Source organism: Vibrio casei (assembly GCF_002218025.2).
Taxonomy (GTDB): domain Bacteria; phylum Pseudomonadota; class Gammaproteobacteria; order Enterobacterales; family Vibrionaceae; genus Vibrio; species Vibrio casei.
The window spans coordinates 865,073-1,200,070 of sequence record NZ_AP018681.1; the positions used below are offsets into that span (position 1 = coordinate 865,073).

Sequence of the window (334,998 nt, forward strand, 5' to 3'; positions counted from 1 at the left end):
GCTTGCTACGTTAACTGAATCCGATTCTTCTGATCACCCAGCAGTGCAATCTTTAAACCGTTTAATCTCTGAAACCGATAGCTTTAATTGGGGATATGATCCTTTTCATTACACTGCTCCTGAAGGTTCATATTCGACAAATCCTGAAGGTACACAGAGAATTGTCGAAACTCGTCAAATGATTCAAGCGATTAAAAATAACATTGGAATGAATGTCGTGATGGATGTGGTTTATAACCATACTAATTCAGCAGGTCCAGATAACCACACTTCCGTTTTAGATAAAATCGTCCCTTGGTATTACAACCGGTTAAACCCGATAACAGGCACTGTGGAAAACTCAACGTGCTGCTCCAACACCGCACCCGAACATGCCATGATGGGGAAATTAATCCGTGATTCACTAGTTGTCTGGGCGCGTGAATATAAAATCGATGCCTTTCGTTTTGACTTAATGGCACACCACCCACTTGCCCAAATTCAAGATGCATTGAAAGCAGTTCAAGCCGTTGATCCAAAAATTTATTTTTATGGTGAAGGATGGAATTTTGGCGAAGTCGCTGACGATGCTTTATTCGTTCAAGCTTCACAAGCGCATTTAGCAGGAACAGGCATTGGTAGCTTCTCTGACCGCCTGCGTGATGCCGTACGTGGCGGCAGTCCGTTTGATAGCCAAGAAGGTATTCGTAAGACACAAGGATTTGGTAACGGTGCTTGGGTTCAACCGAACGATATAACAGAACAAGCCTTATCAGATGCACTACACAATACCGATCTCGTACGTTTAGGCATGGCGGGTAATTTAAAAGCATTCCAATTTATCGATGCGAACGACACGTTAGTGAGCGGTGATCATGTGGATTACAACGGACAACCTGCCGGTTATGCACAAGATCCAACCGAAATACAAAACTACGTATCGAAACACGACAACCAAACGTTATGGGACAATAATCAATACAAAATCGCTTATAAAGCCAGCTTAGATGAACGTGTTCGCATGCAAGCGGTCTCTCTTGCCACCGCGATGCTTGGTCAAGGCGTTCCATTTACTCATATGGGTTCGGAGATACTTCGTTCGAAATCAATGCAACGTGATTCGTATGATTCTGGTGATTGGTTCAACAAAGTCGACTTTACTCTACACGATAATAATTGGGATAAAGGATTACCACGACAAGACAAAGATGGAGAGAACTACTCTATTATCACCCAAGTGATCGATACCCACAGTGTCAGCGCTAAACCAAGTCATCAGGAAATAGCTAAAATGGTGGATTACTACCAAGATCTTGCCAAACTGCGCCATACTTACCCCTTATTACGCTTGGGAAAAGGTAAGGAAGTGATCAAACGAATTGCTTTCCACAATACTGGTAGCGCTCAAATCCCAGGGTTAATTGTAATGAGCATTGATAACGGCACGAATGTAAGTGATTTTACTCATGAAACCTCGAGTCATGACCAACTTGATGGTTTGATTGTTACGATTAACGCTTCACCGAATCCAATAACATTCACTCTGCCTGTCACTGGCTTTGTACTAAGTTCGGTCTACCAATCCGATCTTGCTCAAGGGGTATTAATTAAAGGCTCAACACTCACTCTGCCAGCATGGACACCTGCAGTATTGGAGTTACCTCGCCAAGACGAGCGAGGGATTGGCATCCCTGTTTCAATGAATTAATACCGAAAAAAAATTTAATATTTATAACAATAAAGGCGCTTACTTTTAAAATAAGCGCCTTTTGCTTTTCTGCATTTTCTTTTAGTTAATTGATGTATCGCAATTTTAAAACAAAAAAAACATTGCATTGAATGAAGTGGCTTAAGTTCCCTAACCCATCAGTGATATTTTCACGAACTAATATTGCATTTTTAATAGGTGCGTAAACAGAATGTAAGTCGTATTGTTACTAAGATATTACATTTTGTTACACTTAGGAGGGGCAATGAAAGTTCTCGTTGAATATACAGAAACTGGTATGTATAAAGATTATTCTTGGGGAAATCCAACCATGCGTACCAAAGGTCAATTACACGCCGTTGAACCAGCGTCTGCAGCGACTTTAATCAAGGCTCACAAAGCCTGTTTATACAAAAATGAAGATGGTGAAATTGTCATTCAACGATAAAATCTACCGTCAATTAATGATAAAAAATGCTGCCATTAATCACTTAATGACAGCGCTTTTATTATAGCCTAACTACTTAATCAGCATTGGGTATACCGATATTCAAAAATCAGTTACGACTTAATTAAGCGAGAAATATAAAGTAATAGGACTGCACCCACAGTTGCTGTCACTATCGAGCCAATAAATCCACCTGACGATAAACCTAGTAAGCTAAATGTAAAACCACCAACAAGTGATCCAACAATACCAATAACAATATTACCGATAACCCCAAAGCCGGAACCTTTCATTATTTGACCAGCTAACCAACCCGCTATCGCACCAATAATTAGGAATGTAATAATCGACATATACTTCTCCTGTTTTGATTTATTTTGCTCAATATGTCCAAGTGAATCACTTCAACATTCTTTTACAAGAATAGTTAAATTTAATGAAAATCTATAATTATTTCATCAAATTATTTTTGTTTTTAAGAAAATGCATCTAAGTTTAAATTGGCTGGTTCACCGAGCCAATCCAGTCGCTCAGTATGGTCGACATAATCATCACCCGTATCAGCGTGAATTAATATCGTCAAACCATCTCTATGCTCCTCTAACCAAATAATAAATGAATCAAACGCACGACTATTAAAAATAACTTGGAAACTCCAGTTAGGGTGCGGTCCTACAAGCTTTGTATGAAAGCGCCCAATCACGAAAGGAAACTCATTAGAAATAAGTGACCGTAACTCCTGAGCTTGCTGTTGTGTCACTTCATCAAAATACACATGAGCATGATATTTTGAGTAATCATTTTGCAATACTTTTAAAGGAACTGGGCTCATCAATTAATCCACCATGACTTGCTGTGTTGGGTTATGGTAAGACTCAAAAATCATGTCGATATCTTGAGGCAACACTCGACTTAGCGATAATTCAGGGATGTTACTTCGCTCAAAAAATCCAATTTCGGAAATTTCAATATTGGTCAGCGCTTCTCCTGATACAAAATCGCACAAGAAAAACATTTTATAAATATGAAAGGGAAAAATGGGACGATAGTCATGTACTGCTCTATCTTTAATTGCCACTAGTCGAGCATTATCCACTACATAACCAGATTCTTCATACACTTCTCGGATCACACCTTGAGTGGGTGTTTCACATACATCCCCCCAACCGCCCGGTAATGTCCATTTGTTATCCTCACGCTCTCTAACAAGTAAAATTTTATTATCTTTAAGCACGCCCGCTCGTACATCCACTTTTGGCGTAGGGTATCCTGTTTCCGGAATAAAAAGATTCTGTACCTTTTCAACGGGTGTATCACTCAATTCCGCCAGCATCTTATGTGCAATATCTGCCACACTATCAAACCGTTCTAAATCATATTTATCTGTTGAATAAGCATGTCCAGCTTGGCTTAATGCTTGAAGCTGCTTTGCCCAATCTAACCACTGGCTCATCTGCCAACTCCTCAAAGTCTATCACTTTAAGTATTCAATAGCTTAATTATTCAATAACTTAAGTATTCAAAACTAGACAAGCATACTTATCTTCGCTATCACGCACAATGACTGATGAGGCAAAAACTACACTAAGGTTTTATTAAACAACTCTAAAGTTCTGTTCCAAGCAAGATCAGCCTCTTTTTCGGAGTATCTACCCGTTGAATCATTATGGAATCCATGCTGAGTATTTGAGTAAATATGGGCGACATAGTCAACATTCGCTTGCTTGAGATCTTGTTCATATTCAGGCCATGTTGCATTCACTCGCTGATCTTCACTCGCAAACTGCAACACCAGCGGAGCTTTAATCTTTTTACGAAGCGATTTTTCTGCCGGTGTACCATAAAAAGGTACGCCAGCGTTTAAATCGCCACCTAACGTTGCGGCGAGCATATTCACAATGTAACCACCAAAACAAAAACCTACCGCGCCAAGCTTGCCATTACTGCGTTCGCTGGCCTTTAAGTAATTCGCAGCAGCAATGAAATCCTCTTCCACTTTCACTTTATCTAATGAGCTTTGCATGGTTCGACCTTGATCGTCATTTCCCGGATAACCACCTAGGCTGTACAAAGCATCTGGTGCAAAGGCAATAAAGCCCGCTTTTGCCAACCGACGAGCCACATCCTCAATATAAGGGTTCAAACCACGATTTTCATGAATCACCAACACGACTGGTAACTTTCCGGTTTTATTGGTTGGTTCAACATAATACCCTCGGCCTTCTCCATAACCTTTTGGTGACGGAAACGTTCGGTAGCGACCAACAATATCAGGGTCATTAAACGAAACCTGCTCAGCTTGTGCATAGTTTGGCAATAGCGCTGCCGTTAAAGTCGTCATGGTAAAACCTAGTGCCACTAAACCACCTAAACGTGAAAAAAATTCACGCCTATCAATGATCCCATGAGCGTATTCATCGTACCAATTAAAAGCCTCTTGCGGAATAGGCCTATCATTTGTCATCGACGCTTCTGTCATCAGTCTTTCCTTCCGTGGTTTAATCGTTTTTTCATGGATGATCAACGTAAAATACCAAGATGAGTTATCAGTATTTACATTCAAGTTAACTTAATACCCAGCGTCATGAAACCGCTACGTTAAGTAAAGTAAATTAGCCACCGTATTAACTATAACAAAGGTCACAAGTTTTGCTTTAAACCAACCAAGAAAGAATCAAAAAGTAAGAAGATTAAAAAGTACTCGCTTTCAAGAGAAACAGAACCTCGCCTCTTGGTGCACTGAAAATAAGTCTACCCTTACACTTTGGTCGGGGCGCACGAAGTGGTGTAAACACATTTCAGGACGGGACACCTTAAATACAAAAAAAGGCACCCGAAGGTGCCAAAGGCTTATTACATGACAACAAGAAAATTAAATTTTAGCCCCTTGATTGACCCAATCAACCACAAGATTACGTTCTTCATCCGTCATTTTCGTTAAGTTACCTAACGGCATCACACGGGTTTGAACTTGAGATTGAATACGCGGTGCATTAATTTGAATTTCTTCTGCTGTGTCCAACATTACACCTGCTGGTGCGGTCGCAAACATGTTGCTCGTTGGGGTTGCAGAATGGCATTCCACACAACGTTCAGCAATTACCTTCTTAACCTGAGTAAAAGCGGAAGGTACGGCTGCGCTATCCGCACTGGAGGTTTGATCAGCTTTGTTATTAACGTTATTTTCATTCGCTTTCGTCGTAGTGGTTTCAACGATTTTTTCAACATTTTCAGCTGGAGCTTGTTGAGCCACTGGCGCGGTCGGTTGAGACATGCTTGGCATTTTATTCGAGGTTACAAATGCAAGACAAATCATACCTAACACTGCAACAGGAACCGCCCATGCAAACTTCTGGCTGCCGTGACGCGTGTTGAAATAGTGACGAACCAAAATACTAAATACAGATAAACAAGCCAAAATTAACCAGTTGTACTCTGAACCATAGGTACTTGGGAAGTGATTACTGATCATAATGAACAGAACGGGTAACGTTAAGTAGTTATTATGACGAGAGCGCAGCAAACCTTTTGCTGGCAATGCTGGATCAGGCTCCGTGCCCTCTTCAATCGCTTTTACTAAGTTACGCTGGGCAGGCATGATAATGAAAAATACATTACCCACCATGATCGTACCGATGATGGCACCAACATGAATATAAGCGCCACGGCCACTAAACACTTGGCTTAACCCGTAAGCTGCTCCAATTAAGCACACAAACAATACAACACCAAGTAGCATTGGCTTTTTGCCTAGTGGTGAATCACATAGCAAGGTATAAATAACCCAACCACCAATCAAAGATCCGATACCGATGCCAATAGCCGAGCCAACACTTAGCCCAGAACCTGGTGCAATTAAATAAATGTTTGCATTGAGGTAATACACAACGCCCAGCAGTAACACACCGGTTATCCAAGTAAAATAAGCTTCCCACTTAAACCAATGTAGATGTTCTGGCATTTTTGGTGGTGCCAATTTGTACTTCTCAAGATGGTAAATACCCCCACCATGAATGGCCCATAAATCACCCGACAATCCTGTTTTAGGATCGACACGGTTTAAGTTGTTTTCTAACCATACAAAATAGAACGAGGCACCAATCCAAGCGACACCCACTATCATGTGAACCCAGCGGATAGAGAGGTTGAGCCATTCCGTAATATGCGGATCCATAATAATTCTCCTTAACTTTTCCTTGTCTAGAACATCAATACTGTTGGATGTTCTTCAATAGACGGCGTTAGAGTATCCGTACCCTACAATCGATTAGTCGACTTTGGGTAGATTATCTAGTGACAAGATTACTTTTGTGAATTCATCAAAGTACACTTCATCACAGTTATTGCCTTCACCGGCACGATCAACGATTAAGAATTGATCGTCTGGTTGCAGTGCAAGTACTGGATGATGCCAAACCCCTTTGTGATAATTGACACCTTGACGCCCATTACTAAAGAAAGCTCGCAACGCTTGTGGTTGTAAGTCTTCCCCCTTCTCGGCCACGACAATTAAGTACGGGCGACCAAGAAGCGGAATAAATGCTTGAGAGCCTAATGGATGGCGCTCCATCATTTGAACCTGTAATGGGTACGTTAAAGGGGTTGCCTGAAAAATACTGATGATGGGAACACCACCGTTATCTGCCACATCGACATCCGCCATACGGTGATAGCGACGAGTCGAACCGTTATTGATCATAAAGTAGTCACTGGCTTCTTTATCAATCACATCCCCAAATGGCTTAAAAGCGTCCTTGGTTAATGGTTCCACTTTTAATTCAATAGTGGTTTCTACAGTCATGTTATCCCTTCCGTTATTTTTTGCTCTATTGAGCCTGAGTTAGATTCCTTCAAATCTATACTTAAAAACACTCAAAATTGGTGGTTTGGCATATATGACAATAGATAATGTAGCCAACATGCTTTTCACTTATCCGAGTATTACAGACAGTCCTCATTCCCTTTTTATGATTTACATGTCCTGTAGTCGAAACAAAGCGATCTTATTGATCTGCGCAATTGCGGTTGCAAACTCTGTCTCTGCATCGTTATGGATTCTCTCAGCAAATGAAGCCAAGATTTGGTGACGGTTAGCCCCTTTTACCGCCATGATAAAAGGAAACTGGAAACGAGCTTTGTATCGCTCATTAAAATCGGTAAATTGTGAAAACTCTTCAGCGGTGCATTGGCTAATCCCTGCACCTGCTTGCTCGGATGTTGATGCTGCCGTAAGCTCACCATCAATCGCGGCTTTACCTGCTAAATCTGGGTGAGCATTGATTAAATCAAGTTGCTCTTGTGGCGTGGCATCAAGCATCACTTGCGACATGGATTCATGAAGATTTTCAATTGTATTTGAGCGCTCATTTAAGCCTAAATCAAAAGTACGCTCCGCTACCCAAGGGCTATGCTCGTAGATGTCTGCGAACATTTCAACAAATTCCGCTTTCGTCATTTGGCTTGGTTTACAGGTTTTAAATTGGGCCACGGTTCCTTCCTTCTTTTCTAACTTAATGATCAATGCGCTATCTCAACATTCTTGGTCAATACCAAGAGTGTGATGTCTTTATTTATTCAAATCTGGATGAGGATGCGATTCATGCCAATGCTTAGCAATATCCAAACGGCGACACACCCACACTTTGTCGTGTTGTTGCACATATTCCATAAAACGCTTCAACCCTTGAATTCGCCCTGGGCGACCGATCAAACGACAATGTAAACCAACCGACATCATTTTTGGGCTTTCTGCCCCTTCTTCGTACAAAGTATCAAATGAATCTTTTAAGTATTGGAAGAATTGTTCACCGGTATTAAAACCTTGATTGGTCGCAAAACGCATGTCGTTTACATCCAATGTATAAGGGATCACCAATTGTGGTTTTGGCCCTTCCGTATGCCAATAAGGTAAGTCATCATCATACGCATCAGAGTCGTACAAGAAGCCGCCTTCTTCTGCTACCAGTTTACGAGTATTGACACCATTACGGCCGGTATACCAACCATAAGGACGCTCACCGGTGATGTCTTTAATCACGTTAATGGCTTTTTGCATATGTTCACGTTCGGTATCAATATCGATTTTGTGATAATCCAACCAACGATAGCCATGACTGCAAATTTCATGCCCTGAATTTGCCATTTCTTTAATGACATCAGGATTACGCTCTGCAGCCATCCCCACAACAAAAGCTGTTAACGGGTAGTTAAATTGATCAAATAACTTAAGAATACGCCATACACCAGCGCGGCTACCGTATTCATAAATAGATTCCATACTAATATGACGGGCGTTAGGGAAAGGTTGTGCACCAATAATTTCGGATAAGAAAGCTTCAGATTCTTCATCACCGTGTAACGTACAGCGCTCACCACCTTCTTCATAATTCAGCACAAACGATACCGCAACTCTTGCGTCATTTGGCCATTGTACGTGTGGCGGTTGGTTTCCATAACCGATCAAATTGCGTGGATATTCGCTAACCATGAACATCTCCTTATAGTCTCATCTTGAGCGCTAACAGCTTTAATACCACTATGCCTTCATACTTTTTGTCATTAAGGTGGTATATATTTGGCGTATACCGTAAAAGTATACAACCAAGACAAGCCAGTAACTCCGTATCTTTGTTTTATTTATTGTATACAATATATAGAACATGGCAAATAATTTTGTTCACAACTTGTTAACTAGCGCAACTTTTTCTTACTCCTCACCGTTAATACCTGACTTTCCAGTCAACTAATGTTAATTTTTTTCATTATTAATAAACATGAAGCTGTCACGATAAATATTAATATTATCAGATTGTTAGTTTCAACCTTCAAAATAACCACATTATGGATTACCTGATCAATCACCAATTTTTTCATCTATCACCTTTACGTAACACAATGTTGTGTACATAATCAAATTCAAGATGATCACATTTATTTAACAAAGTAAGAAGAGAATATTATGGGAAAATTAACCACACATGTTTTAGATACCGCCAATGGTGTACCTGGCTGCGATATTCGAGTTGAGCTATTTCGCATCACAGATCAAGGCAGCCAGCTGATTAAAACGGTGACGACAAACTTTGATGGTAGAACCGATTCGCCGTTGCTGGAAACCGCTGATTTTGAAGTCGGTAAATACGAATTAATTTTTTATACCGCCAGTTATTTCACTCAAAAAGGGGTCGACTTAGGCAACGTTCCTTTCTTAGATGATATTTCAATTCGCTTTGGTATTAATGATCAAAATAGTCATTACCATGTACCACTTCTTTGTTCTCCTTATAGCTTCTCAACTTATCGAGGAAGCTAACCGGTTATCAAGGTGCGTGCCACATAAATATAAAGAATGACTCAATGGTGATTGGATCACTAAATAAGAACAACGATAAAGCGAAATAATGCAATACGAATACTTTATCGACTTTGAATAAAACTCGTTAGCTGTCGGTTTTATTCAAATCATTCAAACCTAAAATTATTGGAACACTAATTGCATGAATATCCATTCAATTAAAGGCTGCCCGTTTCAAATAAATAAAGGTATACACCATTAATTTGTATAGAGAGCAAGATGTCCTCTAAGGCTTACTTGTGCCTAAAAAACATAAGAAGCTTTCTATCTCAGCTGTTAATTAGTCAGCAAGTAGATGCACTACCACAAGGAATAGAACAGTGAATAATACAGAAACGAAATCACTAAACACCGATTCAAGCACCCCAAAAGGGCTACTCGAACGTTGGTTTAAACTGAAAGAACATGGTACGACTGTAAAGTCTGAGATCATCGGCGGCTTAACCACTTTTGCCACCATGGCTTACATTATTTTTGTGAACCCTTCCATCATGGCAACATCGGGCATGGATGCCGGAGCCTTGTTCGTTGCCACCTGTGTTGGTGCCGCTATTGGTACTTTATTAATGGCATTCTATGCTAATTGGCCTGTGGGTTTAGCACCGGGAATGGGTCTTAATGCTTTCTTTGCTTTTACCGTAGTAGGAGAAATGGGCTATACATGGCAAGTGGCATTGGGCGCGGTATTTATTTCTAGCGTATTGTTTGTCTTAATGAGTTACAGCAGTTTACGTGAATGGATTCTAGACAGTATTCCACACAGTTTACGGTATTCCATGACCGCAGGTGTTGGTTTGTTCTTAGGCCTTATCGGTTTAAAAACAGCGGGTATCGTCGTTGAAAATCCAGCCACTTTAGTGTCTCTTGGCGATTTCACTCAGCCAAGTGCTGTTTTAGCGGCGTGCTGCTTTTTAATCATTAGTGTCTTAAGTGAGCGTAAAATTTTTGGCGCAGTATTAATCGGAATTTTTATCGTAACGATTGTTGGATGGAGCTTAGGCATTGTTGAATATAATGGCATTTTTGCCGCTCCACCAAGCATCGCTCCAACCTTTATGGCAATGGACATTAGTGGCGCACTTGAAATCTCGATGATTAGCGTGATTCTTGCTTTCTTATTCGTCAACATGTTTGATACCGCAGGTACTTTAATGGGCGTTGCTCAGAGAGCTAACTTGATCAACCCAGAAACCGGAAAAATTAAAGATTTACGCAAAGCATTAAAAGCAGACAGTGTCGCCAGTGTTGCGGGTGCTTGTGTCGGCTGCCCACCCGTTACTAGCTATGTTGAAAGTGCAGCAGGCGTTGAAGCTGGTGCCCGTACTGGTTTGTCTTCTGTTGTGGTTGGGTTACTTTTCATTGCGGCAATTTTTGTGTCGCCATTGGCTGGAATGATCCCAGGTTATGCGACCGCAGGCGCACTAATTTATGTCGCCTTTGTCATGATGAGTAGCATGCAACACATCAAATGGAATGACTTTACCGATGCTGCTCCTGCCGCCATTACAGCCTTAATGATGCCATTGACTTTTTCTATCGCCAACGGCATTGCATTAGGCTTTATTACCTACACGGTACTAAAAATAGCAACCGGAAAACAACAAGAAGTCTCGATTTGTATGTACGTACTGACGGCTATTTTTGTGGCTAAGCTCATTTTTATGTAAGAAGAAAATCCTTAATTAAGGATAACGACATTGAAAGAATCGACGTTAATTAAAGACGAAGATTCTGCCCCCAAAAAAGCAGACTCACTCGTCTGTTTTTTTATTATTATGCCGAATATATACACTGGAAAAAAAGGATGGAAACGTTACCATTCACTTATATAATAATTGATACGAATAATTAACTTAACGTGAGACATCACCGATAAATACAAAAAATTTCCTTACAGGTGATCAATTTCAAGTAATAATACGCTCAGTTTCAATGAATACTCTGCAATTCCCGAATCAAAACTCCCAAGGTAAACAGAAATATTATGGCCACCATTAAAGATGTCGCAAAAGAAGCCAATGTCTCCATTGCAACCGTATCTCGAGTTATTAATAAGTCACCGAAAGCAAGCAAGGCTTCTATTGAATCGGTCACGGTTGCAATGAAAAAACTCGGCTATCGCCCCAACGCCGCCGCACGTGCTTTAGTGAGCCAATCAACTCAAACAATAGGAGTACTGGTGGGTGATGTTTCTGATCCTTTTTTTGGTTCTATGGTAAAAGCCATCGATACCGTCGCCAGTCAACAAGGTAAGCACTTACTGATAGGCAATGGTTATCACTCTGCAAAGAAAGAACGAGAAGCAATAGAGTTATTAATCAATCATCGGTGCGAGGCCTTAGTCATTCACAGTAAAAGCCTCACGAGCGAAGAACTCATTAGCTTTGCAGAAGAAGTCCCCGGGCTTGTGCTAATCAACCGTTTCATACCAGACATTGCCGAACGCTGTATCGCACTAGATAACCACAAAGGCTCTTATCTCGCGACCGAGTACTTGATCAAACATGGACATCAGCATATTGGTTATATTTGCTCAAACCACGACATTGAAGATACCCATCAACGTAAAGCGGGTTACTTACAAGCCTTAAAAGATAATGGATTATCTCATTCAGAAAATTATATTGAATATGGATCACCCGATGAGGAAGGTGGTGAGCATGCCATGACGAATCTACTGGCTAAAGGGTTGCCCTTAACCGCCATTGCAACTTATAACGATTACATGGCAGCAGGAACGCTTTCAGTATTAGAAGAAAATGGCATAGAAGCACCAAAAGACATGTCGATCATTGGGTTCGATAACGGGCTTATTGCGAAATATCTGCACCCTAAATTAACCACAGTCCGTTACCCAATTCAGATGATGGCAGAAAAAGCCGCAGATTTAGCATTAAGACTCGCCAACAAAGAAGAAGCTAAGGCAGACACGACTATGTTTGTGCCAACCTTGGTCAAGCGCGTGTCAGTAGAACAAGCTTAATTTTCTATTCTACTTGGTTGTCCAACAATTGGGGGTCACTTTAGTCATTAAGGGTATATATCCTTCCCCCAAACACTTACACATTAAATCCCATTTTAGGGCTAGCACCAAAACGATTGTTGATTCTAGGACCATCGCAGACAAAGAAATACAGCAACACAAACACACCAACAAAGGGAACAAAACCGATAAGGAGCCACCAACCGCTACGGTTAGTATCATGTAAGCGCCTAACCGCGACGGCAATACTCGGAATCAAAATGGCTAAAGCGTAAATACTTTGGAACACCCCTGTATCATATTTATCGCTGTGCAGTCCTAGCATCACATCAACAAAGCTAAGAATGAACGTAATAACAAGGCTCACTAAAATAAAATACCAATACTCTTTACGGCGTGCACGTCCACTGAACGTTGCATACTTTCGCAGAACTTCTAAATACCAACTCATCACTCATCCTTACCGATATTGTCTAAAAATAATTAAACGACTCTTGTATTAAAATAGCATCTTATCATTAATATTTTTTGTATTTTCCAGGCTAAATATCGATCGCCCCCCAAATAATTGAGGTTACCGTAAGTCAACAACTTGATGAAATACATAAAAATTAGGCATCGTCGGTTTCTATTTTAGGCGCAACATCATTTCCACCTAACGATTGATATAAAGCGACTTGTGCCATGAATTGATTATAGCGATTTTCCAATAATGAAGCTTCAGCATCTCGTGTATTTTCTTGAGCATCTAAATATTCCATGATGGTAGTTGATCCATATTGATAACGTGCGGCATAAATCGCTTCAGCTTGCTCGGAGGCTTCATATTGCTCTTGCAAACGAGCACGTTGATACAAGAGCTGATCACGAGCCGACAGCGCGTTTTCAACATCTTGAAAGGCACTGTAAAGAACTTGTCGGTAACTCACGATGGATGATTGGTAATCGACATCGGCAATCGCTTTGTTATTTTGCATGTCACTCCACTCCAAAAATGGCAGGGTTAAATCGGCCCCTAAACTGCCAATAGGATTGGATAATAAGTCCTTTAACGCTTGCGATGAACCGCCTAAAGCACCGGTTAACGTTAACGTTGGTAAATATTCCAAGTCAGCGGAATCTTTACTGGCAAGCGCAGACTTTACATTGTAAATCGCCGCTTTAACGTCTGGCCTGCGGATCAGTAAGTCGGCAGGTACACCCGATGTAATCTCTGGCATATTGATGTCAGGTAACGACTTTACGATAGCCGTCATGTCCAAAGGTGGCTGATTAAACAAGATAGCAAAGGCATTATTGGCCTCCACCAGCTGTTGTTGATATTGGCTTTGTTGCGCTTGTATACTGGCTAAAGAACGTTGCGCTTCTAAAACATCCAACTGATCAACCGCGCCAAGCGTATATTGCTTTTGGATTAACTCCAACGTGGTTTTGGCATCCTCTATATTTCGCTCACCTAAAGTAATGCGTTGCTTTAAATAGCCAATCTGCCAATACAATGATGCGGTCGTTGCCACCAAACTTTGAGCGGTCGACTCTCTGTCTTCAAGGCTGGCCATCGCCGCCCATTTAACTTGATCCACATCCGCTGAGATTTTACCCCATAAATCCAATTGATAGCTGACAGACAAATCCGTTCGGTAACTCTCTGTTGAATCACCACCATCTAACCGCTTACTTACACCTGCCGAAGTACTTGAACTCAATTGAGGATACAAATCATCATTGGTTAATCCTATTTGCAAACGTGCTTTTTTAAGAGTGAAGGTCGCTACTGCAAGGTCATTATTGGTTTGCAGAGCCTGAGCAATAAATTGATTTAGCTGGCTATCATTAAAGGCATACCACCAAGGATCAAGGTTCACATTTCCAGATAAATGCGTTTGCTGCCAATTTTGAGGTACTTGAACAGGCGGCGCTTCATAATCAGTTCGAGTGAGGGAACCACAACCCGACACTATCACAGTGCTTATTATCAGTGCCAAGGTTTTCATCGTGGTTATATTATTCATGGCTAGTCCCTTGCCAAAGCATCAACAGGATCCAGCTTAGCGGCATTACGCGCCGGCAAGAACCCAAAGATGATCCCAATTAAGGTGGAGCAAATAAATGCTGAAACGATGGAAGAAATGGAATATAACATTTGAAAACTCCCCCCTAAACTACTCATAACAAACCCCAGCCCAAACGCCAAAGCAATGCCAGTAATTCCACCACACAAACACACCAACACAGCTTCAATTAAGAACTGACGTAATATATCAAGTTGCCTTGCCCCAACCGCCATACGTACCCCAATTTCTTTGGTTCGCTCTGTAACGGAAACCAACATAATATTCATCACGCCAATTCCACCAACAATCAATGAAATTACCGCAATAGAAGAAATTAAGAAGGTCATGGTTGCTGTCGTTTTTTCAATATTTTGTTTGATGGTGTCGGTATTAATGGTAAAGAAATCTTCGGTGCCATGGCGCATTTTCAACAAATTAATAATACCTTGTTCAGCAGCACTGCTTGGGGCATTTTCATCAATACGAACCGTAATGCTGTTCAAGTGTCGCTGCCCCATCATACGTCCAGACATAGTGGTATAAGGCACCCACACGTTTAAACTATCGTTATTACCAAATGCACTTTCTTTTGGCGCTGTTACTCCAACAATACGCACAGGTAACCTGCCAAGAAAAATCACTCTTCCCAACGGATTCGCATTTTTGAATAATGATTGGCGAGTGTTGTCATCAATCACGGCTTCTTGCGCGAGCCCATCGACACTGTCTTGTTGCCAAAACTGCCCTTGAGCAATCTCATACCCTTTAACTCGGAAATAATCCGAGCCAACACCTTCAACCGAAGCAGATACCGCCTCATTACCATAACGAATCGTTAAGCTGTTATTTAAAGAAGGGGTCACGCTGTCAACATAAGATAAATGACCAATGGCTTTCGCGTCTTCTGCCGTTAAGGTTCTTACTCGCCCTGAACGTCTATCACCGAATCCCGTTCCGGGGCGAATATCAATGGTATTGGTACCCATCGATGCAATATTTGCTAGGATCTGTTTTTGAGTACCGTTCCCCAATGCGACCACAGAGACTACCGAAGCAATACCAATAATAATGCCGAGCATTGTCAGAAATGTTCTCATTCGATGGCTCGACATCGCAAGCAATGCCATTTTGAAGGCATCCACAAAACTGTCCCAATGCCACCAATACGCCGCAGAGGTTTTCACGGTGAATGATTCAGGTTTATTATTGGCCTGCGCCGCAAAATCTTCTGCCGATTTTGGTTTAGATTGCGTATCAGAAAGGATTTCACCATCTTTAATTTCAATAATGCGATCAGCAAAACTGGCCACATCCATATCGTGAGTCACCAGAATAATCGTGTGCCCTTGCTGATGAAGCTCTTTAAGCAGCGCCATCATCTCTTTGCCACTATGGCTATCTAACGCACCGGTCGGTTCATCGGCAAGAATGACTTCCCCACCATTCATCAAGGCACGAGCCACACTGACTCGCTGCTGCTGACCACCACTCAACTGATTCGGCTTATGTGTTAATCGATCGGATAATCCCAAGCGGGTAAGCAATTGGCTAGCTCGTTCTTCTCGTTGAACATGAGGCACACCTGCGTATACCGCTGGTACTTCTACATTTCCAACCGCTGTTAAATCACTAAGAAGGTGGTATCGCTGAAAAATAAACCCAAAATATTCACGGCGCAGCTCAGCAAGCTGATCAGAATCCATACAGGAAGTATCTTGACCATTAATTAAATATCGTCCTTCACTTGGCTGATCCAAACAACCGAGTATATTCATTAATGTCGATTTCCCCGAGCCAGATGCGCCAACAATGGCCACCATTTCCCCTCGCTGAATCTCGACATTCACATTATTTAATACCGTCAAAGCCTCATCACCAGAATCAAAAGATCGGGACAAATTTTCCACTTTTAATAAAGCCTGAGTCATGATCAGAACCTCATACGACGGCGATTTGAAAATGAATCATTCGATGGCATCCCAACCACCACTTTATCCCCTTCATTTAAGCCCGAGATAATCTCAGCGTCGACTTTATTATTAATGCCTACTTTGACCGATTTATAGACAATTTTTCCAGCTTCCAGTACCGGAACCTCGTAAGCACCTTGCCCCTTACCTTTTTGCAGTACTTGCGCAGGTACCAATAACGTATTTTGGGATTGCTTAAGCAGAATCGACACTTGCGCCGTCATACCAATACGCAACACTCCGTTAGGATTGGGTACATCAAACAAAGCGTTGTAATATATCGCATCACTGTCTGTTACTGCGAGATTGCTATCGTCACCATCCATGATGGTTGGGCCAGGTTCAATGGCTCTTAATGTCCCTTTGTACTGCTTATTGGGTTGACCGAGAATAGTAAAATAGGCCGATTGACCAGGTTTAATATGGATGACATCGGCTTCTGAGATCTGAGCTTTCACCGTCATAGTATCCAATTGAGCTAGCTCAATAATCGTTGGGGTTGTTTGGTTAGCATTCACCGTTTGGCCAGCTTCAACTGCGGTATAAACCACCGTACCATTGATGGGCGCGCTAATTTTGGTGTAGCCTAAATCCACTTTTGCGCTATCTACGTTAATTTTTGCTTTTTCAATTTCCGCTTTTAATTGATCACGTTCAGCCTGATATACCGCTAAAGTAGCTTCAGCATTTTCATAATCTGCCCGCGAACTCGCTTTCGCCGCTAGCATTCCTTTTTGGCGAGTAAATTCATATTGCCCTTGCTTAATTTGAGCTTGTTTCGCTCGGTATTGCGCATTCAAACTATCGAGTGATGCTTGAGACTCTTTCAATGTATTTTGCTGAGTTAAGCTATCAATCTGCGCAATCAAATCTCCTTGCTGCACTTCATCACCTAAAGACACCGCTAAATGCTGAATTTGCCCAGAAACCTGAGCACCAACGTTAACAAGCTTAACCGCTTGCAGCATCCCATTCGCTAAAACAGCATTCTCGATGTCGCCTTTACGAACATTTTCAGTGGCATAAGTCGGAGCGGGATCCGGTTGGCTATAATAAACAACCCCTCCGCCAATGAGCAGCATCGCAACGAAAAGCATCCATCTTTTTTTTATTTTCATGAGTAAACAGCATTTGAAAGAGTCATAAGCAAGTTATACCTATTCTGAAGGCAAGAGCATAGTGCAAGGCGTGTAAATAAAGGTAAAACACCGTAAATTAGATCTCACTATCATGAACCGTACTTTAAAAATCAACACGGCATCATGACTCCAAAAACCGAACAATATAAACGTTTTCAACTTTAACAAAAGGTAGATTAAAAAGATTAAAGCCTTAGCACCCATTACGGAATATCGAGATCAATCATTATGGCTTGGCTATTACATGTTCCAAGCTACAAATAATCTGGCGACAAGTAAATGAACCTCATGGGCATAGCTAATCTATGACTTTTTATAAAAAAACGGATGGATGAATGCTGTCAACAAACGGCAGCCTCAAGTACGAAGGATATTATAGTGAGCAAGATCTCAACTTAATCATAAAGCCTCTCTCAACGGTCAATATTAACCAAAGGTCGAATACGTGTTTTTTCTAACTATGGCTAGTCTTTAGTAAATAATATGAATCATTATTTAATTAATATCTAAACTCTTAGTCATCTTTTCCATGTCATGAGTAAGAGCCAACCAAACCGTATTACACCACTACCACTAATGGAAGGGTTTTATCATGCTCAGTTTATTACGCCGGTCCCCACGAAAAATCAGTTTGTTATTGTGCACAACAGCCATTGCTGTCTCGAGTTTTGCTCAAGCCGCCGATCCTATTGTGATTAAATTTTCTCATGTTGTGGCCGATAGTACCCCAAAAGGACAAGGAGCATTACTCTTTAAGAAACTAGTAGAGGAGCGTTTAAAAGGAAAAGTGGAAGTGCAAGTTTACGCCAACTCTTCTCTCTACGGTGACGGAAAAGAAATGGAAGCCTTGCTGCTAGGCGATGTACAAATGATCGCCCCATCGCTGGCTAAATTCGGCCAATACACCAAAAAATTACAGGTTTTTGATCTACCGTTTCTATTTAAAGACATTCACGCTGTTGACCAGTTTCAACAAAGTGATACCGGTAAATCATTACTAAAATCAATGGAAAATAACAATATCACTGGCCTTGGTTACTGGCATAACGGTATGAAACAACTTTCTGCCAATAAAGCTTTACACGTTCCGCGTGATGCTCGTGGATTAAAATTCCGAGTTCAATCTTCAGATGTATTAGATGAGCAATTTAAAGCCGTTCGTGCTAACCCTCGCAAAATGAGCTTTGCGGAAGTCTACCAAGGTTTACAAACAGGTGTCGTTAATGGTGCAGAAAACCCTTGGTCGAACATTTATTCTCAAAAATTTAACGAGGTTCAAAAATACATCACCGAATCTAATCACGGCGTTTTGGATTACATGGTGATCACTAACACCAATTTTTGGAATGGCCTACCTAATGATATTCGTACGCAACTTACTGTGATCTTGACCGAAGTCACGGAACATGTGAATTCAGAAGCCGACGCATTAAACCAAAAAGCCAAACAAGCCATTATTGATTCTGGTAGTTCTGAAATTATTGAATTAAAACCTGAAGAACGCGCTCAATGGGTTAAGGCTATGAAACCTGTATGGTCAAAATTTGAAGATGACATTGGCTCGGATGTTATTCAAGCCGCATTAAACGTTAGCAAGTAACGTTTAATGAACAAACCAATGACAACAGCTTATCATCTTTGCTCAAAATTGGAGGAAGGGTTAATCGCCTTCCTCCTTGGCTCGATGACGCTTGTCACCTTTGTTTATGTGGTGATCAATAACCTCTACACTCCTTTTTATGATCTTTCAGATTGGTGTTACGACAATAATTGGTCTGCCAGTAGTAATGCTTTTCTTGCCATCGCGGATTTCTTTATTGGCATCGCTCAGGAAATGACATGGAGTACCGCCTTAACCAAAGCACTCTTTGGCTGGCTGATTTTTATTGGCATGTCATATGGCGTCAGAATTGGTGGCCATATTGGTGTTGATGTCATTGTTAAATTCTTATCCACTCCAAAGCAGAAAGTATTAGGTATCATCGCTTGTGTCGCATGTTTAAGTTACGCAAGCTTAATGACCTATGCCAGCTATGATTGGGTAAGCACCTTATTCAATGCCAATATTTATGCTGAAGACTTGGAAAAAATTGGTATTAAACTTTGGTATATCGGAGCCATTGTTCCTATTGGTTTTAGCTTATTATGGTTGCGTTTCTTTGAGATTTTAGTGCGAATATTACGTGGTTTACAGGTTGGATTAGGTATTGCCGATGAAGCAAAAGCGGCGATGAAACACGCCGTTCAAATGATGGAAGAAGAAGACTCTAATTTATCCAAAAAACAAGCTTCTCTAACCTCAAAAATAAATGAGAAAGGAAAACAAAAATGACCATTTTATTTCTGTTTTTCACTTTATTTTTATTAATGTTCATTGGTGTACCCATTGCCATTTCCTTGGGGCTATCAGGCACACTCAGTATCTTATTCTTTAGCCAAGATTCTATTCGATCTTTAGTGGTTAAGCTATTTGAAACCTCTGAACACTACACGTTACTTGCCATCCCTTTCTTTTTACTTTCTGGTGCATTCATGACCAGCGGTGGCGTTGCCAAGCGTTTGATCGACTTTGCCAATTCCAGTGTTGGGCACATCCGTGGCGGGCTTGCGATTGCCGCCGTCATGGCCTGTATGTTATTTGCTGCACTATCAGGTTCGTCACCAGCAACCGTTGCCGCCGTTGGGTCAATTGCAATTGCAGGTATGGTACGCTCAGGCTACCCAAAAGAGTTTGGCGCAGGCATCGTGTGTAATGCTGGCACGCTGGGCATTTTAATTCCCCCTTCCATCGTTATGGTGGTGTATGCCGCCGCCACTGAAAGCTCAGTCGGTAAACTATTCATGGCTGGCGTGATTCCCGGCACGTTATTAGGGCTGAGTTTAATGATCGCCATCTATATCATTGCTCGCAAAAAGAACCTGCCCGCCATGCCAAGAGCCACTTTAAAAGAATGGTTATCAAGTGGTCGTAAAGCTGCATGGGGCTTATTATTGATGGTCATCATTTTAGGTGGCATCTACAGTGGCATGTTCACTCCCACAGAAGCGGCTGCGGTTGCTGCCGTTTATGCTGGATTTATTGCCCTCTTTGTTTACAAAGATATTTCCTTCAAAGAATGCCCAAGTGTATTGTTAGAAGCCGCTAAACTAACGGTGATGCTGATGTTTATCATTGCCAATGCCATGCTGTTTGCTTTTGTGTTAACCACTGAACAAATTCCACAAGACATCGCCGCTTGGATCATCACTTTAGGTCTATCACCTTGGATGTTTTTACTATTGGTCAATATTATTTTGCTGTTAGCGGGTAATTTTATGGAGCCTTCTGCCATTATTTTGATCTTAGCGCCAATCTTATTCCCTATTGCTATTGAGCTAGGTATTGACCCCATTCATTTCGGCATCATCATGGTGGTGAATATGGAGATCGGATTAATTACACCTCCGGTTGGGTTAAACTTATTTGTGACCTCAGCGGTAACAGGCATGCCACTCAACGAAACCATTAAAGCTGCCCTACCTTGGTTGATGATACTACTCGCTTTCTTAATGGTGATTACCTATATTCCTGCGGTTTCATTGTGGTTACCTAATGCATTGGGAATGCCTTAATCATTATCCCCATCATATAGCCTTGTCTGAAATAGGAGCAACAGGGCTATTTATAAAATAGCCTAACAATTAACTAATACAAAGGATTAAAAGAAACATTCACCTTTCTTAGTTATTGTTTTACGACATGATTCCTACTCGATAAAATAGCCACAATCATTCACGAAATACATTCCATACGGTACTCTTTCGGAGTTTGATTGAAATTCTTTTTAAACACTGAATACATATATTGCAGTGAAGGGTAACCACATAATTCCGCAATTTCTGATATAGGTAATTCTGTCGACTGGAGTAAACTTCCAGCACGGTTTAATTTAGAATTATGTATCTCTTGATGAAGTGAGTGGCCACGCTCTTCTTTGAAGCGAGTTTCTAAATTAGAGCGTGAGATCCCCACATAATTAAGGACTTGATCAACTTTAATGCCTTTACAAGCATGCTGACGAATAAAATGCATCGCTTGGATAACAAACGGATCTTTCAAGGCTTGGTAGTCGGTACTTTGTCTTTGGTAAACCTTAGTTGGTGGCACCAGCACTCTAGCATGCTTAATCACATGGCTTTTCGATGGGTCACTTTCTGCCTCATGCTTTTCTAATAGCCTGTGCAGTATTCTTGCCGCTTTGTGCCCCATGGATTTACAACCCTGCCCTACCGAACTTAACGATACGCGAGTTAAATAGCGCGCCAGTTCTTCATTGTCGATGCCAATAATCGAAATTCTATCCGGTACCATAATATTTAAATGGTCACAGGCTTGAAGTAGGTGCCTGGCTCTAGCATCGGTTACCGCAATAATTCCCGTGCCAGCAGGCAACATTTGCAACCAATCAGATAGGCGGTTCATATCGTATTGCCAGGTTTTCGGTGACGTTTCATTGCCTAAATAAATCGAAGATGGATAGCCCTCTTTGGCAATGATGTGGCTAAACGCTTTACGTCGTTCATGCGCCCATCCATGTGGAGACGTATTGGGTAAACCATAAAAAGCAAAACTTTCAATTCCTTTGCTTTTTAAATGCTGGAAAGCCATATCGACAATGGCATGATTATCGGTGGCCACATAAGGCACGACAGGATAATCGTCATCTGATTGATACGATCCCCCAACTCCGACAACTGGAATATTAATATTCGATAATTGTGAAATAACCTCTACATTGTCAAAATCGGCAATCAATCCATCCCCTTGCCAATTGTGAAAATTATTCATATTGGTAGTGAAATCTTCCTCAAGAAAAACATCCCAATCACATTGGCTTGCTTGAATATATTCACCAATACCTTCAATAACCTGCCTGTCGTACACCTTGTTAGCATTGAACAAAAGTGCAATTCGATACTTCTTATCCATAAGACTCTTTCTTGATTGCTCAGTGCTCTGAATTATAAATACTTAAAGGGCAGGTTCTGTGATTTAGCTTACGTTCGTGAAATCTATAAAAGAAAGAACCAAAAAACATAATTGTACAAATTTACATAACCGTTAATGATAAAAATATACGTAACCACCAAAGGATAGAATTATGTTTATCGGTATCGACTTAGGAACATCAGGCGTCAAAGTAATTTTACTTAGCGTGGAAGGACATATTCTCAACACTCAGCAAGAATCACTGACCATTTCCCGTCCGCATCCACTTTGGTCGGAACAAAACCCTGAACATTGGTGGCAAGCGACCCAAACAGCCCTAGATAAAATGAGCCAGCAACAAGACTTATCAGGCGTTAAAGCAATAGGCTTATCTGGCCAAATGCATGGAGCAACGTTACTGGATCGCAATGGTGACATCATTCGCCCGGCTATTTTATGGAATGATGGACGTTGTGAAAAACAATGTAAAACGCTCGAAAAAATGGTGCCCAACAGCCGTCAGATCACGGGGAATATCATGATGCCCGGCTTTACCGCCCCTAAAATAAAGTGGCTACAAGAGCATGAACCTGAGAACTTTGCTCGTATTGATAAAGTGCTGCTGCCAAAAGATTATCTTCGTTACAAATTGTGCGGCCAGTTTGCTTCTGATATGTCCGATTCAGCAGGAACCATGTGGCTTGATGTTGAAAAGCGTGATTGGGATGATGGCCTCCTAAGTGCAACCGGCTTAGATCGTCAGCATATGCCAGATTTATATGAAGGAAATGAGATCACAGGAAACCTGTACTCGAAACTTGCTAATCACTGGGGAATGCCGACAGTACCTATTGTCGCGGGTGCCGGTGATAACGCCGCTGGCGCAGTTGGTGTTGGGATTACTAAACCTGGCCAAGCAATGCTTTCTTTAGGCACTTCTGGTGTATACTTTGCCGCAAGTAAGGGCTTTATCTCTAATCCAGACTCTGCGCTTCATAGCTTTTGTCATGCATTGCCGCATACTTGGCACACCATGTCGGTCATCCTCAGCGCTGCCTCTTGTCTTGATTGGGTGGTAAAACTGACGAATACCGCCGATGTTCCGACTCTCCTAAAAAATGTTGAGCAACACGCTAACCGTGACTCCGAAGTGATCTTTTTACCCTACCTGTCCGGTGAGCGGACACCGCATAACGATCCAAATGCCAAAGGCGTATTCTTTGGGATGACGCATGAGACGACCAGTAGCGAGCTAGGCTTAGCCGTTTTAGAGGGGATTGGCTTTGCGTTTGCCGATGGCTTTGATGCGCTGCACGTAACGGAATTCGTACCAGAAGAAGTATGCCTGATTGGTGGTGGTGCTCGCAGTGCTTACTGGCGTCAAATGCTTGCAGACATTACCGGTATGACATTAGTATTCAGAGAAGGTGGTGATGTCGGTCCAGCGCTTGGTGCGGCACGTTTAGCCCAACTTGCAGTCACACCGAATGCGGATATTGACGCTATTTGCCCCGTTCCTGCATTGGTGGAAACTCACCATTCAGATCCGGAAAAATATCAGAACTACCAAGCCAAACGGGAGAAATTCCAACAACTTTATTTTCAGCTCAAAGGTTTATTTTGATCGTTTACGATATTAATTAACTCACATAGCGCTGAGACTTTGATTTTACTTATAACAAAAAACGGAACTCAATTGAGTCCCGTTTATTTTTAAGTTAAATCGTTAATCTTGATTGTAGTAAGAATGACACAACATATTCCAGTGCTGAGGTAGAACACGATTGTTTCCGACAACATTAACGGTTTGCGTAAAGGCAATATCGGTTGCGGATTGACCAATCATAATATCGAACTCCCCCGCTTCAACCACACGCTGATGCGCTGAATTTGTAAAGTTCAACATATCTACTGGTAACTCAAATATCACGGTTGTCACCGCACCAGCCGCTAACTCAACACGCTGGAAACCTTTTAGTTCGCGGATAGGTCGCACTAAAGAGCACAATTTATCTTTGATATAAAGCTGCACGACTTCACAACCGGCCTGAGTACCTGTGTTTTCAATTTTAACGGATACTTTAATCACACCATCTTCGATTGCCACTTGCTGCTCGTCTATCTGCATATTGCGGTAAGCAAAATCGGTATACGTCAGGCCATAGCCAAAGTTATATTTAGAACCAAAGTGATAAGCGATGGGAGTACCACCACTTTTTAACTTATGGTTGTAATAATAAGGTACCGCACCAGCATTTTTAGGAATAGATAACGTTAGACGACCTGAAGGTGCTTGATTACCTGCAATAATATCGGCAATCGCTCTTGCGCCTTCTTGCCCCGGAGCCCAACCAAATAAAACCGCAGCGGCTTTTTCTTCTGCGCCATTTAAGTTATATGGACGACCACCGGTCACCAAAATGATCACAGGCTTACCCGTGGCAATCGCTTTTTCAATCAATTGTTGCTGCATACCGGGCAGATTTAAGCTGTCGGTATCTGAACCTTCGCCTACCGTACCAGTTTGGAATAAACCAGCCAAATCACCGACACACACAATTGCCACATCCGCTTGCTCAATGGTCTCCATCGCTTGCTGAATTTGGCTAGTATCTTGTGATACTGGCGAAGTCATAGTTTGATTCATCGCTAAATCAACATCACCTGGGAAGACTGGTGCATTAGCATGGCGCTCAGTTAAAATATCGCAGCCTTTGCTATACACCACCTCAGTAAACTCATTTTGCAACGCTTCTAAAATCGTCGGACACACTGTGTCGCTATTATCGATGCTGCTTAAAATTAAGTGTACTGGGAAGCTATAACCGCCCAGTAGTGCCAATTGATCATCAGCGGTTGGCCCCACGACAGCTAATTTTTGTCGCTTGTTCAAAGGCAATGTGCCGTTATTTTCCAGCATCACGACGGATTGCAGCGCCACTTGATAGGCCAGCTCTTTGGCTTTTTCGCTTTGTAGATCAATCGATGATTCATCGCAATATAGGTTTTCGAATAAGCCCATATCAAATTTCACTTTCAAAATTCGAGCCACAATTTCATCAATTTTCTGCTCACTGATCAGCCCTCTTTCCAATGCAGACATCAGCTGGCTAGAGCATGCATCATCCGGTAATTCAATATCCAAACCTGCGTTAAAGGCTAAGGCCGCGGCTTCTGCTTTATCTGCGGCAATACCATGATGGCTTGCCAGTAATTCAACACCGCCGTAATCGGCCACAATCAGACCATCAAAGCCCCATTGTTCGCGAAGCACTTCCGTTAACAAATGGTGTGATGCGTGGCAGGCTTCATTATCAATATCATGATAAGCAGGCATTAACGAACCAGCGTTGCCAAGCTTTACCGCCATTTCAAACGGCAACATAAAAGTATCGTTGAGCTCTTTAAAACCAAGATGAACAGGAGCATGATTACGCGCGCCTTCACTAAACGAATGTCCAACATAGTGCTTTAAGGTGGCAAGAAGATCGCGCTTCTCCCCTTGCAAACCTTTGACATATTCGGTGGCTAATACCCCAACATGATAAGGATCTTCCCCCAACGTTTCTTCGGTTCTTCCCCAACGGACATCCCGTGACACATCTAATACAGGCGCAAGACCATGATGCGCCCCGACTCGGCGAACTTGTTGACCAATCACCTCGGCCATATCATGAATCAATTTGGGGTTCCAAGTATGACCATAGTTCAATGATGATGGAAACAGAGTGGCATCTTTTGCCATCAAGCCAACGAGGCACTCTTCATGAGACATTGCCGGAATACCCAAGCGAGTCTCTTCGACCAAGTATTTTTGCAATTGATTAAGCGCAGCCACCCCATCATTAGGGGAAATAACTTGAGTTCCAAGTGGGCGAGTGATCTGTCCTAAACCATGCTTTAAACGCTCATTAATCGGTTTTCGAGCATCCTGCCCGCCCATTTCTAGTTCACGATCTTGATGCTCACCATCGGGATTCAAAATTAGCCATTGTGCACCAAGCTGAGCAATCTTCTCCTCAAGCGTCATTTGTGCCAATAAATCCTCAACACGCTGTTGAACCGAACAATTTGGGTTTTGATAAATTTCCATATAATTACCTTTTAAAAATAATAAAGCTCCTCATGCAACGAGCTTTCATGTCTTAACTTTACATGTTAGGTGCTTTGTTCAATGACTGGCTTTTACCATCTTCATCCCACAGCTTTTCTAATTCTTCCAGCGTTTTCCCTTTCGTTTCAGGGATCCAGCGGTAAACGAAATACACAGTAACGATCGCCATCACACCATAGAGCCAGAACGGAAAGCCTCCATTAAACTCTTGATATAAATAGCTTGTTTGGGCATTCATCATCGGGAAGGTTTGTGACACCAGAAAGTTAGCAAGCCATTGAGCAAAAACAGCAATAGAAAGCGCTTTAGAACGAACGGCGTTAGGAAATATTTCGGATAAAAGTACCCAAGTGACAGGCCCAAGAGAAAGGGCAAAAGCCGCAATATAAAGCAGCATGAAGAACAATAGATAACCACCTATCGCATCTAAATAAGCCGCGGTACCGATTGCCAACATGCTCACTGCCATGGCAGCAGCACCAGCCATCATTAGTGGCTTACGACCAAATTTATCTACGCTATAAATAGCAATCACAGTGAAGGTCAAATTGACTGCTCCAATCAAAACGGTTTGCAGTAAAGCAATGTCTGTGGACGACGAACTAAAGCTTTTTAAGATAGTGGGTGCGTAATATAAGAAAACATTAATGCCTGTGATCTGCTGCAAGACACTTAAACCTATCCCTAAAATCAAAATAGGTAACATCGCTTTAGAAAATGGACTAACCGCAACACCTTTATTTGAAAGTGAGTCTTCGATTTCTTTCCACTGTTTATCAAAATCATCCCTTTTATTGAACGAAGCAATTAATTTTCTCGCCTCCGTCATTCTACCCTTCATCGCCAACCAGCGAGGGGTTTCTGGAACGCCCAACAAAAGTATGAAGAATAAAACAGCAGGTAAACATTCTGAGGCAAACATATAACGCCAGCCAACCGTATGTAACCAATCATCATTCCCTAATAAAGCGATGCCATAATTTACAAAGTAGACAATCAGCATGCCGAAAATGATCGCAAACTGATTACAAGAAACTAGACTACCTCGCTTACTAGGCGGAGCAATTTCAGCGATATACATGGGAGAAACCATTGATGCAATACCAACACCAACACCACCAAGAATACGATAAAAAATAAAGCTGGAATAAGTACTATCAGTGACCCAATTCAACGTTTCAGGCACCGCAGAACCGACAGCAGAAATAAAAAATAAAATAGCAGAAAAAATCAAAGCCGTACGTCTTCCATATTGCTCACTAATATTTCCTGCCATGATCGAGCCAAGAACGCATCCGATTAATGCCGATGAAGCTGCAAACCCTAATTCAGCTGGAGATAATTCGAAATAGACTTGTAAAGAATCGGCCGCCCCAGAAATTACTGCGGTATCATAACCAAATAATAACCCGCCTAAAGCAACAGCAATGGTTATTTGAAATATATTTTTTTTATTTATCATAATTTACATCCACTTAATAAATACTCAATTAACAAATTAAAATAAATTAATTATGAAAATATGAAAGACTAATAAAATAACGAGGCTATTTTTCACATACGAAGGAAAAAGATAATATTACGCAATATGATATACAGATTACTTTATTTCGCATTTGAGAGGTTAACTACATAAAGCACCCCAATCTAGCGTGAGATCACACAAGTAATAAAATATTGGTGAAACCATGAAACATGGCAATATAAAGGCAATATTGAGATACAAAGCACAATAAACAAATAGATGAATTTGATTATTAAATTTCATAATTGAGCAAATGAAGATATGCAGCAATGATTCATTCACACCAACATAAACACGGAATGGAAATCATGACTGAATATTTTAAAAATGTAGCGCCCGTTAAGTTTGAAGGTAGTGAAACCACAAACTCTTTTGCTTTCCGTCATTACGACGCAGACAAAATGATTTTAGGCAAATCGATGAAAGAGCATTTACGATTTGCGGCTTGTTATTGGCATAACTTCTGTTGGCAAGGCCATGATATTTTTGGTAATCCCGCTTTCGATCGCCCATGGCACCAAGCTGGTGACGCAATGGAAATGGCAAAAATGAAAGCTGACGCTGCTTTCGAATTCTTCAGCAAACTAAACGTGCCTTACTACTGCTTCCACGACGTCGACGTTGCGCCAGAAGGCAACTCTATAAAAGAATACGTTAACAACTTTGCAGAAATGGTGGATGTTTTAGAGCAAAAGCAATCTGAAACAGGACTAAAACTGCTTTGGGGTACGGCTAACGCCTTCTCAAACCCTCGTTATATGGCAGGTGCAGGCACCAACCCTGATCCTAAAGTTTTCGCTTATGCGGCAACTCAAGTATTTAATGCGATGGGCGCAACGAAACGCTTAGGTGGCGAAAACTACGTACTATGGGGTGGCCGTGAAGGTTACGAAACTTTACTCAATACCGATCTTCGCCAAGAGCGTGAGCAACTAGGTCGCTTGATGCAAATGGTGGTGGAACACAAACACAAGATTGGCTTTAAAGGCACTATCTTAATTGAGCCTAAGCCACAAGAGCCAACTAAACACCAGTATGACTACGACACAGCAACGGTTTATGGTTTCCTAAAAGACTTCGGCCTAGAAAACGAAATTAAAGTAAACATTGAAGCAAACCACGCAACCCTTGCTGGCCATAGCTTCCAACATGAAGTTGCAACCGCCGCTTCTTTAGGTTTACTTGGTTCAATCGACGCAAACCGTGGTGACCCACAATTAGGTTGGGATACAGACCAATTCCCGAATAGCGTTGAAGAAAATACCCTAGTTATGTATGAAATCCTAAAAGCAGGTGGTTTTACGACTGGTGGCTTTAACTTCGATTCACGTGTACGCCGCCCTTCTATTGATGGTGAAGACCTATTCTACGGTCACATTGGTGGTATGGACACTATGGCGCTATCACTAGAGCGTGCCGCTAAGATGATTGAAAACGACCAATTGTCTCAAAACATTGCACAACGTTACGCGGGCTGGAATGAAGATCTAGGTAAGAAGATCCTAACTGGCGAAATGTCACTTGAAGATGTGGCTAAATATGCAACCGACAACAATATTCAACCGGTTAAACAATCAGACAAACAAGAATATTTAGAAAACGTTGTAAACAGCTACATCTTTAAATAATTACACTTAACCTAATTGGAGTTGTAGAGTCAATCTACAACTCCAATTATTAAGTACGAATTTAATATAAAGCGTTATTTATATTTTCGCTTATAACAAAAATAAACTCATATTAAATATCACTTTTAATATTTACATAAGAAATTGAAGTTGTAGGAAGGTCACAAACAAAGAGCTTAACCAGCACAGTTTAATTCTATATTAAGTGAACTATGCATTAGGTTTAAAATATGTAGCCAACATGGCTATGACTTCAGGGACGAAGTATATATTCAAAGTAATTGGAATTGCAGTGAGGCGAATGAACACCGTCAATAACACTGTAAGGTCAAGTACGAGGGATATAGTGATATTTAACCGTAGTAATGAGTAATACCACGATTGTATATCCATAATAACGGAGAACATTCCTTATGCCTTACAAACATAATAATAACACTCATACATTGAAAAAAAGCTGGAAGAAAATAGTCTACCCAGCCGCGATTGCTGCCTCTTTAACTTCTTCTTTCGCCTGGGCTGACACAACCATTCGTATGCTTCACCTTGAAGCTGATCCTAAAGTTGTGGCGATTTGGGAGCAAGTAGGTCATGACTACGAGAAGGCCAACCCCGGTCAACACATCAAATGGGAGTATTTAGAAAACGAAGCCTTTAAACAAAAGCTTCCTACCCTACTTCAATCAGAACAACGCCCAGATATTTTCTATAGCTGGGGTGGTGGTAACTTCCAAACTCGCGTGGATGCGGGTTTACTAAAAGATGTCACCAAAGAAATGCAAGACATCAAACCTAGATTCTCCGAAGCCAGCTTTAATGCCTATAACTACAAAGGCAAACAGTACGGCCTACCTTATATGGTAAGCCAAGTGGGCTTTTGGTATAACAAGGCACTGTTTGCTAAAGCAGGTGTTGATGCAGAAAAAATCGTTACCTGGGATGACTTCTTAGCAGCCGTTAAAAAACTACAAGCTGCCGGTATCACACCGATCACAACCGCAGGCGCTGATAAGTGGCCAGTACAATTCTACTGGACATTGTTAACCATGCGTCAAGCGGGTCAACAAGGTATTCAAGATGCGATTGATAAGAAAGGTCAAGGCTTTGCCAGCGACGATTTCGTAAAAGCAGGTGAAGAACTAAAACGCCTAGTCGATCTTAAACCATTCCAGTCAGGTCACCTCGCCGCTTCTTTTGGTAACTCATCAGGTAACTTTGGTGACGGCAAAGCCGCGATGCAGTTAATGGGTGATTGGAACTACTTATTCCAAGCTCAGCAATCAATCAGCGGCAAAGGGGTTGTTGATGACAACTTAGGTTGGATGAACTTCCCTGTGCTGAAAAATGGCAAAGGCAAAGCAACCGATACGTTAGGTGGCATTGCTGGTTGGGTACTCACCTCTGATGCTAGCCCAGAAGCGGTTCAATGGCTGAAATATTTCTCAAACATTGAAATGCAAAAACATCTCGCCAAGATCAACATGATTATTCCTGTTGTCAAAGGTGCTGATGAAGCCATTGAAAATCCATTCAAAAAACGCATTGCGCAAAATATTGCCAACTCTACATGGCACCAATTATTTTACGATCAAGCGTTTGGCGCCAATGTAGGTAGTGTCGTCAATGACGTATCCGTCGGTATTGTTAGTGGCCATCTATCTCCTCAAGAAGCTGCGGAACAAGTGCAAGAAGCATGGGAATTTGAATAATTCTCCCAACCTTTTCCACTGATATATACCCAGAGTAATTGGAGTTGCAGTGAGGCGACAAGTGAATGAGGCCCCATGAGCATAGCTTGTCTATTCGATTGGGGCGAATGAGCGCCGTCAACAAAGCTGCAGCTTCAAGTACGAAGGGCATAGCCATAAAATACAGCCAGCTTCGGTTGGCTGTTCTAATCTTCTCGAGGCTTGCTATGAGTAATGATGTCACAACGATTGATGAGAAGCCTTCCGATGCTTCTTCGAATCAAAATGTCTCACGCTGGTTTAAAAAAAATAATCACGGCAACCGCCTACTCACGTTAGTTTTATTTTTACCACCAGCGTTATTGCTGTTTACTATTTTTGTTATTTTACCGATTGGTGAAGCGGGTTATTACAGCCTATTTCGCTGGAATGGTTACGGAGAGCCGACTCAATGGGTCGATTTCAGTAACTATGCCCGTCTGTTTAATCACAGCGCTTTTGATACTGCGATTTGGAATACCCTTAAAATCATTCTAATTTCCATCGTAGTTCAACTACCACTGGCGCTGATTGTCGCTCTCTATATTTATAAAAAGAGCTGGACCAATAGTGTCTTCCGCCTAATTTTCTTTTTACCTTATATTTTGGCTGAAGTCGCTGCCGGTCTTATCTGGCGTTTTGTTTTCGATGGTGATTACGGAGTCATGTCGAGCTTTACCGAGGCGCTCAATACCGATACTTGGTACATCTTAGCCGATAGAAACTGGGCATTCATTGCCATTCTAGTAGTGTTGGTATGGAAGTATTTTGGCTTTCACATGATGATCTACATTGCCGCCCTGCAAGGTGTGCCAAAAGATCTTCTCGAAGCCAGCAAACTCGATGGTGCTACCCGTACCCAAGCCATTTGGTACGTGAAAATTCCGCTCATAATGTCGGGGATAACCATATCGATCTTCTTTAGTATCCTAGGTGCGCTACAAACCTTCGACTTAATTATGCCATTGACAGGTGGTGGACCATCTCACTCCACTCACACCTTAGTTTCCTACCTTTATACCTTCGGTATCACAAGGATGAATGTGGGCTTTGGTAGTGCGGTCGGTGTGGTTTTATTTATTTGCTGTGTGATTTTTGCCTTCACATATCAAAGCACCATTATGAAAGATAAAAAATAAGGAGTTCCCTATGCTTGCAATGCGTAAAATACGTTGGGGAAAATATATCTTCCTAATGCTGGTTGCCGGTTTTGTTCTTGTGCCTATGTTTGCCACTGTGCTCGGTGGGTTTAAAAGCCTAGGTGAATTACGAACCAACCCATTTGGACTACCTGAAGTTTGGGAGTTTGAATATTACGCCCAAGTGTTTGCTGATGGTTCAATTTGGCTGCTAATGAAAAACTCGTTAATTATCGCGTTTTTCTCGGTAGTGCTTACTTTGATCATTGGCACCATGACCGCGTTTACTTTTTCCCATATTAAGTTTGCCGGTTATAAATACATCTATAACTACTTCCTGATAGGCATGATGTTTCCTGCGGCGGCGGCTATTTTACCGCTGTTCTTAAAAATCAGGGATCTAGGCTTACTCGACAGTATGTCAGGCGTGGTGATCCCACAAGTCGCCTTTGGTTTAGGCTTTAGTATTTTATTGTTTAGAACCTTCTTTGAACAACTGCCTTCCGAGTTATTTGATGCTTCTCGGGTTGATGGTTGTAGCTACATCAAGTTCTACTGGCATATCATCTTGCCGCTTTCCACACCAATCTTAGCCACCGTGGGAGTATTTGTATTGGTCGCGAGTTGGAATAACTATTTATTACCATTGCTGGTACTGAATACCGAACAGCATTACCCGTGGACGTTAGGCATCATGCAATACCGTGGTGAGTATGGTATCGAATGGAACCGTATCCTTGCTTACGTCACCGTCACTATTACCCCTGCTATCGTATTTTTCCTATTCGCGCAAAAATACATTGTTGCTGGTTTAACCGGCGGCGCAGTGAAGGGTTAGCCTAACTAAATAGAATTATAAGGAACATTCCTATGGCTTCAGTTGAATTTAAACATATTGAAAAGACCTACCCAGGCAACGTACAGATTGTTAAAGACTTTAACCTTAAAATTGAAGATGGTGAGTTTGTGGTATTTCTCGGCCCATCTGGCTGTGGTAAATCCACCACTCTACGCATGCTCGCCGGTTTAGAAGACATTACTGGCGGTGAAATTCTTATCAATGGCAGAGTCGTCAATGAGCTCGAACCGATTGAGCGTGATATCGCCATGGTATTCCAAAGCTATGCGCTATATCCACACATGACGGTGTATCAAAACATAGCTTTTGCCTTAAAACTGGCAGGGTTAAAAAAAGAAGAAATAGAGAAAAAAGTGCGCCCTGTTGCCGATATGCTACAGCTCACACCACTGTTAGATCGCAAACCAAAAGCATTATCCGGTGGCCAGCGCCAACGTGTTGCCATGGGTCGCGCGATGGTTCGTACGCCAGAAGTATTCTTATTTGATGAGCCGTTATCAAACTTAGATGCAAAATTGCGTAACTCAATGCGTACCGAGATCAAAGCGCTGCACAAAAAGATGCAAAAGACCACCATCTACGTGACTCATGACCAAGTAGAAGCCATGACATTAGCCGACCGCATCGTGATTTTACGTGATGGTAAAGTCGAGCAAGTTGGCACGCCGAGAGAGATCTACCACTCTCCTGCTAATAAATTCGTCGCAGGTTTCATTGGCAGCCCAGCAATGAACTTCATCCCCGTCGGACTAGATAAAGCAGAAGGTTGGAATGTCGATATTGCAGGTCAAAAACTGAATCTAACGGGTGACGTTCATGGGAACCAAAGTGAAAGTAAGGCGACACTTGGCATTCGCCCATGTGACATTCATATCACGCCGGATCTCTTAACGCAGCCACTGCCGATTAAAGGCAAAGTCGAGAACTTAGAATTACTCGGCTCAACGATACAGCTGACGAGTCGTTTAGGAGATAGTCAAATCACCGTAGAAGCACCATCAAGCCATGTAATTAACGAGGGCGACATGGCTAATTTCTACATTGATGGCTCTCGCTTGCATATGTTTGATAATCAATCAGGGCTATCAATCTATCAGGCTAATTAAAGCGGATAAGCCATATTCTGCACATAATTGAACGCAAAATATGGCTTTCTTATCGTGAATCTAAATCAACTACATAAATCTAAGGTATAAACTTTTTTGCTAAAGACATGTACAAAATAGCTAACTCTTAATTTCCATGAGAGCTCTAACATCACTCGGTCCCTCCCATCAGTAGTATTGCTGGCAATTGAAAAGTAACTGGATGAGAAAACTATGTATAAATATAAATTACCAGTGTTAGAGAAAGTTGGCTTCGGTGCCGGGGACATGGCCGTGAATGTGGTTATTTCCTCTATGATGCTGATCATCACCTTTTTCTACACCGACATCTTTGGTATCAAGCCTTCAGATTTAGCCATGCTATTTATCGTAGTGCGATTAATTGACGCAGTGACCGATCCATTAATGGGTATGATCACTGATAAATTTACCTCTCGCTGGGGTCGATACCGTCAATATATGCTGTTTTTAGCCATTCCGTTTGGCATTTCAGTTTACTTAGCATTCAGCACACCAGATGGCGATTACAACACCAAACTGGTTTACGCTTATGCGACCTATATTTTTGTGACAGTGATGTTTACCGCGGTGACCATCCCTTATATTTCACTTATCAGCGTATTAACTGATGACCCGAAAGAACGTCTGTCGGCTAACGGTTACCGTTTATTCTTCGCTAAAATTGCAGCGTTTTTAGTAACCATTATCGTACCGCAACTTTCTACCGCTTGGGGTCAAGATAACCTACAACTCGGTTACCAATATTCAATGGGTCTAATGGGCTTAATGGGTACGCTGTTATTCCTATTCTGTTTTGCAACAACCAAAGAGCGTATTGAACACGTAGTAGATAAAAAGTCATTCAAAGAACAAGTGAAAATCTTAATGAAGAATGACCAATGGCTGATTTTATGTGCAGTATGTATCACCGGCACCATTGGTTATGTTATCCGTGGTTCAGTAGCGGCTTACTACGCAAAATACTACCTAGGTGGTGATGCAACGACCATTTCTGCTTTCTTGGCAACCGGGGTAACTGCGGCGATTCTTGCAATGGTGGCATCAACTTGGATCACTAAGAAGTACTGTAAAATCAAACTATTCCGTTACAGCCAATTGGCCGTATTCGCATTAAGCGCAATGTTGTACTTCTTCGTTGGACAAGGTGACTACGCTCTCGCTTTCATTTTGTATTTCTTAGTATCCTTTGTGGTTGATTTACATGCTCCAGTCTTCTGGTCTGCGATTGCTGAAGCGGTTGACTACGGCGCATACAAAACCGGTAAACGAGTTTCAGGTCTAGCATTTGGTGGTATCTCATTTAGCCAAAAACTAGGTATGGGTATTGCAGGTGCAATTGTTGGTTCGTTATTAACTTTCTTCAACTACGTACCAAATGAAGCTCAATCAGACTTTGCTTTAACAGGGATTGCCTTGATGCTGACTATCATTCCTGGCTTCTTCCACTTCCTAATGGGTGCCTTGATGTTCAAATACAAAGTAACAGACAAGTTCTACAACAAGATCACCGCCACCAACATTCTTGAAGTAGAAGAGAACCTAAGCACCGTTAAACCAGACAAAAAACCAGTAACTAATTTCGCGAACTAAGGTAGCAGTATGACTGATTTCGTAAACCCAATTATCGAACAACGCGCGGATCCACATATTTATAAGCACACCGATGGCTATTATTACTTCACCGCATCGGTACCAGAATATGATCGCATTGAGATCCGCCGTGCTAAAACGATTAAAGAATTGAACACCACCAGCGAGTTAATTAACGCTTGGTATAAACCGGATGTTGGCCCATACAGCGATTTAATTTGGGCACCAGAGCTGCACTTTATTGATAACGCTTGGTATGTGTATTTTGCTGCCGCTCCTTCACGTGACATCGTGGATGGTTTGTTCCAGCACCGTATGTATGCCATTTCAAACCGTAACGCTAACCCCATTACCGATGAATGGGTGTTTGAAGGGCAAGTGGAAACAGGCATGGATACCTTCTGCTTAGATGCCACCTCATTTAGCCACCAAGGCGTGAATTATTATGTGTGGGCGCAAAAGCAAAATGATATTCAAGGTAACTCAAACCTGTACATTGCAGAACTTGAAACGCCAACAACGCTAAAAACGCCACCACAATTACTCACCATCCCTGAGTTTGAGTGGGAACAAATTGGTTTTTGGGTCAACGAAGGACCATCGGTCATTCACCGTCATGGCAAATTCTGGATGACTTATTCCGCCAGTGCGACCGATGAAAACTACTGCATGGGTCTGCTTTACGCAGATGAAGATAGCAACCTACTCGACCCTGCAAGTTGGCATAAATCTGAACAGCCAGTATTTAGAACCAACTGGGATAAAAAAATCTACGGCCCCGGACATAACAGCTTTACCGTTGATGAAGAAGGCCACGATTTATTGGTGTATCACGCGCGTGATTATACCGAGATTGAAGGTGACCCATTATGGGATCCAAACCGTCATACTCGGATTAAACGCCTAGAGTGGGATAATGGTTTCCCTATCTTTGGTGACGCAATTTAACTTTTAACAAGGTACTTGAGCGAACACATACTCAAGTACCTTTTCTCATTTAAAAAGGAGCCGTTATGCTCGCAACTCTTTCTTCTTCAGAAACATTGGTCTCTCCAGATTCATTAAAAGTGTCACTAGAAGCCGGTCTATTTACCGATGGAAACCCAGCTTGTGTTCACACCTTAAAAAACAAACAAGGCATGACGGTTAGCTTTATGGATATTGGTGCCACTTGGGTAAGTTGCCAAGTGCCAACATCAGAAGGCAAACGTGAAGTACTGCTCGGTATGAAAAAGCTCGAAGACTACCAATCTCATTCTGCTTTCTTAGGCGCGACAATTGGCCGTTTTGCTAACCGTATCGCGAAAGGGAAATTCAGCCTTAACGGGCAAGATTACCGCATCACAATCAATAACAACGACAACAGCCTACACGGTGGTATCGATGGATTTGATAAACGACGTTGGTCAGTTAAAGAACACAGTGAATCCCACATTACCTACAACCTGACTTCACCTGATGGCGACCAAGGTTTTCCAGGTAGTCTAACCGTTGAAGTGGCCTACACACTGACTGAAAATAATCAGCTCTGCATTGAATATTCAGCATTGTGCGATCAAGATTGCCCTATCAACTTGACCAATCATGCTTACTTTAATTTAGACGGTGCCGAATCAGGTAACACCATTCTCGGCCATGAACTCATGCTATTGGCCAACGAATATCTACCGACTGATGAGCAACTTATTCCGACCGGCGAACTGCGCCCAGTGGATGGCACCAGCTTTGATTTTAAAACCACTCGACCAATTCGCGATCGCCTGCTAGAAGATGACGACCAAAAAACCGCTAAAGGTTATGATCACGCCTTAACTTTACCGAGTGAACTGACCGATGGCATCAGTCCTATCGCGCAACTGACGAGTTCCGATAAGCTAGTTACTATGTCGGTATTTACCGATAAGCCTGCGATCCAATTCTATAGTGGTAACTTCTTAGGTGGCACGCCCTCTCGTCAAGGTGAGTATAACGACTATCAAGGCATCGCACTTGAAACTCAATTCTTACCCGATTGCCCAAACCACCCAGAGTGGCCTGCAGAAAATAAAGGTTTTATTGCGAAAAAAACCTTCTACCAATACCAAACCAGCTACCAATTTGAGGCGCAATAATGACAACCGCCTTAGAGAAAATGCGGGCCGGCGAGCGCTATGATATTAATGACGCGGATTTAATTGAAATGCGCGATACCACCCGCGATTTGACTGCAATCTATAATCAAACGCCTCGCCGTGAACGGGGCAAGCAACGTGAATTAATTGAGAAGATTTTTGCTAAAGTCGGCGACAATGTACACATTGAAAAAGCGATGAACATTGATTACGGCATCAATACCTATATAGGCAACCATGTCTTTATTAATTTCAACTTCACCCTCCTTGACTGCGCCCCCGTCACTATTGGTAATAACGTATTCATCGGCCCTAATGTACAAATCTATACTGCACATCACCCACTTGATAGTGAAACACGCAATCAACACACTGGCTTTGCCGAACCCATCACTATAAGTAACAACGTATGGATTGGTGGGGGCAGTATCATTCTACCAGGCGCAACCATTGGCGATGGTGCCGTTATTGGCGCAGGAAGCGTGGTGACTAAGGATATTCCAGAAAATGCCATTGCTTTTGGAAATCCGTGTAAGGTTCGAAAGAAAATTTGATACCATAAAAAATCAGCGAATATAAATACACATGACTATTCGCCGATGTTCTTCTTTTTATCGCGTTATAGCCGATTTTACGATAGTAATGCCAATTAAACCTAAGATAGCACCTGTAACTTTATCAATATAATAAGCCATTTTCGTAAAGCGGCAGCGCACCTTTTCGGTGGAAAGAAGATAAATAATGGCCACATCCCAAAGAAAAACCACCATCGTCATCCAAGCCCCTAATCCGGCCTTAAAAGCCAAACTAACATCGCTGGTTAAGACAACCGTGAACAGACTTAAATAAAATAATAAATTCTTAGGATTGAGTATTCCTGACATAAAGCCGGTTACAAACTCTGCCCAAAAAGAATGTTGCTTATTCAATTGGCTCGTCGAATCGACAATATCTAAATTTGTATAAGCCATTCTGCGAGCTTTCAAAGCTTGAAAGGCAAGATAAATTAAAAAGAGACCACCAATGATTTTTAATGTGATCATCACCGGAACCGAAGCCGCTAAAATGGACCCAACACCAACTAAACACAAACCAATATACACAGAGTTAGCAAATGCAATCCCGGCTGCAACCCCTACCGCATTCTTACTTTTATTTCGTATTGCACTTTTAACCACCAGAACAAAATCTGGGCCAGGGCTAAGCAACGCAAGAAAATGGGCAATAGCAACCGTAAGAAAAACACTCATTAAACCTGTATCCATATTGCTTTCTCTCCTAACATATAAAGGTTGTATAAAAAATCAACGCAGGTTCAGTATGCCATTTTTCTTTAGTAAAGGAAGTTATCCCCCCTCATTAATCCGAATACCAATAACATACAGGAGAAATGAATGGCATTATTTTCAAGAAAAGAGACTGGTCTTTGCAATAAGAGTGATAGACAACAAATAAAAAAGAATACTCAACGCTCTAATGATGGTTCATAGTCAAAAATTAAAACAGAATTTTATGACATTAAATCTCATAAATTATGATTAATTTATTAAAATTAACACCAATTATTAGTCATTAACCATGAAATAAACATAAATAAAAAATAAAAAACTCTTTTTTTTACTAAAAAAATTATCATCATTTATAGTAATTAAAAATATAAACCGATTAATAAATTTGAAATAAATTCATATTAATGAACGAGTCATACGTTCAAATAGCAATACCCCCTTTCTAATTATGTGAGACAGTTCTTATTAATTTAATTTACACTGAAAATTATTAAAATAATTGTGATTTTGCACATGAATTCAAAATTACTTAATTTTTGATCATAAAAAACTTAGGTATGGTGTTTATAGATTAATTGCCTAAGACGGGATATTACTATGTTTAAAAAGACAATTTTAGCAACCGTTATACTCAGTGGTTTAGCGGCTTGTTCAATGGATAGCTCATCTTCTCAAGCTGAACAATCACAAGCGATGGTTAACCAACTCGCCAATAATTTAGACATTCATTATACCATTGTGACCAATCAAGGTGCTGATGATGGACTGAAGTGTAAAGAGTTGCAGGCCGAGTGGGCTTCTTGTAACAAAGTCAATATGACGCTTAGAAACACTGGTGAAGCCATTGACAACAAAGATTGGACCATTTACTTCCACAGTATTCGTCTGATTCTTGATGTTGAAAATGACCAATTTAAAGTCACTCGTATAACGGGTGATTTACACAAGCTAGAACCAACGGATAAGTTTGATGGCTTCGATAAAAACGAAGAAGTTATTATTCCGATGATTGCAGAATATTGGCAGTTATTTGAAACCGATTTCATGCCACGCGCTTTCGTCACCGCGCCCGGCGTACAAGCCCGCAATATTATCTCTTTAGACACCGAAGATACGGGCGAATATGTTGACGCAATTACAGGTGTACAACTCAAAAGAACCCTAGCGGATAATAATATTGTCGCGACAGCATATTCTCGTTTTGATAAAAATGCTGACGTAGTTAACCTTGATGCCTCTTCACACATTATTCCAACCCCTTCTAAAACAACGTTGACGCATAAGAAAGCAAATTTAAGCAAAGGTATTATCATTACATCAAAAGGGGTTGATGCGGAACAAATTAACGCATTAAACCAACGTGCATCACTACTTGGTTTATCAACATCAGGTCAATACCCAATATCACTTGAAGTGAACAAAAATCAATTTAAAGGTATGGTTTCTGGCGCTTACAAATTGACGATAAAAGAAGATAAAGCAACGATTGTTGCTTCAGATGAAGCTGGCGCATTTTATGGGGCTCAATCTCTATTTTCTTTAGTTAATATGGATAAAACCAGTATCCCTACCTTAGAAGTAGAAGATGCACCTCGTTTCCAATATCGCGGTGTCATGGTCGATGTTGCACGTAATTTCCATTCTAAATCTGCCATTATTGCCACAATTGACCAAATGGCGGCTTATAAGCTAAATAAATTGCACCTTCATTTAACCGATGATGAAGGTTGGCGTTTACAGATCCCAGGTTTACCAGAGTTAACTGACATTGGCGGACAACGTTGCTTCGATGAATCAGAAACCTCATGTTTACTGCCACAACTTGGTTCAGGAGCTAATTCAGATAACTTTGGCTCGGGGTTCTTTACTACCGATGATTACATTGAAATATTAAAATACGCCAAAAACCGCAATATTGAAGTCATCCCAGAAATCGATATGCCTGCTCACTCTCGTGCCGCGGTCATGTCCATGGAAGCTCGTTATAAACGCCTTGCCGATGAAGGTAAAATGGATGAAGCCAACCAATACCGTTTGATGGATCCAAAAGATGAATCCAATGTGACAACGGTTCAGTTCTATAATAAACAAAGCTTCATTAACCCTTGTTTAGAGTCCTCAACCGCGTTTGTTGATAAAGTCATTACCGAAGTGGACGCTATGCACAAAAAAGCAGGTGTACCACTCAACACTTGGCATTTCGGTGGTGATGAAGCGAAAAACATAAAGCTTCACGCTGGCTTTCAAGATATTAATGATAAAGAAAAAATCGCATGGAAAGGTGATTTAGATTTGTCTAAACAAGATATGCCTTTTGCAAAATCCCCTCAATGCCAGGCATTAGTATCGAGTGGCCAAGTGGCTGACTTTGAACATTTGCCAAGTTATTTTGCTGAAGAAGTTGCCGATATTGTGACGAAGCATGGCATTAAAAACTACCAAGCATGGCAAGACGGCTTAAAGCACTCTGAAGGTTCATCATCGTTTTCAACCGACGCGGTTCAAGTTAACTTCTGGGATACCCTTTACTGGGGCGGTGGCGCCTCCGCTTATGAGTGGGCAGATAAAGGCTATGACATGGTCATTTCTAACCCCGATTACGTCTACATGGATTTCCCGTACGAAGTTGATCCGAAAGAACGTGGCTATTACTGGGCTACACGTGCCAGCGATACGCGTAAAATGTTTGGTTTTGCACCAGAAAATTTACCTCAAAATGCTGAAACTTCCGTCGATCGTGACGGTAATGGATTTGAAAGTACCGGCACCGTCACACCGAAAAAGCCATTCTATGGCCTATCTGCTCAGTTATGGAGTGAAACAGTTCGCACCGATGAGCAATATGAGTATATGGTATTCCCTCGCGTTATCGCCGTGGCTGAACGAGCATGGAGCAAAGCTTCTTGGGAAAATGACTACAAAGTGGGTGTAAAGTATTCACAAGACACCACACTCGTGAATAAGAAAGCACGATTAGCTGATTGGACGTTGTTTGCCAATGCCATGGGACAACGTGAATTAGCCAAAGTAGAAAAAGCGGGAATCCAGTACCGTTTGCCTATCCCTGGTGCAAAAGTGGTTAATGGCAAGTTGAATATGAATGTGTCATTCCCTGGCGTCACGTTGCAATATTCTACCGACGATGGCAAAACATGGTTAAGCTATAACAACGCCAACCAACCCACCGTAGATGGAGAAGTGCAAATACGCTCTATATCTTCTAGTGGTAAGCGTTCAAGCCGTGTAACGATTATTCGTTAGTTAGATAATTCGAAAAAAGAACATCAAAGCCTAAATAGCCTTATTTAGGCTTTTTTACATCATATTTTGTATCCCTACATAACATCAAGATACCGATTTAATATCATCATTCGAGTTCTTTACGTTTTGCCTTACTTAACCCACTAACAACCAAAGTATACGACTCGTTTAAATAATACTTTAACTCTTCATCTAATGTGCCGGAGGTGTCGACTTGTTGAATCCACTTCATACCGCGGCTAGCAAAATAAGGCGCTGGAATGTATCCCGGCTCTTCACGCAAAAAGTCAAAATTGAGTGGAGAAGCTTTAAACGTAAAAGCTGGCTTTCCTTGTTTGTTCGTAAATCCTACTGCAAATACTTTTCCACCGATCTTCCATACATGTGAGTTGCCCCACTGCATCACATAAGTGCTCGCGGGCAATGCATCACAAAATTGGTTAAATTCATCATGCGTCATTTTAATGATAGCTCCGAATTCTGCATCTTGATGTCACTTGAGTATAGAAGGCTACATCACTTTCTCACGATATAACTTTGGGCTAAGACCGGCTTTATTTTTAAATACCCGTGAAAAATACAGCGGATCAGAATAGCCAATTAAGCGGGAGATTTGATTGATCGAGTAGTTCGATGTCACCAATAACTGCTTGGCGCGGCTAATACGTTGGTCATCTCGCCATTGAGTAATCGTCATACCAATCTCATCTCGGAACAAATGTCCCAGTCGTGATGGTGACAAGCAAATTAACTCTGCGAGCTGCTCGTTTGTGAAGTCTTCATTTAAATGCTTTGCCATATAATTGACGACTTCCGTCACTCGTGGATCGATTCTTTTTTTAATGAGATTTGGCTGGTTCATTTTGCAACGGATCAAGATCTGTTCAAGTAAGTTCAGACTCAACTCATCGTTATAAGGTTCTTCTCGTTGACTAAGTTCTTCAATTTGCAAGAACAACTGGTTGAGCTTTTCTTGATCATCAATTTGAACGCCCTTGGTAATAAAAACACCATTAGTGCACTCTTCCCATTTTAAGCGATTATTCCAGTAAGCACGTGGGCGAAAATAGATCCAGCGGTGGTGCCATTCTTCAGTTTGCTCAGAACGGTGATAAAAGTGAGGCACTCCAGTAGGGAAAAGCAATAAATCCCCTTCTTTAACCTCAAAAGCTTCCTTCCCTTGAAAGACTGTACCTTGGCCTTTGACCGTTAAGTTTAAAATATACCCTTTCATGCCATTAGGACGATCTATAACAAAGTCGAGATCGCCTCCTTGAGTGATAGGGGTTAATCCTGCCACTAAATGCGCATTAAAATCATATCCCGGCTTCAATGGATCATTTTGCATCGTGTCGTCCGTGTCTTTGGTCATTGACCATCGCGATTAAATTTAAAGAGGAAAGTACTGGTGTAATAATTGTGATAAACCCTCGCCATGGTTGTCCGTTGAACAAATAATGTTGGCGTGCTGCTTTACCTCTTGATGTGCATGGTGCATCGCAATACCGCACCCTGCTGACTGCAACATTGATATATCATTATAATTATCTCCTGCTGCGACCACTTGTTGTGCATTAACTTTTACTATCTGAAGATAATGAGACAATGCGTTTCCTTTGCTGTGTCCTTTCATTGCCAGATCGATTCTATTCGGTCCCGACATCGAACCAGAAAAATATTGTTGAATAAACGGCAATTGTAAAAAAGCCGTAAAACGCTCTTCTTCACCTTGCACCACAAACTTCCAAATATATTCCGTTTGTTTCAACTCTTGTTCAAAGCTACTGACTTGATAAATATTCGGTCTGTTCTTCACTGGGTAACTTTGCGCCCAAGCGTACAACGGAAGCATATAGCTTATGGGATCTTTTTGGCTAAAAGCCATACCGTCTGCGGTATACATAACCAATTGAAGCTTAAAACTGTGAGCAAGATTCAAAAACTGCTGAGCAAAATCATGGGGAATCGGCATGCTACTTTGAGGTTGTTGGGACGAATAGTCATAACGATAGACGCCGTTACAACAAATAATTGGCGTAGTTAATTCAAGCTCATCATAATAAGGTTTCGCCGCAGTATGATGACGGCCTGTCACGATCATAACTGGGTAGTCGTGTTTAATTTTCTGCACATACGATTTTACCGCAGGGTTTAGCGTATGGTCATTTTGTAACGTAGTGCCATCAAGATCTAATGCCAAAAATTGGTACGTCATAGACTTCCTTTTATACAACAAAGCCAGCAACTCTGTACTGGCTTAATAACGTTTTATACCTAAGTAACTTAAGGGTGCAGAATTTATAGCTTATCTGCAACTACAGTTTTTCTGCAATCATCGCTTCGAGTTTACCTTGATCGACAGCAAAATTGCGAATGCCTTCTGCCAGTTTCTCGACCGCCATTGGATCTTGGTTGTGCTCCCATAGGAATTCCGCTTCAGTCAGTGGCTGTGGCGCTGGCTTTGTTTCAGATCCTGCTACCAATTTAGCGCTGATTTCACCTTCCGCTTGCTCAAGCTCTTGCAGTAGTTGTGGGCTAATAGTTAAGCGATCACAGCCAGCTAGCTCTAGAATCTCCCCTACGTTGCGGAAACTTGCGCCCATGACAACCGTTGGGTAAGCATGAGTTTTATAGTATTGGTAAATTTTCTGTACTGATAATACGCCCGGATCTTCAGCAGCAGAGAACTCTTTGCCTTCTTTGGCTTTATACCAATCCATGATTCGACCCACGAATGGCGAAATCAAGTAAACGCCCGCTTCCGCACAAGCACGCGCTTGAGCAAAGGAAAACAACAGCGTCAGGTTACATTGAATGCCTTCTTTTTCCAGTTGCTCCGCGGCGCGAATGCCTTGCCACGTAGAAGCTAACTTAATCAAAATACGATCATTGCTCACGCCTGCATCGTTATACAGTTTGATCAGTTTACGTGCTTTTTTAATGCTGCCTTCGGTATCATAAGAAAGACACGCATCCACTTCTGTTGAAATACGGCCCGGCACGACTTTTAAGATTTCTTTACCAATATTGACTGCCAGCATATCGCACGTATCTTCGATCTGCGTTTTCTTATCTTGACTCTGACTTTTCGCATATTCAATGGCTTGTTCTATCAATGGTTGGTAGTCGGAAAGTTGTGCCGCTTTTAAAATTAGCGATGGATTGGTGGTCGCATCTTGTGGTTGATATTGCGTTATCGCCTGAATATCACCGGTATCGGCCACCACAGTGGTGAATTGGCGTAGTTGTTGTAATTGATTCATCTCGATCCCTAAAATATAAAAATAAGCTATACACAAAGTAATTGGAGCTGCAGTGAGGCGACAAGTGAATGAGGCCCCATGAGCATAGCTCGTCTATGTGATTGGGGCGAATGAACGCCGTCAACAAAGCTGCTGCTTCAAGTACGAAGAGTATATGAAAATAAAAAAGCGCCCACTTTTAAGGTGGGCGCTGAAGTTAATTAGATGCCGTTGCTTAGACGGTAGAACATGCTGTTGTGCTTAAGCGTCGTTTTAAAGTCGCGAATCGTTGTGTTGCTATCAATCACAACAAGCTCGATACCAGCAAACTCAGCAAAATCTTCTAGCATATCTAGCGTTACGTTTTGTGTGTAAACGCTGTGGTGTGCGCCACCCGCATGGATCCAAGCGGCCGCAGATACTTCAAGATTCGGTTTTGGCTCCCAAAGTGCGTGTGCAACTGGAAGGTGCGGTAGATCCGATGGCGGGTTAACCGTGACGATTTCGTTAACAAGCATGCGGTAACGGTTACCTAGGTCAATCAGTGTTACGACTAATGCAGGGCCGGCTTTCGCACTAAAGATTGCGCGTGCAACATCATCAGTTTTACCAATGGTGTGACGGTGGATTTGTACTGATGGCTTTTCAGCTGCGATAGTTGGACATACTTCTAGCATGTGCGCGCCCAATACTTGGCCTTCACCGGTTAGGTTGTAAGTGTAGTCTTCCATGAAAGACGTACCGCCCGGCAGACCTTGGCCCATTGCTTTAATGATTCGAACCATAGCGGATGTTTTCCAGTCACCCTCACCGCCGTAGCCGTAACCTTTTTCCATCAAGCGTTGAGTCGCTAGACCAGGAAGGTTAGTTAAGCCAGTTAGGTTTTCAAAGGTGTTTACAAATGCCATGCAGCCGCGGTCTTGCAGGAATGTCTCCATACCAAGCTCTAAACGCGCTTCGTTTTTCAATACTTCAAGTTGTTCTGCATTTTCAAAAATTTCAGAGGCGATGCTGTAAGTAGAGCGATATTCTTCAAGCAATGCAGTGATCGCACTGTCTTCTACTGCATTAACCACTTCTGTTAGTTCACCCAAACCATAAGCGTGAACTTCAAAACCAAACTCAATTTGTGAGCTTACTTTGTTGCCTTCAGTTACCGCAACTTGACGCATATTGTCACCGAAGCGTGCAACACGTAGCGTATTGCTTTCATTCCAACCAATTGCCGCACGACACCAGTGATCAAGCTGCTTACGTACCGATTCTTTCTGCCAGTGACCCACGATAACGCGGCGATCCAAACCTAGACGAGTACCGATGAAACCAAATTCACGGTCACCGTGAGCACTTTGGTTTAAGTTCATGTACGCCATATCAATGCTTTCCCACGGTAGGGCTTCGCTAAATTGAGTATGTAGGTGAACGAATGGTTTATTCAGTTGTTTTAGGCCTGCAATCCACATTTTTGCAGGTGAGAAAGTGTGCATCCATAACACCACACCAAGACAGTTTTCGTCGTTGTTGGCTTCTTGGCACACTTTCAAAATTTCTTCTGGTGACTTAACCGTATCTTTGCACTCGATAGAAACACAAATATCATCACCTTGATTAAAGCCAGCAACGATTTCTTGGCTGTTGGCGGCGACTTGCTCAAGTACTTTTGGTCCATATAAATGCTGTGAACCTGTGATAAACCATACTGCCTTTTTTACTAATGAAGAGCTTGCGTTTGAAGTTGTCATAATTGCCTCTATGTTTGTCCTGTTTCGTTCCATTCAATGACTTTTCGTTAAGTACTACTCTTGAATGAAACGATGAATATAAATAAATGGGTATACTATTTTTGTCCGTAGTAAGCGTCTTTACCGTGCTTACGTAGATAATGCTTGTCCAACAGCGTCTGCGGAATTGGCAACGTACTTGGGTTAATCGTAATCGTGCGATACGCCATTTTTGCCACTTCTTCTACTACCACTGCGTTGTGGACTGCATTGTTAGGATCTTTACCCCACGTAAATGGCGCGTGTTCGCGAACTAAAATGCCGGGAATCGCCATCGGGTCAGTTTCACCGATCGTTTCTATGATCACCTTGCCGGTATTGAGTTCATAATCGTGTTTAATTTCTTGTTCAGTCAAAGCGCGAGCGCACGGAATATTGCCGTAGAAATAATCAGCATGCGTGGTGCCAAAGGCTGGAATTGCCGCTCCAGCTTGCGCCCATGATGTGGCGTAAGAAGAATGGGTATGCACGATGCCACCCATGTCTTTAAACGCTCGGTATAGCGCTAAGTGAGTCGCGGTATCAGAAGACGGTTTTAAGTCGCCTTGTACGATGTTGCCATCTAAATCTACCAACACCATGTTCTCAGGGCTTAAATCTTCATAAACGACACCGCTTGGTTTGATCGCCACTAAACCCGTCTCGCGATCGATGCCTGATACATTGCCCCATGTGAATGTCACTAGGTTGTGCACCTGCAAATCCATGTTGGCACGCCACACTTGCTCTCTGAGCTCTGGTAATAGCAACTCTGCTGCAGACTTTTCTGTTGATAAAAAATCAGCCACGATTACGCTCCTTTTTGATCTTCGATAAAGGTTTCAATATGTTGACCAAGCTGTGAGTAGGCTTGATAGCGACCTTGATAAAAATCGCTAGAGCGTTTCACTGGGGTATAAATATGACGAATTGGGCTTGCCATCGCCGCTTGTGCATCACTTACACTCGTATGAGCATCTGCGGCAACCGCAGCAAAGATAGCCGCACCCAGTGCGCAACATTGGTCAGATTCCACCACCGCAATATCGCGACCCATCACATCGGCACAGGTTTGCATCACTAATGGAGATTTCTGTGCAATCCCCCCGATAGCCAATACGCGGTTTACATCCACACCTTGTGAGGTCATGCAATCCATAATGGCGCGTGCACCGTGAGCAGTTGACTCTACTAAGCTGTAGAATACATCCGGCGCAGTACTACCAAGGTTCAAGCCGCTAATCACACCTTTTAAGCGTTGGTTCGCCACAGGCGTTCTACGGCCGTTATGCCAATCCATACTCAGTGGTGAGATCTCGGTTTGAGGTTGTTCAATAGCCGCATCTGCCAGCATAGGAATTATGATGTCATCAATGTTATCCTGTAGGTGTTGATCTTCAGGATGGCTTTTAACCCATTGCTGAATCGGCCACATCAGTAGGCGTTTGTACCATGCGTAAATATCACCAAAAGCAGATTGGCCCGCTTCTAACGCCACCAAATTTGGCAATGCACTGCCTTTTACTTGACCACAAATGCCTTCAATGGTTTTGCCTGCCACATCTTCTGGTTTCACCATTAAAATGTCACAGGTTGAAGTACCAATCACTTTCACTAGGTCATGCTCGCCAGCACCAGCACCGACTGCGCCCATGTGACAATCAAACTCACCAATCGCAACCGCAATACCTTCCGGTAAACCAAAACGTTCCGCCCATTCAGCGCTTAATAAGCCCGCTTGTTGATCTGAGGTATACACTTCGGTGAACATACGATCACGAATGCCATCTAAAGTAGGAGAAATCGCAGAAAGGAAATCTTGTGCAGGAAGGCCGTTCCAATCATCATGCCAAAGCGCTTTATGGCCTGCAGCACAAATACCACGACGGAATTTATTTGGCGCTTGGTTGCCCGAGATTAACGCCGGGATCCAATCACACAGTTCAACCCAAGTATGTGCATGCTCCGCCACTTTCGCGTCTTGCTCACTTACCCAAGCCGCTTTTGCCCAGAACCACTCTGAAGAATAAATACCACCAACATAGCGAGTGTAATCAGGGAAATCGCCACCGTGAGCCAGTTGGTTAATCAGCTCAGCTTTTTGAATTGAAGTGTGGTCTTTCCACAAAATGAACATCGCATTTGGATTGTGTTCAAACTCAGGTAGTAAGGCTAAAACGTTGCCATCTTTATCGACAGGCGCAGGCGTTGAGCCAGTGGTGTCAACACCAATGCCGACGACACTTTGTTTAATATCATCAGACACTTGTTCTAGCGTTTGTTGTACGGCTGCGGTCATTGCATCAATGTAATCTTGAGGATGATGACGGAACTGAGAAACCGCAGGTTGGCAATATTGGCCTTCCATCCAACGAGGATAATATTGAACACCACACGCCACTTCTTGACCGGTTTTGGTATTCACTAATAAAGCACGAACAGAGTCAGAGCCAAAATCTAAACCAATTGTAAATTTTTCAACACTCATAATGAGTCCACCAAAGTAAATGAATCGAATCATCCAACGTGTTGTTCTAAGTTCTCGCGCTGGATATAAGCTATGTATTCATTTAATAGGATGGAACTCAAACACGCCATTAATCTAGGCGCTAAAAACATAGACGATTTCGCTAAACACTCAGGACTGATGCATACATCACTAATATATAAATCACCTCATGGATCAAATGGCTAAATACATGGATATTTAGGTTAACAATCGAGATTAATCGTTTAAATCACATCAAAAATAAGAAAATAGTCTAGCAGCACCATCATGGGATTTTATTTACACTAATAAAGAATAGCTAAATGCATGGACAATATTGCTACTTATTTTCTACGTGACTCACTTCACCCTATTCCTCATTCATCCTGTCTATTATTCCTGCGCTGTACCTACGCTTACCCATATAAATGAATAACTAAAAGAATCATGGATGGAGAATCACAATGAAACTCAAAAAAATACTTTCCACTTGCTTGCTTGCGGGCGCATCTCTATTAAGCGTTCATGCCAACGCCTTCTGGGGAAGTGATGACGATGAAACGCTAAAACTTGGCTATTTAGTAAAACAACCTGAAGAACCTTGGTTTCAAACCGAGTGGGCTTTTGCTGATAAAGCGGCTAAGCAATATAACTTTGAATTAATCAAAATGGCGGTACCTGATGGTGAAAAAACGCTCAATGCCATTGATACCCTCGCCGCCAGTGGTGCAAAGGGATTCGTTATCTGCACACCCGATCCAAAACTGGGTTCTGCGATCATGGCGAAGGCCAAAAGCTACGATTTAAAAGTCATTACTGTTGATGATCAATTCTTAACGGCTAAAGGCCAGCCAATGACGGAAGTACCATTGGTTATGATGGCGGCTTCCCAAATTGGTCAACGTCAAGGACACGAGCTGTATAAAGAAATGCAAAAACGTGGCTGGGATGTCGCATCTACTGCAGTAATGGCGATTACCGCTGATGAACTGGATACAGCTCGTCGTCGTGTACACGGTGCCATGGATGCATTAAAAACTGACGGTTTCCCTGCTGCTCAAATTTACACCGTTCCAACGAAAAGCAACGATATTCCAGGTGCTCTCGATGCCGCAAACTCTCTTTTAGTGCAGTACCCAGACATTAAGCAATGGCTGGTTGTGGATATGAACGACAACACAGTATTAGGTGGCGTACGCGCAACTGAAGGTCAAGGGTTTAGCGCTGCTAACGTTATCGGTATTGGTATTAATGGTGTCGATGCAGTCAACGAATTGGCTAAGAGCAAAGCCACTGGATTCTATGGGTCGTTATTACCAAGTCCAGATGTGCATGGTTTTAAATCCACCGAAATGCTTTACAACTGGGTGAGCAAAGATGTCGAACCAGAAAAATTTGTGGAGGTTACTGACGCGGTACTGATCACACGTGACAACTTCAAGCAAGAGCTTGAGAAAAAAGGTCTGTAGTCAATCAATACAAGGCTTAGCGTGATGCGTTAAGCCTTGATGAGAGGTCATTTATGTCATCCCCAAATTTATCTTCATCTCCCCAATACTATGTCGAGTTTAATAACATCTGTCAGTACTTCCCTGGAGTCAAGGCGCTTGATGGTATGAGCTTTGGTGTCAAGGAAGGTAGCGTACACGCCCTAATGGGGGAAAACGGTGCGGGAAAATCTACCTTACTAAAAATATTAAGTGGCATTAACCATCCTACCAAGGGTGAGTTGATCATTAATGGCGACGTGATGTCGTTTAATACTGAAACCGATTCACTCAACCATGGAATTGCCATTATTTATCAAGAACTCAACCTTATCCCGGAGCTGAGTGTGGCAGAAAATATATTCCTTGGTCAGCTGCCGACTAAGGCTGGTTGCGTCGATTACCCTAAACTCAATCAAATGGCTCAGGTGCAGTTAGAGCGTTTAGGTGAGTTTATCGACCCAGCCTCACAGGTTAAAAGCCTGTCGATTGGTCAGTGGCAAATGGTGGAAATAGCCAAGGCCTTAAGTCGCGATGCCAAAATCATCGCCTTTGACGAGCCCACCAGTAGTTTGTCACAACGTGAAATTGCCAACCTATTTAAGGTGATTGAAGAGCTGCGCGATCAAGGCAAAGTGATTTTCTATGTATCACATCGAATGGAAGAAATTTTCCGCATCTCTGATGCCTTGACCATTTTTAAAGATGGCACCCATGTCGAAACCTTTTACGATCTCAGTCAGCTCACTAATGACCGTTTAGTCAGCCTAATGGTGGGACGGGAATTAAAAGATATTTACAACTATCGCAAGCGTGAATTTGGTATTGAAGGCCTCGCGGTACGCAACATGTATGGGCCCGGCGTAAAAGAGCCGATCTCATTTAACATTCAACAGGGCGAAATTTTAGGCTTGTTTGGTTTAGTCGGCTCAGGCCGCACCGAACTTACCCGGCTGCTATTTGGCGCCGAGCTACGCCAAAGCGGTGAAATAGACATTGATACCTTTTCGGTCAAAGTGAGCTCGCCAATTGATGCGATTAATGCAGGGATCACTTACTGCCCAGAGGATCGCAAACTCAGTGGCATCCTGCCAATTTTATCGGTCAAAGAAAACATGAACGTCACTGCGCGTCGCTCTAACCTGCACTTTGGCAGCTTAATTGATGAAAAATGGGAACACAAAAACGCCGACGATAAAGTGCGTGATCTCAAAGTAAAAACCCCTAACCTTGAACAGCGTATTGGTAATCTATCCGGTGGTAACCAACAAAAAATCATCTTAGGTCGCTGGCTTTCTACTCACATGAAAGTATTGATTTTAGATGAACCAACTCGGGGGATTGATGTGGGGGCAAAATCGGAGATTTATGATCTGATTTTTACTTTGGCAGAATCTGGCGTCACCATTTTAATGATTTCAAGCGACTTGCCTGAGGTCTTAGGAGTGGCGGATAGACTGATTGTCATGAAGGACGGGAAAATCAACGGTGAGTTAACTCGCCCACACTTTAATGAAGAAGCAGCGCTCAACCTTGCCATGCTTGATCAACACGAATCAAACTTAGTTCATGAGGGATAAAACATGACAACATTAAATCCAACCTCAACCAACAACGAGAGTAAAAAAACCTCTCGCTTTAAGATCAACAATTTCTGGGATCGATTCGGCATGCTCACTGTGTTTGCTGGCTTGTTCCTAATCTGCGCCATTTTTGTCCCTAACTTTGCCTCCATGATTAATATGCGTGGCTTAGGTTTGGCCATTTCAATGAGCGGCATGATCGCCTGTGCTATGCTATTTTGTTTAGCCTGTGGCGATCTTGACCTTTCGGTGGCCTCCATTGTCGCTTGTTCTGGTGTGGTGACCGCGGTTGCGATTAATGCCACAGAAAGCGTAACCCTTGGTATTGGCGCAGGCTTATTGTCTGGTGTCGCGTTTGGTTTATTCAATGGCTTTATTATTGCGAAATTGAAGGTCAACGCATTAATCACCACCTTGGCGACCATGCAAATAGCTCGGGGGTTAGGCTATATCATTTCCGATGGTAAAGCGGTGGGTATCACTGAAGAAGGATTTTTTAGCTTAGGTAACGCTTCATTTTTAGGTTTACCACTACCAGTGTGGCTAACCGTGGCGACCTTCGCGGTATTCAGCTTCTTACTCAACAAAACCGTCTATGGTCGTAACACACTTGCCATTGGCGGTAACGAAGAAGCTGCACGTTTAGCGGGCGTCAATGTCACCAAAACCAAACTCATTATCTTCACTGTGTCGGGCTTAATTAGCGCACTTGCCGGTGTTATCCTAGCGGCGCGTATGACCAGTGGTCAGCCAATGACATCCGTCGGCTTTGAATTAACCGTTATCTCTGCCTGTGTATTAGGCGGTGTATCATTGAAAGGAGGTATCGGTAAGATTTCTTATGTTATCGCAGGGGTATTGATCCTAGGAACCGTAGAAAATGCCATGAACTTATTGAACATTTCGCCCTTTGCTCAATACGTAGTACGTGGCAGCATCTTGCTTGCGGCCGTTATTTTTGACCGCTATAAACAAGCGAAATAGCACAGTGGCAATCAATAATAAGTTTGACGCTGAATATTTATAGGAATTAATGTTTCTATGTTTGCCCCAGAATGAACGGTCTTCTGGGGCTTTTTTATTTATTCTGAAAAACGATACTCTGAATAAAAACATTTCGATCAAAAAGAAGTTAAGCCATCTGCTTTTGTGCCTGCTCAGATCGAGAGGCCGCCACTTTAGATAACACAACCACCGCAAAGATTTGCACACACAGAGCACCGAACACAACGAACATACTGTCTACAAAACCAGCTATAAGAAAACTCAATAACGCAATGCTGCCATTTAGAACCGCATAAGGAAACTGAGTTCTAAAATGCTGGAACTGATCACAACCAGCCCCTGTTGAGGACAAAATGGTCGTTTCTGAAATTGGTGAACAGTGATCACCAAACAAACCACCAGAAAGCACCGCACCAATACACACATACAATGGTGCATCAATAGCAAATACCGTTGGTATAACAAGTGGCATCATAATCGCAAACGTACCCCATGAAGACCCTGTTGCAAACGAAATAATCGCCGCTAATAAGAAAGCTACGGCAGGTAATAACCAATAAGGGAAACCTGTTTGTGCCAGTTCAGCAATATAACTTGCCGTACCAAGCTCTTTACTAATACCACTTAATGCCCAGGCTAAAATTAAAATGATTGCTACTTGAATCATTTTACCCATACCTTGTAAATAAACTTGAATCCCTTCACTTAAACTTCTTACATTATACCAAGCCATTAAAGAAATAAGGGATACCGCAGCACTAAAATAGGCAGTACTTAACGCGGCTCGAAATACCGATCCAGACACTTTTTCAAATGGAAAACCAAGAGGAACTAACATATACGCCAATACAGCCGCCATCACCAAAAGTGGCACACCGATAAAAGAGGATTTTGCATTAGGGTGGGTAAATGCACTGACAGTATTCACATCATGATCAACTACCGACTTACCCGTTTTCGCCAGTTGTTCAGCCTTCGCCATCGGCCCAAAGTCTAATTGAGTTAACGCCAATAAAGGAACTAAACCAACTGCTAAAATAGCGTAAAATTGATAGGGAATAGCAGAAATAAAGGCATCCCAATCAGAGATATCGCTATTTGCTGCGGTGAGTTCTTTTTGAATTAGCCCCATGATGTACACCCCCCAACCAATAAAAGGGATCAAAATAGCCACTGGCGATGAGGTCGAATCAATAATGAAGGCCAGTTTTTCTCTTGAAAGTTTTAATTTATCAAATAAAGGACGAAATACCGGGCCAACAATTAACGGCGTTCCAAGATCGGAAAAGAAGATCGTAATGCCACCGAGCCAAGCTGAAATTTGCCCTCGAGTTTTATTACTGATCCAATGCGTCACTTTCGTGGCAAAAGCTTGCCCCCCACCCGATTGCTCCATCAAGGCAACAAAGCCACCAATGAAGACTAACAATACCAATACTCCAGCGTTATAACTGTCGGTAAGTTGTGTGGCTAAATGGTCTTTCACTAACAGTCCAAAGCTGGAAAAAATATCCCACCCCGACAGCATAATCACACCGGAAAACACGCCAAAAAATAACCCTAAAACGACATTCTTTGTGGCAAGCGATAACACCAAGGTGACAATAATGGGTAACAGTACAACAGCACTCTGTTGATCCATGTGATTTCCTTATTTACATTAAAATTATTGTGCATATATATTCACAATAATCACATCTAAATGCAACCATTAATCCACAGTTCGTTCGAGTAAATACATTAGATATGAAAGATAATGCTTAGTCTACGCTGCTGCCACCGAAAGCTCGGTTGGTAAACATCACTCTATTATTAGCGGGTAACTTTATGGAGCCGTCGGAAATTATTTTGATCCTCGCGCCTATCTTGTTCCCTATTGCAATTGAACTTGGCATCGACCCAATTCACTTCGGCATCATCATGGTAGTGAACATGGAAATCGGCTTAATCACGCCCCGTCGGTTTGAGCTTATTTGTCACTTCGGCCGTCACCGGAATGCCACTCAGCGCCACCATCCGAGCCGCCCTACCGTGGCTGATGATCTTGTTGGTGTTCTTGATGATTATTACCTATATACCAGCAGTGTCGTTGTGGCTGCCGAATGCGTTGGGGATGCCTTAGGGGATCGGTTAAGAGAATAAAAAAACGTGCCAGTGGGTGGCACGTTTTTGGACAAAACCAACTTAGTCGCATTCGTCTCTTCAATAATGTTGGAATTAGTTTTGATATGGCAAATCGCCTTTATATCGTGCCTCTTAATTTATTGGCTCGATTCACCTGATACTGTACGCGTTCTATACATCAAAAAAACACGTAGCCAATAGGATTACAATCTTTATTATTGATCACATAAAACGTCATGCGTATTTTGACCAATAATCTAGGTTAGAAATCGACAAGGAAATTTACATTACTACTCCGGACCATTTTTAGAATCAGTTCGAGTACAACCCATACATCGTTAGACAACCTACCATACCATTTATTGTCATGGTCGTGGTGGCACACAAAGATACGGTTCTGTTGAGAGAACAGCGCTGTAACTTAACGGCTATCTGAAAAGGGGCAATAAGCACTCCTAGCAGCACCTGTACCACAAAAATCTGTATCAGTGGATCAAACAAATCCAGAGACAACCTTTGAGTTTGAGCGACAGAGAGCATGATTTCCCAAATCGTTTCTAGCATATTCAGTTTGAATGCCAGCAAGACACCGACAAGCAGCGCTACAGTAGCGATCTTAGGAAAGCGGCGCGCAGCAGGAATAAGACGGCACGACGTCGAGACTGTCAGCAAACTCACAAGCACCACTACCGACACCTGTGCAACCATCGCCAATGCCTCTAGGGCATGGTTATCGATCGTCAAATGAATACCAGTAGTTGCGTGTAAGCCAACCCCCAAGCCAGAGCCAATGGTCAGCACATGGATCGAGTTAAACCTTGTCCATTTAGAGGAAAGAATATAGTAGCAGAGGTACAGGGGGGTGCCGAGGCTAAGTTGAGTTAAAAAAAAGTCTGCATATCGACTTTCGCGTAAAACAAGAACCAAATAACCAAAAGAGACCAACAATAGTATAACGTAAAGAATTTCCCATCGGTATTCCTTTACTCTATTCATTGCAGGTCTCCTCAAATTAAACGATCGATTTAGCAGTCAAAACTGACTTACATCGCATTAAGTTCAGCGATAGCTTCATCGACTTTTAACGTCATGGCACTGACATCCTCAATAGGCACTAAAAAGCCACTTAGAGCTTTAACCCATTGACTGAAGTCCGCCAGATAGTTTTGCGCGACGCTAAAGTCGCCATTGACGACATGAACATCTATAATATCGATACGATACAACAACATAGATTTAACCGAGTCATAGATATTTGCAGTTTGAACGATCGATCTAACTCTGCCAGCAAAGAGTCAATATTAACAGGACTTTCTTCTACCACTAACGCACATTCAGACTCAACTTGGTAGTCTGCGCCAGAAACGTAAAGGTTATAACACTTCGCTTCTAACACTCGAGCAACATTGAAACTCACGGCTGCAAGTTGTCCATCAAATTCGCCCAACACCCCAGGAATGCGTAGACCCGACTCATCACCAAACTCAACCGATTCGCTGCCCGTCCAACTTACATTGAGCAGTTTCACGTTGACAGTCTGATATTTGTTATTGGCTGTTACCACATTAGGGGTAACGGATGAGATCACCGGCGTCAAAGCAGCAGTAAGTGCTTCATTTAATGCCTCAGCGAAACGAGTACTGTCACCACGTTTGATCTCCGGTACATAATAGAAACTGCCATTCACGTCTTTGGTAAACTCTTCGTATACCCTATAGTTATTGAGCCCCACATAAGGATTATCAATGATCTCAATGGTATACTCTGTTGGTACCGATAAACGTTCATGGTTAGCCTTAATGTTGTTTAAACTCAACCGAGTAAACAACAGATGCATATTACATATAATGGAATTATATGGATATGCAGCACATATCGAACTTTCTTTTTATACTTACATTTGTTGCACAGTAAGCTCGCCATAAACCTCACGTTCAAATCAGCACGTTAGCTGCTTAAGATCGTATCCTTTAACGTCAGGAAGTACAAAAGGAAACAGCTCATTAAGATGAGCAAGTCCAATGTGCTGTCATTCCTACGAAATATGCGCGACCTCATAAGACGCACTCAACGGTTCCGGTAGCTGCTCTCAGAATGAGATTTCCCATAGTTGTTTTAAAAAGGCTGAAACGTATGTCGTGATTAGGTAGTTCCAAATCGCTAAAGTACCAATCAAAAGTCATGAGTCAAGTGAATCCATTCAATCCTTTTTGGGAAGGTTTCCTTAATGTGCGTAAGGTGAAAAACACAGACCGTAACTAGTGGTTTGCCCATAAACTTTCATTATGAGTGCCTGTCGCTGATAAGATTAATCATTACTTGGATGTTAGCTAGTACCAAATAACGACTAAATAGTAGCTGAAAATTATAGCTGTCCTATAGGCAACTGAACAGTTACCAAAGTCATTGAATAATCATAGTGACTCAGCAGAGTATCCACTTATGTAGCCACGTTAAACGTATTAGAAAAGCATGTTGAAGCCTTGAACGTTTTACTAGTTTAATTGTACATGCATACCTGTTTTATACCTTTCAACATTTGCTCAACCAATGAATCATTTTCTTTCCAAATATTATTTAATTTTTCTCTAAAACTCACTCAATACTCCTTTTGATAAAATGCCCACTCTCAGTGAAAAAATTTAGGTATAACGCTTAAATTATTGGCGCACCAAATTAAGCGCCAAACCTATAACCAAAAATGCCAAGCCCTAAACTATTCTGATCTAATCGTTCTGGACAATTTTGAGTTACCGATTTTACTAATTTAGTAAATTACGGATTAAGCAAAGTATGTTGATACTTTGATCGTTTATTAGGAACAATTTCACAGATACTTTTTGTAATAACCGGCTTTTGACACATAACCAATATGCTCATAAAAACCTTTAGCACCAGCTGTTGCCAACGAGACCAATACACAATTATGTTCTTTGGCCTGCTGTTCAAACCTAGCCATCAACTTACCACCGATACTACTGCCACGATGCTTTTCAGTAACTAAAACCTCGTCAACCCAGGCCACACTACCCGATGCATAAAAGGCTTCATGCACATAACCTGAAATATACCCAATTAACTGGTCATCTGATTCTGCCACTATAATGACAGACTGATCTGCTCCAGCCAGACTGGACACTTCATTAAGCGACATTTTGCTGTTCAAAGTTAACAGGGCTTAGATACCCAAGAGCACTGTGCCTTCTTGTCCGATTATAATCAACCTCTATGTACTCGAAGATCGTTTGACGCATCTGGTCTCTCGTCATAATCGGCTCATATTGGATCGCTTCAACTTTCATCGAATGGAAGAAGCTCTCAACACAAGCATTGTCCCAGCAGTTTCCTTTCCTACTCATACTTTGCTTTAGATTATAAACAGTTATGAGGTCTCGATAATCTTTTGAGCAGTACTGACTACCTCGATCACTATGAACGATAACCTGCTCAGGAAATTCGCGACGGAACAAAGCCATTGATAGAGCATCACAGACCAGCGTAGCCGTCATTCTGGTATCCATAGACCATCCGATTACTTGTCTTGAGTAAAGGTCAATAATTACTGCCAAGTACAACCAGCCTTCGCTTGTCGCAACATAGGTGATGTCTCCCGCCCATTTTTCATTCGGAGCCGCTGCGTTAAAGTTCTGAGCCAGCAAGTTTGGAGCAACTGGCATTTGATGCTTGCTGTCTGTCGTGCACTTAAATTTACGTGCCGCTTTCGGCGTTAAATCTTGACGCTTCATACTGGCCGCAATGGTTTTCACATTGTGGTTATCACCGCTCTCAGACAGTTCTTTTTGGATTCGCCTTGAGCCATCTCGGCCTTTGCTGTTATCAAAAGCTTCTTTGACCTTTGTATCAAGCTCTTGGCGAACTGCCTCGCGTTGGCTAGCCTTATGGCGATGTTTAACCCAGTAATAAAACCCACTTCGGGATACCCCGAATACCTTAGCCATACGTACAATATTGAAGTACATCAGGTGTTCGAGCATAAATTCGTAGCAATTTACTTTAGATTTTTCGCGAAGTAGGTGGCGGCCTTTTTTACAATTTCTAGCTCTTCTGCTTGCTCAGCCAACTGCCTTTTGAGCTTGGCAACCTCTGCGGCTAGCTCTTGTTCTCGCTGACTAGTATTGGTGTCTTTCTTCGAGTTCTTCCGCCACCCGTAGATTTGAGATTCATGTAAAGAAAGCTGCCTTGCAGCCGCAGCTACTCCCACTCTCTCTGCTAGTTTTAGGGCTTCTGCTTTAAATTCAGGGGAATGTTTAATTCTAGTTTTCTTAGTTGTCATTGTTCACCTCGTTAGTGATTGTACTCACTTAACTCAGTGTCCAAAACAGCTGGAGCGGATCACCGCCACGGTATCCCCCGCTTTGGTACAGGCTTCTAACGCTATTTTTACTGCATCAATACAACCATGCGTGACCACTAATTCATCTGAATTTAAACCAAATCCATTATGACTAAAATGGTTGGCTAACGCCTCACGCAGAACTTTCTCACCTTGTAATTCTGGGTAATCTTCTACTTTCTGAGCAGAGCGTTTCATGGCTCGCCGAAAACAATTATCCAGAGCCGCACGAGAATCTTGATCTAATGACGATCGAGATCGTCCTAAAGGGCCAGATAACTTAGCGCCAGATAACTTAGGGCTAGAAAAACGTTGTGGTTCCAACGTTGAAACTGAACTAGTAAAAGGATGCCATTCTGGAGATTGAATTTCACTTTGTTGTGAAGAAACGTAAAAACCCGCTTGTGGTTTAGAAATAAGCCAACCTAAAGATTCCAACTCTTCATAGCAATTCACCGCCGTCGATAAGCTTATATTATGTTGGCGAGATAACTGACGTAATGACAACATACGATCGCCATACGATAGCTTTCCTGTTTGAATATCCGCAATAAACTTTTCTGCTAGCTGTTTGTATTTCGCCATGCGCTCTCATCCCTTATATGCTCTAAGCTGCCATATTCTCTAAACTGCAATCATTAAATTGTACCTATAAATTATCATAAAATTGTATCTGTACCCTTTCAATATAACAAGACACACTGATGCTTCATCACATAGGAAAGGAATCAATATGAAAACCAGAGACATACTCATTACCGTGCTCGTCATGGCTATTTGGGGATTTAATTTCTCAATGATCAAACTTGGGGTAAATGATGTTGACCCATTATTGGTGGCCGCCTCTCGCTTCTTATTTGCCACCTTTCCTATTATTTTCTTTATCCGAAAACCGAATGTGCCTTGGCGCTATTTACTTGGCTACGGCATTGTTTTTGGAACGGGGATTTGGGGAATGGCATCAACATCCATCACCTTTGGCTTATCCTCAGGAATGGCGGCAGTGTTATTGCAAATAGATGTGATCACGACCGTTTTCGTTGGCGTTTGGCTGTATAAAGAAACCATTTCCTCACGCATGCTCAGTGGGATTTTGATTGCTTGCGTTGGGATCATCGTCTCGATTATTTATACCAATGGTAATGTCAGCTTGGCGGGAACCGCATTTATTTTAGTGTCTGCCATGTGCTGGCCAATTGCAGGTGTAATCATGAAGCAATCTGGTTGTAAGTCCCCTTTTGCGTTTAATGTTTGGGGAATGTTATTCGCTCCAGTGCCTTTGGTGGCTTTAAGTATTCTGATTAATGGCTTTGATGTTTTAGAGATCACTTATCAACATTGGAATTCAAACACATGGATTTCAGTACTATTTCAAGCCTACCCAACCACGGTCTTTGGTTACTGGGTTTGGAATAAAATGATCTTACAATACCCAATGAGCCAGCTTGCACCTTTAACCTTATTAACCACGGTGTTTGCTTTATTAAGCGGTTACATATTATTTGGGGAATCGCTCTCAAATGCACAATGGATCTCGTGCAGCGCATTTTTAATTGGAATTGCTTTAGTGATCATCAAACCTAAGAACAAAGCAGTGAATCTAACTCAACCTATTAAAAGCCCGCATTAGATTTCTTGCTTATTGTTCGTTACTGCGGCTTCAAGTAAGACGTGATATAAATTCCGCCTATTACCAACATCACATGGTAATAGGCTCACCTTTTATTAGCTTGATTTTTTACTCATCGAAGCCACCATCACACTGATAAAAATAATGCCACCGCCTAGCATTTGTATCATCGATAAAGATTCGTTTAGCCAAATCACAGCAAAAATAGCGCCAAACAACGGTTCGCTGCCCATAAGGAGAGACACTTTAGTCGGTGATAATTGGCGTACGGCATGATTTTGGACAAAAAAAGCAAACAAGGTACAGCACAAAACCATATAGATAATGATCAACCAAAACTCGGAAGATGTCGGCAGTGAAAGATCCACATTATGACTGAAGATCATCACGCAGATTGCACTGGCGGCGACAACAAAAGATTGAACACAAGTAAGAGTGACATTGGATATCTGTTTACCTTGAGTAATTTTTTTCGTCGCAGTTACCATTACCGCCCTCAACATCGCGGCGACTAAAATAAAGTAATCACCTCGACTTAACGCCATCTCAACGCCATTTGAACTTGTTAATAAGAAAACACCGACGACACTTGATATAACAAGCATAAACAATGTCTTACTGATCAGTTTTTTATTCATACACATTTCTAGTAAAGCCGTAGCTATCACTGACAAGCTAATAAGAAATGCAGCTTTACTCGCTGACGTATTAAACACACCAGCGACTTCAAATAAGAAAATTGTTGCCAGAATAATTCCTGTTGGCAGCGCTACTTTCCAATCTTTACTGCGCCCTATTTGTGCATCTCTAACCGCTATAGGAAGTAATGATAGAAATGTGATCGAAAACCGTAAGGCAATAAACATCATTACCGACGTATACACTAGAGCTTGCTTGGTTAAGCCATAACTGGTTCCCCAAAAAATGGCCACTAATAACAATAAAATCTCTAATGTGGGAAAAGAAAAGTGCCTTCTTCCACCTTTACTTAATGTTTGTTCTTTTACTGCCATATCGTTCATAACGAATCCTTCCATTTATCTTACTGGCTTCACATTGAAGACCATCATATTTTGACAGGACCAGTATCAATGAGTAACTTAACCGTAACAATATGGTGATAAAGCAAAGGATAGTTGCGCTGTGGACACAAATAGAATCATGCATTTGATGCCAGAAATGGCCACTTTCGTCACTATTATTGAAGAGGGAAGTTTTTCAAAAGCCGCCATAAAGCTGGGCGTAATGCCATCATCGGTGAGTCGTTCAATCAGTAAATTAGAAACTCAGTTACAACAGAAGTTAATTGAAAGAACTACGCGTCAATTGCGCTTAACCTCCGTTGGAGAAGACGTATTTCAACTTTGTCTTGATATGCTCAACTCCGCTAAACAGGCAGTGAATGCTGCACAGTCAAATCAAAATAATGTATCGGGAGACTTGAGTATTGCTGCCCCTAAAGCCTTATCTCGTCAGATTTTAATGCCGATAATATTGGCGTTCATTAAGCAATATCCCGATGTATCATTGAAATGGAAAGTCGCCGATCACTACATTGATCCCATCAGTGGCGAAGTCGATGTGGTTATCCATATTACAGATAAGCCAGTGGAAGGTTTAGTGGCAAAAACATTAGGATCGGTGAAACGAGTTGCTTGCGCTAGCCCCGCGTATATTAAGAAGCATGGCCTACCGACTCATCCTGATGATTTATTCTCACACCAATGCATCGGTTATGGCGAAAGTGCAGCGGATAATACATGGATCTTAACCAAAGATGCCAAAAAGCATGTGATTAAGATTAAGGGGGTGATTGCAGTTAATCATAGTGAAATTAGAAGAGAAGCGGTATTGCAAGGACTTGGTATTTCAATTTTCCCGGACTTTACCCTATCCAAATATCTCAACTCAGGCGAACTTATCCAAGTCCTACCTGAATGGCACATCAATGGTAATTATCAGGGCAACATTGTGGCGCAATACCCACAATCTAAGTACATACCGAATCAGCTAAAAGCTTTTCTTAACTTTATCCAAATAAACTGACGTTTTGCTCATTCATCATTCTTCTATATTAAGACTTTCTTGCCACTGCGTTGGTGACATCCCAAACCATGTTTTAAATCGGCGGCTAAATACTGATAATTCACAATAACCAAGTTTAAGGGCGACGGTGGTTAAGTTGAACTGATGATTTTTAAGCAAGATCAATGCTTCTCTTTTTCGTACTTGGTCGATCATTTCACGATAACTTGTTTCTTGTTCCGCTAGAAAGCGTTGTAATTTTTTAGGATGAACATCCATGCATAAAGCAATATTTTCTTTCGTACAATCCCCCGTTGCCAGTAACGTTTTAATCGCATTTTCAATTCGTTGAAGCTGTTCTAACTGTGAATTTGGCTTTGTCGCTGCTATTTCTTGAAAAAGAATTTTATCCAATAATTGATGATTAATATTCGGCTTAAGGTTCAAAAATTGGCTTTGGAAATAAATGCTATCCGTTTCACAATTAAATTCAGGTTTACAGCCAAAAAAATCCGTAAACACTTGTATATTTTGGGGTGAATTTTGTCGAAAACAGACCTTATCAACTCGCCACTTAACCCCAACCAAATCTTGTAACAGGTAAAAGCATGTTCCAAGAGTCACTTGCGCTTTTTGCGGTGATAACCCTGCCGGTGAAAGGTTTGTAAACTGAATTTCACACTGTTTATTGTTCATATTTTCAAACGTTAAAATCAACCCTTCGGCATGCAAATACAGGTATTTTTTGGCCACCGTTAACGCGTCAATAATGGTGTCTTGGCGTGACATATAGGCCCCAATTAAGCCTAATGTATTAACGCCCTGCTTTGCACTGAGTTCTAAACCAAACGTCTCGCAATGACAGCGTTGTGCAGACAATTCCAATGCAGCCAGAAAGTGGTCGTAGTGGATAAAGGCGTCCGGATCTCGAAGCTGGCTCGCCACAATACCCACTTCTTTTAAAATCTGATTAGGATTAGCATGATAACTTCTCACTAAATCACTGAAACCTTCTAAACTCGATGCACGGATATAATGACTCATAATACACCTCAGTGATTGTCCTAAAATATCAAATTAAATGATGTACGAATCAAATAATAGCCCACCTAAAATAAAATGTGAGGATTATCAATAACACCTAGTCTAGACTTAAAAAATACCGTGACCTTGCTCTCCCTCTCTTAATTCCATGTCTCAAAAAGTCATATCAATGTCCTAAAAAATCAAGCCAAATGCCGACTTCTTGTTAACATAAGATTAACAAGAAGCCTACTAGATAGGATTAGGGCTTGATCTTGATTTAACGAAGGAAACATTATGAACCTGACTACCGAGTCCGTAACAACTCCGTCTGCCAACCAATCTGTCAGTGGTGAGGCTCAACCTACGACTTCCCAAATATTGAATCGTTCTTTAGATGCTCAACGTCAAGCCTTTACTTCGCATGGGCAAGAAAGCTATGAAGAGCGTAAGAAGTACTTGCTCAACCTAAAATTATTACTGACTGAAAACCGTGAAGCCATCATTGAAGCCATCAATAAAGATTACGGTAATCGTTCTTACCATGAAACCTTATTGGCGGAAGTCATTACTGTCGTCAGTGATATTTCCAGTACCATTAAACATCTTAAAAAATGGATGAAAGTTCAAAAGCGCAGCGTTGATCAAAGCCTCTATTTTGGAGCTAAGAACCGTGTGATACCACAAGGCATTGGCGTGGTGGGATTCATCATCCCTTGGAACTTCCCACTTAATTTAAGCTTTTCTGGTTTGTCGGCGGCCTTTGCGGCGGGTAACCGAGCCATGGTAAAAATGTCGGAAAATTCTGTAAATTTTTCGGAGTTACTCAAGCAACTCAGCCCCAAATATTTCAACCAAGACAAACTGCAATTTTTCACCGAAACTGGTGAAGTCGGCATTGCTTTTTCAACCCTTCCTCTTGATCACTTAATGTTTACTGGTTCCGGCGTGACGGGGAGAAAGGTCATGGCGGCGTGTGCACAGAATCTTACGCCCGTCACGTTAGAGTTAGGAGGAAAATCACCCGCCGTGATTGATCCTAATTATCCATTAGATAAAGCAGTTGAGCGCATCATGTTTGTTAAGCAGTTTAATGCTGGGCAAATTTGTACTACGGTTGACTATACTTTTGTGCATCAATCCCAACTAGCCGCTTTCATTCAATCAACGAAAACCTGGGTCAAAAAACATTGCCCTGATATCCACAGTAAAGACTACACCTCGATTATTGATGACACCGCCTTTGTACGACTGGTAGAGACTGTGGACGACGCACAGAAACAAGGCGCCACCATCATCAATTTAAGTGACCAAGAAGCCGATGCGACCACGCGAAAATTTCCACTCACTTTAATATTAGACACCACCGATGAGATGACCATTAGCCAACGTGAAACCTTTGGCCCAATTATGATGGTGAAAACCTACCAACAAGCCGATGAAGTGATTAATTACATCGTACAACGCGATCGCCCTCTTGCGTTTTACCCATTTAGCAATAATAAAACGCTGGTTAATCATTACTTAAGCAATGTGCTTTCTGGCGGGGTATCGGTAAACGACGCACTATTCCATGTGGGTCAACACGACTTACCATTTGGTGGGATCGGTGGCAGTGGTATGGGGCATTATCACGGTTATGAAGGGTTCGTCACTTTTTCTAAAATGCGCCCTGTTTTCTATCAAGCCAGTTTTTCAAGTTTAACATTTCTCATGCCACCATATGGGAAGTTCGCGACGAGAGCTCTACATTTTATCGCTAAATTTAAGTCCTAATCTAAGTCTTAGCCTAAGTTGAGCCATATGAATAACACCACGAACCATAAATAATAAGAAATCAATATATCCATTAGAGATGTAAGATTCATACTAGACAAGGAAAGCAACGATGAGCAATGTAACCTATGACTTTGATCAAATCATTATTGGCTCAGGCTTTGGCGGTTCGGTCAGTGCCCTACGCTTAACCGAAAAAGGTAACCGAGTTCTTATTCTCGAAAAAGGCAAGCGACGTAATGACAAGGATTTTGCTAAAACCAACTTAGATAGAAAAAATTATATCTGGATGCCAACAGTCGGATGGAAAGGCGTGACTCAATTCAGTTATACCAATAAAGTTACCGTTATCCATGGTGTAGGCGTTGGTGGCGGATCTCAAGTTTATGCCAACGTACACTTCATTCCAGAAGATAAGGTCTTTAGCTCACCCGCTTGGTCTCGTATTCGTACTGATTGGAAAGAGCAAATCTTGCCTTATTATGGTCTTGCTCAGCGCATGTTAGGCACCGCTAAAAATACCTATACCAATATTGCCGATGAGACCTTAAGAAAAGTCGCTGAAGACATAGGGCGAGGAGATTCCTATACTACCGTATCAACGGGCGTTCTCTTTCCTCAAGATGACGACGTTCAAGGAAAAGCTATGCCCGATCCGTATTTTAACGGCGATGGCCCCGAGCGTAACACTTGTCAAATGTGTGCTAATTGTGAAATTGGTTGCCGTTATAACTCCAAGAATACATTAATGAAGAATTACCTTTATTTTGCAGAGCGTAATGGCGCTGAAATCCGCCCAGAAAGTGAAGTCTTAAAAATTGAGCTCATTACCCCAAATGGGGATGGATGTGATGGGTATAAAGTCACCATAAGAGAGCATAAAGAGAATAACAAAAAACGAGAATATACAGTCACCACACGAGGTGTTGTGGTCTCTGCTGGTGTTATGGGCACGGTACCTTTATTACTGCGCATGAGAGATCAATACAAAACACTGCCTAATATTTCAAAATTACTCGGTCAACAAATTCGGACGAACTCTGAAACCTTAACCACCGCGAATGATATGAATGTAAAAATCAGTGATGGTGTCGCGATTAGCTCTTTCATTTCGGTTGATGACGACACTAATGTTGAAATTAATCGCTTTGGAGAAGGATCGAACGGTACTTGGTTATATTTGCCGTATGTTCCAATGGTCACGGGTGTCGGTATTAAACGTATTGGTAAATTCTTACTCAATACCATTGCTCATCCGATTAAAACGGTTAAGGTTCTTAACCCAAATGGCAAAGCCGCGCGTTCAATCTTATTTCTAGTGATGCAAAAATCTGAATCGTTTATCCATTTTGAATGGCGACGTAAATGGTACCGTTTGTTTAAAAAAGAGATTTCAGCAGTACAAAATTCCGATGATATTCCATTGACGGTTTCTTTCCCTGCCGCTGAAGATGCGACTCGCCGTTTTTCAGAAAAACTCAATGGTGAAGCAGGCTCAGCGTTAACCGAGATCTTAACCGGAGCACCAATGACGGCCCATATTATGGGAGGAGTCGCGATTGGTCGTAATGCACAAGAAGGTGTCGTCGATGAAAGTGGAGAAGTCTTCGGATATAAAAATATGCGAGTCATCGATGGTTCAATCATTCCCGGAAATCTAGGCGTGAATCCATCATTAACCATCACCGCGTTGGCTGAATATGCCATGAGTAAAGTCGGCGTGTTTGATGAAAAACGAGCCAGCCACATAAAACCGATTTTGTTCTCTGAACCATTAGAAGGACAAACTTCCGCCTTAACTGGCAGCGGTAATTTAGTGGCTACGTTAAAGCCACAGCCACAGTAAGAGCGGAAGATCCAACGAAATCCCATTAAAAAATGAGATGGTTATCATCTCGTTTTTCTCTTGTCGATTTAAAAATATTCATCTTACCGCTATTTAAAAGAGTAAAGCTCAGATCAGATTATTTAACCAATTTTCGTCATTTTGTTTAAAGTGAATTCTTCCATCAACCCTGCTGTTGCCGCTTTAAAATCCATAAGATGTTGTGTGCTTGAGTGCTTATCTAATGCCGCTTGATTTTGCCAAACTTCATAGAAAAGAAAATGCGCTGAGTTTTGGTTATCTTGATGTAAATCATAACTAATGCACCCTTCTTCTGCGCGAGTTACATCGATTAATTTGAGTAGTTCAGTTTTTACTTCTTCAATTTTATCTTCTTTCGCTTTGATGCTGGCGATAACCGTTAACCTAGTCATTCGAGTTTTCCTTCGTCAGTTAATGTATTGGTCTTCATTGAATCAATATTAGCCTTTGCGGTTATATTAATAAACAGTAAAATAATAGCAATATTATCAAATAAAAATAGACAATATGTTATTAGAAGACCTGCAAGTAATTTTAAAAGTGGCTGAATTTCGTAGTATTACTGCTGCGGCAACACATTTAAATATGAGAACGGCAACGGCTAGTGCGGCAGTAAAGCGAGTTGAAGCCTCTTTAGGTGTTGAATTATTTGTTCGAACTACTCGCCAATTAAGACTTTCTAAAGCAGGTGAGCGCTATATTCCACAGTGTGAACAAGCAATGCAATTACTCGATAGTGCTAAACAGAATATGCAGCATGATCTTGGAAAAATAGAAGGGGAATTACGAATTTCCGTTTCCTCTGATCTTGGCCGTAATGTGATCATACCTTGGATTGATGAATTCATGGAAATGCACCCTGGATTAACGCTTAAAGCGCATTTAAGCGACAGCAATGTGGATTTTTACCGTGATTCTGTCGACATGGCGGTACGTTATGGATCGCCAACCGATGCTCATTTATACGGTTTCAAAATTGCCGATATCCCAAGAGCGCTTTGCGCTACCCCAACTTATTTAAAGCAACACGGTATTCCTACTCATCCGAATGATTTAATTCATCATAATGGTTTACACTTTCAACTTTCGATATGGTGCACGATACTTGGCGCTTTACGGAAACTAATGGAAATAAAGAGACCGAATACAAAGTAAAATTAAAAAGTAATCGTACCGCTAACGATGGTGATTTAGTCCGTCGTTGGTGTGTGAAAGGCTACGGATTTTCATCTAAATCGATTTTAGATATGTCGGATGATTTGTTAGCGGGGCGAGTAGTTCATGTCATGCCTGAGTTTACCTTGGTCTCAACCGAAATGTGGTTTGTGTGTCCAAGTCGCCAGTCGATTACACCCGCCATGAGATTACTCAGAGATCACTTCAGAACGAAAGTTGAACAACGTTTAAAAGAGCTTCGGGATCATCAGATCTTACCGTCTTAACCATAAGATCTGATGAGTTAGTTTATACAAGTTGTTTTTTATATATAATCCGCTTAATTCAACCTCTCAGACTTAACTTCGAGCTTGAGTAAGTTTGGTTTCAAGCCGCTGAATATCCGCTCGATCAAACATATCTTGCAGGGTAGACGATAACTTACGACGCCAGTTCGGGTATTCATCCATCGTACCTGGAATATTAACTGGTGTATCCATCTCTAACCAGTCTTCTAATTGCAAGCTGAGCAAAGCGCTTGATCCCGTTGCCATATGCACTTGCATAGCTTCACTAAGAGCTTGATTAATAATCACCTCACCCGTCTCGTTATACTCTAACTCGGGTAGGTGATGATGTTCTTTTAACGTCGCGATGATGTGCTTCCTTCGTGTTTTTCTATCTTCAAACAACACGTTAAGTTGAGCTTCGTCTGGGTATAAACCAATTTCTTTCCCTAACGTTAGATCAGCGCTATTCCAAAATCCTCGCAGCGTCGGCATATCATGAGTGCATAACGCTGTCATTGATTGTTGTTTGTATTGATTTGGAGCGATGTACTGACCATCTTCTTCTGTTTCAAAAAAGAAAACTTTATAAGAATGAATCCCCGCATCATTAAGTTTTTCAACAATTTCTTCTGGTACGGTTCCGAGATCTTCCCCAATCACCGCGCATTGATGACGGTGGCTTTCTAGCGCCAAAATAGACATCAAGTCATCCACAGGGTAGTAGATATAAGCCCCATCTTTTGCGGTTTTTCCTTTAGGAATCCACCACAAACGTAATAAACCTAATACGTGGTCAATTCGTAAGGCGCCACAGTGACGCATATTGGCTCGCAGTAAATCAATAAATGGTTGGTAAGCTTGCACTTTTAATTGATAAGGATTTAATGGTGGTAATCCCCAATTTTGACCAAGTGGGCCAAAAATATCGGGTGGTGCGCCGATACTGACATCTTGACAAAGCGCACCATGATCAGCCCATGTATCTGCACCTGAATCACACACCCCCACCGCTAAATCGCGGTATAATCCAATCACCATACCTTTGTCTTCAGCCAGCTTTTGAACTTGTGTTAATTGTTCGTCTGCTAGCCATTGCAAGTACATGAACAACTGCACTTTTTCTTGGTTTTTCTTAATGTAACTCTGCACTTCTGGCGAATCAAAATGCTGATATTCTTTAGCGAAAACCGGCCACCCCCATACCGAGTCATCTTTAGCTTTTAAGTCACTATGAAGCGCATCAAACGCTGCTTGATGGATCAGGCTATCACTGCCTTGTTCAACAAAATCTAAAAAGGCACGTGCACGCTCAGACTTTGCTTTTAGCTCTTTCTCGACAAAGGTTTGATACAACGCTGGTAATACCGACATTTTTAAAGCCGACACTTCAGTGTAATCCACCCATTCTTTTTGTCGGTTAGCATGTAAACGTTGCTGAAACTCACTGTCATGTACTATCGTTTGAGCATTTTCACTGTGTTTGAACTCAGCAACGGCTTCGACATCAATGTACATCACGTTTAACCAACGACGCGACGATGGGCTATAAGGGCTTGCGCCTTCAGGGTTTGCAGGAAAGAGAGAATGTATCGGGTTTAAGCCCACAAAATCTCCACCACCATCGGCAATATGACTCACTAAATAATTAAGATCTGTGAAATCGCCAATTCCCCAATTGGTTTCTGACGTAACAGAATAAAGTTGAATGCTTGGGCCCCACAAACGCTGACCTTTAACTAATTCAGGTTGCTTAAAACACGCTTGTGGTGTCACGATTAATGACATTTCGAATGGTTTATTACGGCGTTTACGAAATAAGGAAAACTGGTGATACCCTAATGGTAAAGAGTTCGGTAGGGTAAAGGTTAAATATCCCAGCGTGTCACGTGTATCCTTAAAAACTTGAGATTCAAGGTAGCCTTCAAAACGCTCCCCTTGTTCGGTGTCTAAAACCCAAGAAAATTCACTCACACGGGCCGATGAAGCAATATGCAATTCAACATGTACCTCTTTGCCAGCATGAACAACTTTTACGCTAGGTAACCCATCGACCTTAAGGCGTTGTTCAGCTTGAGATAACAGCGTTTTCTCGTTGCTGGTATCATAACCTAGAGCTTGTAGTAGCTCCTCAATGGTGGTGTCGCTAACAAAAGCTTCTTTTCCCCACGCACTAATATAACGGTCCACAATGCCTTCTTGATTGGCAACTTGCTTTAATACCGATTCTGACTGACGGTTTGACGCTTGCATTGAATGCTCCATAGACAATATTCTTAATGGAATTGAGTTCATCTGATTGGGAGCAATCTTGCCTAGTTAGAGTCAATTTAACATCCTCCCTACTTAGCGATAAAAGGGAGGAGCAGCGGGGCGTAGGGGATGAAATGTTCGAACAAAATGAGATCTACAGCATGGTTTGTTACATAAACCTGAGACAGATCACATCAGTTTCATCCGTGCGTGATATGTTGTTACGATAATTATTACAAAATACAGATATAAAAATTCATTAAAATAATCATCTGTGTACAAAAAAGATGAGCTAGCTCAGTAGGCCATCAAGTTAATAGTATTCATACCGAGTAATACCAAAATACTATTTTCATTTTTATCTTTATTTCGCTTTCAACATACAATCAGAGATACAACGCTACCATGTGGATACCTTCCAAACTCAATCGCCCTGCGCGTTTACACAATGCCATTCTTCGCTCTCGACTACTGGATGAGCTTCTTCATGCCCCATATTACAAACTGGTCCTGTTTCGTTCTCCGGCAGGCTATGGAAAAACCACCATGGCGGCACAGTGGCTAAATAATCATCCTAATCTTGGGTGGTTTAATATTGATGAAAACGACAACGATGTCTTTCGCTTTGCCAACTACTTCTTACAAGCCTTTAATAAAGCAACCGACAACTCTTGCCCCAAGACTCAAGCCATTGCTGAACGTCGTCAATTTGCCAACCTAACTAGCTTATTCAGTGAATTATTTGCAGAATTCGGGTTCAATGACACTCAAACTTATCTCGTACTCGATGACTATCACTTAATTACTAATGAAGAACTGCATGAAGGTATACGTTTCTTTTTAAAGCACATGCCAGATAACATTACGTTAGTGGTCACAAGCCGAACCCACCCACCTCTTAATATTGCTAACTTACGCGTTCGTGATTTATTAATGGAAGTGGATAATTATTTATTAGCTTTTGATAAAGAAGAAACCGAGCGATTCTTTCACAAACGTATTGCCAACAATCGTTATGAGCCTAAAGTGCTTGAGTCGATTCGAACCCAAGTTGAAGGGTGGGCATCCGCCCTACAATTAGTCGCGCTTTACGCTCAACAACATCCCGATAGTTTAGAAAACTCGGTTGTCTCGATTGCCAATTTTAATCAAGATCATATATGGGATTACTTAGCTGAAGAAGTGTTTGACCAACTCACGCCTGATCTACAAATATTCTTATTACAATGCTCGGTACTCGATATGTTTAATGCTGATCTCGTCATGGAATTAACCGGGCGCAGTGATGCGTTAGTCATGCTTGATTCTTTAAACCGATTTGGCTTATTTATTCAACCAATGGAAGGCGAAGATAACTGGTTTCGTTTTCACAACCTTTTTGCTGAATTTTTACGCCACCAGCGGTACACACAAATCCCCGGTCAACGTAGTACACTCCATCGAAGTGCGGCGAATGCGTGGCTAAAACAACATCGCCCCCAAACCGCATTAAGTCACGCTCAAAAAAGCAAGGATGAAGCTCTACTTGTCAAGATACTGTCTGATCACGGTTGGCAAATGTTCAACCTTGGTGAACTACAAGTGGTTGAAGAGGCAATCAACGCCTTAAGTGATGAAGCACTTTTCACTTCCCCTCGTTTATGTTTATTGCGCGCATGGCTTGCTCAAAGTCAGCATCGTTACAATCAAGTGTCTAATTTAATCCTAGAAGCGGAACAAAAGCTCACTCAAAGAAACATCGAGCTTACCGATAGTCAAGTTGGTGAGTTCAAAGCGCTTTCTGCTCAAGTCGCGATTAATCAAGACAACCCAGCATTGGCCCTGGAAACCGCGGAGTCGGCTCTACAGCAGTTACCAGAAGCCAGTTTCCGAAGCCGTATTGTCGCCACATCCGTCATTGGTGAGGTTTATCATGTTATTGGCGAGCTTGATAAAGCCTTTGAAACCATGCATAAAACCGAATTAATGGCGCGTGAAGATAAAGTTTACCACCAAGCGTTATGGGCTATTTTGCAACAAAGCGAGATTCAATTAGCTCGTGGTTATGGGCAAGCTGCGTTTGAACTATTAAATAAAGCCGAACAATTAATTAAAGAGCAGCACCTACACCAACTGCCATTACACGAATTCATGTTACGCATTAAAGCTCAGATTTTATGGTGCTGGAACCGCTTAGATGAAGCCGAACGCTGTTCCCATGCCGGCCTTGAAGTCATGTCGCCATTTGAAAAGTCTAAATCTCTGCATTGCTATTCAATGCTCGCCAGAATTGCAGTATCTCGAGGGGAATTAGATAAAGCGGCTCGCTACTTAGACACCACCAATCAATTACAAGAAAATAACCGTTACCATATTGATTGGCGCGCTAATGCCGACTTTGCCAATCTATTATACTGGGAAGCCACCAGTAACATTGAAGCAATACAAAAATGGTTAAATCACCGTGAAGAACCTCGAGCGGCGGTTAACCATTTCCAACAACTCCAATGGCGAAACATTGCTAGAGCGTCTTTATTTGTTAACGATTTAGAACGAGCAGAATTAATACTCAGCAAACTTCAAAAGCAAACCAACGCATTAAAGTTAAATGCTGATAGAAATAGAAGTCTCGTTTTAGAAGCCGTACTCGCTGTGAAGAAAAAGGATGAAACCCTCGCGTTGCAACATGTTAGTGATGCCCTTTCATTAACCAATGGTACAGGCATGATTGGCAACTTCTTATGCGATACTCAATACGTTATGCCATTACTGAAAACACTGGTAAAAAGCCAAAAACTCGGTGAACTTGAACAGCATCGAGCGCAAAGCATATTACAACTTATGTCAAGCAAAGAACGTACACGCTCCGTGCATTTTGATGAAGCCTTTGTTGAAAAATTACTCACTCTACCCGACTTACCAGAGCTCATTCGCACCAGCCCTTTAACTCAACGTGAATGGCAAGTATTAGGCCTAATTTACGCTGGATTTAGCAACGACCAGATTGCATCGGAGTTTGATGTTGCGCCAACCACCATTAAAACGCACATTCGTAATTTATATCAAAAAATGGGGCTAGATAACCGACAGCACGCCATTCGAACTGCAGAGCAATTGATTCATCTTATGGGGTTTATATCCAAGTAACTTTAAAGTGTAAAAAATCAATGAAGTGACCTACTTCATAGCGCCACGTTATCAATAATGTTATTAATGTAATGAGAAAGTATGATTATTTGCTCATTACCGACACCGTTTACGGATGAATGCAATGTCAGCCAATCGATTAAGGATAATCCTATGGCCACATTTTTACGCAAACATAAGAATGAGCAAGAATTCACGCTCAGTAGACATGAAAGAATGTTTTTTTTGATGCTCACTGCATTCCTGTCGGTGGGCATTCTTTGGCATATTCATTCTACCTCCACAGAACGACAAGCCTTAAAACCGTTAAAACAACATCAATATCAATTTAATCAGGCCTGCCAACTTGCGTTAAATGAAAACTTTCATCGTGACAATACCTATTGCCAGCATGCTCAACATTTTAATAACCAACTGACGTTAGCATTAAAAGATCAAAATTTAGAACTCAGTGAAAGTATGACGTTAAACCTCTATTTTCAGCAATACTACCGCCCTTTTCTCAAAGAAACAGAGTAAGCACAAAGAAAAAAGTGACAAAAACCCGATTTTTTACTTTCAACCTACCTAAATCACCATTTATCAACCACACTAAAGAAGTCAGTTTAGCGCGAGCTAATTAATCACTGATGAAACACAAGCTCAGCCATCACCTTTTACGTTTACTTTTGATTGGCTGCTCCGCTTATTTTGTATGACTCATTTGGCTTTAGTTGCATGATCCCCAATCATTCGGCTAAAGCCTATTTTAGCGTTTAAATCCGAGGTAGCACATGACAAAACGTACGCTGTTTAAATCCAATGTTTTACTTTCTATTACCTGTTTTCTCACCCCTTTTTATGTCGCAGCACAAACTCCAGCCATTTATTCAAGTGACAGTATTCATCACCCTGTTTGGGCAGAACACGGCATGGTCGCCAGCCAAGAAGAGTTGGCATCTAAAATTGGCGTCGACATTCTGAAAAAAGGCGGTAACGCAGTCGATGCTGGCGTAGCTGTTGGTTTTGCTTTAGCGGTCACTTTACCTCGAGCGGGTAATATTGGTGGTGGTGGTTTCATGATGATTTATGATGCCAAAAAGAAGCGTACCTTCGCTTTAGATTATCGTGAAATGGCGCCATCCAAAGCCTACAAAGATATGTACTTAGATAAAGATGGAAATGCCGTTGAAGAACTTTCTCGTTTTCATGGGCTAGCGGTTGGAGTTCCGGGCACTGTTGCTGGTTTAATTACAGCGTTAGAAAATTATGGATCGATGAATCTTAAAACAGTAATGGCACCAGCTATTGAAATGGCAGAAAGAGGCATCATCGTCACACCGGATCTGTATACCTCTTTGCAAAGCGCGAAAGACCGTTTACAAAAATGGGATAGCAGTAAACCTATTTTCTTTAAAGATGGCGGTAAAACGGATTACCAAATCGGTGACACTTTTATCCAACAAGATCTAGCGAACTCACTTAAACTGATTGCAGAAAAAGGCATGGATGGTTTTTATAAAGGCCAAACAGCAAAAGCGATTGCCGAGTCAGTGACCGCTGCAGGTGGTTTAATGACGATTGATGACCTGGCCAGTTATAAAGCAGTAGTACGTGAACCGGTAATGGGGAATTATCGCGGTTATAGCATTGCCTCTATGCCACCACCGTCATCAGGTGGTATTCACATCATCGAAATTCTCAATATTTTAGAAAATTACCGCCTTGGAGAAATGGGACACAACACTGCTGAAACCATTCATGTGATGGCCGAAGCGATGAAACTGGCTTATGCCGATCGTGCTGAGTATCTAGGCGATCCGGACTTTGTTAACGTTCCTATGAAAGGCTTAACCAATAAAGATTACGCCCATTCACTTTATGAACAAATTTCACAGGACAAAGCTCGCCCAGCCAGCGAAATAAAACATGGCCAACCAATGCCATATGAAAGCGATCAAACCACTCACTTTTCAGTGATGGACAAAATGGGTAACGTTATTTCAAATACCTACACTCTGAACTTTTCTTACGGAACTGGGATGGTCGCTAATGGCACAGGCATTTTGCTCAATAACGAAATGGATGATTTTTCTGCCAAACCCGGCGTACCCAATGGTTATGGCTTAATCGGCGGAGATGCTAATGCCGTGGAAGGCAAAAAGCGCCCACTATCATCAATGAGCCCTACCTTAGTTTTTAAAAATGGTAAGCCAATTATGGCAACGGGAAGCCCAGGAGGAAGTCGTATTATCACCACCACGCTTCAAATCATCATGAATGTGATTGACCACAAAATGAATATTGCTGAAGCTACAAATGCGGTTCGCGTCCATCACCAATGGCTACCAGATGAACTGCGTATTGAAAAAGGCTTAAACCAAGACACCATTAAGCTATTAAAAGCCAAAGGACAAAATGTTGTAGAAAAAGAAGCCATGGGTAGTACACAATCGATTATGCATACCGATAAAGGCTTCTTTGGAGCATCAGACCCGAGAACACCAAGTGCGTTGACGGTTGGTTACTAAACCAACAAGATATCGATTAATCAATCCCCCTAAGTTATCTATTTAAATAAACTGATAGGGGGATTTTTAAAACTTGAACCGACCGTTTTTAAGCGGGTATTTTGTGTCTCCCCTAACTCCACATTCTCGGTAAAACATCTTGATGTGAGGAAGATTTACGGTGCCACACTACCATGAGTATATGCCCCAAAATAAAGGTAAAAAGTAACCAACCTAAAACTCCATGCAATAGATTTCCAGGTTCCATCATCCATAGAATTTTATCATTGTGACCTGACATTAATGGCAATCCAAACGGCTCGAAAGCACGCCCTGAACCATATTGGCGCACAAGCGCTAATGCAGGCACGATGATCAGTAAACTGTATAAAGCAATGTGCCCTAACTTAGCCGCCACGTTAATCGCAACAGGTCGTTGATTCATACTGATTAACGCCCATATAATTCGAACAGCAGCAAGTAGAAAAAGCACAAAGCCTAATGGTTTATGTGTGGGCCAGATCCATTTTTCTACCGCAGTATCGGTCAATAAAAAATGCGCGCCAGCACTTAGGCATTGCCACAGCAGAATAAGCCCCATTAGCCAATGCAAAGTTCGTGTAACACTTCCATAACGATCAGAATTATCATGTAATAACATTTCTTTCCCTCAATTATTATAAAGGTGAGTGATTCACTATCGTATACTATCCCTATTTATAGACTACTAGATTTCACTATTACTAAAATTATCATCCCGAGTATTTTTCTGATAAGGTGCGCCGTCCGTGTAGCCAAACTTGGGAGGATAAATGAAGTTATTGTACTGGTTGAGTGAGTGGTTATCTCTTTCGCCAGAAGACCAGCAAGCTAAATTACCACATTCCGGATCCAGCCTACTTGACGATGTATTTGTTAAATATGACTTATTGGATGTAAACAAACCATTATTATTTACCTTTTCTCCCTCAGGCACCGATATAAAAGGGCAAGACTTAAACGAAAATTTTTCGCCTTGGGGCTATCAAGTTGCCCGACAGCAGCAAGTGAATGTTATTTCCTTTCAACACCTCGGTGTCAGTAATTGGTTCCGTAATCCTAATTTAATCCATTTTCTTGAACAATTATCCTCAATGTTAACGCCTTTTCAATGTCGCTTAGGCTATGGCTTAAGCCGAGGGGGATTTGCCATAGGTGCATTCGCAAATCTGCTTAAACTTAACCATGTTCTGTTGTTTTACCCAGTGAGCACCAAAAATAAAATGCTGGTGCCATGGGATGGTCGATCCAGCACCGAATTGGCGCAGCAGTTTAACTGGGAAAATAATTACCATGATCGAAACCTAGGTGAGGCCAACGGTTATATTATTTACGACCCCACCAATGACATCGACAAACTTCATGCCCAACGTTACCCAAAGCTTATTCAGTTTAAAGTCGTCGGTATGGGCCATGGGGTTCATCCAAATGATTTGGACAGGCAAGATTTTTACAACCAAATGGTTGAGCAGTTTATTCAGCATCAAAAGATAGATATTTCGCAATTTAACGAACAAGCCAAAACCCAGTTTTTAAAAGAAGACTGATGACCGAATGAACTTAGCTTGTCTAAGTCATTAGGGTAAGTGAACGCTGTCAATAAAACGGTAGCTTCAAGTATGAAGAATATAAATGGGAGGATAAATGAAGTTACTGTACTGGTTGGATGAATGGTCATCGCTTTCCCGAGAAGATCAGCAAGCGAGGCTACCAATGTCTGGGGCGGATCTACTTGACGGCGTTTTTGTGAAGTATCAATTTGTTGATATTAACAAACCCTTGCTATTCACCTTCTCACCCGCGGGCACCAATCTTCAAGAACAGGACTTACATTCAAATTTTTCACCTTGGGGTTATACGCTTGCCCAAAAACAAAACGTCAATATTATCGCCTTTCAACATTTAGGTAAAAGTAATTGGTTTCGTAATCGCAACCTCATTTTCTTTCTCGAGCAGCTATCAACGTTACTTGCTCCTTTTGAATCTCGTTTAGGTTATGGGTTGAGCCGAGGTGGTTTCGCGATTGGCGCTTTCGCAAAACTTCTGAAGTTAAACCAAGTATTATTGTTTCATCCGGTTAGCACTAAAAACAAAAAATTAGCACCTTGGGATAACAGAACCAGTACAGAGATCGCGCAACAATTTGATTGGGAGAGCGATTATCACGACTTAGATCTGGGGAATGCTAAAGGCTATATCATTTATGATCCGACCAACAAAATCGATCGACTGCATGCCAAGCGTTATCCTGATCTAACTCATTTAAGAGTCTTTGGAATGGGCCATGGCACTCACGCAACATACCTCAATAAATTTGGTTTTTATAAGCAAGTCGCTGTGGATTTTATTCGCCATCAACAAATAGATATTGCTCAATTTCGCCATCAAACCAAAACGCTTCGACTAAAAGAAGACTATTACCATAAACTGAATAAAGCCAATGCCAATTCTACTCATAGACTTGGGTTATTGAGCAAAGCTCATAATGTATTAATCGATGAGAAAAAGGCTCATGTGAAAGAGCATCAGACCACAATTGATATTCAGCCATTGGTGGATATTGCGATGAAACACCAGCAAACCAACCCTCAAGATGCCGTTCAACTTTTGGCCGTGGCCCAACAAATCGCACCTGATGACCCTTTGATAGAACACAAGTTGCAACAATTGCTATAGCTTATACCAATAACACTCATTAACTGGTCAGAAATTGTGAAGGAAAAAGCTTTGAGAACAAGGCAAGATTTTTCGTTAAGTAGTTATTCTACAAACAAAAATTTTTAACGCAGTTATCGACGTTTTTAACAAGCAAGAATAATCAAAGAATTAGTTCGATTGCTATTACAATATTCACATACAAAAATGCCGCAGATTCTCATCTGCGGCGTTTTGATTTATAAGTAATATAGAAAAAACTTATCCCTTCACACCACCAGCGGTTAAGCCGCCAACAAGGAACTTCTGAGCCAGTAAGAACACAATGGTGATTGGTAATGCCGAAAGTACTGCCGCGGCCGCAAAGTCACCCCATAAATAGTTTTGTGGGTATAAGTACTGTTGCATCCCGACCGCCAAGGTATAGGAATCAACATCTCGTAATAACAATGACGCCACTGGCACTTCTGTTACCGCGGCAATGAATGACAAGATAAACACCACCGCAAGAATCGGCACAGAAAGCGGTAGCAAGACCAAACGGAAGGCTTGCCAAGGCGTTGCGCCATCAAGTGCAGCAGCTTCTTCTAATGAGTTATCAATCGATTCAAAATAGCCTTTAATCGTCCATACATGCAACGCAATCCCGCCCATATAAGCGAATACCACACCACCATGAGTATTCAATCCTAAGAACGGAACATAGGTACCTAAACGGTCAAATAACGCATATAAAGCGACCAATGCCAATACCGCAGGGAACATTTGGAAGATCAACATTGAACGTAAAATCGTGGTTTTACCTTTAAACTTCATACGCGCAAAAGCATACGCACAAGTGGTGGAAAGCGTCACGATACCAATCGCTGTCAAACCTGCCACTTTGACCGAATTCCATAGCCAAAGCAACACAGGGAATGGCGGGTGCGTTACACTGCCATCGGCGTTCACCACATCAAAACCAAGTGCGAGTTTCCAGTGTTCTAAAGAGGGATCACTTGGAATTAAATCACCCGATGCATAATTCCCTTCACGGAAAGAAATCGCTATCACCATCAATAATGGGAACATCATAATAGCCAAGAAGATCCACATGCCCACATGGGTTGCCCACACACGGTATTTTAAAGATTTTGGTTGAACCATTGCCATGAGTGAATCTCCTTATTCAGTTTCTAGTTTAGTGAACTTCATATTCAGCAACGATAAACCGCCTACTAAAATGAAAATTAAAGTCGCAATCGCACCAGCTAGACCAAAATCTTGCCCACCCGCGCCTTCAAAGGCAATGCGATAGGTGTAACTCACTAATAAATCAGTATGGCCGGCTGGAACGCTAGTACCAATCATGTCTGGCGCTCCGTTGGTTAATAATTGAATCAATACAAAGTTATTAAAGTTAAAAGCAAAACTAGCAATTAATAATGGCACCATTGGCTTCACCAGTAATGGTAAGGTGATCTTAAAGAAGTTATCAATTGGCCCTGCACCATCCATTGCCGATGCTTCGTATAAGTCATCTGGAATCGCCTTTAACATCCCCATAGCAAGGATCATCATGTACGGATAACCAAGCCAAGTATTGACAATAATGATCATGGTTTTGGCAAGCGTAGGGTCCGTAAACCATGAGGGGCTTAAACCGAATAAACCTTGCAACAGTTGGTTAATTTCCCCAAAACTTTGGTTAAACAAACCTTTGAATATCAAAATTGAGATAAAAGCAGGTACTGCATAAGGCAAAATAAGCAATACACGATATAAACCGCGACCTTTTAATGCTTCCCAAGAAACGATTTGAGCAAGAATTACACCCACGGCTAAGGTGAGCACCACAGTGACCGCGGCAAACACCACCGTCCAAATAAAAATCTTCAAAAATGGACCTTGAATCCCTTGATCAGCAAAAATGCGTGTAAAGTTATCAAAGCCAATATTCACAATAAAGCCTGGCGTTAATGGCTTACCAATAAACTGACCATTGTCATCAATCGTCTGGTAGTAACCTGTTTCAAAGTTTGGCTTTAATACTTCATTAGTTTTATTGTTCACCAATGTTTCACCATCAGCATCAAGCACATACAAGGGTTTCACTTCGGCAAATTTACGTAAGCCTGCCATTTTTAACTCTGTGCCATTTGGCGTTGCCACCACCAGATTATTCAATATATTACGATTTTGAATAACGGTTTTTAAAGGGGCTTTGTTGCCTGATGGCTCAGCAATCGGCGTAAGAACCACCTCACCACTTTGTTGCTCAAGTGATTTTTTAGTTAACGAGAAAGGTTTTGATGTCAGCCAAGTATCTCCTTCTTTCAGAGTAATCGAATAAAGATCATTATGTTGGCGTAGTTCAAAGGAATAACTCTCACCACTTTGAAAGCTTTGTTCTAGTAATACTGATTGCGCTCGCTCAAAGCTCAATTGGTTGGCACCACTGTAGTTGGTAAAGGCCAAGCCGATGGTGTAAATCAAAGGGAAGATAATAAATAAAATCATCCCAGCAACACCTGGGAAGATATAACGGTGAGCATAAGTACGCTTGCGGGCAAAAACATACACCCCCATAGAAGCCAATAACAAAGTCAGTAACGCAAAGGCAAATTCACCACGAGCGTACATCAAAACAATCGCGTAACCATTGAGTAACGTAACAGCAGAAAGCACAAGTGTTTTCAGCCAAGGGAAAGGACGAGATTCAGAAAATTGAGCAGGATGAGGTGATGCAACATTCAATGACATAATAGATTCCGTTACCATATTGCGTTTTTTTGAAGCAACGCAAGCTTTGAAACTGCTAAGTATTATTTACCTTTTCAGTACAAGTAAAAATGGAAAAATAACACTATTCAAGGGCACTGCTGAATTCATAAAATGAATACAAAAAGGCAGAGTCAAAAAATAAAGCCCTAAAGACAGCAGATGGATAAACGAGAATAAAAGGGAGAAGGCTTCCCCCCTTTTATTCTTACACGTTAAAACGATTGACCAATTATTTAGTCATGCGCTCAGCAACCGTATCCAACGCTTCTTTAACAGACTGACGACCATTAACCACATTGCCAATTGCCGCTTTTTCCGCGTACCAGAAAGCAGACATTTGAGAAATATTAGGCATGATTTCACCCGTTTGTGCATTCGCCATCGTCGCCGCGATACGCGGATCTTTTTCAAGTTCTACTTGGTAAGATTTCAATGCAACCGCACCTAATGGTGTATCGTCATTGACTTTTTTCAAACCTTTTTGAGTCAGCATATAATTTTCGATAAACTCGACAGCTAAATCTTTGTTTGGTGATGCTGAACTAATCCCTGCGGTAAGCACACCCACGAATGGTTTAGAAGGATTACCATTAAACATTGGTAAGGTCGTCACGCCGTAATTAATACCCGCTTTATCAATGTTCGCCCAAGACCAAGGACCATTGATCGTCATCGCCACTTCACCTTTGTTGAAACCAGACTCAGCAATGGTGTAATCAACATCAGGAGAGATAACTTTTTGGTCCACTAAACCTTTCACAAAGCTCATCGCATTTTGAGCACCGGCGTTATTTACCCCAACATCTTTAGGATTGTAGGCACCATTTTCAAATTTGAACGCGTAGCCACCGTCAGCTGCAAGAATTGGCCAAGTAAAGAAGGGTTCTGACAGATTCCACATGATGGCGTGTTTACCTTCTTTTTGTAGTTTCTTATCAAGCGCGGCAATGTCTTCCCAATTTTTAGGTGGTGTTTTGACTAAATCTTTATTGTAAATTAAAGAAAGCGATTCAACCGCAACCGGGTAACCAATGTACTTACCATCGTAAGACACTGCATCCCATGTGAAATCAGAAAACTTTGATTTAAAATCAGCTGAAGGTTTCACTTCCGCAAGCAAACCAGCTTTTGCATAACCACCAAAACGATCATGTGCCCAAAGAACAATATCAGGGCCATCACCCGTTGACGCTAATTGAGGGAATTTTTCTTCTAATTTATCAGGGTGAGAAACGGTTACTTTCACACCAGTATCCGCTTCAAATTGTTTACCGACTTCCGCAAGGCCATTATAACCTTTATCACCATTAATCCATATAGTGAGCTGACCTTCTTCAATAGCAGCATGTGCACTAACACCACTTAGGGCAAGGCTACATAAAATGGCAGTTTTGAGGACTTTTTTCATTTCCATTATCCTTTCTATTGTTCTTATTTGGGTGTTACTTGGCAGTAGGGTCGTAACACATGACATACCGTTAATAAGGCATCAGCCGAGTTTTGGTATGCATAAATCTTGCTTCAATTAGAAAAGATGGACATCCTCCTAACTTCTACGCCCCCCAGCAGCAAGATTAAATTTGTGACTTGTATTCACAATATTTTTTTATTCGAACTAAAAATAGCCCATAAACGTGACCGGACGCACATGATACTCGGGTCGAATCACTTAAATATAGCTTGATACTCAAAGTGTGATCTATGCACTCCTCCCCCTTTGTCCACCAAAAATTAATCGTTAAAGGAGGAGGTATTTTCACTTTCCTTAAGTAACATAGGGCTTATCGTTGTACCACTGACTACCACGATCGATGAGATAACTCGCGATATCTAATCAAAAACAGTATTGAACACATTAGGTTATTTAATACGTTACGGCTCACTGTATTATTAAATACTGTTGCTCAATACCACGATTCAATACTAACGGTTAAGCGAAGGTAGTGAGATACATCAAAAAGTTAGATACTTATTCATAGTAAATAGAATAACCAACCAAAAGGAATGGCCAAATGACGAGTGTGACTCTACGAAAGGTGTGTAAAGCGTACGGGGACAACCTCATTTCTGAAAATGTCAGCTTAGATATTCACGATGGTGAATTTGTGGTTTTTGTTGGGCCATCTGGTTGTGGTAAGTCCACATTATTACGTTGTATTGCAGGCCTTGAAGACATCACATCGGGTGAGTTATTCATTGGCGATAAAAAAATGAATGATGTCCCGCCTTCTGAGCGCGGCGTCGGCATGGTATTCCAATCTTATGCTCTATACCCCCATTTAAATTTATTCGACAACATGTCGTTTGGTTTGAAGCTAGCAAAAGAAGAGAAATCAAAAATTAAATCACGTGTTGATCATGCCGCCGATATTTTACAGCTCGGTCACTTACTAGAACGTAAACCAAAAGCACTGTCTGGTGGTCAACGTCAACGTGTTGCCATCGGTCGAACGTTGGTGGCGCAACCACAAGTCTTCTTACTTGATGAGCCACTTTCTAACCTTGATGCGGCACTGCGTGTACAAATGCGTATTGAACTGGCAAAACTGCATAAAAAGCTTGGTTGTACAATGATTTATGTTACACATGATCAAGTGGAAGCCATGACAATGGCAGATAAAATCGTGGTATTAGATGGTGGTAGTGTCTCGCAAGTTGGTCAACCATTAGAACTTTACCATTACCCTCAAAACCGCTTTGTCGCAGGATTCATTGGCTCGCCAAAAATGAACTTCATTAACGTTCAAGTGAAAGAAGTCGAAGCTGAACGCGTAAAAGTTGAGCTCGCTAGCCAAGCTTCATTTTGGATTCAAGTCGATGGTTCAACTGTACAAGTGGGATCCCGAATGTCACTTGGCGTACGACCTGAACACTTATTACCGAGTGGTGAAGGTGATGTTGTTATCAAAGGTAAAGTACAAGTCGTAGAAAAGTTAGGTAACGAAACTCAAGTGTATTTAAACCTTGATCATGTCGATGCGGATTTTATTTATCGTGAAAACGATACGCTAGAAGTGGATTCTGGCGATCACTTTGAAATTGGCATTCCTGCGCACCGCTGCCACTTATTCCACAGTGATGGCCGCGCTTGCCAACGTCTATTTAAAGAACGAGGGATTTAATCTCGCAAAACAATATTCGTTTTAAGTGTCATGGTACTGCCTTAACGCCCCAGTGATTGTTTGCTTGGGGCTTTTTTTTGCGCCATCACACGAGTATGAATATCCATATGATTGTTTTCATCATCGCTAGATCCTCATTCATCTGCTATATTGGCAAAATTAAAACACCTTTTTATTCTTTAATTTACAGTTTATAAGGCCTTCCATGACACAGACTTCTGACGATTTTTTTACCCGCCCTGTAGTGGTGTTCGGTATTGCGATTTTATGTACCCTGTTATGGGGAAGCGCTTATCCTGCTATCAAAACAGGTTATGCCTTGTTATCCATTCAACCCCATGATGTGCCTTCACAAATGGTGTTTGCTGGGCAACGTTTTTTACTGGCTGGGATATTCTTGCTCATTATTGCCAAAATGTTAGGTAAACCAAAGTTAAACATTAACCTACGAAATATTACCCAAATTGGTTTACTTGGCCTAAGCCAAACTACCCTCCAATATATTTTCTTTTATATTGGACTCGCTTATGCCACAGGGGTTAAAGCATCTATTCTTAACGCTACCGGCACTTTTTTCAGTGTCATCTTGGCACACTTTATTTACCAAAATGATCGCTTAAGCCACCGAAAAGCACTTGGGTGTGGTATTGGTTTCTTAGGGGTATTTATCGTTAACTTCCATACCTCTTTACTTGATTTCCAATTTAGTTTAGCAGGAGAAGGCTCAATCGTAGTTGCTGCTTTCTGCTTAGCGGCAGCTTCTATTTATGGTAAAAAATTATCGCAAAGAATGGATGCGATGTTAATGACTGCTTGGCAATTAAGCATCGGTGGTATGGCTTTATTAATTATAGGGTTTGCGTTTGGTGGACAAAGTGGTGAATTTGATTATTCAGCTCTATTTTTATTAATATACCTAGCCCTATTATCATCGGCTGCTTTCGCATTGTGGAGCATACTACTCAAGCATAATCCTGTTGGGATGATCACCATTTTTAACTTCTTAATCCCCATTTTTGGTAGCTTGCTTTCTGCTCTATTTCTTCATGAAAGTATTTGGGAATGGAAGAACTTGATCGCTTTGTTGTTAGTATGTAGTGGGATTTATTTAGTCACACGAGGAAAAAAGAAAGCTTCCGTTTAAGGCCAAGTACACCATACTTCAAATATGCATACCAAAACAAAAGCCCGAGACAGGTTCATTCATGGCTCGGGCTTATTCTTACTTGTGACTTTATTTTTAACTAGAACACGTTTAACTAAGCAGCATCACAACCTAATCCAGTAGAAGAATCGTTATAAACGATTTCACCATTGGGGTTATAGTCTGCAGCATTTATCATCCCTTTGTCTTTGAAAAAGCCTTGAAGTACATCGGCATCAATAAAGCCACTATCAATCGTACTGATTTCTGGGTATCCATCACCGCCAGCCGCATTAAAACTTGGAATTGTGAAAGTATATTCGGTATTTTCATCAAAAGTACCACCATTAATAGTACTAATCTCAACCGTTGAAGTAGAGCAGTGTACTGTCATATTCACACCCGATATTTGCGCATAAGCGCCTGAACCACGTGTTTTTGTTGCCACACTCCCAAGGTATTCTTTTACTTCGGCCCCTGTCATGGTCGCCAATGAAACACTATTACCAAATGGTTGTACAGTCAGTACATCACGGTAGCTTATATCACCGGCTTCAATGGAAGCTCGTACACCACCTGAATTCATAATGGCAAAATCGGCTTTCACTCGATCACTTTGCGCCATGGCAATCAAACGCCCAAGGTTAGTCTGTTGATTACGAACAACACCACGATCCCCTTCCAATTTACTGTCAGTTTCAGCCAGCTTCACATCTAGACCCGCTTCCCCTTTTTTCTGGAAAACTTCCAACTCGGCAAAAAGCTCAGGATCTTTGGTGATCTCTGGTTGAATAAATTCAAGATCGCCCGTTTCATTGCCACTTTCATCCACAACCGCTTGCTTCAAATTCACAGGAATCAATTTATAACTCATTAAGGTTAACTTGCCATCTTCATATTCAAAATCAGCGCGTCCAACGTACTTACCCCATTCATGCGCTTGCATGATGTAAGTTCCATTTTGTTGGTCTGGAGCACAATCATCACCCGGTTTAAAATCTGCGTAACTTTGATTGCCCGCTTCCATACACACTGGATTTTGAGAGTGCCCGCCGATGATCGCGTTTAATTCACCTTCTGGTAATGAGCGAGCTAAAGCCACGTCCCCCGGAGCATTACTACCACTTTTCGCATCGGCATAGTGCCCCATGTGTGTGACCGCCATGATAATGTCAGCTTCACCTTTTTCTTTTATTTCAGCGATAATTTTCGGCGCTTCAACCTTAGGATCCGTAAACGTTAGCTCCGAAATGTATTCTGGATTTCCAATTTTAACCGTATCTTCCGTTGTAAAGCCGATTAAAGCCAAGTTAACACCGTTAATATCAAACACTTTATAAGGTTCAAAATAACGACCACCTCCAGCCTTATAAATATTGGCGGATAACATCGGGAAAGATGCCCATGAACGCTGTTTTTCCAACACTGTTAATGGGTTATCAAATTCATGATTACCCACTGCCATGGCATCATATTGAATCGCATTCATACCTTTAAAATCTGGCTCAGCATCTTGAATATCCGATTCAGGAACCCCCGTATTAACGTCACCGCCAGAAAGTACTAACACCACGTTGCCTTCAGCTTCTACGTCTTCTCGAATACTATCAATCAACGTTTTACGTGCTGCCATTCCATATTCACCATCAGCATTGTGCCAAAAGCGTCCGTGGTTATCATTGGTGTGCAAAATCGTAAATGACACCTTTTTTTTGGGATTGATCGTTTCTTCATCTTGCTGACCTTGATTCTCAGAGTCGTCGCTATTACATCCAGCTAACATCCCTATTAATAAAGTACAAGTAACACTGAGTAATTTTTTATTTAACATAGTTGTCTCGGCTATTATTTAATATAAATGAAATTAAAATCCCTTTAGGAAAAAACAATCTATACATGCAACATGACAAACCTATGAATAAACATCATCAATTAATGTTATTAATAATAATTAATCGCGTGAAATAAAACAGCAATTCAATAGGAATGTAATCGATTGCATTCCCATATCTCATTGAAATATAGAAAACTAATTTAATAACGGTTAAAAGAAAACAATCACATTAATAGTTTAATTAAGTATCATCATGTATTAATTGGACAATTTACCATAACCATTCAATTATTTTATGGTAGTTCATTTATAAAGTAACTATACATAACGTATTTATGTGTCATATGACACGAAAATGAAACAATTCACCATTAGATTTCTACGTCTATTAATTAATAAGGAAATAAACAATGACAGCAAGGATAAACCCAATAAAAATAGGGCTAACAATAGTAGGATTAACTTTTCTCTCTCTGCCAATTAATGCAGAGATAGTGATAACAGAATATGCTGAAGGGAGCAGTAATAATAAAGCTATTGAGCTTTATAATTCTGGGAATGAAAGCATCTCTTTATCTGGATATGAACTTGTAAGGTATAAAGATGGTGATACCTCACCTTCGAGTAATCTTAATTTAGATACTCAACACATTTCTTCAAATGACTTCTTAGTATTACTGAATACGAATTTTAATGCCGATAAAAAAGCCGAAATAACCGCTCCCACTTTTGAATCAGGATCGATGCAATTTAATGGTGGTGATGCCGTCGCATTGCTGAAAAATGGTATGATCGTTGATGTGATCGGTAATATTCCCACCGAGTCCGACTGGGGGAAAGACATCACTTATCGCCGTCATCCTGAAAGCTTGGTGGCCAGAACTCAATACCAAGCTGAGGATTGGGTCGCCTTTGAGAAAGATAACAGCAGTGATTTAGGGAAGCTAGGGGCAATTGAAGTCCCTGAACCATTGAATTGTGAGGGGGTAGACTTCACCCCAATTCATACCATTCAAGGTAATAGTTCAAAATCTCCCTTTGTTACCGATGGCTTTGAGAGTAGTGACGAATTCTATGTTCAAGGCATCGTGACCGCCATATCATCACTCGATAATGGTTTTTACATACAATCTCTTGTTCCCGATAATGATCCGCAAACATCTGAAGGAATATTAGTCTATTCAAATGCCACTAATATTAATACAGGGGATGTCGTCTGCGTTAAAGCCCCTGTAAAAGAGTATTTTGGCTTAACGGAGTTAGCCCCTTCGAGTAACCAAGTTTCCGTTTTAAGCCAGACTTCTATACCCGAACCGATCAATGTTGAAATATTGGATTCAGATGACAACTTCCAAGCAACACTTGAACGCTACGAAGGGATGTTAGTCACCTTACCTGAAGCACTCGACATGAGAATTACGCGCACCTTTAGTTATGATTATGATGCTCGTCGTAATAATTTGGTTTTATCCCAAGGTCAGATCAATCATCAACCAAATGAACATGCTATTGCCGGTTCAGATGAAGCCAAGCAAGCGTCAAAGAATAACGCGGATCGTCGATTATTTATTGAATCCAATCAAAAAGCGGCCGATGGCGAAGTCCCTTATTACCCAACTTGGTCAGAGGATCTAAACCAAGACAGCTCTGCGGATAATTACCTTCGCATTAATGATCATATTCACGGCTTAACGGGTATCATCACTTACAGCTACAATGAGTTTCGTTTAATTGTCACGCAAAATATCAGCCAAGAGAATGTCACCCATATCTCCGATCGTAATGATAACCCAGTAATTAAAAACGGAGATTTACGCGTCGCAACGTTTAATGTACTTAACTATTTTAACTCTCCATACAATGGCGACAGTAATTCGTTTGGTGAAAATCGAGGGGCAGAATCATATGATGAGTTTCTTCTTCAGCAAGAAAAAATAGCAAATGCGATGGTAAAGCTAAATGCCGATATCGTCGGTATTATGGAAGTTGAAAATAATGGTTTTGGTAAGCAGGGTGCCATTAATACGCTTGCTCAAGCCATTAATGAGAAGCTACTAGACTCAAACTTGCATTACCAAGTCGTCACACTAGATACCAATCAAGATGGCGTTATTAACGAGCAAGATACCGTCGGTACAGATGCCATTTCAGTTGGTGTGTTATATCGTCCTTCTAAGGTCACGGTTGATTCCACTAGAATCATTACCTTGCCAATGCAAGATGTGAATGGCGATAAAGCCTATCAACGTGATTCCATTACCCCTACATTTTTAGTGAATTCTAAATTGACTGGTGGTGATACGAAACATTTAACGATCTCGGTTAACCACTTTAAGTCAAAAGGGTCAACCTGCTGGGAAGATGACAACCTACAAAATGGTGACGATCTCGATTTACAAGGTTCTTGTGAAAATTTCCGTGTTGCGGCTGCCGTAGCGGTAGGTGAAGCGATGGAAAATTTACCCGGTGACAAAATCATTCTTGGGGATTTAAACAGTTACAGCATGGAAGATCCTATGCTGGTATTAACGAATTATAACCAAGAAATTCATGGCAAAGTCATTAAAGCTGCGCGTAATACTCAATTCATTACCAAGGATACGATAACACCACAATTTGGGGATGATGGCGCCATCATTGAGCGAAACTATGGTTATACCGATGTCGTACGCCAATTCCGTTCCCATGCATGGGGGTATTCGTATAACGATGAAGTCGGCGACTTGGACCATATTTTAGTTAGCCCTGATTTATTAAAGCACGTTGTCGATGCCACCAATTGGAATATTAATAGCAGTGAAACGCCTATTTATTCTTATGAAAAATCGTTTAAAGGTTCACTACCTAATTTTGACGATGTTTACCGCTCTTCAGACCATGACCCGGCAGTAGTCGAAATCCGCTATAGTCAGAAAGATCCAGAGCAACCAGTCATCAATGGTGATAAGTTCACGTTGCGCTATACATTACCTCCATCAGCTAACATCGGTGATACGCTGACAATACGTTTATCCCGTAACACAGCGATGACTGCGCTGGCATCAACCACCGATCTATCTGAAAGTATCACAGTATCGGAAGCTCATTTAAGTTCAGGGTATATTGAACTCGATTTTACCAATGTCGAAGCGGGAGATTATACCGCGACAAAAACGCTCACTGACGTCAACGGTACGGTCAAGCATCAAGCTCAAGAACAATTTACGGTTCAAGAAAACGATGCTGACAATGAATCAACACCTGATACCGATAACATCGTAGATAATCAATCTAATGGAGATAGCGGAGGCGGTGCGACTTCACCACTTTGGCTAATGATCATGTTAGGCCTTATGGGGATGAGGCTTCGTCGTCGTAATATCATCTTCCAATAGGTCACCCCTGCACCACTACTTCCCTCTTTCAAGGCCAGTACATACATCTTGAAAGAGGGACTTTCTTAACATTGGCTATCCCTATTTTTTATGTCTCACTCTTTTTCATAAAAATTTTGCATGAAAATAAGCCCATCATCCAAAATATAAGTTCGATCACAAAACCTTTATTTTCGTGATTAAAATCTCATATTCGCTTTAGAAAAGCTTGCAGCTAGGCGGCTTTCAAACAAGGAGAACCTAAATATTTCCCACCGAATGTGATCGCCACACTCCTCCTTTTTATCTACTCCCCCTACGCCTCTTCTTTAGGAGGATGCCGTCTTATTTGGTTTAAAGCATGATGACTTGGTCACTGAATGACGAAACTAAAAAACGAAGCTGATGTATTGAAAACAAGTTCATAAGCATCAAGCTTTATAAAGCCAAACGAAGCATTCAGAGATCCAATATTCCCCTCGTTTTCGCATACAAATAATGTGAATGGGCGTTTGAAACAATATAAAGGACTGTAATTATGAAAACCCTCAAGGTCTGTTTAACGGCTGCTGCGGTATCTTCTGCTCTTCTTGCTTCTTCTGCAATGGCAGTCGAAGCTGATTTCAATGGTTATATGCGTGCTGGTACTGGTGTGAGTACACACAGTGGTGCAAATGAATCATACGAGAAAAACAAAGTAGGTCGTTTAGGTAATGAAAACGATGTTTATGGGGAAATTGGATTAAACACAAAACCAATCAAAGCCGGCGAAACGGCTGAGTTTACGGTAAACTCAATGCTTGCTTATGGCTCAGACGGCTCCAATGGTTGGGAATCTGCACGTGATGATGACGATGGTGCTGATGTCGCTCTTGTGCAATTTAACGTTCAAGCAAAAGGATTATTTGATTTTGACCCTGATGCCGTTCTTTGGGCTGGTAAGCGTTATTATCAACGTCAAGATATTCATATTACTGACTTCTACTATTGGAATACCAATGGTGGTGCCGGTGGCGGTTTAGAACACCTTAGCGTAGGCCCTGGTAAACTTTCTGTTGCTTTTATTCGTGACGATAGTTTGGGTAACGATCTTGGTGTCGATCTTGATGGTGACGGCCAAAATGATAACCAAAACATCAACATTAATAATTTCGATGTTCGCTATGCAGATCTAGGATTGTGGAAAGATGCGAGCTTAGAGCTTGGCATTAACTACTACATGGTAAATGAAACCGACGAACAAGAAGACCTTAATCTAGACACCAAAGACAGCGTAATGGCTACCGCAGTGATCACTCAAGGTAACTTCTTTGGTGGCTTCAACAAAACCGTATTCCAATTTGGTACCAATGGTGCAGCAAGTGCAATGGCTGGGCTAGGTTCAGGTAGCTGGATTCCCGCAGTTTCAGATGGGGACACTGGCTTCCGCGTGATTAACTTTGGTGTGATTAACATGGGTGACAGCTGGAACCTAGGCCATCAAGTCATGTATGCACAAAGCTCTTACGACAATAGCAACAAAGACGATCATACTTTTGCTAACGTAGTTGTACGCCCTATCTATAACTGGTCTGAAATCATGAAAACGGAATTTGAAGCCGGTTACTTTACTGAAGAAAATCAGTGGGGAACTAAAGGGGCAGATAACGAAGGTGCTAAATTTACGGTAGCACAAGCATGGGCTGCAGGCGCTGGCTTCTGGGCCCGACCTGAAATCCGTGTTTATGCTTCTTACGTAGATGATTTCAAAAACGACAACCGCTTTGGTAACGATGAATCTTCAGAGATGTCATTCGGTATTCAAGCAGAAGCATGGTGGTAATCGCCCGTTTGTTATAAATCAATCAACGCCAGCATGACTGCTGGCGTTATGCTTTCTACATAACGTTATATTACTACACTCTTTATTTTTCATTCTTATTATAAGAGGCATTATGTCTGTATTCACTCATCAACCAGTTACTGCTGTTTCAGCAGAGTCTTCTGCCGATGTGATTTTACATGCCTTTGATTGGTCGTATCAAAAAGTGACCAGTGAAGCCAAGCGCATAGCTCAACTCGGATATGATTCCATTTTGATTTCCCCCCCAATGAAATCACCTAACTTCCTTGAATGGTGGAACCGCTACCAACCACAAGACTACCGTATTATTGATAACCCATTAGGGAATACTGTCGATTTTATTACCATGCAACAAGCGCTCAGCCAACATGGTATTGCATTATATGTGGATGTCGTATTTAACCACATGGCCAATGAATCTCATCTTCGAGAGGATCTCACCTACCCGAACTCAGAAACATTAATCGAGTATCAAAAACAATCAGAATATTTTGAATCACTCAAGCTCTTCGGCGACTTATCAAAACCATTATTTACAAAAGAAGACTTTGAGCCTGCTTTTCCAATTACCAATTGGTTAGATGCGAAAGAAGTTCAAACAGGCCGACTAAGCAGCGGTGAAAACGATCCCGGCTTACCAACACTTGCCCCCACCGCTAATGTCATCACGCAGCAAAAAACCTATTTACAGGCTTTAAAAAACCTTGGAGTAAAAGGCTTTCGAATCGATGCAGCCAAACACCTCTCACCCACTCATATCGAGAAGGTATGGACCAAAGAAATATGCCAAGGTGTCAAAGTCTTTGGCGAAATCATTACTGATGGTGGCTCGGGAAAAGCAGAATATGAGATATTTTTAAAACCATTTGTCCAACAAACAAGTTTCGATGCTTACGACTTCCCTCTATTTCACCGTTTATTAGGCGTATTTAAATATGGGGAAGGTATGAGGTCTTTATTAAATTTGCCTGAACAAGAACAATGTCTCGACCCCAAACGGGCCATTACTTTTGCGGTGACTCATGACATTCCCAATAACGGCGTTTTCCGTAATCAAATGCTCTCCCCTCAACAAGAACAATTAGTGTACTGCTATTTACTGGGTTGCAGCGATGGTGCTCCTCTTATTTACACCGATATGAACACCAGTAATGATCTTGATGCTTTAGGCTATCCTCGCTGGGAGCAAAGCTGGCACGATAACAACTTAATTAAGATGATTCAATTTCATAAACATGTGCACGGGCAACCAGTACAAGTTTTGGAATGCTCCGATGATATCTTAGTCATATTACGGGGAACAGAAGACAACCCCATGGGCGTTGTCGCGATCAATAAAGGCCAAGAAGATCATCAAATCAGCCTGCCCACCAATCAGTTTAATGTTTGGTTAGGTGGCGATGATTTATTGCGTCAAACTCTCACACTCCCAGCTCTATCTGGAATCATGTTAAAGTCATAAAACTGATAGACTGATAAAACAGATAAATTTTCCTCTCCCCTTAACACACTCATTAAGGGGAGTTTTCATTTACACACGAATAAAATATTCCCTCCACCAATTAACGCCATAAAAACCATAAGCTCCATTGATTCGTGGCGTTTAATTGCACTTGCTCCCACTTCATATCAATCACAATCGCTATGCTTAGCTCTCAGTCATTTCATTTAACAAATGCAAAACACTTTTATAACGCATGTTTATAACCGATAAACCGATGTGTGTTTTTTTACAGCTCAACACTAATCTGTTAATAAAGTGTAAAAAACAAAAGAACGCATTAAGTAAAAAACATGATGTAAGTGGCTGAATACAATAATAAAGCGAGATTCGGGCAGATAAATCCGATACTCATTCAATACCAAAATGATGAGGCTTCAATAAGAAACCACTCTTCAGGGTATAAATAGGACACGAAAAGGATGTAAGTTGATGATTAAATTAAAACAACTCTTCGCAGGTGCTGTCATTGCAACCACTTCACTTATTTCAGTGAATCATGCTGTCGCAGCTGACTATCCACCACATACGATTAACATGGTTGCGCCATCTGGTGCTGGCGGTGGCTGGGATTTAACCATTCGTACTGTGGCTAAAACACTTAAAGATACCGGTATTGTGAGTTCAAATATGCCTGTTGTGAATCGTCCTGGTGGCGGTGGTGCGGTCAATTTAGCTTACATGCAAACTCAAAAAGGAAAAGGCGACCTTATTTCGGTTTACTCGCCACCTATTCTACTCACTAATCTCACTGGCCTAACTCAATACAGCTACAAAGATACGACACCACTGGCGCGTTTAATTACCGATTACGCAGCATTTGTCGTACCAGAAAACTCAAAATATAAAACCATTAAAGAAGTCATGGATGCACTTAAAAAAGATCCTAAATCCATCAAAGTTGGTGGTGCTTCAGCCGCAGGTTCGATGGATCACATCCAATTTCTACTCGTAGCAAAAGCCGCTGGTGTCGAAAACCTTCGTCAAATTGATTACATCTCATTCCAAGATGGCAGCTTAGTTGCACAGGCTCTCGGTGGGCATGTTGATCTTATCTCAACAGGCTTAGGTGATGTGTCTGGTATTGTTGAAAGTGGTAAATTGCATGCTTTAGCACAAACGGCTGACAAGCGCATTGGTACTGGCTTAATTGCTGAAATTCCAACGGTGAAAGAAGAAGGTATCGATGTCACATTCGAAAACTGGCGTGGTCTGTTTGGCCCTAAAGATATGCCAGCCGAAGCCGTGCAATACTGGCGTGATGCACTGCATAAAATGGTTGAAACCCCTGAGTGGAAAGCCGCAATAAAGCGTAATGGTTGGGACAGTGCTTATCAAGATAACGAAGCATTCACAGCTTTCCTAGCAAAAACGAACGATCAATATAAATCATTGATTAAAGAAGTGTTTGGCCGATAGTTATTCTTAACATACGACCAATAAACAAGGGTAGGAGAACGCTGTCTGTTTTCTTACCTAATTTAACTTAATTGATTAGTAGGTTATATATGTCGACTAAACAACCTAATTGGGACGGCCTAACAGGGCTATTCAGTATTCTATTTGGCCTTGCCTACGGTGGGTATGCTTATAACATGCCTCAGCCTATGTTTGGCAACCCATTAGAAGCCATTTTCATGCCGCTTGCCATTTCAGCAATTATGCTTTTTATCGGTGTATTACTGATCATTAAAGGTGGAATTACTCCTTCAATCATGGCGATCAGAGCATTACTTAACGAAGATAAACAACGTAAGAATGATCGTAAAAAAATCATGATTACTTGCGTCATCTGTTTCTTTTATGCACTGACCTTTGAACATGTCGGTTATGTGGTTAGTACCTTCTTTTTCATGTTTGCCATGTTAATGGTGACATGTGGTTTCTCTTATTGGAAAAGAGGCGCCATCATTTCCATTCTCTTTTCTGGCGGTATTTTCTTTACTTTTAATGATTTACTTTCAGTCAACCTGCCACCCTTCCCATTGTTTAATTAACGGAGCTAATCAAAATGGATATTTTAGCAAATTTAATGGATGGCTTTGGTATTGCGCTGCAGCCTTACTATTTATTCCTCATCACCGCTGGCGGTATTTTAGGCACAATTATTGGTATGTTGCCCGGTCTTGGACCTGCTACTGGAGTGGCTATTTTATTACCAATGACCTTTGCAATGGGGCCAACGGCATCTCTCATTACCATGACAGGCGTGTATATTGGGGCCATGTTTGGCGGTTCGCGTAGCTCAATCTTGATCAATACTCCTGGAGATGGCGCCGCTTTAGCCGCAACCTTTGATGGTTACCCAATGGCAATGAAAGGTCGCGCAGAGTCAGCGTTAGCGATTTCAGCGATTGCTTCTTTAATCGGCGGTACCATTGCCGCGGTATTAATGACGATGTTGGCAGAACCTGTCGCCAGTTTTGCGATTAAATTTGGCCCGGCTGAATACTTTTTATTAATGGTTGCCGCCCTTTCTATGACCGTTTCCATGTCGAAAGGTAATATGCTAAAAGGCTTTTTATCGATGGCGGTTGGCCTTGCGATTTCAACCGTTGGGATTGATGGACAATCTGGCCTGCAACGTTTCACCTTTGGAAATCTAGAGCTTCAAACCGGTATTGATTTCTTAGTCGTTATCATCGGTATTTATGCCATGGGTGAAGTTTTTAAAAGCTTCCGTACGTTAAGTGATGGCAGCAAAAAAGTTCAAACGAAATTTAAGAAAATTTGGATCAGTCAAGACGATTGGAAACGTTCAAAATGGCCAATCCTACGTAGTGCCCCCATTGGCTTTATCATCGGTGCGTTACCCGGGGCCGGTGGTACCATGGCTTCACTCATGTGTTATAACAATGAGAAGCAACTGTCTAAAAATAAAGATGAATTTGGACACGGTGCAATTGAAGGATTAGCCGCGCCAGAGTCTGCCAATAACGCGGCTTCAATTGGGGCAATGATCCCAATGTTATCATTAGGCGTTCCAGGTTCAGGTACCACAGCGGTAATGATGGGCGCGTTATTGATGCTTGGTATTCAACCGGGGCCATTATTATTCTCTCAGCATCCAGATACGGCTTGGGGGTTAATCGCGAGTATGTTTGTTGCCAACGTTATTTTGGCTATCGTCAATATACCACTAGCGGGTGTTTTGGTTCGTCTATTATCGATTCCGGCCAAGGTACTCTACCCTATCGTTCTTGGTTTAGCGTTTGTGGGTTGTTATGCCATTAGTGCTTCTGTCGTTGATTTCTATATTCTTATTATTTTAGGCATTGCAGGGGTAATCATGGGACGAGCTAACATTCCAACAGCACCAATGATCTTGGCGGCTATTGTCGGTGGGCAAATGGAGCAATCTTTCCGTCAAGGTTACCGAATCTCAAACCAAGATTTAACAACTTTTGCACATTCAGGTATTGCTCAGATATTGTTAGCCGTCATTATCTTATCAATTTTGCTTCCTATGGTTGGCGCGCTTCGCCATAAAATGACACAAAGAACCGCCGAACTGTAAAGAGCTAATCTATACCCAAAATCACTGAAGCCGCCGTTTGAAATGAAATAGGTATAAACATCATTCTCCTTTGGGATTATGCTTAACCGCTTTACCCTCGCCCAAATAATGGTGATAGATAACCGTTATTTGGGTTTTTTCTGTTAATCAGCTTTATACACAAGTGATTTTAAAAGGCAGAAATGAATTATCTAACGCTCCCTTCAGGCGAATTAAACAGCTTCACGTTAAATACTGAAAACAGGTATCCGTCACTGTCTTTCTCGTCATTTTGATTTAACATGTCGTTATCATTTCATGCTATTTCAAAGCACCAAATCAAATCGATATGTATACTCAAATCTTATGAATAACCCATTCCCTTCTTTATCAACATTCACCTTCCGAACTAAAGTATTTTTGCTGCTATTCATATTATTAATTCTGCAAATGTCGGTGATGGTTTGGCATTTTGATCGCACACTATACGACTCGATCAAACACCAAGTTGGGACTCGCGCACTGATTCAAGCCAAAGAAATTGCCAGCGACCCTGAACTCATCAAACAAGTTGAACAAAAGAACATTGCTCAATTAAAGCCGCACATTCAACGGCTTTCACGAATATCCGATGCCAGTTTTATTGTCATTGGCGATGAAAAAGGTATCCGCCTATCGCATCCTGTCGAAGAACGAATCGGCTATGCTATGCAAGGGGGCGATAACACGGGAGTTTTAGAACGAGGTGAATCTTACGTTACCTTACGTGAAGGCAGCTTAGGTTACGGAGTAAGAGGAAAAACGCCTATTTTTGATGCGAATAAAAACATCATTGGCGTCGTATCGGTAGGTTATTTACTCAACCGATTTGATCAATGGCTCGACGTCTATATGACGCCATTACTGATTGAGATTTTTATACTCTTTTCGTTAACCTTAATTGCCGCATGGTGGTTTTCTTGGCATGTACAAAACAAAATGAATGGTATGGAACCAGAAGAGATCGCCCTAGCTTTAAATTTGCAAAAATCCATTTTAAGCTCAGTGTATGAAGGCCTGATCGCCATCGATAAAAAAGGATACTTTCTCACTATCAATAAAACCGCAAAACAATTACTAGGCATCAACAAGGATGTTAAACATTTAAAAACCCGCCAAATTATTGAATATGTTTCCCATACTGAATTCTTTTTCCGTCCGCCTTTAAACCAAAACTTAAAAGATGAGATCATTCAATTAAATGGGTTAAATTTAATTGCCAACCGTGTCGCTATTTATCGGCAAGAAGAACATAGACAAAATGAAATTATTGGATGGGTCGTCAGCTTTCGCGAAAAAAGTGATATTGACTCACTGACAATGGAACTCTCTCAAATTCAGCAACACACGGACAATCTGCGAGTACTACGCCATGAATTCTCCAACCGTTTAGCCATGATTTCTGGTTTGATCCAAATGGGGAAACTAGACGAAGTGAAACAATTAATTAGCCAAGAAAGTACTAATAAACAGGCTTTATTGGACTTCATTCATCATAATATACGCCTGCCGCAAGTCGCGGGTCTATTATTAGGCAAATCATTGCGGGCCAAAGAGCTTAATATCCGCTTAAAATTTGATCCGACCTGTCAATTAAACTCGTTGATCTCAAACTTAGATGAAACAGAGTTATGTGCAATCCTTGGAAACCTCATTGATAATGCATTCGATGCTACACAAAACAACCCTACCAGTAACCGCACAATTGACGTGCTCATCACGGATGCTGGTGAAGATTTAGTCATAGAAATCACTGACAATGGTATTGGAATAGATCCCTATTTAATCGATGACATCTGGAAAAAGGGCGTGACGACAAAAAAAGATGATCATCAAAGCCACGGCATTGGTTTGTATCTCGTTCACAGCTATGTAATGCAAGCTAATGGCTTTATAACCGTTGATAAAGCGGAGCCTCAAGGGTGTATTTTTTCTATCTTCATTCCAAATAAAGCCCTAAGTGATTAAAATAAGGTAAAAAAATGGATTTAATTGACGTTTTAATTGTTGAAGACGATGCAAGGATCGCTCAAATTCATAGCCAGATTTTGCGCCAAACTCAACATTTCAATCCGGTTGGTATTGCCGAAACCATTCAAATGGCGCGAACCATGGTGAAAGTATATAAACCGAATTTAATTATTTTGGATAACTATTTACCGGATGGAACCGGTATAGACTTATTCCGAGAAATTATTGCCGATAAAAGCGCCCATAAAATTGAGGTCGTATTGATCACCGCTTCCGATGAAATCGAGACAGTAAAAACAGCTATGAAACTTGGTTGCTTTGATTATCTATTAAAACCCGTCTCTTATGAACGCTTACAAGAAACACTTAATCGCTATTTAGCATTAAATAACGCCATGAAAGCTTACGAAAATCTTGAACAACGCCATATCGATGAACTGTTCAATATTCAGTTGCGTGACAAACACCAACAATTACTCCCTAAAGGGATAGAAAGTATTACGCTAGAAAAAATTAAACGTGTATTTTCGCAAAATATCGGCGTGAAATACACCGTCGATCAGATTAGCCAAGAAATAGGTATCGGCAAAACCACCGCGCGTCGTTACTTAGAATATTGCTCAGCAAATGGACTACTTACCGCAGAGAATCAATATGGTAAAGTAGGACGGCCTGAAAGAGTATATGTAAAGTTGAGTTGAGTTAAACATATGAAAGAAGATTAAGGCCAGCTTAACCTTCTTTCTTATGAAAACGATAAAATCAGTATTGTTAGTTAGAAGCAGTTGAGATTTCTTGGTTAAATTCCATCACTTTATCGGTGAGTTTTTGTTTTTCATTATCAGAGATAAAGCTCGCTTCAATCGCATTTAGACTCAATTTCACTAACTCCTCTTGCGTTATTGGTAATGCCTCCGCAACTGCCATAAAGTTGTCGGTCATGTATCCGCCAAAATACGCAGGATCATCGGAATTGATCGTCACACAAAGGCCTTGACGTAATAACTGGACAATATTGTGGTCTTTCATTTCTTCAAACACTTTAAGTTTCGTGTTGGATAATGGGCAAACCGTCAGAGGCGTACGATCATCAATTAATTGTTGTACCAACTTAGGGTCTTCAACACAGCGTACACCGTGATCAACCCGAGAGATACCAAGCAGTTTCATTGCATTATGAATATTTTCCGCAGGGCCTTCTTCCCCCGCATGGGCAACGGTGAGAAAACCATGCTCAATCGCCGATTGAAAGACTTCAGTAAATTTTTCAGGTGGGTGGCCATCTTCAGAAGAATCTAAACCAACACCGATAATTTTATCTTTAAATGGTAGCGCATGTTGTAAGGTTTCAAAGGCAGAGTCTTGATCTAAATGACGTAAAAAACACATGATGATCTGACTCGAAATACCCAATTCTTGCTTGCCTTGTTTTAAGGCTTTATCAATACCATTAATGACCGTTTCAAAGGCAATACCACGTGCAGTGTGAGTTTGTGGATCAAAAAATATTTCAGTATGAATAACATTATCTTGCTGACAACGCAGTAAATAAGCCCAAGTCAGATCGTAAAAATCTTGTTCATGAATAAGCACATTCGCGCCTTGATAATAAATATCTAAGAAAGATTGTAAATTATTGAATTGATAAGCCGCTTTTACTTCTTGTGGAGAAGTAAAAGGAATAGAAATCTGATTTCGTTTTGCCAACTCAAACATGAGTTCTGGTTCAAGTGAGCCTTCTATGTGTAAATGTAGTTCGACCTTCGGCAACCCTTTAATAAAGATGTTCATGTGTTGGTTCATCGTGTATACCCTTTTTTCAAATTGATTGATTAAAGTGAATGCGCAACGATTTTTTCTTTTGATATGCTTATTCACCGCCCCAAAAATGGAGAATGGATAAGTTAATTGTAGACATACAAAGAGAAAACGATCGCTCGCTTACTCTTCGTAATCAGAAATTGAGGTTTCTGGTAGAAACTCCCGCGCCTAGAGTTTATCACTCGATCAGTGGGATTATACGAAGGACATTTCAGCCTAAAGCCAAAATGAATCGCAAGAATTGTGCAATAACGAGACCATAAAATCAAACATCAATGAAAATCGAGGCTTAAAAATAATCGCCGTTGATCACTGAAAGACAATTCAGGAGAGCGATGCACCAAACCTGAGCCTTCATTCCCCAACCACATTTCACCTTTTAATAACGCCACATCCCCAACATTTAATGTTTGAATTGAAGCGTCACAAGGATATAAACCAGACTCTTTATCTGGCAAGCCTTGGTTGCCCGAACCTAGGCGATTTCGATTCACTTCATGATGTGCTAACCACTCCGTACCATTGCCGCTGTAAGTGGTCACAAGCCGGCACGGCACATTATCCACGTGAAACCTCGGGCACATTGCGGCATCTAATGTGGCTAAGCGTAAGCCAACATGACGTAATTCAAATAAGCAGCAAAACATCTCTACTAACCTAGCAACATCTAAAATCAATTCATCACGGCACTCCCAACGATTAAGGTACGGCTTAATTTCCGACTCAACCGTACTAGCAGTTACCACTTTTTTAATATCCAACTTAATATCTGAACGTAAGTGTAACTGAATGCTTTTTTCTAAATCACTTGGTAACTGTCTCTGCCAGATCGAAATATTCGTATTCTGATCATAAATCTGACTTAACACTTGAGCTTTTTCGCTCATTTTAACTTTTTCAAGGGTCACTGTTTTATCGGTAATAACCCTTTCTAATGTACGTTGAGAAACAGGATTCATTTGTCTCATGGTCAAATTCCCTCTTCCATTTCATATTCCCATAATGGAAACGGATCAGAAAAGCTCTGCCAATCTAAGCGTTCGAGTTCTTCTTCATTTAATAAGCAAGACTCTAAACTTTGCAACATAGCTTCTTTATTTAACCCTTGCCCAATAAAAACAAGCTCTTGCCTTCTATCGCCATAAGGTTCTGTCCAAACTTTTTTAATTTCATCAAGAGGCACTTGATCTATTGGCCAATTTTCCTTAGGCACCGCACTCCAAAACATCCCTGCAAAGCCATGTTGAGCCATACCACCAGCTTGGCTCCATTGACCGACCATATCCGTTCGGCTGGCTAACCAAAAATAACCTTTAGAGCGAATCAACTTTCCAAACCGTTCTAGATCGTGCAAAAATTGATAAAAACGTTCCGGATGGAAGGGACGACGGGCGACATAGTAAAAACTGTTAATGCCATATTCTTCAGTCTCTGAAATATGCTCCCCACGCATTTCTTTCAACCAACCAGGGGCTTGTTGAGCGAGCTCAAAATCAAAAGCGTGAGTATTCAACACCTCCGCAACATCCACTTGACCACGAGAAATCGGCAAAATACGAGCGGTCGTATTTAACGTCTTAAGAATAGCGATAAGTTGCTCAAGCTCATGAGAGTGAATTAAGTCTGTTTTGCTGATTAAAATAACATCGGCAAACTCAATTTGATCAACTAATAGATCGGCAACACTTCGTTCATCGTCTTCACCAAGATGCTCTTTGGTGTCTTGTAGCATATCGGCTTGTTGATAATCTTTTAAAAAATTGACCGCATCAACTACCGTTACCATGGTATCTAACCGAGCAAAATCAGATAATGATTGCCCATTTTCATCGGTGAAAGTAAAGGTTTCTGCAACAGGTAAAGGCTCAGCAATACCAGTAGATTCAATCACTAAATAATCAAACCTTCCCTCTTTAGCAAGCGCGCCTACTTCGATCAAGAGATCTTCACGTAAGGTACAACAAATGCAACCATTACTCATTTCAACTAATTTTTCTTCACTATGGTTAAGCGACACATCATTTTTTACCGTGATTGCATCGATATTGAGATCACTCATATCATTGACGATCACCGCAACTTTTTTACCCTTTCGGTTATTAAGAATGTGATTTAAAACCGTCGTTTTTCCTGCTCCCAAAAAACCAGATAATACGGTAACTGGTAGTTTTGTTATTTCTACTTCACCCATTTCTCTCTTCATCCCACAATAAAAGATATGTTATAACATAACAGTTGGTATTTTTAATAGTCATTTAAAGACATAAACAAGAAAACCTAAATCTTAAAATCAATGTATAACCGTTAAAAAGCAAAAAACCTGAGTAAAATCATCTACTCAGGTTTTCAATAGTCTGCGTGCCGCGTGTAACTTGAAAATTCGTTTACGCTTTGTTATCCCAATATTGATTCATCATTCGGTTCGCTTGTTGCCAACGTTCGGTTGACTGAAGTTCTTTCAAACTGAAATTTTGTTGTTTTAATAATGATAGAGCTTGTGGCACTTCGCTCATCGGCAAGCTATCTAATACTTCAATGGCGGCTTTGCGGTTATTACACATCAACACCATATCACACCCCGATTGCATTGCTGTTAATGAACGTTCGGCAGGGCCACCCATGATGCTTGCACCTTCCATATTCAAGTCGTCGGAAAACACAATACCTTTAAAGCCTAGCTGATGGCGTAATACTTCTTTTAACCAATAGCTTGAGCCACTCGCTGGTTGGTCGTCGTAGTTTGGATACACAACGTGCGCAGGCATCATCGCGTCTAAAATTCCGGCTTCAATTTGCGCTTTAAAAATCGCCATATCAGTTTCAAAAATATCATCGCGTTGATCAAATGGAGTTTCATAATGTGAATCTACGATCACTCCACCATGACCAGGAAAATGCTTCCCCGTTGTCGCCATACCGACTTGCTTCATGCCCTGCATATAAGCGGAACTATAAGTTAAAATAGTTTGGTTATCTTCACCAAATGCTCGGTTGCCGATTGCTTTGCAATCAAAAGTCTTATCGAGTACAGGGGCAAAACTTAAATCGACATCATGAGCGATAAGCTCTGCCGCCATTAGCCAACCACCTAACTCGGCGGCTTTTACGCCATTGTTCATTTCTGCGTATGCTTGCGCTGGTGGAATAGCCGTAAAGCCTTCACGAAAACGTTGTACCCGGCCACCTTCTTGATCAACACCGATCAAAATAGGTCGCTTTGCTGCGGTTCGAATCGCTTTATTCAAGGCAAGAAGTTGCTCATTATCATGATAATTTCGGGCGAATAAAATAACTCCGCCGACGGTTGGATGGGCAAGAATGTCTTTTTCTACAGAATCTAACTCAAAACCTTCAACGTCTAACCACAATGGCCCCATTGCTTATTCCTTCTTTAAACTATTCGATGAATCCAGTGCTTATTTATACGAAAATTTATACTGAATGTGAGATGCGACACTGGCTAAAGGTATAACTTTACTTATTTACTCGGTATTCTGACATTATTAATTTATCTTTTAAACTATTAATAAACTTGAACGTTCAAAGGCAAGGTAACGTATGGAAAAGTATATTGGAATTATGTCTGGCACCAGTTTAGATGGGGTTGACACTGCATTAGTTGAGACCGATGGAAAAGCCATTCGCTTACTTGAGCATGATTTTTTTGCGATGCCTGATGACCTAAAAAAAAGTGTTTTGGATGTCTGCATCGGGCAACAAACCAATTTAGTCAATATTGGCGAAATTGATCATCGTTTAGGTCAGGTTTTTGCGAATGCCGTTTCTCAATTACTCACAAAAACCAAGACGCCTCCTAGCGACATTAAAGCCATAGGCAGCCATGGTCAAACCGTGTTTCACGCCCCAGATGGGCCCTATCCATTCACCATGCAATTGGGCGATGCCAATATTATCGCCGCGCAAACAGGCATTACCACAGTAGCAGATTTTCGTCGTAAAGATATCGCACTCGGTGGACAAGGCGCACCTTTGGTTCCCGCTTTCCATCAAGCGTTATTTGATCATCTTGATAACCATATTATTATTTTAAATATTGGAGGAATTGCCAATATTTCGATTATTGATGGCGATAAAACCTCAGGTTATGACACCGGCCCCGGAAATATGTTGATGGACGCTTGGATGCAAAAACATTTTAATCAACCTTATGATAAAGATGCGAAAATTGCGAGTTCGGGGGAAATCAATCTCGATCTTCTTTCTGAGCTTTTAAATGAAGATTATTTACACCAGCCAGCACCAAAGAGCACCGGTCGTGAATTATTTAATCTACCTTGGTTAGAAAAGAAACTCCATGGTACAAACCTTTCATCCATAGATGTTTTAACAACATTGACAGAGTTCACTGCCGTCGCCATTGCCAATGATATTCGGAAACTGACTAGAATCAATACCATCAATGAATTGCTTGCTTGTGGTGGCGGTGCCAGTAACCCGTTGCTCATGGAACGATTACAACACCACCTTCACGATTGGCAAATTGGAAATACCATGAAATATGGTATTAATGCCGATTTCATGGAAGCAATGGCCTTTGCTTGGCTTGCGCACCAAACCATCAATCACTTACCCGGAAATCTACCCGCCGCCACAGGCGCTTCTCGTTTAGCCGTATTAGGCGCCATTTATTTAGCAAACTAAATAACAATCACTCTATTTATAAACATTAACGCCAAAGCCCCTAGAGCTTTGGCGTTTTATTTTCTATTGCAGAAGTGACTTATTTCACACTTTTTTCATCATTTCCGTCAGTCATCAAAGCGTAACCTAATCGACACTTTTCTTTAACATCTCTCTTTTACAGTACTCGCAACACTTAAGAAGACATGTAAGTCTCTAATTTAACATTCATAGGATTAAATAATGAAAATAGCAGTTTTAACTTCATCAATTTTAGCGGCGTTAGTCTCTACCTCTTCTTTAGCAGCTACCGTTTACAAAGATGAAACGTCAGAGCTTAAAATTGGCGGCCGCGCTGAAGCACGCTTCAACGTTTCTGATAACAATGAAGAATATGATGCTGTAACTGGTGAAAAAACAGAAAGTGCTTTTAATGATAAAAGCCGTGCTCGTCTAAACATTTCAGGTAAAACTCAAATATCTGATAGTCTAACTGGCTTTGGTAAATATGAAAATGAAGTCAGTTCTGGTTCTGATATTAAAACTCGTTATCTATTTGCAGGTATTGGTACCCAAGCTGGTGATTTCTCTTACGGTAAACAAGATACTTCACTGGTAATGATCACTGACTTCACCGATACAATGGCGACTTTTGGCGCTGATGCTGATGGCGCTCTAGCACTGAATGCTGGTAGTGATAAGCAAGAAAACAACTTTGCTTATAAAGGCAAGTTTGGTGGTTTAACGGTTGGTGCTAACTACTTAGCTGAAAATGCTGCAAATTCTGATCAATACGCTATTGCTGCTATGTATTCTTTTGATTTTGGTCTAGATTTAGGTGCAGGCTATGCAATGGGTCAAACTGCCGACCAAGATGTGGATCAAGTCGACCTAGGTGTCCAATACTCAATTGCTGATTTCACTTTTGGTGCCCTTTATGAAATGACATCAACCGATACAACGGGTGGCAGTGATGATAATGATGGTTACGAATTATCTGCTCAATACAAATTAGACAAGTGGACATTCGTTGGTGTTTATAACTACGCAACAATGAACGATGGCGATGATGATGCCGTTGATAACTTTGCATTAGAAGCGGTGTATAAATTCAACAGCAACTTACGCACTTATGCTGGCTACAAGTTTGAACAAATCGATAATAAAGATGACCAACTACAAGCTGGTATCCGTTACGATTTCTAAACACATCAACAAAATTCTGTGTTAAACCGGAAGTCAGACATTTGTTGTCTGACTTTTTATTATCAAGCTCCAAACCGTCAATCAAACTTCAGACATATCTATTTACTTAACTTTGCACCTAAACACGGCAATGGTTGTTTAATATTGTGCAGAATAACGCTCCACAACAAACCGTCCGTTAAAATCAATACTGTATTTCAATAGTAAACCTTATAAATCAACCTATTAAAAAACTGGCACGTATTCTGCTTTATATACAGAGAATACATGGCAGTATTCATGTAACCAACGAGACACCATTGTGTGGATTATTGGTTCATGCTATTTCTTTTTGAGGTTGCCTTTCCTAAACGTTTGGGAAAGGCTTTTTTTTTGCCCTTAAATACCACTTTTTTGACTTATCTTACTCTGCACGTCTCATTTACTACCGTTTTTCCGATTAAAACAAAGGACTATTCTGACTTAATCATTGGTAGAAAGTGTTATGAAATAAATTTTATCGTCAAACCAAAAAGTTTTCACAAGACGTGAACGCAGAATATTGATAAATTTGCCACCTAACTCACTCCCCCGCGTTAATAGTTTGTTATAGTCAAACCATTACTTTTATTATGCCTATTTTATTACTATATTCAGCAATATGTTAGCAATAAAAAATCATTCATTTGTACCAACCTTAGCGATATACATATGACCAAAAAAATCATTGTAGGATGGCGTGAAATGCTGGCTCTTCCTGAGTTAGGCATTGAACAAATCAAAGCAAAAGTCGATACAGGTGCGCGCAGTTCTTGTTTGCACACTTTTAAGATTGAACCATTTAATAAAGAGGATGAGCTCTGGGTTCGATTCTGGATTCATCCCATTCAGAAAAATGATGACTTTGTACAAGTCTGTGAAGCACAAGTGATCGACCAACGAACCGTAAAAGATTCTGGTGGTCATGAAGAGCAACGTTATGTCATCAGTACTATGCTTAGATTTAATGGTGAAGAATGGCCAATCGAAGTAACTCTCACCAACAGAGAAAATATGCTATTTCGCATGTTGCTAGGTCGCACTGCAATGAACGATAGAATCATTGTCGATCCAGCTGCATCATTTTTAATTGCTGCACCTTTTAATTCCACTAAGGAAAACGATTAATGAAAATCGGAATTTTATCTCGCAACCGCTCTTTGTATTCAACCAAACGCTTAATTGAAGCGTGTCAAAGCAGAGGCCATGAAGTCAAAGTTATCGATGCATTGCGCTGTTACATGAACATAAACTCTGAGAAACCTGAAATTCATTTTAAAGGTGAAGAGTTAAAAGATTTCGACGCTATCGTGCCTCGTATTGGCGCGTCAGTGACATTTTATGGTACTGCGGTACTTCGTCAGTTTGAAATGATGGGCGTTTATCCTGTCAACGAATCTGTAGCGATAACCCGATCTCGAGATAAATTGCGTTCAATGCAGCTGTTATCTCGTAAAGGTATTGGGATGCCTATCACTGGTTTTGCCAGCAAACCTGATGATATTAAAGATCTTCTAGAAATGGTGAACGGTGCCCCTGTTGTGATCAAATTGCTAGAAGGCACGCAAGGTATCGGGGTTGTATTAGCAGAAACACGTAAAGCAGCAGAAAGCGTGATTGAAGCATTCATGGGGCTAAAAGCCAACATCATGGTACAAGAATATATTAAAGAAGCTGGCGGAGCTGATATTCGTTGTTTTGTTATTGGTGATAAGGTCATTGCAGCAATGAAACGACAAGCCAGTGAAGGTGAGTTTCGTTCAAACCTTCACCGGGGCGGTACAGCGTCATTAGTTCGCATTACGCCAGAAGAGCGTAAAACGGCTGTAGCGGCAGCAAAAATAATGGGTTTGAACGTTGCTGGGGTTGACTTACTTCGTTCCTCTCGTGGCCCTTTAGTGATGGAAGTAAACTCATCACCAGGCCTTGAAGGCATTGAGGCGGCAACAGGGAAAGATGTTGCTGGCATGATCATCGATTTTATTGAAAAGAATGCATCAGAAAAAGGAACTAGGACCCGTGGCCGAGGTTAAAAAAAGCAGTGTAAATAACCGAAAGGTAATAAAAAATAAACCTTTTGAATTTATGGGCTACAGTGTTAGAGCTGGTGAGCGCAAGGTTTTGGAGATTGAAGCAGCCAAACTGTATACCCATTCTCCTCTATCTATTCCCGTTGAGATCATTCACGGGAAAAACCCAGGCCCGGTATTAATGGTCAATGCCGCTATTCATGGTGATGAACTTAATGGCGTAGAAATCGTTCGTCAGTTAATTGAAAAAATTGATACCAATAAACTGAAAGGTACCTTAATTGCCGTGCCTATCGTGAATGTATTCGGTTTCATTCATAAATCACGCTATTTGCCTGATCGTCGGGATTTAAACCGTTGCTTCCCAGGCTCAGAGAAAGGCTCGTTAGCTTCTCGTATCGCACATACGTTTTTTACTGATGTCGCCCAAAAAGCGGATTACATTATCGACTTACATACTGGCGCGATCCATCGCACTAACTTGCCGCAAATTCGGGCATGTTTAGAGAATGATGAAACGTTAAGAATGGCGAAAGCCTTTGGCACACCAGTCATTATTGATGCCGCATTACGTGATGGTTCATTACGGGCTGAAGCAGAAAAAAATGGCATTCCTGTTCTCACTTATGAAGCAGGAGAAGCATTGCGATTTGAACCCATAGCCATTAATGCTGGCATTCTCGGTATAGTGCGTGTCATGCAAGAATTAGGCATGTTGCGTATGAGCCGCAAAAAAACGCCAGAATCTGTGATTGCCAAATCCACCAATTGGGTTCGTGCTGAAAATGATGGTATTTTACGCACTATGGTGACATTGGGCGATCGTGTAACGAAGAATCAAGTGCTAGCTTATATCAGCTCACCACTGGGTCATGTTGAGATCACGATGACAGCACCAAAAGATGGCATAGTCATTGGCCAACAAACTCTACCTTTAGTCAATGAAGGAGATGCTGTTTTTCACCTTGCATACTTTACCGAAGATAACGATTCGGTTGGGGATAAGGTTGAAGACTACATTGGACAAGTCATTGAACATGTTGAGTCTAAGGACGAAAGCATCACAACTGGCTTTATCGCGGTACCTAACCAAGATCGCTAGTAGTTTTATTATTTGATAGAAAAAGGCCAAACAAATTAATATTGTTTGGCCTTTTTGTTATTTTAACTCAAGATCAACACGTTAAATTTATTATTTACTTTTTTACTAAAAAAAACTTATGTTTTTAAGAGTGCCAGTAGATCTGCGGTATTTCCCGTTTCAGCCAAACGAGGAAAAATTAAATTCACGCTATTAAGATGAGTATCCATATTCAAATCTGTCATTGCATCCGTCGCTAAGGTCACGTTGTAACCAAGCTCCCATGCTTGACGCGCTGTCGATTCGACACCAATACTAGTAGCCACACCGACAACAACAACTTGAGTAACACTCTTTGATTTCAAGTAATCATCTAAATCGGTATTGGTAAAAGCTCCCCATGTTTTTTTGGTCACTAAATGATCGCTTGGTTGAATATTCAACTCCGACACTAACTGTGACCAATCAGCAGGAAGTTCACCATGAGATTTCGCTTGTTCGTTACGCCCCGGAGCACTCCCTGCGACATTCACCAATACAACCGGCAAGTGTTTCTCTCGAAAAGTACTAAGTAATTGACATGATTTTTCAACGATAGGTGTTGTATCGTGACAAGTTGGCAGAGCCAAAATGCCTTTTTGCAAATCGATAACAATAAGAGCTGTGTTTGAATCAAGTGTCGTAATAGGCATAAAAACTCCAATAGTTTATGTAAAAATGAATGTAGAGGTGATTCTGCCAAGACAATGTAACTCTAGTATAAAACAGTATGAGGCTGTGCTCTTTTATGACATTTTCACGTAAAAAAAGAGGCTAATAGCCTCTTCCACTCACCATAAAAATAATGTGAATTACAAATATTCGCACAAATAAGCCGTGGGGGTTTCTACTTTAAGATCAAAAGAAGAGTCTCCAATCACATCAAAGGCTTGACCATCTGAATAAGTTACCCACTCTTCACTACCTGGTAATTTTACCGTTAGTGCACCTTTTACGACTGTCATTTTTTCAGGAGCCTCGGTTCCAAAAGTATATTCGCCCGTCGCCATCACTCCAATACTGCTATCAGCATCTTTCTGTGTGAAACCAAGCGATTTTACGTTACCTTCAAAATAGGTATTTTCTTTAATCATGATCATATCCTTATGAAAAATCATTACTGCTAACTGGTACCCTTTTTATCCAATTCACTCATTTTACTCAAGTATTATTTTGCATAATTTCACCATCAATTAAGTGATGACTTTTTAACTAAATGGTTAAAAGCTTGCATTACTTCATCAGATTTCATGATTCGATTATGCTCATAGCCTTCTGCCGCTTTTAATTCTACCCATTGGCTTTGCTGGACAAGTTGCTCACTAATAGCAAACTTTGCAAATTTATCTGCTTTATCATGCACTATGATAGTCGGTGCTTGTCGTTCAATTAAATGCTGTTGTGGGTTAATGCTTTGCAATGGGTATTGATACTGTTGTTTCACCTCACTAATCACCTATTCAAATAACTTCATCGAAAAATAATCACGTAGTAGGCAGAAGTTTTGGTGGAAACGATTCTTTATTTAACGCACCTATGATAAAAAGAATATTCGGTTTTTATTCAGCTTTCTCTATATCAAATTTAATGGATTAATCATGTCTGGCATTCTTGAGCAATTTTCCTTTTCTGTATCCATCACAGGGCCTATCTGCTTAATGTTGCTATTGGGCATATTATTGCGTCGTTGGAAGCTCATAAATGATAATTTCATTGAAATTGCCTCTAAATTGGTTTTTCAAGTCACACTGCCTGCCCTCTTATTTTTAAGCATCATAAAATCAAATACGATTACCAGTGACAGTATTCCTTTAGTCGCATTTGGTGTAATAGCAAATACTTTATTTTTTCTTTTTGCTTCCATTACCACTAAAATAATCATTAAACATCCGGCTCAGCAAGGCGTGATCATTCAAGGTGCTTTTCGCTCAAATACCGCCATTATAGGTTTAGCTTATGTTGCTAATGCATATGGAGAATCCGGCGTAGCCTTAGCCGCCGTCTATGTCGCGGCAGTAACGGTTTTATATAATATTCTCGCGGTCATTGCTCTCACTCCAAAAAGTGACAACTCCAATATAAAAGCTTATGGCATTATGATGAAATCCATCACTAAGAATCCGCTCATCATCGCCATAGTGCTGGCTCTAATTGTTTATGAGCTGACGATTCCTGTTCCAGAAGTGATTATTCATGCCGGACAGTACTTTGCTGATATGACTTTGCCCCTTGCTCTACTTTGTACCGGTGGTTCACTTGATACTCGCCAGCTTAAACATGATAAGGCCGCCAATATTTTAGCAAGTGGCTATAAACTTCTTCTTTGTCCTCTTTTCATTACATTAGGCGCTTATTGGTATGGGTTTACTGGCATGCAACTCGGGCTTGTTTTCTTTATGACCGCTTCCCCCGCAGCGGCAGCAAGCTATGTAATGGCAAGAGCAATGGGAGGGGATGCAACACTAGCTGCCAATATCATCGCTTTAACGACCGTCGGCTCGATTCTCACTTGCAGCTTAGGCATCATGCTGTTGTCGACTCTCAATTTAATGTAAAAAGCCACGGCTTAATGTAAAAGTTCTTAATCACGCCTTCCATAATATATAACTAATGAGACTTGCTTGTGAGCCAACAACTTAAACAAGACATCACTTTACTGGGTGGAATTGGTCAACTTTCAACAACTTTACTTGGTACCGGTCTCTTTATGATTCCAGCCATTGCAGCTAATATTGCTGGTGAATGGTCGTTGTGGGCATGGATTATCTTATTATTCGCCATTTGCCCCATAGCCCTAACTTTTGCATTAATGGGAAGACAATATCCGAATGCTGGTGGAACAGCCTATTTTGTTCGCCAAGCCTTTAATAGCAAGATGGAACGTAGTGTTGCGTGGTTATTTTTAAGTGTCTTACCTGTAGGTATTCCTGCGGCGATCACCTTGGCGGGTGGATTTGGAAAAGAACTACTGCCTCATTTCATGAGCTATCAATACCTAGCAGAACTGTTCACATTAGCACTCATACTTATACTCACCCTACTTGGCAGTAAGTCTTCGTCTCAATTTCAAGTATTAATCGCTTTAAGTATTTTTGCCTTAGTCGCGGTCTTTTTCTGGCAAGGCGACATTAGTCTAAATGATATTGCTATGCCCCGTTTGAATACTTCTGCAGTACTGCCTATTGGTTTAGCTTTAGCGGTCATGTTTTGGTGCTTTGTTGGCATTGAAGCCTTCTCTCATATGGGAGAAGAATTCAAAAACCCACAGCGTGACTTTCCTATTGCCATTGTTTTAGGCTGCTTTTTAGCTGGCTTTATCTATTGGGCATGCTCGGTCGTTATATTAAAGTTTCATGCCTTTGAGCCCAATATAAACTCGCACAGTTCAATTCCATGGTTAAGTGAGCAGTTACTAGGCAATAAACTCGCTATCGGCATCACCCTCATCGGCTACTTTGCTTGTTTTTCAAGTATTAACTTATACACTCAGAGTATGATTCGTTTGGTATGGGCTCAAGCTCGTGAATACCGTCCCACAAGCACTATGGCAACATTATCGAAGCGAGGCGTTCCTACCGTTGCAACATTTTTGGTCACTATTGTGCTTTTTTTGTCAATTAGCTTTGGGCATTTAGTCAATCTAAATCTCGAACTATTAGTCAAACTAGCTAACAGTGTTTTCGTCATGCTTTATTTATTAGCGATGTTATCTGCTTTTAGACTATTAACGGGATTCGCTAAATATTTAGCAGGATTTTCAACTTTATTATGCACCATTGTATTTCTATGCTTAGGCTGGAGCATGCTATACGCTATTACCATTTTCTCACTTTTAATGCTTCCTTGGAAAAAATGGCTCAATACATCCAAAAAAATTGAAAATGAGATATAAAAAATGCCAATAATCCTCTGCCCGATGTTCAATTTTTGCTATACACTGATGTGGTTTTTTCGTTTGCAGGAAGCAAGCTAAATGTTTATAGAATGGGAATCAAATCGGATTTGGTATGTAGATAAACCTTATAGAAAACTTGGGTTTACACATACTCAACGCATGGTAGTGATAAAGCTTGAAGATGATCTTCTAATGATCATATCTCCTATTGAACTCACCACGCAATGTCAGATAAAACTATCTAAATTAGGAACCGTAAAATACATCATTTCACCCACACCAACGTACCATCAGTACTTATCAGAATGGTGGCTAGCTTATTCAAAAGCTTATTTTTTTGCACCCCATGCCTTGATAGAAAAACGTACCGATCTCAATTTTGACGGCGTCCTATCACGACAAACCCCAAAACAATGGCAGGGACAAATATTACAAACTTCCATTGGCAGTGATGACACACCCAACAAAATGATTTTTTGTGATCCTATAAGCCGAACATTGCTCATCAGTGACAATTTAATTGCTATTCAATCTGGATTACCATTTGGGCAAAAACTGATAACACTCGCTCAAGGGGTGAATCATGAATTAGCCTTACCCTATTGGGATCGTCGCCAATATAAAAACAAAGCAATGCTACGTGCTTCAATTCAAGAAATAATGACATGGCCATTCGACCGTATGATTTCATCAAACGGGCTAACCATTAAGACAAATGCAAAAGATGCATTTTATCAAGCATTTTGGTGGGCTTTCCAGTAACTCAAACCTTTCCATTTTTATGAAATCATGCCAACCTTAGCAGCTCAACAAAGGAGTGATCGCCGCTCCTTACAATATGAACGGTATTTTTTTTATGAATCATCGCTTTATGAATTACTTCTTAACCTACCTTAAAGGTATCGCCATGGGTGCTGCTGATGTTGTTCCCGGTGTATCCGGTGGCACGATTGCCTTCATCACCGGCATTTATGACACATTATTAGGCAGTATCCGACGTATAAACCCAAGCCTATTTGGACTATGGCAACGCGAAGGTTTTAAAGCGGTATTAAATCATATCAACGTAGGATTTCTCATCGCCTTATTTGGTGGGATTTTAACCAGCATTTTAACACTCGCTAAATTAATTTCTTGGTTATTAATCACTCATCCAATCCCTCTATGGTCATTTTTCTTTGGCCTTATCTTAATTTCCGTTGTTCATATCATGAAACAAGTTGAACAAAAGAAAATAATTCAACTTCTTTTCCTAATTGCCGGTATTACTCTTGCTTACAGCATTACTATACTGCAACCTCTAGATATGCAACCAACAACATTTAATCTTATCTTTGCTGGGGCAATTGCTATCTGTGCCATGATTTTACCTGGTATTTCTGGCAGTTTCATTTTGCTATTGCTTGGTATCTATCCAACTATTTTACTGGCGGTAAAAGAATTAAATCTTGGCATTTTAAGCCTATTTGCTATTGGTGCAATATGCGGGTTACTCAGCTTCTCTCACTTATTATCATGGCTATTACAACGTCATCGTGACACCACCCTAATTTTCCTAACCGGATTAATGATAGGAACCCTACCGAAAATATGGCCTTGGAAAGAAACGTTAAGTTGGCGTATAAATTCTCATGGAGAGCAAGTCCCTTTACTTCAACACAACTTACTGCCAAATCAGTTTGAAAATATTGTCGGACAACCATCCAATTTGTTATTAGCAATACTGTGTATGTTTGGTGGTATTGGGATTGTCTGGTTATTGGAAAAAGTCGCTCAGAAAAACCAATAAGTAGAACCGATATTATCCTAGAATACGCTGATCATGAACATTAAGCCCTCTTTGTATGAGGGCTTTTGATTGCACTATTATTGAAGCTAACTCAAGAAAAATAACTTAATCACTGTTTGAATAATTACGCTGTGCTAACATCCTCATACCTCTTTCCTTCAAAGATTGTGATGACCATAATTTCAACTCAAGCATTTAAACTAAAAACAATATGTCTGCCAATAGGCTTGACTATACTGTCATTGTTTGCAGGTTTTTACGGGCCAACACTGATACAAAGTATAAAAACCAGCCTTAATTTAATAAATACGACCTCTTTTGATAAAAAAAAATACTGTTTACTTTCCACCACAACCTGCCAACAGGATAGTGTCGGAATCAAGCTAGATACTGATATTGCAAAACCACTTAAAACGACACAAATACACGTTGATTGGCCACAAAACAACAGTGATAGATTAATGCTCACATTACGTGGATTAGAAATGGATCTCGGTGTCGTCAAATTTCCCATAAAAAAACAGCTCGATGGCAATTATTCAGGAACCATAATTCTACCGATTTGCACCGATGCAAAAATGACATGGATTGGCACACTCACGGATCAAAACCAACATACAGTTTATACATCGATTAGGATGGAAAAATGAAAAAATCTTGGCTCATCATCATGCTATTCGCCTTTATTATTGGACTCTGTGCAAATTATTATTTCAATGGCCCATCAAGGCATCAACCTCCAACACAAATACTCGATTTTAAAGGCTCAGATAACAAAGCGGTTAATATTTTCGATCCGCAAGATCCAAGAATTCGCATCGTTTATTTTGGTTTTACTCGATGCCCAGATGTTTGTCCAACGTCTCTTGCCATGCTATCCGCAGCATTAAAACAGCTTAATGCTGCAGAAATGAAGAGGATTCGTCCTATGTTCATCACGCTTGATCCAGAAAGGGACTCAGGAGACGATGCTCAAAAATATGCTCACTATTTTCATTCTAAAATGGAAGGTTTTTCAGGCTCTTTAGAGGCGACAAAAATATTAGCAAACCGATATGGTGTGATATTCCAAAAAACGGAATTACAAGATTCTGCTTTAAATTATACAATTGATCACAGCTCTTATTTTTATTTTTTAAAGCCGGATGGCACCTTATTAAAAAAAGTACCCCATACTTTAAACCCTCAACCATTGATTTTAGCTATTCAGAATCTTGAAAAGGACAACATGACATGAAATTAAAATCACTTGCTCTCAGCTCTCTACTCATCAGCAGCTCCGTTATGGCGCATGATGGCATGAAATATGATGATCCATACGCTAGGGCAACACCGCCGAATGCTGTCAATAGCGCTATTTTTATGACTATTGAAAATCATATGGCTTCTGACCGCACATTAGTCACTGTTGCTACACCTGCTGCAGAAAAGAGTGAGTTACATACTGTCGAAAGACAAGGTGATTTAATGAAAATGCGCCAAGTCGACGGAATAAAAATTCCTGCACATGGGGAAATACAATTAATGCCTGGAAGTTTCCATATTATGCTTTTAAACGTAAATAAGCCTCTTGTGGAAGATGACAGTATTACCCTCACACTTGGATATGCTAATGGCGAAAAAGAAACATTGTCAGTCCCTGTGAAAAAAGTAATAACAGGAATGATGCCGATGAAAAAAACAGATGATAGCCACTCTCATCACAATACGGCAAACTAGGCACTATAATTATGTAATGTTTAAGACTGGAGGCTCACTATTCCTCCAGTTACTTCATAATATTTTGCTATATTTCATACACTCTTAATAATTGTTATCTCTACCAATTATATTTAATCTATTATCATACGTTGAAATATCAAGTGAGATCTGCAATGAAAACCTCTTCTTTCAAACGGTCTGACTTAACCACATTTGTTTTTACCTTATCCGCTCTAATTTCTTTTGCTGCAAATTCAGTACTTGCCCGCCTTGCGCTAATAAATAACAATATAGATGCGATAAGTTTTACTATAATTCGTCTTTTATCTGGCGCTGTAATGTTATTTCTATTATTAAAAACAAGGTCATTAACATCGCAGAATCATCGAAATAATACTTTGCAGCCTAGAACTATTAAAGGCAGTTGGTTATCCGCTTTCATGCTATTTATCTATGCTGCTGGATTTTCTACTGCTTATGTTTCATTAGAGACAGGGACAGGTGCTCTAATTTTATTTAGCTCTGTACAAATCAGCATTATTGTTCGCAATCTAATAATGAAAGAACCTTTAAATAAACAAGAATGGTTAGGTATGTCATTCGCGTTAATTGGATTCGTATTGCTTGTCCTCCCCAACCTTTCAACACCATCATTAAAAGGTTTTGTCTTGATGACAATTTCCGGTATAGCTTGGGCACTCTACACCTTACGGGGTCGTATTTGTCATGACCCGCTAAGCGATACAGCTGGAAATTTTATTAAAAGCTTACCTTTTTGTATTATTTTGATCTTTTTTATTTTTAATAATCGAGATATTTACTTTCAAATAACATCATACGGATTAATTTTATCCGTTATATCTGGTGCAATTACATCAGGGTTAGGTTATGCATTATGGTATGTCGCACTGCGTAATTTAACCCCAATCCAAGCGGGTATTTCGCAACTGACCGTCCCTATAATTGCCGCTTTCGGAGGGGGCATCTTTTTATCTGAAATGGTGAATACCGCTTTTATATTCTCTTCTTGCATGATACTTGGGGGTATTCTTTTAATTACCTTAAAAAGTAAATCCCCATGATAAATCTAATACTTATAGCTATTCTCCCCCGAATCAAAAAGCTATTCATTTTTAGTGTATTAAATTTTCATTAAACATAAAAACAATCATACCAGTATAAACTATTGATAATTATTGTACTAAATATCAACATCTTGAAGAAAATGACGCTCAAAAATAAAAACTTCATATGCATTCTCTACATGACCCACTTAACAACATTCAATGAAATGATGTATATTTAAACTACATTTACCAATCTAATGGTTTACAAAGGGTCAACATTGACAATAATATGTAGGTAAAGTTTTAATTGTTATATAAACGTACTGAGATTATAAGCGCTCGGTTAAAATACTTAAGTTAATTGTGTGGGGAAAAGGATGAAACAACATAAAATTAAAGTGCTCTCTTTATTGATTGCAAGTGCTGTCTTATATGGCTGTCATGATGGTGATGATAGCGGCTCAACAGAATCTGCAACTGTTCAAGCTTATGACGGCCCAGTACGTGGGATGGTAGCAACAGCAGCATGTGATGATGACACTACTGGTGAATATAAATTTACTGATGATGAAGGTAACATTAATATTACTTTACCAACATTTGTAAATGCTCCTGAAACTTGTGGGGTATCATTTGTTGGTGGTGCAAATGCTGTTGATATGGAAAATGGCAAAAGCATGGTAAATGTGAAATACACTGCGCCAAAAGGTTTATTTAAAAAAGGTAGTAAAGCAACAGCTTCTCCAATGACGACTCTTATTGCTAAAAAACTGGGTAATTTACCATACGATGAAAGTACCGCTTCTGAAGTATTAACGGCTTTAGGGCTAGGTGAAGTATTCAACAATGGCATTACTATTGAAGAATTCTTGAATAATACTCAAGCTTCTGTTGCTAAATTAAAATCTCAAACTCCAGCTTTATTTAGCAAAGTTTCGGCCACTAAGATGATTCTTTCAGATATCTTAACGGCGCAACCAAATGCCGACATAACCAAAATTGCTGTCGCAACTCAAAAATTGTCTAACATTATTACGCAAAAATATCCTAATTTCCCTGCAAGTGGGAATAAAGAAATATTTATCAATATCATTGATATCGTTAAAGACTCCGCAATACTCGACAAGCTTGAATCTTTAACTGAAGATCAAATCAAGAATGAATTAGCTGATTTGATTAATAAAATTGATAATCCAGAAACAGCCGTTCCACCAACACCGACAGATCCAACCGACCCGACAGGTACGGGAACTGGTAGCACTGGTGGTGGTACTGGCGCATAGCACCTAAATGGTAAACTTTAAACGCCGCTATCCGTTAGCGGCGTTTTGTTGTTCTCCTGCATACATTTACAAGGATTTTATATGGTCATGCAGAAAACTTCTGCCTATGTCGTCCCTTTGGCCTATCTAGCACTTTTTTCATCTTCTGTTTTTGCTGATACCCAAGTTGACCAACTGCCATCTCATCAAAGTTTTACAGGTTTAACCAATACGCCAAACGCACAGGTGGTTAATACTGGGGATTTTAATCTGTATTATGGTCAAGGCCTACCTTATCAAAATGGTATAGGTGATCTCGATGACTGGGTCGCCACCGTAGGAATATTTCCGGGCTTGGAAGTTGCTGGTCGGGTAGTAACTAAAACCTATGACTGTAATACATACACTGACAAGAATTGTGGTATTCGCGATTTGTCGGCTTCTCTCAAATATCAACTACCTTTCATTTATGATTACACCGGTTTCAACTTAGCAATCGGTACCCAAGATTTAGGTGGTGCAGCGAATAATTTCCAAACAACTTATGTGGTAGCCGATAAAACACTGGAGAATTGGCCCGTTCGTTTTTCCGCAGGTTATGGTCAATCGAAACTTCCATCCGGCATTATGGATGGTCCTTTCGGAGGGATTGAAATTCAACCATTTTCCTTTTTACAGTTGACTGGTGAGTATGACTCCACAGAGTTCAACTCAAGCATTAAAGCAGTTACACCTAAAGATCTGTTGCCTTATGACATGCGTGTTAGCTTAGATTATCAAGTTTATACAACACGTGAGAACACAGATAAAAATATCTGGGGTCTCAGTTTCAACATTCCTTTAGTTGGCTATTTAGATAACAAACCTGCGGAATTAGCTAAGCAAACTCCAGATAAAAAGCAACTTTTACAAGCAAGTCTTTCAGGCCATGAATCGGCAGGAATGGCTAAATTAATTCAATCCCTTGAAAAAGAAGGCTTTATTAATATTCAAGTTGGTAAAGCAGATAATAACAAGATAATTATTGCTTTAGAAAACCGACGTTATAACCGTAATCAAATCGATGGCGCAGGTGTCGCGTTAGGAATAATTTCAGCTAATGCAGGAAAGTCAATCTCAGTCGATCTTGAACTAACAGAACAAACCTCTCCAAATATTGAAATGGTTATGCTAACTAACGGTATCCCAGTACTTGCGGTAAGCACCAATACACAATGCTATCGTGAATTTTTAATGAGTGGGATCTCTTGTAAGCAAACCAAAATCAGCACGACAAACCTGTCAAAAACGCTAGACAATACTGATTGGCAGCATGAGAAAGTTAATAGTGGATTTGGTCGAAGCCAAGTAATCGTTTCACCTGCAACTCGTTATGCCTTCGCAACGGAATATGGTGTATTAGACTACTCATTAGCACTTGCAACAAACCTTTATGTTCCACTTTGGAAAGGGTTTGCCGTAGATGTGCGCTACATATTGCCCATTGATGACAGTGACGATTACCAAGAAGGTGGATATTGGGGTAATCAAGCGTATGAAAGTGAGATTGATCGCGCAGTGGTTCACCAAGCATTTCAATTACCTTTTAACATCATGACTCAATTTTCTGCTGGCTATATTTTTAGTGGTTATATAGGGGCTGAAAATGAAACCGTTTGGAATTCACCAGAGGGTTACCACTCATTTGGCGTTCAATACAGTGAATTCACTTATAAAGATGACAAGGATGTTTTTGGCAACACAATGGAGGACAAAGGGACTCTTCTTGGCAGCTACACTCTTTCTGTACCAGAAATCAACTGGCAATTGAAAGTTGAAGCGGGTGAATTTTGGCAAGGCGATAAAGGCTATCAAATTACCACTAACCATTGGTTAGGTGATGCAAATGTATTTGTCTCTTATTTAGACAGTGAGGATGAGCAATTTGTCAGTGCTGGTATTTCATTGCCACTCACATTCTGGCGTGATATGAAACCTAGTTATGTTCAAGTGAGAGGAATCGACCAATACACAATATCAGCCCAAACTCGAGTTGGAGAATCTCATAATTACATCAATAGTGGGCTTGGGGCACAAGTTGATTTTCAACATAACTTGGGAAGACAGTATTTCAGCCGAAATCGTCTTACGCCAAGCTACTTTGAAAATAACCTACAGCGTTTAAGAAATGCTTACTTAAGATATTTAAGCATTTCTAACGAATAGGTTTTAGTGATTAAGTGGTGAGTAATTAACTCGCCACTTTTACTTTAATTTTACTCTTATCAATTTCTTTACCATTCAAAGCAAACATAGCGGTTTTTGCTTGATCTAGATCCGGCATATAAACAAAACCAAATCCTTTTGATGCTCCCGTTTCTTGATCTAACACTAAGGTGCATTCACCGACTTCACCGTACTCTTCAAATAACTTACGCATTTCAATTTCAGTTGTGCCGCGGTCAAGATTTCGGACTAAAAGCTTCATAACATTTCTCTTTTAAAGTTAACTTTGAATTTAGAATCTGTTAGTGATTTAACACCAAGTGTAGCAATAATGACACACAAATAGACTTAAAGAAGATAATATATCGTCAATATCTAAAATTGATTGTAAAAAGGAATAACAATAAATTTAGAGCAAGGAAATGAAAAATGAAAATTGGTATATATATTTATGATAATGCTGAGGTTTTAGATTTTTCCGGACCTTATGAAGTCTTTACGACAGCTAACAGGGTAACTAAACAAGATACTCTTTTTGATACTTTCTTAATTGCAGAGCAAGAAGGCCTCGTTACCGCTCGTTCAGGCTATAACGTTCTCCCCCATTATGGTATTCACAACCACCCTGCTTTAGATGTGTTAATAATAGTTGGAGGTGTTCACATAAATGAAATGGAAAAAGAAAATGTTATTAAATGGATTTCCGAACAAAATCAAGTAGTACCTCTTGTCGCATCAGTATGCACAGGTGCATTTTTGCTTGCACAAGCTGGAGTCTTCACACACCATAACGTTACAACCCATTGGGAAGACATCCCAGCATTGCGTCAGCAATTTCCAAAACTCAATGTGCACGAAAAAGTTCGCTGGATACAAGATGGTAATAACATAAGTTCGGGGGGAATTTCTGCAGGCATAGATATGAGTTTATTTATTGTTAGCTTATTAACCAGTAGCAACCTTGCTGAGGCAACAGCAAAACAAATGGAATTTCGTTGGGAAAAAAATTAAAAATCCCCTACGCAACCAAAGCACATAGGGGAAATATTACTTATTTACAATGTAAAGTGAATCGAATGAAACCAGTTAATTTATGCGGCTTGTTCTTTATTTTTCACTTTAGTGCCATCGATAAACTCTTCATGAAGTGTGCAAATCGCCGCTTCATAATTTTCATCATCCACCACGAATTGTACATCAACATTTCGCATTGATGAGTGAGCGGCACGCGGAGTTATATCTTGATTCATAAGCGCAATCATTCCATGACTTAGCGCTTTATTAGTATCAATAGAAGCGCCAATAACAGAAATTAATGCCACCATCTTCCCTGTTATCTTAGCATTAGGGAACGCTTTCTCTGCGCGTGATAATACTTTATTTTTGCTCTTAGAATTACCACTAAGATAGTAAGTAATGGAGTTAGCATTCATCTCTTTTCCAACCAACTGAACGCGTTCATCATTAATGATTTCCATTAATTCATAACTGACATTATCAGCCTGGCCTACCATCGCTTGGTCAAAAATATGTAATGCAAAAACCTTATTTTGACCGGCTACAATTTCAACTTTATCGGTATTTCCAGCATAGCGATGAGGATCAAACGCATGAGAAATCAAGGTTCCTTTATGTTCAGGTTCAAAGGTGTTCTTAATAACAAGCTCAATACCGCTACGGCGAAGGCCAGAAGCGGCATTGGGGTGAATGGCTTCCATCCCCAAGTTAGCCAGCTGATCGGCAACGTCATAATTCGTTTGCCCCATGGGACGCACTTTTTCTGGGCCAACGATTCGAGGATCCGCCGTACTCAAGTGATACTCTTTATGAATCACCGCTTGCTTTGCTTTAGATAGCACAGCTAAACGGCTGAACGTCATCTCGCTATAACCACGATCATAGGTTTTCATTAAGCCTTCAGCGCAATATACATAGCCCGTAACTATCGGCAACTCTTTCGCCATATCGATATCCTGAAGCGCATTGGTAATCACAGTATCAAGATTACCCGACACATCTTTACCTTCCTCTTTCTGAGCATCAAGATCCCAGCCAGACAAGTCAACAAATTTAGCATTTATATCAAGAGTTTTTAGCTTCAAACAAGTATTGTACGCACTATGCGCTTCACCGATGGAAGATAAAAACTCTCGGATTTGCGGCAAATAATGCTGCATAGAAAACTGACCGTATTGACACGTTTCCATAATATTACTGATACAGTTTGTCGCTTGAGCAATACGATCTTTTATAAAGTGATCAGCACGACGTCGACTGATGGGATCGGCGAACATATTTTCATTAATCAGTAGCATTCGCTGTTCTAATACTTCAATTGCATCAGTCCAAGCGTCATCACGATTTTCAACTAAACGATAAATACCAGGTTTACCTGTTCGCTTACACTCTAGTAATGCATCGGTAATACCACCGTAAGCAGATACAACAAACATGCGGTTATATGGTTTTTTTGGACGTAAGAGAATATTATCAAGAACAGCATCAAAAGCTGACATGGATGTACCACCAATTTTTTCAACGGTATGATTCGACGTTTGAATATTGGCAGTGTGGCTTCTATTTGAAGAAGTCAAAATAAGCTCCTATAAAGATAAAAATTAATTAGTTTAGATACATTTGAGATAATGTCCCTAGGCTTGGGCACTGTATTCACATAAATAAATTTACTAATACAGTGCCTTTTTAGTTACTTATCAAAAATTAAATTTCAATAAGTTAACCTAGAGACTATGTTTCTAGAACCTCTATTCCACTAACGGATACACACCATTTTCATCATGGGTTTCTGCACCTGTGATTGGTGGGTTAAATACGCACGCCATGACCATATCTGCACCTTTATATGCACGAAGTTGGTGTTCATCATGCTTATCAAGCACATATAAAGTACCCGGTTTGATTGGATACGTTTCGCCATTGACGACTTCGATTTCACCTTCACCTGAAATACAATACACAGACTCTAAATGATTTTTATAGTGAATATGCGTATCCGTACCCGCGTAAATATTTGTGATATGAAACGAGAAGCCCATTTTGTCGTCACGCAATAGCATGCGTACACTTTCCCACGTATCAGCCACTACTCGACGTTCACTGTTTCGACATTCATCTAATGTTCTTACAATCATCAATTATTCCTTCTCTTTTTACACAAACAGATATTCATTCATTGTCGTAATGACAATGCTTGCCATACTGGAATTTCGTTGATAGACAAATCATCTAAGACTTTGCCTTCCATCGAAATAGTGTGGCTAGGAAGCCCTCCGAGTCAGCTTTGTTGAAATAGTCTCAACCGCTTTCTCAAAAATATGAATACCTTGTTCTAACTCAGATTCACTCACAGTAAGTGGGCAGAAAAACTTCACAACCTCATCATTTGGGCCTGCTGTTTCGATTATCATGCCATTTTCAAAACACTCACTTGTGATCATGTCAGCAACATCACCGTTTTTACACTCAATGCCTTGCATTAAGCCTCGGCCTTTAATGCCTTCAAACAAGTTAGAGTATTGCTTCAAGTTATTTTGAAGCGATTGATTTAATTGCTCAGCACGTTCTTTAATGTGAGTTTCAAATTCATCATTGTGCCAGTAGGTATCAATCGCCTCTGCGGCCGTGACGAACGCATGGTTATTACCACGGAAGGTACCGTTATGTTCACCAGGAGCCCATTGGTCTAAATCTGGTTTCATCAGCATAATTGCCATCGGTAAACCATAGCCACCAATAGACTTCGATAGCGTCACCATATCTGGCTTAATACCGGATGGTTCAAAACTAAAGAACGTACCGGTACGACCACAACCGGCCTGAATATCATCGACAATCAATAAGATATCGTTACCTTTACAGATTTTTTCGAGACGCTGTAACCATTCGTTTGATGCGGCATTTAAACCACCCTCACCTTGAACAACCTCAACCAATACTGCAGCAGGCTTATCTAAACCGCCGGAATTATCGTTCAGCATGGTTTCAAATAATGCTAAACCATCAATATCCGCATAACCTTCATAAGGAATACGAGTAACACCTGAAAGTGGCATAGCAGCGCCACCACGGTGATGCTGATTACCCGTTGCAGCCAATGCACCATAAGACACCCCATGGAAACCATTAGTAAAGGCAACAATATTGGTACGATCTTTCACTTTACGAGCTAATTTCATCGCCGCTTCAACAGCATTAGTCCCTGTAGGGCCGGTAAACTGAACTTTATATTCAAGTTCACGTGGCTTTAATATTTTTTCATTAAAGCTCTCTAAGAAGTGACCTTTTGCTTGTGAATGCATATCTAAACCGTGGGTTAAACCATCTTGGTCGATATAATCAAGCAGTGCTTTTTTTAGAACAGGGTTGTTGTGTCCATAGTTCAACGAACCTGCACCGGCAAGAAAATCTAAGTAGCGGTCTCCGTCTTCGGTATGAAGCCAGCAACCTTTCGCCGATGAAAATACTACCGGGAAATTGTTGGCATAACATTGAACGTTTGATTCGTGCTTTTTAAAGATATTCATGTCTGATCCTGTCTATCATCCTATGTGTGTATCTCAATTGAGCGAATTCCCAATCAAGAATTTTTAAATTTTGTGTTAGTTAGTATTAGCTCATAGCAAGCGGTATATGGAATAAATACTCACTATCATGCTCACCATCGAAATGATTTTGTTTGTCTAAGAAAACACTCACGCGTCCTTCTTCACCATCTTCTCTCTCAAGTTTTCGGAATAAATTCCAAGAACCATGATTGTCTTTGGTAATCGTCGTCTCAATTGCAGCAACGCCAGCAACACACTCACGCGCTAGTAACGATTTAATCATTCGATACGCTAATCCACAGCCACGGCTATTTTCCGCAACCGCTACCTGCCAGATAAAAAGAACAGGTCGATTAGGGTGACTTGATGGCTTGAGATAAGCGGAAACAAAACCTGCAATTTCACCATCTTTTTCAGCTAATACGCATGTATCGCTAAAATGTGATGCCTGCAAAAAGTTGCAGTAGGCAGAATTCGTATCCAAAGGAGGACACGACTCAATCAAAGCATTTACTTGATTGCCGTCGCTTATTTCGGGTTTTCTAAATGTTAACTCGTCCTGAGTTTTGGTCACTTTTTCGGGGTGTGCTACCCACGGTGCCGTAATCATCTTAGCCCTATTTTTATTTGTACACTTTGATCTTATCGCTGTAAGTTTTCCAGCCCAAAAATCAAAGTGGTGATTAATTTGTATCAGTACAACTTTTAAAAACAAGGCTCATGTCTCAAAGCAATTGTTTAGTGCACTAATCAATTTCGTTTTAAATAATAACGGACTGAATGATTTTAGCAACCCCTTATTCGATGGGGGAATATATGAATACTACTTAATTTATTGTTTTTTAATGAAAAAAATAAATATTTAATGTTATATATGAAGATACAAACTCTTTAGTGGTGTAATCAATAGTTAAGAGATTTGTCATTAAGATGAAAAGTATTGGTGAATAATTGAAAGGAAGATTACTTGTTGAAAAGTCTTTGAACTGTAAAAAAGACCATATCCTAAGATAAAATAGGTCTGCACACTCTAAAACGAGTAAGGGTTACTCTTTATCAAAACTATCAACAACAATCGCTCCCATTGAAGCAGGCATTGCGATGATAATTAATCGTTTAAAAGCAAGTATTGGTTCACTTTCTAAAGGAAATTTATTTAAGGTAAAAAGCACTAAAGCCACAACACAAAGTGTCAGGCAATATGCAATAACAATTCTTAAAACAAACGCTAAAACGCGATGTTTTACATTGCTCTGAAAGACACTTTGATAAGCAAAAAAACCAAGAAAAAGAATAGAAACAACAAACAACATCGCTATATTTTCAAGGGGCAATGTCTTACTTAGATCCCACGCCTCTTCTGAAAAAGAGATTGGTACTGCTAGTGTAAAAGCCCCAATAACAACTTGACTGGCATCTTCCCCATTAAAATTCAGTTTCATCGCTCTACTCATTCAAAATTAGACTTAATAACCATTATAGCTCTAGACCATCAATGCCACGCGGATCGCTAACGCAATCAACACCACACCAGAAAGTCTATCTATCCAATGTGCTTTACTTCGTAAGGTCGCCAGTAACACTTGGCTTGATAACATAAAAGTAATAAACGAGTACCACAGACCATCAACAATAAAAGGAGTGAGAACAATAATCACTTTACTACTTGTTTCTGTACTGACGGCAACAAATTGACTGAATAAAGCAGTAAAAAATATGGCAATTTTGGGACTTAATATTGAGATATAAAAGCCTTCTTTTGCAGATTGAACAACCGAACATGTTTTCCCTGATTCTAGCCTTTCAGCAATACCACCTTTTGATTGAATAGCATTCAATCCGAGCCAAGCAAGATAAGCTGCTCCTGCATAAGTCAGGAGCTTAAAAATAAAGGGAAATTGATGCAGCAGAATTGCCAATCCAAGTATGGTAAATAGAGCGTATAAACCAATACCAAATGCATGTGCCCACGCTGTCGCTAACCCATTTTTTCTCCCGCCCGCCAAACTATGTTTTGCCACCATAGCTAAACTCGGGCCTGGAGACATCGCTCCTAATAAACATATCAATAGCAGTGAAAACCAGATAGTGAATGTCATATTCATCCCTATTTAAAACATAAATAAACTAATAAAACTTATTCTATATGAAATAGCTGTCATTTCAGTGACTTTTAAAATATCAAAGTGAGATGTTAACATCACTTTCAAACATCGCTTAAACGCAGGTTTATTGGTATTCATTTAAAAAACTCGTATGATGTAGAAAACCTCGAGTAAAGGAATAGCATGAAAATTGCAGTAATCGGACTTGGTGGCATCGCCCAAAAAGCCTACCTACCTTTTATCACCCAATTAGAAGGGGTTGAATGGGTTTTTTGCACAAGAAATACTGAAACCTTAAATTTATTGGCTAAAAAATACAAAATTAGAGAAACCTATACGGATTTTCAGCAATTAATACACGCCAATGTTGATGCGGTAATGATTCATAGTGCGACCCAAAGTCATCTAAATATTGCTAGTTTCTTCTTATCCCAAGGCATTCCAACTTTTGTTGATAAACCACTCGCCGCTAATGGTCAGGATTGTGAGACTTTATACGATCTAGCATTGCGTAAACAAACCCCTTTATATGTGGGGTTCAACCGTAGGCACATACCGTTATTTAATCAGTATTTAGTTGGTGTTCAAGCCGGAATACCACATTCATCACTACTATCTTTACGCTGGGAAAAGCACCGATTTAATCAACCTGGGGATATCCGTACTTTTATTTTTGATGATTTCATTCATCCACTTGATAGCGTCAATATCTACGCTAAAAAAAGCGCACAAGATCTGCATATCACTTGTCAGTGGGACGCGAGTCAAAATCAACTTGGTCGATTAGATGTCCAATGGCAACAACAAGACACTCTATTACATGCTTCAATGAACCGCCTATTTGGTAGCACCCAAGAACGAATATCAGCAAACTTTGCCAATCAATCTTATGAGTTTAGTAATTTCACTCAAGGCACATTATGGCAATTGGATAAAACCGAAAAATTACAATCGAAAGATTGGATGCCAATGTTGGCCACAAAAGGATTCGATAGCATGATCCAAGAATGGCTAGGAGTAGTCAAAACTGGCCATATGCCACAGTCACTCATTGAGCGTAACATTGCTTCACACCAACTTGCCGAAGCGATATGCCAATATGTGACCACTCAGAAAACGAGAAAAATGCACTGATTTTTCTTATAAAAACGAAGTATGATTGGCCCGCACAAATAACCGGGCAATCATATCAGTATCAAAAAATTAAGTGGTTTTTTCTAATAACATTGATGGCGACGACCATGTCATTGTATGGCATGGGACTTGAGAACCACATGGTGCTTTCCAAATGACCTCTCCAGCGTCAATCCCATCAATCGAATCATAAAAAGCTTTTGCAGGTTCATTTTTCGTCAATACTTCAAGATACATACCGACGTCATCAAAATGTTTTCTTGCCCACTTTGCCGCCTCAAACATTAATTTCTTACCCAAACCTTGACCTCGATACCCATCAGCAATATGTAGATTGTCGATCATAGTGCCATGTTCAAAACTATGATTACCATACAAACACACAAAACCACATAGATTGTCACCTTCTTCAAGTAATAATACCCCTTGATTTAAAGACGGTTGTGTCAACCTAGTTTGCCAAACGGCTTGATGGTCAACAGACAATCTCTCTTCAAGGTATTGATTGTCTAATATACCTTGATAGGCTTGCTGCCAATTTTTTGTGTGTAACTGAGCTATCTTTGAATAATCTTTAAATTCAGCTTCTCTAACGAACATCCTTGCTCCTTGAAGTAAATAATTGGAAAATTTTTCTTTTATAAATAACAATTAACAACTACCAATGTATATGAATTTCAACCAAATATTTCACTGTAATCACACCATAAAACAACATAATTGAAAGATAGATAGGGAGTAGCACCTTATAGAAACAACAAAGCCAATAGATATCTCTATTGGCTTATTCAATCATTTATAAAATAAAGACTTAACTCACCTCAGGTTTGGATAAGAGAGTCTATAGATCATATTAACCCATTGAATCGATTAGTAATGATAATTTTCTACTATTCACACTGTTTTATTATTAACTCAATACTGAGGTTCTAATTACCCGACGAATCTGAGGTTAACTACGTTTAGGTTGAGAATATGTTTTGCCTGCTGCGGCATAACTGTCTTTATTTTTAACGTCAAACATAATGTCAAAAAACCAAGCTATAAAGCGAATAATATCATCACCTTCATTCATAATGTGCTCAACATATTCTTGCTCAACATTTTGATCATCAAGTTGAGTTGTCACATGATAAATACGGTTTTCTCCGTCTACTTCAGCTAAAGCAAATTGACCAGATAAAGATTTAGCGGCTTCGGCTACATCACTATCACTATTCATCTGTAAAAACTTCAGAGCACTAGGGACTGATTCCAACGTACATAATGTTTTTACGAGTGTTTCAAATTCACTGTGTTGCATATTGTTATAAACCTTTAATTTCATCCATTCTGAAGGAGAATGTGTTAATTAATATTTTACACTAATTCAAACATCATTTGGATGAACAAAAAAAGAAAAACCCCGACACTTATGTATCGGGGTTAATTTCTTACTCGTAGCAATCCTGCTACAACAGATGCTCCATGCATCAAATCCATGATAGCTGACTTCCTAGCCTCTTCCTTCATCGCCTTCCTAGCGGTGTCCTATGCAATTCCTTGCTTGCTAATCTATCCTAATTAGCGCTCATCACTTGTTCCTTGAGAGGTGTCCATACAATTCCATCTTTAAGTAACATCCTGCTACTTATTGATTCCATTCAATGTCCTTAGCATCCTGCTACTTGTTGATTCCATTCAATGTCCTTAGCATCCTGCAAGTGGCGTCCTTCGCCACCAAACTTTATCCTTAATAGAATCCAATCCTTGATTCTGCTCAGTTCCTTTGTCATTTCCTTTCGACAGAAATAAGATTACGCTTTTGATTATTTTCAGCAAGCAATCAAATTAAAAGTTTTTATTGTAATATACATTCAATTTAGCCAAAAACAAAAAAAGACCTTTATAACAATGAGTTATAAAGGTCTCCGCGATTTTTAGCAAGGTATTAAACGTTTTATCTTACAAGGCTTGTAAGCAATCTCTTACACGACTAATCGCATAATAAACATCCCTATGCTGGCTTAAAATTACGGCCATTGTTTTTAGGATTACGCTGCGGTGTATTCGGTTTACGAGAACCTGAAGGTTGCGCCTTTGAATTTATAGCTTCACCACTATTATTGCGAGAAGCAGTATTTTGAGAAGCTGCACTTTGAGATGCCGCTGACTTTGCATTACTGCCTGTATGGCGACGATTTTTACCTACAGGTTTATGACCACGAGCATTATCGCCAGAGCGCTGTCCATCACTATGCTGTGAAGGGCTCTTCGGTTTTTTCGGTTTTTTCGGTTTAATTGGGCGAGTATCTAATCTTGATTCTGGTAGCTTATTAACCACTGGAAATCCATCTAACTCTAAACGAGGCAGAACTTGCTTGATAAGGCGTTCAATTGAAAATAAATCATGGGCTTCGTCAGCACAAACCAAAGAAATGGCTTTACCCGTTGCCCCTGCTCGCCCAGTACGACCAATACGGTGTACGTAATCTTCAGACACATGTGGCAAATCAAAATTGACCACTTGAGGAAGTTGAGCAATATCAATACCACGCGCCGCTATATCGGTGGCAACTAAGACGCGAACTTCACCTGTTTTAAAGTTTTCAAGTGCTTTAGTGCGAGCACCCTGGCTCTTATTTCCATGGATAGCAGCAGCACTTACACCTTTCTCTTCTAAGAAACGACTTAATCGATTAGCACCATGCTTAGTTTTGCTGAATACCAAAACTTGCTGCCAATCATTATCCTCAATTAACTTCAAAAGCATTGGCGCTTTTTTCTTTTGATCCGCAGGGTAAATACTTTGTTCCACTGTCGTTGCCGTTTGATTAGCAGGATTAACTGAAATCTCTACAGGGTTATTAACCAGCCCTTTCGCCAATTGACGAATATCATCAGAAAACGTCGCTGAAAATAATAAATTTTGTCGTTTAGCCGGTAGAAAAGATAAGATTTTACGAATATCTCGAATGAAGCCCATATCTAACATACGATCAGCTTCATCCAAAACCAACACTTCTAATTGAGAAAAACGAACCGCATTTTGATTATACAAATCCAACAAACGACCCGGCGTTGCCACTAAGACATCTGCGCCTTGACGTAATCTCATCATTTGTGGGTTAATTTTTACACCACCAAAGACAACCATCGACGTCAAACGGGTATTTTGACTATATTGCTCGACATTTTTATGCACTTGAGCGGCAAGTTCACGTGTTGGCGTTAAAATCAGCGCACGTACTTGATTCGCCTTAGCACGCTCACCAGAAAGTAAACGTTCTAGAATAGGAAGGGTAAAACCCGCCGTTTTACCCGTACCAGTTTGAGCGGCGGCCATCACATCTTTGCCTTCAATAACAGCCGGTATTGCTTTTGCTTGAATCGGTGATGGTGTGGTGTAACCTTGTTCTTCTACCGCTTTAAGTAAAGGGGCAGATAATCCTAAAGAGGAAAAACTCATAAATATTGATCTCGATAAAATAGAGAAAGCCAATTGGCTAATGAGGCATGAATATCAATATCGTTATATGAGGGTTACTCTGCTTTCAGGATAGGTCGCTGGAAGTGATATTAATAATCTTGATTGAACCGCTATTCTGACTGCTTTACCTTCAAGCAGCAACAACTATTGTGAGATTTGTCACATTCAGTCTAAAAGAAGTCTCTAAGAAACCAATGAAATTCTATCAATAAATTACTTATCATCTATTTCACTTTGATTAGAAAATCGGTATTCTTGCCGCCATTGAATAAATCATGGATTGATAGTGAATAGTTATGCGATGGATTGCACGATTTTTAAGCATTGTCATTTGAGAGCATAATGAACGACACATCGACATCACAAAAAGGTTCAGCACAAGGTTACAAACATTACCCAGCTAAAACCTACCTCACTTTTTTAATTCCATCTTTGATGGGTTTATTCCTTTTCATGGCGCCAATGAGCTATGAAGGTTCTTATACTATTCCTGTTGCGGTATTAGCCAAATCACTACAAGCATTACTAAATGACAGCATCGTAACCATTGTTACTGCTGTTATTGCCTTTATGTCAGTCGCCACTGTCGCTTGCAAACTGCTCAAGCCAAAAATCATTTCCAATAGTCCATTTTTACATACCTTAATGAACCCAAGCCCACTTTGGCTCATGGTCCGTATTGCTGGCGGTATTATTGTGGTCATGACTTACAATCAAGTTGGACCAGAGTTTATCTGGGAAGAAAATACTGGCGGCATGGTACTCAATGGATTATTACCCACATTATTCAGCGTCTTTATTTTTGCCGGTATGTTGCTGCCTTTATTATTAAACTTCGGATTACTAGAATTATTCGGCACTTTACTCAGCAAAGTAATGCGTCCTATTTTTAATCTACCGGGTCGTTCTGCAATTGATTGTATGGCATCTTGGCTAGGTGATGGCTCTGTGGGTATATTGTTAACCAGCAAGCAATATGAAGACAAGTTTTATACCCAACGTGAAGCCGCGATTGTGGGCACCACCTTTTCTGCTGTTTCTATCACTTTTAGCTTAGTCGTCATCGCTCAGGTAAATTTAGAACATTTATTCATCCCTTTTTACGGTGCGGTATGCTTAGCGGGCCTTGTTGCCGCAGTGGTTTTACCTCGCCTACCACCGCTTTGTTGGAAGAAAGATACCTTCATTGATGGTAGCGTACCCGATGTCAAAGCTGATGATTTACCGGCAGGCCATACAAACTTTTCTTGGGGTATGACACTTGCCCTGAAAAAAGCACACAACGTATCATCAATCAAAACGGTTATAGCGGAAGGCATTCGGAACGCTATCGATATGGTATTTGGTGTATTACCAGTAGTCATGGCAATGGGAACTGCCGCATTGGTGATTGCCGAGCATACATCAGTATTTTCTATCTTAGGTCAGCCTTTTATTCCATATTTAGAGCTTCTAGGCGTACCTGAAGCAGTACAAGCATCACAAACCATTGTGGTTGGCTTTGCTGATATGTTTATTCCCGCCATTCTTGCTGCGCCTATCGATAGTGACATGACACGCTTCATCATCGCTGCTATGTCAGTAACACAATTGATTTACATGTCTGAAGTTGGCGCTCTACTGCTTGGTAGCAAGATCCCCGTTTCATTATGGGAATTGTTTGTGATCTTTATTCTACGAACCTTAATTACTCTTCCAGTCATTGTTGCTGTTGCAAACTTAGTCTTTTAATAACTTAATTTTTAAACAGAATAAAAAAGTGGTTAATCATGAGCCACTTTTTTATCCCTATATTCATGCCTATAATCCAATTGAGCGTGCTATACTATCGCGCTATTCTGTACCCACGTTTTATATTAATGGTGTACCAATGAGCCAAAGCAACGAATTACAACAATTGAATAATAGACTCGACAAGTGTCGCCATAAATTAGAAGCGGCAAAACAACGCGCTGATAAAGCCGTGATCTATCAATTCGAAACAGAAATTAATCAAATTACAAAAAAAATCGCTCAGTTAAATCACAAGAAAAGTTACGATTTAAATAAAGAACGTAAAGCACTACTTGAAATGCCATTTAGCCGTGCACTTACTAAAGAAGAGCAGTCGGATCAAGGAAAGCTAAAAAAATCAGTAAAGGGCCTAATTATTGTTCATCCACTGACTAAAGTAGGCAAAGAGTTAAAACTTGAAGAGATGACTGGTTTTGCTCCTAAAGAATTTTAAGTAGAATACAACTTCTATATTATAAGGATGGTGCAACCAAGGTTTTGTAAACTTGGTGTTTATCGTCCTTTTTTGTATCCATTAATTAATATGATTTGTGTAATCCCATGAATAAAAGCCTTATTACTAACCTTGCTGCTTTAGTTTTACTTGCTATCGGTTACTTCTCCCAACAAACCATTGTACTTTATGCTGGTGTTTTTGCTTTTTCTGGCGCGGTCACAAACTGGCTTGCCATTCATATGCTATTTGAAAAAATACCTGGCTTATACGGTTCAGGTGTTATCCCTGCACGATTTGAAGAGTTTAAATCTGCTATTAAACAATTAATGATGACGCAGTTTTTCACCGAAAAAAATATTGATAAGTTTTTGAGTAAAGAAATGGCGACGGGACAAGGATTTGATTTAAAGCCGGTAATCGAAAAAATTGATTTAGAGCCAACCTTTGACTCGTTAACCGAAGTAATCCTTAACTCTTCTTTCGGTGGCATGCTTGCTATGTTCGGTGGTGCTGAAGCACTTCAGCCATTGAAACAACCTTTTGTTGAAAAAATGCAAGAATCGATCTTAGACATAAGTCAAAGCGATCAAGTTAAAGCTGCATTAAAAGCGCAATTAGAACAGCCCTCCATGCTTAATGATATTCAAGCAAATATCGAAAACATCATTGACCAACGTTTAAATGAGTTAACCCCTAAAATGGTGAAAGACATCATTCAAACAATGATAAAACAACACCTTGGCTGGTTAGTGATTTGGGGGGGCGTATTTGGTGGCTTAATTGGCATAATCTCTGCCTTGATCAGTGCGACATAACATCATACGCTAAAGCAAGCATCTAAAAATTCGAATCAAAAACACCGAGCTTATTCAACAACACTAAGATCGGTGTTTTTTTATAACTATTTTGCGTCAATTTAGCCTTTCATATTCACCATTAACGCTTTATCTGAAGCAATACGATTTTGAAATAATGGTGAAGCAAGTAAACCTTCAACATACGCGGCATAATTCGGCCAACAAGTGGCGTCAACGGTATAACCAATCGAATAAACACTGACCATCAATGCTCCGATTGAAATATCAGCCATAGAAAGCGCATCACCAACCAAATACCCGCTTTGCCCTACTTGAGAATCAAGGTAACCGTAAACTTTTGGCATTTCTTCGCGCAATACCTTTTCGATACGCTCTTGATCCGGTTCTCCCAAACCTAACATTCCTTTTACTACCAGCTCAAAGAAAATAGGCCCTGTAACTGTCACTAACACCGTATCCGAATACTCTTCAAACCAGCGCGCTTTCGCTTTTAAAGCTGCACTATTAGGGAATAAAGATGCACCTGAGTAACGTTCTTCAATATATTCACAGATAACCGTAGAATCAGCTAAAGTAACTTCGTCACTTTGAAAAGCAGGAATTTTCCCAAGTGGGCTTAACTTTTCAAAACCATCGGGTTTATGTGCTGGAGAGACTTGTTCAATCGAAAAATCGACACCTTTTGCTTCAAGAGCAAGAATGACTTTACGAGTAAATGGAGAGAATTGACTACCGTAAACTTTTGCCATGACCTAATCCTTTTATTAAAAATACACTCAACGCTTTTTATCGATACTACTGTAGGCGTTTTTTTAATAAAAGACAGCTGTTTATCATTCAAGAGAGGGAACATCCTCTATTACGATAAGTTTTTTGATGTTGCTTTCAACTATCTTGTCGAGTTATCTTAATAATGTCATTATTATCAACATGATTTCTTTCTCCCATCAATAAAAGTACTGCATTATTATGAAGAATTTCAATACGAGCGAAACCACTACTGAATATGAATATGTCGGCTTTTGGGCCCGCAGTGCTGCAATGATGATCGATACTGTTTTATTTTCTATCGTTTTATTTTTTATCCCACTACCGGGCATAAACCAACAAAGCCAAAGTACCTCAACGCAAAGCGTCGACGCTTTCTCTAGCTCTTGGGCTGGTTCTTTAAGCATGGATTCGTTATGGGGATACTTACCATTGATGATCATTACCATTTTATTTTGGCGATATCGTTCAGCAACACCGGGGAAAATGTTATTTAAAGCAAAAGTAGTTGATGCAAAAACAGGGCAACCATTAACCACTCTGCAATCTTGTATTCGTTATCTTGGTTACTATGTTTCCATTTTATTGTTTATGCTCGGTTTTATCTGGGTTGCTTTCGATAAGCGTAAACAAGGTTTTCATGACAAATTGGCTGGTAGTGTTGTTATTCGACCTAAAACGGGTACTTTTAAGCCAAATACATTTAAAGACAACGCAAAATAAAGACAATATATTAAACCACTCAGGGACCATTTAGAAATACATGGCCTAAGCCTGAACAAAACTAATGTTTTCTTTACTAAAAATAGCCTACATTGAAAATATACTTAAAGAGTATTTCCTTTTTAGCTCCTACAGTAAAAAACAGGGGTTACAATGCCTAATTATCAACCTATTGCTTGCAGTATATATGATGAATATGAACTCGCTTGCCTACATCACGACCGCCTTAATATTCAATTAAAAATAGGGGGAAATATTCAAGCAACCGCGATTAATGTCTACCATGAGAAAAATACTGGTGAATGGTTGGAAATTGAAGTTAAAAGTGCTAACGGGCAAAAAGAAAGGCAACGGATCCGATTGGATCACATTGCCTCATTCCAAAAAATATAGAATTCGTTTATGGTTAGTTACTTCTCTAGCGTCTCACTACCCCATTTGAATTTACAGACTTCATTTCCTGGTTTTGGTATACAAGGTATATTACACGACAGTACTAAAGATACGATAGCCATCGCAGCACCAATGTAAAAAACAGCCGCCGGAGAGTGCAGCCACAGCAAACCAAAAGTAATAGGTATGATAACCGCCGCAATATGATTAATCGTAAAACTCACCCCTGCCGTTGATGCCATATCCTGTGGATCTGCAATTTTTTGCAAGTATGTTTTCATCGCTAAAGCAAGTGCAAAGAATAAATGATCAATAACATACAACCCTGCAGCAATATGTTCATTTTGAACCAAAGCATAGCCCACAAACACACAAATCAAGCCGCAGTATTCAAAAATAAGCGCCTTACGCTCCCCAACTACACCAATAAACTGACCAATTTTTTTAGCAAATAGGAAATTGAAGACATAATTGATTAAAAACAGTAGCGTAATATCTGCCGCAGAATAATGAAATTTTTCCACCATCAAAAATCCGGCAAATACAGTAAAGATTTGGCGACGAGCACCACTCATGAAAGTTAACGCATAGTACAGCCAATAACGCTTTCTTAAAACTAAGTTTTTATTTTGAATCGTCGTAGATTCAAACTGAGGGAATGCAAGCCACATAAATAATGTCACGACTAACGCCACCCCACCCATGATTAAATACACATGCCAATAATCTAATTTAAAGATTTCTAACATCATCCATAAGTTGCCATAAGTCAGCAGCGATGCCAAAGCTCCAACTGAAATCAACTTTCCTAAAAATTCAGGAGCTTCTTCTTTGCTTAGCCATTGAAGTGATAGTGATTGTTTTAAGGTTTCAAAATAATGAAATCCTGTCGACATCAATAAGGTTGTCATGAGTAAACCTAAGACCGATGGGAAAAAGCCCGTAATCGCAATCCCGACAGACAACATGGCTAATGCGACAATCATGAATTTTTGTTCACGAATAAACAACAAAACAAACACCACCGTAAAGGCCAAAAATCCTGGGATCTCACGGACACTTTGAAGTAACCCGATATCTGCCCCCGTAAAAGCGGCCTTTTCTATCACAAAATTATTTAGTAGAGCCATCCAACTTGCAAACGCAATAGGCACTACAATAGACACTAGCATTAGGAAATTTTGTGGCGTCCTCCAACTTTCTGCTTTTGATGGCTCTGTTGAAGATGAAATAGAAGGGTTTGACATGCAGAATCCTTAGCATTAAAAGTGGAATAAAAAAAGAGCAAGTGAGAATATCACTTGCTCTTGTTAAATCCTATTCAACCCATTAATTACTTGCTAAAGATTCATTCTTTGCTTTTTCAACCAAAGCCAATTGTTCAGCGGCTTTAAATTGAGTATTAATGTCTTTTACCTGCTTTTCAAAGGCTAATTTTTCTTTCTTAGGAATCGAGGTGGCCATTGGAATCTTCGCTGTTAAGAAATTCACAGGATGATTACCGATAATGAACTCATAATGTAAATGGGGCCCAGTCACTCGCCCTGTTGCTCCCGATTTAGCAATCACCTGCCCACGACGAACAGCTTGACCTTGATGAACCAAAATTTTACTCAAGTGCAAATAACGTGTACGGTAAGTCGAACCATGTTGAATCACCACATATTTACCAGCATAAGGGTGGTTCGTTGTCAGCGTCACGATTCCGTCTCCTGTTGCCATCACATCCGTTCCCGTTGGGCTCGCAATATCAGTACCATTATGAGGAGCTAAACGGTGAGTCACTGGGTGCAAGCGATGCGCATCAAACGGTGAACTAATGCGGTAATGTTGTCTTAATGGCCAGCGTAAGAAGGCACGCTGTAGGCTATCCCCATTGCGGTCATAATATTGACCATCTTTGTGTAAGTAAGCACTAATTATACGACCACGGTTATAAATACGAATAGCATCAATTTCTCGATTACCACTGGCGATACCATTAATGAATTGACGTTTTTGTAGAATTTCGAATTTATCGCCAGCACGAAGATCCCGAACAAAATTCAACTTATCTTTCAATAGCTGAGTAATTTGCACGATTTCAGCACTTGAAACACCATGTGGATAAACCGATGTTGAAAAACTACCCTTAATTTCCCCCACTAATGGGTACGATTTCCATTCGCCGGGTAAATTAATTTCATCAAAAGTGTAACTACCATCATCACTGTTACGAGTGAAAACGACTTTATCGGCCAGAGTAAACTCAACTTCGAGTTTAGTAAGATGCGTTTCGTCTTCATCCATCCACACTTTTAAAGTATCACCAGGTCGTAATGTATCGAGTGTTAAATGGTTTTGGTCAGTTTCCATCACACTTAACATATCGCTATAAGGCACGCCTAAACGCCCCAAAATGCTACTTAAATTATCACCATCTTGAATCTGATAAGAGTAAAGTGGTACGTTTTCATCCACATAAGTTGGTTGCGTTTCAGCTACCGCTTTCGCTTCATTCGACAAAATTTTATCAATATCAAGCGGAACGGATTTTCTACCGTTATTCGATTCTGCCATAATGATTAAAATGATAAGAAGCGCAACAAAGGCGGCGCCAATTTTAAGCATCAATGGGAAATGACGGTGTTGACGAAATTGTGAAAAAAATTGTTTGGACATAGTACTAAGTATCTGTGTTCCCAACGAGTAGGAAAGTTTAGGAGTTCGACCTTACAGTCATATGTGCATTAAAAAATAAATGCTGTATTCATTGACCATTTTTAATCAATAAGTTCAAAATTCGGGCGTAAATGTAACTTAATTTTACAATGAAAGCGATAAAATAGACGTTTCTACGCTGTTTTTATGCTTTATCGAAAGGCTAAAAACGAAAAATCAATAAACTGTACAAAGTATTAACGTGTTCATTAAATCACACTAACGAAACCCACTACCTACCTTAACTTTAATGCTGTCATAACCTTACCATGCTTATTTGGCAATCACCGCCAAATAAGCATGAATCAAATGCAATATGCCTTACCTGTCTACGGTAAAATCATCCTTAATTCGGCGTTAACATTCCTTCGGTAATAATAAAATCGATAATAAAATCGAGCCCAATACTTTTCTTCAAATTGGTGAAAATATACGGCTTATTTGGGCGCATGCGTTGTGTGTCCGATTCCATCACTTCAAGCGATGCACCAACATAAGGCGCGAGATCGATTTTGTTGATCACCAGTAAATCAGAACGCGTAATACCCGGCCCACCTTTACGTGGGATCTTCTCGCCTTCCGCCACATCAATCACATAAATGGTCAGATCGGCAAGTTCTGGGCTAAAAGTAGCACTTAAATTATCACCACCACTCTCAACAAATACCACATCGAGATTTTTATGACGTTTCGCCAGCTCTTCCACTGCAGCTAAGTTCATTGAAGCATCTTCGCGAATCGCAGTATGTGGGCAGCCACCTGTTTCAACGCCAATAATACGGTCGGCATCTAGCGCTTCTGCGCGGGTTAAAATCTTGGCATCTTCTTGAGTATAAATATCATTAGTCACCACTGCGATATTTAAGCGATCACGAATGGCTTTACACAATACTTCTAATAACGCCGTTTTTCCGGATCCAACTGGGCCACCAATACCAATTCGTAGAGGTTGTTTGTAGCTAAGTTGTTGGTAGCTGTGTTCAATGTGCGTGCTTTCTATTTGAGACATTCTCTTTTCCTTTACTTTGCTCATCAGATCCCTCAATTAGGATCTAAAGAGTCTTGTATATTGAGTTTCATGGCGACTACTAGCAATCGCCACCGAAGGCGTAAAACTACCAATATCATCATCTTGAATTTGACTGGCTCGCACGATAGCTTGTGGTAACCATTGCGAAAGTTGAATCAAGGATCGTTGCCCTGCTGTTTGCCCTAATGGCACTAGTTTCACCCCCGCCGTGACGATGTTCTCTGCCCAACTCCACAAATAGCCTTGTTGTAAATGATGCAACGAAATACCCCATTGTTTGGCGGCGATACAAAAACCTAATAGTTGATTTTGCGTAGCAGCATTGGGGTCATCTTGCGGCTGCCAACTCGCTTTAATCGGAATATCTAACTGCTTTAAAAGCGTGAATAATGCCTTACCTCGTTGCAATTCCTCCGCACGTAATTCACTGGTTTCACGGCAAGAATAAAGATAGTTACTCCAATACTGAATACAGTCTTCATCATCCTCTTCTAATGCTTGATAAAACTTCGCCACAATCGGTAATTCCAATGTAGTAAGGCTATTCTTGAGCATCATTTCAAGCCATTGCATTAATTGGGGTTGATTACTCACCCAACCTTTTTCAATTGCCCACTCCAACCCTTGCGAATAAGTGAAACCACCAATCGGCAAGGATGGGCTGATCAGTTGAAATAGTCGAAAACAAGCGACATCATTAACTGGATTCTGACTCTGTTGTTCATCAGACATCCGTAATTAAGGTGCCATCATTAGTGCGATACCGGATGCGGCAATACCCGCGCTAAGCCACTTGTTTGCCAATGAAGATCCAGCAACAAAATGTGATAGACGCTCACCGACAAACATAATCGCCGCTGCCGAGATCAACATGCCTACACCAAAGCCCGATAATGTTCCCGTCGCTTCAACACCATGAGCGAAACCGTGGAAAAATACCAAGCCAATTGATGCTGTAACTAAAAATTTTGTTAATGATTCCCGGCTGTTAAAGGCATTCCAAATTCCTAATGCCACTACAAAAATTGAAGCTGCAATCATCAGCTCGACACCATTAACCGCACCCACTGCGCTACCGACAATTAAACCGATAGCTAAGCTCATTAATGCTGCGGCAAATAAGCTCAACTTACCTTTAATTGAAGTGTTATTAACAGTAGCGCGGCTAATAAGAATGCCCAGTCCTAGTAACATTGTTAGATGATCAAATCCCGTCAGTGGATGCAACATACCATCGGCAATCGAGCTGTGGGCCATGTGACCAGGATGGGCAAAAGCAGCCGGTGCCGCCAATAATGTAGAAAGAGTCAGTAAGCGTGTGTATTTCATAATTAACATCCCTTTAAAAATTATAATTCTTTTAACTTTTACTAATAATGTATACCCAAAGTAAAACGGGTATTTAATGGTGATGATGCTCGTGCTTATCATCATGTTCGCCGTGACTGTGTCCACCAGAGCGACCACCATACGCACCATCTTCTGGCTCAAACGGAGCTTGCTCGATCGTCACTTTGGCATGCAATCCTGTGACCATGTCATCTAAGACGTGATCGTGTTGGTAACGAACCCAGCCTTGCGAGATTTGCAATGGAACGTGTCGGTTACCTAAATGATAAGTGACGCGATTGAGCAGTACCGCATCATCACAATAAACGGTTGAAACAGTTTCAGGCGCGGCTTTGATTTCAATATGCAAACCGCATTGGCTTTTTATAATTTGTCCACCACGTAAAATATTACCGCGAGGTAGAAATAAGCCTGCGTCACGTCCATCGTCTAACACCACTTTTAAGCGGCTTTTAATTCGGCTGTTTATTGGCAAGCTTAATGTGCCGTCAATTTTCGGCGGTGTTTCAGTTAAGATCTGTGTTAATTCGATCATATTCGGTCCATTAATATTTTGTTCTTATTATCAATCTCATACATTAAAAATGAAGAATGTTAAGATTCGTCATCTCGTACATGAGCCTAAGCGAAGAAGATACGAGATCTCGCTCTTAATCATAAACTCCATTACAAACTAGATTCCGGACAACTCGTTCCTCGCTTCCGGAATGACACCTGATTTAAAAAAGAAAATACCTCTGCGCCATTGGCAAGACTTCCGCTGGCTCGCAAGTGAGTAATTCACCATCGGCATGCACTTCATAAGTTTGAGAATCAACTTCAATTTTGGGCTGCCAATCATTAAGTTTCATATCGGCTTTAGAAATATTACGACAATTTTTTGCCACGCCAATTAAGCTTCCTAAACCTAACTGCCCTGCAATGTCTTTCTCTTTGGCCGCTTTTGAAACAAAGATCATCGACGTGTGTTTAGATGCTTGTCCGTAGCTGCCAAACATTGAGCGATAATGCACAGGTTGTGGAGTTGGAATAGACGCATTAGGATCGCCCATTGGAGCCATTGCGATCATTCCACCTTTAATAATGGCGCTTGGTTTCACGCCAAAAAATGCTGGTTTCCACAACACTAAATCGGCCAGTTTGCCCACTTCCACAGAGCCAACTTCATGGCTAATACCATGTGTTATTGCAGGATTTATCGTGTATTTCGCTACATATCGACGTAATCGAAAATTATCACTTGGGATTTGATGTCCAAATTTTTCATCCTGCGCATCGAAATCAGCTTGGTCTTCTCTTAACGGGCCTCGTTGCACTTTCATTTTATGCGCCGTTTGCCATGTTCTTAACACCACCTCTCCAACACGCCCCATAGCTTGAGAGTCTGATGAGATCATCGAGAACGCGCCTAAATCATGCAAAATATCTTCCGCAGCAATGGTTTCACGACGGATACGAGACTCGGCAAACGCAACGTCTTCGGCAATTGAGGGAGATAAATGGTGACAAACCATCAACATATCTAAATGTTCATCCACCGTATTCACCGTATAAGGACGCGTTGGATTGGTAGATGAAGGAAGGATATTTGATTCACCACAGGCTTTAATAATATCAGGTGCATGACCGCCACCCGCGCCTTCAGTGTGGTAAGTATGGATAACGCGATCGCCAATAGCGGCAAGTGTCGATTCCACAAAACCAGACTCATTAAGTGTGTCGGTATGAATCGCCACTTGCACATCAGTAAGATCAGCCACAGTTAAACAGTTATCAATCGAAGCTGGAGTTGTGCCCCAATCTTCATGCAATTTTAAGCCAATGACACCCGCTTCCACTTGCTCAATTAACGGCTCAGGCAAGCTAGCATTACCTTTGCCAAGCAAACCAAAGTTCATCGGAAATTCATCTAATGCTTCAAGCATACGGTGAATATTCCATGGCCCTGGCGTGCAAGTAGTCGCATTGGTTCCGGTTGCAGGCCCGGTGCCACCACCAATCATGGTAGTAATACCTGAGGCAAGGGCCTCTTCAATTTGTTGTGGGCAAATGTAGTGAATGTGGGAATCAATTCCGCCCGCAGTCACAATTGAACCTTCAGCGGCAATGATTTCGGTTCCTGGGCCAATCACAATATCAACATTGGGTTGCACATCAGGATTACCCGCTTTGCCAATGCCGCAGATACGCCCATTTTTAACACCAATATCGGCTTTCACCACCCCCCAATGATCGAGGATCACCGCGTTGGTTAATACTAAATCTGGTGTAAATTCGGAAACTAATTGACTCTGACCTTGCCCATCTCGGATCACTTTACCGCCGCCGAATTTGACTTCATCACCATACACGGTGAAATCTTTTTCTACTTCAAGCCATAATTCGGTATCCTCCAGACGCAATCGATCGCCAGTGGTTGGGCCAAACATCTCGGCATAGGCTCTTTTTGATATTTTTGCCATGTTATAAATCCTTTTAGCGAACCTTGTACTTTCTATCATCAGTCATTTTGAATGATGATCAAACCACGTTGAAGATTCCGAATAACTCATTCCTCACTTCCGGAATGGCGCTATTTTTCCATCCTAATCAAGTGAACCCATTATCCGCCCTTTAAACCCATACACCTTGCGAGTACCCGCATACGATACCAATTCAACGGTTCTTGATTGACCCGGTTCAAAACGCGTTGCAGTACCTGCTGGGATATTGAGTCGAAAACCTTTTGTCGTTTCTCGGTCGAAATTCAGCGCATCGTTCACTTCATAAAAATGATAATGAGATCCAATTTGAACTGGGCGATCGCCTAAGTTTTCGACTTTAATTTGAATCGTTTTACGGTCAACATTGAGCTCTATATCGCCTGTACCTGAGATAAGTTGACCGGGAATAAATGCATTAGGATTGGCATTATTGGTTTTCATAGCGCTTCCTTACACAATGGGATCATGAACGGTGACAAGTTTGGTTCCATCAGGAAAAGTCGCTTCCACCTGAACATCAGGGATCATCGATGGAACACCTTCCATCACATCATTGACGCTTAAAATTGTGCGACCAAAGTTCATCAATTCAGCGACGGTTTTGCCTTCACGTGCACCTTCTAAAATGGCGCTACTGAGAAGGGCTACCGATTCTGGGTAATTCAATTTTAAGCCTTTGTCTTTACGTTGCTGGGCTAACATTCCAGCACAAAATATGAGGAGCTTGTCTTTTTCTCTTGGGGTTAATTCCATGTTGACTCCAATTGACTCATGTTTATTTCAATGATTTCCGATATCACATTGTTATAATTAAAATTCACCTATCAGGTTGCCCAAATGCGTGGTGGTTCTGGGACAGAATCAAACCATTGCAACCGAATTTGCTGCCAAATAAGAGTGAAAGCTTCCAACATTGGTTCAGTCCAATGGCCTAGTGCTCTTACAACAATAAGATTCTGAATTTGAGTCGCAGCAATCACTAGCTCACTATCTAACACCACGTTACCTGATGAGAAATGTCGATGACTTGCAAGGTCTTGAAGCAAATCCTGTACCATTCTTAAATCATTTTCTGTTTGCGCCGTAATGAAAAAGCTGCCCATCATAGGAAAACCTTGTAATCCACTGTTTAATATTGATTTATTCCCGCCCTCTAATTGCACATTTTCAGTGAGAATTCGTTTTTCATCGACAAATACTTGCGTCTTACCCCACACTTTCCCACCCTCAAAGCACTCTTTTAGTGCAGGTCGACCAAAGCAGTGCAACTCCCAGCCCATAAATAGTGCACCAGTTTCAATATGAATATCCGTATCAATTCGAACTTGTGCCGTGGGAAAAAAGATGTTTTCTTGAGGGAGCCATTCCAAACAACTTCCAGCTTTCACCGTTAAGATTTGTTTTTGACGCGCGACTTTACCTTCAGAGCGATAAAATTTTGTGGCACCAGGAGTGGTGACTAGTGCATGTGCACCAATCTCAGTCGTCGCTTTGATCAATAATTCATCACCGCCGACAACCCCTCCCGGAGGATGTAAGAGATAGGTATGGCAAACATCGCCTTCAGGATAAAGTGGCCGCTGAATTGCTAATGGCCCAAGCTGTGCTTTATGACTGACCACAGTTTTATCACCACGATCGGTGAAACCTAATGTCAGCTCCGCTTTCCATCCTTGGTTTTTTACATCCCCCCTGTTTTCATCACCTCTAGATGATATTAAATTAGAGGATAAAGCAGCTTCCGCTGTTGTTAGTCCTGCCACCATTTTCAGTTCCATTTCTTAAATGATTTTACAGAATACACAAGCAAGACTCATGCCTTATTATTGAGTGTCTTGTCACTTTCTATCTCAAATGGCTTGAATCACGATTAATACTTGAAAATAATACTTTGCTTTACTTGGAAAGAATCCGCTATGATGCGATTACATTAAGTCATTTTTCTTAATAAATAGTTTGTAAACGACTGAGCATTTATTTAAATGATTCGTACATGGTGTATTACAATTGCTGCTTTAATTTCGTTATTGCTCTCAAGCTATAGCGCAGCGGTTATGCCTGTAACGATGTTAATCGATTCTCAGGCCATGCAACACTCATCGCACACAATATCATCGGAACAAATCAGCAAGCACAACATGTGCACCGCTTCCGATGCGCAAGCCGACAACACCACTCATCATCACCAAAAAACCATGAGTACTAATTGCTGCGATTCAACTTGTGTTGCCAGCTACGTTTATTTACCAACCCCAACAGCCCATCTTATTGAGCAGCACAGCTTATTACTGATCGAAGACTATTCTCCTGTATTTACCTCTCGTCTTTCGAGTTCACTTTACCGCCCCCCTATAGCTTAACGTCCCATTACGCGAGTTTTCTCGCTGAATTATGCTAATCACGGCCTTGGCTTAGCTATGCGCTGGTGTTTACCTGTAATTCTATCAATCAACATCTATAGATTTTCATCCATGAGTAAGTATCAAAACACATAGTTACAACACTACTGCTCACGTTGTTTTATCGGCATTTTTAAACTATGGAAGCAACATTCACACCAATTAACCCCCCATAAATAAGCCGTTTAAATAAAGAAAAACCATTTAACGAGTAAGCAGAACTCACTGCCTACCCAACATAAAAAAGGAAAATACAATGAAAAACACATTTATCAAAACCACACTTGCAGTAAGTTTCGCTATGGCCTCTTCATTAGCGATTGCCGACATGAGCGATCACAAAATGGAGTCAGGCAACATGAAAGGTCATTCAATGAAGATGGATGGCATGGAAATGAGCGACATGGACATAAGTAAAATGAACATAAAAGGCATGACGGATGTTGGCATGCCTGCAAAAGGAGCAAAACCAGACAAAGTAGTTCAAGTTATTCTAGCCGATGATATGACTATTACCTTTGCGGGTAATACGGATATTCAACCGAACGATGTGGTTCAATTTGTGGTGATGAATAAAGGTAAAATTGATCATGAATTCACGATAGGCAGCGAGCAAGAGCAAGAAAAACACCGTGAAATGATGAGGAACATGACTGGCATGAGCCATGAGCATAATTCAGGGAGCAGCGTTACCGTCGCACCGGGCAAAGCCAAACAAATGCTTTGGCACTTTCATGGTAACCCCGATGTCGAATTTGCCTGTAACATCCCAGGTCATGCTGAAGCTGGTATGGTAAAAAAAGTGACGCTATAAGCCCCTAGCATTATATTTTGCTGATAATACACACCGCCAGACCCGATAGGCGCTGACGGTGTTTTTTCACTTCTAATGGCCTTTACCAACCACACGATCAAGCATGGCTGAAGACAATAACCGTCGAAGATAACCAAAAATATAGGTCGCTTTCGTCACATAATATCGAGGCTTAGGTTTATCACTGTCCAGAATTTTCTGCACAACATTTAATACCGTATCTGGCCCTAAAGTAAAAGGCGCAGAAGGATTAGGATCACCCAATCTTGCTAACGTCTTCTTATAGTTTTCTTTGTGGCGGGATCCCTCGACATCAATTGAGGCTTTAACCGCGCGCAATGAGTTTGATCTAAACTGACTCACAATCGGGCCTGGCTCAATCAAACTCACCGAAATATTAGTATCCATCAATTCCAAACGCAATGCATCGCTATAGCCTTCCATGGCAAACTTACTAGCAACATAAGCACCACGATACTTCATCGCGACCAATCCTAGCACTGAACTGTTTTGCACAATCTTGCCAGAGCCTTGCTTTAACATGACAGGGAGGACCGCGCGGGTCAGTTCGTGTAATCCAAATAAATTGGTTTCAAACTGTGATCGAAGGGCATGAGTCGGCAGATCTTCGAGTGCGCCCCCTTGCCCGTATCCGGCATTATTGAATAAAGCATCCAACCTTCCCCCCGTCATGCTTAACGTTTGTTTTAATGCGGCTTGAATAGATTGAGGATCCGTTACATCAAGCTGAACACAATTAAGCCCTTGCGCCATCAGCTCAGTGACATCTTCAATGTTACGACAGCTTGCAACCACTTGATAACCGGCTCGATGTAATTGCTCTGCGCAATAGCGACCAATGCCACTGCTGCACCCAGTTATCAATATCGACATTTTCATCCTATGCTATCTTCCTTTTCATCTCTCGACGCTTTACATTCATAATAAAGTAACTTGATACCATCGCTTAAGGCACTGATGCTATCAAAAACACCAAGGAAGGAAACCATGATTGAACTAAAACACCCGCGGGATCTCGCCCGTTTACGTCGGCTGGCACTTTCTTCGCAAGGTTTACTCCAAATTCAACCGTATGGAAGTGGGTTGAGTGGAGCACGAAAAGCGATTAGCCACTTAGGCTATGTTCAAATAGATACGATATCAGTCATCGAGCGAGCTCATCATCATGTTCTCCATTCCAGAGTGCCCAAATTCACCTCTGACATGACCAATCAAATGCTACTTAATGGCGACATTTTTGAATATTGGTCTCATGCCGCCGCTTTCCTACCCATTAATGATTTTCGCTTTTCTTTACCCTACAAACACGCAATTAAAAATGGTCAAACCCATTGGTATAAAAATCCAGATCAAAAACTCATGCAAGAGTTGCGGGATCGCATACGCATCGACGGTCCATTACGTTCTCGAGATCTTGAAACTCGAACATTAGAAAACAAGAAAGAAAAACGAACCGGTTGGTGGGATTGGAAGCCCGCAAAAAAGGCATTGGAACAATTGTATATGCAGGGTGATATTATGGTCAGCAGTCGTGAAGGTTTTCAAAAAACATATGATCTTACCGAGCGGGTTCTTCCTTCTCATGTCAATTCAAGCATGCCGAGCATTAAAGATTTTGCCGAACATATGATTAAACAACAACTGCGCTGCCACGGCTTTACTTCCCTTAAAGGTCTCACATACTTACGCCGAAATCCAGAGCTACGTAAGGCTGTAAAAACATGGGTCAATGATCAATTATCACAACATACTCTAGAGCAAATAAAAATCCATAGCGGCGAAATATTCATATTGAATGCTGGGGAGTTAGAACATCCTACACCTAGGGTAAGCAACCGCGTAAAGATCCTTTCGCCATTCGACAACAGTGTTATTCAGCGTGATCGGCTAAAAAGTGTATTTCAATATGATTATCAAATTGAATGTTATGTGCCTGAAGCGAAGCGTCAATACGGATACTTTAGCCTACCATTACTCTACCAAGATCAATTCATTGGTCGAATGGATTGCAAAGCGCACAGAAAACTAAATCATTTAGAGATAAAATCACTTCACATAGAAGGGACCCAGTTTGATACACACATCTTCATCGCCGAATTGGCAAAAGCCATTATTCAATTTAAAGACTTCCAAAACTGTGAGTCAGTTTCTGTTACTCAGGTCAACTTAACCCACCTTAAACAACCTTTAGAAAATGCCTTAACTTAACGCATTAGCGCCCTTCCGACCACACCGCAAACTCATTGCCACTAGGTTCTTCAAAATGAAAACGGCAGCCACCAGGAAACTCAAATATAGACTTAGTTATTCGGCCACCACTTGCGAGTACTTTAGATTGGGTCGCTTCAATATCGGAACTATAAAACACAAGTAAAGCAGCGCCATTACTGGTTTGACTACACGCTTGCCCTTTATAAAAGCCACCATCTAACCCTTGATTTGAAAAAGCGCAATACTCCGAGCCGTAATCAACAAATACCCAATCAAACGACGATTGAAAAAAGGCTTTTGTTGCTTCTAAATCTTGTGCGGAAAATTCGACATAATTGAGTTTCTCATGCTGATTCATAACTCATCCTTTCTAATAAGACTTGTTGGAGTGTTGACTCAAATGAGTCACAAAGCAAGTCATCCCATCATTCAAATAATGGTTATAGATTTTAAAAACACAAAAAAGACGAGTCAGTCCAACATGGAACATACTAAATAAGAAAAATAATAAACTGAAGGGGGAATTATTACTGAAAAGATTAAATGCTTAGCACCAAGATAACTCAATACGCATCGTAAGCTAAAAGGATAAAATTAAGGTAGTTAAGGTGAAATAGAAAAATTACCTATCGTATTTTGATGACTATCAGTAATGCTACCCTTGTTGGTCATTTCACAATATGAAAGCCCAAGATTAAAGTCAGTCACACTGACACTCATACGAATGTGGCGTAAAAGCACATCACTGTTTAATTGATGGATAGAGGCATTCCAAGATGTTTCATTTTTTATAATAGTAAAGTTTACGATCATTTAATAACCTCTAGGGTGAATCGAGTATTTATATTTTTACCTTTGTAAAACCAAAAGCGTTTACGACCAATTGAACGAGCCATAAGTGCCCTTATTTTATTATCAATAAAATAACCATGATCATATAGATACAATTATGATCTAAATATATTGAAGTTTATTTTTATTTATAATGATATAGCGAATTAAATACGAAACGTAACGACACGAAGAGAGATGTTAGAAATGTTTTTATATTTTCGGTTATACGGTATAAATGATGGGGTTTATTATATAAGTTGACGCAAACGGCTATAACACCATTTGCGTCGCTAACAAAGTTAGATAGCCGCTACGTTAGCAGCTTGAAGACCTTTTTGGCCTTGCTCAACTTCGAAAGATACTTTTTGGCCTTCAGCAAGAGTTTTAAAGCCTTCTGAAGCGATAGCACGGAAATGTACGAATACATCAGCACCGCCATTATCTTGAGTAATGAAACCGAAACCTTTCTCTTCGTTAAACCATTTTACTAAACCAGTTGTTTTGCTAGACATGTAGTGTCCCTTATATATTAAAATTCATATTATTATCGCCAAATGCGATGTGCTGAGAGCTTGAATTATTGAATGTGACGTGAAGCTAAGGGAAAAACTGAGGATAACAACAATAACGAAGGAATTCTGAGGTTTAACTTTTACTTTATGTTTCATTAATAACTCTGAACAACAGAGCGAGATAGATAATAACTGATTACTGGGTAATGTAAATGTTTATTTTAAAAAATTTATTTTTAGAAGGGGAATTTATTCATTCAGCATTCAAGTAAACAAATAAATAACGGATAAAAAATAACGTTTCCTCATCCTAAGTGCTTACTCGTTTAAAAAAGGTGCATAAAGCACCTTTGAAAGGTATTAACAAAAAAGAATTAAACGCTTGTTTTATTAAGGTGTACACTCATTTGTGGGTATGGAATTTGAATACCTTCTTTATCCAACTCTTCTTTTATTGCTTGTAATGTATCGTAATACACTTTCCAATATTCTTCACTTTTTACCCATGGGCGAACCGCTATTTTAATCGAGGAATCCGTTAAAGCCAGTACACCAATGGTTGGAGCGGGCAATGAAAGAATACGCGTGTCCGATTCTAAAACCCGAGCAAGTACTTGCTTCGTTTTATTTAAGTCTGATTGATAAGACACCCCGATTTCAAAATTAATACGTCGTGTTTTATGTCTAGAAACGTTAACAATCGGTTTCGACATCACAAGTCGGTTAGGGACAGCGATCATTTTATTGTCACCAGTATTTAAAACGGTATGAAAAATTTCAATTGTTTGAACTGTGCCTGAAACGCCTGCAACTTCAATAAAATCTTTGGATTTGAATGGACGAAAAATAACAATCAAAACACCTGCAGCAAAGTTGGAAAGCGATCCTTTAAGCGCCAAGCCAATAGCAAGGCTAGCAGAGGCAATAACAGCAATCATCGACGCCATCTCAACACCCAAACGGCTCAAAGCAGCAATAATCACCATCACAAGTAGAGAGTATCGAACCAATGAGCCAATAAATTGCACCACCGCCGTATCCACTCTTTTCCCTTCAAGTAGATTAATTAACCCTTTACTCACACTCTTTACGACGAAACTACCAATAAAGAGAATGATCAATGCTGAAACAATATTAACGCTATATTGAACCAATAAATCTGAATTATCCGTTAGCCAATTCACTGCTATAGGATGCGTAGATGCCGATTGCGTTATAGTTGCATCCTCTACATTGTTTTCTACTGCCATCGTCACTTCCTTACTTTATAAACCGTGCTAGCAAACAAAAATGATACATAAAAATATCATCACCAATATGACTTTAGTTTCAGGTGCATTCGCTAAGCCACTGAGCTACCCAATGAATAACACGCAATATATCGATATTTAGTATGTGTGGATAGCTTATTTCATGCTTTAAGTTTTATCTGAATACATAAAATAACCAAAAGCCAGATCTACTGACCGATTTAGCCACAGCATAGTTTAGTTTTGGGGAGGGGAAAATGTCATTTTTTTATTGCTTAGGCGGGCGAACAAGCTATTCTACGAAAAGTGAAGACGCAGCTTCACTGAGTCTTCATAACAATAGGTTACCAAGATAACTTGCTAAATAGTTCCTAAATAAATCGCTTCTAGTCACGTCACCATAGCTAATTATTAACTATAGTGACGAATCACTAAACAAAGTTTCACTTAATAACAAATAATACTACCACTTGCCATTTCATAGCTTTTTTGACCCGATGCTGCGCAATCATCAGCACTCTTCACTTTTTCATTGGTATTATTCGAATTCGATGAACTCGAATCTGAGTCGGTGCTGGCACAACCACTGAGCAATAATCCACAAACTAGCAAGGTACAAAACACTTTTTTAGTCATAACACTTCCTTATTTGAATTACGCATTTCATTATCTAGTAAATGAAAACTCTGTAAATATCTAAAACCTAGAATGACCATACCATTCCTCGCAACAATATTTGAACTCATTTTTGGTCATGAATGCGTCAATTAAGTCTAGTGAAGCTTAACAGCTTTACAACAACGTCGCCCCAATCTAGATAGAGTGGGGCGAACTCATTGGTATATCATAATGGATAATGAATAAGTAAATATTAAAACTACACCGTCAAATGCTCCTTAATTAGCTGCTCATTCAAGGCTTCCATTTGCCCTTTGGCGACCGCTTTACCGCGATCCAATAAGCAGAAGTTATGACCGACTTTACGAGCAAATGGCAATTTTTGTTCCACCAGCAATACCGTTAAACCATGCTTATCATTGAGCAGCCTAATAATATCGCCAATCTCTTGAACGATATTCGGTTGAATGCCTTCGGTTGGTTCATCCAGAATCAATAAATCCGGCTCAACAACCAATGCTCGGCCAATCGATAATTGCTGTTGTTGACCACCCGATAAGTCACCACCGCGACGATGCAGCATTTCCTTTAACACCGGGAACAGTTCAAAGATAAAGTCAGGGATCTTGCGATCGCCACGCTTACGGATAGGCAAGCCGATTTCTAAGTTTTCTTGCACTGTTAACATCGGGAAAATTTGTCGACCTTGCGGAACATAGCCGATGCCTAGATGAGGACGTTGCTCGGTTGAAGCTTTCTTAATGCTTTCACCTTTAAACACGATATCGCCGCTTTTGATTGGATTTAAGCCCATGATGCATTGAAGTAATGTGGTTTTTCCTACCCCATTACGCCCCATCAACACGGTACATTTGCCTTTCTCGACCTCAACATCAAGATCCCACAAGATATGACTTTCACCGTAGAATTGGTTTACGCCTTGTACTTTTAACATCCTTATTCTCCCAAGTAGACGCGTTTTACTTCTGGATGCGACTGGATTTGATCCATATTACCTTCCGCCAGCACATGCCCTTGATGCAGCACAGTCACTTGATCGGCGATCGAGCGTACAAATTCCATATCATGCTCAACCACGACTACTGAATGCTTGCCAGCCAGAGATTTCAGTAATTCCGCGGTGCGATCCATTTCTTGATGAGTCATGCCAGTAACCGGTTCATCGACTAACAGAAGCTTTGGTTTTTGCATCAATAACATGCCGATTTCTAGCCACTGTTTTTGACCGTGAGAAAGCACGCCAGCTAACAGATTTCGACATTGTTCAAGACCAATCAAAGATAAAACACCGTCGATCTCATCACTTTGTTCGCCGGTTAATTTAGCGGTAAAGGTAGACCAAACCGAACGAGTGCCGGTCATCGCTAGTTCCAAGTTATTCCACACCGTTAAGCTCTCAAACACCGTAGGCTGCTGGAATTTACGCCCCACACCCGCGTTGGCGATTTCCGCTTCGGACATAGTCAACAAGTTGGTCTTTGAACCTAACCACACCTTGCCCTGATCCGGACGAGTCTTGCCCGTAATGATGTCCATCATGGTGGTTTTTCCTGCGCCGTTTGGCCCTATGATGCATCGCAACTCTCCTTGTTTGATATACAGATTTAAGTCGTTAATCGCTTTAAAACCATCGAAGGAAACCGATACGCCTTCCATGTACAACATGATGTTGTGGCGAGTATCAATCAATGGATGGTTAACCGGTTTAAGAAAATCGAACACTTCATCACGACGGGTAAACTTCTCAAAGCCTTCGCCCACTTTTCTGATTGGTGTGACGACTGATTCTAATGCGCTCATGAGTGGCTCTCCTGTGTCGATGGTTCATCTCGTTGGCTCGATTTTTTTGCCCATTTTTCTGATAAAGCGCCCATCACGCCTTTTGGTAAATACATGGTGGCTAGAACAAAAATTCCCCCTAATGCAAATAACCAAACCTCTGGGAATTCGACGGTAAACCAACTCTTGGCATAGTTAATAATTAATGCCCCTACAATGGCGCCAAACAAGGTGGCACGACCGCCTAAAGCAACCCAAACTACAATTTCAATTGAGTTAATTGGCGCAAACTGAGCCGCACTCGTACTACCTGCTTGCGTCACATATAACGCACCAGCAATACCGGCTAGTACAGCGGAAAGCACAAACACCCACAGCTTAATACTATCGACATCATAGCCAGTGAAACGAGTACGTAATTCTGCATCACGAATCGCCATGGCTACTCGGCCTAAACGACTTGCCACCACTAAACGACAAATCAGATACCCTATGATCAGCGCAGCAATGGTAGTCACTAACAAACCTACTTTGGTGGTGTCTTGCTCTTGGCTAAAACCAAGTACATCTTTAAAACCAGTCAAACCACTACTACCGCCAAAGCCCATTTCGTTACGTGAAAATGCCAGCATTAAGGCGTAAGTCAGTGCTTGGGTCATGATGGACAAGTAAACACCGGAAACACGAGAACGGAACGCCAGATAACCAAACACAAATGCTAATACGCCCGGCACCAACATGATCATCATTGCGGCAAAAGCAAAGTTATCAAAACCGTGCCAAAACCAAGGCAGTTCCTGCCAGTTAAGCGATACCATAAAGTCTGGCAATAATGGGTTACCGTAAACGCCGCAGTCGCCAATTTCACGGGTGAGATACATACCCATCGCATAACCGCCTAACGCAAAGAAAGCGCCATGCCCTAAACTTAAAATACCTAAATAGCCCCAGATAAGATCAACCGCCAACGCCACCAGCGCATAAGACAGATATTTCCCCATTTGAGTCACAGTAAATGAGCTCACATGAAATGGGTTACTTTCCGGTACCACTAGATTTAAAAATGGCACCACAATCGCGAGGGCCAATAAAAATACAATCGTGATTTTTCCGCCAGTATCTGAGGCGATAAAAGAACGACGGCTTGCAAAGTTCGACGTATTAGTCATTGAATTACTTGCTACTACACTCGTCATAACGCCTCCTTATTCTGCCGCGCGGCCACGTTGAGGGAACAAACCTTTCGGACGCTTTTGAATAAATAAAATAATGAAAACCAGAACTAATATTTTGGCGAGAACCGCGCCAGCCCAAGGCTCTAAGATCTTATTGAATAAACCTAGACTTAACCCTGCCACCAGCGTGCCCCACAAGTTACCTACCCCACCAAATACCACCACCATAAAGGAGTCGATAATGTAGTTTTGTCCCATGTTTGGACCTACGTTGGTTAACTGAGATAACGCGACGCCTGCAACACCAGCAATACCGGAACCTAAACCAAAGGTCATGGCATCCACACGTTCAGAGCGAACTCCCATAGATCGCGCCATAGCTCGGTTTTGCGAAACCGCCCGCACCTGCAAACCTAGTGGTGTTTTTTTGAGAATGGCGACTAAACCAAGAAAAACCATAAAGCAGAAAATGATGATGTATAGGCGGTTATAGGTCAGAGATAACATAGGGTTAAGCTCTAACGCGCCGGCCATCCAATCTGGTGTGCTTACTGAGCGGTTTAAAGGAGAGAAAATACTGCGAACCGCTTGTTGTAAAATCAGGCTGATACCAAAGGTGGCGAGGAGAGTTTCCAGCGGACGACCATACAAACGACGAATCACCGTACGCTCAATCGCAATACCCACTAACCCTGACACAGCAAAAGCCGCTGGAATAGAAAGAAGCAACGCGGCCCCAATATTATTCGGCATTAATTGTTGAATCACATAAGTGGTATAAGCGCCGATCATGATCAACTCACCATGTGCCATATTGATCACGCCCATCACGCCAAAAGTGATCGCAAGGCCAATACCCGCCAGCACCAACACCGAGCCTAAACTTAAACCAAAGAAGACGGTTTCCATGCCACCGTAAAAACTTTGGGTTTGTTTATATTGATTTAACGCCAGTTGTGCCGCTTCGATCACTTTTTCATCAGCATCACTATTAATCACTTGAGAGAGTGCGCCGTAAACCTCTTGTTGTTTAGACTCACTAATTACTTCAATGGCATCAATTTGTTCAGCCGCATTGGTGCTGGTTTTGAGTTGCTGCATTGCTAACGCCAATTCTAAACTGTTTCGAACATCACGATCGCTTTCTACTTGTAACTGTTGAGTGATTTTTACGATGGTTTTGGGGCTTGTGGTACCCAGCAAACTATTCACTGCCGACAAACGTACATCAGCATTGCTCGACGAAATATCAATACGCGCCAATACGTCACGAATATCAGAACGCAGTGAGTTGTTGGTTCTTACCTTTGCAAAATCACGCTTGCCTTCGATAGTCACCACTTGTTCAGAAAGTAATCCATGAGCTTGCTTACCTTCTTCTAAATCCGTGATAACAAATAAAGCATCATCCGATTTTTGATAATATAAATTTCCTTCTAACCAAGGCGTTAATACGGCCTTAGCGATTTCAGCATCAGACGATTGTGATAACCATTCAATCGCGTCTTGTTTTACCGAACTTTTTGTCGATAACAATGCAGCCTGCACATCAGTAAGCGATTGAATAGAAGAAGTTTGCGCAAGCGAAGGCGTACTAAATAAGCTCAAATACAGCATCAGCATAAAACCGCTGAATAATGATATTTGAAACGATAATTTGTTATTTAAGTATTGTTTTATTTTCATTTGTCTCATCCCTGTCAACCAAAAGCATGGCAGTCAACTATCCTCTCTTGCTGTCGTTTCCCCCAACAAGAAAACCCCATTAAGTTCTTACAAACTCAATGGGGCTAATCAGTTTATTTAGCTTCACCACCCAAACATACTTTGGTTTGCGTGTTGTAGCTGCCACACATAATTGGTGCAGTCCAATCAGACACTAGGTGCTCAGACGTTGGTAGGAAATCCGACCATGCATCGCCTTTCACTTCTTTTTCCGTTTCCCATACCACATCAAATTGACCGTTATCTTGGATTTCACCAATCACAACCGGTTTAGTAATGTGGTGGTTGGCTAACATTGTTGCATTACCACCCGTTAAGTTAGGAACCGATAACCCAATAATGGCATCGCTTACTTTAGCCGTGTCAGTCGTGCCCGCTTTCTCAACCGCTTTTACCCATAAGTTGAAACCAATGTAGGTCGCTTCCATTGGATCGTTAGTGACACGTGAGTCATCTTTAATGTACTTGTGCCATGTATCAATGAAGGTATCGTTCGCTTCAGAATCGACACTCATGAAGTAGTTCCAAGCTGCTAAGTGACCAACCAGTGCTGACGTATCCATACCAGAAAGCTCCTCTTCACCAACCGAGAAGGCAATTACCGGAATATCTTCAGAAGAAACACCTTGCGCTGCTAATTCTTTATAAAACGGAACGTTAGCATCACCATTGATGGTAGAAACGACCGCTGTTTTCTTACCTTCAGAACCGAATTTCTTGATATTAGATACTATCGACTGCCAATCTGAATGACCAAATGGGGTGTAATTCACCATCACATCGGCATCCGCTACTCCTTTGCTTTTAAGGTAAGCGGCTAAGATTTTATTGGTAGTACGTGGGTAAACATAATCAGTACCAGCAAGCACAAAACGCTTCACTCCTAGATCATTAATAAGGTAATCAACCGCAGGGATCGCTTGTTGGTTTGGCGCTGCGCCAGTATAGAAGATGTTTTTCGAAGACTCTTGACCTTCATATTGTACTGGATAGAACAAGATACTGTTGTTTTGCTCAAACACTGGCAACATGGCTTTACGAGAAGCCGACGTCCAACCACCAAATGTGACCGCGACTTTATCTTTTTCAATTAATTCACGCGCTTTTTCAGCGTACATCGGCCAATTTGATGCTGGATCAACCACTACCGGTTCAAGCTGCTTACCTAATACACCGCCTTTCTTATTCTGTTCTTCGATCAGCATTAAAACAGTATCTTTTAAAGTGGTTTCGCTGATCGCCATTGTGCCAGAAAGCGAGTGCAGAACACCGACTTTGATCGTATCGGCCGCTTGCACGGTAAAAGCACAGGCACTCATTGCCGCGGTACCAGCCAGCAGTTTTAGACGGGTTTTAAGGGATTTGTTATGCGTTTTGTTTTGCATGATAGATATCACTCCTTGATAAATAACCAATTAGGTATTGGTGGTATTTTCAATAGAGCAAAGAGCGTGCCAGACAGATAAACCCCTTATTTAACAACCAAATAAAGGCAGACTTACCAATAACACGCAAACAAACGATCAGTGATGGTGCGTGATTTTCAACCAATTCACCAAAAAGGTGATATTGCTCGAAAGGTAGATGAGATGGTTGAAAGGCTGCACTATTTGTGGGAAAGGACAATCAAATTGGCAAAATCTAGTAGCCCGATAAAATGAAATCACTCATTCAATGCTTGTTATTAATCGCAACTCCATAATATAAACATGGCATAATGCCGGTTAAATATTACAGATAAGACTAACATCATGACTGAACTCACTTTCACGCCTCAGCAGCAAGCTATCGCCACTTTCAAAGCTAACCTTCACCTACCCAATGGCGGATTTCATAAGTTAATCGTTGAACTGGCACGTGAGTACTTACTTCCATTTCAAGCAGTAAGAAAAGTATTAAAACAGTCTCAAAAAGTCATCGAAAAGAAAGTTAAGCATCAGTTTGATGACGTATCGAATTTCGACCTTACGCAAGAAAATTGGCTCAATCTCATCCATACCTCTCTTGCAAAACAAGCAAAAGGTAATCTTCCGGTGATGGAGAAATTGCAACAAAGCCAACTTTATCAAGATGCAATCCAAGCACTTTCACAACCTATTGACGATCAAGATCAGTGCGAAGCCATACGTGAACAATTGGCGATGACCTATGAAATAGAAGTGTATAAACCGTTAACCGAAATGCTTTATACCTCAATTTTATATTGGAAATTGCCAGATGATTTATACCAAATGACACCTGCAAAGCAGCAAGAGTTTGAAGGGTACCCACAGCACATGGAAGCGGTTAAGCATTTATTGATATTGAGTGAAAAAGCAAAATAATTGAAAAAACCAGCCACTTCACTACGATGGCTGGTTTTATTTAATCGATAACTTTAACATTTAAATATTATCGGCAATTAAAGTAACATCGACAAAAACTGCTGCAAACGAGGGTGTTCAGGGTTATCAAAAAAGTCATCAGGACTGGCATCAACTAATAGTTCACCATCTTGCATAAACAAAACTCGATCAGCCACTTCGCGCGCAAAGCCCATTTCGTGAGTTACAACAACCATCGTCATCCCTTCATTAGCTAAGCTTTTCATTACCTCTAATACTTCCCCTACCATTTCAGGGTCAAGCGCTGAGGTTGGCTCATCAAACAACATGATATGAGGGTTCATCGCTAATGCACGAGCGATGGCTACGCGTTGTTGCTGACCTCCAGAAAGATGATTGGGGTAATTAGTCATTCGATCCACAAGACCAACTTTAGCCATTAACTCTTTAGCATCCACTTCAACGTCTTTACGTTTTCTCTTTGACACCACCATTGGCGCTAGCATGACGTTTTCAAGTGCAGTCTTATGTGGAAATAAGTTAAAACTCTGAAATACCATACCTACATTTTCACGTAAGGTATTAATATTGGTCGAACGTGCGTACATATCAACGCCATCAATCACGATCGATCCATCACTAATGGTTTCAAGTTGATTTATTGCACGCAAAAATGTCGATTTACCCGAGCCAGATGGCCCGACAATCACCACAACTTCACCACGCTTTACGATCGCAGATACATTTTTTAATGCATGACATCCATTGGGGTACACTTTATTTATTTTTTCTGCCACGATCATCGGCTCGCCCTGTGCAGTTGATTGCACCGAAGACTGAGGCGAATGGCTTTGATTAGAATTAATCACTGACTGATAACCTCTTTTCTAACGCTTGAATCGCCCAAGATAGACTGCCCGTTAATAACAAATACAATAAAGCAACGGTGATCCACACTTCAAACGGAGCAAAGGTTCCGCTTACTACTTCTCGGCCTGCTTTGGTCAAATCGGTAATCGCGATCACAGAAACCAAAGAAGAATCTTTAATTAAGTTAATAAACTGCCCGGCTAACGGGGGTAATACTTGTTTAAAGGCTTGAGGCAAAATGACATAAGACATCGATTGAGGATAAGTCATCCCAAGTGAACGTGACGCTTCCATTTGACCTTTATGAATACCTTGAATACCGGCGCGAATAATTTCAGCCACATAAGAGGCAGTAAACATCGATAACGCCACGACGCCCGAAGTGAAGCGCTCAAGATCAAGTACAGTGCCGATAAAGAAATACACAATAAAGATTTGAACTAATAATGGCGTACCACGGATCAATTCAATGTAACTAACGGCAAGTTTACGTAATGCGATATTGCTAGAAAGCCTCATTAAGGCAAGAAACATCCCTATCACAATCGCAAATACTAGCGAGATAACCGACAGCTGTATGGTAACAATCACACCTTTGCTTAAAGTGCCCAGTTTCCATTGGCTCTTTTCAGCCAAGGTATCGCCTTCAAACACTAAGTCACCCGCGGTAACTTTAAGATTTTTAAAGTGTGATAAATCCATTAACTCATCACTGGACACTGATTGCAGAATCAACGTCCCTTCGGCATTTTTAACAATATCGCCATCCAGGGGGGCATTAATAATTTCAGGCTGAGTATCAATGAGATAAGGAACCACACGTTCCCAATTCCAGTTGTAATTAATTCTGGAAGTGGACAAATAGATGAGAGTGAAGAGTGCGGCAATGATACCGACAAAAACAAGATTCCAAAAAATCTTATTAGGTTTAGGCTGCATAGTGATCCTCTGAATAACAACTTAAAATACAGATACAAAACAGCCAGATATAACGTTAACTATTTCTGGCTGCCTACACAGTTTCTTACTGAACTTTATCTAACCAAGAAGCAGACTTAAACCATTTGTCATAAATGCGGTCGTAAGTCCCATCGCCTTTAATTTGATTTAAGTAATTATTTAAGAAGTTTAGGAAATCAGGATCGCCTTGACGAACTGCAAAGCCTAGAGGTTCAAAGGTGAATGGCTTATCTAAGTGGACCACTTCGCCTTTATGCTGCGCGGTATAAATCGCATTAAAAGGTAGGTCATAAACAAAGGCATCCGCTTTACCATTAGACACTTCAAGCGCTGCATCTGCTGTAGTTTCAAATTTATTTTGTTTGGCATTAGGTAAGAAACGATCCGCGGCAACAATGCCAGTCGTGCCAAGCTTAGTCGCAATCGTATATTTTCCATCATTAAGATCACGATAACTCGTGATCTTACCGGCATGCTTAGCATTTAAAAGAATACTTTGACCAATCACGACATAAGGCTGAGTAAAATTAACTTGCATATTACGCTTAGCCGTAATCGTCATCCCCCCCATAATGACATCACATTTATTGGTTAGCAGTGCTGGAATAATGCCATCCCAAGAGGTATTAACTGGGGTAAACTTCACATCAATCGCTTTCGCTAACATTTTCCCTAGATCAACATCAAAACCAATGAACTCACCATTTTTGGCTTTCATTTCAAAAGGCATGTAACCCGCGTCAAAACAAACACGTAATTCGCCTGATTTTGAAATATTTTGCAGAGTTGTATCGGCTAACGTTGAAGTAGCGGTAAATAAAGTGGCTGAAAGTACAGCCGCTTGGAGTAATTTTTTCATAAAACATCCATATTTGTAGAGGTATGCGACATCCCGTCGCCCATAGAAAACTCATACAATGAGTTGTCATACTTTTATAACAAACTTATCAATTACATTAAACCTTTTCATAGATTCCATATTCAAGAAGCAGACCTTGGTACGGTTAATAATAAGAACTGCCACACCAATCACTTTCCTGTAATAACAACAATGATAATATTTGGAAAATATTTAGGAAATAATTACTTTGACTACCGTAAAAGACATTGCACAGAAGACTGGAACCTCCTCTTCGACCGTTTCAAGGGTATTAAATAATGACCCTAGTTTGTCACTCACAAAGCAAAAAAGACTGTTGATTAAGAAAGTTGCAGATGAACTGGACTATCGCTCCCCAAGGCAGAGAAAACAAGAAAGCCAAAAAGAAGATCATGCGATTGCAGCCCGCACCCACTTCAAACTGGCGAGTGATACCACACTCAATTTAGTCGTGGTACATTCTCTTTCTCCGACAGAGGAATTAAACGACCCTTATTTTACCTCCATTCGCATTGGAATCGAAAACCGCTGCCACCACTTTAATATTTCATTGCGTAATACATTTTCGTCGCACTTAAAAGCTAATAAATATTTCCTACAACACGCCCAAGCGGTGATTTGTGTTGGCCATTTTAGCCCACAAGATATTGATAATATTTACCAGCAAAATAGACAACTAATCTTTATTGATTCCAATCCACTGGCTCAAAAAAGTGATTCTGTCTTATTTGATCGAAAAGCGGCTGCTACCGAACTGGTTTCGAACATTATTAATAGCGGAGCTAAACGCCCGGCCTTTATTGGTAATGATGAAGACAGGCTGCATGTCTTTCGAAATCTGACTCAAGAGAACAATATTTATCATCCCGAGTTATGCAAAGTCAGTCAGTTGTTTTGCATTGAATCTGGTTACAACGCCATGTCTGAGTTATTAGATCAAAATCAATGGCCTGACGTAGTATTTGCGGCTACAGATATTATTGCTATTGGTGTTTATCGCGCGATTCAAGAGCGAGAAATTGAAATACCAAAGGAAATAAAAGTCATCAGCATGAACGATATTCCAACCGCCCAACATTTGAATCCGAGCTTAACGACCATGCGGCTATTTGCAACCGAAATGGGCGAATCGGCCGTCGATCTCTTTCTTGAATTAGTCGCAGGGCGACAATACAAAAAATCCGTATTATTAGGGTATGAAATGATCTGGCGGGAAAGCTTTCCAATTGAAAGCGTGCTCCATTAGAAATTTAAAAAGGCAGTAGTATCATCAACTACTGCCTGATTCATTTAGTTAACAACTTCTATTAGCCATTGTTGATTCCATCCACCATTATCTTCCCATTGAATGCTTTGAGCACCATCACTCAATGACGATTGATTCATATCGAGCAATTTTTTACTCTTTCTATTAATAAGCTGGTAATAACCATCACCTGCTTCCAAGATTTGCCACTGTTGGCTCCAGCTTCCATTATTAGTCTCTTGGCTAATCAATGCACCACTTTGTACAGATTCAGATTCAATCGTTAAAAGCTTGCCACTTTTCACATTGGTTATTGTGTAATAACCACTATCGACGAATGAAAAATTAAACTTCTGACTGTCCCATGCGCTGTAAGAATATTGTTCAATGTATGCGCCATCTTGAGTCGAACCACCCACCACATTTAAAGATTTACTACTGATTCTATTGGTTATTTTATAAGACGTTGTCGGTGTTAAATCAATTTGGGCGTCAGCGAAAGCATCCAATGCTGTTGTAAATTGAAGCACAGAAGGGGAGATTTGTGTCGTCGCGCCTAAAGGATAACCATCTGGTAATACGGCAGAATTAGCCGCTGGTTCCCAATAAAAAACGCCGGTACCTTTATCGTTAGCCACATTCTTCACAATGTTAATGGTATCTTTTATTGTCCAATAGGTATCGGTGGGAGCATTTTCTAACCCACCAATTTCAACCACCATGACTTCTTTGCCATATCGAGACACCATGTCATTCAAGTTATATTCAAGATCCCCAGTCACATCCCAATAATTTTCGCCTATCCAGTATGGATAAAAAGAAAAACCAAGAACATCCGTTTTTCCCCCATAAGTTTGAAGAAAATTATCAAAAAACCAACGGGAATTCGCATTATTTTCACCATGCGCCAAGTGACTGACAACTTTTGAAGTACTACTTACCGCTTTCACCGCATCATAACCACTGTTTAACAGCTGAGTCAGATTAGAAAAGTTATTTACACTTCCTGTTGGTAATAAAATCCCTGAGTTCATTTCATTACCCACTTGCACCCACTCAGGCGTTACCCCAGCAGACACTAACGCACTCATCACCTCATAGGTATGATTATAAACGGCAGATTTAAGAGTATTGAAATCATAGCTATTCCAGCTTTGTGGCTTTTCTTGATGGCCGGGATCCGCAAATACATCACTATAATGAAAATCAATCATGATCTGCATGCCTAAATTTTGGGCTCGTAGTGCTGCATTAATAACACTTTGTTTATCGGTATACCCTAGCATGGTCCATGTTGTACTATCTTTATACCAAAGTGCCGATGGATCTGGATCAACAAAAACTCGTAACCTTACAGAGTTCACGCCATGATTTTTTAGTATGACCAGTGGATCAGCCGTATTACCCTCATCATTAACCCAAGAAACACCATTATCTTCTAGTTGTTTTATCCAACCAATATCAGCTCCATAAGCAAATATAGATTCTGCTTTTACCGTATTTACACTCAATAAAACCACCATAAAAACAAATCTTACTATTATCCTTATCAACATATTCTCTTCCTATTTTATTATTTATTCATGAATAAGCTTTGGCTATGAATGCAGGAAAAAACAGGAAATTATGAGCGGTATTTAGTGATTAAAAACATAGAAACAAACATTAAAATAAACATAACTTTCAACAAAAAAACCTCCCATTAATATATAAAAATGAGAGGTTATTGAACAAACACTAAATAATTAATTAATCCTTAGCCCTGCTTCATCAAATATATGACAATCTTGGCTATATAAACTCAATTCAATGCTGGTATAAGGCTTAGGGTTATTATCCCCACTTAAAAATACTTTAAAGTTTTCAATCCCAGAAAAAGTGCCAAACAAATAGGTGGCATTACCCAACCTTTCCGTCACTTCATTATGCATACAAAGTTTCACATCTCCCGTAGATTCTAGGCTTAAGTGCTCAGGACGAATACCGATAGTGATCGTTTGATTACGTTGTAATTGATGTTCAGGTATTTGAACGGTCATTTTTTCTATACCGTTAATCATGATCGTCACGGCATTACCTTGAAGATCAATAATATTCCCTTTAATGAAATTCATATTTGGTGATCCAATAAAACTTGCTACAAACAAATTTTTGGGCTTGTGGTAAAGATCCATTGGAGAGCCGACTTGTTCAATATGACCTTTATTTAATACCACGATTTTATCCGCTAAGGTCATCGCTTCCACTTGGTCATGAGTAACATAAACCATGGTATTGCCCATCTCTTGGTGTAACTTGGCAATTTGTAGACGCATTTCAACCCGCAATTCAGCATCAAGGTTAGATAAAGGCTCATCGAATAGGAATACTTTCGGCTCACGCACAATCGCTCGGCCAATCGCAACACGCTGGCGTTGCCCACCAGACAATTGTTTAGGTGTACGATCAAGTAAACTATCCAGTTGAAGCGTTAAAGCTGCTTGGTGAACGAGCTTTTTCACTTCTTCTTTTGGCCTACCATTCATTCTTAGCCCAAATCCCATATTTTGCTCGACTGTCATATGCGGATATAACGCATAGGACTGAAACACCATCGCAATTCCCCGAGCCGCAGGATCACATTGATTGACCATTTTATTATCAATATGAATCTCACCGTCAGTAATATCTTCTAAACCTGCGATCATGCGCAATAACGTTGATTTCCCACAGCCCGATGGCCCAACAAATACTACAAAATCACCCGATTCAATATCCAGATCAATATTATGAATCGTTTGGGTATTACCATAACGTTTTACGACTTCTTTCAGTAAAATATTAGCCATGTTGAACCTCTTTATTGTCCTTTTTCTCTACTAGGCATTCCTTCACCATCAGTTCAATATTCTCAAGGGCAAACACTTGGCTTTGTATTTGAATAGAGCCTTGTCCACCTTGGTAAGCTCGAACCCAAAAACTGGCGACGCCTCCTTCCATCGACAATGCGCCAGGGCCAATTAAACGTAAATTATCGCTGACTTCCACTCTCACGACATCTTGGAAATACGGCATGAGATGACCTTTTTGATCGAGCGCTTTAAGTACTACACGTGTCGTGTCTCCACAGTGCGCATTCAGCTCAGTCGTTTGCACTGTCACTTCTAATTGCGTAGGAACGGGCGATGCAGATAATTCTGTTTCCATCACCTTTTCACCATTCACATAGCCGCTTAGTTTTAAGTCGCTCCATGTGTATCCCCAATCCCCAAGCGGCAGATCACCTTGGTTCATTTGATCAATCACAATCGGTGGATGAGGCAAATGAGCAAAGCGTCCACGATCCGGATAAAATCGACGTGATTCTCCTGATCCCACTTGAACATCAACATAATCACAATTGGTTAATATTACCAAAGGTAAAGCTTTCGCTTCTGGTCTTTCTCCGCGCGTCCAATACGTCACGGGTTTTATGACCACGCCGTTATCAGGGCTTTGCTGGCTGGAATAAACATACGCGGCAAACTTTGGCACACGGAAAGCGTCCGTCACGCCGTGGTAGCACACCTTATCGCCACTGCCGAAATCTCGGTGGGTATTATAATCAAATAAACACCATGCAATCGCACCGCTGATGTTGGGATTTGCGAAACTCGCATCCAATACTTTTAAATGACGCATCACATGCTCGTTTTGCCACACTTCACAATCATGACGCTTGGTCGGATACATGTGACCTGCATATTCCGTCACCAAATAAGGTACGGGGTTATCTAAGCCCGTCACATTTTGTGGGCTACGCAGATTCACTGCTGCTGGGTTTAATTGGCTGTCCGTCAAAATAAAATCATTCATAGTGTAGACATCTTCAAGGTATTCACTGTTCTGAATACAACGAACACCGCCAGTTTGACGTGTTGAGTCCAGTCGCTTTGCCATCGCATTGGTCTGGGTGTAGAAATCATGATCATCAGGTGATTCATTAATTCTCACCCCCCACAAAATAACACTTGGGTGATTCCAATCTCTTTTCACCATTGCCGCCACATTTTCAATCGATTTTTGTTGCCATGCTTTGTCACCAATATGTTGCCAGCCAGCAATCTCTTCAAACACTAATAGGCCAATTTCATCACAACGATCTAAGAAATACGGGGATTGTGGGTAGTGAGAAGTACGAGCAAGATTAAACCCTAATTCATATTTAATGATATCGGCATCCAACTGTTGAGCGCGTTTTCCCATGGCATACCCGACATGCGGATAACTTTGGTGCCGGTTAATACCAATTAACTGACGACGTGAACCATTAAGGTAAAAGCCTTCAACGGTAAACTCTGCTTCTCTGAAGCCAAATAAAGTACGATAGCAATCATTAATGTTCATACCGGATAAAGTCACTTCCACTTGATATCGTTTAGGAGAATCAAGATCCCATAACTGCACCTTATCCAAGGAAAAAACATTAAGTTCCAGAGCCTCGCTTGTTACCGTAGCAACGCTCCACTGCTCAGTAGCAATAGATTCCCCGTCAGGGTCAACCAAGGTAAAAGTAAGATTAAGTGGCCCAGTATATGGGGCTAATTCTTGCAACATAACCTTCAAATTGACAGAAGGCTGAGTTAATACATTGCACGTTTCAACTTTGATATTTTCAATTCGTACAGCATCAAATGAGGCCACACTAACATCACGATAAATCCCCGGAAAACAAAGAAAATCAATCATGCCACCAAAGGGCGGAATATTAGGGTTCTCAACACCACTTAATGTCACGACAATAAGGTTTTCACCCACGTGAAGATGAGGTGTTAAATGCACATCAAAGGGAGTAAAGCCATCACTGTACTGCTGAACTAACACACCATTTACATAAACGTGAGCATTACACATAACGCCTTCAAAACGCATGATCTGCTGCTTGACTAGATCGTTTTCGTGACACGCTAATGGATAGTAATAAGTAAAGTCTTGATGTAAATCTTGCTCATTAAAATAATTAAAAGGAACATCTACCGCGTTATGAGGAATTTCAATACGTTGGCATTGTTCTGGCATTTGATTCGTCTTTTGCAAGCCTTGGCAAAAGAACCAGTTTTTATGAATAGAATGAGTATCACGCATTATTTTACGGCTCCAGTCATGCTTGCAACGAACTGTTTTTGCATTGCAAAGAAAATAATCAAGCTCGGCAGTGTTGAGATCACCGTTCCCACCATGATCAACCCAAAATCGGGAGAATAGGCAGAAGCGAAACTCGATAACACCAAATTGATGGTTTTAAGATCGTTCGATTGCAAAACGATCAATGGCCATAGAAAAGAATTCCAAGAAGCCATGAAAACAATGACAAAAGCGGCCGCATAGCTGGCTTTCATCACCGGCACATAGATGTACACAAAAATTTTCCATTCAGCGACCCCTTCCACCCGAGCGGCATCAATCAGCTCTTTCGGAAAAGTTTTTGTGCATTGTCTAAAGTAGAAAATGATAAAAGCCCCTGCCACGGTCGGCATGATGACCGCTAAATGGGTATCTAATAATCCAGCCTTTCCAAACATCGTAAAAAGAGGAATCATTAAAGCAGCAAAAGGAATCATCATGGTCGCTAATAACGCAACATAAACCCGATCTCGATTTTTGCTTTTATATATTTCAAATGCATAACCGGCTATCGAACATACTGCCAAGGTTGATACAGTACTGATGATCGCAATTTTTGAGGTATTCCAAAAAACTTGCAGCAGATCAACTTGACTGGTTAAGTTGTGTAAATTCACCCAAAGTTGATCACCAAAAGTAAATTTCCCCATATTGATTTGATTAGTACTATTTGTGCTCGACACCAACATCCAATAAAAAGGAAATAAAGAAAGAAAACTCATTAACACCAGAAATGCATGCATTAAGATGACGTTTATTTTATTATTCGACATATTAATCATTCCTTATCGCTTTAAATTGAATCAAAGCAAGCAGCGCTGAAAAAACCACGATGACATACGACACGGTCGCGGCATAACCAAAGTTAGGTACGAAGGTGAATGATAAATTATAAATATAAAGTGAGAGCGTCATGGTCGCATTTGCTGGCCCACCATTAGTAATATTCATCACTTCATCAAATAACTGCAGCGTTCCTATTGTAGAAGTCACACTGGTGAATAAAATAACGGGTTTTAATAGTGGTACAGTAATAAATAGAAATTGTTTAATCGGACTGACACCATCAATTCTTGCTGCTTCATAAATTGATTTATCTATATTTTGCATAGCCGATAAAAAGAAGATCATATTATATCCCGTCCATCGCCATGTAATCGCAATAATAATAGTCACCTTCGACCAAAATGGATCAGCCAACCACGGAATAGGTTCATCAATAATATGAGAAAACATTAAAAATGAATTCACCACACCATCAAGACCGAACATACTTTTAAATAAAATGGAATAGGCGACAAGTGAAGTCACACACGGCAAAAATATTGCCAAACGAAACCAAGACTTATATTTAAGTTGAGTAGAATTAAGGCACGACGATATTGCGAGAGACAATACAATCATAATAGGCACTTGAATCACCAAAAAAATTAACGTATTCCATAGTGCCTTCTTAAAAACCGGATCATGAAACAGGCGTTCAACGTTACCAAAACCAACAAACTCAAGTAATACGCCACGACCAGAATGCAATGACAACCAAAGTGATTTCGCAATGGGATAGAGAGTCATCAAAGCAATTAACGCCACTGCAGCACTCACAAACAGCCAGCCGTTAACGTCATAAAGCCTATGTAATCTAACTTTATTCATTATTACACCATTAATACGAGAATGAATAGAGACGGAAAGCTGGGTACTTCCCCAGCTCTCATTACCCTAGGGAGATCGTTACTGAATTTGGTATTTCAGCGCGGTTTCTACTCGTTCTAGTACATCATCAACCGAATCACCATCAAGCAGAGCAGGGATCTCTGCCGCAATGGCGTTGTCGACTTCTTGGGTATACATTCCATAAGGAACTTGGGGGATTTGTGTTACCCATTTTGAAAAATCAGAAAAGACAGGCTGCCCCGAAAAGAATGGGTCGCTAACGGTATACGCCTCGCCGGATGCAGCCGGCAAATAGGTGGCTAACGCACCACGTTCAACAAGGAGCTTTTGATACATCTCGCTGTCGGATGCAAAAGTATCTTTCAGGAATTCAATCGCTTTCTTGGTGTTTTTGCTAGCACTAAGTACATACCAACTTGAGCCACCTTGATTAGATGCATGGACTGCATTAGGTAAGTTTAGGCTTGGAATTGGCGCGACTCGCCATTTGCCTTTCTGATCTTCAGTACTCTTAATTGAGCCCATCATCCAAACACCCGTGGTGACCGAAGCCACTTGTCCAGCATTAATGCTGCCAACTAAACTAGACCAACCAGAAGTACGACGCGTGATCTTGGCATCATTAATCGCTTTAATCGTTTTAAGTGTTTCTTTTAACGCTTTATTGGACGTAATGTTTAATTTTCCGTCTTTAGTAAAGAACCACTCCCCTCCTGATTGCATCATAATATGTGGAAGAACAACGTCATTGATATCGTAAGTCAGCATACTAACGCCAGTTTTCTGTTTCACTTGTTTGCCAATCTCAATAAATTTATCCCAAGTGATATTCTGCAAATCTTCAGGCTTGTAACCAGCTTTCGCTAAATAATCGCTGCGGTAGAATAACCCTGCGACACCGGAATCAAATGGAAGACCATAAACTTTATCACCAATGGTCATCACTTCTACTTTGTATGGTGCAAACTTTGAATAATCAATATTGTCTTGCAATGGTGTGAAAGAACCAGGGTAAGCTTGTAAATATTTCTGAGCATTATAATCTTCAATTAACACCATATCTGGCAAGGCATTAGTGATACCTGATGCCAGCATGGTATGCAGTTTCTGTTCGATATCATTTTTACCTGAATCGATCACTTTTAATTCAAAGCTAGGATCAATTTTTTTATAACGTTCCGCCGCTTCTTTCATCGCTGCCACGTTAAAATTAGGATCCCACGCCCAAACGGTTAATTCTTCTGCGTAACTGGTTTTTGCTATCCCTGCAGCAAATAGGATGGATGCTAATATCGTCGATATTTTCTTATTATTTTTCATCAATCTCAGTCCTTTGTTATAAACGAGTGTTATTGAACTCGAATTAAGCTTATTGACTGCCTACCAACTAAGCAACGTATAACTGAACGGAGTTTTACCCATCAAGTGATACCGATCACGTATCACTCTTATCAATATGACAATATTGGATCTTAGCAAGATTTATTTAGGAAATATTTACTTCCATATATAGGAAATTTTTCTTACCACAAGGAAAAAATCACTTCAATAATGTCTGTGGGGGAAACCAAACGATACTCAAGTATTTTTCAGGGAAAATGAAATGATTCATTAATATAATGAATGCCCATGTGGAAATAGTCTACAATAACAGATATTTATTGACAAAATAATCATTGCCATGAATAAAGATAATGAACATAATCGGTTAATGCCGTTACCTATATTTTTCTATGTAGCTATTAATAAATGATAAATAAAATTAAGAATATATTAAGATACAGACAATGGTTTCTCGCGACTGCTGCTACCGTCGGAATATTTGTATTCGGTACGGGTATTATCATTGCGCAATCCATACAATCTTATGACAGCACCATTCTTAAACGGCTGAATACGGTTATATTTATAATTGAAGGCAAATTAGATGCAGCCGATGAGATTATTCATCAGCTCAAACCCCTTATTGATTCATCTTGTTCCACAATTCACCAAAAACTTATTGATAAACTCGTTGAATACTCAGAATTTCAAACACTTAACATTATAAAAAATAGTATTGTCACCTGCTCAACCAACCCCCGTATGATTCAAACTGCCTATGTTTCCCCAGATAGACCCAACTATAAACTGTCTATTCTAGAATCCTATATTTTAACGCCAGGTAAAGTCATTGGAGCCATCAAGGAAGTAAATAATGGCAATGGTGTATTAATCACAATTAATGGAAAAGTATTCTACTCCATATTGGGGAATCTGGATGATAAAACAGATTATCAAATTCAATCTCCAGGCATGTGGTTTGATAAAAACGGAGTTATTCATAAAAAACCACAAAAAAGTAACTTAATCGTATCCTCAGAAAAATATAATTTCAGTGTTAGCTCCAATGCATCCATGACGGATTACATCGATAACATCACTACCAATTACACTGTGATCATTTTATTCTTTGCAATCATTTCTTTAGTCATCGGCCGATATGTATTTTTAAATGCTCAAAAGAACTCTAGCCTATTTATCATGAAAGAAAGCCTTGCTGATAATGAGTTTATCCCTTATGCACAACCAGTTATTAACTCAAATGGTGAATTATCGGGGCTTGAAATACTCATTCGCTGGAATAATAAACACCTAGGCCTTGTTTACCCAGATGTATTCATACCATTAGCCGAAGCTTCTGGTCTCATTATCCCAATGACCACTCAATTAATGGAAGACACCTTTCATCAACTCGCATCAGTAGAAGACAAAATACCAAGCGGCTTTCATATCGGTTTCAATATTAGTGCTCAACATTTTGATCAAGTAAACCAATCATCTCTCATTACCAGTTGTGAAAAATATATCAATAGCTCTCTCAATGCCAAAGCTCATGTCGTTTTAGAGCTAACAGAAAGACAAGGTATCGACAATTACAGTGAAGTTCGATCGGTATTTGATACGTTACATAAGATGGGCATCAAAATGGCGATTGATGATTTTGGTACTGGCCATTCAACGCTGTCATACATCAAAAACTTAAACTTTGATTTTATAAAAATAGATAAGAGTTTTATCGATTTGATCGGTTCTGATGCCATCGCAGCCCCATTAGTAGACAACATTATTGATTTGGCTAAAAGGTTAGACCTAGCTATCGTAGCAGAAGGTGTCGAAACACAAGAGCAATTGGACTACTTAAGAACCCATGATGTCGACTACATCCAAGGTTATTTTTATGGCAGACCAATGCCACTCAACGAGTTTATTACCCGTTACTTAAACAAGACTGCTTAAAAAAGAACTAAACCATTTGATATATTTTATTGCAGGCTTCTATCAAGTGCTCAGCTAATAACTTACTTTGGTGCGTTAATTGTGGTTGGACGTGCAAGATCAAGTCAAGTGGCGCAATATTCGGTAAGCCATCATCTTGGGTAAGCACTCGATGCAAAGGGGTGACTAAACGTTTCGGTAATAAAGAAAGCCCCAGCCCCGCCTCTACCGCGCAACCAACGCCCGATAAACTGGTTGTAATATAGGCCATGCGCCAACGTCGTCCGAGTGAATCTAGCGTGTGAGACATTTCACTTCGATACAATCCTGTGCTTGGTAGACCAACCAAAGGTACGGTCTCCTTGTCTAAATTATGTAATGAATGACCATCAATCCAACACAAAGGTTCCGCCCATTTAGCAATACCCTGCGCGCTGTCTGGGCGGTGTTTAACCAATGCTATATCTAACTCGTTATTTTGAAACTGAGTCCATATATCACTGCACATTCCACTTTTCACTTCTAAACGCGTTTCTGGAAAAGCTTTGGCAAACAAAGATAAAGTAGGGACTAACTCATGGGTCGCGAAATCTTCTGGTACGCCTAACTTGATGGGTCTTTGCTCCGAATGACTGATTGTTTCAGCAATCGCATCTTCCATCATTGAAAGAATTCTACGAGCATGTGTCACAACTCTCTCGCCTTCTAATGTTGGTGTTGCATTGCGATTTTTCCTGATTAATAAATCACACTCAAGCTGAGTTTCTAATTTACGAATTTGCTGGCTAATCGTCGATTGTGTTAAATGAGTGCTTTCTGCTGCACGAGTAAAACTACCAGAATCAACCACCGCAATTAAACTGCGCAATAAGATAGGATCAAGAATTTTGTTCATTAGCCACTCACTTTTCGTTTGTATGATATTCACTTGCTTTTATATAAAGCAGTTATGATTAAACAATCATCTAGTGGATTTTCCACTGATAGTAATTACATTATTTAATTTTTCAATTATAAGTTGAAAGCGCATAATCACAATAAATCATCGACTTTTAAGCTAATCTGAAATTCTGCCTATTCTTTTTCGGAATTTGCACCACTCTCTTGTATGAAGGATCACAAGAAATGACAAAGAAAAACAGCTATTACTCTCCACAAGGCGGCTTACCGCCACAAACACAACTACTGTCTGATCGCGCAGTATTAACAGATGCCTACGCAATTATCCCAAAACGAGTAATGACCGACATCGTCACCAGCTTTTTGCCTTTTTGGCAAGGCATGCGTATGTGGGTAATTGCTCGTCCATTGAGCGGGTTTTCTGAAACATTCTCACAATATATCGTTGAAATTGAACCGGATGGTGGCTCAGAAAAACCGGAACTGGATCCTGCCGCAGAAGGAGTATTATTTGTTGTTGCTGGTGAAATGGATATTACTATCGAAGGCGAAAAACATCATATGACCGAAGGCGGTTATGCTTTCTTACCACCAAAATGCAACTGGACAGTGCATAACCATAATGATCAACCGGTGCGTTTTCATTGGGTGCGAAAAGCTTATCAATACGTTGAAGGTTTAGAAATACCTGAAGCGTTCGTTACCAATGAAAATGATATTGAACCAATTCCAATGCCAGATACCGATGATGCTTGGGGCACTACCCGTTTTGTCGATTCCTCTGATATGAGACATGACATGCATGTTAACGTAGTGACGTTCCAACCGGGCGGCGTGATTCCATTTGATGAAACACATGTGATGGAACATGGTTTATATGTACTTGAAGGGAAAGCAGTTTATCACTTAAACCAAGAATGGGTAGAAGTTGAAGCTGGTGACTTTATGTGGTTACGCGCATTCTGCCCACAATCTTGTTACGCTGGCGGCCCTGGCCCATTCCGTTACCTACTCTACAAAGACGTCAATCGTCATATGCCATTCATTCGCCCAACAAACTAAAGCGAAGTCGGCCTCCTATAAAAAAAGCCTAGCTCATAAAAGCTAGGCTTGGATGCATCATACATCTAGGGGGTATATGAAGGTTGCACTCGGATTGGGTAACCAAGCACAACGTTATTATCCGTGATTCAAAGCAAAGAAAAAGAGTAGAAATCCCCACCTTTTATTTCCTCTTTTACGCCATTTTTTTTAGCCAATCTGTTTACAAACTTAACCAACACAATATTCATTACATTAAATAGATAAATTAAAGACTCGCAGGTATTAACCCAATCGTGAACTCAATTCTATTCGAGTTAGAATGATCAATACTTAACTTATAACCATTTAATCGGCAAAGATTATCCACTATTGATAAACCAAGCCCATATCGATCATTTGACGTCCTCGATTGATCGGCTTGATACATTGGATCTAGTATGTGTTCTCGATCTTCTGTCGATAAAGCCACTGTGACTTCATTACCGACTATCAATTGCAAGCCATCCCCTTGCTCCTTAACCACAATTTGTACAATAGAACCTTCAGGGCTATAAAATAACGCATTATCAAGCAGGTTAATCAACATTGTATGCATTGAAAAGTGATCAGCTAAAATCATATCATTCGCTAACTCAATATGAACCCTTGATTCTATCGAATCGAATTTAAAAGCTAGCTCATTAACAATATCTTGAATCAAATCGTTGATATCCATCTCTTCTTGCTCTATATGAATCAAGGAAGATGATGTTCTTTGTAATAACAATAAGTTATCAACAATTTTTTTCATACGATGTGCTATTTTCAGCATATCTTGCTTATAGGTTTCACTAATACGAGCATCATTCGGGTAACGGATATAGACCTCACTAAGGCTCATAATTTCCGCAATCGGTGTTTTTAATTCGTGGGCGATGTCTCCCGTTAAGCGCTTTTCATTTTGTAAGAAAACCTGATTAGATTTAATAAAGGCATTCAGTTCCTCACGAATAGGTTCGATCTCTTCGACTCTTTGTTTTGGTTCTGGAATCTCCATTGCTTGTTTTTGATCTAAATCTATTTTTTTAATCTCTTCATTCAAATATTCTAAAGGTTTCAACCCTTTACCTACAATACGAACCGCAATATAGCGCATCACAAATATTGATACAAAAAAACTCACGACCAATAAAATATCCACTAATATCAACATATTTTCGAATGAATCATCCGATTGATACAGCGTAAGATAAGCAGGGTGCTCATGCTCACTTAACAATTGTTCCGACTCTGGCAAAAAATAGGAAATTGAAGCCCTTCCTTCTTCCCCATTTGGCAAACGGACATCTAATAATTGACTTGTATTTAATGGCAATGACAATTTTAGCAAGTCCACATCTGGATATTCATCTAAGGTTTTTGAGCGCTTAATCGTCTTATCTTTAAACCACAATTGATAATAATGCCTATCACCATCATCTTGCTGAGACGTCATCATTGCATCATCAAACTCTAAAGTGTTCCCCGACACTTTTACTAACGACTTAAGATAGTTGGCTTTATTTACTAAAGCGCGATCAAATTGTTGCTCAACCCAGCCATCAAGACTTAGATCAATAGAGAGATAAACAGGAAAAATAATCACACCAAATAAAATGGAAATAGAATTGACTAAATTACGTTTGATCGAAGTGGTTCGTGCCATAATACCTTTCCCTTAGCGTGATTCATCCACAAAATAGCCAAAGCCTCGCTTATTTTTAACTGGCAATGTCCCACCTTTCTCTCTTGATTTCTTTCGCACCGAGGACAAATGCGATTCTATGGTATTTTTAGATAAGTAATCGAAAGACCCCACCACCGCTTCACTGATCATTTCAACGTTCACCACTCGACCTTTTGCAGCAAATAAACATTCAATAATTTTAAACTCATTTCGAGTCAATTCGATGTCTTGGTCAAGGTAGGTAAAACGCTTGGTTTCCAAATCCAAACAAAACCCAGAGGCTTGATGTCTATTGTCTATTTTTGTTATTTGCCCACGACGTAAAATAGCAAGAATTCGTGCATGCAACTCTTCAAACGAAAATGGCTTTGTTAAATAATCATCCGCGCCTTGCATTAATCCATCGATCTTATCTTGCTGCAGCGTTTTGGCAGACAGAATCAATACTTTGGCTTCTAATCCTTGATGACGAATCGTCCGAAGAATACTCATTCCATCAACATTTGGCAGCATTAAATCTAAAATGATCAAGTCATACTGATTCGACAATGCCATGCTTAATCCCATCGAACCATCACCAGTTTCATCCAGAGTAAATCCTAAATTATTCAAGCCCACCACAATACCTCGACGTAGCGGTTCGGAGTCCTCAATGATCAATAATTTCATGTCAACCCTATTCCAATTGATTAAACCGTATGTTTCATAAGCCTTATAAACATTTTTATAACCCTAAAACGTTAATATAAAAAAGGCTTACCTTTCAGCAAGCCTTTATACCCAAGTAACGTCAAGATGTGTATCACTAGGTATGATTAAGCCCAAAGCTGAAATAACATCACACCCCATACCATTGCAGACATCAATAAGCTTAATGTTACAGTGGCCGAGCCTATATTTTTCGCAAGCCCAGATAGATCATGATATTCCAACCCAATGCGATCCACGACAGCTTCGATAGCGGTATTTACCATTTCAGCAAATAAAACAAACATCATTGATAAAATTAAGCTTAATGACTGAGCCGCAGAGATATCTAGATAGCAAGCCAGTACCGTTAATGGTATAAACAACATCAATTCTTGTTGAAAAGCCGCTTCATGTTTAATCATCCACTTAAAGCCATTATAACTGTGCTTCAAAGTAAAAATGATTCGCATAAACCCAGTGCGTTTTACGATCGTTTTATCATTCATATTTGGTCATAACTCAAAATTTAGTGAACAAATTAGGACATCTTTTTACACGTGGTAAAAACATCCATCTGCATTTGTTTTTCCTTTGTATTCACACCATAAAAGCCAATCAAACTATGAAAAAAGTTATCATGAGAATACTTTGATTGCTGAGATTCTTTCTTTAAACAATCAAGATCAATATTTTTTTGATCTGCATATTGCTTTGGTACCCACATTAACCAAGGCACAGTAGATTGTTCTTTTGGTGCAATACTGTATGGCGTGCCGTGAAGGTATAAACCACTCTCACCTAACGACTCTCCATGGTCTGACATATACATCATTGCCACGTTATATTGCGAAGAATATTTTTTAAGCGTGGCGACCACTTGCGATAAAAAGTAATCAGTATATACCAGTGTGTTGTCGTAAACATTTGTTATTTCTTGATCGGTACATTGTTCAATATCTTTACGATTACACCAAGGAGCAAATTTTGCTTTTTCTACTGGAAATCGTTGAAAGTACGTCGGGCCATGGCTACCTATAGTATGCAAAACGATCAGTTTATTTTTATCATCGGCTTGAATGAATGTATTAGCGTGTTTTAACATCACTTCATCAAAACATGTTTCACCGTTACATAAATCATCGTTTTCCGTTGGATCAATATTGATTAACGGGGTCTTTTTCGCTACCCCTTTGTCGCCACCATCGTTATCTATCCATAAGGTTTCCGTACCCGATTTTGCAATAATATCGAGAGCATTATCTTGAGCATTCGCTCTCGCTTTGCTGTAATCGATTCTCTCCATATTAGAAAACATACAAGGCACAGAAAGCGCGGTATACGTTCCACATGAGGACACATTTTTAAAGGAAATAAGCCCCAAGTTTTTCGTATATGGTTGTGTGTCTTTCGAGTAACCGTTGTCTTTAAAGTTCATCGAACGGGCGGTTTCACCAAGAACAAAAATCACTAATGTCGGTTTTTCATTCTCGGTTACCACCAATGTCGCATCATTCCCAAGACTGACATAAGGCAACGGCTTCGTTAAATAATTTAATTTAATATATTTATAAGTGTCATAAGCATGAGCTGGAATGATCATCTTATTTAAATATTTATTATTACGGCCAACAGAGGCGTAGTCTTTATAAGTCGTAACAGCAATGATTGCGATACCTACCAATGCCAATAACACTAAAATGATGCGTGATAATAACTCCCTCAGCCATGATCTTCGATATTCGACTCTAACCCAAAAAATCAATAATGTTGGGAAGATACCAAATACAAGCATGTACAGTACCGAGCGTAAATTCAGATAAAAAGAGATTTCCGAAGCATTGGTACCAAACACATTCTCAATCATCGAAACATCAAAAAGAATGTGATAATTCACCGCGCCATACAACGCCACGGCGGATGTTAACGTTAAAATTGCCATGAAAGGTTTCATGATGACTGGCACGGCAAATAACGAAAAAACAATGACAAAAGCAAAAAATAGTACCCAAGGCGCGGTATAAGGAAACCACACATCGGGTACATCTTTACTTAATGAAAATATTTCGCGAAGAACAGGGTAGTTCAATACAAATCCGTAATAAAACGCGAGTAATACAATGAATGTCGTTACTTTTATTGCTGGTCTTTCAGGGGCGGAACTGCTCCAAAGACGAAAAATCATAGCTTTCATATTTGCACCTATCAACAGAATGCACGCAGCTTAAGGATCGAAACTGAATATTGACTGAAGATGGACTGAAATTTAGAGCAATCTAAATGTTAAAATTCATCAAATTTACTGTTGATTAACTAGCTACGCAGTTAAGCATTACGCTGAAATAGTGACGACTATCAAATTCATCAATACTTTTCAGGTTGATAGAGAAACGGCCTAAAACGCCATACACCTTCGGGTCGGTTTTGTTAAAAATGCCAATACAATTCACTCCCGCGGCATCGGCCAAATGCAAAGGCCCCGTATCACACGACAAAAATGCATCCGTATGTTTCAGAAAACTCGCCAAATGACGCATATTCTTACTTTCAAAGGTTTTCATCCCGCCGATTAACGGTTTTGTGATATCAGGGCTTAATATTTCAATCCATTCAATAGGTCGCTCTGCTTTCTCTTCAAATTTGGCTAGATTGGCCTTCCAGTCACTCTCACTCAATAATTTGTTCCCTCTCGCACCACGGAAAAAAGCCACACACAATCGATTGCCGTTATACACACGCTCTTTCGCTAAACGCCCAGCGATTAACTCATCGTCACTTAACACCATTTGGTGGCACATTGGCCAATCGGTTTTACCGGTGAGTTTTTCAATCAAATACAATTTATTAAACGCCGTATGCGTATGAGAATCTGGCTGATAAAATGTATGCGTGAAAGTCTCATCACGACGTTGATGAAAAGGCGATACTTTATTTTTTGCTGTTAGCATTGAAGCAATCAAAGTGTCTTCAACCGAAGGTGTTGGCACCAATAGCAGATCAAAGCAGGTCTTTCTTAATCTCTGAATATGAGACACTGTTTTCATTCCTTTAGAAAAGGAAAACTCTGAAAAACAAAATTTATCCACTCCCAAACCTTCAAATAAGGACTGTTGCCAAGGACGTGAGAGCAATAACGTGATTTTTGCATGAGGGTAAGCGGTGCGAACTTGTTTTACGAAAGGGATCAAAAAGAACATATTGCCAATTCGCTTATTATTACGCACGATGACAATATTTTTCACTTCACCTACAGACAGTAACGATGCTTGATTTTGCTTGTTATTATTCATTATCCGATACAGAAAAGGCTCTAAATTTGCCATTTTACGTCTACGGTATCGGTCAAAATCACGAAGTATGTTCCTTATCATTCTCATTGCCTCAAAAGTTAGAACCAGCATAATCGTTAGGTAACAGTAAAAGCTGTTACCAGAATCTGTTCATACTGTATTTTTCTAAACTTAAGAACTGCTGAAGGTGGACTGAATCTTATCGCAAGCTTTGTCTAAAGCGGTAGATAGATAAATAGATGCGTGACTGAAGATTTGCCAATCTATACTCAGAGTGTACCCTAGGCTAAGTAAATGATTATCTTGATAACCATATAAGGAGAGTCGAATGAAAGAGATCCCTTTAGGATTTGTCTCAGGTACGGTAGTAAATCGAACCGACTGGGCTGCACATTTATTTTCACTTGAGGTTCATGCGCCAGCAAGCGCTTTTCCCTCCCCTCCTTTTATCGCCGGCCAATTCAGCAAACTTGCTGTGCAGGATGAAGAAGGTGAATGGGTGAGACGCGCTTATTCCATGGTCAACAAACCTTGCATTGAAAGCGATAAGGCCATCTTTGAATTCTTAGTCATTGAAATCCCGGATGGTAAATTAACACCTTTACTTGGACAACTCAGCCAAGGTGATGATGTTTTGGTTGGTACATTACCCTCAGGATTCATGACATTAGAAGAAGTACCAGAAACTGCTAAAGATTTATGGATGCTTTCCACTGGCACTGGTATTGGCCCTTTCATCTCCATATTAGAAGAGATAGAGCAATGCAAACGATTTGAACACCTGATTTTAGTGCACGCCGTTCGGACCAAAGAAGAATTGGTCTATAAAGATAAGATAATGAGCCTATTGAAACAGTATCAAGGTAAATTACGTTATGTACCGATTGTTTCGCGCGAACCGGTTTCTGGCGCGCTATCCGGTCGCATACCTCAACAACTGCAGACGGGTGGGCTTGCCACAGCGGCACATGTCCCTTTAACCGAACAAGGCAGCTTCTTTTATTTATGTGGTAACCCAAACATGGTGCATGATACTCGCGATGCATTGCAAATCATGGGTTATAAAAAACACCTAAGACGTGAAGCTGGCCATTTCAGTTTTGAAAATTACTGGTAATCGTTCGCTCTGAACTCAAAAAATGCGCCTATCTGCTATAGGCGCTTATGTACTATGGAATGGCGCATGTCTGGCTATCAACTAGATTAAAAGTATTCATTTACATTGAAATACGTCATCGACTCATTATCACCAACCCCACCGAGTAATAACCTGCATCTAATTGCAATAACCAACCAGGTATAAAAAGACAAAAAAACAAGAATACAAGTCAATTTAAAATGTTACAAAATGAAATAAATGTAACAATTAAAATACCATTACCCATTATATCAAGCACTCTTTCAATACCAATTGAAAAACAAAAACCTTGAATACCCAGAGTGGGAATATCAAATAACAACTTCATAATAAAACAATTAAATTCAATCATTATATTTGAAATATATGATTTCACATTTAAGAACCCCCTGTCACAAAACTGAAATCTAAACACGCTAACGTAAGCAATGAAAACACATTTCCTTACAAATTTCAGGATGGAAAAATGAAGAAATACGCTTTCCTTTTAGCTTCGTTAGCAATGGCATCGGCTTCAACTATGGCAGCAACCACCATTAATGGTGCTGGTGCAACTTTCCCTTATCCGGTTTATGCAGACTGGGCGAAAGTGTACAACCAAGAAACGGGTGTAGAGCTTAACTACCAAGCGATTGGCTCAGGTGGTGGTATTAAACAAATCGAAGCTAAAACCGTTGACTTCGGTGCATCGGATGCGCCTTTAAGTAAAGAAGAATTAGACAAAAATGGCCTCGTTCAATTCCCTGCTGTAATGGGATCAATTGTTCCGGTTATTAATGTTAAAGGCGTTAAAGCAGGTGAGCTGAAACTTTCAGGCGAAGCACTAGCCGATATCTACCTTGGTAAAGTGAAATATTGGGATGATGCCGAAATTAAATCACTTAATAGTGGCCTAACACTGCCTCACCAAATTGTGATAACAGTCCACCGCTCAGATGGTTCTGGTACGACTTACAACTACACAGATTACCTACAACGCGCAAGCAAAACGTGGGCAGGTCAAGTGGGTATGGGTAAAGAAATTGCATGGCCAAAATCGGCGACAGGTCTTGGAGGTAAAGGGAATGCAGGTGTTGCAAACCTAGTAAAACGTACACCAGGCGCGATTGGTTATGTTGAATACGCTTACGCTGAGCAAAACAGTCTTGTTTACACTCAAATGAAAAACAAAGATGGCAACTTTGTGAAACCAGAACTGGCCTCATTCCAAGCAGCAGCAGCCAATGCAGATTGGAAAAATGCACCAGGATTCAAACTAATGTTGAATGACCAGCCGGGCGCGAAATCATGGCCAATGACAGCGGCAACCTTCATCTTAATGCATAAAGAGCAAGCTAACCCAGAAACAGCGCAAGAAGTATTGAAGTTCTTCAAGTGGGGTTACAAACACGGCGATATCGCCACGAAGTTAGGTTATGTACCAATGCCTGCAAACGTAGTTGATATGGTTGAAACCATGTGGTCAAAAGACATTAAGTCGACAGATGGTAAAGCGGTTTATACCAAATAAGACAAAATCATGACTAAGGGTGATGCATAACGGCGTCGCCCTTTCGTCATTAAATATACCTGTCTACTTTGGATATAAAGATTTGGGTATAAAGAAATTGATAACAGGATAGAACATTGAACGTGCCGAATATCGAGATGTCACAACCGCCAAGAAATACAAAGCCTAAGCATATGTCTCCAAAATTCTTTACGCATAATCGTGTAGAACGTTTATTCCGTCGGGCCAGCTTTACCAGTGCAATTTGCATCATGCTATTGATGACCGCGTTATTTGCTTCTTTAGTTGGAGGCGCGTGGCCTGCTATTTCTCAATTTGGTTTTGGCTTTATCACTAGTACAGATTGGGATCCGGTTAAATCCTTGTTTGGTGCAGCCAATGCACTGTACGGTACGATTGTCTCCGCGGTCATTGCGGTATTACTGGCAACCCCAATTGGCATTGCGATTGCCATTTCATTATCAGAACTTATTCCTAAATGGGTCGCAAAACCTATCAGTATTGCCATCGAACTACTCGCCGCAGTACCAAGTATTATTTATGGTATGTGGGGTTTATTTGTTTTTGCTCCTTGGTTCTCTGAAAACGTACAACTGTGGTTGCTGGATCATTTAAGTGAAATCCCTGTGATCGGTAATTTATTCAGCGGTCCGCCTATTGGTCTTGGCTTACTTACTTCAGGCATCATCTTAGCCATTATGATCTTACCTATTCTCACTTCATTGATTAAAGATGCACTCGCCACCGTACCGAATGTATTGCGCGAGTCTTCTTATGGCATCGGCGCACATTCTTATGAAGTAATTTTAAAAGTCTTATTACCTTCTATTAAAAGCTCTATTTTAGGCGCATTTATTTTAGCTCTTGGCCGTGCATTAGGGGAAACCATGGCGATTACTTTCGTGATTGGTGGCTCGCAAGACATCAATGCCTCTTTGTTTATGCCAGCCACATCGATTTCTGCCACCATCGCAGAACAATTTAATGAAGCAACCAACCCGCTGCACCTTGCCTCTTTGCTAGAACTTGGTCTCGTTTTGTTTGTTATCACTTTCATCGTCATGGGTTATGCCCGTATTCAACTTAGAAAAGGGAACCAATAATGACTCGTTCTCAATGGCGCACTGTTAAAAGTAAATGTTTCCGCGGCCTTTGTTATGGAGCGACCGGACTGGGTTTACTCATTCTATCTATTATCGTTTACAGCTTATTGTCTAAAGGTTTACGTGGATTAAACCTGTCTACTTTTACCGAATCAATGCCAAGCCCAGGAGGTGAAGGTGGTCTTGCTAATGCCATCGTCGGTAGCTTGATGATAAGTATCGTAGGTATTGCCATCGCGATCCCTATTGGTCTATTAGCGGGAACTTGGTTATCTGAATATGGTAAAAACTCAAAACTGGCAGATACGATTCGATTTTTAAATGGCATGTTAATGAGCTCGCCATCTATCCTCATCGGTTTATTTATCTATGAAATTTGTGTCAAACCAGCAGGCAGTTTCTCTGGTTGGGCTGGTTCATTCGCGTTAGCCGTGATTGCCCTGCCAATGATCATTTCAACCACTGAAGAGATGTTGAAGTTAGTGCCTAAAAGTATTCGTGAAGCCGGAGCAGGTCTTGGTTTACCAAAATGGCGCGTCACCTTATCACTTAGTTACCGCAGTGTTGGTGCTGGAATTTTGACCGGTGTGTTGCTGTCATTTGCTCGTATTTCGGGTGAAACCGCACCACTGCTTTTTACCGCACTGAACAACACTTTTATGTCACTTGATATGAATGGCCCAATGGCAAATTTACCTGTCACTATCTACCGACTCGCCATGAGCCCTTATGATTCATGGAACGACCTTGCTTGGACCGGAGCATTAATCATTACGGTTGCAATTTTACTGCTGAATGTGGCTTCTCGGGTACTGCCGACCATGCTTGCAAAATATGCACAACTTAAACACCAGAAGAAGCAAGGATAAAATCATGAACGAGACTGCATCGACGGTTATCAATCATCCAGCCATGATGGCACCAAAGAATATGAATATAAATCAAAAGACAGAAACAATAGTAACGCCCAAAATAAATACTGAAAAGTTATCAAAACGCATGGATATTCAAGGATTAAATTTCTTTTATGGCGAAGGCAAACAAGCGCTTTCAGATATTAACCTGCCTATTTATGATAATCATGTCACCGCCATTATTGGAGCTTCAGGCTGCGGAAAATCAACACTACTTCGCACCATGAACCGAATTTATAACCTGTATGATGAGCATTATGCAGAAGGTAAGATCACCCTTGATGAAGACAATATTCTCAGCGCAGAAACCGATATTTACGGACTTCGCAGCAAAGTTGGCATGATATTCCAAAAACCAACGCCTTTCCCAATGACAATCTATGAAAATATTGCTTTTGGTATTCGTTTAAAAGAAAAAGTCTCGAAAAATGAGATGGACGATCGCGTTCAAGATGCTTTAGAACATGCTCGTTTATGGAAAGAAGTGAAAGACAAACTTCATACCGATGCGATGGGATTATCTGGCGGTCAGCAACAACGACTATGCATCGCTCGTACCATCGCATTACAACCAGAAGTGATCTTGATGGATGAACCCACCTCGGCGTTGGATCCAATCGCGACATTAGGTATTGAGAAATTAATCACGAAATTACGAAAAACCTTCACCATAGTAATCGTGACGCATAACATGCAGCAAGCCAAACGTATTTCCGACTTCACCGCTTTTATGCATTTAGGTGAACTAGAGGAATTTGGTCAAACTGAGCAAATTTTTAATCGTCCAAAACAAACTATGACTGCTGAGTACATAGGTGGTGAGTTTGGCTAACTTTCCTAACTAACATTGCATCACCAATAAGCTATGTTGCATTTTAAGTTTAGGACAAAAATAAAGGCCACAAATAATTTAATATTTGTGGCCTTTATTTTTTACATAAAAAGAATTACTTTTCCCAACACTCTTCTTCAATCTGAGCTAGAGCCTTTGCAGCTTTCAATAAAGCAGGTAAAAATTTAAGAGCCTCTTCGGGCTTAACCCTTATCACTGGAGCTTGAATCGCCAAGCCTAAGTTTGAATGACCCACCGAGGACGGCACTAATACCGCGATACACACCAAACCCGGTAAATACTCTTCATTATCGATGGCATACCCTTGAATTTTAGCGCTTTCAACATCTTTTTCTAAAAGAGAAAAGTCGGTAATCGTCTTGCTAGTGTATTGCGATAAATCAGTATTTCCAATTAATCGGCTTCGTTGAGATTTCGACATATGCGCTAGAAACAGCTTCCCTGACGCTGAACAATGAACCGGTACCCTCGAACCTGGATGTAAATAAAAGCGTAATGGTGCATCGGTTTCAACACGATCTAAATAAATAATTTCGCCGCCAGATAAAGCCGTTAAATTACAGTTTTCACCCACTTCTTCTCTGAGGTTTTTCAAAATCGCATGTCTTGCGCTATGCATAGTACTGTTTAACAATAAATTTTCAGCTAATTTACGCAACCTCACACCAGAGCTGTAATGCTTATCATCGCCATCTTTTTGAATGATTCCGGCAGACTCTAATTGTTGTAACATTCGATGCAATGTTGGCTTAGGAAACCCTGTTTCTTCAACCAAGCCTTGTAATGAAATAAACTCATCTTTTTGAGCGATTACCTCCAATAAAGAAAACAATCGTAACGTAGGTGTCTCTTTTTGTTGCTCTAAATCGTCATCCATATCGTTTCTCTTTTCAGTCTCTTTTATTACAAATTGTATCTCTGTATCAAAATAATTTCCATTTATTGAATAAAAATTGATCTTTTCATGTTAACAACATAACATAAAATCAATTTATGGAATAAAACATTCCGAAAAACGGAGTTAAAATGAAAGTTCTTGATCGTATTATTCAAAAAGCCCAGAGCCAAAATAAAACCATTGTATTAAGCGAATCTCAAGATAATAGAATATTGCGAGCGGCTTCAATCATCACTGAACGCAAAATTGCTCGCATTATATTAATAGGAGATGAGTCGACTATTCAAGAGATGGCTAAACGACACCATATAAACTTAAACGGTATCGACATCATCAATCCCAACACGTCGCTATTAAAAAAAACCTTTAGCCAACATTTTTTTGCATTAAGGAAACACAAAGGAATCACATACGAGCAAGCTGAACAACAAATCACCAACCCACTTTACTTTGCTAACCTTATGGTTCACACAGGATTAGCCGATGGTACCGTAAATGGTGCGATATACACGACTCCGGATGTAGTGCGAGTCGCCATTCAAATCGTCGGGATGCACGAGAATAGCGACCTAGTTTCTAGCTTCTTTCTTATGATGCTATGTAAACCATTCCATAATTTACAGGGCGGTTTAATTTTCAGTGATTGTGGACTTGTCGTCGATCCTAATACTAAGCAATTAGCAGCAATTGCTATTGCTGCCGCTAACAGTGCCCAATGCCTATTAGAAGTAGAACCAAGAGTCGCAATGCTATCTTTTTCGACGAATGGAAGTGCGAAACATGCAGCGGTTGATAAGGTCATTGAAGCGGCGAAACTCGTGCAACAACAATATCCTCACCTCGCTATCGATCAAGATGTTCAACTTGATACCGCACTCGTCACTGAAATAGCAGAACGAAAATTACCAAGCTCGAAAGTTAAAGGTTTATCAAATGTGCTCATTTTCCCTAATTTAGAAGCTGGGAATATTGGCTATAAGTTAACAGAACGATTAGGCAATGCCGTTGCAATTGGCCCATTACTGCAAGGGCTAAAAAAACCAGCAAACGACTTATCCCGAGGGTGCAGCGTGGAAGATATCATTAACGTCGTTGCCGTTACCGCAGTACAAAGCATGGATAATCATTAATGTCTGAAATACATATCTTTCAATTGACTCAAAAGACCATCTTATGCTGGAAATAATCGACTTGATTTTTGTTTTAATCGCCATCAGCTTAGGTGCTTATTTTCAAACCATAACCGGTTTTGGCCTCGGTATTATTGTTATTGGAATTTGTACCTTATTTAAGTTAGCACCTATTTCAATCATGGCTACGGTCGTAAGTATTATCACGCTTCCAAATTGTCTCAGTGCACTTATTGGTAAAAAAATTGAGTTCGATAAATCACTGTTTATAGCGATTATTTTAGGGATATTTCCTGGCACATTATTTGGGATCTACCTGCTAAATACCTTATCCGACTCTGCTACAAATCTATTAAGTGGTGCTTTAGGTTGTATGATTTTATTCTCAAGCTTAACCTTCATTTTTCATCCTAAAATCAATCAACGACCGTCAAAGTGGGCATCTTTTGTTGGTGCAGGCTTTGCCTCTGGATTTTCTGGTGGCTTATTTGGAATGGCTGGCCCCCCAGTTGTTTATCATTTGTATAAACAGCCAATGGCAATTGAAACCATTCGAACACTCTTATTATTAATATTCACTTGTACTTCTTCATCACGTACTCTCATTGTTTACCTACAAGGTGACTTAACTCAGAATATTTCTATTTTAGCGTTAATTGCAGTGCCACTTGTTTATATTGTTACAATGTTAGCTCGAAAATATCCCCCACCATTCAAAAGTACCACATTACGAAAAATCGTATTTATCACCTTAGTATCGATAGCGATTCAATTAATTATTAAGTTTTTCTTATATTATGCTTAATATATTTTTCTATTTTTAACTGAACCTAAGCCATGCTAAAAATAGTTTAACTGGCTTAGGCGTCGTTTAAGACTTAAAACGAGTTGATTTGACGAGTATAATAACCAACTGCGATCACTTTGTTATCAAGCACTCGATAAAGTGTCGATTTCGTTTCCACTTTTCCTGATGTAGGATTCACCCAACGATAACGATATTCACCCCTACCCTTTTCTTTCGCTTGTTGTAAAAGCATAGCTAAGGTGGATTCATTATCTGGTTCCAAAACCTCTGAAGCTAACTTACCAACTAACTCAATAGCGACGCCATGAGCTAAGAATTCACCCGTATTAATATCCAATACAAACACATACAAGTCGCCCTGTACAAATTGTCCCTTATGATCATTAAAGGCCTTCAAGCTTTCACTTTCATTAACCACCATCGATCTCATCGCTTTATCAAGTAAGGCTTCAGCTTCCACTTGTGTCGAACGGGCCGGATTGTAACCAACGGCAATAATGATATTGTCAACACGAGTATAAAAAGTACGTTTAGGTTCTCCTCCTCTCTCGACTGGATTGGTCCAATAATACTCAATCGCATTCACCTTATCGTTGGCTGCAGTATCAATCATTTGTTGAAAGAAAGGCTTTCCATGTGTGTCCAATGTATTCGTTACATTAGAGCCCACCAAGCTAACAGAGGCCCCTCCACTGGCTAAGAAAGTGCCAGAAGTATTAAGCGCAAAGACATAGAGATCCTTATCAATAAACTTTTCTTGTTTCGAAAAATCAACTACAGCCTCAACGCCTTGATTTTTAATATGATCAACAGCTTTAGTTAATAATACTTTCACTCTTATCTCTCGAGGACTTTCACTATACGGAAGTGTTGTATTTAGTACATTAATGGCTTCAATATTATTATTTTTTGCAAAAACTATATTTATATTCATTAATACGAGAAATAAAGTGCTTATTACCAATATTATTTTGGGTTTATTCTCCATCATATAATTCCTCATCAATATCCCATTACCGAAGGTAGCCATAAGGTAATTTGTGGAAAGAAAGCAATTAAGAACACACCAATTATCGATGCCAATACAAAAGGATGTATTTTAGCTGTGATCTGTTCAACCGTAGAGCCACCAATACCTGAAGCAACAAAAATATTTTCACCTAGCGGTGGTGTGGCAAAGCCGATAGATAATACGCACACAATAACAATACCAACATGTGTAGGGTCTGCTCCAAGCATGTACATAATAGGTAAAAGAACAGGAACGATAATCATAATAGCAGCCAATGTTTCCATAAACATTCCAATAAACAGTAGTAAACCAATAGTAATAGCCCAAACTAAATACATATTATTCGTAAAACTTAATAAAGACTCCGCCACTACGACTGGAATCTGCTGTTCAATCAATAATCGACCAAATACTGTTGCTGCAAATAAAATCAGCAATACACGCCCTGTTATCCAGGTGGTGGTGGTTAAAGATTTCATTACACTATTAAACGCCAATTCTCTATGGATAAAAATACCGACAAATAATGAATAAAATATCGCAACAATTGCCGATTCAGTCGGGGTGAACATCCCAGAATAAATTCCGCCTAAAATCAACAATGGAGCTAATAATGACCAAATGCCTTTACACAGCGATTGTCTTACCTCTGAAAGGGACCAGGTTTCAGTTAAGCCCTTATAACCTTTTCTTTTGGCAATAATATAATTTGTAACAATTAAAGTTAGAGCCATTAATAACCCTGGAATAACCCCAGCGATAAACAGTTTAGGGATAGATACCGATGCAAAAACACCATATTGTGCAATCGCTTCTGGAGGTGGCCTAAGCCCCATGGCAGAAATACCAAAAATAACAATCGGTATAGAGGGCGGGATAATAATACCCAAGCCACCTGACGCTGCAGTCACAGCCGATGCATAACTTTTATCATAATTACGTTTCACCATAGCCGGTATCATCAACATCCCAACAGCCGCTGTTGTGGCTGGCCCAGAACCCGATATGGCACCAAAGAATAAGCAAGCAATAACCGTGGCAGCACCTAACCCACCTGTCACTGGGCCAGCTAAGCTTTCTGCGATATCAACCAACCGTTTAGAAATACCTGCGGCTTCCATTAATGCGCCAGCTAAAACAAATGCGGGCAATGCCATTAGCGGAAAGTTACCCACCGAAGTAAAAGCTATCTGAACAAGTGCTATCGGGTTTTTATCTAAAATCATATAGGCTGCCATCGATGCACCGGCTAAAGAAACCGTAATAGGTGCGCCTAAAATTAACATGACCAAAAAGCCACCAAAAAGTATAAGTGTTAGATATTCATCCATTTTATTATCTCTATTTTTTTGAATTTTTAGCCGTAACTTTCTTTAATTCAGCCGTTTCAATATCTTCGATTTCAATACCTTTAAATAATCTTTCATAATTGTTCCATAAAATACGAATAATCATTAATGAAAAGGCAATAGGTAAAATAAAATAGAAATACTTCATAGGAATACCCGTAGTTTGAGATTTCCAAAATAGATTCATCTTATTAAATACAAAGTCATAACTTAAATAGACAAAGTAACCATTAAATAATACCCATAGACCATCTGCGATAGTTTCACTTATTTTTTTTACTATGGGTGGAAAGAAATTAAAATGAAAACTGACTCGGTTATGTGCTGAATATTTGGCAGCAACGACAGCACCTAAATATGCAAACCAAATAAACATATAGGTTGCAACTTCATCTCCCCAAGGTATTGAATAGCTAAAAAACTGTCTTGAAATAATCTGAATAAAAAGAAGCATGACAAAACTGGCAAGTAATAAACAACATGTATATTCTTCAATATTATTTAAATGCTTCTTGACTAATTTTACGACTGACATACAGCCTCCTGCTTTACCATCATGATGAATGCCATGAAAGTGACATAAACATCCGTGTTGTAGACCCAAGTAACGTCAAAAGGCGAGTTTCAACGAAAATAAAACAAACGTTAAACAAGATAAATTGAAGCCATTTAAGTTTCAGTCTGTATCAGCTCAATCGTAGTATTAAACTGAGTGGGCATCATTAAACTGTCACACTCAGAATGTACTATTAAGTCTGAGGAACCTCATCGTTTGTTTAACAGGAGAAAATATAAAGCTCTCCAGCTAAACCTTGGTAAATTAAATTGAAGACAAGGAATGACTAACGACCTAACGCCTTTAACACATGATCGAACTTATCTTTACCACCAATACTTCCATAAAATTTAGGCCATACATTCTTTTTGATCGCATCTATCCATTCTTTTTCGCCATTGGCAGGCTCAACAAACACCATGCCTTTTTTTTCTAAATCATTACGGATGCTACTTTCTGTATTTTTAAGAAACGTAAAGCTATGAGCTGTTGCTTCTTTGCCTGCATCCAAGATCATTTTTTGTATATTTGGAGATTGTTGCTGAAAGACAGATTCACTAATAATTAGAGGCTCTAAAGAGAAAATATAGCGAATATTTGTCACGTATTTTTGTACTTCATTAAACTTCATAGCATAAACTGTCACATAGGGATTATCTTGCCCATCAACGACCCCTTGTTGCAATGCGGTAAAGGTTTCTGACCACGCCATTGGAGTTGGGTTGACCCCCCAAGCTTGATAAGAGGCAATCATAATTTCATTACGAGGAACTCTTATCACCATACCTTTTAAATCCGCTGGTGATTTTACTGGTCGTTTTGAATTAGTGAGCACTCGGAAACCAGAATATGCCCAACCAATAATACGCACTCCAGCATCTCGTATTGTGTTATCGGTTAATTCTTTACCAATCGGACCTTGAGTTAATAGTTTTGCTTCATCTGCGCTTTGAATAAGATACGGCATCGTTAACACACCTACCGTAGGTGAAAATGGCGTTACGTTATTAATAGCCAATACCGAAAAATCAAGTAAGCCAATCGCCGCATCATTTACTGTGTCTTGCTCATTTCCTAATTGGCCATTCGGAAAAAGATCAATCTTCACCTTTCCTGCCGTTTTTTCTTTCATCATCTCAGAAAACTTCGTCGCAAGCTCCCACTGTGTACCACCCGCAGCGTCACCAATAGCCATTTTAAAAGTTTGTGCAAACACATTACTGGACATTAACGTAATGCTAACAGCTGAAAAAATAGCCATTAATTTTTTATTATTCATAGTCTTAACCTTTTTATAATAGAGTACATCATGTACATTTTTGGTAGTAATAAGACCTGGTACAACAATCCTGGTCGTCGATCTTCCTAATTGAAATTCAAACCATTTGTAATAAATGATTAAACATTGATCGGTGTCCGTTACAGCACTTCATCTTTCAATGAATACCAACGGTATAGAAATGTTTGCCCTAACCTTCTAAAGGGAGCAAAAGATTCCGATTCAATCATCTCTCGAATATTCGGAAAAGGTAACTTTGATTGAAATATAGGTAAATCCAAAGAGTGTCCTTCTCCAGCTATCCATTGCGCTAATCGTTTACCAGCTTGCGCCGAATACATCACACCATTACCGCCATAGCCCATCGCATAGAAAATGCTTTCATTAGGGTTAGGCTGGTAAATTCTTGGCATCATGTCATGGCTTACATCCACCCACCCCCACCAAGAATAATCCACTTGAATACCTGCTAATGATGGGAACTTCCGAGTTAAATCGGAACGTAACATATCTTCATATTTTTTCTTTGGCGCATTCTTTCCTGTGATCGCACTACGCGTACCAATTTGGATTCTATTATCAGGAAGTAAACGATAGTAGTGGCGTAAAATACGAGTATCCGTTAATACTTGATGTGTTTTAAAATTGCATGTTTCAAGTTCTTGAACGGTTAATGGTCTAGTTACCATTGAGTTTGATAAAACCGGCAATAAGCGATTCTTGGTTTCTTTATGCAAATTTGGTGACGTATAACCACCAGTACATACTGCTACAGAACTCGCTTTAACCGTTCCTCCTGGCGTTTTTAAATAATGCACACCTTTACGAGTTTCCCAACCAAGTACCGGACTTGCAGGGTGAATTTTCACCCCTAACGCACGCGCTTTATTAATATAGCCAAAGGCTAATTTTCCTGGATGAATGCCAATGCCTTCCGGTTCATGCATTGCCCCAAATGCTTCCTGATCATCAACAAACTGACGTTTTACCGTCTGAGCATCTAATATCTGAGCATCGTAATCAAAAGTGTCACGTAATAACTTGGCTTCTTTTTCTAAGCCTCCCATAACTTTTGCGCGGTGAGCAATATAAAGGTGCCCACCCGGTTGAGGTTCACAGTCAATATCTTTAATCAGATCTTTAAACGTCTGCATACCATCAACACACTCACGGTGCATTTTTAATTGCCGTCTCCAAGCCCCAACGTTCAATCCATTGGGAACGCTTGAGCCGCCCTGATGCACATTGGGCTTGGCCACCATTGCGGGTACTGCACCCCCAACTCACACGGTTTGCTTCTAGTATAGTGGCCTTAATACCATACCTTTCAGCCAAATGAATCGCGGTTGTTAAGCCTGTAAATCCAGAACCAATAATGACAACATCAGCATCCGTATCACAAATAATTGGCCCATCATCTGCTGGCGGCTCACCTGCAGTTCCAACCCAATAAGTCGGGGCATATTCTTTGCCATGGCCAGGGTTTTTATCTTTTAGTGGATCATAAGCAGGATCATAAGCCTCCTTTGAAGGAGTAATAATAGAGTTAGAATCTTGAGATAAATCCACGTTATTAAGATTAGAATTATTCATCACATTATTCATTTTTCACTTCCTAAATTCACACTAGACGAATTAACCTCAGCTTGGCTGAATCGCAGGTCTGTTTTTACGATAAGCGTTTTTGACAAGTATTTTTCCACCTTTCAACGTAAACACATCAACCATACGTGCTTCAATTCGACTTCCATCAGGATTAGTTGCGGTAAAGGTTGATTCTGATACCGCGCGATCACCACACACAAAGTGCATTGGATCTTTCCATGCCACGTCTGGAAAATTTGTCCATACCGCAACAAAACTTTCTCTTACTGATTCTTTACCTTGAAAAGAACCCCCTAACTCTCCGTTTCCACCAGCAGTATGGAATACACAATCATCGGCCATAAAAGTCATTAAGGCGTCAATATCATGATTATTCCAAGCATCACTAAATGCTTGTAAAAAGTTCACATCTATTTGATTTACTTTATTTTCCATATCCATTTTCATTCTCCTTAAATATTTAATCAAAATCGAAATCAGCATGATATTGCTTGCTATATTGACTCAATTTTTTAATCGACGGGGACATAGCCATATTGAATCTTTCAATTTTCTCTTGTCGTTCATCTATAAATCTTTCAAATTTAGAATTGCTTATTAAAAATCTTGTTAAGGTAGATAAATTTACTGTGTCATCATTTAGCTTAAACCCATAATCAACTAATTCATCTAATATCCTTACTCGAGAGGAGTTTGAAATATCAATCATAATCAGCTCGTCACTATTTATAAGTTCTTCTTCTAGAGGCAATATTTTATTTTCAATGCTTTTCATTATGGGATGAATCGTGCACCAACGTTGGGCATCTTTATCCTTAAACGTAATATCCGATACTCGGAACACAGCTGTTTTATTCAATATGGATGGCGTCATCTCCATATCAACATTCCGACTTTGGTCTGGGTTAAGAATATAAACGACTATATTTTCATGCTGAGGCTGACAGGCAAGCCATAGCGCTACAAGTGGATTTTCAATCCATTCCATTAAACGAGTAGGTAAGCCTTCATCCATCGCTTCACACAATAGTGCCCATTTATTTGTTGTTAACACATGATCTTTATATTGAACCATTGAAGATAAAAGTTCATTTTCAGTCATCGAAATATTGATAAACTCTGGACGAGCAATAGAAGGTAACAAATCAGGTTGATTGTAACTCGGACCACGAAATAATAATGGGATACTTGAACATTGAATATCATCAATAGCATTAATATATGAATTTACTGACTTTATTTCTTTTATGATTTTCATAATCAACCCTTATTAATTCAATACAAAAGAAACTCTTATATATTAAATATATTAATTTATTCACCTAATCACTCTAGTGATTATTTCAATAAAAATTAGACTAATACCTAACTTAATTGTTTAAAATATTAATAACAGATTTCAAAACGAAAACTTTAATCTAACGCACTATCAATTACTTTTATTGTTAGTAGCATCACGCAATTAAGTGATAAGTCGCACCCAACTAAGCCAGTTAGATGCGACAGTTGCATTAGACGAAATCTTTATATTTATCTAAAAATCTAACAGGAGTAGATAATGCATCTCGACGGAATGGGTCACCCAATTCTTGCGTACACATGATTTCAATAATCGTTGTTTTTCCTTCATTCATTTGCATGTCTATCGCTTTTTTCAAGCTTGGCCCAACGTCTTCAAGGCGATCAACCGTGATTCCCTCAGCTCCCATTGCCCGAGCGATCTCCGCAAAACTTTGATTGTCCAATTCACCCGCAACAAAACGGCGATTATAAAAATCCACCTGGTTTTTCTTCTCAGCACCCCACTGTCGGTTATGGAAAACAACTGCCGTCACCGGAATGTTATGGCGCACGCTGGTCATGGTTTCCATTAAACTCATTCCCCATGCACCATCCCCTGCATAAGAAATAGCAGGACGATGAGGCGCTGCCACTTTGGCACCTATAATAGTTGGGAAGGCATAACCACAGTTACCAAAACTCATTGCAGCAAAGAAGCTACGAGGCTTTTCAAAACGTAAATAACTATTTGCGATTGAGTTAATATTGCCGATATCCGTTGACACCATAACGTCTTCTGGCATGGCTTTTTCTAACTCACGTAACACTTGGCGTGGGTGTAAATATTCACCTCCTGAAAATGGCGTTTCGTTCTTATTTTGTTCAATCATATCTAAGCTAAACGGATCCCGCTCATGGGTCCATTCATCTAGCTCTTTCTCCCACTGTGCTTTTTCAGCAGCCACTTTATCTAACCGATGTGCACGATTTTCATCGCAATCAAGAATACGGTCTGTTAAACGTTCCGTTAATGCCACTGCGGAAGCCTTCGCATCTCCACAAATACCAACGGAAATTTTCTTAACAAGACCAAGCATTTTATTGTCGGCATCAATTTGGATAATTTTGGCGTTTTTCGGCCAATAATCCATACCATGTTGAGGTAAGGTACCAAATGGCCCTAAACGCGTACCTAGAGCAATCACCACATCCGCTTGTGCCATCAGTTTCATAGCCGCTTTTGAACCTTGGTAACCTAACGGACCACACCATAATGAATGGCTTGCAGGAAAAGAATCATTGTGTAAATAACTATTTACCACTGGAGCGCCTAAACGTTCGGCTAGTGCAATACATTCTTGTACAGCGTCTGCCATGACAACACCACCACCAGAAATAATGACTGGAAACTTAGCATGAGCAAGTAGATCAGCAGCTTCATTTAACGAACGCTCACCACCTGGACCTCGATCTAATCTTGCTGGTTGTGGGATTTCAGTTTGAATTTCACCGTAAAAATAATCACGAGGAATATTCAGTTGGGTAGGCCCCATCTCACTCATTGCGCGATCAAAGCAGCGACCAGTATATTCCGCCATTCGTGCTGGATGCGTCACATGACCTTGATATTTAGTAAATTCTTGAAACATTGGCAATTGCTGACATTCTTGAAATCCACCTAATCCCATGGTAGTCGTGCCAGTTTCTGGAGTGACAATAACTACTGGACTGTGGGCCCAATAAGCAGCAGCAATAGATGTAACACAGTTACTAATTCCAGGGCCATTTTGCCCAATCACAACACCATGTCTCCCTGAGACACGAGAGTAACCGTCAGCCATGTGCCCTGCACCTTGCTCATGCACGACAGGAATTAGACGTATGCCTGCAGGCGCAAAAATATCCATAGCATCCATAAAAGCAGATCCCATGATACCAAACATATCAGTGACATCATTCGCCACTAAAGTTTCAACAAAAGCTTCTGAGGGTGTCATTTTAGTTGTGCCTGAAACAACCGTACGTTTTTCGTTCTCGCTCATTCTACTTCTCCTTGGAATTGTCATCATTTCCATTTAATGCAACACATTGTTGGATTTTTTATTCGTCTTTACCTTAGACGTCACTTTTTCCTTGGTCAAAAAATAATTAAATTAATGGAACATTTTATTCCATTATTAACTAATTGATCACATTTTTGCTGATTTTCTGTACAATAAATATCGTTTATTGCGTACTTTCAAGTAGAGAATAAACACCAGGTTCAGGTGAGGATGTCGAGAGTCGACACATATAAGGAAGTACCTAAAATGATTCAAAATCACATACCGTTAACGACACAAATACCAGTACGAGATCGATTTGGTATAGATAGCGACCTACTAGTTCCTAGTTTTATAGAAAAGAGCGACCTTGTACCAAGTATCGATGAAACCTATCAATTTGATCCGGAAGTCACACTGGCTATCTTGACGGGCTTTGCTTTTAATCGCAGAACATTAATTCAGGGTATGCACGGAACAGGGAAATCCTCACATATTGAGCAAGTCGCAGCTCGACTTAATTGGCCATGTTTAAGAATTAACTTAGACGGGCATTTAAGCCGCCTAGACTTAATAGGAAAAGACACCATTTCATTAAAAGATGGATTACAAGTTACCGAATTTAAATCTGGAATACTGCCTACTAGCCTTCAACGCCCAATAGCATTAATCTTTGATGAATACGATGCTGGCAAACCTGATGTCATGTTTGTTATTCAGCAATTATTAGAGAAAGATGGGAAATATACGTCATTAGAGCAAAATAAAGTGATCTCTCCCCATCCTTTATTTCGTTTGTTCTCTACTTGTAACACCGTTGGTTTAGGCAATATTTCTGGCTTATATTCTGGTACACAGATCTTAAACCAAAGCCAACTTGATCGATGGAATATCATCGCAACATTAAATTATTTATCACCTAACCACGAAGCAAAAATTATCTTATCAAAAGCGCCTCATCTAGATAATGATAATGGCCGACAACTGATCGATAATATGGTAGCCATGGCAGGTCTCACCCGACAAGGCTTCGCTAATGGTGATATTTCGACCTTAATGTCACCAAGAACGGTGATTACATGGGTAGAGAACCTTATTTTCTTTAAACATATTGGCACCGCGTTTAAATATTCATTTCTAAATCGCTGCGAAGAAATGGAAAAACCAATTTTAACCGAATACTTCTTACGTTGCTTCGATCAAGAAATTGATCATTTTAACGATTAATCTCACAGGGGAAATCGGATGACTAATCGAACAGCAATTCAAAAATCCTACTTAGATCAGTGTCTATCTGCAGCTAGAGCGATCTGCCAAGTTAGCAATCTCACTTATCAGGGACAGCGATTTTATGTCGGGGATCAACCACTTTACTTTTTGGCGGTGCATGTCAATGACTTGAGTTTTCAGTCTCAATACCACATGGAAAATGATCGATTAAGTCTACGAGGAAAAGCGGATTCTATTGCTTTAAGGTTACAACACTCAGACCAAAGAGTGCACTTTAAAAATCGTCCAACACCAGACATCGCACGCCTCATTTTTGATTTTTGTGAACAAGTCAGAGTCGAAAGGTTAGCCCCCGTAACTCTACCGGGCGTTATGACCAATGTGAGTAATAACTTCTTTTATTGGTGTCAGTATCAATACCAAAATGGTTTTACTGAAACGAGAATTGGAATGCTTATTTTTACCTGCTTATTAGTCATTCGATGCCGGTTGTTTGGTGTGCCTGTCCACCATGATTTTGATGCTTTAATAGAATCAACCCGTATGGGGATCGTCCCTTTAATTGGTGATGAACTTTTTTCCTTACCAAAATGTCTTTTTAATCAAGAAGAATACGCACACCATGCCTGCCAATTAGCAAAGAAAATACAGCTTATTATTGATGAACAACAAACACAGCATGATGAATCATTACAAAACAAATTTGACGATGACATTAAAATATTAAAACAGGTCGCTTTAATGGTCGATGGTGAAATTGAAGAGAAATATTTACAAACATTGATTACAGAACAAAGCAAAACCAAAGACACGACTCAAGAAAAATATCAAATTTTCACTCAAGAATATGACCAAGTGGTCCAAGTCGATACGTTAGTAAGAAAGGTTCAACTAGATAGTTTTCGTGTCACGTTAAATACGGAACTTCACCTACAAAATATTCCTCATTATCGTTTAGCATCAATACTATCAAATACAATAAAAACACCAGAAAATACTGGACAAGTTTATCAACAAGAGGAAGGCATTGTTGATGCGAGATCTCTTCACCAACTGATCACAAACCCCATGCAAAGGCAGATTTTTTATCAACCGACGCTGCAACCAGTTAACCACTGCTCAATTAGTTTACTGTTAGATTGTTCTGGCTCTATGCAAAGGCATACTTCAAGAACAGCCATGATCATGGACACTTTATTAACTGTAATGGGTTTGTCATATATTCCTAACGAAATCCTCGGCTTTACCACTCGCCACTGGAATGGTGGACAATCTTATCAATCTTGGCTGAAGAAACCGTGGTTAAAGAAAAAAAACTCAAATCCAGGCAGATTAAATGATATCCGGCATATTATATTCAAAGCAGAAAATACGCATTGGCGTAAGGCAAAACATTCTATTGCGGCATTAAAGAAAGCCGATCTATTTAAAGAAGGAATCGATGGCGAAGCCGTAAATTGGGCTTGCCAGCGATTAAAGAACCAATCATCTGAACGAAAGATTCTTGTCGTTATTTCAGATGGATGCCCAATGGATACTGCCACAAACTCAACCAATCATTCACTGTACTTAGATAATCATTTAAGGAGCGTCATTTCTCATTGGAAGAACAATGAATTGATAGAAATATATGGAGTCGGAATTGGTGTTGATCTTAGCGCTTATTATGCTAAAAATATGATTATTGATAATCATGAAAATGATATTTTTACTATTTGCCGAAAAATCATCCAACTATTCAGGTAACCTTATTATTTGTCCTATTTATTTTTTAGATTAATACTACCTGTCATATAGCTTTCAAATTACTGTAACACAACTGTCATATTTACTCCTTAGAGTGGCACTCGTCAACTGAACAACTTAACGGCATGAAGCCACTAAAGGATAAAGGTATGAAAAAAACAGTAATAAGCACTCTAGCCATTCTTGGTGCACTTAGCGCAAACCCAGTATCAGCAAAAGAAACCATTTCTGCGGTAGGTTCAAGCAGTGTTACCCCGTTAATGGAAGTGTTTGCTGAAACGTACATGAAATCAAATTCAGATGTATTTATTGAAGTACAGGGTCCTGGTTCTTCCGCTGGTATTAAGGCCGCAAAGAACAACTCTGCAGACTTAGGTATGTCTTCTCGTGATTTAAAAGCAGAAGAAAAAGAACCTACTTTGAAAGAAGAAGTGATCGCTCGTGATGGTATTGCAGTGGTCGTTAACCCTAAAAACACACTTAAGGGATTAACGTCTGAGCAAGTAACCAAAATCTACAAAGGCGAAATCAATAACTGGAAAGAAGTGGGTGGCGAAGACAAACCGATCGTTGCGATTACTCGTGATACCGCTTCAGGTACTCGTGGTGCATTTGAAGACATAATGGGTCTTAAGATGAAAGTAAACGATATTAAAGTATCAGCAATTTCTCAACGAGCTCAAGTAGCAAACGGCAACGGTGGTCTAAAAACCATGGTAGCAAGCAACCCATATGCAATCGGTTATATATCTTTAGGTACTGTTGATAATACAGTCCACCCTCTTGCGATTGATGGTGTTGAAGCTAGTGTCGCTCACGTGAAAGATGGATCATACAAAGTTGCTCGTCCTTTCTTAGTGCTTTACCACGAAGGAAAACCAACACCAACAGCACAAAAATTCCTTGATTGGATGCTAACCAAAGATGCACAAAAATTGGTTACTTCTAACGGCTACATCGATATTCACTAAGCAACACTTTTTATTATTGCTCAGCTCGTAAGAGCTGAGCTTATTTCCATCTCGGTACTTTTCTTGTCTTCTTTATACAATAGAAAACAAGAACCATCGACATGTGAGTTTTAATATGACCATCGCCACTTATAGTGACAAAACAAGTAGTAGTGACAAGCCTATGAATACTGTCGCCAAAACTGAACAAGCACCTGAGAGTTCACCACAAAAGAAACATCTTCGCCAAAAAGAAGGTGTTGATTTAAAAGAAAAATTTTTTCATGGTTTATTCTTTGGTAGTGCCATTATTGGTATTGTTTCTCTTGCCCTCATCGCTTACTTCATCATTGCCGAAAGTATCCCAGCTTTTAAAGCCGTCGGGGTCTCGGGTATTGTTTTAGGCGATAACTGGTTACCACCTGCGCTGTATGGTGTTTACACCATGATCATCGCTTCTGTTGTTTCCACTTTTGGGGCCGTTATTATCGGCGTACCCGTCGGGTTACTCACCGCTATCTTCATCGCAGAAATTGCACCAAAACCTATTGCTGATGTGATTCGCCCTGCGGTTGAATTGCTCGCTGGTATTCCTTCGGTGGTATACGGCTTCTTCGGCCTTGTGATTATCGTCCCTTTGATTCAACAAATCTTCGACGTTCCGGCAGGTAACACCATCTTAGCCGGTATTATCGTATTAGGTGTGATGATACTCCCAACCGTTATCACCGTATCTGAAACCTCAATCCGAGCGGTTCCTCATGCTTATAAAGAAGGATCACTTGCGTTAGGCGCTTCAAAAACTTACACCATATTCAAAATTCTCGTTCCTGCTGCTCGCTCAGGCATCATGACTGGCGTGATTTTAGGTATTGCTCGTGCTCTTGGTGAAACCATGGCAATCATCATGGTAATGGGTAACGCCCCTGCCATGCCAGAAGGCATCTTAGATTCTGCGCGTACCTTAACCGCTAACATTGCTATTGAAATGTCTTATGCAAGTGGGATTCACGCCAATGCATTATACGCAACGGGTGTGGTGTTATTGGTATTCATCATGCTGTTAAATGCGGCTCTTCTGTACTTTAACCGTCAGAAAGCGAGGTAAAAACGATGGATTTAATCAAACTAAAAAAACAACGCCAGCAAAAAGACGCAATGCTCAACGTGTTCATTTGGGCATCGGCAGCTTTAACGGTTGGTTTTCTATTCTGGATTATCTGGTACATCCTGTCTAACGGGCTACAACACGTAGATTGGAACTTTATCAGCGACGACTACACTCGAACCGGAGATGAACACGGAATATTCCCAATGATCATCGCAACCATTTATATGGTTATCGCTTCAATTGCCGTTGCAGCACCACTTGGGATCATGACGGCGATTTATTTAACCGAATACGCAAAGCCGGGCAGTAAATCAGTGAAAGTGATTCGCTTTTGTACGGAATCACTCGCAGGTATTCCATCGATCATCTTTGGTCTATTTGGTATGACCTTCTTTGTGGCCGTATTAGGGCTTGGATTCTCCATCCTCTCTGGCGCATTAACGCTGAGTATTTTAATCCTTCCCGTCATCATTCGTACAACAGAAGAAGCATTAATGGCAGTATCTCAAACCTACCGTGAAGGATCTTATGGCTTAGGTGCTTCGAAAATTTACACCATCTGGCGCTTGATTTTACCCAGTGCAATGCCTGGTATTTTAACGTTGGTCATTCTTAGTATCGGTCGTGTCATTGGTGAATCTGCCCCTGTGTTTTTAACCGCAGGTATGGTTGCGCGTATTCCTGAATCATTATTAGATTCGGGCCGTACCTTAACCGTTCACCTTTATAAACTCACAACAGAGCTGTTTAGTGTTGAAGAATGGAACCAAGCTTATGGTACTGCGACCGTATTGATTGTTCTCGTTTTGATCATCAACATGCTAACAAAACTTATTGGTAGTCGTTTTAACCGAGCCAATTACTAAACGTTAGCAAAACAACACTCAAACACATGACTGATTATGACAGAGTCGCTGATTCAGATATCTACAAATGAATAGCGGCTCAGACGATAAGATTAAGAGATATTAAAATGAATAAATTCAACATTGAAAACCTAGATTTATACTACGGCGATAACCAAGCGCTAAAAAGCATCAACTTACCGATTCCACAAAAACAAGTGACTGCGCTTATCGGCCCATCAGGTTGCGGAAAATCGACCCTATTACGCTGCTTAAACCGCATGAATGATTTGATCGCCGGCGTGAAAATCACGGGTAAAGTGTCGATGGATGATAACGATATATACGGAAATATTGATGTATCTGACTTACGCATTAAAGTCGGCATGGTATTCCAAAAACCCAACCCTTTTCCTATGAGCATTTATGAAAATGTCGCTTACGGATTACGCGCCCAAGGCATAAAAGAAAAAAAATACATTGATTCAATCGTAGAAAAATCGCTGCGCGGAGCAGCGTTATGGGATGAAGTGAAAGATCGTTTAAAATCACACGCCTTTGGTTTGTCAGGCGGCCAACAGCAACGCTTGTGTATTGCTCGCACCATTGCAATGCAACCAGATGTGATTTTAATGGATGAGCCAACCTCAGCACTCGATCCCATTGCGACTCACAAAATTGAAGACTTGATGGAATCCTTGAAAAAAGAATTTACCATCGTCATTGTTACTCACTCAATGCAACAAGCTCGCCGTATATCAGACCGTACCGCCTTCTTCTTAATGGGCGAGCTAGTTGAACACGACGACACACAAACGATCTTTAACAACCCGAAAGATGACCGTACACAAGGCTATGTCAATGGTGACTTCGGTTAAGTAAGCACCATTAATCAATCAAAGAGCTAGGCTTCCGCTCCGCCTAGTTCAAAGAATAACTATAAAAAGCGATGAACTTTTGCCCCTTACTGAGGGGCTTTTTTATACCTATAGAAACATACATTCAACTTTAAAAACAGTAAGTTAAGAAACATCGGTTACGCATGAAATACAGGTTTCTTAGCATGGTTTAGGTCAAATTGTGGACAAAGGGTTGAGGGTTAATACACATAATAAACCACTTTAAATTTAATATTAAAGACTCAATGCTCATAACCCTTAGCGACCTCAAACAAAGCATCTAAACAGGGATGTGGGCTCTTTGCCTCCCGCAATCTTATTAAGGTAATTTCTAAAGGCACTTTATATTCTGACCATATATGAATTAAGCGCCCACTATTAATGTGAGGTAAAGCAACCGTTTTAGGAATACAAGCAACACCATTTCCATGAATGGCCATTGGTAACAAAGATTCTGAAATAGTTGACTGAAATAACGTGGATAATTTACTAGTATATGGTGTCAAGGCTAACAAGGGAGCCGAAAGTTCTAATAGCTGAGAAGATGGTGCATAAGTTAAATGTGGTATTTCTTCCTCTTCAAGTTTCTCAAGCGAAAAGCTACTTCCGCACACCCAAATTAACGCATCATCTGCAAGCTTTATAATCTCAAATTCGCTCGGCTCAAAGTAATTCACAACAAATTCATTTTGATAGAAAAGTAAGCAATCAGCACGTTGAGATTGTAATGCTGCCTGATAACCTGAAATCGAACGGACACCTGAATCAATACTCGTCACTAAAGGTGTATCTATTTTCTTTAATATATCGGTATACCATTGGGGAAAGAAATTACAAGCAAGTGTATGTAAGGAAGCTATCACTATAGGATTATTTTTTGTCGCAACCATTTCTTCACATCGCTCCGACATCTGGATCATTTCTGATGCAATGGGATACAGCCGTTTACCTTCAACGGTCAACTTTATGGGCGTTCGAGAGCGGTCAAACAACTCCACTTTTAGATGCTGCTCTAATTGTTGAATTCGACGACTGAATGCCGCTTGTGAAGACGCGTTTAACTTAGCTGCCAATGAAAATTTTTGGCAATCTGCAAGCGTAATAAAATCCTTTAACCAACGAATATTCATGACTCTCCTTTTTAACATTATCGAATTTTTGCATAATAGATGCAAAATACAAGACATAAAAAACTTTCCTTTCATGGATATTAGCGCCTAAATTATATCCATTATGTATTAATTTTTATTCAATAATAGTACAAAAAACACCATATATAGGGATTTAATATGAAATTGAAAGCAATAGGATTAATGCTCTCTAGTTTTCTGGCTTGCACACTTTCGACACATAGTTATGCAGAAACTAAAGACGATGTTATAAAACGCGGCTCTCTAAAGTGCGGAGTTTCAAGTGATAAAATGGGATTCTCTTATATCAACGATCAAGGTAAATGGTCAGGTATGGATGTTGATCTTTGTCGCGCTGTCTCCGCCGCCGTTTTAGGATCACCAGACAAAGTTGAATATATTACTACCACATCAAAAAATCGTTTTACTTCTTTAGCCTCAGGTGAAATCGACATTTTATCAAGATCGACAACTTGGACCGTCGCCCGTGATGCTAAATTAGGCGCTGATTTTACAACAATTTGGTTTTACGATGGCCAAGGCTTTATGACGCGAAAATCATTAGGTATCAAGTCTGTCAGCGATCTTAACGGCGCCACTTTTTGCCTTTCACCAGGAACAACATCAGAACATAACCTAGCAGATTATTTTAGTGCTAGAGGGTTAACATACCGTTCCGTTGTATTTGAAAAAACCGAAGAGCTATACTCCGCATACCAAAAAGGTCGCTGTGATGCGCTAACCAATGACATCACAGGTTTAGCGGCTCGCCGTACCTTATTTAAATCGCCTGATGAACATGTCATTTTGCCAGAAGTTATTTCTAAAGAACCATTAGGAGCCTATGTTAAGCAAGGTGATAACCATTGGAGAGATATCGTCACTATGGTTGGGTACGCATTAATAGATGCAGAAGAATTAAAGGTTACCCAAGCTAACGCAAAAGAGTTGGCGAGCCAAACAAAAAATGTTTCCATCAAACGCCTACTCGGAACTGATGGCGATCTAGGAGCAGCATTAGGGCTGACAAAAGATTGGGCTTTAAAAGCGATTCAAGCTACAGGTAATTACGGCGAAATTTTTTCACGTCATGTGGGCTCCAATTCACCACTTAAGTTTGAACGTGGTGCGAATGCGTTATACATCGATGGCGGCCTAATGTACTCACCTCCTTTCCGTTAATTGTTAAATAATACAGCTTGTCATTATTGGCAAGCTAACTTCACATGGATTAAGTGGAAATGATTATGAAAGTCACCAAAGGCACCCTTATTGATTGGGGGCAGCAAGCTGCATTATTAATTATCGTCTCAGCTTTATTTCTATATCTTGGCACCAATATGTCTGAGAATATTGATAGTTTGGGGATCACAACTGGGTTTGATTTTCTTAACGATCGTGCCGGTTACGACATTACTTTTAGCTTAATTGACTACAATCAAAACGATACTTACTTACGCGCTTATTGGGTTGGCGTTGCTAATACTTTACTCGTCTCATTTATGAGTATCGTTTTTGCTACTTTACTAGGCTTCATTATCGGAGTTGGGCGAGTATCGAAAAATTGGGTCATAAGTAAACTCTGTCGTGCCTATGTAGAATTAATTCGAAATGTGCCATTGGTGATCCAATTGATTTGGTGGTATGCACTTTTTTTAAGTTTACCACCTGTTAGAAATAGTATTTCTCTGGCTGATGATATCTATCTATCTAATCGAGGTCTCGCCATACCGCATATATCTATGAATGGTTGGGGAGTATACGTACTGATAACTTTGGTCGTGTCTTTAGCGCTAGCATTGATATATCGAAATTATGTTTATAGACGCTCTCAATGGAAAGGCTTTAACCCTATCATATGGCCTAAGTTCACATTGATCACACTATCACTTCCCTTTCTGATGATCATGTTCATCTTACTCACCAATAATGCCTCTATCAGCACTCCGAAACTTACCGGCTTTAATTTCCAAGGAGGAATGATCGTTATTCCAGAGCTTGTTGCCTTGTGCGTGGCATTATCAGTGTACAGCTCAAGTTATATTGCCGAAATCGTTAGAGGTTGTATCCAATCCATTTCCTCTGGTCAGCAAGAGGCAGGAAAAGCATTAGGCTTTACCGACCACAACATAATGTGGAGATTGATTGTGCCCCAAGCCATATACCCTATGGTTCCACAAATTACGAGTGTCTATCTCAACATTATTAAAAACTCATCATTAGGGGTGGTAATTGGTTTTATGGAGCTTGTTTCTTCCACCGGAGGAACAACCCTCAATAATACAGGACAAGCAATTGAATGCATCCTCCTCGTTATGGGGACGTATTGTGCTTTTAGTCTGATTACTAGCCTATTAATGAATTGGTATAACTCACGTATTTCAATAGGGAAATAATCATGAATAACGACAACACTATTCACATGATTGAACCAAAGCCCGCTATCCAAATAAAAAAGGATTGGATAACTTGGTGTAAGAAAAACTTATTTTCTACACCTTTTAATACCTTATTGACGATTGTTGGCGCACTTTTTATCGTCTGGGTAATACCAACCATGTTGAGTTGGTTTATTTTCAATGCAACTTTTGTAGGACAAACCCAAGCCGATTGCATTTCTAATGGTGCTTGCTGGCTACCCGTGGTCAACCGTATTGAACTATTCACTTATGGTATGTATCCAGAAAGCCAACAATGGCGTGTCGATGTCGCGTTTGGTTTAGCCGCTCTCGTCATTCCAATGCTGTACATCAAACGTATCAGCAGGCCTTTTATGCTCATTTACTTAATCATCCTACCTTTTGCTATGTGGATGATGCTAAAGGGTGGCAATTTTGGCCTAGACACAATCTCTACCACGAAGTTTGCCGGCATGATGCTGACTTTATTTCTCGCTATTTTTGGTATGGTTTTCGCATTACCTCTGGGCGTTTTATTGGCCCTAGGTCGTCGTTCAAAAAAGCCCATTATACTCTGGCTAAGTGTCACCTATATTGAGTTAGTCCGCTCAGTTCCAGTCATCACGTTACTTTTTATGGCTTCATTAATGATCCAATTATTCTTGCCACCAGGACAGGAATTTGATGTCTTGCTAAGAGTGGTGGCAGTTTTAGTACTTTTTACTGCCTCCTATATGGCTGAAACGATCCGAGGAGGGTTACAGTCCATTCCTCAAGGGCAATTTGAGGCAGCAAAAGCCTTAGGGTTCGGTTATTGGAAAATGATGGGACAAATTATTTTGCCCCAAGTACTGAAAAACTCAATTCCATCATTACTTAACCAATTTGTTGGTATTTTAAAAGAAACAACCTTAGTCATGATTGTCGGTGTTCTCGATATTGTAGGCGTGGCATCAAGTACCCTCTCTAATGCCAAATGGGTTGGCTTAGAAAATGAAATGTATGCATTTTTAGCATTGTTCTTTTTCGTGTGCTGTTTCTCTTTATCACAATACGCTTCTCACCTTGAACGCCGACTAAAATAATTCCACGGAGATAGAAAATGGATGTTATTAATATTAATCAACTAAACAAATGGTATGGCGACTATCACGCACTCAGGGATATCAACCTAACCATTAAAAAAGGCCAACGTATCGTAATATGTGGCCCTTCAGGCTCAGGAAAATCAACACTAATCCGTTGTATAAATCAACTCGAAAAACACCAATCCGGATCCTTAGTCGTATTTGGTTCACCGGTACAGGACACACCTAAAGAATTGATAAAATTAAGAAAACAAGTCGGAATGTGCTTTCAATCATTTAACCTTTTCCCTCACTTAACGGTATTAGAAAACTGCGTTTTACCTCAAACATCCAACCTTAACGTAAGCGAAGATAAAGCGATTGAAATGGCTTTAATCTTGCTTGAGAAAGTGAAAATACAAGAGCAAGCCAATAAATATCCAAGTCAACTTTCTGGTGGACAACAACAGCGTGTTGCCATTGCTAGAGCACTTTGTATGAAGCCAGAAGTCATGTTATTCGATGAGCCGACCTCGGCGCTAGATCCTGAAATGATTTCAGAAGTCCTAGATGTAATGACCGATCTCGCTCAAGAGGGCATGACCATGATTTGTGTTACACATGAAATGGGGTTTGCTCGTAAAGTTGCAGACCGAGTCATTTTTATGGATCAGGGTCAAATCATTGAAGAAAATAATCCAGAAAACTTCTTTTCTTCTCCTAAGTCACCACGAACTCAAATGTTCTTAAATCAGCTTATTCAACACTAAGGTCTACTATGTCTCACGAATATTCAATCGCTATCCACGGCGGCGCCGGAGCAATGTCAAAAGGAAAACTATCTCCAGAGCAAGAAGAGGATATAAAAAATGTCCTGAAAGGAATTATTGAAGAGAGCCTAAAACATTTAAGTGAAGGACAAAGCGCATTAGATGTGGTTCAAACGGCCGTCAATAAACTTGAAGATTGCCCATGGTTTAATGCAGGAAAAGGCGCCGTCTTTAATCATGAAGGTAAACATGAACTAGATGCTGCTATCATGTGTGGTAAAACACTAGAAGCCGGTGCAGTATCAGGTATCCGGTATAGCCCAAATCCCATTAATGTCGCAAGAGCAGTAATGGAAAACTCACCTCATGTTTATTTAGGAGGAGAAGGTGCCGAGAAGTTTGCTCAAGACTGTGGGCTACCAGAAGTGGATAACCAATATTTTTCAACCGATATGCGTTACCAACAGTTACAGTCAGCCTTATCAGAGAAAGGTGTTGTTTTAGAGCCAACCACAAATGACTATAAATATGGAACGGTAGGAGCGGTGGCGAAAGATAAACATGGCAATCTCGCAGCGGCTACTTCAACCGGAGGAATCACTAATAAACAATACGGACGTATTGGTGACACTCCCGTCATTGGGTCTGGTACTTATGCAAATAATCTTACCTGCGCCGTTTCAGCCACCGGACATGGTGAGCACTTTCTACGTCACGTCGTTGGGTATAATGTTTCTGCTCGTATGCAATTTGCACATTTAGACTTAATATCTGCTGCAGAGCATGTTGTATTTCAAGATCTACCCTCTACCGGAGGCAGTGGCGGTCTCATTGCTATCGATAAAGAAGGGAATATCACTTTACCCTTTAACACTGAAGGTATGTATCGTGGTTGGGGCTCAAGCATCCAACCCGCTCAATCAAAAATTTATAAATAAACAACAAATATTCACAGCAATCAGCCTCAACCGAATTTTTCTGATTGAGGCTGATATATTCTTCATACAAAGCGTCTGATTAGATCCCCACTACCGCATTTTTAAATTCGAAATAAAATGCAGCTCATAAGAAAGCACACGGTTATTGACGACTATTTCTTCATCGCTTAACTCAATATTTCTGAATAAGAAATTACTGTATTTTACAAATAAGAAATAAAATACCGACATTGAAATACCCGTTTGATAATGGCTATCGACTATTTTCATTCTGAAATGATGCAAGTCATCATTTTCACGTGTACAGCTAAACATCATTTGAAAGTAGTTACTCATCAGGTAATTAAGATCGTTATGGTACGCGCGTAAAACTTTTGCATTTAATTCATGTTGTAAGAAATGCTCAGCTTGAATAAAGTTTAAACGCTCATTAAGGTCTAATTTCAGCTTAAGTTCATCAGCTGATAAATTAATATCATAGCTATCAAATTCTTCACAAATCATCTCTATTTTTTCGACTGATTTTTTACTCAGTAGAATACTATCCGCATAGCGAATCATTTGAGAGAGGCTTTGGTGGCTATTTAAATCAAACACGACATAACCGGCACTTACGGTAAAGCGGGGAATAGATTGTGCTTTACAGTCATAAGCAATTTTTTGATTAAGCCGTCCCATAAACTGCTCGTGTTCAAATTCTTGTTCACTAGCAATATAAAGTACGATTAAAAATTCGTCTCCGCCAAGGCGAACAATATCATCATCCGACTTACAAATGTGTTTTGCCGCCGTCGCAATAATTTTGATGGCTTTATCACCAACATCATGACCGTATTTATCATTAATTTGCTTGAATTTATTCGCATCAATCGAAAAAATATGAGCCGTTTTATTGGTACTCACCGCTTTTTCAATTTTTTTATACACTTTTTGATGAAGGCCATTACGATTATACGTTTGAGTTAACGTATCGAAGTATTGTTTGTCTCCTTCACGTAATCCTTTTAGCATCTGTAATAAAGTCAAGTAACTCAACATATAAATAAAGAAAGGAAGAAATAATAAATACTCTTGTTCTTCAATCATTAAATTAAGCATCGAAACTTTAGGAATATTTATCCTCATTGTCATTTGACCAAAATCAGACCACTGCCTATTTGATGGCGAGCTTTGTATCAAGATGCCATTATTAGAGGAAAAATGGTTACCTTCGGCTTTATGGTGATAAATAACACTGTCTCGATTCAATATTTCAATATCGGCGTATTCAAAGAGTTCTATTCTTGAATCACTCTGGTTTAAAGACTGGCGAAATAACATATCCAAATCAGATTTGTAAATCTCGCGAACAATAAACCCAACCACTTCCCCTTGATAACTAACGACATTTTTAACAAATTAAAGAGCCGATTGTCTTGTCACCTCATCACCATAAGGCACCGTTATCCAATAGATGACATTTTCATCAAGAGATTTTTTATACGTTGTTTTCACATGGGGTGTTTTATATTGCTTTAAAGATGCTTGATTAGTTGATGTATTAAGTAAAACGACATAATCACTTGATTTTGCAACAAAGTAATAAAGTGAGGGGATTTTAGGATTAGTTCTCACTAAACGTAATAGTTCCGAATTCGTCGGAGAAGATGACATTACGGTACACAGTAGACTTAATTCTTCATTAGAATAGTTTTTAATATTACCACTGCCCAATAGCACACCATCATGGTTATCCACTTCCCCTGCTTGCATCACTTTGCGGTTAACAAATTCCATGGTTTCAGGATTGGTGACAATGGTATCCAAACACTTATTCGCATTCTCTGGCTTTTCATCCAATGGGTGAAATTGCTCAGATAAAGAATCATGATGAACCGAAGTAAACTGTAGAAATTGAAATTGAGTTTGTGTATTAAATGCAACATTATTCAATTCATACGCCGCACTTGGCAAAATATCGGTTTTAATCCGATTTTTTAAGGCCCCATATTCATGAAAGAAGAAAAATAGAGTGATCAGTACTGTGACAATAGCGCTTAAAATAAGTGTTTGTTGTTTTAATTTCTTTTCATTATTGAGCATTACTTAGCCCAATAGATCCTTATAGAAACATAAGGATACTCCTGTCTCGAAAAATGTCAGAAACCATTGTATTATTAAGGTTAATTTTTCGTCATTTCGCTAAAATCAATAAACAAAGAAAATAATAGGCCGAATTAAATCATTAGTGGTGATGATTTACTGCTTATTATTTACTCTTAGGCTTCGCCAGATCATGGAGAGAAACGCCTGACTGTTCTAATAGCGCTTCAATGGCAGGTAACCATTTACCTAAATTTTCTTCTAAGGTATCTCGAACTGTATCAACTAATACTTGAGTGCTTCTTTCAATTTCGATATTTAAAACGGCACCACTTTGTTGATCTTCAAACGTTGTCATTCGACGGGTTTCAGGGATCAACCAAACATCAAACCAACCGGCTTTTTTATCGACATCTGAAATAGTTAAACTGGCGCCATTAATCGCAATGTAACCTTTAGGGAAAATATAGCGTTTCCAATGATCGTCAATACCAATGCGGATGCGGTAGTTTTCTTCAATATGAGAAACATCTAACACCATCGCTTTAAAATCTACATGCCCAGAAAGGGGATGCCCACCAATTTCAGCTCCATCTTTTGCAGCGCGCTCAGCATTCACTCTGCTACCAAGTGTAAAAGTATTTAAGGTTGTAATTTGTAAACTTTTTATCATCACATCAAACCTCAATATTTCTGATGATAATATGTCCGTTACGGTTAAACAGACCCCATCAATAGCAACGCTGGCACCCACTTCAACACCTTGACAAAAGCCCGTTGGAAACTGAATTTCAAACGTTCGAATGCCTTGCTCATCCGACACTTGTGTAATGATGGCAATCGCTTGAACTATCCCAGTAAACATAGTTAGACCTTTATAATTATAAAAAAAGCAGATAAAAACGTGGTTCAAAAAACCGATGACTCTACGACCCGTAAGCATCCAAATATAATATGGTAGCGGCGGTTCTAGAAGCCACTTTAAGCTTTTTCAATAAACTTTTCATATGTACTTTTACCGTTGACTCCGAAATAAATAAATGATCAGCAATTTGCTTGTTACGATATCCTTTTGCCACTTCTTTAAGAATTTGCATTTCTCGGTCAGTCAATTGATCAAGCAAATTTTCACGATCATCTCTGGTGGCTAAGTGCTCTTTTACTAATTCACTGTAAACCGTCTCACCTTTTCGGGCTTGTTTTAGCAACGCAATCAGATCATCAGGTTCGGTATCTTTTAGCAAATAACCATCGGCTTGTGCTTTTATTAATGCATCAATATCTGCTCGGTTATCTGAGACAGTCAAAATAATAATTTGACTGTCAATGCCCTCTTTACGTAGCACTTTTAATGTATCAAGACCCGACATTCCTTTCATATTCAAATCAAGAAGAATCATATCAGGTTGAAACTCATTGGCTAATGCAATTGCCTCGACACCATTACTGGCTTCGCCGACAATATCAAAACAATCTTCTAACCCAAGTAACTGACCAATTCCTCGACGCATTAATGGGTGATCATCGACCAATAAAATCTTACTTATCGTCATCGTGGTTTTCCTTTGGTTCAATATTCATTGTTAAAGTTATTTGGCAGCCTTTACCTATTTGAGAATGAAAATCGTAGTGTGCATCTAACCGTGAGGCTCGCTCTCGCATAATAGACAAACCATAATGATTAAGCTTAGGCTCAGTGGGGTCAAATCCAATGCCATCGTCATGAATCTTCACATGAATAGCATGAGTTTTGGCGTAACATTCCACGTTAATATGTTTAGCATTAGCATGTTTAACGGCATTTAAAACCGCTTCACGAATAAATTGTAAAAGATGGACTTGTTGCTGAGCATCAAGCTCAATAGAAAGCAGTTGGTTATCCACTTGTAAACTGGCTTGTGTTTGCACTCTTAAAGGTTTCAACATTTGTTGTAATGCTTCGCCAAAATCGGCCTCTTCAATTTGCAAGCGAAAGGTACTGAGTAATTCACGTAACTGTGTGTAGGCTTGAGCCAGAACCTCATCCACATCTTGGATAATATTAATGGCAACCAAGCAACGTTTCTGGCAAATCTCTTGATTTAAATTTCTCTTAAGTAACGTAATTTGTATTTTTAAATAAGATAAAGATTGGGCTAAAGAATCATGAAGCTCACGGGCAATGGTCGCCCGTTCTTCCATTAAAATAAGTTGCTCTGTCTGTTTTTGATTGTGGTTAAAGAAAAGAGCACGAGCCACAATCCGCCCTAAACTTTCCATTAATTTACGCTCGGGGTGTGTTTTATTTTGCTGCCAACGTAATTCCCCCAAACTCATATCGCCCACTTGTAATGAATAACTAACCCAAGGTAAATCGGTTACCTGCCCTGATAGTAATTCAATATGCCCACCGCCCTTCTCTTCAACCAAAAGTTGGCAAGCAACAATTCCATCAATTTTCTTGTAATCATTAAGCACTTCTTGGAAGTCGGAAAGGCCTAATCGAGAGCTGGATAAGGCTTTAGAGCAATTATATAACATTTGTAAAGCGTTATTCGCTTGCTGCAACTCAACGGTTTTTTCATCTACCGCTTGCTCTAAGTTTTGATATAAAACTGCCAGTTCTTTCGCCATATTTTCATAACACAGCGCCAGTACCTCTAACTCCGTATCATTGTTAATATTTAAATCAATATCAAACTTTCGGTTTTGAATATCTTGGCTCGCCCTCACTAATTGAGTCAGTGGATTTACTACCTTGTTTTGAGCAAAACGTATGATCCACACTGTGATCAGAAAAATAAAACCAAGGCAGATCCCACCAACCCACGCCAGCATTTTTAACTTATGTTCAGAAAAATACTGCAAAGCCAATACAAAGTGATCAATTTTCTGAACTACACCTTCGATCTGATCGGAATAATTTTTTTTATTTTTCGACTGTAACTGATGAGACAAATCTTGCCAAAGCACTAAGATGGATTGATATTGCTCCTGAATTTTGATCGGTACAAAAATACTGTCTAAAGACATCATAGCTGGCGAGCGTAATGACTCATCAAATAAGGTGATGTGCTTTGATAATTGTGGGGATTGAATCTGTACGTCATACGCAAGCCGATAACTTTGCATGCGTAACGAACCCGCAACATTAATAATTTCCGCATCTTTTAAACTATAAGACAAGGTTAACAAGGCCACACCTGTCGTAAATAACGCCAAAATCAAAATGGAAGTTAGCCCCTTTGCTATCGTTGAAGCAATAGGTTTTTTAGGGCTTGAAAATTGGTTTGACTTTAACGCTACATTCACTCAATCACCATAATAATACTAAACCTTGGCTTATCTCAATCCGCTCTATACTTCATGTTACTTGAAGCATTCAAATATGTGTGAAGTTTGTGCACATATTTAATTGATCTAAAACAAGTCTACCCCTTAATTACCCCTTTGTGGGTATTTAAGCTTTACTTATTAAAACTACAATTTTAGTTGGGTTATTAAAGGCTTCTATTTTTTGGTTTTTTAAGGTTTTAACATCTATTTTCAGTTATTAAAAACATGGTTAATGCATTCAATTGCAATATTTTCGACAAAGGATTTGGTTTGACACATTCTTCACTCAATCATTCAAGACGCCAACTTTTTACTCGTCGAAATTTATCAGATAAGCCGTCACTACCTTGGATAAAAGAATCCCTGTTTAGTGATTTATGCACCCAATGTGGCCAGTGCGTAAAAGCATGTCCAACAAAGATCATTCAGCCATCCGATGGGGGGTTTCCTCGTGTCGATTTTCAACAAGGCGAATGCACCTTTTGTTACCAGTGTGCAGAGGTTTGCCCTGAACCATTATTTAACCCGAAAACACAACCAGCATGGCAAGCAAAAGCCCATATTGAGGATAGTTGCTTAGCGAAAAAAAACATCGATTGTCGAAGTTGTGGGGACAGTTGTGAGCCTTTCGCGATCCAATTTAAATTGGCAGTAGGATCGGTTGCTCAACCACACATTCAATTACCTGATTGTACCGGGTGTGGCGCATGTGTCTCGGTTTGTCCAACCTCCGCCATCACAATCAAACACACTTAAATTTAAGAGAACACTGATGTCACTTAATGAAGTTCATATTTCAAGTTTAGTTGTTCATGTTGTTCCACAACATTTAGCCGCCATTAAACAAACCATTGAATCGTTTGATGGTGCTGAGATTTACGGTGAAAGCGAAGAAGGAAAATTGGTCGTCGTCATTGAAACCCAGAATCAAGGTTACATTACCGACACCATCGATGCTATTAACCAACTCAACCATGTATTAAGTACTGCTTTAGTTTTTCATCAGATCGAAACCGACCTAGATGATGAAGCAAAGACAACTGAATAATAAGAATTAAAGACCGACATTTTAGGTCAACACTGGATTAAAAACCTGAGGGTGATGTATGAAAATGACAAGACGTGCGTTTGTTAAAGCAAATGCAGCCGCTTCTGCAGCCGCAGTCGCAGGGATTAGCCTCCCAGCTTCCGCTACTAACTTAATTGTCAGTTCGGAAGAAACCGCGATTAAATGGGACAAAGCACCGTGCCGCTTTTGTGGTACTGGTTGTTCTGTTTTAGTCGGTACTCAAAAAGGCCGAGTAGTGGCAACACAAGGCGATCCTGAAGCGCCAGTAAACAAAGGCCTTAACTGTATTAAAGGCTACTTTCTATCAAAAATTATGTACGGTAAAGATCGCTTAACAACGCCATTACTTCGCATGAAAAATGGTGAATACAACAAAGATGGTGAATTTTCTCCAGTATCTTGGGATCAAGCTTTCGATGTGATGGCAGAGAAATTCAAAAAAGCCATTAAAGAAAAAGGCCCAACGAGCGTTGGCATGTTTGGTTCTGGTCAATGGACAGTGATGGAAGGTTACGCGGCTTCTAAGTTGATGAAAGCCGGTTTCCGTTCAAACAATATCGACCCGAATGCCCGCCACTGTATGGCTTCTGCGGTAGTTGGATTTATGCGTACCTTTGGTATCGATGAACCAATGGGTTGTTATGATGACTTCGAACACGCAGATTCATTCGTGCTTTGGGGCTCCAACATGGCCGAAATGCACCCTGTATTATGGACTCGTATCACCGACCGCCGTTTAAGTCATCCTCATGTTAAGGTGAATGTCCTTTCAACTTACTACCATCGCAGCTTTGAATTAGCCGATAAAGGCATGATTTTCCATCCTCAATCAGACCTTGCAATTGCTAACTTCGTGGCCAACTACATCATTCAAAATGATGCAGTTAACTGGGACTTTGTTAATAAACACACTCACTTCAAGCAAGCTCAAACCGATATTGGTTATGGATTGCGTGATGACAATCCACTTCAAATGAAAGCCAAACATCCAAATTCTGGCGACATGACAAACATCTCATTTGAAGAATACAAAAAATCGGTAGCACCTTACACCGTAGAAAAAGCATCTGAAATGTCTGGGGTTCTACCTGAAGACTTAATCTCGTTAGCAAAACAATACGCCGATCCAAAAACCAAGGTAATGTCACTTTGGACCATGGGGATGAACCAACACACTCGTGGTGTTTGGATGCAAAGCTTGGTGTACAACCTACACCTGTTAACCGGTAAAATTTCAGAACCGGGCAACAGCCCATTCTCATTAACAGGTCAACCTTCAGCTTGTGGTACGGCTCGTGAAGTGGGTACCTTCTCACACCGTCTACCTGCCGATCTCGTGGTCGCAAACCCGGCTCACCGTAAAATTGCCGAAAAAATTTGGAAACTACCAGAAGGGACGATTCCGCCAAAACCGGGTTTCCATGCGGTACAACAAGATCGCATGCTGAATGATGGTGTACTAAACGCTTACTGGGTAATGTGTAACAATAACATGCAAGCCGGACCGAACATTAATACTGAACGTTTACCGGGTTACCGTAACCCTGAAAACTTTATTGTTTGTTCAGATCCGTACCCAACCGTAACCGCGCAAGCTTCTGACCTTATTCTTCCAACAGCAATGTGGGTAGAAAAAGAAGGAGCTTACGGTAATGCTGAGCGTCGTACTCAAGCTTGGTATCAACAAGTTTCTCCTGTTGAAGGTGCTCGTTCTGACCTTTGGCAGATCATGGAATTCTCAAAACGCTTCAAAATTGAAGAAGTATGGGATGAAGAACTCATGATAAAAGCACCAGAGCTTCGCGGCAAAACCATGTACGACATTTTATTCCGCAACGGTAATGTGGATAAATTCCCACTGACTGAAGCACAAGAACTAAATGATGATGCCAAATCAGCAGGTTTCTACGTTCAAAAAGGCCTATTTGAAGAATACGCCACGTTTGGTCGTGGTCATGGCCATGACTTAGCACCATACGATGTATACCACACCGTTCGCGGCTTGCGTTGGCCGGTTGTTGATGGCAAAGAAACGTTATGGCGCTTTAATCCAGAATACGACCCATACGCCAAACGTGCCGGTCGTGACTTCTACGGTAAGCCCGATGGTAAAGCACTGATCATTTCAGCACCGTATGAAGCACCACCAGAAATACCAAATAAAGAATACGACATGTGGTTATGTACTGGTCGTGTGCTTGAGCACTGGCATACTGGCACCATGACACGTCGTGTTCCAGAGCTTTACAAAGCAGTACCTGATGCCCATTGCTACATTCACCCTGATGACGCAGAATCTCGCAACCTACGCCGTGGCGATGAAGTTCTCATTCAATCACCACGTGGTGAAGTGCGTGCCCGTGTTGAAACTCGTGGTCGTAACCGCCCACCACAAGGCTTGGTATTCGTACCGTTCTTTGATGCTCGCATTCTGGTTAATAAATTAATTTTAGATGCCACAGATCCTCTATCCAAACAGACTGACTATAAAAAATGTCCTGTGAAGATAACAAAAATTGCCAGCGTTTAAATGCTGAATATTTAGCATTTAAAACTCAAAGAAATCGGAGAAGATTATGAAAAAAATCATCATGGCATTGATAGCAGCAAGTGTGCTGATCATCAGTGCAGTACAAGCAGAAGACGCCAGCGATAAAACGACGCCTGTCGTCACAAACCCTGGTGGTATTGGTGGCGTTCAGTCGTTACGTGGTGCAAGCGAAATAGAATCGACACGCCCAGCAGACGATTTTAAGCGCTTCCCTAAAGATCACCAGTTAGACAGTAACTATGTGTATCAACCACCATTGATTCCACATACGATCCGTAACTACGAAGTCTCTTTAAACGCCAATAAGTGTCTTTCTTGTCATAGTTGGAAAAATGCCAAAGAAATGGGCGCAACAAAGATAAGTGTCACCCACTATGTGAACCGACAAGATGCGGTATTGTCCGACGTATCGCCTCGTCGCTACTTCTGCTTGCAGTGTCATGTACCACAAGCGGATGCCAAACCTTTGGTGGAGAATAACTTCCAAAGTGTCGATTCGTTAAAAAAATAAAACGCTAGGCTTGGGTAAGTATTGCCTTACCTAAGCCATTCAAAAAGTGACTTAAGAGTAAAATCTATGAAAATATTAAAAAACTTTTGGAAGCGTTTATCGACCCCAAGTAAAGCCGCAGCAGGTGTGATCTTGTTTATGGGCTTTATGGGTGGTTTACTCTTCTGGGGTGCTTTTAACACCGGTATGGAAGCAACCAACACCGAAGAATTTTGTTCAGGCTGTCATGCCCCAATAGTAAAAGAGATACGTGAAACCATTCACTACTCTAACCGATCTGGGGTTCGCGCTATCTGTTCAGATTGTCATGTGCCGCATCAATGGACAGATAAAATCGTTCGTAAAGTACAGGCATCAAAAGAATTGGTTTACAACTTTATCGGCACTATTGATACAGAAGAAAAATTCAAAGCTCGCCGTGGTCATTTAGCCCACCGTGAATGGCAACGAATGAAGGACAACGACTCCAAAGAATGTCGTAACTGTCACCAATTCAACTACATGGATTTCTCAGAGCAAGGGCCACGCGCAGTGAAGCAACATTCTACCGCACTGGCGGACGGCGATAAAACCTGTGTAGATTGTCATAAAGGGATTGCCCATAAACTGCCCGATATGAGAGATGTTGAAGGCTGGCAATAAGTCACCAGATAAGAAGGAAGAAGCATGAGTACTTTAGAATACGTTATCTGGCATATACTAGGTTATGCTGCCATACCCACCATTATTTTAGGTGGCTTTGTGGCCGTGGCAGTGATCTGTATTTGGTTATTGTCGATAACGAAAGATAAGACGTTAGATTAAATTGATACTATAAAAACAAAAACCCGCTCAGTTCAAAATGAGCGGGTTTTCTTTTACCTGAAAATAATAACAAAACTGTTTCTATTTTTGCTGAAGTTTTTCAGCCACTTTTATCAACTCTTCACATGTCTTTTCTATATCCGCAATATCATGATTAACCGTTTTCGAATTTAACGTCATATAAGGAATAGTCATAACTGCCATCACTTCACCCCAAACACCCAAAATAGGTACTGAGATATTGGTAACACCTGATATTTGAGGGCTCTCTCCGATGTAATAGCCTTTCTTTGCGATAGCGGAAAGTTTTTCTAAGTGTTCCGGCGCTAAACCATCAAGTTTATCTAATATCTCTGCACGTTTAACTTCATCACTGAAGCTCAGCAATACGAGTCCAGACCCGGATGCACCGATATCTAATTCGGCCCCAATACGCAAACTAAACCCCATTTTATAAGGGCTTTCTTGGCCTGCAATCACGATCAACTTGCCATTGCTATAACGACTAATATGGCAAGATTGGTTCACTGAATAACTCAGTTTTTCCATTAAAGGTACGGCTTTTTTTAGTAACAGCGCAATAGGTGGCGATTGGTTGGATAAAGCAAACATCTTTAAGGTTAAGGCATAGCTTGCGGTTTCAGGATCAAACTCAATGTATTGCTTTTCAACCAAAACACTCAACATCCGAAAAATTTCATTAATGCTTCGATTAAGTTGAGTGGCGATTTGTTTTTTAGTTAATGGGTCTGCTTGGCATGCTAGTAACTCTAATATTTCTAGACCTTTCTCTAGTGCAGGCGCCCGATATTCTGTTTTTTGTATTGGTTCCAAGTTTCCACCACTGGGTTAACGAATGCTAGCGAACTACATCTATTGTCTTTCATAACACACTCATTGAAAAGAACATAAAAATAAAGCCCCATATCAAATGGAGCTTTACGTTTTTAAACAAGACTATAATTATCCAATCAACCCCATCATTTCAGGTATAGCCATCGATATAGCTGGAACATAAGTTACTAGCATCAAGACAAGGAATATCGCAAAGAAGAATGGCAATAATGTACGAACCACACTGTCAATACTGATCCCACTCACCTTACAACCAGTAAAGAGAATCGGCCCTACCGGTGGAGTAATCGTCCCAAGAGATAAGTTAAACACTAATAAGATACCAAACTGAACCGGATCCATTCCTAATGCCATACAGATTGGCAAGAAGATTGGAGTAAAGATAAGTACTGCTGGAGTCGGGTCCATAAAGGTGCCGACAAACAAAAGGATCACATTGATAATCAATAAAATAATAATTGGGTTGTCGGTTACCGATAGCAAATTATCCGCAATCATGGCTGGAATTTGAGTAAATGCCATTACCCAAGACATGATTGACGACGTTGCTAGCATGAAGATAACAATTGCCGACATTTTCGCCGTACTTAAAAATATCTCAGGCAATTTTTTAATATCAAGTGAGCGATAGCCCAAACTTAAAATCAATGAATAGACGACCGCAATGGCAGAAGCTTCTGTTGCGGTAAAAATCCCGCCTAGTATCCCACCAATCACCACTACAATAAGCGATAAGCTTGGAAGCGCATCAATAGTCACTTTACAGCAGTCAGCTAATGTCATGCTATGTTTTGCAATATAACCACGGCGTTTTGCCATAAAGCCAGCCATAATCATGACACTTAGGCCCCATAAAATACCAGGTAAATAGCCGCCCATAAACAAAGCAGAAATTGACACACTACCCGCTACCGTTGCATAAACAATCAATGTATTACTTGGCGGGATCAACATACCTGTTGGCGCTGAAGCAATATTAACCGCGGTACTAAATGCTGGGTCATAACCCTCTTTTTTCTGAATTGGTGACATGATGCCACCGACTGCTGCCGCCGAAGCCACACCAGAACCACTGATTGAACCAAATAACATGTTTGATACAACGTTGGTTTGCACTAAAGAACCAGGGAAAAAGCCACTGATGATCTTAGAGAAATTAATTAACCTTATCGCGATCCCCCCATTATTCATTATGTTGCCGGCCAGTATGAAAAATGGAATTGCGAGTAAAGCAAATGAGTCTAACCCAACAAACATTCGCTGAGCAGAAGTCAGCATTGCACCTTTCATTGGTAGAATAACCAACATCGCCGCAAAAGATGAAATACCTACCGCGATACTAATAGGCGTACCTATTACAAGAAAAAAGACCACACCACCGAACATGATCAGTGCGGCAAGAAGTGCCATATCCATTGCTATTTCCTTCTATTTATTATTTTTGTTTTAATGCTTTAAGGCGAGAAATAAAACCGATCTCATGGCACAAGAAATAAAATAAAATGATTGCACCACTGATTGGGATAACCGAGTAAATCGTCCCCATTGGGATTTGCAATGCCGAATCTTGCTGCCACATTTGTCTTACTGCCGTGTTGTAGCCACCAAAAACCATAATAGAAAAGCCAAAGACTACGATGACAAGCTCAATAAACATATCGAGATAGATTTTAGTTTTTTCCGAAAATTTATCTTTAACAAAAGTAATGCTCATGTGTTCACGCAAACCAAAAACATAAGCACTACCTAAAAAGATCAACCAAATAAATAAATACCTAGACAACACCTCACTCACACCACTAGGACTATCAAATAAATACCGTGAAATAACTTGGTATGTCACCAATGCCGTCATAGCGCCAACAATCGCGATGCATGCCCAAGAAATCAGTTTATCAACGAGGAATTTAACCTTATTCATCGCCAATAATAATTTAGATTCATTACCACTTAACATGTCTCTTTACCTTAAAAAAGGCTGGATACATTCTATCCAGCCATATTGGTTTTTATTTCAGCTCTGTAATTTGCTTAAAGAGTTCTTTTTGCGCTGGCGTTTCAATTAAGCTGTCCTGCAGGCTCTTACAGCTTTCTTGGAATGGTTTAATATCCACATCATTAAATTTCGCGCCTTTAGATTGAGCAATCGCTTTCGCTTCTGAAATTTGCTTATTCCAAAGTTCAAACTCAATTTTGGTACTTTCTTTGACTAGGTTAACCAAAATATCGCGATCTGCTTTTGGCATCGAAGCAAGGAAATCCGTACTCATCACCACCAAATCAGGCACCATTAAGTGACGAGTTGAAGAGAAGTAAGGCGCGACTTCATATTGCTTCAAATCTGCATAGGTAATTTCATTATTTTCCGCACCATCAAGAACGCCTTGTTGAATGGCGCTGTACACTTCACCTTGCCCCATTGCTACACCGGTGCCGCCCATGCAAGACAACATTTTGATCATAGTGTCAGATTGCATAACACGGATTTTTTCACCTTTCATGTCTTCGATGGTGTTAATCGGACCTTTCTTGGTGTACATGCTACGAGCGCCTGCGGTATAAGCAGTTAATACTTCAAAACCAAACTTATTCGTTGAAGCAAAAAGCTCATCAAGCATGCCAGAGGTAAAAACTTTCTCTTGGTGATCAGGGCCGGTATAAATATATGGCATACCGATCACTCGGAACGTTTTATCGTAGTTTTCAACCAATGGGTTTGCTACAACCGCCATTTGAACTGAGCCCATTTGTACTAGCTCTAGTGCTGCACGTTGGTCACCTAGTAGTTCGTTTGGAAAAATCGAAAGTTTATAGCGACCTTCGGTTTTCCTTTCTAATTTTTCAGCTACACCTTGCAGTGCAACATATTGAGGATGTTGGTTTGACTGGTTAAATGCTGCTTTAATTTCTGTCGCCGCATTAACGAGTGAAGACATTCCCAGCGCGCTACCAATAACCGCTGCCAATGTTGCTTTTTTCAATGAGGTACGAGTAAACATATCATTCTCTCCATATAATTTTTATTATTTACTATTCATTATTTAATTGAATTCATATCGACAAAATCCATATCATCAAAGGTTTGGTTTTCTCCAACCATTCCCCAGACGAAGCTGTAATTTTGTGTTCCGCAACCAGAGTGAATCGACCAACTTGGTGACAGCACTAACTGCTTATCACGAACAATAATGTGGCGAGTCTCTTGTGGTTCCCCCATAAAGTGGAAGACCACTTGTGAAGGCTTCACATTGAAGTAAAGGTACGCTTCCATTCGGCGCTCATGGGTGTGCGCTGGCATGGTATTCCAAACACTACCCGGCTTAAGATGCGTTACCCCCATGCATAATTGACACGTTGGTAATACGTCTGGGTGAAGGTATTGAGTAATAATGCGGTCGTTGGCATTTTCTTGTGAGCCGAGCTCAACTCTCTTTGCATCTTCACGGCGAATAATGCGAGATGGATAAGTATGATGTGCAGGAGCGCTTAGGCAGTAGAATGATGTAGGTTCAGCTGAGTCGGATGATTCAAATTCAATGTTTTCTTCGCCTTTTCCTAGGTATAAAACATCAAGGTATTCCAACGTATATGTTTCACCTTTACAGCGAACCACGCCTTTTGCCCCTAAGTTTAAGATCCCTAGTTCACGACGCTCTAAAAAGAAATCGGTGCCGAAGGCTTTCTTGTCCATCACATCATCAAGCTTTAACACTTGCTCAGTTGGACAAACCCCCATCGCAACGATTCGATCAATGTGGCTATACACAACCTTAACTTGGTTATCTTGAAATAAATCTTCCGTAAGAAACTCTTCTCTTAGTCGAGAAGTATCATAACTTTTGGCATCCGTTGGGTTACTGTTGTAATTAATAAACATCGATTTCTCCTTAGTGGTGGCTAAAGATTAACGATTATTTATATACGATCAATCAACTTCATATATGAAAAAATAGAATTGTGACCCATGGTTGCATTTTTATTGAAAAGCTGTTTCTTTATTTGAAGTTGATCATGTTCACTGATTTCCTATAGAAAGAATGAACCACACGACAAAAAAACCGCCTAATAATAGGCGGTTTCAATATCTCGTATTGATTACTTTCGGTGTTTATCAATTTCCTCCGCTAACTCCTCAGCCAAATAGGTCGGAGAGTAGCGCTCAACCACATTACCATCCGCATCCACTAAAAACTTAGTGAAATTCCATTTAAGCTCACCATCACCAAACACTTGGCCAATGGAGGTGAGTTTTTCAAGCAAGCCTTCAGAGGCATCATTGGATTTATCTTCATGACGCTGCATTTTCAAATGCTTAAATAATGGGTCGGCATCTGGGCCATTGACTTCAATTTTGGCAAAGTTGGTAAAACTCACTCCATAATTCACCTGACAGAAATCCATAATGCCTTGATCATCTTCTGGCGATTGCTCCAAAAACTGGTTACAAGGAAAGCCGAGCACTTCAACCCCTTTGTCTTTGTATGCTTTATAGAGTTTTTCAAGACCTTCCAATTGAGGGGTAAGGCCACATTTGGTCGCGATATTCACGATCAGTAATATTTTTCCTTGATATTGAGATAAATCCACCAGATCGCCGGATACCGACTTTACTTTAAAGTCATGTACATTCATTTTCTACCCCTTGATTTATATAGAAATAATATTTAAACATTAATCTTTTACCCACCCTTTAGTGATACCACTTTAGGGTTATTTGAGTGTTAACTTGATTTGAATCAGTATTCTCTGTTTTTGGTTTCTCCATGATGGCCATAGTTAATTTATTTTTATGGGCGAAATATATATGAATAAGATCAAACTCGTCATCATCGGTAACGGCATGGTTGGCCATCGCTTTATCGAAGATGTCGTCGAAAAAGGTGACTTAAACCAATACGAAATCACCGCATTTTGTGAAGAACCACGCGTTGCTTATGACCGAGTTCATCTGTCTTCATATTTCTCCCACCACACGGCTGATGAACTTTCTTTAGTAAAAGAAGGCTTTTATCAAAAACATGGTATCAAAGTCTTAATTGGTGAACGTGCTATTAATATTAGCCGTGAAAACAAAACCGTGTATTCAAACTCTGGTCGCGAAGTTCAATATGACAAGCTGATCATGGCAACTGGCTCTTACCCATTTGTGCCGCCAATCAAAGGCAACGAAAGCAAAGACTGTTTTGTTTACCGTACCATCGAAGATCTCAAAGCAATAGAAACGACCGCGAAAAAAAGCAAAAGCGGCGCGGTGATCGGCGGTGGCTTGCTTGGTCTTGAAGCCGCTGGCGCTTTAAAAGCATTAGGCGTTCAAACTCACGTGATTGAATTTGCTCCTGTTTTAATGGCAGAACAGCTTGATCTACAAGGCGGCTTAAAGCTACGCAACAAAATTGAACGTATGGGCGTACAAGTTCATACCAGCAAAAATACATTAGAGATCTTACCTCAAGGTGACAGCGCCCGTAACACCATGAAGTTTGCAGATGGCACCGATTTAGAAGTCGACTTTATCGTGTTCTCTGCGGGTATTCGCCCTCAAGACCGCCTGTCTCGCCAAGCAGAATTAGAAATTGGCCCACGCGGCGGAATCGCCATTAACGATAACTGCCAAACCTCTGATCCAGATATCTACGCAGTTGGTGAATGTGCTTCTTGGAATGGCATCTTCTTTGGCTTAGTGGCTCCAGGTTACAAAATGGCACAAGTGGCGGTTGACCACCTACTAGGCAATACAGAAAGCCAATTCACTGGTGCAGACATGAGTGCCAAACTGAAATTACTGGGCGTAAAAGTGGGTAGTATTGGTGATGCAAACGGCCGTACCCCAAACTGTAAGAGCTTTGTTTACCAAAACGATGAAGAAGACGTGTATAAGCGCTTGATCGTATCTGCAGACAACAAGAAGCTTCTCGGTGCAGTATTAGTTGGCGATACGTCTGATTACGGCAACCTACTACAGCTGCACTTGAATGATATGGATCTACCTGAGCATCCAGACACCTTAATTCTGCCTGCTCATGCTGGCGCAGAAAAACCATCAATGGGTGCCGATGCACTACCTGATTCAGCGGTAATCTGTTCTTGTTTTGATGTGACGAAAGGCAAAATTGCTGCCGCGGTTGCCGAAGGCCACACCACGCTAGGTGATATCAAAATGGTCACCAAAGCCGGTACAGGTTGTGGTGGTTGTGTACCAATGATCACCCAAGTACTAAACGCAGAATTAACCAAAGCCGGTATTGAAGTTAAAAATCATATCTGTGAGCATTTCGAATATTCTCGCCAAGAGCTATTCCACCTATGCCGCATTGAAGGCATTCGTTCATTCGATCAACTACTTGAAAAACACGGTCACGGTTATGGCTGTGAAGTATGTAAGCCAACGGTTGGCTCTATCTTAGCGTCTTGCTGGGGCGATCACGTATTAAAACCACAACACGTTGGCCTGCAAGATACCAATGACAACTTCCTTGGCAACATGCAAAAAGATGGCACTTACTCTGTTATCCCTCGTATGGCAGGCGGTGAAGTAACACCTCAAGCGCTAGCGGCACTGGCCAATGTTGCAGCAGAATACAATCTTTACACCAAGATCACCGGTGCACAGCGTATTGGTTTATTCGGCGCGCAAAAAGATGACCTTCCTGCCATCTGGAAAAAACTCATCGAAGCGGGTTATGAAACGGGTCAAGCCTATGCCAAAGCACTGCGTATGGCGAAAACCTGCGTAGGCAGCACTTGGTGTCGTTTCGGCGTGCAAGATAGTGTTGAACTAGGTTCGTACTTAGAAAACCGTTACAAAGGCATTCGTACCCCTCACAAGATGAAGTTCGGTGTGTCTGGCTGTACTCGTGAATGTGCGGAAGCTCAAGGCAAAGATTTAGGTATTATTGCCACCGACGCAGGTTGGAACATGTATGTAGGCGGTAACGGCGGTATGAATCCTCGTCACGGTGACCTACTGGCTTCTGATTTAGATAAAGAAACCCTAATCAAATACATCGACCGTTTCATGATGTTCTACATCCGTACTGCGGATAAATTACAACGTACATCAGTATGGCTAGAAAACCTAGAAGGCGGCGTAGACTACCTACGTAAAGTAATTGTCGATGACACATTAGGCATCAATGAGCAACTTGAGAAAGACGTACAAACACTAGTCGACAGCTACACCTGTGAGTGGACTGACACGATTAATGATGAAAGCCAGTTAACCCGTTTTGCTCACTTCATCAACAGCGATGCGCGCGATGAAAACGTGGTATTTGTTCCTGAACGTGAACAACACCGCCCTGCGACATTTACTGAAAAACACCCGCACTTACGTGGTGACATCCTACACACCGACCTAAACGATAAAAAAGTAACGGAGGAAGCGTAATGACTAGTCAACCAAATACGAATCAAAAAAATCATAAACCTAGTTGGGTAAAAGTCTGTGCGCTCAGCGACATCACGCCAAAAACTGGGGTTTGTGCCCTAGTCAACGGTAAGCAAGTTGCGATCTTCCGTCCACGTTTTGATGAGCAGCTCTTCGCCATCAACAACATGGATCCGTTTGCTCAATCGAACGTATTATCTCGCGGTTTAATCTGTGAACACGATGGTGAGCTTTGGGTGGCCAGCCCACTGAAAAAACAACGCTTCAACCTAGAAACCGGTCGTTGTCTTGAAGATGAAACCATGAGCGTAGAAGCCTATGAGATTCGTGTGAAAGGTAATGAGATTGAGGTGAAAGCGTAAACGGTTTTCGAAATCTCGTGACTCGTTTCTCGGACTGCCCTTTCGAGAAACGAGATTCGATAAACGAGCTCCGTTAAAAAAGTTTCCATACCCATAGCGATTCTCTTTCAATCCCGAATCGCTATCAGTATTCAAACTTTAATTTTAACTTTTGTAGGAAATCACTATGTACGCAGACACCATTAAAAAGTGCTCGAACAACGCGGCTCGTATCGTCAAGCTTGCTGATAATAACCCACTGGGTTTTTGGATTAGCTCAGCGATGGCGGGCGCTTATGTCGGCATCGGCATTATTTTAATTTTCACTTTCGGAAACCTTGTTGATCCTTCTATTCGTCCGCTAGTAATGGGCGCAACTTTTGGTATCGCATTAACATTGGTGATCATTGCAGGCTCTGAACTGTTCACCGGTCACACTATGTTTTTGGCATTTGGCGCATTAACCGGCCAAGTGTCTTGGAAAGATAACGCGCGCATCTTGCCACAAACTTGGCTAGGTAACTTAATCGGCTCAGTATTGGTCGCTTACCTATTCTTCCTTGCTGGCGGCGGTAATCTTCTACCGGATGCAAAAAGCTTCTTACACGCAGCAGCCCTAGGTAAAACAGCGGCGCCTGCTAGCGTACTATTTTTTAAAGGCATTCTATGTAACTGGTTAGTATGTCTAGCGATTTGGATGTGTCAACGTGTTGAAGGTACTGGTAAATTCATCGCGATCTGGTGGTGTTTATTGGCTTTCATCGGCGCAGGGTTTGAGCACTCAATTGCTAACATGACTATCTTTGCACTTTCTTATTTCGGCAACCATTCAGATGCGTTCACTCTAGGTGGTATCTGGCATAACCTATTATGGGTATCATTAGGTAATATCGTTTCTGGTGCTATCTTTATGGCGGTGGGTTACTGGTTAGCGACTCCAAAAACAGAGCGTCCAGTATTTGAAAAAACGGCTGAAACGGCCACTAAACCAGTCAAAGCATAATGATCTAACCTAAACCTGAGTCTCGGGTCTCGGGTCTCGGGTCTCGGGTCTCGGGTCTCGGGTTAAAAATACCCACTCTATTCAATACGTCAATTTCATCTTTTGAAGGCATATTATGACTACTCAACCATCTCAAGCTTTTGTTTCTCTTGTGGGCGCAGGCCCTGGTGATCCTGATTTACTCACCATGAAAGCCTACCGATTAATTCAAACAGCCGATGTTGTGGTTTACGACCGTTTGGTATCAAAAGAGATCATGGACTTAGTCACTCCATACGCAGAATTATTATTTGTGGGTAAAAAACTCAACCATCACTGTGTTCCGCAAGATCAAATCAATCAGATATTGGTAGACAAAGCACTCGAAGGAAAACATGTCGTGCGCTTAAAAGGTGGCGACCCGTTTATTTTTGGTCGTGGTGGCGAAGAGTTAGAAACACTGGTTGAACACAATATTCCTTTTGAAGTGGTTCCGGGGATCACTGCGGCCTCCGGCTGTAGTGCTTATGCAGGCATTCCGTTAACTCATCGCGATCATGCTCAAAGTGTTCAATTCATCACGGGGCATTTAAAGCCTAAAAACCAACAGCAAGAAGGACAAGATATTCAATGGCAAAGTCTCGCCAAAAATAATCATACTTTGGTGTTTTACATGGGCTTAAAACAAGCGCCTGTTATTCGCCAAAACTTAACAGAAAATGGCCTATCCATTAACACCCCATGCGCTATTATCGAACGTGGTACAACCGCCAAGCAACGCGTATTAACCGGCATGTTATCTGATCTCGATAACCTCGCTAAACAAGCCATTAGCCCATCGTTAATTATTGTTGGTAGTGTGGTGAACCTACAAGGAAAATTAAAATGGTTTGGGAAGTAAATAACCACTAGAAATTCATCCCATGCTCTTTAAGAACTTCCCATTCAAGATCATTTTGAATAATACGACAATGATTCACATAATTTATGTATATTTTTCAATAATAAAAAATCAATCTAAATCATTAAAAAGATAACCTTGAGAATAACAATTATGTTCTAATGAAAAATCAAGATGTTCTTTACTTTCAATACCTTCTATAATTACTAAGCATCCACAAGATTTAATAAAAAAATCAATTCAATCAGTAATGACTTATATTTTAAATAAAACCCCCAAAAAATAACCTTATCAATTTTTATAACTTTAAAATTACTTGTGATTACAGATGAAAGATTTGCCGAACCACATCCAAAATCATCCAACCAAAAAGCCACATCAATATTAGAAAATCGTTCAGACAATTTTTTTAATTCATCACAACTTAAAAAACTGAGACAAAACTCATTAAGTTCTAAAGACAGAACCACACTTTCTGTTCGTAATTTTAAAGCTTCTTCATAAAGGTATTCTACTATTATAGGATTATTTAACATGATATGGTTAACATTAATACTAACGTTTATATTAGAATGATTTTTTAAAAATCCAAAAGTATCCATTATTAAATTAAGACATTCAAAATCTGATAAACTTAAAAAATAATCATCAACAGAAGAAACTAATTTATTAATATTACTTGGCTTTGCTAGGACTTCATAATAACTATTCTCCATCAATGGGCTTACTATCTTTTCCAATCTAAAATCATAATTATTCAAAATATAAACCTTTATTCAATAAGATAATTACCATAAAACATCTAAATCAATAGAACCTAACTTTGATACTATCCCATAATTTTTTAACTGCGCCTTAACCAAATTAAATACTATTGGATTTGATACAAACTCAGCCCACTCTACTTTTATTAAATAAGCTCTTCCTATCAAAGTATTACCTTTTTCTTTCCATACGACTTTACCTCCAGAACTTTCAATAAAATTCAAAAACTGACCACCTCTGAATAGGATATATAACGACTGCACATCCGGTACTTTATTTTGAATGTGCATTAAAATATTTCCAATCAAAATTTCAAAAAATTTACTATTTGCGTAATAACTTACATTAATCAAAACAGATTTATCAATATCATCATCAATACTTAAATTTAAATAATCCAGAAAATAATTAGCTTCAAAAATACATGACGTGTGAGATAAAATACATTCTTTATTTTTAATTGAGAAAACATAAGTCTTCACTTTAGAGTTAATAGTATCATTCATAAATCTTATATTATTTTTAGACTTTACATTTTCATAAAAACCACTAAATATATTCCAATGCTCTGAAACAGTTAATAAAGAATAATTTAATGTTATTGTTTTACTAGTAATAGGCTCATAACAGCTTACAGAATGATAATAACAATTAAATAAATCTAAAATTTTATCATATAAAATTCTATTTTTTTTAGGTACAATTTTATAATCAATCATCTCAATAAAATTAACTAATGGAAATGAAAAGAAACTAATTAAAAGTAATTGTTTATAAAAATTTGGAGTTGTAACACCATTAGCCCACCGACAAAAAGTAATCTCATCTAAAAATTCAAATGAACAGTGAAAATTTTGAAGCCTCTCTACGATTTCCTTTCTAGAAAGAACCGATTCTTTTTCTAACTTTCTAATCAAATTAAACAACAACGACACCACCAATTAATAAAATCAACTACAAGTAACCATACACTCACAAAAATGTAATCATTTGTTACATTTATAATTACATCGGTAACAAACAAACAAAATAGCAACAAAGAATAAATTTCACATACCAATGCTAATTATCCTCACGGAACATAAATAAGACTCTATTTTATGGATATTGTTCGATAATATTTTATATTTTATAAAACTATTAATACGCTAAAGATTCACTAAGAACATCACATAAAAATAACCTTTAAATGACATTGAAATACATAAACTGCATGAAGTTATATCGATAAACATTACTTGAGCTATTAACAACGTCATGATCTATATTATACCTAGGTCACCTTGCGGTTCGTATTTGATGGATGATGGCATAGCAAATATCTTACTGAAGTAAGCTTTCCCTATATTTTATCCAGCTCCTATCAAATAGTTCTACCTCTAAAGCTTTAGGTTATTTGTTTTAAGTATACTAACTTTGGGAACTGCAAATCCCAAAGCCCTAACTAATTCAATACAAAATACTCGTTTTCTACACTTCCTTTGAGATCCAGTGTCGAATTAGTTTGGTGTATTTCACCTATTAGCAGTTTGATAATGTGTGTGGTAGGTATGCATTCTTTCGGTATACACCATTGTGCATCAATGAATAAGAGTGTTGTTTTTTATAAGGAAGTTCAGGAAAGAATAAAACAATCTCACCAACACTATCCCCTTTCCAATTTCTTTTAAAAGGTCAAATGGTTGCTTGGATGAGGCTTTATACTTTACAACGAACCTATCTCCAGTTTGAGGGCTGTCTGGTAATAGATTGTCAAAATAATTTAATAACAGTATGAGAGTGATTGGTGGTGATTAAAGTTTCAATGATAGTGGCCCAGTCATCGCATTGGTTACCAAGCTCTCATCATCATTTTTATCAAACGAAGTTATCGGTTCTTTTTCTTTGATAGTCAATGTTATATTTATTACTTGGATCAACAAAAATAAATCACCCTCCTCCACTCACTATCACTTCTTTTTGCAGCTTCGTAAGCTTCTTAATCCGTATTTCTTCTTTCAATGCGGTGCTCTTATCGGCCACTACTTGCGCCCATTCTAGGCTTAGAGGGCCTTTGCCTCGCAAGTACTTGGCGCCCTTGCCTGTTTGGTGTTGTTCAAATCGGCGTTCAAGGTCATTGGTGATCCCGCAATACAGCGTATTGGTACGTGTGCGGATAAGGTATACGTACCAATCCTTTTGTGATTCACTTTGTTTAAGCGCAGCGTCTGTCATCACTTAATCGGTAATTAAGGCTTTGAGTTCTTCAACTTGCGCAGTTAATTCAGACACTTGTTTTTCTAATGCGCTAATGCGTTCTTCTTGTTCATTATGATTATGAGCAAAAGAAACTGGAGCCGTTGAGACATAAGACTCTACATTCACTTCACCACAAAATAGGTGCTGATAACGAGATTCACGCTTGCCTGGTTCTCGGGGCAGCTTCACAACTAACGCGCCTTCTTCACGGCTAGCCATTTGCTCTAATAAGGCCTCCACTTGTTTCACATCAGTAAATTCACACAAGCGATTGGTACGAGTGCGAATTTCACCTGGCGTTTGTGCGCCACGTAAAAGCATACAACAAATAATGCCACGCTCTTGAACACTGAACTTCAACGATCCAAATTCGGTATTACAAAAACGATGACGAAATTTAGAAACCCGGCTGTTAAAGCCACTTTCATCAGTCATTAAACGGCGATCAATCAATGCTTGTGCGGCATCCATGACTTCCGCTTCAGAAAGTGCCATTACAGGTTCACGATTACTTTTTTGGTTACAAGCCGTAGTTAGGCTATTTAATGTCAGTGGGTAATAATCAGGAGTGGTTACTTCTTTCTCAATCAAGCAACCAATAATTCGAGCTTCAACAGCCGTCAGTTCTATATTCATTGTTTTTCTATTCCTTTATGAAGGCAGAGAACGAAAGACTTAAGATTAATGATCCCAACCATATGGGCGATAAATCCGTCGCCCATTATCTGTAACCACAATAATATGACTTCGGTTTAAGTCTAGTTCTAATTTTTTAATCCCTTGCCTTGAGTTAAGGTAAGCATGTTTAAAACGCTCTTGGGCACTTTGAGCCATAATGGCGATGTCTTTCTTTTTCATATTAATGAAGAATTCACTTTCCTGACAATCTTGTCAATCATTTATATAAAATCAATACACTTAGCGGTGAGTAAGTAAGATCAAAAAAGGGTAAATGGTAAAATTTCATTGCAAATAAATACCTATCGACTTTTATTTTGATCTTAGGTCTGTTCTGTCTGTTAGGTATATGGTTTAATTTGGGAAGATAAATACTCATTGTGAATTAGGAATAAACTATGGCTAACGTATTTGAAATCGTAAACCAAGCTCGTCGTAAAAATAAACTGAAACGTGAAATTCTTGATAATGAAAAGAAAATCCGTGATAACCGTAAGCGTGTCGATTTACTTGAAAACTTGTTGGACTACATCAAACCAGAGATGACTCACGAAGAAATCATCGCAATCGTTAAGAACATGAAAGCAGATTATGAAGATCGTGTAGATGACCACATTATTAATGGCGCAGAAATTTCAAAACAGCGCCGTGAAATCAGCCGTAAAATTCGCGAATTGACCGAAGCAGACAAACTACAACATTCTGCTAAAAAATAATTGATTAGTATGATTTTAGGGCTCTTATTAGAGCCTTTATTTTACTTATATGCTCTTCTTACTTGAGCATATAAGTCATTCCATGTCTGTAATCGGTATCTTTTAATTAAGGGAATCACTATGTCTTTCAAACATTTTATTCTACAACCTTTAGCCATCGCTTTTATTGGTTTTAGCGCTTCGGCTGCCGCTGACGTCACCATTACCTTCCCAACCGATGTCGAGATGCTAGCCGTAAACAGTGAAAAACCCGAAATGAACGGCGGCGTATTTGCTAGCACGAAAAGCATTACATTACCCGATGGGGAAAATCAGATCGTATTCCGCTATACACCAGTATTTCACGAAGGTGGTGAGCGAAACGCAGTCAATACCAATGCGATTATTACTAAATTCACTGTATCCAACACAGAACTTACCCTTGAAGTTCCTCAGTACCGTTCAGCGGATAACGCTAAAGAGTTTGATAAGAACCCAACATGGAAACTTGTCGATGACAAAGGGAATCCAGTTGACGTTAAGCAAGATAAGTTAATCAAAAATGGGGTTCAACTAGGGCGTCAATACGATACTGAATCGGTTGCTTATAACAAAAAAGGCGGGATTGCTGCTATTATTCCTGCCAGTACAGCGGCTAATATTCAGGTTCCCGTTAATAGCCAATACAAAACCACCGAAGAACAAATGTTGCACTATTGGTATGACAAAGCGGACAAAGAAACTAAACAACGTTTCATTCAATCCATCATCCAAGTGAAATAATAAAATATAAGGATTGGTTTTTTATTCTAAAAAAATGAATGAAAATGCTTATCCTTCTATACAATATGGAAAAAGCCGATATCATATCAATAGATATCGGCTTTTTCATTGAACATGTCGGATCCTAAAGTATCCTTACATATTAAAAAGGAAATTCTACTCGTCGTCATTCACGACAGGGTTCTTTTTCTTCTTCGGTATAAATACTTGGTCACCCACAGCTACATTTTTATAGAAACTGTTATCGCGTTTCACTGGTTTCTTAGGTGTTGTCGCCCCTTTATTGGTCGCTTTCTTCGTTTTTTCTGGGCCTTTATTCTTAAATGGTTGACGCGGTTTAATGCCTTTAAACTTACCTTTCAAGCCTTCTAATTCAGAGAATGCTAGATCTTGTTGTAAGTAGGTCTCAATATTTTTAAAGCTTGCCCAGTCTTTAGGACCAACTAAAGAATACGCCGTTCCTCGATTTCCAGCACGACCAGTACGTCCTACACGGTGAACATATTCTTCAGTGTGCTTTGGCATATCAAAGTTAATCACGTGCGTCACGTTGGCGATATCGAGACCACGAGAAGCAATATCCGTAGTCACCAGAATTTTATGCACTGAACGCTCAAATTGACTCATGATGTTATTACGTTGAGTTTGGTTTAACCCCCCGCTTAATGCCACCGCTTTCAATTTTTGTTCATTTAATTTGTCCGTTAAGCGCTCGGTATCGGCACGTGTCGCGGTGAAAATAATAACTTGTTTATATTCAGCCTCTTGCAATAAACGCTCAAGAAGGGCTTCTTTATGGTCTAAATGGTCACAAAGATAGAAAGATTGATCGATATCTTTATGTTCTTCAGCAGAGGCACCAATAGCAATTCGCTTAGGATCGTTCAGCAATTGCGAAGATAAACCATTCACTTCTGCGTGATCAAGCGTGGCAGAAAACATCAACGTTTGGCGACGACGATGTTTCGCAGCTTTATGAATTTTCAATAACTCAGGGGCAAAACCTAGATCTAACATGCGATCAGCTTCATCTAAAACAAGAGTTTCAACTCCTTCTAAATATAGAGAACGATGCTCAAGATGATCCGCCAAGCGACCCGGTGTCGCCACAATAAATTTAGGGTACTTACGTAATGCTTTTACTTGGTCGTTAAAGTTTTCACCACCGACAATCAAAGTACCAGTATAGGAAAGCCCACCAAGCATGGCTTTTAGTTCACCGAATACTTGTTTTGCAAGCTCACGAGTCGGTGCCAAAATTATCCCACGAGGGTCTTTTGCCGAAAGAGATTTCGTTTTTAACGCCTTATGCAACATAGGTAAAACAAACGCTAATGTTTTACCTGAACCGGTTTTGGACGAGGCCAATAAATCTTTACCCACAATAGCGACAGGAATAGCTTGACGCTGAATATCCGTCGCTTTTGCGAAGTTATAATGTTGTAGATTTTTTAATAGACGATTATCTAGACCAAGATCTTTAAATTGCAAAGGGTGTGCTCCAAGGGAAATAAAAACAAAATCGGTTGTATAATAACACAGCCCCTAATCAGTTTGGCGGATTTTTAATTGACGAGGAATCAATTCAATACCGGGACTATAGCGCTTTGCGGATGCATTAAGAGCAAGTTCCAACGCGCTGTCGGCAATCAGCTCAAATCTCTGAGAAAGTGAATTAATTTTAATCGGCAAAAAGTCGAGTAAACGGTTATCACCATAGGTGGCAATTTTAATCGTTTTCATGAGTTTAGGATGTTCAAACATCACATCCAATACGCCTTCTAAGAGAGTATAAGATGTGGTAATAATGGCGTCCGGTAATTCACCATCATTCAACCATTTTTTCATCACCTCCCGCCCAGACTCACGGTTAAATAGTGCGCCATATTCTATTTTTGATTCAATATAATGATTTATTGTCGACGACTTACGCAACGCAGCTTCAAAACCAAGTTGACGTTCTTTTGAAACATTTAATGTCGGTAATGCGCCTATCAATCCAGCCGTTTTTATCTCAGAGGATAGTATTGAAGACGTCAGCTTCAATGCGCCTTCAAAATCCTCACTGATCACACAACTAAAATATTCATCATCTAATGGGCGATCGAGCGCAATAACTGGCGTCCCTTTCTGCTGAATAGACAGATAAAATTCATTGGCATCTTTCATTGAACTTGCAACAAACAACGCATCAATACGTCGACTGACTAACGCATTCACGACCGATTTTTCCGTTTTCGGATCATCATCTGAACCGCCAATTAAAATCTGATACCCAGCTTGCCGTGAGTTAAATTCTAATAATTTAGCTAATCGCGCGTAACTGCTATTTTCCAAATCAGGAATGACTAGACCAAAAGATCGACTTTGTCCGGCTCGCAAAGATGAAGCCGCGTGATCAGGCTGATAATTATGCTCTTCAACCACCGCCATCACTTTTTGCTGCGTTTTTTGACTAATACGATACTTAGTCGCTTTTCCATTAATGACATAACTTGCCGTCGTTTTAGATACCCCTGCCAGTTTGGCTATTTCATCAAGAGTCATTCGGTTTCCCCGCTAATTATGCTCATTATGTGCACTGGATCAAAAATACACAGGCTCGATCATTATCTTATTTGAATTATAAGCTGAATCGTTTCAGTATAAAAGCTGAAAGGATTCAGCAAATTTGTAGTTTGGTCACATAACACTAAAATTATGATGAGAATAAAGAAAGGTATTCTCCTCAAATTTTTATCAAACCTATTTGCTGAATTTTTTTACTAATTTGCTGAAACGATTCAGCTTACACAAAAAAGAGAGGGCTTGGGAGATGACCAAAGCTCCAAACACAATAGAGGCACACCCATGCTTATTTTAACCGCTCAAGAAGTCACATTGGCTCAAACTGCCAATGACAAAATTACTGCTATAAAAAACATTGCTCAGCGTTTAACTGAACAAGGTTATGTCAAAGCCGATTACGTTGACGGTATGTTAAACCGTGAACAACAATCTTCCACTTTTCTCGGCAACGGTATTGCGATTCCACACGGCACCACGGAAACCCGTGACCTGGTGCAAAAAACAGGCGTCAGTGTCCACCATTTTCCAGAAGGGGTGGATTGGGGTAATGGTACGGTTTATGTCGCAATTGGTATTGCTGCTAAATCCGATGAGCACTTAGGTATCCTAAAACAACTGACCAAAGTCCTTTCTGCAGATGGTGTTGAGGCCGCGCTGAAAAATGCCAAAACCGAACAAGACATCATTGAAGTTTTAAACGGTAAAACTCAATTGATGGCAGATTTTGATGCTTCATTAATTCAACTCAAGTTTCCCGCCAGTGACATGCTGCAAATGACCGCAGTTGCAGGTGGCCTACTTCGTAATACGGGTTGTACTGGCGATGACTACATTTCTGAAATCATCACCAAAAAACCGACCGACCTAGCCAATGGCTTATGGTTAGTCAGCGGTGGTAACGGCGTACATCGCTCTGCTATGTCGTTTGTTTCAACAGCCAATGACTGTGAATTTGAGGGTAAGCAAGTTAAAGGATTAATTGCATTTGCAGCTTGTAATGCCAGTCACAAACCGCTTTTGTATAAACTGACTCAATTGATATTGTCAAAACGCCAAGATGACATTTTAAATGCCGACATTAATGGCTTACTTGAGCTATTTGATTTAACAGAAAAAGCGCCAGAAATCGCACAAGAAAGTGCGAATAGTGCTGTTTTTAAAGTCAAAAACACCCACGGTTTACACGCACGCCCAGGGGCGATGTTAGTAGCTGAAGTAAAGAAATTTGAAACAACCATTCGAGTTCAAAATTTAGATGGCGAAGGCACCAGTGTTAATGCAAAAAGCTTGATGAAAGTCATCGCGTTAGGTGTAAAACACGGTCACCGTCTACAATTTACTGCCGATGGAGTTGATGCAGAGTTAGCACTCACTTCGATTGGTAAAGCGATCGAATCAGGCCTTGGTGAAGGTTAAGGAGTAAGTCATGTCCAATTTGAAAGTCGTGACCATTACATTAAACCCTGCTTTAGATTTAACAGGCCACCTTGTGGATCAGTTAAATGTGGGTAGCGTAAGCTTGGTTTCAAAAAACACCCTTCACCCCGCAGGTAAAGGTGTCAATGTCGCCAAAGTTTTATCGGATTTAGGCGCAGATGTCACGGTTACTGGGTTTCTGGGTTCTGATAACCAAGAACCATTTTGCCAGTTATTTGAACAGATAAAGGCAACAGACTGCTTCGTTCGCGTGTCAGGAGCCACTCGCATTAATGTAAAACTGGTCGATAAAGCCAGTGATGTTAGCGACATTAATTTCCCAGGTGTAGAGGTCAGTCAAACGGCAATTGAAGCTTTCGAAGCCACCCTTGAAGAACTTGCCAACGATCATGATTACTTTGTGATGGCTGGTAGCCTACCTCGCGGTATTAGCCCAGAGCTTTGTGCCAAGTGGATTGAATCACTACACCAAAAAGGCAAAAAAGTGATTTTTGATAGTAGTCGTCAAGCACTAAAAGCAGGACTAAATTCTCATCCATGGCTAATTAAACCTAATGATGAAGAGCTAGCAGAACTGGTTGGAAAAGAACTACATAGCATCGAAGATTGCCAACAAGCCGCGCAAACATTGGAGTCAAAAGGCATCGATAATATCGTGGTGTCAATGGGTGCCAAAGGCGTGATGTGGTTAAACCAAGGTAAATGGCTGCAAGCTGAGCCGCCTAAAATGGACGTCGTTAGTACTGTAGGCGCAGGGGACACATTAGTCGCAGGATTAACTTGGGGCCATCTAAGCCGAGATTCTGATAAAGAAAATTGGCCACAAGAAAAAGTATTAAGTTTTGCCACTGCACTGTCAGCTTTAGCTGTAACTCAAATTGGCGTTGGCGTACCTGACCTTACGCCAGTGAACAACCTACAACAAAAAATTCGCATTCAAGCGAGCTTTTGATATTTAAGAGAATTTTCGTATTTAAACGAGCTTTCGTATATAGAATAAAAGAGCTAAGGACATCCTATGAATATTGCCATTATAACTGCATGCCCAAGTGGCGTTGCCAACAGCATTATCGCCGCTGGTTTATTAGAACAAGCCGCGAAAACTCTAAACTGGAATGCCGCAGTGGAATGCCAGTCGAGTGTTATTCCACATCAATCTCTGACACAACAACAAATTGATGATGCAGAAGTGATTGTCATCGCGGCTAATACTGCAGTTGATACCACTCGCTTTACGGGTAAAAAAGTTTATCAAGGTGACATTAATGCGAGTCTAACTGACGCACAAGCTTGGCTAGAAAGCGCCGTTAAGCAAGCTACGCTTTTAGAGCAAGGTTCAGCCCCGGTTGCGGAAACATTAACTAGCTCAAAAGCGGCAAAAATTGTTGCGATCACAGCTTGCCCAACAGGTGTTGCTCATACCTTTATGGCAGCCGAAGCACTAGAAGAAACTGGCGCCAAACTCGGTCACCAAATTAAAGTAGAAACCCGTGGTTCCGTTGGTGCAAAAAACCAACTAACAGAGCAAGATATCGCAGAAGCGGATCTGGTGATCATTGCAGCAGATATCGAAGTTCCACTGGATCGTTTCGCAGGCAAGCCTCTGTATAAAACCAGTACTGGCCTAGCCCTAAAGAAAACTGAGCAAGAGTTTGCCAAAGCCTTTGAGCAAGCCACACCACATCAAGCAGGTCAACAATCAAGCGCTTCTAGTTCTTCTTCAGAAGAAAAAGCTGGCGTCTACAAGCACTTAATGACCGGTGTTTCTCACATGCTGCCATTAGTAGTTGCCGGTGGTTTGGCTATCGCACTTTCATTTGTGTTCGGTATCGAGGCCTTTAAAGAAGAAGGCACACTAGCCGCAGCCTTAATGACCATTGGTGGGGGGTCAGCCTTTGCATTAATGATCCCGGTTCTTGCTGGTTTCATTGCGTTCTCCATTGCCGACCGCCCAGGTTTAGCACCAGGTTTAATTGGCGGCATGCTTGCTAGTTCAACCGGTGCAGGCTTCATCGGCGGTATCATTGCCGGTTTCCTAGCGGGTTACGCAGCTAAATTTATTGCTGAGAAAGTAAAACTGCCACAATCAATGGAAGCGTTAAAACCAATTCTGATCATTCCATTATTAGCGAGCTTATTTACTGGTCTTGTGATGATCTACGTTGTCGGTGGCCCAGTTTCAGGCATCATGACTGCAATGACCGAGTTCCTAAACAACATGGGTTCAGCTAACGCAGTACTACTCGGTATTATCCTTGGCTGTATGATGTGTTTCGACCTAGGTGGCCCAATCAACAAAGCCGCTTACACATTTGGTGTGGGTCTATTAGCATCGCAAACTTACGCACCAATGGCAGCGGTAATGGCAGCGGGTATGGTTCCAGCGTTGGGTATGGGTCTAGCGACATTCTTAGCTAAAGATAAATTTGCTCAATCCGAACGTGAAGCAGGTAAAGCCTCTTTCGTACTTGGCCTGTGCTTTATCTCAGAAGGTGCCATTCCATTTGCTGCCAAAGATCCAATGCGCGTAATCCCAAGCTGCATGGCTGGCGGCGCATTAACCGGCGCACTATCCATGCTCTTTGGTGCAAAACTAATGGCACCACACGGCGGCTTGTTTGTACTGCTTATTCCAAATGCGATTTCGCCAGTGCTTTTATACCTTGTGGCAATTATTGCGGGTACAGTCGTAACAGGCGTGACTTACGCATTCTTGAAAAATAAAGCAGAAGCAAAAGCCGTTACTGCTTAATCTCTACATTTCACTTTACAGTGTAAACCGCGAATCATATTGCATGGCTCGCGGTTTTTTTCGTTTCCAAATAAATATACCCAAAGTAATTGAGGTTGCAGTGAGGCAATAAGTGAATGAAGTCCCTGTCTAACGTCGTTAACAAAGCTGCTGCTTCAAGTTCTAAGGATAAAAAACATTAAAGTTTGAAACTCATTTTTGGGCAAAAATGAGCCAGACTTTTTTCTGGCTCGTTATCCTAGATTAGTGTTATTACAGATATAATCTACTTCAACTCTAATCGTGAAGCTTCGCACCCTTAACAACTTTATCCACTAATTTTTTCTCTGCACACATAGCAATCCCGACTAAGGGTAAGCTTTCCGTTTAATAATAACGAACGGTGCTTCGATTAGCTTCATCATGACCTGTTGTGAACATATCTTCGATAAATATTGCGGTTTCTATTTTTGCACGGTTAGCACGTTGGACAAAAGTTGATAACTTACTTCTTGTGACTTTAAGTACTATTGTCGGCTGGATACAAAGTGGCAAATATGTATTATCATTCCCATCCACATATTGCTTGCCAGTTTCTATCATTGATGTCGATGTGACCCCACCAGATAGAAAACTCACAACATTCAACTTCTTCCATACTGGTAAATCATCTGCTACCACGATGACAAATTTAGAATCAAACTGCATATTTCCTCCTACTAATCAGTACACTAAATCAATGACAGGCGGCAAACCTATCTTTAAGCCAACAAACAGTAACAACACGGCCATGAGCTTATTCATTACAACTAAATACCTAGTCTCGTTTATCTTTTCGCCAATAAGACGTCCAGCGATGTAGTAAAGAGTAGGAGCGCCAAACGCAAGTAGTGCCAAAATAGCGCACCATACAAAGATATATCCGTCCGTAATACCTGCTGATGGAAACTGAACAGTTGCAATAGGCAATGCAACTGTAATACCTTTCGGATTAAGTAGCTGAAGCATCAAACCGTCTCTCAGGTTCACGCGTTGACTTGGTCTAAGTTCAACCTTACCTACTTGGCTAACGAATATTTTGTAGGCCAACCAAAGAATGTAGATAGCACCCAGTATTGCTGTCCATTGTAAGAAAACATCATTCATTAATGTTTCACCAATCAGCGAAATAGCACTGAATAATGCGAACATGGCGATCGAGACACCGAAACTAAAGCCCAATATTGAGTTTTGTTTCTGTATGCCACTGTTTAAGCTAATAGTATTGACTGGCCCTGGGGTGTACATGACCCCTAGAGCATAAAGAATTATGTCCAGCATCGAGTTAATCTTTTGGTTGGTGCTTTAGTTTAAGCTAAAGCGAGAGTTGTTTTTGATATTGGATTGGCGTGATGCCAAACGTATTCTTAAAGTTACGATTAAGGTGACTTAAATCTGAAAACCCATACTTAAATGCAATATCCGCAGCGCTATTACCTAGCTCTACCTCTCGTTTTACACGATTGATTTTATAGCTAAGTACATACTGGTGTGGCGTCATGCCAAACTGTTTGTTAAACAAACGAATGAAATGATATTTAGACATATTGGCAGCGCTTGAAATCTCTTCAATATCTAGTTTTCGATTAAGGTTAAAGTGAATAAACTCCTTTGCTTGTTCCAATAGTTTATCAGTTCGACCATAAGCTACTTTATCGATAAAAGAGCCATCTCCAAGACGAACAATTGAATGAGCGATGCCGAGTAACAGGTGCTCTTCTTCTAGTGAAGAAAGTGGCTGCTTCAAGTTCATAGAGTGTGCAATTGACATAATCTGTTTTTGCAAAATCGCATCATGGAAGGATGATACTTTCAATCGAGACTGATCTTTAGATACATTGCCTATGCTTTGCATCAAACTCATTATTGTCGATTCAGGTATGTATAGCATTTCATACTCCATATCTTTTCCGCCTCCAGCATGTCCATCATGAACCTGTTCTGGATTAAAAAAGATCACGTTTCCTGCCTGACTTTTATGAAAAGCTCCATTACTAAAAAAATCCTGACGGCCACGGCATGTCACACCGATACTGAATTCTTCATGGGCATGTTTACCATAGCTAAAGTCTTTGATCTTTGCCGAAAATGAACACAATCCTTTAGCGTGCGCACTTTTTTGATATCTAAATTGTTCTTGCATGTTTACAGACTCAATCTATTTAGTGGAAACATAATGAAAGTATAGGGAGCAAGTGATAGAGAAGATAGAACAAAATTGCTGGATGCATAACAGCTACTTTTTCTTACCTAGAAAACTTTGGGGCAAAAACTTTCTAAAACAAAAGGTAAGTTGCCACAACAGCATCAACTTTGTTGTCGTTTGTAAGCTTTCATATCCTCCGACATCAAGGGTATAAATTGGTATTCCAATACGAAACCAGTACAATTAACGCGATTGCCTTACTTGAGCCATTACCATGACTTGCTTTACACCCTTTTCAACCGATGTTTCCCATATCGCTTTACCTGAAACTTTCACCTTTCCATTTTGTTACGAGCCACATCCGTTAAGCCAAGTTGCTGTCGAACAACTACAACAGCATTTAGAGTCGCAAACCGATTGGCAACATGACTTTGGCTTTGAAGAAAGCAGCATGGAAGCAGGTAAAATGTTTGGGGTGCTAGTGGTAAAAAACGCTCAAGGAGAACTTGGGTTTTTATCGGCATTTTCTGGAAAACTGGCTGATAAAAATCACCTTCCCCATTTTGTACCACCGGTTTTTGACATGCTTACCGAGGGCAGTTTTTTCCTTGAAGGCACCACACCGATTAATGTGATAAACCATAAAATCAAACAGCTTGAAGCGGATCCTGAGCTCGCCTTACTTCAACAAACCATTCGTGATTTTAAGCAGCAAGCTCAACAAGAAATGGAAGCATTACGCCTTACCATTGTCGAAAGTCGTAAGCAAAGAAAAGCATTAAGAAAACAAGCGGAATTACACTTTCAAAATCAATCATTAAATGACGAAGCACTTCAAGCTATCTTTACCGATTTAAGCCGACAAAGCGTGGCAGAAAAAGCCCAACAGAAGCACTTAAAAGCATACTGGTTAGAACAAGTAGAAACGGCAGAATCTCAGTTACAACAAAAAGTAGCAGTGATCGAACAGCTAAAAAAAGACCGCAAACAACAATCTGCCAAACTACAGCGAGAATTGTTTTCTCAGTACCAATTTCTCAACCAAAATCAGCAATCCAAATCACTGCTGGATATTTTTAAAGACAACACTAATCCAATACCACCAGCTGGCTCAGGAGAATGTGCAGCGCCTAAACTGCTGCAATATGCTTTTGCACATCATTTCACACCGATTTGTCTGGCTGAATTTTGGTGGGGCGCTTCACCGAAATCAGAAATTCGTCAACATAAGAAGTACTACCCTGCCTGCCAAAGTAAATGCCAACCGATTCTTTCTCACATGTTGGAAGGTATTGAGCTTGACGAGAATCCTCTACTCAAAAATCATGCGGAAGGCAAAAACATCGACATCATTTACCAAGATGAAGCGATAGTGGTCGTCAATAAGCCTGCGGAGTTCTTATCGGTACCCGGCGTTAATGTGAAAGATTCGGTCTACACTCGCTTGCAAGTACTCTACCCTAATGTCGAAGGCCCATTTGTGCTGCATCGCTTGGATATGTCAACTTCTGGTTTGCTGGTGTTTGCCCTCACCAAGCGCGCCAATAGAAGCCTACAAAAGCAATTTATTACGCGTGGTGTGGAAAAAAGGTATGTTGCGTTATTGGATGGTAAATTAGCAGAAACGAACGGTGGTATTGATTTACCACTGCGTGGGGATTTAGAAGATAGGCCAAGACAGATGGTGTGTTTTGAACATGGCAAACCAGCGGAGACTCATTGGCAATTAATCGAAACTCTCACCATTAATGGCCTAGAAAAAAGTAAAGTTTATCTCTACCCAAAAACCGGCCGAACTCATCAATTACGAGTGCATTGCGCTCATCAAAACGGTTTGAATATGCCAATCACAGGTGACGACCTATATGGAGAAAAAGCCAACCGTCTGCATTTACATGCTCAGCAGTTGGCTTTTGATCACCCTTATACTAAGCAAAGGATGGTGTTTGAAGTTGAAGAGGAATTCTAATCGGCCGATGGTTCAATTTTGCGAATTAACTTAGCTGGAGTTCCGCCATATAAGCTATCCGGTGGAACATCTTTATTCACCACTGAGTTTGCCGCAATAACAGCACGAGCACCAATCGTGACGCCTTGTAAGATCACACTATTACCACCAATCCAGACATCATCTTCTACCACAATGGGTTTACTAAACGTTTCCCAACGACGACGGCTTTCAAAATCAAGGGAATGACTGGCAGTACAAAACTGAACGTTAGGCCCAATAAGAACATGATCTCCAATGGTGATCGGCGCGTTATCCAGCATGATAACATTCATGTTGAGAAAGGTATTCTTACCTATAGAAATCGGCTTACCAAACTCACACTGAAATGGTGGGGTAATAATACTTTCTTCACCAAGTTGGCCGAGCATTTGTCCTAGAATAGCTTGCTGCTCTGCAATGGTAATTGATTGATTGAATTGCAGCTTCAATTTGGCTGTTTTGGTACGTACATCCGAAACACTGGCATCCATGCCATCAAAATCCTCTCCTTGCAGCATTTTTTCAAATTCAGTCATGATCATTCTCATTTTGCAGGATGGGTGGAGTTAGAATAACGAAATAATGACTAAATGATAATAAAAAAACCAGTAACCGTTGAGGCTACTGGTTGTATTTTTTGACTTAAAAATTAAATTTTAACCGCGATAATAACGCTGTGGTACGAACGGCATTTTTTCGACTGTCATTGGTAGTTTCTTACCACGTACATCCGCAAAAATTTCAGTGCCAATAACGGCAAACTCAGTGGCAACATACGCCATTGAAACAGGTTTACCTGCAGTTGGTCCTGCGGTGCCACTGGTCACAATGCCAATTTCATTATCTTGCGCATCAAACAGCTTACAACCTTCACGAACGGGCGCTTTGGTTTGCCCTACTAAACCAACACGCTTACGAGCAACGTCTTTAGTTTCGATTTGCTTTAAGATGATATCTGCACCGGGGAAACCACCCGCACGCTCACCGTCAGCGCGACGTGGTTTGCTGATGCCCCACAACAAACTTGCCTCAACAGGTGTGGTGGTCGTATCAAGATCATGACCATATAAGCACAAACCACACTCTAAACGTAGTGAGTCACGTGCGCCTAAGCCAATCCACTCGACTTCTTCACAAGCAGTTAATTTGTTGGCAAACTCAGCAGCTTGATCGCTCGGAATCGAAATTTCATAGCCATCTTCACCGGTGTAGCCTGAGCGACTAACAATGCATTCTACACCATCAATATCGATCACTTTCACATCCATAAACAACATGTCAGCCACTTGTGGTTGAAAGCGAGCCAATACTTCCGCCGCTTTTGGTCCTTGTAGAGCCAACAACGCACGATCTTCAATCACTTCAAGCTCGATACCTTGCGGTAGATTGGCTTGTAAATGTGCAATATCTTGATCTTTACACGCCGCATTCACCACAACAAATAAATGATCACCGAGGTTTGCCACCATCAGATCATCCATAATACCGCCTTGCTCATTGGTAAAAAACGCATAACGCTGTTTACCCGATGGAAGATCGATAATATCAACCGGTACTAATGCTTCTAACGCCGCTGCAGTACCTTGCCCTTTTAAGCGTAATTGCCCCATGTGGGATACATCAAAAAGACCCGCTGCATCACGAGTATGCAAGTGTTCCTTTTTTACGCCAAGCGGATACTGAACAGGCATATCGTAACCTGCAAATGGCACCATTTTCGCACCAGCGTCAAGGTGAACCGCATGTAACGGCGTTTTCAAACATGTATCTTGATCGGTCATTTATCCTCCATCGGGCTTTCGCCTACTGCAACCTCTGATCGATTAATCAGTGGTTTCTTTGATAGTGACATCTTTCCCTGAGAAATAGTCACGAGTTAATTTAAATACCACTGGGCTTAGTAACACCAACGCAATTAAGTTTGGAATCGCCATCATTGCGTTCATGGTATCGGCCAGTAACCAAATAAAGTTTAATGAGCTCATCGCACCGACTGGCACGGCAAGTACCCATACAATACGAAACGGTTTAATCGCTTTGGCACCAAATAGGAATTGGACACATTTCTCACAATAGAAACTCCACCCCAAAATAGTAGTGAACGCAAAAATAGCCAACGCAATAGCCACAATCACATTACCAAATGAGAAGGTGCTACCAAATGCGCTTGACGTTAGCGATGCACCTGTTTCACCCGACATCCATTCGCCAGACAAAATGATCGCAAAACCAGTAATCGAACAAACAATAATGGTATCGATAAAGGTTCCCAGCATCGCAACCAAACCTTGTTTCACTGGGTTCTTAGTTTTTGCCGCTGCGTGAGCAATCGGCGCAGAACCTAGACCGGCTTCATTGGAAAACACACCACGAGCCACACCAAAACGAATTGCTGCCCAAACTGCTGCACCCGCAAAACCACCTTGTGCTGCCACTGGGCTAAAGGCACTTTCAATGATCAAAGCAAACGCAGCTGGAATATCTGAAATATGAGCAATCATTACCCCTAAACCAGCAACGATATAAAACAGCGCCATGAGAGGAACCAGCTTACCCGCCACCTCAGAAATGCGCTTAATCCCACCAATCAGCACGAGACCAACCAGTACCATCATAACAAGACCAGTGATCACTGGAGAGACACCAAAGTTACTGTCAAGTGCATCAGCCACTGAGTTTGCCTGTACACCGTTACCAATACCAAAACCGGCAATCGCGCCAAAAATGGCAAATAGGGTACCCAGCCACGCCCACTTTTTCGACAAACCGTTTTTGATGTAATACATCGGACCACCGACATAATTACCATGTTCATCTTTTTCACGATAAGTAACAGCACACACCGCTTCTGAATACTTAGTTGCCATGCCAACTAGAGCCGTACACCACATCCAGAATAACGCCCCCGGGCCACCTAAAGCGATAGCCGTTGCCACACCCGCAATATTACCGGTACCTATAGTGGCAGAAAGTGACGTCATCAATGCATTAAACGGTGTAATATCCCCTTCCGATGAACTGGTACGCCCATTCCATAACAACTTAAAACCTTGCGGCAATTTTAAAATTGGCATAAATCTTAGGCCGAGCATTAAAAACAGCCCAACCCCTAAGATCATGACCAGCATGGGAACACCCCATACCACGCCATTAATTGCAGCAATAAAATTGGTTAACGCTTCCATGTTAAATCCTTTTGTAATTGATTTTTATGCTCAAATAACTTCAGTTTCAAATAACTTCAGTAGCGATCAAAAACAACGCCATGATGAAACACCCTGAATAACTCCATCATAAACATGAAAAAAGCATCTGACCTCGTCTTAGTCCTAAATTTGTGAAAAAACACCAGTTTTTTTAACAAAGTTACAACAATAATCTTATTTTGCTGTCACCCACAGAATTAATGCATCCTTTTCACTAACCGAAATTAAGGTGTGGCCCATGCTCGCGTCGTAATAAACACTGTCTCCTTCTTTCAATTCCACTGGTTCATAGAATTCACAGTAGAAGCGCACTTCCCCCTCTAGCACCAATAAAAACTCTTCCCCATCATGGCGAATCCATTCTTGGTAATCATCAAACGAACGAGATCGAATGCGGCTTTTAAACGGCACCATACGTTTATTCGAAAGTTGGGTAGCAAGTAGCTCATGCTCATATGTTGTAGTTGGGTGAGGCTTACCTTGATCCGCGAATGTAATATCCCTGCGCCCGACAGCACTAGCTTGCTTTGGCGGTTCAAAGATTTGTGGAATAGGCATATCTAACCCAGTAGCTAATTTTTGCAATGCTTGGAAAGTAGGTGAAATCTGCCCATTTTCCATTTTCGATAAAGTAGAGCGAGCTAAACCTGTCCGCTTACTCGCCTCTTCAAGCGTTAGCCCCATTTGCAAACGAATATCTTTTAAACGCTGCCCTAAATTCAATGGCGTTAATGTTTGATCTGAGTCGTCTGACTGAAATGCCATGTGGCTAGATTCTAAACTCACTGATATCCCCTATCGTGCATAATCCATAAGTCAACTGTTCGCTATTTGAACAAAAACACACAAGCAATCGATTGCATTGCCATACTACCGATTCAAAAAGGCAGATTAAAGGGAAAGTGTTTCTTAAAAGGTGCGGTAGATAACAAAATTGGAAATCTTGTTTCCTATAGGAAACTTTTAGTTGAATAATCACCTTTTGAAAAGTATGTTATTGGCAAAGGCATGTAAGGAACGACGAGAAAAATCACCGTTCTTTTTAAATACATATTCAATGACTACACTACAAAAGCAATCGCTCTGTTATCTTTGGCGCAAACGATTGCTTTTAATGCATTGATTAGAAATACATTCTATTTTTAGGAGCAAGAATAATGGACATGACTCTAAAATTTACCGAAAGCCACGAGTGGGTTCGTGATAATGGTGATGGTACCGTAACCATCGGTATTTCTGAGCACGCTCAAGAAATGTTAGGCGACGTCGTATTTGTGGATCTACCAGAAGTAGGCGACACCATCGACGCTGGCGACAGTTTTTCTTTAGTTGAATCGGTAAAAGCCGCGTCTGATATTTATGCTCCTGTAACGGGTGAAATCGTTGAAATCAACGAAGACCTAGAAGACAGCCCAGAACTGATTAACAGCGAGTCTTATGAAGGCGGTTGGATTGCAAAAATCAAACTAGATGACCCTTCTGAACTTGATAACCTTCAAGCTGCTGAAGATTATCTTGCAAGCATCGAAGAAGATTAATGAAACAGCCAGTACTCATTGAGTCACTGGCTGTTTTTCAATCCAATATTAAAAAGTCAGCTTATTTCCATTCGCTGGCTTTTACTTTAGTTCAGGTAACACAATGACAAATCTAATCAATAAGCTAAGTAACAGCCAAGAATTTATTGGGCGCCACAACGGACCCAATTCAAACGATCAACAAGCCATGCTTGATATCATCAATTCGTTGAGCGATACCAAAGCAAATAGCCTTGATGAACTGATTGCACAAACCGTCCCAGCGAATATCCGCTTAAAAGATCCAATGGTGCTTGAAGCACCGATGAGCGAAACGGATATGCTGACGAAAATTAAAGGCATCGCGCAACTTAACAAAGTACAGCGTACCTTCATTGGACAGGGTTACTACAATACCTTTACCCCTAACGTTATTCTGCGTAATGTTTTAGAAAACCCAGGCTGGTACACGGCCTACACGCCATACCAACCGGAAATTTCACAAGGCCGTTTGGAGTCTCTACTCAATTACCAACAAATGGTCATGGATTTAACTGGCATGGACATTGCCAATGCATCACTACTTGATGAAGCGACCGCCGCGGGCGAAGCCATGACGCTTTGTAAGCGTGCTGGAAAAAGTAAAAGTAATATCTTCTTTGTCGCCAACGATGTTCATCCTCAAACCATTGAAGTAGTAAAAACACGCGCAGAATTCATTGGTTTTGATGTGGTGATTGGTGATATCGACAGCTTAGCGCAACAAGACGTTTTTGGCGCTCTGCTTCAATACCCAAGCACCTCCGGTGAAGTTCGTGACTTAACCGATGTGATTGCCGCCGCGCAAGCCAACAAAACATTAGTCACGGTAGCTACCGATTTATTAGCATGTGCTTTATTAAAACCTGCGGGCGAAATGGGTGCAGATGTGGTGATTGGTTCAGCGCAACGCTTTGGCGTACCAATGGGTTACGGTGGCCCGCACGCGGCATTCATGGCCACTCGTGAAAAACACAAGCGAACAATGCCTGGTCGTGTGATTGGCGTTTCCATTGATAGCAAAGGCAATCAAGCTCTTCGCATGGCAATGCAAACGCGCGAGCAACACATCCGCCGTGAAAAAGCGACATCCAATATTTGTACTGCGCAAGCATTGCTCGCTAACATGGCGTCTTTCTACGCGGTTTATCACGGCGCAGAAGGTTTACGTACCATTGCTCGTCGTACACATCACTTCACCGCAGTATTAGCCGCAGGTTTAAAACATTCTGGTTATGAATTAGTCCATCAAACGTTCTTTGACACCATCACTATTGATAGCCAAGAACAAACTGAGCGTTTATACCAAGCCGCTCAACATGCTGGTATGAACTTACGCAAGAGCCCAACGCAACTTGGTATAAGCTTAGATGAAACAACTAACACCAAAGATATTGAAGCCTTATTCTCCGTCTTCGGTGTAGAATGGCCAGTCAGCCACTTCTCATCTGACATTGCAGCCAATGAGTTTGCGGCTATCCCAGAAAACTGCCGTCGTAGTTCAAGCTTCTTAACACATCCTGTATTCAATACGCATCACAGTGAAACCCAAATGATGCGCTATTTGAAAAAACTGGAAAACAAAGATTTCTCATTAACACACGGTATGATCCCGCTTGGCAGCTGTACCATGAAATTAAATGCCGCAGCTGAAATGATCCCTGTTACATGGCCAGAATTTGGTTCTATCCACCCATTTGCACCAATAGAACAAGCAGCAGGCTACACTGCATTAGCCAATTCATTAAGAAAACAATTGTGTGAAATTACCGGCTACGATGAATTTTCGCTTCAACCTAACTCTGGCGCATCTGGTGAATACGCGGGCTTAATTGCGATTCAACGCTACCACCAAAGCCGTGGCGAAGGTCACCGTAATGTTTGCTTAATCCCAAGCTCGGCACACGGGACTAATCCAGCAACAGCGTCTATGGTTTCAATGAAAGTCATTGTTGTAAAATGCGATCAACAAGGCAACGTTGATCTGAACGATTTAGGCGATAAGATCGAAAAACACAAAGACAATATTTCAAGCATCATGATCACCTACCCATCCACTCATGGCGTGTTTGAAGAAAACGTACGTGAAGTATGCCAAATGGTACATGCTGTTGGCGGGCAAGTGTATTTAGACGGTGCAAACATGAACGCACAAGTTGGCCTGACCAATCCAGGCATCATTGGTGGCGATGTTTCACACCTTAACCTACACAAAACCTTCTGTATCCCACATGGCGGCGGTGGCCCAGGAATGGGTCCAATCGGTGTTAAATCTCACCTTGCCCCTTTCCTTCCTGGCCATATTGAAAATGGTGTGGTGGGTAAAGACTACGCCGTTTCTGCCGCCGATCTTGGTAGTGCCTCAATTCTTCCTATCTCTTGGGCCTATATTTCTATGATGGGCGGACAAGGCTTAACCGAAGCCACCAAAATTGCCATCCTAAATGCTAACTACATCATGGAGCGCCTGCGTCCACATTACCCAGTGCTTTACCGTGGTGATCATGGTCGTGTTGCCCATGAATGCATTATCGATATTCGCCCACTAAAAGAAGCCAGCGGCATTAGCGAAGAAGACATTGCAAAACGCTTAATGGATTACGGTTTCCACGCACCAACGATGTCCTTCCCTGTCGCGGGAACGTTAATGGTCGAGCCAACCGAATCCGAAGATAAAGCTGAACTGGACCGTTTCTGTGATGCGATGATCGCAATTCGCCAAGAAATGGATAAAGTACAGCAAGGTGAATGGCCGTTAGACAACAACCCGTTAGTTAATGCGCCACACACCCAAGCCGACTTAATGAGTGAAACTTGGGAACATCCATACACGCGTGAAGAAGCGTGTTTCCCATCAAGACAAACAAAAGATTCAAAATACTGGCCAACCGTTAACCGTGTCGATAACGTTTACGGCGACCGTAACTTGATTTGTTCGTGTCCGAGTATTGAGAGTTACGAATAAATCCTCACATTACTATGCCAATAAAACAAAGCGAGCACTCAATTTGAGTGCTCGCTTCTTATACTTCACAGCTACTTGATTAAATCAAACAATAAACTGAATTGCTTAAATCCGATCATCGAACTTTGTAACCCTTTCGTTTTATGGAGAACAATCCCACCGAGCAATGTAATGCCCAAGACATGAAGCGGTCGCCTTTCAAAATAGTCTTTGCTTTTAAGCTTTAGTAATTCAAGGGAAAGTTGTCCTTGCCTAGCCGTATTTTTACCTTCTAGCCTTCTCATCTGGATTGCTCTTTGACGCTTGCTGAGTACAGACATCAAGCCCCTCCTTTATTTGTGCCACCGTTTGCTTGAAGCCCATAAATTGCATGATGTATTGTTGATATCGGACAAGACCTGCCAATATGACAAACAAAGCGAATAAAAAGGCGCCATAACTGATGATTAAGCTTGCCGTGAAGTAATATGTTACCACTCCGACCCCGACAGATGCGCTAAATAGAAACAATACCAGCAAACTAATAAAGAGAATCTGACAAACAATTAAACGCTTGACCACATCGATACTGTTACTCAATTCCAATAAGAACAATTCGAAAGTTAACGTTGACCATTGTTTAGTCTGAGTTTGAAGTTGACTAAATACTTTCCACAAACCATTCAGTTCAGATGCTGACTGCTCTATATCTTCAATCACCTTCTTCTGGATTGTCTCAGACGTTTCATCTGAAAAATCAGTCTTATTATTTGTCTGCATGGTATTGGCCTCTTTCACTTAATCGCACTTGAACCTAGGGATTATTTAATAAGTTTTGAAACTGCCCAGCCAGCAAGAAAGGCACAACCAATACTTAATAATGGACGCTGTTTAATAATACTTTCAGCTTGGGATGTCACATTCTTAACACTCTCTGAACCAGCAGCAAGCTTCTCTTCCGCTTGGTCCTTAAGCTGATCAACCGCCTCAACGGTCGCCTTTTCTGCTTTTTGGTATGCTTCTTCAATATTCTGTTTTTGTTCTGTCGTTTTCGCATTTGAATTAGGCATAAAATATCTCCGTTGTTTTTTCAGTTAGAAATAATCGTTGTGAGTATTTCTTTTTTTCACAATATTACTGTTATTAATCCGCTTACGAAGATAATGTAGCGAAGATCATGCCAACAATGAAAAGCCCTAATTTTATGAGCTTCTCATCCTCCTAAGTAACCTTCTAAATACTTTTCCTGTAATAATTTCATGCCTCTTCATACCAAAATGTACTTTTTACACTTCCGATTCAAAAAGAACTCAAAACATGTCTCAAAGTCCTTGTTTTTATGCCGATAGAGTTGGCATGAAACGTGCTGTAATCATTAGGATAGATTTTAATTTAAAAGGAACACCATGAAGAACAATGACATTACTTCCATCATTGAGTTAATTGAAAGTGGCAATATTATTTATGAGAAGGCCATTAACAATATGAATGATCAACGCTTAGTCAAAACACTCTTTGATATTTATAGCGTTAAAATGTGCGCCACGATGAAACTGCGTCCTTTGTTCCATCGTTCTACAGAGTTTCAAGATGACACTCCCGTGTCATACACAATAAAAGCGCGTGAACGATATATCGACATGATGGAAAATCCACACCAAAATCAAGATGCGTTATACCTGAGACAATTAAAAGGTGTTGAAAGCAAAATATTGTTAGATATCGAAAATCTGCTAGAGCAAGATCCACAATGGGAAGGTAGAGGAAAGCTCATTACAGTCAAAGATGAAATGAAAAGATGCCATAAAAAAATAAACAAGATGTATATGGCTCAGTAAACCCTGTTATTTTCACTGTGATTGAGACGTTGAAATCAAGGAACTAGGCGAAATAGCGCCAATGACTAAAACGTAAATACGATCACAAAGGAGCACCATTATGTTATTGGAAGGACATCACCATTCAACACAATTAATCCACTATAAAGGGGTAGAATTCGTTCTATCTCATATTAAAGCCCACTACTCATCTTGTGCCGACCTATTATCGTATAATTCAAATCAAAATATATCACGGTCAGCGAATCGCTTTATTAAAATAGAAAAATCCATGATTGACGAAATCACCAAAACATTCAGTCATCAAAACGATTCTAATTTAATCATACAAACGCCAATCAGAAAGCTGAATAATTATCATGATATGTATAAAAATAATGTAGAGCTAATCCTTTTTCTCAAAGTCAGCATGAAAAAGCTCAATAATAAATCCCTATCAGCCTTTCTTTCCTACTGGGTGGCCGCCTTACAAATTGAGAATGATGAAATGTCAAAGTACCTATAAACACAGTGCCTATAAAAAAGCACCACGTTAACTAAACGTGGTACTTTTTTATAAGTGGCTATTTTATTGTTTTTTCTGCGTTGAAGATTATTCAGTTTTGCAGTATTTCGAACATCATTGATCTGCTTTAACACTTGCTCAACACTTAAAGAAGGGTTTTTAGCTAATAAATAAGCCGCCACCACAAACACCGAACGACCTCGACCTAGCGCACAATGGACAACTACTGCTCGTGACTGATTCATTTGAGTATCAATCCAATTAAGGGTATGTCGCAAGCGAGTTAAAGAAGGGACTTTGTGGTCGAGAACAGGAATATTAAAATAGTGAAAATGGTCATCGGTCATGGCACTTTCTAGCCCGACGAATTCCGCGGTAACATCGACAATGGCCGTGATATTGTTTTCTTTTAAATAAGATAAATCGGAAGGAAATAAGCGACGAGAAACATATAATTTTTGCCCTACTTTTTGGATTGGATCAACTTTATCTCGTTTTATTACCCATGCATTATAAACTTTTATCGCTAATAAAAAGGGAATAAATGCCCATCGAATCCACCGCGCAATTTTACCATTCTGACGTTTTCTAAAAATGGCAGGAATATCGAAGATATATGCAATACTGACGAGAGACATCGATAGAAAACACCAGAAGAAAAGTACACTCAAGACTATATTGGGAATCCATATTGCAACCAGTAAACAGGCGATGGCGATCAAAATATAATATTTAATAATAAACATAATAAGGGCTCTATTTCCTAATTCGTCAGTGAAGAAAAAAGGGCTCATATTAAGAGCCCTATTTATTTCAGAAAAATTCATTGCCAAGCAATATAGCCAAACAATCCAACATTAAGCGACTTCACGCTCGTACTTCCGAGCCAGCGTCTCTTTTTGCTCCGAATCAAGAACCTTACCAGCAGTTTGGAAAAAGCTTTTCTCTTCTTCTTCCAAGTGATGTTCAACTTTATGTTGCAGCGTTTTCATCAAGGTTAACCAACCTGGTGATGACATGTCTGTTGAATCAAGCTGCGCAATCACTTTATCGATAACATGATGTTCTGCGATACCATGTCGAGTCATATCAATGGATTGATCACTCTGAATTAAAGGAGCATAGAAGTGTCGCTCTTCCGCCGCAGCGTGCTTGGTTAATTCATCTTTTAAGCTAGCGTAAAATTCTCGCCTTGCTTGTGTATCGCCACTGGTTTGTAATATCGCATCCATTAAGAGTCTTTGTTTTTCATGGCTGTCTTTGAGTACATCAAATATATTCTTCATCGTTAATGCCTACCTATCTTGATAGTTGTGATTCATCAGGGTTGGATTATCTCATTGCACTCCTAGCGTCATAAGTTAGCAATCTTGGTCTTCTGCATCCAAACTTTCTTTCACATTTTCACAGCTATCCTCTACTGCGTTTTGAGTTTGTTCAGCCGTGTCATCAATCTTTTCACCGGCTTTTTCCATAGGACCTTCATCACTACATGCCGCTAACGCAAATGCCATACCAAGAATGACTAAAAAACGATAACCAATAGATTTAATATTCATAAAATACTCCTAACGCTTACTTTTATTAATTAAGATCATTACCACTGAAATAAGTAATGAAATAACAAATATATAGAATAGAATTTTTGCGATTGATGCCGCTGCGCCAGCGATACCACCAAAACCCAATACCGCAGCAATTAATGCCACAACTAAAAAGATTAAAGCCCAGCGAATCATGATTCTTCTTCCATATTTTTATTTAATGATTGAGATAAAATTAAAGGGTTACTTCATCACTTCTAATTTATCGATAACGTTATCAACATCGGTGGTGTTCTTGGCAATAGAAAGCGCAAGATCATGTTCTGCATCCGTTTTTACCGAACCGGTTAATGTCACTTCTTTATTTTTTGTTTCAACTTGAACATCCGTACCACTGACATTGGTATCCATTAATAAGCGTGTTTTCACAACCGTCGTAATTTTAGTATCGGTTAACATATCGGTCGTATCGTTACTCTTTTTATCCGATTTATTTAAAACCGTTAGCTCATTATTTACCGAATCGACGCCTTCTAAACCAGACACCAATTCTTCCGCTAGCGCTTTTTCAGTATCATTATCAACCGAACCAGTCAGCGTTACTTCTTTATTTTTAACAGCGGTATTGATATCAAAAGAATTTAAATTGGTATTGAGTAGGAGAGTCGTCTCAGCTTTACCATCAATCCATGCATCCATCGATTCTTTTTCCCACGTATTTACGGCAAGTGCTGATGTAGATGTAGCGGCAATGGCGGTCGTTAGTGCAATTTTAGCTGCGATATTTTTCATTACTTACTCCTTTGATTTTAATTACTATTACAAACAAGCAACCATCATACCAACACTTTAACTCATTGTTTTAGTTGAAAATAAAATAAAATACCATGTCATTTGAAATCATCACCTTAGCCAAGCATGTATTATTTACATGGGTGGCCTGTACTTTTTATTCATCGTAGATTTAACTGTCTTCCCACCAAAGCCCCCACCAAGATAGGAATACCTAGCAATACATTCATATTTTAAATGCTTCATGCTATTCTCATTCTCGTTTCCTTCCCTATTCAGCCTTGCTAAGAGAGCGCGATCATGTCATTGCCTACACTGTTTTTAGACGTACAAGATGGGCCATTACTCACTCAAATTAGCTCTCTCGATGAGCTATCAAAATTTGCAGTAACACAAAGTGACACGAATACGCATTGGATTGATAAGCTACAACAATTGAAGCCGAATGCTGCCATTGTTGAGATTTCTGAATTTACCAGTGAAGATTTGGACGCACTGTCTAACGCCGATGACATCGACGATATGGATTTGATCCTCATTAGCTCTGGTAACCCAAATCCACATTTAGATACGCTAATGAATCATGGCGCTATCTTTCATTACCGTACTCCCGTCAACATCTCTATCCTCGAAGACACTCTTAGCGACTTCGCTCAATACTTTCAGCAAAAGCAAGAAGAAGGGCGCAAGATTTCCACCAGCGACTTAGACCAATTCGGCATGTTAGTTGGCTCATCCAAACCAATGCATAAGCTTTACCGAACCATCAGACGTGTTGCAAAAACCGAAGCCAATATTCTTATTGTCGGTGAAAGTGGCGCGGGTAAAGAGTTAGTGGCACAAACCGTCCACTTCGCCAGTGCGCGTAAAAATGGCCCGTTTGTAGCAATTAACTGTGGCGCAATTAGCCCAGAACTCGTGGATAGCGAACTGTTTGGCCATGAAAAAGGTGCATTTACCGGAGCAAACCGAGCACATCTAGGTGTGTTTAAACAAGCAGAAGGGGGGACATTATTTCTTGATGAAATCACCGAAATGCCAATCGAACATCAGGTTAAATTATTACGCGTATTAGAGACTGGAGAATACCGACCGGTTGGCAGTAATAGCGTAAACATGGCCAATACTCGAATCATTGCGGCCACCAACCGGGATCCACAGGTGGCGATTGAAGAGCAATATTTACGTGAAGACTTATATTTTAGGCTAGCCCATTTCCCAATTCAGGTTCCGCCTTTACGCGAAAGAGACGGTGATATTGTCAGCCTAGCCAAGCATTTTATTGCTCACCGTAATGCCAATGAAACCGCATCAAAAACGATTTTAAATTCTGCAATCAAAAAAATTGCTGCCCACAATTGGCCTGGTAACGTCAGAGAATTAAAGCATTCAATTGAACGAGCATTCATTCTCGCAGATGATATTATTAAAGAAGAGCACTTAATTTTTGATACACCACCTCTTGAAACTGGCACCACGATGGAAGAGATGATTCCAGCAGGCGTCCCTCTTGAAGAAATAGAGAAAGCGGCAATCATCAATACACTAGAAGAAAATCTAGGTAATAAGACCGAGACCGCGCAAGACCTTGGTATCAGTGTTAAAACGCTTTATAACAAATTAGATAAATACCACGAGTAAACCGACCTTATGTAATCAGTAAATAGTGAATATTTTATATCACTATTTCCGATAAGAATCCTTCACTCTCTAAGAAGCTGTGGCTCTATGCTTGTGAGGGAATCCTCGTTTTACATATACATTTATAAACATTACAAATGTATTCTTAATATTCACTTTCCGCTTTCAGCAATCCATAAACCGCATGATCAATAATACGACCATTCAAGTTTTCACGATGAGAAATAGTGCCTTCAAGCTTCATCCCCAAACGTTCACACACGCTACGACTAGGTTGATTTTCAACACCCGCGGCAATCTGAACTTTCTCAAGACCAAAATCCGTAAAGGCGATATCAATAAACTTAGTCACCGAACGAGTAATAATGCCTTTACCTTGATGAACTTCACTTAACCAATAACCGATTTCGGCCATTTTTAAACTGTGATTAATGGTATTAAAACTAATATTACCCACTAGGTTATCTTGATAGAGAATACCGCAAGTCATGCTTTTTCCTTCGGCATAATCAAGCAAAGATTTCCGGATAAACCTCAAAAAGAAATCTTCGGTTTTTGCATAAGGTGGCCAAGCTAACCATCGAGATAAATACGTTTGTTGGCTTGAAACAATGTCAAGATATTGCTTGGCAAATGATGGCTCAATAAGCGCCAATTTTAATTCACTATCCACTTCTAGTACGAACATAAATCCCCCCTTAAAACTAACGCGGATTGATTATAGAGTGACTATCATAAGGTCATTCATGCTTCATCATGAACGGTATTTATGCAACAGTTCGATTGGAATATGGCAATAATCACCCGGGTTTAACGTTAGTCGGTCTTGGTGCTCATCATCACTTTTCACATAGTTTGTCAGTGGCTTAATTTCAACAACGATCTGATGCGCATCACGTCTGGATTTAATATAACCTCTAACCGCCGCTAAGTGTTTGGCATCGCGGCTATACACACCAGTGCGATATTTTTCCCCTACATCGTCTCCTTGACGATTCACACTGTATGGGTCAATGATTTCAAAAAAATAATCCATTAACTCTTTAAGCGACACTTCTTGTGGATCAAACTGGGTTCGTACACATTCAGCATAACCATCATAATCCGTTTCAGTGGTATCCGATGAGCCATTTGCTCTTCCCGCTTCCGTCACAACAACACCAGGCAAATGGCGCATAAATTCTTGTACGCCCCACAAACAACCACCAGCAAAAAAAATCTCTTCCATCGTTACACTTTACCTCAAGGATTGATACTGAGCGGACTCTATCAAGATTTATAAGATAAATGAACTCTGAACTCGAAAGTATTCACCACATTAATAGGATGTTATGTAATGGGAACTTATCGCGCAGTCGCGACCATAATATATCACCTCATCCTACTGAGATAATATGCGTTCTACCTTACACTCTGACCTTCTACTTCATGCTTGCTGCTTGAGTAGATAAAGTACAACGCAATACCTAAACAAATCACCGCGCCAATTCGGCTGTTGGAAAAGTGTAGCGCTTCATTACCAAACCAACCAAAATTATCAATTAACATACTCATCAGTAGTTGACCAAAAATAACAGCTACCGTCGCCACTGCTGTCCCAATTCGTTGCACAGCAAAGACCATGATCACAATATAGGGCACGCCGCACATGGCACCTAGTAATTGCCATTTAGGCACATCCAACAAAGTCATGCTTTGTTTCGGTTCAAAGTAAAAAATTAATAACCCTGTTACCAAAGCACCAAGAGAAAATGTTAAAAATGCGCAACGAAAAACCCCAACTTTACTACCAAGTTGACCATTAATTGCCGCTTGTATACTCAGTGTTGCGCCACCTACAACGGCTAACATTATCATTATAACTATCATCAATTTCACCTAACCTTGTGCCATAAGAACGAGTGCAGCAATTATAAAAGCCAACGCAATAAATCGTTGACGATCAATCGGACGCGGCTGAGTCGAAAAAAGCCCATAATGATCAATAATGAGACTTTTCGCCACCTGCCCCATAAGAATGCCGATCATGGTCATGGCTATCCCTATGATAGGTACCGTTATTGTCAGTATGACGACATACACAGGACCAAGGATCCCTCCCAAAAGTGTCCAAGAAGGTTGAACAAAAAATGATGGACAATTACGAGGACTAAAAAATAACATCAAGATAAATGTTAACGCGGCACCTACCCCAAAAATACTTAATGTGGCCCATAATTCGCCAACTTCTGAGCCTAAGGGGCCAAGTAAACCAGCTTCAACTGAGAGTCCCATTCCCCCCATAATGACAAACAAAATTAAAATCAATTGCATAAATGAACTCCTATCAATAAACCGAGCATCATAGCCTAGTGATTGCATACAAAAAATGGGATAATTAGTGAAACACCTTTGCAGGAATAGCACAAATGAACGACGTCAACGCTATCAATGTACGAGCTTTAAAATTTTTTATTCAAGTGTATGAAAGCAAGAGTTTCTCGGTGGTAGCTCGTCGCGAAGGGGTCTCCCCATCCATGGTATCGAGAGTGATCCTTCAATTGGAAGAGGCACTTGGTCAGCCTCTTTTTTATCGAAATACTAGAGCCATAATACCCACCGAGGCAGGCAGAATTTTTAATGATTATGCTCGTACAATGACAGACCAGCTCAATAAAGTCCGTAATGAATTACAAGATAGGACAACCGAGCCAAGAGGATTAATAAGGGTTAATGCCCCGGTTTTCTTTGGCCAAAAGCATATCGCTCCCTGGCTTGGAGGATTTTTAAATCGATACCCCAAAGTACAAGTTGAATTAACTCAAACGGATGATTTCATTAACCCGCATATTGACGCTGCTGATGTGATTTTTAGAATTGGCTCACTGGCGGATTCATCATTTCATGCTCGTATTCTGGGAAGCCAGTCTTATCACTTAGCGGCCTCCCCGACTTATTTAGCCAAACATGGTGTACCTAATATGCCCGTAGATCTGATTCATCACCACTGTCTGACTTACAGCGGCTACTCCGGCCAAAATCGTTGGCTATTTTTAGATCCTAATCACACCGAAGAATCGATATGGAGGCAACAAAATATTTCACCGACTTTGGTGTCTAATAATGCAGAAAGTTTACTGATCGCTGCATTAAATGATGCTGGAATTGTACTATTTCCAGATTGGCTCATCGGCGATCACTTACAAAGTGGTCATTTAATATCACTACTTAATCATTACCAGCCAACAATAAAAACAAGTTCACAAAATATCACCGCTATTTACCCTAATACACGTAGACCACCATTAAATGTTCGAGTATTTATCGACTATTTTATTGAAATTTATGGCTCACCACCGTATTGGAAATTGTCGTAAGGGTAAACAAGGGTACCTTTTTAGAAATCAAAGATAATAAAAAACGGTGTTTGTCAAACTAGTTGTCGCGATCACTACGTTATGCACTCTCAGCCTTGACACTATTTTGTTCAGGGTTTAAGTACACTTCTTTTGGTAAATCCCAATTACGGATATTACCGCTCCAGCGCTCAGGGTGAGCATCTTTAGCACCTTGATAAACTTCTTTTCTATTAGCCAATATGTCACCCGCTAATCCTGAATGCCTTTGATGTGGGCTGACGTATTTGATGCCACTATGTTTGTGGTTAAAATTATACCAGTGGCTAAATTTCAACACCCAACTACGCGCCTCATCAATTGTTGAAAACCCTTTATACGGATAGTCAGGGCGATATTTACACGTTTTAAATATCGACTCAGCATAAGCATTATCATTGCTCACCCTAGGACGATTAAAAGACGACACGACACCTAAACTATAAAGTGTTTCAAGCATTGATGAGCCTTTCATTGGGCTTCCATTATCCGAATGCAGTACCAGAGGATTATCTTTAACTCCTTCTTTTAAATGAGCTTTCTTAATTAATATTGATGCATTTTCTGCTGATTCGTCATCATGAATTTCCCATCCAACAATCTTTCGACTAAATATATCGAGTATCAAATATAAATAAAAATGCAGCCCTTTAGCGGGGCCTGGTAACCAAGTAATATCCCAACACCACACTTGGTTTGGCCCTGTAGCACAGTGTGTCGTCGGTACTTTTCTCTCTTTTATCTGACTACGTCCGCGAGCGTTTTGCTGTTTTTCTTCATGAAGAACACGATAATATGTTGATTCAGAAGCAAGATAAATACCCTCATCTGCTAATGTAGGGACGATTTGGCTTGGTGGTAAGCTCTTAAAATCATCGCTATTAACGATGGCTAATATGTTATCTCTCTCTGCTTTTGATAGCTTATTTTTTGGCTCAGGGCGCTGAGATATTGGTCTACCATCTGTTTTTATGTTCCCGTCAACAGTCCAACGTTGATACGTCCGGACACTGATCCCAAGTTCACGGCAAGCTTTAAACTTTGGCGCACCAGAACTCACAGCTTCATTAACTAGTTTAACTGCTTGAATGCGAGCTGAGTCGAGGATCATTCGTCCTCGGCTTCCCCCCAGATCGCATTTGCTTTTTTTCTTAACACCAATAGTGCTGCGGTTTCAGCGAGTGCCTTATCTTTTCGACGTAGCTCCTTTTCTAATTGATTGATCTGTTTTTTATCTTTCTTTGTTTCGGTGGAGAAGGCTTTTTCTTGCTCTTTAACGTTAGCGTTTGCATCTATACACGCATTTCGCCAAGCCGATACTTGTTCCACATAAAGACCTTTGCCTCGGCAATATTCCGCTAACTCAGCTTGATTTAAAGAGGCTGTTTCCAACACGACTGAGAATTTATTTGCTGATGACCACTGCTCAGCATTCTTTCCATCACCTGGCACTAAATGCCCCTTATCAATTGCTTGTTTTCGCCAATTATACAAGGTTGATTCACCAATCCCCATCTCGATTGATAATTGGGCTATTGCTATATTATTTGGAGGCATCATCTTCTGAAGAGCCGACTCTTTGCTTTGCGCTGAATAATGTTTCATTGTTACTCCACGCCCTCTGTTTAATGGTTGAATATTAAGCGCGACAACTAGTCTGACAGAGAGGGAAAACGAGAATACCCAATCGATATACTCGTTTTATTTTCTTCAATGACTCTCAGATCGTATTGTTAAAAAGCGGGCTCAATCGTGCCTTTAAACGTAGTATCAATAAAAGCTTGAATCGGCTTTGAATGGTAGATTTCAACAAACTTCTTATAGGTTGCATTGTCTTTATCTGCTTCTCGTGCAGCAATAACCATAACGGCCAGTTCAGCATCTTTGGCTTCAAAATACAGGCCCTGTTTCTTCGGATCTAAGCCTGATGACATGACGTAGTTCATCGTGATGACAGAAGCGGCTGCATCACTTAATGTACGTGGTAACTGCGCGGCATCCATTTCGATAAATTTGAATTTTTTCGGGTTTTCAACCACATCATAAATCGTCGCTTTATCGCCTAGCCCAGGTTTGAGTTTTATAAAGCCTGCATCTTCAAGTAATAGCAATCCACGACCACTGTTTGTCGGATCATTGGGAATAGTGATGGTAGCGCCTTCAGGTAAATCAGCGAGAGAGAGATATTTGTCAGAGTAAATGCCCATGCGCATTAAAATAGAACGGCCAATGGACACCAGTTGCTTTTCATTGTTGTTATTATAATTATTTAAGAAAGGTTGATGCTGGTAGCTATTAAGATCAATCGTACCATCGGCCAAAGCCGCATTAGGTGTGATGTAATCGGAAAACGTTACAACTTCAACGTTTAAACCTTGTTTTGCAGCTTCTTCTGCGACAGCTTCTACTACTTGAGCATGAGGCCCCGCAGTTGCACCCACTTTAATCGTATTATTATCTTTTTCACCACAGGCCGTTAAGCCAACTAATAACGGTAAAGCACACAATAGTGTAATGATTGTTTGATTGAATTTCATAATATCCCTTTCATAAAATAGCCGTATAGACATCTATAAATAGGATACATTGAACCTCTAAATATTCATAATAGTTTTATAACTAATTAACGCGTCATTTTTCGATGCCATCTAAATCTAGGTTGAAACATCAAACCTAAAAAGAAAAATACAAATTCAAATACAGCCAACACCAACAAACCAAACCCAATCCCTATACTAATCGCTTCACCATTTAAAATCACTTTATACTCATAATGGTTCCAAACATCATCGCGAATTTCAGTAATAGGACTAACGAACACCTGAAAATAAGGGCTATATATTGATTGATGAAAAGTCATTTGTGCCTGAGTGAGTCGTTGATTCCTGGCAACTAGAGCTCTGATGCTTTGTCCACCTGCCACAATTACCGGATCTTGATTACGAGCGTAGTGCTTGAGTAGCAGGTCAATGTTGCCATTAAAGAATTGATCAGCATCTTGTTGAAATTGTGATAAACCTTTTAACGATTCCGCTACTCGAGCATCAAGATTTTGACCATATTGGCTAACAAATCCCGGAATTTGCACTCCCATTAACACGCCTAATATCAACACAGCAAGCTTGAGATAATCCATGATCTTTTTCATTAATAGTTCCTCTCCCTGATGGCTAAATCATTACCAACTCAATGTCATTATATATTGCGGCCCCACAGGCCCACCGTGGTAAAGATTGCCTGTATCTTGAAATCCTGCTTTTAAATAACATTGATACGCGGCCACATTGCGGCAATTAACAGTAAGGTAAGCGGCAGTTTTTTCTGAGTATGCACGTTTCAAATAATCGGGTAATGCCTGTAATGCTTGAGTGGCAATTCCTCTACCTTGAAAGGTTTCGTCAATTAATAAAGCGCGTATACCAAGCGCAGCAGAATGTGAGTCTATTTCGACGTCGAATGCTTGATTAGACAGATAGTTCATATCCAATAGAAAGAAACCAACGACCACGCCATCATCGAGAATTAAATGCGGATGTTCGTGATCATCAAGCTGTTCGATAACGCTCAAAACATCGCTGATGGTAAATTGAACCTGCTCTGGTTGCACTTTAAGAGGAGCGACTTGAGCTGATTTTTTTGGTGTGTATTGTTCAATGGTAACCATGTTTCACTCCTATCTCACCAAGGCATTTGTAATCAACGTTTAACGAGAATACATCACGGGAAGGAAAAGCATAATGCTTTAAGGTAAGTTTGCGGTTAAATGATGAAAGTGGAAATGACATCATGATGAAAATATTGATGATTAACCTCAATCTACCCACAAAGTTCAATGTTGCCTTGCTGGTTCGAGGCGTATCATAACCTTAATAAATGGAGGGGTTATGAATCACAAACCAGACCGAACAGAAGCAATGCAACTCATCATTGACGAAGCGAAAAAAACATTCCCACTTTATGAAGAAGAGACTTTTGTTTGTGGCACAGAAGGCAATTGTATTGGTTGTCCGAAGAAGCTGATGGAACTGGTTGATTCAGAGCTTTGTTATTGGGAGAGTGCGTTAAAACGCGGCGTGACTCCTCAGTTTGATGAAATCCGCCGCTTTGGCAAGTTGTGCAAAAACGTTAAACGTGGCTTAGTGCGTAATAATATTCTTTGATCTTTATTTCAACTCAGCGGTGGCTACGGTTGCAGTTGGAGTATGCTTCACTTGATTAAATAAACTCAACCCAGAAAATATGCCTAATAGAGCAAACACCACCCATAGCCAAATCGATGAAAAGCCATTCAAGCCCAGTAGCCAACCCGCCCCCCAATTACCAATAAAAGCAAAAAAGCCCCCAATACAAGAATACAGACCGTAATAACTGGCAATATTGTTAGACCCAGCATAGCGTGGAATATGCGCGCCGATTAATGGGTACACCATCATTGAACCGATACTCAATAAACTGGCACACAAGATAAAAGAAACGGCTGGGTAACCTTCAATGCGCACACTCAATGCAAGGAAAGAGCAACCCATGATCGCCATGCCATAACCCATACCTTTTGCGATACCTAAATGCTTTTCAATCCAACGGCTAATCGGTAATTGTAATAACACGCCCAATATCGAAGAGGTTAAAAATACCAAGGTAGTATAAGAAGGATCGCCAGTTTGAATTTTCACTTCATTGGGAATCGATAAGTACAATTGGTGGAAAAGTATTTGAAATACCGAGGCTGCCAGCACAAAGCGCATGAATGCCCGATGCTTTAACATCATTAGCCACTCCACCCAAAATGCTTGAGGCGCGGCGTCTTGAACGTGTTGCTGCTCTTTTGGTAGGTAGTACCATTGCAGAATAAAAAGAATAGAAAACAGAAAAGCAGAGCAATAACCAACAGCACTAAAGCTAATAGTAAACAGCGCTAAGCCAATCACTGGGCCAGTTAATTTACCGATTTCTGTGCATAAATTTTGCAGTGCAAACACCCGGTTTCGTTCAGCATGATCGGGATATTCAATCGACAAATAAGCCTGACTACTCGGAGTAAATAACGCGCCAGCAAATCCCGTAAGGAAAGCGCCAAACACAATCAAAGAAAAATCATTACTGACTGCTAATAATAAAAATCCAGCAATACGAACCAAACAACCAATTAGAATAAGGCGTTTATAGCCAAATTTATCGCCTAGTGTGCCACCAACCAGAAACAGACCTTGCTGGCTTAACACTCGTAACCCAATAATTAAGCCGACATACCAACTGCTGTAACCAAGATCTTGTAAGTGCTGCGCCAAATACGGCAACAACATATAAAAACCTAAATTAAAACTAAAGGCATTAAAAACTAGCACACGGCTAGCCGGCGATAGCAAAGCCCAATCTTTTAAAAACTGTGTCGATTTCATCAATTCGCTAGACTCTTAAGTTTACGCAACACGTTGGACTTTTGAACGTAACGTTCTAACAAAAGGTCGACCGCTATCATCAACAATCACATTAGCGTCCACATCATAAATGTCTTTGATTAACGATGACGTCAGCACTTGGGTTGGGTGGCCAACACTGACTAACTCCCCACCTTTTAACACTAACAGGTTATCAGCATATTGAGCCGCTAGATTTAGATCATGTAACACCATTACCGTCACGTATTTCTGCTTCACGGTTTCATACGATAAATGCTCAAGCAAGACATGCTGATAGTGTAAATCGAGGGCGCTGACCGGCTCATCGAGCATCATAATTTCAGGCTTACGCATTAAAGCTTGAGCAAACAAAATCATCTGCCGTTGCCCACCACTAAGGGTGCGAACATCGCGATTGGCTAACTCAGCAAGACCAATATTATCCAAAATACGAATCGCTTCTTTTAATACTTCTTCACTCAACGATAAACTGAGCGCATCAAGCCGCCCGAGTAACACCACTTCGATAACCGTTAAATTGACATCTAAATGGATGTCTTGTGGCATGTAACCAAAGCGATTACGCCACTTGGATAATGCTTGCCCTGAAAGATGGTCGCCGTTAAAGGAAATGTCACCACTCGTCGGTTTGATATCACCAAATAACGTTTTTAATAAAGAACTTTTACCAGTGCCATTCGGGCCTAAAATCGCCGTCACTTGGCCCGGTTTTAAATCAAAACTTAAACCATTGGCTAAGGTTAAGTCACCAATAGATGTCGTTAAAGACTGTACCGAAAGCATGCTTAACCTCTTTTGAAAATAATCAGCCAGAAGAAAAAAGGAACCCCAATAATGGCGGTCACAATCCCGATCGGGAAAAGCGCTCCGGGAACGATAATTTTGGATAATACTGATGCGGTTGATAACAAAAACGCACCGATTAAGAAAGATAATGGCAGGAAGAAACGTTGATCTTCACCTACTAATATTTTGGCAATGTTAGGCGCCACAATGCCGATAAAGCCAATAATACCAACGAAGCTGGTTACGGTGGCGGTCATCAATGCGACAATGAATAATATCTTCAACCTCAACCTAGCGACATTCACGCCAACACTTTTCGCGCGTTCTTCTCCGAGTCTTAATGACGTTAGCTTCCAAGCATCTTGTAGTAGGAAGTAGGTTCCGCCAATCACAACCGCCGTTACAATCGCTAAATTAGACCAGGTTGATTTAGATAAACTACCAAACAGCCAGAATAAGATTTGCTGACTTAACTCAGGCGAAGAGATGAACTGCACAAGGGACAGTAAAGATTGGAACAAAAACAACAGAGCGATACCGGCTAAGATCAACTGACCAGAGCTAATATGCCTCATTGACGCTAATGCAAATAAGAAACAGGCCGACAGCATACAACACACAAATGCACCAATTGGCACGGCGTAATCACTGTTTAAACCGAGTGAACCAATATAAAGCATTAACGCGGCGCCAAACCCTGCAGCCGCCGCCATGCCTAGCGTATAAGGGCTTGCCATTGAATTATTCAATAAGGTTTGCATTTCAGCACCACCGACACCTAGCGCGCCACCAACTACGATGGCCATTAAAGCAATCGGCAAGCGAAGGTTAGTCACAATAATTTGTGTGGACGGTTCGACTTGGAAAGGTAACCCGATAAATTCAAGTAGTGCATACAACACTTTCGACACATTAAGCATCGATGGACCGGTCATAATATCAAAGATAAATGAACCTAATAATATCGCCACAAACAACAAAATCGTGGTCACTCGGCGACGCTCGCTTTTTCTTTGTTGTGCAACAGCTTGTAATAACAAATCGGCTTGCATCTATTTTTTACCTTACCTAAATACCTTCATAACGTATGTGCAATTAAGCGATTATCACTTGATGAATATCGATAAAAACGACTAAGCTACACACAAAGACGAATAGTATTGATAATTAATATCAACATCAATTAGTATTGTATCAAATTGTGAAAACCATTTCGCTCTAAATAGACCTATCTATTACAAGGAATTATAAAAAGTCATGTTGAAATATATTCTTATTGCACTCGCCACGATCAGTGTGACGGCACAAGCTGCCATCACCACCGTGACCGATGTATTGGATCGCAAAGTCACGTTTGATGCCCCCGCCAAAAGAGTGATAGTCGGTTTCTATCCAGAGGATTACATGGCAATTGGCACAGTGAAAGCCTATGACCACGTAGTTGGTATGTCGAAATACATTTGGCAAGCAAGGGCTGCCAGTTGGGAAGAGTATGTAAAAGCAGTGCCTTCTTTAAACAAGATTCCTGAAATTGGCCGAGTAGACACCAACACCTTTTCCGTTGAAAAAGTGATCAGCTTAAATCCAGATTTATTGATGCTTGCCGATTGGCAATACAAAGCACTAGAAAGCGAAGTTAAGCGAATCGAAGCAGCGGGCATTCCCGTTGTAGTGGTCGATTACAATGCGCAAACTGTCGAACGTCATGTGCAAAGTACCTTACTGATTGGTGAAATTACAGGTCAAAACGAACGTGCGAAAACCATTGCTCAGGAATATAAAAAGACCGTTGATACTATCGAAAGCCGCTTAAAACAAGCGAATTTACCAAAACCTACGGTTTACACTGAATATGGCGCGTCAGGCATCAATGAAATTGGTTATACCTTTGGTAAAAACATGTGGGGTGCCATCTCAACCATGGCCGGGGGCGATAACATTTCCGCGCCTTATGTTGAATGGTGGGGTAAACTCAACCCAGAACAAATCTTAGTCAGCAACCCAGATATTATTGTCATGACTGGCTATGAAACAGGCAGCACTGATACTGCAATGATTATGGGGGAAGGTGTGAGCGAAGACCTCGCGAAAAAGCGTCTGCAAGGATTCAAACAGCGTAACGGTTGGTCGACACTTACTGCGGTACAAAATAACCGCATGTATGCTGCCTATCACGGCGCTTGTCGAACCATTATCGATGCGGCAATGATTGAGTTTTACGCCAAAGCGATGTACCCAGATTTGTTTAAAGACTTAAACCCAAAACAGTCTTATCAAGCATTTTATAAAAAATACCTTCCGATTACCCCTCAAGGGACTTTCATGACGCAGCTTAAATAATACACTGAAGCATTAGGAATAAAAAAGCCTCACGGGAATATTCATCACGTGAGGCTTTATTGATTCTAAACACCATTTGTCACTAATACATTGTTACTAATAGGCTTTATCACTAACAGAATTAGTCTCTAAGAAGCGGCGTTTATCCTTAAGAAGCAATGTTTATCTCTAATCTGCTAGGCGACAGACAGCTCAATCGCAATATTACCACGCGTTGCATTTGAATATGGGCAAACTTCATGTGCTTTATTTACTAGTGCTTGAGCCGTCGCTTTATCAAGATCACCAACATTCACTTCCAGCTTCACAGCAATACCAAATCCACCTTCAATTGGCCCAATAGACACTTCAGAATTAATATGAGTCTCTTTTGGTAATGCCACTTTTTCTTGGCCTGCCACTAATTTTAGTGCGCCAATGAAACACGCCGCATAACCTGCCGCAAATAATTGCTCTGGATTCGTACCTTGACCATCATCACCACCTAAACCTTTAGGTGTTGAAAGTGCAACATCTAAACGGCCGTCATCTGATTTTGCTGAGCCTTCACGTCCACCTGTTGCCGTTGCTTTAGCGGTATAAGCAACACTTTGTAGTTCTTTCATCATTGATTCCTTATTCGTTTAGAGAGTAGAGTCACAAAAAATACTTTGCATGCAAAATACTAGAACGAACCATCAATAATTGCAAATAATTTGCATGCAAATTAAAATAAGATTAATTACTACGAGAGAATAGACATGAAACATCCACAACTCAAACTCGATAACCAAATCTGTCATCGTTTATACATGGCATCTAACGCGCTCACACGAACCTACCGTGAGATGCTGTCTGAACTAGATCTTACTTACCCACAATATGTCGTAATGATGGCCTTGTGGGAACAAGACAACATTAGCATTACCAAACTATTAGAAAAAACGGCTATCGATGGCAGCGCCATGACTCAGATACTCAAAAAAATGAGTGATAAAGGCCTATTGAATATTATTAAAGATGGGAAAGACAACCGTAAACGGCTGGTTACACTACAAGACGATGGCAAAAAAATACAAAACAAAGCAGCATCAATCCCTCAGTCGATTCGTTGTCAATTCCCAAGCTTAAGTCATGAAGATTCAGAGAAATTGATCCACTTACTCGATAAAGTTATTCACGATGCCGAGTCGGTTAAGAGGCCTTAAATAAATGAACCTAAATAGATAAAACTGAGTAAATAAACATAAACAAATAAGCTTAGATCTCATAAAACCACTTTCTCTTTAGAGACAAAAGCAAAATTATTTTTCCCCGTTCTCTTCACCCCATACATAGCATGGTCAGCCATTTTAATTAAATCATGTGGATCAATGGCATCCTTAGGATATAAAGCAATTCCTATACTTGCACTAACATTGACTTCTATTCCATCAATATCAAAAGCTTCTGATACCGCTTTAATCATTCTTTCAGCAATCACAGTAATCGCAACATTGTCTGAAACATGTTCTAACACCACAATAAACTCATCGCCACCAATACGAGCAACCGTATCGGTATCGCGAACACAAGCACACAGGTTTTTAGTGAGTTGTTTAAGTAATTTGTCTCCAGTAGCATGCCCGAACGTATCATTTACGGCCTTGAAACCATCAATATCAATAAATAACACCGCAACTTGCCATCCACGCTCTTCGGCCTCAGCGATGGCACTATTTAATCGCTCCATCATTAATGCTCTTGTTGGTAGCCCAGTTAAACTATCATGGTGAGCTAAGTGATGAATTTTTTGCTTTGCTTCTTTAATCGACGTGATGTCTTCTTTGACCGCAACGAAATGGCTAATTTTTCCATTAGCTTGTTTCACTGGGGCAATAGATGCCACTTCCCAATAACCTTCTCCATTCTTTTTAAAATTATGAAACTCACCGCGCCAAGTATTCCCTTCTCTTAGCTGCCTCCACATTTCTTCATACACATCAGGCGATAATTTATTTGAACGGAAAATACTTGGATTCTTTCCTATTAATTCATCTTTTAAATACCCTGACGTATGTAATGCCGCCGGGTTAATATATTCAATATTGCCACTATTATCGGTGATCACAATAGAAGAAGCGGATTGCTCTACCGCTAATGATACAGTTCGTAATCTTAACTCTAAAATTGAATACATTTGTAAAATAAGCGTAATTGCCATTCCACCTACAAAGAAAATGCCACTTAAATACAATAAGGTAGTCGAAAAACTATCTTCAATAACCGACTGTTCTGATGGGAATAAAAATGCCATTAAACCACGCATAAAATTCAGAAAAGCAAATAAACCAAAAACAATGGCAACCGCATGCCCTGCCGAACGTTGAGCCTTATTTCGATCCGTTAATAATGTCACAACAATCGCCATGCACACAAAAACAATAACAGCGGAAAATACCAAAATTCGAACGCTTTGATTATTGTCTATGTAATAAAAATAATAAAAAAGACAAGCCGCAATGGGCAAAGATCCATAATCAAAAAATAATAAAGGGGGTCGTTCTGTAAAAATTCGAATACCACGTAAAATAAGCTGAAAGCCAAACACATAGCATAAATTAGCTAGGATGAGAGAAGTAAGATCAGGCACAACATCACGCAGTGATACTAAAAATGTAGCCATTGCTAAAATCACCATGCCCGCAGCCCAATAGCCAACACCATTGCGTTGTTTTTGAGATCGCCAAAGAAAAGTCAACGTAATAGCTGAACCAATCGCAATCATGCCAATTACAACGAGCAGAGTTCTGTTATCAAGAATAAGCATTATGGTACCACGTGAATAATATTTTCAATCTAAGAGGGTATCCCAAACGCACCGTCACACATAACCTTCGGGAATGTATATGATAAATACATTCAGGTTAAAAATCACTCTATATCTATATTTACTCTGGTTAAGTTTTAATTATAAAGATAACTAACATGATAATAATGCAATATTAGATAAGAGAATCATAAGTAAGTTCGACCATTTGGGGTTATTTTAAAAAAATGGACTTATTTATACACATAAAGCCACTTAATAAACAAAATAATCCAGCGTAAATATCAACAACCTAGAACACATTATTCACAATACTCCCTCTTCATCGTCAAAAATAACAATGACTTAATGCCTACCATTAAACAATAATAATGAAGATGTATTTTTTATTAAAATCCAAAAATAGAAATATTGCTAATGCATCAAAAATAACAAAACCCTTTTTTATATGATATCGCTGCATCGATCCCCACTTGATTTTTATCTATAGTGTTCTAAGTTTTATTGAGCAACAAACTCACTAATAAAGACACAAAAAAATACAATAAACCAATAAATCAATAACTTAAAAAAATTAACAATAATATAGAAAACTCAAAAAAGCATAGAGAACGTAACAATTTTCATATTTAAAGATGAAATAGACGACAAATTTAATGTTAATTTTTGCTATCAAGATCAACCTATGACGATAAACCCAAATAAAAATGTGACAAATATCACGATGATTAAGGTCACTTATTCTCGTGATGTTTATAGTGAAAATTGTTTATGAAAAGATAATTGATTGATAAAGATTATATCCCAAGGAAAGGAGAACCAATGTTTACTCGAAATAGCCTAAAGAAACTTGCAACCGTATCTTGTGTCGCGGCCAGTATTGGATTTTCAAGCTTCGCGAGTGCTGATACTTGGCGTTATGCTCATGAAGAGTATGAAAATGATGTACAGGACGTTTACGCACAACAATTTAAAAAATACATTGAAGATAATTCCGATCATAGCTTAAAAGTTTACCGCTTCGGTGAGCTGGGTGAATCTGACGATATTATGGAACAAACACAAAGTGGCATCTTACAGTTTGTAAATCAATCGCCCGGTTTTACGGGTTCCTTGATCCCAGAGGCTCAAATTTTCTTTATTCCTTATCTCATGCCTACTGACATCCAAGCTGTGATTAAATTTTTTGGTAGCAGTAAAGCCATTAACGAAGACTTCCCTAAACTTTATGCCAAGCAAGGCTTAGAGCTATTGAAAATGTACCCAGAAGGCGAAATGGTACTGACAACCGACGAACCCGTCACATCACCTGAAGAGCTAAAAGGCAAAAAAATTCGGGTTATGACCAATCCATTGCTTTCATCTACCTATGAAGCATTTGGCGCAACCCCTACGCCGCTTCCTTGGGGAGAAGTGTACGGAGCACTCCAAACCAATATGATTCAAGGTCAAGAAAACCCTATCTTTTGGATTGAATCTGGCGGCCTTTATGAAGTTTCGCCAAACTTGATTTTCACTCACCACGGTTGGTTTACCACCGCTTCTATGGCGAACAAAGAGTTCTATGATGGTTTGTCTGATGAAGATAAAGCACTGATCCAAAAAGCCTCTGACTCCGCTTATAAAACAACGATCAAACACATCACAGGCCTAGCCGCTAAATCTCTAAAACAAATTCAAGAGAAGAGCGATAAAGTCACTGTAACTCGTTTAACCGATGAACAACTGGCTAAGTTTAAAGAAAGAGCGCCTCAAGTAGAGAAAACGTTTATTGAAATGACTGGCGATAGCGGTAAAGCCTTATTAGACCAATTCAAGGCTGATCTAAAAGCTTCACAATAATCATCAATGTAGGATTGAGCATCGATTACCGATAACGATATTCGATGCTCTTTGTTGAAAGGAAGCACTATGCCCAATTCCGATAGGCTAGACTATCACTCCGAATTGCCTGGTATTTTAGGTAATATAGATAATTTCCTCAGTAAAATCGAAGCCGTGATGTTAGCGGTAGGTGTTTTATTAATGGCATTAAATACTTGTATTAACGTTGTCGCCCGTTTTGTTTTTGGAGAAGGGTTATTTTTCTCCGGCGAAATTAACCGCATCCTAATTATATTAATTACTTTTGCAGGGATTGGTTATGCCGCCCGCCTTGGTAGACACATTCGCATGTCTGCTTTTTTCGATATGTTGCCTGATAAAGGACGTAAATTTGTCATGATTCTGGTTTCAATCATCACCGCAATCATTATGTTAATACTGGCCTACTTCTCTTTTCAATACATTGTGAGCGTTTATGAACGAGGCCGAATTTTACCCGCACTAGGCGTTGAAATCTGGTGGATTTATATATGGGTTCCCCTCGGTTTCACCATCACTGGCATTCAATACTTTCTCACTGCGTATAAAAACTTAACCAGTGAAAAAGTTTATTTATCAAGCGGGGTCGTCGATGGCTACGCTGACCATAAACACGATCTATAAAGGCTTTCATTATGGCATTAACCTTAATGCTCATCATGCTGGTATTGCTGCTTATTGGCTTCCCAATGATGATCCCTCTCACGGTCGCAGCACTGACTGGTTTTTACATGATGTTTGGCGGTATGAGCCAAATGGATACTTTCATCCAGCAGGTTCTCGGTGGGATTCGCCCCGCATCTTTAATTGCAGTTCCTATGTTTATCCTCGCCGCCGATATCATGACTCGCGGTCAATCTGCCAACCGTTTGATCAACATGGTAATGACGTTCATTGGCCACATCAAAGGCGGGTTAGCCATCAGTACCGCGACCTCTTGTACCCTATTTGGCGCCGTGTCTGGTTCCACCCAAGCTACCGTGGTGGCCGTCGGTTCAGCGCTACGACCGAAGTTATTAAAGGCAGGTTATAGCGACTCTTTTTCTTTAGCACTTATTATTAATGCAAGTGATATTGCCTTTTTGATCCCACCGAGCATTGGCATGATTATCTACGGGGTGATCTCTGAAACCTCGATTGCCGAGCTCTTTATTGCCGGTATTGGCCCTGGGCTAATGATATTGCTGTTCTTCTCCATCTACTGCTACATCTACGCAACCATTAAAAAAGTCCCTACCGAAGAAAAAGCAAGCTGGAGTGAAAGGATCACTGCCTCTAAACGGGCCATTTGGCCACTCATGTTTCCAATTATTATCGTTGGCGGTATTTATGGTGGAGTATTTAGCCCAACGGAAGCGGCTGCCATTTGCGTGCTCTACGCCATCATTTTAGAGTTTGGCGTCTTCCGTTCACTCAACAGCCAAGATATCTACGTGATTGCTAAATCCACTGGGTTGATTACCGCAGTGGTCTTTATTTTGGTCGGAGTGGGGAATGGTTTTTCATGGATTATTTCATTTGCACAGATACCACAAACCATTTTAGATGCCATTGGTATCGATCAGATGGGCCCCTTAGGTGTGCTAGCCTCGATTTCGATCGCTTTTTTTGTCGCCTGTATGTTTGTTGATCCCATCGTCGTAATCTTGGTCTTAACGCCGATCTTTGCCCCCGCGATTACGGCCACAGGGCTTGATCCCGTACACGTGGGTATCATAATCACTCTACAAGTCGCGATTGGGTCGGCTACCCCACCGTTTGGCTGTGACATATTTACCGCCATTGCGATCTTTAAGCGTCCTTATTGGGAAGTAATAAGAGGAACCGGACCTTTTATCCTCATCCTGTTACTTTCCGCAGCATTACTAATATTTTTTCCAAGTATCGCGCTATTGTTAAGAGATATCGCCTTTGCGGATTAAGATGATGATCACTTACCCTTATTACCCAAATCACTTGGGTATGTCCTTCCTTAAGGGATGAGATAAAGGCAGTCCATATATGACGGCTGCCTTTTTAGTACTTAACCTTTTTATGAAAATCATTCACTTAGAAAGTCAAACCTTCATATTCATTGCAAATTAGAAGCATAACGGCCCACCACATCACAACGAATAACAGAGACACGTTCAACCATATCACCAAGCAAATTTCGGCTTTCAAGATAATGGGGCATTTGTTTATGTTGAGCTAATGCTGTTTCATCGTTATATATTTCATATAAATAGAAAGTATGATCGTTCTCTTGATCGACCAATACATCAAAAACTATACAGCCCTTTTCATCCCTTATAGAAGCTTTTGCGTTGTTTTTCATAATCGATAAATATTGCTCACGACAACCATTTTTCACTTCATTTTTGACAAAAATAGTAAACACATTATTTCCCTTTTTGATGATTTATTACCCAATAATTCAACTCAGACTAGACTTATAATACTTTATGATCAATATTGTATACATTAAATAACACAATAAAAAATCAGAAGTAAACATAATGCAAAGACCAAAAGCCTTAAATGGGCTAAGACATTTAGCCTTAACTGTTTATCCATTTGAAGAATGCCTTCATTTTTATCATGATATTATGGGTATGACGATCGTCAGAAAAGCCAATGAGAATTTAGTCTATCTTAGCTGTGGCAATGACAATTTATCACTAGGAAGAGCCAATAGTCCGCAGAACAATCAAAACCAATCGTTCGATCACTTCGGATTTATTGTTGATTCGAAACAAGAACTGCAACACTGGTTTGAATATCTCCAATCACAAGGTGTGCCATTATTAGATACGCCACACGATCACAGTGACGGCGCCAGAAGCTTCCACTGCATAGATCCCGCTGGCAATGTTGTCCAGCCTTTGTATCATCCAGAAATATCAGGGCAGAAATGGCAATAACTACCATTGAAACTCTATCGTTCTACCCTAGAGCAATCAACCTTACCCTTAAGATTTATTTAAAACATAATCTAATATTTCAATAACTTGACTAGTATTTCTTGCCCAAGCCTGAGCACTTGCATCCACTTCTTTAAGTGGGTGAATAATATCTTCCGCATGCAAAGTAATATATGGCTTATCTAAAGCCGCACAATAACCAGCATCGAATGCTGCATTCCACTGTTTGTATTTATCGCCAAAACGGATAATCGCAATATCGCATTTTTTTATCTGATTCTGAATTCGAATCGCATTGATCTTCGCGGATTGATGATCTCGCCAAAAAGAGGTATCTCCGACGCCTAAACCATCGCCTGCCGCATCACTACTTTCATGATCGGTCACAGCGGAAGTAAAAACGATGTCTAAACCTTTTTCTTTACAGCCTTGGATAATTTTTTCGCGCCAATCAGTATGAATTTCACCTGAAAGATAAACACTCCATGCCATCATTACTCCTTATTTCTATCAACTAGAATGATTATAAAACCAGTAAAATTGTACACAAAATTTAATTTAATTGCACTCATTTGTATAAAATAGACCTGTTCTATTTATGATAACTAACGACAGTTCACAGAACACATTTGTTCCAAATCATTATATTTTCAATCTTTTCGTATCTTTACATTTGAATCATTGATTTATACATCGAAATACATATAGTAATCGCAATGATAATAATTATCGATTACATGGAGAGAAGAAACATGAAGCCCCTTATCAAACTCGGTTTTATCGCAGCCACTTTAATTGGTTCAAGCTTAGCAACCTCTTTACCGGCGATGGCAAAATCAATTACGCTGGATCACATCATGGGTTCAACGACAATAGAAACCTCTCCGAAGCGAGTGGTTGTTATCGGTGTAGGCGCATTAGATGCCGTTAACGCATTGGGCGTCAAACCGGTAGCCGTCTCTAAAGGCGTCGTATTCCCACCATACCTTGCTCAATATGATGATCAAAGTTATCCTTCTGCTGGAACCATTTTTGAACCTAACTTTGAATCCATCTATACTCAAAAGCCTGATTTAATTATTGTCGGCCCTCGTAGTTCAAAACATTTCAAAGAGCTGTCTAAAATCGCCCCTACTTTTGTCTTTGCTGTCAAAAATGGCACCGATTACTGGGAGCACACTCAAGCACTTTGGCATGATCTTGGTGAAATTTTTGATAAGCAAGACTTTGTAAATCAAAAAATTGAAGCACTCAATCAACGCTTTTCAGCGATAAAGTCTTATAACCAAGAACACAATTTAGATGCACTCATGCTAATGAGCTCTGGTGGTAATGTGACTTCGTTTGGTGAAGGTTCTCGCTTTTCTATCCTCTACAAAGATTTTGGGTTTAAACCAACTATTGAAGTAAAAGATAACAAATCAGAAAAAACAGGTGGTCATGGTCAATTAGTTTCTTATGAATTGGTGAGCCAAGAAAACCCATCAACCCTTCTCATTTTAGACCGTGATAAATTAGTCAATAAAAATAAAAGTACAACGCGTCAAGATTTTGATAATGACTTAGTCAAATCAACCAGTGCTTATAAAAATAATCGTATGATTTATCTTGATATTCCAGCATGGTACGTCGCAAGCTCAGGCATTACCGCGACAGAAACCATGATTGAAGACATTGAATCGTTAACGAAAAATTAATCATCAGACTTAGAGGTTGTTGTGACTAAATTGCTGTTTGTTTTAGTCTGCCTGAGTCTGTCTTCACTGTTTATTGGGGTGGGTAACGTTTCGTTATCCCACCTTTTAGGCGGTGATGCCAATGCTTGGCAATTATTCGTAACCAGTCGAATTCCTCGGCTATTTGCCATTTTACTCGCAGGAAGCGGACTGAGTATTGCAGGCCTTATCATGCAACAAATTAGCCAGAACCGATTTGCAGCGCCTTCAACTTCTGGAACGATTGAATGCTCAATGCTCGGATTTGTGCTCAGTTTGGTGTTTTTTGGTAACGGCGATCAGCTGTGGCTGATTTTTGCTACCGCAATGATTGGTACCCTATTTTTTGTCCACTTAATTCAAAGAATTCAATTTAAAAATGCTGTCTTTGTCCCTTTAATTGGGATTATTTTTGGTAATATTGTTTCTTCAATGGCAACCTTCATTGCGTATAAATATGACGCATTACAAAACTTATCTGGCTGGGCTGTCGCCAATTTTGCCAATATTCTTGCCGGCAATTACGAATTACTTTACATCGCAGTGCCTGTCGCCATTTTCAGTTACTTATACGCCACTCGAATTTCCGCCGTTGGGATGGGGAAAGACTTTGCCATTAATCTTGGCCTTAACTACCAGCAAGTGATGATAATCGGTGTGGCATTGGTATCGATCATGTCAGCCTCAGTGGTCATGATTGTCGGCCAACTGCCCTTCTTAGGGTTAATTGTTCCAAACTTAGTCAACCGCTTTTACGGTGACAACTTACGTAAAAATATCCCTCGTACCGCAATATTAGGCGCCATTCTTGTACTCGCCTGTGACTTAGTAGGACGACTCATTATCTTCCCTTATGAAGTGCCGATTTCAATGGTGATCAGCTTACTTGGTGGTGGTGTCTTTATTTTTTTCGTTTTAAAAGGGATGAAACATGAACGGTAAGTGCTTCGGAGATAAACACAAAATTATCGCTATGCTTCTTCTTAGCCTCGTGATGGCCGCTCTGTTTATTGGCTATGGGTTAACCGCGGATAATTACGAGTATTTCTTGTCTCGCCGAATCCCAAAAGTCCTGGCCATCATTGTTTCTGGCTTTTCAATTGGCATCGCCTCTTTTTGCTTTCAAACGATAACCAATAACCGAATTTTAACGCCAAGCATTATGGGTTTTGATGCCTTATACTTATTGATTCAAGTGTTAGTGGTCAGCCTTTTTGGTGGGCTCAGTATAATGATGACTAACCCTGTCATGAATTTTTCAATATCCGTTTTATTCATGATGGGTTTTTCATTCATTCTTTTCCTGCTCTATTTTCGATATTCCGCAAGCAATATTATTTCACTCTTACTGCTGGGGGTGATTTTTGGGCAACTCTTTAACAGCAGCTCATCCTTTCTAACCATGTTGATGGATCCGGATGAATTTGCCACGGTACAAGCCAATATGTTTGCCAGTTTCAACAACATTCATGTTGAATTGGTGTATTGGACGTTGCCTGTTTTGCTATTGGTTATCTTTTGGTTATTTAGAATACACCGTACTCTGGATGTGTATTTACTCGACCAAGATAATGCCACCAGCCTAGGCGTTGACATTCAACGCACCACACGCACAGTGTTGCTGCTGTCTTCCGTGCTGATTGCTATCTCCACCGCCTTAATTGGGCCCATTATGTTTTTTGGGCTGCTTATTACCAACCTCACACGTGAATGGTTAAAAAGCTATCAGCACAAATACTTACTTACTGGCTGTGGTGTAATGTCGATTGCAACGTTATTAACCGGGCAATGGATTATCGAAAAAGCCTTCGGTTTTGAAACTACCCTCAGCGTGGTCATCAACTTTGTTGGCGGCATCTATTTCTTATACTTACTCTTACGAAACAAAGTGGTGTAACCCTAATGATTGAACTGAAACAACTCACAAAATACTTTGGGGACCACCCTGTTGTACAAAATGCCGATGCTGAATTTGCCAAAGGGCAAGTCACCGCCATTATTGGGCCAAATGGCGCCGGAAAAAGTACCTTACTGTCAATGGCTGGTCGTTTACTAAAACGCGACCAAGGTGAGGTATGGATAGATGGTAAAGAATTAGTCGAATGGGATACCAAAGCACTGGCAAAGCGCTTATCCGTTCTTCGACAAGCCAATACGGTTTCCTTACGCTTTACGGTGAGAGAGCTGATTTCATTCGGCCGCTTTCCTTACTGCCAAGGCAACCTAAAAACTGAAGATAATGACGTCATAGACAAGGCCATTGATTACCTCGATTTAAAAGCAATTCAATATCAATACTTAGATGAATTGAGCGGGGGTCAACGCCAACTGGCTTTTATTGCCATGGTGATCGCACAAGATACCGACTATGTTTTCTTAGATGAGCCGTTAAATAACCTTGATATAAAACACTCGCTACAAATCATGGGCACCATTCGACGCCTGGCTCACGAGCTGAATAAAGCCGTGGTTATTGTTATTCATGATATTAATTTTGCGTCTTGCTATTCCGACACCATTATCGCCTTAAAGAAAGGCAAGATTGTCGCAAAAGGCAGAGTTGAGCAAGTGATCGACGCTCAGGTATTGGCGGATATTTATGAGACACCTTTCAATGTCATTGAAGTTGATGGCAATCGAATGTGCCTGTATTTCTCATGATCCTTTCTTTTTCATGATTCTTTCTTTTTCATGATCTTTTGTTTCCCATCAAACTGATTGCCTTCTCCTTCCACGTAATAAGAAAGGAAAAGAGAAGGCAAATTGTTATTGCGTAAATCTCTATGACGGTGTCGTGGTTGCCACTCTTTTCTTATTTGGAGCTATGTTCATAACGTCGACATTCCACTCTTTAGGGGCGTTATTTTGTAAGGTTTGCAATAAGGTTTGTACCCTTAATGGCAATACCCCATTACCAAAATAACAAATAATCGCTTGAGGCTGCCCATACCAGTTGGGCAAACAACGCTGTAAATTACCCGGATGAGACCTTGAATAATTGTCGGCTATCCACGTTGGCAATAACCCAATGCCATAACCATTTGCCATAGAATCGATTTGCAAAAGTATATTATCGCTGGTTAACCGGCTTATTTTAGGCATCACCACATAATGTTGATCATAACTATTTAAATAAATCCGATTCATTCTATCTCCATCAAATGGTAACCATTGATGAGAATTCAACTGTTGAGGGTGCGAAAGTGCTGGGTGGTTCCCTAAGTAATCTGGGCTAGCATACAAACCTAATTGCCAGTAACCAATCACCTGTTTACGCCAAATACCGGGTAGCTGAGTTTCACCAATCGATATCACAATATCCGGTTCTTGTTCAAAATAATCATCTCGGGATTCGGTAAACAAACGGATATTCACTTGAGCATGATCATCTAAAAACTGATGAAGTTCTGACCTTAACCAACCACGCACAAGACTTTGTGGTGCCAATAACGTCACCTCACCACTGATGCTTTGCTTTAATGATTGCAAGGCATTTTGTGATTCTTCCGCCATGGTAAGTAAGCGCTCACAATACGTCGCAAATACTTTTCCTGCTCGCGTGAGTATTAATCTTGAACCTTGTTTAATAAATAATGTTTGCCCAAGTTCCGATTCCAACAATGCCAATCGGCGGCTAATTGTCGATTTAGGTTGATTCAACGCTTTTGCTGCTGCTGTCACACTACTGTGGCGGCTTAATGCATCAAATGCTCGTATGCCTTGAAGTTCAGTTTTCATCTCAATCCCATTTTTGGAACAGCCTGTTTCATCTATTGATCTAGTCAATAAGCGGAAATTATGAATAATTGCGAATGAATTTAAGAATCATTATCATTTAAAGGAATAATAATGTCTACCTATCGTTTACCGCTTTCCATTTTAGCGGGATCTATTTTATTGGCGACGAATACGCAAGCCGCGCAGCCTAAATCTTCCACCGAAACCATGGTGGTCACCGCTTCTGGTTTTGAACAAGCCGAAATTACCGCGCCAGCCAGTATCAGCGTCATTACGCGAGATGAGTTAGAAAACAAATACTACCGTGATGTAACCGATGCACTAAAGACCGTACCCGGTGTCACTATTACTGGTGGCGGTGACAATAAAGATATTAGTATTCGTGGCATGGGGTCGGCCTATACCTTGATTCTGGTTGATGGTAAACGTCAATCTTCTCGTCAAACTCGCCCAAACAGTGATGGCCCAGGTATCGAAGCAGGTTGGCTGCCACCGATAGAAGCCATTGAACGTATCGAAGTGATTCGTGGCCCAATGTCGACCCTTTATGGCTCCGATGCCATTGGTGGTGTGATTAACGTGATCACCCGTAAAGATGCTCAGCAGTGGCATGGTAATGTTCAAGTGGGTACGACCATTCAAGAAAGCCGTAAATCTGGCGATGAACGCAGTGCCAACTTCTTTGCCACCGGCCCGCTAACCGAAAAGCTAACCGCGCAATTTAATGGCCAAACCACCGTTCGTGATGAGGATGACATTACCAATGGCTATGAAGATAAAGATCTCAATAGCTTCAATTCAAAGCTAACTTACCAACTGAATGAAAATCATGATATTTCACTAGAAGCAGGAATAAGCGAACAATCACGCGCAGGTACGGTTGGAAAATCGGTCGCCACCAGTGGCTGCCGAGGCACTTGTGAAGATACTTTAGACGAATATAAGCGTACCAATTATGCCATCACGCATGATGGTAATTGGGGAGCCATTGGGCAATCCAATACTTACCTACAATATGAAGACTCGGAAAACAAAACCCGAGAAATGGAAAGCATGAACACCGTGTTCAAAACCAGCCTTGTCACCCCAATTTATTCTCATACTTTGACATCAGGTTTCGAATATACTTATGAAAAATTAGAAGATTACACATCCAATAGTGCGTCCGATTTAACTGAATTGGATAGCTATCGTTACGCATTCTTTTTAGAAGATGAATGGGCTATCGTCGATTCATTCAGCTTAACAGTTGGTGCACGTTTGGACGACGATGAAAACTACGGTACCCATGTCAGCCCGCGAGCTTATGGTGTATGGAGCATCACGCCTAATTGGGTTCTAAAAGGCGGAGTATCAACCGGTTACCGCGCCCCAACGTTACGTGAAACATCCGCAGATTGGGCGCAAGGCAGCCGAGGCGGTGATATTTACGGCGATCCTGATCTAAAACCTGAAACCTCCGTAAACCAAGAAATCAGCTTAAACTACCAAAATGACTTTGGTTTAAGCTCTTCTGTTACGGTTTTCCACAATGACTTTAAAGATAAAATTTCACGCATAGAGTGCCCAAGCTGTGGCCCAATCAATAGCAGCGGCAGTGTAGCAACCAAGCGTGTCAATATTGACAAAGCAACCACACAAGGGGTCGAATTTGCTCTAGGCACTCCGCTAGGTGAAAGTGTATTCTGGAATGCCAGCTACACCTTTAATGACTCTGAGCAAAAATCGGGTGATTACAAAGGCCAACCTTTAGTTCAACTGCCAAAACACTTATTTAGTACCGATCTTTCTTGGCAAGCCACCGCTGATTTAGAAGCTTGGACACAAGTGACTTATCATGGTGAAGAGATGGAACCGATCAGTGGCCCATCGTCTAGCAGCCTAGAAGCGCCGTCTTATACCTTCTTAGATATGGGCGTCAGCTATCAGTTAACGGGTAATGTCTCGGTGAATGCTGCCATTTACAACCTACTGGATGAAGAAGTCACTTACGATGATTACGGCTATGTAGAAGATGGCCGTCGTTACTGGGTAGGAATGAATGTTGGCTTTTAATTGAGTGAATAAACTTTACTGTTAATAGGGCAAAATAATGCTCGTGAAATTGCGCCAATCAATAAGCTTAATTGGCGCTTTTTTGAGGATTACATTAGCGTGAATTGGTTTTGGACATTTCTGAGTCAGTGCTTTTACTAAATTAGAAATGCTTGAATTACATCAGGTATGGCAGACTTGCTTAAACGAATGTTCTGTATCGCTGAAATAGATTCGCCCTACAAGATAAACAGCTTTGGACGATAATTGTTCATAAATAACATAGTAAGCTAAGTAGTTAGAAATTTGACCTCCTTTACTACATTACTACATTACTACATTACTATATTACTATATTACTATATTACTATATTACTATATTACTATATTAACGCCATCCTAAAGCGCATGTTTTCTATCGTAGTCAACACTTGCCTTTTTTAAGCCTTCTAAGTCATCAGAACATAATAGTCTCTTTAAGCTCTCGATTTTCTCATGTGGCCAATCATAAATTTCTAGTGCCAAAAGATCTGTTATAGTCTCCTTGGAAAAACGATATCTGACATGCTTAGCTGGTGAACCTGCAACCATACTGTAAGGTTCAACATCTTTTGTTACGACGCTGTTTGCCGCAACTATCGCTCCTTCTCCGATAGTAACACCAGGCATAATCATTGAACGCATACCAAGCCAAACGCCATCCCCAATACAAGTATCTCCCTTACCGACATATGCTTCTTCTATGAAATCCATAAACGGATACAGAGAAAACCAGTCAGCTCTGTGCGTACTGTTTCCCCCCATGACAATAATGACTTCTGCAGCAATACACACAAAGTCACCAATATGTAATTTATCGATTTTCCATTTTGGTTCCCAGTCGCGACTAAGGGCATCACCTTGAAGATACCTAACCACGGATTCTTCAAATCCTTCATCCCAGCAGTCACTATAATAACTATGTTTACCTTTTATCGTTATATTTGGGTTAGTAACAACTTCATGCAGCAACGTTACCTTTGATCCGCTCCAGCTGTTTTGGACACTGAGTTAAGTGAGTACAATCACTAACGAGGTGAACAATGACAACTAAGAAAACTAGAATTAAACATTCCCCTGAATTTAAAGCAGAAGCCCTAAAACTAGCAGAGAGAGTGGGAGTAGCTGCGGCTGCAAGGCAGCTTTCTTTACATGAATCTCAAATCTACGGGTGGCGGAAGAACTCGAAGAAAGACACCAATACTAGTCAGCGAGAACAAGAGCTAGCCGCAGAGGTTGCCAAGCTCAAAAGGCAGTTGGCTGAGCAAGCAGAAGAGCTAGAAATTGTAAAAAAGGCCGCCACCTACTTCGCGAAAAATCTAAAGTAAATTGCTACGAATTTATGCTCGAACACCTGATGTACTTCAATATTGTACGTATGGCTAAGGTATTCGGGGTATCCCGAAGTGGGTTTTATTACTGGGTTAAACATCGCCATAAGGCTAGCCAACGCGAGGCAGTTCGCCAAGAGCTTGATACAAAGGTCAAAGAAGCTTTTGATAACAGCAAAGGCCGAGATGGCTCAAGGCGAATCCAAAAAGAACTGTCTGAGAGCGGTGATAACCACAATGTGAAAACCATTGCGGCCAGTATGAAGCGTCAAGATTTAACGCCGAAAGCGGCACGTAAATTTAAGTGCACGACAGACAGCAAGCATCAAATGCCAGTTGCTCCAAACTTGCTGGCTCAGAACTTTAACGCAGCGGCTCCGAATGAAAAATGGGCGGGAGACATCACCTATGTTGCGACAAGCGAAGGCTGGTTGTACTTGGCAGTAATTATTGACCTTTACTCAAGACAAGTAATCGGATGGTCTATGGATACCAGAATGACGGCTACGCTGGTCTGTGATGCTCTATCAATGGCTTTGTTCCGTCGCGAATTTCCTGAGCAGGTTATCGTTCATAGTGATCGAGGTAGTCAGTACTGCTCAAAAGATTATCGAGACCTCATAACTGTTTATAATCTAAAGCAAAGTATGAGTAGGAAAGGAAACTGCTGGGACAATGCTTGTGTTGAGAGCTTCTTCCATTCGATGAAAGTTGAAGCGATCCAATATGAGCCGATTATGACGAGAGACCAGATGCGTCAAACGATCTTCGAGTACATAGAGGTTGATTATAATCGGACAAGAAGGCACAGTGCTCTTGGGTATCTAAGCCCTGTTAACTTTGAACAGCAAAATGTCGCTTAATGAAGTGTCCAGTCTGGCTGGAGCAGATCACTTTGACCAATGTTTAGTTTTCATACATATCCTATAATAGAACTTAAAAAGTTATCCGTAAGTAATAGAATAATCAAAAATACCCTTTAAATACTTTTTAATATTAAGTTATTGTTATTTTTCAACCAATGTTAATTTTTAGTTTCGTATTAAAGCCACTAGAGGTATATCAAGTGGCTTTTGAGTTGGTTCTCTACTTTTAACTACAACCTCCGATTTAAAATGGGTTAATTAACAATTGAATTAATAATATCGTAAGCAGATTCAACTCTTTCTGTATTTGGGTATTTTTTATTTGCCAGTATAACCACACCTACCTTTTCAGAAGGTACATATGCCACATAAGCCCCAAAGCCGCCAGTTGAGCCAGTTTTATTGAACCAAACGTCACTGCCGAGGTTACCCGTAATGCTCGGTGTTACCGATTTCGCATTAAGGATTACATCACTAGAGTTACCTTCCAATAACTTAGAGAGAGATGTAGGGTAGTTATACCCTTCCCAACCCACTGCTTGTGTAAATGTCTTTGTGTCAAAATATCCTATATGAGAATTTTCTAGAGCATGTTTAATGCTGACATCAATAGGTACTATTCCCATATTAGCTTCAATAAATTGAATCATATCGGTGCTTGTTGACTTAATACCATAAGCTTCTGCATCAAGTACCCCAGGGTTTACTCTTACAGATTCTCCCTTAGCGTTATAACCATAAGCATACTTGGTAACTTTATCATCAGGCACATCTACAAATGTATTTGTCATCCCAAGTTCAGGTAAAATGATTTTCTCCATCATTTCCGTGTAATCTGACTGCATACTCTGAGAACCTATGTAACCAAATAATCCTATACTAGGATTCGAATATTTCCTCTTTGTTCCTACCTCAAACTCCGCCTTCCACGATTTATAGTACTGCATCATTTCATCATGGTTTGTCACTTCATTTGGAAACTGAAGTGGTAGCCCACCTGCAGTATATGTCGCAATATGAACGAGTTTTGAATTACCTAAAGGCGTATCCTTTAGCTCTTCAATATGGTCTGATATTTTATCATTCATATTCAAGGCACCTTTCTCTTGAGCATAGCCAGCTAGCGCAGCAGCAAAAGTCTTGCTTATTGAACCTAGCTCAAAAATAGTCTCATTAGTTACAGGTGTACTAGAACCTTTATCAGCAAAGCCATAGTTATAAAAATAACGCTCACCATCTACCGTTACAGCCACCGCCAAGCCTGGGATGTCGTATTTTTCCATCAACTCAGTGGATTTTTCATCTACAACACTCTTTATTTTTTTATCTTGCATAGAGTCAGAGTTAGCTAATGTTGCGAAAGGGCTAAGAGCCAATATGGCTGCGAAAGTTAGATTGAGTTTCATATTTAATTATCTCATTTTCCAATTATTAGTCGATAAAGCAAATTAATGTTAGTCAACAAAATTTAATCTCTATAGGAAGCGTATAGAAAGATGAAATGGAGAAAGTTACCACTTCGATACCATGCGCTGCCTGTCTTTTATAAGTGTTTTTAAGTTAAAATTATCATTAGATTAGCATCTAACTTTTATGATTTGGTTCCGTCCTTTAAGGCTAATAAAGCAATGCAAATAGTTGCGACAATTCCGAAAATAAACAAGGCTAAACCAAGTGACTGTATAACACCTGCAATTCCTAACCCCAAACTGAGCAATAAGTAATAAGCGAGACCAAATAAAGCTCCAGCACTCCCCGATACTTCTTTGTACGTCACTAAAGCTTGACTCAGTATATTTGGGATCGCGATTCCGAATGAAATTACAACGCCCATCATGGGTAACAAGAACCAAAGGGATGATTGAGTAAACCACACACCAACACCACAAGTGAGAGCGATACTAACCGCAAGTTTGACCAGCGAAAGGGGCGACCATCCCTTGTTAAGAAAATATTTATTCATTGTGCTACCAATAAATGTTGCAACAGCAAGTGCGACACCAGAATATCCGAAGTCTTTAGTTGTCATGCCAATATTTGAAAATAGAAAAGGCGCCAGACTGTAATAACCGAACAGCATTGAGTTAAAAGTGGCGACAAGTAACGCATTAAGCCAAAGTTTTGAATCTTTAGACATTCGCTGGAATAGTAGCCACATTGATACTTTCGCTGTTGTCGCGGGTCTAGTTTCAGGCAGAAACCAAACTGCTATTAGAGATAGAACCATTGCGAGTAACATCAGACTACTGAAAACGCCAACATAGCCAAAATATTCAGCAAGCAATCCGCCGCTCACTAAACCAATAACAGGACTTATTGAGAGCGCGATGCCCATTACAGAAAAGACCTTCGCTAGTTCAGACCCGTCATAGCAATCACGCAGCATCGTTTGTGTTATGACCGAACCTACGGCTGCGCCAAATGCGGACATAACGCGTGCAAATAGCAATACTTCAAACTGACTGGTTGCTAAAGCGAGCAGCGCTCCAAGTCCATATGTAATTAGGCCAGCTATCATTGCAGGACGTCGTCCAATTAAATCGCTCAGTCTCCCCCAGAAAACAACTCCGATAGCAAATGCTAAAAAGTAAATTGAAAGTGTTTGAGATGCTTCGGCATTACTTACATTAAACTGATGAGCTATATCTGTCAGTGCTGGGCTGTATATCGTTTCCACAATTTGTGGGAACATCATTAAAACCACCGCTAACCAAAGAGGTGGAATCCTCGAAATCATAAGAACCTCCATTAATTAAGTGGTGCTATTGTAGTGCGTTCCCTAAAGTTGCATTACAATAACCAGGACTAAATACATCAAAAGTGAGACAGCATGGCGACTATACACCCACAACAAGAATTTAATCCTGATACAATCGGTGCATCAGTGGTGGGAATAGCTTCAAGGCTAGCGATCCATGATTCTGGCGCACATACCCATCAAACACACCAATTGCTATTTGCCCAAGCTGGTTGTATGAGCATTGAACTTGACAATCGAGTATGTTTGATTCCTCCGAGCCGAGCTGCTTGGATTCCTTCTGGTACGGTTCACAGAGTATTTATGACAGGTGTCGTAGAGTATCGCTCACTTTATTTCTCGCGTGATACATCACTACCAAGTTTTAACAACCTTTTGATAATGGAGGTAAATCCATTACTGAGAGAGCTGATTGAACGTATGGCTCATTGGGAATGGGACATGCCAATTGACGATCAAAAAAATGTAGTCAATCTGTTTTTGGAAGAGATAGAGAAAGCGCCTCGCGAATACTGGCAACTGAGAATGCCTAAAGATCCACGCTTGCAAAATTGGTTGCTGGCTCTTAAGCAAGAGCAGTTACTGCCTGAGCCTCTCCATTTATTTGCGAAGCAAATTGGTATGAGCACAAAAACCGTGAGTAGACTATTCAAAGCAGAAACTGGAATGAGTTACCAAGCATGGCGTCAACAATGGCGATTGCTTAGAGCAATGGACCTTTTGGCTGATAATCTACAAGTAAGTCAAGTATCTGATAAACTAGAATTTTCGAGCGATAGCGCCTTTATTAGTTTTTTTAAACAACATACAGGGCATACGCCCTCAAATTTTCAAGTCGCTAAATCGATTGGTTAATCATCGAGGTTATAGGGTCAAGTCTTGCCTTTTACTACCCATTACTTTTTGTATTTGAACACTGATGACTAAACTCAAATATTAACTCGAACCGTAGCTCACTTTGGGGCAAAACAGTGTTTCAAGTTGGTCTAGTCAATGTCCGGAAATGGCACAGAATTACCGCCTTTAATAACTAAATATCTACTACGTTTTTTCCCTAATAATGATAGAATCTCCGCATCAGAATTATCGAGAAACTCTATGTTTATCCATCATGTTAACGGCATCGACTGGCTAGTGATTACCGCTTTTGAAGAACTGAAAACTCTATTTATAGAAGAAGCAGGTGCGATCCCCTTATGCTTTTCTACCGATAGCGAATTGAGCCTAATTGATCAAGCCAAGAGCACTTATGGATATTTACCTACACTCAGCGGCGTAATCACCGATACAGGCACTTTTCAACGTCAGGATAACGAAGAATATTTTAACCCACAGCTTGCCTGCCTAGTTGAGGGACGTGGTCGGGTATTTATCTATCACGGCGGTTTTGTGGCTTTTGTGGATGACGAGCAAGCCTTTATTACCCGAATAGGCTGAAAATTATTCAGTACGTTGAAATCGGTGAATTGGCATCCCTAGTAAAGAATGGGGCATAAATGAGTTTATCTCCCCGTTTCCATCACATGAACTTAGGCGAAGAAAGTATGAAATCTCGCTTTCACTGATTATTATTGATGTGAAAGATCCCGGATAATTCGTTCCTCATTTCCGGGATGACGACCTTCAGGGTTAGCGAAAAATTTGGAGCTTGCAGCATGAAATGAGTCTACCCACTGGTCATGCCGCACATGAACCTAAGCGAAAAAGATGCAGGATTTCGCTTTCACGCTAATATCATCACTTAAACCGCGATAAACCTTACTATTGAGTAAAAAATCACTACTCATCCACCGCTCTCTCACCCTCTTTGCTCCCTCTTGCTTTAAAAATAACCATTACATCCATAACAATTATTATTTTAAATAAATATTTTACGAACCTTTATTTCACTGAAAAATAACAAATTTATATCAAAAAAGACAAACCGCGACCAACAACTACCAATATATTCATTTGAGGTCTAAACATTTTATGTGTAGCATTATCGTTAATTAACCGTTCAATAAAAAATAAATGGGTACGAAATATGCCGAAAGTTGGAATGCCTGATATTAGAAAACCGCAGTTAGTCAAAGCCACTATGGCGGTGATTGAAAGAGTGGGTTTGCATAGCGCGAGTATTTCGCTCATCAGTAAAGAAGCGGGCGTATCCACTGGCATCATTAACCATTATTTCGGCGGTAAACATGGGTTATTAGAAGAAACGATGCGAGCGATCTTAAGAGAGCTTTCCGACACAGTAAAAATCAAATTGAGTGGACTACCAGCCGATGCTCATCAACAACGCATTATTGGTATTGTGAACGCCAACTTTGAAGGCTTTCAAGCGGAAAACAAAGTGGCCAAAACATGGTTAGCATTCTGGTCTTACTCTATGCACGACGCCCAGTTAAAAAGGCTTCAACGCGTCAATGAGCAGCGTTTACTTTCGCACTTACGAATTGAATTAAAAGCGCTACTACCCGATGAACAAGCGAATTTAGTAGCCCATGGCATTGCGTCTTTAATCGATGGTATCTGGCTTCGTGGCACATTAAACCCAGAAGGTATTGATGCAGAAAAAGCGCGAGAAATCATCAATGATTATTTAGATAAACAACTTGCTTTTTATCACCCATCTTCACTTTAAATTCTCAAATTAATAGGCTTTCACATGACAACTCCAACACTTTATATCGATGGTCAATTAACCTCTTCGACTTCAGGTGAGACTTTCACCAACTACAACCCAGCAACGGGTAAAGCTATCTCGCAAATTGGTCAAGCCTCTCAAAGTGACTTAAACACAGCGATAGAATCGGCCAAACAAGGCTTTCAAATCTGGTCGAAAATGAGCGCGGTTGAGCGAAGCCGAATTCTATTAAAAGCGGTTGAAATCCTTAGAGCACGAAACGATGAACTCGCAGAGCTAGAAGTCGCCGATACCGGCAAGCCACTACAAGAAGCACTGGAAGTCGATATTGTTACCGGCGCGGATGTGATTGAATATTACGCCAACCTCGCTCCAAGCTTACAAGGTGAACAACAACCCCTTAATGAGCAGCAGTTTTTCTATACTCGCCGTGAACCTTTAGGCATCTGTGCGGGCATTGGTGCGTGGAACTACCCCATTCAAATCGCTATGTGGAAATCAGCACCTGCGCTTGCGGCTGGTAATGCGATGATTTTTAAACCATCTGAAGAAACCCCATTATCGGTACTCAAACTGGCTGAAATTTTTACCGAAGCTGGCGTTCCAGATGGTGTCTTTAATGTCCTTCAAGGGGATTATCGTGTCGGTCAAATGCTGACTGCTCATCCTGATATTGCCAAAGTCTCGTTCACTGGTGAATCCGGTACCGGTAAGGCCGTGATGGGCGATAGTGCTAAAACCTTAAAATCCGTCACCATGGAGCTGGGGGGCAAGTCACCTTTAGTTATCTTTGATGATGCCAAACTAGACCAAGCCGTATCGGCGGCCATGGTGGCAAACTTTTACACTCAAGGTGAAGTCTGTACTCACGGCACTCGAGTCTTTGTTCATGAAGCCATGTATGACGATTTCATTGCTCAATTAAAAGCGCGCACTGAAAAGATGATTGTTGGCGATCCGATGGATATCAACACACAAGTCGGTTCACTGATTTCAAAAGAACATTTAGGCAAGGTATTAAGCGCGATTGAAGCGGCAAAACAAAGTGGTGCAACCTTACTAACCGGTGGTTACCAAGTGACGGATAAGGGGTTAGAAAACGGTAACTTTGTTGCCCCGACGGTGTTTATTGATTGCGATGACAACATGACACATGTTCAGCAAGAGATCTTTGGCCCAGTAATGTCAGTGCTTAAATTCAGTGATGAAGATGAAGTGATTCAACGTGCTAACGCCACTGAATTTGGTCTAGCTGCCGGCATTTTCACGCAAAACCTATCACGTGCACACCGCGTTATTCACCAAATGCTAGCCGGTATTTGCTGGATCAACACTTGGGGTAACTCCCCTGCTGAAATGCCAGTAGGTGGTTATAAGCATTCCGGTATTGGCCGCGAAAATGGTGCTGAAACACTGCATCATTATACCCAAACCAAAAGTGTATTGGTTCACTTAGGTGACTTCGAAAGCCCTTATGCTTAAGACACCCCATCACCTCGAAATCAATCTATTGGTCGGTGCATAACTCCACCGACTTTCTAATCGATACTCTCTAAAAGAGAGCGGAGACGACTCTTATGCAACAACGCTACGATTATATTATCGTCGGCGCGGGTTCGGCCGGCTGTGTACTTGCCGACAGACTCAGCGAATCAGGCGAACATCAGGTCCTGTTATTAGAAGCTGGTGGCAGTGATAAAAGCATTTTCATTCAAATGCCGACCGCACTTTCTTATCCGATGAACAGCGATAAGTACGCTTGGCAATTTGAAACCAAGGCAGAAGCTGGTCTTGATGGTCGTCAATTACATTGTCCGCGCGGCAAAGTGCTCGGCGGTAGCTCTTCGATTAACGGTATGGTTTATGTCCGTGGTCATGCTTGTGATTTTGACCAGTGGGAAGAATCCGGCGCACAAGGTTGGAATTACCAAAACTGTTTACCTTACTTCCGTAAAGCGGAAAGCTGGATGGCAGGCGGAAATGATTATCGTGGTGGCAACGGTCCTGTCGGAACATGCAACGGTAATGACATGGAGCGTAACCCTTTATACCAAGCCTTTATTGAGGCGGGTAAAGAAGCCGGTTACCCAGAAACGCAAGATTACAACGCCTACCAACAAGAAGGCTTTGGCCCGATGCACATGACGGTGGATGGCGGCGTACGCGCTTCAACCTCTAATGCCTACTTAAAACGCGCTCTTAAACGCACAAATCTGACGTTATTAAAAGGGATTGTGGCGCATAAAGTCTTACTTGAAGGTAAAACGGCTTGCGGAATCGAGTATGAGAAATCTGGGAAAATACACAAGGTTTACGCCGAGAAAGAAGTTATCTCGAGCGCCGGTTCAATTGGTTCGGTTCAACTGTTGCAACTCTCGGGTATCGGGGCCCGCGACACATTGAAAAAGTCGGGGGTAGACATTAAACATGAATTACCCGGCGTGGGTGAAAATCTGCAAGATCACTTAGAAGTCTATTTTCAATACGAATGTAAAGAACCCATCACGCTAAACAGCAAACTAGGTTTAGTCAGTAAAGGCTTAATTGGCGCAGAATGGATCATCAAACGTACCGGTTTAGGCGCGACCAACCATTTTGAATCGTGTGCATTTATCCGCTCACGTAAAGGTTTGAAGTGGCCAAATATTCAATACCACTTTTTACCCGCTGCAATGCGTTATGACGGTCAAGCGGCCTTTGATGGCCATGGATTTCAAGTACACGTAGGTCCAAACAAACCCGAAAGCCGTGGCCGTGTCGCCATAGAATCAAGCGATCCTAACGCCAAGCCTAGCATTGAATTTAACTACATTTCGACCGAGCAAGATCGTCAAGATTGGCGTGACTGCATTCGCCTTACTCGTGAAATTTTAGCTCAGCCTGCAATGGACACATTCCGAGGCACCGAAATTCAGCCCGGCATTGAGGTTGAGTCTGATCAGGCGATTGATCAATGGGTCAAACAAAACGTAGAAAGTGCTTATCACCCTTCCTGTACCTGCAAAATGGGTGCTAACCATGATCCAATGGCGGTGGTAGATGAGCAATGCCGCGTGATCGGCATTGAGAATCTACGTGTGGTTGATTCTTCTATTTTTCCGATTATCCCTAACGGCAATTTAAACGCACCAACCATCATGGTGGCAGAGCGTGCTGCGGATATGATTTTAGGTAAACGCCTACTCGAATCAAATAACGTGTCGGTATGGATAGCACCTAACTGGCAAGAAACACAGCGCAATAGCGCACCAATACGCAATTTAACGACTGAACAATAACAGTAAGTTACTCATCATAAGGATTGATTATGTCACTGAAAAAGAAAACTTTAATAACTCTTGGCTTTACTTCATTGGCCGCGTTTAATGCTCAAGCCGCCAACCAATGTGAAACCGTTCGATTTTCAGATGTAGGTTGGACCGACATTACTGCAACCACCGCGGTCACCTCAGAGTTATTAAAAGGTATGGGATACCAAACTGAAACCGAGCTCCTTTCCGTTCCGGTTACTTACTCTTCTATGGCCAATGGCGATATTGATGTATTTCTTGGTAACTGGATGCCGACCATGGAAAACGACATCAAAAAATACCGTGAAGCTGGCACAGTAGAAAGCGTTCGCGCCAACCTAGAAGGCGCAAAATACACCTTAGCAGTACCGAAATATGTGTATGACGCTGGTGTAAAAACGTTTGCCGATATCGCTAAAAATGCCGACAAATTTAACGACCGTATCTACGGCATTGAACCGGGCAACGATGGTAATCGCCTACTGCAAAGCATGATTGATCAAAATGCTTTTGATTTAAAAGACTTCCGTTTAGTGGAATCAAGTGAAGCTGGCATGGTGTCACAAGTCACTCGCGCAGTACGCCGTAATCAATGGATTGTTTACCTAGGTTGGGCGCCTCACCCAATGAACAGCAAAGTTGACATGAAATACCTTGCCGGTGGTGATGACTTCTTTGGCCCTAACTACGGCGGTGCCAGTGTGCATACTAACGTTCGCCAAGGTTATTTATCGCAATGTCCAAATGTTGGCAATTTATTAAAAGATTTGAAATTTAGCCTTGAGATGGAAAACCAGATCATGAACTCCATTTTGAACGAAAACAAAAAACCGGCTATCGCTGCTCGTGAGTGGTTAGAACAACACCCAGAACAAATTCAAACGTGGCTGAAAACGGTCAAAACACTCGATGGCAAACCTGCCGCGCCCGCGGTTATTCAATATTTAAACAATGTTGATGCGTAAACCGTCGTAAAGAGAAAACCGCGTAATACCAGCAATATCAGAAGTTAAGCCATGCAGGCTTTTTAACATTCTCAGTACAAGTAATAGGACTGGCGGGTGCAAGCTCGCCAGATAAGGCAATACATTGAACTTTATAACGGATCATAAAATCCCACTCGGACACTGGATGGAAATTGTTGTTGATTGGCTCACGGTAAATGCCGCCAGTTTCTTCGATGCCATTTCCATTTTCCTTGAAACCATCATCACCTGTTTAGTCGACGTATTTCAATGGATGCCACCCGCTGTTCCCATTGCAATTACGGCCGCATTAGCGTGGTATTTACACCGTAAATTATCCTTAGTCGTGTTCATCATTGCAGCCTTACTGCTGATTTTAAATATGGGCTATTGGCAAGAAATGCTGGAAACCTTTGTTCTCGTCTTTGCGGCGACAACGATTTCCGTATTAATTGGCGTTCCTCTTGGGATCATGGCCGCGCACCGCCCTTGGTTGTATACCATCATGCGTCCTATTTTAGATTTAATGCAAACCGTTCCGACCTTTGTTTACCTTATTCCAACCTTAGTTTTATTTGGTTTAGGTATTGTTCCAGGGTTAATTTCGACCATTATTTTCGCCATCGCCGCGCCAATTCGTTTGACCTATTTAGGCATTATTAAAGTGCCAGAAGAATTGGTCGAAGCCGGTAAAGCCTTTGGGGCGAGTCGCATGAAATTATTGTTTAAAGTGGAACTGCCTGCCGCGCTGCCAAGCATTATGGCGGGAGTAACACAATGCATCATGTTGTCACTTTCAATGGTGGTTGTCGCGGCACTCGTCGGCGCTGATGGGCTAGGAAAACCGGTTATCCGAGCACTCAATACCGTGAATATTTCACAAGGCTTTGAAGCGGGTTTAGCGATTGTATTGGTCGCGATTATTTTGGATCGCCTGTGTAAAACCCCCAACCAAACCAAAGAGGGATAATCATGAACTCAATTAATATTAAAAACCTTGATGTGGTCTTTGGTAACAACCCTAATCAAGCTCTCGATTTACTGGATCAAGGACAATCACGCCAAGATATTATTGACCAAACCGGTCAAGTGGTTGGCGTCGATGATGTGAGCATTAGCGTTAAAGAAGGTGAGATTTGTGTTCTTATGGGGCTATCGGGCTCTGGGAAATCAAGCTTATTACGTGCGGTGAATGGCCTGAATACCATTTCGCGTGGATCATTAGAAATCAAAGATGGTGATACTCTCGTTGATCTCGCCAATTGCGATAAATCAACGCTGCGCCACTTACGTACTCATCGAGTATCAATGGTATTCCAAAAATTTGCTTTAATGCCATGGCTAACTGTACTCGATAATGTTGCGTTTGGCTTAGAAATGAAAGGAATGAGCAAATCCGAACGCCGTAAAAAAGCGCGTGAACAATTGGAAATGGTGAGCCTAGCAGAATGGGCAGATAAACACCCACACGAGTTGTCTGGCGGTATGCAGCAGCGTGTCGGTCTCGCCCGCGCTTTTGCGATGGATACCGATATATTGCTAATGGATGAACCCTTTTCAGCGTTGGATCCATTAATTCGTGCGCAACTACAAGATGAATTACTCGAGCTGCAAACCAAGCTCAATAAAACCATTTTGTTTGTTAGCCATGACTTAGATGAAGCTCTAAAAATTGGTAATAACATTGCGATTATGGAGTCAGGTCGATTAATCCAACACGGCACGCCAGAGGAAATCGTCTTAGCGCCTAAAACTCAATACGTGAAAGATTTTGTGGCGCACACAAACCCACTTAACGTATTAAAAGGCAGCTCATTAATGATACCAGTAAGCGATTTAGCCTTCTCTAATAATGAAATTGAGATCTGCTCACACTCAGACATTCATTTGAAAAAAACAAAAGCTTCATTATCGGTAGAATCACTTGAAATTATCAGTGAGAAACCGCTCACTTTAGTTGATTGGCAGACGACAGAAATGTCACTTGAAGAAATCAATGCCAGTATGCTCATTACCGCAAGCCCAGACATTACTATGCGTGATGCCATTGAGCTAAAAAACCGCACCGCCCACCCAGTACTTATGGTGGAAAATAATCAGTTAGTGGGCATGTTAAGTGATAGTGAATTCTATAATGCGTTATTAGGTAATTACCAAGCACTAGAGCAAACACAAAATAAACCGTTGGATAGCAGCACTAGCGCCGCTTAAACTCTATCCATCTGAAACCCTATTCATCTAAAAACTTATACAGCAAAAAAGCCCGTCTTCTTCTTTTAATTAAAAAAGACGTTGATTAAAGAAGACGGGCTCTCATTTGATTCACTATCACTTAGATAGAGAACATTTTCGTACATTACCGATTAGTATTGAGCTTTGCCACTTTACAACAATAATCAATAATCACTTGGTTGCCATCAATTTGAACATTTTGAATATCACCATCGATAATAATGCGATTTTGTAAGTACACGACAGCGTTATCAGGGGCGATTTGTTGTTTTAATGACGGTAAAATAGTGTGGGCTTCAATATCTAACTGTTGAAAAAATCGGGTCACAAACCCCTGAGTTAATTGCCCTTTCCCTCTGATCATTTCGGAGAATTCAACAACACCTACACCTAATCGTTTTGCCATATCCATTTGCGTTAAATGACGCTTTGCTTTTTGTGACATCCATAAATTGTATAAGGCTTCTCGATCTTGCTCTGTAAATTCCATGATGTCTCTATTCATTACCTTTATTTATCATGTAACTAAAATGACAAAGTCACGTGAATACCTTGTCATTCAAACGTCAAGTTTTGTTCAGGGAATTTAAAAACAGATAAAAACGCTCTATTGCATCAATAACGAGGGCTTTCTTAAAAAGTATAGGGGAATTAAGGTGCCGATGGCGTTTGAGTTATTGTTACTTTCACCTGACTTCTTGCTTGCAGCCACACACCACTCGCTTTCATCAAATAGCCAAATCCCCCACCCAATAACAACGAAGGGATCACAATCTGCCAATGTCCATTAGCCGCAAACGTCGCGCATGCACCAATGAAGGTTCCAGGGATAAAACTCAGCCACTGTTTTTTAGCTTGAATACACATAAAGAAAGACACCATTGCTGTCAACACATAGCCAATAATATCACTGCCAAATTGCTGCGAACCATGAATAATCACTAAAGCCCAACCTACCCCAGCTAAATTAGTCAGTAAGCTGATCCCTAGTCCTTTAATCCCTTGAGTTGGCGATGCAAAATAACTGGTGCACCCTAAAAAGCCCGCCCACGACAATAAACCTAAAGAAACCGCAACCCAGCCCCAAATGCCAGAAAGCAAACCTGTAGTAAGAGAAATCGCCAGAAGTGTTGACATGGTAAGGCCTCGCCACGGTTGATTGCCTTTACAACAACCAAAATAAATTTAAGCGAGCATACTAAAAGGGAATGGCATGATATTTAGAGAGATTGATCACAAAGTAATTGAAACAAAAATATTCATTACACCAAAGTGAGAATGCAAGCGATTAACTGGCTTGTATTCATAATAACACTTATAAACCAACACATTTATTGGTGCTAGATTCTTATCTCCTAACACCAATCATCTATTTACGACGTTCCCACTGGGTTATAAATACAATGGATGCCATCATGATCGCGGCGCCCACCCATAAGTTGCCTGTCGGGATCCAACCAAATACTAACCAGCCCAAAAAAACATTAAATGGAAGTTTAGCAAGATCAAAAGGTTGAACAAATGAGGCATCGGCTACCGAGTAGGCTTTGACAATCGCCCATTGAGCTAAAGCGGTCATCACACCAGCACCAATCAATAATAGCCAAACCGTCCAACCGACAGGAGTTGACCATTCAGGGAGTGCCAAAAAGACATTAAATGGCGTTAACAACAGCAATAAATACACCACCATGGTCGAAGGTGAATCATTCACCGACATTTTCTTGACCATAAGCGAATAACAAGCCCAAAAGAAAGCTGCTCCCACCGGTAACATGGTTGCCCAACTAAATGCATCCGACCAAGGTTCTAGAATGATCATTGCGCCGCCAAAGCCAGCCAATGTTGCCAGCCAACGTGCCCACCCCACCTTTTCTTTTAAGATAAGACCAGACCCTACCGTGGCAAACAAAGGAGAGGTCATCAACAACGCAATACCTTGCCAAATGGGAACAGGATAGGCTAACGCCCAAAACCAAAGCTGAATGCCAATCACGGATAAAAAGACGCGAAAAGCATGCCACCAGAAATGTTGAGTATACAAAGACTTTCGAATGCCTAACGTTTTCAAATACGGCAGAATAGCCACCAACGCAATCGCATATTGAAGTAAAGCAACGGTGGTAGAAGGAAGAGAAAAAATAATACTAATATATTGAGCAATACTATTGACAAGGGCAAAAGATAAACCCGCGATCAGCATCCACGATGCACCCAAAACGGGTGAATGATTGGACATAGTTAAACATCTCGTTAACAAAAAAGTAGGCTGATGATAAAGGGTAGAAAGCTAGATTACTAGGGCTGTTGATGTTTCGTAGCTTTCTATACCTAATGCCAATGGCAAATTAACCAATGACTTATTGATCGTTAAACCATCCTGGTACCATCACATTCAATGACCTTGGCTGAACACGAACCGTTAATTTATCGGTTTGATATAACTCGCCATCTATCACATATTTAAAGGGTTGATCACTAGACACTTCGACTTGTTTCGCTTGTCTATGAATAAACCCAACCGGTTCAGCAGTCGGTAATAGGCCCGATAAGGCCAATTCAGACAACGACAGCAAGCGGCCAGAAACACTTTCATGGCTTAGTAAGTAGGTAATATCCATAATGCCATCTTGCAAATCCGGCTCGCCACCACCTTGCGCTAAAAGCGTCGTAAATGGCGCCGCATTGGCAATCACTAAGCTGCTCACTTCTAATGATTGAGGCTCATCTTTATCTAATGTCATATTGATATGCAGCGTGTCATTGTTGGAAATCGCGCCCCATAAGCCTTTCAAATAAGCAAATTGACCATCATTGTTTTTCTCTTCTCGCTCGGCATATTCAATCATTTGTTGCTCAAAACCAATCCCCGCCACCAGCAGCATAAGATCGTCATTACATAATGCCGTATCTATTTTGGTTATTTCACCTTTTAAAATAGCGCCACAAGCGGTCTCTACCGGGATAATTTTATTTTCAATACCGTAAAGCACATGACAAAGCGCATTCGCGGTTCCAAGTGGCAGAATACCAAGTACGATATCGGTATGGACAATTTGACTCGCCACTTCAGTAACGGTACCGTCCCCTCCACCAGCGATAATTAAAGACGCATTGGCCTTAACTGCCTCTTTCGCCCAATGGGTTGCAGAAATATCTGGCGTAGTTTCCCTAACTTCAACGTGATACTTTTCTTTTACTTTTTTTAGAATATCTTCTTTATAGATCCCCCACTTCCCTCCCCCAGAAACTGGGTTCACAATAATCCAAACCGTTTTATTACTGCTAGCATTTTGCTTTGTTGCAGGGCCTGAGCCACACTCTTTTTCTGCGCTGAATATTTTTGCTTTATCTAAGGTAGTTAACATAGCCATCTGCTCCTTATTCAAATTTGCGGTACTGCGAATGGAGTGAATTTTTTCCATCACATCTTCAATGCTTAACTGAGGATACCGACGAAGCAGATAAGCGGCCAATACAAATACCGAGCGCCCTCTTCCTAACGCACAGTGAACCACGACTTTTCTAGAATCTGCCAATTGCACATCAATCCAATCTAATGCTTTCAATAATTTGCGCTTTGATGGCACTTTATGATCCAAAACAGGCAAATTAAAATAATGGAATTCTTTTCTCGCTTTACCACTTTCTAGCCCTCGGAACTCAGCCGTAATATCTAAAATACTGCTGATACCTTGGGCCTTTAATTCATCTAAATCTTTAGAAAAAAGGCGCCGAGATAAATAAAGTTGGGGATCAATTCGTTGAATGGGAGCGACAGAATCACGCCTTCTCGCCCAATAATTATAGTAATGCACACCAATGAGAAAAGGAGCTAGCACCAATTGAATACCGTTTGGAATGACACCATTCGGGCTTTTACGAAATAGATGAGGGAAATTACACCAGTAGGCAATACTCACCACTGAAAGTGATAACGCAACCCATGCCAATGGAATAGACAACCAGAAACTTGGGCAAAGTAACGCCAGTACATAAAATAGAAGACTGCCTGCCACGTAGTATTTGGTCACTATCATTTAACTTCCTTTCTGCTCTTTAACCAAAATGGTTCTTTAACTAAACTGCTCTTTAAGCAAACAATGCCATTAATCACAGTTAAAACGATTTACACAGTATCACTTTTAAACGTTACATCCATCTTATATCAAGTTGGTATATATACCCATTTTAGTTGAGGCTAACATTTTGTTAGAAACCCCCATTATCTTCATCGCGATACGCTCTAGCCGTACGTGCACAATCTTAATGATTAACATCCTTACTACCTTGTCATCCATTCATCACCGCGATATCAGAAACAAGAAAAATTCATGTAAAAACAAGCAAGAAACAAAAATTATTTCTACAAAAAAAATTTATCGAAACCATAAATTTATTCTGATTTACTATTTAGATTTTCGATTTATTATCGCCCTGTTCTTCGCAAGAAAGTACCAGCTTAAGCACTGGCCTAGGTCATATTCGTGCAAGCCTCCGTTGACGCAAGGTCAATAGGCGTAAGCTGCAAATCTACGAGTACGGGTGAATTTATCCCTTCATGCACCCCACTCAGAAAACGTCATATTGAATCTTCAATTATTAAATTAATTTTTGTTCAACCTGACTCAAATCAGTTAGACCCAGAAGGCTGTACCTCAAGAAAAAGACTCGGTAGTCAACGATGAATCCCATCTAAAACTCCCATGTCAAAAAGGGTGCAAAATCAAAAGGAAAACTGGCCACAAGCTAGGTTGGTGGGCAATACATTTGGATCATTCGATCCGCCATTTTGGACTTTATTATGTCTTTTAAAGATTCTGTGTCTTTTAAAAATGTTGTGTTCGCTGCATCAATGACGGTGACTACTGTATTCACCTCTGCTGCATTATTTACTTCAACCAAAACATTCGCTCAAGACGAAGTACTTCACGTGTATAACTGGAGTAGCTATATCGCGCCAAATACCATTTCTGATTTTGAAAAAGAATCGGGTATTAAAGTGGTGTATGACGTATTCGACAGCAACGAAGTATTAGAAGCAAAACTATTAGCCGGCCGTTCTGGCTACGATGTGGTAGTGCCTTCAAATAACTTTTTAGCCAAACAAATTCGTGCGGGGGTATTCCAAAAGTTAGATCGTACTCAACTGCCTAACTGGAATAATTTAAACCCTGAATTGTTGAATGCATTATCACCAAGCGACCCAGGTAATTTATACGCCATGCCGTATTTATGGGGAACCATTGGTTTTGCTTATAATGTGGATAAAGTGAAGAAGGTTCTAGGTGAAGACGCGCCCGTCCATTCATGGGATTTAGTATTTAAACCTGAAAATATGGAAAAACTGAAATCGTGTGGCGTTTCATTCTTAGATTCACCCACTGAAATGTTACCCGCAGCGTTAAATTATTTACAATTAAACACTGGCTCGCAAAAGCCTGATGACATAAAACAAGCTGAAGCGCTGTTCATGTCAATTCGCCCAAGCGTAAGCTATTTCCACTCGTCTAAATACATTTCTGATTTAGCCAATGGGGATATTTGTGTCGCTGTGGGTTATTCAAACGATTTGTTTATTGCTCAAGCCCGCGCTAATGAAGCAAAAAATGGTAACAAGATTGAATACGTGATCCCGAAAGAAGGGGCTGGCAGTTATTTCGACATGATGGCAATTCCTGCTGATGCGAAAAATGTCAAAGCAGCGCACACCTTTTTAAATTACCTCATGAAGCCTGAAGTCATTGCGAACATCACCAATGAAGTCAGCGCAGCAAACGGCAATCAAGCGGCAACGGCGTTTGTAAATGATGACATTAGCACAAACTCAGGCATTTACCCTGATGATGCAACATTAAAGAATATTTATACCATTAGCGATCTTCCTGCCAAGGTACAACGTGTGATGACACGCACTTGGACTAAGATCAAAACAGGTCGATAAAGCCTAAAGCCTTTCCCCATTATAGGTGGGTAACCGCTGATAAGGCGTCCAACTCAGGACGCCTTTTTTCTTGAATAAAAAGTAACAGGAATCAAAAGCATGGTCATTACTTCCAGTGCCTATAAAAAAGCGTTAGAACGTCAATCCAAACCAAAAGAAGTACTGGTGAAGATTGATCGTGTCAGTAAGCAGTTTGATGACACTATTGCTGTCGATAACGTTTCACTAAGCATTAATAAAGGTGAAATATTCGCTTTGCTCGGCGGCTCTGGCTCGGGTAAATCCACCCTATTGCGCATGTTGGCTGGATTTGAAAAACCAACCGAAGGGCGCATCATTTTGGACGGCGTCGATATCACCGACATGGCACCTTACGATCGCCCAATTAACATGATGTTTCAGTCTTACGCTTTATTCCCACACATGAGTGTCGCCCAGAACATCGCCTTTGGTTTGAAGCAAGATTCACTACCAAAAGATGAAATAAAAGCTCGGGTAGAAGAAATGCTGAAACTGGTTCACATGGCACAATACGCCAACCGTAAACCACACCAACTTTCTGGTGGTCAACGTCAGCGTGTGGCTCTGGCTCGTTCATTAGCGAAACGCCCTAAGTTGTTATTGCTCGACGAACCAATGGGCGCGCTTGATAAAAAACTGCGATCTCAAATGCAACTTGAACTGGTTGAGATCATTGAGCGTGTTGGCGTGACCTGCGTAATGGTTACTCATGATCAAGAAGAAGCAATGACCATGGCGCAACGTGTTGCCATCATGCATTTAGGCTGCATTGAGCAAATTGGTAGCCCAATGGATATTTATGAAACGCCAGTCAATCGCTTGGTATGTGAGTTCATTGGTAATGTGAACTTATTTGATGGCATGTTAGTAGAAGATGAACAAGATCACGCCACCATTGCTTGTGTTGATTTATCTCAACCCATTTATGTCGGTCACGGTATTAGCTCACAAGCAGAAAACAAAAAAGTGACTTACGCCTTGCGTCCTGAAAAATTATTAATGAGTACGCATTTACCAAACGATCTTGAACATCCAGATTTTAACTGGACAACCGGCGTTGTGTACGACATCGCCTATTTAGGAGGGCATTCGGTCTACCACATTCAATTGCCGTCTGGAAAAATAGTACAGGCATTTATTGCCAACGCAGAGCGCCACGGTAAACGTCCAACTTGGGAGGATAAAGTGTACTTATTCTGGGAAGACGACAGCGGCGTAGTATTGCAATAACGTTCAATGAATAAAAATTTCAGCACTCAGAAAAGTCATTACATTAAAGGCACAACGATGAATACAAGCCTATTCAACAAGTGGCAAATCGATAAAAAAATTGGCCGAAAGTTAGTCATTGGCATTCCGTTCTTTTGGCTATTTACTTTCTTTTTATTGCCCTTTGTTATCGTACTAAAAATCAGTTTTTCACAAGCGGATGTAGCAATACCGCCTTATACAGAATTAGTCAGCTGGGCAGACGAACAAATCACCATCTTACTGAACATGGGCAACTATTTATTATTAAGTGCCGATGAACTGTATTTGGCCGCTTATTTAAGTTCATTAAAAATGGCGTTAATTAGTACTCTAGCCTGTTTATTCATTGGCTACCCAATGGCTTATGCAATTTCGAAAGCGAAAAAAGAGACGCAGACCATTTTATTGCTGCTTATCATGATGCCAACGTGGACAGCCATTCTCATCCGTGTTTATGCGTGGATGGGTATTTTAAGCAATAACGGATTACTTAATGGATTTTTATTGCATTTAGGTGTGATTAATGAGCCTCTGCAAATACTGAATACCGATTTAGCCGTCTACATCGGGATCGTGTATTCCTATTTGCCTTTTATGGTGTTACCACTTTACGCCAACCTTGTTAAACACGATCAAAGCTTACTAGAAGCAGCGTCGGACTTAGGTTGTCGCAATGTATCCACCTTCTGGCAAATCACCGTACCGCTGTCGAAAAGCGGCATTATTGCGGGTTGCATGTTAGTGTTTATTCCTGTCGTTGGTGAATTTGTCATCCCTGAATTATTAGGTGGACCAGATACTTTAATGATCGGCAAAGTATTATGGCAAGAATTCTTCAATAACCGTGATTGGCCTGTCGCTGCAGCATTAGCAGTCGTCATGTTAGTGGTATTGATGATCCCTATTATTTTCTTTAATCGTACTCAAGCTAAAGCGCTTGAAGGTTAAAGAGAAAGAAGCAAAAGCTTAAAAAGGAAAAACTAAAATGAAACGTTTTGGCTTTGCAAATCTGATGCTGGTTTTAGGCCTAGCATTCATTTATTTGCCACTTGTCATCATGGTAATTTATTCATTTAACTCTTCTAAACTGGTAACGGTTTGGGGCGGTTGGTCAATACAATGGTACGGATCATTATGGGAAAACACCCAACTGATGAGTGCTGTATTTCGCTCATTAGAAATTGCCTTTTACACCGCTATTTCAGCAGTGGCTTTAGGCACAATGGCCGCCTTTGTATTAACTCGCATTCCACGCTTTCATGGTAAAACCTTGTTTGGCGGTATGGTAACAGCGCCATTGGTCATGCCAGAAGTGATCACTGGTTTGTCTTTGCTATTATTGTTTGTCGCAATGAACAACTTAATCGGCTGGCCTGTGGAACGTGGCATGATGACGATTTGGATTGCTCATACCACATTCACCAGTTCATATGTGGCTATTTTAGTGTCTTCTCGTTTACGCGAATTAGATATTTCAATGGAAGAAGCCGCGATGGATTTAGGTGCAAAACCGTGGAAGGTATTCTTTCAAATTACCATACCAATGATCGCACCTTCATTGGTGGCAGGTGGCATGATGGCATTTGCACTCTCATTGGATGACTTGGTGTTGGCAAGCTTTGTCTCTGGCCCTGGTGCAACCACGTTGCCAATGGAAATTTTTTCTTCCGTTCGTTTAGGAGTGAAACCAGAAATCAATGCCATTGCGAGTTTGATTTTGTTGTGCGTATCATTATTTACCTTTACGACTTGGTTCATCATGGCAAGAGCAGAAAAACGCCGTAAAAAAGAGATTTACCAAAGCAAAAAAGCGGTCTCTACTCATTAATAACGTTAATATATCTCCCCCTAAAAGGGCACTTATAAGGTGCTCTTTTTTATATCATCAAGGCAATGTTTCACATTGTAATTTTATTTGAAACATAAGAAAGAGAATTGCTAAAGTAAAATAAATACCCGTTTTAGCGAAATCACATAACCATAAAATTGATTTGTAACTAGACTTATATAAACCACTAAACCACTTTGCCTAATGAGAAAAAGTTTGTTAGGTTGGAGGTATAGTATTTGACGTTGATGATGACAATCGACTTATCAACAAACTAAATACTAGGATATCAAATCAGAATTTCGCCTTGTTATTTAAGGCTTTTCAACAGAAGGTATTGTGTATGAAAATAAACATCCAAACGCATCATGTATCAATCAGCGACGATTCACGAGCTGAAATTGAAAGCAAATTCAATAAAATATCTTCTCACTTCCCCGACTTAATTAGCTGCGATATCATCATTACAAAGCAACATAACGAGCACCACGTAGAAACTTTTACCAACTACGAAGGCGTGCGTATTTCAGCGAAATCTGAAGATAAAGTCATGTACCCAGCCATCGCGACTGCTGTGAAAAAATTAGAAACTGGACTTAAAAACCGCAAAGGCCAACTCAAAGCTGAACTTCACGCTACACCAACCAGCACCAAACCAGAAATCGCTTCTGATATCATCCAAGAGATGAAACTCGTTGATTAATAACTTCATTTACTAAGAACGTAAAAAGGAGCTCAAAATGAGCTCCTTTTTCATTTCATATACTTTTAATTAACTTCGAGTAATCATCAATTTAATGCCCAGTGCAACCATAGCACCACCGAGTACTCGATCTATCCAATGACCACATTGCTTAAACTTCTTATTAATCGCCGGACGAGACAATAACGTCACAATCAAAGAGAACCATGCGAACTGTAAAACCATGATCCACACGCCATAAATTGCGATTTGATAAATCGGCATATCCGCTGACAGTACTAAAGTAAATAAAGACACAAAATAAATCGGCGCTTTAGGGTTTAGAGCATTACACAAGAAACCCATTCCAATCATCTTTTTGGCAGACTGTACTTTCGCTACTGGCAACTCAACTTCATCAGGTAATGCGGCTTTCGCTTTTAGTCCCTGCCAGCCTAGATAGATTAAATAACCACCACCGAGTATTTTAATCACCCAAAGTAAACTTGCAGAATTAGCAATAATCGCCGCTAAACCAAAAGCAGAATAAAGAATATGAATCGATAAACCTAGTGCAATACCGACACTACACAACAGACCTGCTTTTTTACCATTTGATATAGTTTGTTGCGAAACCAGTATAAAATCCGGCCCGGGCGAAGCGGCGGCTAATAAGTGAATAGAGGTAATTAAAACTAATCCGTGCCATAAATCCATCGAAAACTCCTTTTTATCAATGTGTTGTATATAAAAACATCAATCTACTTTCTATTCAATTATTAATTTATATTTTATTAACTTTGGCTTGAACTGGTTTTAGTTTTTGAAACCAATACACAGCGATCACCACCACGACAATACCAACCATAGTAATGCCACTTAACTGTTCACCAAAGATCAAATAATCAAACATAATGGCCAAAAGAGGTATGCAATAAAACAACACACTTACTTGGCTGGCACTACCTCGCTTAAGCATATAAAGCAGCAACATCACCGCCCCAACCGAGACCACAATACTCATCCAAAATAATGAAATAAAGAGCTCATTGGTCCATTCCACTTGCCAGTCAGTACATAAGGCCACCACGCTAAATAGCAATAAGGTGAATAAGTTTTGGTAGACCACCATGCTTTCAATATTCATATTGATGCCTTTTTGCTTAATGGTGCCAAAGGTTAACGACATCAAAGCCAACAAGGCAAACAACAGCCCTATCACATGTGAAGCATCTATCCCTTTTGCGCCCAAAACAGCAATGCATAAGCCGATAAAACCAAGTGCTAACAGCGCATAACCTTTTTTAGACATACTCTCTTTTGCAAGGAATGGTGTAATTAGCGGCTGAAAACCTAATATCATAGTAATCAACCCTGGCGATATTCCGGCATCGATCGATAAAATATAGGTACTGAGGTAGGCAAACTGTAAAAAGAAACCCACCTTTAGCACCGCTATAATTGACTCTTTATCATGACGAAACAATTCAAATTTCAGTTTTGGTTTGACTATCAATAGTACGACCGTTGAGAACAGAAAAGTGGCCATTGCACGTAAAAATAAAAAAGTCCAAGGCGAAGCATCCATTAGCCCCATTTTCACCATCACCGCCCCACTACTCCACATCAATAAAAACAGCAAAGGGGCCGCCGTTTCAAAGCGAATGGGGGAGCGTAAATTTTCAATCCTTTGCATTTTTAACCTTTCGAATCCATAACTATACTAAAGTGAGTTTTCAGTATAAGAATCATTGGTCACTAAAATGTGCTGATCAGACGGTCTTTATGACTAAACTGATGGTTATCGATATGATTTAGGAGACAGGCCAAAAAATTGGCTAAAGCGGCGAGTAAATGCAGATGGATTAGAAAAACCTACTTTTTCTCCGATCAATTGCACAGGGAGATCGGTATGAGTTAATAGCGCTTTGGCTTTTTCCATTCGAAGTTGTAAAACAAACTGCTGGCTGGTTTGGCCTAGGTTCGATTTGAATACGGTTTTAAATTGAGTAGGGCTTAAAAAGGATAGTTTGGCTAATCGTTCAACCGACCAGTTTTGACTAATATCTTGCTGAATTTCACTGATAACACTCGCAATACGAGGATCGATTCTAAGTTGCTGACCTTGCTGTTCTAACAGCTGCAATAGCATACCGCACATCGCATTTTCTAAATGGACATTAGTCTTGCTCATTAACTGCAACCCGGCAAATTGCACATAAGCTAGAGTCGCAGGAGATAACAAAAACTTTTTCGTTTGAGCATGGCATAAGTTAGGTGGAAGTTGGCTGAGATCGACCACTAAAAAACGCGCAGCTTCATCCGCGGAAAAAGCATGGTTCAATCCAGCATGAATAACGATGGCATCACCAACACTGACTTTGCCATCAAACTCGCCGACTTGCATTTCAATCACGCCCTGTAGTGGCAGCACAATTTGATGATAATCATGCTTATGCTGACGTAATTGACTAATGTAAGAACGAATGGATAACCGATCGCTAATCATAATCGTTCATATTGATTACTTTTTCAGTAAATCTTTCAAGTTTGCAAACGGATTATGAGTTGCCACTTGATGCTCATCTTCTTTTGGCGTGGAGTCAGCCGAACCATATAAATCATGATCCAAATATTTAGAGTGTTCGTGGTCATGGCAATACAAGCAAAGCAATTCCCAATTACTGCCGTCTTCCGGGTTATTAGTGTGGTCATGATCTTTGTGATGAACGGTCAGCTCTCGTAAATTAGAATACACAAACTCGCGTGCACAATGACCACATATCCAAGGATAAATCTTTAATGCTTTTTCACGGTAGCCACTTTCTTTGCGTGCATAACCAGCACTGGTTCCATAAAAATCTGATGACATTATTCTATCCTAACTAAGAAACATTGAATTAATAATAAATGCTGACATGGTGAAACACCACCTTTGATTCTAGCTTAAGAAAGATAAATAACGTGTTATTGTTATTGTTATTGGATATATAACGTCATGATTTACACTGTAAACCCAAATGAAGCCTTAGCATTCATCGATGACATACTAATCAGGAATCGTAATAATCCCAAGCGTTTCTAATAGTTGTTCTTGCTGCCATTGACAAATCATAGCTCCTCTTATGTTTACCGTCCGTATATCTAAGCCGTTCAACTCAATATGCGATAGATTACATTGTTGGAAATGAGCTTGTTGCCAGTGCTCCTCAGAGAATTCACCACGGCTTAAGTCCGAACCTTCAAATGATGTTCCTGATAAATTAGCGCCACGCCAACGATTTTCAAACAAATCACATTTTTCTAATTTTTGATTTTCTAAATTCACATAAGACAAGTCGCAATTTGTAATGAACGCCGAACAAAAATAGGTGTTATGAGTAATAAAATTAGCAAACTGAGTACGGACAAAACTCGCGCCTTTAAGGTGGCAATGACGCATTTCAATACCAAACGCAATCGCACCATCAAAATTAGCCATGCTGAGATTACAACCTTGAAAGCTAGCATCTTTAAGATTTGTATAACTAAAATCACAACCAATGACATCGCCACTTTCAATAAAAACACAATCGATGAATGTGGTGTCCGTTAAATCTGATCGAGAAAAATTACATTGATAAAAGTGGCAACTCTGGAAAGTTTCACCGGACAGATCCTCTCCGGAGAAGTTATGGTCGTTATAGTGTTTATTTAGGGGTTGATTTGCCATGATGAATACTTACTCTACTTACTAATGACCAAAGGTATAGGATGAAAGGGTTAAAATGAGCAAATTTTGGATACAAAAAAGCCGCAACAGATGCGGCTTTTTTTAATTCTTTATAAGTACTTAATTATAGTACTTCAACGTTTGCAGCTTGAGGGCCTTTTTGACCTTGCTCAACTTCAAACGCAACTTTTTGGCCTTCAGCCAGAGTGCGGAAACCTTCACCAGTGATAGCACGGAAGTGAACGAATACGTCTGCACCGCCATTCTCTTGAGTGATGAAACCGAAACCTTTCTCTTCGTTAAACCACTTAACTGTACCAGTTGTCTTAGACATGGGTAAATCCTATAAATATTTTTACTAATCAATTACGCTTTTGCGTGTTATAGCCACGAAGAGAATTACTTAAGTGAGGCTACTTCTAAAGGAAACACTTCATGACACAAACTGGTATATCAGGTGTTGCGAAGACTTCTAAAGCATTGTTCAAATAAATAGGTCTTTTCAGGCCGTGATTAAAGATACTCGCGTTTATCTCTGATGTATAGGGATATTTTAAAAAACTTGATCTGAGTTGTTTAAAACATTTAAAAAGACCTAAAATTAACATCTAAACCTTTATTTTATATGAAAAAACAAACATGTCATTACACTAGACACCTATACATAAAGACCTCCAATATGACATGGAGGCCTCTATTATTATGACTATTTTATAACAATTTAACTTAGTCTAATTCAACCAATTGACGCTGGAATTTCTGATGTTGTGCTGACACTTCTTTTGTTGCACCACCGGTAACAAGACTAACGACAACAATAGAAATTGCCGAGAAAATCACCCCAGGAACAATTTCATACACATCAAAAATGCCACCGGTAAGTTGTTTCCAAACAACAATGGTAATACCACCAACTAAAATACCAACCAATGCACCATTACGATTCATATTCGACCAATACAAACTTAATACAATAGCAGGACCAAATGCAGCCCCAAAACCAGCCCATGCATAAGATACTAGACCTAATACTGAACTTTCAGGGTTCATTGCCAGCATAAGCGCTATCAGTGACACACCAATAACTGCAATACGTCCAACGACAACTACTTGTTCTGGCGTCGCATCTTGCTTAAAGACTTGCTTATAAAAATCTTCAGCTAGAGCCGATGATGAAACTAATAATTGAGAATCGGCTGTACTCATGATGGCCGCTAAAATAGCCGCTAATAAAATACCCGCCATAACAGGATGGAAAATCGCATTCACTAAGATCATGAAGATTTTCTCACCATCAGCAATTTCAAGCGTTGGATGAGCATTGACATAAATCAATCCAACAATACCGACCATTATTGCGCCAGCCATTGATAACGCCGTCCAAATTACAGCGATACGACGAGCGGTTGTCAGGTCTTTATTGCTACGTGTGGCTTTAAAACGCGCCAAAATATGTGGCTGGCCAAAATAGCCTAACCCCCATGCAACCAATGAAATAATTGCAATAGCGGTTAATGGCTCACCTTTTGCCGATGTCCACATATTCAGCAATTCAGGGTTAATCGTATTCAAATCAATATCAACTTGAGTAAAACCGCCACTCATTGCCGCAATAGGAACAATCAGTAGAGCCGCTGACATCAATAAACCTTGTACTAAATCGGTCCAAGCTACCGCGAGGAAACCACCGAACAAGGTATAAGAAATCACACAAACCGTTCCGATGACAACAGCAATTTTGTAATCCAGACCAAATACAGTTTCGAATAATTTACCACCTGCAACCAAACCAGAACTGGTATAAAACAAGAAGAAAAGCAAAATGAAAAAAGCAGAAATAGTCTGAATTAACTTCGATTTATCTAAAAATCGGCTGGCTAAAAAGTCAGGGATGGTAATGGAGTTGGTTGTAATACTGTAAGTACGTAATCGCTTTGCACTGATAAGCCAATTTAACCAAGTACCAATCAATAAGCCACCACAAATCCATGTTGCCTCAAGACCTGCAGCATAGGCATAACCTGGGACACCAAGCAATAACCAACCACTCATGTCTGATGCACCTGCCGATAGTGCCGCAGGCCAAGGTCCAAGCGTTCGTCCCCCTAAAAAATAATCTGTCGCATTCGATGTACGTTTATAAGCGTAATACCCAATAGCAAGCATAATTGCTAAATACGCGATAAATGTGCTGGTAATAGCAAAGCTATTCTCAATCATAATATACCCTTTTTAATTATTGCCCCCCTATCCCGGAGGGCTATTTATATTTTCTTGTTGCGTTAGTTCTAAGTGTAGACACTGTAATTTTAGTTTCAAACACTTAGTGCTGATCACCTAATTCCAGTAAGGTCGCATTGCCACCCACTGCGGTAATGTTGATGGTACGTGTTCGCTCAGTAATGAAACTAAGTACTAAAGATGGATCATGCGTTAAGACCAAATCATGCCCACTTGTAGATGTCCCATCCACCGTTTCAGCCACTAAAGGCGTAATAACACCTTCAGATTCCGCTAATAAACGATTTATAGACATTTGAGTTACATCACTACCAATGAATGCAGTAATGCGAATATCCGATTTTATAACTTCTTGATAAGAGTCATAAGCCACTATTTGAACCACATGAGCAGGTAAAGCAGTTGAAATGGCAGATTCAATCACTTTATTCAAGTCGATATCATCACAACAAATAACCACACTGTTACCCGTAATCAATGCGGCAGTCAACATAGCCATTACCGCAGCCCAAGATGTGTTATTTTCAACAATCAAGGCACAAACACCGCGGCCTGCGCAATAGAGTTCATTTGTTTCACCCGTAGGCCCTGGCATTAACTTTGGCTCAGCCAAACGCTCATCGGCTTGATGAAGATGATACTTGATAATGGAACTTAATTCAGGTTGTTCCTTTTCTAAATTACGCCAAACGGATAGTAAACACTCACTTTTAAAGGTGTATTCGGTTAAATTCCACTGCTCCCATGCCGTAATAGCATCAAAAACCGTGACTTCAGAAAAACGAGTAATAGGTTGCATACAAAACGCTCCTAGGCTGTTGGCTGCACTGCATTAGAAACAGAAAGATTTACTTGAGAAAAACGGTATAGGTAATGTGGCCCACCGGCCTTCGGCCCAGTCCCCGATAAGCCTTGCCCACCAAATGGTTGAACGCCAACAACCGCGCCAACTTGATCGCGATTAATATAACAGTTACCTACACGAGCTTGTTTTTCAATCCAACGATAAGTCGTTTCATTCCGGCTATGAATCCCCATCGTCAAACCAAATCCAGTTTGATTGATGTCTTGTACCACTTTTGCTAATTCGTTGGCTTTAAAACGTACAACATGCAAAACTGGCCCAAATTTTTCTTCTGTTAAAGCTCGAATATCATTAATTTCTATTGCTGTAGGGGCAACAAAATGCCCAGATTGGCATACCGAATCAAGTGGCAATTGATTGATTAATCGCTGTGTTTTTTTCATTTCGTCAATATGTGCAATAAGCTTTTCTTTTGCTATTGAATCGATAACAGGACCAACATCTGTTTGATGTAAATAAGGTAAACCAACGGATAGCTGGTTCATCCCGCCTTTAATTAGCTCAATAATTCGGTCAGCAATATCTTCTTGAACATACAGTACTCTTAAAGCAGAACAACGCTGACCCGCGGAAGCAAAAGCAGAGCGCAACACATCACGCACAACTTGTTCAGGTAAAGCCGTACTGTCCACAATCATCGCATTCTGACCACCCGTTTCAGCAATAAATGGTACAGGTTTCGCATCACGTAATGCCAAAGTTTGGTTGATGCGTTGCGCTGTAGGCGTTGAACCGGTAAATGCGACACCAGCAATAGCCGGGTTAGAAGTTAATGCTTGACCAATTAAAGCCCCGTTCCCTGTGAGTAATTGAATAGAACCCGCTGGGAAACCCGCTTCCAACATCAACTCAACAGCGCGAGCCGCAATTAAACTGGTTTGCTCTGCAGGCTTAGCAATCACAGTATTACCACTCACAAGCGCTGCTGTTATCTGACCCAAAAATATTGCTAATGGGAAGTTCCAAGGACTAATACAAACAAATACCCCTCTCCCCTCTCGACTGATCGTCCTTTCTACTCCATCAAAACCGACTATGTCTTCACCAGTAAAAATGGCATCCTGTTTCGCATAAAAACGGCAGAAATCGACCGCTTCACGAACTTCATCAATACTATCGTGAATGGTTTTTCCCGCTTCTTTATGACAAAGCGCGACTAACTCAGTTAAATGATCTTCCAAAAGATCCGCTAAACGGTCTAATTTACTTGCACGCTCTTCAAATCCAAGCCCGTTCCACTCATGGAAGCATGATTGAGAAACCTGAATAGCTTCGGAAACATGATCAAGGTTTGAAAACACCACAGATCCAACATGGATCTTTCTATCATAAGGTGCAGAGACCGACTTGATCATCATTTCGTTATCAGTATTATCCTTGATCATGCTTCCGTAAAAGTATTGTCCATTGATAATTGGTCCTGCTTGCCATGTCTTTTCAAGCCATTGATTAACTTGCTCTTCAAAGGGTAGGCTTTCACTATGAATATCAATATTCACCCCATAAGCGTTCTTTCTTTCAGAGAAAATGTGGGGAGGAAGAGGTATTGCGGTATTATTAAAATGATGTTGGGCTAGCAGAGTATCAACCGGATGTTGGTTTAGCGTCTCAATAGGACAACGTGCATCCACCAAACGATGCACAAATGAACTATTTGCGCCATTTTCCAATAGTCGGCGTACCAAATAAGGCAATAAATCTTTATGACTTCCCACCGGAGCATAAATGCGAACCGATTGACCAAATTTGGTCATGGCATGCTCATACAGCGCATCCCCCATCCCATGCAAGCGCTGGAATTCATAATCAGTATGCGTCGCCATATTCGCAATCGCGGTCACTGTGTGGGCATTGTGGCTCGCAAATTGAGGAAATATATGTCCATGTACTTGATCGCTTAATAAAAATCGAGCACAAGCCAAATACGCGACATCTGTCGACTCTTTTCGGGTATAAACAGGATAGTTGGAATATCCCGCTTGCTGCGACCATTTTATTTCGCTATCCCAGTAAGCACCTTTTACAAGACGAAGTGGAATCATATCGCCTTGTTCTTTCGCTAAAGCATTTAGCCAAACTAAAACCGGCAATGCGCGCTTTGAATACGCCTGAATGACTAAGCCAAACTTGCCCCACCCTTTTGCCGCTTCGCTTCTATACAGCTTTTCGAACAATTCTAATGAAAGTTCTAAACGGTCGGCTTCTTCCGCATCAATCGTGAGCGCCACACCAAGCTGCCTTGCTTGCACAATTAATTGCTCGACCGTGGCATAAAGTTCAGTGAGTACTCGCGCTTTATTTGCCACGTCATAACGAGGATGTAATGCTGAAAGTTTAATAGAAATCGATGGTGCCGGGCTTTTTGAGTGATCATACTTGTCATTACCAACCGCAGTGATCGCCATCAAATAGTCATTAAAATATTTTTGTGCATCATCACTAGTTAATGCCGCTTCACCAAGCATGTCATAAGAGTAGGTGTAACCTTTTTCACGCATTGTTTTGCCATTTTTCTGCGCTTCTTTAATGCTACGACCCAGTACAAATTGGTGACCCATTATTTTCATCGCTTGATGCATAGCCTTACGAATCACAGGCTCTGACATTTTATTCAATAACCGATTTAACCCTTGAGTGGGGCTTTGTGCTTGCGACTCTTTCAAGCCAACGACTTTCCCTGTTAGCATCAGCCCCCAAGTAGAAGCATTCACAAAAACAGAATCTGAATTTTTTAGGTGAGATTTCCAATCAGCCACACTTAATTTATCTCGGATCAAAGCATCAGCCGTAGCGGAGTCAGGAATACGCATTAAAGCTTCAGCAAGACACATAAGCAAAATGCCTTCATGGGTATCGAGGCTATACTCAAGCAGTAGGGCATCAATCATTTGAACCGATTTTTTATCCGCACGAATAGATTTAATGAGTTCACCAGTTTGGCTTTCTATTAGCTGCTTTTCTTGCGAACTTGGTGTCGCCAAAGGCAATAACTCTCGTAACCATACTGATTCATCCACCATATATAACGGTGAGATTAAAGACCAAAGCTTAGCCAAAGGCTGCTGATTAAATTCCGTATTCAACACATCGGTTGCTGTAAACATGCTTTTTCCTCACATACAAATCGGAACAATTAACGAATATTCTTTGAAGTGTAGTGGCAAATGAGCATAAAGAATTGATTAAAACTCCGCTTCATTTGCTTAAAAATCGCATTAATAACAAAAAACCAACATGGTCACATATTTTTAATATGTCTTTTAAGACAAGATTATTGTATTTGCTTGCGGTATTGGGAAGGGGAAACATCGACTAAACGGGTAAACGTATGGGTAAAAACACTTTGGTCAGAAAAACCAATTAATTCAGCAATATGGCCTAAATTGTACTGCCCTTCTTTAATAAGATTTTTCGCCATTTCAATGCGTTTATTTAATACATACTGATGAGGTGTAATCCCTATCTGAGTTTTAAAAACTAAGTGAAATTGGCTTTCCCCGAGAAAAACACAAGCGGCTAAGTCAGAGACACTAATTTTACTGGCTAAGTGTTGATGGATATAGCGATCAAGCAAATCCATATTCAAACGATTCCCTTTTTTGAACATTTCAAATTTTTTAATATGCCGATACAGCAATGCAATGATGGTATCCTGGCACGCTCGGCAGAGGAGCAAATCATCAGGGCTGGATTTGATTTCTTGTACTAACATTCTGACTAATTGTTGTATCTGGAAATCGAGCTGAAAGTACACCTCGTCAGCCAATAACTCTTCAAGTAAATGGGAAACCTGAGAATCTTGTTCCGTCATGTTGATAAAATTCAATACAAGAATATCTGATGTACCAATACCACCGAAACTATGCTCAGAAGAAGCTCGAACAATACAACCTTGGCCGGGCCCAATTAAATTCACCTCGCCATCGACATCAAATTCAGCACGCCCAGTTAAGCCAATCACGATTTGGGTATAGTCATGATGATGCCTATTCATATAACTGGGTAACGTAATAACTTGCGCAGGCTTTGGTGGATAATGATGAAAGTCATTTGGTTTAATCATGGCTAGCAAACTAATCCTTTATAGTTTTTTGCATAGTTTTTTTTAAGTCTTTTAGTATAGACTATCCATCTCTTCTTGATCATTCTTCCAGAACGATGATCAAGAAGAGCTAAACTACGGTGAAGGTTATTTCAATAAATAAGTATGATAGAACCAATATCACAACTTATTAGTCATCATTCAAAAAACATTATTATTACGATTATGGCGCTAATCGAGAAACATCCCAGTCAGATTCGTCTGATTTTTCATAAATAAATCGATCATGCAAACGATGTTCACCGCCTTGCCAAAATTCAATGCTATCAACTTTTACGCGAAATCCCCCCCAAAAAGTCGGCACTGGAATTTTACCTTCAGCAAATTTGGCTTTTAGTTCCATGTACTTTCCTTCTAACACATTACGAGCTGAAATTCGGTTACTTTGCTTACTCGCCCAAGCAGCTAATTGACTTTCTTTGGGGCGAGAGGTGAAGTATTTCATATTTTCCATTGCAGATAATTTCTCAACCGTGCCGGTAATATGAACTTGTCTTTCTAAAGGATGCCACGGGAAATGTAAGCTGATTTTATTGTTATGTTGTAAGTGCTGGGCCTTACGACTTCCAAGGTTGGTATAAAAAACAAACCCATCGTCATCCACATTTTTCAATAAAACTATCCGCTGAAAAGGTTGACCATACTCATCCACGGTCGCCACCGTCATCGCGGTTGGATCAGTTAACCCTGCGTCAATGGCTTGCTCTAACCAAAGATTAAATTGATCAATTGGATTGGCCAACAGCTGAGACCGCTTAAGTCCATTTAATGAATATTCTCGACGAATATCGGTAAGTTTCATTCTATTAATCCCTAGTGACTTTTGATTAATTTTGCTCTTATATACTTTTCATAACAAGTATATAAGAGAGGATTTTCATATTCATACATCATCAATGACTAAAATAGCTCATCCTTAGCGCAACTCATATTCTTATCGGTCATTAATTTACAGTGTAAATTAGGATTCGATATAAAACCTTAACAATTTACACTGTAAATTAGTTTATATTCGCTTTCTATCCCCAAAAAAGCAAAAGCCACTGATGTTGTATTGATAGACAAGTGAATGAATCCCCATGAACATAGTTAATTTATGACTTTTTATAAAGAATAAAGGGGATGAATCCTGTCAACAAAACTACAGCATCAAGTGCTGTAAGGATGTATTGATAAAAGATATTGGCGTATACGAGCTTCGATATCTTTTCTTCCATTCAAACCATATTTAGCTGAAACCTCTTGCCAACTTTGACTAAAAAGCACTTTATCCAAAACACATTTATTTTCGTGACTACGCTCCAATGGTGAACGGAATAAAGATTGCCAAAGATACTGATTTAAGGTCGCGGAAACACTTTCGTAGCTATTACCGCCTTGGGCATAATTAGACACTAAGGCTGGCAAGGCAAGCTTTTCATTATGCGTAATATCAGGCTGTAACATTGCCATCAAACAATCACTTTCAAGCTTGTTATAAATAAATGGCAGTGATATTTGGATATTAACAAGAAAATCTTGCGAAGCTTGTTGAATCCAATCTTGAGACGATACGGATAGAGCACGAACCATAAAGGCTGAATAACAACCACTAGCTTGATCACGGCGTGTTCCTAAACTCACCAGTTGGAAGTCTTTACGCCAAAATTTAACAAGCTCAGTGCTAGCACCAAAACTCACCGATATAAAATCTACGCGTTCAGCCAAATGATTCACCAATAAAGATAAGGCATTGGAGCCGATACCTAAACGCTGGAAATTAGATCCAATCGCGATTCTCATTACTCTCGCTGAACGTTGACTCGCCGCTTGTGACAATGCCAAATGATTACAAAGATAACTGGCGGCAAGGTGACCTTTTGGTCGACGATTTCCTCGCTGAATATCAATAATTAATGAATCGTCTAAACCTCCCTCCAGAGTAAGTAGCAAACACCCTACTCTTACATCCCCGCTAATAATTTGAATCACTTCAATAGAGTCATCATCCAATATTTGTATTAAATCATTTGGAGAGGTTTGATAATGAGCATTAACCAAAAGGGCAAAGATCTCTCGAAATAAAGAAGGATGATGTAATAATTGAGATTTATCGATAGATTTTAATGCGACCTTATCAGCCAAAGAGACAGAAACAGAATTCGAATTATCAGCGTCCAATAAGAAAGTATCAAAAAGCCATGATTCTAATGGGTCATTTTCATTCCAACGAATAGGTTGGATTAACTCGACAAGCTTCCAACCAGGACGATTTTGGTTAAGCCATGACATGAATTTTAGTGTAAAGCCACGACCACAACCTTCATAACCATGTGTGGTTGAGCTAAAAACAACGCGATGATAATGAGTAACCATATCTTGCAAACTGGATAAAGGTAATGCAGCCGCCTCATCTACGAAAAGTAAATCCGTAGAAGGTCTCGTCAGTAATAATTCATCCGGCGCACAAAAGCGAAGACTCGCACCATTTGAAAGCTGCCATTCAGTTTTTGTCTTCTTAGACCAAATTAATGCTGGCTCTAACTTGTTCAATTCTAACTGCACATGCGCAAATAAGGGTTCAATTGATTTTAACGCTGGCGCAGTAACCATAATCTGACAAGCTTTCTCAAACATTAGCTCAGCAGCGGCCATCCCCAAACATGAGGTTTTACCTCTGCCTCGGTTAGCATTAATAACCAATGGGCGCTTTCTATGCCCAGAAAGCACTTTTTTAATTGCGGTGATAGCGGTGCTTTGATCGGCGGTACGCGCACCAATAAAAGCAGAGTGAGTCATATGACTTGGTAATAACTTCAACGAAGCCGTATCGGGTGCAACATTTAAATCATCAATAACAGTCCAGGATTGAAAATGCTGGGATAACCAAGCCTTGCTATTCGATTCATCCAGTTTTTCAACGTTCGCAATAAAGACTAAGCCCCCTCCCATTAATGCCCCTAGCGCCGCCGAAAAGCTGTTAGCATCGAATCCGTCCGTACAATCAACAATCAGGGTCGATATTTCTTGACCTAATAGCTGGTGGCCTTGCTTATAAGACAACGCTTCAACATTTCCCTCTAATTCAATATAACTTCCAAGAATTGCCACTGATTTTTCTTTAATCGATTGATCGTTACTGTGCTGTGCTTGAATATAGCCTTCAAGTAATGTTTTCAAATCTGAATCGGTGAGCATGAGCATGACACCAGAACGGTGGCGATCAAATGAAAGTTGTCGGGTTAACTGATTCAAATAGGCTAGGGCAGACATGGCAATTCAACTTATGGAAAACAATAACCTAAGCATATCACAGGCACAAAAAAAGCCGCACATTGCTGGCAGCTTAGATTTGGTAGAGGCTAAAATAATTAAGCGTTCAGTTTCGATTCTACAAAAGAAAGAATTTCCGCTGCGAGTTCATCATCAATTTTTTTCAACGATAATGATAAATTATTGCCTTTACGATTATAAATGGCCCGACCTTTTATCAACTCAATGCTAGTGCTTCCAGGCTCTTTTTGTGTAGGAGCAAGCTCTTCAATCCATTCTTCTAGTTGGCTCGATACCTCTTTCGTTAAACGAGCCACACCTTGAGATGGAGAGTTTTTCCAAACTGCACCACGTCCTGACTGACATTTGCTTAATAATAATGCCTGAGATTTCTGTGGCAAAGAGTGATAAAGCTTATGCAGCTTCACTATCGTTGGTCGACCAACATCACTCACATTAGGGTAAGCTTGTAATAACGCCAGTGGCAATGCGGCTGCTTTCAAAGCACCACTCACTAATGCTTCACTGCATTGAAATATCTGTGCCAATGCTTTTTGATCTTCAGCTTCACCAGAATCCAACTTAAGCTGCATTTCACGGCCACGCTCATAAAGCGATAGTGGTTTATGAGCATTAGCTACATCGGACAAAAACTTAGCATGTTCTGTTTCAATATCATCAGCAACATAAATTAAAAAATCTTTTTGTGCTAATAAACAAGACATGCGACGACGGCTGCCATCAAGTACTTCAATTTTACCTTCAGTATTACGTCGACCAACTGCAGGATATTGCTGACCACGATCTTTTAATGTGACCAAAATATCCGATAGCGCGTGTTCATTTAAAAACGATTGTTCACGCGAGTTTTCAGAAAAAACAACAGTTTGCTGTTCAATCTCACTGGCTGGAATAGAAATAAGCTCAAATGCTACTAAATCTTGACCAGCAATCGCCAATTCAATCACTTGTGCTTTATCTTTTGCTGCTGCTTGAGCTTCAACAGGCGAAGTCGCGCGGCGTTTATTTGCTTTTCCAAATAGTTTTGCATTTAGGTCAGAAGTTTTAATCGCCATTAGTTACTCTCCTGATTAAGTGAAGCCCAATGGCTGTGCATAACACGCTCCAACTCTAGGGCACTTTTTTGTATCGCATCTTGCGCGACGGCTAATGTTTTCTTACCACCTTCAAAGTCACCTGCAGTTAAATCAAACACCGTGCTGTAAGTATCGGCACAGGTTTCAAATGCACGGCTACGAGGAATCGTTGCCATCATAACTTGTTCAGCTAATAAGTAATTCATCTCCGTTAATACAGAGACTTGCTTTTTATTGTCATCTTCAAACATCGTTGGCATTAAGCGCACAAACTCAAGCCCTTGCCAGTCTTCAGGGAACATTTCATAAACCGTTGGAAGATGCTGAAAAAAGTTAACCGTGGAAGCCCAATCTAAACGCTTAGCGGCACATGGAATTAATAAAGCATTCGAAGCATACATGGCATTCCACACCAAAGGATCAACATGTGGTCCGGTATCCATCATAATAATATCGAAATCATCAGAAATTTTATCAATTAGCTTTTCTTTTAATAACTTAACAATATCCAATGATTGATTCTGTGATAAATGCTGCCAAGCTTCAGCGTTGAACATGGCATCTTCAGGAAACGCTGAAATCGTTTTTAAATTAGGATATTGAGTCGGTAACAACACATTGTTACGTAAGAACTCACTATCAATTTCAACATTTTCAGGAACATTGTCTAGCATTACATCAACAGCAGAATAGATTTCTTCACGGTCTTCCACACTGATTTGGGGATTTAAGAACAAACGTAAAGAGCCTTGTGGATCCAAATCAATGAGACAAATACGGTAACGTTTATCAAGGTTCAAAGCCAAGCAAGCAGCAATATGCACAGCGGACATCGATTTCCCTGTTCCACCCTTTTGGTTTTGAACATTCACAATCCACGGTTTATTACATTGATTTTTCTTACGCTGATGGAACATATCAACACCAGCCGCATCCATTAATTGATGAGCCTCACTCAATGTAATCGAATAATGGTTGGCATTATTTTTAGTGAATTGATGACCATCGGCTTCCATTTTAGCAATGGCTTCATCTAATTTACGTCGAGTTAGCCCTGAACGAGTTTCCATCAACGCTTTAGACATGGGTGGGAAATGTTCATCTCTACGTTCTTCTAAAACAATTTCAATGCGGTCAGCTTGCACCTGTTTAGTTAATTCAGCTAAACGTTCAAGATTGTGAATCGTCTGTTCTCTTTTCAT

The 334,998-nt window shown here is 40.4% G+C and carries 305 protein-coding genes, 6 pseudogenes and 1 riboswitch (1 of these 312 running past the window's edge); of the genes and pseudogenes, 137 read left to right on the top strand and 174 right to left on the bottom strand.

Going from position 1 to position 334,998, the window contains the following annotated elements; genetic code table 11:
- Together pulA and VCASEI_RS16905 are read left to right on the top strand one after the other, a co-directional pair.
- Window positions 1-1,687 carry the final stretch of a pullulanase-type alpha-1,6-glucosidase gene (gene pulA / locus VCASEI_RS16900; protein ID WP_089111166.1) on the top strand. Its footprint begins 1,706 nt before the window's first position, so only the last 1,687 of its 3,393 coding nucleotides appear in the window; its start codon lies beyond the left edge, outside the window; the stop codon is at window positions 1,685-1,687.
- 265 nt (window positions 1,688-1,952) lie between these two features.
- Window positions 1,953-2,135, top strand: coding sequence for a hypothetical protein (locus VCASEI_RS16905; RefSeq protein WP_086958883.1), 183 nt, complete (start codon window positions 1,953-1,955; stop codon window positions 2,133-2,135).
- 113 nt (window positions 2,136-2,248) lie between these two features.
- Here VCASEI_RS16905 and VCASEI_RS16910 read toward each other — a convergent pair whose 3' ends face one another.
- The 9 genes and pseudogenes from VCASEI_RS16910 to puuE all read right to left on the bottom strand — a co-directional run bounded on the left by VCASEI_RS16910 (window position 2,249) and on the right by puuE (window position 8,622).
- A complete protein-coding gene (locus VCASEI_RS16910; protein WP_086958885.1) occupies window positions 2,249-2,488 on the bottom strand; it encodes a GlsB/YeaQ/YmgE family stress response membrane protein in 240 nt (79 codons plus the stop codon).
- A gap of 122 nt (window positions 2,489-2,610) precedes the next feature.
- Window positions 2,611-2,967, bottom strand: a complete 357-nt coding sequence (locus tag VCASEI_RS16915) for a DOPA 4,5-dioxygenase family protein (RefSeq protein ID WP_086958887.1) — start codon at window positions 2,965-2,967, stop codon at window positions 2,611-2,613.
- A gap of 3 nt (window positions 2,968-2,970) precedes the next feature.
- On the bottom strand, window positions 2,971-3,588 hold the full coding sequence (locus VCASEI_RS16920) for an NUDIX hydrolase (protein WP_086958889.1): 618 nt from the start codon (window positions 3,586-3,588) through the stop codon (window positions 2,971-2,973).
- Window positions 3,589-3,714: 126 nt separating this feature from the next.
- Window positions 3,715-4,614 carry a dienelactone hydrolase family protein gene (locus VCASEI_RS16925; RefSeq protein ID WP_086958891.1) on the bottom strand — a complete coding sequence of 300 codons (900 nt, stop codon included), beginning with the start codon at window positions 4,612-4,614 and terminating at the stop codon, window positions 3,715-3,717.
- A gap of 393 nt (window positions 4,615-5,007) precedes the next feature.
- Window positions 5,008-5,247: pseudogene (locus VCASEI_RS19905) on the bottom strand (urate hydroxylase PuuD); the annotation flags it as partial.
- Window positions 5,248-5,369: 122 nt separating this feature from the next.
- Window positions 5,370-6,309: pseudogene (locus VCASEI_RS16930) on the bottom strand (urate hydroxylase PuuD); the annotation flags it as partial.
- A gap of 93 nt (window positions 6,310-6,402) precedes the next feature.
- Entirely contained in the window at window positions 6,403-6,936 is a 534-nt protein-coding gene (locus VCASEI_RS16935; protein ID WP_086958895.1) for an ureidoglycolate lyase, read from the bottom strand.
- Between the two features lie 171 nt (window positions 6,937-7,107).
- Window positions 7,108-7,623, bottom strand: coding sequence for a 2-oxo-4-hydroxy-4-carboxy-5-ureidoimidazoline decarboxylase (gene uraD / locus VCASEI_RS16940; protein ID WP_086958897.1), 516 nt, complete (start codon window positions 7,621-7,623; stop codon window positions 7,108-7,110).
- A gap of 78 nt (window positions 7,624-7,701) precedes the next feature.
- Window positions 7,702-8,622, bottom strand: a complete 921-nt coding sequence (gene puuE / locus VCASEI_RS16945; protein WP_086958899.1) for an allantoinase PuuE — start codon at window positions 8,620-8,622, stop codon at window positions 7,702-7,704.
- Between the two features lie 471 nt (window positions 8,623-9,093).
- Between puuE and uraH the strand changes: the two genes are divergently transcribed.
- The 3 genes from uraH (at window position 9,094) to VCASEI_RS16960 (ending at window position 12,472) form a co-directional block, all read left to right on the top strand.
- On the top strand, window positions 9,094-9,447 hold the full coding sequence (gene uraH, locus VCASEI_RS16950) for a hydroxyisourate hydrolase (protein WP_089111167.1): 354 nt from the start codon (window positions 9,094-9,096) through the stop codon (window positions 9,445-9,447).
- 362 nt (window positions 9,448-9,809) lie between these two features.
- Window positions 9,810-11,156 (top strand): NCS2 family permease, encoded by a 1,347-nt coding sequence (locus VCASEI_RS16955; RefSeq protein ID WP_089111168.1) that lies wholly within the window; start codon window positions 9,810-9,812, stop codon window positions 11,154-11,156.
- 317 nt (window positions 11,157-11,473) lie between these two features.
- Complete coding sequence (locus tag VCASEI_RS16960) at window positions 11,474-12,472, top strand: substrate-binding domain-containing protein (protein WP_086958905.1); 999 nt, start codon at window positions 11,474-11,476, stop codon at window positions 12,470-12,472.
- Window positions 12,473-12,548: 76 nt separating this feature from the next.
- On the opposite strand, the gene VCASEI_RS16965 is transcribed toward VCASEI_RS16960, so the two are convergent.
- The 4 genes from VCASEI_RS16965 to macA form a co-directional block, all read right to left on the bottom strand.
- Entirely contained in the window at window positions 12,549-12,923 is a 375-nt protein-coding gene (locus VCASEI_RS16965; RefSeq protein WP_086958907.1) for a DUF805 domain-containing protein, read from the bottom strand.
- 160 nt (window positions 12,924-13,083) lie between these two features.
- Window positions 13,084-14,484 carry an efflux transporter outer membrane subunit gene (locus VCASEI_RS16970; RefSeq protein WP_086958909.1) on the bottom strand — a complete coding sequence of 467 codons (1,401 nt, stop codon included), beginning with the start codon at window positions 14,482-14,484 and terminating at the stop codon, window positions 13,084-13,086.
- A 2-nt stretch (window positions 14,485-14,486) separates the two neighbouring features.
- Window positions 14,487-16,454, bottom strand: coding sequence for a MacB family efflux pump subunit (locus VCASEI_RS16975; RefSeq protein ID WP_086958911.1), 1,968 nt, complete (start codon window positions 16,452-16,454; stop codon window positions 14,487-14,489).
- 2 nt (window positions 16,455-16,456) lie between these two features.
- On the bottom strand, window positions 16,457-17,614 hold the full coding sequence (macA, locus tag VCASEI_RS16980) for a macrolide transporter subunit MacA (protein WP_089111169.1): 1,158 nt from the start codon (window positions 17,612-17,614) through the stop codon (window positions 16,457-16,459).
- A gap of 613 nt (window positions 17,615-18,227) precedes the next feature.
- On the opposite strand from macA, the gene VCASEI_RS16985 reads away from it, so the two are divergent.
- The 3 genes from VCASEI_RS16985 to dctM (VCASEI_RS16995) are packed head-to-tail and all read left to right on the top strand — an operon-like array spanning window position 18,228 to window position 21,247.
- Window positions 18,228-19,235: a TRAP transporter substrate-binding protein gene (locus VCASEI_RS16985; RefSeq protein WP_089111170.1), complete on the top strand. Its 1,008-nt coding sequence runs from the start codon at window positions 18,228-18,230 to the stop codon at window positions 19,233-19,235.
- Between the two features lie 18 nt (window positions 19,236-19,253).
- Window positions 19,254-19,967 carry a TRAP transporter small permease gene (locus VCASEI_RS16990; protein ID WP_086958917.1) on the top strand — a complete coding sequence of 238 codons (714 nt, stop codon included), beginning with the start codon at window positions 19,254-19,256 and terminating at the stop codon, window positions 19,965-19,967.
- The gene (gene dctM, locus VCASEI_RS16995) at window positions 19,964-21,247 is read left to right on the top strand and encodes a C4-dicarboxylate TRAP transporter large permease protein DctM (RefSeq protein ID WP_086958919.1); all 1,284 of its coding nucleotides are present in this window, start codon (window positions 19,964-19,966) and stop codon (window positions 21,245-21,247) included. Before VCASEI_RS16990 ends, dctM (VCASEI_RS16995) begins: the two co-directional genes overlap by 4 nt.
- 160 nt (window positions 21,248-21,407) lie before the next feature.
- On the opposite strand, the gene VCASEI_RS17000 is transcribed toward dctM (VCASEI_RS16995), so the two are convergent.
- Window positions 21,408-22,604 (bottom strand): XylR family transcriptional regulator, encoded by a 1,197-nt coding sequence (locus tag VCASEI_RS17000; protein WP_089111171.1) that lies wholly within the window; start codon window positions 22,602-22,604, stop codon window positions 21,408-21,410.
- A 172-nt stretch (window positions 22,605-22,776) separates the two neighbouring features.
- Here VCASEI_RS17000 and xylB point away from each other — a divergent pair, with 172 nt between their 5' ends.
- A complete protein-coding gene (gene xylB / locus VCASEI_RS17005) occupies window positions 22,777-24,228 on the top strand; it encodes a xylulokinase (protein ID WP_089111172.1) in 1,452 nt (483 codons plus the stop codon).
- A gap of 102 nt (window positions 24,229-24,330) precedes the next feature.
- Here xylB and VCASEI_RS17010 read toward each other — a convergent pair whose 3' ends face one another.
- Together VCASEI_RS17010 and xylE are read right to left on the bottom strand one after the other, a co-directional pair.
- Entirely contained in the window at window positions 24,331-26,697 is a 2,367-nt protein-coding gene (locus VCASEI_RS17010) for a glycoside hydrolase family 3 N-terminal domain-containing protein (protein WP_089111173.1), read from the bottom strand.
- A gap of 58 nt (window positions 26,698-26,755) precedes the next feature.
- Window positions 26,756-28,180: a D-xylose transporter XylE gene (gene xylE / locus VCASEI_RS17015; RefSeq protein WP_174208764.1), complete on the bottom strand. Its 1,425-nt coding sequence runs from the start codon at window positions 28,178-28,180 to the stop codon at window positions 26,756-26,758.
- Window positions 28,181-28,551: 371 nt separating this feature from the next.
- Between xylE and xylA the strand changes: the two genes are divergently transcribed.
- The 9 genes from xylA (at window position 28,552) to VCASEI_RS17065 (ending at window position 38,978) form a co-directional block, all read left to right on the top strand.
- On the top strand, window positions 28,552-29,871 hold the full coding sequence (gene xylA, locus VCASEI_RS17020; RefSeq protein ID WP_089111174.1) for a xylose isomerase: 1,320 nt from the start codon (window positions 28,552-28,554) through the stop codon (window positions 29,869-29,871).
- A 413-nt stretch (window positions 29,872-30,284) separates the two neighbouring features.
- A complete protein-coding gene (locus VCASEI_RS17025; protein ID WP_089111175.1) occupies window positions 30,285-31,580 on the top strand; it encodes an ABC transporter substrate-binding protein in 1,296 nt (431 codons plus the stop codon).
- Between the two features lie 206 nt (window positions 31,581-31,786).
- The gene (locus VCASEI_RS17035; protein WP_089111177.1) at window positions 31,787-32,737 is read left to right on the top strand and encodes a carbohydrate ABC transporter permease; all 951 of its coding nucleotides are present in this window, start codon (window positions 31,787-31,789) and stop codon (window positions 32,735-32,737) included.
- 10 nt (window positions 32,738-32,747) lie between these two features.
- Complete coding sequence (locus tag VCASEI_RS17040) at window positions 32,748-33,575, top strand: carbohydrate ABC transporter permease (protein ID WP_086958938.1); 828 nt, start codon at window positions 32,748-32,750, stop codon at window positions 33,573-33,575.
- A 32-nt stretch (window positions 33,576-33,607) separates the two neighbouring features.
- Entirely contained in the window at window positions 33,608-34,702 is a 1,095-nt protein-coding gene (locus tag VCASEI_RS17045) for an ABC transporter ATP-binding protein (RefSeq protein ID WP_089111178.1), read from the top strand.
- Between the two features lie 213 nt (window positions 34,703-34,915).
- The gene (locus tag VCASEI_RS17050; protein WP_086958944.1) at window positions 34,916-36,313 is read left to right on the top strand and encodes an MFS transporter; all 1,398 of its coding nucleotides are present in this window, start codon (window positions 34,916-34,918) and stop codon (window positions 36,311-36,313) included.
- A 9-nt stretch (window positions 36,314-36,322) separates the two neighbouring features.
- Window positions 36,323-37,261: a glycoside hydrolase family 43 protein gene (locus VCASEI_RS17055; protein ID WP_086958946.1), complete on the top strand. Its 939-nt coding sequence runs from the start codon at window positions 36,323-36,325 to the stop codon at window positions 37,259-37,261.
- A gap of 95 nt (window positions 37,262-37,356) precedes the next feature.
- Complete coding sequence (gene galM / locus VCASEI_RS17060; RefSeq protein ID WP_374700984.1) at window positions 37,357-38,424, top strand: galactose-1-epimerase; 1,068 nt, start codon at window positions 37,357-37,359, stop codon at window positions 38,422-38,424.
- Entirely contained in the window at window positions 38,424-38,978 is a 555-nt protein-coding gene (locus VCASEI_RS17065; RefSeq protein ID WP_226983303.1) for a sugar O-acetyltransferase, read from the top strand. The genes galM and VCASEI_RS17065 overlap by 1 nt, the downstream gene beginning before the upstream one ends.
- A gap of 57 nt (window positions 38,979-39,035) precedes the next feature.
- Here VCASEI_RS17065 and VCASEI_RS17070 read toward each other — a convergent pair whose 3' ends face one another.
- Window positions 39,036-39,689, bottom strand: a complete 654-nt coding sequence (locus tag VCASEI_RS17070; RefSeq protein ID WP_086958950.1) for a LysE family translocator — start codon at window positions 39,687-39,689, stop codon at window positions 39,036-39,038.
- Between the two features lie 621 nt (window positions 39,690-40,310).
- Here VCASEI_RS17070 and VCASEI_RS17075 point away from each other — a divergent pair.
- Window positions 40,311-42,974, top strand: a complete 2,664-nt coding sequence (locus VCASEI_RS17075) for a beta-N-acetylhexosaminidase (RefSeq protein WP_086960252.1) — start codon at window positions 40,311-40,313, stop codon at window positions 42,972-42,974.
- Window positions 42,975-43,080: 106 nt separating this feature from the next.
- Here the strand turns inward: VCASEI_RS17075 and VCASEI_RS17080 are convergent, their stop codons facing one another.
- The 7 genes from VCASEI_RS17080 to VCASEI_RS17115 all read right to left on the bottom strand — a co-directional run bounded on the left by VCASEI_RS17080 (window position 43,081) and on the right by VCASEI_RS17115 (window position 50,464).
- Window positions 43,081-43,434 carry an MmcQ/YjbR family DNA-binding protein gene (locus tag VCASEI_RS17080; protein ID WP_086960251.1) on the bottom strand — a complete coding sequence of 118 codons (354 nt, stop codon included), beginning with the start codon at window positions 43,432-43,434 and terminating at the stop codon, window positions 43,081-43,083.
- 51 nt (window positions 43,435-43,485) lie between these two features.
- Complete coding sequence (gene araC / locus VCASEI_RS17085) at window positions 43,486-44,346, bottom strand: arabinose operon transcriptional regulator AraC (protein WP_086960250.1); 861 nt, start codon at window positions 44,344-44,346, stop codon at window positions 43,486-43,488.
- A gap of 18 nt (window positions 44,347-44,364) precedes the next feature.
- A complete protein-coding gene (locus VCASEI_RS17090) occupies window positions 44,365-45,189 on the bottom strand; it encodes a Cof-type HAD-IIB family hydrolase (RefSeq protein WP_086960249.1) in 825 nt (274 codons plus the stop codon).
- A 100-nt stretch (window positions 45,190-45,289) separates the two neighbouring features.
- The gene (tal, locus tag VCASEI_RS17095; protein ID WP_089111179.1) at window positions 45,290-46,237 is read right to left on the bottom strand and encodes a transaldolase; all 948 of its coding nucleotides are present in this window, start codon (window positions 46,235-46,237) and stop codon (window positions 45,290-45,292) included.
- A 200-nt stretch (window positions 46,238-46,437) separates the two neighbouring features.
- Window positions 46,438-47,958, bottom strand: coding sequence for an L-arabinose isomerase (gene araA, locus VCASEI_RS17105; RefSeq protein ID WP_089111181.1), 1,521 nt, complete (start codon window positions 47,956-47,958; stop codon window positions 46,438-46,440).
- A gap of 95 nt (window positions 47,959-48,053) precedes the next feature.
- Window positions 48,054-48,785, bottom strand: a complete 732-nt coding sequence (locus tag VCASEI_RS17110) for an L-ribulose-5-phosphate 4-epimerase (protein ID WP_441351674.1) — start codon at window positions 48,783-48,785, stop codon at window positions 48,054-48,056.
- A 2-nt stretch (window positions 48,786-48,787) separates the two neighbouring features.
- Window positions 48,788-50,464 (bottom strand): ribulokinase, encoded by a 1,677-nt coding sequence (locus VCASEI_RS17115; RefSeq protein ID WP_086960245.1) that lies wholly within the window; start codon window positions 50,462-50,464, stop codon window positions 48,788-48,790.
- Between the two features lie 464 nt (window positions 50,465-50,928).
- Between VCASEI_RS17115 and VCASEI_RS17120 the strand changes: the two genes are divergently transcribed.
- Genes VCASEI_RS17120 through araH form a run of 3 tightly spaced genes read left to right on the top strand, consistent with a single transcriptional unit; the run spans window position 50,929 to window position 54,518 of the window.
- A complete protein-coding gene (locus VCASEI_RS17120) occupies window positions 50,929-51,933 on the top strand; it encodes an arabinose ABC transporter substrate-binding protein (protein ID WP_089111182.1) in 1,005 nt (334 codons plus the stop codon).
- A 53-nt stretch (window positions 51,934-51,986) separates the two neighbouring features.
- Window positions 51,987-53,531 (top strand): L-arabinose ABC transporter ATP-binding protein AraG, encoded by a 1,545-nt coding sequence (gene araG, locus VCASEI_RS17125; protein ID WP_086960243.1) that lies wholly within the window; start codon window positions 51,987-51,989, stop codon window positions 53,529-53,531.
- A gap of 3 nt (window positions 53,532-53,534) precedes the next feature.
- Window positions 53,535-54,518 (top strand): L-arabinose ABC transporter permease AraH, encoded by a 984-nt coding sequence (araH, locus tag VCASEI_RS17130; protein WP_086960242.1) that lies wholly within the window; start codon window positions 53,535-53,537, stop codon window positions 54,516-54,518.
- A 148-nt stretch (window positions 54,519-54,666) separates the two neighbouring features.
- Here araH and VCASEI_RS17135 read toward each other — a convergent pair whose 3' ends face one another.
- A complete protein-coding gene (locus tag VCASEI_RS17135) occupies window positions 54,667-56,181 on the bottom strand; it encodes a Na+/H+ antiporter NhaC family protein (RefSeq protein WP_089111183.1) in 1,515 nt (504 codons plus the stop codon).
- Window positions 56,182-56,330: 149 nt separating this feature from the next.
- Between VCASEI_RS17135 and dctM (VCASEI_RS17140) the strand changes: the two are divergent.
- Window positions 56,331-56,661 (top strand): annotated as a pseudogene (gene dctM, locus VCASEI_RS17140) (C4-dicarboxylate TRAP transporter large permease protein DctM); the annotation flags it as partial.
- Between the two features lie 314 nt (window positions 56,662-56,975).
- Here dctM (VCASEI_RS17140) and VCASEI_RS17145 read toward each other — a convergent pair.
- The 6 genes from VCASEI_RS17145 to VCASEI_RS17175 form a co-directional block, all read right to left on the bottom strand.
- The gene (locus tag VCASEI_RS17145; RefSeq protein ID WP_086960241.1) at window positions 56,976-57,659 is read right to left on the bottom strand and encodes a hypothetical protein; all 684 of its coding nucleotides are present in this window, start codon (window positions 57,657-57,659) and stop codon (window positions 56,976-56,978) included.
- Window positions 57,660-57,706: 47 nt separating this feature from the next.
- Window positions 57,707-57,895: a hypothetical protein gene (locus VCASEI_RS17150; RefSeq protein WP_086960240.1), complete on the bottom strand. Its 189-nt coding sequence runs from the start codon at window positions 57,893-57,895 to the stop codon at window positions 57,707-57,709.
- Window positions 57,868-58,500: a hypothetical protein gene (locus tag VCASEI_RS17155; RefSeq protein ID WP_086960239.1), complete on the bottom strand. Its 633-nt coding sequence runs from the start codon at window positions 58,498-58,500 to the stop codon at window positions 57,868-57,870. The genes VCASEI_RS17150 and VCASEI_RS17155 overlap by 28 nt, the downstream gene beginning before the upstream one ends.
- 990 nt (window positions 58,501-59,490) lie before the next feature.
- The gene (locus tag VCASEI_RS17165; protein ID WP_089111184.1) at window positions 59,491-59,817 is read right to left on the bottom strand and encodes a GNAT family N-acetyltransferase; all 327 of its coding nucleotides are present in this window, start codon (window positions 59,815-59,817) and stop codon (window positions 59,491-59,493) included.
- Window positions 59,807-60,957, bottom strand: a protein-coding gene (locus VCASEI_RS17170; RefSeq protein WP_110957783.1) for an IS3 family transposase whose coding sequence is annotated in 2 segments (ribosomal slippage) — window positions 59,807-60,714 and window positions 60,714-60,957 — 1,152 coding nt in all. Because the reading frame shifts where the segments join, the coding sequence is not laid out codon by codon here. The genes VCASEI_RS17165 and VCASEI_RS17170 overlap by 11 nt, the downstream gene beginning before the upstream one ends.
- A gap of 33 nt (window positions 60,958-60,990) precedes the next feature.
- Window positions 60,991-61,602: an aminotransferase class I/II-fold pyridoxal phosphate-dependent enzyme gene (locus VCASEI_RS17175; protein WP_089111057.1), complete on the bottom strand. Its 612-nt coding sequence runs from the start codon at window positions 61,600-61,602 to the stop codon at window positions 60,991-60,993.
- A gap of 148 nt (window positions 61,603-61,750) precedes the next feature.
- Between VCASEI_RS17175 and VCASEI_RS17180 the strand changes: the two genes are divergently transcribed.
- Window positions 61,751-62,647 (top strand): EamA family transporter, encoded by an 897-nt coding sequence (locus tag VCASEI_RS17180; RefSeq protein ID WP_086960236.1) that lies wholly within the window; start codon window positions 61,751-61,753, stop codon window positions 62,645-62,647.
- Between the two features lie 95 nt (window positions 62,648-62,742).
- Here the strand turns inward: VCASEI_RS17180 and VCASEI_RS17185 are convergent, their stop codons facing one another.
- The gene (locus VCASEI_RS17185) at window positions 62,743-63,660 is read right to left on the bottom strand and encodes a DMT family transporter (RefSeq protein ID WP_086960270.1); all 918 of its coding nucleotides are present in this window, start codon (window positions 63,658-63,660) and stop codon (window positions 62,743-62,745) included.
- A gap of 130 nt (window positions 63,661-63,790) precedes the next feature.
- Between VCASEI_RS17185 and VCASEI_RS17190 the strand changes: the two genes are divergently transcribed.
- A complete protein-coding gene (locus tag VCASEI_RS17190) occupies window positions 63,791-64,693 on the top strand; it encodes a LysR family transcriptional regulator (protein ID WP_162621099.1) in 903 nt (300 codons plus the stop codon).
- A 15-nt stretch (window positions 64,694-64,708) separates the two neighbouring features.
- Here the strand turns inward: VCASEI_RS17190 and VCASEI_RS17195 are convergent, their stop codons facing one another.
- Complete coding sequence (locus VCASEI_RS17195; protein WP_086960234.1) at window positions 64,709-65,716, bottom strand: AraC family transcriptional regulator; 1,008 nt, start codon at window positions 65,714-65,716, stop codon at window positions 64,709-64,711.
- 276 nt (window positions 65,717-65,992) lie between these two features.
- Here VCASEI_RS17195 and VCASEI_RS17200 point away from each other — a divergent pair, with 276 nt between their 5' ends.
- Both VCASEI_RS17200 and VCASEI_RS17205 read left to right on the top strand, forming a co-directional pair.
- The gene (locus VCASEI_RS17200) at window positions 65,993-67,471 is read left to right on the top strand and encodes a coniferyl aldehyde dehydrogenase (protein ID WP_086960233.1); all 1,479 of its coding nucleotides are present in this window, start codon (window positions 65,993-65,995) and stop codon (window positions 67,469-67,471) included.
- 112 nt (window positions 67,472-67,583) lie between these two features.
- Window positions 67,584-69,317: a GMC family oxidoreductase gene (locus VCASEI_RS17205; protein WP_086960232.1), complete on the top strand. Its 1,734-nt coding sequence runs from the start codon at window positions 67,584-67,586 to the stop codon at window positions 69,315-69,317.
- A gap of 122 nt (window positions 69,318-69,439) precedes the next feature.
- On the opposite strand, the gene VCASEI_RS17210 is transcribed toward VCASEI_RS17205, so the two are convergent.
- Window positions 69,440-69,730: a putative quinol monooxygenase gene (locus VCASEI_RS17210; RefSeq protein ID WP_086960231.1), complete on the bottom strand. Its 291-nt coding sequence runs from the start codon at window positions 69,728-69,730 to the stop codon at window positions 69,440-69,442.
- 115 nt (window positions 69,731-69,845) lie between these two features.
- Here VCASEI_RS17210 and VCASEI_RS17215 point away from each other — a divergent pair.
- Window positions 69,846-70,780: pseudogene (locus VCASEI_RS17215) on the top strand (LysR substrate-binding domain-containing protein).
- A 72-nt stretch (window positions 70,781-70,852) separates the two neighbouring features.
- Here VCASEI_RS17215 and malQ read toward each other — a convergent pair.
- Entirely contained in the window at window positions 70,853-73,033 is a 2,181-nt protein-coding gene (malQ, locus tag VCASEI_RS17220) for a 4-alpha-glucanotransferase (RefSeq protein ID WP_086960230.1), read from the bottom strand.
- A 405-nt stretch (window positions 73,034-73,438) separates the two neighbouring features.
- On the opposite strand from malQ, the gene malT reads away from it, so the two are divergent.
- From malT to ggt, 3 genes are all read left to right on the top strand, one after another.
- Window positions 73,439-76,159, top strand: a complete 2,721-nt coding sequence (gene malT / locus VCASEI_RS17225; RefSeq protein ID WP_086960229.1) for an HTH-type transcriptional regulator MalT — start codon at window positions 73,439-73,441, stop codon at window positions 76,157-76,159.
- An 81-nt stretch (window positions 76,160-76,240) separates the two neighbouring features.
- Entirely contained in the window at window positions 76,241-76,678 is a 438-nt protein-coding gene (locus VCASEI_RS17230; RefSeq protein WP_140396194.1) for a hypothetical protein, read from the top strand.
- A 254-nt stretch (window positions 76,679-76,932) separates the two neighbouring features.
- A complete protein-coding gene (ggt, locus tag VCASEI_RS17235) occupies window positions 76,933-78,669 on the top strand; it encodes a gamma-glutamyltransferase (RefSeq protein WP_086960227.1) in 1,737 nt (578 codons plus the stop codon).
- 112 nt (window positions 78,670-78,781) lie between these two features.
- Here ggt and VCASEI_RS17240 read toward each other — a convergent pair whose 3' ends face one another.
- The gene (locus VCASEI_RS17240) at window positions 78,782-79,309 is read right to left on the bottom strand and encodes a cytochrome b (RefSeq protein WP_089111056.1); all 528 of its coding nucleotides are present in this window, start codon (window positions 79,307-79,309) and stop codon (window positions 78,782-78,784) included.
- Between the two features lie 151 nt (window positions 79,310-79,460).
- On the opposite strand from VCASEI_RS17240, the gene VCASEI_RS17245 reads away from it, so the two are divergent.
- Window positions 79,461-80,234: a cytosolic protein gene (locus VCASEI_RS17245; protein ID WP_086960226.1), complete on the top strand. Its 774-nt coding sequence runs from the start codon at window positions 79,461-79,463 to the stop codon at window positions 80,232-80,234.
- 97 nt (window positions 80,235-80,331) lie between these two features.
- Window positions 80,332-81,363, top strand: coding sequence for a cytosolic protein (locus tag VCASEI_RS17250; RefSeq protein ID WP_086960225.1), 1,032 nt, complete (start codon window positions 80,332-80,334; stop codon window positions 81,361-81,363).
- Window positions 81,364-81,603: 240 nt separating this feature from the next.
- Here the strand turns inward: VCASEI_RS17250 and malG are convergent, their stop codons facing one another.
- From malG to malE, 3 genes are all read right to left on the bottom strand, one after another.
- Window positions 81,604-82,494 carry a maltose ABC transporter permease MalG gene (gene malG / locus VCASEI_RS17255; RefSeq protein WP_086960224.1) on the bottom strand — a complete coding sequence of 297 codons (891 nt, stop codon included), beginning with the start codon at window positions 82,492-82,494 and terminating at the stop codon, window positions 81,604-81,606.
- Between the two features lie 12 nt (window positions 82,495-82,506).
- Window positions 82,507-84,084 carry a maltose ABC transporter permease MalF gene (malF, locus tag VCASEI_RS17260; protein WP_086960223.1) on the bottom strand — a complete coding sequence of 526 codons (1,578 nt, stop codon included), beginning with the start codon at window positions 84,082-84,084 and terminating at the stop codon, window positions 82,507-82,509.
- A gap of 250 nt (window positions 84,085-84,334) precedes the next feature.
- A complete protein-coding gene (gene malE / locus VCASEI_RS17265) occupies window positions 84,335-85,513 on the bottom strand; it encodes a maltose/maltodextrin ABC transporter substrate-binding protein MalE (RefSeq protein WP_086960222.1) in 1,179 nt (392 codons plus the stop codon).
- 604 nt (window positions 85,514-86,117) lie between these two features.
- Between malE and malK the strand changes: the two genes are divergently transcribed.
- Both malK and VCASEI_RS17275 read left to right on the top strand, forming a co-directional pair.
- Complete coding sequence (malK, locus tag VCASEI_RS17270) at window positions 86,118-87,227, top strand: maltose/maltodextrin ABC transporter ATP-binding protein MalK (protein WP_086960221.1); 1,110 nt, start codon at window positions 86,118-86,120, stop codon at window positions 87,225-87,227.
- Between the two features lie 205 nt (window positions 87,228-87,432).
- The gene (locus tag VCASEI_RS17275; RefSeq protein ID WP_086960220.1) at window positions 87,433-88,371 is read left to right on the top strand and encodes a DMT family transporter; all 939 of its coding nucleotides are present in this window, start codon (window positions 87,433-87,435) and stop codon (window positions 88,369-88,371) included.
- A 115-nt stretch (window positions 88,372-88,486) separates the two neighbouring features.
- On the opposite strand, the gene ushA is transcribed toward VCASEI_RS17275, so the two are convergent.
- A complete protein-coding gene (ushA, locus tag VCASEI_RS17280; protein WP_089111055.1) occupies window positions 88,487-90,202 on the bottom strand; it encodes a bifunctional UDP-sugar hydrolase/5'-nucleotidase UshA in 1,716 nt (571 codons plus the stop codon).
- A 413-nt stretch (window positions 90,203-90,615) separates the two neighbouring features.
- Here ushA and VCASEI_RS17285 point away from each other — a divergent pair, with 413 nt between their 5' ends.
- The 8 genes from VCASEI_RS17285 to VCASEI_RS17320 all read left to right on the top strand — a co-directional run bounded on the left by VCASEI_RS17285 (window position 90,616) and on the right by VCASEI_RS17320 (window position 103,109).
- On the top strand, window positions 90,616-93,579 hold the full coding sequence (locus tag VCASEI_RS17285; RefSeq protein ID WP_086960218.1) for an ExeM/NucH family extracellular endonuclease: 2,964 nt from the start codon (window positions 90,616-90,618) through the stop codon (window positions 93,577-93,579).
- 517 nt (window positions 93,580-94,096) lie between these two features.
- Complete coding sequence (lamB, locus tag VCASEI_RS17290; protein ID WP_086960217.1) at window positions 94,097-95,380, top strand: maltoporin LamB; 1,284 nt, start codon at window positions 94,097-94,099, stop codon at window positions 95,378-95,380.
- Between the two features lie 112 nt (window positions 95,381-95,492).
- Entirely contained in the window at window positions 95,493-96,863 is a 1,371-nt protein-coding gene (locus tag VCASEI_RS17295; protein ID WP_086960216.1) for an alpha-amylase family glycosyl hydrolase, read from the top strand.
- A 471-nt stretch (window positions 96,864-97,334) separates the two neighbouring features.
- The gene (locus VCASEI_RS17300) at window positions 97,335-98,321 is read left to right on the top strand and encodes a Bug family tripartite tricarboxylate transporter substrate binding protein (RefSeq protein WP_089111054.1); all 987 of its coding nucleotides are present in this window, start codon (window positions 97,335-97,337) and stop codon (window positions 98,319-98,321) included.
- Window positions 98,322-98,410: 89 nt separating this feature from the next.
- On the top strand, window positions 98,411-98,899 hold the full coding sequence (locus tag VCASEI_RS17305) for a tripartite tricarboxylate transporter TctB family protein (protein WP_086960215.1): 489 nt from the start codon (window positions 98,411-98,413) through the stop codon (window positions 98,897-98,899).
- Window positions 98,900-98,913: 14 nt separating this feature from the next.
- A complete protein-coding gene (locus VCASEI_RS17310; RefSeq protein WP_086960214.1) occupies window positions 98,914-100,419 on the top strand; it encodes a tripartite tricarboxylate transporter permease in 1,506 nt (501 codons plus the stop codon).
- 345 nt (window positions 100,420-100,764) lie between these two features.
- Complete coding sequence (locus VCASEI_RS17315) at window positions 100,765-102,405, top strand: ATP-binding protein (protein WP_086960213.1); 1,641 nt, start codon at window positions 100,765-100,767, stop codon at window positions 102,403-102,405.
- A gap of 14 nt (window positions 102,406-102,419) precedes the next feature.
- Window positions 102,420-103,109, top strand: a complete 690-nt coding sequence (locus VCASEI_RS17320; RefSeq protein WP_086960212.1) for a response regulator — start codon at window positions 102,420-102,422, stop codon at window positions 103,107-103,109.
- 70 nt (window positions 103,110-103,179) lie between these two features.
- On the opposite strand, the gene VCASEI_RS17325 is transcribed toward VCASEI_RS17320, so the two are convergent.
- From VCASEI_RS17325 to nagZ, 4 genes are all read right to left on the bottom strand, one after another.
- Window positions 103,180-104,199, bottom strand: coding sequence for an adenosine deaminase (locus tag VCASEI_RS17325; RefSeq protein ID WP_086960268.1), 1,020 nt, complete (start codon window positions 104,197-104,199; stop codon window positions 103,180-103,182).
- 140 nt (window positions 104,200-104,339) lie between these two features.
- Window positions 104,340-104,452: riboswitch (purine riboswitch) on the bottom strand.
- A 49-nt stretch (window positions 104,453-104,501) separates the two neighbouring features.
- The gene (locus VCASEI_RS17330) at window positions 104,502-105,197 is read right to left on the bottom strand and encodes a DUF1826 domain-containing protein (protein WP_086960211.1); all 696 of its coding nucleotides are present in this window, start codon (window positions 105,195-105,197) and stop codon (window positions 104,502-104,504) included.
- A 2-nt stretch (window positions 105,198-105,199) separates the two neighbouring features.
- A complete protein-coding gene (zigA, locus tag VCASEI_RS17335) occupies window positions 105,200-106,420 on the bottom strand; it encodes a zinc metallochaperone GTPase ZigA (protein ID WP_086960210.1) in 1,221 nt (406 codons plus the stop codon).
- Window positions 106,421-106,613: 193 nt separating this feature from the next.
- A complete protein-coding gene (gene nagZ, locus VCASEI_RS17340) occupies window positions 106,614-107,606 on the bottom strand; it encodes a beta-N-acetylhexosaminidase (RefSeq protein ID WP_086960209.1) in 993 nt (330 codons plus the stop codon).
- A gap of 181 nt (window positions 107,607-107,787) precedes the next feature.
- Here nagZ and VCASEI_RS17345 point away from each other — a divergent pair, with 181 nt between their 5' ends.
- The 5 genes from VCASEI_RS17345 to VCASEI_RS17365 all read left to right on the top strand — a co-directional run bounded on the left by VCASEI_RS17345 (window position 107,788) and on the right by VCASEI_RS17365 (window position 113,226).
- Window positions 107,788-108,891 (top strand): anhydro-N-acetylmuramic acid kinase, encoded by a 1,104-nt coding sequence (locus VCASEI_RS17345; protein ID WP_086960208.1) that lies wholly within the window; start codon window positions 107,788-107,790, stop codon window positions 108,889-108,891.
- Between the two features lie 222 nt (window positions 108,892-109,113).
- Window positions 109,114-110,076 carry a porin gene (locus tag VCASEI_RS17350; RefSeq protein ID WP_086960207.1) on the top strand — a complete coding sequence of 321 codons (963 nt, stop codon included), beginning with the start codon at window positions 109,114-109,116 and terminating at the stop codon, window positions 110,074-110,076.
- Window positions 110,077-110,766: 690 nt separating this feature from the next.
- Entirely contained in the window at window positions 110,767-111,222 is a 456-nt protein-coding gene (locus VCASEI_RS17355; RefSeq protein ID WP_086960206.1) for an ATP-dependent zinc protease family protein, read from the top strand.
- Window positions 111,222-112,127, top strand: a complete 906-nt coding sequence (gene rimK / locus VCASEI_RS17360) for a 30S ribosomal protein S6--L-glutamate ligase (RefSeq protein ID WP_086960205.1) — start codon at window positions 111,222-111,224, stop codon at window positions 112,125-112,127. Before VCASEI_RS17355 ends, rimK begins: the two co-directional genes overlap by 1 nt.
- 52 nt (window positions 112,128-112,179) lie before the next feature.
- Window positions 112,180-113,226: a succinylglutamate desuccinylase/aspartoacylase family protein gene (locus VCASEI_RS17365; RefSeq protein ID WP_162621108.1), complete on the top strand. Its 1,047-nt coding sequence runs from the start codon at window positions 112,180-112,182 to the stop codon at window positions 113,224-113,226.
- A 116-nt stretch (window positions 113,227-113,342) separates the two neighbouring features.
- Here VCASEI_RS17365 and VCASEI_RS17370 read toward each other — a convergent pair whose 3' ends face one another.
- The 3 genes from VCASEI_RS17370 to VCASEI_RS17380 all read right to left on the bottom strand — a co-directional run bounded on the left by VCASEI_RS17370 (window position 113,343) and on the right by VCASEI_RS17380 (window position 114,688).
- Window positions 113,343-113,897, bottom strand: a complete 555-nt coding sequence (locus VCASEI_RS17370) for an isochorismatase family protein (protein WP_086960203.1) — start codon at window positions 113,895-113,897, stop codon at window positions 113,343-113,345.
- A gap of 159 nt (window positions 113,898-114,056) precedes the next feature.
- Window positions 114,057-114,338 (bottom strand): pyrimidine/purine nucleoside phosphorylase, encoded by a 282-nt coding sequence (gene ppnP, locus VCASEI_RS17375; protein ID WP_086960267.1) that lies wholly within the window; start codon window positions 114,336-114,338, stop codon window positions 114,057-114,059.
- A gap of 95 nt (window positions 114,339-114,433) precedes the next feature.
- A complete protein-coding gene (locus VCASEI_RS17380) occupies window positions 114,434-114,688 on the bottom strand; it encodes a hypothetical protein (RefSeq protein WP_086960202.1) in 255 nt (84 codons plus the stop codon).
- A 154-nt stretch (window positions 114,689-114,842) separates the two neighbouring features.
- On the opposite strand from VCASEI_RS17380, the gene VCASEI_RS17385 reads away from it, so the two are divergent.
- From VCASEI_RS17385 to VCASEI_RS17430, 10 genes are all read left to right on the top strand, one after another.
- Window positions 114,843-115,799: an AEC family transporter gene (locus VCASEI_RS17385; protein ID WP_086960201.1), complete on the top strand. Its 957-nt coding sequence runs from the start codon at window positions 114,843-114,845 to the stop codon at window positions 115,797-115,799.
- A gap of 68 nt (window positions 115,800-115,867) precedes the next feature.
- Entirely contained in the window at window positions 115,868-117,136 is a 1,269-nt protein-coding gene (yjeH, locus tag VCASEI_RS17390; RefSeq protein WP_086960200.1) for an L-methionine/branched-chain amino acid transporter, read from the top strand.
- Window positions 117,137-117,217: 81 nt separating this feature from the next.
- Window positions 117,218-117,901, top strand: coding sequence for a DUF4336 domain-containing protein (locus tag VCASEI_RS17395; RefSeq protein WP_086960199.1), 684 nt, complete (start codon window positions 117,218-117,220; stop codon window positions 117,899-117,901).
- A gap of 109 nt (window positions 117,902-118,010) precedes the next feature.
- Window positions 118,011-118,928: a DUF368 domain-containing protein gene (locus tag VCASEI_RS17400; RefSeq protein WP_086960266.1), complete on the top strand. Its 918-nt coding sequence runs from the start codon at window positions 118,011-118,013 to the stop codon at window positions 118,926-118,928.
- A gap of 170 nt (window positions 118,929-119,098) precedes the next feature.
- A complete protein-coding gene (locus VCASEI_RS17405) occupies window positions 119,099-119,578 on the top strand; it encodes a hypothetical protein (RefSeq protein WP_086960198.1) in 480 nt (159 codons plus the stop codon).
- The gene (locus VCASEI_RS17410; RefSeq protein ID WP_086960197.1) at window positions 119,575-120,165 is read left to right on the top strand and encodes an SCO family protein; all 591 of its coding nucleotides are present in this window, start codon (window positions 119,575-119,577) and stop codon (window positions 120,163-120,165) included. Before VCASEI_RS17405 ends, VCASEI_RS17410 begins: the two co-directional genes overlap by 4 nt.
- Window positions 120,162-120,647 (top strand): copper chaperone PCu(A)C, encoded by a 486-nt coding sequence (locus VCASEI_RS17415; RefSeq protein WP_086960196.1) that lies wholly within the window; start codon window positions 120,162-120,164, stop codon window positions 120,645-120,647. Before VCASEI_RS17410 ends, VCASEI_RS17415 begins: the two co-directional genes overlap by 4 nt.
- 155 nt (window positions 120,648-120,802) lie before the next feature.
- Window positions 120,803-121,711, top strand: coding sequence for a DMT family transporter (locus VCASEI_RS17420; protein ID WP_086960195.1), 909 nt, complete (start codon window positions 120,803-120,805; stop codon window positions 121,709-121,711).
- Between the two features lie 362 nt (window positions 121,712-122,073).
- A complete protein-coding gene (locus VCASEI_RS17425; RefSeq protein WP_089111052.1) occupies window positions 122,074-122,979 on the top strand; it encodes a hypothetical protein in 906 nt (301 codons plus the stop codon).
- Window positions 122,980-123,060: 81 nt separating this feature from the next.
- Window positions 123,061-125,163: a YjbH domain-containing protein gene (locus VCASEI_RS17430; protein WP_089111051.1), complete on the top strand. Its 2,103-nt coding sequence runs from the start codon at window positions 123,061-123,063 to the stop codon at window positions 125,161-125,163.
- A gap of 25 nt (window positions 125,164-125,188) precedes the next feature.
- Here the strand turns inward: VCASEI_RS17430 and VCASEI_RS17435 are convergent, their stop codons facing one another.
- Complete coding sequence (locus VCASEI_RS17435) at window positions 125,189-125,425, bottom strand: RNA recognition motif domain-containing protein (RefSeq protein ID WP_086960192.1); 237 nt, start codon at window positions 125,423-125,425, stop codon at window positions 125,189-125,191.
- Between the two features lie 167 nt (window positions 125,426-125,592).
- Between VCASEI_RS17435 and VCASEI_RS17440 the strand changes: the two genes are divergently transcribed.
- The gene (locus VCASEI_RS17440) at window positions 125,593-126,174 is read left to right on the top strand and encodes a DJ-1/PfpI family protein (protein ID WP_086960191.1); all 582 of its coding nucleotides are present in this window, start codon (window positions 125,593-125,595) and stop codon (window positions 126,172-126,174) included.
- 80 nt (window positions 126,175-126,254) lie between these two features.
- On the opposite strand, the gene VCASEI_RS17445 is transcribed toward VCASEI_RS17440, so the two are convergent.
- From VCASEI_RS17445 to VCASEI_RS17470, 6 genes are all read right to left on the bottom strand, one after another.
- On the bottom strand, window positions 126,255-127,757 hold the full coding sequence (locus VCASEI_RS17445; protein WP_086960190.1) for an aspartate kinase: 1,503 nt from the start codon (window positions 127,755-127,757) through the stop codon (window positions 126,255-126,257).
- A gap of 171 nt (window positions 127,758-127,928) precedes the next feature.
- A complete protein-coding gene (locus VCASEI_RS17450; protein WP_086960189.1) occupies window positions 127,929-128,315 on the bottom strand; it encodes an ectoine synthase in 387 nt (128 codons plus the stop codon).
- Window positions 128,316-128,441: 126 nt separating this feature from the next.
- Entirely contained in the window at window positions 128,442-129,707 is a 1,266-nt protein-coding gene (gene ectB, locus VCASEI_RS17455) for a diaminobutyrate--2-oxoglutarate transaminase (protein WP_086960188.1), read from the bottom strand.
- Window positions 129,708-129,792: 85 nt separating this feature from the next.
- On the bottom strand, window positions 129,793-130,338 hold the full coding sequence (ectA, locus tag VCASEI_RS17460) for a diaminobutyrate acetyltransferase (RefSeq protein ID WP_086960187.1): 546 nt from the start codon (window positions 130,336-130,338) through the stop codon (window positions 129,793-129,795).
- A 436-nt stretch (window positions 130,339-130,774) separates the two neighbouring features.
- On the bottom strand, window positions 130,775-131,170 hold the full coding sequence (locus VCASEI_RS17465; RefSeq protein ID WP_086960186.1) for a DUF2391 family protein: 396 nt from the start codon (window positions 131,168-131,170) through the stop codon (window positions 130,775-130,777).
- 42 nt (window positions 131,171-131,212) lie between these two features.
- Window positions 131,213-131,827 carry a LysE family translocator gene (locus VCASEI_RS17470; protein ID WP_086960185.1) on the bottom strand — a complete coding sequence of 205 codons (615 nt, stop codon included), beginning with the start codon at window positions 131,825-131,827 and terminating at the stop codon, window positions 131,213-131,215.
- A 189-nt stretch (window positions 131,828-132,016) separates the two neighbouring features.
- Here VCASEI_RS17470 and VCASEI_RS17475 point away from each other — a divergent pair, with 189 nt between their 5' ends.
- Window positions 132,017-132,967 (top strand): Gfo/Idh/MocA family protein, encoded by a 951-nt coding sequence (locus VCASEI_RS17475; protein WP_086960184.1) that lies wholly within the window; start codon window positions 132,017-132,019, stop codon window positions 132,965-132,967.
- Window positions 132,968-133,036: 69 nt separating this feature from the next.
- On the opposite strand, the gene VCASEI_RS17480 is transcribed toward VCASEI_RS17475, so the two are convergent.
- The 3 genes from VCASEI_RS17480 to VCASEI_RS17490 form a co-directional block, all read right to left on the bottom strand.
- Entirely contained in the window at window positions 133,037-133,567 is a 531-nt protein-coding gene (locus VCASEI_RS17480; protein WP_086960183.1) for a GNAT family N-acetyltransferase, read from the bottom strand.
- Between the two features lie 352 nt (window positions 133,568-133,919).
- The gene (locus VCASEI_RS17485; protein ID WP_089111050.1) at window positions 133,920-134,270 is read right to left on the bottom strand and encodes a hypothetical protein; all 351 of its coding nucleotides are present in this window, start codon (window positions 134,268-134,270) and stop codon (window positions 133,920-133,922) included.
- A 693-nt stretch (window positions 134,271-134,963) separates the two neighbouring features.
- Window positions 134,964-136,415, bottom strand: coding sequence for a DEAD/DEAH box helicase (locus tag VCASEI_RS17490; RefSeq protein WP_086960181.1), 1,452 nt, complete (start codon window positions 136,413-136,415; stop codon window positions 134,964-134,966).
- Window positions 136,416-136,775: 360 nt separating this feature from the next.
- Here VCASEI_RS17490 and VCASEI_RS17495 point away from each other — a divergent pair, with 360 nt between their 5' ends.
- The 3 genes from VCASEI_RS17495 (at window position 136,776) to VCASEI_RS17505 (ending at window position 139,481) form a co-directional block, all read left to right on the top strand.
- Entirely contained in the window at window positions 136,776-138,167 is a 1,392-nt protein-coding gene (locus VCASEI_RS17495; RefSeq protein ID WP_086960265.1) for a YjiH family protein, read from the top strand.
- A gap of 139 nt (window positions 138,168-138,306) precedes the next feature.
- A complete protein-coding gene (locus VCASEI_RS17500) occupies window positions 138,307-138,663 on the top strand; it encodes a YibL family ribosome-associated protein (protein ID WP_086960180.1) in 357 nt (118 codons plus the stop codon).
- Between the two features lie 107 nt (window positions 138,664-138,770).
- A complete protein-coding gene (locus tag VCASEI_RS17505) occupies window positions 138,771-139,481 on the top strand; it encodes a DUF445 domain-containing protein (RefSeq protein WP_086960179.1) in 711 nt (236 codons plus the stop codon).
- Window positions 139,482-139,582: 101 nt separating this feature from the next.
- On the opposite strand, the gene VCASEI_RS17510 is transcribed toward VCASEI_RS17505, so the two are convergent.
- Complete coding sequence (locus VCASEI_RS17510; protein ID WP_086960178.1) at window positions 139,583-140,233, bottom strand: glutathione S-transferase family protein; 651 nt, start codon at window positions 140,231-140,233, stop codon at window positions 139,583-139,585.
- Between the two features lie 220 nt (window positions 140,234-140,453).
- Here VCASEI_RS17510 and VCASEI_RS17515 point away from each other — a divergent pair, with 220 nt between their 5' ends.
- Window positions 140,454-140,975 (top strand): RDD family protein, encoded by a 522-nt coding sequence (locus tag VCASEI_RS17515; protein ID WP_086960177.1) that lies wholly within the window; start codon window positions 140,454-140,456, stop codon window positions 140,973-140,975.
- Window positions 140,976-141,128: 153 nt separating this feature from the next.
- Complete coding sequence (locus tag VCASEI_RS17520; protein WP_086960176.1) at window positions 141,129-141,368, top strand: Rho-binding antiterminator; 240 nt, start codon at window positions 141,129-141,131, stop codon at window positions 141,366-141,368.
- A 17-nt stretch (window positions 141,369-141,385) separates the two neighbouring features.
- On the opposite strand, the gene VCASEI_RS17525 is transcribed toward VCASEI_RS17520, so the two are convergent.
- From VCASEI_RS17525 to VCASEI_RS17570, 10 genes are all read right to left on the bottom strand, one after another.
- Complete coding sequence (locus VCASEI_RS17525; protein ID WP_086960175.1) at window positions 141,386-142,615, bottom strand: MFS transporter; 1,230 nt, start codon at window positions 142,613-142,615, stop codon at window positions 141,386-141,388.
- A gap of 82 nt (window positions 142,616-142,697) precedes the next feature.
- The gene (locus VCASEI_RS17530) at window positions 142,698-144,029 is read right to left on the bottom strand and encodes a peptidoglycan DD-metalloendopeptidase family protein (RefSeq protein WP_226983362.1); all 1,332 of its coding nucleotides are present in this window, start codon (window positions 144,027-144,029) and stop codon (window positions 142,698-142,700) included.
- 385 nt (window positions 144,030-144,414) lie between these two features.
- The gene (ureG, locus tag VCASEI_RS17535; protein ID WP_086960174.1) at window positions 144,415-145,077 is read right to left on the bottom strand and encodes an urease accessory protein UreG; all 663 of its coding nucleotides are present in this window, start codon (window positions 145,075-145,077) and stop codon (window positions 144,415-144,417) included.
- A 36-nt stretch (window positions 145,078-145,113) separates the two neighbouring features.
- Entirely contained in the window at window positions 145,114-145,830 is a 717-nt protein-coding gene (locus VCASEI_RS17540) for an urease accessory protein UreF (protein WP_086960173.1), read from the bottom strand.
- A gap of 6 nt (window positions 145,831-145,836) precedes the next feature.
- Complete coding sequence (locus VCASEI_RS17545) at window positions 145,837-146,427, bottom strand: HupE/UreJ family protein (protein ID WP_086960263.1); 591 nt, start codon at window positions 146,425-146,427, stop codon at window positions 145,837-145,839.
- Between the two features lie 73 nt (window positions 146,428-146,500).
- On the bottom strand, window positions 146,501-146,983 hold the full coding sequence (gene ureE / locus VCASEI_RS17550; protein WP_086960172.1) for an urease accessory protein UreE: 483 nt from the start codon (window positions 146,981-146,983) through the stop codon (window positions 146,501-146,503).
- Window positions 146,984-147,167: 184 nt separating this feature from the next.
- Window positions 147,168-148,910, bottom strand: coding sequence for an urease subunit alpha (gene ureC / locus VCASEI_RS17555; protein WP_089111049.1), 1,743 nt, complete (start codon window positions 148,908-148,910; stop codon window positions 147,168-147,170).
- 123 nt (window positions 148,911-149,033) lie between these two features.
- Window positions 149,034-149,372 (bottom strand): urease subunit beta, encoded by a 339-nt coding sequence (locus tag VCASEI_RS17560; protein WP_086960170.1) that lies wholly within the window; start codon window positions 149,370-149,372, stop codon window positions 149,034-149,036.
- Window positions 149,373-149,381: 9 nt separating this feature from the next.
- Window positions 149,382-149,684: an urease subunit gamma gene (gene ureA / locus VCASEI_RS17565; protein ID WP_086960169.1), complete on the bottom strand. Its 303-nt coding sequence runs from the start codon at window positions 149,682-149,684 to the stop codon at window positions 149,382-149,384.
- A 71-nt stretch (window positions 149,685-149,755) separates the two neighbouring features.
- Window positions 149,756-150,697 (bottom strand): urease accessory protein UreD, encoded by a 942-nt coding sequence (locus VCASEI_RS17570; RefSeq protein ID WP_086960168.1) that lies wholly within the window; start codon window positions 150,695-150,697, stop codon window positions 149,756-149,758.
- A 216-nt stretch (window positions 150,698-150,913) separates the two neighbouring features.
- Here VCASEI_RS17570 and VCASEI_RS17575 point away from each other — a divergent pair, with 216 nt between their 5' ends.
- Both VCASEI_RS17575 and copI read left to right on the top strand, forming a co-directional pair.
- Complete coding sequence (locus VCASEI_RS17575; protein ID WP_086960167.1) at window positions 150,914-151,291, top strand: hypothetical protein; 378 nt, start codon at window positions 150,914-150,916, stop codon at window positions 151,289-151,291.
- Between the two features lie 295 nt (window positions 151,292-151,586).
- A complete protein-coding gene (copI, locus tag VCASEI_RS17580) occupies window positions 151,587-152,144 on the top strand; it encodes a copper-resistant cuproprotein CopI (RefSeq protein WP_086960166.1) in 558 nt (185 codons plus the stop codon).
- Between the two features lie 72 nt (window positions 152,145-152,216).
- On the opposite strand, the gene VCASEI_RS17585 is transcribed toward copI, so the two are convergent.
- Window positions 152,217-153,044: an SDR family oxidoreductase gene (locus tag VCASEI_RS17585; RefSeq protein WP_086960165.1), complete on the bottom strand. Its 828-nt coding sequence runs from the start codon at window positions 153,042-153,044 to the stop codon at window positions 152,217-152,219.
- 108 nt (window positions 153,045-153,152) lie between these two features.
- On the opposite strand from VCASEI_RS17585, the gene VCASEI_RS17590 reads away from it, so the two are divergent.
- The gene (locus tag VCASEI_RS17590) at window positions 153,153-154,373 is read left to right on the top strand and encodes a winged helix-turn-helix domain-containing protein (protein ID WP_086960164.1); all 1,221 of its coding nucleotides are present in this window, start codon (window positions 153,153-153,155) and stop codon (window positions 154,371-154,373) included.
- Between the two features lie 4 nt (window positions 154,374-154,377).
- Here the strand turns inward: VCASEI_RS17590 and VCASEI_RS17595 are convergent, their stop codons facing one another.
- The 10 genes from VCASEI_RS17595 to urtA form a co-directional block, all read right to left on the bottom strand.
- Window positions 154,378-154,734 (bottom strand): VOC family protein, encoded by a 357-nt coding sequence (locus VCASEI_RS17595; protein ID WP_086960163.1) that lies wholly within the window; start codon window positions 154,732-154,734, stop codon window positions 154,378-154,380.
- Between the two features lie 245 nt (window positions 154,735-154,979).
- Entirely contained in the window at window positions 154,980-155,189 is a 210-nt protein-coding gene (locus VCASEI_RS17600; protein WP_086960162.1) for a hypothetical protein, read from the bottom strand.
- Window positions 155,190-155,509: 320 nt separating this feature from the next.
- Window positions 155,510-155,722: a transcription antiterminator/RNA stability regulator CspE gene (cspE, locus tag VCASEI_RS17605; protein WP_086960161.1), complete on the bottom strand. Its 213-nt coding sequence runs from the start codon at window positions 155,720-155,722 to the stop codon at window positions 155,510-155,512.
- Window positions 155,723-156,096: 374 nt separating this feature from the next.
- Window positions 156,097-156,972 (bottom strand): mechanosensitive ion channel domain-containing protein, encoded by an 876-nt coding sequence (locus VCASEI_RS17610; protein WP_086960160.1) that lies wholly within the window; start codon window positions 156,970-156,972, stop codon window positions 156,097-156,099.
- 447 nt (window positions 156,973-157,419) lie between these two features.
- Window positions 157,420-157,608: a hypothetical protein gene (locus VCASEI_RS17615; protein ID WP_086960159.1), complete on the bottom strand. Its 189-nt coding sequence runs from the start codon at window positions 157,606-157,608 to the stop codon at window positions 157,420-157,422.
- Window positions 157,609-157,849: 241 nt separating this feature from the next.
- Window positions 157,850-158,545: an urea ABC transporter ATP-binding subunit UrtE gene (gene urtE / locus VCASEI_RS17620; RefSeq protein ID WP_086960158.1), complete on the bottom strand. Its 696-nt coding sequence runs from the start codon at window positions 158,543-158,545 to the stop codon at window positions 157,850-157,852.
- 2 nt (window positions 158,546-158,547) lie between these two features.
- Window positions 158,548-159,411 carry an urea ABC transporter ATP-binding protein UrtD gene (urtD, locus tag VCASEI_RS17625; RefSeq protein WP_086960157.1) on the bottom strand — a complete coding sequence of 288 codons (864 nt, stop codon included), beginning with the start codon at window positions 159,409-159,411 and terminating at the stop codon, window positions 158,548-158,550.
- The gene (urtC, locus tag VCASEI_RS17630) at window positions 159,408-160,559 is read right to left on the bottom strand and encodes an urea ABC transporter permease subunit UrtC (protein ID WP_089111060.1); all 1,152 of its coding nucleotides are present in this window, start codon (window positions 160,557-160,559) and stop codon (window positions 159,408-159,410) included. The genes urtD and urtC overlap by 4 nt, the downstream gene beginning before the upstream one ends.
- 36 nt (window positions 160,560-160,595) lie before the next feature.
- A complete protein-coding gene (gene urtB, locus VCASEI_RS17635; RefSeq protein WP_442253446.1) occupies window positions 160,596-162,251 on the bottom strand; it encodes an urea ABC transporter permease subunit UrtB in 1,656 nt (551 codons plus the stop codon).
- Between the two features lie 113 nt (window positions 162,252-162,364).
- Window positions 162,365-163,609: an urea ABC transporter substrate-binding protein gene (gene urtA, locus VCASEI_RS17640; RefSeq protein ID WP_226983367.1), complete on the bottom strand. Its 1,245-nt coding sequence runs from the start codon at window positions 163,607-163,609 to the stop codon at window positions 162,365-162,367.
- Window positions 163,610-164,041: 432 nt separating this feature from the next.
- On the opposite strand from urtA, the gene VCASEI_RS17645 reads away from it, so the two are divergent.
- Window positions 164,042-164,614, top strand: coding sequence for a hypothetical protein (locus VCASEI_RS17645; protein ID WP_086960156.1), 573 nt, complete (start codon window positions 164,042-164,044; stop codon window positions 164,612-164,614).
- A 77-nt stretch (window positions 164,615-164,691) separates the two neighbouring features.
- On the opposite strand, the gene VCASEI_RS17650 is transcribed toward VCASEI_RS17645, so the two are convergent.
- The 3 genes from VCASEI_RS17650 to VCASEI_RS17660 form a co-directional block, all read right to left on the bottom strand.
- Window positions 164,692-165,417: an amino acid ABC transporter ATP-binding protein gene (locus VCASEI_RS17650; RefSeq protein WP_086960259.1), complete on the bottom strand. Its 726-nt coding sequence runs from the start codon at window positions 165,415-165,417 to the stop codon at window positions 164,692-164,694.
- Between the two features lie 58 nt (window positions 165,418-165,475).
- Entirely contained in the window at window positions 165,476-166,423 is a 948-nt protein-coding gene (locus VCASEI_RS17655) for an amino acid ABC transporter permease (protein ID WP_089111047.1), read from the bottom strand.
- Between the two features lie 85 nt (window positions 166,424-166,508).
- Window positions 166,509-167,303, bottom strand: coding sequence for a transporter substrate-binding domain-containing protein (locus tag VCASEI_RS17660; protein WP_086960154.1), 795 nt, complete (start codon window positions 167,301-167,303; stop codon window positions 166,509-166,511).
- Between the two features lie 229 nt (window positions 167,304-167,532).
- Here VCASEI_RS17660 and VCASEI_RS17665 point away from each other — a divergent pair, with 229 nt between their 5' ends.
- The gene (locus VCASEI_RS17665; protein ID WP_086960153.1) at window positions 167,533-168,570 is read left to right on the top strand and encodes a LacI family DNA-binding transcriptional regulator; all 1,038 of its coding nucleotides are present in this window, start codon (window positions 167,533-167,535) and stop codon (window positions 168,568-168,570) included.
- 44 nt (window positions 168,571-168,614) lie between these two features.
- Here the strand turns inward: VCASEI_RS17665 and VCASEI_RS17670 are convergent, their stop codons facing one another.
- The 6 genes from VCASEI_RS17670 to VCASEI_RS17695 all read right to left on the bottom strand — a co-directional run bounded on the left by VCASEI_RS17670 (window position 168,615) and on the right by VCASEI_RS17695 (window position 176,706).
- The gene (locus VCASEI_RS17670; protein WP_226983363.1) at window positions 168,615-170,081 is read right to left on the bottom strand and encodes a glycosyl hydrolase 53 family protein; all 1,467 of its coding nucleotides are present in this window, start codon (window positions 170,079-170,081) and stop codon (window positions 168,615-168,617) included.
- Window positions 170,082-170,315: 234 nt separating this feature from the next.
- Window positions 170,316-171,398 carry an ABC transporter ATP-binding protein gene (locus VCASEI_RS17675; protein ID WP_086960151.1) on the bottom strand — a complete coding sequence of 361 codons (1,083 nt, stop codon included), beginning with the start codon at window positions 171,396-171,398 and terminating at the stop codon, window positions 170,316-170,318.
- Entirely contained in the window at window positions 171,391-173,673 is a 2,283-nt protein-coding gene (locus VCASEI_RS17680; protein WP_089111045.1) for a glycoside hydrolase family 2 protein, read from the bottom strand. Before VCASEI_RS17680 ends, VCASEI_RS17675 begins: the two co-directional genes overlap by 8 nt.
- Entirely contained in the window at window positions 173,673-174,485 is an 813-nt protein-coding gene (locus VCASEI_RS17685) for a carbohydrate ABC transporter permease (protein ID WP_086960149.1), read from the bottom strand. Before VCASEI_RS17685 ends, VCASEI_RS17680 begins: the two co-directional genes overlap by 1 nt.
- A 1-nt stretch (window position 174,486) precedes the next feature.
- Window positions 174,487-175,365, bottom strand: a complete 879-nt coding sequence (locus tag VCASEI_RS17690; protein WP_086960148.1) for a carbohydrate ABC transporter permease — start codon at window positions 175,363-175,365, stop codon at window positions 174,487-174,489.
- A gap of 78 nt (window positions 175,366-175,443) precedes the next feature.
- The gene (locus VCASEI_RS17695; protein WP_086960147.1) at window positions 175,444-176,706 is read right to left on the bottom strand and encodes an ABC transporter substrate-binding protein; all 1,263 of its coding nucleotides are present in this window, start codon (window positions 176,704-176,706) and stop codon (window positions 175,444-175,446) included.
- Window positions 176,707-177,135: 429 nt separating this feature from the next.
- Between VCASEI_RS17695 and VCASEI_RS17700 the strand changes: the two genes are divergently transcribed.
- On the top strand, window positions 177,136-178,665 hold the full coding sequence (locus VCASEI_RS17700) for an EAL domain-containing protein (RefSeq protein WP_086960146.1): 1,530 nt from the start codon (window positions 177,136-177,138) through the stop codon (window positions 178,663-178,665).
- A gap of 7 nt (window positions 178,666-178,672) precedes the next feature.
- Here VCASEI_RS17700 and VCASEI_RS17705 read toward each other — a convergent pair whose 3' ends face one another.
- Window positions 178,673-179,539, bottom strand: coding sequence for a LysR family transcriptional regulator (locus VCASEI_RS17705; RefSeq protein ID WP_086960145.1), 867 nt, complete (start codon window positions 179,537-179,539; stop codon window positions 178,673-178,675).
- 230 nt (window positions 179,540-179,769) lie between these two features.
- On the opposite strand from VCASEI_RS17705, the gene VCASEI_RS17710 reads away from it, so the two are divergent.
- Window positions 179,770-180,606 carry a bifunctional allantoicase/(S)-ureidoglycine aminohydrolase gene (locus VCASEI_RS17710; RefSeq protein ID WP_086960144.1) on the top strand — a complete coding sequence of 279 codons (837 nt, stop codon included), beginning with the start codon at window positions 179,770-179,772 and terminating at the stop codon, window positions 180,604-180,606.
- Between the two features lie 247 nt (window positions 180,607-180,853).
- Here the strand turns inward: VCASEI_RS17710 and VCASEI_RS17715 are convergent, their stop codons facing one another.
- The 5 genes from VCASEI_RS17715 to VCASEI_RS17735 all read right to left on the bottom strand — a co-directional run bounded on the left by VCASEI_RS17715 (window position 180,854) and on the right by VCASEI_RS17735 (window position 186,351).
- The gene (locus VCASEI_RS17715; protein ID WP_089111044.1) at window positions 180,854-182,272 is read right to left on the bottom strand and encodes a sensor histidine kinase; all 1,419 of its coding nucleotides are present in this window, start codon (window positions 182,270-182,272) and stop codon (window positions 180,854-180,856) included.
- Window positions 182,273-182,284: 12 nt separating this feature from the next.
- Complete coding sequence (locus tag VCASEI_RS17720) at window positions 182,285-182,962, bottom strand: response regulator transcription factor (RefSeq protein WP_086960142.1); 678 nt, start codon at window positions 182,960-182,962, stop codon at window positions 182,285-182,287.
- Window positions 182,963-183,108: 146 nt separating this feature from the next.
- A complete protein-coding gene (locus VCASEI_RS17725) occupies window positions 183,109-183,489 on the bottom strand; it encodes a diacylglycerol kinase (RefSeq protein WP_086960141.1) in 381 nt (126 codons plus the stop codon).
- A gap of 32 nt (window positions 183,490-183,521) precedes the next feature.
- A complete protein-coding gene (locus VCASEI_RS17730) occupies window positions 183,522-185,174 on the bottom strand; it encodes a phosphoethanolamine transferase (RefSeq protein ID WP_226983344.1) in 1,653 nt (550 codons plus the stop codon).
- A gap of 115 nt (window positions 185,175-185,289) precedes the next feature.
- Window positions 185,290-186,351: a glycosyltransferase family 9 protein gene (locus VCASEI_RS17735; RefSeq protein ID WP_086960140.1), complete on the bottom strand. Its 1,062-nt coding sequence runs from the start codon at window positions 186,349-186,351 to the stop codon at window positions 185,290-185,292.
- A gap of 247 nt (window positions 186,352-186,598) precedes the next feature.
- Here VCASEI_RS17735 and VCASEI_RS17740 point away from each other — a divergent pair, with 247 nt between their 5' ends.
- From VCASEI_RS17740 to pstB (VCASEI_RS17760), 5 genes are all read left to right on the top strand, one after another.
- Window positions 186,599-187,387 carry a ferredoxin--NADP reductase gene (locus VCASEI_RS17740; RefSeq protein ID WP_086960139.1) on the top strand — a complete coding sequence of 263 codons (789 nt, stop codon included), beginning with the start codon at window positions 186,599-186,601 and terminating at the stop codon, window positions 187,385-187,387.
- Between the two features lie 487 nt (window positions 187,388-187,874).
- The gene (gene pstS / locus VCASEI_RS17745; protein WP_086960138.1) at window positions 187,875-188,918 is read left to right on the top strand and encodes a phosphate ABC transporter substrate-binding protein PstS; all 1,044 of its coding nucleotides are present in this window, start codon (window positions 187,875-187,877) and stop codon (window positions 188,916-188,918) included.
- 173 nt (window positions 188,919-189,091) lie between these two features.
- Window positions 189,092-190,021, top strand: a complete 930-nt coding sequence (gene pstC / locus VCASEI_RS17750; RefSeq protein ID WP_086960257.1) for a phosphate ABC transporter permease subunit PstC — start codon at window positions 189,092-189,094, stop codon at window positions 190,019-190,021.
- Window positions 190,021-190,890, top strand: a complete 870-nt coding sequence (gene pstA, locus VCASEI_RS17755) for a phosphate ABC transporter permease PstA (RefSeq protein ID WP_086960137.1) — start codon at window positions 190,021-190,023, stop codon at window positions 190,888-190,890. The genes pstC (VCASEI_RS17750) and pstA (VCASEI_RS17755) overlap by 1 nt, the downstream gene beginning before the upstream one ends.
- Before the next feature lie 4 nt (window positions 190,891-190,894).
- Window positions 190,895-191,767 (top strand): phosphate ABC transporter ATP-binding protein PstB, encoded by an 873-nt coding sequence (pstB, locus tag VCASEI_RS17760; protein WP_374700988.1) that lies wholly within the window; start codon window positions 190,895-190,897, stop codon window positions 191,765-191,767.
- A gap of 115 nt (window positions 191,768-191,882) precedes the next feature.
- On the opposite strand, the gene VCASEI_RS17765 is transcribed toward pstB (VCASEI_RS17760), so the two are convergent.
- Window positions 191,883-192,665, bottom strand: a complete 783-nt coding sequence (locus tag VCASEI_RS17765; RefSeq protein ID WP_086960136.1) for an IclR family transcriptional regulator — start codon at window positions 192,663-192,665, stop codon at window positions 191,883-191,885.
- Between the two features lie 149 nt (window positions 192,666-192,814).
- Between VCASEI_RS17765 and pta the strand changes: the two genes are divergently transcribed.
- Together pta and VCASEI_RS17775 are read left to right on the top strand one after the other, a co-directional pair.
- Window positions 192,815-193,816, top strand: coding sequence for a phosphate acetyltransferase (pta, locus tag VCASEI_RS17770; protein WP_086960135.1), 1,002 nt, complete (start codon window positions 192,815-192,817; stop codon window positions 193,814-193,816).
- A gap of 46 nt (window positions 193,817-193,862) precedes the next feature.
- Window positions 193,863-194,621: a sulfite exporter TauE/SafE family protein gene (locus VCASEI_RS17775; RefSeq protein ID WP_089111058.1), complete on the top strand. Its 759-nt coding sequence runs from the start codon at window positions 193,863-193,865 to the stop codon at window positions 194,619-194,621.
- A 73-nt stretch (window positions 194,622-194,694) separates the two neighbouring features.
- Here the strand turns inward: VCASEI_RS17775 and VCASEI_RS17780 are convergent, their stop codons facing one another.
- The 8 genes and pseudogenes from VCASEI_RS17780 to xsc form a co-directional block, all read right to left on the bottom strand.
- Window positions 194,695-195,612 carry a cache domain-containing protein gene (locus VCASEI_RS17780; RefSeq protein ID WP_086960134.1) on the bottom strand — a complete coding sequence of 306 codons (918 nt, stop codon included), beginning with the start codon at window positions 195,610-195,612 and terminating at the stop codon, window positions 194,695-194,697.
- A gap of 14 nt (window positions 195,613-195,626) precedes the next feature.
- Window positions 195,627-196,967, bottom strand: coding sequence for a TRAP transporter large permease (locus VCASEI_RS17785; protein WP_089111043.1), 1,341 nt, complete (start codon window positions 196,965-196,967; stop codon window positions 195,627-195,629).
- Between the two features lie 10 nt (window positions 196,968-196,977).
- Window positions 196,978-197,520 carry a TRAP transporter small permease gene (locus VCASEI_RS17790; RefSeq protein WP_089111042.1) on the bottom strand — a complete coding sequence of 181 codons (543 nt, stop codon included), beginning with the start codon at window positions 197,518-197,520 and terminating at the stop codon, window positions 196,978-196,980.
- Between the two features lie 307 nt (window positions 197,521-197,827).
- Window positions 197,828-198,802 carry a TRAP transporter substrate-binding protein gene (locus tag VCASEI_RS17795; protein WP_226983348.1) on the bottom strand — a complete coding sequence of 325 codons (975 nt, stop codon included), beginning with the start codon at window positions 198,800-198,802 and terminating at the stop codon, window positions 197,828-197,830.
- Window positions 198,803-198,960: 158 nt separating this feature from the next.
- Window positions 198,961-200,413: pseudogene (locus VCASEI_RS17800) on the bottom strand (NAD(P)/FAD-dependent oxidoreductase).
- Window positions 200,414-200,461: 48 nt separating this feature from the next.
- Window positions 200,462-200,866 carry a nuclear transport factor 2 family protein gene (locus tag VCASEI_RS17805; RefSeq protein ID WP_086960130.1) on the bottom strand — a complete coding sequence of 135 codons (405 nt, stop codon included), beginning with the start codon at window positions 200,864-200,866 and terminating at the stop codon, window positions 200,462-200,464.
- Window positions 200,867-200,885: 19 nt separating this feature from the next.
- Window positions 200,886-201,683, bottom strand: coding sequence for an FRG domain-containing protein (locus VCASEI_RS17810; protein WP_086960129.1), 798 nt, complete (start codon window positions 201,681-201,683; stop codon window positions 200,886-200,888).
- A 253-nt stretch (window positions 201,684-201,936) separates the two neighbouring features.
- Window positions 201,937-203,748, bottom strand: coding sequence for a sulfoacetaldehyde acetyltransferase (gene xsc / locus VCASEI_RS17815; RefSeq protein ID WP_086960128.1), 1,812 nt, complete (start codon window positions 203,746-203,748; stop codon window positions 201,937-201,939).
- Between the two features lie 267 nt (window positions 203,749-204,015).
- Between xsc and VCASEI_RS17820 the strand changes: the two genes are divergently transcribed.
- The 6 genes from VCASEI_RS17820 to pstB (VCASEI_RS17845) all read left to right on the top strand — a co-directional run bounded on the left by VCASEI_RS17820 (window position 204,016) and on the right by pstB (VCASEI_RS17845) (window position 210,508).
- Window positions 204,016-204,975 (top strand): AAA family ATPase, encoded by a 960-nt coding sequence (locus VCASEI_RS17820; protein ID WP_089111041.1) that lies wholly within the window; start codon window positions 204,016-204,018, stop codon window positions 204,973-204,975.
- An 18-nt stretch (window positions 204,976-204,993) separates the two neighbouring features.
- Window positions 204,994-206,724 (top strand): cobaltochelatase CobT-related protein, encoded by a 1,731-nt coding sequence (locus tag VCASEI_RS17825; protein WP_089111040.1) that lies wholly within the window; start codon window positions 204,994-204,996, stop codon window positions 206,722-206,724.
- 149 nt (window positions 206,725-206,873) lie between these two features.
- On the top strand, window positions 206,874-207,695 hold the full coding sequence (locus tag VCASEI_RS17830) for a phosphate ABC transporter substrate-binding protein (protein ID WP_086960124.1): 822 nt from the start codon (window positions 206,874-206,876) through the stop codon (window positions 207,693-207,695).
- A 115-nt stretch (window positions 207,696-207,810) separates the two neighbouring features.
- Window positions 207,811-208,782 carry a phosphate ABC transporter permease subunit PstC gene (pstC, locus tag VCASEI_RS17835; RefSeq protein WP_086960123.1) on the top strand — a complete coding sequence of 324 codons (972 nt, stop codon included), beginning with the start codon at window positions 207,811-207,813 and terminating at the stop codon, window positions 208,780-208,782.
- A gap of 5 nt (window positions 208,783-208,787) precedes the next feature.
- On the top strand, window positions 208,788-209,651 hold the full coding sequence (pstA, locus tag VCASEI_RS17840) for a phosphate ABC transporter permease PstA (RefSeq protein ID WP_089111039.1): 864 nt from the start codon (window positions 208,788-208,790) through the stop codon (window positions 209,649-209,651).
- A 107-nt stretch (window positions 209,652-209,758) separates the two neighbouring features.
- Window positions 209,759-210,508, top strand: a complete 750-nt coding sequence (gene pstB / locus VCASEI_RS17845) for a phosphate ABC transporter ATP-binding protein PstB (RefSeq protein WP_086960121.1) — start codon at window positions 209,759-209,761, stop codon at window positions 210,506-210,508.
- Between the two features lie 263 nt (window positions 210,509-210,771).
- On the opposite strand, the gene VCASEI_RS17850 is transcribed toward pstB (VCASEI_RS17845), so the two are convergent.
- Entirely contained in the window at window positions 210,772-211,659 is an 888-nt protein-coding gene (locus tag VCASEI_RS17850) for a LysR family transcriptional regulator (RefSeq protein WP_086960120.1), read from the bottom strand.
- Between the two features lie 159 nt (window positions 211,660-211,818).
- On the opposite strand from VCASEI_RS17850, the gene VCASEI_RS17855 reads away from it, so the two are divergent.
- From VCASEI_RS17855 to VCASEI_RS17875, 5 genes are all read left to right on the top strand, one after another.
- The gene (locus tag VCASEI_RS17855) at window positions 211,819-212,841 is read left to right on the top strand and encodes an amino acid ABC transporter substrate-binding protein (protein ID WP_089111038.1); all 1,023 of its coding nucleotides are present in this window, start codon (window positions 211,819-211,821) and stop codon (window positions 212,839-212,841) included.
- A gap of 65 nt (window positions 212,842-212,906) precedes the next feature.
- Window positions 212,907-214,055: an amino acid ABC transporter permease gene (locus VCASEI_RS17860; RefSeq protein ID WP_226983346.1), complete on the top strand. Its 1,149-nt coding sequence runs from the start codon at window positions 212,907-212,909 to the stop codon at window positions 214,053-214,055.
- Window positions 214,056-214,057: 2 nt separating this feature from the next.
- Window positions 214,058-215,143, top strand: coding sequence for an amino acid ABC transporter permease (locus VCASEI_RS17865; protein WP_086960117.1), 1,086 nt, complete (start codon window positions 214,058-214,060; stop codon window positions 215,141-215,143).
- Window positions 215,144-215,160: 17 nt separating this feature from the next.
- Complete coding sequence (locus VCASEI_RS17870; RefSeq protein ID WP_086960116.1) at window positions 215,161-215,895, top strand: amino acid ABC transporter ATP-binding protein; 735 nt, start codon at window positions 215,161-215,163, stop codon at window positions 215,893-215,895.
- A gap of 8 nt (window positions 215,896-215,903) precedes the next feature.
- A complete protein-coding gene (locus VCASEI_RS17875; RefSeq protein WP_086960115.1) occupies window positions 215,904-216,833 on the top strand; it encodes an isoaspartyl peptidase/L-asparaginase family protein in 930 nt (309 codons plus the stop codon).
- 90 nt (window positions 216,834-216,923) lie between these two features.
- Here VCASEI_RS17875 and VCASEI_RS17880 read toward each other — a convergent pair whose 3' ends face one another.
- The 5 genes from VCASEI_RS17880 to narQ form a co-directional block, all read right to left on the bottom strand.
- The gene (locus tag VCASEI_RS17880; RefSeq protein WP_089111037.1) at window positions 216,924-218,198 is read right to left on the bottom strand and encodes a GGDEF domain-containing protein; all 1,275 of its coding nucleotides are present in this window, start codon (window positions 218,196-218,198) and stop codon (window positions 216,924-216,926) included.
- Window positions 218,199-218,231: 33 nt separating this feature from the next.
- The gene (locus tag VCASEI_RS17885) at window positions 218,232-218,915 is read right to left on the bottom strand and encodes a hypothetical protein (protein ID WP_089111036.1); all 684 of its coding nucleotides are present in this window, start codon (window positions 218,913-218,915) and stop codon (window positions 218,232-218,234) included.
- 166 nt (window positions 218,916-219,081) lie between these two features.
- On the bottom strand, window positions 219,082-219,780 hold the full coding sequence (locus VCASEI_RS17890) for a riboflavin synthase subunit alpha (RefSeq protein ID WP_086960113.1): 699 nt from the start codon (window positions 219,778-219,780) through the stop codon (window positions 219,082-219,084).
- A gap of 61 nt (window positions 219,781-219,841) precedes the next feature.
- A complete protein-coding gene (locus VCASEI_RS17895; RefSeq protein ID WP_086960112.1) occupies window positions 219,842-220,468 on the bottom strand; it encodes a response regulator in 627 nt (208 codons plus the stop codon).
- Window positions 220,455-222,206: a nitrate/nitrite two-component system sensor histidine kinase NarQ gene (narQ, locus tag VCASEI_RS17900; RefSeq protein ID WP_086960111.1), complete on the bottom strand. Its 1,752-nt coding sequence runs from the start codon at window positions 222,204-222,206 to the stop codon at window positions 220,455-220,457. Before narQ ends, VCASEI_RS17895 begins: the two co-directional genes overlap by 14 nt.
- A gap of 294 nt (window positions 222,207-222,500) precedes the next feature.
- Between narQ and napF the strand changes: the two genes are divergently transcribed.
- From napF to VCASEI_RS17930, 6 genes are all read left to right on the top strand, one after another.
- Window positions 222,501-222,986: a ferredoxin-type protein NapF gene (napF, locus tag VCASEI_RS17905; RefSeq protein WP_258954848.1), complete on the top strand. Its 486-nt coding sequence runs from the start codon at window positions 222,501-222,503 to the stop codon at window positions 222,984-222,986.
- A 16-nt stretch (window positions 222,987-223,002) separates the two neighbouring features.
- Window positions 223,003-223,278: a chaperone NapD gene (locus tag VCASEI_RS17910; RefSeq protein WP_086960109.1), complete on the top strand. Its 276-nt coding sequence runs from the start codon at window positions 223,003-223,005 to the stop codon at window positions 223,276-223,278.
- A gap of 58 nt (window positions 223,279-223,336) precedes the next feature.
- Complete coding sequence (napA, locus tag VCASEI_RS17915; protein ID WP_086960108.1) at window positions 223,337-225,829, top strand: periplasmic nitrate reductase subunit alpha; 2,493 nt, start codon at window positions 223,337-223,339, stop codon at window positions 225,827-225,829.
- A 46-nt stretch (window positions 225,830-225,875) separates the two neighbouring features.
- Window positions 225,876-226,361: a nitrate reductase cytochrome c-type subunit gene (locus VCASEI_RS17920; RefSeq protein WP_086960107.1), complete on the top strand. Its 486-nt coding sequence runs from the start codon at window positions 225,876-225,878 to the stop codon at window positions 226,359-226,361.
- A 66-nt stretch (window positions 226,362-226,427) separates the two neighbouring features.
- The gene (locus VCASEI_RS17925; protein WP_086960106.1) at window positions 226,428-227,003 is read left to right on the top strand and encodes a NapC/NirT family cytochrome c; all 576 of its coding nucleotides are present in this window, start codon (window positions 226,428-226,430) and stop codon (window positions 227,001-227,003) included.
- 24 nt (window positions 227,004-227,027) lie between these two features.
- A complete protein-coding gene (locus VCASEI_RS17930) occupies window positions 227,028-227,165 on the top strand; it encodes a TIGR02808 family protein (RefSeq protein WP_086960105.1) in 138 nt (45 codons plus the stop codon).
- A gap of 81 nt (window positions 227,166-227,246) precedes the next feature.
- Here VCASEI_RS17930 and VCASEI_RS17935 read toward each other — a convergent pair whose 3' ends face one another.
- The 6 genes from VCASEI_RS17935 to VCASEI_RS17960 all read right to left on the bottom strand — a co-directional run bounded on the left by VCASEI_RS17935 (window position 227,247) and on the right by VCASEI_RS17960 (window position 232,652).
- Window positions 227,247-227,999 carry an IclR family transcriptional regulator gene (locus VCASEI_RS17935; protein WP_086960104.1) on the bottom strand — a complete coding sequence of 251 codons (753 nt, stop codon included), beginning with the start codon at window positions 227,997-227,999 and terminating at the stop codon, window positions 227,247-227,249.
- 129 nt (window positions 228,000-228,128) lie between these two features.
- Window positions 228,129-229,436: a TRAP transporter large permease gene (locus tag VCASEI_RS17940; RefSeq protein ID WP_086960103.1), complete on the bottom strand. Its 1,308-nt coding sequence runs from the start codon at window positions 229,434-229,436 to the stop codon at window positions 228,129-228,131.
- Between the two features lie 19 nt (window positions 229,437-229,455).
- A complete protein-coding gene (locus VCASEI_RS17945) occupies window positions 229,456-229,977 on the bottom strand; it encodes a TRAP transporter small permease (RefSeq protein WP_086960102.1) in 522 nt (173 codons plus the stop codon).
- Window positions 229,978-230,029: 52 nt separating this feature from the next.
- The gene (locus VCASEI_RS17950; protein WP_086960101.1) at window positions 230,030-231,019 is read right to left on the bottom strand and encodes a TRAP transporter substrate-binding protein; all 990 of its coding nucleotides are present in this window, start codon (window positions 231,017-231,019) and stop codon (window positions 230,030-230,032) included.
- 38 nt (window positions 231,020-231,057) lie between these two features.
- Window positions 231,058-231,897 carry a 5-dehydro-4-deoxy-D-glucuronate isomerase gene (kduI, locus tag VCASEI_RS17955; protein ID WP_086960100.1) on the bottom strand — a complete coding sequence of 280 codons (840 nt, stop codon included), beginning with the start codon at window positions 231,895-231,897 and terminating at the stop codon, window positions 231,058-231,060.
- 218 nt (window positions 231,898-232,115) lie between these two features.
- Window positions 232,116-232,652 carry a glutathione peroxidase gene (locus VCASEI_RS17960; RefSeq protein ID WP_086960099.1) on the bottom strand — a complete coding sequence of 179 codons (537 nt, stop codon included), beginning with the start codon at window positions 232,650-232,652 and terminating at the stop codon, window positions 232,116-232,118.
- Between the two features lie 172 nt (window positions 232,653-232,824).
- On the opposite strand from VCASEI_RS17960, the gene nirB reads away from it, so the two are divergent.
- The 4 genes from nirB (at window position 232,825) to cobA (ending at window position 237,631) form a co-directional block, all read left to right on the top strand.
- Window positions 232,825-235,407 carry a nitrite reductase large subunit NirB gene (gene nirB / locus VCASEI_RS17965; RefSeq protein WP_089111035.1) on the top strand — a complete coding sequence of 861 codons (2,583 nt, stop codon included), beginning with the start codon at window positions 232,825-232,827 and terminating at the stop codon, window positions 235,405-235,407.
- Window positions 235,407-235,769 carry a nitrite reductase small subunit NirD gene (nirD, locus tag VCASEI_RS17970; protein ID WP_086960097.1) on the top strand — a complete coding sequence of 121 codons (363 nt, stop codon included), beginning with the start codon at window positions 235,407-235,409 and terminating at the stop codon, window positions 235,767-235,769. The genes nirB and nirD overlap by 1 nt, the downstream gene beginning before the upstream one ends.
- Window positions 235,770-235,935: 166 nt before the next feature.
- Window positions 235,936-236,751, top strand: coding sequence for a nitrite transporter NirC (gene nirC / locus VCASEI_RS17975; protein ID WP_086960096.1), 816 nt, complete (start codon window positions 235,936-235,938; stop codon window positions 236,749-236,751).
- Window positions 236,752-236,866: 115 nt separating this feature from the next.
- Window positions 236,867-237,631, top strand: a complete 765-nt coding sequence (cobA, locus tag VCASEI_RS17980) for a uroporphyrinogen-III C-methyltransferase (protein ID WP_086960095.1) — start codon at window positions 236,867-236,869, stop codon at window positions 237,629-237,631.
- 206 nt (window positions 237,632-237,837) lie between these two features.
- On the opposite strand, the gene VCASEI_RS17985 is transcribed toward cobA, so the two are convergent.
- The 5 genes from VCASEI_RS17985 to VCASEI_RS19500 all read right to left on the bottom strand — a co-directional run bounded on the left by VCASEI_RS17985 (window position 237,838) and on the right by VCASEI_RS19500 (window position 241,492).
- On the bottom strand, window positions 237,838-238,392 hold the full coding sequence (locus VCASEI_RS17985; RefSeq protein ID WP_162621100.1) for an EAL domain-containing protein: 555 nt from the start codon (window positions 238,390-238,392) through the stop codon (window positions 237,838-237,840).
- A 27-nt stretch (window positions 238,393-238,419) separates the two neighbouring features.
- On the bottom strand, window positions 238,420-239,322 hold the full coding sequence (locus VCASEI_RS17990) for a hypothetical protein (protein WP_162621101.1): 903 nt from the start codon (window positions 239,320-239,322) through the stop codon (window positions 238,420-238,422).
- Between the two features lie 1,003 nt (window positions 239,323-240,325).
- Entirely contained in the window at window positions 240,326-240,610 is a 285-nt protein-coding gene (locus VCASEI_RS17995) for a GIY-YIG nuclease family protein (RefSeq protein ID WP_086960092.1), read from the bottom strand.
- A gap of 3 nt (window positions 240,611-240,613) precedes the next feature.
- Window positions 240,614-241,270 (bottom strand): YceH family protein, encoded by a 657-nt coding sequence (locus VCASEI_RS18000; protein WP_086960091.1) that lies wholly within the window; start codon window positions 241,268-241,270, stop codon window positions 240,614-240,616.
- Between the two features lie 45 nt (window positions 241,271-241,315).
- Window positions 241,316-241,492: a hypothetical protein gene (locus VCASEI_RS19500; protein ID WP_162621102.1), complete on the bottom strand. Its 177-nt coding sequence runs from the start codon at window positions 241,490-241,492 to the stop codon at window positions 241,316-241,318.
- Between the two features lie 218 nt (window positions 241,493-241,710).
- On the opposite strand from VCASEI_RS19500, the gene VCASEI_RS18005 reads away from it, so the two are divergent.
- Window positions 241,711-242,028 carry a DUF496 family protein gene (locus VCASEI_RS18005; RefSeq protein WP_086960090.1) on the top strand — a complete coding sequence of 106 codons (318 nt, stop codon included), beginning with the start codon at window positions 241,711-241,713 and terminating at the stop codon, window positions 242,026-242,028.
- 120 nt (window positions 242,029-242,148) lie between these two features.
- Window positions 242,149-242,790 (top strand): DUF2057 family protein, encoded by a 642-nt coding sequence (locus VCASEI_RS18010; RefSeq protein ID WP_086960089.1) that lies wholly within the window; start codon window positions 242,149-242,151, stop codon window positions 242,788-242,790.
- Window positions 242,791-242,946: 156 nt separating this feature from the next.
- On the opposite strand, the gene VCASEI_RS18015 is transcribed toward VCASEI_RS18010, so the two are convergent.
- Both VCASEI_RS18015 and cra read right to left on the bottom strand, forming a co-directional pair.
- Window positions 242,947-244,281 (bottom strand): DEAD/DEAH box helicase, encoded by a 1,335-nt coding sequence (locus VCASEI_RS18015; protein WP_089111032.1) that lies wholly within the window; start codon window positions 244,279-244,281, stop codon window positions 242,947-242,949.
- Window positions 244,282-244,335: 54 nt separating this feature from the next.
- On the bottom strand, window positions 244,336-245,337 hold the full coding sequence (cra, locus tag VCASEI_RS18020; protein WP_086960087.1) for a catabolite repressor/activator: 1,002 nt from the start codon (window positions 245,335-245,337) through the stop codon (window positions 244,336-244,338).
- A gap of 303 nt (window positions 245,338-245,640) precedes the next feature.
- Between cra and fruB the strand changes: the two genes are divergently transcribed.
- The 3 genes from fruB to fruA all read left to right on the top strand — a co-directional run bounded on the left by fruB (window position 245,641) and on the right by fruA (window position 249,547).
- The gene (gene fruB, locus VCASEI_RS18025; protein ID WP_089111031.1) at window positions 245,641-246,774 is read left to right on the top strand and encodes a fused PTS fructose transporter subunit IIA/HPr protein; all 1,134 of its coding nucleotides are present in this window, start codon (window positions 245,641-245,643) and stop codon (window positions 246,772-246,774) included.
- A 10-nt stretch (window positions 246,775-246,784) separates the two neighbouring features.
- Window positions 246,785-247,747 carry a 1-phosphofructokinase gene (gene pfkB, locus VCASEI_RS18030; RefSeq protein ID WP_086960085.1) on the top strand — a complete coding sequence of 321 codons (963 nt, stop codon included), beginning with the start codon at window positions 246,785-246,787 and terminating at the stop codon, window positions 247,745-247,747.
- 66 nt (window positions 247,748-247,813) lie between these two features.
- Entirely contained in the window at window positions 247,814-249,547 is a 1,734-nt protein-coding gene (gene fruA / locus VCASEI_RS18035) for a PTS fructose transporter subunit IIBC (protein WP_086960084.1), read from the top strand.
- Window positions 249,548-249,913: 366 nt separating this feature from the next.
- On the opposite strand, the gene VCASEI_RS18040 is transcribed toward fruA, so the two are convergent.
- Genes VCASEI_RS18040 through VCASEI_RS18050 form a run of 3 tightly spaced genes read right to left on the bottom strand, consistent with a single transcriptional unit; the run spans window position 249,914 to window position 251,708 of the window.
- Entirely contained in the window at window positions 249,914-250,234 is a 321-nt protein-coding gene (locus VCASEI_RS18040) for a DUF2000 family protein (RefSeq protein WP_226983347.1), read from the bottom strand.
- 15 nt (window positions 250,235-250,249) lie between these two features.
- Window positions 250,250-250,846: a LysE family translocator gene (locus tag VCASEI_RS18045; RefSeq protein ID WP_086960083.1), complete on the bottom strand. Its 597-nt coding sequence runs from the start codon at window positions 250,844-250,846 to the stop codon at window positions 250,250-250,252.
- A gap of 34 nt (window positions 250,847-250,880) precedes the next feature.
- Window positions 250,881-251,708 (bottom strand): AraC family transcriptional regulator, encoded by an 828-nt coding sequence (locus VCASEI_RS18050; protein ID WP_086960082.1) that lies wholly within the window; start codon window positions 251,706-251,708, stop codon window positions 250,881-250,883.
- 277 nt (window positions 251,709-251,985) lie between these two features.
- Between VCASEI_RS18050 and VCASEI_RS18055 the strand changes: the two genes are divergently transcribed.
- Window positions 251,986-253,680, top strand: coding sequence for a pseudouridine synthase (locus VCASEI_RS18055; RefSeq protein WP_089111030.1), 1,695 nt, complete (start codon window positions 251,986-251,988; stop codon window positions 253,678-253,680).
- Here the strand turns inward: VCASEI_RS18055 and VCASEI_RS18060 are convergent.
- The 4 genes from VCASEI_RS18060 to VCASEI_RS18075 form a co-directional block, all read right to left on the bottom strand.
- Window positions 253,677-254,237, bottom strand: coding sequence for a sugar O-acetyltransferase (locus VCASEI_RS18060; RefSeq protein ID WP_089111029.1), 561 nt, complete (start codon window positions 254,235-254,237; stop codon window positions 253,677-253,679). The genes VCASEI_RS18055 and VCASEI_RS18060 overlap by 4 nt on opposite strands.
- A 120-nt stretch (window positions 254,238-254,357) precedes the next feature.
- Window positions 254,358-255,482, bottom strand: a complete 1,125-nt coding sequence (gcvT, locus tag VCASEI_RS18065; RefSeq protein WP_086960079.1) for a glycine cleavage system aminomethyltransferase GcvT — start codon at window positions 255,480-255,482, stop codon at window positions 254,358-254,360.
- A 42-nt stretch (window positions 255,483-255,524) separates the two neighbouring features.
- Window positions 255,525-256,886 carry an alanine/glycine:cation symporter family protein gene (locus VCASEI_RS18070; protein WP_086960078.1) on the bottom strand — a complete coding sequence of 454 codons (1,362 nt, stop codon included), beginning with the start codon at window positions 256,884-256,886 and terminating at the stop codon, window positions 255,525-255,527.
- Window positions 256,887-257,081: 195 nt separating this feature from the next.
- Window positions 257,082-257,672: a helix-turn-helix domain-containing protein gene (locus VCASEI_RS18075; RefSeq protein ID WP_162621109.1), complete on the bottom strand. Its 591-nt coding sequence runs from the start codon at window positions 257,670-257,672 to the stop codon at window positions 257,082-257,084.
- A 392-nt stretch (window positions 257,673-258,064) separates the two neighbouring features.
- Here VCASEI_RS18075 and gcvH point away from each other — a divergent pair, with 392 nt between their 5' ends.
- Window positions 258,065-258,445, top strand: a complete 381-nt coding sequence (gcvH, locus tag VCASEI_RS18080; RefSeq protein WP_086960076.1) for a glycine cleavage system protein GcvH — start codon at window positions 258,065-258,067, stop codon at window positions 258,443-258,445.
- A gap of 103 nt (window positions 258,446-258,548) precedes the next feature.
- On the top strand, window positions 258,549-261,428 hold the full coding sequence (gene gcvP / locus VCASEI_RS18085; protein ID WP_086960075.1) for an aminomethyl-transferring glycine dehydrogenase: 2,880 nt from the start codon (window positions 258,549-258,551) through the stop codon (window positions 261,426-261,428).
- Window positions 261,429-261,499: 71 nt separating this feature from the next.
- Here gcvP and VCASEI_RS18090 read toward each other — a convergent pair whose 3' ends face one another.
- From VCASEI_RS18090 to VCASEI_RS18100, 3 genes are read right to left on the bottom strand one after another with little or no spacing between them, the layout of a single operon-like run.
- Window positions 261,500-261,712: a hypothetical protein gene (locus VCASEI_RS18090; RefSeq protein ID WP_086960074.1), complete on the bottom strand. Its 213-nt coding sequence runs from the start codon at window positions 261,710-261,712 to the stop codon at window positions 261,500-261,502.
- Window positions 261,693-262,187, bottom strand: a complete 495-nt coding sequence (locus VCASEI_RS18095) for a hypothetical protein (protein ID WP_086960073.1) — start codon at window positions 262,185-262,187, stop codon at window positions 261,693-261,695. The genes VCASEI_RS18090 and VCASEI_RS18095 overlap by 20 nt, the downstream gene beginning before the upstream one ends.
- Window positions 262,188-262,228: 41 nt before the next feature.
- The gene (locus tag VCASEI_RS18100; protein WP_086960072.1) at window positions 262,229-262,477 is read right to left on the bottom strand and encodes a hypothetical protein; all 249 of its coding nucleotides are present in this window, start codon (window positions 262,475-262,477) and stop codon (window positions 262,229-262,231) included.
- Window positions 262,478-262,813: 336 nt separating this feature from the next.
- Between VCASEI_RS18100 and VCASEI_RS18105 the strand changes: the two genes are divergently transcribed.
- Window positions 262,814-263,245: a DUF2383 domain-containing protein gene (locus VCASEI_RS18105; RefSeq protein ID WP_086960071.1), complete on the top strand. Its 432-nt coding sequence runs from the start codon at window positions 262,814-262,816 to the stop codon at window positions 263,243-263,245.
- A gap of 585 nt (window positions 263,246-263,830) precedes the next feature.
- On the opposite strand, the pseudogene VCASEI_RS18115 reads toward VCASEI_RS18105, so the two are convergent.
- The 5 genes and pseudogenes from VCASEI_RS18115 to VCASEI_RS18135 form a co-directional block, all read right to left on the bottom strand.
- Window positions 263,831-264,496 (bottom strand): annotated as a pseudogene (locus VCASEI_RS18115) (dual specificity protein phosphatase family protein); the annotation flags it as partial.
- 111 nt (window positions 264,497-264,607) lie between these two features.
- Entirely contained in the window at window positions 264,608-265,036 is a 429-nt protein-coding gene (locus VCASEI_RS18120; protein WP_086960069.1) for a hemerythrin domain-containing protein, read from the bottom strand.
- 75 nt (window positions 265,037-265,111) lie between these two features.
- A complete protein-coding gene (locus tag VCASEI_RS18125; RefSeq protein WP_086960068.1) occupies window positions 265,112-265,309 on the bottom strand; it encodes a hypothetical protein in 198 nt (65 codons plus the stop codon).
- A 9-nt stretch (window positions 265,310-265,318) separates the two neighbouring features.
- Window positions 265,319-265,489 carry a DUF1328 domain-containing protein gene (locus VCASEI_RS18130; protein WP_086960067.1) on the bottom strand — a complete coding sequence of 57 codons (171 nt, stop codon included), beginning with the start codon at window positions 265,487-265,489 and terminating at the stop codon, window positions 265,319-265,321.
- Window positions 265,490-265,537: 48 nt separating this feature from the next.
- Window positions 265,538-266,086 carry a BON domain-containing protein gene (locus VCASEI_RS18135; protein WP_086960066.1) on the bottom strand — a complete coding sequence of 183 codons (549 nt, stop codon included), beginning with the start codon at window positions 266,084-266,086 and terminating at the stop codon, window positions 265,538-265,540.
- Between the two features lie 300 nt (window positions 266,087-266,386).
- Here VCASEI_RS18135 and VCASEI_RS18140 point away from each other — a divergent pair, with 300 nt between their 5' ends.
- Window positions 266,387-267,727 carry a sigma-54 interaction domain-containing protein gene (locus tag VCASEI_RS18140; RefSeq protein WP_086960065.1) on the top strand — a complete coding sequence of 447 codons (1,341 nt, stop codon included), beginning with the start codon at window positions 266,387-266,389 and terminating at the stop codon, window positions 267,725-267,727.
- Window positions 267,728-267,872: 145 nt separating this feature from the next.
- On the opposite strand, the gene VCASEI_RS18145 is transcribed toward VCASEI_RS18140, so the two are convergent.
- The 4 genes from VCASEI_RS18145 to VCASEI_RS18160 form a co-directional block, all read right to left on the bottom strand.
- The gene (locus tag VCASEI_RS18145) at window positions 267,873-268,415 is read right to left on the bottom strand and encodes a GNAT family N-acetyltransferase (protein ID WP_086960064.1); all 543 of its coding nucleotides are present in this window, start codon (window positions 268,413-268,415) and stop codon (window positions 267,873-267,875) included.
- Window positions 268,416-268,481: 66 nt separating this feature from the next.
- A complete protein-coding gene (locus VCASEI_RS18150) occupies window positions 268,482-268,955 on the bottom strand; it encodes a peptide-methionine (S)-S-oxide reductase (protein ID WP_086960063.1) in 474 nt (157 codons plus the stop codon).
- A gap of 173 nt (window positions 268,956-269,128) precedes the next feature.
- Window positions 269,129-269,596, bottom strand: a complete 468-nt coding sequence (locus VCASEI_RS18155) for a DMT family transporter (RefSeq protein ID WP_086960062.1) — start codon at window positions 269,594-269,596, stop codon at window positions 269,129-269,131.
- A 9-nt stretch (window positions 269,597-269,605) separates the two neighbouring features.
- Window positions 269,606-270,040: a DMT family transporter gene (locus tag VCASEI_RS18160; protein WP_086960061.1), complete on the bottom strand. Its 435-nt coding sequence runs from the start codon at window positions 270,038-270,040 to the stop codon at window positions 269,606-269,608.
- Window positions 270,041-270,135: 95 nt separating this feature from the next.
- On the opposite strand from VCASEI_RS18160, the gene VCASEI_RS18165 reads away from it, so the two are divergent.
- Entirely contained in the window at window positions 270,136-271,083 is a 948-nt protein-coding gene (locus tag VCASEI_RS18165) for a LysR family transcriptional regulator (RefSeq protein WP_086960060.1), read from the top strand.
- A 79-nt stretch (window positions 271,084-271,162) separates the two neighbouring features.
- On the opposite strand, the gene VCASEI_RS18170 is transcribed toward VCASEI_RS18165, so the two are convergent.
- The 4 genes from VCASEI_RS18170 to VCASEI_RS18185 form a co-directional block, all read right to left on the bottom strand.
- Window positions 271,163-272,706 (bottom strand): IS3 family transposase gene (locus VCASEI_RS18170; RefSeq protein ID WP_110957763.1). Its coding sequence is split into 2 segments (ribosomal slippage): window positions 271,163-272,241 and window positions 272,241-272,706, totalling 1,545 coding nucleotides; the frame shifts between segments, so codons are not numbered across the junction.
- A 128-nt stretch (window positions 272,707-272,834) separates the two neighbouring features.
- The gene (locus VCASEI_RS18175) at window positions 272,835-273,638 is read right to left on the bottom strand and encodes a MetQ/NlpA family ABC transporter substrate-binding protein (protein ID WP_086960059.1); all 804 of its coding nucleotides are present in this window, start codon (window positions 273,636-273,638) and stop codon (window positions 272,835-272,837) included.
- An 86-nt stretch (window positions 273,639-273,724) separates the two neighbouring features.
- Entirely contained in the window at window positions 273,725-274,249 is a 525-nt protein-coding gene (locus VCASEI_RS18180; protein WP_086960058.1) for a DUF2937 family protein, read from the bottom strand.
- Between the two features lie 30 nt (window positions 274,250-274,279).
- On the bottom strand, window positions 274,280-274,765 hold the full coding sequence (locus VCASEI_RS18185; protein ID WP_086960057.1) for a GNAT family N-acetyltransferase: 486 nt from the start codon (window positions 274,763-274,765) through the stop codon (window positions 274,280-274,282).
- Between the two features lie 220 nt (window positions 274,766-274,985).
- Here VCASEI_RS18185 and VCASEI_RS18190 point away from each other — a divergent pair, with 220 nt between their 5' ends.
- Entirely contained in the window at window positions 274,986-275,261 is a 276-nt protein-coding gene (locus VCASEI_RS18190) for a hypothetical protein (protein WP_086960056.1), read from the top strand.
- Window positions 275,262-275,264: 3 nt separating this feature from the next.
- Here VCASEI_RS18190 and VCASEI_RS18195 read toward each other — a convergent pair whose 3' ends face one another.
- Genes VCASEI_RS18195 through VCASEI_RS18205 form a run of 3 tightly spaced genes read right to left on the bottom strand, consistent with a single transcriptional unit; the run spans window position 275,265 to window position 278,359 of the window.
- Window positions 275,265-276,500, bottom strand: coding sequence for an MFS transporter (locus tag VCASEI_RS18195; RefSeq protein WP_086960055.1), 1,236 nt, complete (start codon window positions 276,498-276,500; stop codon window positions 275,265-275,267).
- Window positions 276,501-276,521: 21 nt separating this feature from the next.
- Window positions 276,522-277,304, bottom strand: coding sequence for an ABC transporter ATP-binding protein (locus VCASEI_RS18200; RefSeq protein WP_086960054.1), 783 nt, complete (start codon window positions 277,302-277,304; stop codon window positions 276,522-276,524).
- Between the two features lie 2 nt (window positions 277,305-277,306).
- A complete protein-coding gene (locus VCASEI_RS18205) occupies window positions 277,307-278,359 on the bottom strand; it encodes a FecCD family ABC transporter permease (protein ID WP_086960053.1) in 1,053 nt (350 codons plus the stop codon).
- A 205-nt stretch (window positions 278,360-278,564) separates the two neighbouring features.
- On the opposite strand from VCASEI_RS18205, the gene VCASEI_RS18210 reads away from it, so the two are divergent.
- Window positions 278,565-279,647 (top strand): ABC transporter substrate-binding protein, encoded by a 1,083-nt coding sequence (locus VCASEI_RS18210; protein WP_086960052.1) that lies wholly within the window; start codon window positions 278,565-278,567, stop codon window positions 279,645-279,647.
- Window positions 279,648-279,823: 176 nt separating this feature from the next.
- Here the strand turns inward: VCASEI_RS18210 and VCASEI_RS18215 are convergent, their stop codons facing one another.
- On the bottom strand, window positions 279,824-280,252 hold the full coding sequence (locus tag VCASEI_RS18215) for an organic hydroperoxide resistance protein (protein WP_086960051.1): 429 nt from the start codon (window positions 280,250-280,252) through the stop codon (window positions 279,824-279,826).
- Window positions 280,253-280,387: 135 nt separating this feature from the next.
- On the opposite strand from VCASEI_RS18215, the gene VCASEI_RS18220 reads away from it, so the two are divergent.
- The gene (locus VCASEI_RS18220; protein ID WP_086960050.1) at window positions 280,388-280,834 is read left to right on the top strand and encodes a MarR family winged helix-turn-helix transcriptional regulator; all 447 of its coding nucleotides are present in this window, start codon (window positions 280,388-280,390) and stop codon (window positions 280,832-280,834) included.
- 59 nt (window positions 280,835-280,893) lie between these two features.
- Here VCASEI_RS18220 and VCASEI_RS18225 read toward each other — a convergent pair whose 3' ends face one another.
- Window positions 280,894-282,435 (bottom strand): GGDEF domain-containing protein, encoded by a 1,542-nt coding sequence (locus tag VCASEI_RS18225; protein ID WP_086960049.1) that lies wholly within the window; start codon window positions 282,433-282,435, stop codon window positions 280,894-280,896.
- An 822-nt stretch (window positions 282,436-283,257) separates the two neighbouring features.
- On the opposite strand from VCASEI_RS18225, the gene VCASEI_RS18230 reads away from it, so the two are divergent.
- The 3 genes from VCASEI_RS18230 to VCASEI_RS18240 all read left to right on the top strand — a co-directional run bounded on the left by VCASEI_RS18230 (window position 283,258) and on the right by VCASEI_RS18240 (window position 286,220).
- The gene (locus tag VCASEI_RS18230; RefSeq protein WP_086960048.1) at window positions 283,258-284,277 is read left to right on the top strand and encodes a TRAP transporter substrate-binding protein; all 1,020 of its coding nucleotides are present in this window, start codon (window positions 283,258-283,260) and stop codon (window positions 284,275-284,277) included.
- Between the two features lie 69 nt (window positions 284,278-284,346).
- The gene (locus VCASEI_RS18235) at window positions 284,347-284,922 is read left to right on the top strand and encodes a TRAP transporter small permease (RefSeq protein WP_086960047.1); all 576 of its coding nucleotides are present in this window, start codon (window positions 284,347-284,349) and stop codon (window positions 284,920-284,922) included.
- An 11-nt stretch (window positions 284,923-284,933) separates the two neighbouring features.
- Window positions 284,934-286,220, top strand: coding sequence for a TRAP transporter large permease (locus VCASEI_RS18240; RefSeq protein WP_086960046.1), 1,287 nt, complete (start codon window positions 284,934-284,936; stop codon window positions 286,218-286,220).
- Window positions 286,221-286,369: 149 nt separating this feature from the next.
- On the opposite strand, the gene VCASEI_RS18245 is transcribed toward VCASEI_RS18240, so the two are convergent.
- Window positions 286,370-286,678, bottom strand: a complete 309-nt coding sequence (locus tag VCASEI_RS18245; RefSeq protein ID WP_086960045.1) for a putative quinol monooxygenase — start codon at window positions 286,676-286,678, stop codon at window positions 286,370-286,372.
- Between the two features lie 118 nt (window positions 286,679-286,796).
- Between VCASEI_RS18245 and VCASEI_RS18250 the strand changes: the two genes are divergently transcribed.
- Entirely contained in the window at window positions 286,797-287,201 is a 405-nt protein-coding gene (locus VCASEI_RS18250) for a VOC family protein (RefSeq protein ID WP_086960044.1), read from the top strand.
- 48 nt (window positions 287,202-287,249) lie between these two features.
- On the opposite strand, the gene VCASEI_RS18255 is transcribed toward VCASEI_RS18250, so the two are convergent.
- Window positions 287,250-287,693 (bottom strand): YtoQ family protein, encoded by a 444-nt coding sequence (locus VCASEI_RS18255; protein WP_086960043.1) that lies wholly within the window; start codon window positions 287,691-287,693, stop codon window positions 287,250-287,252.
- A 260-nt stretch (window positions 287,694-287,953) separates the two neighbouring features.
- On the opposite strand from VCASEI_RS18255, the gene VCASEI_RS18260 reads away from it, so the two are divergent.
- From VCASEI_RS18260 to vctC, 4 genes are read left to right on the top strand one after another with little or no spacing between them, the layout of a single operon-like run.
- A complete protein-coding gene (locus VCASEI_RS18260; protein WP_086960042.1) occupies window positions 287,954-288,898 on the top strand; it encodes a siderophore ABC transporter substrate-binding protein in 945 nt (314 codons plus the stop codon).
- A 21-nt stretch (window positions 288,899-288,919) separates the two neighbouring features.
- Window positions 288,920-289,858: an iron chelate uptake ABC transporter permease subunit VctD gene (gene vctD, locus VCASEI_RS18265; RefSeq protein ID WP_086960041.1), complete on the top strand. Its 939-nt coding sequence runs from the start codon at window positions 288,920-288,922 to the stop codon at window positions 289,856-289,858.
- Window positions 289,848-290,813 (top strand): iron chelate uptake ABC transporter family permease subunit, encoded by a 966-nt coding sequence (locus VCASEI_RS18270; RefSeq protein WP_086960040.1) that lies wholly within the window; start codon window positions 289,848-289,850, stop codon window positions 290,811-290,813. The genes vctD and VCASEI_RS18270 overlap by 11 nt, the downstream gene beginning before the upstream one ends.
- Before the next feature lie 5 nt (window positions 290,814-290,818).
- Entirely contained in the window at window positions 290,819-291,577 is a 759-nt protein-coding gene (gene vctC, locus VCASEI_RS18275) for an iron chelate ABC transporter ATP-binding protein VctC (RefSeq protein WP_086960039.1), read from the top strand.
- A gap of 120 nt (window positions 291,578-291,697) precedes the next feature.
- Here the strand turns inward: vctC and VCASEI_RS18280 are convergent, their stop codons facing one another.
- On the bottom strand, window positions 291,698-292,654 hold the full coding sequence (locus VCASEI_RS18280) for a LysR family transcriptional regulator (protein WP_086960038.1): 957 nt from the start codon (window positions 292,652-292,654) through the stop codon (window positions 291,698-291,700).
- Between the two features lie 111 nt (window positions 292,655-292,765).
- Between VCASEI_RS18280 and VCASEI_RS18285 the strand changes: the two genes are divergently transcribed.
- Window positions 292,766-294,709, top strand: coding sequence for a ligand-gated channel protein (locus VCASEI_RS18285; RefSeq protein WP_086960037.1), 1,944 nt, complete (start codon window positions 292,766-292,768; stop codon window positions 294,707-294,709).
- A gap of 378 nt (window positions 294,710-295,087) precedes the next feature.
- On the opposite strand, the gene VCASEI_RS18290 is transcribed toward VCASEI_RS18285, so the two are convergent.
- On the bottom strand, window positions 295,088-295,699 hold the full coding sequence (locus tag VCASEI_RS18290) for a CatB-related O-acetyltransferase (RefSeq protein ID WP_089110894.1): 612 nt from the start codon (window positions 295,697-295,699) through the stop codon (window positions 295,088-295,090).
- A gap of 71 nt (window positions 295,700-295,770) precedes the next feature.
- Here VCASEI_RS18290 and VCASEI_RS18295 point away from each other — a divergent pair.
- A protein-coding gene (locus VCASEI_RS18295) for an IS3 family transposase (protein ID WP_110957783.1) occupies window positions 295,771-296,921 on the top strand; the annotation gives its coding sequence in 2 pieces (ribosomal slippage) (window positions 295,771-296,014 and window positions 296,014-296,921; 1,152 coding nt in all).
- A gap of 257 nt (window positions 296,922-297,178) precedes the next feature.
- Here VCASEI_RS18295 and ampC read toward each other — a convergent pair.
- A complete protein-coding gene (ampC, locus tag VCASEI_RS18300; protein ID WP_089110646.1) occupies window positions 297,179-298,330 on the bottom strand; it encodes a class C beta-lactamase in 1,152 nt (383 codons plus the stop codon).
- A gap of 185 nt (window positions 298,331-298,515) precedes the next feature.
- Window positions 298,516-299,661: a multidrug effflux MFS transporter gene (locus VCASEI_RS18305; RefSeq protein ID WP_086960034.1), complete on the bottom strand. Its 1,146-nt coding sequence runs from the start codon at window positions 299,659-299,661 to the stop codon at window positions 298,516-298,518.
- Between the two features lie 93 nt (window positions 299,662-299,754).
- Here VCASEI_RS18305 and VCASEI_RS18310 point away from each other — a divergent pair, with 93 nt between their 5' ends.
- From VCASEI_RS18310 to choV, 8 genes are all read left to right on the top strand, one after another.
- The gene (locus tag VCASEI_RS18310) at window positions 299,755-300,537 is read left to right on the top strand and encodes an AraC family transcriptional regulator (RefSeq protein WP_086960033.1); all 783 of its coding nucleotides are present in this window, start codon (window positions 299,755-299,757) and stop codon (window positions 300,535-300,537) included.
- 243 nt (window positions 300,538-300,780) lie between these two features.
- Window positions 300,781-301,119, top strand: coding sequence for a cytosolic protein (locus VCASEI_RS18315; protein WP_086960032.1), 339 nt, complete (start codon window positions 300,781-300,783; stop codon window positions 301,117-301,119).
- A gap of 589 nt (window positions 301,120-301,708) precedes the next feature.
- A complete protein-coding gene (gene betI, locus VCASEI_RS18320; RefSeq protein WP_086960031.1) occupies window positions 301,709-302,311 on the top strand; it encodes a transcriptional regulator BetI in 603 nt (200 codons plus the stop codon).
- 24 nt (window positions 302,312-302,335) lie between these two features.
- A complete protein-coding gene (betB, locus tag VCASEI_RS18325; protein WP_086960030.1) occupies window positions 302,336-303,796 on the top strand; it encodes a betaine-aldehyde dehydrogenase in 1,461 nt (486 codons plus the stop codon).
- A 95-nt stretch (window positions 303,797-303,891) separates the two neighbouring features.
- Entirely contained in the window at window positions 303,892-305,592 is a 1,701-nt protein-coding gene (gene betA / locus VCASEI_RS18330) for a choline dehydrogenase (protein WP_086960029.1), read from the top strand.
- Between the two features lie 29 nt (window positions 305,593-305,621).
- Window positions 305,622-306,569 (top strand): choline ABC transporter substrate-binding protein, encoded by a 948-nt coding sequence (locus tag VCASEI_RS18335; RefSeq protein WP_086960028.1) that lies wholly within the window; start codon window positions 305,622-305,624, stop codon window positions 306,567-306,569.
- Window positions 306,570-306,693: 124 nt separating this feature from the next.
- Window positions 306,694-307,539: a choline ABC transporter permease subunit gene (choW, locus tag VCASEI_RS18340; RefSeq protein ID WP_086960027.1), complete on the top strand. Its 846-nt coding sequence runs from the start codon at window positions 306,694-306,696 to the stop codon at window positions 307,537-307,539.
- Between the two features lie 2 nt (window positions 307,540-307,541).
- The gene (choV, locus tag VCASEI_RS18345) at window positions 307,542-308,780 is read left to right on the top strand and encodes a choline ABC transporter ATP-binding protein (protein ID WP_086960026.1); all 1,239 of its coding nucleotides are present in this window, start codon (window positions 307,542-307,544) and stop codon (window positions 308,778-308,780) included.
- A gap of 145 nt (window positions 308,781-308,925) precedes the next feature.
- On the opposite strand, the gene VCASEI_RS18350 is transcribed toward choV, so the two are convergent.
- From VCASEI_RS18350 to VCASEI_RS18365, 4 genes are all read right to left on the bottom strand, one after another.
- Window positions 308,926-309,291, bottom strand: a complete 366-nt coding sequence (locus tag VCASEI_RS18350; protein WP_086960025.1) for a helix-turn-helix domain-containing protein — start codon at window positions 309,289-309,291, stop codon at window positions 308,926-308,928.
- A gap of 161 nt (window positions 309,292-309,452) precedes the next feature.
- Window positions 309,453-309,938 (bottom strand): DUF1097 domain-containing protein, encoded by a 486-nt coding sequence (locus VCASEI_RS18355; RefSeq protein ID WP_086960024.1) that lies wholly within the window; start codon window positions 309,936-309,938, stop codon window positions 309,453-309,455.
- A 232-nt stretch (window positions 309,939-310,170) separates the two neighbouring features.
- A complete protein-coding gene (locus VCASEI_RS18360) occupies window positions 310,171-311,040 on the bottom strand; it encodes a DMT family transporter (RefSeq protein WP_089110647.1) in 870 nt (289 codons plus the stop codon).
- A gap of 121 nt (window positions 311,041-311,161) precedes the next feature.
- Window positions 311,162-312,841, bottom strand: coding sequence for a diacylglycerol kinase family protein (locus tag VCASEI_RS18365; RefSeq protein ID WP_086960022.1), 1,680 nt, complete (start codon window positions 312,839-312,841; stop codon window positions 311,162-311,164).
- An 815-nt stretch (window positions 312,842-313,656) separates the two neighbouring features.
- Between VCASEI_RS18365 and VCASEI_RS18370 the strand changes: the two genes are divergently transcribed.
- From VCASEI_RS18370 to hpf, 5 genes are all read left to right on the top strand, one after another.
- Window positions 313,657-314,745 (top strand): polyamine ABC transporter substrate-binding protein, encoded by a 1,089-nt coding sequence (locus VCASEI_RS18370; protein ID WP_374700989.1) that lies wholly within the window; start codon window positions 313,657-313,659, stop codon window positions 314,743-314,745.
- Window positions 314,746-314,844: 99 nt separating this feature from the next.
- Window positions 314,845-315,996 (top strand): polyamine ABC transporter ATP-binding protein, encoded by a 1,152-nt coding sequence (gene potA / locus VCASEI_RS18375; RefSeq protein WP_089110648.1) that lies wholly within the window; start codon window positions 314,845-314,847, stop codon window positions 315,994-315,996.
- Between the two features lie 57 nt (window positions 315,997-316,053).
- Window positions 316,054-316,965, top strand: a complete 912-nt coding sequence (locus VCASEI_RS18380; protein WP_086960020.1) for an ABC transporter permease subunit — start codon at window positions 316,054-316,056, stop codon at window positions 316,963-316,965.
- A 37-nt stretch (window positions 316,966-317,002) separates the two neighbouring features.
- Window positions 317,003-317,845 carry an ABC transporter permease subunit gene (locus tag VCASEI_RS18385; RefSeq protein ID WP_086960019.1) on the top strand — a complete coding sequence of 281 codons (843 nt, stop codon included), beginning with the start codon at window positions 317,003-317,005 and terminating at the stop codon, window positions 317,843-317,845.
- 343 nt (window positions 317,846-318,188) lie between these two features.
- A complete protein-coding gene (hpf, locus tag VCASEI_RS18390) occupies window positions 318,189-318,548 on the top strand; it encodes a ribosome hibernation-promoting factor, HPF/YfiA family (RefSeq protein ID WP_086960018.1) in 360 nt (119 codons plus the stop codon).
- 69 nt (window positions 318,549-318,617) lie between these two features.
- Here the strand turns inward: hpf and VCASEI_RS18395 are convergent, their stop codons facing one another.
- The 14 genes from VCASEI_RS18395 to VCASEI_RS18460 form a co-directional block, all read right to left on the bottom strand.
- Window positions 318,618-319,244 (bottom strand): LysE family translocator, encoded by a 627-nt coding sequence (locus VCASEI_RS18395; RefSeq protein WP_086960017.1) that lies wholly within the window; start codon window positions 319,242-319,244, stop codon window positions 318,618-318,620.
- Window positions 319,245-319,311: 67 nt separating this feature from the next.
- Window positions 319,312-320,223 (bottom strand): DMT family transporter, encoded by a 912-nt coding sequence (locus VCASEI_RS18400; protein ID WP_086960016.1) that lies wholly within the window; start codon window positions 320,221-320,223, stop codon window positions 319,312-319,314.
- Between the two features lie 105 nt (window positions 320,224-320,328).
- Entirely contained in the window at window positions 320,329-321,036 is a 708-nt protein-coding gene (locus VCASEI_RS18405) for an AraC family transcriptional regulator (protein ID WP_086960015.1), read from the bottom strand.
- Between the two features lie 15 nt (window positions 321,037-321,051).
- Window positions 321,052-321,399, bottom strand: a complete 348-nt coding sequence (locus VCASEI_RS18410; protein ID WP_089110649.1) for a YajD family HNH nuclease — start codon at window positions 321,397-321,399, stop codon at window positions 321,052-321,054.
- Window positions 321,400-321,576: 177 nt separating this feature from the next.
- A complete protein-coding gene (locus VCASEI_RS18415; RefSeq protein ID WP_089110650.1) occupies window positions 321,577-322,239 on the bottom strand; it encodes a Qnr family pentapeptide repeat protein in 663 nt (220 codons plus the stop codon).
- Between the two features lie 124 nt (window positions 322,240-322,363).
- Window positions 322,364-322,573, bottom strand: coding sequence for a transcription antiterminator/RNA stability regulator CspE (gene cspE, locus VCASEI_RS18420; protein ID WP_017025474.1), 210 nt, complete (start codon window positions 322,571-322,573; stop codon window positions 322,364-322,366).
- 392 nt (window positions 322,574-322,965) lie between these two features.
- Window positions 322,966-324,459 carry a sodium/proline symporter PutP gene (gene putP, locus VCASEI_RS18425; RefSeq protein ID WP_086960012.1) on the bottom strand — a complete coding sequence of 498 codons (1,494 nt, stop codon included), beginning with the start codon at window positions 324,457-324,459 and terminating at the stop codon, window positions 322,966-322,968.
- A 103-nt stretch (window positions 324,460-324,562) separates the two neighbouring features.
- Window positions 324,563-325,279 (bottom strand): aldehyde dehydrogenase family protein, encoded by a 717-nt coding sequence (locus tag VCASEI_RS18430; protein ID WP_086960011.1) that lies wholly within the window; start codon window positions 325,277-325,279, stop codon window positions 324,563-324,565.
- A gap of 11 nt (window positions 325,280-325,290) precedes the next feature.
- On the bottom strand, window positions 325,291-328,449 hold the full coding sequence (putA, locus tag VCASEI_RS18435) for a bifunctional proline dehydrogenase/L-glutamate gamma-semialdehyde dehydrogenase PutA (RefSeq protein ID WP_086960010.1): 3,159 nt from the start codon (window positions 328,447-328,449) through the stop codon (window positions 325,291-325,293).
- A gap of 167 nt (window positions 328,450-328,616) precedes the next feature.
- Window positions 328,617-329,408: a helix-turn-helix transcriptional regulator gene (locus VCASEI_RS18440; protein ID WP_086960009.1), complete on the bottom strand. Its 792-nt coding sequence runs from the start codon at window positions 329,406-329,408 to the stop codon at window positions 328,617-328,619.
- A gap of 202 nt (window positions 329,409-329,610) precedes the next feature.
- The gene (gene pdxH / locus VCASEI_RS18445; RefSeq protein WP_086960008.1) at window positions 329,611-330,249 is read right to left on the bottom strand and encodes a pyridoxamine 5'-phosphate oxidase; all 639 of its coding nucleotides are present in this window, start codon (window positions 330,247-330,249) and stop codon (window positions 329,611-329,613) included.
- Between the two features lie 347 nt (window positions 330,250-330,596).
- The gene (locus VCASEI_RS18450) at window positions 330,597-332,699 is read right to left on the bottom strand and encodes a GNAT family N-acetyltransferase (RefSeq protein ID WP_089110651.1); all 2,103 of its coding nucleotides are present in this window, start codon (window positions 332,697-332,699) and stop codon (window positions 330,597-330,599) included.
- 98 nt (window positions 332,700-332,797) lie between these two features.
- The gene (locus VCASEI_RS18455; RefSeq protein ID WP_089110652.1) at window positions 332,798-333,775 is read right to left on the bottom strand and encodes a ParB/RepB/Spo0J family partition protein; all 978 of its coding nucleotides are present in this window, start codon (window positions 333,773-333,775) and stop codon (window positions 332,798-332,800) included.
- Entirely contained in the window at window positions 333,775-334,998 is a 1,224-nt protein-coding gene (locus VCASEI_RS18460; RefSeq protein ID WP_086960005.1) for an AAA family ATPase, read from the bottom strand. The genes VCASEI_RS18455 and VCASEI_RS18460 overlap by 1 nt, the downstream gene beginning before the upstream one ends.

What these genes read in the sequence shown, in the direction of transcription:
- VCASEI_RS18460 (WP_086960005.1), bottom strand. Translation starts at nt 334,998, where the DNA reads ATGAAAAGAGAACAGACGATTCACAATCTTGAACGTTTAGCTGAATTA.
- cspE (WP_017025474.1), bottom strand. Translation starts at nt 322,573, where the DNA reads ATGTCTAAGACAACTGGTACAGTTAAGTGGTTTAACGAAGAGAAAGGT.
- VCASEI_RS17075 (WP_086960252.1), top strand. Translation starts at nt 40,311, where the DNA reads ATGTTTAAAAAGACAATTTTAGCAACCGTTATACTCAGTGGTTTAGCG.
- VCASEI_RS16990 (WP_086958917.1), top strand. Translation starts at nt 19,254, where the DNA reads ATGACAACAGCTTATCATCTTTGCTCAAAATTGGAGGAAGGGTTAATC.
- potA (WP_089110648.1), top strand. Translation starts at nt 314,845, where the DNA reads ATGGTCATTACTTCCAGTGCCTATAAAAAAGCGTTAGAACGTCAATCC.
- ushA (WP_089111055.1), bottom strand. Translation starts at nt 90,202, where the DNA reads ATGTTAAATAAAAAATTACTCAGTGTTACTTGTACTTTATTAATAGGG.
- xylB (WP_089111172.1), top strand. Translation starts at nt 22,777, where the DNA reads ATGTTTATCGGTATCGACTTAGGAACATCAGGCGTCAAAGTAATTTTA.
- VCASEI_RS17695 (WP_086960147.1), bottom strand. Translation starts at nt 176,706, where the DNA reads ATGAAAAATAATAAGAAAATATCGACGATATTAGCATCCATCCTATTT.
- VCASEI_RS17180 (WP_086960236.1), top strand. Translation starts at nt 61,751, where the DNA reads ATGAAAACCAGAGACATACTCATTACCGTGCTCGTCATGGCTATTTGG.
- VCASEI_RS17430 (WP_089111051.1), top strand. Translation starts at nt 123,061, where the DNA reads ATGGTCATGCAGAAAACTTCTGCCTATGTCGTCCCTTTGGCCTATCTA.
- VCASEI_RS17805 (WP_086960130.1), bottom strand. Translation starts at nt 200,866, where the DNA reads ATGGATATGGAAAATAAAGTAAATCAAATAGATGTGAACTTTTTACAA.
- VCASEI_RS18240 (WP_086960046.1), top strand. Translation starts at nt 284,934, where the DNA reads ATGGCATTAACCTTAATGCTCATCATGCTGGTATTGCTGCTTATTGGC.
- VCASEI_RS18285 (WP_086960037.1), top strand. Translation starts at nt 292,766, where the DNA reads ATGTCTACCTATCGTTTACCGCTTTCCATTTTAGCGGGATCTATTTTA.
- VCASEI_RS17520 (WP_086960176.1), top strand. Translation starts at nt 141,129, where the DNA reads ATGCCTAATTATCAACCTATTGCTTGCAGTATATATGATGAATATGAA.
- VCASEI_RS17615 (WP_086960159.1), bottom strand. Translation starts at nt 157,608, where the DNA reads ATGACTAAAAAAGTGTTTTGTACCTTGCTAGTTTGTGGATTATTGCTC.
- VCASEI_RS17135 (WP_089111183.1), bottom strand. Translation starts at nt 56,181, where the DNA reads ATGGATCAACAGAGTGCTGTTGTACTGTTACCCATTATTGTCACCTTG.
- araA (WP_089111181.1), bottom strand. Translation starts at nt 47,958, where the DNA reads ATGACAACTTCAAACGCAAGCTCTTCATTAGTAAAAAAGGCAGTATGG.
- VCASEI_RS17600 (WP_086960162.1), bottom strand. Translation starts at nt 155,189, where the DNA reads ATGATCGTAAACTTTACTATTATAAAAAATGAAACATCTTGGAATGCC.
- ureG (WP_086960174.1), bottom strand. Translation starts at nt 145,077, where the DNA reads ATGTCTCAAATAGAAAGCACGCACATTGAACACAGCTACCAACAACTT.
- VCASEI_RS17910 (WP_086960109.1), top strand. Translation starts at nt 223,003, where the DNA reads ATGTCACTTAATGAAGTTCATATTTCAAGTTTAGTTGTTCATGTTGTT.
- VCASEI_RS17480 (WP_086960183.1), bottom strand. Translation starts at nt 133,567, where the DNA reads ATGTTCGTTAGAGAAGCTGAATTTAAAGATTATTCAAAGATAGCTCAG.
- VCASEI_RS18095 (WP_086960073.1), bottom strand. Translation starts at nt 262,187, where the DNA reads ATGCAGACAAATAATAAGACTGATTTTTCAGATGAAACGTCTGAGACA.
- VCASEI_RS18075 (WP_162621109.1), bottom strand. Translation starts at nt 257,672, where the DNA reads ATGGCATTTCAGTCAGACGACTCAGATCAAACATTAACGCCATTGAAT.
- ggt (WP_086960227.1), top strand. Translation starts at nt 76,933, where the DNA reads ATGACAAAACGTACGCTGTTTAAATCCAATGTTTTACTTTCTATTACC.
- VCASEI_RS18180 (WP_086960058.1), bottom strand. Translation starts at nt 274,249, where the DNA reads ATGAAAAAGATCATGGATTATCTCAAGCTTGCTGTGTTGATATTAGGC.
- VCASEI_RS17940 (WP_086960103.1), bottom strand. Translation starts at nt 229,436, where the DNA reads ATGGATATGGCACTTCTTGCCGCACTGATCATGTTCGGTGGTGTGGTC.
- VCASEI_RS17045 (WP_089111178.1), top strand. Translation starts at nt 33,608, where the DNA reads ATGGCTTCAGTTGAATTTAAACATATTGAAAAGACCTACCCAGGCAAC.
- VCASEI_RS17395 (WP_086960199.1), top strand. Translation starts at nt 117,218, where the DNA reads ATGTTTATAGAATGGGAATCAAATCGGATTTGGTATGTAGATAAACCT.
- choV (WP_086960026.1), top strand. Translation starts at nt 307,542, where the DNA reads ATGAACTCAATTAATATTAAAAACCTTGATGTGGTCTTTGGTAACAAC.
- fruA (WP_086960084.1), top strand. Translation starts at nt 247,814, where the DNA reads ATGAATATTGCCATTATAACTGCATGCCCAAGTGGCGTTGCCAACAGC.
- VCASEI_RS18090 (WP_086960074.1), bottom strand. Translation starts at nt 261,712, where the DNA reads ATGAGAAGGCTAGAAGGTAAAAATACGGCTAGGCAAGGACAACTTTCC.
- VCASEI_RS18450 (WP_089110651.1), bottom strand. Translation starts at nt 332,699, where the DNA reads ATGTCTGCCCTAGCCTATTTGAATCAGTTAACCCGACAACTTTCATTT.
- cra (WP_086960087.1), bottom strand. Translation starts at nt 245,337, where the DNA reads ATGACTCTTGATGAAATAGCCAAACTGGCAGGGGTATCTAAAACGACG.
- VCASEI_RS18305 (WP_086960034.1), bottom strand. Translation starts at nt 299,661, where the DNA reads ATGATTTCGAGGATTCCACCTCTTTGGTTAGCGGTGGTTTTAATGATG.
- VCASEI_RS17090 (WP_086960249.1), bottom strand. Translation starts at nt 45,189, where the DNA reads ATGACGTACCAATTTTTGGCATTAGATCTTGATGGCACTACGTTACAA.
- VCASEI_RS17315 (WP_086960213.1), top strand. Translation starts at nt 100,765, where the DNA reads ATGAATAACCCATTCCCTTCTTTATCAACATTCACCTTCCGAACTAAA.
- VCASEI_RS17300 (WP_089111054.1), top strand. Translation starts at nt 97,335, where the DNA reads ATGATTAAATTAAAACAACTCTTCGCAGGTGCTGTCATTGCAACCACT.
- VCASEI_RS17070 (WP_086958950.1), bottom strand. Translation starts at nt 39,689, where the DNA reads ATGGATACAGGTTTAATGAGTGTTTTTCTTACGGTTGCTATTGCCCAT.
- VCASEI_RS16935 (WP_086958895.1), bottom strand. Translation starts at nt 6,936, where the DNA reads ATGACTGTAGAAACCACTATTGAATTAAAAGTGGAACCATTAACCAAG.
- gcvP (WP_086960075.1), top strand. Translation starts at nt 258,549, where the DNA reads ATGACAAATCTAATCAATAAGCTAAGTAACAGCCAAGAATTTATTGGG.
- ureE (WP_086960172.1), bottom strand. Translation starts at nt 146,983, where the DNA reads ATGATCGAATTAACACAGATCTTAACTGAAACACCGCCGAAAATTGAC.
- VCASEI_RS18310 (WP_086960033.1), top strand. Translation starts at nt 299,755, where the DNA reads ATGGCGACTATACACCCACAACAAGAATTTAATCCTGATACAATCGGT.
- VCASEI_RS16915 (WP_086958887.1), bottom strand. Translation starts at nt 2,967, where the DNA reads ATGAGCCCAGTTCCTTTAAAAGTATTGCAAAATGATTACTCAAAATAT.
- VCASEI_RS18410 (WP_089110649.1), bottom strand. Translation starts at nt 321,399, where the DNA reads ATGTCATCAGATTTTTATGGAACCAGTGCTGGTTATGCACGCAAAGAA.
- VCASEI_RS18130 (WP_086960067.1), bottom strand. Translation starts at nt 265,489, where the DNA reads ATGATTCGCTGGGCTTTAATCTTTTTAGTTGTGGCATTAATTGCTGCG.
- ampC (WP_089110646.1), bottom strand. Translation starts at nt 298,330, where the DNA reads ATGAAACTCAATCTAACTTTCGCAGCCATATTGGCTCTTAGCCCTTTC.
- VCASEI_RS17690 (WP_086960148.1), bottom strand. Translation starts at nt 175,365, where the DNA reads ATGAATAAAGTTAGATTACATAGGCTTTATGACGTTAACGGCTGGCTG.
- VCASEI_RS18260 (WP_086960042.1), top strand. Translation starts at nt 287,954, where the DNA reads ATGAAGCCCCTTATCAAACTCGGTTTTATCGCAGCCACTTTAATTGGT.
- VCASEI_RS17655 (WP_089111047.1), bottom strand. Translation starts at nt 166,423, where the DNA reads ATGCAGCCTAAACCTAATAAGATTTTTTGGAATCTTGTTTTTGTCGGT.
- VCASEI_RS18370 (WP_374700989.1), top strand. Translation starts at nt 313,657, where the DNA reads ATGACGGTGACTACTGTATTCACCTCTGCTGCATTATTTACTTCAACC.
- VCASEI_RS17740 (WP_086960139.1), top strand. Translation starts at nt 186,599, where the DNA reads ATGAAAGAGATCCCTTTAGGATTTGTCTCAGGTACGGTAGTAAATCGA.
- VCASEI_RS18395 (WP_086960017.1), bottom strand. Translation starts at nt 319,244, where the DNA reads ATGGATTTATGGCACGGATTAGTTTTAATTACCTCTATTCACTTATTA.
- VCASEI_RS16920 (WP_086958889.1), bottom strand. Translation starts at nt 3,588, where the DNA reads ATGAGCCAGTGGTTAGATTGGGCAAAGCAGCTTCAAGCATTAAGCCAA.
- VCASEI_RS17810 (WP_086960129.1), bottom strand. Translation starts at nt 201,683, where the DNA reads ATGAAAATCATAAAAGAAATAAAGTCAGTAAATTCATATATTAATGCT.
- VCASEI_RS17675 (WP_086960151.1), bottom strand. Translation starts at nt 171,398, where the DNA reads ATGGCTAATATTTTACTGAAAGAAGTCGTAAAACGTTATGGTAATACC.
- malF (WP_086960223.1), bottom strand. Translation starts at nt 84,084, where the DNA reads ATGTCATTGAATGTTGCATCACCTCATCCTGCTCAATTTTCTGAATCT.
- VCASEI_RS17115 (WP_086960245.1), bottom strand. Translation starts at nt 50,464, where the DNA reads ATGAGTGTTGAAAAATTTACAATTGGTTTAGATTTTGGCTCTGACTCT.
- nirC (WP_086960096.1), top strand. Translation starts at nt 235,936, where the DNA reads ATGTACGCAGACACCATTAAAAAGTGCTCGAACAACGCGGCTCGTATC.
- VCASEI_RS17860 (WP_226983346.1), top strand. Translation starts at nt 212,907, where the DNA reads ATGAAAGTCACCAAAGGCACCCTTATTGATTGGGGGCAGCAAGCTGCA.
- VCASEI_RS17405 (WP_086960198.1), top strand. Translation starts at nt 119,099, where the DNA reads ATGACCATAATTTCAACTCAAGCATTTAAACTAAAAACAATATGTCTG.
- betI (WP_086960031.1), top strand. Translation starts at nt 301,709, where the DNA reads ATGCCGAAAGTTGGAATGCCTGATATTAGAAAACCGCAGTTAGTCAAA.
- pstS (WP_086960138.1), top strand. Translation starts at nt 187,875, where the DNA reads ATGAAGAAATACGCTTTCCTTTTAGCTTCGTTAGCAATGGCATCGGCT.
- VCASEI_RS18010 (WP_086960089.1), top strand. Translation starts at nt 242,149, where the DNA reads ATGTCTTTCAAACATTTTATTCTACAACCTTTAGCCATCGCTTTTATT.
- copI (WP_086960166.1), top strand. Translation starts at nt 151,587, where the DNA reads ATGAAAAACACATTTATCAAAACCACACTTGCAGTAAGTTTCGCTATG.
- VCASEI_RS18255 (WP_086960043.1), bottom strand. Translation starts at nt 287,693, where the DNA reads ATGGCATGGAGTGTTTATCTTTCAGGTGAAATTCATACTGATTGGCGC.
- VCASEI_RS17510 (WP_086960178.1), bottom strand. Translation starts at nt 140,233, where the DNA reads ATGGCAAAAGTTTACGGTAGTCAATTCTCTCCATTTACTCGTAAAGTC.
- VCASEI_RS18430 (WP_086960011.1), bottom strand. Translation starts at nt 325,279, where the DNA reads ATGCAACCTATTACTCGTTTTTCTGAAGTCACGGTTTTTGATGCTATT.
- VCASEI_RS18250 (WP_086960044.1), top strand. Translation starts at nt 286,797, where the DNA reads ATGCAAAGACCAAAAGCCTTAAATGGGCTAAGACATTTAGCCTTAACT.
- VCASEI_RS16985 (WP_089111170.1), top strand. Translation starts at nt 18,228, where the DNA reads ATGCTCAGTTTATTACGCCGGTCCCCACGAAAAATCAGTTTGTTATTG.
- VCASEI_RS18360 (WP_089110647.1), bottom strand. Translation starts at nt 311,040, where the DNA reads ATGTCCAATCATTCACCCGTTTTGGGTGCATCGTGGATGCTGATCGCG.
- VCASEI_RS17400 (WP_086960266.1), top strand. Translation starts at nt 118,011, where the DNA reads ATGAATTACTTCTTAACCTACCTTAAAGGTATCGCCATGGGTGCTGCT.
- VCASEI_RS17720 (WP_086960142.1), bottom strand. Translation starts at nt 182,962, where the DNA reads ATGAAATTATTGATCATTGAGGACTCCGAACCGCTACGTCGAGGTATT.
- gcvT (WP_086960079.1), bottom strand. Translation starts at nt 255,482, where the DNA reads ATGACCGATCAAGATACATGTTTGAAAACGCCGTTACATGCGGTTCAC.
- VCASEI_RS17890 (WP_086960113.1), bottom strand. Translation starts at nt 219,780, where the DNA reads ATGTTTACTGGGATAGTTCAAGCGATTGCCATCATTACACAAGTGTCG.
- VCASEI_RS17820 (WP_089111041.1), top strand. Translation starts at nt 204,016, where the DNA reads ATGATTCAAAATCACATACCGTTAACGACACAAATACCAGTACGAGAT.
- urtA (WP_226983367.1), bottom strand. Translation starts at nt 163,609, where the DNA reads ATGAGTGCCTGTGCTTTTACCGTGCAAGCGGCCGATACGATCAAAGTC.
- VCASEI_RS17780 (WP_086960134.1), bottom strand. Translation starts at nt 195,612, where the DNA reads ATGGAGAATAAACCCAAAATAATATTGGTAATAAGCACTTTATTTCTC.
- VCASEI_RS17330 (WP_086960211.1), bottom strand. Translation starts at nt 105,197, where the DNA reads ATGAGACAAATGAATCCTGTTTCTCAACGTACATTAGAAAGGGTTATT.
- xylE (WP_174208764.1), bottom strand. Translation starts at nt 28,180, where the DNA reads ATGATAAATAAAAAAAATATATTTCAAATAACCATTGCTGTTGCTTTA.
- VCASEI_RS17710 (WP_086960144.1), top strand. Translation starts at nt 179,770, where the DNA reads ATGACAAAGAAAAACAGCTATTACTCTCCACAAGGCGGCTTACCGCCA.
- VCASEI_RS17240 (WP_089111056.1), bottom strand. Translation starts at nt 79,309, where the DNA reads ATGTTATTACATGATAATTCTGATCGTTATGGAAGTGTTACACGAACT.
- VCASEI_RS17080 (WP_086960251.1), bottom strand. Translation starts at nt 43,434, where the DNA reads ATGACGCATGATGAATTTAACCAATTTTGTGATGCATTGCCCGCGAGC.
- VCASEI_RS17420 (WP_086960195.1), top strand. Translation starts at nt 120,803, where the DNA reads ATGAAAACCTCTTCTTTCAAACGGTCTGACTTAACCACATTTGTTTTT.
- VCASEI_RS17485 (WP_089111050.1), bottom strand. Translation starts at nt 134,270, where the DNA reads ATGCAACACAGTGAATTTGAAACACTCGTAAAAACATTATGTACGTTG.
- VCASEI_RS18455 (WP_089110652.1), bottom strand. Translation starts at nt 333,775, where the DNA reads ATGGCGATTAAAACTTCTGACCTAAATGCAAAACTATTTGGAAAAGCA.
- dctM (WP_086958919.1), top strand. Translation starts at nt 19,964, where the DNA reads ATGACCATTTTATTTCTGTTTTTCACTTTATTTTTATTAATGTTCATT.
- VCASEI_RS18270 (WP_086960040.1), top strand. Translation starts at nt 289,848, where the DNA reads ATGAACGGTAAGTGCTTCGGAGATAAACACAAAATTATCGCTATGCTT.
- VCASEI_RS17385 (WP_086960201.1), top strand. Translation starts at nt 114,843, where the DNA reads ATGTCTGGCATTCTTGAGCAATTTTCCTTTTCTGTATCCATCACAGGG.
- VCASEI_RS18160 (WP_086960061.1), bottom strand. Translation starts at nt 270,040, where the DNA reads ATGCAATTGATTTTAATTTTGTTTGTCATTATGGGGGGAATGGGACTC.
- urtE (WP_086960158.1), bottom strand. Translation starts at nt 158,545, where the DNA reads ATGTTAAAAGTACAAGGCGTAAACCAATTCTACGGTGAAAGTCATATC.
- VCASEI_RS18230 (WP_086960048.1), top strand. Translation starts at nt 283,258, where the DNA reads ATGTTTACTCGAAATAGCCTAAAGAAACTTGCAACCGTATCTTGTGTC.
- VCASEI_RS17035 (WP_089111177.1), top strand. Translation starts at nt 31,787, where the DNA reads ATGAGTAATGATGTCACAACGATTGATGAGAAGCCTTCCGATGCTTCT.
- VCASEI_RS17475 (WP_086960184.1), top strand. Translation starts at nt 132,017, where the DNA reads ATGAAAATTGCAGTAATCGGACTTGGTGGCATCGCCCAAAAAGCCTAC.
- VCASEI_RS17355 (WP_086960206.1), top strand. Translation starts at nt 110,767, where the DNA reads ATGACCAAAAAAATCATTGTAGGATGGCGTGAAATGCTGGCTCTTCCT.
- VCASEI_RS18380 (WP_086960020.1), top strand. Translation starts at nt 316,054, where the DNA reads ATGAATACAAGCCTATTCAACAAGTGGCAAATCGATAAAAAAATTGGC.
- VCASEI_RS17855 (WP_089111038.1), top strand. Translation starts at nt 211,819, where the DNA reads ATGAAATTGAAAGCAATAGGATTAATGCTCTCTAGTTTTCTGGCTTGC.
- VCASEI_RS17415 (WP_086960196.1), top strand. Translation starts at nt 120,162, where the DNA reads ATGAAATTAAAATCACTTGCTCTCAGCTCTCTACTCATCAGCAGCTCC.
- VCASEI_RS17870 (WP_086960116.1), top strand. Translation starts at nt 215,161, where the DNA reads ATGGATGTTATTAATATTAATCAACTAAACAAATGGTATGGCGACTAT.
- VCASEI_RS17945 (WP_086960102.1), bottom strand. Translation starts at nt 229,977, where the DNA reads ATGTTAAGTGGTAATGAATCTAAATTATTATTGGCGATGAATAAGGTT.
- VCASEI_RS18185 (WP_086960057.1), bottom strand. Translation starts at nt 274,765, where the DNA reads ATGGTTACCATTGAACAATACACACCAAAAAAATCAGCTCAAGTCGCT.
- cobA (WP_086960095.1), top strand. Translation starts at nt 236,867, where the DNA reads ATGACTACTCAACCATCTCAAGCTTTTGTTTCTCTTGTGGGCGCAGGC.
- VCASEI_RS18005 (WP_086960090.1), top strand. Translation starts at nt 241,711, where the DNA reads ATGGCTAACGTATTTGAAATCGTAAACCAAGCTCGTCGTAAAAATAAA.
- VCASEI_RS17195 (WP_086960234.1), bottom strand. Translation starts at nt 65,716, where the DNA reads ATGAGTCATTATATCCGTGCATCGAGTTTAGAAGGTTTCAGTGATTTA.
- pstB (WP_374700988.1), top strand. Translation starts at nt 190,895, where the DNA reads ATGAACGAGACTGCATCGACGGTTATCAATCATCCAGCCATGATGGCA.
- VCASEI_RS18400 (WP_086960016.1), bottom strand. Translation starts at nt 320,223, where the DNA reads ATGCAAAGGATTGAAAATTTACGCTCCCCCATTCGCTTTGAAACGGCG.
- VCASEI_RS17610 (WP_086960160.1), bottom strand. Translation starts at nt 156,972, where the DNA reads ATGGCAGTAGAAAACAATGTAGAGGATGCAACTATAACGCAATCGGCA.
- VCASEI_RS17185 (WP_086960270.1), bottom strand. Translation starts at nt 63,660, where the DNA reads ATGGCAGTAAAAGAACAAACATTAAGTAAAGGTGGAAGAAGGCACTTT.
- VCASEI_RS17530 (WP_226983362.1), bottom strand. Translation starts at nt 144,029, where the DNA reads ATGTCCAAACAATTTTTTTCACAATTTCGTCAACACCGTCATTTCCCA.
- VCASEI_RS17865 (WP_086960117.1), top strand. Translation starts at nt 214,058, where the DNA reads ATGAATAACGACAACACTATTCACATGATTGAACCAAAGCCCGCTATC.
- VCASEI_RS17785 (WP_089111043.1), bottom strand. Translation starts at nt 196,967, where the DNA reads ATGGATGAATATCTAACACTTATACTTTTTGGTGGCTTTTTGGTCATG.
- VCASEI_RS18125 (WP_086960068.1), bottom strand. Translation starts at nt 265,309, where the DNA reads ATGAATATTAAATCTATTGGTTATCGTTTTTTAGTCATTCTTGGTATG.
- VCASEI_RS17765 (WP_086960136.1), bottom strand. Translation starts at nt 192,665, where the DNA reads ATGGATGACGATTTAGAGCAACAAAAAGAGACACCTACGTTACGATTG.
- VCASEI_RS19500 (WP_162621102.1), bottom strand. Translation starts at nt 241,492, where the DNA reads ATGAAAAAGAAAGACATCGCCATTATGGCTCAAAGTGCCCAAGAGCGT.
- VCASEI_RS17885 (WP_089111036.1), bottom strand. Translation starts at nt 218,915, where the DNA reads ATGCTCAATAATGAAAAGAAATTAAAACAACAAACACTTATTTTAAGC.
- VCASEI_RS18145 (WP_086960064.1), bottom strand. Translation starts at nt 268,415, where the DNA reads ATGTTCGTACTAGAAGTGGATAGTGAATTAAAATTGGCGCTTATTGAG.
- VCASEI_RS17350 (WP_086960207.1), top strand. Translation starts at nt 109,114, where the DNA reads ATGAAAATAGCAGTTTTAACTTCATCAATTTTAGCGGCGTTAGTCTCT.
- VCASEI_RS17425 (WP_089111052.1), top strand. Translation starts at nt 122,074, where the DNA reads ATGAAACAACATAAAATTAAAGTGCTCTCTTTATTGATTGCAAGTGCT.
- VCASEI_RS18215 (WP_086960051.1), bottom strand. Translation starts at nt 280,252, where the DNA reads ATGAAAGAACTACAAAGTGTTGCTTATACCGCTAAAGCAACGGCAACA.
- VCASEI_RS17830 (WP_086960124.1), top strand. Translation starts at nt 206,874, where the DNA reads ATGAAAAAAACAGTAATAAGCACTCTAGCCATTCTTGGTGCACTTAGC.
- VCASEI_RS17435 (WP_086960192.1), bottom strand. Translation starts at nt 125,425, where the DNA reads ATGAAGCTTTTAGTCCGAAATCTTGACCGCGGCACAACTGAAATTGAA.
- VCASEI_RS17200 (WP_086960233.1), top strand. Translation starts at nt 65,993, where the DNA reads ATGAACCTGACTACCGAGTCCGTAACAACTCCGTCTGCCAACCAATCT.
- VCASEI_RS17210 (WP_086960231.1), bottom strand. Translation starts at nt 69,730, where the DNA reads ATGACTAGGTTAACGGTTATCGCCAGCATCAAAGCGAAAGAAGATAAA.
- VCASEI_RS17705 (WP_086960145.1), bottom strand. Translation starts at nt 179,539, where the DNA reads ATGAACAAAATTCTTGATCCTATCTTATTGCGCAGTTTAATTGCGGTG.
- zigA (WP_086960210.1), bottom strand. Translation starts at nt 106,420, where the DNA reads ATGGGTGAAGTAGAAATAACAAAACTACCAGTTACCGTATTATCTGGT.
- VCASEI_RS17250 (WP_086960225.1), top strand. Translation starts at nt 80,332, where the DNA reads ATGAAGTTACTGTACTGGTTGGATGAATGGTCATCGCTTTCCCGAGAA.
- VCASEI_RS17010 (WP_089111173.1), bottom strand. Translation starts at nt 26,697, where the DNA reads ATGGAAATTTATCAAAACCCAAATTGTTCGGTTCAACAGCGTGTTGAG.
- VCASEI_RS17730 (WP_226983344.1), bottom strand. Translation starts at nt 185,174, where the DNA reads ATGAAAGCTATGATTTTTCGTCTTTGGAGCAGTTCCGCCCCTGAAAGA.
- VCASEI_RS16925 (WP_086958891.1), bottom strand. Translation starts at nt 4,614, where the DNA reads ATGACAGAAGCGTCGATGACAAATGATAGGCCTATTCCGCAAGAGGCT.
- VCASEI_RS18040 (WP_226983347.1), bottom strand. Translation starts at nt 250,234, where the DNA reads ATGCAGTTTGATTCTAAATTTGTCATCGTGGTAGCAGATGATTTACCA.
- VCASEI_RS18315 (WP_086960032.1), top strand. Translation starts at nt 300,781, where the DNA reads ATGTTTATCCATCATGTTAACGGCATCGACTGGCTAGTGATTACCGCT.
- araC (WP_086960250.1), bottom strand. Translation starts at nt 44,346, where the DNA reads ATGACCAAAGACACGGACGACACGATGCAAAATGATCCATTGAAGCCG.
- VCASEI_RS18415 (WP_089110650.1), bottom strand. Translation starts at nt 322,239, where the DNA reads ATGGCAAATCAACCCCTAAATAAACACTATAACGACCATAACTTCTCC.
- VCASEI_RS16975 (WP_086958911.1), bottom strand. Translation starts at nt 16,454, where the DNA reads ATGACTCAGGCTTTATTAAAAGTGGAAAATTTGTCCCGATCTTTTGAT.
- VCASEI_RS17440 (WP_086960191.1), top strand. Translation starts at nt 125,593, where the DNA reads ATGAAAATTGGTATATATATTTATGATAATGCTGAGGTTTTAGATTTT.
- ureC (WP_089111049.1), bottom strand. Translation starts at nt 148,910, where the DNA reads ATGGCAAAAATATCAAAAAGAGCCTATGCCGAGATGTTTGGCCCAACC.
- VCASEI_RS18280 (WP_086960038.1), bottom strand. Translation starts at nt 292,654, where the DNA reads ATGAAAACTGAACTTCAAGGCATACGAGCATTTGATGCATTAAGCCGC.
- gcvH (WP_086960076.1), top strand. Translation starts at nt 258,065, where the DNA reads ATGGACATGACTCTAAAATTTACCGAAAGCCACGAGTGGGTTCGTGAT.
- xylA (WP_089111174.1), top strand. Translation starts at nt 28,552, where the DNA reads ATGACTGAATATTTTAAAAATGTAGCGCCCGTTAAGTTTGAAGGTAGT.
- VCASEI_RS17875 (WP_086960115.1), top strand. Translation starts at nt 215,904, where the DNA reads ATGTCTCACGAATATTCAATCGCTATCCACGGCGGCGCCGGAGCAATG.
- VCASEI_RS17590 (WP_086960164.1), top strand. Translation starts at nt 153,153, where the DNA reads ATGATTGAACTAAAACACCCGCGGGATCTCGCCCGTTTACGTCGGCTG.
- VCASEI_RS17850 (WP_086960120.1), bottom strand. Translation starts at nt 211,659, where the DNA reads ATGAATATTCGTTGGTTAAAGGATTTTATTACGCTTGCAGATTGCCAA.
- VCASEI_RS18070 (WP_086960078.1), bottom strand. Translation starts at nt 256,886, where the DNA reads ATGGAAGCGTTAACCAATTTTATTGCTGCAATTAATGGCGTGGTATGG.
- VCASEI_RS18385 (WP_086960019.1), top strand. Translation starts at nt 317,003, where the DNA reads ATGAAACGTTTTGGCTTTGCAAATCTGATGCTGGTTTTAGGCCTAGCA.
- VCASEI_RS17715 (WP_089111044.1), bottom strand. Translation starts at nt 182,272, where the DNA reads ATGGCACGAACCACTTCGATCAAACGTAATTTAGTCAATTCTATTTCC.
- VCASEI_RS18175 (WP_086960059.1), bottom strand. Translation starts at nt 273,638, where the DNA reads ATGAAATTCAATCAAACAATCATTACACTATTGTGTGCTTTACCGTTA.
- VCASEI_RS17490 (WP_086960181.1), bottom strand. Translation starts at nt 136,415, where the DNA reads ATGAGTTTTTCCTCTTTAGGATTATCTGCCCCTTTACTTAAAGCGGTA.
- ectB (WP_086960188.1), bottom strand. Translation starts at nt 129,707, where the DNA reads ATGAATATCTTTAAAAAGCACGAATCAAACGTTCAATGTTATGCCAAC.
- VCASEI_RS17560 (WP_086960170.1), bottom strand. Translation starts at nt 149,372, where the DNA reads ATGAAAACCAATAATGCCAATCCTAATGCATTTATTCCCGGTCAACTT.
- VCASEI_RS17345 (WP_086960208.1), top strand. Translation starts at nt 107,788, where the DNA reads ATGGAAAAGTATATTGGAATTATGTCTGGCACCAGTTTAGATGGGGTT.
- VCASEI_RS17305 (WP_086960215.1), top strand. Translation starts at nt 98,411, where the DNA reads ATGTCGACTAAACAACCTAATTGGGACGGCCTAACAGGGCTATTCAGT.
- VCASEI_RS17175 (WP_089111057.1), bottom strand. Translation starts at nt 61,602, where the DNA reads ATGGCGAAATACAAACAGCTAGCAGAAAAGTTTATTGCGGATATTCAA.
- VCASEI_RS18440 (WP_086960009.1), bottom strand. Translation starts at nt 329,408, where the DNA reads ATGATTAAACCAAATGACTTTCATCATTATCCACCAAAGCCTGCGCAA.
- VCASEI_RS17275 (WP_086960220.1), top strand. Translation starts at nt 87,433, where the DNA reads ATGACACAGACTTCTGACGATTTTTTTACCCGCCCTGTAGTGGTGTTC.
- VCASEI_RS17585 (WP_086960165.1), bottom strand. Translation starts at nt 153,044, where the DNA reads ATGAAAATGTCGATATTGATAACTGGGTGCAGCAGTGGCATTGGTCGC.
- uraH (WP_089111167.1), top strand. Translation starts at nt 9,094, where the DNA reads ATGGGAAAATTAACCACACATGTTTTAGATACCGCCAATGGTGTACCT.
- putP (WP_086960012.1), bottom strand. Translation starts at nt 324,459, where the DNA reads ATGATTGAGAATAGCTTTGCTATTACCAGCACATTTATCGCGTATTTA.
- VCASEI_RS18140 (WP_086960065.1), top strand. Translation starts at nt 266,387, where the DNA reads ATGTCATTGCCTACACTGTTTTTAGACGTACAAGATGGGCCATTACTC.
- VCASEI_RS18045 (WP_086960083.1), bottom strand. Translation starts at nt 250,846, where the DNA reads ATGCTGGACATAATTCTTTATGCTCTAGGGGTCATGTACACCCCAGGG.
- VCASEI_RS17725 (WP_086960141.1), bottom strand. Translation starts at nt 183,489, where the DNA reads ATGAATGATAAAACGATCGTAAAACGCACTGGGTTTATGCGAATCATT.
- VCASEI_RS18350 (WP_086960025.1), bottom strand. Translation starts at nt 309,291, where the DNA reads ATGGAATTTACAGAGCAAGATCGAGAAGCCTTATACAATTTATGGATG.
- malK (WP_086960221.1), top strand. Translation starts at nt 86,118, where the DNA reads ATGACGAGTGTGACTCTACGAAAGGTGTGTAAAGCGTACGGGGACAAC.
- pstA (WP_086960137.1), top strand. Translation starts at nt 190,021, where the DNA reads ATGACTCGTTCTCAATGGCGCACTGTTAAAAGTAAATGTTTCCGCGGC.
- VCASEI_RS18200 (WP_086960054.1), bottom strand. Translation starts at nt 277,304, where the DNA reads ATGCTTTCGGTACAGTCTTTAACGACATCTATTGGTGACTTAACCTTA.
- VCASEI_RS17365 (WP_162621108.1), top strand. Translation starts at nt 112,180, where the DNA reads ATGGGCTACAGTGTTAGAGCTGGTGAGCGCAAGGTTTTGGAGATTGAA.
- VCASEI_RS17575 (WP_086960167.1), top strand. Translation starts at nt 150,914, where the DNA reads ATGATTCGTACATGGTGTATTACAATTGCTGCTTTAATTTCGTTATTG.
- pdxH (WP_086960008.1), bottom strand. Translation starts at nt 330,249, where the DNA reads ATGAAACTTACCGATATTCGTCGAGAATATTCATTAAATGGACTTAAG.
- betB (WP_086960030.1), top strand. Translation starts at nt 302,336, where the DNA reads ATGACAACTCCAACACTTTATATCGATGGTCAATTAACCTCTTCGACT.
- VCASEI_RS17155 (WP_086960239.1), bottom strand. Translation starts at nt 58,500, where the DNA reads ATGCATCTGTTGTTTACTCGGTTGAGTTTAAACAACATTAAGGCTAAC.
- VCASEI_RS18335 (WP_086960028.1), top strand. Translation starts at nt 305,622, where the DNA reads ATGTCACTGAAAAAGAAAACTTTAATAACTCTTGGCTTTACTTCATTG.
- ppnP (WP_086960267.1), bottom strand. Translation starts at nt 114,338, where the DNA reads ATGATTAAAGAAAATACCTATTTTGAAGGTAACGTAAAATCGCTTGGT.
- VCASEI_RS16905 (WP_086958883.1), top strand. Translation starts at nt 1,953, where the DNA reads ATGAAAGTTCTCGTTGAATATACAGAAACTGGTATGTATAAAGATTAT.
- rimK (WP_086960205.1), top strand. Translation starts at nt 111,222, where the DNA reads ATGAAAATCGGAATTTTATCTCGCAACCGCTCTTTGTATTCAACCAAA.
- ureA (WP_086960169.1), bottom strand. Translation starts at nt 149,684, where the DNA reads ATGGAATTAACCCCAAGAGAAAAAGACAAGCTCCTCATATTTTGTGCT.
- VCASEI_RS17960 (WP_086960099.1), bottom strand. Translation starts at nt 232,652, where the DNA reads ATGAATGTACATGACTTTAAAGTAAAGTCGGTATCCGGCGATCTGGTG.
- VCASEI_RS17245 (WP_086960226.1), top strand. Translation starts at nt 79,461, where the DNA reads ATGAAGTTATTGTACTGGTTGAGTGAGTGGTTATCTCTTTCGCCAGAA.
- VCASEI_RS17650 (WP_086960259.1), bottom strand. Translation starts at nt 165,417, where the DNA reads ATGATCGTGGCAGAAAAAATAAATAAAGTGTACCCCAATGGATGTCAT.
- cspE (WP_086960161.1), bottom strand. Translation starts at nt 155,722, where the DNA reads ATGTCTAGCAAAACAACTGGTTTAGTAAAATGGTTTAACGAAGAGAAA.
- VCASEI_RS17595 (WP_086960163.1), bottom strand. Translation starts at nt 154,734, where the DNA reads ATGAATCAGCATGAGAAACTCAATTATGTCGAATTTTCCGCACAAGAT.
- VCASEI_RS18355 (WP_086960024.1), bottom strand. Translation starts at nt 309,938, where the DNA reads ATGTCAACACTTCTGGCGATTTCTCTTACTACAGGTTTGCTTTCTGGC.
- VCASEI_RS18100 (WP_086960072.1), bottom strand. Translation starts at nt 262,477, where the DNA reads ATGCCTAATTCAAATGCGAAAACGACAGAACAAAAACAGAATATTGAA.
- VCASEI_RS17470 (WP_086960185.1), bottom strand. Translation starts at nt 131,827, where the DNA reads ATGACATTCACTATCTGGTTTTCACTGCTATTGATATGTTTATTAGGA.
- VCASEI_RS17950 (WP_086960101.1), bottom strand. Translation starts at nt 231,019, where the DNA reads ATGTTTACTCGTACCTCATTGAAAAAAGCAACATTGGCAGCGGTTATT.
- VCASEI_RS17025 (WP_089111175.1), top strand. Translation starts at nt 30,285, where the DNA reads ATGCCTTACAAACATAATAATAACACTCATACATTGAAAAAAAGCTGG.
- pstC (WP_086960257.1), top strand. Translation starts at nt 189,092, where the DNA reads ATGTCTCCAAAATTCTTTACGCATAATCGTGTAGAACGTTTATTCCGT.
- VCASEI_RS17930 (WP_086960105.1), top strand. Translation starts at nt 227,028, where the DNA reads ATGAGTACTTTAGAATACGTTATCTGGCATATACTAGGTTATGCTGCC.
- malQ (WP_086960230.1), bottom strand. Translation starts at nt 73,033, where the DNA reads ATGCAAGCGTCAAACCGTCAGTCAGAATCGGTATTAAAGCAAGTTGCC.
- VCASEI_RS16965 (WP_086958907.1), bottom strand. Translation starts at nt 12,923, where the DNA reads ATGAGTTGGTATTTAGAAGTTCTGCGAAAGTATGCAACGTTCAGTGGA.
- nirB (WP_089111035.1), top strand. Translation starts at nt 232,825, where the DNA reads ATGAATAAGATCAAACTCGTCATCATCGGTAACGGCATGGTTGGCCAT.
- VCASEI_RS18135 (WP_086960066.1), bottom strand. Translation starts at nt 266,086, where the DNA reads ATGAAAAATATCGCAGCTAAAATTGCACTAACGACCGCCATTGCCGCT.
- VCASEI_RS17295 (WP_086960216.1), top strand. Translation starts at nt 95,493, where the DNA reads ATGTCTGTATTCACTCATCAACCAGTTACTGCTGTTTCAGCAGAGTCT.
- VCASEI_RS17995 (WP_086960092.1), bottom strand. Translation starts at nt 240,610, where the DNA reads ATGACAGACGCTGCGCTTAAACAAAGTGAATCACAAAAGGATTGGTAC.
- VCASEI_RS17230 (WP_140396194.1), top strand. Translation starts at nt 76,241, where the DNA reads ATGATTATTTGCTCATTACCGACACCGTTTACGGATGAATGCAATGTC.
- pstA (WP_089111039.1), top strand. Translation starts at nt 208,788, where the DNA reads ATGGATTTAATCAAACTAAAAAAACAACGCCAGCAAAAAGACGCAATG.
- vctC (WP_086960039.1), top strand. Translation starts at nt 290,819, where the DNA reads ATGATTGAACTGAAACAACTCACAAAATACTTTGGGGACCACCCTGTT.
- VCASEI_RS17465 (WP_086960186.1), bottom strand. Translation starts at nt 131,170, where the DNA reads ATGAAACTGAATTTTAATGGGGAAGATGCCAGTCAAGTTGTTATTGGG.
- tal (WP_089111179.1), bottom strand. Translation starts at nt 46,237, where the DNA reads ATGAATCAATTACAACAACTACGCCAATTCACCACTGTGGTGGCCGAT.
- VCASEI_RS17545 (WP_086960263.1), bottom strand. Translation starts at nt 146,427, where the DNA reads ATGAAATACACACGCTTACTGACTCTTTCTACATTATTGGCGGCACCG.
- VCASEI_RS17735 (WP_086960140.1), bottom strand. Translation starts at nt 186,351, where the DNA reads ATGATAAGGAACATACTTCGTGATTTTGACCGATACCGTAGACGTAAA.
- VCASEI_RS17065 (WP_226983303.1), top strand. Translation starts at nt 38,424, where the DNA reads ATGACAACCGCCTTAGAGAAAATGCGGGCCGGCGAGCGCTATGATATT.
- araH (WP_086960242.1), top strand. Translation starts at nt 53,535, where the DNA reads ATGACAACATTAAATCCAACCTCAACCAACAACGAGAGTAAAAAAACC.
- VCASEI_RS17205 (WP_086960232.1), top strand. Translation starts at nt 67,584, where the DNA reads ATGAGCAATGTAACCTATGACTTTGATCAAATCATTATTGGCTCAGGC.
- VCASEI_RS18225 (WP_086960049.1), bottom strand. Translation starts at nt 282,435, where the DNA reads ATGCTTATTCTTGATAACAGAACTCTGCTCGTTGTAATTGGCATGATT.
- VCASEI_RS17310 (WP_086960214.1), top strand. Translation starts at nt 98,914, where the DNA reads ATGGATATTTTAGCAAATTTAATGGATGGCTTTGGTATTGCGCTGCAG.
- ectA (WP_086960187.1), bottom strand. Translation starts at nt 130,338, where the DNA reads ATGATTACGGCACCGTGGGTAGCACACCCCGAAAAAGTGACCAAAACT.
- VCASEI_RS17685 (WP_086960149.1), bottom strand. Translation starts at nt 174,485, where the DNA reads ATGTCGAATAATAAAATAAACGTCATCTTAATGCATGCATTTCTGGTG.
- VCASEI_RS17145 (WP_086960241.1), bottom strand. Translation starts at nt 57,659, where the DNA reads ATGAATAGAGTAAAGGAATACCGATGGGAAATTCTTTACGTTATACTA.
- VCASEI_RS18235 (WP_086960047.1), top strand. Translation starts at nt 284,347, where the DNA reads ATGCCCAATTCCGATAGGCTAGACTATCACTCCGAATTGCCTGGTATT.
- VCASEI_RS17505 (WP_086960179.1), top strand. Translation starts at nt 138,771, where the DNA reads ATGAATAAAAGCCTTATTACTAACCTTGCTGCTTTAGTTTTACTTGCT.
- lamB (WP_086960217.1), top strand. Translation starts at nt 94,097, where the DNA reads ATGAAAACCCTCAAGGTCTGTTTAACGGCTGCTGCGGTATCTTCTGCT.
- urtB (WP_442253446.1), bottom strand. Translation starts at nt 162,251, where the DNA reads ATGAAAATAAAACAATACTTAAATAACAAATTATCGTTTCAAATATCA.
- VCASEI_RS17680 (WP_089111045.1), bottom strand. Translation starts at nt 173,673, where the DNA reads ATGCGTGATACTCATTCTATTCATAAAAACTGGTTCTTTTGCCAAGGC.
- VCASEI_RS17320 (WP_086960212.1), top strand. Translation starts at nt 102,420, where the DNA reads ATGGATTTAATTGACGTTTTAATTGTTGAAGACGATGCAAGGATCGCT.
- VCASEI_RS17790 (WP_089111042.1), bottom strand. Translation starts at nt 197,520, where the DNA reads ATGTCAGTCGTAAAATTAGTCAAGAAGCATTTAAATAATATTGAAGAA.
- VCASEI_RS17645 (WP_086960156.1), top strand. Translation starts at nt 164,042, where the DNA reads ATGACTGAACTCACTTTCACGCCTCAGCAGCAAGCTATCGCCACTTTC.
- macA (WP_089111169.1), bottom strand. Translation starts at nt 17,614, where the DNA reads ATGAAAATAAAAAAAAGATGGATGCTTTTCGTTGCGATGCTGCTCATT.
- VCASEI_RS18000 (WP_086960091.1), bottom strand. Translation starts at nt 241,270, where the DNA reads ATGAATATAGAACTGACGGCTGTTGAAGCTCGAATTATTGGTTGCTTG.
- napA (WP_086960108.1), top strand. Translation starts at nt 223,337, where the DNA reads ATGAAAATGACAAGACGTGCGTTTGTTAAAGCAAATGCAGCCGCTTCT.
- VCASEI_RS18405 (WP_086960015.1), bottom strand. Translation starts at nt 321,036, where the DNA reads ATGATTAGCGATCGGTTATCCATTCGTTCTTACATTAGTCAATTACGT.
- nirD (WP_086960097.1), top strand. Translation starts at nt 235,407, where the DNA reads ATGACTAGTCAACCAAATACGAATCAAAAAAATCATAAACCTAGTTGG.
- pfkB (WP_086960085.1), top strand. Translation starts at nt 246,785, where the DNA reads ATGTCCAATTTGAAAGTCGTGACCATTACATTAAACCCTGCTTTAGAT.
- VCASEI_RS18205 (WP_086960053.1), bottom strand. Translation starts at nt 278,359, where the DNA reads ATGCAAGCCGATTTGTTATTACAAGCTGTTGCACAACAAAGAAAAAGC.
- VCASEI_RS17050 (WP_086958944.1), top strand. Translation starts at nt 34,916, where the DNA reads ATGTATAAATATAAATTACCAGTGTTAGAGAAAGTTGGCTTCGGTGCC.
- VCASEI_RS18105 (WP_086960071.1), top strand. Translation starts at nt 262,814, where the DNA reads ATGAAGAACAATGACATTACTTCCATCATTGAGTTAATTGAAAGTGGC.
- pta (WP_086960135.1), top strand. Translation starts at nt 192,815, where the DNA reads ATGAAAGTTCTTGATCGTATTATTCAAAAAGCCCAGAGCCAAAATAAA.
- VCASEI_RS17700 (WP_086960146.1), top strand. Translation starts at nt 177,136, where the DNA reads ATGATAAATAAAATTAAGAATATATTAAGATACAGACAATGGTTTCTC.
- VCASEI_RS17540 (WP_086960173.1), bottom strand. Translation starts at nt 145,830, where the DNA reads ATGTCTGATGAACAACAGAGTCAGAATCCAGTTAATGATGTCGCTTGT.
- VCASEI_RS18155 (WP_086960062.1), bottom strand. Translation starts at nt 269,596, where the DNA reads ATGATAGTTATAATGATAATGTTAGCCGTTGTAGGTGGCGCAACACTG.
- hpf (WP_086960018.1), top strand. Translation starts at nt 318,189, where the DNA reads ATGAAAATAAACATCCAAACGCATCATGTATCAATCAGCGACGATTCA.
- VCASEI_RS17920 (WP_086960107.1), top strand. Translation starts at nt 225,876, where the DNA reads ATGAAAAAAATCATCATGGCATTGATAGCAGCAAGTGTGCTGATCATC.
- VCASEI_RS18120 (WP_086960069.1), bottom strand. Translation starts at nt 265,036, where the DNA reads ATGAAGAATATATTTGATGTACTCAAAGACAGCCATGAAAAACAAAGA.
- pstC (WP_086960123.1), top strand. Translation starts at nt 207,811, where the DNA reads ATGACCATCGCCACTTATAGTGACAAAACAAGTAGTAGTGACAAGCCT.
- VCASEI_RS17515 (WP_086960177.1), top strand. Translation starts at nt 140,454, where the DNA reads ATGAAGAATTTCAATACGAGCGAAACCACTACTGAATATGAATATGTC.
- VCASEI_RS18195 (WP_086960055.1), bottom strand. Translation starts at nt 276,500, where the DNA reads ATGAAATCGACACAGTTTTTAAAAGATTGGGCTTTGCTATCGCCGGCT.
- VCASEI_RS17410 (WP_086960197.1), top strand. Translation starts at nt 119,575, where the DNA reads ATGAAAAAATCTTGGCTCATCATCATGCTATTCGCCTTTATTATTGGA.
- VCASEI_RS18210 (WP_086960052.1), top strand. Translation starts at nt 278,565, where the DNA reads ATGTTGAAATATATTCTTATTGCACTCGCCACGATCAGTGTGACGGCA.
- nagZ (WP_086960209.1), bottom strand. Translation starts at nt 107,606, where the DNA reads ATGGGGCCATTGTGGTTAGACGTTGAAGGTTTTGAGTTAGATTCTGTA.
- urtD (WP_086960157.1), bottom strand. Translation starts at nt 159,411, where the DNA reads ATGAGCGCATTAGAATCAGTCGTCACACCAATCAGAAAAGTGGGCGAA.
- betA (WP_086960029.1), top strand. Translation starts at nt 303,892, where the DNA reads ATGCAACAACGCTACGATTATATTATCGTCGGCGCGGGTTCGGCCGGC.
- VCASEI_RS18150 (WP_086960063.1), bottom strand. Translation starts at nt 268,955, where the DNA reads ATGGAAGAGATTTTTTTTGCTGGTGGTTGTTTGTGGGGCGTACAAGAA.
- VCASEI_RS17040 (WP_086958938.1), top strand. Translation starts at nt 32,748, where the DNA reads ATGCTTGCAATGCGTAAAATACGTTGGGGAAAATATATCTTCCTAATG.
- VCASEI_RS18220 (WP_086960050.1), top strand. Translation starts at nt 280,388, where the DNA reads ATGAAACATCCACAACTCAAACTCGATAACCAAATCTGTCATCGTTTA.
- VCASEI_RS16970 (WP_086958909.1), bottom strand. Translation starts at nt 14,484, where the DNA reads ATGAATAATATAACCACGATGAAAACCTTGGCACTGATAATAAGCACT.
- VCASEI_RS18190 (WP_086960056.1), top strand. Translation starts at nt 274,986, where the DNA reads ATGAATCACAAACCAGACCGAACAGAAGCAATGCAACTCATCATTGAC.
- malE (WP_086960222.1), bottom strand. Translation starts at nt 85,513, where the DNA reads ATGAAAAAAGTCCTCAAAACTGCCATTTTATGTAGCCTTGCCCTAAGT.
- VCASEI_RS17450 (WP_086960189.1), bottom strand. Translation starts at nt 128,315, where the DNA reads ATGATTGTAAGAACATTAGATGAATGTCGAAACAGTGAACGTCGAGTA.
- VCASEI_RS17525 (WP_086960175.1), bottom strand. Translation starts at nt 142,615, where the DNA reads ATGTCAAACCCTTCTATTTCATCTTCAACAGAGCCATCAAAAGCAGAA.
- VCASEI_RS17285 (WP_086960218.1), top strand. Translation starts at nt 90,616, where the DNA reads ATGACAGCAAGGATAAACCCAATAAAAATAGGGCTAACAATAGTAGGA.
- VCASEI_RS16910 (WP_086958885.1), bottom strand. Translation starts at nt 2,488, where the DNA reads ATGTCGATTATTACATTCCTAATTATTGGTGCGATAGCGGGTTGGTTA.
- VCASEI_RS18365 (WP_086960022.1), bottom strand. Translation starts at nt 312,841, where the DNA reads ATGATAGTGACCAAATACTACGTGGCAGGCAGTCTTCTATTTTATGTA.
- VCASEI_RS17795 (WP_226983348.1), bottom strand. Translation starts at nt 198,802, where the DNA reads ATGGCTATTTTTTCAGCTGTTAGCATTACGTTAATGTCCAGTAATGTG.
- VCASEI_RS18060 (WP_089111029.1), bottom strand. Translation starts at nt 254,237, where the DNA reads ATGACTGAATTTGAAAAAATGCTGCAAGGAGAGGATTTTGATGGCATG.
- VCASEI_RS17500 (WP_086960180.1), top strand. Translation starts at nt 138,307, where the DNA reads ATGAGCCAAAGCAACGAATTACAACAATTGAATAATAGACTCGACAAG.
- VCASEI_RS17000 (WP_089111171.1), bottom strand. Translation starts at nt 22,604, where the DNA reads ATGGATAAGAAGTATCGAATTGCACTTTTGTTCAATGCTAACAAGGTG.
- VCASEI_RS17895 (WP_086960112.1), bottom strand. Translation starts at nt 220,468, where the DNA reads ATGACGATAAGTAAGATTTTATTGGTCGATGATCACCCATTAATGCGT.
- xsc (WP_086960128.1), bottom strand. Translation starts at nt 203,748, where the DNA reads ATGAGCGAGAACGAAAAACGTACGGTTGTTTCAGGCACAACTAAAATG.
- urtC (WP_089111060.1), bottom strand. Translation starts at nt 160,559, where the DNA reads ATGACTAATACGTCGAACTTTGCAAGCCGTCGTTCTTTTATCGCCTCA.
- malG (WP_086960224.1), bottom strand. Translation starts at nt 82,494, where the DNA reads ATGGCAATGGTTCAACCAAAATCTTTAAAATACCGTGTGTGGGCAACC.
- VCASEI_RS17925 (WP_086960106.1), top strand. Translation starts at nt 226,428, where the DNA reads ATGAAAATATTAAAAAACTTTTGGAAGCGTTTATCGACCCCAAGTAAA.
- VCASEI_RS17055 (WP_086958946.1), top strand. Translation starts at nt 36,323, where the DNA reads ATGACTGATTTCGTAAACCCAATTATCGAACAACGCGCGGATCCACAT.
- VCASEI_RS17325 (WP_086960268.1), bottom strand. Translation starts at nt 104,199, where the DNA reads ATGAACATCTTTATTAAAGGGTTGCCGAAGGTCGAACTACATTTACAC.
- puuE (WP_086958899.1), bottom strand. Translation starts at nt 8,622, where the DNA reads ATGGTTAGCGAATATCCACGCAATTTGATCGGTTATGGAAACCAACCG.
- fruB (WP_089111031.1), top strand. Translation starts at nt 245,641, where the DNA reads ATGCTTATTTTAACCGCTCAAGAAGTCACATTGGCTCAAACTGCCAAT.
- VCASEI_RS18165 (WP_086960060.1), top strand. Translation starts at nt 270,136, where the DNA reads ATGAACGACGTCAACGCTATCAATGTACGAGCTTTAAAATTTTTTATT.
- VCASEI_RS17660 (WP_086960154.1), bottom strand. Translation starts at nt 167,303, where the DNA reads ATGAAAAAATTACTCCAAGCGGCTGTACTTTCAGCCACTTTATTTACC.
- putA (WP_086960010.1), bottom strand. Translation starts at nt 328,449, where the DNA reads ATGTTTACAGCAACCGATGTGTTGAATACGGAATTTAATCAGCAGCCT.
- kduI (WP_086960100.1), bottom strand. Translation starts at nt 231,897, where the DNA reads ATGTTTATTAATTACAACAGTAACCCAACGGATGCCAAAAGTTATGAT.
- VCASEI_RS17570 (WP_086960168.1), bottom strand. Translation starts at nt 150,697, where the DNA reads ATGGTGGCAGGACTAACAACAGCGGAAGCTGCTTTATCCTCTAATTTA.
- pstB (WP_086960121.1), top strand. Translation starts at nt 209,759, where the DNA reads ATGAATAAATTCAACATTGAAAACCTAGATTTATACTACGGCGATAAC.
- VCASEI_RS17165 (WP_089111184.1), bottom strand. Translation starts at nt 59,817, where the DNA reads ATGTCGCTTAATGAAGTGTCCAGTCTGGCTGGAGCAGATCAGTCTGTC.
- VCASEI_RS18055 (WP_089111030.1), top strand. Translation starts at nt 251,986, where the DNA reads ATGACTTGCTTTACACCCTTTTCAACCGATGTTTCCCATATCGCTTTA.
- VCASEI_RS17150 (WP_086960240.1), bottom strand. Translation starts at nt 57,895, where the DNA reads ATGTTGTTGTATCGTATCGATATTATAGATGTTCATGTCGTCAATGGC.
- VCASEI_RS18050 (WP_086960082.1), bottom strand. Translation starts at nt 251,708, where the DNA reads ATGCAAGAACAATTTAGATATCAAAAAAGTGCGCACGCTAAAGGATTG.
- VCASEI_RS17825 (WP_089111040.1), top strand. Translation starts at nt 204,994, where the DNA reads ATGACTAATCGAACAGCAATTCAAAAATCCTACTTAGATCAGTGTCTA.
- malT (WP_086960229.1), top strand. Translation starts at nt 73,439, where the DNA reads ATGTGGATACCTTCCAAACTCAATCGCCCTGCGCGTTTACACAATGCC.
- VCASEI_RS17120 (WP_089111182.1), top strand. Translation starts at nt 50,929, where the DNA reads ATGAAACTCAAAAAAATACTTTCCACTTGCTTGCTTGCGGGCGCATCT.
- VCASEI_RS16960 (WP_086958905.1), top strand. Translation starts at nt 11,474, where the DNA reads ATGGCCACCATTAAAGATGTCGCAAAAGAAGCCAATGTCTCCATTGCA.
- VCASEI_RS17370 (WP_086960203.1), bottom strand. Translation starts at nt 113,897, where the DNA reads ATGCCTATTACGACACTTGATTCAAACACAGCTCTTATTGTTATCGAT.
- araG (WP_086960243.1), top strand. Translation starts at nt 51,987, where the DNA reads ATGTCATCCCCAAATTTATCTTCATCTCCCCAATACTATGTCGAGTTT.